This is a genomic window from Plantactinospora sp. B5E13 (assembly GCF_039871775.1).
Classification (GTDB): Bacteria; Actinomycetota; Actinomycetes; order Mycobacteriales; family Micromonosporaceae; genus Plantactinospora.
The window spans coordinates 1-380,191 of the sequence record NZ_JBDPLT010000002.1 but is presented as its reverse complement, the minus strand read 5'-3'; the positions used below and the strand labels follow the sequence as shown (position 1 = coordinate 380,191).

Here is a 380,191-nt window from a genome sequence, read left to right as displayed (position 1 = left end):
GGCTTGATCCCGTCGCGGGCACCCCGGCCCCCACCCCTTCCCCCAGCAGCGAGCGGGAAGTTCGGCGGGACCGGGGTGGTTGTCGATAGCGGCAGGCCAGAGCTACCGTACTGAACATGTCTGGACAGGTCATCCGACTGAAGCACCAGCGGATCGCCGACGAGTTGGCCCGGGACATCCGGGGCGGCCGGCTACCGAACGGGGCCCAACTGCCCGGCGAGCACGCGCTCGCCGCGCGCTTCGAGGTGAGCCGGAACACCGTCCGGCAGGCCCTCACCGAACTCGGCCGACGCGGGCTGATCTCCACCCATTCCGGTAAGGGGTCGTTCGTCACCTTTGACGGCCGACCGCTGGACGACCGGCTCGGCTGGGCCCGGGCGCTGGCCGAGCAGGGCGTGCCGACCACCGTACGGGTGCTCCGCCTGGCCCTGGTCCACGAGCCCGAACTGGCCGACCGGTTCGACCTGCCGACCACCGAGTACGTCGCGGTCGACCGACTCCGGTCCCTGACCGGCGGCGCCTCGATCTCGATCGAACGGAGCCGGATCCCGGCCGTCGGCCCGCTACGTGAACTGCCCGAACGCGGCCTCTCCGGATCGCTGTACGCGGCCCTGCGCGGCGCCGGGCTGGTCCCGTCCTGGGGTGAGGAGTGGGTCGGGCTGGCCCCGGCCACCGACACCGACGCCGAACTGCTCGGCTGCGCCCCCGGCAAACCACACCTGCACACCCGCCGGCTCAGTCGCACCGCCGACGGGGACTTTGTCGAACACGTGGAGAGCCTGCTCGACCCCGAGCGGTTCCAGCTGCACCTGCGCTTCGGGAGGTGGCCGGAATGAGCGGCACCACACCGGAGGTGGGCACGGTGTCGGTCGAGGCGCGGGCGGTCGGGGCGCTGACCGGGCTCGCCATCGGCGACGCGCTCGGCATGCCGACCCAGTCCCTGCCCCGACAACTGATCCGGCAGCGGTACGGCCGGCTCACCGGCTTCGAGCCCGCCCCGGACGACCAGCCGATCGCGGCCGGCATGCCGGCCGGCTCGGTCACCGACGACACCGAACAGGCGGTACTGCTGGCCCGGCTGCTGCTCGCCGGCGACGGCCGGATCGACGGGCACCGACTGGCCCGGGACCTGCTCGCCTGGGAGGACGACATGCGGCGCCGGGGGTCGCTGGACCTGCTCGGCCCGTCGACCCGGGCCGCCGTCGCCGCCGTCGCCGCCGGGCGTCCGATCGAGGAGGCCGGCAGGTTCGGCACCACGAACGGCGCCGCCATGCGGATCACGCCGGTCGGCGTCGCCGTACCCGTGGACGACCTGGACCGGCTGGTGGAGCGGGTGGTGGCGGCGAGCTGGGTCACCCACAACACCGGGGTCGCGCTGGCCGGGGCCGCCGCGGTCGCGGCGGCGGTCAGCGCCGGCCTGGCCGGGGCCGATCCGGCGACGGCGACCGCGACCGGGGTCCGCGCGGCCCGGCTCGCCGCCACCCACGGCCACTGGGTGGCCGCCGCCGACGTCGCGGACCGGATCGAGTGGGCCACCCGGCTGGTCGCCGGCCAGCCGCCGGAGATTGCCGCCGAAATGATCTACCGCCTGGTGGGGACGAGTGTGGCGACCCAGGAGTCGGTCCCGGCCGCGTTCGCGGTGCTCGCCGTCCACCCCGACGACCCGTGGCGGGCCGCGTTGCTCGCCGCCTCCCTCGGCGGCGACTGCGACACCATCGCCGCCATCGTCGGAGCCGTCGCCGGCGCCGTCCACGGCGTCGACGCCTTCCCCGACACCGCACTGAAGACCGTCAACACGGTGAACCACCTTCCGCTGTCCGATCTGGCGACCGACCTGCTGGCCCTGCGCCGGCGGCAGCCCTGACAGCGGGCGAACAGGGAAAGGCAGGACAACGATGTCCGCTACGGAACTGGCCGGCACCGCGCCGGTCGACAGCAACCGGGTCGGCGCCATCGAGACCCGGGGCATCGAGCCGGTGCCACCGGGCGAGCGCACCGGCGGGCCGGGTCAGCTCTTCTGGGTGTGGTTCGCGGCCAACATCTCGATCCTGGGACTCCCGCTCGGCGCCACCCTGGTCGCGCTGCGCGGCATGAACATCTGGCAGGCGCTGGTCGTCGCCGCGATCGGCTCGTTCGGGTCGTTCGCCCTGGTCGGGCTGATCAGCGTGGCCGGCAAGTGGGGCGGCGCGCCGAGCATGACCCTGTCCCGGGCGGTTTTCGGGCCACGCGGGAACCACGGGCCGACCCTGGTCTCCTGGCTGTCCCGGGTCGGCTGGGAGACGGTCAACACCACCACCGCCGCGTACGCGCTGCTGGCGCTGCTCAGCATCGTCTTCGGGTTGACGGCGAACCCGGTACTGACCGTGATCAGCCTGCTGGTTTTTGTGGTGCTGACCCTGGTGGTCTCCGGACTCGGGCACGCCACCCTGGTGCAGGTCCAGAAGTGGGCCACGTACGTCTTCGGCGCGCTGAACGTCCTCGTCGGGGCGTTCCTGGTCAGCCGGGTCGACTGGGACGCGGTGACGCACGCACCGGCCGCCCCGCTCAGCGTGGTGATCGCCGGCATCGGCGTGATCGCCGCCGGTACCGGGATCGGCTGGGCGAACGCGGGCGCGGACATGGCCCGCTACCAGCACCGACACGTCCCGGGTGGGCGGATCGTGGCGGCCGCCTCGGTCGGTGCCGGGGTGCCGCTGTTCCTGCTGATCGGGCTCGGCGGCCTGCTCTCCGCCGGCGACGGCAGCCTGGCCTCGGCCAGTGACCCGGTCTCGGCGATCCAGGTGATGCTGCCGTCCTGGATGGCGGTGCCGTACCTGCTCGCCGCCTTCGGCGGGCTGCTGCTCTCCAACAACCTCTCGGTCTACTCGGCCGGACTCACCATGATCACCCTCGGGGTGCGGGCCCGCCGGGTGGTCGCGGTCGGGCTGGACATCGTGCTCACCCTGGCCGGCGGCGTGTACTTCATGCTGGTCGCCGACGACTTCTACGGGCCGTTCATCACCTTCATCTCACTGCTCGCCGTGCCGATCACCGCCTGGGTCGCGGTCTTCCTTGTCGACATGCTGTTCCGTCGCACGTACGACCCGGACGGGCTGATGGACACCGGCCGGACCGGCGTCTACTGGGCGCACGGCGGGTTCCGCTGGTCGGCGGTGCTGCCCTGGCTGGCCGGCATCGTGGTCGGGCTGCTCTTCACCACCGCGTCCACCTCGGCGACCGACGTCTGGTTCGCCGGCCCGCTGGCCGACTCGTGGATGGGCAGCAACGGGCTCGGCTGGGTGGCCGCGTTCGTGGTGGCCGGCGGCCTGTACCTGCTGGCCGCCGCGTTCGGCAACCGCCGCGGGACGCCGGTCGCGGCGCCTCGGCCGGACGACCAGCTGACCGGGGTACGGCCGTGACCGGGCAGGCCGGGCCGGGGCGGGCTCCCCGGCTGGTGCACACCGGGAACACCATCGTCGACGTGGTGATGTACCTGCCCCGACTGCCGGAGTCCGGTGGCGACGTACTCGCCTCGGCGAGCCAGGTCACCGTCGGGGGCGGGCTCAACGTGATGGTCGCGGCGACCCGTCAGGGCCTGCCGGTGGCGTACGCCGGGATGCACGGCACCGGCCCGTTCGGTGACCTGGTCCGGCGGCGGCTCGCCGAGGAGGGGATCGAACTCGTCCAGCCCCGGCTGCCGGACCGGGACACCGGGTTCAGCGTGGTGATGGTGGAACCGGGCGGGGAGCGTACCTTCGCCACCGGCGCCGGGGCCGAGGCCGGCCTCGGCGCGGCGGACCTGGCCCGGATCGCCCCGGAGCCCGGTGACCTGGTGTACGTCACCGGCTACAGCCTCGCCTATCCGGTGAACGGGCCGGCGCTGGCCGAGTGGTTGTCCACACTCGACCCGGGCGTGACCGTGCTGGTCGACCCGGGCCCGCTGGTCGCGGAGATCCCGCGACCGGTGCTGGAGCCGGTGTTGGCCCGGACCGACTGGTGGAGCTGCAACGAGCGGGAGGCGCGGCTGCTCACCGGGCTCGCCGAACCGCTGGCCGCCGCGACCGCGCTGGCCGAGCGGACCGGCCGGGCCGGGGTGCTGGTCCGGACCGGGCCGGAGGGTGCGGTGCTGGCGGCCCGGCACCGGGTGCCGGTGGTGGCGCCCAGCTTCCCGGTGACCGTGCTGGACACCAACGGTGCCGGGGACGCGCATGTCGGGGCGTTCGCCGCCGCGTTGGCCGGCGGCCTCGACCCGGTGGACGCGGTACGCCGGGCGAACGCCGCCGCCGCGCTCGCGGTGACCCGGCGCGGGCCGGCCACCGCCCCGACCGCCGAGGAGATCGACGAGCTGCTCGGCGCGGACGCCTGATCTCCCGCCACCACCACCATAACCGGGGTGGGGCGGAATCCGGTCGCCACGATCGACTAATCGGCAACCTGGCAAAATCAGGACGTTTTCCCTGGTCGGGCGGGCGCGGACGTGGCTAGCGTCCGTCCCCTGTCCGAGCAGGAGGGAACACCATGGGCGAGGAGATCGCACGGCACGTCGGCCCGGCCGGGCTCACCATCGCGTACGAGCGTTTCGGGGATCCGGCCGCGCCGCCGGTGCTGCTGGTCATGGGTGGCGGAGCCCAGATGATCAACTGGCCGGAGGGCTTCTGTGCCGAACTGGTCGACCGCGGACTGCACGTGATCCGGTTCGACAACCGCGACGTCGGCCGCTCCACACATCTCACCGACGCACCGGTACCGGACGTCGCCGCCGCGTTGGCCGGCGACCTCAGCTCGGTCTCGTACACGCTGTCCGAGATGGCCGCCGACGCGGTCGGGCTGCTCGACGTACTCGGACTGCCGGGCGCGCACGTCGTCGGCGCCTCGCTCGGCGGGATGGTGGCCCAGACGATCGCGATCGAACACCCGGACCGGATCCGTTCGCTGACCTCGATGTTCTCCACCACCGGCGACCCCACCGTCGGCCGGACCGACCACGCCGCGCTCGCCCCGCTCGGTCCACCGCCCGCCGACCGGCAGGGTTACGTCGACTGGCAGGTCCGGGCGATGCGTACGGTGGGATCGCCGGGCTTCCCGTTCGACGAGGCCGAGGTGGCCGACCGGGCAGGACGCGCGTACGACCGGGGCCACGACCCGCTCGGGATGCTGCGCCAGGCGGTCGCGGTGGTCGCCTCCGGTGACCGTACCGAGCGGCTACGGACGCTGCGGGTGCCGACGCTCGTCATCCACGGCACCGCCGACCGGATGATCGACATCAGCGGTGGGCGGGCCACCGCGGCGGCGATTCCCGGGGCAAAACTGGTGACCTTCGAGGGCATGGGCCACAGCCTGCCCCGGCAGCTCTGGGCCCCGATCGCCGACCAGATCGCCGAACTGGTCCACGGGCGGTGAGAACGGCGGACGCACCACGACGGTGAGGATCCGGCGCCGCCCACGTCCCACCGGCAGTCTTCGCAACCCGGCAATCTCCGCGTCAACGTTCGCTCAGTCTCCGTGACCTCGACGGTCACCTGCGGCCGGAACGATCACCCCGTTTCCGCGAGTCCCGAGCGAATGAGAGTCCGCTGTGCAGTCCCTGAGCCGTGCCCGACGCCACGCGCGGCGCTGCGCCTGGATGCTGGCGGCGATCGCCCTGCTCGGCGGAGTGTTTCCGGACGCCGCCTCGGCGCATCCCTTCGGCGATCCACAACAGATCGAGGTCTCCGGCGAGGGCGACCACGGCGTACGGATCCGCTGGCGGGTCGGCGGGAGCGACGACCTGACCCTGCTCGGCGTCTCCCTCGGCGTGCTGCCCGAGGACCGGGTGCTGCTCGACGGTGCGGTGACCTACCAGTCCTCCGACGCGCGGGCGCTGGCCGGAGCCCCCGAGTTCGCCGGGTACCTGGCCGAGCGCATCACCGTGTCCCAGAGCGGGCGGCCCTGCGACGGTGCGGTCGACGTCGCCGACGACCTGACCTCCGGCGGCGCCGAGCTGCGGTTCACCTGCGCCGCGCCGGTGGGCACGGTGACCGTGACGTCGCGGATGCTCACCGACCTGCACCAGGCGTACCGGACGCTCGCCAGGGGACCCGACGGGCAGAAGGCCGTGTACGACGCCACCCACGAGTCGGCGGACTGGCACTTGGGCGCGGGCTCCGGCCCCGCGTCGCCCCGCAGCACCACCGCGACCCCCACCGAGCAGAGCGCCCGGCAACTGCTGGCCGTCGGGGGAGTCATGCTGGCCGCCGTGGCCGCCGGCATCCTCTGGTACCGCCGACGGCGACGAGAGGCCTGAGCCGTGAACGCCCTCACCAGCGTCGCCGCGTCCGCAACCGATCCCGACCCCGGTCCACTGCTCGCCGCCGACCTGTTCGGCGCCGCCGCGCTCGGCGACCGGCTCGTCGAGGCGGTGCAGTCGCCGGGCTTCGTACCGGTGGCGCTGGTGATCGCGTTCGTGGCGGGGGCGGCACACGGTCTCGCGCCCGGACACGGCAAGAGCCTCGCGGCGGCGTACCTGGTCGGCTCGCGGGGCCGGGTCCGCGACGCCGCCTGGCTGGGCGTGTCGGTGGCCGTCATGCACACCGTCTCGGTGCTCGCCGTCGCGGTCGCCTGGACCTTCTTCTCCCTCTCCGACCTGCTGAGCCTCGAGCGGCTGACCACCGGCCTGCAACTGGCGGCCGGGCTCACCGTCGTCGCCGTCGGGCTCTGGCTGCTGCGACGCCACCTGCGCGGCCACGGTCATGGTCATGCCCACGGTCATGGTCACGGTCACACCCACGACCACGGTGGTACGTCCCGGCCCGGGCTCCTGCTGCTCGGCGTCTCCGGCGGCCTGACCCCGTCGCCGGCGGCCTTCCTCGCGCTGGTGACCGGCATCTTCGCCGGACGGGCCGGGTTCGCACTCGTCCTCGTGGCCTGCTTCGGCCTGGGGCTCGCCGCGGTGCTCTTCACCGTCGGGCTGCTGGCGCTGACCGGACGCTCCCTCGTCGTGCGCGCCGCCTCGTCCCGCACCCTCCTGACGGTGGCCGCGCGGGTAGCCCCCGTCGTGGCCGCCTGCGGAATCACGCTCGTCGGCTTCGGTCTCACCGCCACGGCCGTGGCCGGTCTACCCGGGACCTGACCGCAGAGGTTCCGCCGCGAATCTCGCCCAGGTACCCACCTGCGGCGCCAACAGAGCACCCCCAGAAAGGAGTTGTCGTGGCAACACGACCACATCCGGTCACCCGAGGGTGGCGGCACCTCGGTGCAACCGCCCTCGGGCTCGTGGTGGCCGGCGGCATGCTGATGCTGCCCGCCCAGGACGCGCCGACCTCGGCCAACCTCCATCCGGCCGCCTCGGCCGTCACCGTGCCGGCCGCCGACGTACTCGACGTCAGCTTCGGCGGCGGCGCCGCCACCGACCGGGCCCAGGGCCTCGCACCCACCACCTGGGGCGCCCCGAGCTATTCCAGCGACGCGACGCTCGGTCACGACATCATGAAGGTGGACGGGGTCGACGACGCCGTCTCCTTCGACCTCGCCGACCAGTGGAGCCGGTTCGCCACCGGCTTCGCCATCGAGTGCGTCTTCCGCGTCGACACCACCATGCCGGTGGGCAGCGAGAAGGACCTCTGCTCCGACAAGGAGGCCGGCGGCTTCTCGGTCTACGTCACCGGCGGCAACCTGGGCACGATGGCCCACATCGGCGGCGGCTACAAATCGGTGCTGACCCCGGTCACCGGCGGCCGCTGGTACCACACGCTCTCCGTCTGGGACGGCCAGAACCTACGCCTCTACCTGAACGGCCAGCTCGCCGGCGTCACCCCGGCCAGCGGGGCACTCGCGCCACCGGCGGCCACCTCGCGCCGGTTCGTGATCGGCGCCGACGCCGCGCCCTCCGGCATCGGGCAGGTCGCCCCGCCGGCCTCCTTCGCCGGCAGCCGGGTGTGGAGTGCGGCGCTGGACCCGGCCCAGGCGGCCCAACTCGCCTCGGCGTACGGGCTCACCCCGCCCGTGCCGGTCGCCGACGTCCTCGACGTCGACTTCGACGACAACACCCCGCGCGACGACGCGCAGAACCTCGCCGTCACCACCGTCGGCGAGCCGGTCATCGCGCAGGACAGCGCGGTGAAGGTGCCGGTCGCGTCCTTCGACGGCGCCAACGACGCGTACGCGTACGCGATGGGCGACACGCAGTGGGAGAAAATCCGCAACCAGGCCACCATCGAGTGCACCTTCAAGGACAACGGCACCCTGCCGAACTCCGGTGAGCACTCGGTCTGCTCCGAGAAGGAGAGCGGCGGCTACTCGATCGTCGTCTACGGCGACAAGCTGACCTTCGCCGTGTACGCGAACGGCGCCTACCGGAACGCCCAGGTCCAGATCTCCTCCGGCCGCTGGTACCACGCCGTCGGCACCTGGGACGGCGTCAACGCCAAGCTGTACGTCGACGGCGCCCTGGCCGCCACGGTCGCCGCACCCGCCCCGCTGGGCCTGCCCGGCGGCGCCGCCCGTAACGCCTTCTATGTGGGCGCGGACGCGGTCAACCAGTTCTGGACGCCGGCCACCGTACGCAACGCACGGATCTACTCCCGGGTGCTCACCCTGGACGAGGTGCAGGCCCTCAACATCGCCGCGCTCGGTGCCGTCCGGGACGCGGGCGTCGCGGTCACCTCGACCGTTCCGGCGCAGGGCGCGCACCTGAGCCGCCCCACCGAGTTCCAGGTCGCCGTGACCAACCAGGGCAACGCCACCGGTTGGCGGTACCTGCTCGACGGCACGCCCGTTCAGGTCGGCCAGGAGGTCGGCGCCGGCCTGAGGTCCGGCAACCACACCCTGGAGATCACCGCGACCGACGTGTTCGGCAAGCCGGTCAGCAAGACGGTGACCTTCACCTCCGACGCCATCCCGACCTCCGGCGGCACGGACGTCGGCCAGGGAGGTGGCCGGGTCACCCTGTCGGCGATCGCGCACAACCCCGACGGCGGCCCGGTCACCACCACCTTCCGGCAGGCCACGCCGAGCGTGCCGGTCGGTGGTTTCCAGGGTGTCGTCCCGGTCATGCCCGCCACGCTGGACTTCTCCTACACCCAGGGCGGCCAGATCGGCGCGAGCCCGCGTCCGGACGGCACGGTGGCGAACAGTCCGTCCACCGGCAACATCCCGTTCCAGCGCTTCGACGTCCAGGTGCCGGCCTCGGGCGAGCGTCGCCAGATCCTGTGGAACGGCGTGGTCGACCCCGAGCGGGCCGTCTCGCTGCACGCCTGGAACGCCACCGCACAGACCTGGACCGAGCTCGCCACGGCGCGTGGCCAGGCCGAAGGTGACACCACCCTGCAGGCCGTCGTCCGGCCCGAGCTGGTCGACAACGGTGTGGTCCACGTCCTGGTCGTCGGTGCGGACCCGTTCGCCGACGACCTCGCGCCGCGCGACGGCTCCGCGAACGACCCGGCCAACCGGGACCACTTCGAGGACCCGTCGAGGTACGACTTCTCGCTCGCCCACTTCACCGACACGCAGTACCTCGCCGAGGGCGCGGCCGGCGGCACGTACGACGACTTCGACGGCGTCGACGAGCCCACCGACAAGATGACCATGGAGGAGCGGGCGCTCTGGCAGAAGTCCTACCGGGACACCACCCGCTGGCTCGCCGACAACGCCGACGGCAGGAAGATCGCGTACACCGCGCACACCGGTGACGTCATCGAGAACGACTACTCCGACCCGCTCGCCAGGGACTCCAGCGGCAACCTGCTCTACCCCGGTCTGGACGAGCAGGTGACCCGCGAGTTCGAGTTCACCTCGGAGGCGCAGCGGACACTTGACGACGCCGGTCTGGTCAACCAGGTCGTCGCGGGCAACCACGACAACCAGGGCGGCAACGAGACCGGCCCGACCTCGCGCTTCAACCGCTACTACGGCCCGGAGCGCTACTACGAGGGCGCCAAGAAGTGGCCGGCCGGGTCCAAGGCGTCGTACCACGCCTGGGACGAGACCACCGACCCGGCGGGCAACACGGTCACCCCGGGCAGGGACAACCAGAACAACTACGTCCTGTTCTCCGCCGGTGGGCTGGACTTCGTGGCGGTGGGCCTGTCCTACGGCGTCACGCAGGCCGAGGCCGACTGGGCCAGCTCGGTGTTCCAGCGGTACCACGACCGCAACGGCATCCTGCTCACCCACGCCTACCTCGCCCCGTCGGCCACGCCGGACGGCCGCGGCGCCGGCTTCTCCACCGACGGCTCCCGGGCCTTCTCGACCATCGTCCAGAACAACCCGAACGTCTTCCTGGTCCTCGCCGGCCACGAACACGGCGTCGGCACCAACCTCAAGACCGGCGTCGGCGTGACGGTGGCACACGACGTGGTCGAACTGCTCGCGGACTACCAGTTCTACAAGATGACCGCGGGCGAGCTGTGGCCGGAGAAGGTCGACGCCAACGGCAACCTCGACCTGAACGGCGACGGCACCGTCGACCACCGGAGCGGCGACCTGCTGCAGTTCGGCGCCAGCTTCCTGCGGCTGCTGCAGATCGACGTCGACCGGTCCGAGATGAGCATCGACACCTACTCGCCGATGCTCGACAACTTCGGCGCCACCGAGTACGACGACCGCAAGCGCTACAACGGCGCCGAGGACAACATGGTGCTGCCGATCGACCTGTCCAGCCGGACCACCAGCTTCGGCACGGACAGCCTGGCCGTCGTCACCCCGACCGACACGGTGATCGGTGAGGCCACCGCGAAGTCGGGCTGGCCGGCCAGCGTCGAGTGGACGGGCCTGACCGAGGGCGAACTGTACGCGTGGACCAGCACCAGCCGTACCGGTGACGGGGCGCAGGTCGGCTCGGCGGACCAGTTCGGCGGCATCTTCACGGCCACCGCGGCCGGCACCGACGTCACCCCGCCGGTGTTGACCGTCCCGGCGTCGACCACGGTGAAGCAGAACACGGCCTTCGACCCGCTGGCCGGGGTCACCGCACGGGACAACACCGACGGTGACGTGACCGACCGGATCCAGGTGGTCGGCACCGTCGACACCCGGACGCCGGGCAGCTACCCGCTCACCTACCTCGTGTCGGACAGCAACGGCAACCAGGCGGTCGCCAACCGCGTGGTGACCGTGACGAAGACACCGGGCGATGAACTCGTCAAGACGTCGGTGCACGCCGACGACGTGACGGCGACCTGGCGCAAGAGCGTCAAGCTGACCGCCACCGTCAAGCCGGGCTCCGCGACCGGCCCGGTGCAGTTCCTCCTCGGTGAGGACGTGCTGTGCGAGGCCACGGTCAAGAAGGGCGTCGCCACCTGCACGGTGGACCGCCTGCCGCAGCCGGGCAGGCACCAGGTACGGGCGGTCTACGGCGGCGACCGGAAGCACGCGCCGTCGTACGACGACTTCACCCTGACGGTGGTCGAGCGCCGCCACTGATCGAGGGGTACGTCCCGGAAAGCGGGGCCGGTCCGGTCGGGCCGGCCCCGCTTTTGGTCTGCGATCACCCCGTCGGGTGCCGCATCGGCCCGAGGCCGGGAAAGGCGGCCGCCGGGTTCAGTTGGCGTCGAGATGCTCGTTGACGAGGTCGGCGAGCTGCGCGGACAGGCCCACCGAGTGCAGGCCGTGGCCCATGCCGGGCACCATACGCAGCTGTGCTCCGGGAATCAGTCCGGCCAGCGCCTCGGCGTGTGCGGGCGGGAAGAGCGGGTCTTCGGTGCCGTGCACGACAAGCGTCGGTGCGGTGATCGAGGAGAGCGGGGCGAGCCGGTCGGGGGTGAGCTGCCGACCGGCCAGGTCGTGGTTGGTGGCGGCGGCCGGATCACGGGCCCGGTCGTACGACAGTTCGGCGAAGCGGCGAGCCGCCGGCTCGTCGAACGGCAGTCCGGTGCCGTGCAACATCCGCCAGGTCTCCAGACTGGCCGCGATCTGCTCCTCCCGGCTGGTCCGGGGCAGCGCCGCCGAGGCGAGCAGGTGCTGGAAGAAGTGGGGCGCGGGCGGCGGCAGCTCGTCAGGGGCGGGCGGCTGACCACCCATCGCCCGCGCCCAGGCCGGCCCGGGGTTGTTGCCCATCGGCGAGGTCATCAGCGCGGTCAGGGTGCGGACCCGGGTCGGCCGGTGTACCGCGAGCCACTGCCCGATGGCACCGCCCAGGGAGGCGCCGACGACGTGGGCGGCGGCGACCCCGTGCCCGTCCAGTACGGCGAGCGCGTCCTCGGCCAGGTCGGCCAGCGTGTACGGCTGGCGCCCGAAGTCGACGAGGTCGGACCGGCCGGTGTCCCGGTGGTCGTACCGGATCACCTGCTGGCCGCCGTCGACAAGTCGGCGCACCAGGTCGTCGGGCCAGCCGATCCCCTGGGCCGAGGTTCCCATGACGAGGAGCACCGGCGGGTGGGCGGGATCGCCGAAGCGTTCCGTCCACAGTCGCAGGTTTCCGGAGGAGACGAACGTCTCGTGAGAGTTCCGCATGGCGGGGAAACGTAACCGCCGCCCGATTCCCCATCGACGGGCATCACCTGAATATTTATTGATATCATGTGATATAATTGTTTTGTCTCCCGGGCCAATTGTTTTGTCTCACGGATAAGCTGCTCGCCTCGACAAATGCACTGACCGGGTCCTCCCCGGCAACATCCCGCGTCGTCACCTCGACCTACCGAGCACCCGCCCCGTCAGCCGGGCAAGGGATGCCCGGCGGCGGACATCGCGGCCAGCCCGGCCCCGGTGAGCGCGGCGGTGTACGGCGCGGCGGCCGGGTGCACTCCGATCCGGAGCGCCTGGGCGAGCGCGACGGTCAACTCGGGTCGGGCCGCGCCGTCGCCGACCAGCACCATTCCCCGGGCCAGCGCGGCGAGCGCCGCCGGACGGTGTTCCGGCTGCTGGTAGACCTCCCGGACGAGCCGCGCGGTCACCGCCGCCAGGTCGACCAGACGTCCCCGCCGGACGAGCGGCGCCGCCGAGGGTCCGTCGGCGGTCAGTAAGCTGGCCGTACCCCGGGCCAGCCCCCAGGCCCGCAGCCACGTACTGCCGAAGTCGATCGCGAGCAGGGTGGGCGCCGTGGTCGCGGTCGGCTGACCTGTCGCGACCCGGCCGGCCCCACCGCCGGCCGCCGAAGGTACCGCGTCTCGGTCGGCGTCGTGCCCGCCGGACATCACCTCACGGACCGCCGCCATCGTCGCGTCCTCCCCCCGCTTGTCCACCCCCGCTCCCCCGCGAAGCTGTCGAACCTCCAGCTTGGGTCGGTAACGGGTGCGCCGCACCGGCAGAGTTCGGCGAACAACCGCCGGCCAGTTTTCCGGCCGCCGGCAACAAGCGGCCCGGGTCACCGGCCGCCGACAGCCAGCTCAGGCTGTCGGCAGGACCCGGTAGGAGCCGGCTCCCGGTGGAGCTGCCGACCTGGTCAGCCGTGGGTGACCAGGTCGATCCCCGTCAGCTCCACCGAGAGCCGCCAGAGGCGGGCGGCGTCGATGTCGTCGTCGCCCGCGTCGACCACCCGGCAGTCCGCGCAGTACCCGCCGCCCTGCCTGTCGAGCTGCGGTGCGGTGGCCGCCCATGCGATGGTCGCCGCCCCCTGCCCGGGCGACTTGAACAACCCGGGCAGTGGATTGCCGTCGGCGTCGATCCAGCCGGCGGCGACCATCTCGTCGGCGGTGAGGTGCCGTTGCAGCGGCGTCAGGATCCAGCCCGGGTTGACCGAGAAGGCCCGGACGCCGTACGGCTCGCCGAGCCGGTCCAGGTGCCGGGCGAAGAGGATGTTGGCCAGCTTCGACTGGCCGTACGCGGCCCACTTGTCGTACCCGTCGGTGAAGTGCGGGTCGTGCCAGCGGATCCGGCCGGCCGGGTCGCGTCCGGAGGCGACCGAGACGACCCGGGCCGTACCGGCGGCGGTGAGCGTCGGCCACAGCAGGCTGACAAGTGCGTGGTGGCCGAGGTGGTTGGTGGCGAACTGGGCTTCCCAGCCGGGGCCGACCCGGGTCTCCGGGCAGGCCATCACGCCGGCGTTCGCGATCAGGATGTCGAGGGTGGGGTGCCGTTGCCGGAACCGGATGGCGAAGGCCCGCACCGAGTCGAGGTCGGCGAGGTCGAGCCGGTCGACCTCGGTCCCGGCGGTGTCGGCGAGCGCCCGTTCGGCCGTCTCCGGCCGGCGGGCCGGTACGACGACCCTGGCCCCGGCCGTGGCGAGTGCGCGGACGACGGCGAGTCCGATTCCGGAGTAGCCGCCGGTGACCAGTGCGGTCCGCCCGGTCAGGTCGATTCCGGCGAGCACCTCGGCGGCGGTGCTGTGGTCGCCGGGATGGGTCCGGTTCTGCGTCATGCGGCGGACGCTAGGTGCTAGACCGAGGTCTAGGTCAACCGCCCGGTCGGTGACTAGGGTCGATCCATGACGGACCGGGAGTACGGCATCGGGGAGGTGGCCCGGCGTACCGGGTTGAGCGTGCACACTCTGCGGCTCTACGAACGGGCCGGCCTGCTGGCCGGCGAGGTACGCAGGGACAGCCACGGCCGACGGGTCTACACCGCGTGGGATGTCGAGTGGCTGACCAACTGCGTCAAGTTCCGGGCCACCGGGATGCCGCTCACCACGATCGCCGAGCTGGCCCGGCTGGTCGGCGAGGGCAACGGAAACGAGGCGAGGCGGCTGGAACTGCTCCGGGAGCACCGGCAGCGGGTCCTCGACCAGCTCGACCGGATACATGACTGTCTGGCGCTGATCGACAACAAGGTGGCGAGCTACGAACGGCACCTGGCCGCCGGCGCGACCGGCAATCCCTGGTGAACACCCCTGTGCCGCTGCGGAACTTGTAACACAACCTGTCTTTACACAACCTCCCAAGAATGATCAACTTCCGACATAAGTCGATCTTGGAGGTAATGTGCGGCTGTCTTTCACCCGAAGATCTGCGGCAGGCCTGGGCGTCGCCCTGGTCGCCGCCCTGGCGACCCCAGCGGCGGCCCACGGCGCCGAACCCACTCCACCGCCCGCGACACCCCCGGCGGCCGGTGGCGGCAACAAAGCGGCAGGTCCCCCCGCCACGGTCACCCTGATCACCGGCGACAGGGTGACGGTGACCCCGGGACCCGAGGGCGCCACTCCCACGGTGGACGTCGCCCGCGCGCCGGGCGCCACCGGCCCGGTACGGGTCAACACCGAGGGCCGGGACACCTACGTCTACCCCGACGAGGCGGTCGCCCTGATCGCCACCGGCCGACTCGACAGGCAGCTCTTCAACGTCACCAAACTGATCGCCCAGGGCTACGACGACGCCCACACCAGCGAGCTTCCGCTGATCCTCACCAGGACGACAGACCCGGCGGCCCGGCGTACCCGGACCACCCTGCCGGGTGCGGAGACCACGCTGGACCTCTCCTCGGTCAACGGTGAGGCGGTCCGGGCGCGTCGGTCGGAGGCCGCCGCCTTCTGGTCGGCCCTCACCGGCGACGGCCGGAACGCCGTCGCGTCGGCGAACAGCCGCAGCGCCGCCACCCCGGAAGCCGGCAGCGCACCGACCTTCGCCGCCGGCATCGACAAGGTGTGGCTCGACGGGAAGGCGAAGGCGACGCTCGCCGACACCACGGCGCAGATCGGCGCCCCCGCCGTCTGGGCGGCGGGCAGCACCGGCCGCGGCGTCCGCGTCGCGGTCCTGGACACCGGGTACGACCCCAGCCACCCGGACCTGGCAAACCGGGTCGTCGCGTCCCGAAGCTTCATCCCCGGCGACGACATCGTCGACCAGGACGGGCACGGCACCCACACCGCCTCGACCGTCGCCGGCACCGGCGCCGCCTCCGGCGGTACCGAACGGGGCGTCGCCCCCGACGCCGACCTGGTGATCGGCAAGGTCCTCGACGACAACGGCGGCGGGTCGATCTCCGGGATCATCGCCGGCATGGAGTGGGCGGCCCGGACCGAACACGCCCGCGTGATCAACATGAGCCTGGGCGTCAGCGACTGGCGCACCCAGGACGATCCGCTGAGCCAGGCGCTGAACCAGCTGAGCGCCGAGACGGGGGCGCTGTTTGTCGTCTCCGCCGGCAACAGCGGGCAGGATTCGTACACGCTCGGCGCGCCGGGCACGGCGGACGCCGCGCTCACCGTCGGCGCGGTCGACGCCGCCGACCAGCTCGCGATCTTCTCCAGCGCCGGACCACGGATGACCGACGACGGCCTCAAGCCCGACATCTCGGCACCCGGGGTGGACGTGCTGGCCGCACGCTCGCAGCACATGTCCTGGGGTGAGGGCTACTACCGCCTGGAGAGCGGCACCTCGATGGCAGCGCCGCACGTCGCCGGGGCCGCCGTCCTGCTGGCGGAGAAACACCCGGAGTGGAGCCGGCAGCAGATCAAGGACGCGCTGATGGGCACCAGCACGCGTACCCCTGACTACAACGCCTACCAGGCCGGGACCGGTCGGCTGAACCTGGCCGCCGCCTACCACCAGGACCAGGTCATCGCGACCGGGTCGGTGGACGCCGGACTGATCAAGTGGTCGCCCGGTACGAAGCGGCAGCCGATCACCCGGACCATCACCTACACCAACACCACGAACGCTCCGCTGACGTTGGAGCTCTCGGTCGACGGAGGCGCCTCCCCTGCCGGGACGTTCACGGCCGGAGTCGAGCGGGTCACCGTGCCGGCGGGCGGAAAGTCCACGGTCGACGTCGTGGTCGACCCGGAAGGGCTCGCGCCCGGCCAGTACACCGCGCAGGTCACCGCCCGGTACGCCGCCGGCCAGGTGCACACCGCCGTCGGGGTCTCGGTCGAATCGGAGAAGCATGAGCTCACCGTCCACCTCAAGGACCGCGCCGGCCGACCGCTCGACGCCGAGGTCGAGATCGTCAACACCGACGGCGTCTCCTCCTGGATGTGGTCCCGGAACGGCACGCTGACCAGTCGGTTGGTTCCCGGCTCGTACACCATCGTGGCGGCGGCGGAGGTCGAGGGACTGCACGGACCGCACTCCCTCGGGCTGGCGATCCTGACCGCTCCCGAGGTCGAGCTGACCACCGACCGGGTGATCGAATTCGACGCCTCGAAGGCACGCCAGGTGAAGGTGGCGACCGCCAAACCGACCACCGTGGCCGACAGCCGGGTCGACATCTACCGCTCGTGGAACCAGAGCGAGCCGGCGCCCGGCGACTGGAGCGCCCTGCGGGAGACGATCTGGCCCGGTCCCGTCCACGACAGCCTCTGGGCCCTGCCCACCAAGAGCGCGCCCAAGAAGGGCACCTTCGTTTTCACCACCCGGTTCCGCGCCGAGCAGACCCCGCTGACGGTCAGCTACCCCGGGCACCGGCTCGACAACCTCCTGGTCCAGCCGGGGTCCCGGCCGCTTCCGGACGGCACCTCGCGGCTGGACGCGGCTTTCGCCGGCACCGGCACGAAGGCCGAGTACGCCGGGCTGTCCGCCCGGGGCCGGGCCGTGGTCGTCCGCGCCAGCGACGCCGTGGCTCCCACCGAGCTGGTGGCGGCGGCACAGGCCGCCGGTGCGGCGCTGCTCCTGGTGGTCAACAATCAGAAGGGTCTGCGTAGCGACTGGTACGGCAACCCAGACGGCGTGACCAGCGGGCCGGTCCCGGTCGCCTCGACGAACCTGGACGAGGGCGAGGCGCTGATCAAGAAGATCGCCGCCGCCGGCAGCAAGAAGCGGGTGCCGCTGACCGTCGAGGCACACCCGGCGCCGAGGTACCTGTACGACCTGGTCGACTTCCACGTCGGCCGGATCCCCCAGGACCCCTCCGCCAAGACCGATCCGCGTGATCTCGCCCGGATCGACCTCACCTTCGCCCGGCCGCCCGCCGGAAAGGTGCTCAGCGAGTACCGGCGGGACTTCCCGCCGTACGAGTGGTCCTTCGGCCGCGAGTTGTCGGCCAAGCCGGTCGCCCCGGGACCGCGTACCGACTGGGTCTCCGCCGGGGCGGGGATCAAGTGGCAGCAGCGCGCCGACATCGCCGACTGGGCGCTGTCGCAGACCGACGAGATCACCTACCGGCCGGGCAGCGTGCAGCAGGACCGGTGGTACGGGCCGATCACCCGGCCGCGCCTGCTCGCCAACAACATCCCGGGTCGCGGAGACAACTGGATGGCCGCCACGATCCAGGGATTCGGTGACGGCGGGGCCGCGCACGACGGCGGGGCCTCGATGCCGCAGAAGATCACGCTCTACCAGGGCGATCGGCAACTGTCCGAGTTGAACGGACGGCCGAACTTCTACGCGGATGCGCTGGCGCTGGAGAGGTTGCCGTACCGGCTGGTCATCGAGACGACGGGCGATCCGGCGTTCGGCCCGTACTCGACCGCCACGAACACCGAGTGGCGGTTCAGCTCCGGGGCGGCGACCTCGGACGTCGACGTGGTTCCGCTGGTCCAGCTGGACTACGGGACTGAGGTGGACCTCGACGGCCGGGCGAAGCGCAAGAGCGACTTCACGATCACCCCGGTCGTGGTCGGCAGCACCGCCGCCACGGACGCGGTCTCGTCGGTTCGGCTGGAGATCTCGTACGACGACGGGGTCACCTGGCAGCGGCAGGACCTGAAGGAGAAGAAGGGCGACTGGCGGACAACCCTGACCGCCCCGCACCAGGCTGACTTCGCCTCCATCCGGGTCACCGCCACCCAGCACAACGGCGGTGGCGTCACCCAGACCGTCATCCGGGCCTTCGGCCTGAGCTGACTCGCGCCCGTTGGGGGCCGGTGTCCGTGCGCTTCCGCGCCGGGCACCGGCCCCCTCTGCACTTCCGGCAGTACGACCAGGGTCGCGCCGAAACGAGAGTCAACGACTGCCGGGAAGCCGGGGCGGCATGGCAATCAGGCCGCTTCGGCGGCCGGAGTCGCCGTCGCGCCGATGGACTTGATGATGCCGATCAGCTTGTCCACGTCCTCGGATGCGAAGAGGGTCTCGGGGCCACGGGGTGCGACTCCGGTGAACGGCGATTCGTAGAGGCGGTCGGGCTTCATAACGCCGTTCGCGGTCAGGTCACCGATGATCAGGTTGATGAAGTCGAGTTGAGCGGCGTTGAGGGTGCGACCGTCCAGGAACTCCCTGAACGCCTCCCGGGCCGCGTCCCGGTCGAGCCCGACCAGTCCTCGGATGAACAGACCGAGCCCCTCGGATGCCCGTCGCGCCTGGTCAAGGTCCTGCTTGTCGCCGACGCCGCTTTCGGCGAGCATCCGCTCCAGTTCGGCAAGGTCGGTGCTGGAGAGTTGCCGGTTACGCCGCAGCTTCTGCAGTGCGACGTGATCCTCGTGGGCTCGCAGGTAGACCCGCACCTTTTCGCGGAACCGCTCCCGGTCGGTGCCGACGGTTACTCCGACGAACTTCAGCTCGGTGATGCTGTCGAGCTGGTCGGAGAAGTCTGTGTAGATCACGGCCCGCTTCGCCTTTGGCACCAGCCGGACGAGGTTGCGGATTCGCCGCCGGGCGAGTTCGAGCATCGGCAGCGTGACGTCCTGCCACCAGTCGTCCGAGGCCACCTCGTCGAGCAGTCCCACCTCGGCCCGGATAGCTGGGATACTGGTCTGCTCCAGCAGAGCGAACGCGATTTCCTGCACCTCGCCACGCAGCCTCGGGAAGTGGCGTCCGGACTTGGTGATCAGGTCGAGCTGGAGCCGCAGGATCATCAGGTCGAACCGCTTGGCCTCCTCACCGTCGTCTTTCACCTCGCTCGGCAGCGCGGCCAACTCGTGGCTGAGCCGCTCGGACGCCTCGGGTGTGATGGTGTGCCAGTTTGCCGGGTCAACGAAGTATTCGACCGTGCGGCGGTGCGGACGTACGACGATGTTGTCGAGGCGCATGGCGCGGACCCGACTGTGCAGGTCGCGGGCCAGGTCTTGGCGGAGGCCGGCTTCGCTTCGGGTGCCGTCAGTGTCGTCCGCAGGGTCCACGGTGGCTGTGTTGCGCTGATCGAGTTGGCTGACCAACTCCACCCGGGCCTTGAAGATCCGTTCGGTCAGGGACGGGCTCACCGAGCCCTGCGTGGTGGTCGGATTCTGACCGAAGTATTCGAAGTTGCCGCAAAAATCGAAAACGAAGAAGTCCTTCTTGTCGACGCCGGGAGCGAAGAGGTCGGACCGAAGCCGGGTGCCCCGGCCAATCATCTGCCAGAACTTGGTCTTCGATCTCACGATCTTGAAGAAGACGAGGTTGACGACCTCCGGTACGTCGATGCCGGTGTCGAGCATGTCGACGGAGATCGCGATGTGCGGGGCGCTCCCCGGGATCGAGAACTTGTCGATCAGACCCTGGTTCCCCTCGATCTGGTGGGTAATTATCCGGGCGAAGTCGCCCTTGTACTGCGGAAAGTTGGCGTCGAACCGTTGGGCGATGAACTTCGCGTGGTTGTTGTTAACAGCAAAGATGATCGTCTTGCCGATCCGGTCACCGCCGGCCACTTTGTGGCCTCGGGTCATGAGGTATTCGAGGACCTTGTCGACGGTGTCCTTGTTGAAAATCCACCGGTTGAAGGCCTCGGGCGGAACCTCGTTCGGGACGTCACCGTCGTCGTTGCCCCACTCCAGCTCGTCCCAGCGGTCCTTTTCCTCGGGACTGAGGTCGTCGTAGCGCGCTCCGTCGCGCAGGAACCGCAGGTCGACAGCGACGGCTCGCGGCGGCACGAGGTAACCCTCGCCAACCGCCTCCTCCAGGTCGTACACGTCGGTGGGAACGCCGTTCTCCAGGTCGAAGAGACCGTAGGTGTTGCGGTCCACCTCGTCCTTGGGAGTGGCAGTAAGCCCGACGAGCAGTGAGTCGAAGTGGCTGAAGATGGCCCGGTATTTCTGGTAAACCGACCGGTGCGCCTCGTCGATCACGACCAGGTCGAAGTAGCCCGGCCCGAAGCGGCGCAGGTCACCGTCGGTCTGATTGATCAAACCCATCATCGTCGGGTACGTCGAGACATAGACCCGTCCCTCGGTCACCTTGTCGTCCACCAGGTTGACCGTGGTTGCGTCAGGCAGGTGCTCCTTGAACGCGTTGGCGGCTTGCTTAACCAGCGCCTTGCGGTCAGCCAGGAAGAGCACCCGCTTAGCCCAGTTGGCTTTCAGCAGCAGCTCGACAAGTGCGATAACGGTACGGGTCTTGCCAGCCCCGGTCGCCATCACCAACAGTGCCTTGCGCTGCCGGTCCTGCTCGAAGGTCTCGGCGATCCGCCGGATCGCCCGGTGCTGGTAGTGCCGTTCGACGATCTCCGACTTGATCGGCAGCTCAGCGAGGCTGCGCCGGGTGGACCGGCGCTGCACCAGCAGTTGCAGTTCGTCCTTCGTATAGAAGCCCTGGATCGGCCGGGGCGGGTAGGCGGTGTCGTCCCAGAGCCAGATCTCGTAGCCGTTGGTGTAAAAGATGACCGGACGTTGGCCGTACGCCGCTTCGAGAGCATCGGCGTAGAGCCTGGCCTGCTGCTGGCCGCTGATCGGGTCGCGCCGGGTGCGCTTGGCCTCGATGACAGCGAGCGGCTTGTCGTCGTTGTCCCAGAGGACGTAGTCGGCCTTACCCTTCCCGGAGCTGGTCGGCAGGCCGGTGACCGGAAACTCCCGATCGCGCGGCTGGTCGAGCCGCCAGCCAGCTTCGGCAAGCAGCAGGTCGATGTAGAGGTCGCGGGTCTGCTTCTCGTCGTAGTCGTGGGTGTCCGGTCGACGTTCGTTGGCAGCCTTTGCCGCCGCGATCTGCTTGCGCAGCTCGGCGATCTCGGCGTCGAGGTCGACCTTGGCCGTTTCCGCCTTGGCCAGCGCCTCATCCTGGGCGGCGAGCCGGTCGTTGAGTGCCTGCAGCTCGGCACGGGTCTGGGCTCGGACCTCCGTCGGACGCGGCGGGACGAGCGACGTGTCGAAGGCCAGCCCGCTGGGTGGCATCGCCGCCGGGTCCCGGGTGTAGTGACGAGCGATCCAGTACGTCACATGGAACAGCTCGCGGACGGCGGCGACAGCTTCCCGCTCGGGTACGGCGCGGACCTCGTGGACGGCCTTGTTACCCAACCTCCGGATGAGGTGCATCTTCGTAATGACCGGAGGCCCGGCCAGATTCTGCATGGTCGTGGCGCTGATCATGTTGTCCAGCGTCGGCTTCGAGGGCAGCCGCAACGTGCTGTCGGCACGATAGAGCCACTTCACGGCGTGCTCCAGGCAGCGCCGGGCGTAGAAGCAGGCCGTACGCGTGTCGGCGTAAACGTTGCGCTCTGCCCGCTCCGCCTCGGCGAACAGCGAGGGCCACTCGGCGCGAAGGAACACGAAGTTGCTCATCGAAGATGATCTCCCCAGGAGGTGGACAGCCCTCGATAGTGACACATCACAGCTCCCCGCGGAAAGCCCGATCCTGCAACGACGCGAACAGCTCGTCCATTTTGGTGAGACTTGCCCCATACGCCGCCCTCAATCGCTCCACGTGCGCCAAACGATCTGCAAATTCCTTCTGTATTTCAATGGGAGGCAATAGCAGCGGGAATTGCTTAAGCTGAGTCGCATTTATCGACGCAATACCAGTGGTTTGCTTCGCCGAACGGAGGAAGTACAACTTACCCCGCAACGACGAGACTAGCCAATTGAGATAGACAGGGATTACGCGCGAGCGATCGGTGACTCGTACCCGAAAGATGTGGTTCTGATGGATAGCCTCGGGCAGTTCGTCATTCCATAGACAACCCCGGCCCAGCTTATCCGGATCACCACCCTCCGTCAGGAGTAGGTCGCCAGACACAAGTCGATATCGGGCAATCTCGGCCTCCGTCGCCTCGATATGTTTGACGGTACTTAGGTCTAGGCGCCTATCCTGGACGTTCAACACCGCCAGATACGGGACCGTCCTTAACGACGTAGAACCGGGATCGCGGCCCTTTGTTATGCCTGAACTAATCGCCGCCACGTCGCCCAAACGGCAGGAGTCATCCCAGCCGCGTGGATTCGTTACCGAATCTCCGACAACTTCGGTAAATACCGACCGAGCGAGCTCATCTAAAAGTGCCAGCCCTTCCCGGCGCCTAGTGCGCAGCGCATCCGCGCGATCCAGCAGTTCCGCAATCTCCTGCTGCTCACGCAAGGAAGGGACTGGTATTTTAAGTCCAGCAATGAATGATTCGGGCACACGACGCTGACCTGCGCTTCCCGTCATTCGGCGCTCGCCCAGCCGTCGGACCCACCCTTGCCTAAGGAAGTGAAGTAGATACCTCGATTCAAGGTTAGCCGGATTGGGCCGAATAACGTGAAACTCGGTCGAGCCGACGCCTACATCGCGACTGAGATGAGCCTGTGCGATCTTCCCATTCTCGAAACACGGCGTAATCTTCGCCAGGAGAAGGTCGCGGTTTTGGAAGATCGTGTAGCCAGTTTTAACATCACCAAATGGCCTGTCCTCACCACTGGCGGTTACGCCAGTCTCTGCATCGACAGCAGACATCGGGATGAACGAGATCAGCTCAGCTTCATCTGGCCGACTTTTGGGCCTAGGGTTGATGGAAGCAACCTCGGCAAGCATTAACGTCCTTGACCCGATCATGCGAGCATCGCCTTCAGGTCGGACATGGCCCGCTGGATCTCGCCTTCGAGTCGTTCAAGGTCTGCAAGGACCCCCAGGGGCGGGCGGTACTCGACCTCCTCGTGGACAATCTCCTTGTAACGGTTGACACTGAGGTCATAATCTTGGGCGAGGATGTCATCTCTCGACACGCAGAAGCTTTGCTCGCTACGCCCCCGCTTCAACTCGGCGCCCTTGCGTTCTGCCCAGCGAGCCAGGACATCCGGCAGGTTGTTCTTGGCGTGGTCTGACTCGGTGAAGGGTTTGGATGGCGTTGGGCCAAGCTTCCCATCCGCCAGCAATGGGGCTCTCTTGTCGTCCAAGCTGAAACCATCGGCAGTCATCTCGTAAAACCAGACGTTGTCGGTGCCGCCGCTGTTGGTCTTAGTGAAAAAGAGAATTGCAGTCGACACGCTGGCATATGGCTTGAAGACGCCGGTGGGCAGCTTGACCACACCGTCCAGCTTATGGTCGTCCACAAGCATACGGCGAATCTCCTTGTGCGCCTTTGTCGCTCCAAAGAGAACGCCATCCGGAACAATCACTGCCGCCTGCCCGCCAGGCTTGAGTAACCGAAGGAAAAGCACCAGGAACAGCAGTTCGGTCTTCTTGGTCTTAACCACCTGGAGCAGATCCCGTGCCGTGCTCTCGTAGTCAAGGCTTCCGGCGAACGGCGGGTTGGCCAGGATCACCGAGTACTTCTCGGCCTCGTCACTAACGCTCTGCGCGAGCGAGTCTCGGTATTCGATGACGGGATTCTCGACACCATGCAGCAACATGTTCATACTGCCAACCCGGAGCATGGTGTTATCGAAGTCGAAGCCGTGGAACATTTCGTGGTGGAAGTGGCGGTTGCGCTTTGGGTCATGGAAGGCATCGGCATGCTTGCGACGAATGTATTCGCTGGCCTGCATCAGAAAGCCGGCCGTGCCGCACGCTGGGTCGCAGATGGTGTCGTCTGGTCCCGGCCCGATCATCTCGACCATGAGTTGAATGATGTGGCGGGGTGTACGGAACTGCCCATTGTGGCCAGCGCTGGCGATCTTCCCCAGCATGTACTCGTACAAGTCACCCTTGGTGTCTCGGTCGTCCATCGGGACGCTGTCGACCATGTCAACCACCCGCGACAGCAGGGCAGCGTTGGGGACAGTGAACCGGGCGTCCTTCATGTGGGTGGAGTAGGTAGAGCCGTCGCCGCCGAGCGTACGGAGGAACGGGAACACATGCTGCCCGACGATTTCGAACATCTCACTTGGCTCAGCGTGCTTGAAGTGCGACCAGCGCAGCTCCTTGTACGGCCTATCGCGCGGATCGGCACCCTCCGGGTAAATCGGCCGGTCGATCGGCGCACCCGTTCGCGTGGCCTTGTTCTCCGCGAGTATTTGCAGGTCATCCAGTCTCCGGATGAAGAGCAAGTAGGTGATCTGCTCAATCACCTCAAGCGGGTTCGAGATGCCTCCCGACCAGAACGCGTCCCAGATCCGGTCGATCCGGCCCTTCAGCTCACCAGTGATCACGTAGCTACTTCCCCAGGTCTTCAGTACATGAAGGACTTTCGAGGCCGTAGGGTACGACGTTCCGTCGGTGGGCGAAACCGGGCGCTGGGCCGGTCGAGCGAAACCCCAGGCCGACCTGGGCCACCCTGGCCGCCCACCGCAGCCGACACATGGGCTCCTCTGGGGACCGTTCGTCCGATAGTGTTCCCGCTACGGGACTGCGGCGACGGAAGTGACCGAGGCGGGCCGATCGTGATAGAGGCGCGATGAGTGTCGGCGAGGCCAAGGCTGGACTCCGCCGGGGCATCACCTCGGCTGGCCTGGCCAAACAGATCATCGAAAGCGTTGCCACCGAGGCGATGGACACGGCCCACTTCACTCAACACACCGTCCACGACAGTGAGCACCCTGAGGTCACGAAGGGGCTGGCGTGCCTCAAGGCGGCCACCGACGAGCTGGAGTTGGTTGTACGTCGCCTCGACACCAGCGCCAAGGCCGCCGACGAATACCAGGCAACGCTGGGATGAGCAGTGTCGGCGAGGTCGTCGCCCAACTGATGACAGTGGTCGAACGCCTGGACCGGGCGGTCGTCGGCGCGGGCCGTGGCCAAACCGAAGCCGGGCACGCACATGATCTGTTTGCCGAGGTGGGGCGCGGCAGTAACCACCGGCTGATTCGGACGGCGGTCGCCGCCAGCAACGAGGCTGCGGCCAAAGCTGGCAAGGCGGCGCGGCTTCTGGCCGAGGCCGCCGGTCACTTCGCGGCTTACGCCAACACGATCGCCCCTGGCTCGGCTCCGGCGGGTAAGGCCCTCGACTCGGCTCCCACAGGTGAACAGCTTGTCAGCGAAGCCGACAGGGCCGAGGACGGCTTCCGGAAGTTGTCGAAAAGGGTCGTTCAGAAGGCGGAGTCGGCCGGTGAGACAGGCAAGAAGCTGGTTGACTTCTTGTCGGAGGCCAAGCCGTCCGGCACCCCGTCGACAACCCAACCCCTACCGCCGGCCCCAAGGAGTGGTCCCGCTACCGCAGGTACTCCGGGAGACGCGGCCCAAGCCCTGGTCATCACCGCCGCTGCGGTAGTTGCTGTCATCCTCAAGGCTGCAAGCTCGCGAAGGAAAAGGAAGGAACAGAAGCGTGACCGACCGGAGGACATACCTCGAACTGATCCGAGAACTGGTGAAGGGGGACCCGGAAGCTTACCGCCAGCGTTGTGAGCAGCTGGACGAGCAGGGCTGGGATGAGTTGGGCCTCGTGGTCGGTGCCGCGTTCTTCCTGGCAGCTCGTCAGCGTCAGGTCACGTTCCCCGATGCGGCAGGTGTTATCCGGTTCGTGGCCGACGCTCGTGCCGAAATGGCAGGTACCGGATTCGATCTCGATCCGACGGTTGCAGAGAAGCTCATCGCAGCCACGACCACCGGCAACACCAACGAGTTGGACGAGGTCGACCCCAACATCATCATCGAGTCGGAGATGCTGCTCCTCTGGAAGCTGCTCCGGCCGCTTTCGGATGACGAGATGTCACCCTTCCTGGTCGAGGTCGACTCCCTAGCAGAACGGTGGGCAGCGGAGTAACACGCAGTGGTCTCGCGGCGATCCCGGCCTCGGTCACCGACCAGGTTCGGTCCTGCCCACCGCAGTGCACCGGATCGGCATACCTATTCCGTCGCCTGCGGATCGCGGACATACACCCCCCGTCCCTGGTGACCCTCAACCAGGCCCTCTGCCCGCAAGGTCAGCATGACGGACCGGATGACCTGGGTGGAGACGTTGTGCTGTGCACACAACTCGGACGTTGATGGCAGCTTGTCGCCCGGCTTCAGCTCTCCGGATCTGATCCGCTCACGAATATCGTTGGCGATCCGCTGGTAGAAAGGCGTGGCTGACATGGCTCACGCGAGTGGTGGATCTTCGGTCACGTAGGTCCCCTTGCCCTGGTGGCCCTCGATCAGCCCCCGGTCCCGAAGGATCCGCAGTGCCGCCTGGGTGGTGGAGATACTGGTGTTGTACTGAGCGGCAAGCTGCGAGTAGCTGGGCAGCTTGTCTCCAGGCGCCAGCTCGCCACTTCGGATCTGTTCGGTGATGGCTTCCACGAGACGCACGTAGTCAGCAGGTCGACTGGGCATGAGGCGGTACTCCTTGCTCGGCACCTCTATCTGACCATGGAGACCTCGACTTCCTCAACTAAGACAGCGTTGACTTAGGTCACTATGATCGGTATGTTGACCGTCGTGGAACTCCTTGCTCGGCAGCCTGGTGTTCCGCGCTCCCCCGGGTTGTACGGCCCGGGACGTGTCGGGGTGGCCGGCGGGCCACCGAGCAGTGACCCGAACCTGACCTGGTGGTTCGGGCTGCCCCGACACACCCGATCACCCCCGAGCGGAAGGAGACCGGCGTGACCGTGCCGGAAGCGGCGACGACGGAAGACGTACCGAGACCGGAAGACGTACCGACGACGGAGGACGGACCGGCGGAGGCGCCGGAGGCGGGTGCGGCGTGGGCGGCCGAGCAGGTCGCGGGCGAACTGCGGGAGGCGTACCTGACGGTCGCGGCGGCGGCCACCCTGCTGGAACGGACCAGCGCCGGATCGGCGCACCCGGAGCTGCGGCAGGCCCGCCGCTGCGGCGAGGACGCTCTCGACCTGGCCAACCATGCCGATCAACTGCTCGGCGGCGGCATCCGCCGGCTGCTCGACCGGTTCGACCAGGCGTCGGTGACCAGCGTCGGTCAGGTCGCCGGAACCCTGGACGTGACGCGCACCCAGTTCGCCGAGGCGGCCGAACGGATCGCCGGGCTGCCGGCCCGACTCCGGGCCGCCGAGCAGCGGCTCCGCGACTCCGCCGCCGAGCCGGACTTCGGCACCGAGATCGTGACAGAGCAGTGGGCCCGGGCCGCCGAACAACTCGGGCTGATGACCGCCAGCCTCACCGAGGCGGCCGGCGCGCTGGCGACGTACACCGACCGGCTGACCGGCACGACCAGCTGAAGCTCTCCCGGCCGCCCACCCCCTGCGGCGGCCGGGAGCCAGGAGGGCCCGGGGCGGGTGCCGGGCTCCGTCCGCCGGCCACCCGGGCGGTCGACGGCCGACCCCGCCCGCCTCGGTGCCGCCCGACAGCGGAAGGGCACACGATGATCTACCGCATCGGACAACGGATCCGGTCATACCAGGTCCGCGCCAAGACTTTCGGCCGTCGGTGGCGCGGCCTCGACCCCGACGAGGTGTACGCCTACCTGCGGCAACTCGCGGACGAACTTGACCGGGTACGACACGAGGAGTCCCTCGCCCGCACCGAGGCCGAACGGATCCGGCAGGGGCTACGGCAGTGGCACTCCCGGCACGCCCGCTGCTTCTTCGTCGACCCCGAACGCAGTTCGCCAGCCCGTACGCCGAACCGGGGAGCGTGGTGAGCAGCACTCCCGGCTTGACGTTTTCCCATATGGGAAATTAAAGTCGCTGCCGTGGCACGAGCAGCGACGACGTCGGACGCCTTCAACGCGATCGCCGAGCCGCAGCGCCGGGAGATCCTGGCGCTGCTGCGGGCGGGTGAGCTACCGGTGACCGACCTGGCCCACCAGTTGGGGATGAGCCTGCCGGGAGCGTCCAAGCACCTGCGGGTGCTCCGGGAGGTGGGACTGGTACGGGTCCGGGGGGCGGGGAAACAGCGCCTCTACGGCCTGGACGCCCGCGGGCTACAGCCGATCCACGAGTGGATCGGCGGGTTCGAGCAGTTCTGGACCGAGAGCTTCGACCGACTCGACGCGTACGTGCAGGAACTCAAGCAGACACGGCAAGGGGATGACCGATGACCGGGGCAGAGCAGGAAACGGGGACGGAGTCGGCGACAGCCGACCGGGAGATCGTGATCTCCCGGGTCATCGACGCCCCCCGGGAGCTGGTGTTCGAGGCGTTCACCGAGGTACGGCACCTGTCGCGGTGGTGGGGTCCGGAGGGATTCACCACCACCACGCGGTCCTTCGAGTTCCGCATCGGCGGAGTCTGGGACTTCGTGATGCACGGACCGGACGGAACCGACTACTCCGAGTGGATCACCTGGACCCGGATCGTCCCACCGGAACGGATCGAACTGCTGCACGGCGAGTCACCCGACGACCCGAACGCCTTCGAGTCGGTCCTGACCTTCGCACCGAACGACGCGGGGACCCGGATCGTGATGCGCACCGTGTTCCCCACCAGACAACTGCGCGACGAGGCGGCCGAGAAGTACCACGCGATCGAGGCCGGTCAGCAGACCCTGGCCAACCTGGCCGCCTACGTCACCGAGGGCGCCCGGAAGGGAGCACAGGGCTGATGGCCGGGACGGTCTTCTTCAGCGTCTCGATGTCGCTGGACGGGTTCATCGCGCCCAATTCCGCCGAGGAACTGATGGGCCGGCAGTGGATGGAGCTGCAGCGGTGGGTCTTCCCGCAGCGGTTCTTCCGGCAGAACCTGAAACTCGGCGAGGGCGGCGAGGAAGGACGCGACAACGACATCCTGCGGGAGACGTTCGAACGCACCGGCGCGAGCGTGATGGGCAAGCGCATGTTCGACGCCGGCGAGAAAATGTGGCCGGAGGAGGCGCCGTTCCACACGCCGGTCTTCGTCGTGACACACGAGAAGCGTGACCCTTGGGAGCGGCCGGGCGGGACCACCTTCCACTTCGTCAACGACGGCATCGAGTCCGCGCTCGACCAGGCCCGCGAGGCCGCCGGCGACCGCGACGTCCGGATCGCGGGCGGCGGCGCGACAATCGTCGAGTACGTGAACGCCGGCCTGGTCGACGAGTTCTCGATCGCGCTCTCACCCGTACTGTTCGGCTCCGGAGTCCGGCTCTTCGACGGCGTGGACGCGACCCGGATCGCGCTGGAGCAGGTCCGGTCGGAGGCGTCGCCCCGGGTCACGCACCTGACCTACGCCGTACGCCCGAGGTAGCCGCACCGCCGCTGGACCCGCAGCGCCCACGGTGCCGCGGGTCACCCCTGAATCAGCCGGCCACCTCGGCGGTCCAGTCACGGACCAGTGCGACGAAGTCCGCCGGCCGTTCCATCGACGGCAGGTGCGCCACGTCGTCCCAGTCCACCCGCCGGACCCGGGGCGCACCGGCGCAGACCCGGCCGGCCGCGTCGTGGATGGTGTCCAGGTCGTGGCCGCCGACGAGGACCAGGACCGGCAGGTCCAGGTCGCCCAGCCGCTCCAGGGCCGGCGGCTCCAACTCCGTCTCGTCGACGTCGCCCCACGACTCGGTATTCTCGAACGCGTTGCGCTGCATGGTCCGGATAGCGGAGACCACCGACGGCGCGACGTCGGAAACGCTACGGCCGGGGCCGGCGACCCAGGTGGTGACGTTGGCTTCGACCGCCGCGTCGAGATCACCATCGGCCAGGGCCTTCTTCTCGGCGTCGAAGAAGCTGCGCAGGTCAGGGGTGAGTTCGGCCAGCAGGCTGCCACCGGGCGGGCACAGCACCAGCGACCGCACCAGCTCGGGCCGGGTCAGGGCGACCTCCGTGGCCACGCCGGACCCGAACGAGGCGCCGACGAGGTGGCACTGCGTGATGCCCAGCTGGTCCAACGTCGCGACGACGTCGGCGACATGGTCCAGCACCCCGTCCGGCCGGGTTGTCGACTCACCGAAGCCGCGCAGGTCGAACCGGACGACCGTATGATCGGCGGCCAGGTCACCCCAGACCGGATCCCACATCCGCCGGTCGGCGATGCCCGCGTGGACGAGGACGACGGGCAGACCGTCGTCCGGCGGGCCGCTCCGGTCATAGGCGATACCGGACGGGGTGTACAACGTGACAGTCATCGGTCTCCTGACCTGCTCGATTGTCGAACCAGCGGATTCAACCGTGGCCCTCGACCGACGGGCAACCCGTATTCGGCGGCGCAGATCCTGACCGTGCCCGCCCCGAACCGGCCCGGCACCGGCCAGGCAGGTGACCGGGGCCACAACCGGGCCGTCGAACTTTCCGGTGGTTCCGCACATCGTGCCCGCGTGACCGTGCGGACGGTGGACCCTGAGCAGCGGGGACCGGCGTTCCGCAGCCATCGAGCAGGGGGTTCTGATGACGGAGAACTATTCGACCGCGAAGGCGGCGCTCGCCTTCCTGTCGGGCATGGAAGATCTGGCGGCGGCGATTCCCGGCACGTACCGCGAGCGGGGCGCAAACGGCAGCCTGCTCGCCCTGACCCGCGCCATGGTTCCGGCGCTGAATCCCATCCTGAGTGCCGCCGCCACGCCCGACGCCGCCGAGATCGCCGCCCTGGCGGAGGTCGCCGCCCGGGAGTCCGGGCCGGCACCGTGGAGCATCCGGCTGCGCGGCGAGCCGACCCCGGAGATCGTGGCGACCGCGACCCGGTACGGCCTGACCACCACGTCCACCCAGCCGTTCATGCTCGAATCGCTCGACGGGTCCGGCCCGACGCGGCCCGAAACCGCCAGCGAGGTACGGGTACGCCGGCTGGCCGGGGCCGAGTCCGCCACCTTCGCCGCGGTACTCAGCGCGGGATTCGGCGCGCCGCCGGAGATGATCGCCGCCATCTACACGCCGGCGGTGTTGGACAGCCCCGGCACCTCGGCGTACGTCGCCGAGAACGACCGGGGTGTGCCCGTGTCGGCCGGCGTCGCCTTCCGCAACGACGGATTCCTCGGGTTGGCCAACATCTCGACGGTTCCCGAATTCCAGCGTCGGGGTTACGGGCGCGCTCTCACCGAGGTGATCCTCCGCGACGGTCGTACGGCGGGCGCCCACACCGCGTACCTGCACGCCAACGAGCCGTCCCTGCCGTTCTTCGAGAGCGTCGGATTCAGCACGACGGAACACTGGACGATGCTCAGCGCCTTCTGAGCGACCCAGGCCGCGAGGGTCGTACCGCGCACCAGAGGGGCCGAGCCGTAACCGTTGATCGCGTCTGGACGCCCGCCGGGTCGTTACGCCGGTTCGACGGGCAGCCAGAGCTGATGGGCCGTGGTGCTGAGGTCGTTCGTCGGCTTGAGCGCCGCGACGATCTCCGGGCCTGGCCGCAGACACCACGGGTTGGACGGGAACCACTCGGCCGCGGCCGCGGCCCAGGTCCTCTGCAGGGCCTGCGGATACGGCCCCGGGCTGCGGATGACCACCCAGATGCCGGCCGGGACCTCGATGATGTCGAGGTCGCCGGGGATCGGCGTATCCGGGGACACGGCGACCCCGTGCAGGTAGGTCAGCTCGCTGCCCTCGTCGTAGTCAGGGTGGAGGTCGTCGCAAACCGCGAGCAGGCCGCTCGGCTCAGTGTTGCCGAGTGCCCTCAGGCGCAGGTGTTCCTCCGCCGACAGTGCGGCGATGTGCTGCTGGATGTGCAGGTTGATGCCATGGTGAATCAGCGGAACACGGGCCGCGTGCCCCACGAGCCGGAACGCGGGATGGTCGACTAAGCGGGCGTCCATGTGTTCGCTCCCTTCGACAGTCAGGCGGAACCTGAGCTGCGAACCTCGAATGACCCGGCGGAGTCGGTTGGGTCGAGATCATCGGACCTTTCCCCGATGTCAACCTTGATCGAAGGCGCACCGGTCGCGCCCGATGGCTGCGGTTCGGTCCGATGGTGCGACGACACTGTTGCCGCACACCCGATCGAAGCGGCGCAGAAAGTGTCGGGTGCTCGGGGGCGGTGCTGCCGCACGCTGGGGACATGGATGACACGACCTTGGTATCCCGTTTTCTTCGCGACGGCTTCGTGAAGTTGGAGGGCGCCGTCGCGCCACGCGTGGCCGCGGACTGCGCACGGCTACTGTGGCAGGAGACAGGCTGCGAACCGGACGATCCAGCGACGTGGACACAGCCCGTGCACTGGGTGGCCGGCATGGCACAGGGGCCGTTCGCCGCCGCACCCAACTCCCCGTTCCTCCACCACGCGTACGACCTCCTCGTCGGCGCGGGACGCTGGGAGCCGCGCTACTCGCTGGGCACGTTCCCGCTGCGCTTCCCGCACCAGGAGGAACCGGACGACGCGGGCTGGCACATCGAGGGCAGCTATCTGCCGGAGGGCGAGAGCTGGTATTTCACAAATGTTCGCTCCCGCGGCCGGGCGCTGCTGATGCTGTTCCTGTTCAGCGAGGTCGGTGAGGAGGACGCCCCGACCCGGATCCGGGTCGGCTCACACCTCGACGTGCCGAAGCTGTTGGAGAAGTACGGGGAGGACGGGGCGAGCGGGCTGGATCTTGCGCCCGACCTGATGGCGGCGTCCGACCACCGGCCGGTCGCCCTCGCCACCGGGTCCCCGGGCGACGTCTTCCTGTGCCATCCGTTCCTCGTGCACGCGGCGCAACCGCACCATGGGACGCGGCCGCGCTTCATGGCCCAGCCGCCGCTCATGCCGGCCGCGCCGTACGAATTGGAGCGGGCCGATGGTGCGTACTCGCCCGTAGAGATCGCGATCCGCCGAGGCCTTGGACAGGACACGCTCGGCGCGGCGGGCGGGCACGGGTGAGTCAGGTACGAGGAAGGCGGGGACAGCGGTGGGTCTGTCGGTGAGTAGCCGCAATGCGCGATTCCAACAGTGGGAGGCTCTCCTACGGAATCGGACCAAGCGGCAGCGTCACGGCGAGTTCCTCGTGCAGGGCGTGCGCCCGATCGCCATGGCCGTCGAACACCGCTGGCAGATCCGAGAGCTGCTCTACGACACCAGCGCTCAGCTGTCCGGCTGGGCGCGCGAGGTCCTGGACACGGTCCGAGCCGAGAAGATCGCCGTCTCCCGTGAACTGATGCACGAGCTGGGAGGTAAGGCGGACACGGTTCCAGAGCTGCTGGCCGTGGTCGCGCTGCCGGAGGACGACCTGTCTCGGATCCCGGCCGCGCCGGCCATGCTCACCGTCGTGTTCGATCGGCCCACCAGCCCCGGCAACATCGGCACCCTCGTCCGGTCCGCAGACGCCTTCGGCGCCTCCGGGGTCGTCATCACCGGCCATGCCGCCGACGTCTACGACCCGAAGGCGGTCCGGGCGAGCACCGGCTCGCTGTTCGCCCTACCCGTGGTCCGGGTGCCCTCGCACCAGGCCGTTCTGTCCTGGGTCGCTGACCTCCGCGCCAACGGCATCGGTATGAGCATCGTGGGTACCGATGAGCACGGCTCACTGGGTGCCGCCGAGTACGACTTCACGCAGCCCACGCTGACCTTGATCGGCAATGAGACCACCGGTCTCAGCTCCGGCTGGCGTGAGGCCTGCGACCAGCTCGTCCGGATCCCGATGTCCGGGTCCGCCAGCTCCCTGAACGCGGCGACCGCCGCGGCTGTCGTGCTGTACGAATCAGCACGACAGCGGACCGCTGCCGCTTCTGAGCGGTCCGAGCCGGGAGGGCGGTAGCGCCCTCCCGGCTCCCGCAACGGAGTACTAACGCCGGACCAGCGCCGGGGCCAGGGCCCGCAGCTGCGGCAGCAGCTCTGCCGGCCCGTCGACCAGCGGCTGGACGCAGACGTGATCGGCGCCTGCCTGGTGGTGCGCCCGGATCCGCTCCGCGATCGTCGCCGGGTCACCCCACGCCACGACCGCGTCGACCAGGGCGTCGCTGCCGCCGCCGGCCAGATCCTGCTCGGACCAACCGAGATCCCGCAGGTTGTTCACGTAGTTGGGCAGGCTCAGGTAGAGCGCCATGAACCGCCGGGCCTTCTCCCGGGCCGCGTCCGGATCGGTCTCCAGCACCACCGCCACCTCCGGTGCCAACAACGGCTCCGGCCCGAGGATCTTCCGGGCGTACGCCGTGTGTTCCACCGTGACGAAGTACGGGTGCGCGCCCGCGCTGCGCCGAGCCGCCAGCTCCAGCATCCCCTTACGTAGCGCGGCCAGCACCCGTGGCGCCCGCTGCGGCAGCGGCCCGGCGTACCCGGTCTGGTCCATCGCGTCGAGGTAGGCGCCCATCGCCGCGAGCGGTCGCGCGTAGTCGTGGCCCCGCATCTTGGCCAGCGGCGCGTGGCTCACCCCGAGCCCGAGCAGGAACCGCCCGTCGTACGCCTCGGCGAGGGTGCTCGCGCCGTTCGCGGCGGCGGTGGCGTCCCGGACCCAGATGTTGGCGATGCCGGTGGCGACCACCAGCCGCCGGGTGGCGCCGAGCAGGATCGCCGAGTGGACGAGCGGCTCCTTGCTGTTCGGGGTCTCCCCCACCCAGAGCGCCCCGTAGCCCAGCTCCTCCACCTCGGCCGCGACCGTACGACCGAACTCGGCCGACTCCCCGCCGAGCACGCTCGTCCAGACCCCGACCGGGCCGATCCGCCGCTTCAGCTCGGCCGGATCGTCACCGGACCGCTGCTTTTCGACCATGGTCTTCTACCCCCTACTCGGAACAATTCTCGTCGCCCCCGACCGTATGCCGCGGGTCGACCAGGCGCCCGGAGGCCACGCGATATCGGCTTCGAGCTCGACGGATCCGGATCGGGAAGCCCGGAGCGGAAGCCGCGGCACCCTGCTGCGGCTTCCGCTCCAACGCACTCAGTTGCCGGAAGGCTTCAGGCGCTCAGTTGCCGGATGCTGCGGCGATTGCGGCACGGACCTGCTGGGCGAACCCCCGAACGGTGTAGTCCGCCGGGAGACTGTCGATCAGCACGATGTCGGAGATCGAATTGTTGACCCGCAGCGGCAGGATCTCCTGGTACTCGGGGGAGTTGTACCACCGCTCGGCGGCGGCGCGGTCGGGAAACTCCATGAGGACCACCAGGCCGGGCCACGCGCCCTCCACGACGGTGGCCTCGCCGTTGGCGAGCCACTTGCCACCGTAGGGCTTCACCGTGGCCTCGACCTGCTCAAGGTAGGTCAAACCGGCCTCGTTCGGGATGCCGCCGGGGATGCGCAGATGATTGATCAGATAGGTGCTCATCTCAAACCCTTCAGGTCAGGCGGCAGACGCGCCGCAGCCGTTTAGATTATGAGCGTAATCCTATTGCGCCTCATCCGCCCACACCTGTGAGCTACCACGCAGGGCGCAGCAAAAACCGGCCTACGCGGAAACCCGCTTCCGCACGGCGCCGGCCAGGAGCCAGCCGGTGGCAAGCAGGACGCCGGGCAGCAGCCCGATCAGCGGCGGCAGCGCGGTCGGGCCGTACACCAGGGCCGGCAGCGGGCCGCGGACCTCGGGCAGGCCGCCGACCTGGTACGTCTCGTACGGCCCGCCCCGGCAGTCGACGGTGACCGGCCCCGCCGCCGGTACGTCGAAGGTGCCGAGCAGCACCGTCACGATGCTGTCGCTGTTGTCGGTGAACAGCACCGAGGGCTCGGACAGCCGCAGCCTGCCGCCCCCGGCATCGGTGAGGGTGCACTGGCCCGCCGACAGGTCGTCGCCGTAGAGCCGGAAGACGGCGTGCCTGCCGGGGCCGAGCGGCACGGCCGTCCGTGCGCCGCTGGCGACCGTCGCCGCGCCGGCCGGGACGAACCGTCCGGTGGCGAGTTCGGCGCCGACCCGGACGAACTCCGGCACCGCCCAGAGCCCGGCCAGACCGAGCGCGGCGACGAGAACCCACCGGCGACCCGACGGCGGCCGTACCCGGTTGTCGGGCGGCGTGGCCGTCGGGCGGCGGCGCAGCCCGAGGCCGTACCCGAACGCCCCGACGAGCGCCGGACCTGCCACGGCGGCCAGCCACCGGAGGATCGACCAGGGCCGGTTGTTGGTCAGGTCGGCGTCGAGCGGCACCACGTAGCGGTAGAGCAGATCGTTGACGAGCAGGGTGAGCAGGGTCAGCACCGTGCCACCCGCGAGAACGAGCAGCAGACGGCGACCGAGGGCGGACCGGTCCGTCTCCGCCGGGACCCGGATCCCGTACCGGTAGCCGAAGAGCAGCGCCACGCCGGCCGCGACCAGCGTCGCCGCTCCGGTCAGCTCCGACAGTTCCGGCCGGTAGCCCTCGTAGCTGCCGCTGTCGAGCCAGACCAGCGCGACGATCAGACCGGCCGGGATGCCGCCGAGCGCCACGGCGAACGGCGTCAGGGACGGGACGGGGCGCGACATCAACGCCAGGCTATCCGGACAGTCGGGGTCGTAACAGGTACGCCACGTCCAGCGCCCGACTGGCCGGCGAGGGGTCGCCGGGCTGCCAGTCCTCGGCGGTCCAGACGTCCGAGAGCACCGCCTGGACAAAACCCCAGGCGACGACCCGGTCGACCGGCATCGCCAGCTCGTCGGCGAGTTGTTCGACCCGGGCCGGGACCAGCGCCGTCAATGCCGGGTCCCGGTCGTCCGGCTCCGGGTTGTAGAGCAGCGCCCCGACTCCGTAACCGGGGTCGCCGAGGTAACCGTGCGGGTCGATCGCCAGCCACGGCTCCCGCTCGGCGCGCAGGATGTTGTCGTGGTGCAGGTCGCCGTGCAGCACCACCTGGTCCGGCGCCGAGGCGCAGAGTTCCCGCATCAGGCCGTTGGCGGTCACGACCAGCTCGGTCGGGAGCGGGCCGCCGTCGCCGAACCGGGCCAGATGGTTGTCGAAACCCCGGGCCAGGGTCAACAGGTCGGGCAGCGGGCAGTCCGGCGGTGCCGGCACGGCGAGTTTCCGCAGTACCCCGGCGAGGATCGAGGTTGCCTCGGCGTCCCGGTGTGGCACCAGGTCACGCAGCCGGTCGCCGGGTTCGGCCCGCTCCAACAGCAGGGCACCCCGGTCGAGGTCGGCCCGGAGCAGGCGTACGGCGCCACGGCCGGCCCAGGCGGCGAGCGCCGGCGCCTCGGTACGCAGCGAGTCTCCGCTCGGCACCCCGAGCTTGAGCACCGCCCGCGTCCCGTCGGCGCAGGTCACCGCCGTTACGTAGTGGTACGACAGCTCGTACGGCCGGCCGTCGGGGGTCAACTGCCAGTCCCGGAAGACCTGGGCGAGTGTTTCCAGCAGGCCGGTGAGCCAGCGTCGGCCGTCCTCGCCCCAGACCGCCAGCACGTTGCGCGTCAACACCTCGGAGACCACAGTGCAGACGATATAGCCGCGCCGGTCGCACGGTGGGGACGGCGTGTACCGGGGTTCAACAGTATGCCGGAGAGTCATGATTATGACTCTCAGGCATGAACCGTGCCTGACATGTGCGTTCTCCCGGGCGGCGCCGCCGGCCGCTCAGGAGGTGACGTCCTTGCGGGTGAAGCGCCAGAAGGCGAGGCTCCAGAAGACGGTGGCGTAGGAGATCGCCGAGATGCAGCCCTTGACGATGTCGTCGGTCTGCACCGGCGTCGAGAGCAACCCGAGCCAGGCACTGCTGTAGTGCGTCGGCAGGAAGTCCCGCAGTACCCCGAGCGCGGTGATCTGGTCGAGGATGCTGGAGAGGATCCAGAGCAGCACGGCCCCGCCGACCGCGCCGAGCGCGGCGTCGGTGGTGACCGAGAGCAGGAACGCCAGCCCGGCCACCACCAACAGCACCACCGCCAGATAGCCGAGGATGCCGAGCAGCCGGAGCAGCCCCTCGCCGGCCGGGATCTGCGCGGCGACGGTGCTGCTCAGCGGCGACCAGCCGTACCGGAGGGTGCCGGCGAGCAGTGCGGTGCCGGCCAGCAGCAGCAGGGCCAGCAACGAGTACAACAGCGCGACCACCAGCTTCACCGCCAGCAGCCGGGCCCGGGGCACCGGTACGGCCAGCAGGTACCGCAGGCTTCCCCAGCTCGCCTCGCTGGCCACGGTGTCACCGCAGAACAACGCCACCACGACGACCAGCAGAAACGTCGAGGAGACCAGCAGCGCGAAGAGAGTGAAGTTCAAGCCACCGGAGGTGGCCAGCTCGATCAGGCTGCCGAACTCGCCGCCGCCGTTGTCGTCGTCCCCGTCACCGCCGAACTCGAACGCGACGAGGATGATCAACGGCAGCAGCACCATGAACCCGAGCGACAACTGGGTACGCCGCCGCGATGCCTGCCGGCGCCACTCGGTGGCGATCGACAGGGTGGCCCGGGGCCGGTAGCCGGCCGCCCCACCCGCCGCGTCCGGCGCCCCCGCACCCGAACCCGCCGAGTCCGGCGATCCCTCGCCCGCGACCTCGATGTCGACCATCACCGGTCCCCGCTTCCCCGTGAGTTCTCGCCGACCAGGGCGAGGAAGGCGTCCTCCAGCCGACGGCGGGGCACCACCCGGTCCACCCCGATCCCGGCCCGGACGAGTTCGGCGACGACCTCGCTGCGGGCGGTCCCGTTGGTGTCGACGACCAGGGCGCCGTTGCTCTCCGGCAGGACCCGTACCCCGGACAGCCCGTCGAGTACGGCCCGGGCCGCGTCCGGGTCGGAGACGTCGAACTGGGTGCTCGGCGACTCGCCGACGATCTCCTCCACCGCTCCCGAGGCGACGATCCGTCCCTTGTGTACGACCACCGCGTGGGTGCAGGTCTGCTCCACCTCGGCGAGCAGGTGACTGGAGACCAGCACCGCCCGGCCGTCGGTGGCGTACCGGCGCAGCACCCGGCGCATCTCGGCGATCTGCGGCGGGTCGAGCCCGTCGGTCGGCTCGTCGAGCACCAACAGCTCCGGCAGGCCGAGCATGGCCTGGGCGATGGCCAGCCGCTGCCGCATACCGTGGCTGTACTTGCGGATCTTGCGATGCACCGAGTCACCGAGTCCGGCGATCTCCAGCGCCTGTTCGAAGTGCGCGTCCGCCTCCGGGCGCCCGGTCGCCCGCCAGTACGCCTTCAGGTTCTCCAGACCGCTCAGGTGCGGCAGGAAGCCCGGGCCCTCGACCAGTGCGCCGATCCGGGACAGCACCGGCGAGCCGGGGACCAGCCGGTGCCCGAAGACGTGGATCTCGCCGGCGGTCGGCTGGGTCAGCCCCATCAGCACCCGCAACGTGGTGGTCTTGCCGGCGCCGTTCGGCCCGAGCAGACCCACCACCTGCCCCCGGTGCACCTCGAAGCCGATCCGGGAGACCGCGACGAAACCGTCCGCGTACTCCTTGCGCAGGTCGCGGACGACCAGCGGGGTGTCGGCGTACTCGGGATGCACCGAGGTGTCGTGCCGGCGGTGCCGGCGGCGGAGCACCGCGACGACCACGACGAGCCCGAGCACGATCGCGGCGAGCAGCCCGACCAGCGTCCAGCGCCAGAGCGCGGCCGGGGTGGCGATCGGTTCCCCGGTCACGGTCGGCAGGGCGACCACGGCCCGGGGCAGCGCCCCGTCCGCCGGGGCGGCACCCACCGGAGCGCCGAGTCCGACGGTGTAGGTGACCGGCTGGGCCGGGGTGGCGTACGCCTGGTCGGAGGTGGCGATCACGATCCGCAGCCGGTGCCCGGCCTCGATCCGGCGGACGATCGCCGGCAGGGTCACCTGGACCGGCTGGGCGGCGGTGATGTCGGCCGGCAGCCCGGTCAGCCGGACCGGGGCGACCAGGCCGTTCGAGAGCGCCGCCGGACCGTTCGGGTCGACGTCGTAGAGCTTGACGAAGAGCACGGCCTCACCGGTCGGCGAGGCGGCCCGGATCGGTACGGTCGGCGAGCCGACCACGTCGACCGCCTCGGTCAGCGGTGCCGACTCGAACCGGGCGTGCTGTCCGGGCAGGTCACCGGCGACCCCGTCGAGCAGCGAGGAGAAACCGCCGGCGAACGGCAGCGCCGAGATCGCCGCCGGGTTGCCGTTCGGCGGGTTGGCGATCCGCTGCACCGGGCCGGCGACCGCGACGTCGGCCCGTCCGGTGCCCTCGACGCCCGGATAGTCGGTGGTGGAGAAGCCGGAGGCGACCAGCCCTCGGTCGAGGGCGTCGAAGCCGGCGATCCGCGACCAGGTGAAGCTGGTCGACGGGGTGGATCCGCCGCCCTTGACGTAGTGGTCGAGCCACTGGGCCATCAGGAACCGCACCCGGTCCTGGTCGCTCTGCGGGCCGGTGCCGCCGTCGTGTCCGCCGGTGAACCAGGCGACCCGGACCGGGGTGCCGTTCGCCGCGATCCCCCGGGCGTTGGCGTCCGCCTCGGCGAGCGGGAAGAGGGTGTCCGCCTCGCCCTGGACCAGCAGCGTGGGTGCCTTGATCCGGTCGAGGACCCCGGCCGGGCTGGACCGGCGCAGCAGCGCCACCGCCTCGGCGTCGGCCCGGCCGGTGGTGGCGATCCGCAGGTACGCCGCGCAGACGTCGGCGGCGAACCGCCCGCAGGCCGGGTCCGCGCCGGGGGCGGCCCCGGGCGGCGCACCGGGGACCGCGCCGAGCAGCGGGTCCCGGTTCGCCGGACCGTCGCCCGCACTGCCGTCGCTGCCGAAGAAGAGGCCGGCCCAGCCCTTCTTGAACACCCCGTCGACCGGTTCCCGACCGGTCGACTCCGGCAGGAACGAGCGGGCCAGGTCGTTCCAGGTGATCATCGGGACGATGGCGTCCACCCGCGGGTCCTGGGCGGCGAGCAGCAGGGCCAGGCCGCCGCCGTACGAGCCGCCGACCACGCCCACCCGGGGGTCACCGTCGCGGTCGCGGCGGATGTCCGGCCGGGCGGCGAGCCAGTCGAGCAGCCGGGCGGCGTCCCGTACCTCGTAGTCGGGGTTGTCCAGGTGGATCTGCCCACCGCTGCGCCCGAACCCCCGGGCGGTGTACGTCAACACCGCGTAACCGAGGTCGGCCAGGTCCTCGGCGTCGGCGCGTACCGACTGCTTGGTGCCGCCGAAGCCGTGCGCCAGCAGCACCGCCGGCACCGGACGGTCGGCGCTCGCCCCGTCCGGCAGCAGGAGCGTGGTGTCCAGTTCCACCGGTTCCGTACCGGTCGGGCCGGACCGCACGGTGATCATGGCATCGGTGGCCGACCAGGACGGCCGCTCCGGCCAGACCGCCCAGCCGACCAGGCCGCCGACCAGCATGAACACCGTCGCTCCGGCGACCACGCGACGCCGGGTCAACCGGGCCCGGACACGCCCGGCCGGGCGCAGGGCACGGCGGATCCGCGCCAGCGGTGAGGAAGGCATGGGCACCACCGTACGGTGTGGAACCTGAGGAGGGGCTGAGATCCGCCGTACGTTCGTCCGGCAACTCCGTTCGGCGGCGAAGGGTCCGACATCTGCGCCAGGTCAACCAATGTACGGCGAAGCAACTACGGATGCCGTGAATTCCGATGTTTCGGGGCAGCGCGGATCAATCGATGCATGCGCAAAGGCAACTATGTACAACGAGTCACATTTTCGGTCACCGGCCGTCACCCGTACTCAAGTGACGCATAACTGACTGCTCAGCCGCCATCCCAGACGTCCACCTTCGACTAGTTTTCCGGTCCGGTGGACGGGACCGGGCGGCCTCCCCATCCCCACCGCTCAGCTCCCCCCTCGCTGATGGAGATGGACGATGACAGTTCCCGCACAGCGGTCCCGGGGCGTGACGCACCGGGCCGGTGTCGTACTGCGAGCCCTGCTCGCGGTCGCCCTGCTGGCACCGGTCGGCGTGCTCTTCACCTCGACCTGGCGGGGCAACGACAAACAGCGCTCGGTGATCGAACTGGAGCGGGACGGAGTCGAATACCTGCGGGCCCTCGAACCGGTGATGCTCGCGCTGGTCGACGCCCGGGCCGGCGCCGTCGCGGGCCGGCCGGTCGACGCCGGCACGCTGCACCGCGCGGTCGAACACGCGCACACCGTCAACAACCGGCTCGGCGCCGAGCTCCGGGCCACCGAACGCTGGACCGGCATCCGTACCACCATCCAGGCCCTGCCGGACGCCGCCCCGACCGACCCGGTCCGGGCCTCCGCCGCGTACGGTGAGGTCGCCGACCTGCTGCTGGCGCTCTACGCCAAGGTACGGCAGAGTTCCGGGCTGGCCCGGGACCAGGCCGCCGACTCATTCCACCTGCAGGACGCCGTCGCCGACGAACTGCCGAGAGCGTTGGACGCCGCCGGACGCCTCGCCGACCTTGTGGTCCTGGCCTCCCGGCGCCCGGCGGGCGTCCAACCGGAACTCGCCACCACCCTCGCGCTGGCCCGCGCCGCCGCCCTCGGACCCGCGACCGATCTGCTGACCAACCTGCGGGCCGCGGTCGAGAACACCGAGAGCCGCACCCTCGGCGGCAACCTGCTCAGCCGGCTCGACAGCTACCAGCGGACCGTCGAGGTGCTCGCCGCGCTCGCCACCCCGGCCAACGGCGCCGAACTCATCCTCCCGGACCCGACCCGGGTCGCCTCCGCCCGGTCGGCCGCCCAGGTCAGCGGCGCCGAACTCGGCGTCATCATCCACGACGAACTCGACACCCTGCTGCGGGAGCGGGCCGACGACCTGGTCGGCGAACGCTGGCTCGGGATCGCCGCCCTGGTCTCGGCGGTACTACTGGTCCTGGCCCTGGTGGTCGTCACGGTGCTGGCCGCCCGCCGCCGCGTGCCGGTGGTCGTGGCCGGTACGCCGGCCGGGGCCGGTGCCAGCCCGACGGAGGCCACCGGACCGGCACCGGCCGGTACCGAGCCACCGACCGGACCGGCCCGCAACGGTCCGCCCCTGGCCGAGGCGCCGCTGATCGACCCGTCACTGCTCGACTCACCGCTGCTCGAACCGCCACCGCCGGGCGTACGGTGGGCCGACCCGGTACCGGTCGGCCAGGGAACGCCACACCGGGGACGCCCCGATGCTGCTCGGTAGGCTCCGGATCCGGGGCCGACTCGCCCTGCTCGTCATCATTCCGCTGCTCAGCACCATCGTCGTCGCCGTACCGCTGCTCGCCGGCCAGCTCGACTCGGCCCGCCGGGCGGCGGAAACCGTCGACACCACCCGCAACGCCGGCCGGGTCGGCACCCTCGTCCAGGACCTGCAGCGGGAACAGCTGCTCTCCGTCGGCTACCTGCTGGGTGCCGTCGACCGGACCGTGCTGATGCAGCAGACCGCGCAGGTCACCGACCGGATCGCCGACCTGCGGCTGGAACTCGGCGACACGCTGCCCGACGAGATCAGGACGGCGATCGACGGCGCGGGGCGGCTGACCGAGACCCGCGCCGGGATCCTCACCCGGCGGGCCGACCCCGGGAGGGTCGTCACCGACTTCGGGCAGGTGCACCGCGCACTCATCGACTCGCTCCGGCTGACCCGGGTCGCGGACCCGGCCACGCCGGAGGGGCGCCAGATGATCGCCCTGGACGCGATGCTCCGGACCGACGACTCGATCGCCACCTGCGCCGCCCTGGTCATCCTGATCGGCGGCACCCGCAGCACCGCCGCCGGCATCGCGTACGTCTCCGCCATGGCCCAGACGCAGGCCCACCTGGACCGGTTCCGCAGCTTCGCCACCCCGGCCCAGAACGACCTGTACCTGCTGGTCGAGCGGGCCACCGCGGCCCGGACCAACGCCGAGTTCCTCAACGCCGGCAGCCTGGACGTGGCCGGCGCCGTCGACGGGCTGAAGATGGAGGAACTCTTCCCGGCCGTCTCCTCACTGATCAACCTGGGTCAGTTCATCGAGAAGAAGATCGTCACCGACGTGGTCGCCGAGGTCACCGACCAGCGGCAGCGGGCGATCACCGGGGCGTACACGGTCGGCGCGCTGGTGCTGCTGCTGATCGCGCTGATGCTGCTGCTCAGCCTCGCGGTGGCCCGTACGGTCGCCCGACCGTTGACCCGGCTCACCGTCTCCGCCGACCGGATGGCCCGGGTCGCCGAGGCGGAACTGGTCCGGATCACCGACGACGAGTCCGAGTCGCCGGACCCGGTCCGGCTCGACCCGGTCGACGTACGCGGCCGGGACGAGATCGGCGACCTGGCCCGCGCCTTCGAACGGGTGCAGGGTACCGCCGCCCGGCTGGTCGAACGGCAGACCGCTGGCCGGCGGAACGTGGCGCAGATGTTCGGCCACGTCGGACGACGTACCCAGAACCTGGTCAACCGGCAGCTCGGCCTGATCGACCGACTGGAGTGGCAGGAGACCGATCCGACCCGGCTGCAGGACCTGTACCGGCTCGACCACGTCTCCAGCCGGCTGCGCCGCAACGCCAGCAGCCTGGTGGTGCTCTCCGGCGGGGCGGGCGGGGACGGGCACGTCGCCCCGCTCCCGCTCGGCGACGTGGTCCGGCTGGCGCTCGGTGAGATCGAGGACTACACCCGGGTCGACGTGCAGGTACGCCTCGACGTGAGCGTGACGCCCGGGGTGATCGGGGACCTCGTCCTCACCCTCGCCGAGCTGATGGAGAACGCCACCGCCTTCTCCCCGCCGCACACCCGGGTCACCGTGCTGGCCGAGGTCGTCCCCGGCGGCGTACGCCTCAACCTGGTCGACCACGGCATCGGCATGTCACCGGAGCGGCTGGCCGAGGAGAACGCCCGGCTGACCCGGCGGGAGCGGCTGGACCTCGCCCCGACCGAGGTGCTCGGGCTGTTCGTGGTCGGTCGACTCGCCCGCCGGCACGGTTGGCGGGTCACCCTGAGCGCGACCTCGGGCGGCGGGGTGACCGCCGGGGTGGAGATCGACGACCGGCTGCTGGTCACCCGGCCCACACCGGCGGAGCCGGAGCCGGAGCCGGCGCTGGTGCCGGCCGGTACGGTACTGCCGCCGGCCGTGGCGGACGTCGTGTTCGACACCGAACTGCTCTCCCGGGCGACCCGGTCGCTGGCGTCCGGTCAGCCGTGGAACGCATTCCTGGTCAAGCAGCCGACCAGGGACTCGACACCGGCCCGCCCCGCGGCAGCCGGGCCAACCGCGATGGCCCGGCCCACCAGCAGCCCGGGACCCGCTCCGTCCGGATCCGGCACCGGACTGCGCCAGCGGGTCCCGGGCGCCCAACTACCGGCCGGCGCCCGTAGCCAGCGCCCCCGGGCGACCCCGGCCGACCCGGCGGTGGTCCGCGCGTTGATCGAGGACTTCGAAGCCGGGGTACGCCGCGCCCAGCAGGAGCAACGGCCGGTCCGGCCGACCACACCGTCCACGGCGCCTGCGGCGTCCATGGCGACCGCACCACCGGTCGCTCCGACCGCCACCACCTCGGCGTCGACCACGTCCAGCCCGACTCCGCCCCGACTCAACCGACGGGTCCCCGGAGCCAACCTGAGCGTGCCGCCACCACACCCGGCAACCGCCGCCATCGCGTCCGCCGGCTCGGAAGACCCCGAGCGGGTCCGCGAGCTGATCACCGAATTCGAGTCCGGCGTCGCCCGCGCGCTGAGCGAGGTCCGTGCCGAACACCGCCACGAAGAGGGAACCCAAGGATGAGCACTCCCTTCACCCGTACCGACCAGGACCAACCGGCGACCACGGCCGACGAGCTGAGCCCGGAGGCCCGTACCTTCAACTGGCTGCTCGACGCCTTCACCTCCAACACCGCCGGGGTCCGGGAGGCGATCGCGGTCTCCTCCGACGGCCTGCTGATGGCCATGTCGTCGATCAAGGACCGGTCCAACGCGGAACGGCTGGCCGCGGTGGTGTCCGGGATGACCAGCCTGGCCAGCGGGGCGGCCAACTGGTACACCCTCGGCGCGCTGAACCGGGTGGTGGTCGACATGACCGACGGCTACCTGCTGGTCAGCGCGATCAGCGCGGGCTCGGTGCTCGGCGTGGTCGCCGACCGGTCCGCCAACCTCGGCACCGTCGCGTACGAGATGACGCTCTTCGCCGGTCGGGCCGGCGGGGCGCTCACGCCGCGGCTCATCGTCGAGTTGAAGAACTCCGTGCAGTCGTGACCTGGCCCGCCTCGAACGAGGTGCCGGACCCGGAACCCGAGCCGGAGGTCGCCGCACCGACGGCTCGGATCCGTCCGTACCTGCAGGTCGCGCTGACCGGCGCGGAGGCCGAACCGGAGGACGGGGACGGTGGGCCCCCGCCGGCGGAACCCGCACCGACCGGGCTGCGCCCGTTCGTGCTCACCGCCGGCCGGGTCGCCGCGGTGGATCCGGCGATCAGTCTGGAGACCCAGGTGACCGCCAGGTACGACGACAGCTGCTGGACGGTCCCCCCGGTCAGCCGCCTCCCCTCCGAACTGCAGGAGATCGTCGCGCTCTGCGCCGAGCCGATGTCCGTGGCCGAGATCTCCGCCCGACTGCGACTGCACCTCGGCGTCACCAAGATCCTGGTCGGTGACCTCCGCGCCGCCGGCCACCTCGACGTACACCTCCGTGAGGCCGAGCACGCCCACGACCCCGAGCTGATTAGGCGAGTGATCGATGGACTTCGCGCGATCTCCTGACTGGTCCACCTCTCTCACCTCCGGCCCTCTGGGCAACAGCGCGCCCGGACGTTACGGCGGCCCGCCCGGTCACGGCCTCCAGATGGGCCGGGGTACGCCGGCCGGCTACGCCCCGCCCGCCCGGCACGTGCCGCGACACGGCGACGAGACGGTGGTCGGCGGTACGGCGCCCCGGTCCCGCCCGGAGCAGCGCCGGAGGACAAAGCCGCCGGTACCGGTGAAGATCCTGATCGCCGGTGGTTTCGGGGTCGGCAAGACCACCACCGTGGGCGCGATCTCGGAGATCGAACCGCTCACCACCGAGGCGGAGATGACCTCGGCCGGGATCGGCGTCGACGACCCCGGCATCCGGTCCGAGAAGACCACCACCACGGTCGCGATGGACTTCGGCTGCGTCACCATCGACCAGAGTCTGAAGCTCTACCTGTTCGGTACGCCGGGGCAGGCCCGGTTCGGCTTCATGTGGGACGACCTCGCCCTCGGTGCGCTCGGTGCACTGGTCGTCGTCGACAGTTCCCGGCTCGACGACTGCTATCCCGCGATCGACTACCTGGAGCGGGCCCGGCTGCCCTTTGTCGTCGCGGTCAACGCCTTCGACGGTCAGATCAGCCACGACCTGACCCAGATCCGGTGGGCCCTGGCGATCGGGGACGGCGTACCACTCATCCGGTTCGACGCCCGGGATCGGCTGTCCGTACGGGATGCCTTACTCATCGTGCTGGATCGGGCGCTGGATCGCGCGATCCGGGAGCGGGAGACTTAGGCCGGCGGCGCTCCGATCGGTTCGGTCGGCGTCGGCCGGGAAAGGTGAATCCGATGAGGGGCGAACTCGACGACGCGCTGGCCCGGATGGAACGGCGTGAGGCGTTGCAACGGCGGCTGGCGCAGGAGGCGGCGATCCGGGCCGGGTCACCCGTCGACGAGGTGACCGAGGCGGTCCAGCGGGTCGTCGCCCAGTATCCGGCGGTGGCGGTCACCATGTGGGTCGCCGACGGGCCGAACATCTCGGCGATGCACGTCGCGTGGGAGAACGGCACGGTGACCGTACGGCCAGCCGCCGAGCCGGCCCTGCCGAGCGCCGGGCAGCCGCCGCAGTCCTGGCCGATGTCGGTCCGGACGGTGCCGAACTGGTCAACCCCGGAGGACCCGCCGGCCCCGGACGCCGCCGCCCGGCTCGCCGAGATGATCCGACGGGACCCGTCACTGCTCGGCCCGGACGACGACCGCCGCTGACCCGGCCCCCGCGACCCGCAGGAGTCAGGAAGGGGCGCCAGGAGCCAGGTAGCGGCCCTTCCACCGCAGGAAGCGATAACCGGAGGCCCTTCCGCACACCCGGTAGTCTCGGCGGGGTGACCGGTCCGGATCTCACCCTCACCGCCAGTCTGCGGCCGGCCGCGCTGGACGCCCGGCGGGGCATCGTCCGGCTGCATCCGGAGGTGCTGACCGCGCTCGACCTGCACTCCGGCGACCCGGTCCGGATGACCGGCCGACGGGTGACCGCCGGGATCGTGGCCCGGGCGGAGTCGACGGCGAGCCGGGCCCTGCTTTACGCCGACGACCTGACCCTCGGCAACCTCGGGGTACGGGACGGCAGCCAGGTGGTGGTCACACCGGTACCGGTGGTGGCGGCCCGCCGGGTGCTGCTGACCGGTCCGCCCGAGATCGCCGCCGCCGTCTCCCCGGAGATGCTCCGGCTCGCCCTGCTCGGCAAGGTGGTGACCAGCGGCGACGACGTGTCGCTGCTGCCACAGGACGTCCTTCCGGACGCGGCGGTCCGGACCCTGGTCGAGGCGGCCCGGCGCAGTCTCGCCAACACCGTCGGCTACGCCTGGACGAGCACCCTGCTCACCGTGACCGCGGCGGAGCCGGGCCCGGAACATGGCACCGACACCGCGGAGCCGGTCTCCGTGCTGGTCACCATGGACAGCGTGGTCGGCTGGCGGCACGGCCACACCACACCCGGCGACGGCCCGACCGAACTGCTGGCGGTGACCGGCGGCGAGCGTACCGGCGGCGGCTGGCCGGGGACGGCGCCCCGGTCGGCGGGGGCCACCGCCGGGGCGGACGACCGGACCACCGCCGGGCCGGGAGCGACCCCGGCCGGGGCGGGTGCCGAGCCGGCCACGCCGGCCCTGGACGACCTGCCCGGGCTGCGTAGTCAGGCGGAGGAGCTGACCGAACTGCTCGACCTCGGCTTCCACCACCGGGAGGTGCTCGGCCGGCTGGGCACCACCGTGTCGCTCGGCGTACTCGTCACCGGGCCGGCCGGTTCGGGCAAGTCGGCGCTGGTGCGGGCGGTCGCGCACGCGGTCGACGCCCGGGTGTCGGCGCTCTGGGCGCCCGAGGTCGCCGCGCTGACCAACGACGCCGCCGCCCGCCGGCTCCGCGAGGTCTTCGCCTCGGTCCGGGACGACAACGGGCCGGCGGTGCTGCTGGTCTCCGACGTGGACGCGCTCGTCCCACGCGAGGCCCCGGGACCGGTCGGTACGGTGTTCCGCCAGCTGCTCGGCACCGCCGTCCGGGCCGGTACGGCGGTGGTCTGCACCACCAGCCGCCCCGAGTCGGTGGACCCGTCGCTACGCGCCCCCGACCTGCTCTCGGTGGAGATCGCCGTACCGCTGCCGGACGCGGCGCTGCGGCGCGAGCAGTTGACCGTGCTGACCCGGGGGATGCCGCTCGCCGAGGACGTCCGGCTGGACGAGGTCGCCGCCCGTACGCCGGGATTTGTCGCCGCCGACCTGGCCGCGCTGGCCCGCGAGGCCGGGGTGCGCGCGGCGCTGCGCCAGAAGGAGGCGGAGTCGCCGACGGTGGCGATGGCCGACTTCACCGCCGCCCTGGAGGTGGTCCGGCCGACCTCGATGGCCGAGTCGTCGGTGCTGGAGCTGGCCGGGGTGACCCTGGACGACGTCGGTGACATGGCGGAGGTCAAGGAGACGCTGACCGAGTCGGTGCTCTGGCCGTTGAACTACCCGGACACGTTCGCCCGGCTCGGTGTGCAGCCGCCGCGCGGGGTGCTGCTCTACGGCCCGCCCGGCTGCGGCAAGACCTTCCTGGTCAGCGCGCTGGCCGGGACCGGGCGGGCGAACGTGCTCTCGGTCAAGGGCGCCGAGCTGCTGTCGAAGTGGGTGGGCGAGAGCGAGCGGGCGGTCCGGGAACTGTTCCGGCGGGCCCGGGAGGCGGCGCCGACGCTGGTCTTCCTGGACGAGGTGGACGCGCTGGCGCCGGTCCGGGGCCAGGCCACCGACGGCGGTACGACGGACCGGGTGGTCGCCGCCCTGCTCACCGAACTCGACGGGGTGGAGACGCTGCGCAACGTGGTGGTGGTCGGGGCGACGAACCGGCCGGACCTGGTGGATCCGGCGCTGCTGCGGCCGGGCCGGCTGGAACGTCTGGTGTACGTGCCGCCGCCGGACGGCGCCGCCCGGGCCGAGATCCTCCGGGCCGCGTCCCGGTCGGTGCCGCTCGCCGACGAGGTGGACCTGGCCGCGCTCGGCGGGGAACTCGACGGCTTCTCCGCCGCTGACTGTGCCGCCCTGGTCCGGGAGGCGGCGCTGGCCGCGATGCGCGAGTCGCTGGAGGCGACGACGGTCCGGGCCGAGCATGTGGCGGCGGCCCGGGAACGGGTCCGACCGTCCCTGGACCCGGCCCAGGTCGCCTGGCTGGCGGCGTACGCGGCACAGCGCTGAGCCGGTCAGGCCGGGTTGAGCGCCTGCATGATCGTGTGGGTGGGCTGGTACTCCCGCCAGTGCAGCAGCTTGCCGTCCCGGGCCCGGAGCACGCCGACGAACGGGGCGCTCGCGGTCGCCCCGGTGGCCGGCACCGTCGCGACGAGTTCGTACTCCACGACGATCACCTCCGGGTCGGTGGTCTGGTGGACGACCACGTTGCGGCAGTCGTCGAACCGGATCGGCAACGCGGCCCGGCCGGCCCGGGTGAAGTCGAGGATCTGGGCCCGGCCCTGGATCCGGGTCGGCTGCCCGGGTGCCGCCATCGGCATCTCCAGCACCGCCTCTTCGGCGAGTTGGTCCGACTCGAACGTCACGTCGTTGGCCAGCCAGCGCTGACGCATCTCGGCGAAGACGTCTCGGGGCGTGGTCATGACGGTGCCACCTCCAACTAAAATGAGCGATGACTCGACTTGCGACGACGATAGTGAGTCATGACTCATCTTTCAAGGAGTGGTCCCCCGGATGTCCCCACAACCCGCTACGACCGGACCGGACCAGGCCACCGGGCCCGACCGACCGATGCGCGCGGACGCCCGCCGCAACCGGGCCCGGATCCTCGAAGCCGCCGAACAGGTCTTCGCCGAACAGGGCGCGTCGGGCTCCACCGAGGAGGTGGCGAGGCGCGCGGGGGTGGCGGTCGGGACCGTGTTCCGGCACTTTCCGACCAAGGACGACCTGCTCGCCGCCATCATGAAAAATCTGCTCGAACAACTCGTGACCGAGGCCGGGGCGTTGAGCGCCAGCGAGCCGCGCACCGCGCTGTTCACGTTCTTCACCCGGATCGTGGAACAGGCCGCCGCCCGGAAGTCCGTGGTCGACCTCCTCACCCGCAATGGCGTCGACATCCGGCTCCCCGAACTGGTCACGGTCTTCGCCGGCACGGTCGACGGCATGCTGCGTCAGGCGCAGGCCGCCGGCACGGTCGATCCGGCGGTACGACTGCCCGAGGTCATGGCACTGCTGGCCAGCACCAGTCAGGGTGCCCTGTACGGCGGCTGGGACCGGGACCTGCGACACCGCACCCTCGACGTCGTCTTCGCCGGGCTCACGCCGAGGCCGGACCGGTCCATCGGCACCGCCGGGCAACACGTCGACCGCTGACCAGGACTCCGGTCACCGTCGGACGGGGTCAGCCGGCGTCGAGCAGGTCCACGTCCTCGCTGACCCCGAGCCGGATCTCGGCCCGGACCGCCGTACCGTCCTGGACGAGCACGGCTCCACCCCGCCGCAACAGGTTGACCGCCGGCAGGTTCTCCGGCCGGGTGTCGGCGACCACCCGCCGGGCACCGGCCCCGATCGCCTCGGCGAGCACCAACCGCAACGCGATCAACCCGATGCCCTGGCCCCGGGTCGACTTGCCCAGCCACATCCCGGTCTCCAGGGTCCCCGGCTCGCCCCGGCGACCCAGCCTGATCATGCCGACCACGTCGCCGTCCTGCTCGATGGCGTACATCAGGTTGCCGGTCGGGCCGTCCAGACCGCCGAAGTGCGACCGGTAGAACGCCCGGAACGCGTCCATCCGGGCCTGTGACCAGCCGGCGGGCGCGTCGACCGGCGGCATGACCTCGTCCGGCTCGGTTTCGGCGACCGCCACCGAGAGCAACGGTTCGAGGTTCTGCTCGTTTACCGGCGTCAGCCGTACCTCACGGGTCACGGCTCCGATGTTTCTCGCCCCACTCCGGCCCCGTCCACCGATTTGCCCGGCCCGCACCGTTCGGCCGATCCCCATCGCGCCGGCCGTCCACCCCGGTGGCCGCTGGTCGTGTTGCTCAGGACGCCGGCCGGTGGGAGCCGGAACCTCCGGCCGGAGGCGGCACCACCGCCGGTAGGGACGCGCCGACCACCGCCGCCACCTCGTCGGGCAGCGGGTACGGCCGCTCCGGCGGCAACAACCCCATCGCGGTGTCCCGGTCACCGGCCCGCAACGCCGCCCGGATCGCGTGCGCGGTCGCGGTGACATCGGTGATCCCGACGGTCCACCCGTCGACGTACCGGGCGACCGCCGGGCCGCTCAGCCCGACCTGGATCGACCGGTGGTCCAACGGCCGCAGGTCCAGCGAACGCTCCGGGTCCCACTGCACCCGTACCGGGCTGGCCCGCAACTGCTCGGCCCAGGCCGTACGGCTGGCGTGCCGGTCCCGGTCGTAGTGGCTCAGGCAGGCGTGCGCCAGCGCCCACTCGAAACCGGCCCGGGTGATCTCGATCGCCAGCACCGTCTCCTGGCCGGGCTTGCCGGCCCATCCGCAGCGGTACATCATCCAGCGGAACGACGGCTTGATCCAGGTCATCCGCTCCCGTTTGAACGGCGGGACGAACCGGCCGTTCGCCACCGCCGGGCCGGCGATCGGTGGCGAGTACGCCTGGTAGACCGTGATCGTCTCGGCGGTGTACCCGGCCCGGACCTGACGCTGTGGCACCGACACGTCGCCGATCCTGCCCTCCGGACCGGTCCGTGGCCAACCGAATTGGCCGGGCGGACCTTCGCGGACCGGACGTGTCGTCCGGTCCGGCTATTGTGCCCCGGGTTGATCGACCGGGCGACACCACGAACAGGCATGGGAGATCCATGTACGACCAGAACACCGCCCGAGCCGTTGCCGCGCTACTCACCGTCGTCCGGACCGACGACTGGGAGCAGTTCGTCCAGCGGATCGGGGCACCGCTCGCCCCCGCGCTGCGGGAGGCCACGACAACCCTGCCGGTGCCGCTGCTCCGGGCGGCGGTGCACGGTGCCGACTCCGACGTACGGAGCGCGCTCAGCGACAACGCCGTCCTGGTCGGCGTCTACCCCCGGTTGGTGGCTGAACTGATCGGTCGGGGCAGCCTGGTACTGGCCCGTAACGCGTTCCTGCACCGGCTCCCGCCCGGCCGCCAGTCCCGGGCGGTCTTCGCCGCCGCCGACCCGGCGGTGCCCGGCTGGACCGCCCCGGAAGGCCCGGTGCCGGCCCTGCTGGCACACACCGACCCGGCCCTGTTCCGGACCCGCACCGACCCGGCCCTGCTCCGGGCCGCGGTGGTCAGTCTCTTTCCCGACCTGGTCCGCCAGGTGATCAGCGTGGTCGGCACCGACCTCACCCCGGCGGAACAACTCCGGGCCCTGCTCTCGCTGCACGACTCGGCCGGCCCGGACGCGGTGGCGGCGGTGCTGGCCGAGGACCGGCTGGCGCCGGAGGTCGCCGACCTGGCCCGGGAGGCGCTGGCCGGCCCGGACGGACGTCGACGACTGGCCTCGGCCACCGAGGCCGCCGAGAGCACCCGGGCCCTCGTCGACGACCTGCGGCAGCGTGAGTCCGGCCGGAAGGTCCCCGGACAGCGCCGTAACCACTCGGCCACCGAACTGGTCGCGGCCCGGACCGAACTGGACTGGGAACTGCTGCACGCCGAGTACGTCCGCCAGCCGTTCCGTCGGGAGGAGACCGTCGGGGCGTTGGCCAGCCAGCCGGACTGCCCGAAGACGTTGCTGCTCGCCATCCTCGCCGCGCCGCCGAAGGTACGGAGTGCGTCGAAGTGGGCCGAGGGTCTGGCCCTGCACGCCCTGCACGCCGGGGTGCGCGGCGCGGACCTGCTGCGACTGGCCAGGCCGGCGGTCGGGGTGCTGGACGTCGCCCAAACCAATCGGGCGGCCAGCCGGTACCCCTTGCTGGACCGTGACTCGTTCGTCTCCGGATCCCGGCTCCGCACGTCGACCTGGTTGGCCCGTTGGGCGGAGTTCAACCGGGAGCTACGGGTCCTGGTGCGGGACCGGCTCGGCGACCAGGTGGCCGCCTGGCGGTCGCTGCGGGCCCGGCTCGCCGACTTCACCGGCCCGGTACCCGAGCTGATCGACGAGGCGCTGGCCACCGCCGACCACAGTCCGGCCGGGACGTCGTGGCCGGACGGCGGTGACCTGCCCGATCCCCGCCGGTCGGTGACCCGGCTGCCGGCCGCCCGCTCCGCGTTCCTGGCCCTGCTGAACGCCGCCGAGCCGGCCGCCCAGGCCGCGCTGCTGCCGCACCTCGACGACCGTACCGCGCACGACCTGGTGGTCACCGGCTCACTCACCCCCGCGCTCACCGAGTGGATCGTGACCGCCGGCAGTGCCCGGGACCGGTTGGTGCTGGCCCGCCGTAAGGGCCTCGCCGCCGAGCTGATCGAGCGGCTGCTCCGGTTCGACGATCCGGAGGTGACGACCAGCCTCTTCTTCCAGGATTCGAGCACCCCCCGACAGCGGCTGGTGATGGTGGTCGGTACGCCGTTGCGGCCGGGCGCGTCGGGGCAGTTGCCGTTGCCGTCCGGGCTCCGGGACCACCTGCTCGGCAAGCGGGCCAACTCGTGGGTCACCCCGTACAGCCTGGGTTGCGGAGATCCGCAGGTGGTCCGGAACGTTCTCCGGTACTTCGGGGTCAAGGCCGGCGCGGCCCGGTTGCGGCTGATGGCCGGGCTGTGGCGCCGTAGCGGGCCGGACGCGGTACAGGCCCTGCTCGACGAGGACCTGACGGTGGTCTCCGGCCAGCGCACCAAACGGTTCGACCCGGCGCTGGTGACGCTGCTGACCCGGTTGCTGGCCGAGCCCGACCCGGCCGTCGCGGTGGAGCGGCTGCGGGCGTACGCCGTGGTGGCGTTGCTGCGCGAGGCCGCCGCCGCACCACCGCCGCCGCCGGCCACCGAAATCGGTCTGGCCGACCTGCTCGACGTCGAGTTCCCGAGCTGGGACTGGGCGACGGTGCGGGCCGAACACGCCCGCGCGCCGCTGCCCGGCCAGCTGCTGCACCACCTCGTCGCACGGCCGGGCTGCCCGGCCGAGTTGGTCGAGGCGAAGGCCGAGGCCGACGCGGAGGCGACCAGCGGCGGCCCGGCTGGCCCGGGTATGCCGACGGGAGCGGGTACACCCCCGGCTGCTGGTGCCCCGGTGGCCGGGTCGACGGGGAGGCGGACAGGCGAATCCCCGATCCTGCGGCTGGCCCGGGGTGCGGAGGTCGCCGAGGTGCTGGCCGACACCGCCGTGGACCAACGGCCCTGGTCCGGCTGGCCGGCCCGCGCGGTCCGCGAGGAGCTGCTCCGGGCCGGGGACGTGCTGCGGTACGGACATCCGGCCGTCCAGGTGTTGGGCCTCGCCCCGGTCGCCGGGGATCCGACGGCCCGGACCACACTGGCCGAGTTGGTCGCGCCGATCGACGGGAACCTCGACGCGTGGCTGCTCGTGCTGCGTCTGCTCGCCGACTTTCCCGGCGCCCTGCCCGAACTGGTCGCCACCGCCAGACTGGCGACCCAACCCGCCACCGCCGGACCGGCGACCCGGTGAGCGGCCACGACGGCCACCACCGGCCGACCGGCGCCGGTCCCGGGGTACGTCGGCACCGGCGTGCGCCGCACCTGGCCGACCTGCGACGGCTGCTCGCCGGGGAGCCGGCCGACGCCGAGGTGGTGGAGCGGGCGCGCCGGCAGAAGGAGTCCGCACTGCTCGACTTCGGCGTCGGGCACAGCGTGGTGGCGTCCTGGTTGTACACGAAGTGCCACCACCACATCGCCACCACCGCGATACCGACCGCCGCCGTGGTCGCCACCGGGGACGGGGTCTGCGCCCTGCTCTACAACCCGTACTTCTTCGCGGGGCTCGACCTGGACGGGGTCAAGTTCGTGCTGTTCCACGAGGCGCGGCACCTGATCCACCGGCACCTGCACGTCGATGAGGACCTGCGCGACGACCCGGCGTTCGTCCTCGCCGCCGAGGTGGTGATCAACCACGTGGCGATGCGCCGCCTGGGGCGCAGCGGCCTGCCCGGCTGGACCCGGGTGGACGACGACGGGACCACGGTGACCACACCGACCGGCGTCGACCCGGTCCAGGTCCACCAGGAGTACGTCGCCGACCTGCGCGCCCAGGGCCTGACCCCGTTGTCGTACGACGACTTCGTGTACACCGACTTCACCGTGTACGGCGAGCTGAAGCGGATGACCACGCTGCTCCGGCCGGAGCCGGTGCTCTGCGTACACCTCGACGGTGACGGCGACGGCGACGGCAGCGGCGACGGTGGTGGCGACGGACGGGAGGGACGCTGGGGGGTGCCGCTGGACGACGAGACGGTCGAGCGGCTGGCCGGTGAGGTGCTGCACGAGGTGATGCAGGCTGCCCTACGCGGCAACCCGGCCGCCCGCGAGGAACTGCTCGACCTGGCGGACCGTTCGACGGACGGCGGCGAACGACTGACCCGGCTCTGGGGCCGGCTCGGGCTGGACCGGCTCCGGGGCAGCACCCCGAAGACCCGCCGGATCGACTGGTGGCAGCGCTGGCTGACCGACGTACTGGCGTCGAAGCTGACCGAGGGCGAGCGGCTGGTCTATCCGAAGAAGCACGGGGCGGTGCTGCTCGCGCTCGGCCACGAGCCGATGCTGCAGCGGCGTGGCCCGGAACGGACGAAGGTGGTGCTGATCGCCTTCGACACCTCCGGTTCGATGCCGGACGTGGTGGTGCGCTGGTTGACCACACTGGTCGGCCAGACCGCCGGGGTGGAGAGCCACTGGCTCAGCTTCGACGGGGTGGTGACGCCGTTCGTACCCGGGGAACGGGTCTCCGGCGGTGGCGGGACCAACTTCCAGAACGTGGTCGACTACGCCGAGGGCCGGCTGGAGGTGGACGGCCGGCGGTTCGACGTCGAACCCGACGCCGTCATCATGGTGACCGACGGGTACGCGCCCCCGGTCACCCCGGCCCGACCCGAGCGGTGGATCTGGCTCATCACCGATCACGGCAACGACTGGCCGGAACGACACCACCCGCCGATGGCCTGCCACCGGGTCAGCTCCGGAGGGTCGGCATGACAGGTGACAGGAGCGGCGAGTGGATACAGTGGACCTGATCCGGGACGGCGGCACGGGCGTGTCGGCCGACACGGGCGTATCGGCCGGCAGCGGTACGGCGGCCGGCCGCCGACGGTGGCGGCCGAACGCCACGTACCGGAAGCCACCCGACGCCGGGACCACCGTCCGGCTGGAACGCTTCATCGACGCGATGATCGAGACCGGGCAGACCGGTCAGATCTTCGGGGAACACGGCATCGGCAAGACCTCGACGTTCGTGTCGTACGTCCCGGCGCGCTACCCGGACACCACCCTCGTGGTGGTGCCGGCGGCCAACCTGACCCCGGACGACCTGCTGGTCAACGCCCCGGTCCGGGACGCCCGCAGCGGGGAGCTGGTACTCCGACAACTGATCATGCGACAGCTCGTCCCCGGGCAACCGTTCGTGCTGCTCATCGACGACTCGTTGCAGGCCGGCAACACCGTCCAGTCCCAGCTGATGCAGATCGCCTGCAACTGGACCCTCGGCGAGTACAACCTGCGTGACCTCGGCTGTGTCGGGGTCTTCCTCACCGACAACGAGTCCCTGGCCGAGACCGCCGTACGCCGCTCCGACCTGGCGATCCTGGACCGGATGGTGACCATTCGGCTGACCGCCAACGACACCGCGTGGCGGTACGCGCTCGCCGACCGCTTCCCCGACCGGGACCTGCGGGAGGTGTTCCGGATCTGGGCGTCGCTCAGCCCACACCTGCGTCAACTGCTGTCACCCCGCACCCTGGAGCACGTACTCGCCTGCGCGGAGGAGGAGTTTCCGCTGGCCTGGGGCCTGCCGCTGCACAACGGCAGCCGGTTGACGCTGACCGAGCAGCGCTCCGACGGCAAGCCCGGCCGGGACCGTACCGGGGAGATCCTCGACGAGATCGCGGCGGCGGTCGGCGCCCGGAACCCGGGCAGCATCCCCGATCCGGTACGGCGGATCCTGCGCACCGCGATCACCAACCGCTGGGCGGTGCTGCTGCAGGGGCCGCCCGGCTGCGGCAAGACCGAGATCACCCGACAGATCGTCCGGGAGGAGACCGGTGCCGACCCGGTCTACTTCTCGCTGCCGGTGACCAACGTCGAGGACCTCTGCGTACCGGTGCCGACCCCGGACGGCGAACTCGACGCGATGCTGGCCCGGTCGCTGCTCACCCGGGAGCCGAAGGTGCTGGTCTGGGACGAGTACAACCGCCCCAAGGACAAGGCGACCTTCGCCAAACTGATGGAGATCACCCAGGAGTGGACGCTCGCCGGGCGGACGATCCCGAACCTGCGTGCCCAGGTGGCGTTGCAGAACCCGCCCTACCACCTCGGCCGCAAACTCCTGGTGGCCAGCAACAACGTCGCCCAGGCGAGCCGGTTCACGGTCAGCTACGAGGTACGCCCCGAGGACATCCCGGCGAACGAGTGGCTGATCTCGACGTACGGCGAGACGGCCGAGACGGTCCTGGAGTGGTGGAAGAACGACATCGACGACGAGGGGCGGGACTGGGTCACCAAACGCACCCTGGAACGCCTGATCCGGCTGCACCAGGTGGGGATGCCGTTGGAGCCGGCGCTGATCTACCTCGGCGACGGCGAGTACGCCCCGGTCCCGCTGTCGGCGTTGGAGGCCCGGCTCGCCGACCGGCCCCGGATCGGGCTGCGGGAACTCGCCCGGCAGCAGGCCGCCTGGACGGCCCGGCTGGCCGCCGCGTCGGAGTCCTCGGCCGAGGGCACCAACGACACCGACCTGGTGCACCAGATCTTCTCCAACGCCGAGGTGTCCCAGTTGGAACGGCACCTGGACCTGGTCGCCGGGCTGCTGCCGTACCTGCCGCCGAAACTGCGGGCCACCTACCTGGTCGGCCAGAGCCCGGAACGGCAGCGGTTCTGGGTCACCGCGCTGGCCCGGATGGCCCAACTCGGCCAGCCCTGACCGCCGCACCCGACGCCGGTCACCGCTGTCGGCCCTACAGTTCGCAGAGGACGGCGGTGGCGTCGTCGTACCGCTTGAAGCCGGACCGGCGTTGGCCGTCGTCGGCCTCGGCGAGCCGGACCCGACGGATCAGCTCGTCCGGCCCGGCCGAGCTGAGCAGGTCGAGCAGACCCCGCCAGTCGAACAGGTCGAACTGTTCGACCGCCCGGGAGGTGCCGTCGGTGAGCAGCGCGGCCCGGCGTACCCGGTCCGGGCCGGTCAGCGGGCGGCTGCCGGTGACGGCGTGGAACGCCGCGTCGGGGTTGGCGGCGGCGACCCAGTAGCCGTGGGTCTGGTTCATCTGTTCGCGTTGCAGGGTCACCGAGCGGCGGAACCGGGTGACGTGGTCGGCGTCGTGCCCGGTCAGGCTGAGGGCCTTCTGCCGCAGGTCGGCCATTGCCGTGTCGAGCCGGTTGTCGGAGATCACCTCGATTCGCTCGCCTCGGTCGAGGATCAGCGGACTGTCACAGAGCACCAGGTAGTCGATGTGGTCGCCGCCGTAGCGGAGCAGGCAGACGGTGGCCGACGGGGTGCCCGGATGGTCGAGGTCGCACCGGCCGTCGTGGTCGGCCCGGACCGCCAGGATGGCGGCGGCCAGGTTTCCGGCGAGCGCGGCGGCCGGTCGCTGGGCGGTGGCGAGCCCGATCCGGGCGGCGAGGTGCCGGACGTACCACTCCGGTCCGTGCACGCAGCCGGTGTCGAAGCCCTCCGGCACCGTCGCCCCGTCGAGTACGCCGACCAGGTCCCCGTACCGGAAGACGTGGTCCTCGTTCCCGATCCGCCCCGGTGCCGGCACCGAGGCCGACCGGACCCGCATCATCGGCCCGACTCCGCGGATGACATGACTCCTGTCTACCGCGTCGCGCCCGGCTCCGGTGTCGTCTCCGCCGATCCGCTCGTTCGGCCCGGGTGCCGGCGACACCGACATCAGCAATCCTCCGAACAGGGTTGGTCACGGACGGTAGCGTCGATCGTGGGGGTTCAGTGCGGAGGGGAGCAGAAATGTTGGGACACCTGCACAAGATGGGGCTACGCGCCGAGCACATGTACATCGCGGGGGCGGCCAGCATCGGCCTGTCGTTCCTGAGCTGGATGCTGTCGAAACAGATGGAGAACGCCGGCATCGACCGCGCCGACCGGTGGGGCATCTTCATCGGTGAGTGGGCGCCGACGTTCATCGCACTCGGCAACGGGCTGCGGACGTACGAGAAGTGAGCCGCAACCCCCGGCGGCGTCCGCGTGAGTGCCGTCGCCGGGGGTCCGCGGTGGCCGGTCGCGGCTCCTGACCATGCTCCGTCCCGACGGGGCGATCGCCCCGTCGGACGGACGGCCAGGTCAGCGGCGCCGACTGCGACTACGGGTGGCCCGGAGCCGACGCAGCCGGGCGACCAGCACCGGCTCGACCGCGAGCGCGTCCGGGTTGTCGAGCAGGCCGTTGAGGATCTGGTAGTACCGGGTCGCGGAGATGTCGAAGCTGTCCCGGATCGCCTGCTCCTTGGCACCGGCGTGCTTCCACCAGCGCCGCTCGAAGGCGAGGATCTCCCGCTCCCGGTCGGTCAGGCGGGTGGCGGGAACAGCGCCGGGCGCCGGTGCCGATCCGTCCGGCGACAGCCCGCTCTCCGGGGCGTCGGTAAGCGCCGATGCAGCCGGTTCCGGCCCGTTGTCGGACCGCTCGGTGGATCCGGCCGGTTCCGGCCCGCGCGGCTGTGGCACGCGTACCGGGGCGGTGTTGTCGTCCGCCTCGTCGTCGGCGGGAGCGTCGGCGTACCTCATCCGCTCCTCCGGGGTGGGGGTCACGACCTGCGAACAGCCTCCCCAGGGTAGCGACGGCCGGCCAGGACCGCACCGGCCGCCGCGCCCGGTGACCCGGCACACCACGAACGGTGCGGGGCGGCGCCCCCCGGTCGCCGCCCCGCACTCCCACGGCCCCCGCGTGGGAGCCCTTCCTGACACCGGTCGGGTCAGGTGATGTCCCGCCGCCGCATCGTCCAGATCGCCGCACCGAGCACCAGCACCAGCGCGGCCGAGAGCAGGATCGACGAGTTCTGCCAGGTGACGTCCAGGGTCTCCGGCTGGCACTCGCCGGTGTAGGAGACCTGGCAGGAGTCCCAGTTCTGCAGAGTGATCTTCTTCTGCATCCAGGCGAGCAGGTACGTCGGCAACAGCCAGGTCTCCATGAACTTCACCTGGGCGATGGCCAGGACGGCACCGAGTCCGAACTGTCCCACCACCATGACCCCGAGCACCCCGCCGAGCGCCAGCGCGGTGTGCCGGCCCAGTGAGGCGAGGCCGAAGCCGAGTGTGCCGGCGACCAGGATCAGCACCAGTCCGCGCAGCCCGGTCAGGCCGGCCGACTGCCAGGCCCCCGAGGTCATCCCGCCGGTGGTCCCGCGGTAGGTGCCGGTCGCCCAGAACGCCGCCGTCCAGGCCGCCGCGGCGACCACCGTCACCCCGAACAGCGCGGTCAGCAGCGCGGCCAGTTTGGTGAGCAGCACCCTGACCCGTTGTGGTCGCCAGAGCAGCAGGTTCATCATGCCGCCGGTGCTCCACTCCGCGCCGACGAACGAGGCCCCGGCGACAAACGCGACAAGCGCCAGCACCGCGGTGAAGGTGATCGCGGTCTCCGGGAACTGCTCCCGGAAGTCGAAGGTCGCCGGCAGGAACCACCGGGCCTCGAAGGACTCCCGGGGCGGCGGCGTGATCGTCGAGCAGTCCTCGGGGAACCGGTTGTTGTTCGGCTCGCCGGCCGCCTTGGCCCGTTCACAGTCCGTACGGGCCTGCTGGGCGTACCCGACGTTCTGCTGGTACACCTGCTCGGCGGAGCGCTCCGCCGCGGCGAGCTGCTTCGGCCCGATCTTCTGGTTGGTGAAGAACATCCCGGCCGCCACCGCGACCAGCACCAGCAGACCGGCCAGGGTCATGTACCGGACAAAACGCCGCTTGCGCAGCCGACGCAGCTCGGTCGTGTAGAGGCTCATACTCCCCACCCCTTGGCGGTCGAGTCGGACGAGGCGCCGCCGGACTGGCCACCGACCACCGCGGACTGGTCGACCTGCCGGTGCTGGCCGGGCACCGGGGCGGTGGCGGTCAGCTCCAGGAAGACGCTCTCCAGGTCGACGGTGACCGGGGCGAGTTCGCTGACGTACAGGTCGGCGTCGGCGAGGGTACGGGTGACCGTGGCCGGCTTGTCGAGGCCGTACACCAGCAGGTGGTCCTCGGCCGGGGTGACCTGGGCGCCCGCGCGGGTCAGCAGGTCGGCGGCGGACGGCAGGTCGGTGACCGCCTCCAGGCGTACCCGCAGGCCGTTGCCGGAGTGCTGGGCCAGCACCTCGGCGACCGGCCCGGCGGCGACCCGCCGGCCCAGCGAGATGATGGTGACCGAGTCACAGATCAGCTGGACCTCGCCGAGGATGTGGCTGGAGAGGACCACGGTCATCCCGCTCGACGCGAGGTCGCGCATCAGGCTCCGCATCTCGCGGATGCCGCCGGGGTCGAGCCCGTTCGCCGGCTCGTCGAGGATCAGCAGCTTCGGGTTCTTCAGCAGCGCCGAGGCGACGGCGAGCCGCTGCTTCATGCCGAGCGAGTACGACTTGACCCGTTCCCTGGCCCGCTCGCGCAGGCCGACCATCTCCAGCACCTCGGTCACCCGCTGCTGCGGGACCCCGCCGGCGCCGGCCAGCAGGGAGAGGGTGTCCTCGGCGGTGAAGTGCGGGAAGAACTGGGGGCTCTCCACGATCGCGCCGACCTGGCCGGCGACGGTCGGCAGTGCCGCCGGCACCTCCTGACCGAGGATCGCCATCCGGCCCCCGTTCGGCCGGATCAGCCCGAGCAGCGTACGCAGGGTGGTCGTCTTGCCCGAGCCGTTGGGCCCGAGGAAGCCGTGCACCTGACCGGCCTCGACCACCATGTCGAACCCGTCCAACGCGCGACGGGTGCCCCGGCGTCTACTCCGGTAGGTCTTCTGTAATCCCTCGATCTCCAGTACGGGAGCCATCCATCGGCCTCTCTGGTCACGTCCGATATCGCCGACACCGTACCATCGCTTTGCGAGCTAGTGTGCTATCCGCGCTACTGGCGCGCCGCCGGGCGGCGAGCCGCCACGGCTCAGGGCTGCTCCTGCCGCTGCCGCCGGTGCAGGCCGACCAGCCCGACCAGCGCGGCGATCCCGACCCCGCCGGTGCCGGCACTCATCGCGAGCTGGGAGATCCCGTCCGGGACGGTGATACCGACCAGGATGTTCGCGACGATGGCGGCCGCGAGCACGATCCAGAACAGAGCCTTCATGAGTTTCGATCCCTTCGAGATGGTCCGACCGGCGCTCCGCGAGCCGCGGGGTCCGTCGGACGAGCCGTCGTCCGTGGTACGACTCCATCGTGCCGGCGACAACGGAAGGGATCGATGGGCCGAACCCCCGGATCCGGGGTGCAGCCTGCTACACCACGACTCCGGCGGTCCGCCCCACCGTCAGCGTCCGGTTCCGCGCCTAGCCTGGTGGCCATGCGGGAGGCGATCGACAACGCACTACGCGGGACGTACCGGTTGACCGTCGCGGCGGGACTGGCCCTCGGGTCGTACGTCTTCCTCGCGCTGGTCCCGCTGGCCGTGGTGCTGACCGGCACGGTGATCGGCGCGGGAACCCTGCCGGAGACCGTGCTGGTGCTCCGCCACCTCGCCGGGTTCAAACGTCGGCAGGCCGCCGAGTGGAGCGGCGTCGAGATACCCGAGGCGTACCTGCCGCTGACCGGCCGGCTCGGCGAACGGGTCCGGACCGCGCTGACCGATCCACAGACCTGGCGGGACCTGCGCTGGCTGGTCCTGCACCTCGGCTACGGGCTGGGGCTGTTCATCGCGGCGCTGGTGGTCTGGCCGTTCGCGCTGCTGGTCGACGGCGCCTGGTCCGGTCTGCTCGGTCAGCGGCCGGTCCTGCTGCCCCAACTCGACCGGCTCACCGACCTCGACGCCGCCTGGTCCCGGGCCCTGCTGACCCCGGGTCCCGGCCGGAGTGCGCAGCTGGCCGAGCGGATCGCCACGCTCACCGCCACCCGGGCGGACGCGATCGCCGCACACGGCGCCGAGCTGCGCCGGATCGAACGGGACCTGCACGACGGCGCCCAGGCCCGACTGGTGGCCCTGTCGATGCGGGTCGGCCTGGCCCGGCGGCAGTTCGACCGTGACCCGGAGGGTGCCCGGAGTCTGCTCGACGCGGCCCAGGACCAGGCCGAGCAGGCGTTGGCCGAACTGCGGCAGGTGGTCCGGGCCATCTATCCGCCGATCCTCAGCGACCGGGGTCTGGTCGGCGCGGTACGCGCCCTCGCCGCCAGCAGCGGACTGACGGTGGCGGTCGAGGTGGACGGACTGGCAGGGCCGGACGACCCGCGCCCACCGGCGGCGATCGAGGCAGCCGGGTACTTTGTCGTCGCGGAGGCGCTGACGAACGCGGCGCGGCACAGCGGGGCGAACCGGGCGGCGGTACACCTGAGCCGCGTCCCCCGGGGATTACGGATCGTGGTCCGGGACTCCGGTCGCGGAGGTGCCCACGAGGCGGGCGGCAGCGGACTGTTGGGCATCCGGCGCCGGGTCGCCGCCCTGGACGGGGCGATGACCATGACCAGCCCCGTCGGGGGGCCGACGACGATCGAGGTGGACCTGCCGTGCGTGTGGTGATCGCCGAGGACAACGCCCTGCTCCGGGAAGGGCTGGTCCTGTTGCTGACCTCCGCCGGCCACGAGGTGGTGGCGGCGGTGGTCACCGGGCCGGAGGTGCTGCCCGCGATCCTGGAGCACCGCCCGGAGATCGCCGTGCTCGACGTACGTCTGCCGCCGGGCCTGCGGGACGAGGGCCTGCGCGCGGCCCTCGACGCCCGGCGGAAGATCCCTGGCCAGCCGGTCCTGGTGCTGTCCCAGTACGTGGAGGAGACGTACGCGGCCGAGCTGCTCCGCGGCGGCGCCGCCGGGGTCGGCTACCTGCTCAAGGACCGGGTCGGTCGGGTCGACGAGTTCCTCGACGCCCTGGAGCGGGTGGCGGACGGCGGGACGGCGCTCGACCCGGAGGTGGTGACCGAGCTGCTGACCCGCCGGCGCGACGATCCGCTGGAGTCGCTCACCCCACGCGAGCGTGAGGTGCTGAAACTGATGGCCGAGGGGCGGGACAACTCGACGATCGCCCGGACCCTGGTGGTGACCGAACGCGCGGTGAGCAAGCACATCGGCAACGTCTTCCTGAAGCTGGGGCTGCCGCCGAGCGACAGTGGACACCGTCGGGTGCTGGCGGTGCTGGCCTACCTGAATCACACCTGACCCGCCACAGAGTGTTACCGGGGATCGGTTCGCCACAACTCCCAGGCCAGCCAGGCCGAGCCGAGGCCGACGAGTACACCGTGGGCGATCCGCAGGCCGGCGGGCGCGAAGAACTGCGGGAGAAAGAGAACGAAGCCGGCAGCGAACGGAACCGCGCTGTGCCGAGCCAGCGTCCCGGCATGCCGGACCGCGAGCGCGGCCAGGATCCCGGCGACGGCGAGCAGCAGCAGACCGAGCGCGAACGTGGTCGCCGCGACCGGGTGGAAGCGTACGGAGTCGGCCAGCGCGAGCAGGTCGAGCCGCTGCCCGTCGGCACCGGCCCGGGCGACGGCGTGCAGGCCGAAGTCCTCCGCGCCGTAGTACGGCAGGGTCAGGCCGGCTCCGGTCCAGCCGGTGACCACGGCACCGAGGCCGTACGACTCGGCGCGGGAGTGGCCGGACGCCTCGCGGGCGGCCCGGATGGTGCCCCAGAGCGCCAGCAGGCCGAGCGGCACCAGGACAAAGCCGAGCATGGCGAACAGGTGCGAGGCGACCCAGGCACCGGAACTCATCGAGGCGGTCGCCCCGTCGACGGTGGTCTCGTCGTGCCAGGGGCGCACCGCCGGGTAGAGCACGAACAGCACTCCGGCGGCGGCGAGCGCGAGGGCGCCGAGCCGGGTACGGGTACGGGTACGCGTCGAGGTGGGATCGGTCCGGTCGACAGAAACGCTCAGGTTCATAGCCATTAGGCTAATAACAATAGCCGAAGGCCGTCAACCGGCCAGCGACCCTCGGCCGGGCGAGGGGAACGACTCAGGCGCAGATGACGTTGACGCCGGCGTCCCGGAAGGACCGGACCGTCGCCGGGTCGGCGCCGGAGTCGGTGACCAGGGTCTCGATCCGCTCCACCGGACAGATCCGGGCGAAGGCGTGCCCACCCAGTTTCGACGAGTCCGCGATGATCACCACGCGCTTGGCCCGGGCCACCATCAGGTTGTTCATCGACGCCTCGCCCTCGTGGTGCGCCGCCGCCCCGAGCTGTACGTCGATGGCGTCCACCCCGAGCAGCGCCACGTCCAGGGTGACCTCGCGCAGCAGCGCGCCGCCGAGCGGGCCGACCAGCTCGAACGACTGGGGACGGACCACCCCGCCGGCCACCACGATCTTCATCCGGGACCGGACCAGCAGCTCGTTGGCGATGTTCAACGCGTTGGTCACCACGGTCAGCTGGGCCCCGTCGGCGCTGCTGTTGAGGTCGGGGCGGACCGCGAGGGCCCGGGCCACCTCGGTGGTGGTGGTACCGCCGTTGAGCCCGACCACCATGCCCGGCGAGACGAGCGCGGCGGCGGCCGTACCGATCCGCTGCTTCTCGGCGGAGTGCTTGGCCGTCTTGTAGCGCAGCGGCAGGTCGTACGAGACGCCGTTGGCGACCGCCCCGCCCCGGGTACGCGTGATCATCTGCTGCTGGGCGAGCTGGTCGAAGTCCCGACGGATGGTCGCCTGCGAGACCCCGAGTCGGTCCGCCGCGTCCTCGACGCTGACCCGACCGCTCTCGGTCAGCAGTTCGAGCAGGGCGTTCCATCGCGCATAGCGGTCCACCGTGAACCTCCGGGTGCCTACGGCGTGAAGATTGCGTGCACAATAGTGCGCGAAAGGTGGCGCCGCAAAACCAACTTATGCGCAAACCTGCGCGCGGTTGCCACACGCCGGCAACTTCGCGCAGAATGACGCTCGAAAGACCGTTGAACTGAGCCATTATGCGCAGGAGCTGACATGGGCCACGTCGACGCGGAAATCAGCAGCCAGCCCGAGTGCTGGCGACAAGCCGCCGCCCTGGCCGCCGGCTCCGCCGGCGTACTCCCCGCCCGGGGTGAACGGGTCGCGGTCATCGGCTGCGGCACGTCCTGGTTCATGGCGATGGCCTACGCCGTCCTGCGGGAACAGGCCGGACACGGCGAGACCGACGCCTTCCAGGCCTCCGAGTTCCCCCTCGACCGCCGGTACGACCGGATCGTGGCGATCACCCGCTCCGGCACCACCACCGAGGTCCTCGACGTACTGGACGCGCTGCGGGGACTCCGGCCGAGCACGGTCATCGTCGGCGACCCCAGTTCCCCCGCCGTCGACCTCGCCGCCGACACGGTCGCGCTGCCCTTCGCCGACGAGCGTTCCGTGGTGCAGACCCGGTTCGCCACCAGCGCCCTCGCCCTGCTCCGGGCCCACCTCGGCACCGAGATCACCGCCCTGGCCGCCGACGCCGAGGTCGCGGTCCGGGCACCCCTGCCGTTCGACCCGGCCCGGGTCGAGCAGATCACCTTCCTCGGCCGCGGCTGGACGGTCGGGATCGCCCACGAGGCCGCCCTGAAGTGCCGCGAGGCCGCCACCGCCTGGGCCGAGGCCTATCCGGCGATGGACTACCGGCACGGTCCGATCTCCATCGCCGCCCCCGGCCGGGTGGTCTGGGCCTTCGGCGAGATCCCCGACGGGCTCGCCGAGGACATCGCGGCGACCGGGGCGGCGTTCATCCACAGCCGCACCAACGGCGTACACGCGGTGATCGGCGGCTGGGCCGCCGGACGCCCGCCGCTGGACCCGATGGCCGACCTGATCCTGGCCCAGCGGTTCGCGGTCGCCCTGGCCGCCGGACGCGGGCTCGACCCGGACGCACCCCGGCACCTCACCCGGTCCGTGGTGCTCGCGTGACCGACCCCGCCTCCGGCACCGCCGCGAACCCCGGAACCGCACAGCCCGGCACGGCCACCAGGCCCGGCACCGGGGCGGACCAGCCGCCGGCCGGTGAGGTGGTCGTCGCGCTCGACGTCGGTGGCACCGGCATGAAGTGCGCCCTGGTCCGACCGGACGGCACAGGTGTGCACACCGAGCGGCACCGCACCCGAGCCGAACGCGGCCCCGCCGCCGTCGTGGCGAGCATCCTCGACATCGCCGAGGGCCTGACGGAAAAGGCCCGGGCCGACGGCCTGACCCCGGTCGCGGTCGGCGTGGCGGTGCCCGGCGTGGTCGACGAGTCGACCGGGACGGCGGTCTGGTCGGCGAATCTCGGCTTCCGGGACGTACCCCTGCGGGAGCCGGTCGAAGCGCGGCTCGGGCTGCCCACGGCGCTCGGCCACGACGTGCGGGTCGGCGGCATCGCCGAGGCCCGGCTCGGCGCCGGACGCGACACCCGCCACGTGCTGTTCGTCGCCGTCGGCACCGGCATCGCCGCCGCCCACGTGGTGAACGGGTCGGCCGCCGCCGGCGCGCACGGCGCCGCCGGCGAGCTCGGGCACATCGTCGTTCGCCCCGGCGGCCCGCCCTGCGGCTGCGGCGGTGCCGGCTGCCTGGAGGCGGTCGCCTCGGCCGCCGCGGTCGGTCGGCGCTACACCGCCCTGACCGGCACCCCGGCAACCGCCGCCGAGGTGTTCACCCGCTCCGCCGCCGGCGAGGAAGCCGCAGGTCAGGTATGGCGCGAGACGGTCGACGCCCTCGCCGACGGGCTGGCCGTCGCCCAGGCCCTGTACGACACTGAGGTGGTCGTACTCGGCGGCGGGCTGGCCGAGGCCGGCCCCGGACTGCTCGACCCGCTCCGGTTCGCGCTCCGGCAGCGGCTGACCTTCCAGACCGAACCCCGGCTGGTCCGTGCGGCGCTCGGCGACGAGGCCGGCTGCCTCGGCGCCGCCCTGCTCGCCCTCGACACGTGGAAGACTTCGTAACCGGTCGATCCCCCGTTCGCCCGGACGGGACGACGACGAGCAGCGCGAGGAGGCGACGTGACCGTACGCGTCAGTGGGAGAGTGGTGACCCCGAGCGGGGTGATCCGACAGGGCTGCGTGGAACTCGACGGTGACCGGATCACCGCCGTCGCCGAGTATCCGTCGATCCGGGACGGACACTGGATCGTCCCCGGTTTTGTCGACATCCACACCCACGGCGGCGGTGGACACACCTTCACCACCGGCGACGCGGACGCGGCCCGGGGCGCCGCCGCCTTCCACCTGACGCACGGCACCACCACCCTGCTCGCCAGTCTGGTTTCCTCGCCGTACCAGCTGATGCGGGACGCCACCGAGGCGTACGCTCCGCTGGTCAAGGAGGGGGTGCTGGCCGGCGTCCACTACGAGGGGCCGTACCTGTCGGCGGTGCGGTGCGGGGCGCAGAACCCGGAGTTCCTCCGCGATCCGTCGGTCGACGAGCTCGCCGAACTGCTCGCGCTCGGCGGCGGTACGGTCCGGATGGTCACCCTCGCCCCGGAACTGCCCGGCGCCCTGGCCGCGATCGAACTGCTCGTCTCGCAGCGGGTGGTGGCGGCGATCGGGCACACCGACGCGACGTACGAGCAGACCGGCGCCGGGATCATCGCCGGCGCGACCGTCGCGACCCACCTGTTCAACGGCATGCGCGGCCCGCACCACCGCGAACCCGGGCCGGTCTTCGCCCTGCTCGGCTCCCCGAACGTGGTCTGTGAGCTGGTCGCCGACGGGGTGCACCTGCACGACGGCACGCTCGCCTTCGCCGCCGGGGTCGCCGGGGCGGACCGGGCCGCGCTGATCACGGACGCGATGGCCGCCGCCGGCATGCCGGACGGTGGCTACGAACTCGGCGGGCAGCCGGTGGTGGTGAGCGACGGTGTCGTCCGGCTCGCCGGGGACGACGGCGCCCCGGGTGCGATCGCCGGCAGCACCCTGACCATGGACGTCGCGCTGCGTCAGGCGGTCGCCGCCGGAGTCTCCATCGTGGACGCCTGCCGGATGGCGGCCACCACCCCGGCCCGGACGATCGGGCTCGGCGAGCGGGTCGGTTCGCTGGCGCCCGGCCTGCGCGCCGACCTGGTGGTGCTGGACGACAACCTGAACGTGGTCCGGGTGATGCGCGCCGGTACCTGGCTCGACGACTAGCGTTCGCCCGACCCGCCCCACCCGGTCGGCCCCGACCGGCGTCCGCCCGACCGGCCCGGCGTCGGCCCGACCGGCCCGGCGTCGGCCCGACCGGCCCGGCGTCGGCCCGGTGGACGCCGGTGCCAGCCCGGTCGGGTACGGTCCCCCGGACGCACAACCGGGGAGGAACGCCATGAATGTCGACCCCACCAGGAACATGGTGGTCTTCCTGCTGCGCCGCGGGGAGGGCGAGCACGCGATAGCCGACGCGCCGACCCGGGACGAGGACGGTGTCCGGCAGGCCTGGCAGGTCGTGGCGGCCCGGGACGGCGCACGGCCCGAGGAGGTCGTCGCCCTGCACACCGAGTGGGCGACGACGGACACGGACGCCCGCTTCATCGGCGAGTTCTTCCCGCAGGCACAGGTCACCCACAACTTCGACCGCCCGGAGCCGGGCGACTGGGACCGGGCCTTCGCCGAGGTACGCGACATCATGCGACAGGCGCACGAGGAGCAGTTGGCGGCGGAGACGTCGGACCGGATGCGGCACGCCGAGGAGAACGGCGAACTGCTGCCGGTGCTGTGGAGCGCCGCGTCCCCCCGCTCCGGGATGCTCCAGTCCCTGCCCCACCAGACGCTGGTGCCGGGCCGGTTGCACGTCGCACTCGCCATGGTGGCGCCGACGCCGCGCGGCACCCTCGGCATGAGTCACCTGACCCACGACACCCGGCAGCGGATCGGGGAACCCCCGGTCGCCGACCTGTTCGACGAGGCGTACGGCGCGCTCAGCCGGGGCCTGCGGATCGACGGCCGCGAGTCGGAGAAGGGCCAGCTGCTCACCCTGCACCGGGAGGGTTCGTTGGCCGCCTCGGCGGTGGCGCTGCCCGGGTTCGGCGAGCGGATGATGGAGGTGCTCGACACCGACCGGCTCGTGGTGGGGATGCCCTGCCCGGACGACCTGGTCGTCGCCGCGGCCGACTCGGGTTGGGCGCCGGAGATCCAGGAGATGGTCCGCTCCTCGCCGTACCCGACGACCGAGCTGGTGCCGTCGGTGCTGCTGATCGACCGTGCCGGAATCCAACTGGTCGGCGAGCGCGAATAGCCGTGGACCGGCAGCCGAACATTCCTCGGTAGGATCGGCTCCGCGCCGCCCGTGCCGCAGAGCAGAGCAGAGGCAGAGATGGGTCATCCGCAGCCGCCGTACCAGCAGCAGCCCGGCACGCCGGGCATCCCGCCGACCTCCGGGCCGCCGGTGCCCCCGCAACCCGGGTACGGACCGCCGCCGGTCTCCTCCGCCCCGCCGGGGCACCCGCAGCAGCAGGGTTATCCCCCACAGCCGGCCTACCCGACCCAGCCGGGTTACCCCGCGCAGCCGGGTTACCCCGCGCAGCCGGGTTACCCCGCGCAGCCGGGCCAGCCGCAGCAGCCGGGTTACCCCGCACAGCCCGGGTATCCGGGCCAGGCCGGGCAGCCGAGCCAGCCGGGATACCCGCCGGCCGGTTACGGTCAGCCCGGGACACCGCCGGGTTACGGCCAGCCGGGACAGCCGTACCCGGGGCAGCCGCAGCCGGCGGCGAAGAAGCGGACCGGTCTGATCATCGGACTTGTCGCGGGCGGGCTGGCCCTGGTCCTCCTCGCCGCCTGCGGCATCGGCGGATTCCTCTGGTACCAGCAGCGCGACGACAACGGCACCGACCTGGCGGCGGTGGTGAACTACCGGGAGACCAGCCCCGAGGTGCTCTCCCCCGACCACGTCTCGGGCCTGGTCACCTACCCGATGTCGCCGCCGGCCGGCGGCCCGCACTACATCCAGTGGCAGAACTGCAACGGTGACGTCTACCCGGCGCCGATCGCCAACGGCAACGCGGTACACAGCCTGGAGCACGGCGCGGTGTGGATCACGTACCGGCTGGAGCTGGCGGGGCCCGAGGTGGAGAAGCTCGCCGAACGGGTACGCGGCCAGGAGTACATGATGCTCAGTCCGTACCCCGGCCAGACGCCACGCATCTCGTTGCAGGCGTGGGGTTACCAGCTCGCCGTCGAAAGCCCCGACGACCCGGCGATCGACGAGTTCATCAAGCGTTACCGGGTCACCGCGTCACTCGAACCCGGTGCACCCTGCGGCGGCGGCATCACCGACACGGCCCGCTGAGCTACCTCCGCAGGAGGTGGACGAGGGCGCCGACGGCGAGGACCGCGATGCCGGCCAGCAGACTGCCGAGCGGCAGGGCGAGCGCGAGCAGCAGGCAGCCGGCGAGCCCGAGTACGGCGAGCAGTCGTACCGGCAGCCGTCGGTCGGGATCACGCCCGAGGGTGAGCGCGGCGGCGTTGGTGATCGCGTAGTAGACCAGCACGGTGCAGCTCGAGAAGCCGATCGCGTGCCGGATGTCGCCGAGCGAGACCACCAGGACCACCACGGCGGCGACCGCGATCTCGGCCCGGTGCGGCACCCGCTGCCGGGGGTGTACGGCGGCGAGCCCGCCGGGCAGGTCGTGGCGCCGGGCCATCGCCAGCACGGTCCGGCCGACCCCGGCGATCAGCGCCAGCAGTACGCCGGTCACCGCGACCGTGGCTCCGGCCCGGACCACCCAGTCGAGGCCGGTCAGCCCGGTCGTGTCGACCACGTCCGCCAACGGCGCGGTCGAGGCGGCGAGCCGGGCCGGGCCGAGCACCGCCAACGTGATCACGGCGAGCGCGAGGTAGACCAGCAGCACCAGGCCGAGGGCAAGCGGGACCGCGCGCGGGATGGTGCGCTCCGGTTCCCGTACCTCCTCGCCGAGGGTGGCGATCCGGGCGTAGCCGGCGAAGGCGAAGAAGAGCAGCCCGGCGGCGGTGAGCAGGCCGACCGGGACCAGCCCGTGGTCGATCGACCCGGCGCCGCCGGTCGCCTCGGAGATCCGGTCCGCCCCGAACTCTCCGCCGAACAGTCCGACCGCCGCGACCAGGACCAGCACCGTCAGGGTGACGGCGACCAACCACCGGGTGGCCCGGGCGGTCTTCTGCACGCCGCGCAGGTTGACCGCGGTCAACGCCAGCACGGCGGCCACCGCCACCGGTCGGGCCTGTCCGGGCCAGAGGTACGCCCCGATGGTCAGCGCCATCGCGGCGCAGCTCGCGGTCTTGCCGACGACAAAGCCCCAGCCGGCGACAAATCCGGCGAACGGGCCGAGCCGCTCCCGCCCGTACACGTAGGTGCCGCCGGATTCGGGGTAGCGGGCGGCGAGCCGGGCCGAACTGGTCGCGTTGCAGTACGCGACGAAGCCGGCGACCGCGAGGGCGGCGAGCAGGCCCGGTCCACTGCCGGCGGCGGCGGTGGCCGGGGCGAAGACCACGAAGACCCCGGCGCCGAGCATCGAGCCGAGTCCGATGACCACCGCGTCCGATACGCCCAGTCGGCGGGTTAGCTGTTCCACGGTGCGTGACCCTAGCCGGCACTGATGAACATCTGGCAACGCGCCGCAGGTGGGACCGGGCGGGCGTCAGTCGTCGGCGGTGAGGCCGGCGGGGCGGTGCACCCCGCCGGGCAGCGCGGGAAGCGGCAGGTCGTCCCAGGGGACCCGGGTCAGCAGGCGGCCGAGCAGCAGGCCGAGCAGCAGACCGGCGATCGAGTCGGTGATCCAGTGCCAGCCGAGATAGGTGGTGGTGCAGAAGACGATCGCGGGCGGCACGACCCGGATCGCCCGGTACAGCCCGGCCGGGGCGTCCGGCCGGCCGAAGGTCCGCAGCAGCGCGGCGACCAGCACCGCCATCGCCGCGTACCAGACGATCGCGTTCGCCACGTGGCCCGACGGGTACGACAGGTCCCACTCGTCCGGCGGCAGCGTGTTGAAGAGCTGCACCGACTCCTGCGGCGGCAACTGCTTCGAACTGGGCGCGGCCCGGTCGGTGAGGATCTTCACCGGGCCGACCACGAACGAGGTGAGCGCGAACGCGCCGACCCCGACCAGCAGTGGCCGGATCGACCGGGTCCGGAGGATGACCAGTGCCGCCAGCCCGAAGGTGATCGGCATCAGGAACCAGCCGCCCTGGCCAAGCGAGTTGAGGACCCGGGCCACCCAGTACGCCGACTCAGGGCGATGCCCGTTGGCCCAGGACCGGACCGCCAGGTCAAGATCGTGCAGCTGGCCGGCGGCGAGGGCGGCGGTGAGTCCGATCACCGCCGCGAGCAGCAGCCCGTCGAACCACCAGCCGGCCGGGCTGACCGGACGCAGCCGCAGCGGCCGCCGTACCGTCGTGGTTTCCCGCATCCGACCACGCTACCGGGCGGACGCACGCCGAACGGGACGGCGCCGGGGTGTGTGCCCAACCACGTGGGGAGGCGGTGGGCGGCGCGGACCGGCATGCTTGATAACCGTGCGGATCACTTCGGCTCTCGTCGACCCGGCGCTGCTCGACCTTCCCTGGTCGACACCGCTGGAGCAGTGGCCCGCCGACCAGCTGGTGGCGCTGCCCCAGGGTATTTCCCGGCACATCGTCCGGTTCGTCCGGCTGGCCGGCACGGTGTACGCGGTCAAGGAGACCGGTGAACGGGTCGCCGAGCGGGAGTACGACCTGCTCCGCGCTCTGGAACGGATCGACTTCCCGAGCGTCGAGGCGGTGGCCATCGTCGCCGACCGGCACACCCCGGACGGCGAACCGCTCGACCCGGTGCTGATCACCCGGCACCTGCAGTTCTCCCTCCCCTACCGGGCGCTCTTCTCGCACACGCTGCGCCCGGAGACGATGACCCGGCTGCTCGACGCGCTGGCCGCCCTGCTGGTCCGGATGCACCTGACCGGTTTCTTCTGGGGCGACTGTTCGCTCTCCAACACCCTGTTCCGGCGGGACGCCGGCGCCTTCGCGGCCTATCTGGTCGACGCCGAGACCGGCATGCTGCATCGGCAGCTCTCGAACGGGCAGCGGAGCGAGGATCTGGAGATCGCCCGGGTCAACATCTTCGGCGAGGCACTCGACCTGGAGGCCGCCGGGCTGCTGCACGACGCGATCGACCCGGAGACCGTTTCCGAGGAGGTCGTCCAGCGCTACGAGCGGCTGTGGCACGAGATCACGTACGAGCAGCAGGTCGAGCGGGAGGCCCGGCACGACATCGAGCGGCGGATCCGCCGGCTCAACGAACTCGGCTTCGACGTCGCCGAGGTGGCGATGTCCGTTGTGGACAACGGGCGCTACCTGGTCCGGCCAAAGGTGGTGGACGCCGGTTACCACACCCGGCGGCTGCTCCGGCTGACCGGCCTGGACGCCGAGGAGAACCAGGCCCGCCGGCTGCTCAACGACCTCGACACCTACCGGGCGGAGAGCGACCTGACCGACGAGCAGCAGGCGGCGCACCGCTGGCTGACCGAGGTCTTCGAGCCGGTGGTCCGGGCGGTGCCGACACACCTGCGCGGCAAACTCGAACCGGCCGAACTCTTCGTGCAGATCATCGAGCACCGTTGGCGGCTCTCCGAACAGGCGGGTCGGGACCTCGGGCTGGCGCCGGCCGTCCAGTCGTTCCTCTCCGACGTGCTGGTGCACCGGCCGGACGAGCAGGCCGTACTCGGCGTCGAGGTCAGCTGACGACACGCTCAGGTCGGCCGACCCGCACCCGCGCCGGCTGACCCGCACGTCCGGTCAGGGCGGCTGACCCGCACTCAGGTCGGCTGATCCGGGCTCAACGGGCGGCAAGGCGAGCGCGTCGACCCGGACCATCAGTTGTCGGCAGGGCGGATGCCGGTCGACGTGCTCCGCAGCGCGTGGTCTTGGCGTGCCCTCACCACCATCCGCAGGGCGAGGTCGACGCGGTGCGGTCATCGCGTCCGATACGTTCCGGCCTTCGCTGCCGCGATGGCGGTCGCTGCGGCCTGTTCGGCCACGATTTCGTCGATCGGTTCATGGGTGACGAGCATCCGGTAGTAGAGGGGCGCGCCGAGAGTTCGGATGACCTCCACCGGGTCGGTGTCGGCGGGTAGATCCCCACGCTTGATGGCGTTTCGCACTGGCTCGGCTGCCAGGTTGTTGCGGACCTGGAAGAAGTCATGCAACGCCTGTGCCGCTCGCGGGTCGTGTACACCTGCGGCGATCAGGCCGAGCACCATCGGACGCCACGCCCGGTGGGTGTACAAGCGGTAGATGCCCAGCGCCAGGTCGCGCAGGGCCACCTCCAGCGATCCGGCGTCGGGCAGAGGCACCTCGGCCCCGGACAGATCGTGGAGGAGTTCGGTGAGTAGGCCGACCGGGTCGCGCCATCGACGGTACACGGTGCTCTTGGCAACTCCGGCGATCTCCGCGACGCGTTCCACGCTCAGGCCGGAGTATCCGTGCGCCTCCAGTTCGGCGCGGGTGGCGGCCAGGACGGCGGTGCGGACACGTTCGGTGCGCCCGCGGGGTCGCACTGTTCCTGGTGCCGGGCGGTCGTCGGACAAGGGTGGCTCCTCTCGCGGTGGTCAGCGTCCTGCCCGGCCAGCTTAACGCAACCACATTCTCCTTTATTCGCCCAATCCAGGTGCAAAGAAAACCTGGGTTGCGTTAGCGATGCCATGGCGCTACCTTGATCGCAGTTAACGCTACAACGGAGGCGTTAATGCGCCCCACAGAACATCTTCCGGCAGGCCGCTGTCGCAAGACCGACGCCGGGGCCCAGCTCGCCGGGCCGTTGGCGCCACGCGGGTCGGATCTCTCGGATCGAACACGGACACAGGGAGACATACGATGCATACCGGCAACAAGGGCTTCTCCGAAGCAGGGCTGCGCAGACTCCACGACGTGCTGGCACGGCATGTCGAGTCCAAGAAGATTCCCGGGCTCGTCGCACTGATCAGCCGGGGCGGTCAGACGCACGTCGAGGCGCTCGGCACGATGCGCCACGACGGTGGCCCGGCGATGGCCCGGGACACGATCTTCCGGCTGGCGTCCGCGTCCAAGCCGGTCACGATGGCGGCCACGATGGTGCTGCTCGACGAGTGCAGGCTGCGGCTCGACGACCTGATCGAGCAGTGGCTGCCGGAACTGGCCGACCGACGCGTGCTGACCAGCGTCGACGCCCCGCTGGACAACACCGTGCCGGCGCGGCGGCCGATCACCGTACGGGACCTGCTGACCTCCACGTTCGGGCTCGGCATGGACATGACGGCGCTGGGCACTCCCCTCATGGGGGCGATCTTCGAGCAGGCGATCTTCCCGGCGAGGATGACGGATTATCCCGAGCCGGACGAGTGGATGCGCCGCCTCGGCCAGCTCCCGCTGATGTACCAGCCCGGCGAACGGTGGCAGTACCACATCAGCCACGACGTACTCGGCATCCTCGTCGCCAGGGTCACGGGCCAGTCGTTCGGGACGTTCCTGCGCGAGCGCATCCTTGATCCACTAGGCATGAAGGACACGGGTTTCCACGTGTCCGCCCGCGACGTCGACCGGCTGCCGCCCAGCTACGCTCCCGACGCCCAGACCGGAGAGTTCATCGTGTGGGACGAGGCAGACGGCGGACAGTACAGCCAGCCTCCGGCGTTCCAGTCAGGCGGTAGTGGGCTGGTCACCACCGTCGACGACTACCACACGTACTTCCGGATGCTGCTCAACGGCGGGATGCACGGTACCGAACGGATCCTCTCCCGGCCCGCCGTCGCGCTGATGACCACCAACCACCTCACACCCGAGCAACAGGCCGCCCGGGACGCCATGGCCAGGAACAACGTCCATCTGTCGTTCGGGCAGGGGCAGCACGGCGGCTGGGGCTTCGGCATGGCGGTGCGTACCTACCGCGGCGACTACGCACCCATCGGCCAGTTCGGCTGGGACGGTGGAATGGGCACCTCGGCCTACGCCGACCCGCACAACCAGCTCGCCGGCATCCTGCTCACCCAGGTCGGGATGTCCGTACCGGACCCGGCCCGGGCCATCCACGACTTCTGGACCACGGTCTACCAGGCCCTCGACGACTGACCCGCCAGCGTTTCGGTAGGCCCCCGACACCCAACGGTCAACCCACGACGGGCCGAACCGTCGATGCACCACCCGTCCCCCAGCCAAAGGAGCACCCAACCATGTCCATAACCCTGACCGACCAGGACAAGCGCACCCTGCGCACCGCCGCGTACGGCGCCGTCACGCTGCTGGCCGCCGCTGACGCCGCCGGCTCGCCCCACAAGGTCGCCACCCACGGCTCCCTCGCGCTGGCCTCCGCCACCGGTCCGATCGGGCATGTGCTCGCCACCTATCCGAAGGGCAAGGACCTGGACGGCAGATCCGTCGCCGCTATCGCCGAGCATGTGCTGCCGGCCCTGACAGCAACCGCCAGCCTGCTCAGGCAGCAGGACCCGGCAGAAGCCGACAACTTCCGCAGGGCCGTCCTCGTCGCCGTCGAAGCAGCCACCCAGGCACACGAAGGCGAGACCAGCCCCACCATGGCGGAGATGACGCGCAGGATCATCGAAGCCCTCGACGCCGCTTGATCGCAGGTTTCCGGGGTCCGTACCGGGCCCCGGAACCGCGGCGAGGGTCGGACGGTCGGTACCGATGGGTCTGGTCGGTGTGACGCGGATTGTTGAGGACTGCCCACGGCCCGCGGAACGCCGACCTTCGAGGGTCACCTCGAAGGCGCCGACCGTTACGGCAGTTCCCGCCGTTCCTATCCACCTGACGGGTTCGACGGCCGACGGGGCGGCGGGATCGACTGACTCCGCCGGCCGGCCCGCCCCGACTTCCCGGACGGGAGTGCCCGGGTCACCACCGGCACCGGATCCTCCGGCGGACGGTACGACGGTGCCGGGGACGGCGCACTCGCCTCCCGGAGCAGCCGGTTGAGCCCGGCCCGCCGGACCACCACGGTCAGCCGGTCGCCGGGGCGGAGCTGGTGCTCCGGTGGCAGCGTCCACTCGATCCGGCCCTGCCCGGCCCGGGTCAACGCGATCACCCGGACCCCGGCGGACGTACCGACCGCGCGCAGTTCCCGGCCGGCGAGCGCCGAGCCGACGGCGACCGACACCTCCGCCACCAGCAGCGCGTGCCGGTCGACCGGGATCGTGGCGATCACCGCCCGGTTCAGCAGGGCCGCCGCGAAGGAGGGCGCGGCCAGGTACGAAACGCTGCGGGAGACGTCGATCGCGTACGTCTTCTGGATGCGCTGGGCGAAGTCGCCGTCGTAGAGCCGGAGCACCACCCGCAGGTCGGGGTTGAGCGTCCGGGCGTTCAGGGCCGCCTGAAGGTTGCTGACGTCGTCGGTGGAGACGACCACCAGGGCCTGACAGTTCGCCACCGAGGCGGTTTCCAGGGTCTCCTCCCGGGCCGCGTCCCCGATGATCAGCGGTACGTTGAGCCGGCGGGCGACCGCCGTCCCCCGGGCCTCCGGGTCCTTGTCGATCGCGACCACGTCGATCCCGAGGTCGTGGAGCTGGTACATCACCCGGGTACCGACGTTGCCGAGCCCGACCACGACCACGTGTCCGCTGCGCTCGCTCGGCAGCGCACCGGCGTCCAGGGCGAGACGGGCCTTGACGATGCCGTCGACCACCGAGGCGGTGATCAGCGGGATCAACGCCAGCCCGGCGATGTTGAGCACCACCTGGAGAGCCTGCGCCGCCGCTCCCTTCTCGACGTCCGGATCGGCGCCGGCGACCGCGGTCACCAGGGTCACGTAGAGCGCGTTGCCGAGACTCTGGTCCTCGATGTAGTGCAGCAGGAACCCGAGGACGAGGACCACACCGAGCACGGTCAGGGTGGCGATCCCGATCTTGCGGGTGGCGAACGAGCGTACCGCCCGGAGCAGCACCGACTTCCGGCGTCGCCGCCGGCGCCGCAGCCACTGCGACCGCCGCTGGTCGGCCAGGTCGGCGCCGGCCTGCCCGGTCGCCGCGGCCAGCACCAGGTCGGCGATGGCCGGGTCGGTCGGCAACACCACCGGGTGGCTCGGGTCGTGGGTGTCGGCGAGCGCGCAGACCACCTGGTCCGGGTGGACGTCGGCGCGCGGGGCGACGTACAAGGTCCGGCCGCCGTAGCGGAAGTGTGTCGGCGCGACCTCGCCGAGTGCCGCCGCGACGAACGCGGGCGCCGCCATCGACGCGTCGGAGAGGACGGCCGCGTCCGGAAAGAGCTGACGGATCTTGTAGCCGAGGCTCATGTTGAACATCCGCAGCACCATCCGGAGTTCGGGCTCGACCTCCTGGGCGCAGAGCGCAGCGTCGATGTTCCCGACGTCGTCCTGGTGCAGCAGCGCCAGCCCGGCCGCCCCGACCAGTCCCGCCGCCCGGAACGTCGTCTCGTCGAGCCGGTCGGCCCGGAGCAGTCGTACGCCCCGGATCGACCGGAGATCCGGGCCGCCGTCGCGGGGCCGCAGGTGCGGCACGATGACGGTCAGCCGGAGGTTGGCGCCGTTCGGGTCGTTGCCGATCAGCTCCTGGACAAGTTGTACGACCAGGGAGCCCTGGCCGCAGACGACGTAGTGCGGGCGGGTGTCCCCGACCGGTCGCAACCCGTCGCGGAGTCTGGTTTCGAACGCCCGCCGGGCCTTTGTCCGCCAGAGATCCGCCATGTCCGGATCGTAGTCAGCACGATCACCCGCCGGGACCCCGAAATGATCAACGGGGGCGGACCGGACATGACCACGCCGTTCAGGGGGTAGTCGCGCCGGGTGCAGACGTTCCTGCCGTACCCGAACTTCCGGGACAGCGCCCGGACCCTGGACCAGCGGCGGCTCGGCAAGCAGCGGGTCGAGGCGCTGCAGGTGCTGCGCGGCCTGACCCGTCCCGGGTACGGCTGGCGGCACCACCCGGCGGTCAAGATGTGGGCCGGGTACGAGGAGGCGTTGGTCCGCTACGGCCTGGACATCTGCGACGAGTGGTGTTCGACCGGCCGGGCGGACACCTGCGCCGGCACGCTCGTCGCCGACCTCGCCGCCGGTTGCGGTCTGACCGAGGTACGTCAGCAGGACGAACTCGTCGAAGCGGGCGAGGTGCCGCCCTGGCTCGGCCGGGAGGACCTGCACCTGAGCCACCGCTCGTCGCTGCTGCGCAAGGATCCCGACCACTACGGGCGGCTCTTCGGCGACGTCCCGCCCGACCTGCCGTACGTCTGGCCGGACTCGGACCGGCCACCCCGCTGCCGCGACGACGCCTCCGCCGCCCCGGCGGACCCGGCGGTCCGGTAGGCAGGCGTGTCCGAGACGGTCGACGTCCTGGTGGTCGGTGGCGGGGTCGCCGGCATCTGCGCGGCGGTGCTGCTCGCCGAACGGGGCGTACCGGTGACCGTCCTGGAGGGACGGCCGACGCTCGGCGGGCGCCTCGACACCACCCCGGTCACCCTCGCCGACGGCACCGTCCAGCCGGTCGACCACGGCTTCCACGCGTTCTTCCGGCAGTACCACAACCTGCGGGCCCTGCTGCGGCGGATCGATCCGACGCTCGGACTGCTCCGGCCCGTACCCGGTTATCCGGCGTTGCACCGGAGCTGGCCGGCCGAGGAGTTCGGCCGGCTGCCGGCCGCCCCGCCGTGGAACGTGCTCGCCCTGCTGCTGCGCAGCCCCAGTTTCCGGCTGCGGGACCTGCGCCGGATGGACGGCCGGGCGGCGCTGCCGCTGCTGGCGTACCACCCGGAGCGGACCTTCGCCGAGTTGGACGGTACGACGGCGGCCGACCTGCTCGACCGGCTGCGGCTGCCGGACCGGGCGCGGGCGATGCTCTTCGAGGTCTTCTCGCACGCGTTCTTCAACCACGAGGCGGAGTTCTCCGCCGCCGAACTGGTGGCGAACTTCCACTTCTATTTCCTCGGCAACCCGGAGGGGCTGGCCTTCGACGCCCCGGACGCCGACTACCAGACGGCGATCTGGGCCCCGCTCACCGTCCACCTGCACCGGCACGGCGCGCAGCTCCACTGTGGTGCGCACGTCGAGGCGGTCCGCCCCGAGGGCTCCGGCTGGCGGGTGGCGACCGCCGACGGGACCGGGCACCGGGCCCGGTATCTGGTGCTCGCGGTCGACCCACCGGCCCTGACCCGGCTGCTCGGAAACTCACCGGAGCTGGCCGCCACGGCTCCGGTCCTCGCCCGCCGGGTGGCCCGGCTCGGGGTCGGACCGCCGTACGCGGTCGCCCGGTACTGGCTGGGCGGCGACGTGGCTCCGGACCGGGCGATCTTCAGCAGCGTCTCCCGGGAGCCGACCCTGGACTCGGTGACGCTCTACCACCGGCAGGAGGCGGCGTCGCGCCGCTGGGCGGCCGGCACCGGCGGGTCGGTCCTGGAACTGCACGCGTACGCCTGCCCGGAGGGTGTGCCCGCGCCGGAGCTGGCCGAACGGATGCGCCGGGAGCTGGCCGGGCTCTGGCCGGAGGTGGCGACATTGCCGGTACGCGACCTGCGGGCCCGGGTCGAACGGCAGGCCCCGGCGTTCCGGCCCGGCGACCACGCCGAACGCCCCGGGGTGGTCACCGACGCCGACGGAATCTGGCTGGCCGGCGACGGGGTCACCACCGACGTGCCGAGTGCGCTGCTGGAACGGGCGGCGGTGACCGGCTTCCAGGCCGCGAACCAGATCCTGCGTCGGCTCGGCGCGGCCACCGAACCGGTCCGGGCGATCCGTCGGTACGGCCTGCTCGCCCGCCGCCGCTGATCCAACGGTCTCCGGGTCAGGGCTCGCCGCCGGTTGCCGCCCAGCCGACGACGGCGAGGCAGAGCAGCAGCACGATGCCGCCCTTGCTGGTGGCGAGCCGGGTCAACGCCCAGGCAGCCTTCCGCATCCCGGGCAGGCTGGCCCGGGTCTTGCGGTAGTCGGCCCAGGCCCGCCTCGCCACCGCGTACGCGATGCCGACGACAACACCGAGCGTGACCCCGATCAGCAGGGTGGCGGCGGGCAAGGGGCGTTCCACCAGGTCAGTCTGACCCCGATGGGTTACCGCCGACCATCACCCGATGTAGTGAAGTACCCAGATGGATCACTGGGCTGACGGCCGGGTCAGCCCTTCGGCAGCCGGGCGACGATGTGCCGGGCGATCTCGAACGAACTGGTGGCGGCCGGCGACGGCGCGTTCAGGACGTGCACCTGCCGCTGCGCCTCGACGATGAGGAAGTCGTCGACCAGGCTGCCGTCCGGGCGGATCGCCTGGGCACGTACCCCGGATCCGGCCGGGACGATGTCGGCCTCGGTCAGTGCGGGGACGAGCCGGGCGAGGCTGGCGGCGAAGCGGCGGCGGGACAGCGACCGGGCCACCTCGGTCCACCCGTACCGGTGGTGTCGGCGGGCCAGTGCCCAGAGGCCCGGATAGCTGACCTGGTCCCAGAGGTCGCGCGGGTTGACCCGGAGCCAGGAGTAGCCCTCCCGGGCGGTGGCGAGTACGGCGTTCGGCCCGGCGTGCACCGTGCCGTCGATCATCCGGGTCAGGTGTACGCCGAGGAACGGGAACTGCGGGTCGGGCACCGGGTAGATCAGCCCGCGGACGAGGTCCCGGCGGGCCGGGACGAGTTCGTGGTACTCGCCCCGGAACGGCACGATCCGGACCGGTGGGTCGAGTCCGGCCAGCCGGGCCACCCGGTCGGCGTGCAGCCCGGCACAGTTGACCAGCACGTCGCCGGTCAGTTCTCCCGCCTCGGTGGTGACCCGTACCTCGCCGCCGGTGGTGTGGATTCCGGTGACCCGGGTGCTGGGCCGCAGGTCGGCGCCGCCGAGGGCGAGCAGGTCCGCGAGTCTCCGGCAGACCGCACCGAAGTCGACGATCCCGGTCGAGGCGACCCGCAGCGCGGCGACGGCGGCCACGTGTGGCTCGTACTCGTTCGCCTCGGCGGCGTCGACCAGGGTGACCGGCAGTCCGTTGGCGACGGCCCGCTGGTGGAGTTCGTGCAGTCGGGGCAGTTCGGTCGACTCGGTCGCGACGATGAGTTTGCCGCAGGTGGCGTACGGCAGTTCCTGCTCGGCGCAGAACCGCACCATCGAGGCGCTGCCGGCCCGGCACAGGGTCGCCTTGAGGCTGCCCGGTCGGTAGTAGACGCCGGCGTGGATCACCCCGGAGTTGTGTCCGGTCTGGTGGACCGCCCAGCCGGCTTCCTTCTCCAGCACGGTGACCTGGTCGCCCGGGCGGTCGAGTCGGAGCCGGTGTGCCACCGCCAGGCCGACGATGCCGCCGCCCACGATCAGGTATCTGGTCACCGCGTTCCCCCGGCCGGTCAGGTAGACGCCGATCGTAGAGCGACGGATCCATCGTCGTGGCGCCTGCGGGCGGCGCCCGGGCCGGTCGGGCGGCTGGTCCGCCGACCCCGGACACGAGACGTATTGCCTGGTCACAGCCGGTTTCTCGGCCCGGCGGGGATGGCACTGTCGGGTTGCCGACTGGCCGCTCCCCAGGGGCGGGGAACAGCACGAGTATCAATACTGCCTGGATCGCCCCAAATTGAGAAAATTATTCGTGTGCCCGGGAGGTCCGATGCCGACCTATGCCCAGCTCCAGGCGGAGACCTGGTGGGGACGGGAGCTGACCACGCCCGAACTCGCCTGGCTCGGCGCCGAACTGTGCCGACGTACCGGACGGCCCCGGGGCGCCTTCGGCACCAAGGGCGACAACAACCACCTGCGCGGCGCCCACCGCTCCCAGGAATGGATCCTCAAGTCCCGGTACGCCACGTCCCCGGACGTACACGGTGCAGACCGGCCTGACCGCGACCCAGGCCCGGCACATCGCCGGAGTCGACTTCACCCCCCGAGGGAGGAAGACGTGGACGACGCGACGATAGACAAGATCGCCACCCGTACCAAGACGAAGGTGCTGGTCGACTCCGGCATCCAGCAGTTGCTGTCCCGGGTGCAGCAGCTGACCGTGAGCCAGGCGGCACTGCTTGACGCGATGGGCCGGGACCCGACCGACGAACAGGCGATCATCGACGGCGTACTCTCCGGCCTCGGGGCCCGGAACCTGGACAGCGTCGCGGAGGCGCTCAAGACCGCGTTCGGGGACCGGGCGGCGGAACTGGCGGCGAAGCTGGGCACCCCGGCGAGTTGACGTGTGGGCGAACTGGCATCTCTGCTGCCGGCCGGCGGGTTCGGAGCCGTCGGCGTCGGCGGCCTGCTCGTCACGGTCGTCGCGTACCTGCTCAACGCCAACCGCGCCGACCGCAAGGAGTACCAGGAGGCGATCGACCGGGCGGAGAAGCGCGCGGACGACGCCGCCCGGCGTACCGACGCCGCCGAGCAGCGGGCCGAGGCGTTGCAACTGGCCGTCGACGAGGCCCGCCGGGCCCGCCGCGCGGCCGAGGACCGGCTCGCCCTGCTCGAACGTGAGATCGCCCGGTACCGCCCGGACAACCTGGCCTGAGTCTCCGGCCGCCGGCCCGACGCGGTCGGCAGCCCCGACGGGGGTGCGGCGATGACCGAGGCGGAGCGCGCGGTCAGCGATGACACGGTGGAGTTCCGGCGCCGGATGGACCAGCGGGTCCGACGCCGCTTGATCATCGTGGTGGTGGCGACCGCGTTGCTCGCCGCCGCCGGCGGCTGGGGTTGGGCGAGCCTGGGTCGACAGGCGGCGAGCGAACAGCAGCGCGCGGACAGCGCCGTCTCCGGCGCCGAACAGCTCTGCCAGCAGGTACGGCAGCTCGGCGGGGAGTGCGTGGTGGATCCGGCGAACCTGCGGGGCGAGCGGGGCCCGGCCGGGCCGGCGGGGCCACCCGGCCCGCCGGGGGTACCCGGGCTGGACGGACGCGACGGGCGTCCCGGGGCGACCGGGCCGCCGGGGCCGGCCGGACCACCCGGAGCGAACGGCGATCCGGGTGCGCCCGGCGGGACCGGGGCGGAGGGCCCGTCCGGGCCGCCGGGGCCGTCCGGGCCGGAGGGACCACCGGGCCCGGCAGGTGGGTCCGGTCCGCCGGGGGATCCCGGTCCGCCGGGGCCGGACTGCCCCACGGGTACGACGTTGCGCACGCTGGTCGTGGTGACGACCGAGGGTCCGGAGGAGATCGCCGCCTGCGTCACCGCCGTCGACGACCCGGCCGACTGAACAGGCCCGGCCGACTCGACTGGAGACCCGGAACCACATCGCACCGCAGCGCGGCCGGGTCCGCTACCGGCGGGCGCTGCCCGCACGCAGGGTCTCGATCGCCGCGACCTTCTCCGCCGGCGACGCCGTACCCTGCAGCACCGCGTCGATCGGGTCGCCACCCTGCCGCAATGCCCTGATAATGATGACCTTGAGGCTGTCCGGCCGGTCGAGCGCCAGTACCCAGTCGATGAGTTCCTCGGACCGCCCCGACCCGCCGGGCTCCTCGCCGGTCGCCAGGTAGTCCTCGATCGTGCCGGGCTGCCAGCCGAGCACCTTCTCGACCTTGCCGAGCGAGAACACCTTCACCCGCGCCCCGGATTCGACGTTGCGCCAGGTGACCGGGCTCATCTTCGCCCGCGCCGCGAGCCCCTCGATGGTCTCCCCCGCCTGGTGCCGCGCCTGCCGGACGAGCTGGCCGAGACGAATCCGGCGGGCCGCCGCCTGATCGGTCACTGGCTCCCCGTTCGATGTGGATCGTGGTCTGTTCCGGCGAGCCAAGGTTACTCAAGAGGCACTGGCAGGAACAGCGGGGGAACATGTGCGACGAACCCCCGACAGCTTTTCCATCCGCATGGCGGGGAGATTGCTGGAGCCCCCGGTCGGACTCGAACCGACGACCACTCGCTTACAAGGCGAGTGCTCTGGCCAACTGAGCTACAGGGGCGCGCTGTCCGTGGTCAGCATAGCCACTGATCGCCTCGTACCACGTCCGGCACCGATTCCGACAGCCCGGGTTCCGCAAAACCTGGCGACGGTTGGCGACACAGCATCCCCAGATGCCCGAAATGTGGCGTCGGCTAGCTCCCAATGGGGGCACTGACCTTGGCATGTGAGAAAAACCCGTTTACCGTGGCGTGACGCGGATGACAACCAGGGGCTGCCCACAGCCGCCCGGGACGTCGCCGCAGGGCCGGTACGGCAACGTACCGGTCGCTCCTTCACTCGGATCGTCCGGCACGTTCCTGCCGGTGAAAGGAAGCGCTACACCATGGCTACGGTCACCTACGCGAAGGCCACCCGGATCTACCCGGGCACCCCGCGCCCCGCGGTCGACCACCTCGATCTGGAGATCGGCGACGGCGAGTTCCTCGTCCTGGTCGGCCCCTCCGGTTGCGGTAAGTCCACCAGCCTCCGGATGCTCGCCGGTCTGGAGGACGTCGACGACGGCTCGATCTTCATCGACACCCGCGACGTCACCCACCTGCCGCCGAAGGCCCGGGACATCGCGATGGTCTTCCAGAACTACGCGCTCTACCCGCACATGACCGTCTACGAGAACATGGCGTTCGCGCTCAAGCTCCGTAAGACCTCGAAGTCGGAGATCGACCGGCGGGTCAAGGAGGCGGCGGCCCTGCTCCAGCTCGAGGAGTACCTCGGCCGCAAGCCGAAGGCGCTCTCCGGTGGTCAGCGTCAGCGGGTCGCGATGGGCCGGGCGATCGTCCGCGAGCCGCAGGTCTTCCTGATGGACGAGCCGCTGTCCAACCTGGACGCCAAGCTCCGGGTGCAGACCCGTACCCAGATCGCGACCCTGCAGGCCAAGCTCGGCGTCACCACGGTCTACGTCACCCACGACCAGGTCGAGGCGATGACCATGGGCCACCGGGTGGCGGTCATGCTCGACGGCGTGCTCCAGCAGGTGGACACCCCGCGTGCGCTGTACGACAGCCCGTCCAACGTCTTCGTCGCCGGCTTCATGGGCTCGCCGGCGATGAACATCAAGACCGTCCCGCTGACCGACGCGGGCGCTGTCTTCGCCGACCTGACCGTGCCGCTCAGCCGCGAGCAGGTCGCCGCCGCCCAGGCGGAAGGCGGCAACGGCAAGGTTGTCGTCGGCTTCCGTCCCGAGGACTGCGACCTGGTGTCGCAGAGCGAGGGCGGCCTGGCGGTGGTCGTCGAGCTGGTCGAGGACCTCGGCTCGGACGCCAACATCTACGGCCACGCCACCATCGACGGCGTCTCCGAGCGGTTCGTGGTCCGCACCGACCGCCGGAGCATGCCGAACATGGGCGAGACCGTGTACGTGAAGCCGCGTACCGGCCGCCACCACGCGTTCCACGCCGCGACCAAGAACCGGATCTGACTCCGGTACGGCTGAACCGAGCGCCCTGACGGGGCGGTCGCCTCCACCGAGGCGGCCGCCCCGTTACCCTTTCTCGACCTTGACAGTCCTCGATCGCCGGCCCGCCGCGACCTCCGGTTCTGCCGGATCGACCGGACCGGATGCCGCGCACCGGCCGCCGGGGCCGATCTTCGCCCCCACGGGACACCGATCCGCCGTTACGGTTGTCGATCAACCGGGGCGACGAACGCTCCGGCGATCGGAAGGAAACCGACGTGCGTACCACACGGGGATGGTCGGTCGGCGGCCTGGCCGCGACGACCATGGTGACAGTGCTGCTGTCCAGCGCGACCGGGCCCGCTCGGGCCGACCAGACGAACACCCGACAGGCCAGCGGCTCCGCCGCCGCGGCGGCGACGACCGCGACCTTCGGCGCCACCGCCGACACCACCTACACCCCCGTCAGCGCCGACGGCGACAACGGGGTCAAGACGACCCTGGCGTCGTGCCCGCAGTCCTGTGAGGGCAATCCGAACGGGGAACGGCAGCCGGCGCTGGCGTTCACCGTGCAGGGCCTGCCCGCCAACGCGACGAATATCCGCGCCGCCCTGGAGCTCTACTCCTGGCAGGCGTTCTCGGCCGGCACCACCGTCCACCGGGCGACCGGCAGCGCGGCCGGCCCCGGCACCTGGGCGAACCGGCCGACCCTGGGCGCCGCTCTGGCGACCCGGGCCAGCGTGGCCGTCGGATACAACAGCTGGGACGTCTCGACGGCGGTGACCGGCAACGGCGACTACACGTTCGCACTGCGCCAGTCGACGTACAACAACCGGGTGTACTGGCCCTCCCGGGAGCACCAGACGACCTCGATCCGGCCACGGCTGGTCGTCAGCTACGACACCGCCGTCGACCCCTGGCAGCTGGTCTGGTCGGACGAGTTCAACGGAACCGCCCTGGACACCGCGAAGTGGGACGCCCGCAACAACGCCTACACCGACTACGACCTGCCCTGCATCACCAACCGTCCGGAGAACGTCTTCGTCTCCGGCGGCAACCTGACGCTGCGGGTCCGCAAGGAGCAGTACGCCTGCGGTGGCGGCGGTACGAAGCAGTACACGACGGCCTACCTGGCGACCGACAAGACGAACCAGACCTTCACCTACGGGCGCTTCGAGATGCGGGCCAAGTCGCCGACCGGTCCGACCAACTCGAAGGGGCTGTGGCCGGCGTTCTGGATGCGTCCGCAGACCGGCGGCAACGGTGAGATCGACGTGGTCGAGCTGCAGGGCGGCGCGCAGTACTACCGGACTCCCGTCCAGGCGATCTTCTACAGCTACCAGCCGCAGGTCAAGCAGGACCACCGGTACGCCATGCCGACCGGTCACCCGGCCGACGGTTTCCACACCTACACCACGGAGTGGGAGCCGGACGCCATCCGCTGGTACGTCGACGGGGTACAGGTCTGGGAACGGACCCCGGCCACCACGCCGTGGTTCGACGAGGTCTTCCACAAGCCGTACCACCTGCGGTTGAACTTCCAGGTCGGCGGCTGGCTGGGTGATCCGGACGCGACCACCGTGTTGCCGGCCGACTTCCAGGTCGACTACATCCGGGTCTACCAGCGGACGTCCTGACCCGCCGGAACTGAGCAATGCCCGGCAAGCGGGCCGGGTGCGGTGACCGGTAGGCGTGCCGGACCACGACCGACGCGGACCGTCATCGGGGACGACAGGTCGGCGCGGTGCCGCCCCGAGGGGTGACACCGCGCCGGTCCGTTGACGTGGCCGCACCGCGCACGACGGGCGCGGGCCGGGGATCAGACCAGCAGTCGACCGGCGCCGGCGAGGGTCTGCACGACCAGCGGCACCAGCGGAGCCGGCAGCACCGGCCCGGCCCGCAGCGTCGGCCGCCAGCCGGCGTCCGCGCCCAGGTCGGGGTCGTGTTCGGCGTTGTACGCGGCGAGCAGGCTGACCGGACGGGCCGGCCGCTTACCGGTACGCACCCAGTTGCCGTGCTCGGTCAGCGCGGTGCCACCCCAGTCGTGGAGCAGGTCCGCCGCGTTGATCCCGTCGTCGAGGGTGAAGTGGTTGTGCTCGGCGACGATCGCCGACCGGACCCCGACACCCAGCGCGTAGCCGAAGCCGTCGCCGGCCAGCCGGTAGGCGTTGTTGTAGATGTCGACCTGGCCGAACCGTACCCGGGGCAGCCGCTGCATCGTGCCGTCGAAGAGGTTGTGGTGCAGGGTCACGTTCAGCCGGCCGACATCCGGGCCGACCGTGTTCGACGACCCGATCAGCATCACCTTGTCCCGGGCCACGAACCTGTTGTACGAGGCCGTCACCAGGCTGGCGGTGTGGGTGATGTCCAGCGAGCCGTCGTGCACCATGTACGGGCGTCCGAAGTGGACCGGCAGGCCGCTGTCCGGGTTGTCGCCGTCGGTGAACGTGTTGTGGTCGACCCAGACGTTCTCGCTGCGGCGTACCGACATCAGGTCGAACTGGGAGTTCCAGTTCCCCGCCTCCCCGTCCGTCGGCGACCAGGCCGGGAAACAGTCCCGGGCGTCGGCGAGGTGCAGGTTGCGGACGATGACGTTGTCGGCACCGTCGACCATCAGGGTCAGTCCGCGCAGCACCGCCCCGCGCAGTCCGACGATTGTGGTGTTCGGGCCGACGTTGATCTGGGTCTGCCGGGTCTGGTTCGCCACCGACCGGACCCGGGCCTCCTCCAGCGGGCCGGACGGGTTGACCCGGCCCCAGGTCGTCGGGTCGTACGCGGCCAGGTACGCGTCCAGCGTGTACTCCGGATCGGCCAGGTCGGCGCAGCCCAACAGTCGCCCGTCCGGGCCCTCGAAACCGTCGACGAGTCCCCGGACGTAGATGATTTTGTGGGTGGCGTTGCTCCGGTTGGTGGCGTTGTCACCGCCCAGCGCGTCGACCAGCCCGGTCCGGGTGGTAACCACGTGCACCTGGTCGGACGTGGCGCCGGATCCGCCGGTGGTGCCGGGCCCGGCGGCGGCCCACCCGTCACGGGGCGACAGTGTCTGCCGGCCCAGCAGTCGATCTCCCCAGGACAGCGAATCCAGGTCCGAATGGCCGCCGTGGCCGCCGGTCGCGACGGCGGGACCGGGCGCCACCAGGGCCCCGGAGGCCAGCACGACCAGGCTGCCGACCACGGCGGCGGCCCACCTCGTTGATCGCATCGCATTCTCCGCGTCTGTCTACCGTCTGCCGGACTGTCGTAACGAATACGAAATCCTCTTGCCACAGAACGGTAGGCATCAGCACTGAGGAGAGTCAATGAACGACGTTTGCAGATATGTTGCAGAGAATAGACACAATGGCCATCGGCCCGGCGACGCACTGCCGAGAAGAGAGATATTGGGTCTGATTTCTACCGGTCAGATTCCCTCGCGATTTGCAGCCCGTACGCGATTGTCACGCAGTACGCCCGTACCTCATTCACCACCCGCACCCCCGTCCGGCACCGCCCGGTGCGGCTTGACCGCCCACGGCACCGACAACTCCGACAGCAGCGCCAGTTCGGCGGCGGCCCGGCGCAGCACCGCGTTGACCCCCCGGATGGTGACCACCCGGTCCGCGCCCTCCCCGCTCGCCACCACCCGCTCGCCGTCGACAAGCGCCGGTTCCGGGGCCGCCTGGACCACCTCCACCAGCGCGGTGAACCCGGCGGTACGCGCCAACGGCGCGATCAGCGGCACGCCGGCCGGATCGGCCCGGTGGTCGAGCAGGTTCTCCAGCAGTCCGGTCCGACCCGGCACCTCCTGGGGCGCCGGATCACCGGGCAGCAGCAGCCGGTCCGTCGGGTACTCCAACACCGCCCGACCCGCCGTACCGTGCACGATCACCTCGCCGGCGACGAAGTCCTCACCGGCCAACGTCACCGCCGCCACCACCGGCAGTCCGCAGCCGAGGGTCAACCGCAGCGCGGCCGTGTCGTCGACCTCGATCGTCGGCCGGACCCGGTACCGTTCCAGCTCGACCTGCACCGGCCAGTCCGGCGCCACCCCCTCCGGAGCCGGCGTGACGAGGCCGGCGGCCACCGCGACCGAGCCGACGGCAAGCGACTGCATCACCGCGTGCGCCAACGGGTTGACCAGCACCCCGTCCAGCACCGGCCGCCCGTTCACGGTACGCCGACCGGCCCACGGGGCCCGCGCGTAGTAGCCGTCGGTCCGCTGCCAGGACGCCACCGTCGAGATCCCGGTGATCCGGCCCAGCCGGCCGTCGGCGACCGCGGTCGACAACTCGGCAAGCGCCGCCGACCCGAGCGCCTGGAACCCGACCTGGCAGACCCGGCCCGTCTCGGCCAACGCGGCGGCGAGTTCCCGGTGCTCGGCGAGGGAGAGCACCGGCGGCTTCTCCAGCAGCAGATCCGCGCCGGCCCGTAGTGCGGCCAGCGCGATCGGCAGGTGGGTGTGCGGCGGGGTGCAGATCACCACCACGTCCGGCCGGACCGTCGCCAGCATCTCGACATGGTCGGTGAAGACGGCGGTCCCGGGCGGGACCGGCGCGTCCGGTGCCGCCTCCACCGGCCGTACGTCGACCAGGGCGACCAGGTCGAGCCGGCCGGCGGCCTGCAGTTCCGCGATGATCCGGCGGTGCCAGCGGCCGTGGCCGCTCGCCCCGACCAGCGCCACCCGGGGTGCCGTATTCCCGCCGCTCATGCTGTACCCCCCGCCAGAGTCTTCTCCACGCCGTACCGGTCCAGGGCGGTCAGCCACTCGACCACCAGGTCCCGGACCTCGTCGTCGTCGGCCAGCGTCGCCGGGAACACCTCGGTCAACCCGAACAACGCGGTCGCCACCCCCTCCGGGGTCGACCTCGCCTCGGCCAGCGCCGCCCGGATCCGCCCGGCGAGCGGGTCGTCCAACGGCAGCGTCGTACCGTCGTCGGCCCGGCCCTGGACGAACCGCATCCAGGCCGCGACCACCAGCGTCGCCCAGCGTGGCCGGGCCCCGGCGGCCCGCAGGTCACCGATGGTGTGCAGCACCCGCTGCGGCAGCTTCTGCGAACCGTCCATGGCGATCTGGATGGTGCGGTGCCGGATCACCGGGTTGGCGAACCGGGTCAGCACCTCCTCGCCGTAGTCGACGACCGAGACCCCGTCCGGCGGGCGGAAACTCGCCGCCACGTCCTCGGCGACCAGCCGGCGCAGCACCGTGGCCAGGTGCGGGATCCGCAACGCCTCCGCGATGGTCTCCCGGCCGGCGAGCGCGCCGAGGTAGGCGGCGGCCGAGTGCAGGCCGTTCAGGGTCCGCAGCTTCAGGCTCTCCCACGGACGGGCGTCGTCGGTGAGCACTGCCCCGGCCCGTTCCCAGGCGGGCCGGCCGCCCGGGAAGTCGTCCTCGATCACCCACTGCCGGTACGGCTCGGCGGCCACCGCCGCCAGGTCGGCGACCCCGAGCGCCTGTTCCGCGTCGGCCAGGGTCTGCGGCGTGCTCGCCGGCACGATCCGGTCGACCATCGTGCCGGGATAGCTCAGGTTCTCCCGCAGCCAGTCGGCGATCCGCTCGGACCGGCCGCCGGCGCCGGAGCTGACCAGCCGCAGCGCCTCACCGACCAGACGGTGCAGCAGCTTCCCGTTCGACGGCAGGTTGTCGCAGCTGACCAGCGCCAACGGGCCAGCCTCGGCGACCGCCCGGGCGAGCAGGCCACGGACCAGCAGGCCGGGCACCGTCCGGGGCGGTCGGTCGCTGGTCAGGTCGGCGAGCAGTTCGTCGTCCGGCCGCAGCCGCCCGGTCGCCGGGTCGAGCTGGTACGCCTTCTCGGTCACCGTCAGGGTCACCACCCGGATCGCCGGGTCGGCGAGCAGCGCCACCACCCCGGCCGGGTCACCGGCGGCGTGCCGGATCCCGGCCAGCGCGCCGACCACCCGGGTCCGGTTGCCCTCGCCGGAGGTGCTGGTGACGCTGAACAGGCCGTCCTGGTCGGCGAGCGTGCGTACGGTGTCGAGGCTGCGGGGCGCCACCCCGACGATGCCCCAGTCGCCACCGGCGGCGGCGACCGCCTCCTCCGTGTAGACCGCCTGGTGGGCGCGGTGGAACGCGCCCAGTCCGAGGTGCACGATGCCGGCCGGTACGTCGCCGGGACGCAGCAGCGGACGGCTCTGGACCGGCACCCGGGCCAGGCTGCCGAGGCTGAGCCGGGGCGCACCCGTCGACCCGGCGCCCGTCGACCCGGCGCCCGTCGACCCGGTCGGGTCGGCGGTCACCGCCATACCGGGCCGTCCGGGAAGGCGTACTCGGCGATCGACTCCGGCTTCATCGTCGAGCTGTAACCGGGCTGCTCGGGCAGCAGGTAACGCCCGTCGCGGGTGCGGACCGGGTCGACGAAGTGCTCGTGCAGGTGGTCGACGTACTCGACCATCCGGCCGTCGAGCGAGGTGCCGACCCGCAGATAGTCGAAGATCGCCAGGTGCTGGACGTATTCGCAGAGGCCGACGCCGCCAGCGTGCGGGCAGATCGGCACCCCGAACTTCGCCGCCATCAGCATCACCGACAGCACCTCGTTGACCCCGCCGATCCGGCAGGCGTCGATCTGGCAGACCCGGATCGCCTCCGCCTGCATCAGCTGCTTGAAGATGACCCGGTTCGCCGCCACCTCGCCGGTGGCGACCCGGCAGCGTCCGCCGGAGAGTTCGGCCACCGCCTTCGCGATCCGGGCATGCCCGAGTACGTCGTCCGCGTGCGTCGGCTCCTCGATCCAGTACGGGTCGAACTCGGCCAGCCGCGCCATGTTGGCGATCGCCTCGTCGACGTCCCAGACCTGGTTGGCGTCCATCATCAGCAACGCGTCCGGGCCGATCTCCTCGCGGATGATCCGCGCCCGGCGTACGTCGTCGGAGACCGGGCCGCCGACCTTCATCTTCATCGCCCGCCACCCCTGGGCGTACGCCTCGCGGGTCAGCGCCCGGACCTTGTCGTCCGGGTAGCCGAGCCAACCCACGGACGTGGTGTACGACGGGAAGCCGTCCCGGTCCAGTTCGGCGATCCGGTCGGCGAGCCCGACCTGCCCCTTGTCGAGGATCGCAACCGCCTCGGCCGGGGTGAGCGCGTCGCTGATGTGGTGGAAGTCGACGTTGCGGACGAGTTCCTCGGTCGGCATCTCGGCGAGCAGCCGCCACAGCGGCACCCCGGCCAGCTTGGCCCGCAGGTCCCAGACCGCGTTCACCAGCGCGCCGGTCGCCATGTGGATGACGCCCTTCTCCGGCCCCAGCCAGCGCAGCTGCACGTCGGCGGTGAGCGAACGCCAGAACGCCACCGGCTCGGCGACGATCTCGTCGACCGTCTTCCCGACCACGTGGTGCGCCAGCGCCCGGATGGCCGCGCAGGTCAGTTCGTTGCCCCGGCCGTTGGTGAAGGTGAAACCGGCACCGAAGGTCCCGTCCGGCGCGTCGGTACGCAACTCGACGTAGCTGGCGGAGTAGTCGCCCCGGTTGATCGCGTCCGAGCCGTCCCCGGCCGCCGCGGTCGGAAACCGCACGTCGTGTACGTCGATCCCGGTGATGGTCACGGTCACTGGTTGAACCTTTCGTTCCCGACTGCGGGACTCACTCGCTGCGCTCGCTCATTCCTCGCACTCACTGGCTGTCGCTCCCGAGCTTGAAGACCTTCTTGGGCAGGTGGTACGCGAGGTCGACGATGGTCTCGGCGGCCTCGTCCAGCGGCAGCCGGTCCTCGGCGACGAGCCGGGCCAGGAAGCCGGCGTCGATCCGCCGGGCCACGTCGTGGCGTACCGGGATCGAGCAGAACGCCCGGGTGTCGTCGACGAAGCCGGCGGTGTTGTAGAAGCCGGCGGTCTCGGTGACCGCCTCCCGGAACCGGCGCAGCACCTCCGGCGAGTCCAGGAACCACCAGGGTGCGCCGAGGTAGAGCGCGGCGTAGCCGCCGGCCAGCGGGGCCAGTTCCCGGGTGAAGGTGTACTCGTCGAGGGTGTAGACCACCAGCCGCAGCCGGGGATCGTTGCCGTACGCGTCGAGCAGCGGGGTCAGCGCGTGCAGGTACTCGGTCGCCTGCGGGATGTCGCCGCCGACGTCCCGGCCGTGCCGCTGGTAGAGCCACCGGTTGTGGTTGCGGACCGCACCCGGGTGCAGCTGCATCACCAGACCGTCCTCGATGGACATCCTGGCGAACTCGACGAGCATGTGTGCCCGGAACGCCTCGGCGTCCTCCGGGGTCGCCTCGCCCCGCAGGCCGCGCTCGTACAGGGTGGCCGCCTCGGCGTCGCCGAGCCGCAGCGTCAACGCGGTCAGGTGCCCGTGGTCGGTCGAGGTGGCGCCGGCGGCGATGAACGCCTCCCGGCGCCGACGCAGCGCGGCGAGGTAGCCGGCGTACCGTCCGGTGTCCTCGCCGGCGATCTCGCCGAGCCGGGCGACGTTGTCGGCCCAGCCGTCGAACTCCATGTCGACGACGTTGTCCGGCCGGAAGCTGGTGATCACCCGGCCGCCCGGCCCGCCCCAGCCGTCGGCGGCGAGTTTGGCGTGCCGGCCGAGGTCGTCCAGCGGCGACTCGGTGGTGGCCAGCACCTCGATGTTGAAGCGGTCGAACAGCGCCCGGGGCCGGAACTCCGGCTGGACGAGCTGGTCCGCGATCGCGTCGTAGATCTCGTCCGCGGTCGCCGGGGAGAGCCGGGTGGTGACCCCGAAGACGTTGCGGAACGTCTCCTCCAGCCAGAGCCGGGACGGGGTGCCCCGGAACAGGTGCCAGTGCGCGGCGAAGCGTCGCCAGATGGTCCGCCCGTCGGTTTCCACCGGGTCGCCGTTGACCGCCGGCACCCCCAGGTCGGCCGGCGGCACCCCCTGGCTGAGCAGCATCCGGGTCACGTAGTGGTCCGGCACGATGATCAACTGCGCCGGGTCCGGGAACGCCACGTCGTCGGCGAGGATGCGGGGGTCCACGTGCCCGTGCGGCGAGATCAGCGGCCGGTCCCGGACCAGCGCGTACAACTCACGGGCGATCGCCCGCTGGCTCGGTTCGGACGGGAAGAGCAGGTCGGGCCGGTCGGTCACCAGGGACTCCTTGGGCTCGTCGAGGGTCTGCGGAAGGGCCCTTCCTGTCGTCGGGGCGGTCGCCGGTGCTGCCGAAGGGCCCCTCCTGACAGGCGGGGGAGGGTTCAGGAGACGGTCAGCAGGTCGGCGACCCGTACCGGCTGACCGGTCTCGAAGGACCGGTTCGCGGCCAGCCCGGTGAGCAGGGCGAGGGCGCCGTCCCGGGCGGTGGCGGCCCGGCCCATCGGGTCGACGTGCCCGCCGAACAGCACCGCCGTCATCCGGGCGTCCGCGCCGCCGTGTCCGCCCCGGGTGTAGCCGGTGACCGGCACCTCCCGCGACCGCTCCCAGAAGGGGTGCACGGTGAGTCGGGCGTGCCCCTCCTCCACGGCGGCCTCGGTGCCGTGCAGGGCGGCGCCCTTCAGTTCGCCGGCCGCCCGCCGGGAGACGAAGTCGTTCTCCACCACTTCCAGTTCGAGCCGGCCCCGGCTGCCGTTGAACATCACCCGGTAACCCTCCCACGGGGCGTACGCGGTGAGGTGGTACGTCATGGTGGCGCCGGTGGAGTAGCGGGCCAGCACCGACATGTCGTCCTCGATGGTGACGCCGGGGGCGAAGACGTTCTGGTCGCGGTGGTAGCCGTCCTCGGCCTCCGCCTCCAGGTACAGCTCGCGCAGCCGGGGGTGGTCGGCGAGGTGCAGCGCGAACGGGTCGTCGGCGGCCTCCGGGGCGCCGTGCGCCCGGTCGTAGTCGCGGGCGTAGCCGTGCCGCTTGCCGTTCTCGCCGTAGAAGAAGAGCCGACCGGAGGCGTAGACCTCCTCCGGAGTGGCGTCCAACCACCAGTTGACCAGGTCGAAGTGGTGGCTGGCCTTGTGCACCATCAGGCCGCCGGAGTTCGCCTTGTCCCGGTGCCAGCGGCGGAAGTAGTCGGCGCCGTGCCGGACGTCGAGCAGCCACTCGAAGTGCACCGAGCCGACCTCGCCGATGGTGCCCTCGGCGAGCACCTCGCGGACCTTCTCGTGCAAGGGGTTGTAGCGGTAGTTGAAGGCGACCGAAACTTTACGGCCGGTTTCGGCCACGGTACGCAGGATCCGCTCGCACCGCGTCACGTCGGTGGTCATCGGCTTCTCGGTGACCACGTCGCGGCCGGCCCGCAGCGCGGTCACGATGTACTCGTCGTGGGTCCGGTCCACGGTGGTCACCAGGACCACGTCGACGTGTTCCTTCTCCAACATGGTCTCGAACTCGCCGGCCGGGTACGTCGGCACCGGGTCGAAGCCCAGCTCGGCGAGCCAGCCGTTGTGGGCGTTCATCCGGGTCTGGTTGACGTCGGCGAAGGCGACGAGTTCGGCGGTGCCCGGGTGGTCGAGGACCAGGGCCCGGACGAACATCTCGGCGCGGGCTCCCGTGCCGACCAGAGCGAATCGTTGGGGCCTTCCAGCTGTTCCGGACATCCCGGTTGCCTCCGAGGGACTGCAAAGGTTTGCAGCAGAAGTAACCACGGTCCCCCTGGTCGCGTCAACGAGTCGAGGCAAACCTGCGGTAGATGTCCCGGATTGCACCTATGGGCACACCCTGACGGCTGCGTACCGCAATACAGCCGTAACCGATGCCCGTTGACACCTGAGCAACCGTTTGCATTAATTGGCCAACCACAGTGACGGTGACCACAGCAGTCCGTAGTCACCACGCTGTCGACACCACATCGGACGGACCAGCCGGCAACCACGGAAGGGACTCGCGTGCCAGCCACCATTCGAGACGTCGCACGCGCCTCCGGGGTGCACATCTCCACCGTGTCGCGGACGTTCTCGGCCCCGCACCTGGTCAACCCGGAAACCCGCAACCGGGTGCTGGCCAGCGCCGAGAGCCTCGGCTACCGACCCAACCGGGCAGCCCGGGCGCTGATCACGGGGCGTACCCACAACATCGGTCTGATCATCGCCGACATCGCGAACCCGTTCTTCCCGCCCCTGATCAAGGCGGCGGAGAGCCAGGCCCGGCAGCGCGACTACCACATCTTCATCGCCGACACCAACGAGGACCCCGCGACCGAGGAGGATCTGGTACACGCCCTGGCCAAGCAGGTCGACGGCGTACTGCTCTGCAGCCCCCGGATGAGCAACAGCCTGATCGAGCAGCTCAGCCGCGAGGTGCCGCTGGTGGTGATCAACCGCCAGGTGACCGGGCTGCCGGCGGTGGTGATGGACGTCGGACAGGGCGCCCGGCTCGCGATCGAGCACCTGACCGGGCTCGGGCACCGCGACCTCGCCCTGCTCGCCGGGCCGCGCGGCTCGTGGACCAGCCGGGAGATCCGCCGGTCCGCGACGGCCGCGGCCCGCGCGGCGGAGGCGACCCTGACCGTGCTCGGCCCCAACCCGCCCACCGAGGACGGCGGGCTCGGCATGGCGGAACAGGTACGCCGTACCGGCGCCACCGCCGTGCTCACCTACAACGACCTGATGGCGATCGGCCTGATGGAAGGGCTCGACTCACTCGGGCTCAGGGTGCCACTGGACATCAGCGTGGTCGGGATCGACGACATCGCGCTGAGCCGGCTCACCCGCCCCAAATTGACGACGGTGGCCACGCCAACCGCGGCCGCCGGCCGGACGGCCGTCGACATGCTGCTCCAGCACGACGGCGCCGCATCCGCGCGCACCGGGCGTGGAAGGAGCGGCTCCACCGACGACCGTCGTACCACCGCACAGGTAACGCTCCAGACCGAACTGGTCATCCGCGACTCGACGGGCGTGGGTCCGGCGGCTCCCCTGCGCCGCTCCGGGCCGGCGGCACCAGCGGAACCGGGTCCGCACAGCCATCCGGACCCGGGTCACGCGGCCGCCGCCACCCCCGACGTTGTCGCCTCCTAACGCCAAGGAGTGAGCGCACATGCACCCCGCTTCATCCCCGACGGTCGACGCGCGAGCCGCGCGTGGCCACCGTACCCCTGGACGGCGAACCGGCCTGCTCCGCCGGCTCACCGCCGCGCTGGTCGCGGTCCCGCTCGTCCTCGGCGCCGCGGCCTGCGGCGGCGACGACGGCGGATCCGACGGCAAGACCGAACTGTCGATCTTCTGGTGGGGCGGCGAGGCACGGGCCAAGCTGACCGAGGACGCCCTCGCCCTCTACACCGCCAAGAACCCGAACGTCACCTTCAAGAAGACCTGGCAGGCCAACCAGGGTTACTTCGACAAGCTCGCCACCCTGACCGCCGGCGGCGACGCACCGGACATCTTCCAGATCGACGACAACTACCTCGCCGAGTACGCCGCCCGCAACACCACGCTCGACCTGACCGAGTACACGACCAACGGCAAGCTGGACGTCTCCAAGTTCCCGCCCAGCCTGCTGAACTACGGCAAGGTCGGCGGCAAGCTCGCCGGGCTGCCGTTCGGCGAGAACACCCAGGGCCTGGTCTACAACAAGAGCCTGCTGGCCAAGCACAACCTGCCGGAGCCGACCACCGGGATGAGCTGGGAGGAGCACATCGCCTGGGCGGAGAACGTCAGCAAGGTCGCCAAGATCCCCGGCACCCAGGACGCCAGCGCCAACTACATGGCGTTCTGGATCTGGCTGCGCCAGCAGGGCAAGGGCCTCTACCAGGGCAGCGACCTCGGCTTCACGGCCGAGGACGTGACCAAGTGGTTCGAGCTGTGGAAGGGTGCCCGGGACCGGGGCGCCACCCCCACCCCGGACGTGATCCACGAGGGCAACGAGACCAGCATCACCAAGCAGCTCGTGCTCACCGGCAAGGCGGCCACGTCGTGGGTCTGGGTCAACCAGATGCCGGAGATGAAGAAGAGCACCCAGGACGAGCTCGGTGTCATCGCCTTCCCGGGTGACCCCTCGGCCCAGTGGGCCCGCGCGTCGATGTACTTCAGCGCGTTCCGGGGCACCAAGCACAAGGACGCGGTGGTCGACGTCCTCAACTTCCTCGCCAACGACCCGGAGGCCGGCAAGATCCTCGGCACCGAGCGCGGGCTCCCGTCCAACCTCGACATCCGCAAGGCGGTGGCGGAAACCGTCACCGACGCGGCGATGAAGCAGTCGATCCAGGTCCAGGACGAGCTGGGCACCAAGTTCGGCCCCTCCTCGCCCGAGGTGCCGCTCAAGGGGCACAGCAAGATCCGGGAGGAGCTGAAGAAGGCCGCCGAGAGCGTGATCTACGGGCAGCAGACGCCGGCTCAGGCGGGCGCCGCGTTCGCCGAGTTCAGCAAGACCGCGATCGCGTCCTAGCCGAGACCGCGAGAAGTTCGGAGAGGAGTCCCCGCGTGGCTGTGATCACGGGGCCCGACCCGACCAGACGCGCCACCAAACCCGTCCGGACCGGTGCCCGCGGGCGCCGGTCCGGACGGCCGCGCGACGGTCTGGCCGGGTACGTCTTCCTGTCGCCCTGGCTCATCGGCCTGATGGGCGTCACCGCAGTTCCCATGCTGCTCTCGCTCTACCTGAGCTTCACCAACTACGACGTGCTCTCGCCGTTGGGCGAGGTCGAGTGGGTGGGGTTCGACAACTACCGACGGATGTTCACCACCGACCCGTCGTACTGGCACTCGGTCCGGGTGACGGTCGCCTTCGCGTTGATCGCCGTGCCGCTCAAGCTCGCCGTCGCACTCGGGGTCGCGTTGCTGCTCAACCGGGCCTGGCGGGGCGTCGGGCTGTTCCGTGGCCTGTTCTACCTGCCGTCGCTGATCGGTGGCAGCGTCGCCCTGGCCATCGTCTGGGTGGCGATGTTCAACCGCGACGGCGCCTTCAACAGCCTGCTCGGCCTCTTCGGCATCCAGGGCAAACCGTGGGTCAACGACCCCGAGTGGGCGCTGGAAACCCTGATGGTGCTCGCCATCTGGCAGTTCGGCGCACCCATGGTGATCTTCCTGGCCGGCCTCAAGCAGGTGCCGACCGAGCTCTACGAGGCCGCGTCGGTGGACGGCGCCGGACGGTTCCGCCAGTTCTGGCACGTCACCCTGCCGATGCTCTCCCCGGTCATCTTCTTCAACCTGGTGCTGGAGACGATCAACGGCTTCCAGGGCTTCACCGCCGCGTTTGTCCTCAGCGGCGGCACCGGTGGCCCGGTCGACTCCACCCTGATGTACACGCTGAACCTCTACATCAAGGGCTTCTCCGAGTACGAGATGGGGTACGCCTCGGCGCTCGCCTGGGTCTTCCTCCTGGTCATCGGGTTGATCACAGCGGTCTTCTTCAGCACCGGACGGTTCTGGGTGCACTACTCGGATGGGGAGCGCTGATGGCGGCGCAGGCAACGGCCGCGGTCGGCCCACGCGGCACCGGTCGACGCGGCCTGCTGCGGACCCTCGTACTGGTGGCGATCCTGCTCGTCGTCCTGTACCCGCTGGTCTGGGTGATCGGCACGTCGTTCAAGTCGCAGGAGGAGATCGTCAGTAACACCGGGCTGCTCCCCGAGCGGTTCACCCCGGGCAACTACACCGACGGCTGGCAGCACTTTGATGTCAGCTTCACGCGGTTCTTCCTGAACAGCACGATGGTCGCACTGCTCACCGTGCTGGGGAACGCGGCGTCGTGCCTGGTCGCCGCGTACGCCTTCGCCCGGCTGAGGTTCCGGTTCCGGCGCTTCTGGTTCGCCATCATGATCGGAACGCTGCTGTTGCCGCAGCACGTCCTGACCGTGCCGCAGTACATCCTCTTCAAGCAGTTCGGCCTGGTCGGTGGGGAGTGGCCGTACCTGCCACTGCTCATCCCGCAGTTCCTCGCCACCGAGGCGTTCTTCGTCTTCCTCATGGTGCAGTTCATGCGGGGCATCCCACCCGAACTCGACGAGGCCGCGAAGATCGACGGCGCGAGTGCGTACCGCACCTTCTGGCACGTCATGCTGCCGTTGAGCCGACCGGCGCTGGTCACCACGGCGATCTTCTCGTTCATCTGGACCTGGAACGAGTTCTTCCGACAGCTGGTCTACCTGTCGGACCTCGACCACTACACCCTGCCGGTGGCGATGACCCTGTTCATCGACTCCACCGGACAGAGTTCGGTCGGGCCGATGTTCGCCATGTCCGTGCTGTCGCTGCTGCCGGTGTTCCTGTTCTTCGTCGCCTTCCAACGGATGCTGGTCGAGGGCATCAACACCAGCGGGTTGAAGGGCTGAGGCGACCAGGGTGCAGACTCGGGGCATGAGCGAGCCGACGACCGGGCAGCGGAACTCCCAGCCGAACTGGCCGGAGGAGCCGCCCGCACCGGGCGCGCACCGACCGGACTGGCGGGACACCCTGCGCAACGCCAGCGACCTGGCGTTGCTCGGCATCGTCACCGCCCTCGCGACGCTGCCGGTGGTCACCGCCGGTGCCGCGGTCGGCACCGCCAGCGCCGCCCTGCAGCACTGGATCGAGACCGGTTCCTGGCCCGGCGTACGGGTGGCACTGCGCGGCTTCGGCCGTGCCGTGCTGCCCGGCGCCGGGGCGACGGCGGTCGCCGGGATCGCCGCCGCGATCCTCGCCGTCAACCTGCTGGCCCTGGGCCGGGGGACGGTACCCGGCGGGACGGCACTGGTCGCGGTCACCGTCGCCCTGGCCGTGGCCGCCGGCGGCTTCGCCGGCCTGACCGTCGTCCAGCTCGGCCGCCGCGACGGTCAGGGCTGGCTCCCAGCGGTACGCGCCGCCGCCCGGCTCGTCGCGGCCCGCCCGGTCGTGCTGCTCGGCACCGCCGGGGTGGTCACGCTCGCCGGGCTGCTCTGCGTGCTGGTCCTGCCGCTGCTCACCCCGATCCTGCTCGGCTACACCCTGTTCGGGCTGCACGCCGCCACCCGCCGGATCGCCGGCCCGGCGCTGGACGACTGACAGAGATCAGTTGTTCGGCTGGTCCGCTACCGCTGACCCGCCTGTCCGGCTGCTCAGTGCTCGTCGGACTCCTGCGCGACGGGTGGGAAACGTACCGGCAGCGCGGCCGGACTGCGGCCCCACGGTGACGGTACGGTCGGCACCTCGTCGGCCGGGATCGCCAGCCGGACCCCCGGCAGCAGGTGCAGGGCGGTCTCGACGGCGGTCCGGACGATCAACCGGGCCGGGACCTGGGCCGGGCAGGCGTGCGGGCCGGCGCCCCAGGAGAGGTGCGCCCGGTTGCCCACCTCCAGCCAGGCCTGTCCGATGGGATGGATCCGGGGGTCCGCGTTGGCGGCGGTCAGCCCGAGGATCAACGCGTCACCCCGGCGGATCGGCTGCCCGCCCAGCTCGGTGTCGCGCAGCGCGTACCGGGCCGGCGCGTTGGTCATCGGCGGGTCCCGCCACAGCACCTCGTCCAGCGCGTCATCGACCCCGAGCCGTCCGCCGCGCAGCCGGCCGGCGAACCGTTCGTCGGTCAGCATCAGCCGTAGCGTCTGGGCGATCGTGGTCGCGGTGTTCTCGTTCGCCGCGACCAGGGTCAGCATCATCGTGTCGAAGATCTCGGCGTCGTCGCGCAGGTTCGGGTGCTGGACCAGGAACGTCGTCAGGTCGTCCGCCGGCGCCGCGCGGCGGGCCGCGACCACGTCGGCGAAGATCGTCATGACCCGACGCCGGGCGGCTTCCGCGTCGGCGCCCCAGGCGAACGAGTTCATCAGCGCGATCCGCAGCTCCCGCCCGACCTCCGGTTCCAGGCCGAACCGGTCCGCGACGGCGAGCAGGGGTACGACGGCGGCGTAGTCCACGACCAGGTCAGCCTCGCCCCGGCCGGCGAACGAGCCGATCACCTCGGTGCAGAGCGCCGCCACCGCGCGCCGCATCGCCCGCTGGTCGATCCGGGCCATCCCGCCGTCGATCGGCGCCCGGAGGCGACGGTGCCGCTCGCCGTCGGTGAAGTAGGCGTTGTTGTACGGCGACATCATCGGCCGGAGCAGCGACTCCGCCGGCAGGCTGCCGTCGTGGTGCGCGGACCAGTTGTCCGGGTCGCAGGCGAAGACCTGCTCCTGCCGGAGGACGGTGAGGATCTCCTGGTAGCCCAGGACCAGCCAGGCGGGCACGCCCGGTTCGAGTTCGACCGGGGCGACCGGCCCGTGCTCGTCACGCAGCCGCTGGTAGACGTGCTGCGGATCGGGGCACATCGTGGTCGCGACCAGCGGGGTCAGTCCGGTCAGCTCGGCGAGCGGCCGACGGGTACCGGTCAGGCAGTCGACCGACGGTGTCGAGGTCACGAGACCACCTCCTGCAGGGCGGGCGCCTCCGGTGCGGAGCCGGCGCCGTCGGACGAGGCGCTGGCGGCAATGTCGAGCGCGTGCTGGACCAGGGTGGTCAACGCGGTCAGCGCCGAGTCGCGGTCGCGGGCGTCGCAGTCCACGATCGGCGTCTCCGGCAGCAGGTCCAGCGCGGTACGCAGTTCCTCGGCGCTGTGTCGCACGGTGTCCGGGAAGTGGTTGACCGCCACCACGAACGGCATCTGGGTGCCGATCTCCAACTGGTCGAAGACCTCGAAGCTGGCCTCCAGCCGGCCGGGCCGGGTGTCGACCAGGACCAGTACGCCGGCGGCTCCCTCGGCCAGGCCCTCCCAGAGATCCCAGAACCGCCGCTGTCCCGGCGTACCGAACAGGTAGAGCGCCACGCTCTCGTTGAGGGTGATCCGGCCGAAGTCCATCGCCACCGTGGTGGTGCGTTTCCCCGACAGGCCGGTGAGGTCGTCGACGCCCTCGCTGACCTGGGTCATCGCCTCCTCGGTGCGCAGCGGGGTGATCTCGCTGACCGAGCCGATCAGGGTGGTCTTGCCGACCCCGAAGCTGCCGACCACCAGGATCTTCACCGACCTGGTGACCGTACCGGGCAGGTAGTGGTCAGAGAGCGCGGAGACCATTCAGCACCTCTTGCAGTAGTTCCCGGGACGGCCGCGCGGAGCGGGGACTGCCGGCCCGCGCGGTCAGGTGGCCGGAGTCGACCAGGTCGCTGGCGAGCACGCGGACGACGCTCACCGGCAGTTCCAGCCGGGCGGCGGCCTCGACCAGCGAGAGCAGCCCCTGGCACATGGCGAGCAGGGCGCGTTCCTGTCGACCGGCCGAGACCGGCAGCGGGGGCGCCGGGTCGGTGGCGATCAGCAGCGTGTCGACGCCGATGGTGTTCCGGGACGGACGGGCCCGTCCCCCGGTGAGCACGTACGGCCGCAGCGCGGTGTCCCGGTAGCGGCCGGCGGCACGGTCAGCCGCGCTCATCCGCCCTCCCCGCCCGGCCGGTCGCTCCGGCCACCGGCGCGGCCGAGCCACCCGACGACCTCGCGTCGCCCGGTCATGACCCGCTGCCGTACCGCGCCGTCGTCGCCAGAGCCCGTTCGCCGATCTTGTTCACCTGGGTCTGCATCTGTTGCGCGATCAGCGCCGGATCGACGGCAGCCTCGGTCACCACCGCCAGGTGTGAACCGTTTCCGGCCCGGCGGACGAAGAGGTAGCCGCCGTCAAACTCGATCATCAGGTGGCGCAGGGACCGGGCACCGGAGCCGAACTCCCGGCCAACACTGCGGCCCAGGGACTGCAGCCCGGAGCAGGCGGCGGCGAGCCGTTCGGCGATGTCCGGCGCGGTGTGCTCCGACCAGACCATCGCCAGGCCGTCGGCGGAGAGCACCACGGCGTGTCGGACGTACGGCACCGCCACGACCTCGGCGAGCATCCAACTCTGGTCCTGTTTCGTCGTCATCCGTTACCTCTCAGTGCGCTTTAGTGAGCACACGGTTGGTAGTCCTGCCTTGCGGTAGGACGGTCCCGGTCTGACCGACTGGCGTCGTGCCGGGTTCACGTTTCACAGCCACCTGCCCGCCGAGGCGGGTCTTCTGGTCGGCTCCACGTGCTGCCACCGGGCCACTCCCGGCGGTGTCGAACTGCGCCGCCAGAGCGACCAGGTTCAGCGCGGCGTTACGGTCCCGGTCGATGACCAGACCACACGCCTCGCACTGATATTCACGCTCGGACAGGGCCAGCTTGGCTTTCACCGCGCCACATGCCGAGCAGGTCTTCGAGGACGGATACCAGCGGTCGGCCACGAGCAGCCGACCACCGTTCCAACCGGTCTTGTACGCCAACTGGCGGCGAATCTCCGCGAACCCGGCGTCGGCGATCTGCCGGGCCAGCCTACGGTTGGCGAGCATCCCGGTGACGTGGAGGTCTTCCACCACAACCGTGCCGTGCTCGCGAGCCAGGCGGGTGGTGAGCTTGTGCAGCCCGTCACGGCACAGGTTCGCCACCCTGCCGTGCGCCCGGCCGAGCCGGGCCGCCGCCCGCCCCCAACGTTTCGACGCCCGCCGTCCGGTGCGCCGGTCCGGGCCGGCCTTACGCGACAGTGCCCGGCCGAGTGCCCGCATGCGCTGCCGCGCGGCGGTCAGGTGGCGCGGGTTGTCGACCAACTCGCCGGTGGACAACACGGCGAGGTGTGTGATCCCGACATCAACGCCAACCACCGAGCCGGGCTGAGCCAGTCGCCGCTCGGGCCGGTCGACCTCGACGGTGAACGCGACGTGCCAGCGACCACCGTCACGGCGCACCGTAGCAGACATGATCCGCGCGCTGCCGTTATCGAGACGGCGGGCGAGTTTGCGGGCCGACTCGTGCAGCTTCAACCGGCCCAACCGGGGCAGCACCACATGCATCCGATCGGGTGCGACCCGGATCGCCCCGGTGGTGAACCGCACGCTGGGTGTGGTGCGGCGGCGGGACTTGAACCGAGGGAACCCGACCGGCCGACCGGCACGGGCGCCGGTGCGGGAGTCGGCCCAGTTCTTCAGCCCGCGGGCCAGGGCGTCGAGGCCGGTGTTGAATGCCTCCTTGGACACCCCAGCCCACCACGGCGCAACCTCCGGCTTCGCGGCGTTCCACGCCTTACGCAGACCAGCCAACGACCAGGACAGCGACGGCGTCAGCAGTTCCTCGGACACGCCGTAGGAACGCTCCGCGGCCCGCTGGTCCATGACCGCCTTCACCCTCGCCAGCGCCCAGTTGTACGCGACCCGGGCGGCGCCGGCATGCGCATGAACATCGCGTTCCTGACCCGGAGTCAGGTCGAGGGCGAACCGGTACGCCTGGATCGCCTTCACACCGGGCCGCCTCCGGTGGCGGCCCCGACAGCACGGCGGGCCCGATCCACCGCTGCACGCCGACCGTACAGCCGGGCGCACAACAACGTCAGGATCTCGGTCACGTCACCGACCAGGTCGTCATCGACCTCGGCCGGATCGACCACAAGCAGACGACGCCCCTGCGCCGACAGAACGGCCTCAACCGAGTCGGCGCCGAAGCGGGCGAACCGGTCCCGGTGCTCGACCACGATCGTGGTCACGGCCGGGTCGCGGAGTAGGGCGAGAAACCTCTTCCGGTGACCGTTGAGTGCGGACCCGACTTCGGTCACCACCCGGTCCACACCAAGCTTCTGCCCGGTCGCCCACACGGTCACCCGGGCGACCTGCCGGTCCAAATCCGGCTCCTGATCAGCCGACGACACCCGGGCGTACACCACCGTCTGCCCGGCCTTGGCCGACGTGCCGGTCACCGGCACCCCGACCATGATCAGACGGCCAAGCCGGTAGGTCGGAACGGGCAGTGTCCCGGACTCGTAGCGTCGACGTGCCGTCGCGTACGAGATCCCGGTCACCGCTGCCCATTCCTTCAAGTTCACAAAGACAACCATAACTGACTAGTGAGCGCCCATGACGACCAGCGCGCCGTAAGCTGCTAACCCTGTTCATCCTCCACGGTTGTCGACGTTGAGGTGGAGCCCGCCGGATCCGTACCGTCGTCGGTCCGGCCACCCTTGATGAAGGCGCTCATCCAGGCGCCTGCCTGCTCGGGGGTTGGCGCCGGCGCCGCTGCCGGCTCGACGTCATCGTCGGTGAGGGCGTCGCTTTCCGTCCCGGCCACCGCACCGGCGGCCTCGCCGCGCCGGGAGCGCCGTCGGGGCAGTCCCTCCCGGGTCGGCGGCAGGGCGGCGGCGTCGGCATCCTGCCGGGATCCGGAGGGCGTACCGGCACCGGCGGCCGGGGTGACCTCGACCGACTCCGGCTGTCGTGCCGCCGGTGGCCGGACCGCGAGCGCCTCCGGCGACTCGACCGTCTCCACGGACTTCGCCGGGATCAGCACCACCGCCCGCAACCCGCCGTACGGCGACTCGCTCAGGTCGGCCCGGAAGTTGTGGCGACGGACGTAGTGGCCGACGACGGCGAGACCGGTCTGCGGGATCTCCCCCAGCTCGCCGAGCCCGACGGTACGACGACCGGAGACGATCTCGCGGGCCTGCTGCAGCCGGTGCTCGTCCATCCCGACGCCACCGTCGTCGATCTCGATGACCGCGCCGCGCTGCACGCGGCGTACGGTCACCGGCACCTGGGTCGACGGCGGAGACGACTGGGTCGCGTTGGCCAGCAGTTCGGCCACCAGGTGGATCACCGGCTCCACCACCTCGGCGGCGACCGCCACGTCCTGGTCCCCGGAAACCTCGACCCGCTGGTAGGCGAGGATCCGCGCGGACGCGGCCCGGACCACGTCGACCATCGCCAGCGGCTCCTGCCACTGCTGGCCCGGCCATTCACCGCAGAGTACGGCCAGGCTCTGCGCGTGCCGGGCCTGCTGGGCGGCGGCGTGGTCGACCCGCATCGTCGACTCGACCACGTCGGGGTCGTGCTGGTGGCGGTCGGCCAGCAGCGACACCTGCTCCTGGATGGAGTGTGCGGCCGTCTGCACCCGGCGGGCCAACGCGACCACCGCGAGCCGCAGCGACTCCTCCCGCTCGTCGGTTCGCTTCAGTCCGCCGGTCAGCTCCGTCAGCAGTTCCTCGAGGAGCGCGGCCGTGGTGTCGTCCAGGGTGGTGTCGACCGGCGCGGGTGGCACCGCCGTGCCGGCCAGCAGCTTCGGGAGGCGTACCCGGGTCAGGTTTTCCAACGCCTCGTTGGCAGCCGCCGACCGCGCCTCGACCAGCTCGCGCCAGCCGGTTTCCTGCTCGGCCAGCTCCCGCTGCTGGTCTTGCAGCCGCCGCTCGGCCTCCTGCTCACGTTCGGCGACCGCCTGCCAGGCGGCCCGCTGCCGTCGGTGCAGGACGCCGAGCAGGAGCAGCGTCAACACGGTGCCGCCGGCGGCGCATCCGGCGGCCCAGATCCCGGCCTGACCGTCGCCGGAGACTCCGGCGAGCACCGCCGCCGTACCGGTGGCGACGGTGAGCAGGACGGCGGCCGACCACACCGGCAGGCCGCCGGGCGCGGAGCGACCGGACGAAGAGAGGGGTGCCATGTTCACCTTCGCGCGGGGGGATCTGACAGGACGGGACGGCAAACCGCAGTTCACCCGGGCAGCGGTTCAGGATCGTAACCGATCCCAGGTGGACCGTTGTCCCCCTGAGCGGGCAGACCTCGGACGCTGAACGCGCTATCCCGCGGTGAACCGGGTGACGACAAACTCGGAATCCGCGCCGCAGACCAGCACCGAGCGGTTCCAGGAACAGCTCGTCGAGGCAACCTTCTTGAGCGGTCCCAGCTGGGTCAGCCCGCCGTCCCGGGCCGACACCCCGGCCACGCTCACGTCCCCGGGGTACGTCGTCAACGCGTCGTCGAAGACCAGCAGGTTTCCGCCGTCGATCCGGAGCGCCACACCGTCCCGGTCCAGGGTCTTCGTCCCGTCCGGGGTGAACAGTCGGGACGTCTGCTTCGGCGTGACCGCCCGGACCAGGATGTTCCGGCCGACCGGCCGCAGGTGGTCGGCCTGGGGTACGTCCCTGCGCCAGGCCACCTTTGGCTCGTCGGTCCGGACCGCCACCAGTTGGGCGGTCGCACTGTCCGACCCGGCCGTCTCCAGTAGGCAGACCTGGTGTTCCCCGCAGGGCTGCAGGTCGACGGGGCGGCGGCTGGTGTCCGGCGCGGTGTAGAGGGTGGCCGGCGTGCCGAGGCTGGTCAGGTCGAGCCGGACCAGCCCGTAGCCCTCGCTCTTCGGGGCGACAAAGAGCTGGTTGTCGTACGCCAGCACCAGGTCGTCGGTGTCGGCGGCGTTCTGCCGCGACCGCAGTTCCCGGCCCGAGGTCACGTCGATGACCCGTACCGACCGGTCGGCGCCGATCTCGACCAGCCGGGCGTCGTCGCCCCGGTTCGGCAGCGTGTGCTCGCCGTTGGTGTCCGCCGCGCCGTCGAACTCGGCGACGGTGTGCATCGGATGAACGGCCGAGTCGCTGCTGTAGTCCCCCTTCGGGCTGGGCAGGCTCCATTCGGCACCGGTACGGGCGTTGATGCCGACCACGGTGTTGTTGGTCTTGTCGAACAGGGCGACGTACCCGTCGAAGTAGTGGACCTCGTCGTCGTTGTGGATCTGCCGGCTCCACAGCCGGCCGCCGGTGGCCGGGTCGTAGCCGACCAGTTTGCCGGGCACGTTGTAGCCGCCTCCGTCGGCCCGCAGGACCAGCACGCCCGGCAGCGCCCGCAGCCCGGTCCACCGGTCCGCCGGGTCCTCGGTGGTGAACCAGCGGTCGACCTTCGCCGTGCCGGGGTTCACCACGGCGATGTCGAACCGGTTGTCGGCGCGCTGGTAGCCGACGTACGCCCGGTCGTGGCCCATCGCGGTGAGCGCCCCCGTGCGGGTCGGCTCCTGGGTCTCGATCCGGCCGACCTCGGTGAAGGAGGCGAAGTCGAGTGGGGGGTTGGGGTCCCGGACCAGGTAGAGCACGGTCGCGACGACCACCGCCACCAGCGCGACGGCCGCGCCCGCACCGATCCAGACCACGCGCCGCCGCAGCAGCGCGGCCCACCCGGCCGGCCCGGCCGGCTGTGGGTACGACAGTCCGCCGGCCTGCTGCGGGTACGCCGGGCCGGTCGGCGCGGGCGCGAGGGTCGCCATACCGTGCTGCGCCGGGCTGGTCGGCGCGGGCGGAGTCCCGTACGCCGGGCTGATCGGCGTGGGCGGAGTCCCGTACGCCGGGCTGATCGGCGTGGGCGGAGTCCCGTAGGCCGGGCTGGTCGGCGCCTGCCCGGCCGGTGCGGCGATCCCGGCGCCGGGTGACGCAGCCGGCGGCGGAAGCTCGGCGAGTGCCCCCTCGGCGACCGGGAGTTCCGGCTGTTCGAGCACGGTCGGCGCGATCCCGAGTTCGGCGTGCAGCAGCCGGGCCACCAGTGGGACCCGGGAGGAGCCACCGACCAGGAACAGTCCGGCGAGCTGGTCGACGCTGAGCCGGCAGTGCGCGATCACCGTGGCGGCCTCGTGGACCCCGCGCCGCAGCAGCGGGGTGACGACCTCCTCCAACTCGTCCCGGGTCAGGTGCAGCGCCTGCTCGATGCCGGGTACCGGCACCGGGGCGGTGGCGGACCGGGACAGCATCTCCTTGGCCCCGCGTACGTCGTCCCAGAACTGCCGTCGGTTACGCCACTGACTGGCGGTGGTCGGCTGGTGGAGCTGCTGCCAGACCGACGGATGCCCGGCGCTGACCACCGCGCCGAGGTGCTGGACCAGGGCGGCGTCGAGGTCCAACCCACCGAGGTCGGCGATGCCACCGGAGCCGATCACGACAAACCGGGGGCGTCCGGTGTCGTCGACACCCTCGTTGCGGACCACCGCGATGTCCAGGGTGCCGCCGCCGAAGTCGAAGACCGCCAGGGCCGAGCCGACCGGCACCGGCCGGCGCAGCACGTCGGCGAAGTAGCGGGCGGCGGCGACCGGCTCCGGGACCAGCAGCGTTCCCCCACCCCCGGTACGCGGTGCCGGTATCCCCGGTGCCGACGTCACCGCCGGGTTCGGGATGGTGACCGGCGGCCAGCCGGCCCGGGCCACGGCGGCGGCCAGTGCCTCACGGCGTCGGGTGCCCCAGGTGGTCGGGAAGGTCAACACCGCCGGCGGCAGGAAGCCGACCGCCTCGACCGCGGCGTCCGCCACCCGACGCAGCACGGCGGCGAGCAGGTCGACGGTCGGCACCTCCCGGTCGCCGAGCAGCACCGCCGGCTCGTCGATCCGCCGTTTCGGGTTCGGCTCGTACCGGGCCGGGTCGGCCTGGGCCATCCGCTGGGCGTCCCGGCCGACGTACGCCCGGCCGGCCGGGTCGAGGAAAACGCCGGAGGGCAGGATCGGCTGCCCGTCGAAGAGCAGCGGCCGGGTCCGTCCGTCGGGCCAGCGCAACACGGCGACGGTGTGCGACGTCCCGAGGTCGACGGCGAGCCCGTACCCGCCTCCGTCCAGGCCTGCCATGCCGCGACTCCTCCTGAGGGCGAGGGGATGCCCGGCCCTGCATGTTACGGGGCACCGCCCACCGGCGACCTGGTACGCCGCTGCTCAGCGGCCCCGGGTCCCGATGTCCGGTGGCTCGCTCACCAGGGCCGGCGGCCGGCGGCTCACCAGGGCCGGCGGCTCACCAGGGCCGGCGGCCGGCGGCTCACCGGGCGGCACGTTCGGCGGCGGCGTGCCACCACCCGGGCGGGCTCGGTGCGCTGATGGTCGCGGTCGGCTGGTCGGGATGCAGTCCGAGACGACGGAGTGCGGCCGGCTCGATCCGGATGTCGAACCAGCCGTGCCAGTGACCGTCCGGGCCGATGCCGCAGGCCAGGCCGATCCGGATCTCACCCGGCTCGAACGGCATCCAGTCGATGCCCCGGTCACGCAGTCAAGCGCGGACGGCAGCCGCCGGGTGGGGGCAGCGGGGGACGTTCTCGTACGCCGCGATCCTGATCCAGTCGTCGTAGAGAGCGGTCACGGCGCCCATCATGCCCGAATTAACCGTTGGCGACGAGCACCGCCGGCCTCGTACGGTGCGGGGGTGAGTGACGAGGAGACGACCCGGATCCGGGTCGCGGTGGCGGCGGACGCCGACGAGATCGCCCGGATCCACCTGGCCTCCCGGGCGGCGACCATGCCCTACCTGCCTCCCGCGCGTCACGACGAGGCGGAGGTGACCTGGTGGATCCGGGAGGTGGTGCTGACGCGGTGCCGCACCTGGGTCGCGGTCCGGGGCACCGAGATCGTCGGTTACGCGGCTCTCGACGGTGACCTGCTCGACCATCTCTACCTGCGGCCGGACGTACGACGTCAGGGAGTCGGGACGCTGCTGCTCGACGAGGTACGGCGACACAGCCCGGACGGGCTGTCCCTGTACGTCTTCCAGCAAAACGCCGAAGCCCGAGCGTTCTACCAGCGGCACGGTTTTGTCGTCGTGGACAGCAACAACGGCGATCGCAACATGGAGAACCTGCCCGACCTGACGCTTCGATGGATTCCCGAGTGAGGCGTACGATGCCGGCGACCTGAAAGGACGGTGCGGTGACGATATCCGGAGCGGGCCAGAGGTTGAGCCGACTCGACATCGCCAAGGCCCAGGCGGAGCCGCTGCTCGGGCCGCGTACCGCACGGCGGCTTGCGGCGTTCGAAAACGGCACCCTGTACGTCGAGGCCGGCGGGGGAGCACGGTTCCTCGCGTGGCTCGTCGACTTCGTGGTGTTCGTGCTGGCGGTCGGGGTGGGTTTTGTCGTCGTGTCGGGGGTGTACGTCGCGGCGGGTCTCTCCGACGGGGTCCTCGTCCTGCTGTTGGCCGCGTTGTTGTTCGGGGTGCCCCTGCTCTACGGCCTCTGCTACGGCAACGGTCGGGCACTCGGCGCGGTCCTCACCGGTACGCAACTTGTCCGGATCCGGGACGGCGGTCGGGTCGGTGCCAGGGCGTGCTGGGCGATGCTGGTCAGGACGATGTTCATGCCGGCGCTGCTCGTCGCGGTGACGGTCGGCGCGGCCGGGTCACCGCCCGGGTCGCTGGCGAGGACCAGCATCGACCGCTCGGCGACCCGACGGCTCCACGCCGCCGGGATCCGATGACCCTGCCCCAGGTTGCCGGCATCCGACGACCCTGGCCCGGTGACCGCCATCGGACGGCCGCGCGCCGGGCGTGCGTCGCGGGTCAGCTGTCGCGGTCGCTGACCACCTCGAGCGCGGCTCCGAGGCTCGGCGCCGCTGCCCGGGCGAGTTCCTCGGCGTGCTCCCGGTCGGCGCCGGCCACCACCACGATCCTCGCCCGGTCGGGTTCCAGCGAGGCTCGGACGATCGCATACCGGGCCCGCACGGCCTCGTAGGCCGCGATCGCGTCGGTGGGGACGGTGCCCTGGTGGTCGGTCTGGACCACGAGCCCGGGTCGCCCGCCGGACGCCGTGCCGACCTTCACGTCCGTCACGTCCGACAGTGGCTGGTGGCGGTCGCCGTCGGCGACCATGTCCTTGAAGATGGCCAGCGCGGCACCGGCGTCGCGGCTGATGATCTCGATCCGCCAGCCGTCGCCGTCCTTACTGGACACGTCGTCGATGTCGGCGCCCGTCACCCGGTCGTCGGCGGCCAGTGACCGCCACAGCGTGACCGTCTCGGTGGCACGTTCCCGGTCGGCGACGACGATGAAGGTGATCCCGTCCGCCGCGATCTGGCCGGTGACGTTGTCGTGGGCGGCGACGTACTTCCGCATTTCCTCCGCCAGTCCGGCCACCCGGTCGGCCGGGGTGCCGTCCCCGACGGTCAGCGTGCCGGTCGCGGTACCGAGGAAGGGAAGTGTGTTGTTCTTCGTGGTCTGGACGTCCACGACGTCCGGCGTACCGGCCCAGTCCTCGGCGAAATCGGCGGCGAGCGCGGAGCCCTTGTCGATGGCGCACCCCGTCAGCAGGCTCAGGCCCAGCATGATCCCGATGATCGGCATGAACCGCAGCCGGTGACTTCCGCTCAACGTCGTCTCCTTGGTCATCGATGAGCCGGCCGACGTCGACCCGCCCAGGATCGGGGTGCGTAGTCGTGGCCGGTTACACCCCGACTGTCACCGGATCAGTGCACGTTGGAGGGTAGTGGGGCGACCCGGGTCGTCGGATGAGGGATTCGACGGTGGTCAGCGAGTACGGAGCAGGTTGACAAAGGCGCGCCAGGCCGACGGGTCGAAGTTCAGCGCCGGCCCGCTCTGGTCCTTTGAGTTTCGGACCAGCACCCGGCCCGGCAGATTGTCGGCGACCTCGACGCAGTTGCCGCCGATGTCGCCGCTGCGGCTGCTCTTGCGCCACCGGATGCCGGTTGTTGTCGGTTCAGCCATGGTGGACCTCCGTGCGGATCGTGTTGATGAGGTGTCGGGACTGGTGTTCGTCGAGGGCGAGGGCGTCGAGGCTGGCCCAGATCCGCTGGTACGCGTCGGCCTCGGTCATCTCGTCGGGATAGAGCGCCCCGGTGAGGAACTCGCGGTAGACGAGCGACGACGGCCCGGCGCTGCTCCCATCGTCGGCTGGCAACACGGCGGTCGGCCCGTCGTCGGGTGACGGGACGACGGACGGGTCGGGTGCTCCGTTGTCGGGTGGGAAGTCGAGCATGATGAACGCTCCGGCGACGGTGCCGTGGTGGGCGCCGGCGGCGAGTGGGACGACCCGGATCGAGACGTACGGCAGCTCGGACGCCTCGCCCAGTCGCCGGAGCTGACCGGCCATGATGGCGGGTCTGCCGACGAGCCGCAGCAGTACCGCCTCGGTGAGGATGACGTCGAGGCGGGGCGGTGGCGGCGAACCTCGTCGGAGCAGGTGTTGGCGGTGCAGGCGTACCTCGATCAGGCGGTCTCGTTATCACGTAATTATCGGCCTGCCCCAGCAGGCCACCGTTTACCGGATCATGGCCGGGGTGGGGCCGCCGGGCAGGGCTGGTCACCAGGGGCCGCGATTCGGGGTACGGGTGGTCGCGGCGGCACGCCGTTCCTGCTCGTTGAGGTAACACCGGGTGTGCCGGGTCTGCCACTGGCACAACCCTTGGCGGATCCGTTCCGCCTCGGCGCGGGCGATTGACTCCGAGCGCAGTACCTGGTCGAGTTCGTCGGCGACCTGCCGCAGGTAGGCGTACACCTCGTCGGGGTCGAGGCCGCGCCACCGGCGGCCGAACGTCTTGGCGCGGACCTGGTAGGACCGGATCCGCTGCCCGACCCCGATACAACATCGGAGCGCTGTTGCTGGTCACCCTCATCATCGGTTTCCTTTCACAGGGTCGACGGCGCCGAGGCGGGCGGGGGCGTCCACCGCCGCTTCCGGATGCGGCGCCGGCCGGTGGCCCGGCACCCGCCCCGGGCCAGTACGGGCCCCCTGGCCACCCGCAGGGGGTGAGGTGGCCAGGGGGAGTCACGGTCAGGCGGGTACGCCGGTGATCCGATCGGTGTACGACGCCAGCGCGCCGACCGCCTCGGTCAGGTTTCCGGTGAGCAGGCCGAGGTGTTCGGCCGCCTGCGACCAGTCGTCGGCGACGCCGACGATCCGCAGCCGCGGGTCGTCGGTCTCCCGGAGCTGCCGTTCGGCGTCGCGGAGCCGGCTGGGGAGCCCGGCGAGCCGTTCGGCGGCCTCGGCAAACCGGGTACGCGACTCGTCCAGCGAGCCGACGACCCGGCCGATGCTCGTCACGTCACCGCCGCCGATCTGGTCCCACAGTCGGGCCAGCCCACTGCCGAGCAACTGCTCGACGTGACTGGCCGGGTCCAGGGCCTCCTCGCCGCAGCGACGCGCCTGACGCAGCTCCGGATGCATCGACCCGGCGCCGGCCCGGCCGAGCAGCACGGCCGCCGCCGCCACCGTCAGGTACACCTCCCGCAACTCGCCGCAGACCCGTTCCGCGGCCCACGCCGCAGCTTCCGCACCCGTCGGTACGTCTGTCGTCGCCGCTTCCGGCACTGTCACGCCGCTCTCCTTCACGTTCATGCGGCTCATGGGTGCTCACGAGATCCGGATGCGACTGGGCGGGATCAGCTGGTAGCGCGTCTACGCGATCACGTCGCACCGGTCTTTCCCGGCACCGATCGCCGAGCTGCAACAGGGCAAGGTGTGGCGTGCCTCGGACGTCGAGAAGTGGACTTCAAAGTACCGACCGGAGCTTGCCGGCCCAGGGCGACGAGGAGTAACCAGCGCTACGACGGGTCCACGTGCGAGGTCAGCAGAAGGTGCCTTCGCCGCCGGGAGGCCGGCCCCGCCCGTCCGGCGGCGGACCACCGTCCCACCAGTCGCCGAGGGTGTGGCGGAAGCTCTCCCGGAGGTGCCCCGGGAGCACGTCGACGAACAGGTCACGCGGCAGTGGTGTGGGCTCCTGCCGGGTCAACCCGATGAGCAGCGGCCGGACCCGCTCCGCAGCATAGGCGGCCAGCTTGTGGTGACCGTCGAGCAGGTAGCGCACCTCTCCGCCGGCCGGGCTGATCGTGACGGCGGCCGGCCGTACCCCGTTGGCGATCCGACCCCGGTACGCCGCCACGGTCGTCCCGTCCGGTGGCGGCCACGGACCCGTGGTGATGATCGCGTCGCCGTCCAACGGGAGGTACCAGGACCGGACGCCACGCTTCCCGGGGTCCACGACGACGGTTTCGGACCATTTCGGCGCGCTCACCGTGACGACGTACCGGCCGCGGGCGAGTAGCCGGGTGAACGGCTCCAGCGGCTCGACCAGCAGGCCGTGGACCTCGCCGCTGCGGCGGTCGCCCCGCAGGTAGAGCAGGCTCGCGAAGCTGTTGCCGAGCACGTCGACCACCCCGACGCCGTCGCGTACGTCGATCGGCCTGCCCCGCATCCGGGCAAGGGTAGTGTGTCGCGCCCCTTTTCGGCTGTTCAGCGGGGCGTGGGTGGGGCCGCGCCGGCGCGGGCCATCCGTCGACGGGTCGCGTCGTAGCCGAGCACGAAGACGAAGACCGCCATAATCAACGCCAGCAGGGCGGCCAGCGGCACCCACGCCGTCAACGACACGTACCAGTACAGCCACCACGGTGCGGTCAGCAGCGTCGCGCCGATCAGCAGCGCCGTGCCCACCGACTCGGCCAGGCCGCCCAGTCCGGCCAGCCAGTTCTGCACCGCGTACGACACGGCGCAGGTCAGCACGGCGAGCCCGCCGACGGCCGCCCAGCGACGGCCGAGCAGCGCGGCCAGTCCCAGACCGATGACCGCGAACAGTGCGACGCCCGCCGCCGCGCACAGCACCGTGGCGATCACCGACGGGCTGGTCAGGGTCAGTTCGCGCACCTCGACCCCGGACCGGCGCAGGTTGTCCGGGACCCAGTGGTTGGCGACGTACGGCCGCGCGTACGGCAACACCACAGCGAGGTCGACCACGGCGAGAATCAACCCGAAGAGTGCCGCGACGGCTGCCTTCGCCACCATGAGCGGCCCGGGGTCGTCCGGCAGGGCCGGTGGCGTCGCAGGCGGCATGGAACGCCGCGCCGTCGAGCGGGTCCGCAACCGTGGTTCGCCCACCAGCAGAAACCCACCGACCGTCAGCGCGACCAGTTGGGCCCAGCCGAGACCGGAGGTGCACACCGCCCGCACGTCGGCCTCGTACGCTGCGAGCTGCTGACCGGGGCCCTGCGGATCCTGGTAGATGTACGACATGTACGCGTCTGCGTTGACCGGCAGCATGGCCAGGCCGACGACGGCAACCAGCGGGGGCAGGATCCACAGTGGCCAGCGGCGGAGGAGCCCGCGAAGTTCCTGTCGGAACAGTTCTCGCATGGTCGTCGACGGTGCCGATTTCCTGCCACGACTGAGGTGGCCAAACGGCTACAACGGGGTCACGATTCGCCGGAATGTCGGCGGCGTGCCCCGGCCCACGGCGGCGACAGTGGTGATCCGGCGGCCGTGGCACTACACGGCACCCTGCCCGCCGGGGTGGGACCGGGAGTGTGTCGCGGTCAGCCGCGCTTGGCCAGTTCGACGAAGGCGCGCCAGGCCGTCGGCTCGAAGGTTAGTGCCGGGCCGGTCTGGTCCTTCGAGTCCCGGACCAGCACCCGGCCCGGCAGGTTGTCGGCGACCTCGACACAGTTGCCACCGTTGGAGTTGCTGCGCGTCGCCTTTCGCCACACCGGGTTCATAGCTCGCTCGCCATCCTCAGGATCAGGTCCCGGGACAGGTCCCGGGGCAGTGCCACCGAGCGTATCGCCTCCCAGGTGCGAGCCATCGCGGCAAGTCGATCCGGGTCGGTGATCACCTTGCCGTCCAGCGGGTCCTCCAGGTAGGCCACCTCGCCCTCACCGGGGACGGAGGCCAGCACGAAGTTTCCGGTCAGCCCGGCGTAGAAGCCGGCGGACCGGGGCACCACGTGCACAGAAAGTCGGGGCTGCCGCGACATCTGGGCGAGGTGGGCCAACTGCTCCCGCATGATGGCCTGGTCGCCGCGCAGCAGCGCACACTCGTCGACGGTGAAGGTGCAGACCGGGGGCTTCTCCTGGCCAAAGACCGCCGTCTGCCGCTCCAACCGGATCGCCAGGTGCCGTTCGACCTCGTCCGGGGTGTGCAGGCCGACGGCGAGCACGGCTCGGGCGTACGCCTCGGTCTGGAGCAGGCCCGGCACGTAGGTCGGCTCGTGAGACCGGAGCGAAGCCGCGTCCCGCTCCAGTTCCGGCCACGGCCGGAACCACTCCGGCGGCCCCATCTTCCGTACGTCGAGGGCGAGCCCCTGGATCAGGTCGCCGCTGCCGAAGAACTCGTCCAGGCTCCGTGCGGTGTCCTCCACCGGCACCAGCCGGGCCGTCTCGAACTTGGCGATCAACGACGTGCTCACGTTGAGCTGCTCGGCCACCCGTTCCTGGGTGAGACCGCCTTTGGCCGCGCGCAGATATTTCATGACTCGCGGAAGACCGTTGTTAGCCACCATTCTTGATCTTTCTCCTCACGACGTGCCCGGATGAGTGCCTGAATGCTGTCCGCTGCTCATCTTCCATCAATCACCGTCAACGGTCCAGGGTGGAGTTCAGCGGAACCGCTCGGATCCGGTGGGCCCGACAAAGGACGGGCGGAACCGCGCGGGGGCCGTCGCAGTCCCCCCCTCACCCGAGGCGGCCCCCGCTTCCATATCTCCCCAGGAAGGAATTCCCGAGATGAGACTGCCGCGATTGAGATCGGGCAACCCGCACCGGCGCGACTGGCGATGCCTGTGGCGACACTGCCGGTGCGGCTGGCACGGATACCCCTGCCCCGACTCGCTCGGCCAGACACCCTCGCTGACCCCGCCGACCAGCCCCGGCCCCGGAACCCCGTCCCTGCCGGCCGTACGTCGACGGTCACCGAACACCGGCCCGACGTGGAACACCGGGTCCGCAACCCGGAAACGGACCGGCGCCTGCCAGGACGCCAGGTGAACGATTCGAGGAAAGGCTGAAGCTGCTCCGGTCAGCACAATGGAAACCCGTAGGAACATTGAGGAACACGGGGCAACTTCGAGGAACTCTGAGGAATCAAGAGGAACTGAGAGGAACTGAGAGGAACAACTTCCGGCCATGAACGGACAGCCGTCACACGTACCCAGACGCCCGAGCTGGCTCTGCCGAATCTGCGAAACCGAATGGCCCTGCCTGACCGCCCGCAGCCTGCTTCCGATCGAATACCACGCCGACCCGCTGGCGCTGCGGGTCTACCTCGGTCTGGTGCTCTACGAGGCGACCGAAGACCTCTACCGGCTGCACCCGAATCCCGGGCCGGACCCGGCCGAACTGCACGCCCGCTTTCTCGGCTGGGTGGATTCCCGACAGGGGAGCTAGCTTCGGTCGGCCGCCGACCGGACGTGCCGGTGACCGTCGAGCGGGAACGGCGGGTGGGCCGGCACGACCCGGTCGAACCGGTAGCCGGCCTTCTCCGCCACCCGGCAGGAGGCGACGTTGTCCACCTGGTGCAGCAGTTCGAGACAGCGCAGACCGTCAGCGGTGAACGTCTCGAACGCCCAACGGGTCAACACCTCCAGGGCGCGGGACGCCACGCCCTGACCCCGGGCGGCCGCCGCCGTCCAGTAGCCGACCCCGGCAGAGCCGCTGGCCAGATCCGGCGCCTTGAGCGCCACGTTGCCGACCAGCCGCCCCGCCCCGGCGCCCGAATCGTCGACCACCGCGAAGCTGAACCGTTTCCCGCTCTCCCAGCCGTCCCACTGCAGTTCCAGCCAGCGTCGCGCGTCGTCGACGTCGGTCACCCGGAACTGGCTGAAACGGCGCTGCACCGGATCCCGGTACGCCTCGATCAGCGACTCGACGTCCCCGTCGGTCCACTGGCGGAGCAGCAGGGCCGGGGCGGCCGGTGTCGCCGCGACCCGCAGCGACACCGGCTCCACTCGTACGGTCACGCGGCGAGGCGACGCCGCGACACCTCGGCGAGCGCCACCGCCGCCGCCACGCTGGCGTTCAACGACTCGACCTCGGAGACCATCGGAATGCTGATCCGCAGATCACAGGTCTGCCCGACCAGCCGGGACAGGCCGCGACCCTCGGAACCGACCACCACCACGAGCGGGCCGACCGCCGCCTCCAGGTCGTACAGGTCGGTTTCGCCGTCGGCGTCCAGGCCGACCACCAGGAAACCTGACTGCTGGGCCAGCTTCAGTGCCCGGGTCATGTTGGTGACCTGGCTGACCGGCACCCGGGCCGCCGCGCCGGCGCTGGTCCGCCAGGCGGTCGCGGTGATCCCGGCGGCCCGCCGCTCGGGTACGAAGACCCCCTGCGCGCCGAACGCCGCCGCCGACCGGATCACCGCACCGAGGTTGCGTGGGTCGGTGATCCCGTCCAGGCCCACCAGCAGCGGCGACGGCTGCTCCATCGCCACCGACACCATGTCCTCGAACGCCTCGTAGGCGAACGGCGGCACCTGCAACCCGAGACCCTGGTGCAGCACACCACCGGTCATCCGGTCCAGCTCGGCTCGGCTCACCTCGAGGATGGCGATGCCCCGGTCGGCCGCCGTCCGGACCGCCTCGTTCACCCGGTCGTCCATGTCGATGCCCTGGGCGACGTACAACGCGGTCGCCGGCACCGCCGTGCGCAGCGCCTCCACCACCGGGTTCCGGCCGACCAGCAGCTCGGCGGCCTCCCGGCCCGGGGTGCCCTTGCGACCGGGCGCGACCCGGGGCCCGGAGCGCGGTGCCGGCTTGCCGCCGGTACGCCCGGCGGTCGCCGCGCCGCGACCGGCGCTGACCCCCCGACGGGTGCCCTTGCCCCAGGTGGTGTCCTTGCTGCCCGGCACACCGACCTTCGGCGCCCGGCCCTCCTCGGCGGCGGCCCGGCGTTCCTTCTCCTGCTTCCAGGCGGTCCGCTGCGGCAGCTTCTCGGTGCCCGAGTACGCCTTGTGCCAGGGCCGTTCGTCGGCGGGCAGGGTCTTGCCCCGACCGGCGAGACTGCCCCGGTTCTTGCCGCCGGAACCGACCGTGGACCCCTTCTTCGGGGTGACCCGACGGCCACGACGTTGCGAGTTTCCGGGCATCAGTCCTGTTCTCCGATCGTCCAACGAGTGCCCTGCGGGGTGTCCTCGACCACCACGCCGGCATTTTTGAGCTGGTCGCGCACCGCGTCCGCGGCGGCCCAGTCCTTCCGGGCCCGGGCCTGCGCCCGCTGCTCGATCGCCAACGCGACCAGCGCGTCGACGACCCCCCGCAGCTCACCATCCTGCCCGCCGCCGTCCCAGGCCGGGTCGAGGGGGTCGAGACCGAGTACGTCGAGCATCGCCCGGACCTCGGCCAACGCCGCCGCCGTCGCCTGGTCGTCGCCGCCGGTCAGCGCGACCTGCCCCTGCTTCACGCTCTCGTGCAGCACGGCGAGCGCGGCGGAGGTGTTCAGGTCGTCGTCCAGGGCGGCGCCGAAGGCGTCCGGCAGCGCGCCGGGCTTGCCGGCCCCGACCCGGTCCGCCGCCCGCCGGACGAAGCCCTCCACCCGCCGGTACGCCACCGCAGACTCGCCCAGCGACTCGTCCGAGTAGTCGATCCGGGACCGGTAGTGCGGGGCGACCAGGTAGTAGCGCAGCTCCGCCGGCCGGACCCCGAGCCTGGTGACGTGGTCGAGGTCGATCACGTTGCCCAGCGACTTGCTCATCTTGGCCTCGCCGAGGTTGAGCAGCCCGTGGTGCACCCAGTAGCGGGCGAACGGCAGCCCGGCGGCCCGGGACTGGGCCTGCTCGTTCTCGTGGTGCGGGAAGGTCAGGTCGAGCCCGCCGCCGTGGATGTCGAACTCGGCGCCGAGGTAGCGCCAGCACATCGCCGAGCACTCGATGTGCCAGCCGGGACGCCCGGGGCCCCACGGGGACGGCCAGACCGCGTCGGCCGGCTCCTCCGGCTTGGCACCCTTCCAGAGCGCGAAGTCCCGGACGTCCCGTTTGCCGCGCTCGTCGACCTCGCCGGTGCTCTGGGTGGCGTCCGGGTCCTGCCCGGAGAGGACGCCGTACTCCGGGAACGACCGGACGTCGAAGTAGACGTCGCCGGAACCGTCCTGCGCCGGATAGGCGTGCCCGTTCGCGATCAACTTCTTGATCAGCTCGTGCATCTCCGGGATGTGCCCGGTCGCCCGTGGCTCGTACGTCGGCGCCAGCACGTTCAACGACCGGTACGCGGCGCCGAGGATGACCTCGTTGGCGTACGCGATGGACCAGAACGGCCGCTGCTGCTCAAGCGCCTTGGTCAACACCTTGTCGTCGACGTCGGTGATGTTCCGGACGAACGTCACCTGGAAGCCGCCGTGCAGCAGCCACCGGCGCAGCACGTCGTAGTTGACCCCGGATCGAAGGTGCCCGATGTGCGGCCCGGACTGGACAGTGAGACCACACAGGTAGATCCCCACCCTGCCGGCGTGCAGGGGGACGAAGTCCCGCACCGATCGGGTGGCGGTGTCATACAGGCGTAGCGTCACCGTACAAGGGTACCGGGTGCGTCGAAGGGCCTTCGTCTATCGCTCACGGCCGCGCCGGACCGACGGACACCTCCCGGTACGACCGGGCTGCCTCTCGTACGCTGCCTGGTGTGGTGACGGCGGCGAACGGGATGCCACCGGCGGCGGACGGGACCGCCGGCCGGGGCGGTGGCGAGACGGCCCAGACCCTGGACCGTGGCCTGCGGCTGCTGCACCTGGTCGCCGAGGCGACCGGCGGGCTGACCGTCACCGAGGCGGCGGCCCGGCTCGGCGTCGGGCGGACGGTGGTCTACCGGCTGCTCGGCACCCTCACCGAACACGGCATGCTCCGCCGGGACGCGGCCGGCCGGCTGCACCTCGGCGCCGGGCTGCTGCACCTGGCCCGGCGGGCCCAGCCGCTGCTCGCCGACGGGGCGCTGCCGGCACTGCGCCGACTGGCCGAGCAGACCGGCGCGACGGCACACCTGACCGTGGTCGACGGCGGCGAGGGGATGGCGTTGGCGGTCGTCGAGCCGAGCTGGACGGCGTTCCACGTGGCGTACCGGACCGGTGCCCGGCACCCGCTGGAGCGGGGTGCCGCCGGACGCGCGATCCTGGCCGGTCGGCTCGGCCGGTCCGAGCCGGTGGCGAGCAGCGGTGAACTGCAGGCCGGCGCGTACGGGGTGGCCGCACCGGTGCTCGGCGTCGCCGGGCTGGAGGCGAGCGTCGGCGTGGTCGCCCTCGCCCCGCTGGACGTCGGGGCGGTCGGCGCCCGGGTCGCGGTCGCCGCCGCCGAGATCACCGCCGCGCTCGCCTGACCCGACCGTTCCCCCCGGCCGGCGAACCGGGACTCGGCGCGGGCACCTTCCTGGCGCCGGGCATTCGCCAGGCGGCGAGCACCGCCGGGAACCCGGCGAGCCGGAACTCAGCGCCAGGCGGCGAGCACCGCCGGCAACTCGGCGAGGGACCGGATCTCGGCGTCCGGCCGCAGGCCGGCCGGCCGGGGACGGGCGTCCCGGTTGAGCCAGACCGCGCGCAGCCCGGCCGCCTGCGGTGCCCGTACGTCGTGCTCGGGCGAGTCGCCGACGTAGACCAGGGCGGCCGGGTCGGCGGTGGCGGCCGAGGCGACGGCGGCGAAGAAGGCCGGGGCGGGCTTCTTCGGCACCCCGGCCTGGTGTGCGTAGATCTCGAAGGAGAACTGGGCGGCCAGCCCGCACCGGTCGGCCCGGCTGTTGCCGTTCGTCGCGTACCCCAGGGTGTACGACCGGCGCAGCGCGGCCAGCGCCGGCAACGCGTCGTCGAACGGCCGGGTCAGCGCGAACCGGCGGGCGAAGAAGAGTTCGAGGATCCGGTCCGCCTCACCGGCGAGCCCGACCCGGTCGAGTGACCGGACGAACGCGGCCCGCCGGATCTCCACGATCGGATCCGCCGGCCGCGCGGCGAAGAGTGCGGCGAAGTCGGCCCGCAGGTCCGCGACCGAGACGTCGTCCGCCGCCGGGGTCAGCCGCCGCAGCTCTGCCAGTACGGCAATCAGCCCGCCGTCCACCGCCGGGTCCAGGTCGAGCAGGGTGTGGTCGGCGTCGAAAACCACGGTGGTCAGCACCCGCGAAAGGGTAGTCCCGGGGTCAGGGGCGCGTCATCCGGAATAGTCCCCGGTCAGGGGTGCGTCATCCGGAGCACGTTCAGCGCCTCGTCGAGCTGTTCCTCGGTGAGCCGGCCGTCCTCGACGTGCCCGCGTTCGAGCACCACCGCCCGGATCGTCATCTCCTTGGCCAACGCCTCCTTGGCGATCGACGCGGCCTCGTCGTACCCGAGGTAGCGGTTGAGCGGGGTGACGATCGACGGCGAACCCTCGGCGTACGACAGGCAGACGTCGACGTTCGCGACCAGGCCGACCACGCAGCGGTCGGCGAGCAACCGGCTCCCGGCGGCCAGCAGCCGGATCGACTCCAGGACGTTGCGGGCCAGCACCGGCAGCATCACGTTCAGTTCGAAGTCGCCCTGGGAGCCGGCGAAGGCGACGGTGGCGTCGTTGCCGATCACCTGGGCGCAGAGCTGCCGGACCGACTCGCAGACCACCGGGTTCACCTTGCCCGGCATGATCGACGACCCGGGCTGGAGGTCGGGGATCTGGAGCTCACGCAGGCCGGCGCGGGGGCCGGAACCCATCCACCGGATGTCGTTGGCGATCTTGTAGAGCCCGACCGCGTACGTCCGCAGCTGCCCGGAGACCTCGACCAGCCCGTCCCGGGCGCCCTGCGCCTCGAAGTGGTTGCGGGCCTCGGTCAGCGGCAGCCCGGTCATCTCCCGCAGCTTCTCGATCACCTTCGGCGCGAAGCCGGCCGGGGTGTTGATGCCGGTGCCGACGGCGGTCCCGCCGAGCGGCAGTTCGGCGAGCCGGGGCAGGCAGCTCTCCAGCCGTTCGATGCCGTACTGCACCTGGGTGGCGTAGCCGGAGAACTCCTGGCCGAGCGTGACCGGGGTGGCGTCCATCAGGTGGGTCCGCCCCGCCTTCACCACCTCGGCGAACTCGTCCACCTTGGACTCGAGGGTGAACTGCAGGTGCCGCAACGCGGGCAGCAGGTCGTGCACCACCGCCTGGGTGGCGGCCAGGTGGATCGAGGACGGGAAGACGTCGTTGCTGGACTGCGCGGCGTTCACGTCATCGTTCGGATGCACCTCCCGACCCAGCTCCCGGGCGGCCAGGGTGGCGATCACCTCGTTGGCGTTCATGTTGGACGAGGTGCCGGAGCCGGTCTGGAAGACGTCGATCGGGAACTGGTCGTCGTAGCCGCCGTCGGCCACGTGCGCCGCCGCGGTCGCGATCGCCTCGGCGACGTCCGCGCCGATCACCCCCAGCTCGGCGTTGGCCTGGGCGGCCGCCCCCTTGATCTGGGCCAGCGCCTTGATGTGCGCCGGTTCCAGTCCGCGTCCGGAGATCGGGAAGTTCTGCACCGCACGCTGGGTCTGGGCCCGCCACAGCGCCTCGGCGGGCACCTCGACCTCGCCCATCGTGTCGCGTTCGATCCGGTAGCCGGTCGCCTCTGAAGTGCTCACGGATCCATCCTGCCCCGAGCCGCGCCGGATCGCAGATGATCCCCGCCACCCGCCGGACCGCAGCCGAAGCCCACCACCCGCCGCCATCCACCGGCCGCGGGTCTGCCCCGCCCCGTGCCGGCGCTCAGCGCCGGATCGCCGGAACCGGCTCGTCCAGCTCCGCCAGTCGGCGGCGGACGACCGCCGCCTCCGCCAGCTCCAGGTCGTCGTACGTGACCAGCGCCTGCTCCCAGTACCGTCGCGCGGTCGCCGGATCGTCGTCCACCAGGCAGCTGGCCAGACCGTCGAGCGCCCGGGCCCGCTCCAACGGATAGCGGGCCACGATCGGGTCGGCGAGCACCCGCTCGTGCATCCGGGTCGCGCCCGGCACGTCACCCAACAGGAGCAGGGTGCTGCCCAGCGAGTTGTACAACTCGACCAGCCGGGCCCGGTCGCCGATGTCCTGGACGAACGCCAACGCCGCCTGGTGCATCGCCAGCGCCTCCGCCGGCCGACCGAGACCGGCCAGCACCAGCCCGAGACCGTGCCGTCCCTCGGCCTCGCCGTACCGGTTGCCATTGCGCCGGCTCAACGCCAGTGCGGCGACGAGCAACCGGTACGCCGGCCGGTGGTGGCCGAGCCGGGCCCGGACCACCCCCAGGTTGACCAGCGCGGTGTCGAACGTGAACCCCTGGTCCGCCCGCCGGGCCAGGGTGACGTGCCGCCGTCCCCAGTACAGGGCGGCGCGGTACCGGCCCAGTTTCAGGTTCGCGTCGGTGATCGCCGAGAGGGCGTGGCTGATCCCGGTCAGGTCGCCGATCCTCCGCCGCAGACGCAGCCCCGCCGCGCAGTGCGCCAACGCCGTCTCCGGCTGGTTCAGGTGCACGTACGGGAGGGAGAGGTTCAGCCGTACCCGGGCCTGCCCTGGCAGGTCCCCGTCGCGCTCGTACTGCTCCAGCGCGGCGAGCAACTGATCGACCGCCTCCTGGTGTCGACCCATCCGGAAGTAGCCGCTGGCCAGGTAGTTGCGCATCGCGGTGGCCGCCGGCTGGTCGGCCAGCCGCTGCGCCGCCGCCAGCCCCCGGGTGTGCGTCTCGACCAGGTCGTCGTGGTACCCGCCGACGTAGAACAGCCGCCAGGCCGCCCGGGCGATCGACCAGACGTACCGGTCCTCGCCGATGCTCTCCGCGAAGCGGACCGCCGCCACCACGTTCTGCCGTTCCGCCTCCAGCCGCCGCAACCCGACGGTGGGCGGTGCCAACAGGTCCGGGCGGCGGGGCTGAGCGAACCGGAACGCGTGCAGTCCGTCCGCCGCCTCCTGCGGTCCGGTCGCCACCGCCCCCAGGTGCAGGTAGTGGTCGAGCAGCCCGATCGCCGCCTCCGCCCGTTCCTCCGCCGGCCCGGCGGCGGCCAGCGACGCGGCGTACTCGCGGACCAGGTCGTGGAAGCGGAAGCGGCCGGCGGCCGGTTCCTCCACCAGGTGCCAGTCGACCAGCCGGTCGAGCAGGTCGGTCGCCTCGGCCAGCGGCAGCCCGGTGAGCGCGGCGGCGGCGTACCCGTCGAAGCTCTCCCCCGGATGCAGGCCGAGCAGCCGGAACATCCGCTGCGCCGGGGCGGGCAGATGTGTGTACGACAGCGCGAAGGCGCTCTGCACGGACCGGTGTTCGGCGGCGAGCTGTGCCAACGCGGACCGGTCCGGGCGCAGCCGCTCGGCGAGGTCGGCGACCCGCCAGCTCGGCCGGTGGGCCAGCCGGGCGCCGGCCAGCCGGATCGCCAGCGGCAGGTGGCCGCAGCGCCGTACCACCGCCTCCGCCGCCTCCGGCTCGTCCCGTACCCGGTCGCCGGCCACCCGGCTCAGCAGCTCCACCCCCTCGGCGGTGGTGAACAGCCGCAGCGGCTCCGGCCGGATGCCGTCCAGGCCGAGCAGCCGACGCCGGCTGGTGATCAACGTCAGGCAGTTCGCGGTCGCCGGCAGCAACGGGGACACCTGGTCGGTACCGCTCGCGTTGTCGAGCACCAGCACCGTACGCCGGGTGGCCAACTCGTCGTGCCAGAGCCGGATCCGGTCGTCGAGATCGGCGGGTATCGCGGCCGCCGGTACGCCGAGCTGCCGCAACAGGGTGACCAGCGCGGCCGCCGGCTCCACCGGGGTACGGTCGCTGTCGCCGTGCAGGTCGACGAAGAGCTGGGCATCCGGATAGTACGGCCGCAGCAGGCTCGCCACGTGCACCACGAACGTCGTCTTGCCACTGCCGGCCATCCCGTCCACCACGTACGGCGCGGTGGCAGCCCGGTCCTGACCCCGCTCCCCTGCACCGTCGCCGTGGCCGGCGGCCGCCAGCAGTCGACGGACCGTCTCCTCGTGTCCGGTGAAGTCGCCGACCGCCCGGGGCAGGTGGTGCACCGGCGGCCTCGGCCGTACGGTGGCGAGGGTGGTCAGCGGCGTGGCCGGCGCCCCGGGCGGCACCACCTCGTCGGTGAGGATCTGCTGGTGCAGTTCGCGCAGCTGGCGGCCGGGTTCGAGGCCCAGCTCGTCACTGAGCAGCCGCCACCCCTCCCGGTAGACGCCCAACGCCTCGGCCGGTCGGCCCGCCTGGTGGAGTGCCCGCATCAGCTGGGCCCGGCTCCGCTCCCGCAGCGGGTACGCGACCACCAGATCGGTCAGCTCGACGACCAGGTCGTTCGCCATGCCGAGCCGGAGTTCCACCTCGACGCACTCCTCGAGGACGGTGATCCGCTGCTCGCCGAGGAAGGCCGCCGCGCGGCGGATCACCTCGCTGTCGAAGCCGGGCAGCGCCGGGCCCCGCCACAGGGCCAGCGCCGAGCGGTAGGTCTCCCTGGTCTCGGCCCAGCGGTGGTCCGTGGCGGCGAGCCGGGCCGCGGCGACCAGTCGGTCGAAGACCTGGACGTCCAGCTCGTCCGGGCCGACCTCGACCCGGTAGCCGGCCGGTCCGGTGACGATCCGCTCGCCGGTCACCCCGGCCTCGGCGATCGACCGACGCAGCCGCGACACGCAGGTCTGCAGTTGCCCACGGGCGGTGGCCGGCGGGTCGACGCCCCAGACCGCGTCGATCAGCTCGTCGACCGGCACCACCCGGCCGGCGTGCAGCAGGAGCACGGCCAGCACGGTCCGGTCCCGGCCGGCCGTCACCGCCGTTTCGCTCCCGCCCACCCGCAGCGGGCCCAGTATGCCGAACCGCACCTCAGCCGTTACCTCTCGACGCGCCCAGTGAGTCGTCCAGGTCCTGCAGCCGGGCCAGCACCTCGTGCTGGTCCGGCGACTCGACCTGAACCAGCAGGGCCAGTGCCCGGGTCCAGTACGACCGCGCGGCGTCCGGGTCGGTCGGCCGGAGGCAGGCCGCGATGCCGTCCAGGGCCCGGGCCTGCTCGTACCGGAACTGGATCCGGGTCGCGGTCTGCAGGGCCTGCTGGTGCAGCGCCAGCGCGGCGGCGACCTCCCCGAGATCCCGCAGCGCCCGACCCAGCAGGTTCCGGGCGGCGCACTCCCCACCCCGGTCCCCGGCGTCCCGCATCGCGACAAGCGCGGCCCGGTGCCGCCGCACCGCCTCGGCGGGACGCCCCCGGGCCCGTTCCACCGCACCAAGCTCGTTGAGCAGGTCCGCCTCGGCGAACGGGTTGTCCAACGTCCGCAGTATCCGCAACGCCACCCGCATCCGGCGCACCGCCCGGTCGTGGTCGCCGCGCCGGCCGTACACCGCGCCGATCGCGCCGAGGCTGTCCGCCACCAGCCCGATCCTGCCGTGTTGCCGGGCCAGGAAGAGCCGGCTGCGCAACACCCGCAGCGCCTCCGGGTAGCGGCCCAGAAGCAGGTAGCCGGCGCCCAGGTTGGTCAGCGCGTTCGGCAGGCTGTGCCAGTCCTCGGTCTGCCGGGCCAACACCAGCCCCAGTTCGAGGTGCTGCACCGCCTCCCGGGTCCGGCCGAGCATGATCAGCGGCAGGCCGAGGTTCACCGTCGCCATCGACTGGCCGGCGACGTCGCCGAGCCGCTGCCAGATCTCGATGACCACCCGCAGCGAGTCCGCCGACCGCTGGAACTCACCCCGGCGGAAGTACGCCGAGGCCAGGTAGTTGTGCATGGTGGCGACCCCGGCGTCGTCGCCGAGCGCCTCCGCGGCCCGCAGCCCGTCGGTGTGGGTCTGGATCAGCTCGTCGAGGTGGCCACCGACGTACAGCTGTCGCCAGTTGGCCCGGGCCAGCCGCCAACCGTACCGGTGCAGGCCCTGTTCGATCGCGAGGCTGACCAGCGGGACCAGGTTGGTGCGTTCCGCCTCCAGCCAGGCGCGCCCCTCCCGGGCGGCCGGGACGACCAGGTCCGGCCGGGCCGGCTGCCCCGGGATCACCGTCCGCAGGTTCCTCGTCGGCTCGAAGGTCTGGCTGATCTCGACCGCGGTGTACAGGCAGAAATCGAGCAGGGCGAGCGCCGCCTCCGCCCGCTCCGCGCCGGTGCCGCTGACCGCGAGCAGCTCGACGGCGTACTCCCGGACCAGGCCGTGCAGCCGGTAGCGGCCGGCGTCCAGTTCGTCGACCAGGTGGGCGTCGACCAGCTCGTCGAGGTGCTCCCGGGCCACCAGCAGCGGCAGCCCGGTCAGCGCCGCCACCGCGTACCGGTCGAACCGCTCACCCGGATGCAGGCCCAGCAGCCGGAACGTCCGCTGCACCGGCTCCGGCAACTGGGCGTACGACAGGGCGAAGGCGTCCGCCAGGGTGCGGTGCTCGACCGCGAACTCGGCCAGCACCGGCCGGTCCGACTCGGCGAGTCGCTCCACCAGGTCGGCGACCCGCCACCGGGACCGGTGCGCCAGCCGCGCACCGGCGAGCCGGATCGCCAGCGGCAAATAGCCGCAGCGGCGTACCACCTCGGCGGCGGCCGCCGGTTCGGCCCGTACCCGCTCCGGGCCGGCGATCCGGGCCAGCAGCTCCACCGCCTCGTCCGGTTCCAGCACGGTCAACGACTGGGCCCGTACCCCGTCGAGTCCGACCAGCCGACGACGGCTGGTGACCAGGGTCAGAGACCCCGGGCCGGCCGGCAGCAGCGGGGTGACCTGGGCCGTGCCGGCCGCGTTGTCGAGCACGATCAGGGCCCGCCGGCTGGCCAGCTCGGTCCGCCACAGGGCGACCCGGTCGGCGTGGTCGGCCGGGATCCGCTCGCCGGGCACGCCGAGCTGACGCAGCAGTGCGGCGAGGGCGGTGGCCGGCGGCAGCGGGCTCCGTACACTGTGGCCCCGCAGGTCGACGAAGAGCTGCGCGTCCGGGTAGCGGGGGCCGAGCGTGGTCGCCAGGTGTACGGCGAGGGTGGTCTTCCCGCTGCCGGGCATGCCGTCGATGACGTACACGACGGCCTGCTCGCCGGCGTCCTCGATCTCCTTGCGTAGCCGGGTGACGATGTCGCGGCGGCCGGTGAAGTCCGCGATCGCCCGGGGCAGGCTGCGTACCGGCACCACCTCGACGACGTTGCCGGGGCCGGCGCCGTCGCCCGGACCGGTTCCGGTCCGGGCCCCCGCGCCGTTCCCGCCGCCCGTCCAGTTGTCTTCGGCGCCCGCCCCGTTGTCCTCGGCGAGCAGCCGGCGGTGGATGTCCCGCAGCGCCGGGCCGGGCTCGATCCCGAGTTCTCCCCGGAGGATCCGCCGCCCGGCCTGGAAGACGGCCAACGCCTCCGCCCGCCGGCCGCTGCCGGCCAGTGCCAGCATCAGCTGACCCCGGAGCCGCTCGCGCAGCGGATGCCGTCCGACCAGCTCGGTCAGCTCGGCGACCAGGTCGCCGGGCCGACCGACGCGCAGCTCCACGTCGAAGCATTCCTCCATCACGAGCATTCGCTGCTCGTCGAGGAAGGCGGCGCCGCGCCGGACCGCCGCGCCGGGGATCCCGGCGAGTGCCGGGCCGCGCCACAGGGCGAGTGCCTCCCGGTACGCCTCCCGCGCCTCCGTCCAGCATCGTCGGGCGGCGGCGCTCCGGGCGTCGGCCACCAGCCGCTCGAACACCTCGGCGTCCAGTTCGTCCGGTCCGAGCATGATGCGGTATCCGGCCGGACCGGTGACGATGGTCTCGCCCGGCAGTGCGACGGCGGCGAGCGACCGACGCAGCCGCGACACGCAGGTCTGCAACTGGCCACGGGCGGTCGCCGGTGGTTCGGTGTCCCAGACCGCGTCGACCAGGGCGTCGACCGGCACCATCTGCCGGGCGTGCAGCAGGAGCAGGGCGAGCACGGCCCGGTCACGGTTGGCCGTCACCGCCGTTTCACCGCCGCTCACCTGGAGCGGGCCAAGGATCTCGAAGCGCACCCCAGCTCCCTGACCGTGGACACGTCCGGCTGCAGGGTAACCCGTTGGTCACACCGAGCAGAATCGAGATGAGAGCCAGGTGGCAGCGGATTGAGAGCGGCGGGCAGAACAATTCGCGGCGGGACGCACTACAGCAGGTGAAAGACACCAACGGGGGCGGTGCGTCCACCTACCTGTGACGGGTGGTGGACGCACCGTGTCGGAGCTGCGGTTTCTACCGCTTTCCACACCTGAGGGAGACGCCACTGATGGACGCCTCTACCGCATCCGCACCACGACGTCCGGCACCGGCCGCCGGAGACGTACTGCGATTCGCCGAATCCGACTACTGCTACGGCGTGGGGCCGCTCGTGCTGCGGGTCACCAAGGTCGGCGCGGACCTCGACAGGTATCCACAACTCGAATGGCTGTCGCTGCGCGGCGTGGAGCTGCGGCAGGACGGGAGCAGCGGGCCGGAACGGCAGGTGCTGGTCCGGACCAGCGCGCTGTTCCGACCCGCCTGAGTACGGACAGCATCCCCGGTCCGGCAGCCGGTCACGGTCGACCGTCGGTCAGCGACGCCCGACGGTCAACACCGGCTTGGTCACCTCGGCGAAGAAATCGTTGCCCTTGTCGTCGACCACGATGAAGGCCGGGAAGTCCTCCACCTCGATCTTCCAGACCGCCTCCATGCCGAGCTCGGGGTATTCGAGCACCTCGACGTGCTTGATGCAGTCCTGGGCGAGCCGGGCCGCCGGACCGCCGATCGAGCCGAGGTAGAAACCGCCGTGCTCCTGGCAGGAGCGGGTGACCTGGGCGGACCGGTTGCCCTTGGCGAGCATCACCTGGGAGCCGCCGGCGGCCTGGAACTTCGCCACGTACGCGTCCATCCGGCCGGCCGTGGTCGGGCCGAACGATCCGGAGGCGTAGCCCTCCGGGGTCTTCGCCGGGCCGGCGTAGTAGACCGCGTGGTCACGCAGGTACTGCGGCATCGGCTCACCGGCGTCCAACCGCTCCGCGATCTTGGCGTGGGCGATGTCCCGGGCCACCACCAGCGGACCGGTCAGCGACAGGCGGGTCCTGACCGGGTACTTCGACAGCTCGGCACGGATCTCGGCCATCGGCCGGTTGAGGTCGACCCGGACCACCTCGGCCCCCTGGTCGAGCTGGGCGTCGGTGACGTCGGGCAGAAACCGGGCCGGGTCGGTCTCCAGCCGCTCCAGCCAGACCCCGGACGGAGTGATCTTGCCCACCGCCTGCCGGTCGGCGGAACACGAGACGGCGATCGCGACCGGGCAGGAGGCGCCGTGCCGGGGCAGCCGGACCACCCGTACGTCGTGGCAGAAGTAGCGGCCGCCGAACTGGGCGCCGATGCCGAACTGCCGGGTCAGCTCCAGCACCTCGGCCTCCAGTTCGAGGTCACGGAAGCCGTGGCCGAGCATCGACCCGGAGGTGGGCAGGTTGTCGAGGTACTTGGCGGACGCCAGCTTGGCGGTCTTCAGGGCGTACTCGGCGGAGGTGCCACCGATCACCACGGCCAGGTGGTACGGCGGACAGGCCGAGGTGCCGATCAGCCGCAGCTTCTCCTCCAGGAACTGCATCATCCGGGTCGGATTGAGCAGCGCCTTGGTCTCCTGGTAGAGGTACGACTTGTTGGCCGAACCGCCGCCCTTGGCCATGAAGAGAAACTTGTACGCGTCCGGGTGCCCGTCCGGGTCCTCGGCGTAGAGCTCGACCTGGGCCGGCAGGTTGTTCCCGGTGTTCCGCTCCTCCCACATGGTGAGCGGGGCGAGCTGGGAGTAGCGCAGGTTCAGCCGGGTGTACGCCTGGTAGACGCCCCGGGTCAGCGCCTCCTCGTCCGAGCCGTCGGTCAGCACGTGCCGTCCGCGTTTGCCCATCACGATCGCCGTACCGGTGTCCTGGCACATCGGCAGCACGCCGCCGGCCGCGATGTTCGCGTTGCGCAGCAGGTCGAGCGCGACGAACCGGTCGTTCGGTGACGCGGCCGGGTCGTCGATGATGGACCGCAGCTGGGCGAGGTGCGCCGGCCTCAGGTAGTGGGCGATGTCGTGCATCGCCTCGGCGGTCAGCGCGGTCAGCGCCGCCGGCTCCACCGTCAGGAACCGTCGGCCACCCGGCCCGTGGACCACGTCGACACCCTCGTCGGTGACCAGGCGGTACTCGGTCTGGTCGGCGCCGACGGGCAGGAGGGGAGAGTAGGAGAACGGCGCGCCACTGCTCATAGCCGGCAAGCCTAGGACAGTCCTCGCGGGCCGGCCCACCCGCCGGGTCGACGCTGCGACACCGCTCTCACCGCCGGCCACCCCGGAGCGCCGGGCCGAAAAAGTTTCCGCCGCTCGGGGGCGTCGGCCGGGCGAGCGAGCGGGTCGGTGGCCGGGCGTCGGCCGGGGCTGCCCGAGGGGCCAGCCGGGGTCAGCCGGCCTTGCCGCCGTTGGCCGGTGGACACTCGGGCTGCTTCGGGCCGCCGCAGTCCGGGCCGGATCCGGGACCGCTCCCGGGGCCGGGTGTCCCGGAGCCCGGTCCCGGGCCGCCGGACGTCGTACCGAAGCGGAGGTATCCGAGGTCGCGGCCGTCGCCGATCACCATGCCGGCCGGTCCCACCGCGAGCACCTCCGCGGACGATCGGACGTTGGCCAGCTCCCGTCCGGTACGCGGGTCGAGCGCGACCAGCCGGTCCGGGTTCCGGTCGGTCACCAGCGCGGCGTACGGGGTCAGCGCGGCACCGCCGTCCCGGTGCACCGGCCGGGTCCACCGGGCCCGGTCGATGCCGAGTTCGTGGCCGGTCACCGACCTCTTGTCGGCGGACCGGACCAGCGCGTACCGGTCGTCGACGGCGAGCAGTTTCTCGCCCGCCGCCCCGGTCCAGAGCGTCCGACCGTCGTACGCGTCGACGATGGTCTCCCGGGCGTCCGGTGCGACGCCGACGAAGACGTTCTCCCCGCCCTGCGGATCCTCCCGCTGCGGGCAGCCGGCGCCGTCGGCGGTCCGCAGGTTGAGCCCGTCCCGCCGCCACACCTCCTGGCCGGTGGCCGGGTCACGGGCGACCACGGTGAAGTAGCAGGTGCCGTCCGCGCTGCGGGCCTCGATCCGCAGCATCCGGCCGCCGACCACCACGATCCGGTCGTGCTGTCCCGGCTCGATGTCCTGCACGGTACGACCGGTCGCGGTGTCGACGATGTGCACCCGACCGTCGACCGGGAACCCGATCAGCGGCGGCATCTCGACCGGCCCGGCGGCGCGGTCGTCTACGTCCCGGGTGGTGAACCGCCGGGTGCCGAGCACCTCGGGGTTGCCGGCCAGCGGCCCGGTCTCCACACCGGGCAGGAAGGCGGTCCAGATCGGCACCGTGCCCCGGGGCTCGTACGCGGTCAGCTGGCAGTCCCGGGGTTCCCGGCAGCGCGCGTCGACCACCGCGTTGCGGTACGTCCACACCCCGGACGCCGAGGTGTCCTTGCGCCGTACCGCGCCGGTCTCCGGGTCCAGCAGTTCGTAGCCCTTGCTGAGCAGCTTGCCGGCGGCGATGACCGGGTCCCGGTCACCGCCGGCGACCGCCGCCCAGTCGGCCTTGCGTTCCCACAGCCGCAGGCCGGTGGCCAGGCTGCGGGCCTCGATCCGGGTCCGGTAGCGGATCACCACCGTGTTTCCGGCGATGGTGACGTCCTGCGGCGTGCCGCCGATCCGCTGCTGCCACACCACGTCGGGTTCGGAGAGGGGCCGGTCCCGGTTGACCCAGTCCCAGACGCCGGGGAAGGGGTTCCACACGTTTGTCGCGGCGAGCACGATCACCGCGATCAGCGCGACAGCCACCGCGGTCTTGACGCCCAGGCTGCCGGCGCTCCCCTTCGCCATCCGGATACCGTAAACGAGATCGTCCGGCAAGTGCCGCTAGGGCGTTTTGTCCGTGTCGTCAGGTCGGCCCGGAACGCCAGCAGGCTCGACACCCGAGCCGACGGCGGGGCCCGGCCAATCGCCGTCGGCCGGCGCCGCGGGTGCCGGGCGCAGCCGGCGCCAGAGCAGTCCGGTCGCGGTCAGGGACGCCGCGCCGGCGAGCGCCATCACCGTACCGGGGGCGACGATCTCGGCGAACGCGCCGGCCAGCCCGGCGGCGACGCCCTGGGCCGTCATCAGCCCGGTGCTCAGCAACCCGAACGCCTGGCCCCGCCGGTCCTCCGGCACCGCGGCGAGGAACCGTCGGGCCAGCCCGAGGTGGTAGGCGAAACCGAAGGTGGCGACCCCGAACAGCACGGCGGCCACGGCCAGCCCGGGACCGGCGACGAAGCCCAGCATCGGCACCCCGAGCAGCAGCGCCAGCCACGGGGTCAGCCGCTCCCGGCGGACCGGCGCGACCAGTCGACCCAGCACCAGGTCCCCGGCGAGCATGCCGAGCGCGGACGCGGCGAACAGGACCCCGGCGCCGGCCGCCCGACCCAGGCCGTCGACGTACGGCACGATGACCCCCTCGGCGGCGACCACCAGCGAACCGGGCAGCCACTGGGCCAGCAGCAGTCCCCGGACCACCGGGTCGGCGAGCAGCAGCCGGTTCACCCGCCAGGTCTGTCCGACGACCCCCTGATCCGACGGCGCCGCCCGGCGCGGATGGTCAGCCACCCCGTACCGGACCAGCAGGGCCGAGACAGCGCAGGTGCCGGCGGTCAGCCACAGCGCGCCGTACGGGCCGACCAGGCCGAGCAGCAGGCCGCCGGTGGCGAACCCCAACACCTGGGTCGCGCCGGCGGCGACCGTGAACAGCGACCGGCCGAGGACGTAGGCGTCCCCGGCGAGCAGGTCCGGCAGCAGCGCGTTGCGGGTGGCGGTGCTGACCGGCGAGAAGAGCCCGACCAGCAGCACCAGCCCGAGCATGCCGGCCGGCGGCAGCACCCCGCAGGCGAGCACGGCGACGCTGGCCAGCCGCAGCAGGTCGTACCCGACCAGCAGGACCCGCGGCCGCCACCGGTCGGCGAGGGCGGTCAGCAGCAGGCCACCCACCGCGTACGGCAGGAAGCCCGTCACGTAGGCGAGGGCGGAGAGCAGTGGCGAGCCGGTGCGCTCGTACACCAGCACGGCGAGGGCGAGCATCTTCACCGTCTCGCCGACCATGAACACGCCGAAGCTGGCGTACAGGGCCCGGAACTGCGGTACGGCCAGCACGGCCCGGAAGGTCGCCGGCCGGTCCGCGTCGGTGGCCGCGAGGCTGCGGGAGGTGGTCACCGGCCCAGCGTCGGAGAAGATGGGACCGGGAGCCAGGGTTTCGCTCAGCAGCGAAAGATGTGGTGCCGGGCTCCCCTCCGTACCCGGTCCATCGAGGTGGTCCCATCATCATCGACGTGACGCCGGCCGACGTGGCGGCGAGCCGGTTCGCGATCTCGCCGCTGGGCGAGACGATGTCGGCGGCCCGGCTGCACGCCGGACAGCACAGCTCGGCGGCGCTCACCCCGTGGGTGGCCCGGACCCGGGACCGGTACCTGCGACTGCGTCGCGAGTATCCGGCGGTCGGCGCGCTGCTGGGACTGCTGCGCCGGGGCGGGTACAACGCCGACTTCATCCAGCCGCCGCCGGCCGGGATCGGGCTGAGCTTCGCCGACGAACTGGCCACCGTCCGGGCCACCCCGCTCGCCCAGGCCCGGGACGAGCTGGCCCGGAACCTGGCCGGGAACCGCCCACCGGCGGCGTACGCCCGACGGATCTTCGAGTCGCCGGACGTGGTGGGCCGGATCGCCGACGCGATCGAGGCGACCTGGGAGACGCTTGTCGCGCCGGACTGGCCCCGACTGCGGGCGGTGCTGGAACGGGACGTGGTGCAGCGGGCCGGGCGGCTCACGACGTACGGCTGGGCGGCCGCGCTCGCCGACCTCGACCCGCGGCTGCGGTTCGTCTCCGACGACGGGGGCAGCCGGATCGAGGTACGGCACCGGGACCAGAACCGGTACCCGCTGGCCGGCCAGGGCCTGCTCTTCGTACCCAGCGCACTCGGCCCACTGATCACGTACGTCGACCCGCCGTGGCCGCACGCGATCGTCTATCCGGCCCGTGGGGTCGGCGACCTGCTCGGCCCGCCCCCGACCGACGGCGGACCGGACGCGCTGGACCGGTTGATCGGCCCGACCCGGGCGGCGGTCCTGCGGGCGCTGGCCGTTCCCGCCACCACCAGCCAGCTCGTCGTCCAGCTCGGCACCGGGCTGGGCAACGTCGGCGGGCACCTCGCGGTGCTCCGGGACGCCGGGCTGGTCAGCCGGACCCGGACCGGCCGGTCGGTCCGGTACGCCCGCACCCCGCTCGGCGACGCCCTCGCCGCGGAGCACCACCGACCCGCACCGCACGGCGGGCGGTAGAAAGGGGGCCCTTCCTCACGTCACGGAGTGCAGGAGGGGCAGGACCCGGTACGGGATCTTCTCGGCGAGGGCGATGATGCTCGACGCCCGGGCGACACCCTCGTGCGACATGATCTGGTCGAGCACCCGCTGCAGGTCGGTGTTGGACCGGGCGACGATCCGGCAGAGCACGTCGCCGGAGCCGGTGATGGTGTGCGCCTCCAGCACCTCCGGAATGCCACGAAGGTGGCGGGTCACCGGGTCGTGGCCGTGCCGCTGGTTGATCTCCAGGGTGACGAACGAGGTCACCCCGAAGCCGATGGCGGCCGGGTCGATCTCCGGCCCGAAGCCCCGGATCACGCCCCGGGCGACCAGCTTGTCGAGCCGGGCCTGCACGGTGCCCCGGGCCACCCGCAGCCGGCGCGAACACTCCAGGACCCCGATCCGGGGTTCGGCGGTGAGGAGCTCGACCAGATCGGTGTCGAGCTGATCGAGTTGGACATCCTGCATAGCGGAGACGGTAGTTGACCGTACGAATTGCACAAGATGCCCACCGTCCATCGAGTCTGTTGCCCAGGGCCGAGGCCGACCGGGATGCTTCCGCCAAAGACGGCCGAGTCAGGTCGGTACGCCAGGGAGGTTCGACGATGACCAGCGCACTCCAGCAGCCATCCAGCACCGGTACGGGCGGCGCCCTCGGGGTTGACGTCGACGTCGACGTCGACCGGCTCGTCGGCGCCGTCGCGCACGACACCTCCGCCGACCCATTCCCGGTGCAGGGCATCGACCACATCCGGTTCGTGGTCGGCAACGCCAAGCAGACCGCGCACTACTACTCGACCGCGTTCGGCATGACCTGTGTCGCCTACCGCGGACCGGAGCAGGGCTTCCGGGACTACGCCGAGTACGTCCTGACCAGCGGTTCCGCCCGGTTCGTCTTCACCGGCGCGGTCCGGCCGGACGCCCCGGAGGCGGAGCACGTGACGGTGCACGGGGACGGCGTACGGGACATCGCGCTGGCGGTGCCGGACGTCGACGCGGCGTACGCGCACGCCGTCGCGCAGGGGGCGACAAGCGTCGCCGCCCCGTACGACGTCACCGACTCCCACGGCACCGTCCGGGTCGCCGTCATCGCCACGTACGGCGACACCCAGCACTCGCTGGTCGACCGGTCGAGGTACGACGGCCCGTTCCTGCCCGGTTTTGTCGCCCGGGGTCCGATCGTCGACCGGCAGCCGATGATCGACGCCGGGGTGCAGCCCAAGCGCTTCTTCCAGGCGGTCGACCACGTGGTCGGCAACGTGGAGCTGGGCCGGATGGACGAGTGGGTGGAGTTCTACCGCCGGGTCATGGGCTTCACCAACATGGCCGAGTTCATCGGCGACGACATCGCCACCGACTACTCGGCACTGATGTCCAAGGTGGTCGCGAACGGCACCCGCAAGGTCAAGTTCCCGCTCAACGAGCCGGCGGTGGCCCGGAAGAAGTCGCAGATCGACGAGTACCTGGAGTTCTACCAGGGCCCCGGCGCCCAGCACATCGCGGTGGCCACGAACGACATCCTGGCCAGCGTCGACGCGATGCGGGCGGCCGGTGTGGAGTTCCTGGACACCCCGGACTCGTACTACGACGACCCGGAGCTGCGGGCCCGGATCGGCACCGTACGGGCACCGATCGAGGAGCTGAAGGCCCGCAAGATCCTGGTCGACCGGGACGAGGACGGCTACCTGCTGCAGATCTTCACCAAGCCGGTGCAGGACCGCCCGACGGTCTTCTTCGAGCTGATCGAACGGCACGGCTCCCTCGGCTTCGGCAAGGGGAACTTCAAGGCGCTGTTCGAGGCCATCGAACGGGAACAAGAGGCGCGCGGAAACCTGTAACACTGTCCCCCGTGACGGAGCAGCCCGCGTACCCGACGTCCCCGGGGGAGGGCCGGCCGACGGCCGGTCCTCCCGCCGTACCCGTGCCCCGGCCCGGGTCGGCCGGCCAGGCCGGATATCCGCCGCCCGGCCAGCCGGGTCCGCCCCACCAGCCGGGTTACGCCGCGCTGCCGGGCTACCCGGTCCCACCCGGCCAGCCGGCCTACCCGGGCGGCCAGCCGGGCTACCCGGTCCCGCCGGGCCAGTACGCCGCGCCGCCGGGGTATCCGGTGCCGCCGGCGGCGCAGCTGCCGACCAGTCCGGGCGGGCAGCCGCTCGCCTCGTTCACGGACCGGCTGCTGGCGGTGCTGATCGACGGCGCCATCCTCGCCGGGGTCGGCATGGTGCTCGCGATTCCGGCCGTGATCATCTTCTTCGTGGTGACCGGACCGGACCTCTTCGCCGTGGAGTACAACCCGGACGGCACCATCGCCGACCCCGATCCTCTCGCCTTCCTGGTGCCACTCCTGATCATGGAAGGAATCCTGATCCTGGTCGTGTACGTCGCGCAGTACGTCTACCAGGTCGAGATGGCGCGTCGGACCGGTCAGACGGTCGGCAAGCGGATCATGAAGATCCGGATCACGCCGCTGGACCCGAACCGGTCGCTGACCCGGGGCGCCCTGGCCCGGCGTTTCCTCGCCCAGGTCGGCATCGGGTTCATTCCGGGGCTCGCCTACCTCGACGGGCTGTGGCAACTCTGGGACAAGCCGTACCAGCAGTGCCTCCACGACAAGTTCGCCAAAACCGTGGTGGTTAAGGTTCCAGCGTGAACGTCAGGACTGAACCGAGGTCGTCGCGGTGACGGTACAGCCGGGTTGGTACCCCGACCCCGCCGAGCCGACCACCCAGCGGTACTGGGACGGCGACGGCTGGATCGGCGCGCCGCTGCCCGTGGACGCCGAGCCGCCGGCCGGCCCGCCGCCGGCCGAACCGGAACCCGCACCCGTCTCCGGGCCGTCCGGGGCGACGGACACCGGCCCGACCTCGCCCGCCGCCCCGTCGCCTCCGGCCGGGCCGTTCGGCGTGCCGCCGGGTTCGCCCTCGGCACCGCCGGGAGCACCCGGCTCCGCGCCGCCGGGAGCGCCCGGCTCCGCGCCGCCCGGAGCGGGTCCGGCGGGACCGCCGCCGCCGGGTACGCCGCCGTACGGTCCACCGCCGGGCTGGAACCCCCACGCCGGCCCACCGCCGGGCTGGAACCCGTACGCCGGTCCGCCACCCGGCTGGCACCCGTCCTGGACGCCGCCGCCCCGGCCACATGGGATGGCGCTGGCACCGCTCAGCGCCCGGCTGGTCGCCCGGTTGATCGACATCAGCATCGTGTTCCTGCTCAACGTGGTGGTCAACGGCTGGTTCGTCTGGCGGTTCGTGCAGGAGATCGAACCGCTCTCCCAGGAACTCAGTCGACGCTGGCTGAACGGCGAGGCGAGCACCGCCAACCTGCCGCAGGCCAGTCCGCAGGCCGACGGGCTGCAGGTGGTGATCCTGCTCATCGCGGTCGCGCTCTGGTTCGCCTACGAGGTGCCGTCGGTGGCCAACAGCGGGCAGACCCTCGGCAAACGGCTGATGGGCATCAAGGTCGTACCGGTGACCGAAACGGAGCAGTTGGGCTTCGGACGCTCGTTCCGCCGCTGGAACATGCTCGGGCTGCCGGTGTTCCTCTGGAGCTGCTGCGGGATCGGCTTCCTGATCCAGCTGCTCGACTGCGGGCTCGCGGTTTTCGACCGGCCGTTGCGGCAGACGCTGCACGACAAACGGGCGATGACCGTCGTGGTCCAACTCCCGCGCCGGACCGTTCCGCCGCACGCACCGGGCTCTCCCGCCGGACCCACCGGCTCCCCCACCGACCGCCCTGGAGGCACCGAGTCATGACCAGTCCCGCCCCCGACCGGACGCCCCGGCTGACCCGTGCCGACCTCGACGCGCTGCCGAGCTACGTACCGGGCCGCAGTCCGGCCGACCTCGCCCGGGAGCTGGGTCTGCCCGAGGCGATCAAGCTGGCCAGCAACGAGGTGCCGTACGGCCCGCTGCCGGGGGTGGTCGAGGCGGTCGCCGAGGCGGTCGCGGGGGTGCACCGCTATCCGGACATGGGGGTGCTGGCGCTGCGGGGCGCCCTGGCCGAGCGGTACGGGGTGAGTCCGGACCGGATCGCCACCGGCTGTGGTTCGGTGGCGCTGGCCGAGCACCTGGTCCGGGCCACCTGCCTGCCCGGGGACGAGGTCCTCTACTCGTGGCGCTCGTTCGAGGCGTACCCGATCATCGCGGCCACCGGCGGCGCGACAAGTGTGCGGGTGCCGAACGACGCCGGGCACGGCCACGACCTGACCGCGATGGCGGCGGCGGTGACCGACCGGACCCGGCTGATCTTCGTCTGCAACCCGAACAACCCGACCGGCACCGCGGTACGCCGGGCCGAGCTGGACCGCTTCCTCGCCGCCGTACCGGACGACGTGCTGGTGGTGCTCGACGAGGCGTACCGGGAGTTCGTCACCGATCCGGAGGTGCCGGACGGGCTGGCCACGTACGGCGACCGGCCGAACGTGGTGGTGCTGCGCACCCTCTCCAAGGCCTGGGGGCTGGCCGGGCTGCGGATCGGTTTCCTGGTCGGGCACCCGGAGGTGGCCGGCACCGTACGCAAGGTGGTGACCCCGTTCTCGACCAGCCTGGCCGCGCAGGCCGGCGCGCTGGCCGCACTAACCCAGGAGACCGAGGTACGACGCCGCTGTGCGCTGGTGGTCGCCGAACGGGACCGGGTGACCGAGGCGCTGCGCAAGCGGCTGCCGGGCGGCGCCGTGCCGGAGAGCCAGGCCAACTTCGTCTGGTTGCCGCTCGGTGACCAGGCGGTACCGTTCGGCCAGGCCTGCGAGGCGCGCGGGGTGATCGTCCGGCCGTTCGCCGGGGACGGGGTCCGGGTCACCATCGGCACCCCGGCCGAGAACGACGCGTTCCTGGCTGCCGCCGAGGCCGCGCTCTGAACCTGTCGGGGGACTTGTCCCCGGGCCGGGCCGCGACCGAGGCTGGCGCCCCGAACCGGGCTGACCGGGCTCAGGTCGCGGCGAGGATGACCGGCTGGGCCGACAGGTAGTAGCGGTCGTCCTCGGCATCCGGGGCAACCGGCTCGGCCAGCCGCTCCACGGCGAGGAAACCGTGCCCCGCGTAGGCAAGCCCCGGCGACCAGGCGGTGGAGTCCCGACCGTAGGTGAACGGGAACCGGGACCGCTGCACCCCGGTCGCCGCGTCCAGCGTCACCAGGTCGTTCGACGCGGTACGCAGATGCACCAGGCCCGGTTGGACCGCGAGGATCGTGGTCTGCCGGTCGGCGGGGGCCAGGGTCGGATCGTCGCCGGCCCACCGCCACCGCTCGCCCCCGGTCCGCACCGACCTGGCGACCAGGCCGGTCCCGGCCGGCGCCACCGCGACGTCGTCGACGAGTACGGTCTCCGGGCCGTCCAGCACCGGTGCGGCAAGCAGCCCAGGCCGGTCCACCAGCCAACCCCGGCTGCCGTCAGCGGTCTCGGTCCGCAACGCCCGGCAGTCTGCACGGAGGCTCGCACAACCGAGCGGGGTGACCCGCAGACCGACGGTCCCGCCGTCCGGGTCCGCGGCGGGCGGACCGGCACCCGGGGCGCCGGTCGGCTGCCAGCGGGTGTCGAGGCGCCCGGTGGCCACGTCGTAGAAACCGAGCACGGGTGCGCCGGCGCAGGTCTCGGGGATCACGAACTGACCGTCGACGGTGGTCAGCGCCGCCGCCGGGTCACCGGTCGGGCAGGCCGGGTCGACCTCGGCCCGCCACAGTTCGCGCCCGGTCGCCACGTCGATGCCCCGGCGTTCGGTCGTACCGGCCACGATCAACAGTCGGCTGCCGTCCGGCCCGGCCGCCGGATAGAGGCCGACCGGGGTGTAGACGGTGGCGGCGCCGGTGCGCCGGCCGACGTACCCGTCTCCGGGGCGCGGCCCGGCGGCCCGCCACCGGACCAGGCCGGTCCGGGCGTCCAGCGCGACGAGTTCCCCGTCGGACCAGCGGGTGACCACCGTGCCGCCGTCCGCCAGCGCCCCGGTCACCTCGGCCGGCCAGCGCCGGTACGACCAGTACGGGGTCCGTCGGGTCGGCGCGTCGACCGGCTGGTCGGCCCAGACCTTCCGGGATGTGGCGTAGACCCGCAGCCGGCCGTCGACGATCAACGGCGCCGCGTTCAGGGTGCCGACCACCCCCGGTTCCCGGGTCGCCGGGGCGGGATAGCCGTCCCCGGCCGAGTCGACCACCTCGGCCGGGGCGAGCACCCGGTACACGGTCACGGCGGAGGCGAGCAGCACCAGCACCGCCGCCACGACGGCGAGGGCCGTGGCTGCCCATTTCCTCGTACCGGCGGGTCCGCCGGAGCCGTTCGGCGTTGTCATGCCCGCACCTCCGCCGGCAAACCCTACCCAGGCCCGGCGGCCAACCGCCGTGCGGTGCGCGGCACGCGGGCGGCCGGCTCACGCCACCGGCGCGCCCACCCGTCCGCCGGTTCAGGGGGTGAAGTGTCCCGTCCGGGTCGCGGCGACGAACGCGGCCCAGCCGGTCGGCCGGAACTCCAGCACCGGCCCCGGGTCCTTCGAGTCCCGCACTCCGACGATCCCCGGCAGGTTGTCCGCCACCTCGATGCAGAGCCCCTGGTCGTTGGAGCGACTGCTCTTGCGCCACACGGCGCGTGAATCGTCAAACATATTTACACCCTTTCAACCGATAAGGCACTCAATGGGCGAAGTTCGTCCGCCGAGATGCCTAACGGAGGATGGATGCTCCTGTTACTCAGCCGAGCGGAGGATCGCACCGACTGTGCGAGAGACGCCGCCCCCGGCCCGGCCAGCGCTTCCGCGCCGGCCGGGTCAGGCTACGGCCGGAGCGATGGTGCCGGTCACCTCGCCGAGCCCGACGACCCGGCCGTCCGGGCCGGGTGCCGTACCGCTGATCGTGACGGTGTCCCCGTCCAGCAGAAAGGTCCGGGTCGCGCCGTCGGCCAGCCGGACCGGTTCGGCACCGCCCCAGGTCAGCTCCAGGAACGATCCGGTCTGGTCCCGGCGCGGCCCGGAGACGGTGCCGGAGGCGTAGAGGTCGCCGGTGCGCAGTGCCGCGCCGTTCACGGTCAGGTGGGCGAGCTGCTGGGCCGGGGTCCAGTACATCGGGGCGAACGGCGGCTCGGTGACCCGGTGCCCGTTCCAGTCGACCGCCAACCGCAGGTCCAGCCCCCGGTGCGGTACGTCGGCCAGATAGTCGAGCACCGGCGGGTCCTGCTCCGGCGCCGGCACCCAGGCGTGCTCCAGGGCCTCCAGCGGCACCACCCAGGGCGAGACCGAGGTGGCGAACGACTTGCCGAGGAACGGGCCGAGCGGCTGGTACTCCCAGGCCTGGATGTCCCGGGCCGACCAGTCGTTGACCAGTACCAGGCCGAAGACGTGGGTGGCGAGTTCGTCGACGCCGACCCGGTTGCCGAGCGCCGACGGCACCCCGACCACAAAACCGACCTCGGCCTCGATGTCGAGCCGGGTCGATGGCCCGTACACCGGACCGTCCGGGGTGGCCCGCTGGCCGCAGGGGCGGACGACCGGCGTACCGGAGACCACCACCGTGCCGGCCCGGCCGTGGTAGCCGACCGGCAGGTGCCGCCAGTTCGGCAACAGTGCGGGCTGGCCGGGGCGGAAGATCTGCCCGACGTTGCCGGCGTGGTGTTCCGAGGAGTAGAAGTCGACGTAGTCGCCGACCTCGAACGGCAGCACCATCGTGACCCGGTCGAGCGGGATCAGCAGCGGCTCGACCGCCGGGCGGTGCTCCGGACCGGTCAGCAGTTCGACGATCCGGTGGCGTACCGTCGTCCACTGCGGACGGCCGAGGGCCAGGAAGGCGTTCAGTGTCGGCCGGCGCAGCGCCCCACCGGCCAGGACCAGTCCGGCCTCCTCCGCGCCGTCGAGGTCCAGCACCAGGTCACCGACGCGTACGCCGATCCGGGGCGCCCGGTCGTCCGCGACGAAGACCCCGTACGGCAGGTTGTGCACCCCGTACGGCGAGTCCGCCGCTCCCTCCACCCACGTCACCCTCGGTCCTCCCCCGCCCACGTGCCACGCCGCCCGTTCACTCCTCGAATCCTCCGTTCACCAGGCCCAGCCGGACCAGGTCGATGAGCGGCTCCATGACGCTGCACGAGCCGAAGCCGATCCAGAGCGGACGCCGCTGCTCCCGCCGGGACCGGGCCGCCTCGACCAGCGGCAGCGGGTCGGTCCCGGCCAGCAGTTCGGCGATCTCGGCCACCTCGGCGCCGGTGTGTGCGGCGGCGCTGGCGGCCAGGATGTTGACGAACCCGTGGTGGGTGAAGCCGGTCTCCGGGTCGATGTGCCGGATCGCGTGGTGCAGGCCGGCGGTGAGCTTGAACGGCAGGTCGCGATCCCGGCAGGCGCCGATCACGGCGGCCAGTTCGACCGGGGTGGGAAAGAGTTCGGCGGCCAGCCCGCCGGTGCGGAACTTCGCCCCGATCCGCTTGCCGGCGGCCCGTTCCCGGGCCAGCCGGTCGAGCGCGCCGAGCAGTCCCCAGGTCAGCGGAATCTCGGCGAAGACCACCGGAGCGTCGCGGTGACCGGGGCCGTCACGGTGACCGGGGCCGTCACGGTGACCGGCGGTAGGAGGGCCCACCTCGTCGAGGTGGGCGGGGAGGCCGACGAGGTCGTCGAGGCCGGGCTGCGGGTCCTCACCGCGTTTGGCCACCGCGGCCTCGACCTGACGGATCCGGATGCGACTGTCGACCTGGTCGCGCAGTTGGTAGAGCCGGGGGATCGGCACGTCCGCGATGACACCGACGTCGATCCGCTCGTCCGCGCCGAGCAGTGCCGGCAGTTCGGGCAGTGCCGTGGCGGGCAGCAGCAACGGTCCGACCATGGTGGCGTACCAGGCCGTCCGGTGCCGGCGATGTGCGGCGACCGCCTCGGGCAGGCTGGCACTGCCGGGCGGAAAGACGGCGGCGTCGTCGACCAGCCCGTCGAAGAGCCGGGGCACCTGCGTTGACACGAACAGAGAACTTACGGGACGCTACGACTAGCGGACAACAGCGTCCGATTATCGGACGTTTCCGGCCGCTGACTGGGACAAAACGGAGGCGATCATGCCGTACTACCGCAGCGTCGGCGAGGTACCCCGCAAGCGCCACACCCAGTTCCGGCAACCCGACGGCAGCCTCTACGCCGAGGAGTTGATGGGGCAGGAAGGGTTCTCGTCCGACTCGTCGCTGCTCTACCACCGACACCTGCCGACCGCGATCGTCGCGGCCGAGGAGTACACCCCACCCACCTGGTCACGGGTGCCCAACCTGCCGCTGAAGCCACGCCACCTGCGTACCCACAAACTCGACTCGTCCGGCGCCGACCCGGTGCTCGGCCGGCAGCACCTGCTGGTCAACGACGACGTCCGGATCTCGTACGTGGTCGCCGACCGCCCCTCGCCGCTCTACCGCAACGCCGTCGGCGACGAGTGCCTGTACGTCGAGTCCGGCGCCGCCCGGATCGAGTCGACCTTCGGCGTCCTCGGGGTCACCGCCGGGGACTACGTCATCATCCCGACCTCGGTGATCTACCGGGTCGTCCCGGTCGCCCCCGACCCGCTGCGGATGCTCACCATCGAGGCGTCCGGACACATCGGGCCACCCAAGCGCTACCTCTCGGTCCGCGGCCAGTTCCTCGAGCACTCGCCGTACTGCGAGCGCGACGTCCGGGGCCCGGAGGCGCCGCTGCTGGTCGAGGAGACCGAGGTCGACGTCTACGTCCAGCACCGCCGGGGCTGGACCCGCCACGTGTACGCCCACCACCCGTTCGACGTGGTCGGCTGGGACGGCCACCTCTACCCGTGGGCGTTCTCGATCCACGACTTCGAACCGATCACCGGCCGGATCCACCAGCCGCCGCCGGTGCACCAGACGTTCCAGGGGCCGAACTTCGTGATCTGCTCCTTCGTCCCCCGCAAGGTCGACTACCACCCGCTGGCCATCCCGGTGCCGTACAACCACCACAACACCGACTCCGACGAGGTGCTCTTCTACACCGGCGGCAACTACGAGGCGCGGCGCGGCTCCGGCATCGAGCAGGGCTCGATATCGCTGCACCCGGCCGGCTTCACCCACGGCCCCCAACCCGGGGCGGCGGAACGGGCGATCGGCGCCGAACGCTTCGACGAACTGGCCGTCATGGTCGACACCTTCCGCCCCCTGGACCTCGCCGAGCCGGCGCTGACCTGTGAGGACAGTGGGTACGCCTGGACCTGGGCCGGTCGTACCGCCACCGCCGCCGACTGACCGCCTCTCCCACCGACTGACCGCTCAGCCACCGCCCGGCGACCGACCGGCGCCGGGATCGACTGTTGTCACAGCTGCCGGTTAGGGTCGACCGGTGGACGAGCAGGAGTTCTACCGACGGCACAGCCCACTGACCGACCCCGGCGAGCACCGGGCACGGTTGCGCGGGCTGCCGACCGACGTCGCGGCACTGGGCGCCATCGTGCGGGGCGCGGTCCTGCACCGTGACGAGACGTCCTGGCTGCACGGCTTCGAGTTGCCGGCGCAGCGTCGCGACGAGGCGAACACCCGGTGGACCCGGGCGATCCTCGACCACCTCGGCGACCTGCGGGAACGCCCGGCGCCGCAACGCTTCGCCGGCACCTGCCGGGACTTCTCGATCCTGCTCTGCGCCCTGCTGCGCGAGTCCGGCACGCCGGCCCGGTTGCGGGCCGGCTTTGCCGGCTACTTCACCACCGACTTCTTCGACGACCACTGGGTGGTGGAGTACTGGTCCGACCGGCACGGCTGGCGGCTGGCCGACGCCCAGCTCGCCGGCGGGGCCGCCGAGGCGTACCGGGCCGACGTGGACCCGCTCGACGTGCCGCGCGACGCGTTCCTGGTCGGTGGGGCGGCCTGGCGGGACTGCCGCCGTGGCGACCGGGACCCGGCGCGGTTCGGTGTCTTCTCGGCCGGGCTGACCGGCATGTGGGAGGTGCAGGGCAACGTCCTCCGCGACCTGGCCGCGTTGGCGAAGGTCGAGACGCTGCCCTGGGACAACTGGGGCCTGATCGAGCCGCACTTCGACACACTCGGCGACGGCGACCGCGAACTGCTCGACGGGGCGGCGGCGGTCAGCGCGGCCGGCGGACCGGCCGACGCCGCCGCCGCGCTGCTCGACTCCGACGACCGGCTCCGCCCACCCACGGCTCTCGTCGCGCCACACTGACGCGGTCGCGAACACCGCAAGAAACACCCGGTGTCACTCGTTCTCCGGTCTGGTGCCGAAGATCAGCACCAACTCGGCGGCGGCCGCGCTGACGATCGCCAACACCAGCAGCCAAGGGCTGCCGACCAGCGCGTAGAGCAGGATGAGGACCGGACCGGCGACGGCGGTGTAGACGGTGAGGGCCAGCGACCGGTCGCCCCGGATCAGCTCCGGCAGCCGGCCGCGGCTCAGGTTCGGCACCCGGCGGGCCAGCCGCCACAGCAGGACGGCGCCGACCACCGAGGCGATGCCGGCCCAGACCCGGGCCGGGGTCGGGTTCAGCCCGGCCATGCAGGTGACCAGGATGGTCACCACGAAGGTGTAGCCGAGGGCGTACATCAGGACCCGGCGCAGGCCGAAGCCGATGGTACTGCCACCGTCGACCCGGCCCGGAGCCAGCGCGGTCGCGTCGACCAGGTGTTCCAGCGCCTCCGAGTAGCGCCGCTGCTCCAGCCGGATCACCCCGATGTTGTGCTGCGCCTCGGCCATCTCCGGGTCGAGCCGCAGCGCCTCCCGGTAGGCCCGCTCGGCCAGGTCGTACAACTGCATCCGGACCGCCACCAGGCCGAGCACCAGGTGTGCCTCCGCCTCCTCCGGGGCCAGTTCGACCGCCCGCCAGGCCGCGTTCAGCGCCTGCTGGCCGTTGCGGGCCTCGCCGAGGATCGCGGCGGCGCTGCGCTGGGCGTACGCGTCGTCGGGGCCGAGCGCGAGGATCTCGTCGGCGGTCTCCGCCGCCTCCTTGAACCGGCGCAGGTCGACCAGGGCGTGTCCGCGGAACACCAGCGGATGGAACGTCTGCGGGGCGGCGGCGACCGCCATGTCGGCGGCTTCGAGGGCCTTCTCCGGTTCCTTCGACGCGAGCCGGATCATGGCCAGGGTCAGCAGTGCCGGTACGTGGTCGGGTTCCAGTGCGATCGCGAACCCGACCTCGGCGGCGGCCTCGTCGTACCGGCCGAGTTCGGCGAGGAGTTCGGCGCGCTGGACGTAGCCGTCGGCGGTGGCGGACTGGTCGGAGTCGGCGTCACTGGACACGTGCGGAAGCGTAGCCGGGCCGGTCTCCTCCGAGCTTCCCCGCGGGGCGGGGCGGCGAGCCGAACCTCCGGACGCGACACGCCGAATCTCTTCGCGCGACCCGCCGAAACGCCCTCTCCCCATCGGCGGCAATCAGCGGTACCGTAGACGGGACCAAGCCTGGCGCTCCCCCCGTGGCGTCAGGCTTGGTCCTTTTCCGGCCACATCCGCGTCCGGCCACATCCGCGTCCGGCCACGACCGGCGACCGATGGAGGTCAGCGCAGGATGCCGACCCCGTGGACCGGTGCCATCACCAACGGACCGGTCCCGGTCGGGGTGGTGGTCCACCAGCCGCCGGTGACCGCCCGGCCCCGCGCCCGGTGCCACCTGATCCCGAGCACCAGCAGCCCGACGGCCGCATCCACCGCCAGCAGCAGCCAGCTCAGCGCGGTGTAGAGGTGCACCTGGAGCTGGGTCACGTTCGGCGCCTGGCCGATCCCGATCAGGTACCACTGGGTCGGGGTGCCGGTGAGCAGCAGGGTCAGCCACACCGCGATCCCGCTCGACGCGTCCCACAGCCCGTGCAGCAGGGTGACCAGCAGGAACCAGCCGAGCAGCGAACCGGTCAGCCGGGGCCGGCCGTGCGGCGCCCGGGCCGCGGTCGCGAAGAGCGCACCGCCGAGCACCGCCGTCCAGAGCCCGTGTCCGACCGGCGCCAGGATGCCGCGCAGCGCCTCGGTCTCGACCACGTTCAGCAGCGACAGACCGTTGGCGGTGAACAACGCGTTGAAGGCGTACCCGGCGCTCTCGAAGGCGGCGAAACCGAAACCGACCGCCGCGCCCAGCACCATCCCGTTCCGGGCGGTGAAGTACGGCAGACGCCGGGCGAGCAGCCAGAGCGCGGCGAGCTTGACCGCCTCCTCGACCAGCCCGACCCCGAGGTAGCCCAGGGTGGACGGCTGCCGGACGAAGGCGGCTTCGAGGACACTGGCCCCGAGCACCCCGAGCACCCCGCCGTAGACGAACGCGCTGAACACCCGCTGCGCGGTCAGTACGGCGTCGGCCCGGCTGAAGGCGTACACCACGAAGGTGACCGGCACCAGGAAGCTGCCGACCAGGATGATCGTCGGCACCAGGTTGGCGTTCCCGGTCAGGAACGTCACCAGCACCGTGGCCAGCCACAGGGCCAGGCCGGTGACGAAGACCCGGAGCCAGCCCGGTCCCGACCGGGTACGACGGGTCCTGGCGGTGGTCTTCCCCGGTGGCACCGCGTCGACAGTCAGTTGCGCCATCTCGCCCTCCTCGAAGCCGTCGGTGCCGTCGACCACGACAGCGCCGTACCGTCCTCGAGAAGCGTGCGCCTCCGGCGGCCCCCGGGTCTTCGCCGCCAGCGGCCATCCGGCATACCTGCCAGCCGGAATTCCGGCCTGCCCGCTACCCTGCCCGGGTCTGGGCGGGCAGGTCGACCAGCAGTGTCGTGCCCTGCCCGGGCGGGCTGCTCACCGACACCGTCCCGCCGGCCGCCGCCACCCGGTCGGCGATGCCGACCAGGCCCGACCCCCGGCCCGGGTCGACGCCGCCGACACCGTCGTCGCGCACCGACAGCCGCAGACCGCCGTCGCGCAGCTCCGCACCGACCTCGACGACGCTGGCCCGGGCGTGCTTGGCGACGTTGGCCAGCGCCTCGGAGACCACGTAGTACGCGGTCACCTCCACCAGCTCGGGCAGCCGCCCCGGCACGGCCAGGTCCAGTTCCACCGGTACGGCGGACCGCCGGGCCAGCGCCTTCACCGCGGGCGTGATGCCGCCCTCGGAGAGGATCGCCGGGTGGATGCCCCGGGAGATCTCCCGCAGTTCGTCGACCGCACCGGTCAGCCCGTCCGCGATCTGCGCCAGCCGGCTCCTCGGCTCCGGCGGCTCGTCCGGCAGTTCCGCCTCGACGGCACGCAACTCCAGCACGAGGGAGACCAGCCGCTGCTGCGTACCGTCGTGCAGGTTCCGTTCGATGCGGCGCCGGGCCTGGTCGGCCGCGGCGACGATCCGGGCCCGGGACGCGGCGAGCTCGTCCCGGCTCGTCTCCAGCGCACCCGCCATGCCGTTGAAGGCCCGCTCCAGGACCCCGACCTCGCCCACCCCGCGTTCCGGCAGGCGTACCCCGAGGTCGCCGCCGGCGAGCCGGCCGGCCATCTCCGCCACCCGCCGCACCGGCCGGGCCACCACCCGGTTCAGGTGTCCGGCGTACCCGGCCACCAGCAGCAGGGAGGCGACCAGACCGGCGACGGTGGCACCGATCGCCCGGTTGAGCGCGTTGTCGGAGTCGTGCTGCCGGGCCACCACCTGGTGCTGTTCCGCTCGCACCAGCTGGTCGAAGTCGCCGCGCAGCCGGCCGATCCACCAGTCGCCGTCCACCTCGGCCTCCCGGACGGTGGCCGGATCGCGTGGCGGCCCCTCGACCAGCGGTACGGAGTGCTCGTTGACGTACGCGTCGATGCCGCTGCCGAGAGCACGCGCCCAGGCCAGTTGGCCGGGGTCGTCGGCGACCAGTCGCTCCAGCTCCGCCGCCTGCGCCGGATAGCCGGACCGGGCGGCGTGCCACGGCGCCAGCGACTCCTGCCGGCCGGTCAGGGCGTAGCCCCGCTGTCCGGTCTCCAGGTCCACCAGCAGCCGCTCCAGGCGGTTGGCCGCCACCAGCACCTCTTCCGCCCGTCGCGCCTGCCGCTCCGCCGCCCGTACGTCGACGACCGAGCTGAGCAGGACACCGAAGGTGGCACCGAGGACCACGGCGAGCAGGCCACTGGCGGTCAGCAGCCGACGGGTCAGCCCGTAACGCAACTCAGCCTCCAGCCGGGGTTGACCTCGGACCGGGTTCGATCCGGGACCGAACGATAATGGTTTCATGACCAGGCAGCGGGACGGGTCCGCGCACCCGGAGGCCGAGCCGGCTGGCGCCCGACCGCGGGTGGTGCTGGCCGACGACGACGTGCTGCTCCGGGAGGGCGTGGCCAGCCTGCTCGACCGTTCCGGTCTGGCCGTGGTGGGCCAGGCCGGTGACGCCGACGGGTTGATCGCGCTGGTCCGGACCGAACTCCCCGACCTGGTGCTGGTCGACATCCGGATGCCTCCGGCGCACTCCACCGAGGGGCTGGAGGCGGCGAAGCGGATCCGCCGCGAGTTCCCGGAGATCGCCATCCTGGTGCTGTCCGCGCACGTCGAGGTCGAGCACGCGATGGATCTGCTGGCCAGCGGCCGGGGTATCGGCTACCTGCTGAAGAGCCGGGTCACCGACGTGGCGGACTTCGTCGACACCCTGGGCCGGATCGCCCGGGGCGGATCGGTGGTCGACCCGGCGCTGGTCCAGGATCTCGTCTCGGCCCGTCGGCGCAACGACCCGCTCGCCGCGCTCAGCGAGCGCGAGCGGGAGGTGTTGGCGCTGATGGCGGAGGGTCGGTCCAACGCCGGAATCGCCCGCCGGCTCTGGGTTACCGAGGGCACCGTCGAGAAGCACGTGCGGCACATCATGGCGAAGCTGGGTCTGGCCGAGACGGACGAGGACCACCGTCGGGTCCTCGCGGTGATCACCTTCCTGGACGCCCACTGACCCGGACCGACGGCCCCGCACCCCACTGATCTGCTGGTCAGCCGTCGGTCCGCCGATGCGCGTCGAGCAGGTCCCGGACCGCCCGGCCCGACAACGCGGTCTTGGCCAGGAAACCGATCGCCGGGCTCGCCTCGACCAGGTCGACGTAGTCCTCGGCGGCATGCGCCGACACCATGATGATCTCCGCCTCCGGACGCAGTTGCCGGGCCACCTCGAAGCCGCTCTCGCCACCCAGGTCGATGTCGAGCAACACCACGTCCGGCCGCAGCCGGCTGTCCTGCCGTACCGCGTCGGCGCCGGTCGAGGCGACGCCGACCACGGTGACCGCCTGCCGTTCCAGCAGCCCACGGGCGGCGTCCAGGAAACGCGTGTTGTCGTCGACGATCAGGCACCGCAGCGTCACGATCCCAGCCTGGCAGTTCCGACCACGGCTGCCATTCCCGCTAGCCGGAATGTTCACCCCGCCGGCGACCGATCCGGCCAGCGGCCGGCCGCCGGCCGGGTGTCCGGTGGATCAGGGTGTCCGGTGGATCAGGGCGACCGCGATGCCCGCCAGCCCCTCGGCCCGGCCGGTCAGGCCGAGCCCGTCGGTGGTCGTACCGGAGACGGTGACCGGAGCACCGACCGCCGCGCCGAGCGCCGCCTGCGCCTCGGCCCGCCGGGGACCGATCTTCGGGCGTACGCCGACCACCTGGATCGAGACGTTGCCGATCTCGAAACCGGCGGCGCGGACCCGACGGGCCGTCTCGGCCAGCAGGGTGACCCCGGCGGCACCGGCCCACTCCGGCTCGGCGACCCCGAAATTGCTGCCCAGGTCGCCGAGGCCGGCGGCGGAGAGCAGCGCGTCACAGGCCGCGTGCGCGGCCACGTCGCCGTCGGAGTGCCCGGCCAGCCCGTCGACACCGGGCCAGTGCAGGCCCGCCACCCAGCAGTCCCGCCCCGCCTCGAAGGCGTGCACGTCGGTTCCGATGCCGACCAGAGGAACGATCATGTGCGTCAAGGGTAGTGATCAGGCCGGCCCGACCACCGACGGACGCGTCGGCGGCTGGTCGCCGTTCCGCGACTGCTCGGTGCTCAGCAGGTGCTCGGCCAGGGCCAGGTCGAACGGACGGGTGATCTTCAGGGCGTACTCGGAACCGGGTACGCAGCGGACCCGTACGCCCTGCTTTTCGACCAGGCCCGCGTCGTCGGTCAGCGGATCGACGGCGGCGGCGTGCGCGGCGGCGAGCACCGACCGCCGGAAGCCCTGCGGCGTCTGTACGGCCCGCAGCGCGGCCCGGTCGACGGTGCCGAGCACCACCTCGTCGACCGAGACCTCCTTGATCGTGTCGACCACCGGCAGCACCGGGATCACCGCGTCCTCGCCGGCCCGGACCGCCGCCGCCACCGACTCCACCAGGGTGGCCGGGGTCAGCGCGCGGGCCGCGTCGTGCACCAGGATGATCTCCGGGCCGGCCGGGACGACGGCCAGCGCGGCGGCGACCGACTCCTGCCGGGTCGCCCCGCCCGGGACGACGGTGACCACCGCCACCGGGGCGAGCAGTTCCCGCACCGCCTCGACGTCACCGGAGGGTGCCGCGACGACGATGGTGTGTACCGGTCCGGCAGCGGCGATCCGGCGTACCGCATGGGTCAGCAGGGGCTCGCCGCCGAGCCGGCGCAGGGCCTTGGGACCACCGGGGCCGAGTCGTACCCCGGCACCGGCCGCAGGAACGAGGACCGCGACGTCACCGCGCGGATTGAGCTGCGCGGTCACGTCGCGGTCCTCGGACTTTCTCGGGTACGTCACCGGCACGGGCGAATCGTACCGACGTGGGACCTATGCCTCGGTGAGCACCTTGTCGAGGAGGGTTTCCGCCTCGTCCTTGGTGCTCTTTTCGGCGAGTGCCACCTCACCGACCAGAATGTCGCGGGCCTTGGCGAGCATGCGCTTCTCGCCCGCCGACAGGCCCCGCTCCCGCTCACGCCGCCAGAGGTCACGAACAACCTCGGCCACCTTGAGCGGATTGCCGGAAGCCAGCTTCTCCAGGTTTGCCTTGTAACGCCGCGACCAGTTGGTCGGTTCCTCGGTGTGCGGAGCACGGAGGACATCGAAGACCTTGCCCAGGCCCTCTTCGCCAACCACCTCGCGTACGCCCACGATCTCGGCATTCTCGGCGGGCACCCGGACCGTCAGATCACCCTGAGCGACCCTGAGGACGAGGTACTGCTTGGGCTCGCCCTTGATGATCCGAGTCTCGATTGCCTCGATGAGTGCGGCCCCGTGGTGGGGGTAAACAACGGTCTCGCCGACACTGAAAACCATAGGTTCGAAACCCCTTTCGCTGTGTCTAGGGTAACACGCTCAGGCACCGATGTCCCACCGCAGTCCTGACCGTTAGAGCAGCTCAGAGGCCCTGTGAGAGGTCTTTCTTCGGCTTGACAGCGCAGCGATCCGTAGATTTCAACACGCTCTGTGACGTGCAGATCACCGGACGACAAGACGGATCGGGAAAAATCGGATCTAGGGCGTTGCGGTCCAACCAGCATATCTCCTCGACGCCCGCCCGGTCGCCCACTGGCGATACGCCCCCTGGTGGGGGACCCTGGTACCACACCGAACAGTGCGACAGCTGACCGGCCAGGGGGCGCGCTATGAGCACGTCTGCGGACGGGGACGGGCGGCCGGACAACGGCGGCTTCGACGACCTTCCCGAGCTTCCCGAGCTGCCCGACGACTGGGGCCCGGTGGTGATCCCCGACGACCCCGCCGAACTGGCCGCAGAGGCCGCCCGGGTACGCCGCGAACTGCGCCGGGAAGCCCGCCACGCCACCTGGCGGCGACGTCTCGGACTGACCTCCGCCACGGGGCCGGGCCCGCTGCGGCTCTCCCTACTGATCATGACGGTTGCCATCCTGGCGACCCTGACCAGCCTCTTCGCCCTCGCCTGGCCCGGTCAGCCGCGCCCCACCCCGAGCACCCGGACGACCCCGAACCAACCATCCGGGCGGACCCTGCCCGCCCTCGACCTGTTGGGCGAGGACGGTCAGGTCGTCCCGTTGCGCAGCCTGCTGCCCGCGATGGTCGTCCTCGCCGACAACTGCTCCTGCGTCCAGGAGCTCGACGCGGCCGTCCGCGCCGCGCCGCCCGGGGTCACCGTGGTCGCGGTACGCACCCGGCGCACCGAACCGGAACCGGGCAGCCCACCACCGGCCGGTGCCGGACGACTCCGACTGCTGACCGACCCCACCGCGGAGTTGCGTAGCTCGCTGCAACTGTCCAGCCGACCGGAGACCGCGACCGCGCTGCTGGTCAGCCGGTCCGGCGAGATCATCCGCACCGTACCGGCGCTGCTCCCGGTCGCGGACTACCAGGCCGACCTCGACCGACTACCCGCCGCCGACTGAGCCGGCGGTCGCCGGCCGGCCACCGCCGGGTGCGTTCAGGGCAGGGCGACGACCTGCACGGCAACCTCGACCGGTCGACGGTCCAGCCGGCGCAGCACCACGCCGATCCGGACGCCGGCGGCGACCACCCGGAGCGTGCCGAACGGCGCCGGGCAGCTCACCGTCCGGGCCAGGTGCCGGGCCGTGGCCGCCTGCAGCCGCAGGCTCAGTTCGCCCGACCCGCCGCAGACGTACTGCACGAGGTAGCGGCCACCCGGGCGGCTCGGTGCGGACCAGTAGACGAACCTGCGGTCGGTCAGCACCGTCGCCTCGCGCCAGACCGTACCGGGGAAGGTCGGCAGCAACTGCCCGACCAGGGTCGGTCTGCCGCCGACCTCGGCCCCGCCGCCGGTGCCGGTGCCGGTGGCCCGGGGCCGGTCGTCGGCCACCACCGGCACGACCCACGCGGGTGTGGACCGCGACGACCACCAGGCACCGACCCCGACGGCCAGCACCACCGACAACGTCAGCGCCACCCTCCGCACCGGGGCCTCCCTCCGGCCACCCAGTTGGTGTCCCGCCCGCCCGGTCGCTAGGACCCGGCCGCCCGGTGCCGCTCGACCGGCCGGCCCGTACCGGGCCACCGGTCCAGCAGCGCCGCGTAGAGCGTCAGCCCCGGTCCGAAGGCGAGCATCACCACGGTACGCGGCGGCAGCGCGGAACGCCGGAGTCGATCCAGGATCAGCAACGACGTCGGGGACGAACAGTTGCCATGATCGTGCAGCACCCCCCGGGACGCGGAGAGCGCCTCCGACGGCAGACCCAGCTCCTCCTCCACCACGTTCAGGATCCGGGGCCCGCCCGGATGCACCGCCCAGCCGTCCACCTCGGAGACCTGTCGGCCGTGCCGGGCCAGCAGCCCGGTCACCAGCTCGGTCACATGCGACGCCAGCACCTGCGGAACCTTCGGCGACAGCCCCATCCGGAAGCCGGTGTCGGTCAGCTCCCAGGTCATGTGGTCCGCCGTCGAGGTGTCGGTCACCGCGGTCACCTCGCGGACGACGTACCCCGGACGGTCACCGGGGGCGACCACGGCGGCGACCGCGGCGTCCGAGAAGAGCGCGTGCGAGACGATCTGCTGGGTGTCCATCCGGGACGAGGCCGGCTGCAGGTGCAGGCTGGTCAGCTCCGCGCAGAGCAGCAACGCCGGCCGACCCCGGGCCGCCACGAAGTCGTTCGCGGCACCGAGGCCGGGCAGCGCGGCGTAACAGCCCATGTGCCCGACGAACATCCGCTGCGTCTCCGGCGCCATCCCCATGTCCCGGGCGAGCAGGATGTCCAGTCCCGGGGTGGCGTAGCCGGTACACGAGCAGACCACGAAGAGTCCGATGTCCCCGGCCCCGATTCCCGCGTCGGCCAACGCCCGGGTGACCGCCTCCTTGCCCAACGGCAGCGCCTCGATCTGGTAGCGGCGCATCCGCCGCTCGGTCGGCCACTCCGAGACGTCCTCCAGCAACGGACTCACCGCGGCCTGCCGCCGGTCCACCCCGGAGTTCGCGAAGATCCGCTGGGCGAGCGCCCGGGTCGGCCCGGAGAAGTGCCGCGCGAAGAAGCCCTCCCACAACTCGTCCTGACCGGACCCGGGCGGCAGCGACACGCCAAGTCCGACGATCACCCCGGATCCGTCCCCACTGCTCCCGCTCACCATGGCCGCCCTCCGATCGCGACTGCGCGCCAGCCCGCGTTCCGCACGCTCACCGAGCCCAACCTTCAAGCGCGACCGTGGGACTCGGGGGCCGCGCGCGTCGTCGGAGTACCCAACGACCACCCACCGTGCACCGGCGCGGCCGAACCGGCCCGCACCGGCCGGATCACCACCGGGGGGTCGAACCGTCGCGGTCCGGATCACCACCGAGCGCCGCGACACCCAGCCAGTCCGCGCAGACGTCCGAGGTCGCCGGATGCAGCGACCCGCAGCGGGCGTCCCGGTACAGCCGCTCCAACGGATGACCACGCCGGGTCGCCGAGGTGCCGGCCGCCTCCACCATCGACGCCGCCACCTCCGCCGCGGTCGTCCCGGCGAGCAACTTCGCCCGCCACACCCAGCGGTTCGTCTCCACGTCCCCCGGCGCCTCGTCGACCCGGCGGGCCGCCTCCGCCACCGCCAACTCCGCGGCGGCGGTCGCCGCGTCGGCCCGACCCACCCGGGCCCGGACCGCCGGCAGCCCGTCCAGCCCCCGACCGGTCAGATGCTCGACCGCGGCGTCGATCGCCGAGCGGGCCACCCCGACGTAGACCGCGGCGTAGCTGGCCACCAGCCAGTGCGGCATCAGTTGCGCGACCACCAGGGCCAGCCCCTCGACCCCGCCGAGCAGCCGGTCGGCCGGCACCACCACGTCCAGGTGCAGGTCGTGCGAGGCGGTCGCCCGCATACCGAGGGAGTCCCAGGTCGGTTCCACCTGCAACCCGTCCGGGGTGGCCGGCACCAGGAACTGGGAGACCACCGACTGGTCGGCGGCGCTGCGGGCCGCCACCAGGTACGCGTCCGCGTGACCCGCACCCGAACAGAAGGTCTTCACCCCCTTGATGTGGTAACCGCCGTCCACCGCCTCGTACGTGGTGGTCAGCTTCGACAACCGGGAACCGACCCCGCGTTCGCTCATCGCCACCGCGTACCAGGCCCCGGCCGCCGCCTCGGCGAGCAGCCGGTCCCGGGCGACCAGTGCCTCGTCCGGTACGCCGAGCGCCCCGGCCAGTTCCTCGGTGAGCGCACCGAGGGCACCGGTCACCGAGGCGTGCATGTTGAAGACCAGCGCCGTCGCCCCGTTGCCCCGGGCCAACGCGGTGGCGACCGCCGCGTACCCGGCGAAGCTGGTCCCGAGACCGCCCAGCCGCGGCGGGACCATCAGGCCGAGCAGTCCGCCCGCCCGCAGGTCGGCGAAGTCCTCGACCGGAAAACTGCCGTCCCGGTCGTGCCCGGCCGCCCGCGCGGCCATCCTCGGCGCCAGCCGGCGTGCCTCCGCCAGCGCGTCCGTCGTCATCCGTGCCCCTCTCCGCCCTGCTCCCGGCTGGTCCCCCAGCCCTGGTAGAGCACCGCCGCCGACCAGGTCGGCACGATCCGGGGTGCGTCCCGGCCGTCGACCGACCGCCCCGACCGGCGCAGCGCCCGGCGAGCCAGCCAGCGGACGGTGCCCCAGACCGCCGGCCGGACACCCCGGACCCGCAACGTGATGCCGTGCCGACCGCACTCCCGGACCAACGCCCGGGCGTCGACGAAGAGACGTGGATCGTGGATCCCCCGGGGCACCCCGGGCAGGCCCTCGGCCAGCCGGACCGCCACCAGGCGGCTCAGCGCGGTCGCGTTGAGCGTGTCGAGCACCAGCAGACCGCCGGGGCGCAGCAGCCGGGCGGCCTCGGCCACCACCCCCGGCCAGTCCGGCACGTGCTCCAGCACCTCACCGGCGGCCACCACGTCGGCGCACCGGTCCGCCAGCGGTACGGCGCCGACGTCGGCGTTGACCGGACGTACCCCGTGCGCGGCGGCCTGGACGAGCGCGGACCGGGTCAGGTCCACCCCGACATGCCGGTAACCCTTCGCGGCCACCCGGGGAGCCAGCAGACCGGCACCGCAGCCGAGGTCGACCAGCACCGCGCCGGGGCGGGTGGCCGGTGGGACCAGCGCCGCCCGGGCCTCGGCCAGCCAGTGCAGCATCGCGAACGCACCGTCCGGGTCCCACCACTCGTCGGCCAGGTCGTCGTACTGACGTGGATCGTTGCGCGGCAACACCCGGCGGGGTCGTACCCGGGTGGCGCCGTCCTGGTCAGGGGCGTCGGGCGGCCCGGGCACCGCCATCGCCCCGGCCCGCTCGTCGCGCATACGTCGAGCCTGGCACGACCGGTTGGTAACCACCAGACTTCCCATATGGTGCACGTGGTGTTAGGGCTGGTCCGGGCAAGCCACCCGGAGCCGGCGGTCGCGGTGACCACGGTCTCCGCCCTGCTCGCCTGGGGAGTCGGTCACCCGCCCGCCGGGGTCGCGGCGGTGGCCCTCACCGTGCTCGCCAGCCAGCTCGCCATCGGCTGGGTCAACGACCTGCTCGACGCCGACCGGGACACCGCCGTCGGCCGCCGGGACAAGCCGGTCGCCGCCGGTCAGGTCGGCCGTCGTACGGTCGGGGTGGCCGGGGTGCTGGCCGCCGTCGCCACCCCGCTGCCGGCACTCACGCTCAACCCGACCGCCGCGTTCTGGGCCACCGTCGCGCTGGTCTCCGCGCTGCTCTACAACTGGCCGCTGAAGTCGACCCCGGCCTCCGTGCTGCCGTACGCGGTCTCGTTCGGGGCGTTGCCGGCGTTTGTCGTACTCGGGTTGCCCGGCACGCCGACGCCGCCGGCCTGGCTGGTCGCGGCGGGTGCGCTGCTCGGCGCCGGCGCCCACTTCGCGAACGTGCTGCCGGACCTGGCCGACGACGCCCGGACCGGGGTCCGGGGTCTGCCGCACCGGCTCGGGCCGGCCGGCACCCGGACGGCGGCGGTCCTGCTGCTGCTGGCCGCGACCGCGACGCTGGTGCTCGGGCCGCCCGGACCGCCGTCCTGGGCCGGGCTGGGGGCCATCGCGGTCGCCGCCGTGGTCCCGCCCGCGGTGTCGTACGCCAGTCGGGCCAGCGCCGGCAGTCGGCCGGCCACCGCGGCCCCGGCGGTCGGGGGCGGCACCGGCGTCGTCGGCGACGCCGGCACTGTCCGGCCGGACCGGCCGGACCGGCCGGTCGCGGTCTTCCGGGCCGTCATGCTGGTCGCGCTGATCGACGTCGTCCTGCTGGTGGCGAGCGGTCGGGTGGTCTGAGCCCGACGGTTCGCCGGCCGGACCCGCCGGTCGGAGGTGGGTCGGGTTACCGGGTCGGCGTACGGGAGCCGATCACCGCCCACTACCCTGGAGGCTGTCCGGCCCGGGTACCACGACCGGGACCCGGGCGCACTCGGCCGGGTAGTTGAGACCAGGTAGTCAAGACCAGGCAGCCACGACCTCGGCCGGGAGCCACGACCACCACCGGAGCCCGGCACCATCCGCCGGGAATCGCGACACCGCGACCGGGATCGCCACGAGGAGGACCAGGTGACGGGCTCGATCAGGGGGGCTTGGCGCGCCACGGCGGTGCTGGCCGGTACGGCCGCCGCCACCACCCTGCTGCTGTCCGGGTGCGGCGCTGGCCAGATCGCGGAGACGGCCGCCCGGGTGCCGACCAGCGTCGGCAACAACGCCCAGTCGGCGGACAACCAGTTCAAGGTCCGGAACCTGTCGATCGACTACCTGAGCACCACCGGCTACCCGGCCGGCGCCGACGCGCCGCTGACGGTCACCCTGTTCAACGACTCCGACAAGCCGGTCACGGTCCGGGTCAGCAGCGAGGGCGCCCGGACCGTGGTGCTCGCCGGCGCCGCCTCGGGCAGCCCGACCACGCCCCCGCCGGCCAACCCGACCCCGACCGCCGCCGAGAGCCCGAACCCGGGTGGTTCGCCGTCCGGCGATGCCGGCAGCCCCTCGCCGGGCGGGTCGGCCAGCCCGACCGCCACGGCGACCCCGACCGCGGCGCCGGAGACGCCCGCCGAGATCCAGATCCCGGCCCGCAGTTTTGTCCTCCTGAACAAGCCCACCGGTCGCTGGCTCCAGCTCAACGGGCTGGCCGCCGCGCTGCCGCCGGGTGCGTCGCTGCCGCTGGTCTTCGACTTCGGCGGGACCCCGGTCCAGACCCAGGCTCCGGTCGCGGTACCGCTGCAGCCGGCGCCGGTCGCCACCCCGGTCATCGAGGAGGGTGGCGGCGGCCACGAGTGACCGCTCCCGCTCCACCCGCGCCCTGCACCGGTCCACCCGGGGCAGGGCGCATCGCGTCGTACGGGTTGGTTAGCGTGCGGGGGTGACCAGCCGAGCCACGCCCCGCCCCGCCGCCGGACGCGGCCGGACGGCGGCCCGCGAACCCCGCCCCGCGTACGAGTGCGACGCCTGCGGCCACCAGCCGCCGAAGTGGGTCGGCCGCTGCCCGGAGTGCGGTGAGTGGGGCTCCGTCGTGGAGTCCACGATCACCGGCCCGACCGTCTCCGGTCGGGTGGTCAGTTCCCGGGCCCCGGCCGAGCCGGCCCGGCCGATCGCCACGATCAGCGCCGCCCCGGCCCGGGCCCGGCCGACCGGCGTCCCGGAACTCGACCGGGTGCTCGGCGGCGGTCTGGTTCCCGGCGCGGTGGTGCTGCTCGCCGGCGAACCCGGGGTCGGCAAGTCGACCCTGCTGCTCGACGTCGCCCAGCAGTGGGCGGCCGGTGCCGGCAGCCCGTCGCTGGTGGTCAGTGGCGAGGAGTCGGTGAGTCAGGTGCGGTTGCGCGCCGAGCGGATGGGCGCCCTGCACGAGCGGCTCTACCTGGCCGCCGAGAACGACCTCGGCGCCGTACTCGGCCACCTGGACGCGGTGAAGCCGGGTCTGCTGGTGCTCGACTCGGTGCAGACCATCAACACCCCGGGGACCGAGGGGGTGCCGGGCGGGGTGACCCAGGTCCGGGCGGTCACCGCCGCCCTGGTCTCGGTCGCCAAGGAGCGCGGCATCGCCACCGTGCTGGTCGGGCACGTGACCAAGGACGGCCAGGTCGCCGGTCCCCGGGTGCTGGAGCACCTGGTCGACGTGGTGCTGCACTTCGAGGGCGACAAGCACTCGTCGCTGCGGATGGTCCGGGGCGTCAAGAACCGGTTCGGTACGGCGGACGAGGTCGGCTGTTTCGAGATGCACGAGGGCGGGATCAGCAGCCTCGCCGACCCGTCCGGCCTGTTTCTGACCCGTTCGACCGACCCGGTGCCGGGCACCTGCGTGACGGTGGCGATGGAGGGCCGGCGGGCGCTGGTGACCGAGGTTCAGGCGCTGATCGGCGCCACCGTGGCCGGCTCGCCCCGGCGGACCGTCTCCGGGCTGGACAGTGCCCGGCTGGCGATGGTGCTCGCGGTGCTGCAGCGGCGGACCGAGCGGCTGACCCTGCACGACCGGGAGGTCTTCGCGGCGACCGTCGGTGGGATCCGGGTGGTCGAGCCGGCCGCCGATCTCGCGGTCGCGCTGGCGGTCGCCTCCGGCGGGCTCAACCTGGCCATCGCCCCGGATCTGGTGGCGATCGGCGAGGTGGGGCTGACCGGTGAGGTGCGCCGGGTCGCGGCGGTGCCCCGGCGGCTGGCCGAGGCGGCCCGGCTCGGTTTCCGGTACGCGCTGGTCCCGGTCGGTTGTGGGCCGGGTACGAGCGGGGTGACTCCGGAGAACATGCGGGTGATGGAGGTCACCGACGTACGATCGGCGCTGCGTAGCGTGGCGCAGGCATCGGCTGAGTAACCATACAGTCACCGCGAGTCGAAGTTTGCTCGCCGTACCATGCATACGCCCCGCACGATCCCGACCGGCCCGCGAAGGATGCCCAGACAAAGCACACGATCCCCCGACAGACTGGGCACCGTACGGCCGACGTCGCGAGAGCGCCGAGGCGCATCGATGGGAGGAACCCGGCACAGTGGCACGTCACAGTAACCGCGACAGCACCCAACGCAGGGCGGTCCGTAGAATGTCCGGGTGCCGATCGACCGCGACGCGAACCGAACCGCCAGCGCGGCTCCCCCTGTCCGCAGCACCGCCGGCTCGACGGCGCGCGCCGTCAGCGCCGGTCTGGGCATGAACAGCGCCGGACCGACCGGAGACCCGCTGCGCGCCAACCTCGCGCTGATGGCTCCGGGTACGGCGCTCCGGGACGGCCTGGAGCGCATCCTCCGGGGCCGCACCGGTGCCCTCATCGTCCTCGGCTACGACAAGGTCGTCGAAGGCCTCTGCACCGGCGGCTTTCCGCTGGACGTCGAATTCTCCGCCACCCGGGTCCGTGAACTGTGCAAGATGGACGGCGCGGTGGTGCTCTCCTCCGACGGCACCCGGATCGTCCGGGCCGCGGTGCACCTGATGCCCGACCCGACGATTCCGACCGAGGAGTCCGGCACCCGGCACCGCACCGCCGAACGGGTGGCCCGGCAGACCGGCTTCCCGGTGATCTCGGTCAGCCAGTCGATGCGGATCATCAGCCTCTACGTCAACGGTCAGCGACACGTCCTCGACGACTCGGCGGCGATCCTGTCCCGGGCCAACCAGGCGCTGGCCACCCTCGAGCGCTACAAGTTGCGCCTCGACGAGGTCTCCGGCACCCTCTCCGCCCTGGAGATCGAGGACCTGGTCACGGTCCGGGACGCGGTGGCAGTGGTGCAGCGGCTGGAGATGGTCCGTCGGATCGCCGACGAGATCGCCGGCTACGTGGTGGAACTCGGCACCGACGGTCGGCTCCTCGCCCTGCAGCTCGACGAGCTGATGGCCGGCGTGGACGCCGACCGGACCCTGGTGATCCGGGACTACCTGCCGAGCGGCCGCAAGGCCCGCACCCTGGACGAGGCACTGGTCGAGCTGGACCTGCTCACCGCGACCGAGCTGATCGACCTGGTCGCGGTCGCCAAGGCGATCGGCTATCCGGGCGCCTCCGACGCCCTCGACGCGGCGGTCAGCCCTCGTGGTTTCCGGCTGCTGGCCAAGGTTCCCCGGCTGCCCGGTCTGGTCGTCGACCGGCTGGTCGACCACTTCGGCAGTCTGCAGCGGCTGCTCGGGGCCACGGTCGAGGATCTGCAGGCGGTCGACGGGGTCGGCGACGCCCGGGCGCGTGGGGTGCGTGAGGGCCTGTCCCGGCTCGCCGAGGCGTCCATCCTGGAGCGGTACGTCTGATTCGTCGCCGGGCTTTCCAGTGGCCGCGGCTTGACGGCCGGGGCGTGAGGTGGGTGGCCGGGGCGGCCCGTCCCGCTCTGGGCGGTCAGGCTTGATCCCGACGCGGGTCGGGCCGCCCCGGCCGTAACCAGCTCGCGGCCGTCCGCACCCTGGCCGCCCTGGCCGTAACCAGGTCGCGGCCGTCCGCACCGTAACCGCCCCGGCCGTAACCAGGTCGCGGCCGTCCGCACCCTGGCCGCCCTGGCCGTACCGGGTGCCGGCCGTCGGGATCCGTTCGGTTCGCGGCTGGCTGACGGTGGCGGTTCGTGGCTCAGTTGGTGATCGTGAGCTTCACCGGGTCGCTGCGCTTGTCGCCGAGCCGCCCGAAGAGCTGGTACGTCCCGGCCGGTGCGGGATCGCCCGAGGCGCTGCCGTTGTCGCAGCCGGAACTCCTCCGGCCGTTCCACGGCAGACCGAACTCCTCTTCGTGGTAGGGCGGGAACGACTTGACCCTGTTGCCGCGCACCTCGCTGCAGACGTCGGAGGACCAGATGGTGGTCGCCCCCGCCTTGATGTAGATCTCCTGCACGTCCGCGCCGACGTCCCGGTTGCAGGTCCGGTCGGAGACGTTCTTGATCCTGATCCGGAGCTGGATCGTCTGGCCCCGCTGCATCGAGGTCTGCGAGGCCACCGGAATCACCGACATCTCGTCGTCGGCGCACTCGTTCTCGACCGGTGGCGCCGGAGGGGGCAGCGGCCCACTGCCGGGCGGCCCGCCCGCCTCCTCGACCTGCGGATCCGTGCCGTCGGGTGGGGCACCCGAAGGATCCACCGTCGGCGCCCCGGACTCCGGAGCACCTGATTCAGGGGTACCGGTCTCCGGGGTGAGGATCGTCGGCCCGGCCGAAGGTGTGGCGTTCCCCGACGGATCCGTGCCTGCCTCCTTTGTATCGTCAGGTCCGTTGCACGAGTAGATCAGCACGATCAGGGAGAGCAGCACGGCACCGAGCACGACGGCACGCCGCCGCCAATACACGGCGGGCGGCAGGGGGCCAACCGTCAGACGCATAATGTCCTCACCGTAACGGTAGCCGCGCCGAGGACATCCACGACGCGCCGACGACGGGCCGGCGCCTGGAGAACAGCACGCCGAGGACGTACCGGCGCCCGGGGAACCCGGCGGGTCCGGCCCGGCGGCGGGCGGGTGTCCCGTACCCGTCCCCTCGGCTGCCCGGGCCGGTCACTGATAGACCTTGCGCTGGTAGACGGCGTGCGCGCCGGCCACCCGGTCGAGGAAGAGCAGCCCCGCGCAGTGGTCGATCTCGTGTTGCAGGGCGCGCGCCTCGAAGCCGTCCGTGCTCAACCGCACCTCGACACCGGTCCCCGGCAGCACACCACGCACCACCAGCCGGCTGGCGCGTTTCACGTCCCCGGTCAGGTCCGGCACCGACATGCAACCCTCCCGCCCCGGCCGCCACCGGCTGGCCTCGACGACCTCCGCGTTGCACAACACGAAGGTGCCGTGCGACGTGACCGTCTTGGGGTGCCCGGTCACGTCGACCGCGAAAACCCGGGCGCCGACGCCGACCTGCGGCGCGGCCAGGCCGACACAACCCGGCGACACCCGCATCGTGGCGATCAGGTCGGCGGCGAGACGTACGACGTCGTCGGCGCGCGGGTCCACCGCCTCGCCGGCCCGGCTCAGCACGCCGGCCGGGGCGGTGACCACCGGTAGTACCCGACCCGGGTCGCCGAGCATCTTCGGGGTCCAACCGCCCAGACCGGAACCCTCCACCGCCATTCCGGCATTCTCCGCCATCAGAACAGATCCGACTCGGCTCGCCGCAGGCTGACCTCCACACCCAGTCCGGCGGCCACCTCGATCAGCCGGGCGGACAGAGTGTCAGCGGCCCCCGGCGGCAGTTCCACCTCGGCCAGCAGGACGTAGAGCGGACCGGTGAGCCGGGTCGTCAGATCGGTGACGTTGCCGCCGGCCTCGGCCAACACCCGGGTCAGCGCGGCGACGATGCCGAGCCGGTCGGCGCCGTGCACGGCCATCAGGTACGGCTCACCGACCGGCGTCCGCGCCGTCTCCACCCCGACCTGGCGTACCGTCGCCACCAGCTGTCCGTCCGCGACGACCGGGGTCAACGCATCCTCGGCCTGCTCCTTGGCTGGGCCGACACAGATCAGGGTCATCGCGAAGTGACCCCGCAGCCGGGTCATGGTGGAGTCCGTGAGGTTGGCACCGACCCGGGCGAGCGCCTCCGCGACGTCGGCCACGATGCCGGGACGGTCCGGACCGATGACGGTGATCGCGAGCTCGTTCATCCGGGCAGTCTGCCCGATCCGGGTACGCTCCGGGCCCCAGCCCGACACGTCGCCCAAGTTGCGGGACACCGTCCCGCCGTGGCTCTCCCCGCCTGCGGCGCCGGTGGTGGTGGTGCCACCCGCGTGCGGCGGACCGACGGCATGACAGGATCGACGGCGCCATGTCCGAGACCCCACTCGCCACCGCGGTTGTCCGGTGGTACGACAAGAACGCCCGTGACCTGCCCTGGCGAGAGCCCGGCGTCGGGGCGTGGGCGATCCTGGTCAGCGAGGTCATGCTCCAGCAGACGCCGGTGGTACGGGTGCTGCCCGCCTGGCGGGCCTGGCTCACCCGGTGGCCCGAGCCGGCCGTGCTGGCCGCCGACACCCCGGCCGAGGCGATCCGGATGTGGGGACGGCTCGGTTACCCCCGTCGTGCCCTGCGGCTGCACGAGTGCGCGGTGGCGCTGGTGGAACGACACGGCGGGGCGGTACCGACCGAGTTGGAGCAGCTGCTGGCCCTGCCCGGGGTGGGCAGCTACACGGCCAGGGCGGTCGCCACCTTCGCGTACGGCCGACGGCACCCGGTGGTCGACACGAACGTTCGCCGGGTGGTGGCCCGGGCGGTGGCCGGTGAGCCGGACGCGGGTCTGGCCACCCGACCGGCCGATCTGGTGGCGACCGAGGCGCTGCTGCCGGCCGAGCCCGCCGTGGCGGCCCGGGCCAGCGCCGCCTTCATGGAACTGGGCGCGGTGGTCTGCACCGCCCGGTCACCCCGCTGTGTCGACTGTCCGCTCGTCGACCGGTGCGCCTGGCGGGCCTCCGGGCAGGCCGCGCCGGCCGGGCCGACCCGGCGGCCGCAGCGGTACGCCGGCACCGACCGGCAGGTCCGGGGGCGGCTCCTGGCGGTGTTGCGCGAGTCCACCGTCCCGGTGGCCCGGGAGCAGCTGGACCTGGTGTGGGCGGACGACGTACAGCGGGCCCGGGCGTTGGCCGGCCTGGTCGAGGACGGCCTGGTGCAGGCGCTCGCCGCCGACCGGTACGCGCTCGCCGGTGAGCCCGGGAATGCCGTACCGCAGCTGTGACGGCCCGGTTGGAGGAGGGCCTTCGTTGGCGGCGTGGGCATGCGGAGGGGCCCGTGTGGCGTCGCCACCCGGGCCCCTCCGCGTGGTGCTGCTGTTACTCGTCCGCTCCGGCGGCGGCGGTGTCGCCGAGGCTGGCCGGCACCGCGTCCGGCACCGCGACCGGCTTGTCCGCACCGCGGAACACCAGCTTCGACTTGTCGATGTCCTCCGGGTCGCCCTCGCAGTCCACGACCACGATCTGGCCCGGGGTCAACTCGTTGAACAGGATCCGCTCCGACAGGTTGTCCTCGATGTCGCGCTGGATGGTCCGGCGCAGCGGCCGGGCGCCCAGCACGGGGTCGAAGCCCTTCTTCGCCAGGTACTTCTTGGCGTTGTCGGTCAGCTCGAGGCCCATGTCCTTGTTCCGGAGCTGGGTCTCGATCCGCTGGATCATGATGTCCACGATCGACAGGATCTCGGTCTGGTTGAGCTGGTGGAACACGATCGTGTCGTCGATCCGGTTGAGGAACTCCGGCCGGAAGTGCTGCTTCAGCTCGTCGTTGACCTTCTGCTTCATCCGCTCGTAGTTGGACTCGTTGTCCTCCGAGGCCTGGAAGCCCATGGACACCGCCTTGGCCACGTCCCTGGTGCCCAGGTTGGTGGTCAGGATGATGACCGTGTTCTTGAAGTCGACGATCCGGCCCTGGCCGTCCGTGAGCCGCCCGTCCTCCAGGATCTGGAGCAGGGTGTTGAAGACGTCCGGGTGGGCCTTCTCGATCTCGTCGAACAGGACCACGGAGAACGGCCGACGCCGCACCTTCTCGGTCAGCTGCCCGCCCTCGTCGTAGCCGACGTAGCCGGGAGGCGCACCGACGAGCCGGGACACCGTGTACCGGTCGTGGAACTCCGACATGTCGAGCTGGATGAGTGCGTCCTCGCTGCCGAACAGGAACTCCGCCAGCGCCTTGGAGAGCTCGGTCTTACCGACGCCGGACGGGCCGGCGAAGATGAACGAGCCGGACGGCCGCTTCGGGTCCTTCAGGCCGGCCCGGGTACGCCGGATCGCCTTCGACACCGCCTTGACCGCGTCCTCCTGGCCGACGACCCGCTTGTGCAGCTCGTCTTCCATCCGCAGCAACCGGGAGGTCTCCTCCTCGGTCAGCTTGTAGACCGGGATGCCGGTCCAGTTGGCGAGGACCTCGGCGATCTGCTCGTCGTCAACCTCGCTGACGACGTCCAGGTCACCGGCCTTCCACTCCTTCTCCCGCTGCGCCTTCTGGCCCAGCAGCTGCTTCTCCTTGTCGCGCAGCTGCGCGGCCCGCTCGAAGTCCTGCGCGTCGATCGCGGACTCCTTGTCGCGGCGGACCTGGGCGATCCGCTCGTCGAAGTCACGCAGGTCCGGCGGCGCGGTCATCCGGCGGATCCGCATCCGGGCACCGGCCTCGTCGATCAGGTCGATCGCCTTGTCCGGCAGGAAGCGGTCCGAGATGTACCGGTCGGCCAGCGTCGCCGCCGCCACCAGCGCGGCGTCGGTGATGCTCACCCGGTGGTGCGCCTCGTACCGGTCGCGCAGGCCCTTGAGGATCTCGATGGTGTGGGCCAGCGACGGCTCACCCACCTGGATCGGCTGGAACCGGCGCTCGAGCGCGGCGTCCTTCTCCAGGTGCTTGCGGTACTCGTCGAGGGTGGTCGCGCCGATGGTCTGCAGCTCGCCACGGGCCAGCATCGGCTTGAGGATGCTCGCCGCGTCGATCGCGCCCTCGGCGGCACCCGCGCCGACCAGGGTGTGGATCTCGTCGATGAACAGGATGATGTCGCCCCGGGTACGGATCTCCTTGAGCACCTTCTTCAGGCGCTCCTCGAAGTCACCGCGGTAACGCGAGCCGGCCACCAGAGCACCGAGGTCAAGCGTGTAGAGCTGCTTGTCCTTGAGCGTCTCCGGCACCTCGCCCTTGATGATCTTCTGGGAGAGGCCCTCGACGACGGCGGTCTTGCCGACGCCGGGCTCGCCGATCAGGACCGGGTTGTTCTTGGTCCGGCGGGAGAGCACCTGCATCACCCGCTCGATCTCCTTCTCGCGCCCGATGACCGGGTCGAGCTTGCCCTCGCGGGCGGCCTGGGTCAGGTTACGACCGAACTGGTCGAGCACCAGGCTGGTCGACGGAGCGGCCTCGCCCGGCGCGGTGCCGGCGGCCGCCGGCTCCTTGCCCTGGTAGCCGGAGAGCAGCTGGATGACCTGCTGGCGGACCCGGTTGAGGTCGGCGCCGAGCTTCACCAGCACCTGGGCGGCGACGCCCTCACCCTCGCGGATCAGGCCGAGCAGGATGTGCTCCGTCCCGATGTAGTTGTGGCCGAGCTGGAGTGCCTCCCGCAGGGAGAGCTCCAGCACCTTCTTGGCCCGCGGGGTGAACGGGATGTGCCCGCTCGGCGCCTGCTGGCCCTGGCCGATGATCTCCTCGACCTGCTGGCGGACGCCCTCCAGGGAGATGCCCAGGCTCTCCAGGGCCTTGGCGGCGACGCCTTCGCCCTCGTGGATGAGACCCAGCAGGATGTGTTCCGTACCGATGTAGTTGTGGTTGAGCATCCGGGCTTCTTCTTGAGCCAGGACGACAACCCGCCGCGCTCGGTCGGTGAACCGCTCGAACATGCCCTCGTGCTCCTCACGTGCCGTGCGCACTCGATCTTGATGGTCAAGCATCGTGGCGGGGCCACCACCCGGACGTCCGGGGCGGACATCCGTGCTCCCTTACTCTATCGCCGCGAGCCGACTCTCCTGAGGTCGTGTGTTGCTGGAATGAGCCACATACGCGACGTTTTTCCCAACCGCCCGCGCTCAGCGATGCTTCCCAGACCATCCGCTGTACGCGCAGAGCGAAATTCAAGCCCTCTGACGGGACGTCGCGACCCCGCGTCGTCCACAGGCTGTGGACAACTTCGTCCACTGGATGTGGACAACGCCTGGCGGGTCAGGATGTTCCCGGCCGGCCGACGGAATCTCGGCAGCGGGCTCCGGCCGGCGCACCCCGGCCCGACAGCCCGGCGCGGCGGCGGCATCCCGTCGGCGAACCGGACCGACCGGGAGTCGGAGGCCGGCAAGTGCAGAACACGCAAAAACGACAATGCGGGGCAGATGGACAGATGTCCACCCACCCCGCACCGGGGGGACGACAGGGCCTAGCGGCCCGCCTTCGCGTGGTACTCGTCGACGATCTCCTGAGGGATACGCCCCCGGTCGGAGATCTCCTTGCCTTCCTTCTTCGCCCAGGCCCGGATCGCCTTGTTCTGCTCGCGATCGGCGGTGGCCCCACCGCGCCCACGGGCAGCCCGGCCACCGACGACCACACCGCCACGGCCGACCTTGGTCCCGTTGGCGACGTACGGGGCGAATAGCTCCCGCAATTTGCCGGCGTTCTTGTCCGACAGGTCGATCTCGTACTGCACGCCGTCGAGCGAGAACTTGACGGTCTCGTCCGCGTCTCCGCCGTCCAGGTCATCGACCAGCTTGTGAATGATCTGCTTGGCCACGTGTCGCTATCCTTTCGAGCAGGTTCCCCGCAAACAAGAGCACAATAGCTCCCGAGATGCTTGCTCCGTCAATAGGACGGCGAAACTACGCGACAAGCCGTGACCTAACTGGGCGACAAGACGCGACCGATCTCGGCGCCCAGCCTCGGACGACGACTACTACTCCGGCCGGACCATCGGGAAGAGGATGGTTTCCCGAATTCCCAGGCCGGTGAGGGCCATCAGCAGCCGATCGATTCCCATTCCCATGCCCCCGGTCGGCGGCATTCCGTACTCCAGGGCCCGCAGGAAGTCCTCGTCGAGCCGCATCGCCTCGTCGTCGCCCTTCGCCCCCTGCTGCGCCTGGGCCACCAGTCGTTGCCGCTGCACGACCGGATCGACCAGCTCCGAGTAACCGGTGGCCAGCTCGAATCCCAGCACGTAGAGGTCCCATTTCTCGGTGAGCCCCGGCTCGGACCGGTGCGCCCGCACCAGCGGACTCGTCTCCTCCGGGTAGTCCCGTACGAAGGTGGGGCGGCGCAGTCCCGGCACCACCAGTTCCTCGAAAAGCTCCTCGGCGAGCTTGCCCGGACCCCACTTGGGATCGACCGCCAGCCCCACCTTTTCCGCGTAGCGCAACAGGTCCGCCATCGGCGTACGGACGGTCACCTCCTCGCCCAGCGCCTCGGAGAGCGACCCGAAGAGGGTCACCGACCGCCACTGCCCACCCAGATCGAACTCGGTGCCGTCGGCATGCGTCACCAGATGCGATCCGGCGACCGCCAGCGCGGCACGTTGTACCAGGTCACGGGTCAGTTCGGCGACGGTGTCGTAGGTGCCGTACGCCTCGTACGCCTCGAGCATGGCGAACTCGGGAGAGTGCGAGGAGTCGACGCCCTCATTCCGGAAGTTACGGTTGATCTCGAAGACCCGGTCGATGCCACCGACCACGGCCCGCTTCAGATAAAGCTCCGGGGCGATTCGCAGATACAGATCAGTGTCCAATGCATTGCTGTGTGTCACGAATGGCCGGGCGGTGGCCCCACCGGGCAGCGTCTGCAGCATCGGGGTTTCGACTTCCACGAAACTCCGGCCATGCAGCGAATCACGCAGGCTACGCAGCGTCGTGGCCCGGGTCCGTACCATCTGGCGGGCCTGCGGACGGACGATCAGATCAACGTAACGCTGGCGGACCCGGGCCTCCTCGCTCAACGGCTTGTGCGCCACCGGGAGTGGCCGCAGTGCCTTCGCGGTCAGCGTCCAGGAATCGGCCAGCACGGAAAGCTCACCACGCCGGCTGGTAATCACCTCGCCGGTCACCCCGACATGGTCGCCGAGGTCGACCAGCCGCTTCCACTCTTCGAGCCGTTCCGGGCCGACGCGGTCCAGCGAGAGCATCGCCTGCAATTCGGTCCCGTCGCCGTCCCGCAGGGTGGCGAAGCAGAGCTTTCCGGTATTCCGTACGAAGATCACCCGGCCGGCGACCGCGGCCGCGTCACCGGTGGCGGTGTCGGTCGGCAGATCGGCGTAGCGGGCCCGGATCTCGGCCAGCGTGGCGGTACGCGGATATCCCAGTGGATACGGTTCGATGCCGTCGGCGAGCAGGCGCTCCCGCTTCTCCCGGCGGACCCGCATCTGCTCGGGAAGGTCGTCGACGGCGTCGGCCGGGTTCGGAATCTGCTCGCTCACGGATGCTTCCTCGGGAATTGTCGGCGGAGTTCGGCCCCGAGCGTACTCAAGGGCCGACCCGGCGGGCAGCGGGATAACCTCGCCACCATGGTTGATCACACCCGCGCCCGCTCCTTCGGGCAGGCCGCCGAGGCCTACGACCGGTACCGGCCGACGTACCCCGCACCGGCGGTGACCTGGGCGGTCGGCCACCCCGCCCCGGCCCGGGTGGTCGACCTGGGCGCCGGCACCGGCAAACTGACCCGGGTGCTGTGCGAACTCGGATACGACGTGGTTCCGGTCGAACCCGACGCGCAGATGCGGGCCCGGCTCGCCGCCGCCACCCCGGGCCTGACCCCGCTGGCCGGCTCCGCCGAGCAGGTGCCACTGCCGGACGGCTCGGTCGACGCCGTGGTCGCCGGACAGGCGTACCACTGGTTCGACCCACCGCGGGCGCACGCGGAGGGAGCGCGGCTGCTCCGCCCCGAGGGCTGGTACGCGGCGATCTCCAACGAACGGGACGAGTCGGTGCCGTGGGTGGCCGCGCTGACCGCGATCACCATCGAACTGCTCGGCGGCCGGGGCGCCCGGGACGACGGGCCCGGCATGACCGACGGCCACCATCCGGACCTCGGCCCGGTGGAGAGGACCGAGTTCCGGCACTCAATAACCCTCACCCCGGAGACCCTGATCGGGATGATCAGCACCCGCTCGCACTACATCACCGCCTCGGAGGAGCGGAAACGGGAGGTCGACGCGGCGATCCGGGACCTCACCACGACCCACCCGGACCTGGCCGGCCGGGAGAGCTTCCCGCTGACGTACCGGACGGTGGTGCACCGCTGCCGGCGGCGCTGAGCGCCGGCCGGGACGGTGGCCGCGCAGCGACGCGGAGTGTGGGCCGCACGGTGACCGCCAACGGCCCGGAGAGCCGGCAGCGCGGAGAGCCGCCGGCTCCGGCGGTCAGCGGTTGCGGTCGTAGACCATCCGGAGCCCGATCAGGGTGATCATCGGCTCGTGGTGGGTGATCGTCCGGCACTCGCCGATCACCAGCGGCGCCAGCCCGCCGGTGGCGATCACCGCCCGGGCGCCGCCCAGCTCCTCGGCCATCCGTTCGACGATCCGGTCCACCTGGCCGGCGAAGCCGAAGTACATCCCGGCCTGCAGACACTCGACGGTGTTCTTGCCGATCACCGAACGGGGCACCGCCGGCTCGACCTTGCGCAGCTGCGCGGCCCGGGCGGCGAGCGCGTCGAACGAGATCTCGATCCCCGGTGCGAACGCCCCGCCGAGGAACTCACCCCGCCCACTGATCACGTCGAAGTTCGTCGTGGTACCGAAGTCGACCACGATCGAGGGCCCACCGTAGAGGGTGAACGCGGCCAGGGTGTTCACCACCCGGTCCGCGCCCACCTCCTTCGGGTTGTCGATCGCCAACTGCACGCCGGTCTTCACGCCCGGCTCGACGATCACGTTCGGCAGGTCGGCGTAGTACCGGGCCAGCATCGTCCGCAGCGAGCGCAGCGCCGCCGGTACGGTCGAGCAGGCCGCCACCCCGGTGATCTCGACCGCGTCCCCGGCGAGCAGGCCGCGGAACTTCAGCCCCAGCTCGTCGGCGGTGGACCGGGCGTCGGTCTTGATCCGCCAGGAGTGGACCAGCTTCTCGCCCTCGAAGGTCGCCAGCACCGTGTTGGTGTTACCGATGTCGATACACAGCAGCATGTGTCAGTCCCGAAACCCCGAGGTCGTGCCGGCGGCGATTGCCGTCCGGCCGGAAGGTCCGGCCCTACCGACCGGCGCCGTCGCGCGGCCGGAGGTCCATCGCGATGTCCAAGATAGGTGAGGAGTGGGTCAACGCCCCAACCGACAGGTAGTCGACGCCGGTGGCGGCGTACTCGGCAAGGTTGTCCAGGGTCAGCCGGCCGGTCGCCTCCAGTTCGGCCCGGTCCCCCACCGCCCCGACGACCTCGGCGAGCAGCGCCGGGGACATGTTGTCGCAGAGCAGGAAGTCCGCACCCGCGTCCACCGCCTCCACCGCCTCGGCCACCGTGGTCACCTCGACCTGGATCGGCACCTCGGGAAAGGTCGCCCGCACCCGCCGGTACGCCGGGGCGATGCCGCCGGCCGCCAGCTTGTGGTTGTCCTTGATCATGGCGACGTCGTACAGGCCCATCCGCTTGTTCGCGCCGCCGCCGGCCCGGACCGCGTACTTCTCCAGAGCGCGCAGGCCGGGGGTGGTCTTCCGGGTGTCCAGTACGGTCGCCTTCGCCCCGCCCAGCGCGTCCACACAGGTCCGGGTGTGGGTGGCCACCCCGGACATCCGGCACAGCAGGTTCAACGCGGTCCGCTCGGCGGTCAGCAGCGACCGGGTCGGCCCGGTCACCGTCGCCAGTACGTCACCCCGGCGGACCGGGTCACCGTCCGAGGCGACCGGCAGCGTCCGGACCGTACCGGCACCGGCGAGGTCGAAGACCGCCGCCGCGACGGCCAGCCCGGCCACCACCCCGTCCGCCCGGGCCACCAGATCCGCCGTGTCGACCTGCTCCTCGGGGATGGTGGCCACACTGGTCACGTCCCGGTGCTGCGGCCCGAGGTCCTCGTCCAGCGCGCCCCGGACGATCCGTTCCACCTCCGCCGAGTCCAGTCCGGCTGCCCGCAACGCCTGCACCGTCGAGAGTTCCAGCACCACGCCTCCCTGCTCGCTGTCGCCACACCACGGCCGGCACCGCCGCCGCCCGTCCCGCTGTCGCTTGCCCGGCGCCGGTCAGCCCGTCGCCGCCCACCGCTGCTCGAGCCCGCCCGAGGCGCCGATCGCCCCGACCAGGTGCCCGAGCCACTCGTGCCGGGTCCCCGGGTGGTCCTCCCGCCAGTGGCAGCCCCGGGTCTCTTCCCGGGCGTACGCCGCACCCACCAGCGCCGCCGCGACGGTGACCAGGTTCGTCGTCTCCCAGCTCGCGGTTTGGGGTGCCGCCCGGGTAGCACCGAACCCGACCAGTTCGGCGGCGGTCGCCCGCAGCGAGTCGGCGGAACGCAGCACTCCGGCGCCCCGGGTCATCGCCCGGGCCAGGCCGGACCGGACCGTCGGGTCGACGGTCCAGCCGTCGCCGCCCCGCCACGCGCCGGTGGGCGCCGGTTCCGCCTGCTCCGGCAGGTCCCGGGTGATGTCCTCGGCGATCCGCCGGGCGAAGACCAGCCCCTCCAGCAGCGAGTTGCTGGCCAGCCGGTTCGCGCCGTGCACACCGGTGCAGGCCACCTCGCCGCAGGCGTACAGGCCGGGGATGCTGGTCCGGCCGTGCAGGTCGGTACGGACGCCGCCGGAGGCGTAGTGCGCGGCCGGCGCGACCGGGATCGGCTCGACCGCCGGGTCGATCCCGGCGGCCAGGCAGGACGCGACGATGGTCGGAAACCGCCGGTTGAGGAACTCCCCGCCGAGATGCCGGGCGTCGAGGAAGACGTGGTCGTCACCGGTGGCGAGCAGTACCCGGATGATGCCCTTCGCCACCACGTCCCGGGGTGCCAGCTCGGCCAGTTCGTGCTGACCGACCATGAACCGCTTGCCGTCGGCGTCGACCAGGTGGGCGCCCTCGCCGCGCAGCGCCTCGGAGACCAGCGGCTGTTGGGCGGCGACCCCGGGGGCGTCCGGCCCGGCCGGGCGGACCAGCGCGGTCGGGTGGAACTGCACGAACTCCAGGTCGGTCACGGCCGCGCCGGCCCGCAGCGCGAGCGCGACCCCGTCCCCGGTGGAGACCACCGGGTTGGTGGTGGTGGCGAAGACCTGGCCCATGCCACCGGTGGCCAGCACCACCGCCCGGGCCAGGATCGCGCCGACCCCGTCCTCGCTGCCCTCGCCGAGCACGTGCAGGGTGACGCCGCAGGCCCGGCCCAGCCCGTCCGGCCCGGAACCGGGTGCGCGGAGCAGGTCGAGGACAAGCGCGTGTTCGACCAGCCGGATCCACGGGTCGCGGCCGACCGCCGCGTGCAGGGCCCGCTGTACCTCGGCGCCGGTGGCGTCGCCGCCGGCGTGCACGATCCGGTTGGCGTGGTGCCCGCCCTCCCGGGTCAGCATCAGCGAGCCGTCCGGGTTGCGGTCGAACTCGGCCCCCACCCGGATCAGTTCCCGTAGCCGGGTCGGTCCCTCCTCGACCAGGACCCGGACCGCGGCCGGATCGCAGAGTCCGACGCCGGCGACCTCGGTGTCGGCGGCGTGCGCCGCCGGGGTGTCCAGCGGATCGAGTACGGCCGCGATGCCGCCCTGGGCCCACCGGGTCGACCCGTCGTCGATGTTGACCTTGGTAACCACGGTGACGTGCAGTCCCGCCGCACGCAGGTGCAGCGCGGCGGTGAGCCCGGCCATGCCCGACCCGATCACCACCACGTCCGTGGTCTCCACCCAGCCGGGCGCCGGCGCGGTCAGCAGCCGGGGCAACTCCGGTAGATCGACGGTCGGCAGGCGCATCCCCCCAGTCAACCCGAAAAGTATTCGTCGGGCGGGCCGGGGGGCGGAGAAAGTGGCCTGCGACGCTATCCGGTCTGAACCGGCAGCCCGCGGGGTCCGGCGTCCTTCATCGACCGGGTGAACCGGGCGTCCGACTTCCACAGGTAGCAGCGCACGCCCCGGTCCCCGGCCGCCCAGTCGTCCTCCCCGCTGGGCAGCGCGATGACTCCGGTACGAAACTCCACGCTGCTCCGGGTCACCCCGGCGAAGCGGGCGATGACCCCGTAGCAGCCGCCGTAGAAGGCTCCCCAGTCTCGTTCCGCCTGCGGATAGCGCTGCCGGCTCGGCGCCCGCCACACCCCGGCGAACTCGGTGTTGTGCCGGGCGTCGCAGGCGGTCGGGTTCATCCGGTCGATCGCGTCGTTGCGGTCGAGGGTGGTCGCGTAGCAGCCGAGGTGCAGCTTGCCCGGGGTTTTCAGGGCATCCTTCAGACTGCCGGTCCGGGAGGTGGTCAGCCCCTCCTCCTCGACCTCGATCACCTCGACCACGTCGCAACGGAACCACCGGGCGCCGCCGTTCCAGGCCCGTTCCGAGGGGATCGAGACGCCGAGCCAGAGCCGGGCGACCCGCCAGTCCGCGCCGAGGTAGCCGCGTGCCCGGGTGTCGCACTCGGCGTACGCCGCGCGGCGCTCGGCGGACTCCCGGGCCGGCGGCGCCTGGCCCGTCGCCGCCGCGCCGGTGAAGGTGCCGACGTGCACGGTCTCCACCTGGTGGCTGCTGGCACAGTCGATGGGAAGGTACGACGACAGGTAACTGACCTCGGAGAAGTCCGCCCCGTGGCAGGTACCGGCCGCCGGGGTGAACACCTTCGGTTCACCGAGTGCCGCCCAGTCGTTGGTGAGATCGCCGTCCGCACCACCCGGTGCGGCGCAGCCGCCGAGAGCGAGCGCGACGGCCCCGGTCAACGCCAGGGTGGTCATCCAACGCCGCATGCGTCCCTCCCCAAGGGCGACTCTCCGTCTGCACCATACGGTAAACAGACGTGTCACCCGTTCGGGGAAATCACCGTGTCGCGAGCAGGTCCCCCCGAACCGGATCGCCGACCATGCCCGGGACCGCTTCGGCCGGGTCGGCACCCAACTCGATGATCCGGTTCGCCGCGTCCACGTGCACGATCCGGGGCTGGTACGTCCGCGCCGTGGCGTCGTCCAGCTGCGCGTACGAGATGAGGATGACCAGGTCACCGGGGTGCACCAGGTGCGCGGCGGCCCCGTTGATGCCGATCACCCCGCTGCCCCGCTCGCCCGGGATCACGTACGTCTCCAGCCGTGCCCCGTTGGTGATGTCCACGATCGCCACCTGCTCACCGGGGAGCAGGTCGGCGGCGTCGAGCAGATCCTGGTCGATGGTGACCGAGCCGACGTAGTGCAGGTCGGCCTGGGTCACGGTGGCCCGGTGGATCTTCGACTTGAGCATGGTGCGGAACATCGGGTTATCCCTCCGGGGTGACCGGTGCCAACTCCACCGGCATGTTGTCGATCAGTCGGGTGCCGCCGACCCAGGCGGCGACCAGCATCCGGGCCGGCCCGGAGGCTGGGGCCGGACCCAGGTCCGGGTCGGTCAGCACCAGGTAGTCCAGCTTGGCGACGGGTGCCCCGGGGCCGGTCGCGCCGCCCGGAGTGTCCGCGCCGAAGGCCCGGAAGGCGGCGGCGAGCGTGCCGGCGGCGCCCCGCCCGGCCGCGGCGCCGTCCGCGCCGGCCCGCAGCGCGGCCGACAGGCTCAGCGCGGCGGCCCGCTCCTCGGCGGACAGGTACCGGTTCCGGCTGGACAAGGCCAGCCCGTCCGGCTCGCGTACGGTCGGCACGCCGACGATCTCCACGTCCAGCTCCAGGTCGCGGACCATCCGCCGGATCATGGTGAGCTGCTGGTAGTCCTTCTCGCCGAAGAGCGCGACGTCCGGCCGCAGCAGGTTGAGCAGCTTGAGCACCACGGTCAGTACGCCGTTGAAGAAGCCGGGGCGGCTGGCTCCCTCCAACTCCGCACCGAGGCCGCCGGAGTCGACCCGGACCGTCGGCTCGCCGCCGGGGTACATCTCCTCCCGGGTCGGGGCGAAGACGTAGTCCACCCCGGCCGCCTCGCAGATCGCCAGGTCCGCCTCGAAGGTGCGGGGGTACCGGTCGAAGTCCTCGTTCGGCCCGAACTGGAGTGGGTTGACGAAGATCGTCGCGAGCACGAACCGGGCCCGGTCCCGGGCGGCGCGAAGCAGCGCCTCGTGCCCGGGGTGCAGGGCGCCCATGGTCATCACCACGGCCAGCGAACCCGGCAGCGGGCCCAGCGTCGCGGCGAGTTCCGCCCTGGTCCGCAACACCTTGGTCATCCGGTCCTCCCCTCCATCGCGGCCCGCCGGCCCCCGGCCGACAGCGTCCCGCCCCGGGTCGGCGCCGCCACGCCCCGGTCCCGGGTCGACGGTCCCGCCTCCCGGGTCGCCGGCGTCCCGTCCCGGTCGGCCAGCACACCGAGCAGTGACTCGGCGTCGACCGGCCGGAGCCGGCCGGCGGCGATCGCCCGGTCGGCGGTGCGCCGGGCCAGGGCAAGATAGCTGGGCACCGAGTCCGGTGCGGTGCCGGCCAGCCGGTCCAGGTGCCGGGCGACGGTTCCGGCGTCACCTCGGGACACCGGCCCGGTCAGCGCCGCGTCGCCGTACCGCAGGGCGTTGTCGAGCGCGGCCCGGAGCAGCGGCCCGAGCACCCGCGCCGGATCCGTGACCCCGGCGTCCCGCAGCCGGTCGGCCGCCTCGTTGACCAGGGTGACCAGGTGGTTGGCCCCGTGCGCGAGCGCCGCGTGGTAGAGCGGCCGGTCCGATTCGGCGATCCACTCCGGTACGCCACCCAGGTCGGCGACGAGCCGGACGGCGTACCGGCGCAGCGGCGTCGGCGCGGTCACCCCGTACGAGATGCCGGGGAGTCGGGCCAGGTCGTCGGCGGTGCCGGTGAAGGTCATCGCCGGGTGCAGGCCCAGCGGCAGGGCACCGACGGCGAGGACCGGATCGAGTACGGCGAGCCCGTGCGCGCCGGAGGTGTGCGCGACCACCTGTCCGGGCCGCAGGGCGCCGCTGTCGGCCAGCCCGGCCGCGACGGCGCCGAGCGAGTCGTCCGGTACGGCGACCAGCAGCAGGTCGGTGGCGGCCCGGGCCACCTCGTCGGCGGAGCGGACGTCGGTGCCCGGAAGCAGCCGGCTGATCCGTTCCCGGGTGGCGGCCGAGGCGCCGGTGACAGCGACCACCCGGTGGCCGGCCCGGGCCAACGCGGCGCCGAGCACCGCACCGACGCGGCCGGCGCCGACTATCCCCACGGTGAGCGGGTCCGAAACGATCCCCTGGCACGGCCGGTCCTCGACGGCCGGCGGGACGACGTCCCGGGCAGCCGGAGCGGCGACTTCGGTGGCCGGCGGCGGAGGCGTCCCACGGGACGCGGCCGGGCGCGGGCGCGGCGATGCGCTCATGGCAATGATCCAGTCCTCGATGCGTGGTACCGGTCGATGGCAAGTATGCGCCGTCCCGCCCGAGCCCGACCAAGGGGTTGTGAAAACCTTCACCGCCGCCGATCCGGGATGAACCGCCCGTTTAGCCTGTCCCGGTGGCCATCGGATGGGCAGCGGCGATGTCGACCGCGCTGTACGGCGATGACGGCTTTTTTGTCACCGGGGCCGGGCCGGCCGCGCACTTCCGGACCAGCGCGCACGTCGTACCGGTGCTCGGCACCGCCGTGGTCCGGCTGCTGGAGCACCTCGACCGGGCCCTCGGTCGCCCCGACCCGCTGGACGTGGTCGACGTCGGTGCCGGACGCGGCGAGTTGCTGACCAGCCTGATCCGGCTCGTCCCGCCCGGGCTCGCCGCGCGGCTACGCCTGACCGCGGTCGAACTCGCGCCGCGGCCCGGGGAGCTACCCGAAACGATCGGCTGGCGCGCCGACCTGCCGACCGGGGTGGTCGGACTGCTGCTCGGCACCGAGTGGCTCGACAACGTACCGCTGGAGGTCGCGCAGGCCGGGCCGGCCGGCTGGCGCCGGGTGCTGGTCGATCCCGCCACCGGCGCCGAGTCGGTTGGCGACGCGGTCGACGCCGCCGAACGGGAGTGGCTCGACCGCTGGTGGCCGACGCCCGTCGGCGTCGACGGGCCGGGCGTCCGGGCCGAGATCGGGCTGCCTCGGGACGCCGCCTGGGCGACCGCCGTCGCCGTGGTGGACCGGGGACTGGCCCTGGCCGTCGACTACGGCCACCTCCGGCAGACCCGTCCGGTGGACGGCACGCTCACCGGATTCCGGGCCGGACGGCAGGTGCCGCCGGTGCCGGACGGCAGTTGTGACCTGACCGCCCACGTCTCGATCGACTCGGTGGCGGCCGCCGGGTCGACTGCGGCCGGATCGCCGTACACCCTGGTCAGCCAGCGTGACGCGGTGCGCGCGCTCGGTGTCGACGGCCGACGGCCGCCGTTGGCTCTGGCCTCGACCGACCCCGCCGGGTACGTCCACGCGCTCGCCCGGGCCTCCGCCGCGGCCGAACTCGGCGACCCGGCCGGACTCGGCGGCCACTGGTGGCTGCTCCAGCCGGTCGGCCTCGATCCGTCCACCCCACTGCTGCCGCCCGGACGGTAGGCCGCCCGCTGTCTGCCGGGTCACGGTCCCGGCCGATCCGGGCACAACCGGGCGGCCGGCCGGGTTGGACAAGCCGGGACCGGCAATGGAGGCAGGCGTACGGAGCGGAGGTCGATCATGGGTTTCGAGTTCGGTACCGACGGACCCACCGCGATCCTGGTCGGCGTGGACGGTTCGGAGACGTCCCTGCGGGCGGCCGCGTACGCCGCCGGGCTGGCCCGACGGCAACAGACCAGACTGGTGGCGGTGTACGTCCGCAGCCAACCGAGCGCGCTCGTCGCCATCGCCGACCGGGCCGGTACGGCAAGCCTGGAGGTGGCCGGCGCCCAGGACGAGGTCGAGGCGGAACTGCGCGAGACGGTGCGGACGCAGACCCGACGCTGGGGTGTCGACGCCGACCTGGTGGTCCGGGCCGGTGACCCGCTGAGCGTCCTCTCCGAGGTGGCCGAGGAGGTTCGGGCCGACGCGGTGATCGTGGGCTCGTCCGCCGGCATCGGTCACCGGATCGCCGGGTCCCTCGCGGTGCGGCTGGTCCGCGCCCGCCGCTGGCCGGTGACCGTGGTGCCGTGACCACCCCGTGGCCGACCGGCCGTGGCCGTGGTGACCTGACGTCGCGGGGCGGACCGGCGGACCGGCGGTCATGGCACGATGGCGGGCATGACAGCCGACACCGGGGCGCTGCGGGAGCTGACCGTCGGCACCGGCACCGGGCTCGACACCGCCGACATGGTGCTGAACATCGGGCCGCAGCATCCGTCGACGCACGGCGTACTCCGACTCAAGCTGGTCCTCGACGGCGAGCGGGTGGTCTCCTGCGAGCCGATCGTCGGCTACATGCACCGGGGCGCCGAGAAGCTCTTCGAGGTACGCGACTACCGGCAGATCATCGTGCTGGCCAACCGGCACGACTGGCTGTCGGCGTTCTCCAACGAACTCGGGGTGGTCCTCGCCGTCGAACGGATGATGGGGATCGAGGTCCCCGAGCGGGCGGTCTGGCTGCGTACCGCCCTCGCCGAACTCAACCGGGTACTCAACCACCTGATGTTCCTCGGCTCCTACCCGCTGGAGATCGGCGCCATCACGCCGATGTTCTACGCGTTCCGCGAGCGCGAGACGCTGCAGGCGGTCATGGAGGAGGTCTCGGGCGGCCGGATCCACTACATGTTCAATCGGGTCGGCGGGCTCAAGGAGGAGGTACCGGCCGGCTGGACCCGCCGGGCCCGCGAGGCGATCGGCGAGGTCCGACGTCGGCTGCCCGACCTGGACAACCTGATCCGCCGCAACGAGATCTTCCTGGCCCGTACGGTCGGCGTCGGGGTGCTCTCCGCCGCCGACGCCGCCGCCTTCGGGGCCTCCGGGCCGGTCGCCCGCGCCTCCGGCCTCGACCTCGACCTGCGCCGCGACGAGCCGTACCTGGCGTACGGGTCGCTGGACGTGCCGGTGGTCACCAAGAGCACGGGAGACTGTCACGCCCGGTTCGAGGTCCTGCTCGACCAGGTGTACGTCTCCCTCGACCTCGCCGAACGCTGCCTGGACCAGGTCGACCGGATCAGCGGCCCGGTGAACGTACGGCTGCCGAAGGTGGTCAAGGCACCGGAGGGACACACGTACGCCTGGACCGAGAATCCGCTCGGCATCAACGGCTACTACCTGGTGTCCCGGGGTGAGAAGACGCCCTGGCGGTTGAAGCTGCGCACCGCCTCGTACGCCAACGTGCAGGCGCTCGCCACGCTGTTGCCCGGCTGTCTGGTGCCGGACCTGATCGCGATCCTCGGTTCGATGTTCTTCGTGGTCGGCGACATCGACAAGTAGGTCACGCCGAGGTCCGGCCGGTCAGCGGGTGGGTCGGGAACGTCAGCGGTAGCCGTAGTCGGCGCCGTAGCCCTGGTCCGCGCCGTGGCGGGTGCCACCGGCCCGGGGTGCCTCGTCCGCCGGCGGGTAGCCGTACTCCTCGTCGTCGCGGTGTCGACGCCCCCGCTGGGCCGGCTCGGGCTCCGGGGAGCGCCGGGACGCCGGACCCCACTGGGCGCCGGCCGGCGCCCAGGCGTCGGCCTGGTCGATGCCGCCGGCCGGCAAGGCGGCAGCCCGGCCACCCCGTCGGTCGGCGCCGGCCGCCCGGTCCGACAGCTCTGGTTCGTCCCACGAGTCCCGGGCCCGGCCGCCGCGTCGCCGGTCGTCCTCGTCGTCCCGGTAGCCGGGGTCACCCCGGTAGCCCGCCCCGGCCGACCGACCGCCGTCGGCGTCGGGCCAGCGGCGGCCCCGATCGTCGGCCTCGGCGTCGGGCCGGCGGCGGCCCGAGCCGCGTTCGTCGTCGTAGCGCGGATCCGACCGGCGTACCTCGGCCCACCGGTCCTCGACCCGCATCTCCATGCCGGAGTCGTCGCTGCGCACCGAGGCCCGCCGCTCGCCCATCCGGAGTTCCTGGCCGTGCTCGTCCTCACGGACCGAGGACCACTGGTCGCCCGCCCGCAGTTCCGACCAGTACGAGTCGTCGGCGGGATCGCCGGTCTCCAGATCCGGATCGGGTTCCGCCGACCGGCCCCGCCAGGGCATCTCGCCGAACCGGATGTCGCCGAGCCGCACCCCGGCGAAGCGTCGACCACCCGGCTCGCCGTCGTCCGGCTCGCCGCCCCGGCGTCCGCGCGCCCGTCCGGAGGTCTCCTCCTCGTCGTCGGACCAGTCGTCGGGCCGCCCGTGGCCCCGCTCGTCTGCCCGCCCGTGACCTCTCGGGTCGTCCCGGCCGTCCCGACCCCCGTAGGTGTTGCCACCGCCCTGATAGGAACCGCCCTGGTAGGCACCGCCCTGGTAGCCGCCGCCCTGATAGCTGCCGTAACCGCTGTCGCCCTGCGGGCCGCCGTAACCGCCACCGCCGCCCTGCGGGCCGCCGCCGTACGCGTTACCGCCGTGTGGGGTGCCGTAGCTGCCGCCCGACGCGCTGCCGTACGTGCCACCGCCCCGGGGAGCGCCGTAGGTACTGCCGCCCTGCGGAGCGCCGTACGTGTTGCCGCCCTGCGGAGCGCCGTACGTGCTGCCGGCCTGCGGAGCGCCGTACGTGCTGCCGGCCTGCGGGGCGCCGTACGTGTTGCCGTAGACGTTGCCGCCCCGGACGTCGTCCTCGGCGGCACCGACGATGGTGTGCCGGGTGGTGACCTGGACGGTCTCGGTGTGTTGCACCACGCCCGGACCGAGCAGCGGGAAACTTCCGGTCGCCGCGCTGTGCTGCGGGCCGCCGCCCGGCGCCCGATGCCCGCCGGACGGGACGGACGAGGCGTACGGGGCCGATGGGGCACCGTACTGTCCCGGTGGCATCCCGGGTCCCTCGTCGGCCCGGTCGTACCGGCCCCGGCCCGGTCCGGCCCGTCGCTCGTCGGAGTAGCCGTCGTCGTCGTAGCCGGTGTGCCGGTCACCCGGGTACCGGCCGGACCGCTCCGACCGGCGACGTTCCGGGCCCGCCTCACCGTGCCCCGGCCCGGCCGGGGTCCAGTCCTCCGCACCGCGTGACACGGCGGGACCCTCCGGCCCCTGACCCACCGGCGCCCAGTCCTCCGCGCCGCGCGACGCCGCGTGGACGTCCGGCCCCCGACCCGCCGGCGCCCAGTCGTCCGCACCCCGTGATCCGGCCGGGACCTCCGGCCCCTGACCCAGCGGCGCGGCCTCGCCGGTGCCGCGCGCCCTCGGCGCGCCGTCCCGCGCCGTCCGAGCCGGGGCGCCGCCGACCGACGCGGCCCCGACCGACCCGGCGGCCGGCGCGGTGGCCGCACCAACGGTCGGTGCCGGTACGGCGGCTGCGGCCGCGACCCCGGACCGGCCGGACTCCTGCCCGGCCCGGACCGAGTCGAGTTGGCCACGTAGCGCCTCGACGTCGCCCTGTACCGCGTCCAGCCGCTCGCCGAGCGTCTTGTGGGTGGTCCGGGCGGCGGTCGCGATCTCGGTGCGCAGCTCGCCCCGGAGGTCGTCGATCTCCTCCAGGAGACTCTCCTCCAGGTCCAGCCGGACGCCCTCGGCGTCGCGGCGCAGCGTGATGGAGAGTCCGATCAGGACAACCGCGAGGACGGCGAGCACGGCCGCGATCCGTAGCGGGCCGCTGCTCTGTCCGACCAGGAGTAACAGGGCCGCCAACGGGGCCAGTCCGACCCCTGCCCAGAAGAGCATGGTCAGCAGCGGTCTACGGCGGGACTCCTCAGCGGCCTCGCGGGCTGGCATGGCAGTGAAGCCTACCGACAGTTGCCGACGAGTGGGAGGGCGGTGCGCCCGCCCGAACATGGCCCGGCACCGGCCCGACGCCACCCTGGGTGACGTCCGACCGGTGCCGGTAGAGGGTTTCCGCCCGGATCGGCGGAGGACCAGCCAGGTCAGCCAGCGGCGAGTTCACCGTCCGAGGAGAGGACCAGGCCGACACTCGCCTCGCCGCGCTTCACCGCGGACTTGGTCTGCGGACCACCGGCGTCGAACGAGCTGAACCTGCCGGCCTGGAAGTTGTAGACCCGGACCAGCCCGGCCTGGCAGGTCTGCCGCTGCGGGCACTCCGGCGGGCCGGCGAGCACGGTCGCCGTACCGGAGCACTTGGCGGCCAGTTCGCTGAGGGTCCGTACGCCGTACTTGTCGGCGAACTCCTTGGTGACCGCGAAGGCGTTCTGGTCCTGCGCGGCGGACGGCTTGCCGAACGTGATGCCCGCCTTGTCGCCGAGGGTCTTCAGGCCGCTCACCGTCTGGTTGAGGTCGGGCGAGGCGACCGGCGGCGGGGTGGCCCCACCGGGCTGCTGGTTCAGCTTGTTGTTCAGGAACTCGGCCATGCTGGCGGCGTACTCCGGAACCACCTGGATCTGGCCCTTCTCCAGCGCGGGTTCGTAGAGTTCGCGGTTGCCGATCTGCTGGACCCGGGGCTGGTAGCCGGCGGCGGTGAGCGCGATCCGGTACAGCTCGGCCAGGGTGGCGTTCTCGCTGAAGTTGGCCGCGCCGATGACGATCTCGCCGCTGCCGCCACCGGTGATCCCGGCGGTCAGGTTGTTGGCGGCGGCGAACTCCTCGGCGGCCACCTTCGAGGTCTTCCGGTCCGCGTCGACGGCCTTGTTCAGGCCGATGAGCTTGGGGGTGTCGAGGCTGTCCGAGACCTTGTCCAGAGCCGCGACCAGCGGCGGCTGGGCGACCTTGCTGTTGATCGCCGGAATGACGTTGTCGGTGTTCTGGAGCTTCTTGTCGTCGTCGAGGACCACCAGCTGGTTGCCGGTCACCGGCGCGCAGCCGGCGCCCTCGGCACCGGCCGGCGGGGCCTGGGTGCCGGAGGAACCAGCGCCGCCGCAGCCCGCCAGCACCCCGGCCGCGGCGACCACGCCGACGGCACCGATGAGCAAACGTGTAGGTACGCGCATGAAACGCCCGCCTCCTGTGTCCCGGCGCGGCCCGGGTCGGGCCGGCCGCGTGTCCGACGGGCGAGGCACGTTGCCGGCCGCCCGCGTCCTCCACGAAACATCTTCCCGTTCGGGGCGACAATCCGTCGGGATCTTTGTCACTGGATCGTCACGGAAAGTTCGACAACCCGCGCAGAGGTGCACACAAGGCGTGACGGAACCCCGCCCAGAGGTCAGGAGCCGGTGATCGCCGCGGCGGCCCGCCGGTCCGCCCGCCGGGACATCCCGCGCCCCGCCCGGCGCAGCGGCCGAGGGGTCACCAGCCGCTCCAGCCCGGCGAGCAGCAGCTCGACCAGCAGGGCGAGCAGGGCCACCAGCAACCCGCCGGCCAGGATCTGGCCACCGCCGACCGAGATGTCGAGCCCGAACCCGGCACTGATGATCTGGCCCAGTCCGCCGCCGTTCACGAAGGAGGCGAGCGCGGCGGTGGCCACCACCTGCACGGCGGCGGTCCGGAAGCCGGCGGCGAGGTACGGCACCGCCAGCGGCAGCTCCACCCGGCGCAGCAGCTGCCCGCCGGAGAGGCCCATCCCGCGGGCCGCGTCGCGTACCTCGGGGTCGATCCCCCGGACCCCGGTGTACGCGGTGGCCAGCAGCGGCGGCACCGCGAAGACCGCCAACGCGAGGATCACCGGCGGCTTGCCGAAGCCGATCACGGTCAGCGGCAGGATGGTGAGCAGGGCGATGGTCGGGATGGCCAGCGTGATGTTGGAGGTCAGCACCACCAGCCCGCCGCCCCGCCGGGTGTGCCCGAGCCAGAGCCCGACCGGCCAGGCGACCAGGCATCCGATCGCGACGGCCGCCGCCGAGATACCGAGGTGCTCGACCAGCCGGTCCAGGATGCCGCCCGGGTTGGTCCAGTTCAGCGGGTCGTTGAGCCAGACCACCGCCTGCTCGATCGGGTTCATCCGAGTGCCCTCCGACGTCGGGCCCACGGGGTGAGCAGTCGACCCAGCCCGGCCAGGAGCAGGTCCAGGACCAGCGCCAGCGCCACGCAGAGCAGGGTGCCGGTCATGATCTGCGCCTTGAAGAAGTTGTTCCGGAAACCACCGAGGATCAGCTGACCGAGGCCGCCGTGCCCGACCAGTACGCCGACGGTCACCAGCGCGACCGTGGAGACGGTGGCCAGGCGTACCCCGGTGATGATGCCGGGCAGCGCCAGCGGCAGGTCGATCCGGGTGAGCTGGGCGAACCGCCCGTACCCCATGCCCCGGGCGGCGTCGCGTACCTCCGCCGGCACCTGGTTGAGCCCGGCGAGGGTGTTCCGGATGATCAGCAACAGCGCGTAGACGACCAGCCCGACCAGCACCGTCGCGGTGCCGATCCCCAGGTACGGCGCGACGAAGGAGAACAGCGCCAGCGACGGCACGGTGTAGAGCACTCCGGAGAGTGCGAGAATCGGCCCGGTGAGACGCCGGTACCAGTACGCCAGCACGGCGAGCGGGATCGCCACCACGGCGGCGATCAGCACCGCCTGGGCGGTGAGCGCCGCGTGCTCGCGCAGGGCGGCGAGGATCGTCTCGGTGTTGCCCTGCACATAATCCCAGGAGAACCAGGGGTTGCCCGGGTCGTCCTGGGCGATCATGCGGAAGGACATACGTGGACGTTACCCCGGAGACCCGGACCGCCGGTTCCCCCGGCGCTGCCGGCGCCGCCGCGATCACCCTCGACCGGGTACGCAAGCAGTACCCGGACGGCACCGTCGCGGTCGGGGAGCTGAGTCTGGAGATCGCCGCCGGCGAACTCGTCGTGCTGATCGGCCCGTCGGGCTGCGGCAAGTCCACGGTGCTGCGCATGGTCAACCGGCTGATCGAGCCGACCGGCGGGCGGATCCTGCTCGGCGACGAGGACATCACCCGCGCCGACCCGGTGCGGTTGCGCCGTCGGATCGGGTACGTGATCCAGAACGTCGGGCTCTTCCCGCACCAGACGATCCTGACCAACGTCGGCACCGTACCCCGGTTGCTCGGCTGGTCCAGGTCCCGGATCCGGGACCGGGCCGCCGAACTGCTCGACCTGGTCGGCCTCGACCCGGCCACCTTCGGCGGGCGTTACCCGCACGAACTCTCCGGCGGGCAGCGGCAGCGGGTCGGGGTGGCCCGGGCGTTGGCCGCCGACCCGGTGGTGCTGCTGATGGACGAGCCGTTCTCCGCCGTCGACCCGATCGCCCGGGGCCGGCTGCAGGAGGAGTTCCTGCGACTGCAGGCCGAGGTACGCAAGACGATCGTGCTGGTCACCCACGACCTGGACGAGGCGGTCCGGCTCGGTGACCGGATCGTGGTGCTCTCCCAGGGGGGCCGGCTCGAACAGTACGCCGCCCCGGCGACCCTGCTCGGCGAGCCGGCCTCCCCGTTCGTCCGGGAGTTCGTCGGCGCCGACCGGGCCATCCGGCGGCTCGCGGTCACCCCGGTCACCGCCGACCTGCTGGATCCGCCGCCCCCGGAGGGCGCCGGGACCGGGCTGCCGACCGTGGCCCTCGGCTCGTCGCTCTACGACGCGCTCGCCGTACTGCTCACCACGAACTCGGACGACGCGCGGGTGACGGACGGGGACGGGCGGCCGGTGGGGCTGCTGACCCGGCACCGGATCCTCAGCATCGACTACCCGGCCGACCCGGTCGCCGGCTGACCGGCCGGCGCCCTGTCCACCGCGGCGGCGGTCCGGTGGCCGGCCGTTCGCCGGATCAGGCGCGGCCGCGCCAGCCGCCGAGGGTGGCCAGGCCGATGACCCAGCCGACGAAGAAGCCGTACGCGGCACCGTTGCCGGCCGCCTGGAAGGCGCCGAGCAGCGAGGGGTTGCTGCCGATCAGGGTGGCCAGCAACGCGGCGGTCGCCCCGGCGAAGACGTACGACGACCAGCCGGCGAAGAGTTGGCTGAGGGTGCCGCGTGCCCGGGCCAGTTGGGAGCCGGGGATCAGGTAGAGGAAAACGGCGGTGAAGACCACCAGCAGGATCGCCTTCAGGTCGGCGGCGATGATGTTCTGCAGGGTGTCGTCGGAGTCGAACCGCCAGGCCGGCCAGGCGAGCAGTCGGAGGAACCAGCCACCGGCCGTCTCCGGGTCGGTGTGGTCCCGGGCCCAGTCGGCGTACCAGGGGCTGCCGAAGGCCAGGACCAGGATGAGTGCGGCCAGTGTGCCGGCACCCGTGGTCGTCTTGTATCTGTTGGTGAGCGCCATGGATGCGTTATTGCCCAACGGATTCCGGCGCCGAAACGCGGTGCCCCATTGGTGCCTTCGGCACCTCGGCGAAGGTCCCGACACCTCGGGCGAAATCCGACCCGCACATAATTGACATTAATGGCGCAACTTGGTGTTGTTTGTCTCGTTCGCCGTCATGGACGCGGCTCACCTCTCTCCGTCCGATCCGGACCCGGCGAGGTGGGGAGTGACGGGTGGAGCCCGTACGACGGAGGATGGCCCGAGCAGCGGCCGCGACCCTGGCCGCCATGTCGGCCGTACTCTGGCCCGCGTCACCGGCGACGGCGGGGCCGGGCGACGCCGAGGTCCGGGGCGTGTCGTTCGCCTTCTGGTCCCGGTACGGCCCCCCGGTCCTCGAGACGTCCGCCAGGGTCAGCTGGGTACGCCTGTCGATGTTCGGGGTCGAGGTGGTGAGCGTCGCCGAGGCGACCGGCACGACGCGGCGTGGCCGGGACGAGCCGCCACGCGCCACGGCCACCAGTAGTGGTGCCGAGTTGTTCGGCGAGCCCGTGGACCTCGACGACGACCGCCCGAGGGGAGGACCGGTCACGGTACCCGGGTGTGGACCGGCCGGCACCGGTACGACTCAGTGTTTCTGCAGGTAGTCGATGAAGGCGGCGCGGAGCAGCGGAGCGGTCTCCTCGTACCCGTGTCCGGTGAACTCCCGCCAGAGCGCGACCGCCTCGTCCACCGTCGGTCCGGCGGCGTTCGGCGAACCGTCCAGGATCGTCGCCTCGTCCGCGTTCGGCAGGTGCCGGATCACCGACCAGAAGAAGCCGAGGTCACGCCGTTCCCGGGCCAGCGCGAAGGCCCGCTCCCGCAACTCCTCCGTGGAGAGCGCGTCCAGCTCGGCGAAGCTCGGCGGGGTACGTCCGGAACCTGATTCGCTCATGACACCGAGCCTAATCGCCGTACGGGCCGGTCGTGGCTGTCGACCGCACCCGGAAGGGTGGGGCCGGGTGACCCACGACGGGATCAAGCCTGACCGCCCAGAGCGGGGCACCCGGCCCCACCCCCGAACCGGACCGCCCACCCGGAGCCCGGACGGAGCCCGGACGGAGCCCGGACGGAGCCCGGACGGAGCCCGGACGGAGCCCGGACGGACGAGGCTCAGCGGTCCGGGACACCCCAGCGGTTGCCGCCCCACCGGTCCTCGCCACCGTCGACCGGCTGGCGTGGCAGGGGCGAGGTCCACGGCTCGGGCGGCGGTGCGCTCCGCGAGCCGCCCCAGTCCGCGACAGCCGTGGCGTCCGGCTCCGGCTCCCACTCCTGCCGGGCCTCGACCACGCCCCGGGGGCGCCCGTACGCCTCGACGAGCCGGGTCACCACCAGCCCGACGGCCACCAGTACGGCGGCCAGCGCGGCCGGGGCGATGTCCAGGTTCCGCTCGTCGGCGTACGTGACGAACAGGGTGAGCGCGACGGAGGCGAGCAGCGCCCCGGCGATCCCGCCCCGGCGACCGAAGGCGCTGGTGCCGCCGAGCAGCGCGGCGCCGAAGGCCAGCCCGGTCCACTCGATGCCGGTGGTCGGCGCGACCGGCCCGGTGCCGACCGCGGCGAGCAGCACTCCGGCCAGCACCGCGAGGATCATCGACACGACGGTGCCGAGGGTGACGATGACTCCGGCGGTGCCGCCGCGACGCAGCGCCGGGTCGGCCACCGGACGGAACCGGCCGACGAGTCGACGGACCGCCGTGACGCTGCCGACCGATCCGGCGATCACGGCGACCGCGGCGAAGCCGCCGAACAGGTAGACCGCGTGCCGCGTCGGATCGTAGTCACCCTGCACGTCCACCGGGGCGGTCCGCTGCTGGATGTAGACGACAACCGCCAGGGCGGCGCCGAGGCTCGCCGCCCAGCCGGGGACGTGGAATCCCGCCACCAGCAGGGCGACCACCAGACCGCCGACCAGCGCGATCAGCACCGCCGGGATCAGCACCGTGGTCACCCCACGGTCGGAGTTCTCCGCGAAGTGCAGGGCGGCGGCGACCGCGACCGGGCCGAGCGCCAGGTTGGGGGCGCCGATCCGCAGCGTCAGCCCGGCGGCGAGGGTGATCAGGCCGATCGCCGTACCGAGGACCAGCAGGCTCTCCAGCCCGGCACCGCGCAGCAGCTCCGGGAAGTCCCGGTAACACAGGAATCCGAGCACGCCGGCCGCCGCCAGCAGGACCACTTCCCAGAGCAGGTGCACGGCCAGCCGGTCCCGGCCGGGTTCGCCGTGTTCCGGGTCGTCGAAGACGTTCTCCAGACCGGCCGACGGCCCACCCCGCCGCCGGGGTGGTTCGGCCGGCTCCGGGTCGACCGGACCGGACGGGCCGGACGGGCCGGACGGGCCGGACGGGACCACCGGCTCGGCTCCGCCCATGAAACGGCCGTGCACCGCCCCCGAGCCGGACCGGGGGGACGGGTCGTCGCGGTATCCGGGGTCGGCACCGCCGTACCGGGGGTCGTCCCAGGTCCCGGCCGGATCCACGGCACCGCTGTCGCGTCGCCGATAGCTCGAATCGTCGTACGCCATGTCGCGCGCGCCTCCTGGTCTCGTCCGCCCCGGGCAGGCCCGGACCCCGGGCGGCCTCCGGGACCGGAGCGGTCGAACGGCGGGCCCGGTCCGGCGACGGACGGCCCGGTCGGCACCGTACCCGCGTCCGGCCTCACGCGTAACCCCTGAGCTGCCGACGTCCGAGCCGGAGGGCGCACCGGCGACGTCGACGCGTGTGTTCGAGGAATCGGCGGTGCGGCGGCTCAGCGCCGGTCGTACCGCTCCCGGTCGCTCTGCTCCTCCTCGGCGTCCCGGTCGTCGGGGCGGTCCGGGACCCGGCAGGCCCGTTCCAGCCAGAGCGCCGCGCCGACCAGGGCGAGCGACGCGGCGAGGCCGGCGCTGGCCGCCGGTACGTCGTTCGTCGCGGCCCGGGTCCCCTCGATCAGCAGCCAGACGTCCAGACCGGCGTAGAAGCCGGCGAAGATCGACCCGGCCAGTGCCGACGCCTTCGCCAGTACGACGAACCGGGCCACCGCGAGCGGGTCGACCGGATCCCGGCCGGGCTTGCGCTCGATCCGGGCCCGGGTGTTGACCGCGGCGTACGCCTCCAGCACGGCGAGACCGAGCAGGGTGGCGATCGGCAGCCAGGGCAACGGCGGCAGTTGCCCGTAGAGGAAGCTGACCAGCAGCCAGGCCAGGGCTGCCGAGGCCAGGCCGGCCACCACGAGGCTGGCCGGCCGGGTCGGGCCCATCCGGCCCCGGTCAGGTTCCGGGCCACCCGGCGAGGGCCGTCGGTCGGTCACCTCGCCACCTCCGTCACTCGCCGCCACCGGCCGTTCAAGCCGACCCGCCCCCTACGCTCGTCCGTCCTCCGACTCTAACCGCAGATCCGGTCTGGGGCGCAGGTCCAGCACCTCGGTGGCGAGCGGTTCGGCGGTGAGCAGGTCGGTCAGCCAGCCGTGGCCGGGCAGCCGCCCGTACGGCTGGACGTCGATCCACGGCCGCAGCACGAACGCCCGCTGGTGGGCCCGGGGATGCGGCAGGACCAGTTCGGGGTCGTCGCTGAGCACCGGCTCACCGTCGTCGGTCCAGACACCGATCACGTCCACGTCGAGGGTGCGCGGGCCGAAGCGGCGCTGCGGGTCTCGGACCCGGCCGGCGGTCCGCTCGGCGGTCCGGGCCCGGGCCAGCCAGTCGTACGGGCCGATCCCGTCCCCGCCGACCAGCAGTACGGCGTTGAGGTACGCCGGCTGGTCCTGGTCGCCCCAGGGTGGGGTCTCGTACACCCCGGACGCCACCAGGAGTACGTCGTGCAGCACGTCGACGGCGGTCCGCAGGTGACCGAGCCGGTCGCCGAGGTTGCTGCCGATCGAGAGCAGGGCCCGGGTCACCGCGTCCGCCGCCGGGTCAGGGTGACCGCCACGTCGGCGAACTCGTGCGGGATCGGTGCCTGGGGTTTGTGCACGGTGACGGTCGCCGCGTCCACCCGGTGGTCGGCGAGGCAGGCGGCGGCGAGTCGTTCGGCGAGCGTCTCGATCAAGTTCACCGGTTCTCCGGTGACGATCGCGACCAGCCGGTCGGCGAGTTCTCCGTAGTGCACGGTGTCGGCCACGTCGTCGGAGCGGCCGGCGGCGGCGAGGTCGAGTTCCAGCACCACGTCGACGACGAAGTCCTGCCCCTGGACGCGTTCGAAGTCGTAGACCCCGTGCCGGCCGTGGGCGCGCAGTCCGGTGAGGACGATCCGGTCGCTCACCGTGCCGCTCCCGCCCGCGCTCCGGCGGTGGGGACGAGCCGGGGGCGGCCGGTGGCCTGCCAGACGGCGAGCGCGTCGACGGTCTCCCGGACGTCGTGCACCCGTACCCCCCAGGCGCCGGCGGCGACGGCGAGCACACTGGTGGCGACGGTGGCCGCGGTCCGTTGCCCGGTCGGCCGGGGGGTGCCGTCCGGGTCGGCGAGCAGCGCACCCAGGTACGACTTGCGGCTGGCCGCGAAGAGCAGCGGGTAGCCGAGGGTGAGCAGTTCGGCGAGGCGGGCGCTGAGCTGCCAGTTGTCGGCGGCGTGCTTGGCGAAACCGAGCCCCGGGTCGATGACGATCTTCTCGGCGGCGACGCCGGCGGCCAACGCCTCGGCCACCCGCTCGGCCAGTTCGGCCCGTACGTCGGTGACCACGTCGGTGTAGTGGGCCAGGTCCTGCATCTGTTTCGCGTGTCCGCGCCAGTGCATCAGGATCCACGGGCAGCCGGCCTCGGCGACGACCTTCGCCATCGCCGGGTCGGCGAGGCCGCCGGAGACGTCGTTGACCACGGTCGCCCCGGCGTCGAGCGCGGCGGCGGCGACGCCGGCCCGGTAGGTGTCGATGCTCATCGGTACGCCCCGGGCGGCGAGTTCCCGGATGACCGGCAGGACCCGCCGGGCCTCGGTCTCGGCGTCGACCCGTTCGGCACCGGGCCGGGTGGACTCGCCGCCGACGTCGATCAGGTGGGCGCCGTCGGCGTGCATCCGGACGCCGTGCCGGATCGCGGCGTCGAGGTCGGCGTACCGGCCCCCGTCGGAGAACGAGTCGGGGGTGACGTTGAGGACGCCCATCACCACCGGCCCGGGGGTACGGAGAAGCTGGTGGATCGAGGTTGATCCGGCGCCGGGCGCGGCCCGGCCCTGCGCTGACTCGGTCACGGGTAGACGTTACCGACCGCCGTCCTGGGCTGACGGTCGGCCTGGTCCGGATCCTGCCTGGCAAAACGGATGCTCGGGCGGATTGGTGGCACTCCACGCCGCTTGTTCTGAACAGACCCGGGCCGTACGCTCGCATCAGCCAGATGCCGAAGCCTAAGAGACGGGCCGAAACAGGACAAAGACGCTCACAAACCATCACCCTTCGCGGTGGTTGCGAGACGCAGGGTCGATCAACACCCCACGACCGACCCGGTTGACGGGCACGACAGTTGTGCGGAGGCGACCGCCACCGCACCGGGGAGGATTTCGATGTTCGCCACGGAGCTGGTGGAGACGGCGTTGCCGGCTGCCACGCACGCGCTCCACACCATCGCCGTCGTCGCGGCCGAGGAGCCGGGGCCTGACGGCATCAACACCGACGGCGTGGTCAACTTCTTCGCCACCAACATCGCGCCGATCCTGCTCGCCGTCCTCGGCGTGATCTTCATCGGTCGGGCCAGCCGGGGCGAGATCTCGAAGGTGTTGACCAGCTCGGCGATCGCGATCCTCGGCCTGGCGTTCATCGCCGGCGCGGCGACGCTGTTCTTCGTCGGCGACTATCTGATCAACCTGATCTTCGAATAGACCGCGGAGCACGAGATGCGGCTGCGCACCGACGACGACATCTATCGGGCCCGCCTGGTCTACCTCGGGCCGCCCGGATACACCCTGCCCGTACACCTTCCCTACGCGCAGTACGGGCTGTTCGTCGTGCTGGTGCCGCTCTACATGTTCATCCACTGGCTGTTCACCTTCAAGGTCGAGCTGATCCCCGCCTGGGAGATCGCGCTCGCCATCGTCACCACCTCGTTCATCTTCCGGCACGTCGATCCGGACCGGCCCGCGCGGATGGTCATCCGTACGGCGTTGACCGACTGGCGACGTACCCGCGAGCCGGCGAAGGAGCAGCGCGACCCACGACTGGTCGCGAGTCGCATCAGGATCCGGGAGCAGTTGACATGAGTGGAGTGAGTCCCCTCATTCGCCCCACTCATGGCGACGATGAGCGGAGCGAGGAGATGGCATGAGCGAGCGAAGCGTGCGCGGCGGGGCGACGGTATGACGCGGCCCTCTCCGCCGGGATCGTCGTACCCGGTCGGCCGGTCGGCCAACAACTACGGTCACGGTACGCACCAGTCCGACTACGACACCTCGGAACTGGCGGACGAGACCGAGTACGACCCGGCCCTGCTCAGCAACACCGGGCACGGTGCCGTCGCGGTCTTCCAGGCCCCCCAGCCGCCGGCCCGGAACCGGCCGTCCCGCCCGACCAACCAGCCGGCCGGCCGGCCCGCGCCGGTCGAGCACCCCGACATCGACTCGCCGTTCCTCGACCTCTTCGGCGCCGGACCGGTCCCGGCACCGGCACCGCCGGGCGGGGCCGTACCGCCGCCGCCACCGCCGCCGCCGATCCCGCTGCCGCAGTCGGTCCCGGCACCGCAGTCGGTCCCGCCGCCGCCGGCGGCGGTCGGGCCACCAGCCGGCACGAACGCCGCCCCGCCGACGCCCACCCGGCCACCGCGGACCACCCCGCCGGCGCCGCGCCGTCCCGACGGCTGGGACACGGCCGCACCGCCGACACCCCCCGGACCGGTCAGCGCACCTCGGACCACCCCGCCCGCCCCCGCCCCGCACCAGCGCGGGCCCCAGCCGGCGAGCGGCCCGCCGACGGCCCCGGAGCCGGTCGACACCGCGGCCGCCGTCCAGGTCGAAGCGGAACCGGACCGGCCGGAGACCGACCACCGGACGCGGGATGCCGCACCAGACCGACGCCGAACCAGGACACCCAGGTCAACCCGGGAGTCCTCCGCCCCGCTGGTGAAACCGCAGCGGATCCGGGCCCCGAAGGTACGGTTCGGCGACCGCGACCCCGCCGTCGAACTGGCGATCACCGAGATCGCCGGCCACCTCACCTTCACCCCGAACACCGTCACCGCCTGGTACTGGCTGCCCGAGGTCCGCTGGGCGTTCCGGCCGGACGCCGAACGGGAGGCGCTGCTGCGCGCCATCTCCGAGCAGTACGCCGGCCTCGCCGGGTTCCGGCTGCACCTGCGCCGGACCACCCGCCCGTTCCCCGCCGACGAGTGGGCCCGGACGATCGACACCCACACCGCGGCACCGTTGGCCACCGTCCCCGGTGCGCCGAGCTGGTCGGACCACCTGGTCGCCGCCCAACGTCACCTGCTCTCGGTCAACCACGCGGAGGGGCAGACGTATCTCGGGGTCACCTTCGCCCGCCGGTCGCTGGGCAACAACTTCGCCGAACGGCTGCTGAGCGCCTTCGGCCGCGGCGTCGCCGACGGCGAACGCCGCAAGCTCGGCCGGACCGTCGAACAGTTCGACGAGGTGCTCGGCGCCTTCGGCATGCGCGGTCGGCAGGTCACCGCCGACGAGATGGAGTGGCTGCTCTACCGCTCGGTCGCGCTCTGCATGGCCCCGCCCGGCACCCTCTCCCCGGTCACCAACGGCCGGTGGGAACGCGGCGACCTGCTGGCCCTGACCGAACAGATCGAGCGCTACCGGACCCCGTACGGCTCGACGGTCAAGCTGGTCAACCGGATGACCGGCGAGGAGCGGCACGTCGCCGTCCTCACCGTCGGCCGGATGGAACCGCTGGAGATCCCCGAACGGCACGAGCCCTGGCTGCACTTCCACGAGCGGCTGCCGTGGCCGATGGAGATCTCCACCCGGGTCGACATCCTCGGCTCCGGCGACTCGTTCCGGAACCTGGAGCACCGGCTGCGGATGATCCGCTCCCAGCAGCTCGACTACGCCGAGCACGGCATCGACGCCCCGCCGGAGCTGGAGCGGCTGGCCAAGCGGGCCCTGGTGATCGGCGACGAGATGACCACCGGCCTGCCGGTCGACTCGGCCCGGGCGCACGGCTGGCACCGGGTCGCGGTTGGTGGGCGTACCCGGGAGGAGTGTCTGGAACGGGCCCGCCGGCTGATCCAGCTCTACTCCCGGGAGCTGCGGATCTCGCTGCAGCACCCGAAGAACCAGGACTGGATGGCCCGGGAGTTCATCCCCGGCGAGCCGATCGCGAACACCGGTTACGTCCGCCGGATGCCGGTCAACCTGCTCGCCGCCGCGCTGCCGCAGGCCGCCTCCACGGTCGGTGACCGGCGCGGTGACCTGATCGGCCGGACCGCCGGCACCTGCCGTCGGCCGGTCTTCCTCGACATGCACTTCCCGATGGAGGTCCGGGAACGGTCCGGGCTCGCGGTCTTTGTCGCCGAACCGGGTGGTGGCAAGTCGACCCTGCTCGGCGCGCTCGGCTACCTGGCCGCCCGACGCGGCGTGCAGGTGACCCTGCTCGACCCGTCCGGCCCGCTGGCCCGGCTCTGCCAGATGCCGGAGCTGCGGCCGTACTCGCGGGTGTTGAACCTGACCGGTTCGGAGCAGGGCACGCTGGCCCCGTACGCGTTGATCCCGACCCCGCTGCGCACCGAGTTCCCGGAGGGCTCCGCCGGCGACCGGGAGTTCCAGATCGCGGTCTCCAACGCCCGGGCCGAACGCCGGATGCTGGTCCAGGACATCTGCATGATGCTGGTCCCGCCGCAGGTGGCCCGGGAGGCCTCCACCGCCACCCTGCTGCGGCACGCGGTCCGCCAGGTGCCGGCCGAGGAGACGTCCACACTGGACGACGTGGTGGCCTGCCTGACCGGGCTGGAGGACGAGGGTCGGGAGCTGGCGAACCTGCTGCTGGACACCGCGGAGATGCCGCTCGCGCTGCTCTTCTTCGGCCGGCCGCCGGAGCACATGCTCGGCGCCGACGCCACCCTCACCGTGATCACCATGGCCGGGCTGCGGCTGCCCGACCTCAAGATCGAACGCGAGTACTGGTCCGCCGAGGAGGCGCTCGCGCTGCCGATGCTGCACACCGCGCACCGGCTGGCGGTCCGGCGCTGCTACGGCGGCTCGATGTCGCAGCGCAAACTGGTCGGCCTCGACGAGGCGCACTTCATGGAGGGCTGGCGCTCCGGCCGGTCGTTCCTGGTCCGGCTCGCCCGCGACTCCCGCAAGTGGAACCTCGCCGCCCTGGTCTCCTCGCAGAACCCGAAGGACATCCTCGGCCTGGACGTGCAGAACCTCGTCTCCACGGTCTTCGTCGGCCGGATCGCCGAGGACGAGGAGATCGCCTCCGAGGCGCTGCGGCTGCTCCGGGTCCCGGTCAACGACGGCTACGAGGCGACCCTGGCCTCACTTTCCGCCGTCGACACCACCTCCGCCGACCGGCTCGGCTTCCGCGAGTTCGTGATGCGCGACGTCGACGGCCGGGTGCAGAAGGTCCGGGTCGACGTCTCGTACGTCCCGGGCCTGCTCGACCACCTCGACACCACCCCGGTCGCGGTCAAGGCGGCGGCGTCGAACCTCCCCTCCCCCGTCGTGGACCTGGAGGACTGATGCCCAGGACCGGTGCCCGGGTCGCCGCCCTGCTCCTCACCATCGGCGTACTGGCCGTCGCCACCCTGGCCTGGCCGGTGCTCGGGGCCGCCAGCCCCGCCTCCGCCGCCCCGATACCGACCCGCGACCCCAGCGGGCTCTGCACCACCGCCGAGTGGGAGGCTGACTTCCGCAGCTGCGTCGACCGGCTCGCCGACGTCAGCGAGGCGACCGCGAGCTGCCTGAACGCACCGGTGCCGAGCGAGCCGAGTTCCGGGCTGGGCGGCTTCTTCTCCCCCACCCGGCCGGAGGCGAGCGAGAAGCCGGGACAGAAGGGCCTCTACACCGAGTACGGCCTCGCCGGTTACAGCTTCGAGACGTACGACGACAGCGGCGGCTGCGCCTCGGACGTGATCGACCCGGGCAGCAAGGTGGTCAACAAACTCGCCGACTTCGAGATCCGGTTCGCCGGCGGGATCATCGGCGCCTCCAACGCGGTGCGGGACCGGGCCTGGGACCCGCGCAGCATGTGGGAGTGGGCGAACCCGCTGGTTGAGCAGGCCACCCGGGCGGTCTACGACCGGGTGTTCAGCGTCTTCGGCATCCTCACCCTCTGCGTGGTCGGCCTCTACCTGCTCTGGCGGTCCCGGCAGTCCGACATGAGCAACGCGATCACCACCGCCGGCTGGGCGGTGCTGGTGATGGTCGCGGTGACCGCGATCGCCGCCTGGCCGGTCCGCTCGGCCAACATCGCCGACCAGACCCTGGTCACCACGCTGACCGTGGTGCACAGCGCGGTCGGTCCGCGCCCCACCGCGATCCCGCCCGAGCAGTGCGCCGGCCCCGAGGCCGCCTCCTGCGCCGACAACCGGCCGCCGGCCATCCGGGCCAGCGACACGGTGACCGAGACGATGCTCTACCGCAACTGGCTGCGCGGCGCGCTTGGCTCCTCGGACAGCGAGACGGCCCGTAAGTACGGTCGGGCGCTCTACGACGCCAAGTCGCTGAGCTGGGACGAGGCCGAACGGATCCGGGCCAACCCGGGCACCCGGGACGCCACCGTGACCGCGAAGCAGGACCAGTGGCGTAAGGTCGCCGAGCAGATCCGGACCGAGGATCCGGAGGCGTACGAGCACCTGCGCGGCGCGCGGGACGCCGACCGGGTCGGCGCCGGCGTGATCGCCATCCTCGCCGCGCTCCTCTTCGCGCTCTTCGACCTGACCGCCTCACTGCTGGTGCTGCTCGGCTTCCTGCTGTTCCGGTGGGCGGTGATCGCCGCGCCGATCCTCGGCACCGTCGGGCTGATGCGGCCGGCCAGCGCCGGACTGCGCCGGCTCGGCAACGCGGTGGTGGCGGCGGTCTTCAACATCGCCATCTTCGGCACCGGGGCCGCCATCTACCTCTTCGCCGTCGACCTGATCATGCGTACCTCGACCCTGCCGGGCTGGCTGCAACTGGTGCTGGTCTGGCTCTGCGGTGTGGTCGGCTGGCTGCTGCTGCGGCCGTACCGGCGGATCACCCAGCTCGGCGGCAAGGACAGCGCCCAGGTGATCACCGCACCCGGCTCCTGGCACAGGCGGTTCTTCCGGGACGTCCGGGGCGGCTCCGAAGACCCCGACATTGTGATCAAGAGGGGCGGCGACACGCACAACCACTTCGGCAGCCGGACCCGCCCCGAGGCCCGGCACGAGGATCCGGCGCACGGTGTCGAGTCGCGGTCGAAACGGTCCGAGTCGAGCCCCGTACCGGAGGAGACCACCCCGGTGGCGGAGCCGGAGCGCGAGTCCGGGGCGTCGCCGACCCGGAGCCGGCCGGCGCGCCGGCGGGCCGCCGAGTGGACCGAACCGGACGTGCCGGCGGAGAACCCGTCGTACGTGATCTACCGCCCGGCCTCGGCGCCGGAGCCGAAGCCGGCGCCGGCGCGGCAGCCCCGGATCCGGTCCGAGGCGAGGTGACCGGCGGATGCGGCGGCTCGTCGAGTATCTCTTCACCCGGGTGCTGCGGTCCCGGCTCGGGGTGGCGCTGGTCCTCGCCGTGCTCATCCTCGGCATCGTCGGCGCGACCAGGCTGATCGCCGGCCCGGGCGAGAACCGGTCCCTGCTGCCCGGCGGGGCGGTCCCCCCGATCACCACCACCGACGCGGAGGCCGGTGACGACGGTCTGAACGAGGTCGCCGAGCCGACACCGTGGACCAGCCCCGGCGCCCCGGAACCGGCCGAGGCGGCCCGCTCGTTCGCCGAGGCGTGGCTGCGGCACGACGGCGTGGACGCCCGGCAGTGGCACGACGGGCTGCGGCCGTACGCCACCGAGACGCTGCTCGGCAAACTCGCCGGGGTCGACCCGGCCGGTGTACCGGCGGACCGGGTCACCGGCGACGTGAGCGTCCGGCCGGTCAACGACAGCCTGGTCGAGGTGGTGATCCCGGTCGACTCCGGCGTGCTGCGGCTCGGCCTGCTCGCCACGGAGGGCCGGTGGCGGGTCGACACGGTCGACTGGCAGCGACGCTGAGACGATCCGGGGAGGTGGAGACGACATGGCCGCGCTGACCCGACGGCCCCGCCGGGCCGTCCTGGCGTTCGGGCTGACCGCCGTACTCGCCCTGCTCTGCTGTGCCGGCGGCACCACCGCGTTCCTGCTGACGATGCAGGCGGCCGAGGAGGGCAACCCGTACACACTCGCCCTCGGCTGCGGCACGGAGGGGCACATCACACTCGACGGCGAGATGCCGCTGGTGTCGCCGTACGACGCCCACCAGATGCGCAACGCCGCCATCATCATCAACGTCGGAAAGGACCGGGACCTGCCGCCCCGGGCCTGGGTGATCGCGGTGGCGACCGCGTTGCAGGAGTCGACGTTGCACAACTACGGGTACCTGGGCTCGAAGAACGACCACGACTCGCTCGGGCTGTTCCAGCAGCGCCCGAGCATGGGCTGGGGCAGCCCGAAACAGGTGCAGGATCCGGTGTACGCGTCGACGAAGTTCTACGAGAAGCTGGAGAAGGTACCGGACTGGCAGAACCTGCCGCTGACCGTGGCGGCCCAGCGGGTGCAGATCAGCGGCTACCCGGACGCGTACGCCAAGCACGAGGCGACGGCGACGCAGATCGTCAACGTGCTGACCGGCGGTGCTGGCCTGGCCGACGGCGCCAGCGTCGATCTGAGCTGTGCGGACGGCGCCGACATCGCCGCCTCCGGCTGGACCGCGCCGATCCCGGGCACCGTCGGCTCCGGGTTCCGGACCGCCGCCCGGCCGTCGCACCACGGGGTCGACATCGGGGCCGGCTACCGGACCGAGATCCGGGCGGCGGCGGCCGGCAAGGTGGTCGTCTCCACCTGTGACCCGGACAACCGGGGTCGGTTGAGCTGCGATGCCGAGGGTTGGCCGGGCAAGGGCGGCTGTGGCTGGTTCGTCGACATCCTGCACGCCGGTGACGTGGTCACCCGGTACTGCCACATGATCCGCAAGCCGATGGTGGGCAAGAACGACGAGGTCCGGGCCGGCCAGGTGATCGGCCTGGTGGGGTCGAGCGGCAACTCCTCCGGTCCGCACCTGCACTTCGAGGTGCACCTGAACCGCGACCGCACCAGCAAGGGCGCGACCGACCCGGTGCCGTTCATGAAGGCCAGGGGCGCCCCGTTCACGGCCGACGGCTGATGGAGGTTCTCATCGCCGATGGCGGATTCTCACGATCTTGGCCCCGGCGCTTCGGCGCAGCGGCGATCCCGGCGACAGCGCGTACAAGCCGTGGGGCGCCCGGGCGCCGGGCTCGCCCCTCGTGGCACCATGTTGCGCCATGGATCATCAGGGGCAGTTTCGTCGTGCAGCGCTCGCGTTGGGCATCCCGGACGACGAGGTCAGCCGGTTCATCCAGCACCTCCGTTTGTCGATCCGGTTGAGCGGAGGATCCAGCGGTGTTTTGGTCGGGCAGTTCGGTGGGCTGCCCCGGCTGCCGGTGGACATGGGCTGGCCGTCCGACGGGGTCAGTCCGTTGCCGTTCATCTTTTCGGTCGACTGTGCGGCGCTGCCAAGAGTCGACGGCTTCGGCCTGCCGGCAGACGGCTCGCTGCTGTTCTTCCTGGATCACGAGCAGGCCGCTGCCACCGGGGAGCGGAGGTACGGGCGAGTCGTGTATGTGCCGGCCGGCACCGATACCGAGGTGGCGGCAGGATCCACCGACCACGTGTTCGTCGACAAGCAGTACGACGTCGGCGCCACGCTGCGCGCGGAGTTCCCCGATTGGTTCGGGGCGGACGAGGACGACGAGGACGAGGACGACCTGTCGCCCTTCCAGCAGCAGTTGGCCCGTGACCTCGAGCGTGACCTGCCGCACCTTGACGAACTCCGTGCTCTGGCCAACGATCTCTGGCCGCCTGACAACGGGTACGCGAGCGCCTATATCGGCGGGTATGCCGACGCGGAGGTAATCAAGAGTATTGCGGAGCAGACCCTCGCGTGGCGCGAGAAGACCGGAGAGATCGTCATCCCGGTCGCGAAATGGTATTCCCACGTGGAGAAGGAGACGCACCGGCTGACGACTGAGTGGGTGTCGCTCGCCCGCTTCCCCGTAGACAACGAGTTCTACTACCGGAGCGACGGGAGTTTCGTGATCCGTCACGACGACCTGGCCGCTGGTCGGCTGGACGAGGCGGTTCCCGTGGCTGAGTTGATCCCGTAGCACACCGGCGGCGCCGGATACGGCCACGATCTGCGTTGCCGGCGATGCCGACGCCAGGTGCCGGACATCCGCTATTGCCGCAGTGCGCTCGCTACCGGACCAACACATTCGAGTGACCGCGCGAAGAGCGACCGGCTGATCGTGGTGGCCACGCTGGCGGGGTCGTGGCCATGGCCTGCGCCCGTTCAGTGGTCGGTGGCCTGTAACGCGGTCGCGATCGGCTCGAGCCCTGCGACCAGTTCGTCGAGTTCGTCCCCGGTGAGCACGTCGTACGCCGACGCCGCCAGCTCGTCGGTGAGGGACTCGATCCGCTCCCTGGTCTCCCGGCCGGCGTCGGTGAACCCGCCGGCGGCGTCCACGAGGCCGCGACCGCGTAGCCCGTCGACGACGGCGGCCAGCTGTGCCTTGGGCAGGTGGTGGGTCCGGCCGAACTCCTCAGCCCGCATGCCGAGGGAGAGAGCGAGCAGGACGTGGGCCTCGGTGCCGCCGATGCCGTGGGCGAGCAGGGCGGCGTTGTGGCCGTCCCCGCGGTGCTCCCGCAGCAGCGTCGCCGCGTGCCAGAGCCGGGCAACCGGCTCCTCCGGCACGTCGAGCGCCCGGAGCCCGGCGTACAGCGCCCGGCCCTCGGTCGGCGCGCTGACCGAGGCCCGGGTAGCGAGGTCGGCGACCCGCACCAGACCGGGCGAGTCGGCGAGCTCCCCGATCATCTGCCGCAGCGCGGCGGCGCTGCTCCGCTCGCGCACGGCGATCGCCTCCTGAGGGGTGGTCTTCCCCCACACCCACGGGATGTGGCGCGCCACCTCGCCGTCCGCGAAGTTGTAGAAGACCGCGTGCACCACCTCCGCCGGTGCCATCCCCAGCGGCGCGGCCCGGCCCGCGAAGTAGCCGTCCCAGTAGTCGCGCACGCCGAGGGCCAGGAACGCCTGGTTCGGCACCTCGGAGAAGGTGACAGTGGCGATCGGCTCGACGAGCTCGAACATGCGGCGAACCTTGGCGTACGAGTGCGGCATTCGTCATCATCTCCTGTGATCGCGACAGCGCCCCTACGGGCTGCCCCTCACCCTGACTACGAACAGTCCTGTCCGAATACGACACCTCTGGTCGACATCAGTCCAGCCAGGATCAGCCCTACTCTCGTAGCCGCCAGGCGTGCGCCGGCAGGGCACGTTGTGCGCGCCGCTGGCGACTGACGTACGGGCAGAATCGACTACGAGCCTTGGACGAGGAAGCACCCGTGCCGGCCGTCGGTAGAGATGAACGCGAACGCCACCGGTGAGGCACCGAGGTTGAGGTAGGACGGCTTCCCATCCGCCTCCAGGCGCAGCAGGGGCCGCCACGGCCCGCCCTCGGGCCAGTCGTCCCCGTTGAACAGCAGTGCCGTCCCGCCGACCTTGTCCTGGTCCAACGCCTGGAAGTAGCGGTCCCGATCGTGTGGGGGCAGCGCCATGTAGGGGCGTCGAACGGCAGGTACTCAGGGTCCTCACCGCGGACCAGCTCGACAGTGAACTCCGCCGGCGACCCATCGCCGCGGTAGAGGGTTGGGCCGCTGGTCGGTGGGCTGGTGGGCCCGTCGAATACGCCACCGGGCTGGATGATGACGGCGTTCTCGCCGCCGTCGGGAAAGATGACGTCCGGATCGAAGTCCTCCACGTCCCTGCCGTGGTCGCCATGGGTGACGAACACGTAGGCCAGCCGCCCCGGACCGGCTCCGGCGAGCCCGGGCTCCAATGCGATCTGGCAGACAAACCGCATCGGGGTGTCCCAGCCTTGGCTGACCGGCCACTGGGGTTGGGTGAGCCAGACGGGCTGACCGCCGAACTTGGTGACCGGCTCAGTCACCGGCGCCTCGGCCCGGTGAAAGTTCGCGATCCGCCACACGGCAGCCATGGCGGCGACCATAGCAGGCACCCGCAGCACCCGGCCCGCGACCAATCGTGACAGCGTTGGTCGCCGGCTTTCCGGGTCGTCGCCGGCTTTCCGGGTCGCCGCCGGCTTTCCGGGTCGCCGCCGGTAGCGACGTTTTCGGCCGGGCGGGCGACGTCTCCGGGTTGGACCGGGCAGCAGGAACCTTGCCGGGCACTGTCCCAACGCGTACCTTTCGCTATATCGGGCCGATACATCGTGTAGATGCATCGCAGTGCCGTCACCGAGTCTCGGGACGGCGAGGCCGGGCCACGAACACGGCGCGGGATCGCGCCAATCAGGGAGGCAGCGAGATGTCCAGCGGGCAGTTGTACGACACCATCGGCGCCACCTACACCGTGACGCGGCGTACCGACCCCCGGTTCGCCGCACAGATCTGGGCCGCGCTCGGCGACGCCCGGACGGTACTGAACGTCGGGGCCGGCACCGGCTCGTACGAGCCCCCGGACCGTGACGTCACCGCGGTGGAGCCGTCGGCGCTGATGCGGGCGCAGCGCCCCGCCGGCGCCGCCCCGTGCGTGGCCGCCGGCGCGGAGAGCCTTCCGTTCGCGGACCAGTCCTTCGACGCCGCGATGGCCGTCTCCACCGTCCACCACTGGCCGGACCCGATCGCCGGGCTACGCGAGATGCGGCGGGTGGCCCGCCGGGTGGTGGTGTTCACGCACGACGGCACCGAGGCCGGATGGCGCAACCGGTTCTGGCTCACCCGCGACTACCTGCCCGAGGTCGCCGACCTGCTCACCGGCCGACCGTCGTTGACCGGGCAGGCCCGCGCGATCGGAGCCCGCATCGAGCCGGTACTCATCCCGTGGGACTGCACCGACGGTCTCTTCGAGGCGTACTGGCGCCGGCCCGAGGCGTACCTGGACGAGCAGGTACGCCGGGGCGTGTCGGTGTGGGCCAGAGTCGGTCCGGAGGCCGAGCAACGGGCGGTGCGCAGCCTGCGGGCCGACCTCGCCTCGGGCCGGTGGGTCGACCGGAACCGGGAGCTCGTCGCTCTCGACGCGGCAGAGCTCGGCCTTCGCCTGCTCGTCGCCTGACGGAGTTCAGCCGGCGCCGGTGCCGCCGCTGGCGGCGACGGCGGTGCCGGTGAGATAGGTGAGTTCGGGCGAGGCGACACCGACGGCGAAGGCGGCGATCTCCTCCGGGGTGGCCATCCGGCGCAGACCAGGTACGTTTGCCCGACCCCACCGGGCGGCGCCGATCTCCCAGGCCGCGTCCGGAACGCCGGCCATCCCGGCACTGCCTCGCACCAGTGCGGAGTTTGTCGTACCGGGCAGGATCGCGGTGACGCGGATGCCGGCGTCGCCGTGGTCGAGGGCCGCAGCACGCACGAGACCGATCAGGGCTGACTTGGTGGCGGTATACGCCCCGTGACGACCAACCCGTCAACCTCGGCCGGGGCTAGACTGTCGACCGTGTCGAAGTCGGGAACGCTCGCGTTCGCCCAGGTGATGGCCCACTGTGGCGGCTCACCCGAGGCAGCCACCAGCTTCGTCGCCAAGGCGGTCGCGGCGGATCCGCGCGATCCGGAGCCGTACGCGGCGCTGGAGAACCTGCGGCGTGAGATGCCCGCCGAGATGGCGGAGGTCGTCGCGACGGCGAACACGATCGGCCCGGTCCTGGCCCGCGCCTATCTGTCCTTCGTGGACGGTGACATGGACGAGGCCGCGATGTCGCTCGGCGCGGTCACCGGCTACCAGCCCGACGTCCCGTGGGCGTCCGCGCCCTGGTTCGGCGACGAGCGGTTCCTGGGTACGGTGACCGCGACCGCCTTCGCCGAGGCGACGATGCGGATCCGGGACTACCACCGTGGCCTCGACACCGCACCCGTCCGCGAGTGCCTGGCACCCTGGTTGCGGGCGATCGAGGTGGTCTGCGACCGGGATCCGGATCCCGACTCGATGGCCCGGATGGCGATCCTGTTGCGGGCGTGTGGCCGCGTCGACGAGTCATTCGCCCTGTGCGACCGGGCCGACGCCGTACGGCGGGTGATGTTCACCGAGGTTGTCCGGGCCGGCACCTGGCGGCAGTTGGGCGACCGCGCCGAGACGGCCGCCGCGTTCCGGCGTGCCCTGGCGCTCGACCCGGACAACTGGTCGCTCCACCTCGACCTGGCCGATCTCGCCGCCGAGGACGGCGACTTCGCCGAGGCCGCCGCCCTGGCCACCCGGGGCGAGGAACTCGAGCCGGGCGACGTCACGATGCGGGCGGCCGCCGCCGCGTACCGGGCCCGTGCGACGGGGTCGGTCGCCGACCTGGAGAGGTTCACCGAACTGGCGCCGCAGGTACCCGAGCCCTACCGTCGGACGCTCACCAGCCGTGCCCGGGGCGGTTGAGCTATGGTTGCCGCATGCATTCAGGCATCGCCGTGATGAAGCCCTGGTCCCTCCGCTGACGGCGGCAGGGTTGACCAACTTCCTCTGATGTAACTCTGCTCCGCCGTCCTGGCGTTCCCGTCGGGCGGCGTTTCTGTGTTGCCCGGCTCCACGACGAGCTGAGAGCACACGATGAAGAATCTTGAACGGGCATCTGCTGACCAACTGACCACCGATCTCGCCTGGGGCGGCCGACTACCGGCCGGTCACCGGGCGCATGTCCGGGCGGACGGCGTACGGGTCGTGCGGGGCGGGCGGGTGGTCCTCTCCGACGTCAGCGTGACGGTCTCCGCCGGCTCCCGGCTGGCCGTCGTCGGCGAGAACGGCCGGGGCAAGACCACCCTGCTGCACGTACTGGCCGGCATGATCCTGCCGGACCAGGGCACGGTGGAACGGAACGGCACCATCGGCGTCGCCCGACAGGCGTTGGAGGCGCGCGGCGGCGAAACGGTCGGCACCCTCGTCCGGGGTGCGATCCGGGACTCCGAGCGCGCCCTGCGGGCCCTCGACGACGCCGCGACCGCGCTGGCCGAGGGCAGGGCGGGCGCGGAGACGGCGTACGCCACCGCTCTCGACGCGGCCACCCGGTTGGACGCCTGGGACGCGCAGCGGCGGGTCGACGTGGCCCTGGCCGGGCTCGACGCCTGCCCCGACCGAAGCCGTCCACTGTCGACGCTGTCGGTCGGCCAGCGCTACCGGGTGCGGCTGGCGTGCCTGCTCGGGGCCCACCACGACCTGCTGCTGCTGGACGAGCCGACCAACCATCTCGACGCCGACAGCCTGGCGTTCCTCACCGCCCGGCTCCGGGAACATCCGGGCGGGGTCGCGGTGGTGACCCACGACCGCGCCCTGCTCCGGGACGTCGCCGTCGAGTTCCTGGATCTCGACCCGAGTGCGGACGGCCGGCCACGGCTGTACGCCGGAGGCTATTCCGGCTGGCAGGAGGGGCGCCGGCGGGAACGGGACCGCTGGGAACGGGACCACGAGGCGCAGCAGGCCGAACACCAGCGGCTGGCCGACGCGGTGCAGGAGGCGCAGGGCCGGCTCAGCACCGGTTGGCGACCGGAGAAGGGGCACGGTAAGCACCAGCGCCAGTCTCGGGCTCCCGGTCTCGTCCAGGCACTGCGACGGCGGCAGGAGGCGCTCGACGCCCACCGGATCACCGTGCCGGAGCCGCCGCTGCCGCTGCGCTGGCCCGGCACCGGCACCCGGCCCGGGATGCCCGTCCTGGCCTGCCACGACGTGACCGTTACCGGGCGTCTGCACCGGCCGGTCTCCCTCGCCCTCGACGGCGGGGACCGGCTGCTGGTCACCGGTCCCAACGGGGCGGGCAAGTCGACACTGCTGGCGGTGCTGGCGGCGGATCTCGCACCGACGACCGGGGAGGTCCGCCACCTGTCCCGGGCCCGGATCGCCCACCTCGGGCAGGAGGTACCGGACTGGCCGGCGACCGCGCTCGCTCACGAACTGTACGACCAGCACGTCGGCCGGCTCCGGTCCGCCGGACGGCTCGGCGGCGACGAGGCCGTCTCCCTGACCGGGACCAACCTGCTCGACCGGGAGGCCCTCCGTACCCCGGTCGGGCGAATGTCCCAGGGGCAGCAGCGGCGGCTCAACCTCGCGCTGCGGCTGGCCGAGCGGCCCGACCTGCTGATTCTCGACGAGCCCACCAACCACCTGTCGGCGTCACTTGTCGACGAGCTGACCGCCGCACTGGTCGGGACCCCGGCGGCGGTGGTCGTCGCCACCCACGACCGTCAGCTGCGCGCCGACCTGGCGGCCTGGCCCACCCTGCACCTCACCGTGCCCTCCGTGTCGTCCTCCGGCGCGGGATGAGCCAGGTTCACCGACCCTGGTGATGAGTTGTCGCGCCCGCACCCGTCACACCTACGACGGGACACACCACGGCGGAAGGATGACGTGATGGGTGCGGAGACGCGGCTGGCGGAGCTGGGCGTGAGCGGTCTGGGCGAGGTCGACGAGCCGACCTTCTCGGGGCTGGCGGAGCGGCACCGGCGGGAGCTGCACGTGCACTGCTACCGGATGCTCGGGTCGTTCGAGGACGCCGAGGACACTGTGCAGGAGACGTTCCTGCGTGCCTGGCGGCGGCGGGAGACCTTCGAGGGGCGGTCGACGTTCCGGGCCTGGCTGTACCGGATCGCCACCAACGCCTGCCTGGACCTGCTCGCCAGGTGCCGCCCGGAGCCGGCGACCGGCGGTGAGGTGCGGTGGCTGCAGCCGTATCCGGACCGGCTGCTCGACGAACTGCCCGCCGGCGACGCGGACGAGCCGGAGACCGTGGCCGTCGCCCGGGAGACGATCGAGCTGGCGTACCTGGTCGCGGTCCAGCATCTCGCGCCGCGCCCGCGGGCCGTGCTGATCCTGCGGGACGTGCTCGGCTGGCCGGCGAAGGACGTCGCGGAGTTGCTCGGGGACTCCGTCAACTCGGTGAACAGCGCGCTCCAGCGGGCCCGTGCCGGCATGCGGGAGCACCTGCCCGCCGAGCGGCAGGACTGGACCGGCGACGAGGTGGACGCCGGAACCCGCGAGCTGGTACGCCGCTTCACCGACGCCGCCGTGGCCACGGACGTCGGCCGGCTCGCCACGATGCTGCGCGACGACGTCCGCTGCTCGATGCCGCCCACACCGGGTCTGTACGTCGGCCGCGACGCGGTCGTGAACGACTGGATCGCGGACGGCTTCGAAAGCATGACGGGCCTGCGTGGCATTCCCACGTCGGTGAACCGGCAGCCCGCCGTCGCCTTCTACCACTGGCGGGAGGCGGAGGGCGCGTATCTGCCGCTGACGCTCGACGTCCTGCGGATCACCGGTGGGGCGATCACCGAGATCGTCACCTTCCACGACGACCAGTTCCCGCGGCTCGGGCTGTCGGAGCGGCTGCCGGCGGACGGCACGGAGTAGCCCCGGTGCGGACCTTCGCACTGCGCGGTGGCGCGCGGGTCGAGGTGGTCGCGGCCCAGTGGTACGACGCGTTCGGCGTCGTCACCCACGGACGGGTGCAGCTGGAGCTGCGCGACGGCCGGCCCGGCCCGGTCCTCGGACGCAGCGCCGGATTCTGGCTGCGCGGCACCGGCGTCCGCGCCCTGCGCAACCCCGGCCGCCGTACGGCGAGGGTGCGCGTGTTCACCCGCCAGGGCCAGGGCCGTCACACGCCGGTCGCCACATTCCCGCATCCAGTTACCGAATTGTGGAGGAACGACATGCACAGCATGAACGACACCGGGGGCGTCGTAGCCCCGGCCTCGGACCGGACCAGCCACCGCCACCGACTCCTCGGCCTCGTCGGCACGGGCCTCGTCGCGGTGTTCGTGGCGACGGCGGCCACCACCCTCGCCGCTGCCCTTGCCCGGGCGATTGGCGTCGATTTCGAGATCCCCGACGGCGGCGAGACGATCCCGTTGGGCGGGTTCGCCGTGGTGACCGGCTTCTTCTCGGTCGTGGGGATCGTCATCGCCGCCGCCCTCCTGCGGTGGAGCGCTCGGCCCGCCGAGCGATTCGTCTGGACGACGGTGTCGCTGACCGCTATCTCGATGGTCCCGCCCTTCCTCTCCGGGGCGAACACCGCCACCATCGTCGCCCTGCTCGGGCTGCACCTCGTCCCTGCGGCGGTGAGCCCGACCGGGCCGCCCCGCAAGGTCTACGCCCTGACCGCTCCCGGGCGACACCACCTGGATGCCTGGCAGAAGCAGTGGACCCGGTTCGTCGAAACCGTCGACGGCATCCTCAGCGCACCCGATCCCACGCCGACAAGGAGTTGATCGTGGAATCCATCAACAGCATCCTGGCCGAGGCCGACCGCGCGTGGCGGGCGTACGGGGTCAGCTCCGCCGACCGGGCGGCCTTCGCCGCCGAACTCCGCCTCGACCTGCAGGCCGCGGCCGACGACGGACGCGACCCCGGGGAGCTGCTCGACGGTGACGTGGCCGGCTTCGCCCGCCGGCTCGCCGACGAGGCCGGTGTCCACCGGGTACGCGGCGACTACTCCCGCCTGCTCGGCACCGCACTGCTCGGTGCGGTGGCCGGCGTGGTGCTCGGCTTCGGCCTCCTGTCCGTGCTGTATCCGCTGCTCGTGCACTTGATCGACATCCCCCGCTCGATCGAGGTACCGGTGCTGCTCGCCGTCACGGTCTACTACGGTGTGCCGGCCGCCGTGGTGGTCGTCGGAGCCGTCGCCGCGGTACGACTCCTGCTCGGCGACCTGCCCCGGATCCGGCAAACCACCCGGCTGATGACTCTGCTGGTGCCGATCACCGGCATTCTCGTCACCCCGGTCACGATCCTCTACGCGCGATCCACCGACTACAGCACGGCGCCGACCGTACTGGTCGCGGAGGTCGCCATCGGGCTGGCAGCGTTCGCCGGCGCCACCATGCTGGCCCGTCGCCTGTCGCTGCGCCTCGCCAGGTGATCCTGGCGCTGAGCTGCAGCGACCGGACCCCACACAGAGCAGATTTTGTCACCCACGGACCGTAGTCTCACCGGCATGACAAAGGCCCAGACCCACACCCTCGCCGTGCCCGGCGCCGACCTGGTCTACGACGTACGCGGCCCGCTCCCGCCAGCCGGCGGACGCCCGGCGTTGCTCATGATCGGCCAGCCGATGACCGCCGAGGGCTTCGGCGCCCTCGCCGCCCACTTCACCGACCGGACCGTCGTCACCTACGACCCGCGCGGCCTGGGCCGCAGCACCCGCAGCGACGGGCGGTCCGACCACACGCCGCAGCAGCAGGCGGCCGACCTGCACCTGCTGATCGAGGCGCTCGGCTCCGGCCCGGTCGACGTCTTCGGCAGCAGTGGTGGTGCGGTGACCGCGCTCGAACTCGTCGCCGCGTACCCCGGCGACGTGGTCACGTTGGTGGCGCACGAGCCGCCGATCAACGCCGTACTGCCCGACGCGGCGGGCGCCGAACGGGCCCGGGCCGCCTTCCACGAGGCGTACCAGGCGAAGGGCGCCGGCGCGGGCATGGCGTCGTTCATCGCAATGACGTCCTGGCAGGGCGAGTTCACCGACGCCTACTTCGCCCAGCCGACCCCGGACCCGGCGATGTTCGGCCTGCCGACCGAGGACGACGGCAGCCGCGACGACCCGCTGTTGTCGAAGAACTCGTGGGCGATCACCGACTACCGGCCCGACGCGGCCGTCCTCACCGCCGCACTGACCCGGATCGTGATCGCGGTCGGCGAGGAGTCGGCGGGTACGTACACCGCGCGTACCTCGCTGGGCCTGGCGGCGCTGCTCGGCCAGGAGGCCACCGTGTTCCCGAGCCACCACGGCGGCTTCCTCGGCGGCGAGTTCGGGTACGCCGGCAAGCCCGAGCAGTTCGCGGCGAAGCTGCGGGAGGTGCTGGACGCCGGCTGAGACGCCCCGCGCCCACACACCGGGTCCGGGGCTATGCCGCCCGGGGTTTCACCGCCCGGGTGGCGTAGTAGCCAGGCAACCAGCCGGCGGTGGCGTCGGAGTGGTGCGGCGCCTCGGAGAAGCCGACGATGGTGAAGCCGGCGGCGAGCTGGCCGCCGAGCTGCTCGCCCATGGTGTGGCTGAACTCCAGCGGGGCGTCCGGACCCCACATCCGTTCCCGCTCCTCCGCCGGTACGTGCGTCAGGTCGCTGTACGGCAGCCGGTGCCGCACCACCAACTCGCCGCGCCGGTCCAGCGCCTCGCTGTCGAAGAGGTAGACGTCGGGGTTGAGGAAGCCGCAGAGCAGCGCACCGCCGGGCCGCAGCACCCGGAAACACTCCCGCCAGACCGGTGCCAACTCGGGCACGAACAGGTTCGAGACCGGGTTGAAGACCAGGTCGAAGGAGGCGTCGGCGAAAACCGACAGGTCCCGCATGTCGCCGAGCACGGTACGCAGCTCCAGGCTGTCCCGGTCGGCGACCATCCGGTCCTGTTCGAGCTGGCGTGGTGAGTTGTCGAAGACGGTCACCCGCGCGCCGGCCGCCGCGAGCGTCGGACCCTGCTGCCCGCCCCCGGAGGCGAGGCAGAGCACGTCGACGCCGGTGAGGTCGGCCGGAAACCAGGACCGGTCGACGGGCTGGTAACCGATCAGCACCACCGACCAGTCCCCGGCCCGCGCCCTGGCGATCGTCTCCGGGGAGACCGGGCGGGACCACTCGTTGCCCCGCTCGACCTGCCGGTCCCAGGCGGCCCGGTTGTGTGCCACCGGATCAGAAGTCATCGGCCCACGCTAGCGGCCCCGACGACTCACGCGCCTCCGGAACTCCCCCGCTCTACCAGCCGCCGCCGGAATCTACTCACCAGTGGCCGCCGTTCGGTGGTGGGTCACCCCTCCCCGCCCGGCCATGTCGCCCTGTCCCGTCGTACGGCTGCCCGGCCTGTCGGGACTGCCACTGCCGCAGCCCCTGCCGGATCCGTTCCGCCTCGGTCCGGGCCGTGGCCGCCTCCCGGTGCAGCCGGTCCATCTCGTCGGCGACCCGCCGCAGGAAGGCGTACACCTGGTCGGGGTCGAGGCCGCGCCATCGTCGTACCCGGAACGTCGCGGCCCGGACCAGGTGCGGGCCGAGCCGTTCGCCGGATCGGTAGATCATCGCCGTTCCTCCAGGGTGTCCGGTGCTGTCGCGGCTGTGCGTCCATTGATCACGTAATCGCCGGCCGGTCCTGGCCGGCCGGCGATTACGTGATCATGGGCGTCTGTGTCGGAGGTGCCGGTCGCCACAGCACGCAGACCGCGCTGCCGCCCGGGACCCGGACCAGCCGGGTGGGCCGGTAACCGAGCCGCCGGTGGAAGTCACGGCCGCCGGTGGTCACCACCTCGGCGTACGTCGGGATGCCGGCCGCGTCGAGTCGGGCCAGATGGTGGGTGACCAGCGCACGCCCCCGGCCCTGGCCGCGCGCCCCGGGTGCGACCGTGACAACCGCGAGGCGCTCGTAGCCGGCGGCGGGCCGGTGGTCGGCCAGCAGCGTGTCGAGCCGGACGAAGCGGCGGGTGTTACTGCCGGCAACCTCGGCGAGCCGTCGGCCGTAGTCCGGTGGCGCCGGCAGCGCCCGGTGGTGGTCGAACCAGACCGCGACCCCGCTACGGTCGGCAAGCAGGTGCACGGCGCCGTGGAACATCGCGTGCTCGACATGGATCCGAGCAACCTCGCCGAGGATGGTCCGCCGCTGTCTCCGGTTCGGCACCAGCCAGGCGACCTGGTCAAACTCGGCGCACGAGTCGGCGATCAGGCGAGCGATCCAGTCGATGTCGGCCGGCTCGGCGGCGACCACCCGGGCCAGGTCAGCCACCGGCACCGGCCGCCGGTGAGGCTGCGACCGGGGCTCGGCGCAGCGCGGTGGCGCGGACGATCATCGGGTACGGCGTCCCGTCCGGCTTCCCGAGGTTGACCGCAAGAATGCGGATCCATTCGAGACCGGGAAACCGGTCCAGGCCGGGGTCGATCCCGGCGACCCGCACCGTGACGGCGCCCGCGCCGTAGAGGTAGTCACCGTCGGGGATGCACACGATGTCACCGGGGCCGGCCAGTGGTGCCGGTGGGCTGGGCACGACAAAGTCCCTTCGTGAGTGGAGGAGTGGAGTCCTGCCCGCCGCCGCGTCCTGCGGTTGACAACGACGGCGGGCAGGAGCCTCAGGTACGCCAGACGAACGTCAACTCGTCCGGCAGCGCGCCGACCCGTACGGCCGCCAACGTCCGGGCGAACAGGTCCGGCCAGTTCGGTTCCGGTACGCCGTCGGCGGGCACCAGGCCGCGCCGTTCCAGCGCGGTGCAGGTCAGCCGCTCGACCGTCACCGCGTCGACCGGGCACAGGCGGCACCCGCACGGCGACCGGTAACACCGCCGCCCGTCAACCGCCACTATCGGGTGGAGCCGCAGGTCACAGCCACCGCAGACCAGCAGCCCCGACAACGGATGACGCTGACTCGGGCACCCAGAGCCGCCGAGCATCACAACGGTCGCCCTGTGATCAAGACCCGAGGAGACATTGCCCACGCCCGCTAGATCGCCGGCAGGTACGCGCAGTAGGCGGCTATGGCGGGCTGGCGATACACCTCGGTGAGGTTGCCCGTGTCACCCTGGAGCCGGTTGCCGCCACGCATGATCAACATGGGCGAATGCCATCGAGCTGCCTGCATCTGTCCCTCCGCGTCGCTTCGCTGTCGACTCGACCAGTGCCATCGACACCGCTTCCCGCCGTGACACCTGGCTCGCTCTCAGCAAACATGACGCGTAGGGTGTCACCTACGCGCGCTCGCCATCGTTGACAATCCATTGACAGCGTCTGACGTGCACCCGGGGGATCCGTGGCCGATTCCGAGGCAACCGACGAAGCTCGCCGCCTTCTTGGCCGACAGTTGGCGGCCTACCGCCGCGCCGCTGGCTACAACCAACATCAGTTCGCCTCCCTCGTCCGATACACCCGCAGCACCATCGGCAACGTTGAGACGGGTCGGCAAAAACCGCCGCGCGACTTCTGGATGCTGTGTGACGAACTGCTGGACACAGGCGGCGTCCTCGTTGCGAGCCACGACAGCATCCATCGCCGAGAGCGCCAGCAGGAGATCGAAGCCGTCGGCCCTCTCTCGGTCGGCAAGTTCGATTCCTTGGCGACAGATCCTCAACGGCAACAAACCTCACCAGAAGCCGATGCAGAACCAAGTACCCCATCGCACGTCGAAACCCTGCTCGCCGGACTCACCATCGGCCAATTCTCTTCGAACACATCCATTGACGACCAAGCTCTTGACGACCTGTCAGTCACCGAGCAGGCAGAGCTGCTACTGAAGCTCTTTTTGAAGCTGGATGACGAGCAGGGCGGGAACGAACTGATCCTGCCCCTGTCGCGCTACGTGGCCGACATGGCTCGCAAAGTAGACCGCGAACCCGGCATAGGGCTGAGTGCTTTTGGGCAACTCAGCCAACTTGCCGGTTGGATCGCACTCGACAGTGGTCGACAGAGCGCGGCGCGACGCTATTGGAATGCCACCGTCTACGCAGCCCACGAGGCGGATGATTCCGCGTTGGCAGCCAGCGCCCTTGCCTATATGAGCTTACAAGACACTTATCGTGGTCGAACCAAGTCCGCGTTGTCCCTAGCTCAGACAGCGTTTGAAACGAGCGGGGGCAGCATCACACCCCTCGTCCGGACCATGCTCGCGACCCGTCTGGCCCGGGCGCATGCCGCAGCAGGGAACAAAACAGCCGCCCTGCGCGCACTTGAGTTGGCTCGACGCGCTTTCGGCACGCCATCCCAACAGGTCGAGCCGCTGTGGATCTCGTACGTCGACCAAGTCGAGGTCACCGCGCAGATCGGGGCCTGCTATCTCGAACTGGGCATGACCAAGCCGGCCGGCAAGGCGCTTGTTCACGCACTCCGGTTAATCGACACAACAGCACCGGACCGGACGCGAGACTCCGTCCACTATCTCTCCCGCCTGGCCCGCTGCCATCTGCTCGACTACGAGGTGGAGCGGGCTTGCGAAACGGCGACCGAGGCCGTAAGCCGAGCAGCTACGCTCGGGTCAGCACGTGTGGTTGCCCAACTGCAGGAGTTCTTCACCGCACTCGAGCCGTTTAGCGATAATCGCGCGGCCAAAGAATTTCGCGCGCTGTTTGAGGCGGCCAGATCAGGCGACTAACCATGGTCGCCAACGATAGCCGCCCGCAGTTCGGCGACATTTCGGAGATCGGGCAGCACAACGTCAGCGTCAGCTTTATGCAGCGCTTCTATCGAACTATTTCCAGATGCCACGCCGACCGAACGAACGCCAACATCTCGCGCTCCCCTGATATCGTGTGGCGTGTCTCCGATCACAAAAGTCCGATTGGCGGAGAAGTCCTGACCATAAAAGGCCGCAGAGCGCTGCCGCGCCAGCCGCACCAAGGTCGCCCGATCGATTCCGTCCGAGCCGTAACCGCCCACCTCGAAGTCTATGTATGAGTCGAGTCCGAACGACTCGAGCTTGATCTCGGCGATCCGCCGAATATTGCCGGTGACTACCGTCTGAATGAACCCCTCGACAGTAAAGGCGGTAAGCGCCACCTCCGCACCAGGCATCGCCCTTCCCTCTTGAATAATGGTCGGGCGCAGTTCCTGTGCAGCTTCCGCCAATCTTGAATAAAAAACCTCGAGCATCTCGTCGTGTGCCGACAGGCCGTGTAGAGCCAGCGTATCGGTCACGATCGCCCGCTCGGTACGACCAGCCATGTCAGCCAGCACCTGAAGTGTATGCCCCGTCGCTTTGCGGAACGCCACCTCGTACAACTTCCGGCTCGCGCTGCCGATATTGACAAGCGTTTGGTCGATGTCCCAAAGGATGAGGATCGGGTCCGGTCGGCTCCGCATCCGACCATGGTGACACGTACATCGACACACAGGACATCGATTGTCGTGCCCGCCTCTCGGAGACCCTGGTTCACCCCGCTACCACCTCACCGGTCCGGTTCCTCCGACGGCACGGCCCACGCCGTGACCAGCACGACGTTGCCTGGTCGATGCGTGATCAGCAGCGTTTCTTAACGTCGATGTCGCCTGTCCATCGCCTGGATGACGCGTCGGTGTCGGGCCGCCGGGGTTGGTTGGTCGTCGCACCCCTCGTGAACAGGAGCTCATCGACGTGTCTTCGTCTCGTCGTACCTTCCTTACCGGCGCTGGCGCCGCTGGCGTCGGCATCGCCGTCGCCGGCGCTCTCCCGTCCCTGGCCCAGGCGCACCCGGGCCGGCCGCACACGCCGGGCAAGACCGGCCACGTGCCGTTCCCGCCGCTCGTCGACGACCCCGACGGCATCCTGGCCCTGGCTGAGGGCTTCAGCTACACGATCGTGACCCGGACCGGCGTCACCCGGCTCGACAAGGGCCAGGGCCTGACCCCGGCCGACCACGACGGCATGGCGGTCTTCGACGCCGGCCACGGCCGCTACACCCTGATCCAGAACCACGAGCTGGACCCGGGCGCAGAGTTCGGCGTACCGCACGTCAAGGGCACGGTCTACGACCCGGGCGCGGTCAACGCCGGTGGCTGCACCGTGATCAGGACCGACCGGGCAGGTCGCAACCTCGGCGAGTTCGTCGCCCTCTCCGGCACCGTCGCCAACTGCGCGGGCGGCCCCACCCCGTGGGGGACCTGGCTCAGCTGCGAGGAGACCGAGGACCGGGCCGGGGACGACTGGGAGGAGGACGGCCGGACCGGCACGTTCCAGAAGGACCACGGGTACGTCTTCGAGGTCTGGGCCGACGGCAGCGCGGACCCGAAGCCGATCAAGGCGCTGGGCCGCTACTCGCACGAGGCGCTGGCGATCGACAAGGACCGCACCAAGATCTACCTCTCCGAGGACGCCGACGAGCCCAACGGTCTGTTCTACCGCTGGACCGCCCCGCGCGGTGTCAAGCTCGGCCCCGGCGTGCTCACCCGGCTCGCCCCGAACGCCGGCACCCTCGCCGCGATGCAGATCATCATGGACGACGGCTCGGTGCTGCCGGACGTCGCCTACCTGACCTCCGCCCAGCTCGGCCGCCCCTTCAAGGTGCGGTGGATCGAGGTGCCGGACCGGGACGCCCGGACCACGCCGGTACGCGAGCAGTTCACCGACGGCCAGGTCACCCGCGGCCGCAAGTTCGAGGGCGTCTGGGGCACCGACGAGGGCGTGTACGTCGTCAACTCGTACGCCTGGGACGAGGGCGACCTGCCGGCGGACGCGGCGCCGCACGACGGCATGGTCTGGTTCTACAACTACCAGGACGAGACGATCCAGCTGGTGACGTACTTCCCGCACCAGACCCAGTCGGAGGAGGGGACGGCGGTGAAGTACACCGACCTCACCTTCGACGGCCCGGACAACGTGACCGTCACCCCGTGGGGCAGCCTCGTACTCGCCGAGGACGGCTCGGGCGCCTCGCACGTGCTCAGCACGGTCCCGGGCGGCCCGACGTACGCGATCGCCCGTAACCAGCTGAACGACTCGGAGTTCTGCGGGCCGGTGTTCAGCGCCGACGGCAAGGTGCTCTTCGTCAACATGCAGGACCCGGGCCTCACCCTGGCCATCACCGGCCCGTGGGAGAAGTACCTGGGCTGAGCACGGATTCACCCGTACGGGGGGCCAGGCGATTCGCCTGGCCCCCCGTCGCGCTTCCGACGGCGTGTGCGGGACGGCCGCCGCGTGATCGGATGATCGGATCGGACCGCAGCGGTCGGGCGCTACCAGGGTGCCTCCGGCCAGGCTTGACGTCGAAGGGAGGCCACCGTGATCTCGGCACTCAACCGGCTCGTCGACCTCGTCGAGGAGCACCTCACCGAGGAGTACCTCGCCGGGGAGCACCTCACCGAGGAACTCGACGTCGACGGACTGGCCAGGACGCTCGGCACCACCGAGTACCACCTACGGCGGATGTTCTCGTCGTTGGCCGGCATGCCGCTGTCGGAGTACGTACGCCGACGCCGGATGACGGTCGCCGCCGCCGACCTCGTCCGGGGTGGTGACGACCTGCTGCGCATCGCCGTCCGGTACGGGTACGGCTCGACCGAGGCGTTCGGGCGGGCGTTCCGGGCGGTGCACGGCGCCAACCCCGGTGACGTACGCCGCGACGGCGGCCCCCTTCGCACACAACCGCAGCTCAGGTTCCGCCTGACCGTCGAAGGGAGTTTCCCCATGCACACCCGCATCGTCGACCGGCCCGCGTTCCGGCTGGTCGGACACGCGACCCGGGTCCCGCTCGTCCACCGGGGCGTCAACCCGCACATCCAGCAGCACATCGCCGCGCTGCCGATGGAGGAGCACGTCCGGCTGAAGGCGCTGAGCGACACCGAACCGGGTGGCCTGCTGCAGGTCACCGACGATCTCGACCCCGACGCCGCCGAGGGCACCGAACTCACCTACCTGCACGGGGTCGCGGTCGCCGGCGACGCCCCGACGCCCGCCGACCTCGACGCCATCGAGGTACCGGCCGGCAGGTGGGCGGTCTTCCGGACCAGCGGGCCGCACCCGGAGACGCTGCAGAACACCTGGGCGGCGACCGCGACCGACTGGTTCCCGTCGAACCCGTGGCGGCTGCGGCCGGGTCCCTCGATCGTCGCGATTCTCGACCGCGCGGACGACTTCAGCACCGCGACCTGCGAGCTGTGGCTGCCCGTCGAACCGAACTGATCAGCCCGGCAGCAGGAGTCCCGGGCCGGCCGCCTCCCGCCATCCGGTGGGGCGGCCGGCCCCGGCCGTTAGACTCATCTCCGTCGTCGGCGCTCGGTACGGTGGGACGACAACGTCCGGAGCGGCCCACGACCCCGGAGCGATCCAGATGAGTCACGACCCCCTCCCCGATCCCTTCGCCGGACAGCCCGACTGGGCCCCGACCCCGCCCCGACCGGTCCTGGTCGTCTCCGCCGGCGACCGGGTCGAGTTGCGCGGTCGGCGGGTGCTGGTCGGGCTGCCGGGGCTCGGCTGGCGCGGCGACCTGCGCGCGGACGAGCGGGTGGTGCAGGGCAGCCGGACCTACGTGCCGGTGCTGCCGGAACAGGAGTGGTACCGCGCCGAGGCCGAACGGGTCGAGGTCTTCGCCCCGCTGATCCCGGCCGAACGGGTCTGGGTGGAGACCCTCGGCGACCCGCCGCAGTGGACCGTCGAGGGGCTGACCATCCCCCGGCCGGCCCGCGGCGACGTGATCTCCCGACTGGTCTCGCTGGACGCGCCGAGTCACCCGCTGCCGGTGCCGGTGGTCGAGGCGGACGCCGTCTCAGGTCGACGGGTCGTCCAGGTCGACGAGACCGGCGAACGGCGTGACCTGCGCGCGGTCACCGAGGTCTACACCAGCGCCGAGGGCGACATCTGCGTACGCGTCGCCGCCGAACTCGACTGGTACCGCTGGGCCTGGAGCGGCCGCCCACCGACCACTCTGGAAGTCCCCGTCCACCTGCTCTGGATCGAGTAGTCGGCCCGGCCCGGTCAGGTGGCGCGGGCCGCCTCGCAGACCCGCCAGCCGTCGCCCTGCCGGGTGACGAACCGCCACCGCTGCCGGTCGGTGTTCGAGATCGACTCCACCCGGTACGAGATGACCAGGTCCACAGAAACCTCGGCGACGTCCTCGTCGGTGGTCCGTACGTCGAGCGGCCCCCACTTGACGATGAAGGTGACCTGAAACCGCTGCTCCCGGGCGGCGAGGTCGTCGCGCAGGGCGGACAGCGGGGCCAACCCGGCGGCCGAACCCTCACAGGTCATCAGACCGGCGAGGACGTCGTTCTTGTCGACCATGAAGGCCTGCAGGTAGTTGTTCACGACCACGTCCGGCGCGCTCCGGTCGGGTGCGGTGAACCGGTCGTAGAGGGTGTACGCGATCGCCGCGCCGGCGAGGCAGAACAGTGCCGTCGCGGCGGCGACGATCACCAGTATCCGCCGCCAGGGGAAGCGGCGACGTGCCGGCGGCGCCGGTGGCGGGGCGACCGGCTGTTCGGCACCGGCCTCTCCGGACGGGGTCCGCTGGGTGGGTACCCGGGACACCTGGGAATCGGCCGGGGGGTGCACGGATTCCACCCCCTGAGGCTATCCGCTGCCGGCCCGCCGCCCAATGGTCGCGAATTCCAGCTTGGTAACCAAAAGAGAGCAAGTTATAACTTTCTGCTATCGATGCCACTTGTCCCGGCCTGGCGGTCCGGGCGGCTCCACGAAGATGCCGGACCGCTGGGATACCGTCTCAGTCCAGAACAGAGGCGCCGGCCACGGCCGACGGCGGAGGAGTTGGTGCGGTGGACACCTGGAGGGATCGGGCCAGCCACGCCGCCGCGCTCAGCTGGCGGGCCGCCAGCACCACCGCCGCCGCCCTGCACCGGCAGGCCGCCGCCACCACCGCCGCGGCCGCCACCGTGCTGGAGACGTTCCGACCGGCTCCGGCCGGCCAGGCCCACCAGCACGAACTCGCCGAACGGCTCCGGTCGGCGGCGAGCCGACTCACCCCCGGCTGGCTGGGCGCACCTCTGGACGCCCAGTCCGAGGACACCCCGCTGGGCGGGCCGGGGCTGCCGACGTACGTCCGGATCGGGGTCGCCCAGCCGCTCGACGACGCCCGTTTCCCGGCGGTGGTACCGCTGCTCGGCACCGGCCACCTCACCGTCGACGCGGACAGTCGGGACCCCCGGGTCGCCGGCCTGCTCCGCGCCGTACTGCTGCGGCTGCTGGCCGCCGCACCCGCCGGGTCGCTGCTGGTCCGGGGCGTGGACGCGGCCACCGAGGGCGAGCTCTTCGCACCGTTCGCCCTACTCGCCGACGCCGGCCTGATGCCGCCGCCGGTCACCGACCGCACCGGCCTGCGGGCCGTGCTGGCTGAGGCCGAACAGTGGGTACGGCCGGCACGTCCCACCGCCAGCCGCCACCAGCGGCACGACCGGACCCTGCTGCTGGTGATCGGTTCCCTGCCGGAGCTGACCGAAGGGATCGACCTGGCCCGGATCGGCGCACTGGCCCGGGAGGGACCGGAGGCGGGGCTGCACCTGCTGGTGGCGGGCTGGCCGCCGCCGCCGTTGACCGAGGAGACGACCCAGCCGCCGCTTCCCCGCAGCACGATGGTCGCGGTACGGAACCCGTACGCGCTGGTCGGCGACCCGCCAGGCGGTTCGTTCACCGCTCCGGGGGCCACCCCGCCGCCGTCCGGGCTGAACGCGCCGGTTTTCCTCGACGAGGCACCACCGCCGGCGCTGCTGGACCGGGTCTGCCGGGAGTTGGCGGCCCGCCTGGCGGCCGACTACCGCCGTACCCTGGCCGACCTGCTGCCCGACCCGGCGGAGAAGCTCTGGGCCGAGAGCGTGACCGACGGGCTCAGCACCCCGGTCGGCCACGACGGGGACCGGACTGTGATCCTCGGCTTCGACGAACGTACCCCGCACTGGCTGGTCGGCGGCCGGGCCGCCGCCGGCAAGAGCGGATTCCTGGTCAACGTGCTGTACGGCCTCGGCACCCGGTACCACCCGGACGACCTGGCGATGTACCTGGTCGACTTCGCCGACGGGGCGGCGTTCGACGAGTTCGTACCCGCCGAACGCGGGCCGGCTCCGGAGGCCGCCGGCTTCCTGCCGGAGAGCGACGAACCCTCGACCACGGACGACGACCGGGACCGGCCCTGGCTGCCGCACGTCCGGGCCGTCGGGGTCCAGGCCGACCGGGAGTACGGCCTCGCGCTGCTCCGCGACCTCGACGCCGAACTCGACCGCCGGACCGGCACCGGCACCGCTCCCGCCGAGAGTCCGCCCGCCGGCAATCCGGTCGAGGCCGCCGCCGGTGCCGGGTTGCCGCCCCGGATCCTCTGTGTGCTCGATGAGTTTCCGGTGCTGCTGGCCGGGGACGACGAGGTGGCGACCGAGGCGTTGCGCCGACTCGAGTCGGTGGCCCGGCGCGGGCGCGCCGCCGGCGTACACCTGATCCTGTCCAGCCGGCCGACGCCGGCGCTCGCGGCGCTGCGGGACCGCCGGGAATCGTTCCTCGGCCAGTTCCCGGTCCGGGTGGCGTTGCCCGGCGGTACCGACGTGCTGGAGCCGGCGAACGACTCCGCCGCCGGCCTGCCGCTGGGTACCGCCGTGGTGAACACCGCCGGTGGGCTCGGCGGCCCCCGGGGTGCGACCCGGGGCCACGAACGGGTGGTCCGGTTCCCCGATCCGCACGTGGCGGAGGGGGTTCTCGACGGGCTGCGGCAGCGGCTCTGGGCCGAACGCCCACCGTCGGCCCCGGCTCCCGCGGTCTTCACCGGCTACCTGACCCCGGCCCGCCCCGACGAACCGCCGGCCGCGCAGCCGCCGTCGGGCGACGCGCCGCCGCCGGCCGGCTCGGCCGCGCTGGCCCGGATGGGCCGGGTGGTGGAGGTGCGACCGAGGCTGGCGGCGGTGGAGTTCGGGCCGGTGCCGGGCCGGCACCTCGCGGTGTTCGGGCCGGCCGGCGCCGACCTGCTGGACACCGCCGCCCGTGACCTGGCCGCCCAGCACCAGCCCGGCGCCGCGCGGTTCGTGGTCGCCGCGCTGGTCGAGCAGGGCACGGCGGTCGCGGACGCGCTCCGCGCCGACCTCGCCGGGCGGCATCCGGTCGAACAGGTCGACAGTGCCGGCCTCACCGCCGCCCTGGACCGGAGCGAGCCCGGCTACCTGGTGGTCTTCGGCATGGACGGCTGGGACGCCGGCACCCTGCCGCCGGGCCGGCTGCCCGCCGTGCTGCGGGACGGACCCGCCCGGGGATCGCACCTGCTCTCCTGGTGGCGGACCACCGCCCGGTTCGTCGACCAGTTGGCGGCGCCCACCGGGCCGGGCGAGGCAGCGGACGAGCCGGGGGCGGCGCCGGACCACGAGCCGGAGACCGGCCCGCTGGTCGACAACCTGGTCTTCGTGGACGTACCGGAACGGGAGGTGGGCCTGGTGCTGGGCCGGAGGGTGCCGTGGCGGCCCCGGACCGGCCGGGCACTGCACCACGACCTCCGGACCGACTCGGCGACCCTGTTCGTGCCGTTCGCCCCGCCGCCGAGGAGGCGTACGCCATGACCACCGACGACGCCTGGCAGGAATACCTGGCCGCCGCACAGCAACTGGACGCGGTACGCCGGGAGGCGGCCACCGCCGCCGGTGCGCAGGCCCGGGGGGTGCACGCCGCCCGGGAGGAGCTGACCGTGGTACGCGCCCGACTGGTCCCGCAGCAGTCCCGGTTGCGGGCTCTCGGCGTACCGGAGGCGGAGCTGCTGCCGTCGGAGCCGGAGGTGGCGGCGGCGGCCCAGGCGATCTCGACCGGCCCCGAGGCGGTACGCGCGGCGCTGCGCCAGGCCCGGGTGAACGCCGACGCGGCGGACGCGGCCACCCGGCTGCCCGGCTCCGGCCCGCTGCTGGCCCGCCCGGACACCTGGTGGCAGCTGCTGCTGGTCGGTGCGGTCGGGCTGGTCTTGGTGGCGGTGGCCGTGGCGCTCTGTCTCGGCGGGCTCTACCTGCTCCGCTGAGCCCGGCACATCCGGGTCACTCCCACCAGAACCAGATGAGGGACGGTTAGGTTGGACCCGCAATGACTGTATCGGCGCCCGGGTGGTGTCACCAGGTGCCGGGGTCGTCGAGGTCGAGGGCCGGCTGGTACCCGCTCAGCACCGTCAGGCCTTCCGACTCGGTGTAGCCGTTCCCCCAACCCTTGAGGAACGCCTCGACGACGCAGGGCCTGACGAACATCTCCAGCACGTCGCTGCCCTGCCGGCGTGCGCGGTAGGACCCCGCGACGAGGTCGGCGGTCCCGGGGTCGCGGCCCGGCACGGGTTGCGCCCGAACCGTCAGCCAGCGACCAGATTCGTCACCGATTACGAGTGAGCCCTCGGTGAAGGAGCCACGCTCAGTCCGGGCCAGCGTGATCGAGCATCCGAGCAGGCGCCCGCCTGGTGGCAGCGTCTGCAGGCGGAACGGCGCCACGCAGCGGTGTGCGGCGTCGAACCGGACCCGGCCCGCCGCGTCCGTCGCCTCGTCGCGGCCGGTCGCGTAGATGTCGAGCTGGGCCCAGAGCCCGTCGACGGGTTGCCAACGAACGAACCACAGTTTCGTGTCGCCAGACGGATCGAACCAAGCGACCCCCGGGCGGCCTCCGACTCGCGTGTCGGTCGGTGGTTGCGGTCGCCCCGCCGACGACAACGTCTGCGGCAGCCCGTCGAGCGTCGCGACGCTACGCGCCAACACGAACCGAGCCTGCCCGGTTGGACCCCGGAACTCAACACTCTCGACCCCGCGCCCGGCGCTCCAGGTCGCGGACCAGGCACCGCTGACCAGGCTGTCGGTCGTGAAGTGCACCACGCCGGGATCGGTCCCCACAGCCTCGGGCCATGCGATGGCGCCGGGCTGGCCCGGTGCGTCCGGCAGCACGAGTGCCGTGGCCGGCATGGTCGCGCCATCGGGTGCCCGACCGGCCGGAATCACCATGACCGCCGTGACCAGGACGACGGACGCCGCTGTCGTCGCCCCGGTGATCAGCCAGCGTCGACGCAGTCGCAGCTGGTGCCCGCGACGCCGGGCGTGTTCCACGATCGGCGCGGGGTCGATGTCGCCGCCCGCGTGGTGCTTGAGCGTCGTGGCGAGCTGCTGATCGAGATCGCTGAACATCAGAACTCTCCTCCTGTCCGCGCGGGGACGGATGCTTCCTGCCGCTTACGAAGTGCCGTCAGGGCCCGCTTCGCGTGGGTACGAACCGTGCCGGTCGAACAGTCCAGAATCTCGGCGATCATCGCGTCGTCAAGATCCTCGTAGTAGCGCAGGACAATCACGGTGCGTTGACGTATCGGCAGAGCACAGACGAGCCGCCACAGCGCGTCACGTTCGGCGATGCCGGCGGCTTCGTCCGTAGCGTCCGGTTGATCGGCCACAACGGCGACAGAGATCTCTTGGCTGCTGCGCCGGCGCCACCAGGAGTGATGGGCGTTGACGAGCATCCGACGGACATACGCATCGGGTCGATCCGTCCGGGAGATACGCGCCCAGCGGGCATACGCCCTGGCAAGGACATCCTGAACCAGGTCCTCGGCCCGATGCTCGTCACCGGTCAGCAACCGGGCGAGCCGCACCAACGCCGAAGTGCGGGCGAACGCGTACTCCTCGAACGTCACACCCGTTTAACGTCGCAAGTCAGCCAATCCGTAGACATCCCAGGAGCACCTCGCGAAGGAGAACCGCAAGAGGTCCGGAGGCCGAGCCGCCACCCCTCCTGCGCCCGCGAACTCGCGCTGCGCCGAATTGAGGTACGGGGTCGGCGAGCACATCGTCCATCCGTGGCCGTCCCGATCCGCCGCCGGTCGCTGCTGCCGGCGATCCCTGATTGAGGGATATGACTGTCCGTCATATTTATGCCGGAGAGTCATGTCATCGCAACCGGATATGCCGCTGCCGGCGGCACCCAGCGCGCCTGCAGCACCCTGCGTAGCGGCCGGACCACGGCGGGCAGCGCCGGCCAGGATCGGTCCGGCGGGCAGCCGCCGGGGTCAGGAGCGGAGGATCAGCGACATCGCCTCGGACCGGGACTTGGCGTCCCGCTGCAGCAGTCCGCGGACCGCCGAGGTGATGGTCTTGGCGCCGGCCTTGCGGATGCCGCGCATCGCCATGCACATGTGCTCGCACTCCAGCACCACGAGCACACCGCGCGGTTCGAGCCTGGTCATCAGCAGGTCGGCGATCTGCGAGGTGAGCCGCTCCTGCACCTGGGGACGGCGGGCGTAGACCTCGACCAGCCGGGCCAGCTTGGACAGGCCGGTGATCCGGCCGTTCTCGCCCGGAATGTAGCCGATGTGCGCGACACCGTGGAACGGCAGCAGGTGGTGCTCGCAGAGGCTCATCACGTCGATGTCGCGGACCAGCACGAGTTCCTCGTGGTTGGCCTCGAAGGTGGTGCTGAGCACCTGGGCCGGGTCGACCCGGAGCCCGGCGAAGAGTTCGGCGTACGCCCGGGCGACCCGGGCCGGGGTCTTCCGCAGGCCGTCCCGGTCCGGATCCTCGCCGACGGCGACCAGGATCTCCCGGACCGCCTTCTCGATCCGGGCCAGGTCGACGCTCTGTTCGACCGGACCGCCGCTGAGCCGTCCGTTGACCAGCCGGGCGGCGAGATAGTCGAGCCCGGCGGCCTCGTCGAAGTCGTCGTGTCCGTCGAACTCGGCGGGCTCGTCATCCGGCTCCGTGGAGGAGACCGCCTGGGAAGCCGCGGAGTCGGCGGCGGCAGCGGCAGCGGCTCCAGACGCGGCCAGGCCGCCGGCGTGATCGCCGACGGCCTGGTGGTTCCCGGTCAGTGGGTGCCGTCCGAGGTGGAGTTGTTGTTGGTCGACTGCGGCGGGTTGCCCCCGATCGCCGCCTGGCCGTCCGCCACGGCCTGCGCCTTCAGCGCCTCCTTCTCGGCGGGGGTGAGCACCGGCGGCTCGGTCGACGGCTGCCGCTTGCCGAAGCCGTTGTACGGCGCCATCGGCGGCCGCTTCACCACCCGGGCGCAGATCCGCGCCATGTCGGCGGTGGAGAGCGTCTCCTTCTCGATCAGCTCCAGCACGAGGTTGTCCAGGACGTCCCGGTATTCCACCAGGATCTCCCAGGCCTCGTCGTGGGCCAGTTCGATCAGCGAGCGCATCTCGGCGTCGATCTCGGCCGCGACCGCGTCGGAGTAGTCCCGCTCGTGGCCCATGTTGCGGCCCAGGAACGGCTCGTCGGCGCCGGTGCCGTACTTGATCGCACCGAGCTTGGAGCTCATGCCGTACTGGGTGATCATGGCCCGGGCCAGCGCGCTGGCCTTCTCGATGTCGTTGCTGGCGCCGGTGGTCGGCTCGTGGAAGACCAGTTCCTCGGCGGCCCGGCCACCCAGCGCGTACGCCAGGGTGTCGATCATCTCGGCCCGGGTCTGGGTGTACTTGTCCTCGGTCGGCAGCACCAGGGTGTGCCCGAGCGACCGGCTGCGGGACAGGATCGTCACCTTGTGCACCGGAGCGGAGTGCGGGAGCGCCCAGGCGACCAGCGCGTGCCCACCCTCGTGGTACGCGGTGATCTTCTTTTCCTTGTCGCTCATCACCCGGGTCCGGCGCTGCGGGCCGGCGACCACCCGGTCGATCGACTCCTCCAGCGCGTCGTTGGTGATCGCGCGCTTGTCGCCGCGGGCGGTGAGCAGCGCCGACTCGTTGATCACGTTGGCCAGGTCGGCACCGGTGAACCCGGGGGTACGCCGGGCCACGGCGTCGAGGTCGACGTCCGGCGAGAACGGCTTGCCCTTGGCGTGCACCCGCAGGATCGCCTTGCGGCCCTCCATGTCCGGGGTGTCGACGGCGATCTGCCGGTCGAACCGGCCCGGACGCAGCAGCGCCGGGTCGAGGATGTCCGGCCGGTTGGTCGCGGCGATCAGGATGACCCCGCCCTTGGTGTCGAAGCCGTCCATCTCGACGAGGAGCTGGTTGAGCGTCTGCTCCCGCTCGTCGTGGCCGCCACCCATACCGGCGCCACGGTGCCGACCGACGGCGTCGATCTCGTCGACGAAGACGATCGCCGGGGCGTTCGCCTTGGCCTGCTCGAACAGGTCCCGGACCCGGCTCGCGCCGACGCCGACGAACATCTCGACGAAGTCGGAACCGGAGATGGAGTAGAACGGCACGCCGGCCTCGCCGGCCACGGCCCGGGCCAGCAGGGTCTTACCGGTACCGGGCGGGCCGAAGAGCAGCACACCCTTGGGGATCTTGGCGCCGAGTTGCTGGTACTTCGCCGGGTTCTGCAGGAAGTCCTTGATCTCGTGCAGTTCCTCGACGGCCTCCTCGGAGCCCGCGACGTCGGCGAAGGTGGTCTTCGGCGTGTCCTTGGTGATCATCTTGGCCTTGGACTTGCCGAAGTTGAGCACCCGGGAACCGCCGCCCTGCATCTGCGACATGAAGAGCAGCAGCAGGATCACCAGGATGGCGATCGGCAGCAGGTTGACCAGCAGCGAGACGAGCAGGTTGTCGCCGGAGACCTCGGTGTCGGCCGGGCCGGTGATCCGGTTGTTGGCCTTGGCGTCGAGGACCTGGTGCCAAACGTCCTGGCCGATCTCGTACGGGAACTGGGCCTGGATCTTGTCGGTCTCGGTGTCACCGAACTTGGTCGGCTGCGCCAGGTCGAGTTGGAGCGTCTGCTCCTTGTCCTGGAAGATGGCCTTCTTGATGCCGCCCTTGTTGAGCTGGTCGAGGGCCACCGTGGTGTCGACCCGGTGATAGCTCGGGCCGCCACTGAAGAATGAGCTGAGCGCGATCGCACCGATGATCACCAGGATGATCCAGACCACCGGCCGGCGGAAGAAACGCGTACGTTCCATGCTGTTGTCGAGCGCCGAAACGCCCGGACCCTCCTGATCGACGTCCTGATCGTCTGGTTGCCTGACTGTCGCCGCCTGAGCGGCGGCCGGAACCGTCCCCCTGGGGGTTGACTCCGGCACCGGGGCACTTGGTACCGCGCCACGGTCATTCGACGGTACACCGTGAACGCGAGGAGCGAGCCCGCGAGCCCCCGGGGTGACCGAGAGCCTCCCGCGCCTTCTCGGGGTCAATCAGGGCAGGAGACCCGGCGCGGAACTGCTCCGCGCCACCACCGCATACCGTAACCGCGATTCCTGGGAGCGCGCTGTACGTCGGCTCCACATTTCGCCACCGGCGATCAGGATGGACAGGCCGGGCCAGACCCGCCGAGCGGGTGGCGGACCGGACGCAGCGTCAGGAACGGCTGTACACCTCGGGCTTCAGCACCCCGACGTAGGGCACCTCCCGGTAGCGCTCGCCGAAGTCGAGGCCGTAGCCGACGACGAACTCGCTGGGGATGTCGAAGCCGACGTACTTCACCGGCACCGAGACCTTGATCGCGTCCGGCTTGCGGAACAACGCGACCACCTCGACGCTGGCCGCCTCCCGGGACTCCAGGTAGCGCAGCAGCCAGGAGAGGGTGAGGCCGGAGTCGACGATGTCCTCGACGACCACCACGTGCCGGCCGGCGATGTCACGGTCCAGATCCTTGCGGATCCGCACCACGCCCGAGGAGGTGGTGCCCTGCCCGTACGAGGAGAGGGCCATGAACTCGATCTCGGTCGGCGGTCCCTGGCGACCGAGCGCCCGGGCGAAGTCGGCCATGAACATGACCGCGCCCTTGAGCACACCCACCAGCAGGAGACCGTTGTCCACCGACGCATAGTCCGCCGCGACCTGTTTGGCCAGTTCCGTGATCTTTTCCCGAATCTGCTCCTCCGAGATGATCACGTGGTCAATGTCGGCGTCGTACCAGGAGCCCTGAGCCATGCCGCCTAGCCTGCCGTACGCCGGTTCCGGCCTGTCGCCGGGGCGGCACCTTGCTGCGCTCGCCACCCCGGCTGGCCAGGCGGACATCGACAGCACGGCTCATGGCCGGCGGGCGGCGCGCCAGCCCCCGTCGGTCGGCCGCCAGTCGGCGGAGTCGCGGCTGTCGGCGGTGAGCCCGAACGCTGAGGCGAGGGCGAGGAGGAGAAAAAAGACGAAGGGGACGAAGTATTCCATGGCGGCGGGACCTCCCGGTCGGGTGCTCCGCCGGCCATTGGAGCCGGCCGGAGCAGGTGGTATTCGGTTCGCCGCCGGTGCGCACCGGCTGTTGCGACTCCAGTCTCCGCCGCCCGGTCGACACCGGACAGTGGCAGCTTTGCCAGACACCATCGAATTTCTGCCACACCTGGCGTACGCTCACGACATGCTGGAGAAAGTGGCCGTGATCGCGCTCGACCCGGTGGCCCCGTTCGAACTCGGCGTGCTCTGCGAGGTCTTCGGCACCGACCGGACCGCCGACGGTTTCCCCGGTTACCGGTTCGACCTCTGCACCGTCGACGGTCGGCCGGTCAGGACCAGATCCGGCTTCGGCCTGACCCCCGACGCCGATCTGGCCCCGGTCGAGGACGCCGACCTGGTCGCCGTACCGGCCGCCCACGACCTCGACGCGCCGATCCCCGAGCCGGTGCTCGACGCCCTGCGCCGGGCCCACGCCCGGGGCGCCTACGTGTTGAGCGTCTGCTCCGGCGCCTTCGTGCTCGCTGCCGCCGGGTTGCTCGACGGCCGGGAGTGCACCACCCACTGGCGGTACGCCGACGACCTGGCCCGGCGCTACCCGTCGGCCCGGGTCCGGTGCAACTCCCTCTACGTCCAGGACGGCACCGTGCTCACCGGAGCCGGCACCGCCGCCGGCATCGACGCCTGCCTGCACCTGGTACGCCAGGAGCACGGCTCCGCGCTCGCCACCAAACTCGCCCGACGGATGGTGGTGCCGCCACACCGCGACGGCGGACAGTCCCAGTACATCGAGGCACCGATCCCGCGTACCCCGGACGCCGCGACCCTGGAACCGGTGCTGACCTGGCTGATCAGCCACCTCGACCGGCCGGTGACCGTCGACGAACTCGCCGCCCGGGCCCACATGGCGCCCCGGACCTTCGCCCGGCGGTTCCGGGCCGAGACCGGGACCACCCCGCACGACTGGATCACGAACCAGCGGGTGCTGCTGGCCCGGCAACTGCTGGAGGAGACCGACCTGGGCGTCGAGGCGGTCGCCGTCCGGGCCGGGTTCGGCGACGCCGCCACCCTGCGACACCACTTCAGCCGCCGGGTCGGCGCCACCCCGCAGGCGTACCGGGCCACCTTCCGCAGCCGGGAGGCCGTCGGCGCGGCGGTGGGCTGACCGGCCGCTCCCGTGACGCCGGCGGTCAGGTACCGGAGCCGGCGGTCCGGCCGGCCGGGTCCTCCGGTCCGGTCCGGCGTGCCGGGTCGCCCGGTCGGGTCCAGCGGGCCGGGTCGCCCGGTCGGGTCCAGCGGGCCGGGTCGCCCGGTCGGGGTCGGCCGGCGAGCATGCAGAGACCGGCAATGACCAGGAATCCCCCGACGGTGGCCGGGCCCACCCCGGTCTGGGCGGCCAACTCCTCCGGTAGCCGGGGGTGGACCAGCCCCTTCGGGTCGACCACCACCCTGACCTGGTCGCCGACCTCGCCCTCGGGATTACCGGACGCCCCGCTGACCGCGCCCGGCCACCAGGTCAACTCGCCCGGGATCCAGTTGCCGTCCGGTCCGAGCAGCGAGTACCGCAGCTGCCGGCCCTTGCCGCTGCCGTCGCGGATCTCGATCACCGTGGCGGTCACCTCGACGCCCCGCCGCTCCAACACCGACGACCAGAGCCAGGCGGCCGACATCGGCGCGACCAGCAGCACGGCCAGCCCGGCCAGGACCAGCGGAATCACCCTCGGCAGGGGCAGGTTCTGGTTGACCAGGCCGAGGCCGACCATGCCGGCGACGCCGATCAGGATCACCAGCACGGAGTTGTCGGTGTTGACCCAGGTCGTCGCGAAGACCAGGCCGACCGCGATGGTCAGCCCGATCACCAGCAGGTAGGCCGCACCCAGCGCGTTGACCGGTCGCCAGCGTGAAGGTCGAATCCGCACAACCCATTGATGGCACAGGCCGGCAAGTCGCCCGGGGCTGCGCGCCTGGTCAGTACCCCACCGCGCAGCCGTCGGCCCGAGGCTCCGAGCCGGCGACATAGCCGCTGCTGTCGGGAAGCCGCCAGATCGCCTGGCCGTACCCGAAGCTCGACGCCTCGGGCTCGACGGTGACCTCGTGGCCGCGCGACCGCAGCCCGGCGACCACGTCCCGGCCCGGGTCCTCCGCCGACAGGCCCGGCTCGACCAGCACCGACCGGCCGGCGTGCCAGTACCAGCGGGGCCGGTCCAGCGCCGCCTGCGGGTCCAGGCGGTCGTCCACCGTGGACGAGACCACCTGTACGTGCCCCTGCGGCTGCATGTGCCCGCCCATCACCCCGAACGGGCCGACCGGCTCCCCGCCCCGGGTCAGGAAACCCGGGATGATCGTGTGGAACGGCCGCTTGCCCGGCGCGACCACGTTCGGGTGGTCCGGGTCGAGGCTGAACCCGGCGGCCCGGTTCTGCAGGCCGAACCCGAGCCCCGGCGGTACGACGTACGAGCCGAAACCCAGGTAGTTGGACTGGATCAGGCTCACCATCGTCCCGTCCGAATCGGCGGCGCTGAGATAGACCGTGCCGCCCCGGGCCGGGTCCCCGGGTGCCGGGACGCCGGCCCGCTCGGTGACCAGGGCACGGCGGGCCGCCGCGTACTCCGGGGTCAACAACGCGGCGGTCGGTACGTCGACCCGGGCCGGGTCGGCGACGTACGCGTGCGCGTCGGCGAAGCCGAGCTTGACCGCCTCGATCTGCCAGTGCAGCCGCTCGACCGGCGACAGGGCCGACAGGTCCACCCCGTCGAGGATGTTGAGGGCGAGCAGCGCGGCGACCCCCTGCCCGTTCGGCGGCAGCTCCCACACCTCGTGCCCCCGGTACGTCGCGTGCACCGGATCCACCCAGGTCGACTCGTGGCCGGCCAGGTCGTCGCCGTCGAGCGGGCCGCCGGTCGCCGCCGCGTACCGGGCCAGCGTCGCGGCGATCTCACCGGTGTAGAACGCCCCGGCCCGGGTGGCGGCGATCCGGCGCAGCGTGTCGGCGGCGTCCGGGTTGCGCCAGCGTTCGCCGACCCGGGGCGCCCGACCGCCGTCGACGGTGAAGATCCGCCCCCACTCGGCGTACTCCGGGCCGGTCAGCTCGGCGTGGGTGTCGACCGCCCTGGCCCAGCCGGCGGCGACCCGGGGCGAGACCGGAAAGCCGTGCTCGGCGTAGCCGACCGCGTCGGTGAACAGTTCGGCGAAGGGCAGCCGGCCGAACCGGTCGTGCAGGTCCCGCCAGCCGGCCGGCGCCCCCGGCACGGTCACCGGCAGCCAGCCCCGGGCCGGCATCGCCGCCCCGCTCGCCTGGGCGCCGCCGTGTGCCGGCGTCGGCGCCGCGCCCCGCCCGTCGGTCGCGGCCAGCACCGCCTCGCGGGTCAGCGCGGCGGGCGACCGTCCCGAGGCGTTCAGTCCGTGCAGCCGCCGGCCGTCCCAGACGATGGCGAAGAGGTCACCGCCGATGTCGTTCGAGCCGGGCTGGACCACGGTGAGGGTGATCGCGGTGGCGAGCGCGGCGTCCACCGCGTTGCCGCCCCGGCGCAGCACCGCCAGCCCGGCGGCGGCGGCGAGCGGCTGGCTGGTGGCGACGGCACCCTGTGGGGCGAAGACCGGTTGGCGAGGCGACGACATGGCACATGTCTACTCCGTGATCAAAAAATCGCCACCCCCGGCTCGCCCCGTTGCCGACCTCCGGCCCCGGCCTACTCCACGACCAGGGCGGCGCCCCGGCGGGTCACCCGGATCCCGCCGGGCAGGTGGGTCGGGCCCTGCCCGCGCCAGGCGGTGACCAGGGCGTCGAGCGCGCCGACGTGCCGGTGCGACAGCGCCGCCGGCGGGGCACCCAGATCGCGGGCCCAGCGGTGCAGGATCCGGGTACGCACCGCCGGCACCATCCCGGCCAGCACCGGTACCGCCAGCCCGGCGGCCGGCCCCGCCTCCCTGTCGCCGTCGTCCTCCCCGGTCTCGGGGCGGAGTCGGGCCCGGGCGTACGCCTCGTCGGCCAGCGCGTCCAGGGCGGCGTTGTCGGCCGCCACCAGCCGGGCGGTCCGGGCCAGGTTGTCCAGCACCCCCGGCCCCAACGCCTGAACCAGCGCCGGCAGCACGTCGGCCCGGACCCGGGCCCGGGCGTACCGGTCGTCGCGGTTGTGCGGGTCCTGCCACGGGGTCAGGTCCAGCGCCGCGCAGGCCGCCCGGGTCTGCTCCCGGGTGATCTCCAGCAGGGGCCGGGCCAGCAGCACCCCGTCGACCGTCCGACCGGCCGGCATCCCGGCCAGCCCGCGCGGTCCCGCGCCCCGGGCCAGCGCCAGCAGCACCGTCTCGGCCTGGTCGTCCCGGGTGTGCCCGAGCAGCGCCGTCGAGGCGTCGTACCCGTGGGCCAGCTGGACCAACGCCTGGTAGCGGGCCTCCCGCGCGGCCGCCTCCGGGCCGCCCGGCCGGCCCGCGACCTCGACGGTCGCCACCTCGACCGGGGCGAAACCGGATTCCGTCGCCCACTTGGCCACCCGCGCGGCCCGGTCCGCCGAGCCGGGCTGCAGGCCGTGGTCGACGGTGACCAGCCCGGCCGCGATGCCGAGCCGGGGCGCGACGAACGCGGTGGCGGCGGCCAGCGCCAGCGAGTCCGCGCCGCCCGAGCAGGCGACCAGGACCGGACGGTCCCGGGGTACGTCGACCAGCGCCCGCCGCACCGCGACCCGGACGGCCGCCAGCGCCGGCGGTACGGAGGCCATCGCCGCGCCGCTCAGCCGGTGGCGGCGACCGGGCCGACCGGTCCGTGCACCCGGGCCACCCAGGCGTCCGGGTCGGCCAGTTCCTCGAGCCGGGGCAGGGTCAGCGGCGAACTGAAGATCTTGTTGAAGCCGTCCATGCCGACCCGGTCCACCACACCGTGCACGAACTTGCGGCCCTCGGCGTACTGCCGCATCTTCACGTCGACGCCGAGCAGCTTGCGGATCGCCTTCTCGAGCGGGTTGCCCGACTCCCGACGGCGGTTGAACTTGGACCGGATCGACTCCACGCTCGGGATGACCGCCGGCCCGACGCCGTCCATCACGAACTCGGCGTGCCCCTCCAGCAGCGTCATCAGCGCGGTCAGCCGGTCCAGTACGGCCCGTTGGCCCGGCGTCTGCACGATGTCGAGCACACTGGCCCGGCTCTCCGGGTTGCGGATCGCGTCGGAGAGGGTGCCGATGCCCCGGCGCAGCCGGTCCAGGAAGTTGTCCCCGCCGGCCTGGGAGGCGTCGACAAACGCCTGCACCTCGCCGAGGAAGTGCCCGCGCATCCACGGTACGGCGGTGAACTGGGTACGGTGGGTGACCTCGTGCAGGCAGACCCAGAGCCGGAAGTCCCGGGGGTCGGCCTGCAGCTTCCGCTCCACCTCGACGATGTTCGGTGCGACCAGCAGCAGTTGGCCGGGGTCGGCGGAGAAGACCTCGTACTGGCCGAGCACCCGACCGGAGAGGTACGCCAGCACGGTGCCGGCCTGTACGCCGGTCAGTCGGGAACCGATCGCGTCGGTGAACGCCCCGGGTGGCTTGTCCCCGGAGAGCCGGTTGACCAGTGGAGTGATCACCTCACGCAGTCCGGCGATGTTGGTCGCCGCCCAGTCCCGACGGTCCACCACCCGGACCGGCGGGTGGGCGACCTGGGGCCGCAGACCGGTGTACCCCAGCACGTGCCCGGCGGCCTCGTCAGTCAGCCGTCGCAGGTCGGCGACCACGTCCGTCGCCTCGTCGTACGAGACCCGTGGTCCCGATTTTCCCAACGCCCCGGCGGTGGCGGCGGCCAGATCCCAGTCCACGAACTGCGCCATGCACCCACCGTACCCGGCTGCGGACACCCCGGCCCGGGTGTGCGGAAGGGGCCCTTCCTGCCCACCGGCCACCGCTTCGACGACGGCAGGGCCCTTCGTGACAGCTCAGCGGCAGCCGCAGGCGGCGAGGGCGGCGGCGATCCGGTCGAGCTCGAGCCGCGCCCGGTCGATGCTGACGCTGTCCGGCACCTTGTTGGCGAGCACCGCGAAGGTGAGCAGCCGTCCGTCGACGGTGGTGACCATCCCGGCGATCGCGTGCACCCCGCTCAGGGTTCCGGTCTTGGCCCGTACCGCGCCGGCGCCGGCGGTGGTCGGCTCGGCGCCGTCGGAGCGGTCGAACCGCTCGCTGAGCGAGCCGGACCAGGCGCCGACAGGCAGACCGGGGAAGAGGTCGCCGAGTTCCGGTCGGCTGCCCTTGGCGGCGAGGGTGAGCAGGTCGGTCAGCCCGCTCGGGGTGATCCGGTTCGACCGGGACAGACCGCTGCCGTCGAAGACGTCGATCTCGTTCGCCGGTAGCCCCAGTTCGGCGACGACCTCGTCCATCGCCGCCGCCGCGCCCTCGAACGAGGCGGGTTTGTTCCGGGCCAGCGCCACCTGCCGGGCCAGCGCCTCGCCGACCACGTTGTCGCTGTTCTCCAGCATGAACTCGACCAACCGGATCACCGGCGGCGATTCCACCCGCCCGAGTTCGGCGCCGGCGGCCGGCGGTCCGGCGCCCGGGCTGGCACCGGCGGCGGGTGAGGCGGTGCCGGTGGCGCCGGCCGGAGCCTGGCCCTTGCGCACCGCCGACGCCGGCAGTCCGAGCTGCTCTGCGAAGAGCCGACCGGCGGCGATGTCCGGGTCGGCGTACCGGGCCTGGGCCCGGCCCGGGTCCTTCGGGTTGATCCGGGCCCCGTCGGTCATCAACGCGGTGATCACCGCACCGAAGCCGCCGGTGGGGATGTCCGAGTCCCAGGCGGGTTCGAGTTCCGGCCCGGGGAAGAGGCTGCCGTCGACGATCACCTTCGTCGGTCTGGTGCCGCCGAGCGCCGTCTTGACCTGTCCGGCGAGCCGGTCGAGCCGGCCGGCGCCCGGATACCACCCGGTGCCGTTGACCGCCAGGGTCGGGTCGCCGGCCCCGACGATCACGACCTCGCCGGGGTTGGCGCCGGCCACCACCCTGGTCGCGATCCGGTACGCCGGACCACGGGCGGCCAGCACCGTGGCGGCGGTGACCAGTTTCGTGGTCGAGGCGGGCACGGTCGGGGTCTCCTGGCCCGCCTCGTACAGCACCTCGCCGCCGGCCGGGTCGACGACCGAGATGTTCACCTCGTTGCCGAGGATGCTGCCGTTGATCAACGGGGTCAGCGCGGCACGTATGCCGTCCGGGGTCGGGGCGGGGGCGGCGGTGCCGGCGGCGGTCAGCACCGGCGGGGGCGGCGGCTCGCTCGGGTCGGCGGCCCCGTCGGGCGTGGCGGGGGCCTCGCCCAGCCAGCCGGCGACCGGACCGGGCTGGACCACGGCCACTCCGGCCGCGGCGAGGCCGACGACCAGCACGGCCGCGAGTGCGGCGAGCAGTCCGGTGCGGCGGCGCCGGGGCGGCTCCGCCGGTTCGTCCGCCGGCTGCGGTTCCCCGGTCGGTGGCGGGCCGTCCGGGACACCGCCGGCCGACCGGGCCGGAGAGCCATCCGGTCCACCCGCGCCGGACCAGGCTGACGGCGTGGTCTGGCCGGACTGGGCCGCTCCGGACGGCGTACCGGGCCAGGCCGTCCCGGACGGTGGGCCGGACTGGGCCGCTCCGGACGGTGGGCCGGGCCAAGCCGTCCCGGACGCTGGGCCGGACTGGGATGCCGTCTGGTTCGGGCCGGGCCAGACCGGGGGCGCCGGTTGGCCCGACGGCTGAGGCGGCCGGGCGGGAGACGGCGGAATCGGTAGCGTGGTCGGCAGCGGCACGGTGGCCCGGCCCCGGTGCGGGGCCTCCGGCGGGCTGACCTGCGGCCCGCCGACGCCCGGTATCACCACCCGGCCGCGCGCCGGCGGTTCCTTCGGACCCCCGTCCGTCGGGCCCGAGTGTGAATCTTCACTCCCCACCGGCCCCTCCTCCCCCTTGAAACTTGCCTAGGCGACACTACTTTGGTCCGAACACCGCACGGCGGCCGGCGCGGCCCGCGAAATCGCCAGATAACCCGCGCCGATGCCGGCTGTTGTGGTTCCGTTGGCCAGCGCCGGCAAACGAGGGAGCGTGCGAGATGGATTTCGACGTCACGGTTGAGATCCCCAAGGGTCACCGCAACAAGTACGAGGTGGACCACGCGACTGGCCGGATCCGGCTGGACCGGACGCTCTTCACCTCGACGCAGTACCCGGCGGACTACGGTTTCATCGAAGGCACGCTGGGCGAGGACGGCGACCCTCTCGACGCTCTGGTGCTGGTACCCGAACCCACGTTTCCAGGCTGCCTCATCCGGTGCCGGACCATCGGCATGTTCCGGATGACGGACGAGAAGGGCGGCGACGACAAGGTCCTCTGCGTGCCGTACGAGGACCCGCGTCAGGAGCACCTCCGGGACATCCACCACCTCGGCGAGTTCGACCGGCTGGAGATCCAGCACTTCTTCGAGGTCTACAAGGATCTTGAGCCGGGCAAGTCCGTGGAGGGTGCCACCTGGGTGGGGCGTACCGAGGCCGAGGCGGAGATCCGCACCTCGTACCGCCGCCACCAGGAGGCCGTCGAACGGGGCGAAACGGCGCACTGAGCGCCGGACCGCCCGGAAGCAGACGAAAGCGGCCGGCTCACCCACAGGGGTGAGCCGGCCGTTCCGTGTTGTCGTCGGGGCGTCAGCGTTGTTGTCGGTGCGTCAGCCGACCAGGCCCCGGGCCCGGCCGTACAGGCCCAGCACGGCGCAGGCGACCGGGACCACCGCGACCACCATCAGCGTGTCGACGATGTCGGCGGTCCGCCCCAGGTACGGCCCGGGCTCCCGCCGGGAGTACGTGGCACCGGCCCCGACGACCACCAGCGCCAGCACCAGCCCACCGGCGGTCAGCAGCAGCAGTTCGGTCTCGCCGGCCCGCAGCAGCAGGGCGACGCCGAGCACCACCGCCGAGACCACCCCGGCGAGCACCAACGGCACCCGTTGCCGGATCGTTACGAAGAGCCGGGACCGCAGCAGCAGGGCGGCCGCCGAGACCGCCACCATCAGCCGGCCACCGACTCCGCCGTCGGCGACCAGCAGCAGCGCGGCCGCCACGGCCAGCACGGCATGCCCGACCAGCATCCCGGTGAGCATCTCCTCGGTCCGGGCGACGGCGGCGAAGACCCGTCCCCGGTCCGGCCGCTCCCGTACCCCGCTCTGGCTGGGGCTGGCCGCGGTGAAGCCCTCCGCCGCCTCCGCTCCGGTGGGCAGCGTGATCGGCGGCATCGGCAGCTTGCCGAACCGGATCGCCAGCAGCGGCAGCAGCCCGATCGCGCAGACCAAGGTCGCCATCAGGACCGCGGCCGCGCCGCCGGCCGACAGCAGGAAACCGAACAACGCGGTCAACGCGCCGAGCAGGCCGATCGAGGCCCCGGCGGCGAAGACCCGCAGGCCGGACGCGACCCCGACCATGCCCAGCACGGCGATCAGCAGCAGCGCCACCGAACCGGCCAGCGCCTCCGGCGCGCCGAGCCAGCCGACCGGGCCGAGCACCCCGGCCGGGTCACCGGTGGCGACCAGCAGGGCGCCGCCGAAGAAGGCGAACGGCATCGCGTACGCGCCGAGCGCGGCACCGGCCGTGGCATCCCCGTACGCCCGGGAGGCGACCACCGCACCGAGGGCGAGCAGGACGGCGGCGCCGAGCGCCACGAAGGTGCCGAGTTCCCAGAGCGGGCCACCGGCGATCACCGCGAGCAGGCCGACGGCGAGCAGCCCGCCCGCCCCGCTCAACGTCGCGATCCGGGTGTTCCGCCCGGCCCAGGCGCTGCCCCGGCGGCGGGCGCCGTCGGCGATCGCCTCGACGACGTCGTCGTACTCCAGTTCCGGCCACTGTGCCCGGGCGGGCACCAGGTGCAGGACGTCGCCGTCGCGGATGCCCTGCGGCAGCAGGGCCTTGCCCGGGGCCAGCGGTTCGCCGTCGGTCCGGCGCAGCAACCAGCCGCCGTGCTTCTCGCCGTCGTCGGCCAGCCCCTCACCCGCGTGCCGCAACACCTCGGGGAGGAGTTCGGCCAGTGGCAGGTGTTCGGGCAGTGCGACGTCGACCCGTCGTTGTGGCGCGCTGATCGTGACGCGGGCGAGCCCGGTACTCATCGACAGTCCTCCATCGAAGGGGCAACCCATGGCTGCGCGGACGACCGCACTTTACCTAGGATGGGGCGGGCTCGTCCGACCGAGCACGAGGACATTTGCGGCGCGAGGCGCCGGACAACCCGCCCGGCACCGGACATCGGCTCCATCGGCGCGGCCTTAGGGGAGGTCTCACATGGACACGGGTAGCCTGCGCCGGTACGGCGCCGGACGCGCCGAACGGCTGACCGGGGGATGCCTGCCGCACCTCCGGTCCGAAGCGAAAACCGCTGGCCAACAGGGTGGAGGCGCCCGGTGAGCACGGTTGTCATCAAGCGTCCGCCGCGGCGACCCGCCCCGGACATTCCCACCGGCGAACTCGTCGTCGAGGCGCCGCCGGAGATCCCACAGGCGACCGGCGGCAAGTGGCAGCAGATGATGATGATGCTGCCGATGCTCGGTGGTGGCGTCGCGATGGCGATGATGTTCGGTCGAAGCGGCGGCACCTACTCGTACGTCGTCGGCGCGATGTTCGGCATCTCCTCGCTCGCCATGGTGGCGACCTCCTGGAGCAGCTCGTCCGGATCGCCGAAAAAGTCGGAGATGATGGCGGCCCGCCGGGAGTACCTGCGGCACCTGGCGACCCTGCGCCGTCGGGTCCGGGAGACCGCCTCCATGCAGCGGTCCGGTCTCTTCTACCGGCACCCCGAACCGAGCCAGCTCTGGTCCACGGTGGGCAGCTACCGGGTCTGGGAGCGGCGCCCCAACGACGGGGACTTCGGCGTCGTCCGGGTCGCGGTCGGCCCGCAGACCCTGGCCACCCCACTGGTGCCCCCGGTGACCCGCCCGCTGGAGGACCTCGAACCGATGACCGCCGGCGCGCTGCGCCGGTTCCTCGACGCGTACTCGGTGGTGCCGGACCTGCCGGTGGCGCTCTCCATCCGCGGCTTCGCCCGGGTCTTCGTCCGCAGCGCCGCCGCCCGCGACCAGTACCGCGACCAGTATCGCGACCAGTATCGCGACCAGGCGGGCGGCGGCGAGGCCCAGGCGCTGGCCCGGGCGATGCTCGCCCAGCTCTCGGTCTTCCACGCCCCGGAGGAACTGCTCGTCGCGGTCTGCGCCGGTCCGGAGCGCCGGGACCGCTGGGAGTGGGTCAAGTGGCTGCCGCACAACCACCACCCCACCGCCGTGGACGCGCTCGGCCCGGTACGCCTGGTCGCCAGTTCCGGCGCCGAACTGGAGCGGCTCATCGACGACGTGGTCGGCAACCGGTCCCGGTTCAGCCTGGCCGGCCCGGCGACCGACGGCCCGCACGTGGTCATCGTCCTCGACGGCGGTGACCTGAACGGGGCCGGCTACCTCGGCGGCGACAGCGGCATCGACGCGGTCACCATCATCGACCTGGACAGCCCGCCGCCCCGGCTGCTCGACCGGGCAATGCTGGTGCTGGAGGTCGAGGGCAAGCGACTGAACACCTACTCGATGGACGGCCAGGCCGAGGTCGGCACCCCGGACCAGCTCAGCGTCGAGGAGGCCGAGGCGGTCGCCCGGCGGCTCGCCCCGCTGCGGCTCGCCGCCGCCTCCAAGGCCACCTCGGACGCCCCGACCGTCACCGAGTTCACCTTCGACGAACTGCTCGGCATCGGCGACCCGGAGAACTTCAGCCTCGCCCAGGTCTGGGCACCCCGCCCCAACCGGGACAAGCTCCGGGTGCCGATCGGCGTCGGCCCGGACGGCGGCGCCATCGAACTCGACCTCAAAGAGTCCTCCCTGGACGGTATGGGTCCGCACGGCCTGCTGATCGGCGCCACCGGTTCCGGAAAGTCGGAGGTGCTCCGCACCCTGGTCCTCGCGCTGGCCGTCACACACTCTTCCGAGGTGCTCAACTTCGTCCTGGTCGACTTCAAGGGTGGCGCGACCTTCGCCGCGTTGGACCGGCTGCCGCACACCGCCGCGGTCATCACCAACCTCGCCGACGAACTGGTCCTGGTCGACCGGATGGTCGACGCGATCAGCGGTGAGCTGAACCGCCGGCAGGAGCTGCTCCGCAAGGCCGGCAACTACCCCAACGTCATCGAGTACGAGCAGGCCCGGGCCGGCGGTGCCGCGCTCGCCCCGCTGCCCTCGCTGCTGATCATCTGTGACGAGTTCTCCGAACTGCTCACCGCCAAGCCCGACTTCATCGACCTGTTCGTGCAGATCGGTCGGGTCGGTCGGTCGCTCGGCGTCCACCTGCTGCTCGCCTCGCAGCGTCTGGAGGAGGGCCGGCTGCGCGGGCTGGACACCCACCTGTCGTACCGGATCGGTCTGCGGACCTTCTCCGCGTTGGAGTCCCGGGCGGTGCTCGGCGTACCGGACGCGTACGAACTGCCCCGGGCACCCGGTCACGGCTACCTGAAGTTCGGCACCGAACCGTTGCAGCGGTTCAAGGCGGCGTACGTCTCCGGCCCGTACCGCAAGGCGAGCACGAGCGGTCCCGGCGCCCAGGGCTACACCGGCCCGAAACTGTTGTCGTACTCCACCCACTTCGTGCCGGTGCCGAAGCCGGTGGTGCAGGAGAAGCCGAAGCAGGTCCAGGAGGACCCGACCGCGCCGACCCTCTCCGACGTCATGGTCTCCCGGCTGGTCGGTCAGGGTCCGCCGGCCCACCAGGTCTGGCTGCCGCCGCTGTCCCAGGCGCCGGCCCTGGACGAGATCCTCGGCGCGGTGGTCACCGACCCGGCCCGGGGTCTCACCTTCGGCAACCCCGAACTGCACGGCGCCCTGCAGGTCCCGGTGGCGCTGGTCGACAAGCCGTACGAGCAGCGGCGTGACCTGCTCTGGCTGGCGCTGGAGGGCAGCGCCGGGCACGTCGCGGTGGTCGGCGGTCCGCAGTCCGGCAAGTCGACGCTGCTCCGTACCCTGGTCTGCGGGCTGGCGCTCACCCACACCCCGGCCGAGGTCCAGGTCTACTGCCTCGACTTCGGTGGTGGCTCGCTCGGCACGCTGCGCGACCTGCCGCACGTCGGCGGGGTGTCGGGGCGGTCGGAGGCGGCGGCGGTCCGACGCACCGTCGGCGAGATCACCACGCTGCTCGCCGCCCGGGAGCAGCGCTTCGCCGAACTCGGCGTCGAGTCGATGGCGTCGTACCGCAAACGGCGGGCCGCGGCCGGCGGGGTCGGGGTCGGCGCCGACCCGTTCGGCGACGTGTTCCTGATCGTCGACGGTTGGCCCACCCTGAAGAGCGAGTACGAGGACCTGGAACCCCGGATCACCGACCTGGCCACCCGAGGTCTGTCGTACGGCGTGCACGTGGTCGCCGCCGCGCCCCGCTGGATGGACTTCCGGCCGGCGATCCGCGACCTGTTCGGCTCCCGCCTGGAGCTGCGCCTCGGTGACCCCACCGACTCGGTGATCGGCCGGAAGGCGGCGGCGAACGTGCCGCAGATCCCGGGCCGGGGCATCACCCCGGAACAGTTGCACTTCCTGACCGCACTGCCGGAGCTGTCCAGCGTCGGCGGGCAGACACCGGCGCTGGTCAAGGCGGTCGCCACCAACTGGAGCGGCGCCCGGGCGCCCCGGGTCCGGCTGCTCCCGCCGGTGCTCAACTACACCGACCTGGACATGGCGCAGAGCTCCGGGCTGCGGATCCCGATCGGCATCTCCGAGACGGACCTCCAGCCGGTCTCGGTCGACTTCGCCTCCGAGCCGCACTTCCTGCTCTTCGGCGACGCCGAGTGTGGCAAGTCGTCGTTCCTGCGGGCGCTGGCGACCTCGATCACCAGCCGGTTCCGCCCGGACGAGGCCCGGGTCATCCTGGTCGACTACCGGCGCAGCCTGCTCGGGGTGATCCAGTCCGACCACCTGATCGGCTACGGCACCGCCGCCGCCGGGACGAGTGACCTGATCGAGTCGGTGGCCGGCTACATGCAGCGCCGGCTGCCCGGGCCGGACATCACCCCGCAGCAGTTGCGGGACCGCTCCTGGTGGGACGGTCCGGAACTGTTCGTGCTGGTCGACGACTACGACCTGGTCGCCACCGGCCCGAACAACCCGCTGCTGCCGCTGGTCGAGTACCTGCCGCAGGCCCGGGACGTCGGGCTGCACCTGGTGGTCACCCGGCGGTCCGGTGGCGCCTCCCGGGCGCTCTACGAGCCGATCATCCAGCGGCTCCGGGAGCTCGACTCGCCCGGTCTGGTGATGTCCGGCAACAAGGACGAGGGCGCGCTGCTGCAGGGCGTCCGGCCGATGCCGCATCCGCCGGGCCGGGGTCAGATGGTCACCCGACGCGAGGGGATCCGACTGGTCCAGCTCGCGTTCCTGCCGCCGACCTGAGTCACCGGGTGAGCTCGCCGTGCCCGTCCGAGGTACGGCGGGCCGCCCGCAGGTGGGGACGGGTCCCGAAGTTTGGCCACGCGAGCACGGTGAAACGGGGTAACCTCCGTGCATCATGTGTCCCCCGGGGTGAAATGGCCATGCTGTGACCAGGCTGCCGCATCAACACCAACGCGCTGCCGCCCGAGTCGCCGGGACGGCGTTGCTCGCCACGGCCGCAATCGCCGTGTCGCTGGTCGGCACGGTGCCCGTACCGGCGATCGCCGCCGTGCCCGAGTCAGCCGCCGTGCCCCGGTCCGCCGTGGTACCGGAGTCCGCCGTGGCCCGGTCGGCGACCACCGTCGTACCGGCCCGGCCGGTGGGCCTGCCGGTCAGGACCGACCCGATCCGCGACGAGCAGTGGCAACTGGACCTGTTCCACGCCCGGGACGCCTGGCGGGTCTCCACCGGCAAGGGGGTGACGGTCGCCGTCATCGACTCCGGGGTCGACGCCAGCCACGCCGACCTGGCCGGGCAGGTGCTGCCCGGCATCGACCTGGTGACCGGCATCGGCAACGGCCAGACCGACCCGGTCGGACACGGCACCACCGTGGCCGGGCTGATCGCCGGGCGCGGCGACGACAACCGGGGCGTGGTCGGCCTCGCCCCCAAGGCCAAGATCCTGCCGGTCCGGGTCCTCGACGAGGAGAACCGCTACGACGATGCTCTGATCGTCGCGAAGGGCGTCCGGTGGGCCGTCGACAACGGCGCCCGGGTGGTGAACCTGTCGCTGGGCGGCACCGGCGACAGCCCCGCGCTGGCCGCCGCCCTCGACTACGCGTTCGCCCGGGACGTGGTGGTCGTGGCCTGCACCGGCAACGTCGGCTCGTCCTCCAGCAAGGACGTCTGGTATCCGGCGCGGGAGCCGGGTGTGGTGGCGGTGACCGGCCTGGAACGGGAGAGCAACGCCCTCTGGTCCGGCGCGATCACCGGCCAGGAGACGGTGCTCTCGGCCCCGGCCACCGGCCTCACCGGTGCCCGACCGGGCGGCTTCTGGCGGGTCCAGGGCACCAGTTTCGCCGCCCCGCTGGTGGCGGCCGCCGCCGCGCTGGTCCGCTCGCACTGGCCGGAGATGTCCGCCGGCGACGTGGTCAACCGGCTGATCAGCACCGCCCGGGACATCGGACCGGCCGGCCGGGACGACCAGTTCGGCTTCGGGGTCGTCGACCCGGTCGCCGCGCTCAACGGCGAGGTCTCCGCCATCGACCACAATCCGCTCGACGACGGCGAGGCCGCCCCGGGCGTCGCCGGCTTCGGTGCGGCGCCCGGGCACGAGCAGGCCGAGGACGCCCGCGACGACGAACGGAACGAGATCGGTACGGCGGCCTCCGGGCGCTCCGGCAACTGGGACGCCGAGCCGGCGGGTGGCCGTATCCCCGGTGGGATGGACGGGCTCTGGAACGGGGTCGCCCTGTTCCTCGTGGTGGTCGTCGGCGGCGTGCTCGCGGTCCGCCGGTTCAGCCGGCACCGACAACCGGACTGATCGCCCCCCTCACCCCCTGGAGGCTCACCCACCGCCGTCCCCACGGACGGCCGGCCCTCGTCGGTCAGTCAGGTGCAGTCGCCGGTGCTGGTCGCCCGGGTACGCTCCAGCCCGGCCGTCGCCGTCGACCGGGCCTCGTCGGCGGTGACGGCGAAGCCGGTGTTCCGGTCGTCCGCCGCCGCCGCGAAGATCACCCCGAGTACCTGACCGTCCGGGCCGACCAGCGGCCCGCCGGAGTTGCCGCTGCGGACGAGTCCCCGGATCGTGTAGATCTCCCGGGTCACCCGTCCCGACTCGTAGATGTTCGGGCCGGGGATGTCGCCGACGTCGCGGATCCGGGCCGGCTGCGCGTTGTAGGGGCCGTCCAGTGGGAAGCCGAGCACGATCGCGTCGTCCTCGACCGCCGCCTCACGGCTCGCGAAGGGCATCACCGGGGCCGACAGACCGGGTACGAAGAGCACGGCCAGGTCGCGGTTCGGGTCGTACACGACCACCCGGGCGCTGTGCCGGTCGCCGTTCAACTCGACCGAGACGGTCCGGGTGCCGGCGACCACGTGCGCGTTGGTCATCACCCGGTCCTCGGCGTACACGAAGCCGGACCCCTCGATCCGACGTCCGCAGATGTCGGCCGTACCCAGCACCTTCACCACCGAGCGTCGGCCGTTGACCACAACCGGCGAGTTCGCCAGCGCCGGGTCCGGGGAGGCCACCTCGCGGGACCGGGTGGTGGCGAGCCCGCCGAAAACCTCCGGGAAGCCGTTGGTGTCGACGGTGTCCCGCAGCGCCCGGGACAGTGTCTGGGCCTCCGGCGGCAGGACCCGGTCGACCACGGTCAACAGGGCGCTGTTGCGTACCGCACTGGCCAGCCAGGGCATCGACGAGGAGGCCAGCGGCACCGCGACCAGCCACGCCACCAGTAGCACGGCGAACAACGAGACGACCGCGCCGCCGACGTCGTCCACCCTGCGACCGATCTTGCTGGTGATCGCGTGCCGCAGGTGGGAACCGAGCCAACCGGCGAGCGCCTGGCCGAGTACCGCCAGCCCGAACACCGCGATCAACGCCACCACGACCCGGGTCACACCGCTGGAGAACCGGTCGGCCAGCAGCGGTCCGATCTGCAGCCCGATCAGCGCACCGCCGAAGAAGCCGGCGAAGGAGAGCAGGCCGATGACCAGGCCCTGCCGATAGCCGCTGATCGCGAAGAGCAGCATGAGCAGGACCAGGACCACATCCACCACCGACACCCGTTCAGGGTACGGGGGCCAGCTGTGAGTTCGCCCGGCCGCGACGCAGACCGTCCGATCTCCCGGCCGGTCGTGCCGATGCCCGGCCGGCTAGGTGGCCGCCGGCCCGGTCAGTTCGTCGGACCCGACCGTCGGCGGCGGTGGAGGGGTCGGCGGCAGGTCGAGTACCCGGTCCTGGGACCACGGACGCGACCAGCCCGCCATGTCGAGCAGGGCGGCGAGCACCCCGGCGGTGAAGCCCCAGACCAGCATGCCGCGGGCCTGGAAGGCCGGGCCGATCCAGCCGCTGGAGTGCCGGACCCGAACCCGGTTGGCCGGGTCGACCAGTTCGGCGATCGGCAGCCGGGCCACGTGTGCCACCTCGGCCGGTTCCCGGGAGTGCACCGGATGCGGCCGGTGCCACCAGGCGAGGACCGGGGTGACCACGAAGTTGCTGACCGGGATCCAGAGCCGGGGCAGTTCGGCCAGCACCGTGACGCTCGCCGGGTCGAGCCCGACCTCCTCGTACGCCTCACGCAACGCGGTCGACGCGGCGTCGGTGTCCTCGGGGTCGCAGGCGCCGCCGGGAAAGGCCGGCTGGCCGGCGTGGGTACGCAGGGTCGCCGCCCGTTGCAGGATCAGCACGTCCGGCCCGTGCTCCGGATCCTCGCCGAGCAGGATGAGGACGGCGCTGTCCCGTCCCCCGTTCCGGGGCGTACGCAGCCGGGTGAAGTCCTCGGCGCGCGCGGACCGGACCCGGACGAGCAGGGGCTCGCACCACGTGGGCAGCTCGCGCTCGGTCACGGCCGTACCGTCACCCCCAGATGCTCGCGTACCAGCTCGGTGAGTTCGGCGTAGTCCAACGCCCCGGTCTGGTCCTCGTGCCGGATCCGCCCCTCCGCGTCGACGAAGAAGGTGACCGGTACGAGTGGGCGCTTGGCGTGCCGGAGCAGCCGCTTGTCGCGGTCGAAGAGGCTGGGGAAGCGCAGCCCGAAGTCCGCGCCGAGGGACTGCGCGGCGTCGCGGTCGTCGCCGCTGTTCACCCCGATCACCCGTACCGCCCCGCCGGCCTGGTCGGCGAAGCGTTGGAACACCGGCAGCTCCTTCAGGCACGGCGGGCACCAGGAGGCCCAGAGGTTGATCACGGCGGGTCCGCGCAGCGCGCCGACCTCGACGGTGCTCTCCCCGACCAGGCAGGGCAGGGAGAGCCGGGGCAACGGCCGGACCGTCGTGCCGCCCGGCGTCGCCGTGCCGGTCGGGGTCCCGCTGCCGGTCGGGGTCCCGCTGCCGCCCGGCGTCGGGGTGCCGGCCGGTGCCGTCCCGGCCGACGCGCCGGTCAGTGGCGTGCTCAGGGTCGCGCAGTCGGCGAACGCTGTCGTCGTTCCGCCCTGGTCGGTCGCCCCGGAACGCCGGCCCTCCGCCGGGTCCGACGACCCGGTGCAGGCGGTGGCGAGCAGCAGCACGCCGAGCAGAAGGCCGCCGAGCGCCGAGTGGCGGACGTGGCGGAGCTGCGGTCCGGTCCGGGCCGGCCGGCCGCTCACGGTACGGACCCCGAGTCGGCTGCTGGCGGTACGGATCCGGCTGGTCCCGGTACGGATCCCGAGTCGGCGGCTCACGGTACGTCGTCCGCGACGACAGCCTGCACCGGCACCAGGTCGGGGTCGACTCCCGCCTGTACCGCGAGGTCGCGGGCCCGTGGACCCTTGAGCAGCTTCGCCGCTCCGGCCGCGTCCGTGGGTCCGGTGCCGTAGGAGGGGCAGAACCGGGCCAGCGTGCAGGCGCCGCAGGCGGGCTTGCGGGCGTGACAGACCCGGCGGCCGTGGAAGATGATCCGGTGCGACAGCATCGTCCAGTCGCGCCGTTCGAAGAGCGCCCCGACGGCGTGCTCGATCTTGACCGGGTCGCTCTCGGCGGTCCACGCCCACCGCCGGACCAGACGCTGGAAATGGGTGTCGACGGTGATCCCCGGTACGTCGAACGCGTTGCCGAGGATCACGTTGGCGGTCTTCCGGCCGATTCCCGGCAGGGTCACCAGGTCGACGAGCCGCCCCGGCACCTGGCCGTCGTACCGCTCGACGAGGTCCTGCCCGAGCTTGATCAGCGAGGTCGTTTTGTTCCGGAAGAAGCCGGTCGGCCGGATCATCTCCTCCAGCTCGGTACGGTTCGCCCCGGCGTAGTCGGCGGCGGTGGGATACCGGGCGAAAAGCTTCGGCGTCACCTCGTTGACCCGCTTGTCGGTGCACTGCGCCGAAAGGATCGTCGCCACCGCCAGTTGCAGCGGGCCCTCGTGGTCGAGCTCGCAGTGCGCGTCCGGGTGGGTCTCGGTCAGCAACCGGCCCATCCGCCGGGCCCGCCGCTTCCGACCGAGATCGGACTCCGCGGTCGGATTCAGCCGCCGGATACGGGGTCGGCCGGCCCCGACACCGACCACCGCGACCTCGGGGTCGACGGAATCGTCTGTCGCGCTCACGCCGGCCAGCCTACGTCGCGGGGCGCGCCCCGGAGCCCACGCCCGGCCTCAGGTGTCGTCGCCGGGCGGGGAGATCTCGCCGTCGGCGGAGAACCGGGCACCGGTCTTCGGGAAGTCCGACCGGGACAGGTCGCGGACCAGGCCCAGGCCGCGCTTCTGGCCGTCCATGGTCGGCTTCCCCTCACCGTTCATGTACGTCGGAACGAACTCCCCGCCCGCCCAACTGCCGTCGGCGGCCAGTGACACCTTGAGGATCCCGCCCCAGCCGAGTCGTCCGTTGTTGCTGAGTGTCCCGCCGCCACCGGCGAAGTTGCCGAGGCTGTACGCGATCAGGCGCCCCTGGTAGAACTCCAGCCCGCGCAGCACGTGCGGGCCGTGTCCGACGATCAGGTCGGCGCCCGCGTCGATCATGGCGTGGGAGAACTTGACCGGATCACCCCGGTTCTCGCCGAGGAACATCTCCGTTCCGGGCCGGACCCGGGTCTTGTCCGCGCCCTCGCCGCCCATGTGCACCTGCACGACCACCAGGTCCGCCATCCGGTCGGCCTTCTCGACGACCTTCTTCGCCTTCTTGATGTCGATCAGGCTGTTCGACCAGGCGTACGACGAGAAGCCGGCGACGGCCACCCTGACGCCCTCGACCTCGGCGACGGTGATCTGGTCCGGCGCGCCGGTGTGCTGGAGGTCGTACTTCTCCAGCGCCTCCTGGGTGTTCCGGTAGCCGGCCCGGCCGTAGTCGTACCCGTGGTTGTTGGCCTGGTTGAGCAGTTCGAAGCCGGCGTCGGCGAGGTGTTTGGCGTAGGACGGCGGGGCGCGGAACTGGTGGCAGTTGCTGGAGCCGGGGCCGCACTTGCCGGTTCCGGTGTCATCGGTGAGCGGTTCCTCGAGGTTCCCCATCACCAGGTCGGCGGCGAGCGCCTTCTGCACCGAGTTGAAGAAGCCCTTGCCGCCGTTCGCCGGCAGCCGGCCGGGCGCGTTACCCAGCACGATGTCCCCGGTGGCGGACATCGTGATGACCTTGGGCTCGGGTTCACCGGTCGGTGACGGCCCGGTCGAGGGGGAGCCGTCGGTTCCGGTCGCGCCGGCCGGTCCGGTGGTCCTGTCGTCCGCCATGTCGACTATCGCCACCCCGGCGACGCCGACGCCGAGCAGCACCGCGAGGACCGCGGTCACGATCAGCAGCGTCTGCCGGCCGGACCGCCGTCGCTTGCGACGGGGCCGCGGCGTGGGCGGATCGGTGTCGTACATCGCCCGCCGACGTTACCGTCGGGCGGCCGGGCGGGCGACAGCCGTCAGGCCAGCTTTCCGCCGCCGATCTGGTTGCCGTCCCCGGTCAGGGCCGCCCACCGTCGAGGCCGCCCCTGGTCAGGGCTGCGGCCGACACGGGACGGACCGGCCGCGACTCGGCCCGGGGCGACGCCGCTCGGGGGCGGACCGGCTGGACGTCAGCCCGGGGCGACACCGGCCCGCCGGGCCGGCTGGTCGGACCAGGGCACGCAGGGGGTGGCGCCGCCGGTCCGGACCGCCCGGCAGGCGGCCCGGGCGAGCGGGGCACCCCAGCGCGAGCGCGGTCCGCCGTACGGGGCGACGGGGCCGTCGGGCGGGCAGAGCAGGGTCACCGAGTCGGTGGGCGTACCGGTGCCGGGCAGGCCCAGCTCCCGGAGTGCCTGGACCTTCGCCTCGGTCACCGTGGCGACGGCGTTGACCAGGGCGGCCTCGCTCAGGCGTACGGGCAGCAGCGCGACGATGTTGACGGTCCCGACCGGCCGTGCCGGTTCGGCGTCCACCGCCCCGACCTCGTCGGCCTCGGCAGGCTCACCGGCCTCGGCGGCCCAGATCGGGGTACCGAGCCCCACCGTGGCCCAGACCCGGACATCCTGGTCGACGGCGCTCACCCGCTCGGTCACGTCCACCCCGGTGAGCAGTCCGACGCCGGGTCCGCGCAGGTCGAGCTGGTCGGCCAGGGCTGTCAGGTGGGCGTCCGGGTCGTCCCGCCGGTACGTCATCGGCACGGTCGCGTTGACCACCCACTGCCGTACGCCGATCCCGCCGCCGAGCGGCCCGGAACTGATCGCCAGCGCCGGGCTGGCGAGTCGCCAGACCAGCAGCGGAATGTCCCACCCGTCCTCAAGACGGTGGGTGAGTACCGGCTCGGCCCACATCCGGTCGACCCTACGAGACGTCCCGACGCTGTCCCGGGCCCACCCGGCCGACACCGGTTTCGCCCTGAACGGGCACGTATTCCCTGCTCAATACGTCGACGTCGGGTTCGCGACGGATCAAGATTCCAGGGGTGCAGCTCCGATTACTCTTCACATGCGCCTAGACTTGGCGGCGCGCGGCGGATCACGACCGGGAACTCAACCGGGGGCAGGCGGCCCGCGTAGGCGGAGGTGGCGCGATGGACGAGGTATTGGCCCGCAGCGGAATCTTCCAGGGTGTCGACCCGGAGGCTGCCGAGGCGCTCGCCAAGGACATGGAGACGATCGAGTTCCGTAAGGGCGAGATCGTCTTCAACGAGGGCGAGCCGGGCGACAGTCTTTATATTGTGCTCAGCGGCAAGATCAAGGTTGGTCGGCGGGCTGCCGACGGCCGGCAGAACCTGATCGCCGTGATGGGCCCGTCGGACATGGTCGGTGAGCTGTCGCTCTTCGACCCGGGTCCGCGTACGGCGACCGCCACCGCGGTGATCGACACCCGGCTGGCCCGACTGCGCAAGCAGGCGTTGCGGCCGTGGCTGAACAACCGGCCGGAGATCGCCGAGCAGCTGCTCCGGGTGCTCGCCCGCAGGCTGCGCCGGACGAACGACAACCTGGCCGACCTGATCTTCACCGACGTTCCGGGCCGGGTGGCGAAGAACCTGCTCCAGATGGCGGGCCGGTTCGGCACCCGGGACGGCGGCGTACTCCGGGTCACCCACGACCTGACCCAGGAGGAGATCGCCCAACTCGTCGGCGCCTCCCGGGAGACCGTCAACAAGGCGCTGGCCGATTTCGCCTCGCGTGGCTGGCTCCGGCTGGACGGCAAGAGCATCATCATCCTCGACCCGGAGCGGCTGGCCCGGCGCGCCCGGGTCTGACCCGTACGTCACGCAGCCGCCGCTGCCTGCTGTCCCGCTGCCGACCGGTCCTCCGTCAGGAACCGGTCGGCAGCGGCGTGTCCGGGGCCCGGGCCGCCCGGCTCCCCATCCGGATCACGGCCGCGACGCCGACGCGTCGAGGGCGCCGACCCGGACCGGAAGTTGCAGGCATGGCGGGTGCGGCTCCACGTGTGGCCAGGTGCAGGCCGGATGTTCGTGTCCGACGACCCAGACCCAGCAACCAGACTCGTCGTGGCGGGTGACGTTGCGGTGGATCCGGCTCAGGGTCAGCTGAACGCACGCCCCGACCGGCAGCGTGGCGCCGTGTGACCAGTCGGCGGGGGCCAGCCGCAGCAGGCTGCCCTCAGGCAGGTCGGGAATCACGACCTCGGGCTTGATTACCGGTGGTCGTTCGTCGGCCATCACCGGCTCCGGAAGCGGTGCCAGCACCGGCTGTTCCAGCCCACGGTGCCGTGTCCGTCGTCGTACCGCTGGAGACGGGCCAGATCGAGGACCCGCTGCCGGGCAGCCTCCGCCTCGGCGGCGTCCTGTTCGCGGGCGGCCTGTTCGCCTTGCGCGGCGAGTCTCTGACGGCGGGTACGCCATCCGATCCACAGCTTCATCCCCGGATCTCCATTCGGCTGACGGGTTCGGCGGCCGTGCCCGGAGCAGCAGACACCGCCATCGGGGCAGGCGGTGTGGGACCGGAAGGGGAACCGGGTCCCACACCGCCTGCGGATGGGCACGGTGCGCAGGGCCTACCGCTTGCCGACGAAAGGTCCTACCGCCGTCTCCGGTTCGGGAACACGAAAGCTCCGCAGAGCACCAGGAGTGAAAACTGGCTTAAGCCAGTTGACCAGAGATGAACGTCTCCGTCAATAGGTGGCTTGAGCCAGTTGGGCTAGGCTGTGCGAGGGAACTTCACAGGAGGCGGCGAATCCACATGGGCCAGGCAGCGAACTCTGACAGGCAGCCCCCAAGTAGGCGTGTCGCTGACGAGTTGCGTGCCGCCATCACAAGCGGCGACCTGCCGGCGGGCAGAAAACTGCCCTCGGAACGAGAACTCGCCGCTCAGTACGGGATCGCCCGCAACACCGCCCGAGAAGCCATCGCGATCCTTCAACGCGAAGGTCTGGCGATCAGCCAGCACGGACGCGGCGCGTTCGTGCGGAGCCGACCGCCGCTGATGCGTCTCGGCGCCAACAGGTACTCGCGAAGGTTGCGCGAGGAGACCGGCGTCTCCCCGTTCCGGATCGAGGTGACCAAGCAGGGTCGGACGCCACGAACCGAATGTCGCTCGGTCACCCGAGAGCTGCCACCGGCCGATGTGGCTCAGCGACTCGGAGTCGATCCACAAGCGAGTACGGTGGTCCGCCGCGAGAACTGGTACTTCGCCGACGACGAACCCGTACAGGTGGGCGTTACGTACATCCCGGAGGCAGTCGCCGGCACCTCACCACTGGCCAGCGAGCAGGTACTCGGCCGTGGAAGCATCTACGCCCGGTTCGAGGACCTCGGCTACGTCATCAGCCGAATCCGGGAGGAGATTTCCGCCCGGATGCCGAGCCGCGACGAGACGGAGGGACTCCAGATCCCGCCCGGCGTACCTGTCATCGAGGTGTTGCACACCAGCCTCGACGACAAGCAGCGGCCCTTTGAGGTGACCCGCTTCGTCATGCGGGCCGATCTCAACGGGCTCGACTACGAAATGCCGGTTGAGGACTGAGGGAGCCGGGATGCGGCGCGGCAGTGTGCTCCGGCTGGGGCTGCTCGCCCTGCTCTGGGGCTCGGGCTTCCTCTGGATCAAGCTGTCGCTGCAGGGCTTCGCCCCGGTGCAGATCGTGCTCGTCCGCCTGGTCCTCGGTGCGGCCGTACTGATGCCGATCGCGCTGGCCCGGGGGCTGCGTCCGCCGACCGACCGCCGGACCTGGCTGCATCTCGCGATCGCCGCCCTGGTCGCCACGGTCATCCCGTACACCCTTGTCGGGTACGGCGAACGTACCGTCGGTTCGAACGTCGCCGGGGTGCTCAACGCGACCACGCCGGTGTGGACGGTCCTGATCGCCTTCCTCGCCGGCACCGACCGGGTGACCGGTCTCCGGCGTGGGCTCGGCATCGTGCTCGGCTCCGCCGGAACCGTGCTCATCTTCTCGCCGTGGCAGTCGGCCGGTGAGATCGCGAGCTGGGGCGGCCTCGCCTGCCTGGTCGCCTCCGCCAGCTACGGCGTCAGCTACGTCTACCAGGGCCGGTTCCTCACCAACCGGGGGATTCCGCCGATCATGCTCGCGGCGTGTCAGCTCGCGGTCGGAGCCGTACTGATCGGGTTCGCCGTGCCGGTCGGCGGGCTGACGGCGCCGACCTGGCGTACCGACGCGGTGGTGAGTCTGCTGGTCCTCGGGGTGCTCGGCACCGGTGTCGCGTACCTGTTGAACTACCGGCTGATCACCGACGAGGGGCCGACGACGGCCTCGACCACCACCTACCTGCTGCCGGTTGTCGCGGTGGTGCTCGGCGCCCTGGTGGTGAACGAGCCGACCACCCTGCCGATGCTCGGCGGGATGCTGCTGGTGCTCGCCGGGGTGGCGCTGGCCCGGTCGAACAGCCGGGACGCGCCGGCCACCGTCCGGCGGCACCGGGCGGTACGCCGACCCGGTAATGTCCGGAGTGGAGTTGGTCGGGGTACGGGGTGACCGGCGACCCGGCCACCCCGGGCACTCACTCGCCGTCGAGTTCGACGTCGATGCCGATGTCCTCCAACGCGTCCTCGAGATCGTCCAGAGCTTCCTGGATCTCCTCCACCGGGTCGTCCATTTTGTTGCCCTGCCCCTCGGTCAAGAGCGATGAGTCAACTTCACAAAAGCGTGAAGTAGCGCACAAAGTACTATCCACGCATAACAGCGTCAACAAACCTGGCACGAATCCTCTTCGAATTACCGACTGCGGAACGACCCCTATCGGCAAGTTGCGGGTCCGGCTCTTGGCGACCATCGCCTGCCTCGCTCTCCTCGCGTCGCCCGCATGGGCGCAACCCGAGGGGGCCGTCGAGGCCATCATCATCGTGACCGGCGGACCGCCGGGCAGCAGTTGCCCGCCGCCGGGCAGCACCCCCGGCTGCACCTCGACCACCACCGTGGTCGAGCGGTCGATCACGCTCACCGACCTGACCCCGGAGTTCGCGCTGACCGGCATCCCGGGCGACACCCTGCAGCAGGAGGGCGTTGTGATGATGACCGTGACCAGCAACAGCCGGTGACGATCCCGCTCACCGTCACCACCGGCGGGTACGTCGCCACCCTGCACTACGTGGCGATGGCCCGGTGAGCGGCGGACGTGGTGCGGTCGACGGGGGTCAGTTCGTGGCGGGTGGGATGCGGCAGGCGGCGTCGACCCGGTTGACCGGCCGTACCCGCCGGCCCAGCCCTTCCAGCAGCGAGTCCTCGACGTGGAAGCCCCACACCCGCAGCCGGTACCGGGGGAGCTCACCCTCGGTGGGGCAGAGCACCTGGGCCTCGATCCGCTCGACCGAGACGTACCGCACCCCGCCCCGTTCCTGCAGGATCACCGCGTGGACGTCGTCAACGGTGATGACGTGACCACGGATATCCTCGCTCCCGCCGTCAGGCTCGGTCCCGCCGTCAGGCTCGGTCCCGCTGTCGGGCACGACACCGCGCTCCGGACCGGTACCGCGCTCCGGGCCGGTGTCGTCGTCGGGCTCGCCGGGTACGGCGGTTCCGCCGGTCCGGACCGTGGTCACGGTCAGCGGCAGCACCGGGGTCGTGATCACCGGTAACGCCGCCCAGCAGAGCGTGACCAGCACCGCCAGCTGGGTCGTCATCGCCACCGGTCGGGCCACCGCCGCCGGGATCGGCCCGGCGACAAGAAGCGCGAGCAGCGGTGGTGCCGCGATCACCAGTACCGCGAAATACTCCCGCTGTGTCCACCCGGCACCCAGCGTCGGCGCCATCAGCACCCCGTACCCGGCCAGCAGGGTGAGCAGCCCGAGCGCCCGGGGAATCCGTCGGTCCTCCACCGTCGCCGGGGAGAGTTGGAACGCGGCGGCGAACGCCGGCAACAGCAGCGGCAGGTAGAGGATCGGCCAGGTGGCGAGCGCGATCCCGAAACAGGCGATCACCGCCCAGTGCGGCGTCATCCGCCGCCACCGGGCGAAGAGCGGCGGACGGCGCCCGATCCGGTGGGTCGGCGCGGCCTCGGCGCTGACCGCCAGCGTGCCGCCGATTGCGAAGATCGCCACCAGGCCGGCGGAGACCAGTCGGGCCGCCGTGGTGACCAGCGCGGCGGCGAGGTTGACCGGGTTGACGTTGGCCACCAGCAGCAGCGTGGTCTGCAGCTCACCGCCCGCCTCCACCCCGAGTCGGAGGACGGAGAAGAGCGCCGGTACGCCGACCGCCAGGGTCCAGAACGACTGGCTCGCCCGGGACCGCTGATCCGTCGGATCCGCTGCGGGGGCTCCACCGCCGGGTTCGGCACCCTTTCCGACGTACGTCGTCGGCAGGTCACCGTCCCCGTCCGGCGGCAGGTCCGGGTCCGTATCCCGCCCGGTCCGGGCCGCCGTGGGCGTACCCGTCGGTGCTGAACCTCCAGATGCCGGAACGCCCGGCCGGACCGTCAGCGGCGCGGACGACGGCTGCGCCGGCTCGGACGCGACGGCGGCCGGCCCGCGTACGGCGGCATCCTCCCGGCCCGCCGTGCTCATCTCGGCGGCGCCTTCTCGTCGAAGTCCACCAGGTCGGGCACGTCCAGCGGCGGCGGCTGCTCCCGGTCCGCGCCGAGCCACGGCCCGAGATGCTTGTGGTACGCGGCCAGCCACGGGCTGGTCCGGCCCTTCCGCCCCTCCAGGTAGCTCTTCTGCAGGAAGTACGCGACCAGGTCGCGTAGTGCCGGATCGCTGATCGGCACCCCGACGCCGAGCTGTTCACTGGTGCCGAACGGCATGTCGACCATGCGGAGCTGGGTCGGGTGCTGGGCGAGGAAGCCGGCCAGGATGGTCTCGTCCGAGCTGACCGCGTCGTAGCGACCCGCCAGGATCCCGTCCACACAGTCCCCGACGTTCTTGACAACCAGCGCCTTGACCTCGTGCCGGCCGAGTTCCGCCTCGCTTGTCGAACCGCCGCTGGTGCAGACCCGGTACCTCGGGTCGCGCAGGTCCTCGATGGTCCGGATGGCGTCCCGGTGCTTGTTGTGGATCATCACCTCCTGGGTGGTGACCAGGTACGGGCCGGCGAAGCTGACCAGCTTCTGCCGATCCTCGGTGATCGAGAAGCTCGCCACCACGATGTCGACCTGGCCGCTCTGCAGCGCGGGGACGCGGTCCTCGGTGTCGAGCGCCTTGAACTCGATCCGCTCGTCGCCGGCATAGCCGAGCGAGGCGGCGATGTAGCGGGCGATCTCGATGTCGAAGCCGACGTGCCTGCCGTCCTCCAGTCCGCCCATCAGCGGTTCGAAGGTGGCCACCCCGATCTTCAGTTTGCTCTGGCCGTAGATGTGCGACTCCCGGAGCTTGTCCTGGACGGAGACGCCCGGATCCCGGCCGTCGCAGCCGGCGCCGGCGGCGAGCAGCAGGGTGAGGACAACCGCGAGGGTACGGCCGAACACCTGGACCCGGCCCCGGTGTGTTTCGTCGCGCATCGTCGGCCTCCGGAGGAGGGAGTAGCGAGCGCTCAGCGTAGCCGATCAGGTCCACTGTGGTAACCGCGCGGAACGGTGGACCGCGCCCCGACCCCCGCCGGCGCGGGGCGGACCGGGCCGTCAGCCGGCGACAGGGCGGCCGGCCGGGGCTCAGCCCTGGGCGAGGGTCGGGCCGCCGAGTGCGTTGACCCCCTTGCCGGCCAGACACCGGAAGGTCCGGTCGGTCCCCCCGGCCGGCGACGGCAGCACCTCGAACCGCCACCCGTCGACCTCGATCAAAGTGGTGGTCAGCCGGAACACGTACGGGCTGCAGATCTCCTGCACGTCCGGATGCTGCTTCACCGTGGCGTGGTCGGCCGGGTCGAGGCCCGCCGGCAGTTCACCCAACGCGTACGTCTCCCAGGTGTGCCGGCCCTCGCAGGACTGTGTCCGGACCTCCGCCCGCCCCCGCTGCACCCGCACCGGTCCGAAGCACTCCGGCTCTGCCGGACAGCTGACTCCGGAGGGGAGCGGGGCGAGGCAGCCGCGCAACGCGCCGATCTTGGCACTGCGAGACGGGCCGGGGTTGACCGGAGTGGCACTGCTGCTGCGCCCGCCCCCGTTCGGCGACGGACCGGACCCGGTTCGGTGGGCGACGTACCAGGAACCGCCGGCGATGGTGGCGACCAGGATCAGGGCGCCCAGGCTGCCCAGGAACCAGTACAGGTGTCGGCGACGGCCGGAGTGCGGAACCGTCGGATGCGGGTCGGTCCGGGGCCCGACCGTCCAGGGAGGCGGCGGGGTGTAGGCGCTGGACAGGTAGACCTTCGGCGGGGCGCCGCCCGAGGTGGGTGCCGCCGGGGCCGGCGCGCCGGAGGTGGGGGTGTGGGCGGGACGCGGGCCCGGTACGCCCGCCGGACCGGCCACGGCCACCCCGCCCGGCCCGGTTGCCCCGGCGGCGGGCGCACCGTTCGACGTCGCTCCGGTCAGCCCGGCGGCCGGCGGACCGACACCGCCGGGCACCGTCCCAGCCGGCATCGTCCCAGCCGGCATCGTCCCGGCGGGGACACCGGAGACCGGGGTGCCGGGCACCGGGCCCGGGGAGACCGGCACGGCCGCGACCACGCCGGAGATCGGGGGTACCCCGGTCTCCGGGAAGTCGAGGGAGACCATCGCGAGCAGGTCCCGCAGCTGGGCCGCGCTGGGCCGGTCGGCCGGGTCGTTCGCCATCCCGTAGCGGAGCAGGTCCAACAGCCGGCTCGGCACACCCGGCAGCTCCGGGATCGGCTCGGCGAAGAGTTCCATCAGGGTGAGCAGACCGGGGTTGCGGTCGGCCTGCCAGCGCGGCGGTTTGCCGTACATCACCGCGTAGAGGGTGGCGCAGAGCGCGTACACGTCGACGGCCGGCGAGGGCGGGCTGTGCCGGAACATCTCCGGTGGCGCGTACGCCGGGGTGAGCACCTCCAGGGTGATCGCGGAGTCCCGGACCTCGGCCAGGACGGCCAGCCCGAAGTCGGCCAGGGTCGCGTCGTTGAACCGGGAGTAGAGGATGTTGGCGGGCTTGACGTCCCGGTGCAGCACCCCGAACTGGTGGGCGTCGGCGAGCGCGTCGGCGATCTTCACTCCGACGTCACGGGCTTCGGCCGCGCTCAGCGGGGAGGTACGCATCCGGTCCGCGAACGACCCGTCGCAGAGTTCCATGATCAGATAGGGGTGCCGGTCCTGGGTGACCCCGACATCGAAGAGGTCGACCACGTGCGGGTGGGACGACATCCGGGCCGCTGCCCGCGCCTCCCGGAGAAATCGTCGCTGGTCGCGCTCGTCGTCCAGAGTACGGTTCTCGATCTTGACCGCTACCTCCCGCCCGACGGACTGTTGGGTGGCCCGGAACACGGTGGCGTAACCACCTCGGGCAATCACCTGCAAGTCGGTCAGACCCGGCACAACAGGCAGGGGCAGCGCGCCTCGTGGAGTGTCGGTCACAGAGTCGAAAATACCGAAGACATGAGACGATTCAGCCCCCTGAAGCGGTGGCTGTTACCGGCTGGTTGCCATTCCGAGTCCGGTCGAGCCACAGCCCGACCCCGGTGGCGACCGCCCCGAGCCCCTCCCAGACCGCCACCCCGAGGAACCGCAACGGCGCCGTCCCGGTCACCACCAGCACAGTGAAGACGGTGAACGTCACCAGCCGGAAGACCACCGTGAACCGGAAGAAGGGCCGCCAGTCCATGGTCGCGGCGAGCAGGTAGTAGACGCCCATGTTGAACGACGCCATCGACGAGGCGGTGACGAACGTCCGGGTGTAGTCACCGGTCGCCCGCTCGGCGGAACCGAGCACCTCGAAACCGAGCAGTCCGAGCAGCACCTCGGGGCGGATCAGACCGACGGCACCGAGCAGCACCGCCAACCCGCCGAAGACGGCGATCGTCCATGCCGCGACCGAGCGGGGCAGCCTCATCGTGCGGATCCTCCGGTGCAGCAGCACCCGCCCCCGGTGGACGGAAGTGGATCTAGGCTAGCGCCTGACCCGGCTGCGCGGTATCCCGCAGATCGAACGATCCGGTCCCGTGCGCGGTCGCCACCTCGTCGCGTACGCCCCCAGCACGACGGGGATCGCCGCCACCGGTCCGCTGCCGGACGACCCGTACCGGGTTCCGCTCGCCGACCGCCCCCGACACCGTCGCCCCGTCCGGGCCGGAGACCGATCCGGTGTCCGCACCGGACACCGCCCCGACCACATCGGACAACGCCGTCCTGGCGTCGGCCGCACCGACCAGGCGGGCCCGCAGCGCCGTCACCCGGCTCCGCTCACTGGCCTGCTCCGTCGCGTACGCCAACCGGACCGCCTCCTCGGCGGCGGTCACCGCCGCCCCCGGCTCACCGGCCGCGGCCAGCGCCTCGGCCAGCACCTCGGTCGCGACAACCTGACTGCGGATGTCCTCCCCCGACGCGTCGACCGCCCGCCGGGCCCAGTCCAGTGCCGCCTCGGTCCGCCCGTCGGCGAGCAGCGCGGCCGCGTACCGGGCCAGGATCTGGCGGCGGGAGAAGAGCACCGACGGCAGCGCGTCCGAGACCACGATCGGTTCGAGCAGGCGTACCGCCGCCGCGGCGTCGCCCTCGGCCAACCGACTCTCGGCGAGCAGCACCTGGGGCCCGAGCTGGATCAGCGCCATCGGGGTGTGCGGCTCGACGGCCGCCAACACCGCCTCGGCGTCCCGGCCGGCCGCGGCCGGGTCACCCCGGTCCAGCGCGACAACTCCACGCAACGTACCGGCCAGACCGGTGAGCAGCGGATGGGAGGTACGTCGGGCGTACGCGAGCGCGTCGGTCAACAGGTCGGCGGCGTGTTCCGGCTCGCCCAGCCCCCGGGCCACCGCCCCCCGGACGACCAGCGCGAAACCCCGCCCCCAGTCGTCGGAGGCGGCGGCGAAGTCCCGGTACGCCCGCCGCGCCTCCCGGTCGGCCTCGGCCAGTTCACCCAGCTCGGCGGCGGCGAACGCCTCCACGGCCCGCAACGTGCCGACCGCCCAGGCGTCGCCGACCCGTTCGCCGAGCGGCAGGAAGACCCGGGCCAGTCGGCGGGCCTCGGCGAGCCGGCCGGCGAGCAGCCGGGCGAAGGCGGTGGTGCCGCGCAGCCACGCCTCGCCGACCGGGTCGTCGATCTCGGCGAAGAGCTGCGCCGCCCGGTCCAGCACCGCGTCGGTGCCGGCGAAGTCGCCCCGGGTGGTGGTCACCCAGGCCAGGTTCTGCAACGACCACGCCTGCCCACGCGGATCGTCGGCGTCCAGGTTCACCTGGTACGCCCCGGCGAACCGACTGCTGGCCTGGCCGAGTCGACCGGCGACGAAGTCCGCCATGCCGAGCCGGCGCATCGCCGAGGCCCGGGGGCCGGGCAGGTCCGCCTCGGTGGCCACCCGCAGCGCCTCCTGCCAGATCTGCACCGCACGCGTCCGGTCGCCCTGGGCCCGGTACGCCTGTCCGAGCACCAGCAGCGCCCCGGCCCGTACGGCCGCGTCGTCCCCGGCGTTCGCGCAGATCTTCTCGGCCAGGGTGAGCGCGTCGGCGATCCGGCCCACCTGGAGCAGTGCCCGGGCGTGGACCAGGCGGGCACCGCCGGGCACGGCGGCACCGGCGAGCCGGTCGGCCCGCTCGGCGTACTCGACGGCCTGCAGCGGCTCGCCCACGGCGAGGGACCGCCGGGCGGACCGGTTGAGCGCGGCCATACCGAGCGGGGCCACCTTCCGGGCCGTCGCGTCGGTCGGCAGGTTGATCACGTCGGCGAGCGCGGTGGCCCGCTCGGTATGCTCGGCGATGAACGCGTCCCGGGCCGCCTCCGGCAGCACCGCCGGGGTGACGCCGCCCCGGCCGGGAAGCCCGTCGGCACCGGTCGGCGCGGCCCACTCGACGAGTGCGGCGTGCCGGTCGGCGAGGTCCGCCTTGCCGATCCCGGCGTACGCCGCCTCCCGCATCAGCGGGGTCGCGAAGAGGTAACCGTCGCGGTTGCGGTGCAGCATGCGACGTTGGAGCAGTTCCTCGACGGCCCGTTCGAGTTCCACCGCGACGACGGCCGACGGCCGGCCCTCCCGGCCGGCCCGCCGCTCGCGCAGCGCCTCGAGCGCGCCGGCCGGGACGGTGTCGCCGATGACGGCCGCGTCCCGCAGCGCCGCTCGCGCGTCCGGCGGCAGGGCGTCGATCCGGGCCGCCAGCACGGCGGCGAGGTCCCGGGAGAGCAGTCGGCTGCCGAGCGAGCCGGGCACCAGCCGCCAGACGGTGCCGGGTGCCGGGCCGACGGCCGGCCCCGGTTCCGCGCCCGGCGGTCGGGTGGTCGGGGCGGTCTGGCGGACCGCCCGGCCGGCCGGCGGCGCCTCGGTCGGGGCGACGGCGGAACCGGAAGCGGTACCGAGGGCGGCAGCGGAGGCGCGGGCGCCGACGGAACCGACCCGGGCGGGCTCCAGCACCGTGGTGAGCGCGCCGCGTTCCATCAGCAGCGTGACCAGTTCGGCGAGGTAGAACGGGTTTCCCTGGGCGGTGGCGAGCAGCCGGTCCACGTCGTTCTGCGGCAGCCGCCCGCCACCGAGGTACGTGGTGAGCAGCCGGGCCGCGTCGGCACCCCGCAGCGGCGGCAGCGCGTGCACCTCCGCGTCCGCGACGCGGGTCAGCGCACCGGCCGCCCGGACCAGTTCGGGACGGCCGAGCAGCAGTACGAGCACCGGACCGGTCAGCCGGGACAGGGTCACGCCGAGCGCGTCGACGGTCTCCGGGGTGGCGTTGTGCAGGTCGTCGACGATGACCGCCAGTGGGGTCTCCGCGGCGAGCGCGCTGAGCAGTTCGGCGACGGCGCCCGGGATCGCGTCGGCGGCGGCCACGGCCTCGCCCGCCGACCACTCCGCCGGGCCGGCCGGCACGGTGCCGGTCGCCGACGGCAGTTCGGCGTAGCCGAGCAGGGCGAGCAGCAGGTCGACGGCGACCGGCGGCGGGTCGGGCCGGTGCCGGGCCAACCGCTGGCCGAGCCGGCGCAGCCGCTCCTCGACAACCGAACGGGTCAACGCGGTCGCCGGCCCGTCGGGCAGGCCGACCGCGGCCCGGACCAGGTCGGCCAGCGGACCCAGCCGACGTCGTTCGCCGAACGCCGCGCACTTCACCGAGAGGACCCGGGCGCCGGTGTGGGTGGCGTACCGGCCGGCGCCGACGTCGTATCCGGTGGCGAGTCGTTCGACCTCGGCGGCGAACCGGGACTTGCCGATCCCCGCCTCGGCGGTCATCAGCAGCACCCGGGGTTCCCCCTGGTCGATGACCTCGGCGAGTCGGCCGGCGACCCGACCGATCTCGGTCTCCCGACCGACGAACGGCGCCTCGTCGCCGAGCCCGGAGCGGGTGCCGGGGGCGTCCAGCAGACCGAGCAGCTCGTACGCCTCGACCGGCTCGCGTTTGCCCTTGAGTCGCAGCGGCCGGAGCTGCCGCCAGGAGGCGACCCGTCGGGTCGCGGCGGCGGTCCGGGCCCCGGCGTAGACGGCGCCGATCGCGGCGGCGTCGGCGAGCCGGGCGGCGGTGTTGACGGTGTCGCCGATGACGGTGTACTCGATGGCGGCCTGGATCCCGGCGACCACGTCGCCGGTGTTGAGCCCGACCCGCAGACCGAGCGGGGCTCCGCCACCGCGCTCGTCGTCGAGCACCCGGCGGACCGCACGCTGCATGGAGAGGGCGGCCCGGACGGCGCGCTCGGCGTCGTCCTCGTGGGCGACCGGGGCGCCGAAGACCGCCATGATCCCGTCGCCGGTCAGCTTGTCGACGTGGCCGCCGAAGGTCTTCACCGCGCCGGCGAGGGCGGCCAGGACCCGGTCGGTGACGGTGCTGACCCGCTCGGGGTCGAGATCCTCCGACCAGGAGGTAAAGTCGGACAAATCGCCGAAGAGGACCGTAACGACGCGTCGTTCCGCTTGCGGCAGGGTCGCGGCGGCCGGCAGCGCGACTCCGCAGTTGTGGCAGAACCGCGCGCCGGGCACGGCGACGGTTCCACACACCGGGCAGGTCACGCTGGGTCCAACCCACCCGCCCCGGGGCGGGATTCCCGATTCACCTGATCGGCTTGCCGGTTCGGCCGATCAGACCGGTGATCCGCACGGTCGAGGTAGGCGAGCTGGGCCTGGACGGACCACTCCGCCGCCGGCCAGAGCGCCCGGTCCACGTCCGCGTAGACCGTGGCCACCACCTCGGCGGCGGTCCCCGCCCCGGCCGCGACCGCCTGCCGGACCTGGTCGAGTCGGGCCTGCCGGTGGGCCAGGTAGAACCGCGCCGCCGCCGCGCAGTCGGCCAGCGCCGGGCCGTGTCCCGGCAGCGCCGGAACCTCCTCGTACGCGGTCAACGCGGTCAGGCTGCCGAGATAGTCGCCGAGGTCGCCGTCCGGATGGGCGACCACGGTGGTCCCCCGGCCGAGGATCGTGTCCCCGGTGCAGACCACCCGCTCGTCGGCCGACTCGACCAGGAAACAGAGCGAGTCGGCGGTGTGCCCCGGCGTGACCAGGGCCCGTACCGACAGGCCGGCGATCTCCACCACCCCGCCGACCATCGCCGCGGCTGACCCGGCCGGCCCCTCCGCCAGCCCCGGCGCCCCGGCGCCCGCCCGCGCCCCGTCGAAGGTCAACCGCGCGGCACCGGTCAGCGTCAGGAACCGCTCCAGCCCCTCGCCGTGGTCGGGGTGCCCGTGGGTGAGCAGCACACCGAGCACCGGGCCACGCGCCGCCACCGCCGCCAGATGGCCCTCGTCCAACGGCCCCGGGTCGACGACCACCACCCCGCCCGCACCGGGGAGGCCCAGCACCCAGGTGTTGGTGCCGTCCAGGGTCATCGGCCCCGGATTGGGTGCCCTGACCAGGGCCGCCCAGCCCGGTAGCTGGGCGGCCAACGCCGCCGCCGGTGCGGTCACATGCCCGGTCACGGTTGTAAGGGTACGACCGGCAGCTGACAGCGCCATGTCGTACGCCTGACCGACGGTCAGGCGACCTCGACGATGACCTCGATCTCGACCGGTGCGCCCAGCGGCAGTTCGGCCACCCCGACCGCGCTCCGGGCGTGCCGGCCCGCCTCGCCGAAAACCGTGCCGAAGAGTTCGGAGGCGCCGTTCACCACGCTCGGCTGGCCGGTGAAGCCCTCCGCCGAGGCGACGAACCCGGTCACCTTGACGATCTTCACCACGCTCTCCAGGCCGACCAGAGCGTCGATCGCGGCCAGCGCGTTGAGCGCGCAGCGGGCGGCGAGGTCCTTCGCCTGCTCGGCGGAGACCCCGGCGCCCACCTTGCCGGTGGCCAGCAGCTTCCCCTCGGCCAGCGGCAACTGGCCGGAGACGTACACGTGGCGGCCGGACTGCACCGCCGGTACGTAGTCGGCCAGCGGTGGTACGACCTCGGGCAGGACCAGACCGAGCTCGGCGAGCTTGCCGTGCGGTCCGGTGGTCACGACTTGACCCGCTTGAGGTACGCGACCAGCTGCTCCGGGTTCGGTCCGGGCACCACGGCCACCAGCTCCCAGCCGTCCTCACCCCAGTTGTCGAGGATCTGCTTGGTCGCGTGCACCAGCAGCGGCACCGTGGCGTACTCCCACTTCTGCATAACTAGAGGTCTCCCTCGGTCTCGGGCTTTTCGGCGACAGCCTACGGGCTGGTCCGACGGCCGACGTACGGCTACCGGCAGGCCCGCCGCCAGGCGTACGTCGGCGTCGGGCCTCGCGGCCGGGCGCTACCCTCGCCGCATCGGCCCCACTATGCTCTTCCGCCACACTGAACGCAGCATGCCAGCCCGTCACATGGCCCGCCGGGGCCGACCGTGCGCACCGGCGTAGCCAGGTCCGTCGTCGATTGGGGACGTCATGACGCAACCGCCCACGGGTGACGAGACGGCGACCGCCACGAACCCGGACACGCCCGAGCCGTCGTCCGGTCAGACGCCCGCCGCGCCGGAACCCCGCAGCGCGACGACGTCACCGGTCGACCCCGGGCCGCTCCCGGACCCGGCCCCGGCCCCGGACCCGGACCCGGACCCGGAACCCGGGCCGACCGCAGTCAGCCAGGACCCGACCACCCCCGTCCCCGGGCCGGCGACACCGGTGGGTTTCCCGGTCGCCCCCGGACACCCTGTACCGCCCGGTCAGTTCGGCGTGGGCTACCCGCCGCCGCCCGGTCAGCCCCCGTTCGGAGCGGTACCGACCCCGCCGAAGAAGCGACGCACCCTGCTCATCGTGTCGATCGTCCTGGCCGCGACCCTGCTGCTCTGCGTCGGCGGCGGGGTCTCCGCCTTCCTGGTGATCCGCAACGTGGAGAACGGTGAGGGCGCCGCAGATCCGGTGGCCGCGGTGGACGGCTTCCTGGAGGCCGTCTACACCGACCAGAACGCCGAGAAGGCGGCCAGCCTGGTCTGCGCCGAGGCCCGGGACAGCGGGCAGATCGAGGCGAAGATCGAGGAGGTGGCGGGCTACGCGCGGACGTACGACAGTCCGCGGTTCCGGTGGGTCGAGCCCAGGCTCGACGAACGCAACGCCGAACGCGCTCTCGTCTCCACCACCCTGACCATGGTGACCGGCGACGAGCGGGCGGTGGAACAGCAGCTCAGGTTCATCGTGGTCGAGAAGACCGGCTGGTGGGTCTGCGACGTCAACTGATCACCGCCGCCCGGCGGGCGCGGCCTCGCCGACGGGATCGGTGCCCGGCCGGGTCAACTACCCTCGAAGGGTGCGAGGGAGCGAAGATTTGGTCGACCCGGTCGGCGCCGACCAGGGCGGCGCCGGGTGGCCCGCCCGGCTGCACGTGATCACCGGCAAGGGTGGGACCGGCAAGACGACCGTCGCCGCCGCCCTCGCCCTCGCCCTGGCCCGGGGTGGCCGCCGTACGCTGCTGGTCGAGGTGGAGAGCCGGCAGGGCATCGCCCAGCTGTTCGGGACCGATCCGCTGCCGTACGAGGAGCGGACGATCGCCACCGCCCGGGGCGGGGGTGAGGTCCGGGCGCTGGCCGTCGACCCCGAGGAGGCTCTCCTCGAATACCTGGACATGTTCTACAAGCTCGGCGCCGCCGGTCGGGCCCTGCGAAAGCTCGGCGCGATCGATTTCGCCACCACGATCGCGCCCGGCCTGCGTGACGTCCTGCTCACCGGCAAGGTCAAGGAGGCCACCACCCGGACGGTCAACCAGCGCCGGGTGTACGACGCGGTGGTGCTGGACGCCCCGCCCACCGGCCGGATCGGCCGGTTCCTGAACGTCACCGCGGAGACCGCCCGGTTGGCCAAGGTCGGCCCGATCAAGACCCAGAGCGAGGGGGTCGCGGCGCTGCTCCGGTCGCCGATGACCGCCGTACACGTGGTGACGCTGTTGGAGGAGATGCCGGTCCAGGAGACGATCGACGCGATCGCCGACCTCGACAAGCTGGGCATTCCGGTCGGGCGGCTGATCCTGAACGCGACCCGTCCGGCGCTGCTCGCCGGCAAGGTCACCCAGGCGGAGCTGCGGCGTGGCCTGGCCGCCGCAGGTCTGCCGGCCGACCGGGCGGCCGTCGCCGGGTTGCACGCCGAGGCCCGCGACCAGGCCGTCCGCCGTGATCTTGAGGAGTCGCTCCGGGCCGACCTGGTCGAGCTGGGCCGCCCCCTGGTACGCCTGCCGCTGCTGGCCGAGGGAGTCGACCGCGCCGGGCTGGAGGTCATCGGGGACAGTCTGCTGACCGGCTCCTCCTGAGCGGGGTCAGGAAGAGCACTTCCGCACCATCGGCTACCGCCTGGGCGATAACCGGGGGGCCTTTCCCTACACCCAACGGGTGGGAGGTAGCCGACTGACTCACACCTGAGCGCCAGCAGGCCGTCCGGGCCGCGCGGTCCCGATACGCTCGTTTCGTGCGTTCCGATCACCCGGCGGCGGAGTCGGCGACCTCAAGCGCCGCTGACCTGGACATCGACCGGATCCTCGCCGACCCCGGCGTACGGATCGTGGTCTGCTGCGGCGCGGGCGGGGTCGGCAAGACCACCACGGCGGCGGCGCTGGCGCTGCGGGCGGCGGAACGGCACGGTCGACGCACGGTGGTGCTGACCATCGACCCGGCCCGACGGTTGGCCCAGTCGCTGGGGCTGACCGAACTGGACAACACGCCGCGCCAGGTCAAGGGGATCGACGCCGAGGCCAGCGGCGGCGAACTGCACGCCATGATGCTGGACATGAAGCGGACCTTCGACGACGTGGTGCTCGCGCACACCGATCCGGCGAAGGCGGCGGAGATCTTCGCCAACCCCTTCTACCAGGCGATGAGTTCCACCTTCGCCGGTACGCAGGAGTACATGGCGATGGAGAAGCTGGGGCAGCTGCACGCCCGGGACGAGTGGGACCTGATCGTGGTCGACACCCCGCCGTCCCGGTCCGCGCTGGACTTCCTGGACGCGCCGGCCCGGCTCTCCCGGTTTCTGGACGGTCGGATGCTGCGGCTGCTGCTCGCCCCGGCGCGCAGCGGTGGCCGGAGCATGTTCAGCCTGGTCACCGCCTCGTTCGGGATGTTCTCCCGGGTGGTGCAGAAGGTGCTCGGCGCGCAGTTGCTCACTGACCTGTCCGGTTTCGTCGCGGCGCTCGACTCGATGTTCGGCGGTTTCCGGCAGCGGGCGGAGCAGACGTACCGGGTGCTGCAGGCTCGGGAGACGGCGTTCCTGCTGGTCGCGGTCCCGGAGCCGGACGCGATCCGGGAGGCGGCCTATTTCGCCGGCCGGCTGGGTGAGGAGCGGATGCCGCTGGTCGGCCTGGTGTTGAACCGGGTGCACCAGACCGCGCCGGGGACGCCGGCCGCGGCGGAGAGTCTGGCCGCCGCCGACCACCTCGCCGAACTGGGCGGCCACGAGGCGACGGTGGAGACGCTGCGGGCGCACGCGGCCCTGGCCCAGCAGGCGGCCCGGGAGCGCCGGGTGGCCCGGGTCTTCACCGACGCGTTTCCGGCGGTGCCGACGGCGGCGGTCACGGCACAGCCCGCCGACGTCCACGACGTCGACGGGCTACGCACGATCGGTGCCGCGATCAGCCACCGCTGAGCCGCGACCGGCCCCTCGCGAGCCACGATCAGCCCCTCGCCGGCTGGTACGGCGGCGGCGCCGTCAGCCGGCGTTGACGAGGACCTTGTCCTTGTTCTTCATCGCCGCCTCGAACATTTTCCGCCAGCTGGCCACGTTGGGGTGGCGACGCAGCAGTGCCCGGCGTTCCCGCTCGGTCATGCCACCCCACACCCCGAACTCGATGCGGTTGTCGAGCGCGTCGGCCAGGCACTCGTACCGCACCGGGCAGCTGCGGCAGATCCGTTTCGCCACGTTCTGTTCGGCACCCTGTACGAACAGCGCGTCCGGGTCACCGTTCTGACAAGCCGCCAATGTGGGCCAGTCTGTGATCATGCCCATCTGTTTCTGTCCCCCCTTGCTGTCCCGCTACCGACCAGAGCCGGTCAGCCGGCGATAACCCCCCGGCCACCCGTGCCGCCCTCCCCCCGGGCACCACGGACGACGTGCGATTCTCTCGCTCGACCATCATGCTCTGTAGTCAACTGATTACGCAACGTTGTCAGCCAAATCCATCAACCCGGACGGTCCGTGATGCTCTGTCCGGCAATCCGGCCCTGACTACCCGGCGACGATCCTGGAAAACGCTGCGAAGACTCGTCTGATGGAGGAGACTTGGCAGCGGAAGCCCGCAACCGCACACCAGGGGTCGTGCGTTTAGCACAACGAGGTCGGCGCCCGCAGGAAATGGGGAAAGTACGCCGGAGGCGACCTCGGTGCAGATTCACGTACCCTGTCGAGGTGACCTGGATGCGGAAGCGTGACCACAATGTCTTCACCAACGCCGCGTCGCTGCTGATCTGCGGACTACTGGCCGGCGTGGTGGTCGCCGCGGCCGCCTTCCCCGCGGTGGCGATGTCCGGCCTGGCGGCGAAGGCAGGCGCGGAGACGTTCGACAAGCTCCCCACCGAGCTGACCGTCAAGAAGGCGCCCCAGATCAGCTACCTGTACGCGTCGGACGGCAAGACGCCGCTGGCCACCATGTACGACGAGAACCGCCGCGACGTGCCGCTCAAGGACGTCAACCCCTTCGTGGGCAAGGCGTTGATCGCCGCCGAGGACAAGCGGTTCTACGAGCACAACGGCGTCGACATGAGCGGCGTCGCCCGGGCGTTCGTGGCCAACCAGAACGCCGGCGTCACCCAGCAGGGCGCCTCGACGTTGACGATGCAGTACGTCCGGCTCAGCATCGCCTACTCCGCCACCCACCCGCAGGACGTGGTGGCGGCGACCGAGGACACCAGCGCCCGGAAGCTGCGCGAGATGCGGTACGCCCTGCAGCTCGACGCGGACCTCAGCAAGGACCAGATCCTGGAGGGCTACCTGAACATCGCCCCGTTCGGCAACGGGGCGTACGGCATCTTCGCCGCCAGCCAGGTCTACTTCGGAAAGCACCCGAAGGACCTGAAGCTCGAAGAGGCGGCGATGCTGGCCGGCATGGTCAAGGCGCCCTCGGACAACGACCCGACCACCAAGAGCGGCTACCCGGAGGCACTGAACCGGCGCAACTGGGTCATCGGCGAGATGGTCAAGACCGGCGCCATCACCCCGGAGGAGGCCGCCAAGGCCATCGCCACCAAACTGGTGGTCAAGGACAAGCGGACCCCGAACGGCTGCGTCGCGACCAACAAGAACGACTGGGGCTTCTTCTGCGACTACTTCTACCGCTGGTGGATGCAGCAGCCGACCTTCGGCACCACCCAGTACGACCGGGAGCGGCGGCTGAAGAGCGGCGGCTACAGCATCGTCACCACCCTTGACGCGAAGGTACAGAACGCGGCCAAGAAGGCCGTCGAGCGCAACGTCAAGACCGGCAAGAAGGAAGCCATGATGGTGGCGGCCGTCGAGCCGGGCACCGGGCGGGTACGGGCGCTGGCGGTGAACCGCAACTACAAGCTCGACGACCCGGACAAGCCGAAGAACAAGATCTCCACCAACCCGGCGAAGGCGCGGAAGGGAATCCGGGGCACCTACCCGAACACCACCAACCCGCTGCTCACCGGCGGTGGGGACATCACCGGCTACCAGGCCGGCTCGACGTTCAAGATCTTCACGATCGTGGCGGCGCTGGAGGCGGGCTACCCGCTGGCGTACTCGATCGACTCGCCGGTGCAGTACAAGTCGAACTACCCGGTGGAGTTCAACTCCCCTGCCGCCTGCCGGGGCACCAGCCGGTACTGCCCGACGAACGCCAGTGCGAGCATGGCCGGCCGGCACAACATGTGGGGCGCGTTCGGCAGGTCGGTGAACACCTACTTCGTACCGCTGCAGGAGCGGGTCGGTGCGGACAAGGTGGTCGACGCGGCGGAGCGGATGGGTATCCGGTTCCGGGCCAGCAACGACGCCGACTTCGCCAGCAACAAGCAGTACGCCAAGCAGTGGGGCGCGTTCACCCTCGGCGTCTCCCAGACGACTCCGCTGGACCTGGCGAACGCGTACGCCACGCTCGCCGCGGACGGCAAGTACTGCGAGCCGATCCCGGTGCAGCAGATCCGCGACCAGGAGGGCAACAAGCTCGACGTCGCCAACCCGCGCTGCCAGCAGAACCTCAAGACCGAGGTGGCCCGGGCCGCCGTCGACGCCGCCCGCTGCCCGGTCGGCGACCAGGCCCAGAGCGGTCGGTGCACCGGCGCCACGGCGCCGAACGTCCGGGGCGCGGTCGGCAAGCCGGTCGCCGGCAAGACCGGTACCACCGACAGCGAGAAGAGCGCCGCCATGGTGGTGATGACCAAGCAGCTCTCGGTCGCCGGCATCCTGACCGACCCGGACTGGCCCGAGACCACCCAGAACATGGGCCACAACGAGCCGGGCGGTGTGAACCACGCCGTCTACCAGACGCTGCGGGACGCCATGAAGGACAAGAAGGCGATCCAGTTCACTCCGCCGAGCGGCAAGATCGTCAACGGTGACCAGCGGGTGATCCCGACCGTGACCTGCCAGTCCATCGACACCGCCCGGTCCCGGCTGCGCGGCGCCGGCTTCGAGGTCGAGGTCTCCGGCAACCGGGTCGACTCCCGCTGCCCGGCCGGAACCGCGGCCGGCACCAGCCCGGACGGCCGCACCATCAAGGGCGGTGCGGTGACGATCCTGGTCAGCAACGGCCAGGGCGGCGGTGACGGCCCCGGAGGCGACGGCCCCGGTGGTCCGGGCGGTCCCGGCGGTCCGGGCGGTACGCGACCGCCGGGCCGCTGACCCGCCGACTCACCCTCCGGTACGACAGAAGGGCGGGCACTCCCAGCCGGGGGTGCCCGCCCTCGTCGTCTGGCGGAACGGGTACGACTATCCGGCGCCGAGCTGTCGACGTACCTCGGCGGCGACCCGGCCCCCCTCGGCCCGGCCGGCCACCGCGGCCTGGGCCGCCTTCATCGCCGGGCCCATCTGCCGCTGCTCGGTGAAGCCGCCGGCGGTCAGCGCCCCGGCGACCAGCTCGGCCAACTCCTCGTCGGAGAGCTGCTTCGGCAGGTAGCGGTCCAGCACCTCACCCTCGGCCCGCTCCCGCTCCGCCTGCTCGGCCCGGCCGGCGTCGGCGAAGGCGGCGGCCGCCTCCCGGCGCTTCTTCGACTCCTTGGTCAGCACCGTCCGCACCTCCTCGTCGGAGAGCTCCCGCTTCGCCTTACCGGCGACCTCGGCGTTGCCGATCGCCGCCAGCGCCATTCGCAGGGTGGAGGTGGTCAGCTCGTCACGGGCCTTCAGCGCGGTACGCATGTCGGTGGTCAGGAGGTCCTTCAAGGTGCTCATGGAGGGTCAAACTACCCTGAGCACCATGCGAAAGCGCACAGTATTACGGTTGGCCGCCGGAGCCGTCGTCGCGGGCGGGGCCACGCTGGCGTACGCCTCGCTCATCGAGCGCAACCTCTTCACCCTGCGCCGGTACGACGTACCCGTACTCGGCACCGACGCCGAACCGCTGCGCATCCTGCACCTGTCGGACCTGCACATGATGCCGGACCAGCGCCGCAAACAGGCCTGGGTGGCCGCGCTCGCCGGCACCGACCCGGACCTGGTGGTGGTGACCGGGGACAACCTGGCCCACCCGGAGGCGGTCCCCGGGGCGCTGCGGGCGCTGCAGCCGCTGCTCGACTTCCCGGGGGCCTTCGTCTTCGGCTCCAACGACTACCGGGGCCCGGTCTGGAAAAATCCGTTCAGCTACCTGCTGCCCGACCGGGAGTACGTCCAGGGCGTCGACCTGCCCTTCGAGGACCTGCGGGAGGTGCTGGTCGGGTCCGGCTGGGCCGACCTGAACAACGCCCGTACGTCGATCAAGGCGGGCGGCCGGACCATCGAGCTGGTCGGCGTCGACGACCCACACATCGAGCGGGACGACTACGCTGCCGTCGCCGGACCGGTGGACGCCGCCGCCGACCTGGCGATCGGGATCAGCCACTCGCCGGAGCCGAGGGTGCTGGACAAGATGGCGGCCGACGGCTTCACGCTGCTGCTCGCCGGGCACACCCACGGCGGTCAGGTCCGGGTGCCGCTCGTCGGCGCCCTGACGACCAACTGCGACCTGCCCCGGTCGATGGCCCGGGGCCTGCACCGCTGGCCGGAGTCGGACTCCTGGCTGCACGTCTCGGCCGGGCTCGGCACCCACCCGACCGCCCCGGTCCGGTTCGCCTGCCGGCCCGAGGCGTCGCTGCTGACCCTGATCCCCCGCTGATCTCCCGCTATACAACCGGCCCTGATCGGCCCGGCCCGGCGAGCCGTGTGCGCCCCGTCTCGCCGGGCCGGATACCGAATTTGCCCCACGGGGCGGGTGGGCTACTATGGCTCAGCACGGTTTCGGGGTGTGGCGCAGCTTGGTAGCGCGCTTCGTTCGGGACGAAGAGGTCGTCGGTTCGAATCCGGCCACCCCGACCAGGCAAGAAGGGCACATCCATTCACGGGTGTGCCCTTCTTCTGTGTCTGAATGACCATCCTAGTGACTGAACCTCGCGGCCGACCCGTGCCGACCGAGACGGCGAAGACGATCCGACACGTGCTGCCGGTCGGCGCCGGCGTCTCCGGTCCGGTCCGGCACCTGCCGTGCCGGCGCATGGCGAGTTGACGTTTCGGAGCGGCAGCGCGAGGGCGCGGGGTGTCGTCCGGCAGCCGTCAAGATCGAGCGTTCCCGGGTCGGTACCCCTCTTGTCGATCGCGCCCTTGGCCACCCCGCCGAGTTCCGGGGCTGAGCCGGCCCTTCACCCCGTATCGGACCGCGATCATCAGTCCGGTCGGTCGTGCTGGATAGGGTCACCACGTGTCACCAACGCTCCCGCGCCTGATCACTGAGGAAGCGGCTTTCTCCGTCGCCGGAGCCGGGCTCCGGCGCTACGAGATGGGCCCGGCGACGATCGGGGCGGGGGCGGACGCGACCGTGGTCATCGTCGCCCGTGGGGACAACCCGGGGGTCAGCGGCGTCCAGGACTCCACCAAGGTGCTCCTGTACGGGGACAGGATTCCGGACCTTCACTCACGGTTCTGCTTCCAGTCTCCCCTGCCCATCCACGTCTTCGCCCGTCTGGACCAGGGCTGCCTTCCCCTGGGCACCGCCCGCTGCCGACGAACTTCGGCGTACCCTGCCGATTTCCACCACGCCGAACTGGAGCTCTACGAGCCGCTGACCCGCGACATGCTGGATGCGGTTCGACCGGTCCCGCCGCCCGGGGCGGTGCCCGGAGTGGAGTGGGTCGACCACGTGGAAACAGATCCGAGCCAGGCCCTGGAGTCGTTCGTGCTCGGCTGGTTTTCCGCCGAGGAGTACGAGCCGGCCGAGAGCGAGAGCGCGGCGGGCGAGTTGGACCACCTGCCGGAGGCGTTGGCTGCCTTCCACCGCCTGGCCCGTCTCCGCCCGGCCATCCACAGATTCGTCGATCCGGTCCTGACGGAGCCCAGGCTCGCTTCCGGACCACTCGGCGACCGGCTGGTCTTCGCCGCGTGGAACGGAGGCGGGATGGACTGGTCCATCCGGTGGCCGCCGGAGGAGCCGGGTGACGCGGGTCCCCGCGTGTGGCTCACCGAAGACCCCTACGCCGCGGAACCGGAGACGATTCTCGAAGCGGAGCCACTCAGCCGTTTCCTCCTGCAGTTCACCCTCAACGAAGCCATGAATGCCGCCCCCTACAGAGCATCGACGTACTGCATGCCGGTTGCGCGCCTTGACGGGCTGTGGGACATGCTGCGTCCCGTACCCCTGGATCCGTTCCTGCCGACCTACACGGCCGAGCGGTTCTTCGTGGCCCCGGGCTTGCTCACGTCGGTCAGCAGCGACGCGAACGAAGCCGTTGTCTTCTTCGGCGCGCTCCACCGCGGGACCCTGTCACCGTTGCTCGAACACGGATTCCGCTGGTCTCGCTTTGACGGGTGAGGCATCAGGTGGGCAGCCCTGCTTTGCTCCGGGTGACTACGCTTCCGGCTCCAGGGCGGAGATGCGGTCCCGCTGACCGGCGGATCGACACGACTGCCCAGACCCGGTCGGAGAGGCATGGTGATGTGGCGGGCCTGGCTCGGGTTTCCGTTCGGAGTGCTCCTGATCATGGTCGGAGCGACGCTCGCGCACGATTACCGTGGCATCGCGACAAAGCACGTCGAACTGTCTGAGCGGGTTGTCCGCCCGCTCAGCCCGTTCCGTCGGTCGGATGAGCAACGCGCCCGGCTACGCGCCTTCTCCGTCATGTTCGACAGGCTCTTCGGAGTGTTCATGATGGGGCTGGGCCTGGTGTCGCTGGTCGTCAGCGGGTACCTGTTGTTCAACGCACCCACCTGACCCGGCGGGGCCGCCGCGCCGGCGGTACGGTCCATCGCCATGACCTACGACCTGTTCTTCGCCGCTCGCCGCGCCGAACAGCCCCAGGGTGAACCGTTGGACACGGCGGGAGAGGTCAACAGCGACGACCCTCCGGGTCGGGAGGTGTGGCTCCGGCTGGTCGCCGCCGACACCTTGCCGCTTCGCTCCCGACACGAGGCGGCTGCTTTCACACAACCGACTGTTGACCGGCTTGCCGCACACTCCTCGGATCTTGTCCCATCGCTGCGGACGGCCCCGGTCGTGCCTTGCGGCGTTGAGTGAGGTGCGGATGTCGGGGCCCGACAGCGCTTCGGAGTCGAGGACCCGCCAGGGTTGGTGGCCGTTGATCGGTGGCATCGGCCTGGCCACGCTCGGTCATGCACTGGCTGTTGTCGCCCTGAGGATCCCCGCCGAGAGGTACGGTGCCAGCAGTCCCGATGAGGACCTGGACGCCGGTGGCCGGTTCGCCGTCGTCGCTTCCGTACTGATCACGTACTACGTCACGCACGTACTGCTGTTGATATCCGGCCTCATCCTCATTCTGTCCCTGCGCGGCAGGCAACGCTTCAAACGAGGACTGATTGTCGGCTGGGCCGGCGGGTGGGCTCTGATCCTCGGCACGGTTATCGTCGCGGCCGTTCTCGCCGAGCCGTAAGGTCCTCTGCCGGTCGTCGGGGCGAGTGCCGGGACCAGTACGGGCCGGTCACCCCCTGCGGGACGGAGCCGGCGGCCGGGCGCGGGTCGGTCAACCGGCCGCCCGCTGCCGGGCTTCCGGCCAGGGTGCCAGGTCGTCGACATCCTCGCCTTCCTCGAGCTTGACCCACCAGCCGGTGTCGTTCACGTAGTGCGCGAACCACTCCACCAGGCTGGGCGAGTCGATGAACCATGCGGCATCGGGATCTCCCGGGTTCGGTTCGAACAGCAGGACGGTCCCCTGGTCGCTTCGGCAGTCGACGCAGGCGTACATGCCGCAGCCCCAGGTCAGGATCGGGAGGACCCCCTCCGGCCAGGCCCACTCGGTGCCGGCGTGTTCGGACCGCATCTGGAGGTAGGTGTCGACCACCTGCTCGTCGGTGGGTCCGTCGGTCAGGCTCATCAGCTGGTAGTCGGGGCCGAATCCGCCGTTCGCAAAGTCACGGTGAACCGCCCGCAGCAGGGGGTGCAGCCGTACGCCCAGTCGCTGTTCGGCCCGGTCGATCTCGCGCTCGGAAAGCGGAGCGGGAAGGCCACCGTCGAGCAGCGCCTCGGGCTCGTCGCGGTGAACCCGGGCAGCGACATCCGCCAGGACGGCGGCGAGATCCGACATGCGGCGAGCCTGCCAGGCGGGTATGTCAATCTTCGAGCCCCAGCGCGAGCCCGGGCCCGGCCCGACGGAGCATCGAGCCGGGCGCGTCGAGCGAGCTATGCCACGAAGCGGGAACGGCGTCGGCGTCCGAACAGGTAGCCCGCACCGCCGAGGAGCAGAAGCGCACCGCCAATGGCGGCCACGGTCGCGGTCCCCGCACCGGTCACGGGCAGCCCACCGCCCTCGCCGCCCTCGCCGCCGGGGGCGCCCGGGCTGGCGGAGGAAGCAGGGGTCGGCGTGGCGCTGGGCGTGCCACTGGGCGTGGCGCTCGGAGTCGGCGTGGGCTGAGACGCGCAGTCGAGCGCACGTGCGTCGTACAGGCCGTTGTTCAGGTAAGCCAGGTATGCATCGATGGTTCCGTCGTCGAGCACCTTCTGGGCGGCCGCCTTCACGTTGGCACCAGCGCCCGTCAGCGTCCGGACCACCGAAATCCGCAGATCAACCGACCAGGCGTTCTGCATGCCCGACTTGAGGAATGCGCGAAGCTCATCCGGGGCGCCGTTGAGTCGCTCCTGTATCGCGCCAGGCAAGACGCTCAACGAGTCGGCCATCGCCGCAGCCAGAATCTGCGCGGTCAACACCCGCACCTCTTGCTCGGTGGCGGTATCCAGGTCGATGGTGACAAGCTCCCGAAGGTCCTTGTACACCTTGCGTTCAACCGTCTGGCAGGCCTCGTTCAACCCGGGCGTTCCAGCCTGGGCCAGCGCCGGTGCTGCCGGAATCAAAAAGGCCAGCGCTATCAGGACGCCGGCCGCGGTCTTCCATCGCATGTGGAGCTTCCTCCCCGTTGTGCATCAAAACATGGAGATATTACCGTCAGTGGATGAAAAGCAAGGAGGGAACGACGCCCACAATTCTTGAACCGTGTGGCCGTATCCGTGCAGCCATTCGTACAGCCATGCCGGCAACCCGAGCCGATGGCGAGTGGACACGAGCCGACGGGACGAGCCGGGCCGCGACGCGAGCCGGCCAGGGACCGGTCGCCGCGGCTCCCGGCGGACCGACGCCCCCACCGGCGCAGTCCACCGGCCGCTCCGTCCGTGTCACCATCGGATCATGCCGCGCCCGGTCCCGGCACCGGCCTGTCGGCCGTACCCGGAGGTCAGCCGGCGGATCCGACCGGTTCGGTGGCCAGGACGAGGTGGCTCGCGGTGAACGGGCTGCCGTCCCGCAGCGGCATGGTCCGGCCGTCGGGCCGGAAGCCGTACCGCTCGTAGAGTCGGCGGGCGGCCGGGTTGGCGTCGGCGACCCAGAGGTGCACCCGGAGGTCCCGCGCCGCGCCCCAGCCGACCACGTGGTCGAGGACCTGCCGGCCCACCCCACGCCCCCGCCAGGTCGGCTCGGTCCACATCGCCACCACCATCAGCTGGCCGGGTTCGTCGCGCCAGCCCGCACCCAGCCCGACCGGCCGGTCGTCCGCGTACGCGATCACGTCCGGGCCGCTGGTGACGTCGAGCCGGGACCGCCAGTCCGCCTCGCCGAAGGCCACCTCCCGCTGGTAGGTCGAGCCGAACGCGTCCGGGGCGTCCCGCAGCGAGCGCAGCCGCAGGTCGCGCCAGGCCGACCAGTCGTCCGGCGCCACCTCTTCGATCCGTACGTCGCCCACGCCGGTTTCCTCCCTGACCGCCGCAGGGCGTCCGATGCGGCTCAGGACGCCGGGACGGCCTCGTTGTTGAGCTGGGCGGTGACGATCTCGACCAGCCGGTTGCGTGCCTCCAACAGCTGACGGGCCAGTTCGTCGAGGGCGCGGGCGTCGACGAGCTGCCGGATGTGGGTCTTGTCGTCGAGCAGTTCCCAGCGCTGCGACTCCTCGGGCGCCTCGCTGACCCACATCGCGGAGACCACCGCGTGCCGCTTCGCCAGCAGCTTGGCCGCGATCTCGATGATCGGCAGGTACGCCTGCCGGTACTGCGGGGCGGCGAACTCGACGGCGCTGCGGGCCGCGCGGACCGGCTCGCCGGGCCGGGCCAGCACCTCGAACGCGTTGCCGCCGGCCTGGTCGGCCCCGATCCAGGCGAGAATGAGTTCCAGGTCGCCGGCCGCGATCGTGACCCGGCCGACCGCGGACACCACCTCGTCGGGCAGCCTCGTCATTTTCGGCTCTCCGTCGTCTCCGGCACTTCGTGACCACGATCGCCAGGACGGGATCATGATCATCAAGGTCCCGACCGATCCTAGTCCGGTACCCGCCGACGATCCCGCCGTTCCGCCCGGCGTGTTGTGATCCCACCCCGGATCAGCCGCCCGGACCCGTCACCGCCGTCCCGAACCTGCCGACAACCCCGAACCTCGTCCCGAACCTGCCGACGGCCCCGAACCTCACGGTACGAGACGAGGCTCACAGCCGACGAGCTCCCAGGAAAGAGCCCTTCCGCTGTCAAAAGCGCTGATAGGGGGCCCTTCCTCAGTCGGGTGCACAGCGGCTTTCCAGCACCCTGAGTAATCTTGGACGGGCGCTGCCCCTTGCCCACCCTGCTTTCCGCCCACCCACTCCTCGGCCCGGCACCCTCGGACCCTCTTCCCCGGATCGGAACGGTGTCCCCCCTCGATCACGCGCGTGTCGTCCGCGACGTCACCGCCCGGCTCTCCACGGCGTCCACCGCCGTCGAGTGCTGCCAGGCGACGGTGACGGCGCTGGTCCGGTACGCCCCGGCCCGGATCGCCGTCCTGCTCTGGGTCCACGACCGGCTCCGGTGTGTTGCCGCCACCGGATCCTGGCAGGTCTTCGCCTCGGTGCCGGCCGGCGCCGGCACGGTCGGTCGGGTCTACGCCTCCGGCAAAACCGAGGTGGTACCCGAGGGCGGGCTCGACCTCGATTACGCGGCGCTGCGCCCCGACGTGGTGGCCGAACTCTGTGTTCCGATCCTCGACCCGGTGGGCCGGCCGATCGGCGTACTGGACCTGGAATGGACCCACCACGTCGACCTGGACGGCTGGCAGGAGACGGTGGAACGGATCGCCGCCCGGCTCGGCACCCGGATCGACGCGCTCGGCGGCCCGCCCGCCGAGACCCGGAGCGAGAAACTGCTCCGGCACGCCTCGGCGCTGACCGCCGCCGTCACCGAGCCGGAGCTGATGACCGCCGCGGTGCGGGCCGCCCGGGACGTCTCCGGGCTCACCTCGGCGGTCTTCGTCCTGGACGGGCCGACCGGTCCGCGGGTGGCTACCCCGAGCGTCGTACCGGACGGGCTCGAGTCGCGGGTGCACGCCGCCCTGGTCGGCGCCGGCCGTCCGGTGCTGGAGCGGCTCCGGACGCTCGCCCACCGGCACGGAGCCTCGTACACGTTGGGCGAGGACGGCCACCCGACCACCCCCGACCAGGAGCTGCTGATCGCCGCCGGGGTACGGACGATGATCTCCGTACCGCTGGGGCCCACCGAACTCTGCGGGGTGCTGCTGGTCGGCGACACCCGGACGGTGCACCCCGACCCGACCACGGTCAACCTGATCGAGCTGCTCGGCGCCCAGGCGTGGATCTGCCTGGAGCGGCTGCGCGGGCTGGCCCAACTGCGGGAACGGGCCAGTTCCGACCCGTTGACCGGGCTGCGGCACCAGGGCTCGTTCGGGGAACGGATCGCCGACCTGCGGCCGGAGGGGCGTACCGCGCTGCTCGCCATCGACGTGGACGACTTCAAGTCGATCAACGACACGTACGGCCACCAGGCCGGCGACCAGGCTCTGGTCGAACTGGCCCGGGCGCTGCAGGGCGCACTGCGACACGGTGACGAGCTGTACCGGACCGGCGGTGACGAGTTCGTCGCGGTGGTCGACGTGCTCCGTGCCGAGGAGGCGGCCGGCATCGCCCAGCGGCTGGTGGAGGCGGCCCGTCGGACCGGCCGGACGATCAGCGTCGGAGTCGCGGTACGCCGGGACGACGAATCCCCGGACCGGACGCTGCGCCGGGCCGACGAGGCGCTCTACGGCGTGAAGCGGCAGGGCCGCGACGGCGTCGGCCTCGCCGCCGGCTGACCGCCCTCGGGCCCGGGCAGGACGGCACGACCCGGCGGCGAGCCGGGGCCGGGGCTGCCGTGACCGGCGAAGGGATCAAGCCTGACCGCCCTGCGCGGGCACGGCAGCCCCGGCCCACCCCGCCCACGACGCACCGCACATTGAAACCACCCAGCCCACGACGCACCGCGAGCTGGAACCGACCACCCAGCCCGGATCAGCGGTTGGTGAACTCCGCCGCCAGCAGCTCGGCGATCTGTGCCGTGTTGAGCGCCGCGCCCTTGCGTAGGTTGTCACCGGTGACGAAGAGGTCCAACGCGCGCGGGTCGTCGACCGAGCGGCGGATCCGGCCCACCCAGGACGGGTCGGTGCCGACCGCGTCGATCGGCATCGGGAACTCGCCCGCCGCCGGGTCGTCGACCAGGATCACCCCGGGCGCGTTGCGCAGCGCCTCCCGGGCGCCCTCCGCGTCCACCTCGGTGCCGAAGACCGCGTGTACGGCGACCGAGTGCCCGGTGACCACCGGCACCCGTACACAGGTGGCGGAGACCTTCAGGTCCGGCAGGCCGAGGATCTTGCGGGACTCGTTGCGCAGCTTCAGTTCCTCCGACGACCAACCACCGTCGCGCAGCGAGCCGGCCCACGGCACCACGTTCAGGGCCATCGGGGCGGGGAACGGGCCGAGGTCGTCGCCGACGGCCTGACGTACGTTGCCGGTCAGTGAGCCGAGCACCCGATCCCCGGCAATCTTGGAGAGCTGGTCGTGCAGGGTGTCCACCCCGACCTGTCCCGCCCCGGAGACCGCCTGGTACGACGCGAGCACCAGCTCACGGAGGCCGTACTCGCGGTGCAGCGGCGCCACCGCGATGATCATCGTCAGGGTGGTGCAGTTGGCGTTCGCGATGATGCCCTTGGGGCGGTTACGCACCTGCTCCGGGTTGATCTCCGGCACCACCAGCGGCACGTCCTTGTCGCTGCGGAACGCCGCCGAGTTGTCGACCGCGACCGCACCCCGGGAGACCGCCACCGGCGCCCACTGCGCCGAGACCTCGTCCGGTACGTCGAACATCGCGACGTCCACCCCGTCGAACGCCTCGGGGGTGAGTTCCTGGACGGTCAGCTCCTCGCCGCGACACATCCGCTTCTGCCCGGCGGAGCGGGCGGAGGCGATCAACCGGATCTCGCCCCAGACGTTCTTGCGGGAGGAGAGCAGGTCGCACATGACCGTACCGACGGCACCGGTCGCTCCGACCACCGCGAGCGTGGGCAGCGCAGCCATCGCGGCTACCTCCCGGTCCCGGCGTAGACCACCGCTTCCTCGTCGCCACCCAGCTCGAACGCCTCGTGTACGGCGCGGACCGCGGCGTCGAGGTCGGTGTCGCGGCAGACCACCGACACCCGGATCTCGGAGGTCGAGATCATCTCGATGTTGACCCCGGCCTCGCCGAGCGCGGCGAAGAAGCTCGCCGCCACCCCGGGGTGCGACCGCATCCCGGCGCCGATCAGGGAGACCTTGCCGACGTGGTCGTCGTAGAGCAGGCCCTTGAACTTGACCTGCTCCTGCACCTTGCTCAGCGCCGCCATCGCGGTCGGCCCGTCGGCCTTCGGCAGGGTGAAGGAGATGTCGGTCCGGCCGGTCCCCTCGGTGGAGACGTTCTGGACGATCATGTCGAGGTTGATCTCGGCACCGGCCACGGTCTCGAAGATCCGGGCCGCCGCCCCCGGCTCGTCCGGAACGCCGACGACAGTGATCTTCGCCTCGCTCCGGTCGTGGGCGACCCCGGTGATCAGTGCTTGCTCCACGGGTAGGTCCTCCGTCGATCCGGTCACCATGGTTCCGGTGTTGGTCGAGTATGACGAACGTACGCGGATCGGCAACCCCGCCCGTCGGGCGTATTCGACGCTCCGTAGGTGCAGGATCTTCGCGCCGCAGGCCGCCAGTTCGAGCATCTCCTCGTAGGTGATGGTCTTGATGTGCCGGGCGTTCGGGACGATCCGCGGGTCGGCGGTGAAGACCCCGTCGACGTCGGTGTAGATCTCACAGACGTCCGCGTCGAGCGCGGCGGCCAGCGCGACCGCGGTGGTGTCCGAACCGCCCCGGCCCAGCGTGGTGATGTCCTTGGTGTCCTGGGCGACGCCCTGGAAGCCGGCGACGATCACCACCGCGCCCTCGTTGAGCGCGCTGCGCAGCCGCCCGGGGGTGACGTCGATGATCCGGGCCCGCCCGTGCACCGAGGTGGTCAGCACGCCGGCCTGCGAACCGGTGTACGACCGCGCCTCGTACCCGAGGTTGTGGATCGCCATGGCGAGCAGGGCCATCGAGATCCGCTCCCCGGCGGTGAGCAGCATGTCCAGTTCCCGGCCGGGCGGCAGCGGGCTCACCTGGTTGGCCAGGTCGAGCAGCTCGTCGGTGGTGTCGCCCATCGCCGAGACCACCACGACGACGTCGTCGCCGGCCTTGCGGGCCGCGACGATCCGTTCCGCGACCCGTTTGATCCGCTCGGCGTCGGCGACCGAGGATCCGCCGTACTTCTGCACCACCAGTGCCACGACGGTCCACTCCTTCCGTGGCCGGGCGAGGCGCACCGGCCCTGAGCGTGCCAACGCCGCCGGTACGAGGCCGGCGGCGCTCTGTGAGACGTCCTCAGGGTACCGGCCGGCATCGTCGCCCCGACCAGGCGTTCCCACCATCCGGCTCGGGCACCGCTTCGAAGCACCGCCATCGGCGGCGATCAGCGGTGACGGTGCCGACACGCGAGACGGCCCGGTGACCGCCGAATCCGACGGTCTGCCCGGAGAATGGCGGAGTGTGCCGTGTGAGCCCCTCTCACCCCACCTCCGCGCCGGCCCGGACCCTCCGCCGACACCTGCCGCAGCTCACCTGTCGCCGGTCCGTCCGCTGCCGATCCGTCGGCCGCCGGTCCGCGCGCGGCCGGACGTGGTTGTCGCCGGGACCGGTCCGGGCCACACTCGGGCTGCTGCTGCTCGCCGGCGCCGGTCTGCCGGTCGCCGCCTGCGCCTCGGAGACGCCGCCGCCGGCACCGACGCCGACCGTCGCCGCGACGACGCCGGACAACCAGCCGACCGAGCCGCGCGACCAGCTGGCCGCGTACGCCGCCGCGGCGCAGGACCGCCGGCTGGTGGCCGCGTACACGCTTTCCGCCGCCGGGCGGCCGGACCGCACGGTCTCGGTCACCCGGGCGCTGGACGGGTCCTGGCGGGTCGACATCCCGGGCGGTGCCCTCGGCGGTGGTGCGGACGTGTCGATCGCGCAGAACGGCAGTGGCCTCTTCCAGTGCGCGCTGCCCGGCACCGGCGGCGGAACGGTTCCGGCCGGCTGTGTACGGGTGGCCGACCCGGGTCAGCGTCTCGACGCCGGCATCGACCCGCGCCTGCAGCACCTGTTCGCCGACTGGCCGGAGGTGTTGACCGACCGTCAGGCCCCGCTCGCCGTCTCGGCCGCGCCGCTGCCCGGGGCGCGGGGGCGCTGCTTCGCCGTCGAGCCCACCTCCACCTCGGTCAGCCCGCCGTTGGACTCCGGCATCTACTGCTACGACCCGGACGGCACGCTGACCGCGGCCCGGCTCTCCGCCGGTGACCTCCGGCTGGCCGGTACGCCCGCCGCCGGACCCGCCTCGATCACGCTGCCCGGTCCGCTCGTCGACCGGGCGCCGCTGCGGATCGCCGGGGCGCCCGACGACACCGCCGGGAGCGACGGCAGCCCGACCGGGAGCGACAACTCCGCCGGGAACGACCCCGCCGGGAATCCGGGCGCCACGGCGACCAGACCCACGGGATGATCACATTAGGAGTGCGCCCGGTCACGTCGGGTGACCCCGCTGAACGGACAGACGGGGCGATACGGCACACTCGGCGACATGGCCCAGCTCTCCCCGCTGCTCGCGGTCCGGTGGAGTCCGCACGCGTTCGACCCGGTCGCGGACCTGACCGACGCCGAGGTCGCGTCGCTGCTCGAGGCGGCCCGGTGGGCACCGTCCGCCGACAACACCCAGCCGTGGCGGTTCCTGGTGGGCCGGCGTGACGACGAGGCGTACAAGCGGATCCTGACCAACCTCTCGGCCGAGAACCAGCGCTGGGCGGGCCGCGCCGCCGCGCTGCTGCTCGGCGCGCACACCACCGTCGACCCGACCGGCGAGCCGCTGACCCACGCCGCGTACGACCTGGGCCAGGCCGTGGCGCATCTCACCGTCCAGGCCACCGCACTGCGGCTGCACGTACGCCAGATGGCCGGCTTCGACACCGCCGGACTCCGCGCCGACCTGGACCTGCCCCCGACGGTACGGCCACACGTCGTGGTCGCGGTCGGCCGGCTCGGTGACCCGTACTCCCTCCCCGAGGACCTGCGGGTCCGGGAGGTCGGCCTGCGCCAGCGCCGCCCGGTGGCGGACCTGCTGCTCGGCCGAACGGGCGAGCAACTGTCGTGAACTGGGCACATCCCAGATTCCGGACTACGCTTCCGGACCGGACGGCAACCACGTAGGGTCACCAATGTCATGTGGCAGGGTCTGCTCCTTCGCTGCCGCGACGAGGCCAACCGGATCGGCACCTCGTCGCGGAGTTGACGCACGCCGTCCTGCTTCTCTCGGCCGGTCCCCGTTGCGGCCAATCTGATTCGACACCAGACCCAGAGTTCCGGCACCGGACCGTCGGTGCCGTCCGCGCGGTGGCGACCTCGCCACCGGAGCCACATGACCACGGGAGTCCCGCACCATGTCACAACCGACCGGTACCACCGACGCCGATCCGATAGCCCGCCAGCGGCCCAGCCGGATGCCGTACCAGCGCTACCAGCCGTACCACCAGCAGTTCGCCCTCGACCTGCCGGACCGCCGGTGGCCGACCCGCCGGGTCGAGGCGGCGCCCCGGTGGTGCGCGGTGGATCTCCGGGACGGCAACCAGGCGCTGATCGACCCGATGTCGCCGGAACGCAAGCGGCGGATGTTCCAGCTGCTGGTCCAGATGGGCTACAAGGAGATCGAGGTCGGCTTCCCGTCGGCGAGCCAGACCGACTTCGACTTCGTCCGGCAGCTGATCGAGCAGGACCTGATCCCGGACGACGTGACCATCCAGGTGCTGACCCAGTGCCGGGAGCACCTGATCGACCGTACGTTCCAGGCGATCCGCGGCGCCAGGCGGGCGATCGTGCACTTCTACAACTCGACCTCGACCCTGCAACGCCGGGTCGTCTTCGGCCTGGACCGGGCCGGGATCACCGACATCGCCACCCAGGGCGCCCGGCTCTGCCGGAAGTACGCCGAGATCCACGCCCCGGACACGGACGTCTTCTACGAGTACTCCCCCGAGTCGTACACCGGCACCGAACTCGACTACGCGCTGGAGGTCTGCGCGGCGGTCATCGAGGTGATCGACCCGACCCCGGACCGGCCGCTGATCGTCAACCTGCCGGCGACGGTGGAGATGGCGACCCCGAACGTCTACGCCGACTCGATCGAGTGGATGCACCGGCACCTGCCCCGCCGGGACAGCGTGATCCTCTCCCTGCACCCGCACAACGACCGGGGCACCGGGGTCGCCGCCGCCGAACTGGGGCTGCTGGCCGGCGCCGACCGGATCGAGGGCTGCCTGTTCGGCAACGGTGAGCGCACCGGCAACGTCGACCTGGTCACCCTGGGTCTGAACCTCTTCTCCCAGGGCATCGACCCGCAGATCGACTTCTCCGGGATCGACGAGATCAAACGGACCGTCGAGTACTGCAACCAGCTGCCGGTGCACGAGCGGCACCCGTACGCCGGTGACCTGGTCTACACCGCGTTCTCCGGTTCGCACCAGGACGCCATCAACAAGGGTTTCGCCGCGCTGGAGGCGGACGCCGCCGCGGCCGGGGTGCCGGTCGACGAGTTCACCTGGGCGGTGCCGTACCTGCCGATCGACCCGAAGGACCTGGGCCGCAGCTACGAGGCGGTGATCCGGGTCAACTCGCAGTCCGGCAAGGGCGGCGTCGCGTACATCATGAAGACCGAGCACCAGCTCGACCTGCCACGTCGGCTCCAGATCGAGTTCTCCGGCGTGGTGCAGCAGGTCACCGACCACAACGGCGGCGAGGTGGAGCCGGACGCGATGTGGCGGCTCTTCGCCGCCGAGTACCTCGTCGACCGGCAGCCGCAGCCGGCGGTGCGGGTGGACAGCTACACGATCGGCACCGTCGACGGCAAGGTCGAGATCGAGGCGGAGACGGAGTTCCGGGAGGTTCGGCACACCCTCGCCGCGACCGGCAACGGCCCGATCGACGCGTACGTCAACGCGTTGCAGTCCCTCGACGTACGGGTCCGGGTGCTGGACTACCACGAGCACGCGATGTCCTCCGGCGGTGACGCCCAGGCGGCCGCGTACGTCGAGTGCGAAGTGGACGGTCAGACGGTCTGGGGCGTCGGACTCGACGCCAACATCGTGACCGCCTCGGTGCGGGCGGTGACCAGCGCGGTGAACCGCGCCCTGCGCTGACGCGACTGATTTCACACTCTCCGCGTACGCGCCCTGAGCTGCGGCGCGGGGTGGACCGGTGATCCCGGCCGCCCCGCGCCGCAACTGATCGTTTTTCCAACTTCGCGCCGCGCTCCTAGCATTGACCGGGACAGGCACGTGCGGTCTGGCGGAAGCGAGGGCACGGATGTCAACGGACGCGGTACGGGGCGGAGCCGCGAGAGCGGTCGAATCCGTGGCGCCGGTCCTGGCGGCGTCCGGTCGGCCCGTCAGCGGGCCGGCCGACGGGATCCCGCCCGGGTACGGACGGCGGTGGACCGCCGTGGTCGCCGGGTTTCCCGCCCTGGTCATGCTGATCTGCGGACTCATCGGTATCGGTGACCGCCAGCTGTGGCGGGACGAACACGCCACCTGGTGGGCGGCCACGCAGGTGTCCACCACCGACTTCGTCCGGCTGCTCAGCCACATCGACATCGTCTTCGCGCCGTACTACAGCTACATGCGACTCTGGACCGCGGTGTTCGGTGACTCGGCACCCGCGCTCCGGCTTCCCTCGCTGCTGTGGATGTCGGTCGCCGCGGCCCTGCTCGGGCTGCTCGGCCGTCGGCTCTACGACGCGCCCACCGGGCTCCTCGCCGGGCTGATCTTCGCCATCCTGCCGACGGTCTCCCGGTACGCGGCCGAGGCCCGGCCGTACGCACAGACCCTGGCGGTCACGATCGGCGCGACCCTGCTCCTGCTGCGTGCCCTCGACCGGCCTCGTCCCCGCCGTTGGGTCTGGTACGCGCTCGCGGTCGTCGCCGTCGGGCTCAGCCACCTGGTCGCGCTCGCGGTGCTGGTCGCGCACGCCCTGCTCGTGCTCGGCGAGGTACGCGGACAGGACCGGCGGATCGTCGTCCGGCGGTTCCGACCCTGGCTGCTGGCGGTGGTGGTCGGGCTGGCCCCGGTGGTGCCGGTCGTCTTCCAGGCACGGCAGCAGAGTCACCAGATCGTCTGGATCCTGCCACCGGAACCGCTCGACCTGCTCCGGCTGCCGGGCGAGCTGTTCGGCAGCCGGTCGGTGGCGATCGTGCTGTTCTTCGTGGCCCTGGTCGGGCTTGCGGTGTCCCGTTGGCCCAGCCTGGCGCTGAGCGCCTGGATCCTGGTCGCGCCGGCGTTGACCTACCTCACCTTCGACCAGTTCCAACTCTTCTACCACCGGTATCTGCTGTTCACGGTGCCGGCCTGGGTGTTGTTGGCGGCCGCCGGGACGCTGTGGATGGCCCGGCTCGGCCAGGCCGCGCCGGTACCGGACGGCCGGCCGGTGCTGCGGCCGGCGCTGTCCGTCGCCGCCGGCGCGCTGGCGCTGGCGCTGGTGGCCGGGTACGGGCTCGCCGGCCACCGGTTCGTCCGCAGCGACCTGCTGGAGGACGAGCACGCCTTCCGGGCCGCCGCCGGCTTCGTCCGGACCCACGCCCGGGAGGGTGACGGGATCGCGTACAGCAACTACCGCTACCTGCGTCGCGCGTTCGCCTACGAACTGCGGCACGATCCCCGCCCGATCGACGTCTTCCTGGACGTACCTCCGGCAGAGAACGGCTGGTACCACGCCGAGGAGTGTGGCCGGCCCGCCCGGTGCCTCGGCGACGTCCGCCGGATCTGGTGGGTCAGCACCAGACTCGGGCCGGATCCGCTGGATCGGGAGCCGGGCCGCATCGGTGACCTGCTGCGGGACCGGTTCGTGGTGGCGCAGGTCGTGGAGTTTCACAAGATCTGGGTACTGGAGCTCGTCGCCCGGGAGTGAACCGCCCGGCCCGCCGCGGGCTACCGGATTTCGCCCGGGTTCCGGGCCGTTTCGGGGTGCACCGGGGGCGGCAGTGACGGGCAGGGCCGGGACGGCTGCGGCGGGCGGTGCGGCCGGTGCACCAGCAGCAGGGCCAGCACCGCGCCGGCCACCATCAGCCCGGCACACCACAGCAGTGCGTTCCGGTAGGCGGGGGTGAGTTCGCCGGCGACCCGGTAACCCCCGCCGGAGAGCCCGACCAGCAGTGGCAGCCCGGAGACCGCGAGCAGCCCGCCGACCCGGGAAGCCGCGTTGTTGAGTCCGCTGGCCGCGCCGGCGAACCGGTCCGGCGCGGCGGCCAGCACCGAGGCGGTCAGCGGGGCGACCACCAGGGTCACCCCGAGCCCGAAGAGGGTGATTCCGGGCAGCACATCCACCCAGTACGACGCGCCGCGCCCGATCTGGCGCAACAGCAGCAGCCCGCCGGCGGCCAGCAGTGGCCCGACGGTGAGCTGGAGACGCGGCCCGATCCGGGCGGCCAGCGCCCCGGAGCGGGCGGAGCCGACCAGCAGCAGGATCGTCATCGGCAGCGTGGCCAGGCCGGTGACCAGCGCCGAGTAGCCGACGACGTTCTGCAGGTAGATCGAGAAGAAGAACGTGAGCCCGCCGAGCCCCGCGTAGACCAGCACGGTGTAGAGGTTCAGCACCCCGAAGAGCCGGTTGCCGAAGAGTGCCGGCGGCAGCGTCGCCCGTTCGCCGCGCCGCCGCTCGATCAGGACGAACACCAGTACGGCGAGTACGCCGGCCGCTGCGGCGCCGACCACCGGTGCGGCGCCGCCGCCGAGCTGGTCGGCCTCGACCAGGGCGTAGGTGATGCCGGCCAGGCCGAGGGCGCCGAACAGCGCGCCGGCCAGGTCGAACCGGGCCGGGGTCGGGTCGGCGCGGCTCTCCGGGATCCAGCGCAGCGTGGCGAGGACCACGACGACGGCGAGCGGCACGTTGAGGAAGAAGATCCACCGCCAGGAGAACGCGTCGATGAGCCAGCCGCCGAGGAAGGGACCGAAGGCGGTGGAGACGCCGGCCAGCCCGGACCAGGCGCCGATCACCCGGCCCCGCTCGTCCGGGTGGAAACTCGCCTGCAGCAGGGCGAGGGAGCCCGGGGTCAGCAGGGCGCCGCCGAGCCCCTGCAGGAAGCGGGCCGCGATCAGCCAGCCCGTGTTCTGCGCCGCGCCGCAGAGCACCGACGCGACGGTGAAGGCGAGAACGCCGGCCAGGAAGACCCGTCGCCGGCCGAGCCGGTCCCCGACCGCGCCGCCGAGCAGGACAAACGCGGCCAGGCTGAGCAGGTAGCCGTTCAGCGTCCACTGCAGACCGGCGGTGCTGGCGCGCAGCTCCGTACCGAGGTGGGGCAGGGCGACGTTGACCACCGTGGCGTCGAGGAAGACCATCCCGGAGGCCACGACGGCCGCGAACAGGGTCCCCCGACCGGCCGGACTGGCCAGCCTGAGCGCGGCTGCGGAGTCACTCACAGTGCCAGACTTCCCCTTCTCGGCGTAAGATGCCGCGAAACACCGGAACCAGATCCGGCTGCCCTGTCCACCGGTCGACCCGACAAGCTGGAAGCCGTGCCGTTCATCCGTACCAGATCAGGATCCCGGCCGGGAATCGCCGTCCTGGCCTCGGTGGCGCTCGCCCTCGGCGGCGCCGCCGGTTGTGGCGCCGACGATGCGTTGCCTCCGCGCCCGGCCGCTAGCGCCGGCCCGCAGGCGCAGTTGGAAGAGTTGACCACGGCGTCGGCCGGCTCGATGCGGGGTTACAGCCGGGACCGGTTCCCGCACTGGCGCAACGCGGGTAAGAACTGCGATGTCCGGGACACCGTGCTGCAGCGGGACGGCACCGACATCAAGTTGTCCGGCTGCAACGTCGTCGGTGGGCGCTGGCCCAGTCGGTACGACGGCCGCACGCTCACCGACCCGAGTGACGTCGACATCGACCACATGGTGCCGCTGGCCAACGCCTGGCGTTCGGGTGCCGACGAGTGGAACGACGACAAGCGGGGCGACTTCGCCAACGACCTGGACCAGCCGCAGCTGTTCGCCGTGTCGAAAACGACAAACCGCTCCAAGGGTGATCAGGATCCGTCCCAGTGGAAGCCGCCGAACCGGGACGACTGGTGCCGGTACGCGGCGGACTGGATCGCGGTCAAGCACTACTGGCGGCTCACGGTCACCGAGGCCGAGCGGGCGGCGCTCGGCGACATGCTGGGCAGCTGCTGATGGCCCCGCCCGGCACCCCACCGGACGGCGAGCCGGCCGCCGAGCAGGTCACGTCCGACGGTGAGCCGCCGGCCGGGCAGACCCCACCCGACGACGAGCCGTCGGCCACCCGGACCACCGACATCGTCCCCGGTCCGGGTGGGGTGATGACCGACGAGGTCGGCGTGGTGACCGGGGAACTGACGCTGCGCACCGAGCTGCACGGCGACCAGGTGGCGCTCCGGGTGCAGTACAAGGACGCCGCCGAGTGGTACGTGGTCACCGGCGGCCGGACCCGGCTCTCCGATCCGGCGGACCTCGACGCGGTGCACACGATCGCGGTCGGCCTGCTCGACCGGCCTGACGGCTGACCCTCCCGCTCGACCCGGCCCGACTTTCGCGTGAGCGATTGACAAAATTTTGTTTTACATACAGGATGATTTTTGCCATGAGAGACGTGATCTACCTCGAACAGATCGAGCAGGCGGAGACCCTGCTCAAGCCGCAGCGCATCGAGGTGCTGCGGCAACTCGCCGAGCCGCGCACCTGCACCGAGGTGGCGGCCCGGCTCGACCAGACCCCCCAACGCGTCTACTACCACGTGAAACGCCTGGTCGAGGCCGGCCTCGTCGACCAGGTCTCGGAACGGAAGGTCCGCGGCATCCACGAGGGGATCTACCAGGCCAGTGCCCGGTCGTACTGGCTGTCGCCCCGGCTGGTCGGCCGGCTCGGGCTACGCAAGGCGCAGGACGAGCTGAGCCTGGGCTACCTGCTCAACCTGATGGAAGAGGTCCAGGCCGACATCGCCGCGCTCGACCGGACCGCGCCAGAACTGCCCTCGATCGGAGTCTCCGGCGAGATCCGGGTCCCCGCCGAGCAGCGCCAACAGTTCCTCGACGACCTGCGGACCGCACTGCAGGACCTGTTCACCCGCTACGGCGGAGCCGAAGGTGACGCCTTCAAGCTCGCCGTCGCCTGCTACCCACACAGGAGTACGCCATGACCGCACCGCTGACGCTGCGCGCCCGCGCCGCCGCTCCGCTCAAGACCGTCCGGCACGCCCTGACCGACCCCGCCGAACTGCGGATCTGGCTCGCCGAGCACGCCGAGGTCGAGCTTCCGCACCGGTACGAGTTCTGGGGCCGGCACACCCCCGAGGGCGACGCCCCGCACCAGACCCCGCAGCACGTCGACGACCACACCATCCGGTTCAGCTGGCTGCTCGACGGCGAGCAGACGAGCACCGAGATCACCCTCGTCGAGGAGAGCCCGGAGTCGACCCTGATCACGCTCTCCCAGAGCCACTGGAGCTTCGCCGACGCGATGAGCGGCACCACCATCCGGGGCGTGCTGCAGACGTACTGGTCGCTGGCGATCGCCAATCTGGTCGACCACGTCGAGGGGCGGCCACTCACCCCGAAGACCGACTTCACCTCGGCGACCTTCCGCGAGGAGATCGTGATCGGCGCCTCGGCCGACGCCCTCTACCGGTCTCTCACCGACTCCGAGCAGGCCAGCACGTGGTTCGGCTACCCGATCGGAATCGAGCCGTACGTCGGCGGCCGGTGGGCGATGGGCGGCTTCGACAACAACCCCAACCCGGCGAAGGTGCTCGAGGTGACCCCCGGCAAGGGCATGACGGTCGACTGGGGCCCGGTCGGCGTCGTCACCTGGGAGCTGGCGGAAAGCGACGGCAAGACGAAACTGTCGTTCGTGCAGAGCGGCTTCGACACCACGAACCCGCCGTACGGCGCCTGGAGCGGTTGGCTCAGCGGGCTGGCCGAGCTGCGCCGCTTCCACGAACTGGCCGACTGGCGGCCGATCTGGCTGCACGACCCGGACGAGGTCATCGCCGCCTCGGAGCAGCAGGTCGCTGGCTGAGCACCCGGTCGCATCCCGGCAGGCGGGCGGGTCCGGCGTACCGGCCCCGCCCGCCTGCCGGTCGACGGACTCCCAGACGAAGTCGAGCGAACGCCTGGGCCGTGTGTCATAAGTGCCGTTCAAGTCGTCTGAGCCAGACGTCGATCATGCTGAGGGTGGGGGTGGCTTCGTACCGCATCGCGAGTGTGTCGTGGCGCGTGGCCACGGCGCGGTGCTGTTTGAGCGGGTTGATGCCGCATTCGACGGCATGGCGCTGTCGATATGCGCTGGAGTCAAAGGCGGGCGGGCGGCCCAACGCGTGATCGGCCGGCGCAGCGCTCGCCAACGCCGCCCAGCCTGCCTTCTTCGGTCGGGGCAGCAGCGGCTCCAGCACCGCCCACTGCGCGTCAGTCAGGTCGAATCGCCTCGTCACCGCTACACCGGCCACGAGGTCTCCGCGCAGATGGTTGTCTTGGTCGATACCCATCTACCAGGGGACCTCGCCTCGTATCGATCATCGACACGCCCGACCGGTCAACCCGGCCCCGTCACCCGACCACTCTTGACACACGGCCTAGCAACCGGGTGACTGCGCCCCGATGCTTTCGCTGAACAAGTCGAGAACCGCCCGCCACGCCCGCGCGGAGTGGGCAGCGTGGTAGCCCACTCCGGGCACGGTGGGGCTGAGGTGGTCAGCGCCGCCGGTAGGTGTCCCGTCAGGCTGAGTCGGAGCGGCCCAGAAGGCATGTTTGGCTCCGCCATAAATGTGTGCTCGCCAATCGACGCCAGCGTCCTGCAGCGCGCTGCTGAACGCTGAGATTTGAGCGGGAGTACAGAGCGGATCTTCGGAACCGGTACAGAGCAGGAAGGTCCCACCGGCATTCGTCCAGTCCTCGGCGCGCGGGGTTGGCAGGCCGGGGTGGATTACGGCGAGCGCTTTGAAGGGCACTCCCGTCCTGGCGAGTTCCAGCACGATTCGGCCGCCGGCCCCGTAACCGAGCGTGGCAAGTTGATTGTGATCGGCGCCGGGTTCAGCGAGTAGCACGTCAAGCGCGGCCTGACCGATGGTCAACATGCGGGCGGGGTTGGCCATCAGCGGCAGGGCCCGATCCAGCATCGCTTGCGGCTCGCCGAAGAAGGTCCGGCCGCCGTGGTAGTCCATCGCGAAGGTCAGATAGCCGTGTTCGGCGAGGTCGTCGGCTCGGCTGCGTTGATAGTCATCGAGACCGACGCCGTCATGTCCAAGAAGCACGGCCGGCCACGGCCCGTCGCCACTTGGCCGCGACATGTGACCGACCATCGTCAAGCCGTCGATGTCATACCTGACTTCCCGTCTTGCGATCATGAGATCGACACTAGCCGGACCGTGTTGCTTTGTTGGACTGCGTTCGCTTCCAGCGAAGCTGAATGCGCAGTGGTGAATTGCGATCTGACCAGAATCTACGCGCGAAGGACGAGGCTGCACGGTCGCACCAGCCGCGCGGGGTAGCCGATTCCTTCGGTGTGGATGCCGCGCGGTGCGACCACACCCCTCCCCGTTCCACCGGGTACGGCCACCTCGACAAGGCCAGCATCGGCGGACGACCCCGACCGTCCGGCAGCGATGCCGCCCATGTCGCCCAACCACCTTTGACACACGGACTAGACAAACGAGCCGGGTTCGCTGGGCGCCGAGACGGTGTGCGGCGCCTCGCCCTCGTCCTCCGGCCGGGTGACCTGGCCCGTCACCTTGTGCGGCCGCAGTTCACCGCTGGCGATCTGCTCGGCCCAGTGACAGGCGACCCGGCTGGTGCCGATCTGGCGCAGTGCCGGCCGCTCGTCGGCGCATCGGGTCGGCTGCGCCCACGGGCAGCGGGTGTGGAACCGGCAGCCGGCCGGCGGGTTGGCCGGCGACGGCAGGTCCCCGGCGAGCAGGATCCGCTCCCGTCGGTCCTCCACCTCCGGGTCCGGCACCGGCACCGCCGACATCAGCGCCCGGGTGTACGGGTGCAGCGGCTCGGCATAGAGCCGGTCACTCGGCGCCTCCTCCACCAACGCACCCAGGTACATCACCCCGACCACGTCGGAGATGTGCCGGACCACCGCCAGGTCGTGCGCGATGACCAGGTAGGTCAGCCCCAGCTCGTCCTGGAGCTCATCGAGCAGGTTGACAACCTGGGCCTGGATCGACACGTCCAACGCGGAGACCGGCTCGTCGGCGACGATCAGTTCGGGACCGAGCACCAGGGCCCGGGCGATGCCGATCCGCTGCCGCTGGCCACCGGAGAACTCGTGCGGGTAGCGGGACAGCGCCCACTTCGGCAGGCCGACCGCGTCCAGGGTCTTGGTGATGATCTCCCGACGGGCGGCCCGGTCGGCACCGATGCCGTGCGCCTGCAGACCCTCGACCAGGATCGACTCGACGTTCTGCCGGGGGTCCAGGCTGGACATCGGATCCTGGAAAATCATCTGCATCCGGCGGCGCATGGTCCGCATCCGGTTCGCCGGCAGGCTGGTCAGCTCCGTACCGTCGAAGGAGACCTGACCCGACGTCGGCTTCGTGAGCTGCAGGAGCGCCCGGCCGAGCGTCGACTTGCCGCAGCCCGACTCGCCCACCAGCCCGTACGTCCGGCCGCGCGGGATCGTCAGGTCCACCCCGTCGACCGCCTTCACGTGCCCGACCACCCGGTCGAAGACGACACCCCGGGTGATCGGGAAGTGCACCTTCAGGTCACGGACCTCGACCAGGTTCCCGCCGCGCTCCGGCGTCATCTCCGCGCTCCGCTCGGTCATGCCGACTCCTCCTCACCCCGGGTGGGCCGCGACGCCGGCTCGGCGGCCGGATGCTCCGGCGTACGCGGCGCCGGCGTACGCGCTGCCGGCTCCGCCTTCGGAGCGGCCGCATCGCCCCGGGTCTCCGACGCCGCCGGGTCGACCGCACCGGCCGGCGGCACCGGGTTGACACACCGGTAGGTGCGGTCGGTGTGGGTCAGCACCATCGCCGGCGGCTCCCCGACACACGCCTCCATCTGCCGGCTGCACCGGGGCGAGAAGGCGCAGCCCTCGGCCCACGGCAGCACGTCACGGACCGAACCGGGGATCGGGGAGAGCCGCTCGCCCTGGCCCGCGTCCAGGCGTGGGATCGACCCGAGCAACCCCACCGTGTACGGGTGCCGCGGCTCGGCGAAGAGCGGCCGGCGGCGGGCGGTCTCGACCACCCGGCCGGCGTAGAGCACATTGACCGTGTCGCACATGCCGGCGACCACCCCCAGATCATGGGTGATCATGACGAGGGCGGTGCCGGAGTCGCGTACCAGGTCCTTCAACAGCTCCAGGATCTGCGCCTGGATGGTCACGTCGAGCGCCGTGGTGGGCTCGTCGGCGATCAGCAGCCGGGGCTGGCAGGCCACCGCGATGGCGATCAGCGCCCGCTGACGCATCCCGCCGGAGAGCTGGTGCGGATACTCCTTCAGCCGCCGAGTCGGGTCCGGGATGCCGACCCGGTCCAGCAGCTCGGCCGCCTCCTTGCGGGCCGCGTCGCCGCCCAGCCCCCGGTGCCGGGTGAGCACCTCGGTGACCTGTCGGCCGATCGGAATGACCGGGTTCAGCGAGGAGAGCGGATCCTGGAAGATCATCGCCACGTCCCGGCCCCGGATGTCCCGCATCGTCCGCCGGTCGACCCTGAGCAGGTCGGTGCCGTCGAAGTCCGCCCGCCCCTCGACCGTGATCCCGGCCTGCCGAGGCAGCAGCCCCATCAGGGCCAGCGAGGTCACACTCTTGCCGCAGCCGGACTCGCCGACCAGACCGACGACCTCACCCGCGTCCACCGAGAACGACACCCCGTCGACCGCCCGGACCGTACGCTTGCCGCGCTGGCGGAACGTGACGGAGAGATTGTCCACCTCAAGCAGTGCCATGCTGTGCCGGCCTTTCGTTCGCGACTGCGGGGCTCGCAAGCTCACTCCTCGCGCTCACCGTTCCGGCCTTTCGTTCGCGACTGCGGGGCTCGCAAGCTCACTCCTCGCGCTCACCGTTCCGGCCTTTCGTTCGCGACTGCGGGGCTCGCAAGCTCACTCCTCGCGCTCACTGTTCCGGCACTCACGGGAGCCACTACTTCCGCAGCTTCGGGTCGAGGGCCTCGCGCATCGCCTCACCGAGCAGGGTGAAACCCAGCGCGGTGATGATGATCGCCAACGCCGGATAGATCGCCAACGCCGGCCGGATCCCGAGGTACGGCTGCGCGTCGGCGAGCATCACGCCCCACTCCGGGACCGCCGAGTCGGGGTTGCCGAGGCCGAGGAAGGAGAGCGCCGCCGCCTCGATGATCGCGGTGGCCAGGGTGAGTGTCGCCTGCACGATGACCGGGGCGAGCGAGTTGGGCAGCACGTGACTGAGCGCGATCCGGGTGCGCCGTACCCCGAGCGAGGTGGCGGCGAGCACGTAGTCGCTGTTCGACTGGGCGATCATCGAGCCGCGCAGCAGCCGTGCGAAGACCGGCACCGAGACCACACCGACCGCGATCATCACCGTGGTCAGGCTGGCGCCGAGCAGTGCCGCGATGCTGACCGCGAGCAGCAGGCTGGGCAGCGCCAGCAGCATGTCGACGATCCGCATCAGGGTGGTGTCGACCCAGCGGCCCCAGCGCCCGCCCAGACCGGCGGCGGCGCCGGCGATCCCGCCGACCAGCGCGCCGACGGCCAGACCGATCAGGGTCGAGACCACGCCGACCAGCAGGGTCTGCCGGGCACCAACGATCAGCCGACTGAACTCGTCCCGCCCCTGGTGGTCGAAGCCGAGCCAGTGGTCGGCGGACGAACCGGGAATGATGCCCTGGCCGGACTTGACCAGCCCTTCCCGGATGCCGACCGTGTCCGTCGGCCCGTACGGCACGAAGAACGGGCCGACGATCGCGACGAGCACGAAGATCCCGAGGACCACCGCGCCGACGATCGCCGCCGGGTTACGCCGCAGCCGACGGAACGCCTCCTGCCAGAGGCTGACCCCGCGTTCGTCGTCGCGCATCGCGGAGAGTTCGCCGAGCCGGTCGAGCTTCTCCGCCTTCTTCCGAGCCCTGTCCGTGATGGTCATCGGCGCCGTCCTTCGTTCGCGACTGCGGGGCTCACTCGCTGCGCTCGCTCACTCCTCGCGCTCACCAGAGCCGTCCTTCGTTCGCGACTGCGGGGCTCACTCGCTGCGCTCGCTCACTCCTCGCGCTCACCAACACCCCGCTCTTGAACCGGATCGTCCTCATCGGACCCTCACCCTCGGGTCGATCAGGCTGTAGGAGAGATCGACGATCAGGTTCACGAGGACGAACAGCACCGCGATGATCATGATGAAGCCCATCAGCACCGGGTAGTCCCGCTGGCTGATCGAGTCGGCGATGAACGCGCCGATGCCGTTGAACGCGAAGACCGTCTCGGTGAGCACCGCACCGGAGAGCAGACCGCCGGTGAGCAGACCGATGGTGGTCGCCACCGGCAGCATCGCGTTGCGCAGCACGTGCCGGCCGCGTACCACCCGCTCGGTGAGGCCCTTGGCCTCGGCGGTCCGGATGTAGTCCTCGCCGAGCACCTCCAGCACGCTGGCCCGGGTGATCCGGACGATGATCGCCAGCGGGATGCTGGCCAACGCCAGACCGGGCAGCACGAGGTGCCAGAGCGCGTCGGCGGCGGCGTCCCACTCGCGGGTCAGCAGTCCGTCCAGGACGAAGAAGTTGGTGACCCGGGTGGCGTCGATGGTCGGGTCCTGCCGTCCGGTGGACGGGAACAGGTGCAGGTTCTCGGCGAAGATCGCCTTCAGGACGTACGCCAGGAAGAAGACCGGGATGCAGATGCCGACCAGCGATCCGGCGACCGAGACGTGGTCGAGCAGTCGGCCGCGACGACGGGCGGCGAGGTAACCGAGGGGAATGCCCACCGCGATCGCGATGATCATCGCGGTGACCGCCAGTTCGACGGTGCCCGGGAACCGCTGCAGGAACTCGGTCGTGACCTCACGTTTGGTGGCGATCGAACTGCCGAGGTCGAGACGGATCATCCGCCGCATGAACCGGCCGTACTGCACCAGGATCGGCTCGTCCAGGCCGAGGTTCGCGCGGATCGCGGCCCGCATCTCCGGCGTGCCACGCTCGCCGAGGATCGCGGTCTCCGGGCCGCCGGGCAGCCGGTGCAGCCAGATGAACAGAAGGATGGAGAGCCCGAACAGCGTAGGTATCAGCTGCAGCAGGCGTCTGACGATGAACCGGAACACAGGCGGCCTCTGGCGGGGGTGCGGAGGGTGGCGCGGGCGGGCGCTCGACTGGCCTCCGGCCTGAACTACCGGCCGACGGTCAGGGCGCGCCCGCCCGCGACTCCCTATTCCTCTATCTCAGCGCTTCCTCGACGGTCAGGACGTGAACTCGGCGGTGGAGTACCGCTCGTCGGTCAGCGGGCTCGCCTTGACCCCGGTGACGTCCTTGCCGAACACGATCGCCGGCGGCGAGTGCGAGATCGGCACACCCGGCAGGAACTTCATGATCTCGGCGTTGAGCTCCTTGTACAGCTCGGCCCGGGCGGCCAGATCAGCGGTGCTGTCAGCCCGCTTGAAGAGGTCGAACAGCGCCGGGTTGTTGAAACCCCACTCGTCCTTCTGCCGGTCGAAGAACGTACCGATGAAGTTGTACCCGTCGGCGTAGTCACCGGTCCAGCCGAGGATGTGCAGGTCGTGCGCGGTGCCGGTGCTGGTGGCGTTCAGGTAGTCCGGGGTCCACTTCAGCGGGATCGCCTCGACCTTGATGCCCACCGCCTGGAGGTCGGCCGAGAGCAGTTCGAAGAGGTCCTTCGGGTTCGGCATGTACGGCCGGGTGACCTCGGTCGGGTAGTGGAACCGCAGGGTCAGGTTGCTGGCACCCGCCTCGGCCAGCAGCGCCTTGGCCTTGTTAACGTCGTAGTTGTACTGCGTGACGTTCGGGTTCCAGCCGTCGACGGTGTCCGGCATGAACTGGAGGGCGACCTTGGCGCCCGGGGGCAGCTTGGAGTCGACCAGCGCCTGCCGGTTCAGGGCGTACGCGATCGCCTGCCGGACCCGGATGTCGGCCAGCTTCGGGTTGCCCTTCTGGTTGATCGCCAGGTAGAGGATGTTGAACGCCGGACGGGTCAGGACGTTGAAGCCCTCACCCTTCAGTGGCTCGACGTCGGCCGGACCGACCAGGTCGTAGCCGTTGATGTCGCCGGAGCGCAGCGCCTGCTTGCGGGCGTTCTCGTCCGAGATGGTCTTGAAGATGATGGTCTTGATCTTCGCCTTCGGACCGCCGGTGTAGTCCTCGTTACGCTCGATCGTCAGTGTCTTGTTCGCGATGTCCCAGGACTTGAACTTGTACGGCCCGGTGCCGGTCGGGTGTTGCATCGCGTACGGCGGGTACTGGATGTTGTCCGCCTTACCGCCGATGTTGCTGGCCTGGAACTCCTGCAGCGCCTTGGGGCTGTGGATGGAGAACGAGGGAAGCATCAGCGCGGCCGGGACCTTGCTGGAGACCCGACTGAAGGCGAGGTCCACAGTGGTGGCATCCTTGGCGGTGCAGGACTTGAAGAGGCTCTCGCCCAGGTCCTCGCGCTCGTTCTTGGCGAAGCCGCCCATCACGTCCTGCCAGTACGGCGTGACGTCCGGGCTCTGCATCAGACCGGTCGCGTTGTACCACCGGTTGAAGTTGACGCAGACCGCCTCGGCGTTGAAGTCCGTACCATCGTGGAACTTCACGCCGGAGCGGAGCTTGAAGGTCCAGACGGTGCCGGTCGAGTCCGGGGTCCAGCTCTCGGCCAGACCGGGCGTGACCTTGGTGCCGCCCTCTTCGGGCTTGACCAGGGTCTCGAACATCTGCCGGGCGATCCGCAGCGACTCGCCGTCACTGGCCAGGCTGGGGTCGAGCACCTTCGGGTCGCCGGCCACGCCGAAGACCAGGGTGTCCTTCGAACTCGAGCCCGAATCTCCGCGGTCGCTCTCGGCACAGCCGGCTACCGCGAGGGCCGCGACCGCGGCGGCCGCGATCGCGACCTTCGGTCTTGGTGCACGCATGGTGCTTCACCTCGTCCTGTGGATACGACAAACGCGGTGACGGGGGCCACCGATGGCGAGACATTAGCCGCCATGCGGACGGGGCGGAAACGGCCCGGGAGGGGGTTGGTACCTGATCGTGTCCTGACCGTCATGATGCGGACGACAGAGCGTCCGACATGGTCAACAAACGGGCTATTTTGTCCTGATCAGACTATGCGAAGTTGTTACATGCATCGTCGTGTTGATCTGCCCCGATGTCAGACCCGGACGGCCTGTCCGCCCCCCACCACGCGGACCGCTCCGACGGCCGTCGGACAGCCCGCCGGCGCACAGGCGTCGACGAAGGGCCGCCGACGAACCAGGCTTCAGGCGAAAGAGCCGCCAGCGAACAGGCGCCGGCGAACAGGCGTCGATGAAAGAGCCGCCGGCGGACGTGACGGTCGCCGTCGGTCAGATCGCCCGACGGCCCTCGAAGGCGCGGCCGAGCGTGATCTCGTCGGCGTACTCCAGATCGCCGCCGACCGGCAGGCCGCTGGCCAGTCGGGTCACCGAGATGCCCATCGGCTTGACCATCAGCGCCAGGTAGGTCGCGGTCGCCTCGCCCTCGGTGTTCGGGTCGGTGGCGAGGATCAGCTCCTTGACCGTGCCGGTGCCGAGCCGGAGCAGCAGCTCCCGGATCCGCAGGTTGTCCGGGCCCACGCCCTCGAGCGGATTGATCGCCCCGCCGAGCACGTGGTAGCGGCCCCGGAACTCGCCGGTCCGCTCGATCGCCACCACGTCCTTCGGCTCCTCGACCACACAGAGCACCTCGTCGGTACGACGTGGGTCACGACAGACCCGGCACTGCTCGGCCTCGGCGACGTTGTAGCAGGTGGTGCAGAACCGCACCAGTTCCTTGACCCGACGCAGCGCGGTCGCCAGCCGGGTTACGTCGGCCGGGTCGGCGGAGAGGACGTGGAAGGCGATCCGCTGGGCGCTCTTCGGGCCCACGCCCGGCAGCCGGCCCAGCTCGTCGATCAGATCCTGGATGGCACCCTCGTACATCGGGGGTTACTCAGAAACCGAGCGGGCCGAGGCCGCCGCCCAGGCCGCCGGTGACCGGGCCCATCTTCTCCTCGGTCAGCCTGCGCACCTCGTCGTGGGCGTTGTGCACGGCCGCCAGCACCAGGTCCTCGAGGGTCTCGACGTCCTCCGGGTCGACCGCCTTCGGGTCGATCTTGATCGTCTTGACCTCGCCCGCACCGGTCATGGTCACGGTCACCAGGCCGCCACCGGCAGTGCCGGTCAGCTCCGCCTCGGCCAGCTCCGCCTGCGCGGCGGCGAGCTGCTGCTGCATCTTCTGCGCCTGCTTCATCATCTGCTGCAGGTTGGGCTGTCCACCCGGGCGCACGGCGACTCCTTGGTTCGGCAAACGTCGACCCCAGCCTAGTACGGGCTAGCCCACAGTACGCTGCGACCGGCGCCGACCGGCGGCTCGCATCCCTTGGGGCAGCGAGTGGCTGCCGTTGACCGGGGTTCGACCAGCAACGACCGGCTTCCGGCCTGCGGTTCGTGCCCGCGCCTGTGCCAGAGCGCGGCGAACGCCAGGGCTCGCCGGAGCCTCTCTCCGGCAGGCGGGCAACTCCGACATCGCGGACCTACGGGTAATCTCGTTCAGGACTAAGCCGACAGTGTTCTTGGACCCCGGCGCTCCGGGTTTTACGGACTCCGCGCACCATCGCGAGAGAAGGTCCGGCCACGACAAGGTTTCTCAGCCAAGCACGGTCAGCCGCTGATCGAGACAACTGTGCGATCGACGATGAGACCCGTCCGGTGGCGCCGACCCGTACCCGATACTGGTACTGCTGATCTTCATTTTGCAGAACGGCCAACCATCCGACGTGCACTTCATGGGCACCCAAGGTCAACTTTCGATGGGCGTCGCGCTGCTGCTGGCCGCGGTGGCCGGGGCGCTGCTGGTGACCCTGCCCATCCCGCTGCGCGCAGGGGTACGCCGTAGCGCCCGTCGCCAGGGCGGCACGGACAACCTTGCCTTGGTCGAAGTCCCGAACGACATCCAGTCGGTTTCGTGATCCAAGTTGCCGACCGTCGGCGGTAGCGTCACGCGGCCGGGCGGTACGGGATCCGGAGCTCTGGTTCGGAGCCCCGGATCCCGTGAGCGTCCTCGGGTACGACGGGACAGGCCCCTGCCCGGGCGCAGTCCTGATGCCCGGCCTTCCTCGGCAGCGCCACGTACCGCTGATCGGTGCGCCGCCTCGGCCGGTCTGTCGTCAGGCGCAGGCCGGCTTGTAGGTCGTGTAATGGGGCGAGCGGACCTCGTGTTGATTTTCCTCGTAGGCCCAGAGGTACCACTCAATGGAATCCACCGTCAGCGCACCGTAGATGGCGGGAGTGGGTGCCAGGCCACTGAACGACGTCGGACCGCTGCCGATGTTCGAACCCGCGTAACTACCGCCGCCCTTGGCGGTATGTACGACGACGTTGGTATCGGTGAAGCCGGTAGCCCGGGCGGAGACGCTGAGTACCCACCCCCCGTCCCGGCACACGGCGGTTGCGCTGCCGCTGAGGGAAAGTGCGGGCTTGTTGGAGCCCGAGCTTTTCGTCGGGCTGGCCTTGGCCGGTGCGGTGGTCCTGGGCTGCGTCCGGGGCACCTCCCGGGGCGGGGTCGTCTGCGCGGTGGGTCCCGGCCCCGCTGGTCCGGCTCCGGCTGGCCCGCCGCCGGCAGTCTGCCGGCTTGGTCCACCGCCGGCAGACTGGCCCGGTCGGCCACCGGCAGACTGCTGGCCTGGTCCACCGCTGAGCGGCGGCGGGGTCGGAGTGACGACTGCCGGATCGGGTGGTGGCGGCATCGGGCCCACCGGGGCCGGCGTGATGGGTTGCGCCGTCACCGGTATGCCGGGCGACGAGTCGCGGGTCAGCCAGACCGCGGCACCGACCAGCAGTAGCGCGACGACCATCACCATCGGCAGCAGGGCACGCGGCATTGCCGCCGGTTGGGATTCGTCCGGCGACTTCGGTGTGGACGGCCCGGGTGTCGGCGCCTCGACTACCCTGATCTTCGACGGTTCCGCGCCGGCCGACGTCCCGGTCGCGCCGGCCGTACCAGTCGACGCCGTTGCGCTCGACGCAGCCGTTGCAGTCGACGCCGTTGCGGTCGACGCAGTCGATCCGGTCGTTCCGGTCGACGCCGTTGCGAGCGACGCCGTTGTTCCGGTTGACGCCGTTGTTCCGGTTGACGCCGTTGTTCCGGTTGACGCCGTTGTTCCGGTTGACGCGGTCGATTCGGTCGACGCGTTCGTGCTGGACGCGTTCGTCGGTGCTGGAGCCGCAGCCGACACCTTCGGCGCGGTCCCGGTCGCCGATGGCGTGGCTTCCGTCGAATCCGTCGTGCCGGCAGCGCTCGTCCCCGAGGCGATCTCGGTCGCCTCGGTCGGCGTGGATCCGGGCCCGGCCGGCGTGGTAACCGGAGATGCGGGCGCCGACCCGGTCGACTCGTCGGAGGCAGGCTCGGCGGGAGTCAGCTTGACCGATGTGGACTCCGAGGGCTTGACAGAGTCTGGCTGGCCGGGATCGGGTAGCCGCGCACCGCACTCGAGACAATATGGACCTTCACTGTCATCGCCAAAACCACATTCCCCGCACACGATCAGCACGACGGGGACATTAGTCGATCAGTCGTCGGATCGGGCTCCGCCGCGAGGTCCGGATCCCACTGCGGAGCCAGCCACGGATACGGCTGGTAGGCCGCCCTGCTGACCACCGCGATCGCCGTACCGTCCGGGGTGAAGGCGCCCTTGCCGGCCAGTTGACTGTCATGGGTCAGGACGAAGCTGCTGGCGGGGACGGCGTCGCGGGTCAGTACGGTGATCCGGTCGGCGATCTGGATGGCCACCCGTGACCCCGTCCGGACTGAACGCCGCCATGTGGCCCGGCATGCCCTGGTAGCCGCCCCTGGCCGAGGCGACGTCGAGCAGCCGTCGGTACTCGCCCGTGTGCAGGTCCAGCAGTCCGATCGTGGCCGCGTCGACGTCGAGCCGGCCGTTCACCCGGCGTCCGGTCTCCCGGATCACCGCGAGGCCGCCCCGCCACCCACCGGCCGCCGGAGCCGCCCCGGAAGGGCAGCGGGCAGGCAGCTGGCGGGACCGTAGTGGCCGGCCGGATTCCGGGTAACCGCCGCCGAACGCCCTCGGATCACTTCTGTTGATACTGCCCATCTGAATGATTCGTTGGCGTTGATCGTGGTTCCGGACCACGCTTGATCCCGTCACCGAGGCAGCGGGCTAACGGAGGTTCCAGATGAGCAGCACCAACCAGCGGGTCGCGATCGTCACCGGCGGATCGCGCGGCATCGGACGGCAGATCGCCGTCCAGTTGGCGGAGAACGGGTACGCGGTGGTGGTGAACTACGCCGGCAACCAGGCGGACGCGGACAGCACGGTCGCCGCGCTGACCGATGCCGGCGGCACCGCGACCGCGGTACAGGCCGACGTCGCCGACGAACAGGCCGTCGCCGCCCTCTTCGACAGGGCCGAAGGGGAGTTCGGGGGCGTCGACGTCCTGGTGAACGCGGCCGGGATCATGCCGACCGGGCCGCTGGTCGACCTCGACCCGGAGACCCTGGACCGGGTGCTGCGGATCAACCTGCGCGGCACCCTGCTGGTGAACCAGCAGGCGGCCCGCCGGCTGCGCGCCGGCGGGGCGATCGTCAACATCTCCAGCTCGATCACCCGGTTCCAGCGGCCCGGCTACGCCGCGTACGCCGCGACCAAGGGTGGGGTGGAGTCGATGACCCTGATCCTCGCCCGCGAGCTGCGCGGCCGGGACATCACCGTGAACGCGGTCGCCCCCGGTCCGGTCGCCACCGAACTCTTCCTCCGGGGCAAGGACGAGGAGACCATCAACCGGATCGCCGCCGAGCCGCCACTGGGCCGGATCGGCGCTCCGGAGGACATCTCCGGGATCGTGGCCTTCCTCGCCGGCCCGGGCCGCTGGATCAACGGCCAGGTGCTGTACGCGAACGGCGGCGCCGTCTGAGCGGCCGGGCACGGGCCGCCCGTACCTCGGAGTATGTGATCGTTGGCGGTGTGGAACTCAGGCACCTGGAGTACTTCCTCGCCGTCGCCGCCGAGCGGAGCTTCACCCGAGCCGCGAGCCGGCTGCACGTGGTCCAGTCGGCGGTCTCGGCCGCCATCTCGACGTTGGAGCGCGAACTGGGCGCACCGCTGTTCGAACGCAGCGCCCAGCGGGTGGTGCTGACCAGCGCCGGCGAGGCCCTGCTACCCGAGGCCCGGGCCACCCTCGACACCGCGCAGGCGGCCCGGGACGCGGTCCGCCGGGTCTGCCGGGAACTCAGCGGCACCGTGGTCCTGGGCTGCCTGACCGGGGTCGGCGGTGTCGACTTCGCCGGCCTGCTGAGCGACTTCCACACCCGACACCCGCTGGTCAAACTCTGGCTGCGGGCGGCCGCCTCGGACGGATCGGCAGGGCTGGCCCGGTCACTGGTCAACCACGAGATCGACGTCGCCTTCCTCGGGGTCGGCAGACGACCGTTCCCGGGTCTGGACAGCCGGCAACTGGTCCGGATCCCGCAGGTGCTGGTGGTCCCGGCCGGGCATCCGCTGGCCGACCGGCGCTCGGTCACCCTGGCCGAAGTGGCGAACGAGCAGTTCATCGACTATCCGATCGGGTACGCGAACCGGACCCGCAACGACGACGCCTTCGCCGCCGCCGGGGTGGAGCGGACCATCACCATGGAGGTCAGTGACGTGGTCATGGCCGCGAACTTCGTCCGGCACGGGCTCGGGGTGACCATCCTTCCGGTCCGGGCGGTGCCGCCGGGGCCCGAGGTCAGCGCGTTACCGGTGACCGACCAGTCATTGGAGTGGTCACTGCACGTGGCCACGGCCCGGGGGCGACGGATCAGCGCGGCCACCACCGCCCTGCTCGAGTTGGTCGACGCGCATCTGGAGGACGACGGGCCTCCGCGACCGGCGGCCTGACCGGGGCCGCCGCTACTTCAGGTCGACCTCGCCGATCCGCTCCGCGCCCAGCGCCTGCTGGAGCAGCTGCACCGCCTGCTGCTCGCTGGTCTGCCGCGCGGTCTTCTCGTCGACCACCTCGTCGAGCGGTTCGTCGCCCGGGTCGAAGCCCTCGTAGTTGACGGTCGGGGCGCTGGCCTGGCTGGCGACGGGTGCACCGCCCCGCCGGGCCGGGCCGTCGTACTCGGGGTCGTAGGGCGGTTCACCGGCCCAGTCCTGGTCCGCCGTCTGCCCCCCTGCCGGTCGGGCACCCCGACCGGCCGCCGCCGCCCGAGCGGCCGCGAGTCCGCTGCCCGGGGCCGCCCGGCCGGCCGGTACGCCAGCTGAGGCCGATCCGTTGGCGGCGCCACCGGGCTGTGGGCTGCCGCCGTTGACGACGCCGCCCCGCAACGCACCGTTGCCACCGGCACCGCCGTTGGGAGCACCGCCGTTCGCGCCGACCGGGCTCGTCGGGGCCGGGCCGGGGCTCGACGTACCGCTGTTTCCGGCCCCGCCGGGCGGGGTCGGCTCCGGCCAGTCGTCGGCGGCGGCAATCGACGCGGTGGGGGTCGCGGCGGCGCCGCCCGGGCGGGCCGGTTCCGGCCAGCTGTCGTCGTCGGCGGAGCCGGACGACGTACCCGGGGTGGACGGGCGCTGGCCGCCACCGGCCCGGTCGCGGGCACCGTCGGCGGCCGGGCGGGACGGTGTCGGGTTCGGTGCCGGACGGGCGGGCGGCGGGGCGGCCGGAGCTGACCGGGCCGGGGCACCCGCCGGAGTCACCCCGCCCTGGGCGCCGGCCACCTCGCAGCGGATCTGCCAGCGAACCCCGAGTTCCTCGTAGAGGGCGTCGGTGATCACGCTCGCCGAGTTGGTGAGCATCTGCGCCAGGATCTGCGACTTGACGGTCAGCACCAGGGTGTCACCGTCGACGTCCCGGACGACCGCGTCCCGCATCAGCGCCGCGATCTTCTTGTTACCCCGGTTGACCAGGCCGACGATGTCGGGCCAGGCCCGGCGTACGGCGGCGGCGTCCAGTTCACCGGTCGGTGCGGCGCCGGCCGGCTCCGGATCCGGGGTGACCGGGTCGGGCATCACCGCCTCCGGGGGCACCGACGGGCGCACCGGCTGCGGGGGCGCCGCCGGGGCCGGTGCGGGCCGGGGCACAGGGGCCACCGTGGCCGGCTCCGGGCTGGTCGCGGGGGCCACACTTCGACGTACGTCGGAAGGGGCCGGCGGGGGCGGCGGTGCGCTCGCGGCCCGCGGCGCCGGTGCCGTGTCGGCCTGGGCCGACGGCTGAGCGGCCATCGGAGCGGCCGGCAGCGGGGCCGGGTCGCCGGCGACGGAGAGCCGGCGTTCCATGCGTTCGAGGCGCTGCAGCAGGCTGCCGGTCGAGTCCTCGGCGCCGGGCAGCATCATCCGGGCGCAGATCAGTTCGAGCAGCAGGCGTGGGGCGGTCGTGCCGCGCATCTCGACCAGGCCGTTGTGCACGATGTCGGCGCAACGGGACAGCGTCGCGGGGCCGAGCCGTTCGGCCTGGGCGGCCATCCGTTCCAGCTGGTCGGCGGGGCCGTCGACGAGGCCCTTGGCGACCGCGTCCGGCACCTGGCGCAGGATGATCAGGTCGCGTAGGCGTTCGAGCAGGTCGGAGGCGAACCGGCGCGGGTCGTGCCCGGCCTCGGCGACCCGGTCGATGGTGGCGTACGCGGCGGCGCCGTCCCCGGCGGCGAGCGCGTCGCACATCTCGTCGATGAGCGCCGAGTCGGTGACGCCGAGCAGGGCGACCGCGCGGGAGTAGCTGACCCCCTCCGGGCCGGCGCCGGCGATCAGCTGGTCGAGCACACTCAGGCTGTCCCGGGCACTGCCGCCACCGGCCCGGACCACGAGTGGAAAGACCGCCGGTTCGATCTTGACGTCTTCCGCCTCGGCGAGCTGCTCCAGGTACGGCCGCAGCACACCCGGCGGAATGAGCCGGAACGGGTAGTGGTGGGTCCGCGACTTGATCGTGCCGAGGACCTTGTCCGGTTCGGTGGTGGCGAAGATGAACTTGACGTACTCCGGCGGCTCCTCGACCAGTTTGAGCAGGGCGTTGAAGCCCTGGGTCGAGACCATGTGCGCCTCGTCGATCACATAGATCTTGAAGCGGCTGCTGGCGGGGGCGAAGAACGCGCGTTCGCGCAGTTCACGGGCGTCGTCGACGCCACCGTGGCTGGCCGCGTCGATCTCGATGACGTCGATCGAGCCGGCGCCGTCGGCGGCCAGGCTCTTGCAGGAGTCGCAGACGCCGCAGGGCTCCGGGGTCGGCCCCTGCTCGCAGTTGAGGGAGCGGGCCAGGATCCGGGCGCTGGAGGTCTTGCCGCAGCCACGCGGGCCGGAGAAGAGGTAGGCATGGTTCAGCCGACCGGTGCGTAACGCCTGTGACAGTGGCTCGGTGACGTGCTCCTGGCCGATGACCTCGGCGAACGTGCGGGGCCGGTACTTGCGGTAGAGCGCCAGTGCCACCCGTCCCGCCTCCTCTCGACCGAGCCATTCTCCACCCGGCGGCATCGTGCCGCGTGCCAGGCTGTCACGCGCGCCCGACGATTTCCACGTCGATCATGCGTCGCCCGGCCTCGCCGATCACGTGGGCTACCCTCGCCGGGGCGCGGGCTGATCGGTCCCGGCCCGGCCCGTCGCCGGTCGGCCAACCCGACGGGTACGTCGTACCGGCCGCGTTTACCTGGTCAGACCGGACATCGGGGGCACAAAAAGGCCTCCCGTGCACCTGGCAGAGCTCGCTTATCCTTGCTGCCTTCCGGCCCTGGGGAGGTTCACGAGGTACCACCGCACGGGAGGTGGCTCAAGTGTACCCGGGCCTGCCGGTGGATCTCCCGGGGGCAGGTGGTGTGGGCCACAGCCGGAGAACCTGTACGATGTCCGACGGAGGATTCGCCTAGAGGCCTAGGGCGCACGCTTGGAAAGCGTGTTGGGTTAACACCCTCACGAGTTCGAATCTCGTATCCTCCGCTCGCACCACGAGCAGCATAAACGCCCGGCGGGTCCCACTCCGGACCTCCCGGGCGTTTCGCGTTCCGGCTACCTACCTGGTCTGCTCGCCGAGGCGATCGGGGCGGATGACGAGGGCGCCGACAGTCCCGTTGCCCCACACCGTCGTGTTGAGCATCGCGGGCTGGCGGCTCCCGAGCCGCCGCCCGAGCCGGTTTGACCCGCTCCAGGTCGAAAACGCGCCGACACCTCGTCGTACCCGGTCGTCCGTGCCGCCCGGCTTCCAAGAAGGACAGGCGTTCCATAGACGCAGGAAACGAAAAGGGTTACGATGCTTTCGATAAGGAGGCGAGTGCTCATGGGCAAGGCTGCACTGAAGGAAGAGACATACCTGCCAGAGGCCGATCGGCAACTCGCCGAGGTCTACGACTTCCTGAAGGCTCACGAGAGGGCCGGCCTAGGGCCCGTGGCACCGCGTTACTTCCTGGCCGGGGCAACTCCCGGCGATCGCGTCGAACTACCGGCCGAGATCTACGGAGCGCTTCGCCAGGTAGTTGAGGCTCTGCAGCAGGGTTATGCCGTCACGGTAGCCCCTCGCACTCATACCTTGACGACTCAGCAGGCGGCCGACCTGCTGGGGGTCAGCCGGCCAACTGTGGTGAAACTGCTCGACGAAGGCAAGATTCCATTTGAACGGGTGGGAACGCACCGTCGGGTCCTGCTACCCGATCTACTCGCCTACCGGGAGCGACGCAGAGCCGAGCAGTATGCCGCGCTTGAGTCGACGTCAGTGAGCATCGATGACGAAGAAGACCTTGACGCATCTCTGCGGCGGCTACGAGAGACCCGTCGCGTGGTCGCGCGTCGTCGAAGGGGCCTGACAGAATAGCCGCGTGTTCACGGCCCTCCTCGATACCTGTGTCCTCTGGCCGAGCCTGCAGCGCGACTTCCTGCTCTCACTCGCCGTGGAAGGCTTGTACCGTCCGGTATGGAACGTGGTCATCCTCGAAGAGCTCGAACACGAGGAGCGGGTGAAATGGATCGAGCGGGGGGAGGAAGACCTCGCCGCAGCCAAAAGGGCTCGACACCTTGTGAAGCAGATGCGGCAACACTTCGACGATGCTGAAGTGACCGGGTGGGAAGGCTTGGAGGGCACCTACGGCTTACCCGACCCAGACGATGAACATCTGGTAGCTGCCGCCTTCGTCGCCAACGCGGGGGCGATCGTCACGCACAACATCCGTGATCTTCCCCAAAGCAAAATGCCAGGCGGGTTGCAGGTCCTTCCGCCGCACGAGTTCGCGGCGAATACGGTAGCGGTCGATCCCGCGAGAGCACGGGCAGCCATCTCGGCGATAGCGGGGCGTTCAGGTAGGGCCGGACCCAGGCGGACCGAGGCGGAGATCTTGAAGATCCTCACCGAGCGCTACGGAATGGCCTCCGCGGTAGAGACGATGTTGGAGCTCGGTTGACATCCCGGCGCGACCAGCGCCGACTGCGCTACTACCGCGCCGCTAACCGCCCCTCTCTCCGGTCGGCGCCCGCCAGGCGACCACAGAAAGATGAGTGCGCCAAGCTCTTGCCTCGCTGTGCTGCAGCAGCAGACAAAGCCTGCCGAGAGTTTCCGGTCGGGACTAACCGCCGACCTCCGTCTTGAGCAGGCCGGCGTACGGCTGCGCCGGTCGTTCGAAGCAGGCACCCGAGACCCGCGATGCGGTTCCGGTCGGCGGCGAACGTCGATACCGATACCCGCACCACGCGATCAGTTCCTGTTAGCTGGTCGGACGCTCGTGGGGATGCGCCGTCACGATCACTCGACCGGTACGCGGTACAGCAGCTCGTACCGGTCGCCGGGAAATACGATGTCGGCGGTCTCGACGGGACGACCAGCGGCGTAGTACGTCCGCTCGACGACCAGGACGTACGAGCCACGGGACGGTAGGGCCAGCCGTTCGATCTCGTGGGTGTCGGCGGCCCGCGCGGTGACCCGCTCCGCGAACTCGTCGATCCGGACGCCGATCGTGTCGAACCGGGCCACCACGCCGACCGCCGGACCGTCCTCCGGCCGTTCGATTGCAGTGCCTGCGGTCAGGGACAACGGCTCCCACGACGTGGAAATCTGGATCGGCGAGTCATCGGCCAGATACCGGTAGTCCGTCCGCATCACCCGCGCACCCGGTTCGATCTCGAGTCTGGCGGCGATCCGTTCCTCCGCCACGTCGTGCCGGGACTCGTGCTCCCAGGTGGGCCGCTGTCCGGCGGCGGTAGCGTCCCGCACGAACGGTGACGTCGAACCGGCGGCTGAACGTAGATCGCGACCGGCGGCGTTGCGGGTGATGCGTCGGCTCTGTCGTACGTAGTTGCCGGATCCGCGCCGACCCTCGACAAGGCCCTCGCTTTTCAAAATGGACAGTGCCCATTTCACAACGGTGGTGGAGACGCCGTAGCGCTCTCGGAGCTTCGCCTCGGTCGGGAGTTTGTCGCCAGGCGCCAGGTCGCCGGCTCTGATCTGGTCGCGTAGCTCCGCAACGATGCGCAGGTACGCAGGATTTTCGGGCATGGTGAACCTGCCCCTCTCTCCGGTCTGCACCTGCCAGTCGACCACAGAAGATTGATGCTTGCGTTCCTGCGCCGCCGATATGAAGGCGGCGGCCAAAGCCTGCCGAGGCTTCGACCGGGACTAAACTCCAGTTTCGATCTTGAGTAGGCCGGCATACGGCTGCGCCGGCCGTTCGAAGCAGGCCCCTGAGACCCGTGACTCGACGGTCCGGACATGTCGGAAGCCCTGTCGTACGTAGTAGGCGTGTAGGCGGGGGTTGGTGGTCCAGGCGTCGAGCCTGAGCCAGGTCAATCCCGCGTCGTACGCACGCCCACCAGCCCAGTCGAGCATCTCGCCACCGAGTCCGCTGCCGGCGTTCTTTAACGGGATCATCATCTTGGCGGCATACAGGGCGTCGGCGGGATCGTCCTCCGGGTACCAGAGCGCATCAGGGTCGCGGTCGGGCTTCCAGAGTGAGTCCACGTCGACGTAGGCGGTCAGCGTGATGGTCGCCAACGGCGTTGAACCGTCCCACACCATCCAGGTCTGCCCAGCCGAGACCGTGGCGGCGACGGCAGAGCGAGGCAGCGGAATCGACCACTGGTCCTCGCCACGCCCAGCGAGCCAGTCGACCCGTTCTCGCCGCCAAGCCATGATGATGTCGACATCGACCATCCGCGCCGGCGTGATGATCAACGGTCGCCACCCGCCCTGAACCTCGCGATCACGTCGGCATCTCCGAGCGTGTACACAATGCGGTTCCGGTCGGCGGCGAACGTCGATACCGACACCCGCACCGCGCGCTCGGTCGTGAAGCCGGTCCGTACGTACGTGAGCACCGGCGTTCCCGTCGGCAGGGCGAGCAGCGAAGCCTCGGCCGGACGAGGCATGGCCGCGACGATCTCGTCCTCGTACGCCGTCTGGACGTACCCACGCTCGGCGAGCAGCCTGGTCGTGCCTTGCGGGACGTCATGCGGGGAGAGCAATTCCGGAATCTCCTGGCAGAGATCCATCGGATAGTAGGTGTCCTGGACGGACGAGATATTGCCGTTTACGGACCGGACGCAGCGTCGGACTGCGGCGTGCGATCCGTTCTCGACGCCGAGGCGCCGGGCATGGTCCGGCGGCAACGCCTCGATCCGCAGCTCGAACGTCTGCGTCGGCTCGTAGCCCTGCGCCCGGACCTCGCTGAACCAGGCGTCCGACTCGCTGTACGGGCCGGGCATCTCCGCACGGCTCGCATGGAAGTCCAGCGTCACCCGCTCGCGGACGACCATGCCGCCGGCTCGACCGGGCACACTCGCCACCAGACCCTCGTTGACGAGCAGTCCGGTGGCCAGGCGGATGGTGTTCCGACTGACGGCGTACTGGTCCTGAAGCTGGGTTTCGGACGGCAGGCGATCGCCGGGACGCAGCTCGCCAGAGAGGACCTTCGCGCGTAGCTCGTCGGCGATCTTCCGGTACAGCGGCTGCACGGCTCCACCCTCCCAAATTTGGTACCAACCAATCTAGCGATTGGCCTTGACGTCCATCGACACCCCTGCAATGGTTGGTACCAATCCAACCTTACCTAGCGTTCGAATTTGATCACCTGGGGTTGACATGACGCAGGCTGGCGAGATGGCGCGGGAGATGGAACGCATCAACCGAGCGCTTGAGGTGGCCCGGGTCCACATCGCTGGCCTCGACCAGGCCGACGGAGCCCGACTGCTTTCCGGGCGCGTCGCCCACTCACCTCTGCGCACCCTGCTGGAGCAGGCAGAACAGGCCTCCCAGCGGGTGACGACGTACCTACGGGATCAATCCCGCTCCTGAACTGGACGCGGCGGACGCGAACTATCCAGCCTCCGGCCGCGCCTGCCGCGTCCGCCTCCGGTCGGGACCGGTGTACTTCCCCCCGTACACCGGTCCCGGCCACCCACCAGCCGGGTGCAGCGGTCGGTGCTGCCCGAGGCCCGGCCGCCGCACCCCCACCAGCACTGGAGGTCCTGGGGATGAAGCTGTGGACACGGTGGCGTACCCGCCGCCGGGATCGGGTCGCCGCCGAAGCCGAACGCGCCGCCCGCGAACACGACGCCGCCGAGGCCGAGGCCGCGCGGCAGCGGGTGCTGGACCTGGCCCGCCGCCAGCGGTACGACCGCGACAACGACTCCGGCCATCGCACCTGGAGCTGGAACGGCCCGACCCTGATCCTCGACCTGCCATTGCTGACGTACGGGCAACGGCGGCTCTACCGGGTCGGACCATGTTGACCCGGCTCCGTCGCTGGTGCAGCCGCCGCACCGCAGCAGCGCAGCCACCCGCACGACGCTGGAACAGTCGACGCTGGGACCGCTACGGGCAGTGGCGATGAGCGACGACGACCGGCCCCCGATCGTCACACCGGCGGTCGAAATGCCGGACGTCCCCGAGGGGGCCCTGCTCCGACTCGGCCCCGGCGACTGGTCACACGGGGCGACGCTGCCCGTCGGGACGTACCTGAATCTCAGCCTGACCCGGATCCACCGCAACGTGACCCGCCAGGACGAGCAGGGTCTCTGGGTCTGGGTCGTCGGCCACGAGCACCCGGCCTGCACCTGGCCACACGTCGAAGCACACCCGCCCTGCCTGCAACTGATGGTCCGCCTCGACGTGCTGACCGAGGCGGCGAACCAGTGAGAACTCCTGCGAGTGCCCCACCTGCCGGGTGGCCCGATCGCAGGAAGCGCCCCCAGGGTGCCGGCGGCAACCGGTGACCCGACAGGACGCGACCGGCCCCGCCAGCCCGCACACCGTGGCTGGCGGGGCCGGTGGTCGAGGCGCGGGCCACCCGAACCTACCCGACGTTCCTCGTGCGGTGCTGGAAGGCCACCCGCAGCACGATCAGGGTGTACGCGCAGAGCATCGCGAGCCCGGCCCACCAGGGCAGCGGGAAGTATCCGGCCGACGGTGCGTAATGGGCGGTGACCTGCGGGAACTCCTCCACTGTCTGCTGGACGGCAAAGCCGGCGGCCGGGGTGAGTCGCAGCAGCCAGTCGGAGACCGCGTCGGGCAGGAGCGGGAACGCCGTGACGGCGTAGGGGAAGGCGACCAGCGACAGCCCGGCGAGGATCGCCGCCCAGCCCCGGCGCAGCCACACCCCGAGCCCGTACGCGAGCACGGCACAGAGCGCGAGTGCCGCCGCGACGCCGACGATCACCCGGGCGCCGGTCAGGATCGACACCGGTTGCACCGCGACGCCGTTGCCGCTCAGGATCACGGCGCCGACCGGGATGACAAGACCGACGGCGACCAGACCGGTAACCAAGGTGGCTGCCCCGACGACGGTCGCCCGGGCGGCGATCACCGGCCGGGCGAGCGGCTCGCGAGCTGTGCGGGCACCGTAGCGGGCCGCGACGACGAGCAGGACGATCAGCCCGATCACCAGGCCGAACAGGAGCTTCTCGACGCTCCGTGCGCCCTCCTCGCCGAGCGGCCCGATGTCGCCGGTGCCGCTGACCGTGATGACGCCGTTGCCCTCGACCGCTCCCGACCGGTTGTGGTGCTTCTCCCAGTCGGTCTGGTTCATCTCGCCGACCGGCTCGCTGTTCCACGCGCCGGTGGCACCGCCCTCGACGACGACGTTGTCGAAAACGCCGACGGCCTGGGTGAACCGGACCTCCTCGGTCGCGCCGCCGAGGCCGACCCTGCGGAGCGTGAGGTCGCCGGGGGAGGTCGCGAAGAGGCCGACCTGCACGATGTCCGGCAGCCCGTCGAGTTTCGCCGCCCCGACGGTGCGCCACCGCACGCCGTCGGTCGACTCCGCGCCGGTGATGGTGTCGCCCGACCGGGTCAGGCGCAGCCAGCGCGGGGACTCCGCCGAGACGCCGCCCGCGCTTCCGGCGACGTCGTGTGTGTAGTCGTGCTGGAAGCGCACGCCGTGGCTGCCGGTCATCATGAGCGCCGCGTATCGCGACCCCGGTCGTACGCCGTCCTTGACGATGATCCCGGCCTTCGCCCAGGGGACCAGCCCGGACACGATCTGGTCGTGGTTCGGCGGCGGGTAGGTGATCGTCCCGGTCATCGCGGTCAGCCGGACCGTGATGCTGCCCTCGCGGCCCAGGTCGCGATGCAGGAACCAGAATCTGTCGCCGACAACGGCACCGTCGCTGGCGACCGGAGTGACCGGGCACGGCCCCGGGCAGGACGACCGGTTGCCGGAGGCGTACAACAGGCCCAGCGCGATGATCGCGAGGACCACGGCGGCCAGGGCGGCCAGGCGGCCAGGGCTGCGGAACGCGGTCCATTCCCGCCGGAGGAGTTCGGTGCGCGACATGCCGTCGGTTCTACGGGTCGGCAGGTAACCCGGCCCGAACCGGCGTTGTCATGCTGTTGTTAGGTCCTCCGGGTCATGCTGGGGGCATGATCAGGCTGCCCAGCGGCACCGTGCGGGTGAGGTTCACGATCCTCTACGCCGTGGTGTTCCTCGTCTCCAATGCCGGGCTGCTCGGCCTGACCTTCCTGCTCACCAACGGCAGCGTCAGCAACGTGGTCCCCGCCGAAAATCCCCCCATCCAGGGCAGCCCTGGCGGGGCGCAACTGCGCATCCGGCAGTTGGAGGACCAGCTGGCCGCCGTACACACCCAGCAGGCTCGCCAACTGCTGGCCGGCTCGTTGGTGGCGCTGGTCGTGATGGCGGTCTTGTCGCTGCTGCTCGGCCGGGTGCTGGCCAGGCGCGTACTGCGCCCGCTGCGGCTCATCACCGACGCCACGCGGTCCATCTCCGCCGACAGCCTGGGGCGGCGACTGGCGGTCGACGGCCCGGCCGACGAGGTGAAGGATCTCGCGGACACCATCGACGAGCTGCTCGAACGGCTCGAGGCGTCGTTCGTCGCGCAGCGCCGATTTGTCGCCAACGCCTCCCACGAGCTGCGTACGCCGTTGGCGACGGTGCGGGCGTCACTGGACGTCGCGGTCGCCAAGCCCCAGCCGAGCCCTTCGACGGTGGCGCTCGCGAACCGGGTACGGCCACAGCTGGACCGGGTCGACCACCTGCTCGACGGACTCCTGGTGCTGGCCCGGGCACAGCACGGCGCGCTGCCCGACGCCGCCCCGGTCGACGTCGGTGACCTCGTCGCCGTGGCCCTGGGCGCCCGGTCCGGCGAGGTGGAGACGAAGGGGCTCCACCTGACCGTCGAGGTGCCGCCGGGAGCGGTGACCCGGGGCAGTCCGGCGCTGCTGGCGCGGCTGGTGGCCAACGTCGTCGACAACGCCGTGACCCACAACCAGAGCGGCGGCTGGATCCGGATCGCCGGGGACGCGGACGAGCGGCGGATCGTGCTGGTCGTCGAGACCGCCGGACCCGTCCTCGACCAGCGGGAGGTCGACCGGCTCGGGCGGCCGTTCGAGCGGCTGGGCGCCGAGCGGACCGGGTCCTCGGGACTCGGGCTGTCCATCGTGGCCGCTGTCGCCGCTGCCCACGGCGGCCGGCTCGCCCTGCTCGCCCGCCCGACGGGTGGGCTACGCGTGTCGATCACGCTGCCGGCAGCGCGGGCGTCGGTGCCGGCATGAGGATCCTCGTCGTCGAAGACGACCACGCCCTCGCCGAGGTGGTCGCGGAGGGGCTACGCGACCAGGGAATGGCCGTCGACCTCGCCCACGACGGGCTGACCGCCGCCGCCAAGCTCGACCTCACCGCGCACGACGTGGTGGTCCTGGACCGGGACCTGCCCGGACTCCACGGCGACACACTGTGCCGGATGATCACCGAGCGGGCGGACCGGCCGATGGTGCTGATGCTGACCGCGGCCAGCACGCCCGGCGACCGGGTCAGCGGGCTGACCCTGGGCGCGGACGACTATCTCGGCAAGCCCTTCCACTTCCCCGAACTGATTCTGCGCATCCGGGCACTGGCCCGGCGCAAGCCGGACGCGCGACCCCGGACACTGCGCGCGGCCGGAATCGAGCTGGATCCGGTACGCCGCACCGCCGTCCGCGATGGGCGTCAGCTCAACCTCTCGGTCAAGGAGTTCGCCGTGCTGGAGGCGCTGCTGCGGGCGAGCCCGGGTTTCCTGAGCAGCGAAAGCCTGCTCGAACAGGTCTGGGACGAGAACGCTGACCCGTTCACCAACACCGTCACCGTGACGGTGGGCCGACTGCGCCGCAAACTCGGCGAGCCGCCGGTCATCGCGACGACGCCCGGAATCGGCTACCGGGTCGCCGGTCCACCCAGCGACGGCGACCCAGGCGATTGATTCGAGTGTGCAGGTCCTCGCGACTCCTCCGGCCGCCGTCGTACCGCCACCGACAGGGTTGTGGCCAGAAGGGTTACCGCCAGCACGCCGACCGACTGGGCAAGGCGACCGATGCGCTGGCTGGTACAGCGTTCGTACGTACGCGCCCAGTAGTCGTCGGCGTAATCCTGTGGTCGTCCGATGTCGAGGGCGAAACTGTTGCCGCAGGACCTGTCCTCATGGTCGCCGGGCGCGGGTACGCGGATCGGCAGCAACAGCATCATCGCGACCACGACGGTACCCAGCAGCACGATCGGGAACGGGCTCAGCAGGGCGGCGTACCACGGCTTGGTCGTGGCGACTGCGGTAGTCATCTCGCCGAGGGTAGAACAGTCGCCTCCGGTACGGCGGAGCCCGACACGCCCGTCAGGTAATGGCCGAGTGGCGCCAGTCCCGGAATCGGCTCACCCCGCAACTGGAGTCGGCGTCAGAATGCGCCCCAGATGCCGAGTTGGAATCTTGGCGCCTGGTCGTCGCGCGTACAACGCTCAAATTCCAAGATCTCGGATCTTGTCGGAGGAAACCGGCAGCGGACGACGGCAGCACGCACCGGGCGGCCCGCCGGGACCTGCATCGCGGCAGTGGGGCGAAGGCAGCCCGACGAGTGCCGACAGCCAACCTGGCAGCAAAGACCGACATAGCCGCGCCATCCGGGCGGCGCACCCGAGCCGAACGGCCGCTTTTCGCCCACCGTACAGGCGAAACGACGCTGGTCACGGAACAGCACTGTCGAGATAGAGGACATAACGCAGCCCCACCCGAACTCGTTCGACGTTCGCCATTCGCCGTTTACCGGGTCGCCACGATTGATCCACTCCCATACGCTGTCGACCTCCCAACCAATCAGGAGGTCTGGTGCGGCGAAGCATTGCGGGGGTTTCGGCTCTGGCGTTTTTGGCCAGCCTGGGGCTCAGTGCTCCAGCCAGGGCGGCGGACGAGCCCCGAACCATCAAGCGGGACGGTCACAGCCTGCTCCACCAGCGGGTACCGCAGGAAAAGGCAGCCAAGAAGAAGTCGGCAAAGGCTGCTGCCGGTCTCACCCGGTCCGACTTCGACGGTGACGGGTACGACGACCTCGCGGCCAGCTCGAACGCCTACCAGTACACCGGGCCCGAGCAGCTCGACGGCATGGTCGTCATCCAGTACTCGACCGCACCGCAGGTCGACTACGTGTACGGGGTCGATCCGCCCGACGGTGACGGCGGCAACTTCGGCGACGCGTTGGCCACCGGCGACTTCAACGGCGACGGCTACGACGACCTGGCGGTCGGCGCCCCGAACGAGTTGGACTGGCTGAACGGGACCCAGGCCGGCGCGGTCTGGGTCGTCCCCGGCAGCAGCAACGGCCTCGCGTTCGAGCTGTCCACCTACTTCGACCAGAGCTCGCCCGGCGTTCCGGGCGGATCGGAGAACCGCGACTGGTTCGGGTCCGCGCTCGCGACCGGCGACCTCAACGGCGACGGCAATGACGACCTGGCGATCGGCGCGTACGGAGAGGCGATCGGCAGCAAGACGTCGGCCGGCTCGGTCACCCTCCTCTACGGCAGCGCCAGCGGCCTCACCGACAGCGGTGCCCAGGACCTCTACCAGGACCAGGGCCACGTTCCCGGCGGCAGCGAGACCAACGACAACTTCGGCTACAGCCTGGCGATCGGCGACGTGACCGGCGACGGGTACGCCGACCTGGCCGTCGGCGCACCGCGGGAGAACGAGAACACGGGCGACCCCGGCAGCGGCACGGTCAACCTGATGCGGGGCTCGGCGAGCGGGATCTCCACCACCGGCGCCACCTCGGCCGACGGTTGGGCGATCAAGTCGGCGACCGGCACCGCGGACACCACCGCCCGGACGTTGGGTACCGCTCTGGCGATCGGCGACGTGAACGGCGACGGGCTCGGCGACGTCATCACCGGTGCCCCCGGTTCGCAGACCCCGCACACCAACGGCGGGCTGATCGCGGCCTTCACCGGCCGCACCAACGGCATCGCCAGCAGCGCCGTAGTGGTGATCGGCCAGCGTACCGCCGGGGTGTCGGGAGAGCCCGAGACCGGGGACCGGTTCGGCGCCACCCTCTCGACCGGTGACGTGACCGGTGACGGCCTGGCCGACGTACTGGTCGGCGCTCCGGGTGAGGCGATCGGCTCGGCGACCGGCGCCGGCGTGATCACCCTGCTCAAGGGCACCAGCGGCGGACTTACCGGCGACGGCTCGCAGTCGTTCGACCAGAACCACGAGGTCGTCCCGGGTGGCTCGGAGGCAGGTGACCGGTTCGGTGGTTCCCTCGCACTGCTGAACTGGGACGGCCTCGGCGGGCTGGACGCGGTCGTCGCGGCGGCCGGCGAGGCGGTCGGCGGCGACCCCTCCGGCCGGGCGTCCGGCTCCATCTCCGTGTTCCAGGACTCCAGCAGCGGGCTCGTACCGCAGGCCATCTCGGTCAACGGCCAGGACCTGCAGGCCGACTTCGTCTGGCCGCTGGACTACGGCTTCGAGATCGCCGGCCCGCAGGGCGGCGTACCGAGGGGCTGACGCCGGGTGGTGGCGACCGGGTGCATCCACCGATCACCCGGTCGCCACCGTCGGTCCACTTCCCTAACATCTCGGGTCGTCCACAGCGAGCGGGGGTTCTGGTGCGTCGGACAATCGCAGGCATGTCCGTGCTGGCCGTGCTGGCCGGACTGACCATCAGTGCCCCCGCCCGCGCGGCGGACGAGGTGCTGACCATCACCCGCGAGGGTGTGACTCTCCAGTTCCACCGGGTGCCGAAGGCCAGCACTCCGGTGACCGGGACCGGTGTCACCCGGTCGGACTTCGACGGCGACGGCGTGGACGACATCGCGGCCAGTGGCGTTCCCGAATACCACCACGGACTTCCGCACTTCCCGACCGGGGTGACCGTGGTCCGCTACTCGTCCGCGCCGCAGGTCGACTACCTCGCGGACGTTCTGACCGGAATCGGTGGCAACTACTTCGGGATCGCGCTCGCTGCCGGGGACTTCGACGGCGACGGCTACGACGATCTGGCGATCGGAGACTCCGGCGAGCGGCACCCCGACAAGCAGACCCACGCCAGCGGCGGTGTCTGGGTCATCCCGGGGAGCAGCACCGGGCTGGTTCCCGACTCCGCCAGCCACTTCAGCCAAAGCTCGCCGGGCATCCCCGGCGAGCCCGAGGAGTACGACTACTTCGGTGCGGCCCTCGCGACCGGTGACCTCAACGGCGACAACCGCGACGACCTGGCGATCGGCTCGTACGGCGAGGGGATCGGAAGCGCGGCGGGGGCCGGTTCGGTGGCCGTCCTCCTCGGCAGCGCGACCGGCCTCACCACCACCGGCGTCCAGGACATCTACCAGGACCAGGCGGCGGTACCCGGGGCGAGCGAGCCCAGGGACAGTTTCGGCTACGCGCTCGCGATCGGCAGGGTCAACAACGACCGGTACGCCGACCTGGTGATCGCCGGTCCGCACGAGAACGAGAACACCCGCGCCGACGGCAGTGGCACCGTCGTTCTGATGTGGGGCTCGGCCGCCGGGGTGTCCACCACCGGTGTCACCTCGGTCGACGGCTGGGGCATCCACGGGGCGCTGGACCGCACCGACAACTACGCCTGGTCCCTCGGCAACGACCTCGCGGTCGGCGACGTGAACGGTGACGGGCTCGGCGAGGTGATCGCCGGCGCGCCCCGCGCCCAGACCCCGCACATCGCTGGCGGCCTCGTCGCGGTCTTCACCGGCCGCACCTCCGGCATCTCCAACGGCGCGGTACGGGTCATCAACCAGCGCACCAGCGGCGTACCGGGCGAGCCCGAGGAGTTCGACCGCTTCGGAGAGACGGTCGCGGCCGGTGACGTGACCGGCGACGGCCGGGCCGACGTACTGGTCGGCACTCCCGGCGAGGGCCTCGGCTCGGCCACCTCCGCCGGCGTCGTCACCCTGCTCAAGGGCTCCGCCTCCGGCCTCACCGGCACCGGCGCCCAATCCTTCGACCAGAACCACCCGGACATCCCCGGCGGAGCCGAGAAGAGCGACTTCTTCGGCTCCTCTGTCGCGTTGCTGAACCTCGACGGCCGCGGCGGCCTCGACGCCCTGGTGGCGGCACCGTCCGAGGAGGTGGGTGGTGACGTCGCGGACCAACCATCCGGAGCCCTGTACCCCTTCTACGGCTCCACCAACGGACTCGTACCGCAGCCGACCTCGACGAACGGCCTGGACCTGCGCACCGACCGCGTCTGGCCACTCCGCTACGGCCTCGAGATCGGCGGACCGCAGGGCGGCTTCGCGGGTTACTGAACAACCGGGTGTGGCAACTGCCGACCCACCCATCCGGCCTGTCGTTGACCGACACCAAACGGGGGTTCCCCGGCGAGGAAAGATCGCCCGCTTCTCGGCCCTCGCCGTGTCGGCCAGCCTGGGGCGTTGAAATCGCCGGTCGGCATCCCCCGTTTACCTGGTCGCCACCGTCGGTCCACTCCCCTAACATGTCGGAGCGTTTACAACGAGCGGGGGATCTCCGGTGCGTCGAAGGATTGCGGGCATGTCGGTGCTGGCCGTGCTGGTCGGGCTGACAACCAGTGCCCCGGCACGGGCGGTGGAGGGCGCGCGGGCGGCGGAGGAGATCCGCAGCGTCACCCGGGACGGTTTTGTCCTCCAGCTCTACCGGGTGCCGGTGACGGCCAGCCCGATGACCGGGGCCGGCGCCACCCGATCCGACTTCGACGGTGACGGCGTCGACGACATCGCGGCCGCCGCAGTCCCGCACTACCGGATCGATCTGCCCGAGAGTTCGGCCGGGATCGTGGTCGTGCACTACTCGTCGGCGCCGCAGGTCGACTACCTCACCGGTTCCGCCCTCTCCGGCAGCGGCTGCTGCTTCGGTACCCCGGTGGTGGCCGGCGACTTCGACGGGGACGGCTACGACGACCTGGCGATCGGTGACCCGGACGAGGTGGATCGCGGCAACCGGGCCGAGGGCGGCGGGGTTTGGATCATCCCGGGCAGCCCGTCCGGCCTTGTGCTCGATTCGGCGAGCCACGTCAACCAGAGCTCGCCCGGCGTACCCGGCGAGTCGGAGACCAAGGACTGGTTCGGCGGAGCGCTCGCCGCCGGCGACCTCAACGGCGACGGCCGCGACGACCTGGCGATCGGCGCGTACGGAGAGGCGATCGGCAGCAAGACGGAGGCCGGCGCGGTCACCGTGCTGTTCGGCAGCCCGACCGGCATCACCACCACCGGCGCCCAGGACATCCACCAGGACCAGGCCGCCGTCCCCGGCGGCTCCGAGCGCAACGACATGTTCGGTTTCGGGCTCGCGATCGGCAGGGTCAACAACGACCGGTACGCCGACCTGGCCATCGCCTCGCCCAACGAGAACGACGAGCCGAACGGCAGCGGCGCGGTCGCCCTGATCTGGGGTTCGGCGGGCGGGATGTCGACCACCGGCGCCACCTCGGTCACCGGCGTGGACCTGTACCAGGGGATGCCGGAAGCCGGCACCACCGTCCGTCGCCTGGGCGAGGCACTGGCCATCGGTGACGTGAACGGCGACGGGCTCGGCGAGGTGATCGCCGGGGCACCCAGCTCCACGACCCCGAACGTCACCGGCGGTCTGGTCGTGGCCTTCACCGGCCGGTCCGGCGGCCTGTCCAGGGACGCGGTCCGGGTCGTCACCCAGCGCACGTCCGGTGTACCGGGCGAGCCCGAGGGCGGTGACTGGTTCGGCGCCCGGCTCGCGGTCGGCGACGTGACCGGCGACGGTCGGGCGGACGTCCTGGTCGGCACCCCCGGCGAGGCCCTCGGTTCGGCCACCGGCGCGGGTGTGGTCACCCTGCTCAAGGGTTCCGCCGCCGGCCTCACCGGCACCGGCGCCCAGTCCTTCGACCAGAACGACCCGATCGTCCCCGGCGGGGCCGAGGCCGGTGACAGGTTCGGCGGTTCGGTCGCCCTGCTCAACCTGGACGGTGTTGGCGGGCTGGACGCCCTGGTCGCGGCCCCCGGCGAAGAGGTGAACGGCGACGACGCCGGCTGGGGTTCCGGCTCCACGTACCGGTTCCACGGCTCCGGTGGCGGGCTCGTCCCGCAGCCGACCTCGACCAACGGCGCCGGTCTGCGTACCGACCGGATCTGGCCGCAGCAGTATGGCCTGCACCTGGTCGGCGCGCAGGGCGGGCACACCCCGTACTGAGTCGACGTGCCGATCAGCTCGATAGGCGACCGGGCAGTTGTTGATCCACTTATCCAGCCTGTCGGTCACCGGCAGCGAACAGGGGATGTCATGCGTCGACGAATCGCCGGCTTCTCGGCTCTGGCCGTCGCGGCCAGCCTGGGGTTGACCACCCCGGCGAGGGCTGCGGACGAGTTCCGGACGATCACCCGGGACGGGGTCATCCTGCAGTACCAGCGGGTGGCGAAGGCGACCAGTCCGGGCACCGGCAGCGGACCCACCCGTTCCGACTTCGACGGCGACGGCATCGACGACATCGCGGCGAGCAGCGACCCGGGCGACCCGAATCTGCCGCACCACCCGACCGGGGTGGTCGTGGTGCGTTACTCGTCCGCCCCACAGGTCGACTACTTCATGGGGGTACTGAACGAGAGCGGCTGTGGCTGCTTCGGCATCTCCCAGGTGGCCGGCGACTTCAACCACGACGGCTACGACGACCTGGCGATCGGTGACGCCGACGAGGTGGATCCGGGCAACCAGGCCCACGCCGGCGGGGTCTGGATCATCCCGGGCAGCAGCACCGGCCTGGTCGTCGACCTGGCCCGGCACGTCAACCAGAGCTCGCCCGGTGTCCCCGGCGACCCGGAGAACTACGACTGGTTCGGTGCCGCGCTCGCCGCCGGGGACCTCAACGGCGACGGTTACGACGACCTGGCCGTCGGCGCGTACCGGGAGTCGATCGGCAGCGCGTCCGAGGCGGGTTCGGTGACCGTGCTGTTCGGCGGGTCGACCGGCATCACCACCACCGGCGTACAGGACATCCACCAGGACCAGGCGGCGGTGCCCGGCGGCGCCGAGCGCAACGACCACTTCGGCTTCACGCTCGCGATCGGCAGGGTCAACACCGACGGGTACGCCGACCTGGCCATCGGCTCCCCGCACGAGAACGACGGATCGGGCGACGACGGCAGCGGCACCGTCGTCCTGATGTGGGGCTCGGCCGGCGGGGTGTCGACCACCGGCGTCACGTCGGTGACCGGCTGGGGGATCTACCCGTCGACCGGTAGTCAGGAGACCATCGCCTGGTATCTGGGTGAGACCCTCGCGATCGGTGACGTGAACGGCGACGGGCTCGGCGAGGTGGTGGTCGGAGCCCCCGGCGCCCAGACCCCGCACCTCCGTGGTGGCCTGCTCGCGGTCTTCACCGGACGCACCGCCGGAATCTCCAACAGCGCGGTACGGGTGATCACCCAGCGCACCTCGGGTGTGCCGGGTGACCCCGAGGACGGGGACAACTTCGCGGGCGCGCTGGCGGTCGGTGACGTGACCGGCGACGGCCGGGCGGACGTCCTGGTCGGCACGCATGGCGAGGCGATCGGTTCGGCGGTCCGGGCCGGCGTGATCACCCTGCTCAAGGGTTCCGCCTCCGGACTCACCGGCACCGGCGCCCAGTCGTTCGACCAGAACGACCCGGTCATCCCCGGTGGATCCGAACGCAACGACGTCTTCGGTGGCTCCGTTGCCCTGCTGAACCTGGACGGCACCGGCGGGCTGGACGCCGTCGTGTCGGCGGCCGGCGAGGAGGTCGGCGGCGACCCGGCCGGCTACCCGTCCGGCGCCCTGTATCCGTTCCACGGGTCGGGCACCGGGCTCGTACCGCAGGCCAGCTCGACGAACGGCCTGGACCTGCGTACCGACCGGATCTGGCCGCAGCGGTACGGCCTCAAGATCGCGGGACCGCAGAGCGGCGTCCCGCTGCCCTGACCGCGAAGCTCCACTGTGCAGCCACTTGCCGACGCGACGGTCGACCGTCAACGGAAACCGGAGGTTCTGATGCGAGCAAGGCTTGCCGGCGTCTCCGCGCTGGCCCTGGTGGCCAGCCTGGGGATCAGCACCCCGGTGCAGGCGGCGGACGACGTCCGGCTCGTCACCCGGGACGGTGTCGGCCTCCAGTACCACTGGGTGCCGAAGGCGACCACCCCGGTCACCGGGTCAGGTGCCACCCGGTCCGACTTCGACGGTGACGGCGTCGACGACATCGCGGCCACCTCCGACCTGTCGCTGCCCACCTGGAACAGCCTGCCGTACAACTCCACCGGTCTGGTCGTGGTGCGCTACTCGTCCACGCCGCGGGTCGACTACCTGACCGGTACCACCGAGGGCGGCGGCTGCGGTTGCTTCGGCCGCGCGGTCGCGACCGGGGACTTCAACGCCGACGGCTACGACGACCTGGTGATCGGCGACTCGGACGAGGTCGATCCGGGTAACCAGACCCGGGCCGGCGGGGTCTGGATCCTCCCGGGTAGCAGCACCGGGCTGGTGGTCGATGCCGCCGGGCACATCAACCAGCGTTCCCCCGGCATACCTGGCGAGCCGGAGAACCTCGACCGGTTCGGCGTGGCGCTCGCGGCCGGCGACATCAACGGCGACGGGTACGACGACCTCGCGATCGGCGCGGAGGGGGAGGCGATCGGCAGCAAGGTCGAGGCCGGCTCGGTGACCGTCGTCTTCGGCAGCGCGAGCGGTATCACCACGACCGGGGCCCAGGACCTCTACCAGGATCAGACCGCCGTGCCGGGCGCCTCCGAGCGGAACGACCGGTTCGGCTCCGGCCTGGCGATCGGCCGGGTCAACAACGACCGCTACGCCGACCTGGTGATCGGCGCTCCGCTCGAGAACGACATGGTGAGCCCGGAGGGCAGTGGCTCGGTCGCCCTGCTGTGGGGTTCGGCGGGCGGGGTGTCGACCAGCGGGGCCACCTCGGCCACCGGCTGGGGCATCTATCCGGCAACCGGCGACGCGAACACCGTGGCCTGGTACCTGGGCTCACCCTTGGCGATCGGCGACGTGAACGGTGACGGGCTCGGCGAGGTGGTCGTCGGGGTGCCCGACGCGCAGACCCCGGGCATCTACGGCGGTGTCCTCGCGGTCTTCACCGGTCGGACCGCCGGCCTCTCCGACAAGGCGGTACGGGTCATCAGCCAGCGCACGGCGGGAATCCCGGGCGAGCCCGAGCAGGACGACCGGTTCGGTGCGAGGGTCGCAACCGGTGACGTCACCGGCGACGGCCGGGCGGATGTGCTGGTCAGCGCACCGGGCGAGGCGCTCGGTTCGAACACCGGAGCCGGGGTGGTCACCCTGCTGAAGGGCTCGGCCGCTGGTCTCACCGGGACGGGTGCCCAGTCGTTCGACCAGAACGACCCGGTGATCCCGGGTGGCGCGGAACGCGACGACAGGTTCGGTGCCTCCATCGCCCTGCTGAACCTCGACGGCACCGGCGGGCTGGACGCGGTGGTCGCGGCGAGCGGGGAGGTGGTCAGTGGTTTCGACTGGCCGTCCGGCTCCACGTACGTCTTCCACGGCTCGGCTGGCGGTCTGGTGCCCCAGCCCACCTCGACGAACGGGATGGATCTGCGGACCGACCGGCTCTGGCCGCACCGGTACGGTCTCCGGCTCGCCGGTCCGCAGGGCGAGGGCGCGTACTACTGAACCCCCGCGACGGGTTCAGTCGAGGCAGCGGAGGGCGACCTCGGCGGACCGCGTCAGGGTCTCCCGGTCCGGGTTGATCGCTGCCATCACCCGGAGCCCCTGCAGGCTCGCGACCAGGAAGTGGGCCAGGTCGTTGGCGTTCCGGTCGACCGGGATCTGGCCCCGTAGCTGCGCCTCGGCGATGACGTCGAACAGTGCGAGTGCCAGTGCCTGGGTGGTCGACCGGAGCCGTTGGGCGACCTGGAGGTCGAGGTGCGCCCGTTCCATGGCCGCGCCGACGATCAGGCAGGCCTGGCGACGGCCGTCCTGGACGATCTCGTCGACGGTGCCGACGAACATCTCCCGGATCACGTCGCGGGCGTTGGTGCCGGAGCGGAGCAGTTCGGCCAGGGGTGCCGCGTACTGCCGCCGGTAGAGGTCGAGGACGGCCAGGTAGATGCCCTCCTTGCTGCCGAAGGCCGCGTAGAGGGAGCCGCTGCCGAGGCCGGTCGCCTCGGTCAGGTCGCGCATCGACGTACCCTCGTAGCCCTTGCGGCAGAAGACCTCCAGGGCGGCGCCGACCGCGACGTCAAGGTCGAATTCTCGGGTCCGTGCCATCATCCCAGGGTACGTCGATCTGGAACGACCAACAAACTATCGTGCCGCTCGGCTCGGCCGGCTCCCCCGGTCTGCGTTCGGGGGCCGCGATCGTCCCTGTCACCCTCCCCCTGTGCCCTCCTCGCCGGGCTGCCGACAACCCGCAGGCTGTCGCCGCCCTGCAGCGTCGGAGACGCGGAGTCCAGGCTCTGCCGGCGCGCTGGCGCCCCAGGCTGAGCCAAACCATCGCCGGTGACCCGACTCACGATTATTGGTCGATCGCTCCAGATACCGTACGGTTGCCTGCGCCGCCCTGTAAGCCAATCCCCATCCAGGGCGACATTTCGGATACGAGCCTCATTCCACGACAGATCACGCAACCATTGATCCATGATCGGCAGAGGAGCAGCATGACCCCGGTAGGCGTAGGCATCATCGGCCCCGGTGCGTGGGCCTCGAACTCACACATCCCGGTGATCGCGGCGTCGCCGTCGTTCGAACTGCGTGCGGTCAGCACCTCCCGACGCAGCTCGGCCGAGGCCGCCGCGGCCAAGCACGGCGTACCCGGCTACGACAACCACCAGGAGCTGATCAACCACCCCGGTGTCGACCTGGTGGTCGTCACCACGCGGGTCGCCCAGCACTTCGAGCTGATCTCCGCAGCGCTCCGGGCCGGCAAGATGGTCTACAGCGAGTGGCCACTCGCCAACGGACTGGCCGAGGCCGACCAGCTCGCCGAGCTGGCCCGGACGACCGGCGTCCGTACCGTGGTCGGACTCCAGGGCCGGTACGCCCCCGAGGTTCAGCACGCCCGGGACCTGATCCAGGGCGGATATCTCGGCAGGGTCCTCGGCACCACCATGGTCGGCTCCGGCATGGTCTGGGGTGGCGAGGTGGCCAGCCACGGTCAGGCGTACTGGTTCGACAAGAGCCAGGGCGCCACCGCGCTCACCTCCGCCGCGCTGCACGCCCTCGACCCGTTCCACTTCGTACTCGGCGAGTTCGACTCGGTGGCGGCGAACCTCGTCGTCGGCCGTACCGAGGCGACCGTTCTCGAGGACGGCAGCCGCATCCCCGTCACCGCACCCGACCAGGTCGCCATCATCGGCACCCTGACCTCCGGCGCGGCCGCCTCGGTCTTCTACCGGGGCGGCACGTCCCGGGGCGACAACTTCCGTTGGGAGATCAACGGCACCGAGGGTGACCTCGTCCTGACCGCTGACTGGGGAAACGTGCAGGTCGCCCAGCTCACCCTGGCCGGCGGCCGGGGCACCGACAGCACCGTCGCGCCGATCGAGGTGCCGGCCTCGTACACCGAGGGTGTGCCCGCCGGACTGACCGGCATGCCGACCGGCAGCATCGCGAAGCTCTACGCGCAGCTGGCCCGGGACCTGGCCGAGGGCACCCGGACCGTACCCGACTTCGCACACGCCCTGACCCGGCACCGGTTCGTCGACGCCGTCGAGCGCTCGTCGGCCACCGGCACCACCCAGTCCCTGCGGTGAACAACTCACCGGACGAGCGGAGCGACACCATGAAGAACGACGACACCATGAAGGTGGTAGGTCTGCGCCGGCACGGCGGGCCGGAGGTGCTTGAGGTCCTCGACCGGCCCACCCCGCACGCCGGCCCGGGCGAGGTGCGGATCCGGGTACGCGCCACAGTCGTCAACCCGGGCGACACCCTGATCCGGGCCGGCCTGACACCGATCCGGCAACAGGGTGCCGACCCCGTCATCCCCGGTCACGAGATCGCCGGCACCATCGACGAGATCGGTCCCGGCACCGCCACCGAACTCTCGATCGGCGACCAGGTGATGGCCACGGTCAACCCCATGCGCCCCGCCGGGGGAAGCTACGCCGGTTGGGTTGTACTCCCCGAACCCGCGGTGGTGCCGGTACCCACCGGGGCGAGCCTCGCCGAGGCGGCCACCCTGCCGATGAACGGACTGACCGCCCTGCACGCCCTCGATAACCTGAACCTCGCCCCACGCGGCACAGTCGCGGTCACCGGTGCGGCCGGGGCGGTCGGCGGTTACGCCGTGCAGCTGGCCAGGGCCGCCGGTCACCGGGTGCTGGCCGACGCCGCACCGCGCGACGTCGACCTGGTCACCGCCCTCGGTGCCGATGTCGTCGTCGCCCGGGGGGCGGATGTCGCCGACCGGTTCCGCGAACACGCCCCGGACGGCGTCGACGCGGTCGTCGACGCCGCGATCATCGGCGCCCCGCTGCTGCCGGCGATCCGCCACGGCGGCCGACTGGCGTACGTCCGCGGCATGCCGGACCAGGCGGAGTTCGAGCAGGCGGCGGAGCGCCACGGCGTCACCCCCGTCCTCGCGTACGTCTACCAGTACGAGAACCGGCGCGACAAGCTCGAACTGCTCCGCCAGCTCGCCACCGAAGGACGGCTCAGCCTGCGGGTCGCCGAGACGTTCCCCCCGGAGCAGGCGTACCGGGCGCACCGGCTCCTCGAAGCGGGTGGGGTCCGGGGTCGACTCGTCATCGAGTTCTAGGCGGACCGGACACGGCCGGGCCGGGCGCCCGACCCGGCGCCCGGCGACCGCAGGGCAGCGGAAGGAGAGCTGAAGGAAACCGTAAGGGGATCCCGGCAGGCTGTGGTCATCGCCGAAGACGGCAACAGACCGCAGATCAGAGGGAGCAGAGCCATGCGCAAGCTCATCGAGTCGACGTTCGTCTCGCTGGACGGCGTCATCGACGACACCCGCCCGTCCACCGCATCCCGGGCCGAGCCGCAGCACTGGGGGCAGCCGTACTGGGACGAGGACCACGCCAACTACGCCACCAAGCTGTCGACGGAGGCGGACGCGATGCTGCTCGGCCGGGTGACCTACGAGGGTTTCGCGGCGGCCTGGTCCGGGCGGGCCGGTGACCCGGCCGCCGACCAGATGAACGCGATGCCGAAGTACGTCGCCTCCCGGACCCTGACCGAGACGACCTGGAACGCCACCCTGCTCACCGGGGACGTCGCCGAGGAGGTCGCCAAGCTCAAGGAACAGCCGGGCGGGAACATCGTCAAGTGGGGTACCGGCGAGCTGGACCGTACCCTCGTCGAACACGGCCTGGTCGACGAGTTCCACTTCTGGTACTTCCCGGTCATCGTCGGTGCCGGCAAGCACCTGTTCGAGGGGGCCGGGTTCGACACCACCCACCTGAAGCTGGCCGACGTCAACCGGTTCGGTTCCGGCATCGTCGTACACATCTACGTGCCGAAGTGACGTCCGCTCAGGCCCGGTCGCCGTCCAGCAGTGACCGGGCCTGGGTCGGGGTCAGCCCGGCACCGCGCGCGTACCAGACCGCGAATTCGGGATCGGCGGCCTCGACCGCCGCCCGGATCCGGTCCAGCTCGGCCCGGTCGGCGACGGAGCGCGGCTGGCCGTGGCGCCGCCAGGCGGCGTCGGCCGCGCCGAGCAGTCGCGCGGCCAGCCCGGCCGGTTCGGCCGGTTCGGCCGGTTCGACGACGGCATCCGCGCCCGCCCGCCGGACCAGCGCGTCGGCCATTCCGGTCAGCGCCCACGCCAGCTCCGGCAGCGAATCCTGCTCGTGGGCGATCTCGAAGCCCTCCCGGTGCCAGCCCAGCGCGCCGACCGGGTCACCCCGGTCGGCGGCGGACAGCCCCAGCTCGACCAGCACCATTCCCAGGTACGGCGGATGTCCCTCCCCGATTCGCTGGTTGCGGGCCGAGGCCAGCAGCCACCGCAGGTGCTCCTCCGCGAGATCGGGACGGCCGCCCCGGCGTACGGCGATCGCCAGGCTGAGGGTGGCGAAGACGGCCAGCGCCTCCAGCCCCTGCTCGGCGGCCAACCTCCGGGCCCGCTCCGCGTGCTCCCGGGCCTGCGGATAGTCCCCGGTCTGCACGCAGATCCAGGCCAGCCAGCCCAGCCGACCCGCCACATCGGACCAGAGCCCGAGTTCCTCGGCGATCCGCAGGCCGACCCGGCTCAGTCGGAGCGCCTCCGTCTGGTCGCCGGTCAGGTCCGCCAGGCCGATCAGCCAGTCGGTGGCCTGCAGTACCCCCCAGTCGTCGCCCAGTTCGCCGAAGATCGCGGCGCCGCGTCGGGCGTCCCGCTCCAGGGCGGCAGGATCGTGCCGCACGTGCGCGAGCATGGCCCGGGTGCTGAGTACCGCCGCCTCACCCCACCGGTCACCGGCCGCCCGGAACGTCTCCAACGCCCGGTCCAGCAGCTCTCCGGTGGCGGCCTCGTCCCCGGAGTTGATGATCGCGCCGCCCAGCCACCATTCGAGCCGGGCCAGTCCGACCAGGTCACCGACCTTCTCGTAGGCCCGCAGCACCTCTGTCACCCGCCCGACCCTGGCCGGACCCGCGTTGGATGGACCGCCGTCGGACAAGCCGGCGTCGGACAGACCGGCGTCCGCCCGTTCCGGGGTTCTCCCGCCGATGCCGGGTTCCGTCCCCGAGTGGTCGCCCTGCCGGATCGCCAGACCGACGTACCAGGCCTCGGCCTCGGCCCGCAGCTCGGCGGGTGCCTCGCCGGGTACGGCCAACGCCATGGCCAGGGCGCGGCGCGCCTCGGTAAGCCGGCCACGCAGGAAGCGGTACCAGGTCAGCGCCCGGGCCAGCCGCAACGCCGGCCCGGCCGCGCCCTCCCGCCGGTACGTCTCCAGGGCCGCCCGGAGGTTCGCCGCCTCGGCGTCCAGCCGGCCCAGCCACTCCCGCTGCCCCGGACCACGCAGCAGCGGATCGGCCCGCGCGGCGAACGCCAGGTAGTGGTCGGCGTGCCGACGCCGCAGCACCGTTTCCTCCCCGGCCCGCCGCAACTGGTCCAGGCAGTACGCGGACACCGACTCCAACAGCCGGAACCGCGCCCCGTCACCGCGTACCACAAGTGACCGGTCGACCAGGCCGGCCAGCAGGTCCAGCACCTCACCGGCGGCGACCCCGTCCCCGGCGCAGACCGTCTCGGCCGCGTCGAGGGTGCATCCGCCGGAATGCACCGCCAACCGGCGCAGCACCATCCGTTCGGGTCCGGTCAGCAGCCGCCAACTCCAGTCGATCACCGCGGCCAGGGTGCGTTGCCGGGCCGGCGCGTCCCGCGGCCCACTGCCGAGCAGCCCGAACCGGTCCTGCGGTACCTCCAGCCGGGCCGCCAGTTCGGAGACCCCGAGCGCCGGGACCCGGGTCGCCGCCAGTTCCAGCGCCAGCGGGATGCCGTCCAGCCGCCGGCACACCTCGGCGACCTCCACCACCGCGGCTGCTCCGGCCGGCACCGCCACCGCCCCGGCCGGCACCGCCGCCCCGGCGGGCACCGCCGGTTCGGCCGTCGGCCCGCTCTCCGACGGCAGTCCGGCGCGGGCGAGGAACAGCCGCACGGCGGAGGACCGGGCCAGCCGGGCCGGGTCGTCGGTGTCCGGGACCTCCAACGGCGGCAGGTCCCAACGGGCCTCGGCCCGCAGCCGCAGTGGTTCCCGACTGGTCGCCAGCACCCGCAGCTCGGGCGCGGCCGGCAGCAACGCCCCGACCAGCTCCGCCGCCGACTCGATCACGTGCTCGCAGTTGTCCAGCACGAGCAGCGTCCGCGTCCCGCGCAGTGCGGCCGTCAGCCGCCCACCCGCCGGCCCGCCGTCACCCGGTACGTCGGCGATGCCGAGGGTGGCGAGTATCAACTCGGCCAGCTCGCCCGAGCCGTCCCAGGCGGTCAGGTCGACCAGCCACACCCCGTCCGGGTACGCCTCGACCACGCCCCGGGCCACCGCCAGCGCCACACTGGTCTTGCCCACCCCGCCCGGGCCGGTCAACGTGACGAGCCGGCTGGTCGACAGGAGTTCGCGTACCCGTCGTAGTGCGTGTTCCCGGCCGATCAGGTCGGTCACCGGCGCCGGCAGGTTGCTGGTCGGCCGAACCGGACGCGGGGTCGGCGTCGGCGGTTCCTCGACCGGGTCACCGGCGAGGATCGCCCGGTGCAGGGCGGCCAACTCCGGCCCCGGATCCAGGCCCAGTTCGTCGGCGAGCTGATGCCGCAGTTCCTGGAAGCTGTCGAGTGCCTCGCCGGTACGACCAGCCCGGTGCAGAGCCCGCATCAGGGCCGCCCGCAGCCGCTCCCGGTACGGATGCCGGGTCACCAGTTCACCCAGCTCCCCGACGAGTTCCCGGTGCTCGCCCAGCTCCAGCCGCGCTTCCGCGTACGCCTCCACGGCGGTCAGCCGCTGCTCCTCCCAGCGGGCCACGGCGGCGCGGGCGAACTCCTCGTCGGCGAAGTCGGCCAACGCCGGTCCACGCCACAGGTCCAGCGCCTCGGCCAGCAGCCCGGCCCGCAGCCGCGGGTCCCCGGCCGCCTGGGACCGCTCGACCAGGCTGGAGAACCGGGTCGCGTCGACCGCGTCGGAGCCGGCCCGCAGCACGTACCCGGGGGCCTGGGACACCACCAGGTCCCGGCCGTCGGGCTCGGCACCGGCCAGGGCACGACGGAGCTGCGAGACCCGTACGTGCAGCGCGGCGGTGGGGTCGGCGGGCGCCGCCTCACCCCACAGGTCCGCGACCAGCCGGTCCGCCGACACCGTCCGTCCCTGGTGGACCAGCAGGTCGGCCAGGAGCGCCCGGACCTTGCGACCGGGGACGGTGACCGCCTCGCCATGGTCGGTCCAGACGGTCAGCGGCCCCAGCACCCCGAATCGCACCGCTCCAGGCTACGGGCGCGGGCTGTGCTCGTCCGGTCAGGTCAGCACGAGCCACTGTCGGCCGTCGATGAGTTCCCGGGCCGCGTCAAGGTGACCCGCGTGGCAGGCGGTCTCGGTGATCACGTGCAGCAGCACCTCCTGATGGGTGTCCAGCCGCCAGCCGCCGAACATGCCTTCGGGCCACCACGCCGGCGCGGCGTCCAGCGGGGTGGCGGCGATGACAGCGTCCGCCAGTCCGATCTGCTGACGGTAGCGATCGACCACCAGCTCGGCGGGCACGTCCGGGTCGACGACCCAGGCGTCCGGGGCGCCCGCCAACTCGTCGATCACGACCCGCTGGCCGCCGACCACCGCCCGGAACCAGCCCCGCTCCACGTCCAACGCCAGGTGGTTGACCAGGCCGAGACAGGACCAGCCCGAGGGCAGCACCGGTCGGCGCAGTTCCTCCCCGGTCAGGCCGTCGACGATACCCAGCACGTGACGGCGCTGGTCGTCGAGCGCGGCGCGCAGTTGTTTCAGCACAGAGGTCCCTCCTGGAGTTCGTCGGCGCGGTCGAGCAGCGCGCGCCGCTCGGCCGCGCCGGGGGTACGCGACGCCGCCGTCCGGAACAGCGTCGCCGCCCGTTCGCGGTGGCCGGACCGGGCGACGAGGTCCGCCTCGACGGCGACCGCCAGTGGATAGTCGTCGAGCCGTCCTCCGGCCCGGGCCTCGGCGAGCAGGGTGAGCCCGGCCGCCGGCCCGTACGCGTAGCTGTGCGCCACGGCACGGTTCAGCGCGGTGACCGGGGCCGGCGCCAGGCGCAGCAGCTGGTCGTAGCAGTCGGCGATCCGCCGCCAGTCCGTCTCCTCCGCCGACGCGGCGGTGGCGTGGCAGGCGGCGATCCGGGCCTGCCACCCGTACGGCCCGGGCTGGCGCGACCCGGCGAGCAGGCGTACGCCCTCGTCGATCGCGGCGTGGTCCCAGCGCGACCGGTCCTGCCGGTCGAGCGGCACCAGCCGGCCGTCGGCGTCCCGCCGTGCGGCCCGCCGGGAGTGCTGCAGCAGGAAGAGTGCGAGCAGCGCCGACACCTCGGGCTGCTCCGGCATGAGTTCGGCCAGCAGCCGGGCCAGCCGGATCGCCTCGTCGGCGAACGCGGGTTCTCCGTCGGGGTTGTAGCCCTGGGTGAAGAGCAGGTAGAGCACGGCGAGTACGCCGGGCAGCCGTTCGGTGAGCGCCCTGCCGTCGGGCACCCGGTACGGGATCCCTGCCTCGGCGATCCTCGTCTTGGCCCGGGTCAGCCGGCGGGTCATCGTCGACTCGCTGACCAGGAAGACCCGGGCGATGTCCGCGGTCGGGACCGCGCAGATCGTCCGCAGGGTCAGCGCGACCCGGGCCTGGAGGGCGAGAGCCGGATGGCAGCAGGTGAAGATCAGCCGTAGCCGGTCGTCCACGACCTCCTCCCGTCTGTCGTCCCCGGTCCCGGTCGCGGCGGTCAGCGCCAGCACCGCCAGTTCACGCAGCTTGCGCCGCTCGACGGTGGCCCGGCGCACGACGTCGAGCATCCGGTTCCGGGCCACCGTCATCAGCCAACCGCCCGGACTGTCCGGTACGCCGTCGTCGGGCCACCGGGCCAGCGCCTGGGCCAGCGCCTCCTGGGCGCAGTCCTCGGCGAGCGTCCAGTCACCGGTGATCCGGATCAGCGCGGCGACGATCCGCGGGTACGCCTCGACCGCCGCCTCCGCGACCGCCCGGGCCACCTGGGCCTGGGCCGGAACCGCCTGGGCAGCCACTGTCGCCCGGGCCGGCGGTGCCACCGGAACCGTCCGCACCGCCGGGGCAGGCTCGGAACCCGTCACGGCTCCAGGTCGGCGAGCGGCCGGAGCTCGATCCGCCCGGCCCACGCCATCGGGTGGGTACGCGCCACCTCGATCGCCTCGTCCAGGTCCGCGCACTCCAGCAGGTCGAAGCCGACGATGACCTCCTTGGTCTCGGCGAACGGTCCGTCCGAGACCAGCAGTTCACCGTTACGGACCCGGACCGTGGTCGCGCTCGAGGTCGGGCCCAGCACCGAACCGTCCAGCCGCCGGCCGGCGGCGTCGTTCTCCGCCACCCACTTCTCGACGTCGGGATAGTTCGCGGTGTCCGGGTCCGGCTCCGGGTCGCTGCAGACGAACATCATGTACTTCATGGTCAGGGCCTCCTTGAGCTGACTTCCACCGTAGTGACGAACGGCCGCCCCGGTTCCGGACAGCTGCCCGGAAAAGATTCCGCTGTCGACGCGGGGGCGTACCGTCACGGCGTGCAGAAGACCGCCAGCGGTGGTGCAGCGGATCACCGGCCGACCCTCACCCCGCGTCGGCTCAACCGGGCCACCCTGGCCCGTCAACTGCTGCTGCGGCGCGAGCCGATGACCGTGCCCGACGCGGTACGCCGGATCGTGGCGGTGCAGGCGCAGGAGCCGGCGTCGCCGTACCTCGCCCTGTGGAACCGGCTCGTCGGCTTCGATCCGGCCGATCTCGACACCGCGTTCGCGGACCGGGTGGTGGTCCGGTCGACGCTGCTGCGCGGCACCCTGCACGCGGTGCACGCCGGGGACTGGCCGGCGTTCCACACCGCGATGGCCCCTTTCCTGCGGTCCGCCCGGTTGGACGACCTCCGGTTCGCCGCCGCCGGGCTCACCGTGGCGGACGCCGACGCGCTGCTCCCGCACCTGGCGACGTTCCTGGCCCGTCCGCGAACGGGTGTCGAGATCCAGGAGATGCTGGCGTCCCGGCTCGCCGACCGGTCGGACCCGACCGACCAGTCGCAGCCCGGAGGCGAGTCGCCGCCTGGAGACCAGTCGCAGCCCGGGGGCCGGCCGGTCCCTGGAGACCGGCACAAATGGCTGTGGTGGGCGCTGCGGACGTACGCGCCGATGCACCACGTCCCGACCGGCGGCCCGTGGTCGTACCGGATTCCGGCGTCGTTCGTCGCCGCCCCGGACCCCCTGGACGCGCCGGCGCACGCCGACTCGGTGCGGTCGCTGGTGCTGCGCTACCTGGCGGGGTTCGGGCCCGCCTCGGCACGCGACATCGCGCAGTTCAGTCTGCTCCGGACCCCGGTGCTGCGGCAGGCCGTCGACGCCCTCGGTGACCGGGTCGTCCGGCTGACGGGCCCGGACGGGGCACCCCTGTTCGACGTACCCGGGGCGCCGCTGCCGCCGGAGGAGACGCCGGCGCCGCCCCGGCTGCTGCCGATGTGGGACAGCGTGCTGCTCGGGTACGCCGACCGCAGCCGCGTCGTTCCGCCGGAGTACCGCACGGTGATCACCCGTCGTAACGGCGACGTCCTGCCGACGCTGCTGGTCGACGGCCGGGTGGCGGGCGTGTGGCGGCCGACCCCGGCCGGCGTCGAGGCGACCGCCTTCCACCGGCTGGACGAGGCGACCTGGGAGGGGCTGGCCGCCGAGGCCCGCGCGATGGTCGGCTTCCTGGCCGGCCGCGACCCCGCCGCCTACCGCCGGTACGGCCACTGGTGGGACAAGGGTCTGCCGGGAGTCGAGGTCCGGGTCCTGCCGGGCTGATCGCGAACCCCACCGGCACCACCGGACCGGCGATAATGGCCGGGATGATCGAGGCGATTGCGCTCAGCAAGACGTACGGTCGGGTCCGCGCCGTGGACGACGTCACCTTCACCGCCGCACCGGGCCGGGTGACCGGGTTCCTCGGCCTCAACGGCTCCGGCAAGACGACCACCCTGCGGATGCTGCTCGGCCTGACCCGCCCCACCTCCGGCCGGGCCCTGGTCAACCGCCGACCCTTCGCCGACCTGCCCGACCCGCTCCGGCAGGTCGGCGCCGTACTCGAACAGGGCATCAGCCACCCGGGCCAGACCGGCCGGGCCCACCTGGCCGCCCAGGCGATCCTGGCCGGCGCGGGCCGCGCCCGGGTCGACCACCTGCTCCGGTACGTCGGCCTCGGGCACGCCGCCGACCAGCGCACCGGCGGCTACTCGCTCGGCATGCGGCAACGCCTCGCGGTGGCGACCGCGCTGCTGGGCGACCCGGCCGTGCTGATCCTCGACGAGCCGGCGAACGGCCTCGACCCGGAGGGCATGGCCTGGCTGCGGGAACTGCTGCGCGAGCACGCCCGCAAGGGCGGGACGGTACTCATCTCCAGTCACCTGCTCGCCGAGTTGGCGCAGCTCATCGACGACGTGGTCGTCATCGCCGACGGCCGGGTGCGCTGGGTGTCCCCGCTCGCCGAGCTGTACGGCACCACCGCCCGGCGGCTGCGGGTCCGGGGTCGTGACCCGCGCCGGCTCTGGTCGGCGTTCGAACGGGCCGGGGCGCGGGTCAGCGCCGACGGGCAGGCCCTGGCGGTGGTCGGCCTCTCCCCCGAGGACGCCGGTGAGATCGCTTTCGGTGTCCAGGTGCCGGTCTACGAGCTGACGGTCGACACCCCGAACCTCGAACAGATCTTCCTCGACCTGGCAGGCGCCTCATGATCGCCCTGGTCCGCAGCGAGCTCTACCGGGTGGTGACGATCCGGTCGAGCCTGTTCTCCCTCGTCGTCCTCGGCGGGCTCGGCCTGCTGATCGGCTGGTTCAACATGGACGCCTGGGAACTGCTCGCCGGGATCGGCGCGTTCGGCCTCGGTGTCATGCAGGTCGCCCAGCACCACCAGCACCGTACGGCGGTCCTGCTCCACCTCGCCCGGCCCAGGCGACTGACCGTACTGGCCGGTCAACTCGTCACCACCGTGCTCGTGGCCGTCGGGTTCGCCGTACTGAGTGGTGTCAGCGTCCTCGGCCGGGGTGAGGTGACCCAGTTCCGGGACACGCTCACCGTCGTACCGCTGATGGCCGTGTTCGGGGCCGCGAACGCGGCCGTCCTCCGGCGTCCGACCTGGGTTTTTCTGGGCTGGACCGGTTGGTTCCTCTTCGTCGAGGGTCTGCTCGGCCGGCTGACCGCGCCGCTGCCGTTCTCCGCGTTCCTCGCCGCCGGCGCGGGCGACCGGCAGAGCCTGCTGGTCCTGGCCTGCTGGACAGGGCTGGCGGTCGTCGGCGCGGTCGTCGCCGTCCGCCGGGATCTGACCGGCGACTGAACCGACACCGGTCAGCCCCAGATCGCCGCCGCGGCGAGCCGGTCGGCACCCGTCGCGGACGACTCGGGCCGGGCCACCCGTGGGTGGCCCGGCCCGAGTTCCGGTGTCGACGCTCAGCGGACGCCGGCGTCAACCCGTGGATTCAGCGACGAATCGGCAACCGGTAGACGCCACCGGCGGCCGTGCCGGCGTAGAGCCAGCGGCCGTCGGGGCTGACCGCCAGCGAGCGTACCGAGGGATCCGGCAGCCCGGCGGCGATGTTGCTCCAGGTACGGCCGCCGTCGGTGCTGCGCAGCACCCCACGCCCGTTGATGGTCAGACCCGCCGTCCGGAAGTTGCCGGTGCCGGCGTACAGGACACCGTCGGACTCGACGATCTGACTGACCCGCATCCGCAGCGTGTACGGCCCGCTTCCGGTGCTCCGGGCCTCGGTGAAGGTACGTCCACCGTCCGTGCTGACCCGGATCGTGGCCCCGGCGGCGACGATCCGTCGACCGTCGACGTGCAGGGCGGACACCGGACCGTCCAGCACCTTGACCCGGGTGGCGCCGCCGTCGTCGGACCGCCAGAGGCCACCCTCGGCGGCGAGCCAGATCCGCTGCGGATCCCGGGGGTCTCCGGCGACCGCCGCGTACTCGGTGCGGTGGTCGATCCTGCGCCAGGAGGTCCCGCCGTCCCGGCTGACCAGCAGCCCGGCCCCGGAGAGGTCCTTGTACGGCAGGTAGATCCAGCGCGGATCCGCCGGATGCAGCAGCAGCCCGAGCGGGGTGACCGGATCGGTGTAGACGTCGGTGAAGGTGACCCCGCCGTCCACGCTGCGCTGCAGCCGGGTGCTGAAGAAGCCGGTCATCAGCAGCTTCCACACGGTACGCGGCTGGCCCGGTTGGACCGCCAGTCCCCGTACCGTGAAACCGATCATGCCCTCGCCCGCCGACGCTCCCCAGTCCAGCCGACCCGGGTCACCGGGCAGCGGGGTGCGGTACACGTCGACCGGGGTGCCGACCAGCAGCTCCCCGCCGGTCACCAGCAGTTCGTCGGCGGATGGGCCCGGGGTGCCGATCCGGGTGTGGTGCACCGCGTCGGTGGTGCTGAAGACGCCCGCGCTCTCCATCCCGACCAGCAGGGTACGGTCGTCGCCCGGCCACTGCGCCAGACTGTTGACCACCGCCGTCCCCACCTTGGCCGCCGGCCGCCAGGTCCGACCCTCGTCGGTGCTGACCTGGTTCTGCCCGTGCGCGTCGACGAGCAGGGTCCGGCCGGCGGCGGTTAGGCTGAGGATGTCCTCGGTGGCGAGCAGCTGTCGCCAGCTGCCACCCCGGTCGCTGCTTCCCCAGACGGTGCCGTTCCAGAGCGCGACCGCGACCGTCCCACCGGCGACCGCCAGGTCGTACGGCTGGGTGAAGAAGTCGTCCGCCGCCCGGACCAGGGTCGGGGTGCCGGTCAGTCCCGACCATCGCCAGACGCCGTCGTCGCCGGCCAGGAAGAGGTCGTCGCCGAGCAGCTCCAGCCCGACCGCCCGACCGGTCCAGAACGCCGGGGTCGACGTCCAACTGTCCCCGCCGTCCCGGCTGACCTCGACCGTCGAGGTGGTCGCCACCGCCAGCGTCCGGCCGTCCGTACCGGCCGCGAAGCCGAGGATCTCGGCGTCCGGGAACGGCAGGGTACGCCAACTGCGGCCGGCGTCGTCGGTGCGCAGCATCCGGCCCTGGAAGGTCGGATCCCCCGTCGAGGCGACCGCGACCCACATCCGGTCGGCCCGCGTCGGGTCGAGCTGGACCGTCGGCCGGCCCGCCGGTACGGCGGCGAGCCCCTCGTACCGCCAGGTCCGGGCCCGGTCGGTGGTGATCCAGAGTCCGGCGCTGTTCTCCGAGGTGACCACCAGCCGGTTCGGGTCGGCCGGGGTGGTGGCGAGGAACCCGCCGGTCCCGTACGGCCCGATCAGGCTCCACGGTGTGCTCGCCGGGTCCTCGGCGACCTCGAAGTGGGAGCGGCCGAGCATCGTCGTGCCGGCGTCGTTGCGGACGGTGGCGGTGACGGTGTAGACACCGGGCCGGTCACCGCGGACCGGCGCGTGCCACCAGACACCGCCGTCGGCGACCGCCACGGGTCGGCTGCGCCGTCCGTCGGGACCGGTCACCTCCACCGTCGGTGGCGTCGACACCGGCAGCAGCGTGTCGACGTAGACGGTGCTGTCTCCGGCACTCGGGTCCGGCGTGACGTACAGCCACGGGGTACGGGTCGCCAGCAGGTACGGCACCCGCAGGTCGGTGCCGTCCTTCGGTGCGTCCACGGTCAGCCAGCCGGAGACGTCGGCGGTGCCCTGGTCCGGGACCGGTACGTCGACCCGTACCGTGACGGTGGCCTGACCGCCGGCCGGCACGGTGACCCGGTCCGGGCTGACCCGTACCGTGCCGGGGCTGCCGGCCGCCGGGGTGGCCCCGAGCTTCACCGTGGTGGCCCGCCGGCCGGTGTTGCGCAGGGTCACCGTGCCGGTGGCCCGGGCCCGGTCGCCGGTGTGGTCGGCGAGTCCGAGTGACATCGCGGGTGGGTCGGTGGACAGGTCGGCGTCGAGCGCTGCCGTCACGTCCAGCCGTCCGGCGCCGGCCGATGCCGGTCCGGCGTCGATCGGTGCCGCCGAGCCGGCCAGGGTCGAGGTCAACCGGGCCGGTGAGGCCTCCGGGTGGAGTTGCCGCAGCAGCGCGGCGGCTCCGGCGACGTGCGGGGAGGCCATGCTGGTGCCGCTGTACCGGAGCACCCCGGCCGGCCAGAGCGCGGCCGGGATCGACGAACGGATCTCCACGCCGGGGGCGGCGATCTCCGGCTTCAGCTGCCAGCGCAGGTTCGGTCCCCGGGAGGAGAAGCTGGCGACCTGGTCGGTGACGTCCTCACCGGAGATGTCGACCCGGACCCGGCCGGCGTCGAGCAGGTGCCGCAACTGGGCGTACTGGCCGGGGTCGATGATGCCGAGCACCACGAGGCGGGTGAAGCGCAGTTCGGCGCGCGGGTCCGGACTCTTGGTCACGGTCGCGGTGAACTCGCCGGTGGCGGGCGGCCCGGCGCCGGTGCTGGCCGGCCCGCCGGAGGTGGCCGACGCGCCGACGGCGGAGCCGGCCGACACCCCGATGCCGGAGCCGTCACCGATGGCGCTGCCGAGGTAGCCGATCGCGGCCAGCGCGCCGCGCGATTCCGCCTCGGCGAACCGGTCCACGTCCTCCGGGTTGGCGTCGCTGCCCGGCGGACCGCTGACCAGCACGACCTTTCCGCGTACGTCGCCGACCCGGGCCCAGTCGGCCGGGGTGCCGGCGCCGACGTCCACCAGGTCGCCGGTGGTCCGCCGGCTCGGCGGGTTGGCCGAGACCCCGGCCCGGTACGTGATCAGCCGTTCCCGGCGCGGGCTGCGCAGGTTGGCGACCGGCAGCCGGATGCCGCTGGTCGTGGCGCCGACCGCGAGGACGCCGTCGGCGGCGGCCGGGGTGCCGATGGTGAACTCGCCCGGTCCCTCGTTGCCGGCGGCGGCGACCACCGTCACCCCGGCCCGGACCGCCGCGCTGGCGGCCCGGCCGACCGGGTCGGTGCCGTCACCGCCGGCACCGAGGCTGAGGTTGACCAGGTCGGCCCGGTACGGGTTGGCCGGGTCGACGGCGGCCTCCAGCGCGGCGACGATGTCGTCGGTCTCGCCCCAGCCGCTCGCGTCGAGCACCTTGTACGCGGTCAGTGTGGCGTCCGGGGCCACCCCGGTCACGCCCATCGCCCCGCCCACGCCGGTCCCGGCGATGATGCCGGCCACGTGGGTGCCGTGGCTGTGGTCGTCCATCGGATCGTCGTCGTCGTTGACGAAGTCGTGCCCGCCGACGACCTTGTGTCCGGGGCCGAAGCCGCCACCGAGGCTGGGGTGGGTGTAGTCGATGCCGGTGTCGATGACGGCGACGTTGACTCCGGCGCCCCGCAGCGGCCGTCCGGTGGAGTCCTCGCGCTGCCACGCCTCGGGTGCCCCGATCAGCGACAGGTTCGGCTCGACGCTGCCGGACGAGCCGCCCGCACCGCCAGCCACAGCGGCGGTGTCGGGCGCGCCGGCCAGGGCGGCGGCTTCGGCGACCCCGGTGCCCCGGATCTGGAACCGGGCCACCTCGTGCACCGCCCGCACACCGGGCAGCCGGCGCAGCACGTCGAGCTGTCCCTCGGGCACCCGTACCGCCATGCCGGGCAACAGGACCTGGAACGAGCGGCGGCGGTCGAGGCTGATCCGGGACCGTCGGGCCGCCTCGGTCACCTCCTGCTCGACGGCGGCGACCGCCGCCCGCGCCTGACGCAGCCGGTCGTCGGCCTGGGCGTCGACGGTGCCGGTCGGCGGTGCGGCGCTGATCGTCGGCGCGGCGTCGAACTCGACGATCACCGTACGGTCCGGGCCGGTGGCCGGGGCGGCGGTGGCCGACCCCGGCGTGAGGACCCCGGCGGCGAGCAGGACGGCAGTGGTCGCCGCCATGCCCCGCCAGGGTGGGAAGGAAGTCGTGATCATGGCTGATAGGGGAGCCCGGGACCGGGGCCAGCGGCAATGGTTGGCAACGTCATGTTGGTGCCGATGGCACCTGCCGGCCACAATCGGCCGTGTCCTCCGAACGGAACGCCCTCGCCGGGGCCGGTATCCCGGCCGCCGACGAACAGGTGCTGCGGGTCCTGCTCAGCCGGGGCCGGGCGAGTGTGGAGGAACTGGCGGCCAGCACCGGCCAACCCGCCGCCCGGGTCGCGGCCGGGCTCGACCAACTGCGCCGGCAGGGCCTGGTGGCCCGGCTCGCCAGTCAACCGGACCGGTACGCCGCCGCCGAGCCCCGGGTCGCGCTCGACGCCCTGCTGCACCCGGCCGAGCAGGCACTGCGCCGAGCCCGGGACGCCGCCACCGAACTCGCCGCGATCTTCGAGAGCGTCCGCTCCGGCGAGCACGCCGCCGGCCCGGTCGAGGTGGTCGTCGGCGAGGAGATCAGCCGTACCTTCCTGCGGCTGCAGCAGAGCGCGGTCCGGGAGGTACGCGCCTTCGACCGGCCGCCGTACGTGCACGCGGCCGGTAACCCGGTCGAGCCGGCGGTGCTCGCCCGGGGCGTCCGGTGGCGGGCGATCTACCATCCGGAGTCGCTGGAGCAGCCCGGTGCCCTCGCCGAGATCCGGCACCTGGGCACCCTCGGCGAGCAGGCCCGGGTCGCGGTCGACGTACCGTTCAAGATGCACCTGGTCGACGACCGGGCCGCGCTGGTGCCGACGGAGCCCGGCCCGGACGGCGCCCGCAGCCTGCTGGTGTACGCGTCGGTGCTGCTCGACGCGCTGACCTTCGTCTTCGACATCTGCTGGGAACGGGCCGTGCCACTGGACTCCGGCGTCGGTGTCGACGAACTCTCCGACGAGGACCGGCAACTGCTCGCCCTGCTCGCGGCCGGGGTGAAGGACGAGACGATCAGCCGGCAGCTCGGCCTCTCGGTACGTACCATGCGCCGGCGGGTACGGCGGCTGCTCGACCTGCTCGGCGCGCAGACCCGGTTCCAGGCCGGGATGGAGGCGATCCGGCGCGGCTGGATCCCCGGCCCCGGCGACCCGGCGACGGGTTGATCCCCGGCGCCGTCGACGCCGGGGATCGGGGGGTGCGGTGGCGGTCAGGCACAGATCGCGTACGCCCGGACCGCCCAGAGGTTGCCGTAGCCGTCCTCGTCCTCGCTCGCGCTGACCCGGACCTGGGTGTCCGAGATCGGCTCGATCGCGGTCATCCGGACCTGGCCGGCACCCTGGTCGATCTCACCGCCGACACCGTGCACCCGCTTGCCGTCCGGGCAGGTCGCGGTGGCGCTCTTCGTACGCTCCGAGTCGAGGATGCCGAGCGGGCTGCTGACCCGGGCCAGACCGGCGATCGGCGACACGCAGATCGCCTCGCCCCGGATCTGCCAGTCGTCGGCGTACCCGTTGCCGTCCTCGATGCCGGTGATGGTGACACTGCTCAGGTCGGCGGCCGGCCGCAGCTCGTCGACGACCACCTGTCCCATGCCGCCGTTCATCTCCACCCCGAAGCCGAGGATCTGCTTGCCGGGCGGGCAGAAGACGGTGTGGCCCTTGCTGTTCGAGTTCCAGGGCCCGGCCGACTCGGTCTGCTCCCAGCCGACCGGCGGTCGGGCGCAGAGCGCGGTCGCGGTGATCGACCAGTCGCCGGAGTACGCGTTGTCGTCCTCCCGCCCGGTCACCGAGTACACGTCGGTCGCGCCGAAGACCGGCGTCATGGTGTCCATGGTGACCTGGCCGTCGGACCGGTTCACCCGACCGCCGCCGCCGATCAGCATGGTGTCCGACGGGCAGGCCGCCTGCCAGGTCTTCCAGTTGCTGTCCGGCTGGCCGGTGCTGACCACCCGGGTCAGCCCGGGCAGTGCCGCACCGGCCGGCGCGACCAGGGTCAACTGGGTCGCCATCAGGGCGGCGGACGCCAGGCCGAGCGTCGCGGCGATCCGGCGGGTCCGGGCGGCGCCAGTGACTCGTGCGTTCATCGGGGGACCTCTCCTCATGTGTGTCGTGTCGCATTCGGGTCAGTCGTACTGTCAATTCGGCGACAGTTCCCCGAGGTGGTGGTTTCGGGGTTTGACTCAACCTCTGACCTGGGGTTTTCCCGGTCGAGAAAGACACTACGGAAAGACGTCCACAGTCGACTCACCAGATCGTGCCACGCTCGGGACAAGGCACCGGATCAACGGCTCGGCGAATCCGGGCGAGCCGGCGAGAATCGACGTACCAGTTCCAGCAGCAGCCCGGCGGCCAGGGCGAGGCCGACCGCGACCGTCGGTGCGGTCGTACCCACCAGGCTCAACTGGAAGAAGTCCTGGAGGAACGGCACCACCAGGACCACGGCGAACGTCGCCGCCAGGGCCAGCACCAGCAGCAGCCGCCACCAGGTGTACGGCCGGGCGATGATCGCCACCGCCCAGAGCCCGACCAGGAACAGGGTCAGCGTGGCGGCCGACGTCTCGGCGGCCAGGTCGCCGGCGTAGACCCCCCGGGCGAACAGGTACGACGCCACCGTCGCCGCCATCGCCACCACCCCGGCCGGTACGGCGAACCGCAGCACCCGCCCGACAAAACCCGTCCGGGCCCGCTCGGTGTTCGGGGCGAGTGCCAGGAAGAACGCCGGGATGCCGATGGTCAGCGACGAGATGATGGTCAGGTGCCGGGGCAGGAACGGGTACGGCAGCCCGCTCAGCACCACCGCCATGGCGAGCAGCACCGAGTAGACGGTCTTGGTGAGGAACAGGTTCGCGACCCGTTCGATGTTGCCGATCACCCGCCGCCCCTCGGCGACCACGGCCGGCAGGGCGGCGAAGCTGTTGTCCAGCAGGACGATCTGCGCCACCGCCCGGCTCGCCGGGCTGCCGGAACCCATCGCCACCCCGATGTCGGCGTCCTTCAACGCGAGTACGTCGTTGACCCCGTCCCCGGTCATCGCCACCGTGTGCCCCCGGGCCCGCAACGCCGCCACCATGTCCCGCTTCTGCTGCGGCCCGACCCGCCCGAACACGGTGTGCCGCTCGACCAGGTCGCCGAGCGCGGCCGGCTCGGACGGCAGCTCCCGGGCGTCGACCGGCTGCTCGGCACCGGGAAGTCCCAGCCCACCAGCCACCGCCCCGACCGAGACCGCGCTGTCCCCGGAGAGCACCTTGACCGCCACCCCCTGCTCGGCGAAGTAGCGCAGCGTCGCCGCCGCCTCCGGCCGGACCCGCTGGGCCAGCACCACCAACCCGACCGGCTCGACGCCTGCCACCCCACCATGGGAGGCGGCGGGCGCCATCCGGGCCAGCAGCAGCACCCGGAGTCCGCGTTCGCCGTACGTGTCGGCCTCGGCGAGCACCGGGTGTCCGGCCGGCAGCAGGACGTCCGGGGCGCCGAGCCGCCACTCGGCGCGCCGCCCGTCCGGGTCGGTCAGCACCGCGCCGCCCCACTTCCGGGCCGAGGAGAAGGCTGTCCGCGCCCCGATCGTCCAGCCCTCCGGTGCCGGGTACGCCTCGACGACCGCCCGTAGACTGGCGTTCGGCCGCTCGTCGGCGGCACCGAGCAGCCCGAGGACCGCCGCGACCGGTGCGTCGGCGGCGCCGGCTCCGGTGGCCTCGACGGTGTCCGGGCCGGCTTCGGCGGCGGCCGGGCCGAGGTGACGCATCTCGGCGACCCGCATCTCGGCGTCGGTGAGGGTGCCGGTCTTGTCCAGGCAGACCACGTCGACCCGGGCCAGCCCCTCGATCGCCGGCAGTTCCTGCACCAGGCAGCGTCGCCGGCCCAGCCGGATCACCCCGACCGCGAACGCGACCGAGGTGAGCAGGACCAGCCCCTCCGGCACCATCGGGACCAGCCCGGCGACCATCCGGCGCAGCGCCTCCGGCAGGTCGTCCGAGTTGACCAGGTACTGCCCGACGATCAGGCCGATTCCGGTGGGAATGATCAGCCAGGTCACGAACCGCAGGATGGTGTTCAACCCGGTCCGCAGCTGCGAGTTCACCAGGGTGAACCGGCTCGCCTCCTCGGCCAGCCGGGCCGCGTACGCCTGACGGCCGACCCGGGTCGCGGTGAACACGCCGGTGCCGGCGGTGACGAAGCTGCCGGAGAGCAACGGGTCGCCGGCCCGCTTCAGCACCGGGTCCGCCTCACCGGTAAGCAGCGACTCGTCGACCTCCAACTGGTCGGCCGTGGCCACCACCCCGTCGACCACGATCTGGTCGCCCGGGCCCAGTTCGATGAGGTCGTCCCGCACGATGTCGGCGGCGGCCATCTCGACCGCGCGACCGTCCCGGCGGACGACCGGCCGGGCGGCGCCGACGATCGCCAGCCGGTCGAGCGTACGTTTGGCCCGGAGTTCCTGGACGACGCCGATCACCGTGTTGGCGATGATCACGCCGCCGAAGAGCGCGTCCTGGATCGGGCCGACCGCGAGGATCACCCCGAACAGCACGCCCATGATGGCGTTGATCCGGGTGAAGAGGTTGGCCCGGACGATCTCCGGGACGGTCCGGCCGGACCGCACCGGTACGTCGTTGACCTGGCCTGCGGCGATCCTTTCCGCGACGTCGGCCGTGGTCAGTCCGGCTTGTGCTGTCAGCATGCGCCGACGTTACGAATCCGGCCGGCCGTGCGGCTGCGCCCGATCGTCAACCACCGACCCTGAGCTTTCTCAGGGTCGGCGGCGACCCGTTGTCCGGGTACGACGGCCGGGTTTCCCGGAGCCCCGCCGCCGCCCGTCGCCCTAACCTGAGCCGGGTGAGGCGACATCTCGGCAGTTCCTGGGACGTCCTGCTCTGGTTGCCGTTCGCGCTACTGGTGGTCTCCGGATGGAGCGGGCACCAGGCGTACCCGGTGGGGTTGCTTGTCGCGGGCCTGACGCTCTGGGGCGGCGCGGTGTGGCTCAGCCGCCGCCTGCCGCTGGTCTCGCTCTTCGTCGTGGTCGGGCTCTGCGCGCTGGACGGGAACTACTCGTTCGCGCTGCCGGTGGTGAGCTACCTGCTCGGCCGTCGGATGGCGCCGATCTGGCCGGCGGCCGTCGGCTACCCGGTGCTGGCCGCGCTCGGCACCGTGGTCGTGCTGTCCCGGTACGACTTCGTCACCTGGGCGATCCAGGCCGGGGCACTGATCTACGCCGGGCTGTTCCCGTGGCTGCTGGGACGGTACCGGCGTCAGCAGGCTGAGCTGACCGCCGCCGGGTGGGAGCAGGCGGAGCAGCTGGAGCGGGCGCAGCGCAGCCTCGTCGCCGAGGTACGACTGCGCGAGCGGGCGCGGATCGCCGAGGAGATGCACGACTCGCTCGGTCACGAGCTGAGTCTGCTCGCGCTCCGGGCCGGCGCGTTGGAGTTGGACGCCGGGCTGGACGAGCGGAGCCGGGCGTCGGCCGGACAGCTCCGGCTCGGCGCGGCCGCCGCGACCGCCCAGCTCCGCGACATCATCACCGTTCTGCGGGACGACGACACTTCCGGCCGGACCGACGACGGCACGACGCAGGACGGCCCGACGGACAACGGCCCGACGCAGGATGCCGCCGGCCGGGCCGACGGGGAGAGCATCGAGGCGCTCGTCCGCCGGGCCGGCGCCGCGGGTACGCCGGTCCGGCTGCGCGCTCCGGCGGGGCCGGCACCGTTGCCGGGGTTGGTACGCCGGACCGCGTACCGGATCGTGCGGGAGGCACTGACCAACGCCAACAAGCACGCGCCGGGGGCGCCGGTGGAGGTCCGGCTCGACCGGGCCGACAACACCGGGATGTTGCTGGTCAGCGTGGTGAACGAGCGGCCGTCGCCGGGGTCCGTCGGGCACCGCCCCGGTGGCGGGCGCGGCCTGGTCGGGCTTCGCGAGCGGGTACGTCTGATCGGTGGCACCCTGCACACGGACGAGCGGGACGGCGGTTTCGCGGTTGTCGCGCGGCTGCCCCTCGCGCCGACCTGGTCTCCGGATCCGGCCCGGTCCGACGGCCCGACCACCCCGGCGGCGGACCGGCGGCGGCTGGCACACCGGGAGGCGCGACGCGGTCTGGTCGTCGCATCCCTGGTGCTGACCGCCCTCGCGGTGAGCCTCGGCGGCCCGGCGCTCGGCTACTACCTCTACGTGACCGGTGGTTCGGTGCTCAGCCCACAGCGGTACGCCGTCCTGGTGGTGGGGCAGGAGTGGGCGTCGGTGGAGCCGCTGCTGCCCCGCCGGGAGACGCTCGAACGTCCCGATCCCGATCCGCTGCCCACGCCGCCCGGGGCCGGGTGCCGGTACTACCGCGCGCACGGGGACGTGCTGCAGCCCCGGGTGGACGTCTACCGGCTCTGTACGGCGGACGGCCGGCTGGTGGCGAAGGACGTCCTGCCCGACTCCGAACCGTCGGCGCGCCCGATGCCGGAATAGCCGTGGCCCCCGGTCCGGAGCGGGCCGACCGTCGTCGTACACATGTTCTATCCACAGGCTGTGGATCCGGATGGGGGGCCCGACCATCCGCGTCAATCGGGCATAACCTACTCTTTGTTGCCGGAGGGTGACATGGAGGCACGAAACGTCGTACGGATCGTGGCGGTGCTCGTGGCGGGCACCGTCGCCGTCTGTCATGCGTACCGCACGTTCTCGGACGACAACCCGGCGACCACCCCGGGGTACGGGCCGGACGTCCTCCACCTGCAGGGTGTCCACAATGTGGAGTTCGGCGACAGTGAGCAGGAGCTGATCAGCCGGGGCGTCCTCGATCCGGCCCAGGACCTGGGCTGCGGCCCGGGGTTGACCAGCCCGGGCACGGTCAGCCCGATCTTCGCCGACCACCGGCTCGTCCTGCTCTGGGCCAGTCCACCGGTCCGCACCCCGGAGGGGATCACCGCCGGCACCCCCGTCGAGCAGGTACGGCATGCGCACCCGGAGGCGACCGCGTTGACCGCCCCACCCGGCACCCACCGGTACGACGGACTGCTGGCGGAGCAGGGCGACCGGGCGTACCTCTTCCTGCACGACGGTCGGACGGTCCGCAAGACGATCGCCGGGTACGCCGACTACGCGCGCCGCGTCTTCGACGAGGGCTTCGGCACCTGCTAAGCGGACCGCCGAATCCAGCGCCGGGTACGCCGAGAAGCGCCCCACCAACCACTTGGTTGATCGATCGCCTCCGAGGTGCTACCGTCCACCAACCAGTTGGTTGAGGTTTGAGGTGCGTGGAATGGCTGACCAGACCGACCGTCGACAGGCACTGATCCGTGCGGCGTTCGCGGCGATCGCAGACCAGGGTTTCGAGGGTTTCCGGTTGCGGCCGATAGCCGCGGCCGCCGGCATCGACCACTCCACGCTGCACCACTACTTCCGGACCAAGGAGGACCTGATCGCGGCGGTGCTTGAGCACGTCACCAGCCAACTCGAGGGGACCATGCAACCCGACCTGGCGCCCCCCGAGCGACTGCGTCGCCACCTGGGTGCGGTCGCCACGGCGATCGTGGAACGGCCCGAGCTCTTCATCGTGCTCGACGAGCTTGACCTGCGCGCCCGCCGCGACGCGGCGATGGCCGCCAACATCAGACATGACGAGAAGGGCTGGCGGGCCGCGCTCGCGGCGCTCTTCGAAGCAGGCATCGAACAAGGGACCTGGTCGCTCGACCTCGACGTCGACGCCAGTGTGGAGCTGGTCATCGCCACCCTCAAGGGCCTTCGCCTACGTCCCGACACGGCCGAGGTCGTCGTCAGGCAGCTGTGCGACCTCTACTCACGGGGAGCCTCAGAATGATCAACGTTGTCATCATCGGTGCCGGCATCGGCGGTCTCGCGCTCGCTCAGGGCCTGCGCGGACACGGCATCGAGGTCGTGGTGTACGAGCGCGACGCGCATCGGGACGACCGCCTGGACCGCTACCGGCTCGCGATCAACCCGGCCGGCAGCCGGTCGTTGCGCGCCTGCCTGCCCGACCAGCAGTGGCAGATGTTCCTGGACACCGCGGGCCGCCCTGGTGGCGGCTTCGGCTTCCTCGACAGCGATCTTCGCGAACTGGTGGTCGTCGAGGACCCGATCATGTACCCGCAGGTCACCGAGCCCGCCGAGCGGTCGTACCCCGTCGACCGCCACACGTTGCGCGGCATCCTCCTCGACGGGCTCGGCGACGCCGTCCGCTACGGCAAGACCTTCGACCGCTACGAGCTTGCCGCCGACGGCCGCCCCACCGCCCACTTCGCCGACGGCACCTCGGCAACGGGCGACATCCTCGTCGGCGCCGACGGGATCAACTCCCGGCTGCGCGCGCAGTACCTGCCCGCCGCGACCCTCCGCGACACCCACGCGATCGGGGTCGGACTCAAGCTGCCGCTCGACACCGACACCCGAACCTGGCTGCCCACACGGCTCGGTCAGGGCATGAACCTCATCATGGCGGCCGCACCGTACTTCCTGTTCACCTCGGCGTTCGAACGTCAACAGCCGGCCGGGGACGACTACCTCCTGTGCGCCTTTGTCGCCCGCGACGGCCAGCTCCCCGCACATCCGGAACGCCTCGACGGCACCCGACTCAAGGCCCACATCGCGAGCCTGACCACCGACTGGCATCCGGCGCTACGTCAGCTCATCGACCGGTGCCCACCAGACGACGTGAGCGCGTTTCCGTTCCGGGCGTCCGACCGCCCAGCACCCTGGACCCCCTCTCGGGTCACTGTTCTCGGCGACGCCCTGCACGGCATGCCGCCAACCGGCGGCAACGGCGCCAACACCGCCCTGCGCGACGCCGCCCTCCTCACTCGCCAACTCTCGCAGGTCGCCCGGGGCCAGCTACCCCTACTCGACGCGATCGGCGACTACGAGGCCGAAATGCGCGAATACGGCTTCCAGGCCGTCGACGTAGCCATGGAAACCCTGCGACAGGGGCTGACAAGCAACCCGGTCGACATGTTCTTCAGTCGTACGTGGTTCCGTTTCTGCAACCTGGCGGCGCCGCTTCGCCGCGTCACGTTCGGCAACAGCTGGGCAAAGGTCAGCGCCCCCCGCGAATGGGAGCGGGCGGTCACCACTCCGATCCACACGCGGTAAGCGACCGCTCGCCATCCATCCGTGCACAGACAGGACATCGGGCGCACCACCGGCGTAGGGCCGCGTCGATCAGGCACGGGGCACGCCGGAGCGTCGGCTCTTGACCGTGCGCATCGACGGCCCTACCTTTCAGGCTTACATCGGAAAGTTTCCTAACTGTTGTGCCGTCGCTCCATCCTCCAGTCAGGAGTGCACATGCGCGGATCCGTCCTTCGCCGGCTCGGCACCGTCACCGCCCTGGCCACCACCACCGTCCTGCTCGCCGCGGTGGCCGTACCCCCGGCATCGGCCGCCCCCGGCGGACCGTCCCAGACCACCGGAAAGACCGGCGGCCACCGGGACGGCTACGTCAAGGTCGGCTACTTCACCCAGTGGGGCATCTACGGTCGGGCCTTCACCGTCAAGAAGCTGCACGACTCGGGTGCCGCCGGCCGGCTCACCCACCTCAACTACGCGTTCGGCAACGTCAGCCCGGACGGCCGCTGCTACGTCGACGGCGGCCCGGGCGAGGGCGATGCCTGGGCCGACTACCAGCGGCCGGTGCCGGCCGAGGAGAGCGTCGACGGCGTCGCCGACACCTGGGGCGAACCGCTGAACGGCAACTTCGGGCAGCTGCAGAAGCTCAAGAAACTGCACCCCGACCTGAAGGTGCTGATCTCGCTCGGCGGCTGGAGCTGGTCGACGCACTTCTCCGACGCCGCGCTGACCCCCGAGTCGCGCCGGAAGTTCGTCACCTCCTGCATCGACCTCTACCTCCGGGGCAACCTGCCGAACCCGGACGGCAGCGCCGGCGGCCCCGGCTCGCTCGCCGGGGTCTTCGACGGCATCGACCTCGACTGGGAGTGGCCAGGCTCGGTCGGCGACGTCGACACCGTCTACCGCCCGGAGGACAAGCAGAACTTCACCGCCCTGGTCGCCGAGTTCCGCCGCCAGCTCGACGCGCTCGGCCGGCCGACCCGCAAGCACTACGCGCTGACCGCGTTCGTACCGGCGAACACCGGTGCGATCGACGCCGGCTTCGAGGTGAAGAAGGTCTTCCGGAACCTCGACTTCGCCACCGTCCAGGGATACGACTTCCACGGCGGCTGGGACCCGGTCGCCAACCAGCAGTCCGCGCTGCGGGTGCCGGCCGGGGCCACCGAGCCGGACTACGCGCTCGACCGCGTGGTCGACGCCTGGATCGACCGGGGCGCCGAACGCCGCAAACTGGTGATCGGCATCCCGTACTACGGCCGAGGCTGGACCGGGGTGACCGGCGGACGCAACGGGCTGTTCGGCGCCGCCACCGGCCCGGCCCCGGCGACGTACGAACCCGGTTACGAGGACTACAAGATCCTCAAGGACAAGGTCGGCCGGGACGGCTTCCGGCTCTACCGGGACGTCCGGGCCGGCACCGCCTGGCTCTACGACGGCACCACCTTCTGGACGTACGACGACCCGGCGGTGATCCTGCAGAAGATGTTCTTCATCCGGACCGAGCGACTCGGCGGGGCGATGGTCTGGTCGCTGGACGGCGACGACGACCAGGCGACCTTGACCAGGACGATCGACCTGGGACTCTGGACGCCGTAACCACAAGTTGACCCGGCGTGGCCGGGGGTCGTCTCCCCGACGGCCACCGGCCACGTCTGCTCTCGCCCAGCACACCTGGCGTTTTATCCCGGTATGGACTGCTGATTGGGCATCAGGTGGGGCTCGCCCACCCCACAGTCGAGGCTCCGGCAGGTCACCATCTGGTCGGCGTCGTTATGGCGAGCCGGGCGGTCGTCGCGGTGAGCCATACCAGGCCCAGGGCCGCTCCCATGAAGAAGACCAGGACGCTCGCCGAAGAGCCGACGAAGCCGGCGATGACGACCACCGGGACGATCCGGGAGGCCAGCGCCCAGCGACGCCGACCCTGGGCGGAAAAGCGCCGCGCGAACACGATGAATGCCGCGCACAGCGCCAGGTAGCCGATCATGCCCCCGAACATGTGGACGGCGCCGTGGGTGCTGAGAGTGGGGGTGGTCGGGTCTTCGGGGGTGTCGACAGGGAAACCGGCACCGGGATCGGCCGCGAACACCGCGCTGACCAGGAATGAGATGCCGAACGCGGTGACCAGCCGGGGTACCCAGGTGGCGCCTGGCCCGCCGTGCAGTGCTCGCCGCAGGCCGATCGCGCCGGCGATGATCAGTGTTCCGGCAATGACGAAGTTGATTACCTGTATCCAGCCCAGGTCGCCGAGGCTGAGTTGGCTGATGGCGTTGCGGGTGAAATCGAAGCCTTCGCGGGTCAGACCCTGGACCACGCCTACCGCAAGGAATAGCGGGCCGGCAATGACACCGCAGTTCAGCAGGAGCCGGGTTACCCCGTCGGCCTTGGTTTGATCGGTGGAGACGCCCGGCCCGCGAATGCCGTCGAACAGCTCGGACACCATCTCCCGCGCAGCATGCATCGAAACTCCTTGCACAGTGAGGTCATGGTTTCCCTCGCCCGTAGGGCCTCTGCTGGCTACTGGTGAGGAGGGGTGAAATCAACGATCCCCCCAAGCCCCTGGAAGGATCAACGCGGGATGACGCCACGATCGTTTAGCCAGGGGCAACGATAATTGCGGCTTTTACCTGCACTTCCTGCTCGGGGTGGACCGCCGCCCCCGACCGGTCCGACAGACGACGTGCACCACCGGGACGACAACTCACGAAGGCCGCCGACCGCCCGTACGGGGTACAGCGCCGACATCCGGGATGCAACGGGTGCCGGGCCCACTAGCGTCCTTACTGAGGACAGGACACCAGCGACGCACATCAAGATCCATTGATGCGCACCCGCTGGTCAGAGCGGATCTGGTCACTGACTACGGTGAGTGGGACAGCCGCCGTGCGCCCCGCGAAGGTACGGCTTCGGCCGTACGTGAGGAGACGCCCATGCCCGCCCGCCACGCCGGCACGCCGCGGCCGTCCGCCACCCGACGACTCTTCCTGCCCGCGCTGGCGGTGGTGGTGGTCGGCCTGGTGGTCGGGGTCGTCGGGGTCGTCGAGGCGATCGGCAATCCTCACCCGGACACCGGTGGCGGCCAGGTCGCGGCCCTGCCGCCCGCCCCGCACCCCGGCGAGCCGGCTCCCGGGCGGGTCCCGCCGAGCCCGACCCGGTCCCCCGAACCGCCTCCGATCAGGTACCCGGAGTCCGGGCCGCAGTCCTGGCGGACCGTCGCCGGACGCAGCCCGGTCCTCGGCGAGGAGGGGCAGTTGATGCGGTTCCGGGTCGCGGTCGAGAAGGGCATCACCGGCATCACCCCGGAGGACTTCGCGGACGCGGCGGTGGCCACCCTCGGCGACCCGCGCAGCTGGACCGGGAGCGGCGACTGGCGCCTGCAGCGGGTCGGGCCGAAGGACACCGCCGACTTCACCCTCTATCTCGCCACCCCGGCGACCCGCGACAAGCTCTGCGCCGACGGGTACGACCGCTACACCTCCTGCCGCAACGGCGCCAGTGTGGTGATCAACGTGGCCCGCTGGGCGCACGGCGTCCCGAACTACGGTGCCCCGCTGGCGGCGTACCGGCAGTACGTGATCAACCACGAGGTCGGGCACCGGCTCGGCCACGGCCACGAACTGTGCCCGGGACGCGGCAAGGTGGCCCCGGTGATGCAGCAGCAGACGCTCGGCATGCACGGCTGCAAGCCGAACTCCTGGCCGCTGCGCGACGGCAAGCCGTACGCCGGGCGTCCCGGCCAGTACGACGACCCGATCCCGCGCGACGACCACTGAACTGTCCGGGCCTGATCGACGGGCCGCCGGCCTTCACAGCTGGAGTTGGTACTCGATCGCCCGGTGGGTCGGTACGTAGCCCAGTGTGTCGTTGATCGACCGCATGTGCCGGTTCTCGTCGGCGGTGTCGGTGAGCAGCCCACCGAGCTCCGGATACCGGGTCCGGGCCTGCCGGACCGCCTCGGCCTTCATCCACCGGCCGAGCCCGTGACCCCGGTGTTCGGGCAGCACCCCGGTGCCGTAGTGCTGGCCGTCGCCCCGGCCGTCACCCGGGACGACCAGTTCGGTGAAGCCGACGATCACGTCGTGTGCGGTGTCGACGGCGGCCACCGTGTGCAGCAGGTCGCCACGGTCGGCGATGGCCCGGGCGGCGGCCCGGACCCGTGCCACGTCCCAGACGGCGGTGCCGTGGTCGACCTCCCCCATCGGCATGTCGTCCATCGCCCGACGGGACGCGGCGAACGTCCCGGCCAGCTCGTCCGGCACGACACCGTCCCAGGAGATCAGCCGGTAACCGGGATGTGGTCGGCCGGCGAGGTCGGCGATGGTGGCCAGGTCCGCGTCGGCCAGGGCGAGCCGGGCGTACGTCAACGCCAGGACCGGCCGGAAGCCGGCGGCGGCCAGGAACGCGTCGCCGGGCGAACCTGCCTCGACCTGGGCGACGACCGCTCGGCGGTGCTCGGCCCGGGCGGCCTGCACGGTGGTGGCCAGCAGCCGTGACCCGGTGCCCCGCCGCCGCGACGCCGGATGGACGTGCAGCTCGAGTTCGGCCAGGTGGTCCTGACCGGGCCGGGTGAAGAGCCGGAGGAAGGCCGAGCCGACCGGAACACCGTCCGGCCCGGAGGCCAGCCAGGCCAGACGGCGACTCGACGGATAGTTTTCCGGGTCGACCAGTGCGGTGACGCGCTCGGACAAGTCAGCTCCAGCGGGGAGGGCGGGAGGTGCTCCGCAATCCGGTCACGACCCTCGTACGGCCCGACGACGCTAACCGGACCGTCGTACGGCCGCAACCGGATTGCTCGCCGCCCCGGGCCGGGTCAGCAGCCGCAGGAGACTCCGACAGCGGTCAGCGCGTCCACCGGGCCGCGTCGCGTGCCGCCGCCGGTCTGCACCGGGAAGCCCTCCCGGACCCAGTACTCGTAGCCGCCGAGCATCTCCTTGACCTGGTAACCGAGCTTGGCGAACTCGAGTGCGGCCCGGGTGGCGCCGTTGCAGCCGGGCCCCCAGCAGTACGTCACCACCGTCGCACCGGCGGGGACGAGCCGCCCGGCCCCGGTCGCGACCTCCCGGGTCGGCAGGTGGACGGCGCCGGGCAGATGCCCCTGCTCCCAGCCGTCGAGGCTGCGGGTGTCGACGACGACAAGTCCGGGGACGCCGGCCTCCAGATCCGCGTGGACGTCACTGACGTCGGTTTCGAAGGTCAGTCGGGCGGCGAAGTGGGCGATGGCGTGCTCCGCCGGCGCGGGCGGCGTGGACAGTACGGAAGACATGGGAAGAGCGTCGTCCAGCTCACCGGCGCCGACCAGTGGCGCCAGCGACGCCCTCCGCTAACATTCCGCCATGTCACAGGTCACCGGCCGCAGGCCGACCGTCTCGGTGCTCGCCTACGACGGCATGTCGGTCTTCGAGATCGGCATCGTCACCGAGGTCTTCGGCCTCCCGCGTCCCGAGTTCCCCGTCCCGTGGTACGAGCTGACCGTCTGCGCTGAGACCCCCGGACCGGTACGCGTCGTCGGCGGCGCGACCCTGCACACGCCGTACGGGCTGGACGCCTTCGCCGCCGCCGAAACGGTGATCGTGCCCGGCGTACCCGACGTCGGCGCCGACCCGTCACCGGAACTGGTCGCCGCGCTACGGCTGGCGTACGCCCGCGGGGCGCGGATCATGTCGATCTGCTCCGGCGCGTTCGCGCTGGCCGCCGCCGGGCTGCTCGACGGCCGACCGGCGACCACCCACTGGCGGTACGCCGAGCGGTTCCGGCAGCGGCATCCCCTGGTCGACCTCGACCCGGACGTGCTCTACATCGACGACGGAGCGGTGCTGACCAGTGCCGGCAGCGCGGCCGGGCTCGACCTGTGCCTGCACGTCGTCCGGCGGGACCACGGTGCGGCGATCGCCAACGCGGTCGCCCGCCGGTTGGTGATCCCGCCGCACCGCGACGGTGGACAGGCCCAGTTCGTCGAGGCTCCGGTCAGCGCCGACCCGACCGACGACCGGGTCGCCGGGAGCATGGCCTGGGCGTCGGCGAACCTGGCCGGACGGATCACCGTGGAGACGCTGGCCCGGCGGGCGCACATGTCCACCCGTACCTACCTGCGTCACTTCACCAGGGCCACCGGCACCACCCCGATCCGCTGGCTGATCAACCAGCGGGTACAGGCCAGTCTCGCCCTGCTCGAAACCACCGGCACCCCGATCGAGCAGGTCGCCGAGGCCGTCGGGTTCGACACCGCCGTCACCTACCGCCACCACTTCGGTCAGCTGATGCGGACCTCACCGTCGGCGTACCGCCGGGCCTTCCAGACCGCCGGGGCGGCCGGACGGCGTGGGCCGGAGCCGGCCGGTGCACCTCCGACGGTCGGGGCACCCACCGCCGACGCGACCGCCTAGCGCGGCGGGCGGGCGGGACGGCCGACGGCCCGGCACGCCGGGTGGCGGGCCGGGCCGACGGTCAGGTGCGGTCAGTGCCGGTTGCGGTACGTCTTGATCGCACTGTCGACGGCGTCCCAGCCGGTGATCAGGATCGTGACGACCACGGCGACGGTCGCGGCCCTGTCCAGGTTGTCGCCCCGGCCGAGCCACTCGAACCGGGCGACGAACTCGGGGTTGAGCAGCCGGTCGGTCAGCAGCAGCCAGATCACCGGCACCGCGAACGCGAGGTCGAGGAGCACGTTCGCCCCGAACAACGGCCAGGTCCACTGGCCGGCACGGTGCTTGGCGATCTCCAGGCCGATGGTGGCGACCAGGACCGCGATCAGGTACGGCAGCCAGAAGCTCCACAGTGCCGGGTCGAGGATCGGCAGGTTGCCGCCGGTGCCGTCGGTGACGAACGACCGGAACTGCTGGATCGGCAGGTACGCGATGACCAGGGCCAGAAAGCCGATCGCGGCGGCCGTGTCGGTGATGGTGATCTGCCGGTGGGAGTGGTTCTCGGGAAGCTGGTCGACGGTCCAGTCGGGCAGGTTCAGTGGGATGTTGGTCCGTTCGAGGATCGCGAAGACCAGGGTGACCCAGAAGGCGATCTGGACCGCGACCTGGAGGGCGGTGGTGATGCCGGCGCCGACCGCCCCACCGACCTGGTCGCCGTCGGTCGCCTCCAACAGGCCGACCAGGATCCCGACGGTGGCCGGTACGAAGCTGAGCAGCAGCATGAGCAGGCGTTGCCAGGCCAGGTAGTAGGTGGGCCCGATGAGCTGGAGTCGGCGGTCGGCGTAGCGGGCGGCGAGCTGTGCGGGGTTGCCCAGTTCGGTGAGCACCTCACGTTCGGCGGTGGTGGTGTCCTGCCCGCCTGCCGTCCGGTCCTCGATCATGTCCTCGATCGAGGCGCGGAGCTCGGTGGCGATCTCCGCGCGGCGGGGTGCCGGGACGGACCGCAGGGTCGCGGCGAGATAGCGGTCGGTCAGGGAGGTCATCGGTCCACTCCTTCGATGAGGCCGGTCAGGGAGGTCTGTACGGCGGCGAGGTCGTCGAGGAGGCGGCGCAGCATCGACTCGCCCTGGTCGCTGGTCCGGTAGAACTTGCGCGGTCGGCTCTCCTCGGTGTTCCACTCGCTGGTCAGCAGCCCCTGTTCCTCGAGGCGGCGCAGCAGCGGGTAGAGCGTGTTGGCGTCCACCGGGAAGCCGTGGCCGGTGAGCCGTTGCAGCAGTGCGTAGCCGTAGTCGGGCCGCCGCAGGGCGATCAGGCTCGCCACCACGACGGTGCCCCGCCTCAGCTCCTGGAGGTGGGTCCGAAGGATGTCGTCGCTGCCCATGCATCACACGATAGTGTGTGACACACACTGTTGTCCAGTCATGCATCACCGCGTCTCGCACGATGAGTTGTTACGACAGGGCGTCCCGCCCGAGTCTCACTCCACGCCGGCCGGCGGCCGGTCGTCGTCGGACAGCGGAACCTGCGGGGCGAGACGCCGGATCGCGTCCCGGACATCGTCGTGGATTCCCTCGATCCGGAAGCCGGCAAAAACGTGCTCGACCTGCCCACCCTCGGCTAGGTGCAGGACGAGCGCCCGGCTCGGGGCGACCGCGCCGCCACCACCGACCCACCCGTAGCCCACCCAGGACACCGCACTCCACGGCAGCATCGAAGCGCCATCGACCACCCGGATGCCCTCGGTGGTGATCTCGACGAGCAGCCGGCCGCTGCTCCTGGCCCGGATGACCCAGTTGAGGACGCCGACCCCGACCACCAGTGGACCGCCGACCACCACCGCGCCGGTGATCCCCTTGACCAGCCCGGTGATCAACAGGGCGACGAAGGGGGACCCGTAGAAGAGGGTGCCGCCCAGCCACCACACCTTGTCGAACCAGTCGCCCCAGACGTCACGTCGGATGAACGCGTCCCCGTCGCCGGACACCGGACCTCCCAGCCCACCGCATGGTCGATGCCATCGACGGTAGGCATCTTCCGCCACCCGACCTGCCCGCGCCCCACCGGCTGGGGCATCAGCCGACTCCCCGCAAACGCTCCACCTCCGGGCTGAGGCCGACCGGATTCCCCGGATCCGGCACCGCCCGGAAGTACTGTCGGAGGGGCGTCGTAGGGTCCCGTCGTGCACACCACACCGCCCGGCCCGATCGACGTACCCACGGTCTTCCCGCCGGTCGCACGGTTCGCCCGGACGACGGTCCGGCTGCACCCCCGCCGCGGTACGCCGACCGTCGACCAGAGCTCGATGGGCGGCCCGCTGTGGTGGCCGGCGGACGAGCCGTGGCCGACCTGCGACGGACCGGACGACTTCGACCACCTCGACCATGGGCCGGCCGAACCCGAGGTGCCGCTGGTGCCGGTGCTGCAACTGCTGGCCGACGACGTTCCCGAGTTGCCGTTCCCGACCGGCACCGACGTCCTGCAGGTGCTGTGGTGCCCGTTCGACCATGACCCGTTCAGTGCGCCCCGCCCGGAGCTGCGCTGGCGCCGACGCGCCGACATCGGTGCCCGCCGGCAGGAGATGCCGAAGCCCGACGGCGAGGCGGACCCCGAGCACATCCCGGATCCGTGTGTCCTCGACCCGGAGCGGGTGATCGAATACCCCGGCTACGACCTGCCGGCAGCCGTGTGGCCGCAGATCCGGGACACGATCACGCAGGTGGAGCGGGACACCGGCTGGGCGTACGAGACCGATCTGGCGGTCGCCTCGGGGACGAAGGTCGGTGGCTATCCCGGTTGGACCCAGCTGCCGCAGTGGCCGGTGTGCCGGTGCGGCTCGACCATGCAGCACCTGCTTACCGTGGCGAGCTGGGAGTTCAGCCGTGGCGACGAGAAGCGGTGGATCCCCCTGGAGGACCGCCCGGCGATGGCCGGTTGGGACTTCGACAGCCCCGACGACCACCCGTGGCGGGCGCTGCAGAGCCCGGCCGGCCTGATGCTCGGCGATGCCGGCGGCATCTACCTCTTCGTCTGCACAAAATGCCCCGACCGGCCGTACGACTACCGGTTCGACTGCGCCTGACGTCTCCGGCCCCCTCCGTGGGTTACGACCACAGGCGTGGGACGCCCACGCCCGACACCTCGTCGCACCGTTCACCGCCGGACGGCGACCCGGCCCGCCGACGCGCCGCGACAACCACCGCGACGGCCGCCACGAGGGTGGAGCCCACCACCACCGTGGCGGCGACCAGGGTCTGCCGGTCGAGCCGGATCACCGGTATGCCACGCTTCGCCTGCCAGGTCACCACCGCGAACACACCGGTGTAGCCGAGGGCGGCGACGCCGACCAGCCGGGCCCGGACCCGCTCGTCGCGCAGCCAGCCGTGCCGGCTCGCGAGCGCCCCCAGGAACGCGGTGACGAGCAGCAGCACCTGGATGGCGTGCAGCCCGACGAAGTGCGGCACCCGGAGGTCACCGCCGGTGGTACTCCAGTGGGTGAGGAACATTCCGTTGCCGTCGGGGTCGCCGATGCCGTGGCCGCCGGTCATCAACACCGCGTCGCCGTTCGCGTCGGTCACCGTACGGGGTGTCGACCCGGCGGAGCCGGCGAGCCAGAGGGCCACGACCATGCCGGCGGCGGCAAGTCCGAGCCCGGCGCCCAGCGCGCGGCGCACGGCGCGGTCACCGGTGCGGTCAATCAGGACCAGGATCGCGATAACCAGTGTGACCAACAGGAGCGGCCCGACGCCGACGGAGAAGACCGTCCGTACGGTCTGCGCGACCGGTTCGTTGTTGTTGTTGAAATGGCTGAAGGTGCCGTTCGTTGCGGCGTAGGCGACGGCGCCGACGTCCAGCAGGCCGGCGACCGCGAAGACCGTGCCGAACCACCAACCGGTACGTCTGCCCCTGTTCAACTTGCTGAGCAGCCACGCCAACGTCAGGCCGTACACCCCCATGGCGAAGCCGAACTTCATCGGCTTCACCCAGACCGACTCGCCCAGCAGCAGACGGTCGTCGACGACCAGGCCGACGCCGGAAGCCAGCGTCAGCGTGAACATGAGGATCGCGTGCACCACCAACGGCCGATGCCAGCCGCGGATCGCACGAAGAGCTGTGCTGAGGTTGGTCAAGGGACACTCCCACCGGAGGATCAGCCGGTCGTGGCTGGATGGACGAGCCGGCGTCGGACGATGCCGATCTGTTCACCAGCCTCGGGGGAGGCGCCGCGCGAAACCATCCGATACGCCCCCGTACGGGTACGCCGGACAGCCCTCCGGGCAGACGTGGGGTTAACCCCCGGCGGTCGCCGCCGGGCTGACCGGAACGATGGTGAATCCGGCCTACGATCGAGACATCGACACACGACACCTGAAGGGAATCCTCGCCGGTACGGGCCTGGCGGGGTTCAAGCCGAACTCTCCGGAAGGTCTGCCGCCCACCCGACAACCGAGCAACACCAGAGAGGAACCTGTCATGTCTCAGGCACACCGGCGTCTGCTCACGCGTACCGGACTGGCTCTGGGCCTCGTCCTCGCCGCCATCACATCCGTGGCCTCACCCGCCTCGGCCCACAGCCTGGGTGAAGCCGTCGCGTCGGCGCAGGGCTGCGGCTGGCCGAACGGCGGCTACACGGTGCTCACCAGGGAGGATCTCTGGGACGACCGGAACAACATGCCCCTGGGCGAGGTCTATGTGCTGTGGAGCCGCACCTACCAGGAGAACTGCGTGCTCACCCTCAGGGTCGGCCGGGCCGACGGCGTCGCCAGCTACACCGAGGCGGTCCTGGAGCGCCAGGGCATGAGCACCATCCGGGACGAGGGGAACTACGCCCACTACGCGGCGGCCAGCGGCTACGCCGCCGGCACGTGCATCAGGTGGACGGGCTCCATCGGGGCGATCTACGGCGGAGGGATCTACGCCACCACGACCACTTCCTGGAGATACTGCGACTGACCCGGCGGTGGCGGTCAGCGGTCCGGTGACGTTTCGGAGCGGGTGGCGATCGCGACGTGACAGGTCGCTGCCTGGCACCGGGACTCCAAGCAGAACGGCCGGGCGGGCCGCGCCGGGGCGGCCCGCCCGGATGGTACGACCGGTCAGCTGGTCCGGCCGACCTCGTCGACGACGGCGAGCGCCAGTACGGCTGAATATCCGGAGGTGCCGAGGAGCGTGTACGTCTCGGCGTCGAAGACGAGGACCTGGTCCGTCGGGCCGTTTGCGGTGATTGACGGCCAGGCGATGCCGATACCTGGCCGGCCGGCGCCGTCCGTCACGTTCTCGACGGCACGCAGACCCGGCACCGCCGCCGCGGCCTGGTACAGCGCCGCCCGCGACTCCGGGCGCAGATAGCCTCCGGCGAGGTAGTAGACGTCCTTGCCGGCGGAGTTGACCGAGCCGGGCTCGCCGCTGCGGTGCTTCGCCAGGTAGGCCCCCATGGCGGCCGCCTCGGTGGGCAGGTCGGGGCGGTACGCGGGCTCCGGGGTGCACGGTTCGGTCCGACCCGGCAGCGCCTGGCCGCCCTTCACCACGGCGGCCTGCCCGTCCCGACAGCCCGGGACGAGGGTCTGGGTGCTCTCGCCGCCCGTGACCTCCTTCACGAGGCCGTCCCGGGTTCCGTCCACCGAGAGCCAGCTCTCGTAGGTCGACGGGCCGTCCTGGATCCGACGGTAGATGAACTGGTCGGCCCGCGGGGTGGCGTCGGGCAGCCGGAGCGCCGCCGCCGCCGCGTTGTGCAACACCTGGGTGGCGTCGGCCCTGGCCGCCGGTACCTCACCGCCCACCTGATCGGGGGCGAGCACGAGTACGGAGGTGACGGCCGCCGCGACACCCGCCGCCGCCAACCCGCTGAACACCAGCCGCCAGTTCCGTCGGGTGGAGCGTCGGATGGTGGTAAGCCCGGGGGACGTCTTGGTCATCTCGGTCACCAACCGGTTGCGGGCCGAGGCCAGCCGTTCGGGGGTCGTCGGTGGGATCTCCTGGCCGAGTTCCCGGAGTAGGCGAAGGTCATCCATTGCTCGATATCTCCTCGATAATCTCGGTGGGATCGCTGCCCAGTTCCTCGCGGAGCAGCTTGCGGGCCCGGTGGAGTCGCGACCGCACGGTGCCGACCGGGATCTCCAACGCGGCGGCCACCTCGTCGTAGGTCAGTTCTTCCCAGGCGATCAGCAGCAGTACGTCGCGATCGCCGGAGGAGAGCCTGGCCAGCGCGCTGAGCAGGATGTGACGCAGCGACTGCGCGGTGACCACGGTGGTGACCCGGTCGGCGTGCGACGGTGCACTCGTCGTGGGGACGTACGCCTGCCGCCCCCGGTACTCACGCTCCTCCTCGCGCCGGTGTTGGCTGACGGTGTTGGTGGCGATCCCGTACAGCCATGGCCGGGCGTCCGGGTGAGCGGTGTCGAACCGCTCCCGGCGTCGGAACGCCGCCAGGAACGTCTCGGCGAGCAGGTCGTCCGCGATCCCGGCACCGACCCGCCGCGCCAGATAGCGATGGATGTACGGCGCGTGCCGGTCGAAGATCATTGCGAAGCTCTCGGGATCCCGGATCGACCGCTCGATGACCGCCGCGTCCGTCAGTGTGCTGACGTCGACAGCCTTGACCCGTCTTGAACGATTCATGCACGACCTTTCGCGGAGCCGGGAGTCGTCACCTGTTATCCGCATGCGGTCGGAAAATGGTTCACGGGCCAACATCACCCACACCCGGCGGCGGAACGCCGGCCGCCCCTCGCCGACGATCACGCGCGAGCCCGTACCCGGTGAAGGTCGACGGCACCCGGCACCACTGCCTGCTCGCCAGCCCGGTGTCGCGTGGCACATTCCAGCTCGGGGTCAACCGGCGGCCGGTCAGCCGAGGGCGACGACGAAGGCTTGGCGGGGGTCCGGGCGCCGGTCAGGTGAGCAGATGAGACCGCTCGCGTCTTCGTTCCGAACGAACGATCATGGGCCCTGAGCTGATCCCGGAGGCCACTGGAAGCTGCGACAACGGCCTTCAAGATCCGTACGCGTCCGCTGGCGTCCGGGCCGATCGTTACTCAGCGGGACCGACTGGCCGCCATCGACGCCTGGTACTCCGGAAAACACCGCCACTTCGGCGCGAACATTCAAGCAGTCATGCGCCCGGACGGGCTACCGATCTGGACATCGGCGGCGATGCCCGGGCACCTCCACGACGCCAGCTGCGCCCGCGAACTCGGCGTCACCGCCGCGCTGAACTGGTCCGCCGCCGAACTCGACCTGCCCGCCCTGGCCGACTCCGGCTACGAAGGCACTGGTCAAGGCATCAAGACCCCGGTCAAGCAGCCGGCCGACGGCAAACCACTCGTCCCCGACAACCGCGCCTACAACCGACTCCTGCGCGGTCTGCGCCGGCAGGGCGAACGCGGCTTCGCGATCCTGGTCGGCCATTGGAAAGCCCTGCATCACACCACGATCAGCCCACGCCGGATCGGCGACATCGTCGCCGCAGCCCTGCACCTGACCCATTTCGAATACAAGTATCTACCCGGACCTTGTTGAGATCAGTTCACTGCAACCCACCGACGAGCACGCACTACAGGCTTAGCGCCGGATCCGGCGCCATTGGTCCTCGCGGGCCATCTATGAGCCCGATGCTATTGGCATCTTCGTCGTTTGCCGAAGGAGATGCAGCGTGGCATTGGCGGTCGCCGGCGCTGTCCGGGTCGAGGACGTCCTCATACACCCCGACCTTGAACCTGATCAGGTCCAGGCACTCGGCGAGTCTGCCGATCTGGGCGGTGACGTGGGCTTGGTGCTCGCGCATGAGCGTAAGTCGTTCCTCCTCATTTCCGGCTCCTTGCCGGACGAGGTCGGCGTATCGGCGTAGCGCGGGCAGGGGCATGCCGGAGGCGCGCAAGATGATGCAGACGGTGAGCCAGTCCACGTCATCCTGGCTGTAGACGCGGCGCCCGCCAGGTCCGCGTCGCACAGGGTTGACGAAGAGGCCCTCGTGCTCGTAGAAGCGCAGCGCGTGGACGCTCAAGCCGGTGCGTTCGGCGACCTGCCCGATGCTCAGATTTGTGGTGACCTCAGCCATACCGTTCAGGGTAGCGGCTTGACCTAGAGCCGAATCTAGATCCTAGGGTTCCCGTGCGGTCGACGCTTCTGTCGCTCTGTGATCACGGCTGAATCAGTAAGGGTAGTATCACCATGCGCTATCGCACCCTCGGTGGAACTGGTATTCAAGTCAGTGCCTACTGCCTCGGGACCATGATGTTCCAGGATGGCTGCAACTCCGACCACGACGATTGTGTCCGTATCATCCATGCCGCTCTGGATCAGGGGATCAACTTCGTCGATACCGCCGACATGTACGGACAGGGAGAGTCCGAGGAGATCGTGGGCAAGGCGCTGCGGGGGCGTCGTGATGACGTTGTATTGGCCACCAAGGTGCACTTTCAGATGGGTGAGGGCCGCAATCGCAGTGGCAACTCGCGCCGTTGGATCCTCAAGGCGGTTGAGGACAGCCTCAGGCGCCTGAACACCGACTGGATCGACCTCTACCAGGTCCACCGCCCCGACGACTCGACCGACGTCGAGGAGACGCTCTCCGTGCTCACCGACCTCGTGCGCCAGGGGAAGATCCGCGCTTTCGGCTGCTCGACGTTCCCGGCTGAGGAGATCGTCGAGGCGCATCACGTCTCCGAGCGTCGTGGCCTCGGACGCTTCCGCACCGAGCAGCCGCCGTATTCGATCCTGGCCCGCGGGATCGAGGCCTCGGTCCTGCCCGTCTGCCAGCGCTACGGAATGGGCGTGCTGGTCTGGAGCCCACTGGCCTTCGGGTTCCTCACCGGCAAGTATCGCAAGAACCAGCCCATCGACCTCTCAACCGGCCGTCCCACAATCCGGCCGGAACGATTCGATCCCACGATCGCGGAAAACGCCGCCAAGCTCGACGTCGTCGAGCAGCTCGTCGAACTCGCGGAAAACATCGGTTGCACCCTCCCGCAGCTCGCCATTGCGTTCACCGTGGCCCACCCGGGGGTCACCTCGGCGATCATCGGACCGCGGACCATGCCGCAGCTGGAGGATCTCCTCAAGGGCGCCGCGCTAACCCTGGACGATGCGGCCCTCGACCGGATCGACGAGATCGTGCCGCCCGGGACCAACCTGTACAACCCCAACGCTCCCTTGCCCCCGCGCTCACTGACCGACACCGCGCTGCGTCGCCGCACACTCGCCGACCGCGCCGCGGCCTGAGCGAGCTGATAGTTGGTGGGCCAGATTTTGAATCGAGGGAGACGGGCGTCCCCCCGTCTCCCTCGCGCTTTCCGAGTCTTCTGGTTCGGTGAAGCCGTCAGCCCTGTTCGGTACCGCGACCACGGCGACGCTGCTGTCGCTGCTCGCGGCCACGCAGCTGGATGCCGGTCCGCCGGATGGGAGTCCTGGCGGCGGCGAGCTGGTCACCATGGCTAATCCTCGGCCTGCCAGCCGGTGCGCTCGCCGACCGGTGGTCGCCCCGCACGACGATGATCGTGAGCGATCTGGCCGCGACCGCCGCTGCCGCGATCGTGCCGTTGCTGTGGGTGACCGGCACGCTAACGCTTGCGGCACTGATCGCGGTCGCGTTCGTGATCGGGACTTCTACGAGGACAGTCTCACGGTCGCCGAGGCGCTCAGCGACCGAAACTGCGACCACAGGCAGAACGCCCGGTGGGTCGTTTCTGACCCACCGGGCGTTCTGCCTGTTCAGTGGCGGTGGCGGCGGGATTTGAACCCGCGGAGGGCGTAGACCCTCACACGCTTTCGAGGTCTGCCGGTCACCGTTCAACCAAGACCGGCGCCGTCCGTGGACTGCGGCGATGGCCGTTGCCCGGATGCGGCCGGTCGCCGCTGAACGCGCCTGAACGAGACGACGATTGAGACGACCTCCGCCTCCGGCACACGCCGCCACTACGCACCCGTCGACACGCACCGTCGGCCCGGTGAGGCGGAAACCACAACGGCTGTTGTCGGCGAGCTTCGCAGCTACACCCTGCTCGACGCCAACCAACCCCCGTCGATGGCAGCTCCCGGGACATCCTGCTGTCGGAGGCGTGGTCGAGGGTCGAACAGCCACAGGCACAGACATGGCTACGGGTGGGCACGACCCAAAGCATTGCCGCCCTGGTACCACCAGCAGTACTATCAAGGTGTGCCCTCGGTAGAAAAGATCATAGAGGCGATGCGAAGCAACCCGCAGAACATCACTTACAACGATCTCAAGAGGGTGTGTGAACACTACTTCGGAGAGCCTCGACAAGTCGGCACTTCCCACGCAGTATTCAAAATGCCGTGGGCGGGAGACCCGCGCGTGAATATACAAAACGACAAAGGCAAAGCCAAGGCGTATCAGGTAAGGCAAGTACTGAAGGCGATCGCCAGGAAGGAGGGCATGTAATGCAAGCCACCCATCCCGAGGTGACCCACTACACCTACCGCGTTACGTGGTCAGCCCAGGACAACGAGTTCGTCGCCACCTGCGCCGAGTTCCCATCCCTCTCGTGGTTGGCCTCCTCCCAGATCGAAGCCCTGCAGGGGCTTCAGGACGTACTGCGTGACGTGGTCGCAGACATGCAGCAGCGGGGCGAGGAAGTACCGGAGCCATTCGCCGAACGTAGCTACTCAGGAAAGTTCAATGTTCGCGTCGGAGAAAGCTTGCACCGCGAGCTGGCAATCCACGCCGCAGAGGACGGGCTGAGTCTCAACCAATATGTCCTACGGAAGCTGACGGCAGCCTGATCATCGCGAGACGCCTCGGCCCCTGCAGGGATGTCGGGGCATCTCGGAACGTGTCAAGGATTTGAGGCCAGCGGGAGTTATGCGGCCTGAGGTTCCGCCTCTGGTTTGTTGATCCAAACGTGTTCGGGTAGATCGAGGATCTTCGGTAGGAGCCGGTTGGTGCCGAAGCGT

Annotated in this window: 342 protein-coding genes, 3 tRNA genes, 1 other RNA gene and 8 pseudogenes; 162 read left to right on the top strand and 192 right to left on the bottom strand. The window is 71.6% G+C overall.

Going from position 1 to position 380,191, the window contains the following annotated elements; all coding sequences use genetic code 11:
* Positions 1–116: 116 nt before the first annotated feature.
* The 8 genes from ABGB05_RS03660 to ABGB05_RS03625 all read left to right on the top strand — a co-directional run bounded on the left by ABGB05_RS03660 (position 117) and on the right by ABGB05_RS03625 (position 11,376).
* Positions 117–836, top strand: coding sequence for a GntR family transcriptional regulator (locus tag ABGB05_RS03660; RefSeq protein WP_347651672.1), 720 nt, complete (start codon positions 117–119; stop codon positions 834–836).
* The gene (locus ABGB05_RS03655; protein ID WP_347651671.1) at positions 833–1,864 is read left to right on the top strand and encodes an ADP-ribosylglycohydrolase family protein; all 1,032 of its coding nucleotides are present in this window, start codon (positions 833–835) and stop codon (positions 1,862–1,864) included. Before ABGB05_RS03660 ends, ABGB05_RS03655 begins: the two co-directional genes overlap by 4 nt.
* Before the next feature lie 31 nt (positions 1,865–1,895).
* Positions 1,896–3,398 (top strand): cytosine permease, encoded by a 1,503-nt coding sequence (locus ABGB05_RS03650; RefSeq protein WP_347651670.1) that lies wholly within the window; start codon positions 1,896–1,898, stop codon positions 3,396–3,398.
* Positions 3,395–4,345, top strand: a complete 951-nt coding sequence (locus ABGB05_RS03645; protein ID WP_347651669.1) for a PfkB family carbohydrate kinase — start codon at positions 3,395–3,397, stop codon at positions 4,343–4,345. The genes ABGB05_RS03650 and ABGB05_RS03645 overlap by 4 nt, the downstream gene beginning before the upstream one ends.
* Positions 4,346–4,497: 152 nt before the next feature.
* Complete coding sequence (locus ABGB05_RS03640; protein WP_347651668.1) at positions 4,498–5,379, top strand: alpha/beta hydrolase; 882 nt, start codon at positions 4,498–4,500, stop codon at positions 5,377–5,379.
* A 175-nt stretch (positions 5,380–5,554) separates the two neighbouring features.
* Positions 5,555–6,262: a hypothetical protein gene (locus ABGB05_RS03635; RefSeq protein ID WP_347651667.1), complete on the top strand. Its 708-nt coding sequence runs from the start codon at positions 5,555–5,557 to the stop codon at positions 6,260–6,262.
* 3 nt (positions 6,263–6,265) lie between these two features.
* Entirely contained in the window at positions 6,266–7,087 is an 822-nt protein-coding gene (locus ABGB05_RS03630) for a cobalt transporter (protein WP_347651666.1), read from the top strand.
* Positions 7,088–7,164: 77 nt separating this feature from the next.
* Complete coding sequence (locus ABGB05_RS03625; protein WP_347651665.1) at positions 7,165–11,376, top strand: LamG-like jellyroll fold domain-containing protein; 4,212 nt, start codon at positions 7,165–7,167, stop codon at positions 11,374–11,376.
* Between the two features lie 117 nt (positions 11,377–11,493).
* Here ABGB05_RS03625 and ABGB05_RS03620 read toward each other — a convergent pair whose 3' ends face one another.
* The 3 genes from ABGB05_RS03620 to ABGB05_RS03610 all read right to left on the bottom strand — a co-directional run bounded on the left by ABGB05_RS03620 (position 11,494) and on the right by ABGB05_RS03610 (position 14,251).
* Complete coding sequence (locus ABGB05_RS03620; protein WP_347651664.1) at positions 11,494–12,405, bottom strand: alpha/beta fold hydrolase; 912 nt, start codon at positions 12,403–12,405, stop codon at positions 11,494–11,496.
* A 203-nt stretch (positions 12,406–12,608) separates the two neighbouring features.
* Positions 12,609–13,136: a hypothetical protein gene (locus ABGB05_RS03615; RefSeq protein WP_347651663.1), complete on the bottom strand. Its 528-nt coding sequence runs from the start codon at positions 13,134–13,136 to the stop codon at positions 12,609–12,611.
* Positions 13,137–13,336: 200 nt separating this feature from the next.
* Complete coding sequence (locus tag ABGB05_RS03610; RefSeq protein WP_347651662.1) at positions 13,337–14,251, bottom strand: SDR family NAD(P)-dependent oxidoreductase; 915 nt, start codon at positions 14,249–14,251, stop codon at positions 13,337–13,339.
* A gap of 66 nt (positions 14,252–14,317) precedes the next feature.
* On the opposite strand from ABGB05_RS03610, the gene ABGB05_RS03605 reads away from it, so the two are divergent.
* Entirely contained in the window at positions 14,318–14,713 is a 396-nt protein-coding gene (locus tag ABGB05_RS03605; RefSeq protein WP_347651661.1) for a MerR family transcriptional regulator, read from the top strand.
* 97 nt (positions 14,714–14,810) lie between these two features.
* Complete coding sequence (locus ABGB05_RS03600) at positions 14,811–18,608, top strand: S8 family serine peptidase (protein ID WP_347651660.1); 3,798 nt, start codon at positions 14,811–14,813, stop codon at positions 18,606–18,608.
* A gap of 134 nt (positions 18,609–18,742) precedes the next feature.
* Here the strand turns inward: ABGB05_RS03600 and ABGB05_RS03595 are convergent, their stop codons facing one another.
* From ABGB05_RS03595 to ABGB05_RS03585, 3 genes are read right to left on the bottom strand one after another with little or no spacing between them, the layout of a single operon-like run.
* A complete protein-coding gene (locus tag ABGB05_RS03595) occupies positions 18,743–22,168 on the bottom strand; it encodes a DEAD/DEAH box helicase family protein (RefSeq protein ID WP_347651659.1) in 3,426 nt (1,141 codons plus the stop codon).
* A gap of 46 nt (positions 22,169–22,214) precedes the next feature.
* Positions 22,215–23,396, bottom strand: coding sequence for a restriction endonuclease subunit S (locus ABGB05_RS03590; RefSeq protein ID WP_347651658.1), 1,182 nt, complete (start codon positions 23,394–23,396; stop codon positions 22,215–22,217).
* Between the two features lie 17 nt (positions 23,397–23,413).
* Positions 23,414–24,952, bottom strand: a complete 1,539-nt coding sequence (locus tag ABGB05_RS03585; RefSeq protein ID WP_347651657.1) for a class I SAM-dependent DNA methyltransferase — start codon at positions 24,950–24,952, stop codon at positions 23,414–23,416.
* Positions 24,953–25,197: 245 nt separating this feature from the next.
* Between ABGB05_RS03585 and ABGB05_RS03580 the strand changes: the two genes are divergently transcribed.
* A complete protein-coding gene (locus ABGB05_RS03580; protein WP_347651656.1) occupies positions 25,198–25,458 on the top strand; it encodes a hypothetical protein in 261 nt (86 codons plus the stop codon).
* Between the two features lie 606 nt (positions 25,459–26,064).
* Positions 26,065–26,502, top strand: coding sequence for a hypothetical protein (locus ABGB05_RS03575; RefSeq protein WP_347651655.1), 438 nt, complete (start codon positions 26,065–26,067; stop codon positions 26,500–26,502).
* An 83-nt stretch (positions 26,503–26,585) separates the two neighbouring features.
* Here ABGB05_RS03575 and ABGB05_RS03570 read toward each other — a convergent pair whose 3' ends face one another.
* Entirely contained in the window at positions 26,586–26,816 is a 231-nt protein-coding gene (locus ABGB05_RS03570; RefSeq protein WP_347651654.1) for a winged helix-turn-helix domain-containing protein, read from the bottom strand.
* Positions 26,817–26,819: 3 nt separating this feature from the next.
* Positions 26,820–27,053 (bottom strand): winged helix-turn-helix domain-containing protein, encoded by a 234-nt coding sequence (locus ABGB05_RS03565; protein WP_347651653.1) that lies wholly within the window; start codon positions 27,051–27,053, stop codon positions 26,820–26,822.
* 269 nt (positions 27,054–27,322) lie between these two features.
* On the opposite strand from ABGB05_RS03565, the gene ABGB05_RS03560 reads away from it, so the two are divergent.
* The 5 genes from ABGB05_RS03560 (at position 27,323) to ABGB05_RS03540 (ending at position 29,857) form a co-directional block, all read left to right on the top strand.
* Positions 27,323–27,913, top strand: coding sequence for a hypothetical protein (locus ABGB05_RS03560; RefSeq protein ID WP_347651652.1), 591 nt, complete (start codon positions 27,323–27,325; stop codon positions 27,911–27,913).
* Positions 27,914–28,056: 143 nt separating this feature from the next.
* Positions 28,057–28,335: a DivIVA domain-containing protein gene (locus ABGB05_RS03555; RefSeq protein ID WP_347651651.1), complete on the top strand. Its 279-nt coding sequence runs from the start codon at positions 28,057–28,059 to the stop codon at positions 28,333–28,335.
* 51 nt (positions 28,336–28,386) lie between these two features.
* A complete protein-coding gene (locus tag ABGB05_RS03550; protein WP_347651650.1) occupies positions 28,387–28,734 on the top strand; it encodes a metalloregulator ArsR/SmtB family transcription factor in 348 nt (115 codons plus the stop codon).
* Complete coding sequence (locus ABGB05_RS03545) at positions 28,731–29,237, top strand: SRPBCC family protein (protein ID WP_347651649.1); 507 nt, start codon at positions 28,731–28,733, stop codon at positions 29,235–29,237. Before ABGB05_RS03550 ends, ABGB05_RS03545 begins: the two co-directional genes overlap by 4 nt.
* A complete protein-coding gene (locus tag ABGB05_RS03540; protein WP_347651648.1) occupies positions 29,237–29,857 on the top strand; it encodes a dihydrofolate reductase family protein in 621 nt (206 codons plus the stop codon). The genes ABGB05_RS03545 and ABGB05_RS03540 overlap by 1 nt, the downstream gene beginning before the upstream one ends.
* A 52-nt stretch (positions 29,858–29,909) precedes the next feature.
* Here the strand turns inward: ABGB05_RS03540 and ABGB05_RS03535 are convergent, their stop codons facing one another.
* Positions 29,910–30,731, bottom strand: coding sequence for an alpha/beta hydrolase (locus ABGB05_RS03535; protein ID WP_347651647.1), 822 nt, complete (start codon positions 30,729–30,731; stop codon positions 29,910–29,912).
* Between the two features lie 259 nt (positions 30,732–30,990).
* Here ABGB05_RS03535 and ABGB05_RS03530 point away from each other — a divergent pair, with 259 nt between their 5' ends.
* Positions 30,991–31,773 (top strand): GNAT family N-acetyltransferase, encoded by a 783-nt coding sequence (locus tag ABGB05_RS03530; protein ID WP_347651646.1) that lies wholly within the window; start codon positions 30,991–30,993, stop codon positions 31,771–31,773.
* 83 nt (positions 31,774–31,856) lie between these two features.
* Here the strand turns inward: ABGB05_RS03530 and ABGB05_RS03525 are convergent, their stop codons facing one another.
* Positions 31,857–32,351 (bottom strand): GyrI-like domain-containing protein, encoded by a 495-nt coding sequence (locus tag ABGB05_RS03525; RefSeq protein ID WP_347651645.1) that lies wholly within the window; start codon positions 32,349–32,351, stop codon positions 31,857–31,859.
* A 152-nt stretch (positions 32,352–32,503) separates the two neighbouring features.
* Here ABGB05_RS03525 and ABGB05_RS03520 point away from each other — a divergent pair, with 152 nt between their 5' ends.
* The gene (locus tag ABGB05_RS03520) at positions 32,504–33,391 is read left to right on the top strand and encodes a phytanoyl-CoA dioxygenase family protein (RefSeq protein ID WP_347651644.1); all 888 of its coding nucleotides are present in this window, start codon (positions 32,504–32,506) and stop codon (positions 33,389–33,391) included.
* A gap of 34 nt (positions 33,392–33,425) precedes the next feature.
* Positions 33,426–34,265 (top strand): RNA methyltransferase, encoded by an 840-nt coding sequence (locus ABGB05_RS03515; protein WP_347651695.1) that lies wholly within the window; start codon positions 33,426–33,428, stop codon positions 34,263–34,265.
* A gap of 27 nt (positions 34,266–34,292) precedes the next feature.
* Here ABGB05_RS03515 and ABGB05_RS03510 read toward each other — a convergent pair whose 3' ends face one another.
* The 6 genes from ABGB05_RS03510 to ABGB05_RS03485 all read right to left on the bottom strand — a co-directional run bounded on the left by ABGB05_RS03510 (position 34,293) and on the right by ABGB05_RS03485 (position 41,769).
* Positions 34,293–35,216, bottom strand: coding sequence for an LLM class F420-dependent oxidoreductase (locus ABGB05_RS03510; protein WP_347651643.1), 924 nt, complete (start codon positions 35,214–35,216; stop codon positions 34,293–34,295).
* A gap of 193 nt (positions 35,217–35,409) precedes the next feature.
* Positions 35,410–35,769: a DUF1330 domain-containing protein gene (locus tag ABGB05_RS03505; RefSeq protein ID WP_347651642.1), complete on the bottom strand. Its 360-nt coding sequence runs from the start codon at positions 35,767–35,769 to the stop codon at positions 35,410–35,412.
* A gap of 120 nt (positions 35,770–35,889) precedes the next feature.
* Positions 35,890–36,894 (bottom strand): hypothetical protein, encoded by a 1,005-nt coding sequence (locus ABGB05_RS03500; RefSeq protein WP_347651641.1) that lies wholly within the window; start codon positions 36,892–36,894, stop codon positions 35,890–35,892.
* 10 nt (positions 36,895–36,904) lie between these two features.
* Complete coding sequence (locus ABGB05_RS03495) at positions 36,905–37,831, bottom strand: aminoglycoside phosphotransferase family protein (protein ID WP_347651640.1); 927 nt, start codon at positions 37,829–37,831, stop codon at positions 36,905–36,907.
* Positions 37,832–37,975: 144 nt separating this feature from the next.
* The gene (locus tag ABGB05_RS03490; protein WP_347651639.1) at positions 37,976–38,899 is read right to left on the bottom strand and encodes an ABC transporter permease subunit; all 924 of its coding nucleotides are present in this window, start codon (positions 38,897–38,899) and stop codon (positions 37,976–37,978) included.
* Positions 38,899–41,769: an alpha/beta fold hydrolase gene (locus ABGB05_RS03485; RefSeq protein ID WP_347651638.1), complete on the bottom strand. Its 2,871-nt coding sequence runs from the start codon at positions 41,767–41,769 to the stop codon at positions 38,899–38,901. The genes ABGB05_RS03490 and ABGB05_RS03485 overlap by 1 nt, the downstream gene beginning before the upstream one ends.
* A 373-nt stretch (positions 41,770–42,142) precedes the next feature.
* Between ABGB05_RS03485 and ABGB05_RS03480 the strand changes: the two genes are divergently transcribed.
* The 7 genes from ABGB05_RS03480 to ABGB05_RS03450 all read left to right on the top strand — a co-directional run bounded on the left by ABGB05_RS03480 (position 42,143) and on the right by ABGB05_RS03450 (position 50,630).
* A complete protein-coding gene (locus ABGB05_RS03480; RefSeq protein WP_347651637.1) occupies positions 42,143–43,420 on the top strand; it encodes a hypothetical protein in 1,278 nt (425 codons plus the stop codon).
* Positions 43,407–45,974 carry a nitrate- and nitrite sensing domain-containing protein gene (locus ABGB05_RS03475; RefSeq protein ID WP_347651636.1) on the top strand — a complete coding sequence of 856 codons (2,568 nt, stop codon included), beginning with the start codon at positions 43,407–43,409 and terminating at the stop codon, positions 45,972–45,974. Before ABGB05_RS03480 ends, ABGB05_RS03475 begins: the two co-directional genes overlap by 14 nt.
* Complete coding sequence (locus tag ABGB05_RS03470; RefSeq protein WP_331214328.1) at positions 45,971–46,441, top strand: roadblock/LC7 domain-containing protein; 471 nt, start codon at positions 45,971–45,973, stop codon at positions 46,439–46,441. Before ABGB05_RS03475 ends, ABGB05_RS03470 begins: the two co-directional genes overlap by 4 nt.
* Entirely contained in the window at positions 46,438–46,944 is a 507-nt protein-coding gene (locus tag ABGB05_RS03465; RefSeq protein WP_347651635.1) for a DUF742 domain-containing protein, read from the top strand. Before ABGB05_RS03470 ends, ABGB05_RS03465 begins: the two co-directional genes overlap by 4 nt.
* A gap of 82 nt (positions 46,945–47,026) precedes the next feature.
* Positions 47,027–47,707: an ATP/GTP-binding protein gene (locus ABGB05_RS03460; RefSeq protein WP_347651634.1), complete on the top strand. Its 681-nt coding sequence runs from the start codon at positions 47,027–47,029 to the stop codon at positions 47,705–47,707.
* 53 nt (positions 47,708–47,760) lie between these two features.
* The gene (locus ABGB05_RS03455) at positions 47,761–48,177 is read left to right on the top strand and encodes a hypothetical protein (protein ID WP_347651633.1); all 417 of its coding nucleotides are present in this window, start codon (positions 47,761–47,763) and stop codon (positions 48,175–48,177) included.
* A gap of 116 nt (positions 48,178–48,293) precedes the next feature.
* The gene (locus tag ABGB05_RS03450) at positions 48,294–50,630 is read left to right on the top strand and encodes an AAA family ATPase (RefSeq protein WP_347651632.1); all 2,337 of its coding nucleotides are present in this window, start codon (positions 48,294–48,296) and stop codon (positions 50,628–50,630) included.
* A 5-nt stretch (positions 50,631–50,635) separates the two neighbouring features.
* Here the strand turns inward: ABGB05_RS03450 and ABGB05_RS03445 are convergent, their stop codons facing one another.
* Positions 50,636–51,043, bottom strand: a complete 408-nt coding sequence (locus ABGB05_RS03445) for a nuclear transport factor 2 family protein (protein ID WP_347651631.1) — start codon at positions 51,041–51,043, stop codon at positions 50,636–50,638.
* Between the two features lie 91 nt (positions 51,044–51,134).
* On the opposite strand from ABGB05_RS03445, the gene ABGB05_RS03440 reads away from it, so the two are divergent.
* Complete coding sequence (locus ABGB05_RS03440; RefSeq protein WP_347651630.1) at positions 51,135–51,773, top strand: TetR/AcrR family transcriptional regulator; 639 nt, start codon at positions 51,135–51,137, stop codon at positions 51,771–51,773.
* Between the two features lie 28 nt (positions 51,774–51,801).
* Here the strand turns inward: ABGB05_RS03440 and ABGB05_RS03435 are convergent, their stop codons facing one another.
* Both ABGB05_RS03435 and ABGB05_RS03430 read right to left on the bottom strand, forming a co-directional pair.
* Entirely contained in the window at positions 51,802–52,326 is a 525-nt protein-coding gene (locus tag ABGB05_RS03435) for a GNAT family N-acetyltransferase (protein ID WP_347651629.1), read from the bottom strand.
* 115 nt (positions 52,327–52,441) lie between these two features.
* Entirely contained in the window at positions 52,442–53,095 is a 654-nt protein-coding gene (locus tag ABGB05_RS03430; protein WP_347651628.1) for a DUF4291 domain-containing protein, read from the bottom strand.
* 143 nt (positions 53,096–53,238) lie between these two features.
* Between ABGB05_RS03430 and ABGB05_RS03425 the strand changes: the two genes are divergently transcribed.
* The 3 genes from ABGB05_RS03425 to ABGB05_RS03415 are packed head-to-tail and all read left to right on the top strand — an operon-like array spanning position 53,239 to position 59,409.
* Positions 53,239–55,953: a hypothetical protein gene (locus tag ABGB05_RS03425; protein ID WP_347651627.1), complete on the top strand. Its 2,715-nt coding sequence runs from the start codon at positions 53,239–53,241 to the stop codon at positions 55,951–55,953.
* The gene (locus ABGB05_RS03420; RefSeq protein WP_347651626.1) at positions 55,950–57,470 is read left to right on the top strand and encodes a hypothetical protein; all 1,521 of its coding nucleotides are present in this window, start codon (positions 55,950–55,952) and stop codon (positions 57,468–57,470) included. Before ABGB05_RS03425 ends, ABGB05_RS03420 begins: the two co-directional genes overlap by 4 nt.
* Positions 57,471–57,489: 19 nt before the next feature.
* A complete protein-coding gene (locus tag ABGB05_RS03415; protein ID WP_347651625.1) occupies positions 57,490–59,409 on the top strand; it encodes an ATP-binding protein in 1,920 nt (639 codons plus the stop codon).
* A gap of 34 nt (positions 59,410–59,443) precedes the next feature.
* Here ABGB05_RS03415 and ABGB05_RS03410 read toward each other — a convergent pair whose 3' ends face one another.
* On the bottom strand, positions 59,444–60,268 hold the full coding sequence (locus ABGB05_RS03410; RefSeq protein WP_347651624.1) for a hypothetical protein: 825 nt from the start codon (positions 60,266–60,268) through the stop codon (positions 59,444–59,446).
* A 182-nt stretch (positions 60,269–60,450) separates the two neighbouring features.
* Here ABGB05_RS03410 and ABGB05_RS03405 point away from each other — a divergent pair, with 182 nt between their 5' ends.
* On the top strand, positions 60,451–60,663 hold the full coding sequence (locus tag ABGB05_RS03405; RefSeq protein ID WP_331214315.1) for a hypothetical protein: 213 nt from the start codon (positions 60,451–60,453) through the stop codon (positions 60,661–60,663).
* A gap of 120 nt (positions 60,664–60,783) precedes the next feature.
* Here ABGB05_RS03405 and ABGB05_RS03400 read toward each other — a convergent pair whose 3' ends face one another.
* From ABGB05_RS03400 to ABGB05_RS03385, 4 genes are all read right to left on the bottom strand, one after another.
* Entirely contained in the window at positions 60,784–61,245 is a 462-nt protein-coding gene (locus ABGB05_RS03400; RefSeq protein WP_347651623.1) for a DUF3263 domain-containing protein, read from the bottom strand.
* A 164-nt stretch (positions 61,246–61,409) separates the two neighbouring features.
* Complete coding sequence (locus ABGB05_RS03395) at positions 61,410–62,426, bottom strand: ABC transporter permease subunit (RefSeq protein ID WP_347651622.1); 1,017 nt, start codon at positions 62,424–62,426, stop codon at positions 61,410–61,412.
* Complete coding sequence (locus ABGB05_RS03390) at positions 62,423–63,442, bottom strand: ATP-binding cassette domain-containing protein (protein WP_347651621.1); 1,020 nt, start codon at positions 63,440–63,442, stop codon at positions 62,423–62,425. The genes ABGB05_RS03395 and ABGB05_RS03390 overlap by 4 nt, the downstream gene beginning before the upstream one ends.
* Before the next feature lie 110 nt (positions 63,443–63,552).
* Positions 63,553–63,732: a hypothetical protein gene (locus ABGB05_RS03385; RefSeq protein ID WP_347651620.1), complete on the bottom strand. Its 180-nt coding sequence runs from the start codon at positions 63,730–63,732 to the stop codon at positions 63,553–63,555.
* Between the two features lie 213 nt (positions 63,733–63,945).
* Here ABGB05_RS03385 and ABGB05_RS03380 point away from each other — a divergent pair, with 213 nt between their 5' ends.
* Together ABGB05_RS03380 and ABGB05_RS03375 are read left to right on the top strand one after the other, a co-directional pair.
* Positions 63,946–65,112: a histidine kinase gene (locus ABGB05_RS03380; protein ID WP_347651619.1), complete on the top strand. Its 1,167-nt coding sequence runs from the start codon at positions 63,946–63,948 to the stop codon at positions 65,110–65,112.
* Positions 65,100–65,744 (top strand): response regulator transcription factor, encoded by a 645-nt coding sequence (locus tag ABGB05_RS03375; RefSeq protein ID WP_347651618.1) that lies wholly within the window; start codon positions 65,100–65,102, stop codon positions 65,742–65,744. The genes ABGB05_RS03380 and ABGB05_RS03375 overlap by 13 nt, the downstream gene beginning before the upstream one ends.
* Positions 65,745–65,758: 14 nt before the next feature.
* Here ABGB05_RS03375 and ABGB05_RS03370 read toward each other — a convergent pair whose 3' ends face one another.
* The gene (locus ABGB05_RS03370) at positions 65,759–66,463 is read right to left on the bottom strand and encodes a hypothetical protein (protein WP_347651617.1); all 705 of its coding nucleotides are present in this window, start codon (positions 66,461–66,463) and stop codon (positions 65,759–65,761) included.
* 73 nt (positions 66,464–66,536) lie between these two features.
* Positions 66,537–67,322, bottom strand: a complete 786-nt coding sequence (locus ABGB05_RS03365) for a DeoR/GlpR family DNA-binding transcription regulator (protein WP_347651616.1) — start codon at positions 67,320–67,322, stop codon at positions 66,537–66,539.
* 174 nt (positions 67,323–67,496) lie between these two features.
* Between ABGB05_RS03365 and ABGB05_RS03360 the strand changes: the two genes are divergently transcribed.
* From ABGB05_RS03360 to ABGB05_RS03340, 5 genes are all read left to right on the top strand, one after another.
* Complete coding sequence (locus ABGB05_RS03360; RefSeq protein WP_347651615.1) at positions 67,497–68,426, top strand: sugar isomerase; 930 nt, start codon at positions 67,497–67,499, stop codon at positions 68,424–68,426.
* Between the two features lie 98 nt (positions 68,427–68,524).
* A complete protein-coding gene (locus ABGB05_RS03355) occupies positions 68,525–69,433 on the top strand; it encodes an ROK family protein (RefSeq protein ID WP_347651694.1) in 909 nt (302 codons plus the stop codon).
* A gap of 57 nt (positions 69,434–69,490) precedes the next feature.
* On the top strand, positions 69,491–70,615 hold the full coding sequence (nagA, locus tag ABGB05_RS03350) for an N-acetylglucosamine-6-phosphate deacetylase (RefSeq protein ID WP_347651614.1): 1,125 nt from the start codon (positions 69,491–69,493) through the stop codon (positions 70,613–70,615).
* Positions 70,616–70,787: 172 nt separating this feature from the next.
* On the top strand, positions 70,788–71,696 hold the full coding sequence (locus tag ABGB05_RS03345; RefSeq protein ID WP_347651613.1) for a hypothetical protein: 909 nt from the start codon (positions 70,788–70,790) through the stop codon (positions 71,694–71,696).
* Positions 71,697–71,774: 78 nt separating this feature from the next.
* The gene (locus tag ABGB05_RS03340; protein ID WP_347651612.1) at positions 71,775–72,746 is read left to right on the top strand and encodes a DUF3105 domain-containing protein; all 972 of its coding nucleotides are present in this window, start codon (positions 71,775–71,777) and stop codon (positions 72,744–72,746) included.
* A 1-nt stretch (position 72,747) separates the two neighbouring features.
* Here the strand turns inward: ABGB05_RS03340 and ABGB05_RS03335 are convergent, their stop codons facing one another.
* Both ABGB05_RS03335 and ABGB05_RS03330 read right to left on the bottom strand, forming a co-directional pair.
* Positions 72,748–74,007, bottom strand: a complete 1,260-nt coding sequence (locus ABGB05_RS03335) for an APC family permease (protein WP_347651611.1) — start codon at positions 74,005–74,007, stop codon at positions 72,748–72,750.
* Positions 74,008–74,073: 66 nt separating this feature from the next.
* A complete protein-coding gene (locus tag ABGB05_RS03330) occupies positions 74,074–74,841 on the bottom strand; it encodes a phosphatase PAP2 family protein (protein ID WP_347651610.1) in 768 nt (255 codons plus the stop codon).
* A 106-nt stretch (positions 74,842–74,947) separates the two neighbouring features.
* Between ABGB05_RS03330 and ABGB05_RS03325 the strand changes: the two genes are divergently transcribed.
* Positions 74,948–76,150, top strand: coding sequence for a DUF4032 domain-containing protein (locus ABGB05_RS03325; RefSeq protein WP_347651609.1), 1,203 nt, complete (start codon positions 74,948–74,950; stop codon positions 76,148–76,150).
* A gap of 230 nt (positions 76,151–76,380) precedes the next feature.
* Here the strand turns inward: ABGB05_RS03325 and ABGB05_RS03320 are convergent, their stop codons facing one another.
* Positions 76,381–76,995 carry a TetR/AcrR family transcriptional regulator gene (locus ABGB05_RS03320; protein ID WP_347651608.1) on the bottom strand — a complete coding sequence of 205 codons (615 nt, stop codon included), beginning with the start codon at positions 76,993–76,995 and terminating at the stop codon, positions 76,381–76,383.
* Between the two features lie 286 nt (positions 76,996–77,281).
* Between ABGB05_RS03320 and ABGB05_RS03315 the strand changes: the two genes are divergently transcribed.
* Entirely contained in the window at positions 77,282–78,511 is a 1,230-nt protein-coding gene (locus ABGB05_RS03315; RefSeq protein ID WP_347651607.1) for a serine hydrolase domain-containing protein, read from the top strand.
* A 101-nt stretch (positions 78,512–78,612) separates the two neighbouring features.
* Positions 78,613–79,020 carry a hypothetical protein gene (locus ABGB05_RS03310; RefSeq protein WP_347651606.1) on the top strand — a complete coding sequence of 136 codons (408 nt, stop codon included), beginning with the start codon at positions 78,613–78,615 and terminating at the stop codon, positions 79,018–79,020.
* 176 nt (positions 79,021–79,196) lie between these two features.
* Here the strand turns inward: ABGB05_RS03310 and ABGB05_RS03305 are convergent, their stop codons facing one another.
* Positions 79,197–81,095: a TrkA family potassium uptake protein gene (locus ABGB05_RS03305; RefSeq protein ID WP_347651605.1), complete on the bottom strand. Its 1,899-nt coding sequence runs from the start codon at positions 81,093–81,095 to the stop codon at positions 79,197–79,199.
* Between the two features lie 99 nt (positions 81,096–81,194).
* Between ABGB05_RS03305 and ABGB05_RS03300 the strand changes: the two genes are divergently transcribed.
* Together ABGB05_RS03300 and ABGB05_RS03295 are read left to right on the top strand one after the other, a co-directional pair.
* Positions 81,195–81,710 (top strand): MSMEG_6728 family protein, encoded by a 516-nt coding sequence (locus tag ABGB05_RS03300; protein ID WP_347651604.1) that lies wholly within the window; start codon positions 81,195–81,197, stop codon positions 81,708–81,710.
* Positions 81,711–81,737: 27 nt separating this feature from the next.
* Positions 81,738–83,165: pseudogene (locus ABGB05_RS03295) on the top strand (FAD-dependent oxidoreductase); the annotation flags it as partial.
* A gap of 16 nt (positions 83,166–83,181) precedes the next feature.
* On the opposite strand, the gene ABGB05_RS03290 reads toward ABGB05_RS03295, so the two are convergent.
* A complete protein-coding gene (locus ABGB05_RS03290) occupies positions 83,182–83,421 on the bottom strand; it encodes a hypothetical protein (RefSeq protein WP_347651603.1) in 240 nt (79 codons plus the stop codon).
* A gap of 86 nt (positions 83,422–83,507) precedes the next feature.
* Entirely contained in the window at positions 83,508–84,695 is a 1,188-nt protein-coding gene (gene lhgO / locus ABGB05_RS03285) for an L-2-hydroxyglutarate oxidase (protein ID WP_347651602.1), read from the bottom strand.
* Between the two features lie 274 nt (positions 84,696–84,969).
* Here lhgO and ABGB05_RS03280 point away from each other — a divergent pair, with 274 nt between their 5' ends.
* From ABGB05_RS03280 to ABGB05_RS03270, 3 genes and pseudogenes are all read left to right on the top strand, one after another.
* Positions 84,970–85,542 carry a hypothetical protein gene (locus ABGB05_RS03280; protein ID WP_347651601.1) on the top strand — a complete coding sequence of 191 codons (573 nt, stop codon included), beginning with the start codon at positions 84,970–84,972 and terminating at the stop codon, positions 85,540–85,542.
* Positions 85,543–85,545: 3 nt separating this feature from the next.
* Positions 85,546–85,854: a hypothetical protein gene (locus ABGB05_RS03275; protein WP_347651600.1), complete on the top strand. Its 309-nt coding sequence runs from the start codon at positions 85,546–85,548 to the stop codon at positions 85,852–85,854.
* Positions 85,855–86,241: 387 nt separating this feature from the next.
* Positions 86,242–86,427 (top strand): annotated as a pseudogene (locus ABGB05_RS03270) (hypothetical protein); the annotation flags it as partial.
* Positions 86,428–86,595: 168 nt separating this feature from the next.
* Here ABGB05_RS03270 and ABGB05_RS03265 read toward each other — a convergent pair.
* Together ABGB05_RS03265 and ABGB05_RS03260 are read right to left on the bottom strand one after the other, a co-directional pair.
* Complete coding sequence (locus tag ABGB05_RS03265; protein WP_347651599.1) at positions 86,596–87,027, bottom strand: helix-turn-helix transcriptional regulator; 432 nt, start codon at positions 87,025–87,027, stop codon at positions 86,596–86,598.
* 134 nt (positions 87,028–87,161) lie between these two features.
* Positions 87,162–87,238: transfer RNA gene (locus ABGB05_RS03260), tRNA-Thr, on the bottom strand.
* Between the two features lie 324 nt (positions 87,239–87,562).
* Here ABGB05_RS03260 and ugpC point away from each other — a divergent pair.
* Both ugpC and ABGB05_RS03250 read left to right on the top strand, forming a co-directional pair.
* On the top strand, positions 87,563–88,654 hold the full coding sequence (gene ugpC / locus ABGB05_RS03255; RefSeq protein WP_347651598.1) for a sn-glycerol-3-phosphate ABC transporter ATP-binding protein UgpC: 1,092 nt from the start codon (positions 87,563–87,565) through the stop codon (positions 88,652–88,654).
* Between the two features lie 254 nt (positions 88,655–88,908).
* Positions 88,909–90,267, top strand: coding sequence for a family 16 glycosylhydrolase (locus ABGB05_RS03250; RefSeq protein WP_347651597.1), 1,359 nt, complete (start codon positions 88,909–88,911; stop codon positions 90,265–90,267).
* A gap of 182 nt (positions 90,268–90,449) precedes the next feature.
* On the opposite strand, the gene ABGB05_RS03245 is transcribed toward ABGB05_RS03250, so the two are convergent.
* From ABGB05_RS03245 to ABGB05_RS03220, 6 genes are all read right to left on the bottom strand, one after another.
* Positions 90,450–91,832, bottom strand: coding sequence for a pectate lyase (locus ABGB05_RS03245; RefSeq protein ID WP_347651596.1), 1,383 nt, complete (start codon positions 91,830–91,832; stop codon positions 90,450–90,452).
* A gap of 255 nt (positions 91,833–92,087) precedes the next feature.
* On the bottom strand, positions 92,088–93,317 hold the full coding sequence (locus ABGB05_RS03240; protein ID WP_347651595.1) for a Gfo/Idh/MocA family oxidoreductase: 1,230 nt from the start codon (positions 93,315–93,317) through the stop codon (positions 92,088–92,090).
* Positions 93,314–94,771: a mannitol dehydrogenase family protein gene (locus tag ABGB05_RS03235; protein WP_347651693.1), complete on the bottom strand. Its 1,458-nt coding sequence runs from the start codon at positions 94,769–94,771 to the stop codon at positions 93,314–93,316. Before ABGB05_RS03235 ends, ABGB05_RS03240 begins: the two co-directional genes overlap by 4 nt.
* Before the next feature lie 89 nt (positions 94,772–94,860).
* Positions 94,861–96,171 carry an enolase C-terminal domain-like protein gene (locus ABGB05_RS03230; RefSeq protein WP_347651594.1) on the bottom strand — a complete coding sequence of 437 codons (1,311 nt, stop codon included), beginning with the start codon at positions 96,169–96,171 and terminating at the stop codon, positions 94,861–94,863.
* Positions 96,172–96,232: 61 nt separating this feature from the next.
* Complete coding sequence (gene uxaC / locus ABGB05_RS03225; protein WP_347651593.1) at positions 96,233–97,660, bottom strand: glucuronate isomerase; 1,428 nt, start codon at positions 97,658–97,660, stop codon at positions 96,233–96,235.
* 104 nt (positions 97,661–97,764) lie between these two features.
* Positions 97,765–99,093: a Gfo/Idh/MocA family oxidoreductase gene (locus ABGB05_RS03220; protein ID WP_347651592.1), complete on the bottom strand. Its 1,329-nt coding sequence runs from the start codon at positions 99,091–99,093 to the stop codon at positions 97,765–97,767.
* A 288-nt stretch (positions 99,094–99,381) separates the two neighbouring features.
* Between ABGB05_RS03220 and ABGB05_RS03215 the strand changes: the two genes are divergently transcribed.
* The 5 genes from ABGB05_RS03215 to ABGB05_RS03195 are packed head-to-tail and all read left to right on the top strand — an operon-like array spanning position 99,382 to position 104,451.
* Positions 99,382–100,512, top strand: coding sequence for a LacI family DNA-binding transcriptional regulator (locus tag ABGB05_RS03215; RefSeq protein ID WP_347651591.1), 1,131 nt, complete (start codon positions 99,382–99,384; stop codon positions 100,510–100,512).
* Between the two features lie 19 nt (positions 100,513–100,531).
* A complete protein-coding gene (locus ABGB05_RS03210; protein WP_347651590.1) occupies positions 100,532–101,878 on the top strand; it encodes an ABC transporter substrate-binding protein in 1,347 nt (448 codons plus the stop codon).
* A gap of 35 nt (positions 101,879–101,913) precedes the next feature.
* Positions 101,914–102,888 carry a sugar ABC transporter permease gene (locus ABGB05_RS03205; protein WP_347651589.1) on the top strand — a complete coding sequence of 325 codons (975 nt, stop codon included), beginning with the start codon at positions 101,914–101,916 and terminating at the stop codon, positions 102,886–102,888.
* Positions 102,888–103,763: a carbohydrate ABC transporter permease gene (locus ABGB05_RS03200; protein WP_347651588.1), complete on the top strand. Its 876-nt coding sequence runs from the start codon at positions 102,888–102,890 to the stop codon at positions 103,761–103,763. Before ABGB05_RS03205 ends, ABGB05_RS03200 begins: the two co-directional genes overlap by 1 nt.
* A gap of 25 nt (positions 103,764–103,788) precedes the next feature.
* Positions 103,789–104,451 (top strand): hypothetical protein, encoded by a 663-nt coding sequence (locus ABGB05_RS03195; RefSeq protein WP_347651587.1) that lies wholly within the window; start codon positions 103,789–103,791, stop codon positions 104,449–104,451.
* A 53-nt stretch (positions 104,452–104,504) separates the two neighbouring features.
* Here the strand turns inward: ABGB05_RS03195 and ABGB05_RS03190 are convergent, their stop codons facing one another.
* The 9 genes from ABGB05_RS03190 to ABGB05_RS03150 form a co-directional block, all read right to left on the bottom strand.
* The gene (locus ABGB05_RS03190) at positions 104,505–105,779 is read right to left on the bottom strand and encodes a cytochrome P450 (RefSeq protein WP_347651586.1); all 1,275 of its coding nucleotides are present in this window, start codon (positions 105,777–105,779) and stop codon (positions 104,505–104,507) included.
* On the bottom strand, positions 105,776–106,429 hold the full coding sequence (locus ABGB05_RS03185; RefSeq protein WP_347651585.1) for an ATP/GTP-binding protein: 654 nt from the start codon (positions 106,427–106,429) through the stop codon (positions 105,776–105,778). The genes ABGB05_RS03190 and ABGB05_RS03185 overlap by 4 nt, the downstream gene beginning before the upstream one ends.
* Positions 106,410–106,781 carry a DUF742 domain-containing protein gene (locus ABGB05_RS03180; protein WP_347651584.1) on the bottom strand — a complete coding sequence of 124 codons (372 nt, stop codon included), beginning with the start codon at positions 106,779–106,781 and terminating at the stop codon, positions 106,410–106,412. Before ABGB05_RS03180 ends, ABGB05_RS03185 begins: the two co-directional genes overlap by 20 nt.
* A gap of 73 nt (positions 106,782–106,854) precedes the next feature.
* Complete coding sequence (locus tag ABGB05_RS03175) at positions 106,855–107,259, bottom strand: roadblock/LC7 domain-containing protein (RefSeq protein WP_347651583.1); 405 nt, start codon at positions 107,257–107,259, stop codon at positions 106,855–106,857.
* 10 nt (positions 107,260–107,269) lie between these two features.
* Positions 107,270–108,649 carry an IS607 family element RNA-guided endonuclease TnpB gene (gene tnpB / locus ABGB05_RS03170; protein ID WP_347651582.1) on the bottom strand — a complete coding sequence of 460 codons (1,380 nt, stop codon included), beginning with the start codon at positions 108,647–108,649 and terminating at the stop codon, positions 107,270–107,272.
* On the bottom strand, positions 108,646–109,227 hold the full coding sequence (locus ABGB05_RS03165; RefSeq protein WP_347651581.1) for an IS607 family transposase: 582 nt from the start codon (positions 109,225–109,227) through the stop codon (positions 108,646–108,648). The genes tnpB and ABGB05_RS03165 overlap by 4 nt, the downstream gene beginning before the upstream one ends.
* A gap of 56 nt (positions 109,228–109,283) precedes the next feature.
* Entirely contained in the window at positions 109,284–110,831 is a 1,548-nt protein-coding gene (locus ABGB05_RS03160; RefSeq protein WP_347651580.1) for an ATP-binding protein, read from the bottom strand.
* 135 nt (positions 110,832–110,966) lie between these two features.
* Entirely contained in the window at positions 110,967–113,759 is a 2,793-nt protein-coding gene (locus tag ABGB05_RS03155; RefSeq protein WP_347651579.1) for an Hsp70 family protein, read from the bottom strand.
* Between the two features lie 184 nt (positions 113,760–113,943).
* On the bottom strand, positions 113,944–114,147 hold the full coding sequence (locus ABGB05_RS03150) for a hypothetical protein (RefSeq protein ID WP_347651578.1): 204 nt from the start codon (positions 114,145–114,147) through the stop codon (positions 113,944–113,946).
* A 177-nt stretch (positions 114,148–114,324) separates the two neighbouring features.
* On the opposite strand from ABGB05_RS03150, the gene ABGB05_RS03145 reads away from it, so the two are divergent.
* Both ABGB05_RS03145 and ABGB05_RS03140 read left to right on the top strand, forming a co-directional pair.
* The gene (locus ABGB05_RS03145) at positions 114,325–114,789 is read left to right on the top strand and encodes a GNAT family N-acetyltransferase (RefSeq protein WP_347651577.1); all 465 of its coding nucleotides are present in this window, start codon (positions 114,325–114,327) and stop codon (positions 114,787–114,789) included.
* A gap of 35 nt (positions 114,790–114,824) precedes the next feature.
* Complete coding sequence (locus tag ABGB05_RS03140; protein WP_347651576.1) at positions 114,825–115,370, top strand: RDD family protein; 546 nt, start codon at positions 114,825–114,827, stop codon at positions 115,368–115,370.
* 82 nt (positions 115,371–115,452) lie between these two features.
* Here the strand turns inward: ABGB05_RS03140 and ABGB05_RS03135 are convergent, their stop codons facing one another.
* From ABGB05_RS03135 to ABGB05_RS03090, 10 genes and pseudogenes are all read right to left on the bottom strand, one after another.
* The gene (locus ABGB05_RS03135) at positions 115,453–116,259 is read right to left on the bottom strand and encodes a hypothetical protein (protein ID WP_347651575.1); all 807 of its coding nucleotides are present in this window, start codon (positions 116,257–116,259) and stop codon (positions 115,453–115,455) included.
* A 156-nt stretch (positions 116,260–116,415) separates the two neighbouring features.
* Complete coding sequence (locus tag ABGB05_RS03130) at positions 116,416–116,613, bottom strand: DUF397 domain-containing protein (protein WP_347651574.1); 198 nt, start codon at positions 116,611–116,613, stop codon at positions 116,416–116,418.
* Positions 116,606–117,115 (bottom strand): DUF5753 domain-containing protein, encoded by a 510-nt coding sequence (locus tag ABGB05_RS03125; RefSeq protein ID WP_347651692.1) that lies wholly within the window; start codon positions 117,113–117,115, stop codon positions 116,606–116,608. Before ABGB05_RS03125 ends, ABGB05_RS03130 begins: the two co-directional genes overlap by 8 nt.
* 93 nt (positions 117,116–117,208) lie before the next feature.
* Positions 117,209–117,403, bottom strand: a complete 195-nt coding sequence (locus tag ABGB05_RS03120; protein WP_347651573.1) for a hypothetical protein — start codon at positions 117,401–117,403, stop codon at positions 117,209–117,211.
* A gap of 6 nt (positions 117,404–117,409) precedes the next feature.
* A pseudogene (locus ABGB05_RS03115) lies at positions 117,410–117,469 on the bottom strand (cell division protein DivIVA); the annotation flags it as partial.
* 210 nt (positions 117,470–117,679) lie between these two features.
* On the bottom strand, positions 117,680–118,222 hold the full coding sequence (locus ABGB05_RS03110; RefSeq protein ID WP_347651572.1) for a hypothetical protein: 543 nt from the start codon (positions 118,220–118,222) through the stop codon (positions 117,680–117,682).
* Between the two features lie 250 nt (positions 118,223–118,472).
* A complete protein-coding gene (locus tag ABGB05_RS03105; protein ID WP_347651571.1) occupies positions 118,473–119,099 on the bottom strand; it encodes a hypothetical protein in 627 nt (208 codons plus the stop codon).
* A gap of 38 nt (positions 119,100–119,137) precedes the next feature.
* Positions 119,138–120,031 carry a hypothetical protein gene (locus ABGB05_RS03100; protein WP_347651570.1) on the bottom strand — a complete coding sequence of 298 codons (894 nt, stop codon included), beginning with the start codon at positions 120,029–120,031 and terminating at the stop codon, positions 119,138–119,140.
* Between the two features lie 179 nt (positions 120,032–120,210).
* Complete coding sequence (locus ABGB05_RS03095; protein WP_347651569.1) at positions 120,211–120,390, bottom strand: DUF397 domain-containing protein; 180 nt, start codon at positions 120,388–120,390, stop codon at positions 120,211–120,213.
* Entirely contained in the window at positions 120,387–121,142 is a 756-nt protein-coding gene (locus ABGB05_RS03090) for a helix-turn-helix transcriptional regulator (protein WP_347651568.1), read from the bottom strand. The genes ABGB05_RS03095 and ABGB05_RS03090 overlap by 4 nt, the downstream gene beginning before the upstream one ends.
* Positions 121,143–121,794: 652 nt before the next feature.
* On the opposite strand from ABGB05_RS03090, the gene ABGB05_RS03085 reads away from it, so the two are divergent.
* Entirely contained in the window at positions 121,795–122,055 is a 261-nt protein-coding gene (locus tag ABGB05_RS03085) for a hypothetical protein (RefSeq protein ID WP_347651567.1), read from the top strand.
* Here the strand turns inward: ABGB05_RS03085 and ABGB05_RS03080 are convergent.
* The 3 genes from ABGB05_RS03080 to cysS are packed head-to-tail and all read right to left on the bottom strand — an operon-like array spanning position 122,052 to position 125,172.
* Positions 122,052–122,627: a GNAT family N-acetyltransferase gene (locus ABGB05_RS03080; protein ID WP_347651566.1), complete on the bottom strand. Its 576-nt coding sequence runs from the start codon at positions 122,625–122,627 to the stop codon at positions 122,052–122,054. The two genes, ABGB05_RS03085 and ABGB05_RS03080, sit on opposite strands and share 4 nt — an antisense overlap.
* On the bottom strand, positions 122,624–123,757 hold the full coding sequence (gene rlmB / locus ABGB05_RS03075; protein WP_347651565.1) for a 23S rRNA (guanosine(2251)-2'-O)-methyltransferase RlmB: 1,134 nt from the start codon (positions 123,755–123,757) through the stop codon (positions 122,624–122,626). The genes ABGB05_RS03080 and rlmB overlap by 4 nt, the downstream gene beginning before the upstream one ends.
* On the bottom strand, positions 123,757–125,172 hold the full coding sequence (cysS, locus tag ABGB05_RS03070) for a cysteine--tRNA ligase (protein ID WP_347651564.1): 1,416 nt from the start codon (positions 125,170–125,172) through the stop codon (positions 123,757–123,759). The genes rlmB and cysS overlap by 1 nt, the downstream gene beginning before the upstream one ends.
* 131 nt (positions 125,173–125,303) lie before the next feature.
* Here cysS and ABGB05_RS03065 point away from each other — a divergent pair, with 131 nt between their 5' ends.
* Positions 125,304–125,969 (top strand): helix-turn-helix domain-containing protein, encoded by a 666-nt coding sequence (locus tag ABGB05_RS03065; RefSeq protein WP_347651691.1) that lies wholly within the window; start codon positions 125,304–125,306, stop codon positions 125,967–125,969.
* Positions 125,970–126,076: 107 nt separating this feature from the next.
* On the opposite strand, the gene ABGB05_RS03060 is transcribed toward ABGB05_RS03065, so the two are convergent.
* The 4 genes from ABGB05_RS03060 to ABGB05_RS03045 all read right to left on the bottom strand — a co-directional run bounded on the left by ABGB05_RS03060 (position 126,077) and on the right by ABGB05_RS03045 (position 134,486).
* On the bottom strand, positions 126,077–126,754 hold the full coding sequence (locus ABGB05_RS03060) for an HAD family hydrolase (protein WP_347651563.1): 678 nt from the start codon (positions 126,752–126,754) through the stop codon (positions 126,077–126,079).
* 53 nt (positions 126,755–126,807) lie between these two features.
* On the bottom strand, positions 126,808–128,208 hold the full coding sequence (locus tag ABGB05_RS03055; protein WP_347651562.1) for a class II fumarate hydratase: 1,401 nt from the start codon (positions 128,206–128,208) through the stop codon (positions 126,808–126,810).
* 124 nt (positions 128,209–128,332) lie between these two features.
* On the bottom strand, positions 128,333–131,389 hold the full coding sequence (locus ABGB05_RS03050; protein WP_347651561.1) for a BTAD domain-containing putative transcriptional regulator: 3,057 nt from the start codon (positions 131,387–131,389) through the stop codon (positions 128,333–128,335).
* A gap of 1 nt (position 131,390) precedes the next feature.
* Positions 131,391–134,486: a BTAD domain-containing putative transcriptional regulator gene (locus ABGB05_RS03045; protein WP_347651560.1), complete on the bottom strand. Its 3,096-nt coding sequence runs from the start codon at positions 134,484–134,486 to the stop codon at positions 131,391–131,393.
* Positions 134,487–134,734: 248 nt separating this feature from the next.
* Here ABGB05_RS03045 and ABGB05_RS03040 point away from each other — a divergent pair, with 248 nt between their 5' ends.
* Positions 134,735–134,989 (top strand): hypothetical protein, encoded by a 255-nt coding sequence (locus tag ABGB05_RS03040; RefSeq protein WP_347651559.1) that lies wholly within the window; start codon positions 134,735–134,737, stop codon positions 134,987–134,989.
* Positions 134,990–135,037: 48 nt separating this feature from the next.
* Here the strand turns inward: ABGB05_RS03040 and ABGB05_RS03035 are convergent, their stop codons facing one another.
* The 3 genes from ABGB05_RS03035 to ABGB05_RS03025 all read right to left on the bottom strand — a co-directional run bounded on the left by ABGB05_RS03035 (position 135,038) and on the right by ABGB05_RS03025 (position 139,694).
* Complete coding sequence (locus ABGB05_RS03035) at positions 135,038–136,708, bottom strand: fumarate hydratase (RefSeq protein WP_347651558.1); 1,671 nt, start codon at positions 136,706–136,708, stop codon at positions 135,038–135,040.
* Positions 136,709–136,898: 190 nt separating this feature from the next.
* On the bottom strand, positions 136,899–138,335 hold the full coding sequence (locus ABGB05_RS03030; RefSeq protein ID WP_347651557.1) for a PQQ-binding-like beta-propeller repeat protein: 1,437 nt from the start codon (positions 138,333–138,335) through the stop codon (positions 136,899–136,901).
* Between the two features lie 36 nt (positions 138,336–138,371).
* Positions 138,372–139,694: an MFS transporter gene (locus ABGB05_RS03025; protein WP_347651556.1), complete on the bottom strand. Its 1,323-nt coding sequence runs from the start codon at positions 139,692–139,694 to the stop codon at positions 138,372–138,374.
* Positions 139,695–139,798: 104 nt separating this feature from the next.
* Between ABGB05_RS03025 and ABGB05_RS03020 the strand changes: the two genes are divergently transcribed.
* Positions 139,799–140,815 (top strand): DUF5937 family protein, encoded by a 1,017-nt coding sequence (locus ABGB05_RS03020; protein ID WP_347651690.1) that lies wholly within the window; start codon positions 139,799–139,801, stop codon positions 140,813–140,815.
* Between the two features lie 15 nt (positions 140,816–140,830).
* Here the strand turns inward: ABGB05_RS03020 and ABGB05_RS03015 are convergent, their stop codons facing one another.
* A complete protein-coding gene (locus ABGB05_RS03015) occupies positions 140,831–141,304 on the bottom strand; it encodes an Lrp/AsnC family transcriptional regulator (protein ID WP_347651555.1) in 474 nt (157 codons plus the stop codon).
* Between the two features lie 137 nt (positions 141,305–141,441).
* Here ABGB05_RS03015 and hppD point away from each other — a divergent pair, with 137 nt between their 5' ends.
* Genes hppD through hisC form a run of 4 tightly spaced genes read left to right on the top strand, consistent with a single transcriptional unit; the run spans position 141,442 to position 145,688 of the window.
* Positions 141,442–142,674 carry a 4-hydroxyphenylpyruvate dioxygenase gene (hppD, locus tag ABGB05_RS03010; protein ID WP_347651554.1) on the top strand — a complete coding sequence of 411 codons (1,233 nt, stop codon included), beginning with the start codon at positions 141,442–141,444 and terminating at the stop codon, positions 142,672–142,674.
* An 11-nt stretch (positions 142,675–142,685) separates the two neighbouring features.
* The gene (locus ABGB05_RS03005; RefSeq protein ID WP_347651553.1) at positions 142,686–143,486 is read left to right on the top strand and encodes an RDD family protein; all 801 of its coding nucleotides are present in this window, start codon (positions 142,686–142,688) and stop codon (positions 143,484–143,486) included.
* Between the two features lie 28 nt (positions 143,487–143,514).
* On the top strand, positions 143,515–144,585 hold the full coding sequence (locus ABGB05_RS03000; RefSeq protein ID WP_347651552.1) for an RDD family protein: 1,071 nt from the start codon (positions 143,515–143,517) through the stop codon (positions 144,583–144,585).
* A complete protein-coding gene (hisC, locus tag ABGB05_RS02995) occupies positions 144,582–145,688 on the top strand; it encodes a histidinol-phosphate transaminase (RefSeq protein WP_347651551.1) in 1,107 nt (368 codons plus the stop codon). The genes ABGB05_RS03000 and hisC overlap by 4 nt, the downstream gene beginning before the upstream one ends.
* 70 nt (positions 145,689–145,758) lie before the next feature.
* Here hisC and ABGB05_RS02990 read toward each other — a convergent pair whose 3' ends face one another.
* The 4 genes from ABGB05_RS02990 to ABGB05_RS02975 form a co-directional block, all read right to left on the bottom strand.
* Complete coding sequence (locus tag ABGB05_RS02990; protein WP_347651550.1) at positions 145,759–147,111, bottom strand: PQQ-binding-like beta-propeller repeat protein; 1,353 nt, start codon at positions 147,109–147,111, stop codon at positions 145,759–145,761.
* 111 nt (positions 147,112–147,222) lie between these two features.
* The gene (locus ABGB05_RS02985; RefSeq protein ID WP_347651549.1) at positions 147,223–147,420 is read right to left on the bottom strand and encodes a DUF397 domain-containing protein; all 198 of its coding nucleotides are present in this window, start codon (positions 147,418–147,420) and stop codon (positions 147,223–147,225) included.
* Positions 147,421–147,582: 162 nt separating this feature from the next.
* Positions 147,583–148,785: a fumarylacetoacetase gene (gene fahA, locus ABGB05_RS02980; protein ID WP_347651548.1), complete on the bottom strand. Its 1,203-nt coding sequence runs from the start codon at positions 148,783–148,785 to the stop codon at positions 147,583–147,585.
* A gap of 37 nt (positions 148,786–148,822) precedes the next feature.
* A complete protein-coding gene (locus ABGB05_RS02975) occupies positions 148,823–149,749 on the bottom strand; it encodes a hypothetical protein (protein WP_347651547.1) in 927 nt (308 codons plus the stop codon).
* 94 nt (positions 149,750–149,843) lie between these two features.
* Here ABGB05_RS02975 and ABGB05_RS02970 point away from each other — a divergent pair, with 94 nt between their 5' ends.
* Together ABGB05_RS02970 and ABGB05_RS02965 are read left to right on the top strand one after the other, a co-directional pair.
* Positions 149,844–151,025, top strand: coding sequence for a homogentisate 1,2-dioxygenase (locus tag ABGB05_RS02970; RefSeq protein WP_347651546.1), 1,182 nt, complete (start codon positions 149,844–149,846; stop codon positions 151,023–151,025).
* Between the two features lie 94 nt (positions 151,026–151,119).
* Complete coding sequence (locus ABGB05_RS02965; protein ID WP_347651545.1) at positions 151,120–151,953, top strand: transglutaminase-like domain-containing protein; 834 nt, start codon at positions 151,120–151,122, stop codon at positions 151,951–151,953.
* A gap of 33 nt (positions 151,954–151,986) precedes the next feature.
* Here the strand turns inward: ABGB05_RS02965 and ABGB05_RS02960 are convergent, their stop codons facing one another.
* The 3 genes from ABGB05_RS02960 to ABGB05_RS02950 form a co-directional block, all read right to left on the bottom strand.
* Positions 151,987–153,024: a tetratricopeptide repeat protein gene (locus ABGB05_RS02960; protein WP_347651544.1), complete on the bottom strand. Its 1,038-nt coding sequence runs from the start codon at positions 153,022–153,024 to the stop codon at positions 151,987–151,989.
* A gap of 255 nt (positions 153,025–153,279) precedes the next feature.
* Positions 153,280–154,332, bottom strand: a complete 1,053-nt coding sequence (locus tag ABGB05_RS02955; RefSeq protein ID WP_347651543.1) for a PrsW family glutamic-type intramembrane protease — start codon at positions 154,330–154,332, stop codon at positions 153,280–153,282.
* 106 nt (positions 154,333–154,438) lie between these two features.
* Positions 154,439–155,836, bottom strand: a complete 1,398-nt coding sequence (locus tag ABGB05_RS02950) for a CHASE3 domain-containing protein (protein WP_347651542.1) — start codon at positions 155,834–155,836, stop codon at positions 154,439–154,441.
* Between the two features lie 64 nt (positions 155,837–155,900).
* Between ABGB05_RS02950 and ABGB05_RS02945 the strand changes: the two genes are divergently transcribed.
* Complete coding sequence (locus ABGB05_RS02945) at positions 155,901–156,602, top strand: response regulator transcription factor (RefSeq protein ID WP_347651541.1); 702 nt, start codon at positions 155,901–155,903, stop codon at positions 156,600–156,602.
* 37 nt (positions 156,603–156,639) lie between these two features.
* Here the strand turns inward: ABGB05_RS02945 and ABGB05_RS02940 are convergent, their stop codons facing one another.
* The 4 genes from ABGB05_RS02940 to ABGB05_RS02925 form a co-directional block, all read right to left on the bottom strand.
* Positions 156,640–157,005, bottom strand: coding sequence for a response regulator transcription factor (locus ABGB05_RS02940; RefSeq protein WP_347651540.1), 366 nt, complete (start codon positions 157,003–157,005; stop codon positions 156,640–156,642).
* Positions 157,006–157,116: 111 nt separating this feature from the next.
* Positions 157,117–157,593, bottom strand: coding sequence for a 2-C-methyl-D-erythritol 2,4-cyclodiphosphate synthase (ispF, locus tag ABGB05_RS02935; protein WP_347651539.1), 477 nt, complete (start codon positions 157,591–157,593; stop codon positions 157,117–157,119).
* Positions 157,594–157,611: 18 nt separating this feature from the next.
* Positions 157,612–158,358: a 2-C-methyl-D-erythritol 4-phosphate cytidylyltransferase gene (gene ispD / locus ABGB05_RS02930; RefSeq protein ID WP_347651689.1), complete on the bottom strand. Its 747-nt coding sequence runs from the start codon at positions 158,356–158,358 to the stop codon at positions 157,612–157,614.
* A gap of 63 nt (positions 158,359–158,421) precedes the next feature.
* Positions 158,422–158,907: a CarD family transcriptional regulator gene (locus ABGB05_RS02925; RefSeq protein ID WP_347651538.1), complete on the bottom strand. Its 486-nt coding sequence runs from the start codon at positions 158,905–158,907 to the stop codon at positions 158,422–158,424.
* A gap of 329 nt (positions 158,908–159,236) precedes the next feature.
* Between ABGB05_RS02925 and ABGB05_RS02920 the strand changes: the two genes are divergently transcribed.
* On the top strand, positions 159,237–159,989 hold the full coding sequence (locus ABGB05_RS02920) for a hypothetical protein (RefSeq protein WP_347651537.1): 753 nt from the start codon (positions 159,237–159,239) through the stop codon (positions 159,987–159,989).
* A 35-nt stretch (positions 159,990–160,024) separates the two neighbouring features.
* Here ABGB05_RS02920 and ABGB05_RS02915 read toward each other — a convergent pair whose 3' ends face one another.
* The 4 genes from ABGB05_RS02915 to ABGB05_RS02900 form a co-directional block, all read right to left on the bottom strand.
* Positions 160,025–160,513, bottom strand: a complete 489-nt coding sequence (locus tag ABGB05_RS02915; protein ID WP_347651536.1) for a hypothetical protein — start codon at positions 160,511–160,513, stop codon at positions 160,025–160,027.
* Positions 160,514–160,560: 47 nt separating this feature from the next.
* Positions 160,561–161,676: a type III polyketide synthase gene (locus ABGB05_RS02910; protein WP_347651535.1), complete on the bottom strand. Its 1,116-nt coding sequence runs from the start codon at positions 161,674–161,676 to the stop codon at positions 160,561–160,563.
* Positions 161,677–161,839: 163 nt separating this feature from the next.
* The gene (locus tag ABGB05_RS02905; RefSeq protein WP_347651534.1) at positions 161,840–163,009 is read right to left on the bottom strand and encodes an acyl-CoA dehydrogenase family protein; all 1,170 of its coding nucleotides are present in this window, start codon (positions 163,007–163,009) and stop codon (positions 161,840–161,842) included.
* A complete protein-coding gene (locus ABGB05_RS02900; RefSeq protein ID WP_347651533.1) occupies positions 163,006–163,845 on the bottom strand; it encodes a methyltransferase domain-containing protein in 840 nt (279 codons plus the stop codon). The genes ABGB05_RS02905 and ABGB05_RS02900 overlap by 4 nt, the downstream gene beginning before the upstream one ends.
* 45 nt (positions 163,846–163,890) lie before the next feature.
* On the opposite strand from ABGB05_RS02900, the gene ABGB05_RS02895 reads away from it, so the two are divergent.
* The 4 genes from ABGB05_RS02895 to disA all read left to right on the top strand — a co-directional run bounded on the left by ABGB05_RS02895 (position 163,891) and on the right by disA (position 168,736).
* Positions 163,891–164,808: a UbiA family prenyltransferase gene (locus tag ABGB05_RS02895; protein WP_347651532.1), complete on the top strand. Its 918-nt coding sequence runs from the start codon at positions 163,891–163,893 to the stop codon at positions 164,806–164,808.
* Positions 164,809–165,078: 270 nt separating this feature from the next.
* Positions 165,079–165,795 carry a hypothetical protein gene (locus tag ABGB05_RS02890; RefSeq protein WP_347651531.1) on the top strand — a complete coding sequence of 239 codons (717 nt, stop codon included), beginning with the start codon at positions 165,079–165,081 and terminating at the stop codon, positions 165,793–165,795.
* 82 nt (positions 165,796–165,877) lie between these two features.
* Complete coding sequence (radA, locus tag ABGB05_RS02885) at positions 165,878–167,320, top strand: DNA repair protein RadA (protein ID WP_347651530.1); 1,443 nt, start codon at positions 165,878–165,880, stop codon at positions 167,318–167,320.
* A gap of 234 nt (positions 167,321–167,554) precedes the next feature.
* Positions 167,555–168,736, top strand: coding sequence for a DNA integrity scanning diadenylate cyclase DisA (gene disA, locus ABGB05_RS02880; RefSeq protein WP_347651529.1), 1,182 nt, complete (start codon positions 167,555–167,557; stop codon positions 168,734–168,736).
* A 310-nt stretch (positions 168,737–169,046) separates the two neighbouring features.
* Here disA and ABGB05_RS02875 read toward each other — a convergent pair whose 3' ends face one another.
* From ABGB05_RS02875 to ABGB05_RS02865, 3 genes are all read right to left on the bottom strand, one after another.
* On the bottom strand, positions 169,047–169,784 hold the full coding sequence (locus ABGB05_RS02875; protein ID WP_347651528.1) for a hypothetical protein: 738 nt from the start codon (positions 169,782–169,784) through the stop codon (positions 169,047–169,049).
* 171 nt (positions 169,785–169,955) lie between these two features.
* Positions 169,956–170,516: a peptide deformylase gene (locus ABGB05_RS02870; RefSeq protein ID WP_347651688.1), complete on the bottom strand. Its 561-nt coding sequence runs from the start codon at positions 170,514–170,516 to the stop codon at positions 169,956–169,958.
* A gap of 17 nt (positions 170,517–170,533) precedes the next feature.
* Entirely contained in the window at positions 170,534–171,046 is a 513-nt protein-coding gene (locus ABGB05_RS02865; RefSeq protein WP_347651527.1) for an ACT domain-containing protein, read from the bottom strand.
* A gap of 161 nt (positions 171,047–171,207) precedes the next feature.
* Here ABGB05_RS02865 and ABGB05_RS02860 point away from each other — a divergent pair, with 161 nt between their 5' ends.
* On the top strand, positions 171,208–172,110 hold the full coding sequence (locus ABGB05_RS02860; RefSeq protein WP_347651526.1) for an A/G-specific adenine glycosylase: 903 nt from the start codon (positions 171,208–171,210) through the stop codon (positions 172,108–172,110).
* Positions 172,111–172,204: 94 nt separating this feature from the next.
* Here ABGB05_RS02860 and ABGB05_RS02855 read toward each other — a convergent pair whose 3' ends face one another.
* The 3 genes from ABGB05_RS02855 to lysS form a co-directional block, all read right to left on the bottom strand.
* Complete coding sequence (locus ABGB05_RS02855) at positions 172,205–174,736, bottom strand: ATP-dependent Clp protease ATP-binding subunit (protein WP_347651687.1); 2,532 nt, start codon at positions 174,734–174,736, stop codon at positions 172,205–172,207.
* Positions 174,737–175,263: 527 nt separating this feature from the next.
* On the bottom strand, positions 175,264–175,614 hold the full coding sequence (locus ABGB05_RS02850; protein ID WP_347651525.1) for an Lsr2 family protein: 351 nt from the start codon (positions 175,612–175,614) through the stop codon (positions 175,264–175,266).
* A gap of 159 nt (positions 175,615–175,773) precedes the next feature.
* Positions 175,774–177,282: a lysine--tRNA ligase gene (lysS, locus tag ABGB05_RS02845; RefSeq protein WP_347651524.1), complete on the bottom strand. Its 1,509-nt coding sequence runs from the start codon at positions 177,280–177,282 to the stop codon at positions 175,774–175,776.
* Positions 177,283–177,369: 87 nt separating this feature from the next.
* Here lysS and ABGB05_RS02840 point away from each other — a divergent pair, with 87 nt between their 5' ends.
* The gene (locus ABGB05_RS02840; RefSeq protein ID WP_347651523.1) at positions 177,370–178,119 is read left to right on the top strand and encodes a class I SAM-dependent methyltransferase; all 750 of its coding nucleotides are present in this window, start codon (positions 177,370–177,372) and stop codon (positions 178,117–178,119) included.
* Positions 178,120–178,224: 105 nt separating this feature from the next.
* On the opposite strand, the gene ABGB05_RS02835 is transcribed toward ABGB05_RS02840, so the two are convergent.
* From ABGB05_RS02835 to ABGB05_RS02805, 7 genes are all read right to left on the bottom strand, one after another.
* The gene (locus tag ABGB05_RS02835; RefSeq protein WP_347651522.1) at positions 178,225–178,983 is read right to left on the bottom strand and encodes a type III pantothenate kinase; all 759 of its coding nucleotides are present in this window, start codon (positions 178,981–178,983) and stop codon (positions 178,225–178,227) included.
* Positions 178,984–179,047: 64 nt separating this feature from the next.
* Positions 179,048–179,944, bottom strand: coding sequence for a carboxylating nicotinate-nucleotide diphosphorylase (gene nadC, locus ABGB05_RS02830; protein ID WP_347651686.1), 897 nt, complete (start codon positions 179,942–179,944; stop codon positions 179,048–179,050).
* A gap of 81 nt (positions 179,945–180,025) precedes the next feature.
* A complete protein-coding gene (locus tag ABGB05_RS02825) occupies positions 180,026–181,717 on the bottom strand; it encodes an L-aspartate oxidase (RefSeq protein ID WP_347651521.1) in 1,692 nt (563 codons plus the stop codon).
* Positions 181,718–181,782: 65 nt separating this feature from the next.
* The gene (locus ABGB05_RS02820; RefSeq protein WP_347651520.1) at positions 181,783–182,688 is read right to left on the bottom strand and encodes a septum formation family protein; all 906 of its coding nucleotides are present in this window, start codon (positions 182,686–182,688) and stop codon (positions 181,783–181,785) included.
* A 70-nt stretch (positions 182,689–182,758) separates the two neighbouring features.
* Positions 182,759–183,184, bottom strand: a complete 426-nt coding sequence (panD, locus tag ABGB05_RS02815; protein ID WP_347651519.1) for an aspartate 1-decarboxylase — start codon at positions 183,182–183,184, stop codon at positions 182,759–182,761.
* Positions 183,185–183,188: 4 nt separating this feature from the next.
* Positions 183,189–184,073 (bottom strand): pantoate--beta-alanine ligase, encoded by an 885-nt coding sequence (gene panC, locus ABGB05_RS02810; RefSeq protein ID WP_347651518.1) that lies wholly within the window; start codon positions 184,071–184,073, stop codon positions 183,189–183,191.
* Complete coding sequence (locus ABGB05_RS02805) at positions 184,070–185,197, bottom strand: DUF2520 domain-containing protein (protein ID WP_347651517.1); 1,128 nt, start codon at positions 185,195–185,197, stop codon at positions 184,070–184,072. The genes panC and ABGB05_RS02805 overlap by 4 nt, the downstream gene beginning before the upstream one ends.
* 134 nt (positions 185,198–185,331) lie before the next feature.
* Between ABGB05_RS02805 and ABGB05_RS02800 the strand changes: the two genes are divergently transcribed.
* From ABGB05_RS02800 to ABGB05_RS02790, 3 genes are all read left to right on the top strand, one after another.
* Positions 185,332–186,348, top strand: a complete 1,017-nt coding sequence (locus ABGB05_RS02800) for an SAM-dependent methyltransferase (protein WP_347651516.1) — start codon at positions 185,332–185,334, stop codon at positions 186,346–186,348.
* A 117-nt stretch (positions 186,349–186,465) separates the two neighbouring features.
* Positions 186,466–186,918 carry a universal stress protein gene (locus tag ABGB05_RS02795; protein WP_347651515.1) on the top strand — a complete coding sequence of 151 codons (453 nt, stop codon included), beginning with the start codon at positions 186,466–186,468 and terminating at the stop codon, positions 186,916–186,918.
* Positions 186,919–186,996: 78 nt separating this feature from the next.
* Positions 186,997–188,160: an NADH-quinone oxidoreductase subunit D gene (locus tag ABGB05_RS02790; RefSeq protein WP_347651514.1), complete on the top strand. Its 1,164-nt coding sequence runs from the start codon at positions 186,997–186,999 to the stop codon at positions 188,158–188,160.
* Positions 188,161–188,202: 42 nt separating this feature from the next.
* Here the strand turns inward: ABGB05_RS02790 and ABGB05_RS02785 are convergent, their stop codons facing one another.
* From ABGB05_RS02785 to ABGB05_RS02770, 4 genes are all read right to left on the bottom strand, one after another.
* Complete coding sequence (locus ABGB05_RS02785) at positions 188,203–190,551, bottom strand: hypothetical protein (RefSeq protein ID WP_347651513.1); 2,349 nt, start codon at positions 190,549–190,551, stop codon at positions 188,203–188,205.
* A gap of 149 nt (positions 190,552–190,700) precedes the next feature.
* Entirely contained in the window at positions 190,701–191,717 is a 1,017-nt protein-coding gene (locus ABGB05_RS02780; RefSeq protein ID WP_347651512.1) for a glycine betaine ABC transporter substrate-binding protein, read from the bottom strand.
* 212 nt (positions 191,718–191,929) lie between these two features.
* Positions 191,930–192,664 carry an ABC transporter permease gene (locus tag ABGB05_RS02775; protein WP_347651511.1) on the bottom strand — a complete coding sequence of 245 codons (735 nt, stop codon included), beginning with the start codon at positions 192,662–192,664 and terminating at the stop codon, positions 191,930–191,932.
* Positions 192,661–193,353, bottom strand: coding sequence for an ABC transporter permease (locus tag ABGB05_RS02770; protein ID WP_347651510.1), 693 nt, complete (start codon positions 193,351–193,353; stop codon positions 192,661–192,663). Before ABGB05_RS02770 ends, ABGB05_RS02775 begins: the two co-directional genes overlap by 4 nt.
* A 2-nt stretch (positions 193,354–193,355) precedes the next feature.
* Here ABGB05_RS02770 and ABGB05_RS02765 point away from each other — a divergent pair, with 2 nt between their 5' ends.
* Positions 193,356–194,384: an ATP-binding cassette domain-containing protein gene (locus ABGB05_RS02765; protein WP_347651509.1), complete on the top strand. Its 1,029-nt coding sequence runs from the start codon at positions 193,356–193,358 to the stop codon at positions 194,382–194,384.
* A 55-nt stretch (positions 194,385–194,439) separates the two neighbouring features.
* Here ABGB05_RS02765 and ABGB05_RS02760 read toward each other — a convergent pair whose 3' ends face one another.
* The gene (locus ABGB05_RS02760) at positions 194,440–194,931 is read right to left on the bottom strand and encodes a hypothetical protein (RefSeq protein WP_347651508.1); all 492 of its coding nucleotides are present in this window, start codon (positions 194,929–194,931) and stop codon (positions 194,440–194,442) included.
* Between the two features lie 269 nt (positions 194,932–195,200).
* Here ABGB05_RS02760 and ABGB05_RS02755 point away from each other — a divergent pair, with 269 nt between their 5' ends.
* Entirely contained in the window at positions 195,201–195,557 is a 357-nt protein-coding gene (locus ABGB05_RS02755; RefSeq protein ID WP_347651507.1) for a hypothetical protein, read from the top strand.
* Here ABGB05_RS02755 and ABGB05_RS02750 read toward each other — a convergent pair.
* The 6 genes from ABGB05_RS02750 to folP form a co-directional block, all read right to left on the bottom strand.
* Positions 195,539–195,844 carry a hypothetical protein gene (locus ABGB05_RS02750; RefSeq protein WP_347651506.1) on the bottom strand — a complete coding sequence of 102 codons (306 nt, stop codon included), beginning with the start codon at positions 195,842–195,844 and terminating at the stop codon, positions 195,539–195,541. The two genes, ABGB05_RS02755 and ABGB05_RS02750, sit on opposite strands and share 19 nt — an antisense overlap.
* A 218-nt stretch (positions 195,845–196,062) precedes the next feature.
* Complete coding sequence (locus ABGB05_RS02745; RefSeq protein WP_347651505.1) at positions 196,063–197,469, bottom strand: ABC transporter permease; 1,407 nt, start codon at positions 197,467–197,469, stop codon at positions 196,063–196,065.
* Between the two features lie 224 nt (positions 197,470–197,693).
* Positions 197,694–198,182 (bottom strand): DUF3180 domain-containing protein, encoded by a 489-nt coding sequence (locus ABGB05_RS02740; RefSeq protein WP_347651685.1) that lies wholly within the window; start codon positions 198,180–198,182, stop codon positions 197,694–197,696.
* 102 nt (positions 198,183–198,284) lie between these two features.
* Positions 198,285–198,821: a 2-amino-4-hydroxy-6-hydroxymethyldihydropteridine diphosphokinase gene (folK, locus tag ABGB05_RS02735; protein WP_347651504.1), complete on the bottom strand. Its 537-nt coding sequence runs from the start codon at positions 198,819–198,821 to the stop codon at positions 198,285–198,287.
* Positions 198,818–199,183 carry a dihydroneopterin aldolase gene (folB, locus tag ABGB05_RS02730; RefSeq protein WP_347651503.1) on the bottom strand — a complete coding sequence of 122 codons (366 nt, stop codon included), beginning with the start codon at positions 199,181–199,183 and terminating at the stop codon, positions 198,818–198,820. The genes folK and folB overlap by 4 nt, the downstream gene beginning before the upstream one ends.
* Positions 199,180–200,016 (bottom strand): dihydropteroate synthase, encoded by an 837-nt coding sequence (gene folP / locus ABGB05_RS02725; protein ID WP_347651684.1) that lies wholly within the window; start codon positions 200,014–200,016, stop codon positions 199,180–199,182. The genes folB and folP overlap by 4 nt, the downstream gene beginning before the upstream one ends.
* A 396-nt stretch (positions 200,017–200,412) precedes the next feature.
* Here folP and ABGB05_RS02720 point away from each other — a divergent pair, with 396 nt between their 5' ends.
* The 7 genes from ABGB05_RS02720 (at position 200,413) to ABGB05_RS02690 (ending at position 209,204) form a co-directional block, all read left to right on the top strand.
* Entirely contained in the window at positions 200,413–200,727 is a 315-nt protein-coding gene (locus ABGB05_RS02720; RefSeq protein ID WP_347651502.1) for a hypothetical protein, read from the top strand.
* 15 nt (positions 200,728–200,742) lie between these two features.
* On the top strand, positions 200,743–201,105 hold the full coding sequence (locus ABGB05_RS02715; protein ID WP_347651501.1) for a hypothetical protein: 363 nt from the start codon (positions 200,743–200,745) through the stop codon (positions 201,103–201,105).
* Positions 201,106–201,201: 96 nt separating this feature from the next.
* Entirely contained in the window at positions 201,202–204,549 is a 3,348-nt protein-coding gene (locus ABGB05_RS02710; protein WP_347651500.1) for an ATP-binding protein, read from the top strand.
* Entirely contained in the window at positions 204,549–206,483 is a 1,935-nt protein-coding gene (locus tag ABGB05_RS02705; RefSeq protein WP_347651499.1) for an MFS transporter, read from the top strand. The genes ABGB05_RS02710 and ABGB05_RS02705 overlap by 1 nt, the downstream gene beginning before the upstream one ends.
* 7 nt (positions 206,484–206,490) lie before the next feature.
* A complete protein-coding gene (locus ABGB05_RS02700; protein ID WP_347651498.1) occupies positions 206,491–207,036 on the top strand; it encodes a hypothetical protein in 546 nt (181 codons plus the stop codon).
* Positions 207,037–207,061: 25 nt separating this feature from the next.
* Positions 207,062–208,183, top strand: coding sequence for a M23 family metallopeptidase (locus ABGB05_RS02695; protein WP_347651497.1), 1,122 nt, complete (start codon positions 207,062–207,064; stop codon positions 208,181–208,183).
* Between the two features lie 139 nt (positions 208,184–208,322).
* Positions 208,323–209,204, top strand: coding sequence for a DUF1963 domain-containing protein (locus ABGB05_RS02690; RefSeq protein ID WP_347651496.1), 882 nt, complete (start codon positions 208,323–208,325; stop codon positions 209,202–209,204).
* Positions 209,205–209,389: 185 nt separating this feature from the next.
* Here the strand turns inward: ABGB05_RS02690 and ABGB05_RS02685 are convergent, their stop codons facing one another.
* On the bottom strand, positions 209,390–210,184 hold the full coding sequence (locus ABGB05_RS02685; protein WP_347651495.1) for a MarR family transcriptional regulator: 795 nt from the start codon (positions 210,182–210,184) through the stop codon (positions 209,390–209,392).
* 227 nt (positions 210,185–210,411) lie between these two features.
* Positions 210,412–210,651 carry a hypothetical protein gene (locus ABGB05_RS02680; protein ID WP_347651494.1) on the bottom strand — a complete coding sequence of 80 codons (240 nt, stop codon included), beginning with the start codon at positions 210,649–210,651 and terminating at the stop codon, positions 210,412–210,414.
* A 781-nt stretch (positions 210,652–211,432) separates the two neighbouring features.
* Here ABGB05_RS02680 and ABGB05_RS02675 point away from each other — a divergent pair.
* Positions 211,433–212,167, top strand: a pseudogene (locus ABGB05_RS02675) (class I SAM-dependent methyltransferase); the annotation flags it as partial.
* A 6-nt stretch (positions 212,168–212,173) separates the two neighbouring features.
* Here the strand turns inward: ABGB05_RS02675 and ABGB05_RS02670 are convergent.
* Positions 212,174–212,494, bottom strand: a pseudogene (locus tag ABGB05_RS02670) (SDR family oxidoreductase); the annotation flags it as partial.
* 51 nt (positions 212,495–212,545) lie between these two features.
* On the opposite strand from ABGB05_RS02670, the gene ABGB05_RS02665 reads away from it, so the two are divergent.
* The 6 genes from ABGB05_RS02665 to ABGB05_RS02640 all read left to right on the top strand — a co-directional run bounded on the left by ABGB05_RS02665 (position 212,546) and on the right by ABGB05_RS02640 (position 218,885).
* Complete coding sequence (locus tag ABGB05_RS02665; RefSeq protein ID WP_347651493.1) at positions 212,546–213,466, top strand: tetratricopeptide repeat protein; 921 nt, start codon at positions 212,546–212,548, stop codon at positions 213,464–213,466.
* 171 nt (positions 213,467–213,637) lie between these two features.
* Positions 213,638–215,341: an ATP-binding cassette domain-containing protein gene (locus tag ABGB05_RS02660; RefSeq protein WP_347651492.1), complete on the top strand. Its 1,704-nt coding sequence runs from the start codon at positions 213,638–213,640 to the stop codon at positions 215,339–215,341.
* An 87-nt stretch (positions 215,342–215,428) separates the two neighbouring features.
* Entirely contained in the window at positions 215,429–216,427 is a 999-nt protein-coding gene (locus tag ABGB05_RS02655) for an RNA polymerase subunit sigma-70 (protein ID WP_347651491.1), read from the top strand.
* A 5-nt stretch (positions 216,428–216,432) separates the two neighbouring features.
* Complete coding sequence (locus tag ABGB05_RS02650) at positions 216,433–217,284, top strand: DUF6069 family protein (RefSeq protein ID WP_347651490.1); 852 nt, start codon at positions 216,433–216,435, stop codon at positions 217,282–217,284.
* A 2-nt stretch (positions 217,285–217,286) separates the two neighbouring features.
* Positions 217,287–217,934, top strand: a complete 648-nt coding sequence (locus ABGB05_RS02645; RefSeq protein ID WP_347651489.1) for a hypothetical protein — start codon at positions 217,287–217,289, stop codon at positions 217,932–217,934.
* A gap of 75 nt (positions 217,935–218,009) precedes the next feature.
* Complete coding sequence (locus ABGB05_RS02640; RefSeq protein ID WP_347651488.1) at positions 218,010–218,885, top strand: alpha/beta hydrolase; 876 nt, start codon at positions 218,010–218,012, stop codon at positions 218,883–218,885.
* A gap of 31 nt (positions 218,886–218,916) precedes the next feature.
* On the opposite strand, the gene ABGB05_RS02635 is transcribed toward ABGB05_RS02640, so the two are convergent.
* The 5 genes from ABGB05_RS02635 to ABGB05_RS02615 all read right to left on the bottom strand — a co-directional run bounded on the left by ABGB05_RS02635 (position 218,917) and on the right by ABGB05_RS02615 (position 221,275).
* Positions 218,917–219,705 (bottom strand): methyltransferase domain-containing protein, encoded by a 789-nt coding sequence (locus ABGB05_RS02635; protein WP_347651487.1) that lies wholly within the window; start codon positions 219,703–219,705, stop codon positions 218,917–218,919.
* A gap of 76 nt (positions 219,706–219,781) precedes the next feature.
* Positions 219,782–220,075, bottom strand: a complete 294-nt coding sequence (locus ABGB05_RS02630; RefSeq protein WP_347651486.1) for a DivIVA domain-containing protein — start codon at positions 220,073–220,075, stop codon at positions 219,782–219,784.
* 85 nt (positions 220,076–220,160) lie between these two features.
* Complete coding sequence (locus ABGB05_RS02625; RefSeq protein ID WP_347651485.1) at positions 220,161–220,778, bottom strand: GNAT family N-acetyltransferase; 618 nt, start codon at positions 220,776–220,778, stop codon at positions 220,161–220,163.
* Positions 220,765–221,031 (bottom strand): hypothetical protein, encoded by a 267-nt coding sequence (locus tag ABGB05_RS02620; RefSeq protein WP_347651484.1) that lies wholly within the window; start codon positions 221,029–221,031, stop codon positions 220,765–220,767. Before ABGB05_RS02620 ends, ABGB05_RS02625 begins: the two co-directional genes overlap by 14 nt.
* An 82-nt stretch (positions 221,032–221,113) precedes the next feature.
* Positions 221,114–221,275, bottom strand: coding sequence for a hypothetical protein (locus tag ABGB05_RS02615; protein WP_347651483.1), 162 nt, complete (start codon positions 221,273–221,275; stop codon positions 221,114–221,116).
* 512 nt (positions 221,276–221,787) lie between these two features.
* Here ABGB05_RS02615 and ABGB05_RS02610 point away from each other — a divergent pair.
* Positions 221,788–223,122 (top strand): helix-turn-helix transcriptional regulator, encoded by a 1,335-nt coding sequence (locus ABGB05_RS02610; protein WP_347651482.1) that lies wholly within the window; start codon positions 221,788–221,790, stop codon positions 223,120–223,122.
* On the opposite strand, the gene ABGB05_RS02605 is transcribed toward ABGB05_RS02610, so the two are convergent.
* Positions 223,119–223,829 (bottom strand): HAD family hydrolase, encoded by a 711-nt coding sequence (locus ABGB05_RS02605; protein WP_347651481.1) that lies wholly within the window; start codon positions 223,827–223,829, stop codon positions 223,119–223,121. The genes ABGB05_RS02610 and ABGB05_RS02605 overlap by 4 nt on opposite strands.
* Before the next feature lie 271 nt (positions 223,830–224,100).
* Here ABGB05_RS02605 and ABGB05_RS02600 point away from each other — a divergent pair, with 271 nt between their 5' ends.
* From ABGB05_RS02600 to ABGB05_RS02590, 3 genes are all read left to right on the top strand, one after another.
* Positions 224,101–225,555 (top strand): alkaline phosphatase PhoX, encoded by a 1,455-nt coding sequence (locus ABGB05_RS02600; protein ID WP_347651480.1) that lies wholly within the window; start codon positions 224,101–224,103, stop codon positions 225,553–225,555.
* Between the two features lie 168 nt (positions 225,556–225,723).
* Complete coding sequence (locus tag ABGB05_RS02595; protein ID WP_347651479.1) at positions 225,724–226,623, top strand: GyrI-like domain-containing protein; 900 nt, start codon at positions 225,724–225,726, stop codon at positions 226,621–226,623.
* Between the two features lie 148 nt (positions 226,624–226,771).
* Positions 226,772–227,401, top strand: coding sequence for a hypothetical protein (locus ABGB05_RS02590; RefSeq protein WP_347651478.1), 630 nt, complete (start codon positions 226,772–226,774; stop codon positions 227,399–227,401).
* A 14-nt stretch (positions 227,402–227,415) separates the two neighbouring features.
* Here the strand turns inward: ABGB05_RS02590 and ABGB05_RS02585 are convergent, their stop codons facing one another.
* Positions 227,416–227,991, bottom strand: coding sequence for a hypothetical protein (locus ABGB05_RS02585; protein ID WP_347651683.1), 576 nt, complete (start codon positions 227,989–227,991; stop codon positions 227,416–227,418).
* A 296-nt stretch (positions 227,992–228,287) separates the two neighbouring features.
* On the opposite strand from ABGB05_RS02585, the gene ABGB05_RS02580 reads away from it, so the two are divergent.
* Together ABGB05_RS02580 and ABGB05_RS02575 are read left to right on the top strand one after the other, a co-directional pair.
* On the top strand, positions 228,288–230,981 hold the full coding sequence (locus tag ABGB05_RS02580) for an FtsK/SpoIIIE domain-containing protein (RefSeq protein WP_347651682.1): 2,694 nt from the start codon (positions 228,288–228,290) through the stop codon (positions 230,979–230,981).
* Positions 230,978–231,295 (top strand): annotated as a pseudogene (locus ABGB05_RS02575) (hypothetical protein); the annotation flags it as partial. The gene ABGB05_RS02580 and the pseudogene ABGB05_RS02575, both read left to right, overlap by 4 nt.
* A 220-nt stretch (positions 231,296–231,515) precedes the next feature.
* Here the strand turns inward: ABGB05_RS02575 and ABGB05_RS02570 are convergent.
* The 6 genes from ABGB05_RS02570 to ABGB05_RS02545 form a co-directional block, all read right to left on the bottom strand.
* Entirely contained in the window at positions 231,516–232,562 is a 1,047-nt protein-coding gene (locus ABGB05_RS02570; protein ID WP_347651477.1) for a hypothetical protein, read from the bottom strand.
* Positions 232,562–233,062 carry a SigE family RNA polymerase sigma factor gene (locus ABGB05_RS02565; protein ID WP_347651476.1) on the bottom strand — a complete coding sequence of 167 codons (501 nt, stop codon included), beginning with the start codon at positions 233,060–233,062 and terminating at the stop codon, positions 232,562–232,564. The genes ABGB05_RS02570 and ABGB05_RS02565 overlap by 1 nt, the downstream gene beginning before the upstream one ends.
* A 372-nt stretch (positions 233,063–233,434) precedes the next feature.
* On the bottom strand, positions 233,435–234,040 hold the full coding sequence (folE, locus tag ABGB05_RS02560) for a GTP cyclohydrolase I FolE (protein WP_347651681.1): 606 nt from the start codon (positions 234,038–234,040) through the stop codon (positions 233,435–233,437).
* A gap of 188 nt (positions 234,041–234,228) precedes the next feature.
* A complete protein-coding gene (ftsH, locus tag ABGB05_RS02555; RefSeq protein ID WP_347651475.1) occupies positions 234,229–236,259 on the bottom strand; it encodes an ATP-dependent zinc metalloprotease FtsH in 2,031 nt (676 codons plus the stop codon).
* Positions 236,260–236,653: 394 nt separating this feature from the next.
* Complete coding sequence (gene hpt / locus ABGB05_RS02550; RefSeq protein ID WP_347651474.1) at positions 236,654–237,229, bottom strand: hypoxanthine phosphoribosyltransferase; 576 nt, start codon at positions 237,227–237,229, stop codon at positions 236,654–236,656.
* A 99-nt stretch (positions 237,230–237,328) separates the two neighbouring features.
* Positions 237,329–237,463, bottom strand: coding sequence for a hypothetical protein (locus ABGB05_RS02545; protein WP_347651473.1), 135 nt, complete (start codon positions 237,461–237,463; stop codon positions 237,329–237,331).
* 187 nt (positions 237,464–237,650) lie between these two features.
* Here ABGB05_RS02545 and ABGB05_RS02540 point away from each other — a divergent pair, with 187 nt between their 5' ends.
* Entirely contained in the window at positions 237,651–238,628 is a 978-nt protein-coding gene (locus ABGB05_RS02540; RefSeq protein WP_347651472.1) for a helix-turn-helix domain-containing protein, read from the top strand.
* 25 nt (positions 238,629–238,653) lie between these two features.
* Here ABGB05_RS02540 and ABGB05_RS02535 read toward each other — a convergent pair whose 3' ends face one another.
* The 5 genes from ABGB05_RS02535 to dacB form a co-directional block, all read right to left on the bottom strand.
* Positions 238,654–239,382 (bottom strand): hypothetical protein, encoded by a 729-nt coding sequence (locus ABGB05_RS02535; protein ID WP_347651471.1) that lies wholly within the window; start codon positions 239,380–239,382, stop codon positions 238,654–238,656.
* A gap of 49 nt (positions 239,383–239,431) precedes the next feature.
* Positions 239,432–241,081 carry a gamma-glutamyltransferase family protein gene (locus ABGB05_RS02530; RefSeq protein WP_347651470.1) on the bottom strand — a complete coding sequence of 550 codons (1,650 nt, stop codon included), beginning with the start codon at positions 241,079–241,081 and terminating at the stop codon, positions 239,432–239,434.
* Positions 241,082–241,152: 71 nt separating this feature from the next.
* Positions 241,153–242,178, bottom strand: coding sequence for a tRNA lysidine(34) synthetase TilS (tilS, locus tag ABGB05_RS02525; protein ID WP_347651469.1), 1,026 nt, complete (start codon positions 242,176–242,178; stop codon positions 241,153–241,155).
* 11 nt (positions 242,179–242,189) lie between these two features.
* Complete coding sequence (locus ABGB05_RS02520; RefSeq protein WP_347651468.1) at positions 242,190–243,260, bottom strand: zinc-dependent metalloprotease; 1,071 nt, start codon at positions 243,258–243,260, stop codon at positions 242,190–242,192.
* Positions 243,261–243,365: 105 nt separating this feature from the next.
* Positions 243,366–244,817: a D-alanyl-D-alanine carboxypeptidase/D-alanyl-D-alanine-endopeptidase gene (gene dacB / locus ABGB05_RS02515; RefSeq protein ID WP_347651680.1), complete on the bottom strand. Its 1,452-nt coding sequence runs from the start codon at positions 244,815–244,817 to the stop codon at positions 243,366–243,368.
* A 671-nt stretch (positions 244,818–245,488) separates the two neighbouring features.
* On the opposite strand from dacB, the gene ABGB05_RS02510 reads away from it, so the two are divergent.
* Positions 245,489–245,995, top strand: a complete 507-nt coding sequence (locus ABGB05_RS02510) for an inorganic diphosphatase (protein WP_347651467.1) — start codon at positions 245,489–245,491, stop codon at positions 245,993–245,995.
* Between the two features lie 102 nt (positions 245,996–246,097).
* Here the strand turns inward: ABGB05_RS02510 and eccD are convergent, their stop codons facing one another.
* Positions 246,098–247,525: a type VII secretion integral membrane protein EccD gene (gene eccD / locus ABGB05_RS02505; RefSeq protein ID WP_347651466.1), complete on the bottom strand. Its 1,428-nt coding sequence runs from the start codon at positions 247,523–247,525 to the stop codon at positions 246,098–246,100.
* A 291-nt stretch (positions 247,526–247,816) separates the two neighbouring features.
* Here eccD and eccCa point away from each other — a divergent pair, with 291 nt between their 5' ends.
* Positions 247,817–251,815, top strand: coding sequence for a type VII secretion protein EccCa (eccCa, locus tag ABGB05_RS02500; RefSeq protein WP_347651465.1), 3,999 nt, complete (start codon positions 247,817–247,819; stop codon positions 251,813–251,815).
* 319 nt (positions 251,816–252,134) lie between these two features.
* The gene (mycP, locus tag ABGB05_RS02495; protein ID WP_347651679.1) at positions 252,135–253,337 is read left to right on the top strand and encodes a type VII secretion-associated serine protease mycosin; all 1,203 of its coding nucleotides are present in this window, start codon (positions 252,135–252,137) and stop codon (positions 253,335–253,337) included.
* 68 nt (positions 253,338–253,405) lie between these two features.
* Here mycP and ABGB05_RS02490 read toward each other — a convergent pair whose 3' ends face one another.
* From ABGB05_RS02490 to ABGB05_RS02465, 6 genes are all read right to left on the bottom strand, one after another.
* Entirely contained in the window at positions 253,406–254,584 is a 1,179-nt protein-coding gene (locus tag ABGB05_RS02490; protein ID WP_347651464.1) for a MarP family serine protease, read from the bottom strand.
* A 90-nt stretch (positions 254,585–254,674) separates the two neighbouring features.
* A complete protein-coding gene (locus ABGB05_RS02485; RefSeq protein ID WP_347651463.1) occupies positions 254,675–255,367 on the bottom strand; it encodes a CoA pyrophosphatase in 693 nt (230 codons plus the stop codon).
* Positions 255,364–256,179 carry a TlpA disulfide reductase family protein gene (locus tag ABGB05_RS02480; RefSeq protein ID WP_347651462.1) on the bottom strand — a complete coding sequence of 272 codons (816 nt, stop codon included), beginning with the start codon at positions 256,177–256,179 and terminating at the stop codon, positions 255,364–255,366. The genes ABGB05_RS02485 and ABGB05_RS02480 overlap by 4 nt, the downstream gene beginning before the upstream one ends.
* A complete protein-coding gene (gene nth / locus ABGB05_RS02475; protein WP_347651678.1) occupies positions 256,176–256,904 on the bottom strand; it encodes an endonuclease III in 729 nt (242 codons plus the stop codon). Before nth ends, ABGB05_RS02480 begins: the two co-directional genes overlap by 4 nt.
* 177 nt (positions 256,905–257,081) lie before the next feature.
* Positions 257,082–258,281, bottom strand: a complete 1,200-nt coding sequence (locus ABGB05_RS02470; protein WP_347651461.1) for a CapA family protein — start codon at positions 258,279–258,281, stop codon at positions 257,082–257,084.
* A gap of 197 nt (positions 258,282–258,478) precedes the next feature.
* Positions 258,479–259,195 carry an adenosylcobinamide amidohydrolase gene (locus ABGB05_RS02465; RefSeq protein WP_347651460.1) on the bottom strand — a complete coding sequence of 239 codons (717 nt, stop codon included), beginning with the start codon at positions 259,193–259,195 and terminating at the stop codon, positions 258,479–258,481.
* A 239-nt stretch (positions 259,196–259,434) separates the two neighbouring features.
* On the opposite strand from ABGB05_RS02465, the gene ABGB05_RS02460 reads away from it, so the two are divergent.
* Positions 259,435–260,112 carry a Crp/Fnr family transcriptional regulator gene (locus ABGB05_RS02460; RefSeq protein ID WP_347651459.1) on the top strand — a complete coding sequence of 226 codons (678 nt, stop codon included), beginning with the start codon at positions 259,435–259,437 and terminating at the stop codon, positions 260,110–260,112.
* A 114-nt stretch (positions 260,113–260,226) separates the two neighbouring features.
* Here the strand turns inward: ABGB05_RS02460 and ABGB05_RS02455 are convergent, their stop codons facing one another.
* Both ABGB05_RS02455 and ABGB05_RS02450 read right to left on the bottom strand, forming a co-directional pair.
* Positions 260,227–260,535 (bottom strand): hypothetical protein, encoded by a 309-nt coding sequence (locus ABGB05_RS02455; RefSeq protein WP_347651458.1) that lies wholly within the window; start codon positions 260,533–260,535, stop codon positions 260,227–260,229.
* Positions 260,535–260,735 carry a hypothetical protein gene (locus ABGB05_RS02450; RefSeq protein ID WP_347651457.1) on the bottom strand — a complete coding sequence of 67 codons (201 nt, stop codon included), beginning with the start codon at positions 260,733–260,735 and terminating at the stop codon, positions 260,535–260,537. Before ABGB05_RS02450 ends, ABGB05_RS02455 begins: the two co-directional genes overlap by 1 nt.
* 320 nt (positions 260,736–261,055) lie before the next feature.
* On the opposite strand from ABGB05_RS02450, the gene ABGB05_RS02445 reads away from it, so the two are divergent.
* The 3 genes from ABGB05_RS02445 (at position 261,056) to ABGB05_RS02435 (ending at position 263,365) form a co-directional block, all read left to right on the top strand.
* Complete coding sequence (locus tag ABGB05_RS02445) at positions 261,056–261,838, top strand: GntR family transcriptional regulator (protein WP_347651456.1); 783 nt, start codon at positions 261,056–261,058, stop codon at positions 261,836–261,838.
* Between the two features lie 10 nt (positions 261,839–261,848).
* Positions 261,849–262,802 (top strand): DMT family transporter, encoded by a 954-nt coding sequence (locus tag ABGB05_RS02440; RefSeq protein WP_347651455.1) that lies wholly within the window; start codon positions 261,849–261,851, stop codon positions 262,800–262,802.
* A 272-nt stretch (positions 262,803–263,074) separates the two neighbouring features.
* The gene (locus ABGB05_RS02435) at positions 263,075–263,365 is read left to right on the top strand and encodes a hypothetical protein (protein WP_347651454.1); all 291 of its coding nucleotides are present in this window, start codon (positions 263,075–263,077) and stop codon (positions 263,363–263,365) included.
* Between the two features lie 96 nt (positions 263,366–263,461).
* Here ABGB05_RS02435 and ABGB05_RS02430 read toward each other — a convergent pair whose 3' ends face one another.
* From ABGB05_RS02430 to ABGB05_RS02395, 8 genes and pseudogenes are all read right to left on the bottom strand, one after another.
* Positions 263,462–264,826 carry a hypothetical protein gene (locus ABGB05_RS02430; protein WP_347651453.1) on the bottom strand — a complete coding sequence of 455 codons (1,365 nt, stop codon included), beginning with the start codon at positions 264,824–264,826 and terminating at the stop codon, positions 263,462–263,464.
* A complete protein-coding gene (locus ABGB05_RS02425; protein ID WP_347651452.1) occupies positions 264,823–265,758 on the bottom strand; it encodes a transporter substrate-binding domain-containing protein in 936 nt (311 codons plus the stop codon). Before ABGB05_RS02425 ends, ABGB05_RS02430 begins: the two co-directional genes overlap by 4 nt.
* A gap of 150 nt (positions 265,759–265,908) precedes the next feature.
* Positions 265,909–267,681 (bottom strand): protein kinase, encoded by a 1,773-nt coding sequence (locus ABGB05_RS02420; RefSeq protein ID WP_347651677.1) that lies wholly within the window; start codon positions 267,679–267,681, stop codon positions 265,909–265,911.
* Between the two features lie 70 nt (positions 267,682–267,751).
* Positions 267,752–268,195, bottom strand: coding sequence for a hypothetical protein (locus ABGB05_RS02415; protein ID WP_347651451.1), 444 nt, complete (start codon positions 268,193–268,195; stop codon positions 267,752–267,754).
* A 775-nt stretch (positions 268,196–268,970) separates the two neighbouring features.
* Positions 268,971–272,270, bottom strand: a pseudogene (locus ABGB05_RS02410) (adenylate/guanylate cyclase domain-containing protein); the annotation flags it as partial.
* Entirely contained in the window at positions 272,267–273,172 is a 906-nt protein-coding gene (locus ABGB05_RS02405) for an MBL fold metallo-hydrolase (protein WP_347651450.1), read from the bottom strand. The gene ABGB05_RS02405 and the pseudogene ABGB05_RS02410, both read right to left, overlap by 4 nt.
* A 56-nt stretch (positions 273,173–273,228) precedes the next feature.
* Positions 273,229–273,690 carry a RidA family protein gene (locus tag ABGB05_RS02400; RefSeq protein ID WP_347651449.1) on the bottom strand — a complete coding sequence of 154 codons (462 nt, stop codon included), beginning with the start codon at positions 273,688–273,690 and terminating at the stop codon, positions 273,229–273,231.
* On the bottom strand, positions 273,687–273,842 hold the full coding sequence (locus ABGB05_RS02395) for a hypothetical protein (RefSeq protein ID WP_347651448.1): 156 nt from the start codon (positions 273,840–273,842) through the stop codon (positions 273,687–273,689). The genes ABGB05_RS02400 and ABGB05_RS02395 overlap by 4 nt, the downstream gene beginning before the upstream one ends.
* A 256-nt stretch (positions 273,843–274,098) precedes the next feature.
* Here ABGB05_RS02395 and ABGB05_RS02390 point away from each other — a divergent pair, with 256 nt between their 5' ends.
* The 3 genes from ABGB05_RS02390 to ABGB05_RS02380 all read left to right on the top strand — a co-directional run bounded on the left by ABGB05_RS02390 (position 274,099) and on the right by ABGB05_RS02380 (position 277,278).
* Positions 274,099–274,887: a hypothetical protein gene (locus ABGB05_RS02390; RefSeq protein ID WP_347651447.1), complete on the top strand. Its 789-nt coding sequence runs from the start codon at positions 274,099–274,101 to the stop codon at positions 274,885–274,887.
* Between the two features lie 88 nt (positions 274,888–274,975).
* Positions 274,976–275,950 carry an ArsA-related P-loop ATPase gene (locus tag ABGB05_RS02385; RefSeq protein WP_347651676.1) on the top strand — a complete coding sequence of 325 codons (975 nt, stop codon included), beginning with the start codon at positions 274,976–274,978 and terminating at the stop codon, positions 275,948–275,950.
* A gap of 155 nt (positions 275,951–276,105) precedes the next feature.
* Positions 276,106–277,278: an ArsA-related P-loop ATPase gene (locus ABGB05_RS02380; protein WP_347651446.1), complete on the top strand. Its 1,173-nt coding sequence runs from the start codon at positions 276,106–276,108 to the stop codon at positions 277,276–277,278.
* 63 nt (positions 277,279–277,341) lie between these two features.
* Here the strand turns inward: ABGB05_RS02380 and ABGB05_RS02375 are convergent, their stop codons facing one another.
* Complete coding sequence (locus tag ABGB05_RS02375; RefSeq protein ID WP_347651445.1) at positions 277,342–277,638, bottom strand: WhiB family transcriptional regulator; 297 nt, start codon at positions 277,636–277,638, stop codon at positions 277,342–277,344.
* A gap of 408 nt (positions 277,639–278,046) precedes the next feature.
* Here ABGB05_RS02375 and ABGB05_RS02370 point away from each other — a divergent pair, with 408 nt between their 5' ends.
* On the top strand, positions 278,047–280,488 hold the full coding sequence (locus ABGB05_RS02370; protein WP_347651444.1) for a transglycosylase domain-containing protein: 2,442 nt from the start codon (positions 278,047–278,049) through the stop codon (positions 280,486–280,488).
* Positions 280,489–280,575: 87 nt separating this feature from the next.
* Here the strand turns inward: ABGB05_RS02370 and ABGB05_RS02365 are convergent, their stop codons facing one another.
* Positions 280,576–281,034, bottom strand: a complete 459-nt coding sequence (locus tag ABGB05_RS02365; RefSeq protein ID WP_347651443.1) for a GatB/YqeY domain-containing protein — start codon at positions 281,032–281,034, stop codon at positions 280,576–280,578.
* Positions 281,035–281,059: 25 nt separating this feature from the next.
* Between ABGB05_RS02365 and ABGB05_RS02360 the strand changes: the two genes are divergently transcribed.
* The 6 genes from ABGB05_RS02360 (at position 281,060) to ABGB05_RS02335 (ending at position 284,714) form a co-directional block, all read left to right on the top strand.
* The gene (locus ABGB05_RS02360; RefSeq protein WP_347651442.1) at positions 281,060–281,953 is read left to right on the top strand and encodes a metallophosphoesterase; all 894 of its coding nucleotides are present in this window, start codon (positions 281,060–281,062) and stop codon (positions 281,951–281,953) included.
* Between the two features lie 123 nt (positions 281,954–282,076).
* Positions 282,077–282,153, top strand: a tRNA-Pro gene (locus ABGB05_RS02355).
* 379 nt (positions 282,154–282,532) lie between these two features.
* Positions 282,533–283,639, top strand: a complete 1,107-nt coding sequence (locus ABGB05_RS02350) for a hypothetical protein (protein ID WP_347651441.1) — start codon at positions 282,533–282,535, stop codon at positions 283,637–283,639.
* Between the two features lie 117 nt (positions 283,640–283,756).
* Complete coding sequence (locus tag ABGB05_RS02345) at positions 283,757–284,038, top strand: hypothetical protein (RefSeq protein ID WP_347651440.1); 282 nt, start codon at positions 283,757–283,759, stop codon at positions 284,036–284,038.
* A 39-nt stretch (positions 284,039–284,077) separates the two neighbouring features.
* Positions 284,078–284,341, top strand: coding sequence for a hypothetical protein (locus tag ABGB05_RS02340; RefSeq protein ID WP_347651439.1), 264 nt, complete (start codon positions 284,078–284,080; stop codon positions 284,339–284,341).
* A 61-nt stretch (positions 284,342–284,402) separates the two neighbouring features.
* The gene (locus ABGB05_RS02335; RefSeq protein ID WP_347651438.1) at positions 284,403–284,714 is read left to right on the top strand and encodes a hypothetical protein; all 312 of its coding nucleotides are present in this window, start codon (positions 284,403–284,405) and stop codon (positions 284,712–284,714) included.
* 90 nt (positions 284,715–284,804) lie between these two features.
* On the opposite strand, the gene ABGB05_RS02330 is transcribed toward ABGB05_RS02335, so the two are convergent.
* The 4 genes from ABGB05_RS02330 to ABGB05_RS02315 form a co-directional block, all read right to left on the bottom strand.
* The gene (locus ABGB05_RS02330; protein ID WP_347651437.1) at positions 284,805–285,365 is read right to left on the bottom strand and encodes an SMI1/KNR4 family protein; all 561 of its coding nucleotides are present in this window, start codon (positions 285,363–285,365) and stop codon (positions 284,805–284,807) included.
* A 95-nt stretch (positions 285,366–285,460) separates the two neighbouring features.
* Positions 285,461–286,174, bottom strand: a complete 714-nt coding sequence (locus ABGB05_RS02325) for an LPXTG cell wall anchor domain-containing protein (protein WP_347651436.1) — start codon at positions 286,172–286,174, stop codon at positions 285,461–285,463.
* A 332-nt stretch (positions 286,175–286,506) separates the two neighbouring features.
* A complete protein-coding gene (locus tag ABGB05_RS02320) occupies positions 286,507–287,010 on the bottom strand; it encodes a GNAT family N-acetyltransferase (protein WP_347651435.1) in 504 nt (167 codons plus the stop codon).
* Positions 287,011–287,051: 41 nt separating this feature from the next.
* Positions 287,052–287,498: a hypothetical protein gene (locus ABGB05_RS02315; RefSeq protein ID WP_347651434.1), complete on the bottom strand. Its 447-nt coding sequence runs from the start codon at positions 287,496–287,498 to the stop codon at positions 287,052–287,054.
* A gap of 441 nt (positions 287,499–287,939) precedes the next feature.
* Between ABGB05_RS02315 and ABGB05_RS02310 the strand changes: the two genes are divergently transcribed.
* Complete coding sequence (locus ABGB05_RS02310; RefSeq protein WP_347651433.1) at positions 287,940–289,373, top strand: diguanylate cyclase; 1,434 nt, start codon at positions 287,940–287,942, stop codon at positions 289,371–289,373.
* A gap of 196 nt (positions 289,374–289,569) precedes the next feature.
* Here ABGB05_RS02310 and ABGB05_RS02305 read toward each other — a convergent pair whose 3' ends face one another.
* Both ABGB05_RS02305 and ABGB05_RS02300 read right to left on the bottom strand, forming a co-directional pair.
* On the bottom strand, positions 289,570–290,631 hold the full coding sequence (locus tag ABGB05_RS02305) for an aspartate-semialdehyde dehydrogenase (RefSeq protein ID WP_347651432.1): 1,062 nt from the start codon (positions 290,629–290,631) through the stop codon (positions 289,570–289,572).
* A gap of 5 nt (positions 290,632–290,636) precedes the next feature.
* Complete coding sequence (locus ABGB05_RS02300) at positions 290,637–291,902, bottom strand: aspartate kinase (protein WP_347651431.1); 1,266 nt, start codon at positions 291,900–291,902, stop codon at positions 290,637–290,639.
* A gap of 392 nt (positions 291,903–292,294) precedes the next feature.
* On the opposite strand from ABGB05_RS02300, the gene ABGB05_RS02295 reads away from it, so the two are divergent.
* The 4 genes from ABGB05_RS02295 (at position 292,295) to ABGB05_RS02280 (ending at position 297,597) form a co-directional block, all read left to right on the top strand.
* Positions 292,295–293,152, top strand: a complete 858-nt coding sequence (locus tag ABGB05_RS02295; protein ID WP_347651430.1) for a hypothetical protein — start codon at positions 292,295–292,297, stop codon at positions 293,150–293,152.
* 78 nt (positions 293,153–293,230) lie between these two features.
* Complete coding sequence (locus ABGB05_RS02290) at positions 293,231–293,797, top strand: nitroreductase family protein (RefSeq protein WP_347651429.1); 567 nt, start codon at positions 293,231–293,233, stop codon at positions 293,795–293,797.
* Between the two features lie 286 nt (positions 293,798–294,083).
* Positions 294,084–295,835, top strand: coding sequence for a 2-isopropylmalate synthase (leuA, locus tag ABGB05_RS02285; protein ID WP_347651428.1), 1,752 nt, complete (start codon positions 294,084–294,086; stop codon positions 295,833–295,835).
* A gap of 166 nt (positions 295,836–296,001) precedes the next feature.
* Entirely contained in the window at positions 296,002–297,597 is a 1,596-nt protein-coding gene (locus ABGB05_RS02280) for a glycosyltransferase family 39 protein (protein ID WP_347651427.1), read from the top strand.
* Between the two features lie 20 nt (positions 297,598–297,617).
* Here ABGB05_RS02280 and ABGB05_RS02275 read toward each other — a convergent pair whose 3' ends face one another.
* Entirely contained in the window at positions 297,618–299,105 is a 1,488-nt protein-coding gene (locus ABGB05_RS02275) for an MFS transporter (RefSeq protein WP_347651426.1), read from the bottom strand.
* Positions 299,106–299,210: 105 nt separating this feature from the next.
* Here ABGB05_RS02275 and ABGB05_RS02270 point away from each other — a divergent pair, with 105 nt between their 5' ends.
* From ABGB05_RS02270 to ABGB05_RS02255, 4 genes are all read left to right on the top strand, one after another.
* Entirely contained in the window at positions 299,211–299,852 is a 642-nt protein-coding gene (locus ABGB05_RS02270; protein WP_347651675.1) for an HNH endonuclease family protein, read from the top strand.
* Positions 299,852–300,202, top strand: coding sequence for a hypothetical protein (locus ABGB05_RS02265; protein ID WP_347651425.1), 351 nt, complete (start codon positions 299,852–299,854; stop codon positions 300,200–300,202). Before ABGB05_RS02270 ends, ABGB05_RS02265 begins: the two co-directional genes overlap by 1 nt.
* 77 nt (positions 300,203–300,279) lie before the next feature.
* The gene (locus ABGB05_RS02260; protein ID WP_347651424.1) at positions 300,280–300,834 is read left to right on the top strand and encodes a helix-turn-helix domain-containing protein; all 555 of its coding nucleotides are present in this window, start codon (positions 300,280–300,282) and stop codon (positions 300,832–300,834) included.
* Positions 300,831–301,712 carry an SRPBCC family protein gene (locus tag ABGB05_RS02255; protein ID WP_347651423.1) on the top strand — a complete coding sequence of 294 codons (882 nt, stop codon included), beginning with the start codon at positions 300,831–300,833 and terminating at the stop codon, positions 301,710–301,712. The genes ABGB05_RS02260 and ABGB05_RS02255 overlap by 4 nt, the downstream gene beginning before the upstream one ends.
* A gap of 106 nt (positions 301,713–301,818) precedes the next feature.
* On the opposite strand, the pseudogene ABGB05_RS02250 reads toward ABGB05_RS02255, so the two are convergent.
* From ABGB05_RS02250 to ABGB05_RS02210, 9 genes and pseudogenes are all read right to left on the bottom strand, one after another.
* A pseudogene (locus ABGB05_RS02250) lies at positions 301,819–302,004 on the bottom strand (IS5/IS1182 family transposase); the annotation flags it as partial.
* Positions 302,005–302,265: 261 nt separating this feature from the next.
* Positions 302,266–303,036 carry a dienelactone hydrolase family protein gene (locus tag ABGB05_RS02245; RefSeq protein ID WP_347651422.1) on the bottom strand — a complete coding sequence of 257 codons (771 nt, stop codon included), beginning with the start codon at positions 303,034–303,036 and terminating at the stop codon, positions 302,266–302,268.
* 296 nt (positions 303,037–303,332) lie between these two features.
* A complete protein-coding gene (locus ABGB05_RS02240) occupies positions 303,333–304,463 on the bottom strand; it encodes an ABC transporter ATP-binding protein (protein ID WP_347651421.1) in 1,131 nt (376 codons plus the stop codon).
* Positions 304,460–305,587 carry an ABC transporter ATP-binding protein gene (locus ABGB05_RS02235; protein ID WP_347651420.1) on the bottom strand — a complete coding sequence of 376 codons (1,128 nt, stop codon included), beginning with the start codon at positions 305,585–305,587 and terminating at the stop codon, positions 304,460–304,462. Before ABGB05_RS02235 ends, ABGB05_RS02240 begins: the two co-directional genes overlap by 4 nt.
* A 193-nt stretch (positions 305,588–305,780) precedes the next feature.
* Positions 305,781–306,758: an ABC transporter permease gene (locus tag ABGB05_RS02230; RefSeq protein ID WP_347651419.1), complete on the bottom strand. Its 978-nt coding sequence runs from the start codon at positions 306,756–306,758 to the stop codon at positions 305,781–305,783.
* Between the two features lie 159 nt (positions 306,759–306,917).
* Positions 306,918–307,922: an ABC transporter permease gene (locus ABGB05_RS02225; RefSeq protein ID WP_347651418.1), complete on the bottom strand. Its 1,005-nt coding sequence runs from the start codon at positions 307,920–307,922 to the stop codon at positions 306,918–306,920.
* Between the two features lie 135 nt (positions 307,923–308,057).
* The gene (locus ABGB05_RS02220) at positions 308,058–309,722 is read right to left on the bottom strand and encodes an ABC transporter substrate-binding protein (protein ID WP_347651417.1); all 1,665 of its coding nucleotides are present in this window, start codon (positions 309,720–309,722) and stop codon (positions 308,058–308,060) included.
* A gap of 432 nt (positions 309,723–310,154) precedes the next feature.
* On the bottom strand, positions 310,155–310,748 hold the full coding sequence (gene recR, locus ABGB05_RS02215; RefSeq protein WP_347651416.1) for a recombination mediator RecR: 594 nt from the start codon (positions 310,746–310,748) through the stop codon (positions 310,155–310,157).
* A gap of 10 nt (positions 310,749–310,758) precedes the next feature.
* Positions 310,759–311,070: a YbaB/EbfC family nucleoid-associated protein gene (locus tag ABGB05_RS02210; protein WP_347651674.1), complete on the bottom strand. Its 312-nt coding sequence runs from the start codon at positions 311,068–311,070 to the stop codon at positions 310,759–310,761.
* 547 nt (positions 311,071–311,617) lie between these two features.
* Between ABGB05_RS02210 and ABGB05_RS02205 the strand changes: the two genes are divergently transcribed.
* Entirely contained in the window at positions 311,618–311,776 is a 159-nt protein-coding gene (locus ABGB05_RS02205; protein ID WP_347651415.1) for a hypothetical protein, read from the top strand.
* Positions 311,777–311,974: 198 nt separating this feature from the next.
* Here the strand turns inward: ABGB05_RS02205 and ABGB05_RS02200 are convergent, their stop codons facing one another.
* Complete coding sequence (locus tag ABGB05_RS02200; RefSeq protein ID WP_347651414.1) at positions 311,975–312,355, bottom strand: hypothetical protein; 381 nt, start codon at positions 312,353–312,355, stop codon at positions 311,975–311,977.
* A 166-nt stretch (positions 312,356–312,521) separates the two neighbouring features.
* On the opposite strand from ABGB05_RS02200, the gene ABGB05_RS02195 reads away from it, so the two are divergent.
* On the top strand, positions 312,522–313,460 hold the full coding sequence (locus tag ABGB05_RS02195; protein ID WP_347651413.1) for a hypothetical protein: 939 nt from the start codon (positions 312,522–312,524) through the stop codon (positions 313,458–313,460).
* A gap of 56 nt (positions 313,461–313,516) precedes the next feature.
* Here the strand turns inward: ABGB05_RS02195 and ABGB05_RS02190 are convergent, their stop codons facing one another.
* The gene (locus ABGB05_RS02190) at positions 313,517–313,774 is read right to left on the bottom strand and encodes a hypothetical protein (protein ID WP_347651412.1); all 258 of its coding nucleotides are present in this window, start codon (positions 313,772–313,774) and stop codon (positions 313,517–313,519) included.
* A 226-nt stretch (positions 313,775–314,000) separates the two neighbouring features.
* Here ABGB05_RS02190 and ABGB05_RS02185 point away from each other — a divergent pair, with 226 nt between their 5' ends.
* Both ABGB05_RS02185 and ABGB05_RS02180 read left to right on the top strand, forming a co-directional pair.
* Complete coding sequence (locus ABGB05_RS02185) at positions 314,001–314,738, top strand: SDR family oxidoreductase (protein ID WP_347651411.1); 738 nt, start codon at positions 314,001–314,003, stop codon at positions 314,736–314,738.
* Between the two features lie 50 nt (positions 314,739–314,788).
* Positions 314,789–315,703, top strand: a complete 915-nt coding sequence (locus ABGB05_RS02180; protein ID WP_347651410.1) for a LysR family transcriptional regulator — start codon at positions 314,789–314,791, stop codon at positions 315,701–315,703.
* A 12-nt stretch (positions 315,704–315,715) separates the two neighbouring features.
* Here ABGB05_RS02180 and ABGB05_RS02175 read toward each other — a convergent pair whose 3' ends face one another.
* Together ABGB05_RS02175 and ffs are read right to left on the bottom strand one after the other, a co-directional pair.
* Positions 315,716–318,220, bottom strand: a complete 2,505-nt coding sequence (locus ABGB05_RS02175) for a DNA polymerase III subunit gamma and tau (protein WP_347651409.1) — start codon at positions 318,218–318,220, stop codon at positions 315,716–315,718.
* Between the two features lie 245 nt (positions 318,221–318,465).
* Positions 318,466–318,555, bottom strand: an RNA gene (ffs, locus tag ABGB05_RS02170) — signal recognition particle sRNA small type.
* 84 nt (positions 318,556–318,639) lie between these two features.
* Between ffs and ABGB05_RS02165 the strand changes: the two genes are divergently transcribed.
* The 3 genes from ABGB05_RS02165 to ABGB05_RS02155 all read left to right on the top strand — a co-directional run bounded on the left by ABGB05_RS02165 (position 318,640) and on the right by ABGB05_RS02155 (position 320,175).
* A tRNA-Ser gene (locus tag ABGB05_RS02165) sits at positions 318,640–318,724 on the top strand.
* 337 nt (positions 318,725–319,061) lie between these two features.
* Positions 319,062–319,592, top strand: coding sequence for a helix-turn-helix domain-containing protein (locus ABGB05_RS02160; RefSeq protein WP_347651408.1), 531 nt, complete (start codon positions 319,062–319,064; stop codon positions 319,590–319,592).
* A gap of 4 nt (positions 319,593–319,596) precedes the next feature.
* Positions 319,597–320,175 (top strand): PIN domain-containing protein, encoded by a 579-nt coding sequence (locus ABGB05_RS02155; RefSeq protein ID WP_347651407.1) that lies wholly within the window; start codon positions 319,597–319,599, stop codon positions 320,173–320,175.
* Positions 320,176–320,513: 338 nt separating this feature from the next.
* Here the strand turns inward: ABGB05_RS02155 and ABGB05_RS02150 are convergent, their stop codons facing one another.
* The 3 genes from ABGB05_RS02150 to ABGB05_RS02140 form a co-directional block, all read right to left on the bottom strand.
* Positions 320,514–320,981: a UTRA domain-containing protein gene (locus tag ABGB05_RS02150; RefSeq protein ID WP_347651406.1), complete on the bottom strand. Its 468-nt coding sequence runs from the start codon at positions 320,979–320,981 to the stop codon at positions 320,514–320,516.
* Positions 320,982–321,383: 402 nt separating this feature from the next.
* The gene (locus ABGB05_RS02145; RefSeq protein ID WP_347651405.1) at positions 321,384–321,938 is read right to left on the bottom strand and encodes a GCN5 family acetyltransferase; all 555 of its coding nucleotides are present in this window, start codon (positions 321,936–321,938) and stop codon (positions 321,384–321,386) included.
* On the bottom strand, positions 321,935–322,717 hold the full coding sequence (locus tag ABGB05_RS02140; RefSeq protein WP_347651404.1) for a GntR family transcriptional regulator: 783 nt from the start codon (positions 322,715–322,717) through the stop codon (positions 321,935–321,937). The genes ABGB05_RS02145 and ABGB05_RS02140 overlap by 4 nt, the downstream gene beginning before the upstream one ends.
* A 127-nt stretch (positions 322,718–322,844) precedes the next feature.
* On the opposite strand from ABGB05_RS02140, the gene ABGB05_RS02135 reads away from it, so the two are divergent.
* The 3 genes from ABGB05_RS02135 (at position 322,845) to ABGB05_RS02125 (ending at position 323,900) form a co-directional block, all read left to right on the top strand.
* The gene (locus ABGB05_RS02135; protein ID WP_347651403.1) at positions 322,845–323,057 is read left to right on the top strand and encodes a hypothetical protein; all 213 of its coding nucleotides are present in this window, start codon (positions 322,845–322,847) and stop codon (positions 323,055–323,057) included.
* A gap of 179 nt (positions 323,058–323,236) precedes the next feature.
* On the top strand, positions 323,237–323,494 hold the full coding sequence (locus tag ABGB05_RS02130) for a hypothetical protein (RefSeq protein WP_347651402.1): 258 nt from the start codon (positions 323,237–323,239) through the stop codon (positions 323,492–323,494).
* A 97-nt stretch (positions 323,495–323,591) separates the two neighbouring features.
* Positions 323,592–323,900, top strand: coding sequence for a hypothetical protein (locus ABGB05_RS02125; RefSeq protein WP_347651401.1), 309 nt, complete (start codon positions 323,592–323,594; stop codon positions 323,898–323,900).
* Between the two features lie 157 nt (positions 323,901–324,057).
* On the opposite strand, the gene ABGB05_RS02120 is transcribed toward ABGB05_RS02125, so the two are convergent.
* Entirely contained in the window at positions 324,058–325,536 is a 1,479-nt protein-coding gene (locus tag ABGB05_RS02120; protein WP_347651400.1) for a hypothetical protein, read from the bottom strand.
* 86 nt (positions 325,537–325,622) lie between these two features.
* Between ABGB05_RS02120 and ABGB05_RS02115 the strand changes: the two genes are divergently transcribed.
* Both ABGB05_RS02115 and ABGB05_RS02110 read left to right on the top strand, forming a co-directional pair.
* Entirely contained in the window at positions 325,623–326,771 is a 1,149-nt protein-coding gene (locus tag ABGB05_RS02115) for a HAMP domain-containing sensor histidine kinase (protein ID WP_347651399.1), read from the top strand.
* Positions 326,768–327,454: a response regulator transcription factor gene (locus ABGB05_RS02110; RefSeq protein ID WP_347651398.1), complete on the top strand. Its 687-nt coding sequence runs from the start codon at positions 326,768–326,770 to the stop codon at positions 327,452–327,454. Before ABGB05_RS02115 ends, ABGB05_RS02110 begins: the two co-directional genes overlap by 4 nt.
* On the opposite strand, the gene ABGB05_RS02105 is transcribed toward ABGB05_RS02110, so the two are convergent.
* Entirely contained in the window at positions 327,409–327,807 is a 399-nt protein-coding gene (locus tag ABGB05_RS02105) for a hypothetical protein (protein WP_347651397.1), read from the bottom strand. The genes ABGB05_RS02110 and ABGB05_RS02105 overlap by 46 nt on opposite strands.
* A 541-nt stretch (positions 327,808–328,348) precedes the next feature.
* Between ABGB05_RS02105 and ABGB05_RS02100 the strand changes: the two genes are divergently transcribed.
* From ABGB05_RS02100 to ABGB05_RS02080, 5 genes are all read left to right on the top strand, one after another.
* The gene (locus ABGB05_RS02100) at positions 328,349–330,019 is read left to right on the top strand and encodes an FG-GAP repeat protein (RefSeq protein WP_347651396.1); all 1,671 of its coding nucleotides are present in this window, start codon (positions 328,349–328,351) and stop codon (positions 330,017–330,019) included.
* 122 nt (positions 330,020–330,141) lie between these two features.
* Entirely contained in the window at positions 330,142–331,779 is a 1,638-nt protein-coding gene (locus tag ABGB05_RS02095; protein ID WP_347651395.1) for an FG-GAP repeat protein, read from the top strand.
* A 244-nt stretch (positions 331,780–332,023) separates the two neighbouring features.
* Positions 332,024–333,670 (top strand): hypothetical protein, encoded by a 1,647-nt coding sequence (locus ABGB05_RS02090; protein WP_347651394.1) that lies wholly within the window; start codon positions 332,024–332,026, stop codon positions 333,668–333,670.
* 90 nt (positions 333,671–333,760) lie between these two features.
* Positions 333,761–335,413, top strand: a complete 1,653-nt coding sequence (locus tag ABGB05_RS02085; RefSeq protein WP_347651393.1) for a hypothetical protein — start codon at positions 333,761–333,763, stop codon at positions 335,411–335,413.
* A 69-nt stretch (positions 335,414–335,482) separates the two neighbouring features.
* Positions 335,483–337,138 (top strand): hypothetical protein, encoded by a 1,656-nt coding sequence (locus ABGB05_RS02080; RefSeq protein ID WP_347651392.1) that lies wholly within the window; start codon positions 335,483–335,485, stop codon positions 337,136–337,138.
* 15 nt (positions 337,139–337,153) lie between these two features.
* Here ABGB05_RS02080 and ABGB05_RS02075 read toward each other — a convergent pair whose 3' ends face one another.
* Entirely contained in the window at positions 337,154–337,735 is a 582-nt protein-coding gene (locus ABGB05_RS02075; RefSeq protein WP_347651391.1) for a TetR/AcrR family transcriptional regulator, read from the bottom strand.
* Between the two features lie 389 nt (positions 337,736–338,124).
* Here ABGB05_RS02075 and ABGB05_RS02070 point away from each other — a divergent pair, with 389 nt between their 5' ends.
* The 3 genes from ABGB05_RS02070 to ABGB05_RS02060 all read left to right on the top strand — a co-directional run bounded on the left by ABGB05_RS02070 (position 338,125) and on the right by ABGB05_RS02060 (position 340,949).
* Entirely contained in the window at positions 338,125–339,219 is a 1,095-nt protein-coding gene (locus ABGB05_RS02070; protein ID WP_347651390.1) for a Gfo/Idh/MocA family oxidoreductase, read from the top strand.
* Between the two features lie 29 nt (positions 339,220–339,248).
* Positions 339,249–340,226: an NADP-dependent oxidoreductase gene (locus ABGB05_RS02065; RefSeq protein WP_347651389.1), complete on the top strand. Its 978-nt coding sequence runs from the start codon at positions 339,249–339,251 to the stop codon at positions 340,224–340,226.
* Positions 340,227–340,379: 153 nt separating this feature from the next.
* Entirely contained in the window at positions 340,380–340,949 is a 570-nt protein-coding gene (locus ABGB05_RS02060) for a dihydrofolate reductase family protein (RefSeq protein WP_347651388.1), read from the top strand.
* A gap of 7 nt (positions 340,950–340,956) precedes the next feature.
* Here the strand turns inward: ABGB05_RS02060 and ABGB05_RS02055 are convergent, their stop codons facing one another.
* Genes ABGB05_RS02055 through ABGB05_RS02040 form a run of 4 tightly spaced genes read right to left on the bottom strand, consistent with a single transcriptional unit; the run spans position 340,957 to position 346,534 of the window.
* Positions 340,957–344,367 carry a BTAD domain-containing putative transcriptional regulator gene (locus tag ABGB05_RS02055; RefSeq protein ID WP_347651387.1) on the bottom strand — a complete coding sequence of 1,137 codons (3,411 nt, stop codon included), beginning with the start codon at positions 344,365–344,367 and terminating at the stop codon, positions 340,957–340,959.
* Positions 344,368–344,403: 36 nt separating this feature from the next.
* On the bottom strand, positions 344,404–344,889 hold the full coding sequence (locus ABGB05_RS02050) for a DinB family protein (protein ID WP_347651386.1): 486 nt from the start codon (positions 344,887–344,889) through the stop codon (positions 344,404–344,406).
* Positions 344,883–346,175, bottom strand: a complete 1,293-nt coding sequence (locus tag ABGB05_RS02045; RefSeq protein WP_347651385.1) for a sigma-70 family RNA polymerase sigma factor — start codon at positions 346,173–346,175, stop codon at positions 344,883–344,885. Before ABGB05_RS02045 ends, ABGB05_RS02050 begins: the two co-directional genes overlap by 7 nt.
* Positions 346,176–346,198: 23 nt before the next feature.
* The gene (locus ABGB05_RS02040) at positions 346,199–346,534 is read right to left on the bottom strand and encodes a YciI family protein (RefSeq protein ID WP_347651384.1); all 336 of its coding nucleotides are present in this window, start codon (positions 346,532–346,534) and stop codon (positions 346,199–346,201) included.
* Positions 346,535–346,645: 111 nt separating this feature from the next.
* Between ABGB05_RS02040 and ABGB05_RS02035 the strand changes: the two genes are divergently transcribed.
* The 3 genes from ABGB05_RS02035 to ABGB05_RS02025 are packed head-to-tail and all read left to right on the top strand — an operon-like array spanning position 346,646 to position 349,430.
* On the top strand, positions 346,646–347,908 hold the full coding sequence (locus tag ABGB05_RS02035; RefSeq protein WP_347651383.1) for a winged helix DNA-binding domain-containing protein: 1,263 nt from the start codon (positions 346,646–346,648) through the stop codon (positions 347,906–347,908).
* 44 nt (positions 347,909–347,952) lie between these two features.
* Positions 347,953–348,831: an ATP-binding cassette domain-containing protein gene (locus tag ABGB05_RS02030; protein ID WP_347651382.1), complete on the top strand. Its 879-nt coding sequence runs from the start codon at positions 347,953–347,955 to the stop codon at positions 348,829–348,831.
* Positions 348,828–349,430 (top strand): hypothetical protein, encoded by a 603-nt coding sequence (locus ABGB05_RS02025; RefSeq protein ID WP_347651381.1) that lies wholly within the window; start codon positions 348,828–348,830, stop codon positions 349,428–349,430. Before ABGB05_RS02030 ends, ABGB05_RS02025 begins: the two co-directional genes overlap by 4 nt.
* 142 nt (positions 349,431–349,572) lie before the next feature.
* Here ABGB05_RS02025 and ABGB05_RS02020 read toward each other — a convergent pair whose 3' ends face one another.
* The gene (locus tag ABGB05_RS02020) at positions 349,573–353,946 is read right to left on the bottom strand and encodes a S8 family serine peptidase (protein ID WP_347651380.1); all 4,374 of its coding nucleotides are present in this window, start codon (positions 353,944–353,946) and stop codon (positions 349,573–349,575) included.
* Between the two features lie 89 nt (positions 353,947–354,035).
* Between ABGB05_RS02020 and ABGB05_RS02015 the strand changes: the two genes are divergently transcribed.
* Entirely contained in the window at positions 354,036–355,025 is a 990-nt protein-coding gene (locus tag ABGB05_RS02015) for a helix-turn-helix domain-containing protein (protein WP_347651379.1), read from the top strand.
* Between the two features lie 44 nt (positions 355,026–355,069).
* On the opposite strand, the gene ABGB05_RS02010 is transcribed toward ABGB05_RS02015, so the two are convergent.
* Both ABGB05_RS02010 and ABGB05_RS02005 read right to left on the bottom strand, forming a co-directional pair.
* The gene (locus tag ABGB05_RS02010) at positions 355,070–355,945 is read right to left on the bottom strand and encodes a hypothetical protein (protein ID WP_347651378.1); all 876 of its coding nucleotides are present in this window, start codon (positions 355,943–355,945) and stop codon (positions 355,070–355,072) included.
* Positions 355,946–356,142: 197 nt separating this feature from the next.
* Positions 356,143–358,539, bottom strand: coding sequence for an HAD-IC family P-type ATPase (locus tag ABGB05_RS02005; protein ID WP_347651377.1), 2,397 nt, complete (start codon positions 358,537–358,539; stop codon positions 356,143–356,145).
* 155 nt (positions 358,540–358,694) lie between these two features.
* On the opposite strand from ABGB05_RS02005, the gene ABGB05_RS02000 reads away from it, so the two are divergent.
* The 5 genes from ABGB05_RS02000 to ABGB05_RS01980 all read left to right on the top strand — a co-directional run bounded on the left by ABGB05_RS02000 (position 358,695) and on the right by ABGB05_RS01980 (position 364,520).
* Positions 358,695–360,311: a histidine kinase gene (locus ABGB05_RS02000; protein ID WP_347651376.1), complete on the top strand. Its 1,617-nt coding sequence runs from the start codon at positions 358,695–358,697 to the stop codon at positions 360,309–360,311.
* A gap of 132 nt (positions 360,312–360,443) precedes the next feature.
* Positions 360,444–360,983 (top strand): hypothetical protein, encoded by a 540-nt coding sequence (locus ABGB05_RS01995; protein WP_347651375.1) that lies wholly within the window; start codon positions 360,444–360,446, stop codon positions 360,981–360,983.
* A 121-nt stretch (positions 360,984–361,104) separates the two neighbouring features.
* Positions 361,105–361,662 (top strand): TetR/AcrR family transcriptional regulator, encoded by a 558-nt coding sequence (locus tag ABGB05_RS01990; protein WP_347651374.1) that lies wholly within the window; start codon positions 361,105–361,107, stop codon positions 361,660–361,662.
* The gene (locus ABGB05_RS01985) at positions 361,659–362,948 is read left to right on the top strand and encodes an NAD(P)/FAD-dependent oxidoreductase (protein ID WP_347651373.1); all 1,290 of its coding nucleotides are present in this window, start codon (positions 361,659–361,661) and stop codon (positions 362,946–362,948) included. Before ABGB05_RS01990 ends, ABGB05_RS01985 begins: the two co-directional genes overlap by 4 nt.
* A 195-nt stretch (positions 362,949–363,143) precedes the next feature.
* Complete coding sequence (locus tag ABGB05_RS01980) at positions 363,144–364,520, top strand: glycoside hydrolase family 18 protein (protein WP_347651372.1); 1,377 nt, start codon at positions 363,144–363,146, stop codon at positions 364,518–364,520.
* A 154-nt stretch (positions 364,521–364,674) separates the two neighbouring features.
* Here the strand turns inward: ABGB05_RS01980 and ABGB05_RS01975 are convergent, their stop codons facing one another.
* The gene (locus ABGB05_RS01975; RefSeq protein WP_347651371.1) at positions 364,675–365,382 is read right to left on the bottom strand and encodes a DUF998 domain-containing protein; all 708 of its coding nucleotides are present in this window, start codon (positions 365,380–365,382) and stop codon (positions 364,675–364,677) included.
* A gap of 469 nt (positions 365,383–365,851) precedes the next feature.
* Here ABGB05_RS01975 and ABGB05_RS01970 point away from each other — a divergent pair, with 469 nt between their 5' ends.
* Entirely contained in the window at positions 365,852–366,694 is an 843-nt protein-coding gene (locus ABGB05_RS01970) for a DUF3152 domain-containing protein (protein WP_347651370.1), read from the top strand.
* A 33-nt stretch (positions 366,695–366,727) separates the two neighbouring features.
* Here the strand turns inward: ABGB05_RS01970 and ABGB05_RS01965 are convergent, their stop codons facing one another.
* Positions 366,728–367,609 (bottom strand): GNAT family N-acetyltransferase, encoded by an 882-nt coding sequence (locus tag ABGB05_RS01965; protein WP_347651369.1) that lies wholly within the window; start codon positions 367,607–367,609, stop codon positions 366,728–366,730.
* A gap of 122 nt (positions 367,610–367,731) precedes the next feature.
* Positions 367,732–368,184 (bottom strand): rhodanese-like domain-containing protein, encoded by a 453-nt coding sequence (locus tag ABGB05_RS01960; protein WP_347651368.1) that lies wholly within the window; start codon positions 368,182–368,184, stop codon positions 367,732–367,734.
* Between the two features lie 70 nt (positions 368,185–368,254).
* Between ABGB05_RS01960 and ftrA the strand changes: the two genes are divergently transcribed.
* On the top strand, positions 368,255–369,304 hold the full coding sequence (gene ftrA / locus ABGB05_RS01955; protein WP_347651367.1) for a transcriptional regulator FtrA: 1,050 nt from the start codon (positions 368,255–368,257) through the stop codon (positions 369,302–369,304).
* A 71-nt stretch (positions 369,305–369,375) separates the two neighbouring features.
* Here ftrA and ABGB05_RS01950 read toward each other — a convergent pair whose 3' ends face one another.
* From ABGB05_RS01950 to ABGB05_RS01940, 3 genes are all read right to left on the bottom strand, one after another.
* Positions 369,376–370,326, bottom strand: a complete 951-nt coding sequence (locus ABGB05_RS01950) for a permease prefix domain 1-containing protein (RefSeq protein ID WP_347651366.1) — start codon at positions 370,324–370,326, stop codon at positions 369,376–369,378.
* Positions 370,323–370,664, bottom strand: a complete 342-nt coding sequence (locus ABGB05_RS01945; RefSeq protein WP_347651365.1) for a PadR family transcriptional regulator — start codon at positions 370,662–370,664, stop codon at positions 370,323–370,325. Before ABGB05_RS01945 ends, ABGB05_RS01950 begins: the two co-directional genes overlap by 4 nt.
* A 96-nt stretch (positions 370,665–370,760) precedes the next feature.
* On the bottom strand, positions 370,761–371,267 hold the full coding sequence (locus ABGB05_RS01940; protein WP_347651364.1) for a hypothetical protein: 507 nt from the start codon (positions 371,265–371,267) through the stop codon (positions 370,761–370,763).
* A gap of 195 nt (positions 371,268–371,462) precedes the next feature.
* On the opposite strand from ABGB05_RS01940, the gene ABGB05_RS01935 reads away from it, so the two are divergent.
* On the top strand, positions 371,463–372,362 hold the full coding sequence (locus tag ABGB05_RS01935; protein WP_347651363.1) for a hypothetical protein: 900 nt from the start codon (positions 371,463–371,465) through the stop codon (positions 372,360–372,362).
* 22 nt (positions 372,363–372,384) lie between these two features.
* Here ABGB05_RS01935 and ABGB05_RS01930 read toward each other — a convergent pair whose 3' ends face one another.
* Entirely contained in the window at positions 372,385–373,410 is a 1,026-nt protein-coding gene (locus ABGB05_RS01930; protein ID WP_347651362.1) for a hypothetical protein, read from the bottom strand.
* A 343-nt stretch (positions 373,411–373,753) separates the two neighbouring features.
* Here ABGB05_RS01930 and ABGB05_RS01925 point away from each other — a divergent pair, with 343 nt between their 5' ends.
* Positions 373,754–374,233: a hypothetical protein gene (locus ABGB05_RS01925; protein WP_347651361.1), complete on the top strand. Its 480-nt coding sequence runs from the start codon at positions 373,754–373,756 to the stop codon at positions 374,231–374,233.
* A gap of 143 nt (positions 374,234–374,376) precedes the next feature.
* Here the strand turns inward: ABGB05_RS01925 and ABGB05_RS01920 are convergent, their stop codons facing one another.
* Together ABGB05_RS01920 and ABGB05_RS01915 are read right to left on the bottom strand one after the other, a co-directional pair.
* Positions 374,377–375,291 carry a CU044_5270 family protein gene (locus ABGB05_RS01920; RefSeq protein WP_347651360.1) on the bottom strand — a complete coding sequence of 305 codons (915 nt, stop codon included), beginning with the start codon at positions 375,289–375,291 and terminating at the stop codon, positions 374,377–374,379.
* On the bottom strand, positions 375,284–375,898 hold the full coding sequence (locus tag ABGB05_RS01915) for an RNA polymerase sigma factor (protein ID WP_347651359.1): 615 nt from the start codon (positions 375,896–375,898) through the stop codon (positions 375,284–375,286). Before ABGB05_RS01915 ends, ABGB05_RS01920 begins: the two co-directional genes overlap by 8 nt.
* 351 nt (positions 375,899–376,249) lie before the next feature.
* Here ABGB05_RS01915 and ABGB05_RS01910 point away from each other — a divergent pair, with 351 nt between their 5' ends.
* Positions 376,250–376,798: a transposase family protein gene (locus tag ABGB05_RS01910; protein WP_347651673.1), complete on the top strand. Its 549-nt coding sequence runs from the start codon at positions 376,250–376,252 to the stop codon at positions 376,796–376,798.
* Between the two features lie 34 nt (positions 376,799–376,832).
* On the opposite strand, the gene ABGB05_RS01905 is transcribed toward ABGB05_RS01910, so the two are convergent.
* Positions 376,833–377,336: a MerR family transcriptional regulator gene (locus ABGB05_RS01905; protein WP_347651358.1), complete on the bottom strand. Its 504-nt coding sequence runs from the start codon at positions 377,334–377,336 to the stop codon at positions 376,833–376,835.
* A 113-nt stretch (positions 377,337–377,449) separates the two neighbouring features.
* Here ABGB05_RS01905 and ABGB05_RS01900 point away from each other — a divergent pair, with 113 nt between their 5' ends.
* The gene (locus ABGB05_RS01900; RefSeq protein ID WP_347651357.1) at positions 377,450–378,499 is read left to right on the top strand and encodes an aldo/keto reductase; all 1,050 of its coding nucleotides are present in this window, start codon (positions 377,450–377,452) and stop codon (positions 378,497–378,499) included.
* Between the two features lie 1,179 nt (positions 378,500–379,678).
* On the top strand, positions 379,679–380,020 hold the full coding sequence (locus ABGB05_RS01895) for a toxin-antitoxin system HicB family antitoxin (protein WP_347651356.1): 342 nt from the start codon (positions 379,679–379,681) through the stop codon (positions 380,018–380,020).
* Positions 380,021–380,191 lie beyond the last annotated feature (171 nt).

Excerpts from the sequence above, each read along its gene's own strand:
- ABGB05_RS03660 (WP_347651672.1), top strand. The coding sequence starts at position 117 with ATGTCTGGACAGGTCATCCGACTGAAGCACCAGCGGATCGCCGACGAG.
- ABGB05_RS03655 (WP_347651671.1), top strand. The coding sequence starts at position 833 with ATGAGCGGCACCACACCGGAGGTGGGCACGGTGTCGGTCGAGGCGCGG.
- ABGB05_RS03650 (WP_347651670.1), top strand. The coding sequence starts at position 1,896 with ATGTCCGCTACGGAACTGGCCGGCACCGCGCCGGTCGACAGCAACCGG.
- ABGB05_RS03640 (WP_347651668.1), top strand. The coding sequence starts at position 4,498 with ATGGGCGAGGAGATCGCACGGCACGTCGGCCCGGCCGGGCTCACCATC.
- ABGB05_RS03620 (WP_347651664.1), bottom strand. The coding sequence starts at position 12,405 with ATGCGGAACTCTCACGAGACGTTCGTCTCCTCCGGAAACCTGCGACTG.
- ABGB05_RS03610 (WP_347651662.1), bottom strand. The coding sequence starts at position 14,251 with ATGACGCAGAACCGGACCCATCCCGGCGACCACAGCACCGCCGCCGAG.
- ABGB05_RS03605 (WP_347651661.1), top strand. The coding sequence starts at position 14,318 with ATGACGGACCGGGAGTACGGCATCGGGGAGGTGGCCCGGCGTACCGGG.
- ABGB05_RS03595 (WP_347651659.1), bottom strand. The coding sequence starts at position 22,168 with ATGAGCAACTTCGTGTTCCTTCGCGCCGAGTGGCCCTCGCTGTTCGCC.
- ABGB05_RS03590 (WP_347651658.1), bottom strand. The coding sequence starts at position 23,396 with ATGCTTGCCGAGGTTGCTTCCATCAACCCTAGGCCCAAAAGTCGGCCA.
- ABGB05_RS03580 (WP_347651656.1), top strand. The coding sequence starts at position 25,198 with ATGAGTGTCGGCGAGGCCAAGGCTGGACTCCGCCGGGGCATCACCTCG.
- ABGB05_RS03570 (WP_347651654.1), bottom strand. The coding sequence starts at position 26,816 with ATGTCAGCCACGCCTTTCTACCAGCGGATCGCCAACGATATTCGTGAG.
- ABGB05_RS03565 (WP_347651653.1), bottom strand. The coding sequence starts at position 27,053 with ATGCCCAGTCGACCTGCTGACTACGTGCGTCTCGTGGAAGCCATCACC.
- ABGB05_RS03555 (WP_347651651.1), top strand. The coding sequence starts at position 28,057 with ATGATCTACCGCATCGGACAACGGATCCGGTCATACCAGGTCCGCGCC.
- ABGB05_RS03545 (WP_347651649.1), top strand. The coding sequence starts at position 28,731 with ATGACCGGGGCAGAGCAGGAAACGGGGACGGAGTCGGCGACAGCCGAC.
- ABGB05_RS03540 (WP_347651648.1), top strand. The coding sequence starts at position 29,237 with ATGGCCGGGACGGTCTTCTTCAGCGTCTCGATGTCGCTGGACGGGTTC.
- ABGB05_RS03535 (WP_347651647.1), bottom strand. The coding sequence starts at position 30,731 with ATGACTGTCACGTTGTACACCCCGTCCGGTATCGCCTATGACCGGAGC.
- ABGB05_RS03530 (WP_347651646.1), top strand. The coding sequence starts at position 30,991 with ATGACGGAGAACTATTCGACCGCGAAGGCGGCGCTCGCCTTCCTGTCG.
- ABGB05_RS03525 (WP_347651645.1), bottom strand. The coding sequence starts at position 32,351 with ATGGACGCCCGCTTAGTCGACCATCCCGCGTTCCGGCTCGTGGGGCAC.
- ABGB05_RS03520 (WP_347651644.1), top strand. The coding sequence starts at position 32,504 with ATGGTGCGACGACACTGTTGCCGCACACCCGATCGAAGCGGCGCAGAA.
- ABGB05_RS03510 (WP_347651643.1), bottom strand. The coding sequence starts at position 35,216 with ATGGTCGAAAAGCAGCGGTCCGGTGACGATCCGGCCGAGCTGAAGCGG.
- ABGB05_RS03505 (WP_347651642.1), bottom strand. The coding sequence starts at position 35,769 with ATGAGCACCTATCTGATCAATCATCTGCGCATCCCCGGCGGCATCCCG.
- ABGB05_RS03500 (WP_347651641.1), bottom strand. The coding sequence starts at position 36,894 with ATGTCGCGCCCCGTCCCGTCCCTGACGCCGTTCGCCGTGGCGCTCGGC.
- ABGB05_RS03490 (WP_347651639.1), bottom strand. The coding sequence starts at position 38,899 with ATGGTCGACATCGAGGTCGCGGGCGAGGGATCGCCGGACTCGGCGGGT.
- ABGB05_RS03485 (WP_347651638.1), bottom strand. The coding sequence starts at position 41,769 with ATGCCTTCCTCACCGCTGGCGCGGATCCGCCGTGCCCTGCGCCCGGCC.
- ABGB05_RS03480 (WP_347651637.1), top strand. The coding sequence starts at position 42,143 with ATGACAGTTCCCGCACAGCGGTCCCGGGGCGTGACGCACCGGGCCGGT.
- ABGB05_RS03475 (WP_347651636.1), top strand. The coding sequence starts at position 43,407 with ATGCTGCTCGGTAGGCTCCGGATCCGGGGCCGACTCGCCCTGCTCGTC.
- ABGB05_RS03470 (WP_331214328.1), top strand. The coding sequence starts at position 45,971 with ATGAGCACTCCCTTCACCCGTACCGACCAGGACCAACCGGCGACCACG.
- ABGB05_RS03460 (WP_347651634.1), top strand. The coding sequence starts at position 47,027 with ATGGGCCGGGGTACGCCGGCCGGCTACGCCCCGCCCGCCCGGCACGTG.
- ABGB05_RS03455 (WP_347651633.1), top strand. The coding sequence starts at position 47,761 with ATGAGGGGCGAACTCGACGACGCGCTGGCCCGGATGGAACGGCGTGAG.
- ABGB05_RS03445 (WP_347651631.1), bottom strand. The coding sequence starts at position 51,043 with ATGACCACGCCCCGAGACGTCTTCGCCGAGATGCGTCAGCGCTGGCTG.
- ABGB05_RS03440 (WP_347651630.1), top strand. The coding sequence starts at position 51,135 with ATGTCCCCACAACCCGCTACGACCGGACCGGACCAGGCCACCGGGCCC.
- ABGB05_RS03425 (WP_347651627.1), top strand. The coding sequence starts at position 53,239 with ATGTACGACCAGAACACCGCCCGAGCCGTTGCCGCGCTACTCACCGTC.
- ABGB05_RS03410 (WP_347651624.1), bottom strand. The coding sequence starts at position 60,268 with ATGATGCGGGTCCGGTCGGCCTCGGTGCCGGCACCGGGGCGGATCGGG.
- ABGB05_RS03405 (WP_331214315.1), top strand. The coding sequence starts at position 60,451 with ATGTTGGGACACCTGCACAAGATGGGGCTACGCGCCGAGCACATGTAC.
- ABGB05_RS03395 (WP_347651622.1), bottom strand. The coding sequence starts at position 62,426 with ATGAGCCTCTACACGACCGAGCTGCGTCGGCTGCGCAAGCGGCGTTTT.
- ABGB05_RS03390 (WP_347651621.1), bottom strand. The coding sequence starts at position 63,442 with ATGGCTCCCGTACTGGAGATCGAGGGATTACAGAAGACCTACCGGAGT.
- ABGB05_RS03385 (WP_347651620.1), bottom strand. The coding sequence starts at position 63,732 with ATGAAGGCTCTGTTCTGGATCGTGCTCGCGGCCGCCATCGTCGCGAAC.
- ABGB05_RS03380 (WP_347651619.1), top strand. The coding sequence starts at position 63,946 with ATGCGGGAGGCGATCGACAACGCACTACGCGGGACGTACCGGTTGACC.
- ABGB05_RS03370 (WP_347651617.1), bottom strand. The coding sequence starts at position 66,463 with ATGAACCTGAGCGTTTCTGTCGACCGGACCGATCCCACCTCGACGCGT.
- ABGB05_RS03360 (WP_347651615.1), top strand. The coding sequence starts at position 67,497 with ATGGGCCACGTCGACGCGGAAATCAGCAGCCAGCCCGAGTGCTGGCGA.
- ABGB05_RS03345 (WP_347651613.1), top strand. The coding sequence starts at position 70,788 with ATGAATGTCGACCCCACCAGGAACATGGTGGTCTTCCTGCTGCGCCGC.
- ABGB05_RS03340 (WP_347651612.1), top strand. The coding sequence starts at position 71,775 with ATGGGTCATCCGCAGCCGCCGTACCAGCAGCAGCCCGGCACGCCGGGC.
- ABGB05_RS03330 (WP_347651610.1), bottom strand. The coding sequence starts at position 74,841 with ATGCGGGAAACCACGACGGTACGGCGGCCGCTGCGGCTGCGTCCGGTC.
- ABGB05_RS03315 (WP_347651607.1), top strand. The coding sequence starts at position 77,282 with ATGCATACCGGCAACAAGGGCTTCTCCGAAGCAGGGCTGCGCAGACTC.
- ABGB05_RS03310 (WP_347651606.1), top strand. The coding sequence starts at position 78,613 with ATGTCCATAACCCTGACCGACCAGGACAAGCGCACCCTGCGCACCGCC.
- ABGB05_RS03305 (WP_347651605.1), bottom strand. The coding sequence starts at position 81,095 with ATGGCGGATCTCTGGCGGACAAAGGCCCGGCGGGCGTTCGAAACCAGA.
- ABGB05_RS03280 (WP_347651601.1), top strand. The coding sequence starts at position 84,970 with ATGCCGACCTATGCCCAGCTCCAGGCGGAGACCTGGTGGGGACGGGAG.
- ugpC (WP_347651598.1), top strand. The coding sequence starts at position 87,563 with ATGGCTACGGTCACCTACGCGAAGGCCACCCGGATCTACCCGGGCACC.
- ABGB05_RS03245 (WP_347651596.1), bottom strand. The coding sequence starts at position 91,832 with ATGCGATCAACGAGGTGGGCCGCCGCCGTGGTCGGCAGCCTGGTCGTG.
- ABGB05_RS03240 (WP_347651595.1), bottom strand. The coding sequence starts at position 93,317 with ATGAGCGGCGGGAATACGGCACCCCGGGTGGCGCTGGTCGGGGCGAGC.
- ABGB05_RS03220 (WP_347651592.1), bottom strand. The coding sequence starts at position 99,093 with ATGTCCGGAACAGCTGGAAGGCCCCAACGATTCGCTCTGGTCGGCACG.
- ABGB05_RS03210 (WP_347651590.1), top strand. The coding sequence starts at position 100,532 with ATGCACCCCGCTTCATCCCCGACGGTCGACGCGCGAGCCGCGCGTGGC.
- ABGB05_RS03200 (WP_347651588.1), top strand. The coding sequence starts at position 102,888 with ATGGCGGCGCAGGCAACGGCCGCGGTCGGCCCACGCGGCACCGGTCGA.
- ABGB05_RS03195 (WP_347651587.1), top strand. The coding sequence starts at position 103,789 with ATGAGCGAGCCGACGACCGGGCAGCGGAACTCCCAGCCGAACTGGCCG.
- ABGB05_RS03185 (WP_347651585.1), bottom strand. The coding sequence starts at position 106,429 with ATGGTCTCCGCGCTCTCTGACCACTACCTGCCCGGTACGGTCACCAGG.
- ABGB05_RS03180 (WP_347651584.1), bottom strand. The coding sequence starts at position 106,781 with ATGAGCGCGGCTGACCGTGCCGCCGGCCGCTACCGGGACACCGCGCTG.
- ABGB05_RS03175 (WP_347651583.1), bottom strand. The coding sequence starts at position 107,259 with ATGACGACGAAACAGGACCAGAGTTGGATGCTCGCCGAGGTCGTGGCG.
- ABGB05_RS03160 (WP_347651580.1), bottom strand. The coding sequence starts at position 110,831 with ATGGCACCCCTCTCTTCGTCCGGTCGCTCCGCGCCCGGCGGCCTGCCG.
- ABGB05_RS03155 (WP_347651579.1), bottom strand. The coding sequence starts at position 113,759 with ATGGCAGGCCTGGACGGAGGCGGGTACGGGCTCGCCGTCGACCTCGGG.
- ABGB05_RS03150 (WP_347651578.1), bottom strand. The coding sequence starts at position 114,147 with ATGCCGTTCGAGCCGGGTGAGATCCGGATCGGCCTGGCCTGCGGCATC.
- ABGB05_RS03130 (WP_347651574.1), bottom strand. The coding sequence starts at position 116,613 with ATGGCTGAACCGACAACAACCGGCATCCGGTGGCGCAAGAGCAGCCGC.
- ABGB05_RS03105 (WP_347651571.1), bottom strand. The coding sequence starts at position 119,099 with ATGCGGGGCAGGCCGATCGACGTACGCGACGGCGTCGGGGTGGTCGAC.
- ABGB05_RS03100 (WP_347651570.1), bottom strand. The coding sequence starts at position 120,031 with ATGCGAGAACTGTTCCGACAGGAACTTCGCGGGCTCCTCCGCCGCTGG.
- ABGB05_RS03095 (WP_347651569.1), bottom strand. The coding sequence starts at position 120,390 with ATGAACCCGGTGTGGCGAAAGGCGACGCGCAGCAACTCCAACGGTGGC.
- ABGB05_RS03090 (WP_347651568.1), bottom strand. The coding sequence starts at position 121,142 with ATGAAATATCTGCGCGCGGCCAAAGGCGGTCTCACCCAGGAACGGGTG.
- ABGB05_RS03085 (WP_347651567.1), top strand. The coding sequence starts at position 121,795 with ATGAACGGACAGCCGTCACACGTACCCAGACGCCCGAGCTGGCTCTGC.
- rlmB (WP_347651565.1), bottom strand. The coding sequence starts at position 123,757 with ATGCCCGGAAACTCGCAACGTCGTGGCCGTCGGGTCACCCCGAAGAAG.
- ABGB05_RS03065 (WP_347651691.1), top strand. The coding sequence starts at position 125,304 with ATGCCACCGGCGGCGGACGGGACCGCCGGCCGGGGCGGTGGCGAGACG.
- ABGB05_RS03040 (WP_347651559.1), top strand. The coding sequence starts at position 134,735 with ATGGACGCCTCTACCGCATCCGCACCACGACGTCCGGCACCGGCCGCC.
- ABGB05_RS03035 (WP_347651558.1), bottom strand. The coding sequence starts at position 136,708 with ATGAGCAGTGGCGCGCCGTTCTCCTACTCTCCCCTCCTGCCCGTCGGC.
- ABGB05_RS03030 (WP_347651557.1), bottom strand. The coding sequence starts at position 138,335 with ATGGCGAAGGGGAGCGCCGGCAGCCTGGGCGTCAAGACCGCGGTGGCT.
- ABGB05_RS03015 (WP_347651555.1), bottom strand. The coding sequence starts at position 141,304 with ATGCAGGATGTCCAACTCGATCAGCTCGACACCGATCTGGTCGAGCTC.
- hppD (WP_347651554.1), top strand. The coding sequence starts at position 141,442 with ATGACCAGCGCACTCCAGCAGCCATCCAGCACCGGTACGGGCGGCGCC.
- hisC (WP_347651551.1), top strand. The coding sequence starts at position 144,582 with ATGACCAGTCCCGCCCCCGACCGGACGCCCCGGCTGACCCGTGCCGAC.
- ABGB05_RS02990 (WP_347651550.1), bottom strand. The coding sequence starts at position 147,111 with ATGACAACGCCGAACGGCTCCGGCGGACCCGCCGGTACGAGGAAATGG.
- ABGB05_RS02985 (WP_347651549.1), bottom strand. The coding sequence starts at position 147,420 with ATGTTTGACGATTCACGCGCCGTGTGGCGCAAGAGCAGTCGCTCCAAC.
- ABGB05_RS02970 (WP_347651546.1), top strand. The coding sequence starts at position 149,844 with ATGCCGTACTACCGCAGCGTCGGCGAGGTACCCCGCAAGCGCCACACC.
- ABGB05_RS02945 (WP_347651541.1), top strand. The coding sequence starts at position 155,901 with ATGACCAGGCAGCGGGACGGGTCCGCGCACCCGGAGGCCGAGCCGGCT.
- ispF (WP_347651539.1), bottom strand. The coding sequence starts at position 157,593 with ATGATCGTTCCTCTGGTCGGCATCGGAACCGACGTGCACGCCTTCGAG.
- ABGB05_RS02925 (WP_347651538.1), bottom strand. The coding sequence starts at position 158,907 with ATGGTTTTCAGTGTCGGCGAGACCGTTGTTTACCCCCACCACGGGGCC.
- ABGB05_RS02920 (WP_347651537.1), top strand. The coding sequence starts at position 159,237 with ATGAGCACGTCTGCGGACGGGGACGGGCGGCCGGACAACGGCGGCTTC.
- ABGB05_RS02910 (WP_347651535.1), bottom strand. The coding sequence starts at position 161,676 with ATGGTGAGCGGGAGCAGTGGGGACGGATCCGGGGTGATCGTCGGACTT.
- ABGB05_RS02905 (WP_347651534.1), bottom strand. The coding sequence starts at position 163,009 with ATGACGACGGACGCGCTGGCGGAGGCACGCCGGCTGGCGCCGAGGATG.
- ABGB05_RS02900 (WP_347651533.1), bottom strand. The coding sequence starts at position 163,845 with ATGCGCGACGAGCGGGCCGGGGCGATGGCGGTGCCCGGGCCGCCCGAC.
- ABGB05_RS02895 (WP_347651532.1), top strand. The coding sequence starts at position 163,891 with ATGGTGCACGTGGTGTTAGGGCTGGTCCGGGCAAGCCACCCGGAGCCG.
- ABGB05_RS02875 (WP_347651528.1), bottom strand. The coding sequence starts at position 169,784 with ATGCGTCTGACGGTTGGCCCCCTGCCGCCCGCCGTGTATTGGCGGCGG.
- ABGB05_RS02870 (WP_347651688.1), bottom strand. The coding sequence starts at position 170,516 with ATGGCGGTGGAGGGTTCCGGTCTGGGCGGTTGGACCCCGAAGATGCTC.
- ABGB05_RS02865 (WP_347651527.1), bottom strand. The coding sequence starts at position 171,046 with ATGAACGAGCTCGCGATCACCGTCATCGGTCCGGACCGTCCCGGCATC.
- ABGB05_RS02860 (WP_347651526.1), top strand. The coding sequence starts at position 171,208 with ATGTCCGAGACCCCACTCGCCACCGCGGTTGTCCGGTGGTACGACAAG.
- ABGB05_RS02855 (WP_347651687.1), bottom strand. The coding sequence starts at position 174,736 with ATGTTCGAGCGGTTCACCGACCGAGCGCGGCGGGTTGTCGTCCTGGCT.
- ABGB05_RS02840 (WP_347651523.1), top strand. The coding sequence starts at position 177,370 with ATGGTTGATCACACCCGCGCCCGCTCCTTCGGGCAGGCCGCCGAGGCC.
- ABGB05_RS02835 (WP_347651522.1), bottom strand. The coding sequence starts at position 178,983 with ATGCTGCTGTGTATCGACATCGGTAACACCAACACGGTGCTGGCGACC.
- ABGB05_RS02825 (WP_347651521.1), bottom strand. The coding sequence starts at position 181,717 with ATGCGCCTGCCGACCGTCGATCTACCGGAGTTGCCCCGGCTGCTGACC.
- ABGB05_RS02820 (WP_347651520.1), bottom strand. The coding sequence starts at position 182,688 with ATGCGGCGTTGGATGACCACCCTGGCGTTGACCGGGGCCGTCGCGCTC.
- panD (WP_347651519.1), bottom strand. The coding sequence starts at position 183,184 with ATGTTCCGCACCATGCTCAAGTCGAAGATCCACCGGGCCACCGTGACC.
- panC (WP_347651518.1), bottom strand. The coding sequence starts at position 184,073 with ATGACCAAGGTGTTGCGGACCAGGGCGGAACTCGCCGCGACGCTGGGC.
- ABGB05_RS02805 (WP_347651517.1), bottom strand. The coding sequence starts at position 185,197 with ATGAGCGCATCGCCGCGCCCGCGCCCGGCCGCGTCCCGTGGGACGCCT.
- ABGB05_RS02795 (WP_347651515.1), top strand. The coding sequence starts at position 186,466 with ATGGGTTTCGAGTTCGGTACCGACGGACCCACCGCGATCCTGGTCGGC.
- ABGB05_RS02790 (WP_347651514.1), top strand. The coding sequence starts at position 186,997 with ATGGCGGGCATGACAGCCGACACCGGGGCGCTGCGGGAGCTGACCGTC.
- ABGB05_RS02785 (WP_347651513.1), bottom strand. The coding sequence starts at position 190,551 with ATGCCAGCCCGCGAGGCCGCTGAGGAGTCCCGCCGTAGACCGCTGCTG.
- ABGB05_RS02780 (WP_347651512.1), bottom strand. The coding sequence starts at position 191,717 with ATGCGCGTACCTACACGTTTGCTCATCGGTGCCGTCGGCGTGGTCGCC.
- ABGB05_RS02775 (WP_347651511.1), bottom strand. The coding sequence starts at position 192,664 with ATGAACCCGATCGAGCAGGCGGTGGTCTGGCTCAACGACCCGCTGAAC.
- ABGB05_RS02770 (WP_347651510.1), bottom strand. The coding sequence starts at position 193,353 with ATGTCCTTCCGCATGATCGCCCAGGACGACCCGGGCAACCCCTGGTTC.
- ABGB05_RS02760 (WP_347651508.1), bottom strand. The coding sequence starts at position 194,931 with ATGGCGCTCACCAACAGATACAAGACGACCACGGGTGCCGGCACACTG.
- ABGB05_RS02755 (WP_347651507.1), top strand. The coding sequence starts at position 195,201 with ATGTCGGCCGTACTCTGGCCCGCGTCACCGGCGACGGCGGGGCCGGGC.
- ABGB05_RS02750 (WP_347651506.1), bottom strand. The coding sequence starts at position 195,844 with ATGAGCGAATCAGGTTCCGGACGTACCCCGCCGAGCTTCGCCGAGCTG.
- ABGB05_RS02745 (WP_347651505.1), bottom strand. The coding sequence starts at position 197,469 with ATGGCGTACGACGATTCGAGCTATCGGCGACGCGACAGCGGTGCCGTG.
- ABGB05_RS02740 (WP_347651685.1), bottom strand. The coding sequence starts at position 198,182 with ATGGGCCCGACCCGGCCGGCCAGCCTCGTGGTGGCCGGCCTGGCCTCG.
- folP (WP_347651684.1), bottom strand. The coding sequence starts at position 200,016 with ATGGGCGTCCTCAACGTCACCCCCGACTCGTTCTCCGACGGGGGCCGG.
- ABGB05_RS02720 (WP_347651502.1), top strand. The coding sequence starts at position 200,413 with ATGTTCGCCACGGAGCTGGTGGAGACGGCGTTGCCGGCTGCCACGCAC.
- ABGB05_RS02715 (WP_347651501.1), top strand. The coding sequence starts at position 200,743 with ATGCGGCTGCGCACCGACGACGACATCTATCGGGCCCGCCTGGTCTAC.
- ABGB05_RS02710 (WP_347651500.1), top strand. The coding sequence starts at position 201,202 with ATGACGCGGCCCTCTCCGCCGGGATCGTCGTACCCGGTCGGCCGGTCG.
- ABGB05_RS02705 (WP_347651499.1), top strand. The coding sequence starts at position 204,549 with ATGCCCAGGACCGGTGCCCGGGTCGCCGCCCTGCTCCTCACCATCGGC.
- ABGB05_RS02700 (WP_347651498.1), top strand. The coding sequence starts at position 206,491 with ATGCGGCGGCTCGTCGAGTATCTCTTCACCCGGGTGCTGCGGTCCCGG.
- ABGB05_RS02695 (WP_347651497.1), top strand. The coding sequence starts at position 207,062 with ATGGCCGCGCTGACCCGACGGCCCCGCCGGGCCGTCCTGGCGTTCGGG.
- ABGB05_RS02690 (WP_347651496.1), top strand. The coding sequence starts at position 208,323 with ATGGATCATCAGGGGCAGTTTCGTCGTGCAGCGCTCGCGTTGGGCATC.
- ABGB05_RS02685 (WP_347651495.1), bottom strand. The coding sequence starts at position 210,184 with ATGTTCGAGCTCGTCGAGCCGATCGCCACTGTCACCTTCTCCGAGGTG.
- ABGB05_RS02680 (WP_347651494.1), bottom strand. The coding sequence starts at position 210,651 with ATGGCGCTGCCCCCACACGATCGGGACCGCTACTTCCAGGCGTTGGAC.
- ABGB05_RS02660 (WP_347651492.1), top strand. The coding sequence starts at position 213,638 with ATGAAGAATCTTGAACGGGCATCTGCTGACCAACTGACCACCGATCTC.
- ABGB05_RS02655 (WP_347651491.1), top strand. The coding sequence starts at position 215,429 with ATGGGTGCGGAGACGCGGCTGGCGGAGCTGGGCGTGAGCGGTCTGGGC.
- ABGB05_RS02640 (WP_347651488.1), top strand. The coding sequence starts at position 218,010 with ATGACAAAGGCCCAGACCCACACCCTCGCCGTGCCCGGCGCCGACCTG.
- ABGB05_RS02635 (WP_347651487.1), bottom strand. The coding sequence starts at position 219,705 with ATGACTTCTGATCCGGTGGCACACAACCGGGCCGCCTGGGACCGGCAG.
- ABGB05_RS02630 (WP_347651486.1), bottom strand. The coding sequence starts at position 220,075 with ATGATCTACCGATCCGGCGAACGGCTCGGCCCGCACCTGGTCCGGGCC.
- ABGB05_RS02605 (WP_347651481.1), bottom strand. The coding sequence starts at position 223,829 with ATGCGGAGCCGACCGGACCCGATCCTCATCCTTTGGGACATCGACCAA.
- ABGB05_RS02590 (WP_347651478.1), top strand. The coding sequence starts at position 226,772 with ATGAGTCACGACCCCCTCCCCGATCCCTTCGCCGGACAGCCCGACTGG.
- ABGB05_RS02570 (WP_347651477.1), bottom strand. The coding sequence starts at position 232,562 with ATGTTCAGCGATCTCGATCAGCAGCTCGCCACGACGCTCAAGCACCAC.
- ftsH (WP_347651475.1), bottom strand. The coding sequence starts at position 236,259 with ATGGAACGTACGCGTTTCTTCCGCCGGCCGGTGGTCTGGATCATCCTG.
- hpt (WP_347651474.1), bottom strand. The coding sequence starts at position 237,229 with ATGGCTCAGGGCTCCTGGTACGACGCCGACATTGACCACGTGATCATC.
- ABGB05_RS02545 (WP_347651473.1), bottom strand. The coding sequence starts at position 237,463 with ATGGAATACTTCGTCCCCTTCGTCTTTTTTCTCCTCCTCGCCCTCGCC.
- ABGB05_RS02540 (WP_347651472.1), top strand. The coding sequence starts at position 237,651 with ATGCTGGAGAAAGTGGCCGTGATCGCGCTCGACCCGGTGGCCCCGTTC.
- ABGB05_RS02530 (WP_347651470.1), bottom strand. The coding sequence starts at position 241,081 with ATGTCGTCGCCTCGCCAACCGGTCTTCGCCCCACAGGGTGCCGTCGCC.
- tilS (WP_347651469.1), bottom strand. The coding sequence starts at position 242,178 with ATGGCCTCCGTACCGCCGGCGCTGGCGGCCGTCCGGGTCGCGGTGCGG.
- ABGB05_RS02520 (WP_347651468.1), bottom strand. The coding sequence starts at position 243,260 with ATGGCGCAGTTCGTGGACTGGGATCTGGCCGCCGCCACCGCCGGGGCG.
- ABGB05_RS02510 (WP_347651467.1), top strand. The coding sequence starts at position 245,489 with ATGGATTTCGACGTCACGGTTGAGATCCCCAAGGGTCACCGCAACAAG.
- eccD (WP_347651466.1), bottom strand. The coding sequence starts at position 247,525 with ATGAGTACCGGGCTCGCCCGCGTCACGATCAGCGCGCCACAACGACGG.
- nth (WP_347651678.1), bottom strand. The coding sequence starts at position 256,904 with ATGGGCCGGTTGCTGACCGAGACCCACCCGGACGCGCACTGCGAGCTC.
- ABGB05_RS02470 (WP_347651461.1), bottom strand. The coding sequence starts at position 258,281 with ATGTACGACACCGATCCGCCCACGCCGCGGCCCCGTCGCAAGCGACGG.
- ABGB05_RS02465 (WP_347651460.1), bottom strand. The coding sequence starts at position 259,195 with ATGTGGGCCGAGCCGGTACTCACCCACCGTCTTGAGGACGGGTGGGAC.
- ABGB05_RS02460 (WP_347651459.1), top strand. The coding sequence starts at position 259,435 with ATGGACGAGGTATTGGCCCGCAGCGGAATCTTCCAGGGTGTCGACCCG.
- ABGB05_RS02455 (WP_347651458.1), bottom strand. The coding sequence starts at position 260,535 with ATGGCCGACGAACGACCACCGGTAATCAAGCCCGAGGTCGTGATTCCC.
- ABGB05_RS02450 (WP_347651457.1), bottom strand. The coding sequence starts at position 260,735 with ATGAAGCTGTGGATCGGATGGCGTACCCGCCGTCAGAGACTCGCCGCG.
- ABGB05_RS02445 (WP_347651456.1), top strand. The coding sequence starts at position 261,056 with ATGGGCCAGGCAGCGAACTCTGACAGGCAGCCCCCAAGTAGGCGTGTC.
- ABGB05_RS02440 (WP_347651455.1), top strand. The coding sequence starts at position 261,849 with ATGCGGCGCGGCAGTGTGCTCCGGCTGGGGCTGCTCGCCCTGCTCTGG.
- ABGB05_RS02430 (WP_347651453.1), bottom strand. The coding sequence starts at position 264,826 with ATGAGCACGGCGGGCCGGGAGGATGCCGCCGTACGCGGGCCGGCCGCC.
- ABGB05_RS02425 (WP_347651452.1), bottom strand. The coding sequence starts at position 265,758 with ATGCGCGACGAAACACACCGGGGCCGGGTCCAGGTGTTCGGCCGTACC.
- ABGB05_RS02415 (WP_347651451.1), bottom strand. The coding sequence starts at position 268,195 with ATGAGGCTGCCCCGCTCGGTCGCGGCATGGACGATCGCCGTCTTCGGC.
- ABGB05_RS02395 (WP_347651448.1), bottom strand. The coding sequence starts at position 273,842 with ATGCAGAAGTGGGAGTACGCCACGGTGCCGCTGCTGGTGCACGCGACC.
- ABGB05_RS02390 (WP_347651447.1), top strand. The coding sequence starts at position 274,099 with ATGACGCAACCGCCCACGGGTGACGAGACGGCGACCGCCACGAACCCG.
- ABGB05_RS02375 (WP_347651445.1), bottom strand. The coding sequence starts at position 277,638 with ATGGGCATGATCACAGACTGGCCCACATTGGCGGCTTGTCAGAACGGT.
- ABGB05_RS02370 (WP_347651444.1), top strand. The coding sequence starts at position 278,047 with ATGCGGAAGCGTGACCACAATGTCTTCACCAACGCCGCGTCGCTGCTG.
- ABGB05_RS02365 (WP_347651443.1), bottom strand. The coding sequence starts at position 281,034 with ATGAGCACCTTGAAGGACCTCCTGACCACCGACATGCGTACCGCGCTG.
- ABGB05_RS02360 (WP_347651442.1), top strand. The coding sequence starts at position 281,060 with ATGCGAAAGCGCACAGTATTACGGTTGGCCGCCGGAGCCGTCGTCGCG.
- ABGB05_RS02345 (WP_347651440.1), top strand. The coding sequence starts at position 283,757 with ATGGTGATGTGGCGGGCCTGGCTCGGGTTTCCGTTCGGAGTGCTCCTG.
- ABGB05_RS02340 (WP_347651439.1), top strand. The coding sequence starts at position 284,078 with ATGACCTACGACCTGTTCTTCGCCGCTCGCCGCGCCGAACAGCCCCAG.
- ABGB05_RS02330 (WP_347651437.1), bottom strand. The coding sequence starts at position 285,365 with ATGTCGGATCTCGCCGCCGTCCTGGCGGATGTCGCTGCCCGGGTTCAC.
- ABGB05_RS02325 (WP_347651436.1), bottom strand. The coding sequence starts at position 286,174 with ATGCGATGGAAGACCGCGGCCGGCGTCCTGATAGCGCTGGCCTTTTTG.
- ABGB05_RS02315 (WP_347651434.1), bottom strand. The coding sequence starts at position 287,498 with ATGACGAGGCTGCCCGACGAGGTGGTGTCCGCGGTCGGCCGGGTCACG.
- ABGB05_RS02305 (WP_347651432.1), bottom strand. The coding sequence starts at position 290,631 with ATGGCTGCGCTGCCCACGCTCGCGGTGGTCGGAGCGACCGGTGCCGTC.
- ABGB05_RS02290 (WP_347651429.1), top strand. The coding sequence starts at position 293,231 with ATGGCCCAGCTCTCCCCGCTGCTCGCGGTCCGGTGGAGTCCGCACGCG.
- leuA (WP_347651428.1), top strand. The coding sequence starts at position 294,084 with ATGTCACAACCGACCGGTACCACCGACGCCGATCCGATAGCCCGCCAG.
- ABGB05_RS02280 (WP_347651427.1), top strand. The coding sequence starts at position 296,002 with ATGTCAACGGACGCGGTACGGGGCGGAGCCGCGAGAGCGGTCGAATCC.
- ABGB05_RS02265 (WP_347651425.1), top strand. The coding sequence starts at position 299,852 with ATGGCCCCGCCCGGCACCCCACCGGACGGCGAGCCGGCCGCCGAGCAG.
- ABGB05_RS02260 (WP_347651424.1), top strand. The coding sequence starts at position 300,280 with ATGAGAGACGTGATCTACCTCGAACAGATCGAGCAGGCGGAGACCCTG.
- ABGB05_RS02255 (WP_347651423.1), top strand. The coding sequence starts at position 300,831 with ATGACCGCACCGCTGACGCTGCGCGCCCGCGCCGCCGCTCCGCTCAAG.
- ABGB05_RS02245 (WP_347651422.1), bottom strand. The coding sequence starts at position 303,036 with ATGATCGCAAGACGGGAAGTCAGGTATGACATCGACGGCTTGACGATG.
- ABGB05_RS02240 (WP_347651421.1), bottom strand. The coding sequence starts at position 304,463 with ATGACCGAGCGGAGCGCGGAGATGACGCCGGAGCGCGGCGGGAACCTG.
- ABGB05_RS02235 (WP_347651420.1), bottom strand. The coding sequence starts at position 305,587 with ATGGCACTGCTTGAGGTGGACAATCTCTCCGTCACGTTCCGCCAGCGC.
- ABGB05_RS02230 (WP_347651419.1), bottom strand. The coding sequence starts at position 306,758 with ATGACCATCACGGACAGGGCTCGGAAGAAGGCGGAGAAGCTCGACCGG.
- ABGB05_RS02220 (WP_347651417.1), bottom strand. The coding sequence starts at position 309,722 with ATGCGTGCACCAAGACCGAAGGTCGCGATCGCGGCCGCCGCGGTCGCG.
- recR (WP_347651416.1), bottom strand. The coding sequence starts at position 310,748 with ATGTACGAGGGTGCCATCCAGGATCTGATCGACGAGCTGGGCCGGCTG.
- ABGB05_RS02205 (WP_347651415.1), top strand. The coding sequence starts at position 311,618 with ATGGGCGTCGCGCTGCTGCTGGCCGCGGTGGCCGGGGCGCTGCTGGTG.
- ABGB05_RS02185 (WP_347651411.1), top strand. The coding sequence starts at position 314,001 with ATGAGCAGCACCAACCAGCGGGTCGCGATCGTCACCGGCGGATCGCGC.
- ABGB05_RS02160 (WP_347651408.1), top strand. The coding sequence starts at position 319,062 with ATGGGCAAGGCTGCACTGAAGGAAGAGACATACCTGCCAGAGGCCGAT.
- ABGB05_RS02135 (WP_347651403.1), top strand. The coding sequence starts at position 322,845 with ATGACGCAGGCTGGCGAGATGGCGCGGGAGATGGAACGCATCAACCGA.
- ABGB05_RS02130 (WP_347651402.1), top strand. The coding sequence starts at position 323,237 with ATGAAGCTGTGGACACGGTGGCGTACCCGCCGCCGGGATCGGGTCGCC.
- ABGB05_RS02125 (WP_347651401.1), top strand. The coding sequence starts at position 323,592 with ATGAGCGACGACGACCGGCCCCCGATCGTCACACCGGCGGTCGAAATG.
- ABGB05_RS02120 (WP_347651400.1), bottom strand. The coding sequence starts at position 325,536 with ATGTCGCGCACCGAACTCCTCCGGCGGGAATGGACCGCGTTCCGCAGC.
- ABGB05_RS02115 (WP_347651399.1), top strand. The coding sequence starts at position 325,623 with ATGATCAGGCTGCCCAGCGGCACCGTGCGGGTGAGGTTCACGATCCTC.
- ABGB05_RS02110 (WP_347651398.1), top strand. The coding sequence starts at position 326,768 with ATGAGGATCCTCGTCGTCGAAGACGACCACGCCCTCGCCGAGGTGGTC.
- ABGB05_RS02105 (WP_347651397.1), bottom strand. The coding sequence starts at position 327,807 with ATGACTACCGCAGTCGCCACGACCAAGCCGTGGTACGCCGCCCTGCTG.
- ABGB05_RS02095 (WP_347651395.1), top strand. The coding sequence starts at position 330,142 with ATGTCCGTGCTGGCCGTGCTGGCCGGACTGACCATCAGTGCCCCCGCC.
- ABGB05_RS02090 (WP_347651394.1), top strand. The coding sequence starts at position 332,024 with ATGTCGGTGCTGGCCGTGCTGGTCGGGCTGACAACCAGTGCCCCGGCA.
- ABGB05_RS02085 (WP_347651393.1), top strand. The coding sequence starts at position 333,761 with ATGCGTCGACGAATCGCCGGCTTCTCGGCTCTGGCCGTCGCGGCCAGC.
- ABGB05_RS02080 (WP_347651392.1), top strand. The coding sequence starts at position 335,483 with ATGCGAGCAAGGCTTGCCGGCGTCTCCGCGCTGGCCCTGGTGGCCAGC.
- ABGB05_RS02075 (WP_347651391.1), bottom strand. The coding sequence starts at position 337,735 with ATGGCACGGACCCGAGAATTCGACCTTGACGTCGCGGTCGGCGCCGCC.
- ABGB05_RS02070 (WP_347651390.1), top strand. The coding sequence starts at position 338,125 with ATGACCCCGGTAGGCGTAGGCATCATCGGCCCCGGTGCGTGGGCCTCG.
- ABGB05_RS02065 (WP_347651389.1), top strand. The coding sequence starts at position 339,249 with ATGAAGAACGACGACACCATGAAGGTGGTAGGTCTGCGCCGGCACGGC.
- ABGB05_RS02060 (WP_347651388.1), top strand. The coding sequence starts at position 340,380 with ATGCGCAAGCTCATCGAGTCGACGTTCGTCTCGCTGGACGGCGTCATC.
- ABGB05_RS02040 (WP_347651384.1), bottom strand. The coding sequence starts at position 346,534 with ATGAAGTACATGATGTTCGTCTGCAGCGACCCGGAGCCGGACCCGGAC.
- ABGB05_RS02030 (WP_347651382.1), top strand. The coding sequence starts at position 347,953 with ATGATCGAGGCGATTGCGCTCAGCAAGACGTACGGTCGGGTCCGCGCC.
- ABGB05_RS02025 (WP_347651381.1), top strand. The coding sequence starts at position 348,828 with ATGATCGCCCTGGTCCGCAGCGAGCTCTACCGGGTGGTGACGATCCGG.
- ABGB05_RS02020 (WP_347651380.1), bottom strand. The coding sequence starts at position 353,946 with ATGATCACGACTTCCTTCCCACCCTGGCGGGGCATGGCGGCGACCACT.
- ABGB05_RS02010 (WP_347651378.1), bottom strand. The coding sequence starts at position 355,945 with ATGAACGCACGAGTCACTGGCGCCGCCCGGACCCGCCGGATCGCCGCG.
- ABGB05_RS02005 (WP_347651377.1), bottom strand. The coding sequence starts at position 358,539 with ATGCTGACAGCACAAGCCGGACTGACCACGGCCGACGTCGCGGAAAGG.
- ABGB05_RS01995 (WP_347651375.1), top strand. The coding sequence starts at position 360,444 with ATGGAGGCACGAAACGTCGTACGGATCGTGGCGGTGCTCGTGGCGGGC.
- ABGB05_RS01990 (WP_347651374.1), top strand. The coding sequence starts at position 361,105 with ATGGCTGACCAGACCGACCGTCGACAGGCACTGATCCGTGCGGCGTTC.
- ABGB05_RS01985 (WP_347651373.1), top strand. The coding sequence starts at position 361,659 with ATGATCAACGTTGTCATCATCGGTGCCGGCATCGGCGGTCTCGCGCTC.
- ABGB05_RS01980 (WP_347651372.1), top strand. The coding sequence starts at position 363,144 with ATGCGCGGATCCGTCCTTCGCCGGCTCGGCACCGTCACCGCCCTGGCC.
- ABGB05_RS01975 (WP_347651371.1), bottom strand. The coding sequence starts at position 365,382 with ATGCATGCTGCGCGGGAGATGGTGTCCGAGCTGTTCGACGGCATTCGC.
- ABGB05_RS01970 (WP_347651370.1), top strand. The coding sequence starts at position 365,852 with ATGCCCGCCCGCCACGCCGGCACGCCGCGGCCGTCCGCCACCCGACGA.
- ABGB05_RS01960 (WP_347651368.1), bottom strand. The coding sequence starts at position 368,184 with ATGTCTTCCGTACTGTCCACGCCGCCCGCGCCGGCGGAGCACGCCATC.
- ftrA (WP_347651367.1), top strand. The coding sequence starts at position 368,255 with ATGTCACAGGTCACCGGCCGCAGGCCGACCGTCTCGGTGCTCGCCTAC.
- ABGB05_RS01950 (WP_347651366.1), bottom strand. The coding sequence starts at position 370,326 with ATGACCTCCCTGACCGACCGCTATCTCGCCGCGACCCTGCGGTCCGTC.
- ABGB05_RS01945 (WP_347651365.1), bottom strand. The coding sequence starts at position 370,664 with ATGGGCAGCGACGACATCCTTCGGACCCACCTCCAGGAGCTGAGGCGG.
- ABGB05_RS01925 (WP_347651361.1), top strand. The coding sequence starts at position 373,754 with ATGTCTCAGGCACACCGGCGTCTGCTCACGCGTACCGGACTGGCTCTG.
- ABGB05_RS01920 (WP_347651360.1), bottom strand. The coding sequence starts at position 375,291 with ATGGATGACCTTCGCCTACTCCGGGAACTCGGCCAGGAGATCCCACCG.
- ABGB05_RS01915 (WP_347651359.1), bottom strand. The coding sequence starts at position 375,898 with ATGAATCGTTCAAGACGGGTCAAGGCTGTCGACGTCAGCACACTGACG.
- ABGB05_RS01905 (WP_347651358.1), bottom strand. The coding sequence starts at position 377,336 with ATGGCTGAGGTCACCACAAATCTGAGCATCGGGCAGGTCGCCGAACGC.
- ABGB05_RS01900 (WP_347651357.1), top strand. The coding sequence starts at position 377,450 with ATGCGCTATCGCACCCTCGGTGGAACTGGTATTCAAGTCAGTGCCTAC.
- ABGB05_RS01895 (WP_347651356.1), top strand. The coding sequence starts at position 379,679 with ATGCAAGCCACCCATCCCGAGGTGACCCACTACACCTACCGCGTTACG.